At 62.2% G+C, this 457,441-nt stretch carries 424 protein-coding genes, 5 tRNA genes, 1 other RNA gene, 2 pseudogenes and 1 riboswitch (2 of these 433 only partly in view); of the genes and pseudogenes, 259 read left to right on the top strand and 173 right to left on the bottom strand.

The window, feature by feature from the left end; genetic code table 11:
* From S7S_RS18250 to mgtE, 15 genes are all read left to right on the top strand, one after another.
* A protein-coding gene (locus S7S_RS18250; RefSeq protein ID WP_008734550.1) for a DUF2341 domain-containing protein crosses the window boundary here: on the top strand, nt 1-1,063 show its 3' portion. Its footprint begins 764 nt before the window's first position; only the last 1,063 of its 1,827 coding nucleotides appear in the window; its start codon lies beyond the left edge, outside the window; its stop codon occupies nt 1,061-1,063.
* Nucleotides 1,064-1,073: 10 nt separating this feature from the next.
* A complete protein-coding gene (locus S7S_RS18245; RefSeq protein WP_008734552.1) occupies nt 1,074-1,487 on the top strand; it encodes an ExbD/TolR family protein in 414 nt (137 codons plus the stop codon).
* Between the two features lie 12 nt (nt 1,488-1,499).
* Nucleotides 1,500-2,204 carry a TonB family protein gene (locus tag S7S_RS18240; protein ID WP_008734554.1) on the top strand — a complete coding sequence of 235 codons (705 nt, stop codon included), beginning with the start codon at nt 1,500-1,502 and terminating at the stop codon, nt 2,202-2,204.
* Nucleotides 2,205-2,240: 36 nt separating this feature from the next.
* Entirely contained in the window at nt 2,241-3,953 is a 1,713-nt protein-coding gene (locus S7S_RS18235) for a putative porin (protein WP_008734555.1), read from the top strand.
* Nucleotides 3,954-3,988: 35 nt separating this feature from the next.
* Nucleotides 3,989-4,663: a hypothetical protein gene (locus S7S_RS18230; RefSeq protein ID WP_008734557.1), complete on the top strand. Its 675-nt coding sequence runs from the start codon at nt 3,989-3,991 to the stop codon at nt 4,661-4,663.
* 15 nt (nt 4,664-4,678) lie between these two features.
* Nucleotides 4,679-5,146: a YbjN domain-containing protein gene (locus tag S7S_RS18225; protein WP_035203640.1), complete on the top strand. Its 468-nt coding sequence runs from the start codon at nt 4,679-4,681 to the stop codon at nt 5,144-5,146.
* Nucleotides 5,147-5,165: 19 nt separating this feature from the next.
* The gene (locus tag S7S_RS18220; protein WP_008734561.1) at nt 5,166-6,092 is read left to right on the top strand and encodes a peptidylprolyl isomerase; all 927 of its coding nucleotides are present in this window, start codon (nt 5,166-5,168) and stop codon (nt 6,090-6,092) included.
* Nucleotides 6,093-6,239: 147 nt separating this feature from the next.
* Entirely contained in the window at nt 6,240-7,202 is a 963-nt protein-coding gene (locus S7S_RS18215; protein ID WP_008734563.1) for a LysR family transcriptional regulator, read from the top strand.
* Between the two features lie 100 nt (nt 7,203-7,302).
* Nucleotides 7,303-8,157, top strand: coding sequence for a DNA ligase (locus S7S_RS18210; protein WP_144401709.1), 855 nt, complete (start codon nt 7,303-7,305; stop codon nt 8,155-8,157).
* A gap of 78 nt (nt 8,158-8,235) precedes the next feature.
* Nucleotides 8,236-8,721 carry a hypothetical protein gene (locus S7S_RS18205; protein WP_144401708.1) on the top strand — a complete coding sequence of 162 codons (486 nt, stop codon included), beginning with the start codon at nt 8,236-8,238 and terminating at the stop codon, nt 8,719-8,721.
* 233 nt (nt 8,722-8,954) lie between these two features.
* Entirely contained in the window at nt 8,955-10,178 is a 1,224-nt protein-coding gene (locus tag S7S_RS18200; RefSeq protein WP_008734568.1) for an efflux RND transporter periplasmic adaptor subunit, read from the top strand.
* Nucleotides 10,175-13,255: a multidrug efflux RND transporter permease subunit gene (locus tag S7S_RS18195; RefSeq protein WP_041026038.1), complete on the top strand. Its 3,081-nt coding sequence runs from the start codon at nt 10,175-10,177 to the stop codon at nt 13,253-13,255. Before S7S_RS18200 ends, S7S_RS18195 begins: the two co-directional genes overlap by 4 nt.
* Nucleotides 13,252-16,338 (top strand): efflux RND transporter permease subunit, encoded by a 3,087-nt coding sequence (locus S7S_RS18190; protein WP_008734573.1) that lies wholly within the window; start codon nt 13,252-13,254, stop codon nt 16,336-16,338. The genes S7S_RS18195 and S7S_RS18190 overlap by 4 nt, the downstream gene beginning before the upstream one ends.
* Nucleotides 16,335-17,759, top strand: coding sequence for an efflux transporter outer membrane subunit (locus tag S7S_RS18185; RefSeq protein WP_008734575.1), 1,425 nt, complete (start codon nt 16,335-16,337; stop codon nt 17,757-17,759). Before S7S_RS18190 ends, S7S_RS18185 begins: the two co-directional genes overlap by 4 nt.
* A gap of 232 nt (nt 17,760-17,991) precedes the next feature.
* Entirely contained in the window at nt 17,992-19,338 is a 1,347-nt protein-coding gene (gene mgtE / locus S7S_RS18180) for a magnesium transporter (RefSeq protein ID WP_008734577.1), read from the top strand.
* Here mgtE and S7S_RS18175 read toward each other — a convergent pair whose 3' ends face one another.
* Nucleotides 19,339-20,220, bottom strand: coding sequence for a LysR family transcriptional regulator (locus S7S_RS18175; protein WP_035203765.1), 882 nt, complete (start codon nt 20,218-20,220; stop codon nt 19,339-19,341). It lies immediately after the preceding gene.
* A 113-nt stretch (nt 20,221-20,333) separates the two neighbouring features.
* Here S7S_RS18175 and S7S_RS18170 point away from each other — a divergent pair, with 113 nt between their 5' ends.
* Genes S7S_RS18170 through S7S_RS18160 form a run of 3 tightly spaced genes read left to right on the top strand, consistent with a single transcriptional unit; the run spans nt 20,334 to nt 21,635 of the window.
* Entirely contained in the window at nt 20,334-20,984 is a 651-nt protein-coding gene (locus S7S_RS18170; protein ID WP_008734582.1) for a flavodoxin family protein, read from the top strand.
* 43 nt (nt 20,985-21,027) lie between these two features.
* A complete protein-coding gene (locus S7S_RS18165) occupies nt 21,028-21,342 on the top strand; it encodes a type II toxin-antitoxin system RelE/ParE family toxin (protein ID WP_238582915.1) in 315 nt (104 codons plus the stop codon).
* On the top strand, nt 21,342-21,635 hold the full coding sequence (locus tag S7S_RS18160; protein WP_008734586.1) for a HigA family addiction module antitoxin: 294 nt from the start codon (nt 21,342-21,344) through the stop codon (nt 21,633-21,635). The genes S7S_RS18165 and S7S_RS18160 overlap by 1 nt, the downstream gene beginning before the upstream one ends.
* On the opposite strand, the gene S7S_RS18155 is transcribed toward S7S_RS18160, so the two are convergent.
* Nucleotides 21,636-24,497, bottom strand: a complete 2,862-nt coding sequence (locus S7S_RS18155; RefSeq protein ID WP_008734588.1) for an EAL domain-containing protein — start codon at nt 24,495-24,497, stop codon at nt 21,636-21,638.
* Between the two features lie 284 nt (nt 24,498-24,781).
* Here S7S_RS18155 and uvrD point away from each other — a divergent pair, with 284 nt between their 5' ends.
* Nucleotides 24,782-26,959 carry a DNA helicase II gene (gene uvrD / locus S7S_RS18150; protein WP_008734590.1) on the top strand — a complete coding sequence of 726 codons (2,178 nt, stop codon included), beginning with the start codon at nt 24,782-24,784 and terminating at the stop codon, nt 26,957-26,959.
* A 73-nt stretch (nt 26,960-27,032) separates the two neighbouring features.
* Here uvrD and S7S_RS18145 read toward each other — a convergent pair whose 3' ends face one another.
* The 4 genes from S7S_RS18145 to S7S_RS18130 form a co-directional block, all read right to left on the bottom strand.
* The gene (locus tag S7S_RS18145) at nt 27,033-27,320 is read right to left on the bottom strand and encodes a DUF167 family protein (RefSeq protein WP_008734591.1); all 288 of its coding nucleotides are present in this window, start codon (nt 27,318-27,320) and stop codon (nt 27,033-27,035) included.
* A complete protein-coding gene (locus S7S_RS18140) occupies nt 27,320-27,862 on the bottom strand; it encodes a YggT family protein (RefSeq protein WP_008734594.1) in 543 nt (180 codons plus the stop codon). Before S7S_RS18140 ends, S7S_RS18145 begins: the two co-directional genes overlap by 1 nt.
* A gap of 72 nt (nt 27,863-27,934) precedes the next feature.
* Complete coding sequence (gene proC / locus S7S_RS18135; RefSeq protein WP_052269278.1) at nt 27,935-28,798, bottom strand: pyrroline-5-carboxylate reductase; 864 nt, start codon at nt 28,796-28,798, stop codon at nt 27,935-27,937.
* Nucleotides 28,799-28,891: 93 nt separating this feature from the next.
* Nucleotides 28,892-29,596 (bottom strand): YggS family pyridoxal phosphate-dependent enzyme, encoded by a 705-nt coding sequence (locus S7S_RS18130; RefSeq protein ID WP_008734597.1) that lies wholly within the window; start codon nt 29,594-29,596, stop codon nt 28,892-28,894.
* A 170-nt stretch (nt 29,597-29,766) separates the two neighbouring features.
* Between S7S_RS18130 and S7S_RS18125 the strand changes: the two genes are divergently transcribed.
* From S7S_RS18125 to S7S_RS18115, 3 genes are read left to right on the top strand one after another with little or no spacing between them, the layout of a single operon-like run.
* Nucleotides 29,767-30,801, top strand: a complete 1,035-nt coding sequence (locus tag S7S_RS18125; RefSeq protein ID WP_008734599.1) for a type IV pilus twitching motility protein PilT — start codon at nt 29,767-29,769, stop codon at nt 30,799-30,801.
* A gap of 32 nt (nt 30,802-30,833) precedes the next feature.
* Nucleotides 30,834-31,955 carry a PilT/PilU family type 4a pilus ATPase gene (locus S7S_RS18120; RefSeq protein WP_008734601.1) on the top strand — a complete coding sequence of 374 codons (1,122 nt, stop codon included), beginning with the start codon at nt 30,834-30,836 and terminating at the stop codon, nt 31,953-31,955.
* A 56-nt stretch (nt 31,956-32,011) separates the two neighbouring features.
* Entirely contained in the window at nt 32,012-33,037 is a 1,026-nt protein-coding gene (locus tag S7S_RS18115) for an NAD(P)H-dependent flavin oxidoreductase (RefSeq protein ID WP_008734602.1), read from the top strand.
* Between the two features lie 34 nt (nt 33,038-33,071).
* Here S7S_RS18115 and S7S_RS18110 read toward each other — a convergent pair whose 3' ends face one another.
* Entirely contained in the window at nt 33,072-33,926 is an 855-nt protein-coding gene (locus S7S_RS18110) for a pirin family protein (RefSeq protein WP_008734604.1), read from the bottom strand.
* A 25-nt stretch (nt 33,927-33,951) separates the two neighbouring features.
* Nucleotides 33,952-34,932: a glutathione S-transferase family protein gene (locus tag S7S_RS18105; protein WP_008734606.1), complete on the bottom strand. Its 981-nt coding sequence runs from the start codon at nt 34,930-34,932 to the stop codon at nt 33,952-33,954.
* A gap of 104 nt (nt 34,933-35,036) precedes the next feature.
* Here S7S_RS18105 and S7S_RS18100 point away from each other — a divergent pair, with 104 nt between their 5' ends.
* From S7S_RS18100 to S7S_RS18070, 8 genes and pseudogenes are all read left to right on the top strand, one after another.
* Entirely contained in the window at nt 35,037-35,978 is a 942-nt protein-coding gene (locus S7S_RS18100) for a LysR family transcriptional regulator (protein WP_008734608.1), read from the top strand.
* On the top strand, nt 35,971-36,198 hold the full coding sequence (locus S7S_RS18095; RefSeq protein ID WP_008734610.1) for a DUF1653 domain-containing protein: 228 nt from the start codon (nt 35,971-35,973) through the stop codon (nt 36,196-36,198). Before S7S_RS18100 ends, S7S_RS18095 begins: the two co-directional genes overlap by 8 nt.
* 115 nt (nt 36,199-36,313) lie before the next feature.
* Nucleotides 36,314-36,844: a DUF4136 domain-containing protein gene (locus S7S_RS18090; protein WP_169745583.1), complete on the top strand. Its 531-nt coding sequence runs from the start codon at nt 36,314-36,316 to the stop codon at nt 36,842-36,844.
* Nucleotides 36,845-36,919: 75 nt separating this feature from the next.
* Nucleotides 36,920-37,636: a sulfotransferase family 2 domain-containing protein gene (locus S7S_RS18085; RefSeq protein WP_035203651.1), complete on the top strand. Its 717-nt coding sequence runs from the start codon at nt 36,920-36,922 to the stop codon at nt 37,634-37,636.
* A gap of 95 nt (nt 37,637-37,731) precedes the next feature.
* Nucleotides 37,732-38,154 (top strand): hypothetical protein, encoded by a 423-nt coding sequence (locus S7S_RS19745; protein WP_144401706.1) that lies wholly within the window; start codon nt 37,732-37,734, stop codon nt 38,152-38,154.
* 188 nt (nt 38,155-38,342) lie between these two features.
* Nucleotides 38,343-45,569: an RHS repeat-associated core domain-containing protein gene (locus S7S_RS18080; RefSeq protein ID WP_082027773.1), complete on the top strand. Its 7,227-nt coding sequence runs from the start codon at nt 38,343-38,345 to the stop codon at nt 45,567-45,569.
* Nucleotides 45,570-45,581: 12 nt separating this feature from the next.
* Nucleotides 45,582-45,899 carry a hypothetical protein gene (locus S7S_RS18075; RefSeq protein WP_008734619.1) on the top strand — a complete coding sequence of 106 codons (318 nt, stop codon included), beginning with the start codon at nt 45,582-45,584 and terminating at the stop codon, nt 45,897-45,899.
* A 272-nt stretch (nt 45,900-46,171) separates the two neighbouring features.
* A pseudogene (locus tag S7S_RS18070) lies at nt 46,172-46,686 on the top strand (transposase); the annotation flags it as partial.
* Between the two features lie 258 nt (nt 46,687-46,944).
* Here the strand turns inward: S7S_RS18070 and S7S_RS18065 are convergent.
* The 9 genes from S7S_RS18065 to gshB form a co-directional block, all read right to left on the bottom strand.
* Nucleotides 46,945-47,787 (bottom strand): universal stress protein, encoded by an 843-nt coding sequence (locus tag S7S_RS18065; RefSeq protein ID WP_008734623.1) that lies wholly within the window; start codon nt 47,785-47,787, stop codon nt 46,945-46,947.
* 41 nt (nt 47,788-47,828) lie between these two features.
* Nucleotides 47,829-49,316, bottom strand: coding sequence for a SulP family inorganic anion transporter (locus S7S_RS18060; RefSeq protein WP_008734625.1), 1,488 nt, complete (start codon nt 49,314-49,316; stop codon nt 47,829-47,831).
* A 255-nt stretch (nt 49,317-49,571) separates the two neighbouring features.
* On the bottom strand, nt 49,572-50,855 hold the full coding sequence (locus S7S_RS18055; RefSeq protein ID WP_041026037.1) for a dihydroorotase: 1,284 nt from the start codon (nt 50,853-50,855) through the stop codon (nt 49,572-49,574).
* Nucleotides 50,839-51,858, bottom strand: a complete 1,020-nt coding sequence (locus tag S7S_RS18050; RefSeq protein ID WP_008734631.1) for an aspartate carbamoyltransferase catalytic subunit — start codon at nt 51,856-51,858, stop codon at nt 50,839-50,841. The genes S7S_RS18055 and S7S_RS18050 overlap by 17 nt, the downstream gene beginning before the upstream one ends.
* 1 nt (nt 51,859) lies before the next feature.
* Nucleotides 51,860-52,375 carry a bifunctional pyr operon transcriptional regulator/uracil phosphoribosyltransferase PyrR gene (pyrR, locus tag S7S_RS18045; protein ID WP_008734634.1) on the bottom strand — a complete coding sequence of 172 codons (516 nt, stop codon included), beginning with the start codon at nt 52,373-52,375 and terminating at the stop codon, nt 51,860-51,862.
* Nucleotides 52,372-52,794 carry a Holliday junction resolvase RuvX gene (gene ruvX, locus S7S_RS18040; RefSeq protein WP_008734636.1) on the bottom strand — a complete coding sequence of 141 codons (423 nt, stop codon included), beginning with the start codon at nt 52,792-52,794 and terminating at the stop codon, nt 52,372-52,374. The genes pyrR and ruvX overlap by 4 nt, the downstream gene beginning before the upstream one ends.
* A 74-nt stretch (nt 52,795-52,868) precedes the next feature.
* Nucleotides 52,869-53,438, bottom strand: coding sequence for a YqgE/AlgH family protein (locus S7S_RS18035; protein ID WP_008734638.1), 570 nt, complete (start codon nt 53,436-53,438; stop codon nt 52,869-52,871).
* 46 nt (nt 53,439-53,484) lie between these two features.
* On the bottom strand, nt 53,485-54,366 hold the full coding sequence (locus S7S_RS18030; protein WP_008734639.1) for an energy transducer TonB: 882 nt from the start codon (nt 54,364-54,366) through the stop codon (nt 53,485-53,487).
* 130 nt (nt 54,367-54,496) lie between these two features.
* Nucleotides 54,497-55,450 (bottom strand): glutathione synthase, encoded by a 954-nt coding sequence (gene gshB / locus S7S_RS18025; RefSeq protein WP_008734641.1) that lies wholly within the window; start codon nt 55,448-55,450, stop codon nt 54,497-54,499.
* Between the two features lie 229 nt (nt 55,451-55,679).
* Between gshB and pilG the strand changes: the two genes are divergently transcribed.
* From pilG to S7S_RS18995, 16 genes are all read left to right on the top strand, one after another.
* Entirely contained in the window at nt 55,680-56,063 is a 384-nt protein-coding gene (gene pilG, locus S7S_RS18020; protein ID WP_008734643.1) for a twitching motility response regulator PilG, read from the top strand.
* Between the two features lie 40 nt (nt 56,064-56,103).
* Entirely contained in the window at nt 56,104-56,472 is a 369-nt protein-coding gene (pilH, locus tag S7S_RS18015; RefSeq protein ID WP_008734645.1) for a twitching motility response regulator PilH, read from the top strand.
* Between the two features lie 23 nt (nt 56,473-56,495).
* A complete protein-coding gene (locus S7S_RS18010) occupies nt 56,496-57,041 on the top strand; it encodes a chemotaxis protein CheW (protein ID WP_008734646.1) in 546 nt (181 codons plus the stop codon).
* Nucleotides 57,042-57,375: 334 nt separating this feature from the next.
* Nucleotides 57,376-59,400: a methyl-accepting chemotaxis protein gene (locus S7S_RS18005; protein ID WP_008734649.1), complete on the top strand. Its 2,025-nt coding sequence runs from the start codon at nt 57,376-57,378 to the stop codon at nt 59,398-59,400.
* Nucleotides 59,401-59,454: 54 nt separating this feature from the next.
* Entirely contained in the window at nt 59,455-60,336 is an 882-nt protein-coding gene (locus S7S_RS18000; RefSeq protein ID WP_008734653.1) for a CheR family methyltransferase, read from the top strand.
* Between the two features lie 45 nt (nt 60,337-60,381).
* On the top strand, nt 60,382-67,224 hold the full coding sequence (locus S7S_RS17995) for an Hpt domain-containing protein (protein WP_008734654.1): 6,843 nt from the start codon (nt 60,382-60,384) through the stop codon (nt 67,222-67,224).
* Complete coding sequence (locus S7S_RS17990) at nt 67,221-68,249, top strand: chemotaxis protein CheB (protein WP_008734655.1); 1,029 nt, start codon at nt 67,221-67,223, stop codon at nt 68,247-68,249. The genes S7S_RS17995 and S7S_RS17990 overlap by 4 nt, the downstream gene beginning before the upstream one ends.
* A 30-nt stretch (nt 68,250-68,279) precedes the next feature.
* Complete coding sequence (locus S7S_RS17985; RefSeq protein WP_008734656.1) at nt 68,280-68,735, top strand: chemotaxis protein CheW; 456 nt, start codon at nt 68,280-68,282, stop codon at nt 68,733-68,735.
* Nucleotides 68,722-69,726, top strand: a complete 1,005-nt coding sequence (locus S7S_RS17980; protein ID WP_008734658.1) for an MBL fold metallo-hydrolase — start codon at nt 68,722-68,724, stop codon at nt 69,724-69,726. The genes S7S_RS17985 and S7S_RS17980 overlap by 14 nt, the downstream gene beginning before the upstream one ends.
* A 6-nt stretch (nt 69,727-69,732) precedes the next feature.
* Nucleotides 69,733-70,716, top strand: a complete 984-nt coding sequence (locus S7S_RS17975; protein WP_008734660.1) for a lysophospholipid acyltransferase family protein — start codon at nt 69,733-69,735, stop codon at nt 70,714-70,716.
* A gap of 25 nt (nt 70,717-70,741) precedes the next feature.
* Entirely contained in the window at nt 70,742-71,281 is a 540-nt protein-coding gene (locus S7S_RS17970) for a cytochrome b (protein ID WP_008734662.1), read from the top strand.
* A 187-nt stretch (nt 71,282-71,468) separates the two neighbouring features.
* A complete protein-coding gene (locus S7S_RS17965; protein WP_008734663.1) occupies nt 71,469-72,203 on the top strand; it encodes a hypothetical protein in 735 nt (244 codons plus the stop codon).
* 48 nt (nt 72,204-72,251) lie between these two features.
* Nucleotides 72,252-72,665, top strand: a complete 414-nt coding sequence (locus S7S_RS17960) for a hypothetical protein (RefSeq protein WP_008734665.1) — start codon at nt 72,252-72,254, stop codon at nt 72,663-72,665.
* A gap of 100 nt (nt 72,666-72,765) precedes the next feature.
* Nucleotides 72,766-73,071 carry a hypothetical protein gene (locus S7S_RS17955; protein ID WP_008734666.1) on the top strand — a complete coding sequence of 102 codons (306 nt, stop codon included), beginning with the start codon at nt 72,766-72,768 and terminating at the stop codon, nt 73,069-73,071.
* A 229-nt stretch (nt 73,072-73,300) separates the two neighbouring features.
* The gene (gene traF / locus S7S_RS17950; protein WP_082027771.1) at nt 73,301-74,614 is read left to right on the top strand and encodes a conjugal transfer protein TraF; all 1,314 of its coding nucleotides are present in this window, start codon (nt 73,301-73,303) and stop codon (nt 74,612-74,614) included.
* Nucleotides 74,615-74,725: 111 nt separating this feature from the next.
* Nucleotides 74,726-76,537 (top strand): S-layer homology domain-containing protein, encoded by a 1,812-nt coding sequence (locus S7S_RS18995; RefSeq protein ID WP_008734668.1) that lies wholly within the window; start codon nt 74,726-74,728, stop codon nt 76,535-76,537.
* 67 nt (nt 76,538-76,604) lie between these two features.
* On the opposite strand, the gene S7S_RS17940 is transcribed toward S7S_RS18995, so the two are convergent.
* From S7S_RS17940 to S7S_RS17885, 12 genes are all read right to left on the bottom strand, one after another.
* The gene (locus S7S_RS17940; RefSeq protein WP_041026034.1) at nt 76,605-77,318 is read right to left on the bottom strand and encodes a 16S rRNA (uracil(1498)-N(3))-methyltransferase; all 714 of its coding nucleotides are present in this window, start codon (nt 77,316-77,318) and stop codon (nt 76,605-76,607) included.
* Between the two features lie 5 nt (nt 77,319-77,323).
* Complete coding sequence (locus S7S_RS17935) at nt 77,324-78,676, bottom strand: adenosylmethionine--8-amino-7-oxononanoate transaminase (RefSeq protein WP_008734671.1); 1,353 nt, start codon at nt 78,674-78,676, stop codon at nt 77,324-77,326.
* A 492-nt stretch (nt 78,677-79,168) separates the two neighbouring features.
* The gene (locus S7S_RS17930) at nt 79,169-82,309 is read right to left on the bottom strand and encodes an efflux RND transporter permease subunit (RefSeq protein WP_008734673.1); all 3,141 of its coding nucleotides are present in this window, start codon (nt 82,307-82,309) and stop codon (nt 79,169-79,171) included.
* 20 nt (nt 82,310-82,329) lie between these two features.
* Complete coding sequence (locus S7S_RS17925) at nt 82,330-83,457, bottom strand: efflux RND transporter periplasmic adaptor subunit (protein ID WP_008734675.1); 1,128 nt, start codon at nt 83,455-83,457, stop codon at nt 82,330-82,332.
* 11 nt (nt 83,458-83,468) lie between these two features.
* Complete coding sequence (locus S7S_RS17920; RefSeq protein ID WP_008734678.1) at nt 83,469-84,224, bottom strand: TetR/AcrR family transcriptional regulator; 756 nt, start codon at nt 84,222-84,224, stop codon at nt 83,469-83,471.
* A 155-nt stretch (nt 84,225-84,379) separates the two neighbouring features.
* The gene (gene hemW / locus S7S_RS17915; RefSeq protein ID WP_008734680.1) at nt 84,380-85,519 is read right to left on the bottom strand and encodes a radical SAM family heme chaperone HemW; all 1,140 of its coding nucleotides are present in this window, start codon (nt 85,517-85,519) and stop codon (nt 84,380-84,382) included.
* Between the two features lie 126 nt (nt 85,520-85,645).
* Complete coding sequence (locus tag S7S_RS17910) at nt 85,646-85,888, bottom strand: hypothetical protein (RefSeq protein ID WP_008734681.1); 243 nt, start codon at nt 85,886-85,888, stop codon at nt 85,646-85,648.
* A gap of 161 nt (nt 85,889-86,049) precedes the next feature.
* Entirely contained in the window at nt 86,050-86,646 is a 597-nt protein-coding gene (gene rdgB / locus S7S_RS17905) for an RdgB/HAM1 family non-canonical purine NTP pyrophosphatase (RefSeq protein ID WP_008734683.1), read from the bottom strand.
* A gap of 12 nt (nt 86,647-86,658) precedes the next feature.
* Nucleotides 86,659-87,252 (bottom strand): methionine biosynthesis protein MetW, encoded by a 594-nt coding sequence (gene metW, locus S7S_RS17900; RefSeq protein ID WP_008734684.1) that lies wholly within the window; start codon nt 87,250-87,252, stop codon nt 86,659-86,661.
* Nucleotides 87,252-88,403: a homoserine O-succinyltransferase MetX gene (gene metX, locus S7S_RS17895; RefSeq protein WP_008734687.1), complete on the bottom strand. Its 1,152-nt coding sequence runs from the start codon at nt 88,401-88,403 to the stop codon at nt 87,252-87,254. The genes metW and metX overlap by 1 nt, the downstream gene beginning before the upstream one ends.
* Nucleotides 88,404-88,494: 91 nt before the next feature.
* On the bottom strand, nt 88,495-89,397 hold the full coding sequence (locus S7S_RS17890; protein ID WP_008734689.1) for a substrate-binding periplasmic protein: 903 nt from the start codon (nt 89,395-89,397) through the stop codon (nt 88,495-88,497).
* 70 nt (nt 89,398-89,467) lie between these two features.
* Nucleotides 89,468-89,860 carry an acyl-CoA thioesterase gene (locus S7S_RS17885; protein WP_008734690.1) on the bottom strand — a complete coding sequence of 131 codons (393 nt, stop codon included), beginning with the start codon at nt 89,858-89,860 and terminating at the stop codon, nt 89,468-89,470.
* Nucleotides 89,861-90,274: 414 nt separating this feature from the next.
* On the opposite strand from S7S_RS17885, the gene S7S_RS17880 reads away from it, so the two are divergent.
* The 9 genes from S7S_RS17880 to arsH all read left to right on the top strand — a co-directional run bounded on the left by S7S_RS17880 (nt 90,275) and on the right by arsH (nt 98,510).
* Complete coding sequence (locus S7S_RS17880) at nt 90,275-91,303, top strand: substrate-binding domain-containing protein (RefSeq protein WP_008734692.1); 1,029 nt, start codon at nt 90,275-90,277, stop codon at nt 91,301-91,303.
* A gap of 193 nt (nt 91,304-91,496) precedes the next feature.
* Nucleotides 91,497-92,873 (top strand): phosphate ABC transporter permease subunit PstC, encoded by a 1,377-nt coding sequence (pstC, locus tag S7S_RS17875; protein ID WP_008734694.1) that lies wholly within the window; start codon nt 91,497-91,499, stop codon nt 92,871-92,873.
* Nucleotides 92,873-94,225: a phosphate ABC transporter permease PstA gene (gene pstA, locus S7S_RS17870; RefSeq protein WP_008734696.1), complete on the top strand. Its 1,353-nt coding sequence runs from the start codon at nt 92,873-92,875 to the stop codon at nt 94,223-94,225. Before pstC ends, pstA begins: the two co-directional genes overlap by 1 nt.
* 26 nt (nt 94,226-94,251) lie before the next feature.
* Nucleotides 94,252-95,055 carry a phosphate ABC transporter ATP-binding protein PstB gene (pstB, locus tag S7S_RS17865; RefSeq protein WP_476625119.1) on the top strand — a complete coding sequence of 268 codons (804 nt, stop codon included), beginning with the start codon at nt 94,252-94,254 and terminating at the stop codon, nt 95,053-95,055.
* A 54-nt stretch (nt 95,056-95,109) separates the two neighbouring features.
* A complete protein-coding gene (gene phoU, locus S7S_RS17860) occupies nt 95,110-95,829 on the top strand; it encodes a phosphate signaling complex protein PhoU (RefSeq protein ID WP_008734701.1) in 720 nt (239 codons plus the stop codon).
* 88 nt (nt 95,830-95,917) lie between these two features.
* Nucleotides 95,918-96,241: a metalloregulator ArsR/SmtB family transcription factor gene (locus S7S_RS17855; protein ID WP_008734703.1), complete on the top strand. Its 324-nt coding sequence runs from the start codon at nt 95,918-95,920 to the stop codon at nt 96,239-96,241.
* Between the two features lie 22 nt (nt 96,242-96,263).
* Entirely contained in the window at nt 96,264-96,767 is a 504-nt protein-coding gene (locus tag S7S_RS17850; RefSeq protein ID WP_041026033.1) for an arsenate reductase ArsC, read from the top strand.
* Between the two features lie 4 nt (nt 96,768-96,771).
* Nucleotides 96,772-97,803 (top strand): ACR3 family arsenite efflux transporter, encoded by a 1,032-nt coding sequence (gene arsB / locus S7S_RS17845; RefSeq protein ID WP_008734707.1) that lies wholly within the window; start codon nt 96,772-96,774, stop codon nt 97,801-97,803.
* Nucleotides 97,800-98,510, top strand: coding sequence for an arsenical resistance protein ArsH (gene arsH / locus S7S_RS17840; protein WP_008734709.1), 711 nt, complete (start codon nt 97,800-97,802; stop codon nt 98,508-98,510). Before arsB ends, arsH begins: the two co-directional genes overlap by 4 nt.
* 1 nt (nt 98,511) lies before the next feature.
* On the opposite strand, the gene S7S_RS17835 is transcribed toward arsH, so the two are convergent.
* Nucleotides 98,512-99,081, bottom strand: a complete 570-nt coding sequence (locus S7S_RS17835; RefSeq protein WP_008734711.1) for a TMEM165/GDT1 family protein — start codon at nt 99,079-99,081, stop codon at nt 98,512-98,514.
* Nucleotides 99,082-99,355: 274 nt separating this feature from the next.
* On the opposite strand from S7S_RS17835, the gene S7S_RS17830 reads away from it, so the two are divergent.
* Nucleotides 99,356-99,565, top strand: coding sequence for a SlyX family protein (locus S7S_RS17830; protein WP_008734713.1), 210 nt, complete (start codon nt 99,356-99,358; stop codon nt 99,563-99,565).
* Nucleotides 99,566-99,616: 51 nt separating this feature from the next.
* Nucleotides 99,617-100,876: an MFS transporter gene (locus tag S7S_RS17825; protein WP_052269276.1), complete on the top strand. Its 1,260-nt coding sequence runs from the start codon at nt 99,617-99,619 to the stop codon at nt 100,874-100,876.
* Here the strand turns inward: S7S_RS17825 and S7S_RS17820 are convergent.
* The 5 genes from S7S_RS17820 to S7S_RS17800 form a co-directional block, all read right to left on the bottom strand.
* Nucleotides 100,868-101,743, bottom strand: a complete 876-nt coding sequence (locus tag S7S_RS17820; RefSeq protein WP_008734717.1) for a hypothetical protein — start codon at nt 101,741-101,743, stop codon at nt 100,868-100,870. The two genes, S7S_RS17825 and S7S_RS17820, sit on opposite strands and share 9 nt — an antisense overlap.
* 332 nt (nt 101,744-102,075) lie before the next feature.
* Nucleotides 102,076-103,392, bottom strand: a complete 1,317-nt coding sequence (phoR, locus tag S7S_RS17815) for a phosphate regulon sensor histidine kinase PhoR (protein WP_008734720.1) — start codon at nt 103,390-103,392, stop codon at nt 102,076-102,078.
* Between the two features lie 93 nt (nt 103,393-103,485).
* Nucleotides 103,486-104,190 carry a phosphate regulon transcriptional regulator PhoB gene (gene phoB, locus S7S_RS17810; RefSeq protein WP_008734722.1) on the bottom strand — a complete coding sequence of 235 codons (705 nt, stop codon included), beginning with the start codon at nt 104,188-104,190 and terminating at the stop codon, nt 103,486-103,488.
* A gap of 196 nt (nt 104,191-104,386) precedes the next feature.
* Nucleotides 104,387-105,265, bottom strand: a complete 879-nt coding sequence (gene ubiA, locus S7S_RS17805) for a 4-hydroxybenzoate octaprenyltransferase (RefSeq protein WP_035203673.1) — start codon at nt 105,263-105,265, stop codon at nt 104,387-104,389.
* A 55-nt stretch (nt 105,266-105,320) separates the two neighbouring features.
* Nucleotides 105,321-105,899, bottom strand: a complete 579-nt coding sequence (locus tag S7S_RS17800; RefSeq protein ID WP_008734725.1) for a chorismate--pyruvate lyase family protein — start codon at nt 105,897-105,899, stop codon at nt 105,321-105,323.
* A gap of 235 nt (nt 105,900-106,134) precedes the next feature.
* Between S7S_RS17800 and rd the strand changes: the two genes are divergently transcribed.
* From rd to S7S_RS17785, 3 genes are all read left to right on the top strand, one after another.
* Nucleotides 106,135-106,299, top strand: coding sequence for a rubredoxin (rd, locus tag S7S_RS17795; protein ID WP_008734729.1), 165 nt, complete (start codon nt 106,135-106,137; stop codon nt 106,297-106,299).
* 74 nt (nt 106,300-106,373) lie between these two features.
* Entirely contained in the window at nt 106,374-107,516 is a 1,143-nt protein-coding gene (locus S7S_RS17790) for an NAD(P)/FAD-dependent oxidoreductase (protein ID WP_008734731.1), read from the top strand.
* Between the two features lie 32 nt (nt 107,517-107,548).
* Complete coding sequence (locus S7S_RS17785) at nt 107,549-107,932, top strand: hypothetical protein (RefSeq protein ID WP_008734733.1); 384 nt, start codon at nt 107,549-107,551, stop codon at nt 107,930-107,932.
* 245 nt (nt 107,933-108,177) lie between these two features.
* Here S7S_RS17785 and S7S_RS17780 read toward each other — a convergent pair whose 3' ends face one another.
* A complete protein-coding gene (locus S7S_RS17780) occupies nt 108,178-109,089 on the bottom strand; it encodes a fatty acid desaturase family protein (RefSeq protein WP_008734736.1) in 912 nt (303 codons plus the stop codon).
* A 120-nt stretch (nt 109,090-109,209) separates the two neighbouring features.
* On the opposite strand from S7S_RS17780, the gene S7S_RS17775 reads away from it, so the two are divergent.
* Nucleotides 109,210-110,214, top strand: a complete 1,005-nt coding sequence (locus S7S_RS17775; RefSeq protein ID WP_008734738.1) for an AraC family transcriptional regulator — start codon at nt 109,210-109,212, stop codon at nt 110,212-110,214.
* Nucleotides 110,215-110,258: 44 nt separating this feature from the next.
* Here S7S_RS17775 and S7S_RS17770 read toward each other — a convergent pair whose 3' ends face one another.
* Together S7S_RS17770 and S7S_RS17765 are read right to left on the bottom strand one after the other, a co-directional pair.
* Nucleotides 110,259-111,464 (bottom strand): ATP-binding protein, encoded by a 1,206-nt coding sequence (locus tag S7S_RS17770; protein ID WP_008734740.1) that lies wholly within the window; start codon nt 111,462-111,464, stop codon nt 110,259-110,261.
* A gap of 158 nt (nt 111,465-111,622) precedes the next feature.
* Nucleotides 111,623-112,246 carry a TetR/AcrR family transcriptional regulator gene (locus tag S7S_RS17765; protein ID WP_008734743.1) on the bottom strand — a complete coding sequence of 208 codons (624 nt, stop codon included), beginning with the start codon at nt 112,244-112,246 and terminating at the stop codon, nt 111,623-111,625.
* 104 nt (nt 112,247-112,350) lie between these two features.
* On the opposite strand from S7S_RS17765, the gene S7S_RS17760 reads away from it, so the two are divergent.
* Together S7S_RS17760 and S7S_RS17755 are read left to right on the top strand one after the other, a co-directional pair.
* Nucleotides 112,351-113,268, top strand: a complete 918-nt coding sequence (locus S7S_RS17760) for an SDR family oxidoreductase (protein WP_035203676.1) — start codon at nt 112,351-112,353, stop codon at nt 113,266-113,268.
* 33 nt (nt 113,269-113,301) lie between these two features.
* Complete coding sequence (locus S7S_RS17755; RefSeq protein WP_008734748.1) at nt 113,302-113,661, top strand: hypothetical protein; 360 nt, start codon at nt 113,302-113,304, stop codon at nt 113,659-113,661.
* Between the two features lie 132 nt (nt 113,662-113,793).
* Here S7S_RS17755 and S7S_RS17750 read toward each other — a convergent pair whose 3' ends face one another.
* The 3 genes from S7S_RS17750 to znuC all read right to left on the bottom strand — a co-directional run bounded on the left by S7S_RS17750 (nt 113,794) and on the right by znuC (nt 117,560).
* The gene (locus tag S7S_RS17750; protein ID WP_008734750.1) at nt 113,794-115,782 is read right to left on the bottom strand and encodes a hypothetical protein; all 1,989 of its coding nucleotides are present in this window, start codon (nt 115,780-115,782) and stop codon (nt 113,794-113,796) included.
* Nucleotides 115,783-115,990: 208 nt separating this feature from the next.
* Nucleotides 115,991-116,776, bottom strand: coding sequence for a metal ABC transporter permease (locus tag S7S_RS17745; RefSeq protein WP_035203802.1), 786 nt, complete (start codon nt 116,774-116,776; stop codon nt 115,991-115,993).
* The gene (gene znuC / locus S7S_RS17740; protein WP_008734753.1) at nt 116,769-117,560 is read right to left on the bottom strand and encodes a zinc ABC transporter ATP-binding protein ZnuC; all 792 of its coding nucleotides are present in this window, start codon (nt 117,558-117,560) and stop codon (nt 116,769-116,771) included. Before znuC ends, S7S_RS17745 begins: the two co-directional genes overlap by 8 nt.
* 81 nt (nt 117,561-117,641) lie before the next feature.
* On the opposite strand from znuC, the gene S7S_RS17735 reads away from it, so the two are divergent.
* Nucleotides 117,642-118,532 carry a metal ABC transporter substrate-binding protein gene (locus tag S7S_RS17735; protein ID WP_008734756.1) on the top strand — a complete coding sequence of 297 codons (891 nt, stop codon included), beginning with the start codon at nt 117,642-117,644 and terminating at the stop codon, nt 118,530-118,532.
* Here the strand turns inward: S7S_RS17735 and S7S_RS19905 are convergent, their stop codons facing one another.
* The gene (locus S7S_RS19905; protein WP_041026032.1) at nt 118,533-118,970 is read right to left on the bottom strand and encodes a hypothetical protein; all 438 of its coding nucleotides are present in this window, start codon (nt 118,968-118,970) and stop codon (nt 118,533-118,535) included.
* 143 nt (nt 118,971-119,113) lie between these two features.
* On the opposite strand from S7S_RS19905, the gene S7S_RS17725 reads away from it, so the two are divergent.
* On the top strand, nt 119,114-120,250 hold the full coding sequence (locus tag S7S_RS17725) for a cellulase-like family protein (RefSeq protein WP_008734761.1): 1,137 nt from the start codon (nt 119,114-119,116) through the stop codon (nt 120,248-120,250).
* An 11-nt stretch (nt 120,251-120,261) separates the two neighbouring features.
* On the opposite strand, the gene S7S_RS17720 is transcribed toward S7S_RS17725, so the two are convergent.
* A complete protein-coding gene (locus S7S_RS17720; protein ID WP_008734763.1) occupies nt 120,262-121,182 on the bottom strand; it encodes a homoserine kinase in 921 nt (306 codons plus the stop codon).
* A gap of 276 nt (nt 121,183-121,458) precedes the next feature.
* Between S7S_RS17720 and S7S_RS17715 the strand changes: the two genes are divergently transcribed.
* The 4 genes from S7S_RS17715 (at nt 121,459) to S7S_RS17700 (ending at nt 126,427) form a co-directional block, all read left to right on the top strand.
* Nucleotides 121,459-122,088: a TetR/AcrR family transcriptional regulator gene (locus tag S7S_RS17715; RefSeq protein ID WP_008734765.1), complete on the top strand. Its 630-nt coding sequence runs from the start codon at nt 121,459-121,461 to the stop codon at nt 122,086-122,088.
* A 166-nt stretch (nt 122,089-122,254) separates the two neighbouring features.
* A complete protein-coding gene (locus tag S7S_RS17710; protein WP_008734767.1) occupies nt 122,255-122,860 on the top strand; it encodes an outer membrane beta-barrel protein in 606 nt (201 codons plus the stop codon).
* 72 nt (nt 122,861-122,932) lie between these two features.
* The gene (gene polA, locus S7S_RS17705) at nt 122,933-125,659 is read left to right on the top strand and encodes a DNA polymerase I (RefSeq protein WP_008734768.1); all 2,727 of its coding nucleotides are present in this window, start codon (nt 122,933-122,935) and stop codon (nt 125,657-125,659) included.
* 3 nt (nt 125,660-125,662) lie between these two features.
* Nucleotides 125,663-126,427: an ATP-binding protein gene (locus S7S_RS17700; RefSeq protein ID WP_008734771.1), complete on the top strand. Its 765-nt coding sequence runs from the start codon at nt 125,663-125,665 to the stop codon at nt 126,425-126,427.
* A gap of 637 nt (nt 126,428-127,064) precedes the next feature.
* Here S7S_RS17700 and yihA read toward each other — a convergent pair.
* On the bottom strand, nt 127,065-127,679 hold the full coding sequence (gene yihA, locus S7S_RS17695; RefSeq protein WP_008734772.1) for a ribosome biogenesis GTP-binding protein YihA/YsxC: 615 nt from the start codon (nt 127,677-127,679) through the stop codon (nt 127,065-127,067).
* A gap of 244 nt (nt 127,680-127,923) precedes the next feature.
* Between yihA and S7S_RS17690 the strand changes: the two genes are divergently transcribed.
* The 8 genes from S7S_RS17690 to S7S_RS20220 all read left to right on the top strand — a co-directional run bounded on the left by S7S_RS17690 (nt 127,924) and on the right by S7S_RS20220 (nt 139,677).
* Nucleotides 127,924-128,208 (top strand): c-type cytochrome, encoded by a 285-nt coding sequence (locus S7S_RS17690; RefSeq protein ID WP_008734774.1) that lies wholly within the window; start codon nt 127,924-127,926, stop codon nt 128,206-128,208.
* A gap of 24 nt (nt 128,209-128,232) precedes the next feature.
* Nucleotides 128,233-128,883, top strand: a complete 651-nt coding sequence (locus S7S_RS17685) for a c-type cytochrome (protein ID WP_008734775.1) — start codon at nt 128,233-128,235, stop codon at nt 128,881-128,883.
* Between the two features lie 189 nt (nt 128,884-129,072).
* On the top strand, nt 129,073-129,723 hold the full coding sequence (locus S7S_RS17680) for a thiol:disulfide interchange protein DsbA/DsbL (RefSeq protein ID WP_008734777.1): 651 nt from the start codon (nt 129,073-129,075) through the stop codon (nt 129,721-129,723).
* Between the two features lie 54 nt (nt 129,724-129,777).
* On the top strand, nt 129,778-130,671 hold the full coding sequence (locus S7S_RS17675; protein WP_238582914.1) for an endonuclease/exonuclease/phosphatase family protein: 894 nt from the start codon (nt 129,778-129,780) through the stop codon (nt 130,669-130,671).
* Between the two features lie 63 nt (nt 130,672-130,734).
* A complete protein-coding gene (gene recC / locus S7S_RS17670; RefSeq protein WP_052269275.1) occupies nt 130,735-134,016 on the top strand; it encodes an exodeoxyribonuclease V subunit gamma in 3,282 nt (1,093 codons plus the stop codon).
* Complete coding sequence (gene recB / locus S7S_RS17665; protein ID WP_008734786.1) at nt 134,009-137,548, top strand: exodeoxyribonuclease V subunit beta; 3,540 nt, start codon at nt 134,009-134,011, stop codon at nt 137,546-137,548. Before recC ends, recB begins: the two co-directional genes overlap by 8 nt.
* Nucleotides 137,545-139,338, top strand: a complete 1,794-nt coding sequence (gene recD / locus S7S_RS17660) for an exodeoxyribonuclease V subunit alpha (RefSeq protein WP_008734788.1) — start codon at nt 137,545-137,547, stop codon at nt 139,336-139,338. Before recB ends, recD begins: the two co-directional genes overlap by 4 nt.
* Nucleotides 139,339-139,350: 12 nt before the next feature.
* The gene (locus tag S7S_RS20220; RefSeq protein WP_082027766.1) at nt 139,351-139,677 is read left to right on the top strand and encodes a GIY-YIG nuclease family protein; all 327 of its coding nucleotides are present in this window, start codon (nt 139,351-139,353) and stop codon (nt 139,675-139,677) included.
* Here the strand turns inward: S7S_RS20220 and S7S_RS17655 are convergent.
* From S7S_RS17655 to S7S_RS17635, 5 genes are all read right to left on the bottom strand, one after another.
* Entirely contained in the window at nt 139,651-139,881 is a 231-nt protein-coding gene (locus S7S_RS17655; RefSeq protein WP_008734790.1) for a FitA-like ribbon-helix-helix domain-containing protein, read from the bottom strand. The genes S7S_RS20220 and S7S_RS17655 overlap by 27 nt on opposite strands.
* A gap of 84 nt (nt 139,882-139,965) precedes the next feature.
* Nucleotides 139,966-140,220 carry a YebG family protein gene (locus tag S7S_RS17650; protein WP_008734793.1) on the bottom strand — a complete coding sequence of 85 codons (255 nt, stop codon included), beginning with the start codon at nt 140,218-140,220 and terminating at the stop codon, nt 139,966-139,968.
* A 115-nt stretch (nt 140,221-140,335) separates the two neighbouring features.
* The gene (locus S7S_RS17645) at nt 140,336-141,331 is read right to left on the bottom strand and encodes a DUF72 domain-containing protein (protein ID WP_008734795.1); all 996 of its coding nucleotides are present in this window, start codon (nt 141,329-141,331) and stop codon (nt 140,336-140,338) included.
* A 53-nt stretch (nt 141,332-141,384) separates the two neighbouring features.
* On the bottom strand, nt 141,385-142,590 hold the full coding sequence (locus tag S7S_RS17640) for a c-type cytochrome (RefSeq protein WP_008734797.1): 1,206 nt from the start codon (nt 142,588-142,590) through the stop codon (nt 141,385-141,387).
* Between the two features lie 2 nt (nt 142,591-142,592).
* Nucleotides 142,593-144,461 carry an NAD(P)-binding protein gene (locus S7S_RS17635; RefSeq protein ID WP_008734800.1) on the bottom strand — a complete coding sequence of 623 codons (1,869 nt, stop codon included), beginning with the start codon at nt 144,459-144,461 and terminating at the stop codon, nt 142,593-142,595.
* Nucleotides 144,462-144,626: 165 nt separating this feature from the next.
* On the opposite strand from S7S_RS17635, the gene S7S_RS17630 reads away from it, so the two are divergent.
* A complete protein-coding gene (locus S7S_RS17630) occupies nt 144,627-144,950 on the top strand; it encodes a TfoX/Sxy family protein (RefSeq protein WP_008734802.1) in 324 nt (107 codons plus the stop codon).
* Between the two features lie 4 nt (nt 144,951-144,954).
* Here the strand turns inward: S7S_RS17630 and S7S_RS17625 are convergent, their stop codons facing one another.
* A complete protein-coding gene (locus tag S7S_RS17625; RefSeq protein ID WP_008734804.1) occupies nt 144,955-145,920 on the bottom strand; it encodes a 2OG-Fe(II) oxygenase in 966 nt (321 codons plus the stop codon).
* Between the two features lie 138 nt (nt 145,921-146,058).
* Between S7S_RS17625 and S7S_RS17620 the strand changes: the two genes are divergently transcribed.
* Together S7S_RS17620 and S7S_RS18990 are read left to right on the top strand one after the other, a co-directional pair.
* Nucleotides 146,059-146,304, top strand: a complete 246-nt coding sequence (locus tag S7S_RS17620) for a DUF6868 family protein (protein WP_008734806.1) — start codon at nt 146,059-146,061, stop codon at nt 146,302-146,304.
* Between the two features lie 19 nt (nt 146,305-146,323).
* The gene (locus S7S_RS18990; protein WP_008734809.1) at nt 146,324-147,004 is read left to right on the top strand and encodes an NnrU family protein; all 681 of its coding nucleotides are present in this window, start codon (nt 146,324-146,326) and stop codon (nt 147,002-147,004) included.
* A gap of 3 nt (nt 147,005-147,007) precedes the next feature.
* Here the strand turns inward: S7S_RS18990 and S7S_RS17610 are convergent, their stop codons facing one another.
* Nucleotides 147,008-147,895, bottom strand: coding sequence for a LysR substrate-binding domain-containing protein (locus tag S7S_RS17610; protein ID WP_008734811.1), 888 nt, complete (start codon nt 147,893-147,895; stop codon nt 147,008-147,010).
* Nucleotides 147,896-147,980: 85 nt separating this feature from the next.
* Here S7S_RS17610 and S7S_RS17605 point away from each other — a divergent pair, with 85 nt between their 5' ends.
* Nucleotides 147,981-148,361 (top strand): CidA/LrgA family protein, encoded by a 381-nt coding sequence (locus S7S_RS17605; protein ID WP_008734812.1) that lies wholly within the window; start codon nt 147,981-147,983, stop codon nt 148,359-148,361.
* Nucleotides 148,351-149,040 (top strand): LrgB family protein, encoded by a 690-nt coding sequence (locus S7S_RS17600; protein ID WP_008734814.1) that lies wholly within the window; start codon nt 148,351-148,353, stop codon nt 149,038-149,040. The genes S7S_RS17605 and S7S_RS17600 overlap by 11 nt, the downstream gene beginning before the upstream one ends.
* A gap of 33 nt (nt 149,041-149,073) precedes the next feature.
* Here the strand turns inward: S7S_RS17600 and S7S_RS17595 are convergent, their stop codons facing one another.
* The gene (locus tag S7S_RS17595; protein ID WP_008734816.1) at nt 149,074-149,616 is read right to left on the bottom strand and encodes a ferritin-like domain-containing protein; all 543 of its coding nucleotides are present in this window, start codon (nt 149,614-149,616) and stop codon (nt 149,074-149,076) included.
* A 184-nt stretch (nt 149,617-149,800) separates the two neighbouring features.
* On the opposite strand from S7S_RS17595, the gene S7S_RS17590 reads away from it, so the two are divergent.
* Nucleotides 149,801-150,295: a hypothetical protein gene (locus tag S7S_RS17590; protein ID WP_144401704.1), complete on the top strand. Its 495-nt coding sequence runs from the start codon at nt 149,801-149,803 to the stop codon at nt 150,293-150,295.
* On the opposite strand, the gene S7S_RS17585 is transcribed toward S7S_RS17590, so the two are convergent.
* Complete coding sequence (locus tag S7S_RS17585) at nt 150,285-151,394, bottom strand: helix-turn-helix transcriptional regulator (protein WP_008734822.1); 1,110 nt, start codon at nt 151,392-151,394, stop codon at nt 150,285-150,287. The two genes, S7S_RS17590 and S7S_RS17585, sit on opposite strands and share 11 nt — an antisense overlap.
* Nucleotides 151,395-151,690: 296 nt before the next feature.
* Here S7S_RS17585 and S7S_RS17580 point away from each other — a divergent pair, with 296 nt between their 5' ends.
* From S7S_RS17580 to S7S_RS17555, 6 genes are all read left to right on the top strand, one after another.
* Nucleotides 151,691-152,974, top strand: a complete 1,284-nt coding sequence (locus tag S7S_RS17580; RefSeq protein WP_169745582.1) for a hypothetical protein — start codon at nt 151,691-151,693, stop codon at nt 152,972-152,974.
* The gene (locus S7S_RS18985; RefSeq protein ID WP_169745581.1) at nt 152,937-154,364 is read left to right on the top strand and encodes an ELWxxDGT repeat protein; all 1,428 of its coding nucleotides are present in this window, start codon (nt 152,937-152,939) and stop codon (nt 154,362-154,364) included. The genes S7S_RS17580 and S7S_RS18985 overlap by 38 nt, the downstream gene beginning before the upstream one ends.
* A gap of 309 nt (nt 154,365-154,673) precedes the next feature.
* Nucleotides 154,674-156,005, top strand: a complete 1,332-nt coding sequence (locus tag S7S_RS17570) for an ELWxxDGT repeat protein (RefSeq protein ID WP_008734828.1) — start codon at nt 154,674-154,676, stop codon at nt 156,003-156,005.
* 106 nt (nt 156,006-156,111) lie between these two features.
* The gene (locus S7S_RS17565) at nt 156,112-157,482 is read left to right on the top strand and encodes an ELWxxDGT repeat protein (RefSeq protein ID WP_169745580.1); all 1,371 of its coding nucleotides are present in this window, start codon (nt 156,112-156,114) and stop codon (nt 157,480-157,482) included.
* A 22-nt stretch (nt 157,483-157,504) separates the two neighbouring features.
* Entirely contained in the window at nt 157,505-158,737 is a 1,233-nt protein-coding gene (locus S7S_RS17560) for a hypothetical protein (RefSeq protein WP_144401703.1), read from the top strand.
* Between the two features lie 72 nt (nt 158,738-158,809).
* A complete protein-coding gene (locus tag S7S_RS17555; protein WP_008734834.1) occupies nt 158,810-159,190 on the top strand; it encodes a gamma-glutamylcyclotransferase family protein in 381 nt (126 codons plus the stop codon).
* Here the strand turns inward: S7S_RS17555 and S7S_RS17550 are convergent.
* Nucleotides 159,184-160,539: a deoxyguanosinetriphosphate triphosphohydrolase gene (locus tag S7S_RS17550; protein WP_008734836.1), complete on the bottom strand. Its 1,356-nt coding sequence runs from the start codon at nt 160,537-160,539 to the stop codon at nt 159,184-159,186. The two genes, S7S_RS17555 and S7S_RS17550, sit on opposite strands and share 7 nt — an antisense overlap.
* Nucleotides 160,540-160,685: 146 nt before the next feature.
* Between S7S_RS17550 and S7S_RS17545 the strand changes: the two genes are divergently transcribed.
* The gene (locus tag S7S_RS17545; RefSeq protein ID WP_008734838.1) at nt 160,686-161,165 is read left to right on the top strand and encodes a glutathione peroxidase; all 480 of its coding nucleotides are present in this window, start codon (nt 160,686-160,688) and stop codon (nt 161,163-161,165) included.
* Here S7S_RS17545 and S7S_RS17540 read toward each other — a convergent pair whose 3' ends face one another.
* Nucleotides 161,166-161,648, bottom strand: coding sequence for a winged helix-turn-helix transcriptional regulator (locus tag S7S_RS17540; RefSeq protein ID WP_008734839.1), 483 nt, complete (start codon nt 161,646-161,648; stop codon nt 161,166-161,168).
* A gap of 168 nt (nt 161,649-161,816) precedes the next feature.
* Here S7S_RS17540 and S7S_RS17535 point away from each other — a divergent pair, with 168 nt between their 5' ends.
* Nucleotides 161,817-162,488 (top strand): hypothetical protein, encoded by a 672-nt coding sequence (locus tag S7S_RS17535; protein ID WP_144401702.1) that lies wholly within the window; start codon nt 161,817-161,819, stop codon nt 162,486-162,488.
* Nucleotides 162,489-162,522: 34 nt separating this feature from the next.
* Here the strand turns inward: S7S_RS17535 and S7S_RS17530 are convergent, their stop codons facing one another.
* Genes S7S_RS17530 through S7S_RS17515 form a run of 4 tightly spaced genes read right to left on the bottom strand, consistent with a single transcriptional unit; the run spans nt 162,523 to nt 165,435 of the window.
* Nucleotides 162,523-164,223, bottom strand: a complete 1,701-nt coding sequence (locus S7S_RS17530; RefSeq protein ID WP_041026031.1) for a SulP family inorganic anion transporter — start codon at nt 164,221-164,223, stop codon at nt 162,523-162,525.
* 29 nt (nt 164,224-164,252) lie between these two features.
* The gene (locus tag S7S_RS17525) at nt 164,253-164,672 is read right to left on the bottom strand and encodes a DUF6691 family protein (protein WP_008734845.1); all 420 of its coding nucleotides are present in this window, start codon (nt 164,670-164,672) and stop codon (nt 164,253-164,255) included.
* 3 nt (nt 164,673-164,675) lie between these two features.
* Nucleotides 164,676-165,110, bottom strand: coding sequence for a YeeE/YedE family protein (locus tag S7S_RS17520; protein ID WP_008734847.1), 435 nt, complete (start codon nt 165,108-165,110; stop codon nt 164,676-164,678).
* Complete coding sequence (locus S7S_RS17515) at nt 165,100-165,435, bottom strand: ArsR/SmtB family transcription factor (RefSeq protein ID WP_008734849.1); 336 nt, start codon at nt 165,433-165,435, stop codon at nt 165,100-165,102. The genes S7S_RS17520 and S7S_RS17515 overlap by 11 nt, the downstream gene beginning before the upstream one ends.
* 113 nt (nt 165,436-165,548) lie before the next feature.
* On the opposite strand from S7S_RS17515, the gene S7S_RS17510 reads away from it, so the two are divergent.
* Together S7S_RS17510 and msrA are read left to right on the top strand one after the other, a co-directional pair.
* Complete coding sequence (locus S7S_RS17510) at nt 165,549-166,418, top strand: MBL fold metallo-hydrolase (RefSeq protein WP_008734852.1); 870 nt, start codon at nt 165,549-165,551, stop codon at nt 166,416-166,418.
* Between the two features lie 105 nt (nt 166,419-166,523).
* On the top strand, nt 166,524-167,621 hold the full coding sequence (gene msrA, locus S7S_RS17505) for a peptide-methionine (S)-S-oxide reductase MsrA (protein ID WP_008734854.1): 1,098 nt from the start codon (nt 166,524-166,526) through the stop codon (nt 167,619-167,621).
* Here the strand turns inward: msrA and S7S_RS17500 are convergent.
* A complete protein-coding gene (locus tag S7S_RS17500; RefSeq protein WP_008734856.1) occupies nt 167,605-168,237 on the bottom strand; it encodes a carboxymuconolactone decarboxylase family protein in 633 nt (210 codons plus the stop codon). The genes msrA and S7S_RS17500 overlap by 17 nt on opposite strands.
* Nucleotides 168,234-169,286 carry an AraC family transcriptional regulator gene (locus S7S_RS17495; protein ID WP_008734858.1) on the bottom strand — a complete coding sequence of 351 codons (1,053 nt, stop codon included), beginning with the start codon at nt 169,284-169,286 and terminating at the stop codon, nt 168,234-168,236. Before S7S_RS17495 ends, S7S_RS17500 begins: the two co-directional genes overlap by 4 nt.
* Nucleotides 169,287-169,448: 162 nt before the next feature.
* On the opposite strand from S7S_RS17495, the gene S7S_RS17490 reads away from it, so the two are divergent.
* The gene (locus S7S_RS17490; protein ID WP_008734859.1) at nt 169,449-170,324 is read left to right on the top strand and encodes an SDR family oxidoreductase; all 876 of its coding nucleotides are present in this window, start codon (nt 169,449-169,451) and stop codon (nt 170,322-170,324) included.
* A gap of 4 nt (nt 170,325-170,328) precedes the next feature.
* Here the strand turns inward: S7S_RS17490 and S7S_RS17485 are convergent, their stop codons facing one another.
* The 3 genes from S7S_RS17485 to S7S_RS17475 are packed head-to-tail and all read right to left on the bottom strand — an operon-like array spanning nt 170,329 to nt 173,694.
* Complete coding sequence (locus S7S_RS17485; protein WP_008734861.1) at nt 170,329-171,882, bottom strand: flavin-containing monooxygenase; 1,554 nt, start codon at nt 171,880-171,882, stop codon at nt 170,329-170,331.
* Between the two features lie 41 nt (nt 171,883-171,923).
* Nucleotides 171,924-172,850: a ferritin family protein gene (locus S7S_RS17480; RefSeq protein WP_008734864.1), complete on the bottom strand. Its 927-nt coding sequence runs from the start codon at nt 172,848-172,850 to the stop codon at nt 171,924-171,926.
* Between the two features lie 13 nt (nt 172,851-172,863).
* On the bottom strand, nt 172,864-173,694 hold the full coding sequence (locus tag S7S_RS17475) for an SDR family NAD(P)-dependent oxidoreductase (protein WP_008734866.1): 831 nt from the start codon (nt 173,692-173,694) through the stop codon (nt 172,864-172,866).
* A 136-nt stretch (nt 173,695-173,830) separates the two neighbouring features.
* Between S7S_RS17475 and S7S_RS17470 the strand changes: the two genes are divergently transcribed.
* Nucleotides 173,831-174,457: a TetR/AcrR family transcriptional regulator gene (locus S7S_RS17470; protein ID WP_008734867.1), complete on the top strand. Its 627-nt coding sequence runs from the start codon at nt 173,831-173,833 to the stop codon at nt 174,455-174,457.
* Nucleotides 174,458-174,488: 31 nt separating this feature from the next.
* Here S7S_RS17470 and wrbA read toward each other — a convergent pair whose 3' ends face one another.
* The 3 genes from wrbA to S7S_RS17455 form a co-directional block, all read right to left on the bottom strand.
* Nucleotides 174,489-175,091 (bottom strand): NAD(P)H:quinone oxidoreductase, encoded by a 603-nt coding sequence (gene wrbA, locus S7S_RS17465; protein WP_008734869.1) that lies wholly within the window; start codon nt 175,089-175,091, stop codon nt 174,489-174,491.
* 146 nt (nt 175,092-175,237) lie between these two features.
* A complete protein-coding gene (gene trhA / locus S7S_RS17460; RefSeq protein WP_035203689.1) occupies nt 175,238-175,897 on the bottom strand; it encodes a PAQR family membrane homeostasis protein TrhA in 660 nt (219 codons plus the stop codon).
* Between the two features lie 90 nt (nt 175,898-175,987).
* The gene (locus S7S_RS17455) at nt 175,988-176,218 is read right to left on the bottom strand and encodes a hypothetical protein (protein WP_144401701.1); all 231 of its coding nucleotides are present in this window, start codon (nt 176,216-176,218) and stop codon (nt 175,988-175,990) included.
* Nucleotides 176,219-176,533: 315 nt separating this feature from the next.
* Here S7S_RS17455 and S7S_RS17450 point away from each other — a divergent pair, with 315 nt between their 5' ends.
* The 4 genes from S7S_RS17450 (at nt 176,534) to tpx (ending at nt 178,976) form a co-directional block, all read left to right on the top strand.
* A complete protein-coding gene (locus S7S_RS17450) occupies nt 176,534-176,911 on the top strand; it encodes a helix-turn-helix domain-containing protein (RefSeq protein ID WP_035203829.1) in 378 nt (125 codons plus the stop codon).
* A 139-nt stretch (nt 176,912-177,050) separates the two neighbouring features.
* Nucleotides 177,051-177,443, top strand: coding sequence for a hypothetical protein (locus tag S7S_RS19740; RefSeq protein WP_144401700.1), 393 nt, complete (start codon nt 177,051-177,053; stop codon nt 177,441-177,443).
* Nucleotides 177,444-177,558: 115 nt separating this feature from the next.
* Nucleotides 177,559-178,356, top strand: a complete 798-nt coding sequence (locus S7S_RS17440; RefSeq protein ID WP_008734878.1) for a crotonase/enoyl-CoA hydratase family protein — start codon at nt 177,559-177,561, stop codon at nt 178,354-178,356.
* 119 nt (nt 178,357-178,475) lie between these two features.
* Nucleotides 178,476-178,976, top strand: a complete 501-nt coding sequence (gene tpx, locus S7S_RS17435) for a thiol peroxidase (protein WP_008734879.1) — start codon at nt 178,476-178,478, stop codon at nt 178,974-178,976.
* A gap of 54 nt (nt 178,977-179,030) precedes the next feature.
* Here tpx and mscL read toward each other — a convergent pair whose 3' ends face one another.
* Together mscL and S7S_RS17425 are read right to left on the bottom strand one after the other, a co-directional pair.
* Nucleotides 179,031-179,459, bottom strand: a complete 429-nt coding sequence (gene mscL, locus S7S_RS17430) for a large conductance mechanosensitive channel protein MscL (RefSeq protein WP_008734881.1) — start codon at nt 179,457-179,459, stop codon at nt 179,031-179,033.
* Between the two features lie 364 nt (nt 179,460-179,823).
* A tRNA-Ser gene (locus S7S_RS17425) sits at nt 179,824-179,914 on the bottom strand.
* A 416-nt stretch (nt 179,915-180,330) separates the two neighbouring features.
* On the opposite strand from S7S_RS17425, the gene S7S_RS17420 reads away from it, so the two are divergent.
* The 10 genes from S7S_RS17420 (at nt 180,331) to S7S_RS17375 (ending at nt 188,966) form a co-directional block, all read left to right on the top strand.
* Entirely contained in the window at nt 180,331-181,851 is a 1,521-nt protein-coding gene (locus S7S_RS17420; protein WP_082027760.1) for a catalase, read from the top strand.
* Nucleotides 181,852-181,988: 137 nt separating this feature from the next.
* Nucleotides 181,989-182,432 (top strand): Dps family protein, encoded by a 444-nt coding sequence (locus S7S_RS17415; protein ID WP_008734886.1) that lies wholly within the window; start codon nt 181,989-181,991, stop codon nt 182,430-182,432.
* A 186-nt stretch (nt 182,433-182,618) separates the two neighbouring features.
* The gene (locus S7S_RS17410) at nt 182,619-183,359 is read left to right on the top strand and encodes a glutathione peroxidase (protein ID WP_008734889.1); all 741 of its coding nucleotides are present in this window, start codon (nt 182,619-182,621) and stop codon (nt 183,357-183,359) included.
* A 98-nt stretch (nt 183,360-183,457) separates the two neighbouring features.
* Nucleotides 183,458-183,865, top strand: a complete 408-nt coding sequence (locus tag S7S_RS17405) for a CBS domain-containing protein (RefSeq protein WP_008734891.1) — start codon at nt 183,458-183,460, stop codon at nt 183,863-183,865.
* A 113-nt stretch (nt 183,866-183,978) separates the two neighbouring features.
* Nucleotides 183,979-184,845: a crotonase/enoyl-CoA hydratase family protein gene (locus S7S_RS17400; RefSeq protein WP_008734893.1), complete on the top strand. Its 867-nt coding sequence runs from the start codon at nt 183,979-183,981 to the stop codon at nt 184,843-184,845.
* Nucleotides 184,846-184,930: 85 nt separating this feature from the next.
* On the top strand, nt 184,931-185,530 hold the full coding sequence (locus S7S_RS17395) for a glutathione S-transferase family protein (protein ID WP_008734895.1): 600 nt from the start codon (nt 184,931-184,933) through the stop codon (nt 185,528-185,530).
* A complete protein-coding gene (locus tag S7S_RS17390; RefSeq protein WP_008734897.1) occupies nt 185,530-186,216 on the top strand; it encodes a helix-turn-helix transcriptional regulator in 687 nt (228 codons plus the stop codon). The genes S7S_RS17395 and S7S_RS17390 overlap by 1 nt, the downstream gene beginning before the upstream one ends.
* Nucleotides 186,217-186,319: 103 nt before the next feature.
* Entirely contained in the window at nt 186,320-186,820 is a 501-nt protein-coding gene (locus S7S_RS17385) for an Mpo1 family 2-hydroxy fatty acid dioxygenase (RefSeq protein ID WP_008734900.1), read from the top strand.
* Nucleotides 186,821-187,600 carry a helix-turn-helix domain-containing protein gene (locus tag S7S_RS17380; protein ID WP_008734903.1) on the top strand — a complete coding sequence of 260 codons (780 nt, stop codon included), beginning with the start codon at nt 186,821-186,823 and terminating at the stop codon, nt 187,598-187,600.
* 97 nt (nt 187,601-187,697) lie between these two features.
* Complete coding sequence (locus S7S_RS17375) at nt 187,698-188,966, top strand: O-acetylhomoserine aminocarboxypropyltransferase/cysteine synthase family protein (protein WP_008734906.1); 1,269 nt, start codon at nt 187,698-187,700, stop codon at nt 188,964-188,966.
* Here S7S_RS17375 and S7S_RS17370 read toward each other — a convergent pair whose 3' ends face one another.
* Nucleotides 188,967-189,941, bottom strand: coding sequence for an AraC family transcriptional regulator (locus S7S_RS17370; RefSeq protein WP_008734908.1), 975 nt, complete (start codon nt 189,939-189,941; stop codon nt 188,967-188,969).
* Between the two features lie 143 nt (nt 189,942-190,084).
* Between S7S_RS17370 and S7S_RS17365 the strand changes: the two genes are divergently transcribed.
* From S7S_RS17365 to S7S_RS17280, 18 genes are all read left to right on the top strand, one after another.
* Nucleotides 190,085-191,419: a flavin-containing monooxygenase gene (locus S7S_RS17365; RefSeq protein ID WP_008734910.1), complete on the top strand. Its 1,335-nt coding sequence runs from the start codon at nt 190,085-190,087 to the stop codon at nt 191,417-191,419.
* Nucleotides 191,419-192,321, top strand: a complete 903-nt coding sequence (locus S7S_RS17360; protein WP_008734912.1) for a bile acid:sodium symporter family protein — start codon at nt 191,419-191,421, stop codon at nt 192,319-192,321. The genes S7S_RS17365 and S7S_RS17360 overlap by 1 nt, the downstream gene beginning before the upstream one ends.
* 15 nt (nt 192,322-192,336) lie before the next feature.
* On the top strand, nt 192,337-193,275 hold the full coding sequence (locus tag S7S_RS17355; RefSeq protein WP_008734915.1) for an SDR family oxidoreductase: 939 nt from the start codon (nt 192,337-192,339) through the stop codon (nt 193,273-193,275).
* On the top strand, nt 193,272-194,060 hold the full coding sequence (locus S7S_RS17350) for an SDR family NAD(P)-dependent oxidoreductase (protein ID WP_008734916.1): 789 nt from the start codon (nt 193,272-193,274) through the stop codon (nt 194,058-194,060). The genes S7S_RS17355 and S7S_RS17350 overlap by 4 nt, the downstream gene beginning before the upstream one ends.
* Nucleotides 194,057-194,794, top strand: a complete 738-nt coding sequence (locus tag S7S_RS17345; protein ID WP_008734919.1) for a sulfite exporter TauE/SafE family protein — start codon at nt 194,057-194,059, stop codon at nt 194,792-194,794. The genes S7S_RS17350 and S7S_RS17345 overlap by 4 nt, the downstream gene beginning before the upstream one ends.
* A 56-nt stretch (nt 194,795-194,850) precedes the next feature.
* Nucleotides 194,851-195,153 carry a hypothetical protein gene (locus S7S_RS17340; RefSeq protein ID WP_008734921.1) on the top strand — a complete coding sequence of 101 codons (303 nt, stop codon included), beginning with the start codon at nt 194,851-194,853 and terminating at the stop codon, nt 195,151-195,153.
* Nucleotides 195,154-195,193: 40 nt separating this feature from the next.
* Nucleotides 195,194-195,472 carry a type II toxin-antitoxin system RelE/ParE family toxin gene (locus S7S_RS17335; RefSeq protein WP_008734923.1) on the top strand — a complete coding sequence of 93 codons (279 nt, stop codon included), beginning with the start codon at nt 195,194-195,196 and terminating at the stop codon, nt 195,470-195,472.
* A 10-nt stretch (nt 195,473-195,482) separates the two neighbouring features.
* Nucleotides 195,483-195,770 carry a HigA family addiction module antitoxin gene (locus S7S_RS17330; RefSeq protein WP_008734925.1) on the top strand — a complete coding sequence of 96 codons (288 nt, stop codon included), beginning with the start codon at nt 195,483-195,485 and terminating at the stop codon, nt 195,768-195,770.
* A gap of 72 nt (nt 195,771-195,842) precedes the next feature.
* The gene (locus tag S7S_RS17325; protein ID WP_008734927.1) at nt 195,843-196,433 is read left to right on the top strand and encodes a GNAT family N-acetyltransferase; all 591 of its coding nucleotides are present in this window, start codon (nt 195,843-195,845) and stop codon (nt 196,431-196,433) included.
* 64 nt (nt 196,434-196,497) lie between these two features.
* Complete coding sequence (locus tag S7S_RS17320; RefSeq protein WP_008734929.1) at nt 196,498-197,028, top strand: glutathione peroxidase; 531 nt, start codon at nt 196,498-196,500, stop codon at nt 197,026-197,028.
* 45 nt (nt 197,029-197,073) lie between these two features.
* Complete coding sequence (locus S7S_RS17315; RefSeq protein ID WP_008734930.1) at nt 197,074-197,904, top strand: ion transporter; 831 nt, start codon at nt 197,074-197,076, stop codon at nt 197,902-197,904.
* 364 nt (nt 197,905-198,268) lie between these two features.
* On the top strand, nt 198,269-199,192 hold the full coding sequence (locus S7S_RS17310) for an aldo/keto reductase (RefSeq protein ID WP_008734931.1): 924 nt from the start codon (nt 198,269-198,271) through the stop codon (nt 199,190-199,192).
* A 3-nt stretch (nt 199,193-199,195) separates the two neighbouring features.
* Nucleotides 199,196-200,548 carry an NTP/NDP exchange transporter gene (locus S7S_RS17305; protein ID WP_008734932.1) on the top strand — a complete coding sequence of 451 codons (1,353 nt, stop codon included), beginning with the start codon at nt 199,196-199,198 and terminating at the stop codon, nt 200,546-200,548.
* Nucleotides 200,549-200,575: 27 nt separating this feature from the next.
* The gene (locus S7S_RS17300; RefSeq protein ID WP_041026030.1) at nt 200,576-201,370 is read left to right on the top strand and encodes an SDR family NAD(P)-dependent oxidoreductase; all 795 of its coding nucleotides are present in this window, start codon (nt 200,576-200,578) and stop codon (nt 201,368-201,370) included.
* Between the two features lie 93 nt (nt 201,371-201,463).
* On the top strand, nt 201,464-202,126 hold the full coding sequence (locus S7S_RS17295) for a TetR/AcrR family transcriptional regulator (protein ID WP_035203705.1): 663 nt from the start codon (nt 201,464-201,466) through the stop codon (nt 202,124-202,126).
* Nucleotides 202,107-203,069, top strand: a complete 963-nt coding sequence (locus S7S_RS17290) for an HlyD family secretion protein (protein ID WP_008734939.1) — start codon at nt 202,107-202,109, stop codon at nt 203,067-203,069. Before S7S_RS17295 ends, S7S_RS17290 begins: the two co-directional genes overlap by 20 nt.
* Nucleotides 203,066-204,025, top strand: a complete 960-nt coding sequence (locus S7S_RS17285) for an ABC transporter ATP-binding protein (RefSeq protein WP_008734941.1) — start codon at nt 203,066-203,068, stop codon at nt 204,023-204,025. The genes S7S_RS17290 and S7S_RS17285 overlap by 4 nt, the downstream gene beginning before the upstream one ends.
* Nucleotides 204,022-205,104 (top strand): ABC transporter permease, encoded by a 1,083-nt coding sequence (locus tag S7S_RS17280; protein WP_008734943.1) that lies wholly within the window; start codon nt 204,022-204,024, stop codon nt 205,102-205,104. Before S7S_RS17285 ends, S7S_RS17280 begins: the two co-directional genes overlap by 4 nt.
* Before the next feature lie 32 nt (nt 205,105-205,136).
* Here the strand turns inward: S7S_RS17280 and S7S_RS17275 are convergent, their stop codons facing one another.
* Nucleotides 205,137-205,496 (bottom strand): hypothetical protein, encoded by a 360-nt coding sequence (locus S7S_RS17275; protein WP_008734945.1) that lies wholly within the window; start codon nt 205,494-205,496, stop codon nt 205,137-205,139.
* A 141-nt stretch (nt 205,497-205,637) separates the two neighbouring features.
* The gene (gene mltF / locus S7S_RS17270) at nt 205,638-207,020 is read right to left on the bottom strand and encodes a membrane-bound lytic murein transglycosylase MltF (protein WP_008734947.1); all 1,383 of its coding nucleotides are present in this window, start codon (nt 207,018-207,020) and stop codon (nt 205,638-205,640) included.
* Nucleotides 207,021-207,143: 123 nt separating this feature from the next.
* Between mltF and S7S_RS17265 the strand changes: the two genes are divergently transcribed.
* Nucleotides 207,144-207,416, top strand: coding sequence for a hypothetical protein (locus S7S_RS17265; protein ID WP_008734949.1), 273 nt, complete (start codon nt 207,144-207,146; stop codon nt 207,414-207,416).
* An 8-nt stretch (nt 207,417-207,424) separates the two neighbouring features.
* On the opposite strand, the gene S7S_RS17260 is transcribed toward S7S_RS17265, so the two are convergent.
* The 4 genes from S7S_RS17260 to S7S_RS17245 all read right to left on the bottom strand — a co-directional run bounded on the left by S7S_RS17260 (nt 207,425) and on the right by S7S_RS17245 (nt 213,782).
* Nucleotides 207,425-209,503, bottom strand: coding sequence for a tetratricopeptide repeat protein (locus S7S_RS17260; protein ID WP_008734951.1), 2,079 nt, complete (start codon nt 209,501-209,503; stop codon nt 207,425-207,427).
* 108 nt (nt 209,504-209,611) lie between these two features.
* Complete coding sequence (locus S7S_RS17255; RefSeq protein ID WP_008734954.1) at nt 209,612-211,042, bottom strand: head-tail adaptor protein; 1,431 nt, start codon at nt 211,040-211,042, stop codon at nt 209,612-209,614.
* A gap of 47 nt (nt 211,043-211,089) precedes the next feature.
* A complete protein-coding gene (locus S7S_RS17250; RefSeq protein WP_008734956.1) occupies nt 211,090-212,463 on the bottom strand; it encodes an NHL repeat-containing protein in 1,374 nt (457 codons plus the stop codon).
* A gap of 140 nt (nt 212,464-212,603) precedes the next feature.
* Nucleotides 212,604-213,782: a PQQ-dependent sugar dehydrogenase gene (locus tag S7S_RS17245; RefSeq protein WP_008734958.1), complete on the bottom strand. Its 1,179-nt coding sequence runs from the start codon at nt 213,780-213,782 to the stop codon at nt 212,604-212,606.
* Nucleotides 213,783-214,010: 228 nt separating this feature from the next.
* Between S7S_RS17245 and S7S_RS17240 the strand changes: the two genes are divergently transcribed.
* From S7S_RS17240 to S7S_RS17225, 4 genes are all read left to right on the top strand, one after another.
* Nucleotides 214,011-214,310, top strand: coding sequence for a hypothetical protein (locus S7S_RS17240; RefSeq protein ID WP_144401699.1), 300 nt, complete (start codon nt 214,011-214,013; stop codon nt 214,308-214,310).
* A 97-nt stretch (nt 214,311-214,407) separates the two neighbouring features.
* Entirely contained in the window at nt 214,408-217,548 is a 3,141-nt protein-coding gene (locus S7S_RS17235; RefSeq protein ID WP_008734961.1) for a carboxypeptidase-like regulatory domain-containing protein, read from the top strand.
* A 68-nt stretch (nt 217,549-217,616) separates the two neighbouring features.
* The gene (locus S7S_RS17230; RefSeq protein WP_008734968.1) at nt 217,617-220,031 is read left to right on the top strand and encodes a TonB-dependent receptor; all 2,415 of its coding nucleotides are present in this window, start codon (nt 217,617-217,619) and stop codon (nt 220,029-220,031) included.
* Nucleotides 220,021-221,163 carry a cytochrome-c peroxidase gene (locus S7S_RS17225; RefSeq protein WP_008734970.1) on the top strand — a complete coding sequence of 381 codons (1,143 nt, stop codon included), beginning with the start codon at nt 220,021-220,023 and terminating at the stop codon, nt 221,161-221,163. The genes S7S_RS17230 and S7S_RS17225 overlap by 11 nt, the downstream gene beginning before the upstream one ends.
* A gap of 15 nt (nt 221,164-221,178) precedes the next feature.
* On the opposite strand, the gene S7S_RS17220 is transcribed toward S7S_RS17225, so the two are convergent.
* The 4 genes from S7S_RS17220 to S7S_RS17205 all read right to left on the bottom strand — a co-directional run bounded on the left by S7S_RS17220 (nt 221,179) and on the right by S7S_RS17205 (nt 227,674).
* Nucleotides 221,179-224,271, bottom strand: coding sequence for a penicillin acylase family protein (locus tag S7S_RS17220; protein ID WP_041026029.1), 3,093 nt, complete (start codon nt 224,269-224,271; stop codon nt 221,179-221,181).
* A gap of 675 nt (nt 224,272-224,946) precedes the next feature.
* The gene (gene pyk, locus S7S_RS17215; RefSeq protein WP_008734975.1) at nt 224,947-226,398 is read right to left on the bottom strand and encodes a pyruvate kinase; all 1,452 of its coding nucleotides are present in this window, start codon (nt 226,396-226,398) and stop codon (nt 224,947-224,949) included.
* A 102-nt stretch (nt 226,399-226,500) separates the two neighbouring features.
* Nucleotides 226,501-227,280: a 3-methyl-2-oxobutanoate hydroxymethyltransferase gene (gene panB / locus S7S_RS17210; RefSeq protein WP_008734977.1), complete on the bottom strand. Its 780-nt coding sequence runs from the start codon at nt 227,278-227,280 to the stop codon at nt 226,501-226,503.
* 25 nt (nt 227,281-227,305) lie between these two features.
* Nucleotides 227,306-227,674, bottom strand: a complete 369-nt coding sequence (locus tag S7S_RS17205) for a glyoxalase superfamily protein (protein WP_008734980.1) — start codon at nt 227,672-227,674, stop codon at nt 227,306-227,308.
* Between the two features lie 159 nt (nt 227,675-227,833).
* Between S7S_RS17205 and S7S_RS17200 the strand changes: the two genes are divergently transcribed.
* From S7S_RS17200 to S7S_RS17175, 7 genes are all read left to right on the top strand, one after another.
* Nucleotides 227,834-227,910, top strand: a tRNA-Arg gene (locus tag S7S_RS17200).
* Nucleotides 227,911-228,564: 654 nt separating this feature from the next.
* The gene (locus tag S7S_RS17195; RefSeq protein ID WP_008734982.1) at nt 228,565-228,891 is read left to right on the top strand and encodes a DMT family transporter; all 327 of its coding nucleotides are present in this window, start codon (nt 228,565-228,567) and stop codon (nt 228,889-228,891) included.
* A gap of 317 nt (nt 228,892-229,208) precedes the next feature.
* Nucleotides 229,209-229,910 carry a response regulator transcription factor gene (locus S7S_RS17190; protein ID WP_008734984.1) on the top strand — a complete coding sequence of 234 codons (702 nt, stop codon included), beginning with the start codon at nt 229,209-229,211 and terminating at the stop codon, nt 229,908-229,910.
* A 121-nt stretch (nt 229,911-230,031) separates the two neighbouring features.
* On the top strand, nt 230,032-232,629 hold the full coding sequence (locus tag S7S_RS17185; protein WP_008734987.1) for a CHASE2 domain-containing protein: 2,598 nt from the start codon (nt 230,032-230,034) through the stop codon (nt 232,627-232,629).
* Between the two features lie 143 nt (nt 232,630-232,772).
* A complete protein-coding gene (locus S7S_RS17180; protein WP_008734988.1) occupies nt 232,773-233,240 on the top strand; it encodes a c-type cytochrome in 468 nt (155 codons plus the stop codon).
* Nucleotides 233,241-233,246: 6 nt separating this feature from the next.
* A complete protein-coding gene (locus S7S_RS19900) occupies nt 233,247-233,423 on the top strand; it encodes a hypothetical protein (protein WP_008734990.1) in 177 nt (58 codons plus the stop codon).
* Nucleotides 233,424-233,519: 96 nt separating this feature from the next.
* Entirely contained in the window at nt 233,520-234,863 is a 1,344-nt protein-coding gene (locus S7S_RS17175; protein ID WP_041025915.1) for an IS1182 family transposase, read from the top strand.
* 291 nt (nt 234,864-235,154) lie between these two features.
* Here S7S_RS17175 and rep read toward each other — a convergent pair whose 3' ends face one another.
* Nucleotides 235,155-237,167 carry a DNA helicase Rep gene (rep, locus tag S7S_RS17170; RefSeq protein WP_008732956.1) on the bottom strand — a complete coding sequence of 671 codons (2,013 nt, stop codon included), beginning with the start codon at nt 237,165-237,167 and terminating at the stop codon, nt 235,155-235,157.
* Nucleotides 237,168-237,321: 154 nt separating this feature from the next.
* Here rep and S7S_RS17165 point away from each other — a divergent pair, with 154 nt between their 5' ends.
* Nucleotides 237,322-238,077, top strand: coding sequence for an SDR family NAD(P)-dependent oxidoreductase (locus S7S_RS17165; protein ID WP_008732959.1), 756 nt, complete (start codon nt 237,322-237,324; stop codon nt 238,075-238,077).
* 11 nt (nt 238,078-238,088) lie between these two features.
* Nucleotides 238,089-239,285, top strand: coding sequence for an acyl-CoA dehydrogenase family protein (locus S7S_RS17160; protein WP_008732961.1), 1,197 nt, complete (start codon nt 238,089-238,091; stop codon nt 239,283-239,285).
* 19 nt (nt 239,286-239,304) lie between these two features.
* Here S7S_RS17160 and S7S_RS17155 read toward each other — a convergent pair whose 3' ends face one another.
* The 4 genes from S7S_RS17155 to S7S_RS17140 form a co-directional block, all read right to left on the bottom strand.
* A complete protein-coding gene (locus S7S_RS17155) occupies nt 239,305-239,883 on the bottom strand; it encodes a methyltransferase family protein (protein ID WP_008732963.1) in 579 nt (192 codons plus the stop codon).
* A 111-nt stretch (nt 239,884-239,994) separates the two neighbouring features.
* Nucleotides 239,995-241,497 carry a YifB family Mg chelatase-like AAA ATPase gene (locus S7S_RS17150; protein WP_008732965.1) on the bottom strand — a complete coding sequence of 501 codons (1,503 nt, stop codon included), beginning with the start codon at nt 241,495-241,497 and terminating at the stop codon, nt 239,995-239,997.
* A 102-nt stretch (nt 241,498-241,599) separates the two neighbouring features.
* Nucleotides 241,600-243,339 carry an ankyrin repeat domain-containing protein gene (locus S7S_RS17145; RefSeq protein ID WP_041026028.1) on the bottom strand — a complete coding sequence of 580 codons (1,740 nt, stop codon included), beginning with the start codon at nt 243,337-243,339 and terminating at the stop codon, nt 241,600-241,602.
* Nucleotides 243,339-243,587, bottom strand: coding sequence for an accessory factor UbiK family protein (locus tag S7S_RS17140; protein ID WP_008732969.1), 249 nt, complete (start codon nt 243,585-243,587; stop codon nt 243,339-243,341). The genes S7S_RS17145 and S7S_RS17140 overlap by 1 nt, the downstream gene beginning before the upstream one ends.
* 321 nt (nt 243,588-243,908) lie before the next feature.
* Between S7S_RS17140 and glnK the strand changes: the two genes are divergently transcribed.
* Nucleotides 243,909-244,247, top strand: coding sequence for a P-II family nitrogen regulator (gene glnK / locus S7S_RS17135; RefSeq protein WP_008732971.1), 339 nt, complete (start codon nt 243,909-243,911; stop codon nt 244,245-244,247).
* A gap of 62 nt (nt 244,248-244,309) precedes the next feature.
* A complete protein-coding gene (locus S7S_RS17130) occupies nt 244,310-245,569 on the top strand; it encodes an ammonium transporter (RefSeq protein WP_008732972.1) in 1,260 nt (419 codons plus the stop codon).
* 267 nt (nt 245,570-245,836) lie between these two features.
* Here the strand turns inward: S7S_RS17130 and S7S_RS17125 are convergent, their stop codons facing one another.
* A complete protein-coding gene (locus tag S7S_RS17125) occupies nt 245,837-246,544 on the bottom strand; it encodes an START domain-containing protein (protein ID WP_008732973.1) in 708 nt (235 codons plus the stop codon).
* 251 nt (nt 246,545-246,795) lie between these two features.
* Here S7S_RS17125 and S7S_RS17120 point away from each other — a divergent pair, with 251 nt between their 5' ends.
* The 10 genes from S7S_RS17120 to S7S_RS17080 all read left to right on the top strand — a co-directional run bounded on the left by S7S_RS17120 (nt 246,796) and on the right by S7S_RS17080 (nt 257,085).
* Complete coding sequence (locus tag S7S_RS17120) at nt 246,796-247,752, top strand: alpha/beta fold hydrolase (protein WP_035202873.1); 957 nt, start codon at nt 246,796-246,798, stop codon at nt 247,750-247,752.
* Nucleotides 247,749-248,681 carry a metal-dependent hydrolase gene (locus S7S_RS17115; RefSeq protein ID WP_008732975.1) on the top strand — a complete coding sequence of 311 codons (933 nt, stop codon included), beginning with the start codon at nt 247,749-247,751 and terminating at the stop codon, nt 248,679-248,681. The genes S7S_RS17120 and S7S_RS17115 overlap by 4 nt, the downstream gene beginning before the upstream one ends.
* Nucleotides 248,682-248,859: 178 nt before the next feature.
* Entirely contained in the window at nt 248,860-249,621 is a 762-nt protein-coding gene (locus tag S7S_RS19735; protein ID WP_144401697.1) for a hypothetical protein, read from the top strand.
* A 180-nt stretch (nt 249,622-249,801) separates the two neighbouring features.
* Nucleotides 249,802-251,640: a DUF4209 domain-containing protein gene (locus S7S_RS17110; protein WP_238582913.1), complete on the top strand. Its 1,839-nt coding sequence runs from the start codon at nt 249,802-249,804 to the stop codon at nt 251,638-251,640.
* 385 nt (nt 251,641-252,025) lie between these two features.
* On the top strand, nt 252,026-252,268 hold the full coding sequence (locus tag S7S_RS17105; protein WP_008732980.1) for a type II toxin-antitoxin system Phd/YefM family antitoxin: 243 nt from the start codon (nt 252,026-252,028) through the stop codon (nt 252,266-252,268).
* Entirely contained in the window at nt 252,265-252,528 is a 264-nt protein-coding gene (locus S7S_RS17100; protein ID WP_008732982.1) for a Txe/YoeB family addiction module toxin, read from the top strand. The genes S7S_RS17105 and S7S_RS17100 overlap by 4 nt, the downstream gene beginning before the upstream one ends.
* Nucleotides 252,529-252,622: 94 nt before the next feature.
* Entirely contained in the window at nt 252,623-253,948 is a 1,326-nt protein-coding gene (locus S7S_RS19725) for a hypothetical protein (protein ID WP_144401696.1), read from the top strand.
* Between the two features lie 475 nt (nt 253,949-254,423).
* Nucleotides 254,424-255,125, top strand: a complete 702-nt coding sequence (locus S7S_RS17095; protein WP_008732985.1) for a hypothetical protein — start codon at nt 254,424-254,426, stop codon at nt 255,123-255,125.
* A 326-nt stretch (nt 255,126-255,451) separates the two neighbouring features.
* Nucleotides 255,452-256,216: an SDR family oxidoreductase gene (locus S7S_RS17085; protein WP_008732990.1), complete on the top strand. Its 765-nt coding sequence runs from the start codon at nt 255,452-255,454 to the stop codon at nt 256,214-256,216.
* A gap of 11 nt (nt 256,217-256,227) precedes the next feature.
* Nucleotides 256,228-257,085, top strand: a complete 858-nt coding sequence (locus S7S_RS17080) for a bifunctional transcriptional activator/DNA repair enzyme AdaA (RefSeq protein ID WP_008732992.1) — start codon at nt 256,228-256,230, stop codon at nt 257,083-257,085.
* 96 nt (nt 257,086-257,181) lie between these two features.
* Here the strand turns inward: S7S_RS17080 and S7S_RS17075 are convergent, their stop codons facing one another.
* Nucleotides 257,182-258,471 carry a flavin monoamine oxidase family protein gene (locus S7S_RS17075; RefSeq protein WP_008732993.1) on the bottom strand — a complete coding sequence of 430 codons (1,290 nt, stop codon included), beginning with the start codon at nt 258,469-258,471 and terminating at the stop codon, nt 257,182-257,184.
* A gap of 69 nt (nt 258,472-258,540) precedes the next feature.
* Between S7S_RS17075 and S7S_RS18980 the strand changes: the two genes are divergently transcribed.
* Nucleotides 258,541-259,104, top strand: coding sequence for a TetR/AcrR family transcriptional regulator (locus S7S_RS18980; RefSeq protein ID WP_008732994.1), 564 nt, complete (start codon nt 258,541-258,543; stop codon nt 259,102-259,104).
* Between the two features lie 27 nt (nt 259,105-259,131).
* Here S7S_RS18980 and S7S_RS17065 read toward each other — a convergent pair whose 3' ends face one another.
* From S7S_RS17065 to S7S_RS17050, 4 genes are read right to left on the bottom strand one after another with little or no spacing between them, the layout of a single operon-like run.
* A complete protein-coding gene (locus S7S_RS17065; protein WP_008732995.1) occupies nt 259,132-259,962 on the bottom strand; it encodes an alpha/beta fold hydrolase in 831 nt (276 codons plus the stop codon).
* A 33-nt stretch (nt 259,963-259,995) separates the two neighbouring features.
* Nucleotides 259,996-260,742, bottom strand: coding sequence for an SDR family oxidoreductase (locus S7S_RS17060; RefSeq protein WP_008732996.1), 747 nt, complete (start codon nt 260,740-260,742; stop codon nt 259,996-259,998).
* 12 nt (nt 260,743-260,754) lie between these two features.
* The gene (locus tag S7S_RS17055) at nt 260,755-261,591 is read right to left on the bottom strand and encodes an SDR family oxidoreductase (RefSeq protein ID WP_008732997.1); all 837 of its coding nucleotides are present in this window, start codon (nt 261,589-261,591) and stop codon (nt 260,755-260,757) included.
* 31 nt (nt 261,592-261,622) lie between these two features.
* Nucleotides 261,623-262,831 (bottom strand): acyl-CoA dehydrogenase family protein, encoded by a 1,209-nt coding sequence (locus tag S7S_RS17050; protein ID WP_008732998.1) that lies wholly within the window; start codon nt 262,829-262,831, stop codon nt 261,623-261,625.
* Nucleotides 262,832-262,927: 96 nt separating this feature from the next.
* Here S7S_RS17050 and S7S_RS17045 point away from each other — a divergent pair, with 96 nt between their 5' ends.
* The 6 genes from S7S_RS17045 to S7S_RS17020 all read left to right on the top strand — a co-directional run bounded on the left by S7S_RS17045 (nt 262,928) and on the right by S7S_RS17020 (nt 268,243).
* Nucleotides 262,928-263,830 (top strand): LysR family transcriptional regulator, encoded by a 903-nt coding sequence (locus S7S_RS17045; protein ID WP_008732999.1) that lies wholly within the window; start codon nt 262,928-262,930, stop codon nt 263,828-263,830.
* Between the two features lie 70 nt (nt 263,831-263,900).
* On the top strand, nt 263,901-264,152 hold the full coding sequence (locus S7S_RS17040; protein ID WP_008733001.1) for a helix-turn-helix domain-containing protein: 252 nt from the start codon (nt 263,901-263,903) through the stop codon (nt 264,150-264,152).
* Complete coding sequence (locus S7S_RS17035) at nt 264,133-265,371, top strand: type II toxin-antitoxin system HipA family toxin (protein WP_008733002.1); 1,239 nt, start codon at nt 264,133-264,135, stop codon at nt 265,369-265,371. Before S7S_RS17040 ends, S7S_RS17035 begins: the two co-directional genes overlap by 20 nt.
* Nucleotides 265,372-265,627: 256 nt before the next feature.
* On the top strand, nt 265,628-267,403 hold the full coding sequence (locus S7S_RS17030; protein WP_008733003.1) for a DUF4153 domain-containing protein: 1,776 nt from the start codon (nt 265,628-265,630) through the stop codon (nt 267,401-267,403).
* Nucleotides 267,400-267,870, top strand: coding sequence for a GNAT family N-acetyltransferase (locus S7S_RS17025; protein ID WP_238582912.1), 471 nt, complete (start codon nt 267,400-267,402; stop codon nt 267,868-267,870). Before S7S_RS17030 ends, S7S_RS17025 begins: the two co-directional genes overlap by 4 nt.
* Nucleotides 267,854-268,243, top strand: a complete 390-nt coding sequence (locus S7S_RS17020; RefSeq protein ID WP_008733005.1) for a hypothetical protein — start codon at nt 267,854-267,856, stop codon at nt 268,241-268,243. Before S7S_RS17025 ends, S7S_RS17020 begins: the two co-directional genes overlap by 17 nt.
* A gap of 92 nt (nt 268,244-268,335) precedes the next feature.
* Here S7S_RS17020 and S7S_RS17015 read toward each other — a convergent pair whose 3' ends face one another.
* Nucleotides 268,336-269,895 (bottom strand): flavin-containing monooxygenase, encoded by a 1,560-nt coding sequence (locus tag S7S_RS17015; RefSeq protein ID WP_008733006.1) that lies wholly within the window; start codon nt 269,893-269,895, stop codon nt 268,336-268,338.
* Nucleotides 269,896-270,181: 286 nt separating this feature from the next.
* A complete protein-coding gene (locus S7S_RS17010) occupies nt 270,182-270,625 on the bottom strand; it encodes a carboxymuconolactone decarboxylase family protein (protein ID WP_008733008.1) in 444 nt (147 codons plus the stop codon).
* 102 nt (nt 270,626-270,727) lie between these two features.
* On the opposite strand from S7S_RS17010, the gene S7S_RS17005 reads away from it, so the two are divergent.
* Entirely contained in the window at nt 270,728-271,510 is a 783-nt protein-coding gene (locus S7S_RS17005; protein ID WP_008733011.1) for a helix-turn-helix domain-containing protein, read from the top strand.
* A gap of 12 nt (nt 271,511-271,522) precedes the next feature.
* Here S7S_RS17005 and speE read toward each other — a convergent pair whose 3' ends face one another.
* Nucleotides 271,523-272,374: a polyamine aminopropyltransferase gene (gene speE / locus S7S_RS17000; protein ID WP_008733012.1), complete on the bottom strand. Its 852-nt coding sequence runs from the start codon at nt 272,372-272,374 to the stop codon at nt 271,523-271,525.
* 156 nt (nt 272,375-272,530) lie between these two features.
* On the opposite strand from speE, the gene speA reads away from it, so the two are divergent.
* Both speA and S7S_RS16990 read left to right on the top strand, forming a co-directional pair.
* Nucleotides 272,531-274,420, top strand: coding sequence for a biosynthetic arginine decarboxylase (speA, locus tag S7S_RS16995; protein WP_008733014.1), 1,890 nt, complete (start codon nt 272,531-272,533; stop codon nt 274,418-274,420).
* The gene (locus S7S_RS16990) at nt 274,417-275,007 is read left to right on the top strand and encodes an acyl carrier protein phosphodiesterase (RefSeq protein WP_008733016.1); all 591 of its coding nucleotides are present in this window, start codon (nt 274,417-274,419) and stop codon (nt 275,005-275,007) included. Before speA ends, S7S_RS16990 begins: the two co-directional genes overlap by 4 nt.
* Before the next feature lie 9 nt (nt 275,008-275,016).
* On the opposite strand, the gene S7S_RS16985 is transcribed toward S7S_RS16990, so the two are convergent.
* Nucleotides 275,017-275,703, bottom strand: a complete 687-nt coding sequence (locus tag S7S_RS16985; RefSeq protein ID WP_008733018.1) for a 2-thiouracil desulfurase family protein — start codon at nt 275,701-275,703, stop codon at nt 275,017-275,019.
* Here S7S_RS16985 and S7S_RS16980 point away from each other — a divergent pair.
* Both S7S_RS16980 and S7S_RS16975 read left to right on the top strand, forming a co-directional pair.
* On the top strand, nt 275,702-276,652 hold the full coding sequence (locus S7S_RS16980; protein WP_008733020.1) for a D-2-hydroxyacid dehydrogenase: 951 nt from the start codon (nt 275,702-275,704) through the stop codon (nt 276,650-276,652). The two genes, S7S_RS16985 and S7S_RS16980, sit on opposite strands and share 2 nt — an antisense overlap.
* 1 nt (nt 276,653) lies before the next feature.
* Nucleotides 276,654-277,082 (top strand): secondary thiamine-phosphate synthase enzyme YjbQ, encoded by a 429-nt coding sequence (locus S7S_RS16975; RefSeq protein ID WP_008733022.1) that lies wholly within the window; start codon nt 276,654-276,656, stop codon nt 277,080-277,082.
* A gap of 44 nt (nt 277,083-277,126) precedes the next feature.
* Here the strand turns inward: S7S_RS16975 and S7S_RS16970 are convergent, their stop codons facing one another.
* The 5 genes from S7S_RS16970 to S7S_RS16950 form a co-directional block, all read right to left on the bottom strand.
* Nucleotides 277,127-277,819, bottom strand: a complete 693-nt coding sequence (locus S7S_RS16970) for a DUF2057 domain-containing protein (RefSeq protein ID WP_008733024.1) — start codon at nt 277,817-277,819, stop codon at nt 277,127-277,129.
* A gap of 84 nt (nt 277,820-277,903) precedes the next feature.
* Nucleotides 277,904-278,260 (bottom strand): DUF4870 family protein, encoded by a 357-nt coding sequence (locus S7S_RS16965; protein WP_008733026.1) that lies wholly within the window; start codon nt 278,258-278,260, stop codon nt 277,904-277,906.
* A gap of 29 nt (nt 278,261-278,289) precedes the next feature.
* On the bottom strand, nt 278,290-278,598 hold the full coding sequence (locus tag S7S_RS16960) for a BPTI/Kunitz domain-containing protein (protein ID WP_008733027.1): 309 nt from the start codon (nt 278,596-278,598) through the stop codon (nt 278,290-278,292).
* Nucleotides 278,574-279,131, bottom strand: coding sequence for a mechanosensitive ion channel domain-containing protein (locus S7S_RS16955; protein WP_008733028.1), 558 nt, complete (start codon nt 279,129-279,131; stop codon nt 278,574-278,576). The genes S7S_RS16960 and S7S_RS16955 overlap by 25 nt, the downstream gene beginning before the upstream one ends.
* Nucleotides 279,124-279,765, bottom strand: a complete 642-nt coding sequence (locus S7S_RS16950; protein WP_008733029.1) for an MBL fold metallo-hydrolase — start codon at nt 279,763-279,765, stop codon at nt 279,124-279,126. Before S7S_RS16950 ends, S7S_RS16955 begins: the two co-directional genes overlap by 8 nt.
* Before the next feature lie 243 nt (nt 279,766-280,008).
* On the opposite strand from S7S_RS16950, the gene S7S_RS16945 reads away from it, so the two are divergent.
* Both S7S_RS16945 and S7S_RS19440 read left to right on the top strand, forming a co-directional pair.
* A complete protein-coding gene (locus S7S_RS16945; protein WP_008733030.1) occupies nt 280,009-281,208 on the top strand; it encodes a Fic family protein in 1,200 nt (399 codons plus the stop codon).
* Nucleotides 281,205-281,336 (top strand): annotated as a pseudogene (locus S7S_RS19440) (molybdenum cofactor biosynthesis protein); the annotation flags it as partial. The gene S7S_RS16945 and the pseudogene S7S_RS19440, both read left to right, overlap by 4 nt.
* A 93-nt stretch (nt 281,337-281,429) precedes the next feature.
* Here the strand turns inward: S7S_RS19440 and S7S_RS16940 are convergent.
* A complete protein-coding gene (locus S7S_RS16940) occupies nt 281,430-282,812 on the bottom strand; it encodes a cytochrome P450 (RefSeq protein ID WP_008733032.1) in 1,383 nt (460 codons plus the stop codon).
* Nucleotides 282,813-282,984: 172 nt separating this feature from the next.
* Here S7S_RS16940 and moaB point away from each other — a divergent pair, with 172 nt between their 5' ends.
* The 7 genes from moaB (at nt 282,985) to S7S_RS19430 (ending at nt 291,961) form a co-directional block, all read left to right on the top strand.
* Entirely contained in the window at nt 282,985-283,509 is a 525-nt protein-coding gene (gene moaB, locus S7S_RS16935) for a molybdenum cofactor biosynthesis protein B (RefSeq protein WP_008733034.1), read from the top strand.
* Nucleotides 283,506-284,708, top strand: coding sequence for a molybdopterin molybdotransferase MoeA (locus tag S7S_RS16930; RefSeq protein WP_008733035.1), 1,203 nt, complete (start codon nt 283,506-283,508; stop codon nt 284,706-284,708). Before moaB ends, S7S_RS16930 begins: the two co-directional genes overlap by 4 nt.
* 199 nt (nt 284,709-284,907) lie before the next feature.
* Nucleotides 284,908-286,509, top strand: coding sequence for an isocitrate lyase (locus tag S7S_RS16925; RefSeq protein ID WP_008733036.1), 1,602 nt, complete (start codon nt 284,908-284,910; stop codon nt 286,507-286,509).
* 611 nt (nt 286,510-287,120) lie between these two features.
* Complete coding sequence (locus S7S_RS16920; RefSeq protein ID WP_008733037.1) at nt 287,121-288,806, top strand: AAA family ATPase; 1,686 nt, start codon at nt 287,121-287,123, stop codon at nt 288,804-288,806.
* 618 nt (nt 288,807-289,424) lie between these two features.
* Nucleotides 289,425-289,694, top strand: a complete 270-nt coding sequence (locus tag S7S_RS19720; protein ID WP_144401695.1) for a hypothetical protein — start codon at nt 289,425-289,427, stop codon at nt 289,692-289,694.
* Nucleotides 289,695-289,825: 131 nt separating this feature from the next.
* Nucleotides 289,826-291,496, top strand: coding sequence for a GmrSD restriction endonuclease domain-containing protein (locus tag S7S_RS19435; RefSeq protein WP_238582911.1), 1,671 nt, complete (start codon nt 289,826-289,828; stop codon nt 291,494-291,496).
* 198 nt (nt 291,497-291,694) lie between these two features.
* Nucleotides 291,695-291,961: a YdeI/OmpD-associated family protein gene (locus tag S7S_RS19430; protein ID WP_008733039.1), complete on the top strand. Its 267-nt coding sequence runs from the start codon at nt 291,695-291,697 to the stop codon at nt 291,959-291,961.
* 526 nt (nt 291,962-292,487) lie between these two features.
* Here S7S_RS19430 and S7S_RS16915 read toward each other — a convergent pair.
* Nucleotides 292,488-293,057 (bottom strand): gamma-glutamylcyclotransferase, encoded by a 570-nt coding sequence (locus S7S_RS16915; RefSeq protein ID WP_008733040.1) that lies wholly within the window; start codon nt 293,055-293,057, stop codon nt 292,488-292,490.
* Nucleotides 293,058-293,193: 136 nt separating this feature from the next.
* On the opposite strand from S7S_RS16915, the gene cobU reads away from it, so the two are divergent.
* Nucleotides 293,194-293,724 (top strand): bifunctional adenosylcobinamide kinase/adenosylcobinamide-phosphate guanylyltransferase, encoded by a 531-nt coding sequence (cobU, locus tag S7S_RS16910; protein WP_008733042.1) that lies wholly within the window; start codon nt 293,194-293,196, stop codon nt 293,722-293,724.
* A gap of 3 nt (nt 293,725-293,727) precedes the next feature.
* Here the strand turns inward: cobU and S7S_RS16905 are convergent, their stop codons facing one another.
* From S7S_RS16905 to cobT, 4 genes are all read right to left on the bottom strand, one after another.
* Nucleotides 293,728-294,177: a helix-turn-helix domain-containing protein gene (locus tag S7S_RS16905; RefSeq protein ID WP_008733044.1), complete on the bottom strand. Its 450-nt coding sequence runs from the start codon at nt 294,175-294,177 to the stop codon at nt 293,728-293,730.
* A gap of 96 nt (nt 294,178-294,273) precedes the next feature.
* The gene (locus tag S7S_RS16900; protein WP_008733046.1) at nt 294,274-295,008 is read right to left on the bottom strand and encodes an adenosylcobinamide-GDP ribazoletransferase; all 735 of its coding nucleotides are present in this window, start codon (nt 295,006-295,008) and stop codon (nt 294,274-294,276) included.
* Nucleotides 295,005-295,658 (bottom strand): histidine phosphatase family protein, encoded by a 654-nt coding sequence (locus S7S_RS16895; protein ID WP_144401694.1) that lies wholly within the window; start codon nt 295,656-295,658, stop codon nt 295,005-295,007. Before S7S_RS16895 ends, S7S_RS16900 begins: the two co-directional genes overlap by 4 nt.
* Nucleotides 295,648-296,700, bottom strand: coding sequence for a nicotinate-nucleotide--dimethylbenzimidazole phosphoribosyltransferase (gene cobT, locus S7S_RS16890; protein WP_238582910.1), 1,053 nt, complete (start codon nt 296,698-296,700; stop codon nt 295,648-295,650). Before cobT ends, S7S_RS16895 begins: the two co-directional genes overlap by 11 nt.
* Before the next feature lie 183 nt (nt 296,701-296,883).
* On the opposite strand from cobT, the gene cbiB reads away from it, so the two are divergent.
* Nucleotides 296,884-297,798 carry an adenosylcobinamide-phosphate synthase CbiB gene (cbiB, locus tag S7S_RS16885; RefSeq protein WP_035202897.1) on the top strand — a complete coding sequence of 305 codons (915 nt, stop codon included), beginning with the start codon at nt 296,884-296,886 and terminating at the stop codon, nt 297,796-297,798.
* On the top strand, nt 297,795-298,805 hold the full coding sequence (gene cobD / locus S7S_RS16880; protein WP_008733051.1) for a threonine-phosphate decarboxylase CobD: 1,011 nt from the start codon (nt 297,795-297,797) through the stop codon (nt 298,803-298,805). Before cbiB ends, cobD begins: the two co-directional genes overlap by 4 nt.
* A gap of 20 nt (nt 298,806-298,825) precedes the next feature.
* Here the strand turns inward: cobD and S7S_RS18975 are convergent, their stop codons facing one another.
* Together S7S_RS18975 and S7S_RS16870 are read right to left on the bottom strand one after the other, a co-directional pair.
* Nucleotides 298,826-300,001, bottom strand: coding sequence for an NHL repeat-containing protein (locus S7S_RS18975; protein ID WP_008733052.1), 1,176 nt, complete (start codon nt 299,999-300,001; stop codon nt 298,826-298,828).
* Between the two features lie 23 nt (nt 300,002-300,024).
* Nucleotides 300,025-302,016, bottom strand: coding sequence for a TonB-dependent receptor plug domain-containing protein (locus S7S_RS16870; protein ID WP_008733053.1), 1,992 nt, complete (start codon nt 302,014-302,016; stop codon nt 300,025-300,027).
* Nucleotides 302,017-302,190: 174 nt separating this feature from the next.
* A riboswitch (cobalamin riboswitch) is annotated at nt 302,191-302,410 on the bottom strand.
* Between the two features lie 98 nt (nt 302,411-302,508).
* Between S7S_RS16870 and S7S_RS16865 the strand changes: the two genes are divergently transcribed.
* From S7S_RS16865 to cobO, 4 genes are all read left to right on the top strand, one after another.
* A complete protein-coding gene (locus tag S7S_RS16865) occupies nt 302,509-303,399 on the top strand; it encodes a cobalamin-binding protein (protein WP_008733054.1) in 891 nt (296 codons plus the stop codon).
* Nucleotides 303,389-304,366, top strand: coding sequence for a FecCD family ABC transporter permease (locus S7S_RS16860; protein WP_008733055.1), 978 nt, complete (start codon nt 303,389-303,391; stop codon nt 304,364-304,366). Before S7S_RS16865 ends, S7S_RS16860 begins: the two co-directional genes overlap by 11 nt.
* Nucleotides 304,366-305,139 (top strand): ABC transporter ATP-binding protein, encoded by a 774-nt coding sequence (locus tag S7S_RS16855; RefSeq protein WP_008733056.1) that lies wholly within the window; start codon nt 304,366-304,368, stop codon nt 305,137-305,139. The genes S7S_RS16860 and S7S_RS16855 overlap by 1 nt, the downstream gene beginning before the upstream one ends.
* 276 nt (nt 305,140-305,415) lie before the next feature.
* Nucleotides 305,416-306,027: a cob(I)yrinic acid a,c-diamide adenosyltransferase gene (gene cobO / locus S7S_RS16850; protein WP_008733057.1), complete on the top strand. Its 612-nt coding sequence runs from the start codon at nt 305,416-305,418 to the stop codon at nt 306,025-306,027.
* A gap of 4 nt (nt 306,028-306,031) precedes the next feature.
* Here the strand turns inward: cobO and S7S_RS16845 are convergent, their stop codons facing one another.
* Entirely contained in the window at nt 306,032-307,336 is a 1,305-nt protein-coding gene (locus S7S_RS16845; protein ID WP_008733058.1) for a hemolysin family protein, read from the bottom strand.
* A gap of 99 nt (nt 307,337-307,435) precedes the next feature.
* Here S7S_RS16845 and S7S_RS16840 point away from each other — a divergent pair, with 99 nt between their 5' ends.
* On the top strand, nt 307,436-308,887 hold the full coding sequence (locus S7S_RS16840) for a cobyric acid synthase (protein ID WP_008733059.1): 1,452 nt from the start codon (nt 307,436-307,438) through the stop codon (nt 308,885-308,887).
* Nucleotides 308,888-308,899: 12 nt separating this feature from the next.
* Here S7S_RS16840 and S7S_RS16835 read toward each other — a convergent pair whose 3' ends face one another.
* The 5 genes from S7S_RS16835 to S7S_RS16815 form a co-directional block, all read right to left on the bottom strand.
* Nucleotides 308,900-309,655: a hypothetical protein gene (locus S7S_RS16835; protein ID WP_008733060.1), complete on the bottom strand. Its 756-nt coding sequence runs from the start codon at nt 309,653-309,655 to the stop codon at nt 308,900-308,902.
* A gap of 241 nt (nt 309,656-309,896) precedes the next feature.
* A complete protein-coding gene (locus S7S_RS16830; protein ID WP_008733061.1) occupies nt 309,897-310,601 on the bottom strand; it encodes a type 1 glutamine amidotransferase in 705 nt (234 codons plus the stop codon).
* 48 nt (nt 310,602-310,649) lie between these two features.
* A complete protein-coding gene (locus S7S_RS18970) occupies nt 310,650-312,056 on the bottom strand; it encodes an META domain-containing protein (RefSeq protein ID WP_008733062.1) in 1,407 nt (468 codons plus the stop codon).
* 83 nt (nt 312,057-312,139) lie between these two features.
* Nucleotides 312,140-312,850, bottom strand: a complete 711-nt coding sequence (gene mtgA, locus S7S_RS16820; protein WP_008733063.1) for a monofunctional biosynthetic peptidoglycan transglycosylase — start codon at nt 312,848-312,850, stop codon at nt 312,140-312,142.
* Between the two features lie 27 nt (nt 312,851-312,877).
* Nucleotides 312,878-313,822 (bottom strand): alpha/beta fold hydrolase, encoded by a 945-nt coding sequence (locus S7S_RS16815; protein WP_052269272.1) that lies wholly within the window; start codon nt 313,820-313,822, stop codon nt 312,878-312,880.
* A gap of 151 nt (nt 313,823-313,973) precedes the next feature.
* Here S7S_RS16815 and S7S_RS19920 point away from each other — a divergent pair, with 151 nt between their 5' ends.
* The 4 genes from S7S_RS19920 to S7S_RS16795 are packed head-to-tail and all read left to right on the top strand — an operon-like array spanning nt 313,974 to nt 317,117.
* On the top strand, nt 313,974-314,588 hold the full coding sequence (locus S7S_RS19920) for a DUF2796 domain-containing protein (RefSeq protein ID WP_052269271.1): 615 nt from the start codon (nt 313,974-313,976) through the stop codon (nt 314,586-314,588).
* A complete protein-coding gene (locus tag S7S_RS16805) occupies nt 314,588-315,286 on the top strand; it encodes an ABC transporter ATP-binding protein (protein ID WP_008733068.1) in 699 nt (232 codons plus the stop codon). Before S7S_RS19920 ends, S7S_RS16805 begins: the two co-directional genes overlap by 1 nt.
* Nucleotides 315,283-316,542 carry an ABC transporter permease gene (locus S7S_RS16800; protein ID WP_008733071.1) on the top strand — a complete coding sequence of 420 codons (1,260 nt, stop codon included), beginning with the start codon at nt 315,283-315,285 and terminating at the stop codon, nt 316,540-316,542. Before S7S_RS16805 ends, S7S_RS16800 begins: the two co-directional genes overlap by 4 nt.
* A 2-nt stretch (nt 316,543-316,544) precedes the next feature.
* Complete coding sequence (locus tag S7S_RS16795; protein ID WP_008733073.1) at nt 316,545-317,117, top strand: DUF3299 domain-containing protein; 573 nt, start codon at nt 316,545-316,547, stop codon at nt 317,115-317,117.
* Nucleotides 317,118-317,132: 15 nt separating this feature from the next.
* Here S7S_RS16795 and S7S_RS16790 read toward each other — a convergent pair whose 3' ends face one another.
* The gene (locus tag S7S_RS16790; protein WP_008733075.1) at nt 317,133-317,921 is read right to left on the bottom strand and encodes a helix-turn-helix domain-containing protein; all 789 of its coding nucleotides are present in this window, start codon (nt 317,919-317,921) and stop codon (nt 317,133-317,135) included.
* A 311-nt stretch (nt 317,922-318,232) separates the two neighbouring features.
* Between S7S_RS16790 and S7S_RS16785 the strand changes: the two genes are divergently transcribed.
* On the top strand, nt 318,233-319,177 hold the full coding sequence (locus S7S_RS16785; RefSeq protein WP_008733077.1) for a TerC family protein: 945 nt from the start codon (nt 318,233-318,235) through the stop codon (nt 319,175-319,177).
* Here the strand turns inward: S7S_RS16785 and S7S_RS18965 are convergent.
* The 4 genes from S7S_RS18965 to S7S_RS16770 form a co-directional block, all read right to left on the bottom strand.
* Nucleotides 319,171-320,988, bottom strand: a complete 1,818-nt coding sequence (locus S7S_RS18965; RefSeq protein WP_008733079.1) for a DUF2868 domain-containing protein — start codon at nt 320,986-320,988, stop codon at nt 319,171-319,173. The genes S7S_RS16785 and S7S_RS18965 overlap by 7 nt on opposite strands.
* A gap of 93 nt (nt 320,989-321,081) precedes the next feature.
* A complete protein-coding gene (locus tag S7S_RS16775) occupies nt 321,082-321,510 on the bottom strand; it encodes a helix-turn-helix domain-containing protein (protein WP_008733082.1) in 429 nt (142 codons plus the stop codon).
* Nucleotides 321,507-321,605, bottom strand: coding sequence for a type II toxin-antitoxin system HigB family toxin (locus S7S_RS20215; protein ID WP_082027756.1), 99 nt, complete (start codon nt 321,603-321,605; stop codon nt 321,507-321,509). The genes S7S_RS16775 and S7S_RS20215 overlap by 4 nt, the downstream gene beginning before the upstream one ends.
* Before the next feature lie 9 nt (nt 321,606-321,614).
* On the bottom strand, nt 321,615-321,905 hold the full coding sequence (locus S7S_RS16770) for a nucleotidyltransferase family protein (RefSeq protein WP_008733084.1): 291 nt from the start codon (nt 321,903-321,905) through the stop codon (nt 321,615-321,617).
* 378 nt (nt 321,906-322,283) lie between these two features.
* Between S7S_RS16770 and S7S_RS16765 the strand changes: the two genes are divergently transcribed.
* Nucleotides 322,284-322,730, top strand: a complete 447-nt coding sequence (locus tag S7S_RS16765; protein WP_008733086.1) for a Panacea domain-containing protein — start codon at nt 322,284-322,286, stop codon at nt 322,728-322,730.
* A 17-nt stretch (nt 322,731-322,747) separates the two neighbouring features.
* A complete protein-coding gene (locus S7S_RS19420) occupies nt 322,748-323,179 on the top strand; it encodes a hypothetical protein (protein WP_202966510.1) in 432 nt (143 codons plus the stop codon).
* Nucleotides 323,180-323,438: 259 nt separating this feature from the next.
* Here S7S_RS19420 and S7S_RS18960 read toward each other — a convergent pair whose 3' ends face one another.
* The 5 genes from S7S_RS18960 to ssrA all read right to left on the bottom strand — a co-directional run bounded on the left by S7S_RS18960 (nt 323,439) and on the right by ssrA (nt 327,062).
* Nucleotides 323,439-323,969, bottom strand: a complete 531-nt coding sequence (locus S7S_RS18960) for an RNA-dependent RNA polymerase family protein (RefSeq protein ID WP_008733088.1) — start codon at nt 323,967-323,969, stop codon at nt 323,439-323,441.
* Nucleotides 323,970-324,020: 51 nt separating this feature from the next.
* A protein-coding gene (locus S7S_RS16755) for an IS3 family transposase (RefSeq protein WP_238582909.1) occupies nt 324,021-325,132 on the bottom strand; the annotation gives its coding sequence in 2 pieces (ribosomal slippage) (nt 324,021-324,871 and nt 324,871-325,132; 1,113 coding nt in all).
* A gap of 461 nt (nt 325,133-325,593) precedes the next feature.
* The gene (locus S7S_RS19415; protein ID WP_008733099.1) at nt 325,594-325,890 is read right to left on the bottom strand and encodes a helix-turn-helix domain-containing protein; all 297 of its coding nucleotides are present in this window, start codon (nt 325,888-325,890) and stop codon (nt 325,594-325,596) included.
* Nucleotides 325,891-325,957: 67 nt separating this feature from the next.
* The gene (locus S7S_RS16735; protein ID WP_008733101.1) at nt 325,958-326,197 is read right to left on the bottom strand and encodes a hypothetical protein; all 240 of its coding nucleotides are present in this window, start codon (nt 326,195-326,197) and stop codon (nt 325,958-325,960) included.
* 510 nt (nt 326,198-326,707) lie between these two features.
* Nucleotides 326,708-327,062: a transfer-messenger RNA gene (gene ssrA, locus S7S_RS19410) on the bottom strand.
* 344 nt (nt 327,063-327,406) lie between these two features.
* On the opposite strand from ssrA, the gene S7S_RS16730 reads away from it, so the two are divergent.
* Nucleotides 327,407-327,682 carry a hypothetical protein gene (locus S7S_RS16730; protein WP_035202922.1) on the top strand — a complete coding sequence of 92 codons (276 nt, stop codon included), beginning with the start codon at nt 327,407-327,409 and terminating at the stop codon, nt 327,680-327,682.
* A 109-nt stretch (nt 327,683-327,791) separates the two neighbouring features.
* On the opposite strand, the gene smpB is transcribed toward S7S_RS16730, so the two are convergent.
* Complete coding sequence (gene smpB, locus S7S_RS16725) at nt 327,792-328,265, bottom strand: SsrA-binding protein SmpB (protein WP_008733105.1); 474 nt, start codon at nt 328,263-328,265, stop codon at nt 327,792-327,794.
* A gap of 86 nt (nt 328,266-328,351) precedes the next feature.
* On the opposite strand from smpB, the gene S7S_RS16720 reads away from it, so the two are divergent.
* Nucleotides 328,352-329,845: a sodium-dependent transporter gene (locus tag S7S_RS16720; protein WP_008733107.1), complete on the top strand. Its 1,494-nt coding sequence runs from the start codon at nt 328,352-328,354 to the stop codon at nt 329,843-329,845.
* On the top strand, nt 329,842-330,156 hold the full coding sequence (locus tag S7S_RS16715) for an RnfH family protein (RefSeq protein ID WP_008733109.1): 315 nt from the start codon (nt 329,842-329,844) through the stop codon (nt 330,154-330,156). The genes S7S_RS16720 and S7S_RS16715 overlap by 4 nt, the downstream gene beginning before the upstream one ends.
* Here S7S_RS16715 and S7S_RS16710 read toward each other — a convergent pair whose 3' ends face one another.
* Entirely contained in the window at nt 330,157-330,645 is a 489-nt protein-coding gene (locus S7S_RS16710) for an outer membrane protein assembly factor BamE (RefSeq protein WP_008733111.1), read from the bottom strand. It lies immediately after the preceding gene.
* Between the two features lie 89 nt (nt 330,646-330,734).
* Here S7S_RS16710 and fur point away from each other — a divergent pair, with 89 nt between their 5' ends.
* Nucleotides 330,735-331,142: a ferric iron uptake transcriptional regulator gene (gene fur / locus S7S_RS16705; RefSeq protein WP_008733112.1), complete on the top strand. Its 408-nt coding sequence runs from the start codon at nt 330,735-330,737 to the stop codon at nt 331,140-331,142.
* A 62-nt stretch (nt 331,143-331,204) separates the two neighbouring features.
* On the opposite strand, the gene recN is transcribed toward fur, so the two are convergent.
* Nucleotides 331,205-332,869, bottom strand: a complete 1,665-nt coding sequence (gene recN, locus S7S_RS16700) for a DNA repair protein RecN (protein WP_008733113.1) — start codon at nt 332,867-332,869, stop codon at nt 331,205-331,207.
* 177 nt (nt 332,870-333,046) lie between these two features.
* Between recN and hrcA the strand changes: the two genes are divergently transcribed.
* The 14 genes from hrcA (at nt 333,047) to greA (ending at nt 350,596) form a co-directional block, all read left to right on the top strand.
* Complete coding sequence (gene hrcA, locus S7S_RS16695) at nt 333,047-334,105, top strand: heat-inducible transcriptional repressor HrcA (protein ID WP_008733114.1); 1,059 nt, start codon at nt 333,047-333,049, stop codon at nt 334,103-334,105.
* Between the two features lie 99 nt (nt 334,106-334,204).
* Nucleotides 334,205-334,813 (top strand): nucleotide exchange factor GrpE, encoded by a 609-nt coding sequence (gene grpE / locus S7S_RS16690; RefSeq protein WP_008733115.1) that lies wholly within the window; start codon nt 334,205-334,207, stop codon nt 334,811-334,813.
* A 105-nt stretch (nt 334,814-334,918) separates the two neighbouring features.
* On the top strand, nt 334,919-336,838 hold the full coding sequence (gene dnaK / locus S7S_RS16685) for a molecular chaperone DnaK (protein ID WP_008733116.1): 1,920 nt from the start codon (nt 334,919-334,921) through the stop codon (nt 336,836-336,838).
* A 145-nt stretch (nt 336,839-336,983) separates the two neighbouring features.
* Nucleotides 336,984-338,114 (top strand): molecular chaperone DnaJ, encoded by a 1,131-nt coding sequence (dnaJ, locus tag S7S_RS16680; protein WP_008733117.1) that lies wholly within the window; start codon nt 336,984-336,986, stop codon nt 338,112-338,114.
* A 429-nt stretch (nt 338,115-338,543) separates the two neighbouring features.
* On the top strand, nt 338,544-341,453 hold the full coding sequence (locus S7S_RS16675; RefSeq protein ID WP_008733119.1) for a monovalent cation/H+ antiporter subunit A: 2,910 nt from the start codon (nt 338,544-338,546) through the stop codon (nt 341,451-341,453).
* A complete protein-coding gene (locus S7S_RS16670) occupies nt 341,444-341,791 on the top strand; it encodes a Na+/H+ antiporter subunit C (RefSeq protein WP_008733122.1) in 348 nt (115 codons plus the stop codon). Before S7S_RS16675 ends, S7S_RS16670 begins: the two co-directional genes overlap by 10 nt.
* Nucleotides 341,788-343,410, top strand: a complete 1,623-nt coding sequence (locus S7S_RS16665) for a monovalent cation/H+ antiporter subunit D (protein ID WP_008733124.1) — start codon at nt 341,788-341,790, stop codon at nt 343,408-343,410. The genes S7S_RS16670 and S7S_RS16665 overlap by 4 nt, the downstream gene beginning before the upstream one ends.
* Nucleotides 343,410-343,901 (top strand): Na+/H+ antiporter subunit E, encoded by a 492-nt coding sequence (locus S7S_RS16660; RefSeq protein ID WP_008733127.1) that lies wholly within the window; start codon nt 343,410-343,412, stop codon nt 343,899-343,901. The genes S7S_RS16665 and S7S_RS16660 overlap by 1 nt, the downstream gene beginning before the upstream one ends.
* Nucleotides 343,898-344,182 (top strand): K+/H+ antiporter subunit F, encoded by a 285-nt coding sequence (locus S7S_RS16655; protein ID WP_238582908.1) that lies wholly within the window; start codon nt 343,898-343,900, stop codon nt 344,180-344,182. The genes S7S_RS16660 and S7S_RS16655 overlap by 4 nt, the downstream gene beginning before the upstream one ends.
* Nucleotides 344,179-344,565, top strand: a complete 387-nt coding sequence (mnhG, locus tag S7S_RS16650) for a monovalent cation/H(+) antiporter subunit G (RefSeq protein ID WP_035202934.1) — start codon at nt 344,179-344,181, stop codon at nt 344,563-344,565. Before S7S_RS16655 ends, mnhG begins: the two co-directional genes overlap by 4 nt.
* A gap of 87 nt (nt 344,566-344,652) precedes the next feature.
* Complete coding sequence (gene dapB, locus S7S_RS16645) at nt 344,653-345,456, top strand: 4-hydroxy-tetrahydrodipicolinate reductase (RefSeq protein WP_008733135.1); 804 nt, start codon at nt 344,653-344,655, stop codon at nt 345,454-345,456.
* A gap of 237 nt (nt 345,457-345,693) precedes the next feature.
* Nucleotides 345,694-346,824, top strand: coding sequence for a glutamine-hydrolyzing carbamoyl-phosphate synthase small subunit (gene carA, locus S7S_RS16640; RefSeq protein WP_008733137.1), 1,131 nt, complete (start codon nt 345,694-345,696; stop codon nt 346,822-346,824).
* A gap of 53 nt (nt 346,825-346,877) precedes the next feature.
* The gene (carB, locus tag S7S_RS16635; RefSeq protein ID WP_008733139.1) at nt 346,878-350,120 is read left to right on the top strand and encodes a carbamoyl-phosphate synthase large subunit; all 3,243 of its coding nucleotides are present in this window, start codon (nt 346,878-346,880) and stop codon (nt 350,118-350,120) included.
* On the top strand, nt 350,120-350,596 hold the full coding sequence (greA, locus tag S7S_RS16630) for a transcription elongation factor GreA (RefSeq protein WP_008733141.1): 477 nt from the start codon (nt 350,120-350,122) through the stop codon (nt 350,594-350,596). The genes carB and greA overlap by 1 nt, the downstream gene beginning before the upstream one ends.
* Nucleotides 350,597-350,696: 100 nt before the next feature.
* On the opposite strand, the gene yhbY is transcribed toward greA, so the two are convergent.
* Nucleotides 350,697-351,011 carry a ribosome assembly RNA-binding protein YhbY gene (gene yhbY, locus S7S_RS16625; RefSeq protein ID WP_008733143.1) on the bottom strand — a complete coding sequence of 105 codons (315 nt, stop codon included), beginning with the start codon at nt 351,009-351,011 and terminating at the stop codon, nt 350,697-350,699.
* A gap of 85 nt (nt 351,012-351,096) precedes the next feature.
* Between yhbY and rlmE the strand changes: the two genes are divergently transcribed.
* From rlmE to S7S_RS19405, 17 genes are all read left to right on the top strand, one after another.
* Complete coding sequence (gene rlmE / locus S7S_RS16620; RefSeq protein WP_008733146.1) at nt 351,097-351,720, top strand: 23S rRNA (uridine(2552)-2'-O)-methyltransferase RlmE; 624 nt, start codon at nt 351,097-351,099, stop codon at nt 351,718-351,720.
* A gap of 73 nt (nt 351,721-351,793) precedes the next feature.
* Complete coding sequence (ftsH, locus tag S7S_RS16615; protein WP_035202937.1) at nt 351,794-353,719, top strand: ATP-dependent zinc metalloprotease FtsH; 1,926 nt, start codon at nt 351,794-351,796, stop codon at nt 353,717-353,719.
* 3 nt (nt 353,720-353,722) lie between these two features.
* Nucleotides 353,723-354,571 (top strand): dihydropteroate synthase, encoded by an 849-nt coding sequence (folP, locus tag S7S_RS16610; protein WP_082027755.1) that lies wholly within the window; start codon nt 353,723-353,725, stop codon nt 354,569-354,571.
* Between the two features lie 150 nt (nt 354,572-354,721).
* Nucleotides 354,722-356,059 (top strand): phosphoglucosamine mutase, encoded by a 1,338-nt coding sequence (glmM, locus tag S7S_RS16605; RefSeq protein WP_008733152.1) that lies wholly within the window; start codon nt 354,722-354,724, stop codon nt 356,057-356,059.
* A gap of 91 nt (nt 356,060-356,150) precedes the next feature.
* Nucleotides 356,151-356,915, top strand: a complete 765-nt coding sequence (gene tpiA / locus S7S_RS16600) for a triose-phosphate isomerase (RefSeq protein WP_008733154.1) — start codon at nt 356,151-356,153, stop codon at nt 356,913-356,915.
* A gap of 9 nt (nt 356,916-356,924) precedes the next feature.
* Complete coding sequence (secG, locus tag S7S_RS16595) at nt 356,925-357,386, top strand: preprotein translocase subunit SecG (RefSeq protein ID WP_035202940.1); 462 nt, start codon at nt 356,925-356,927, stop codon at nt 357,384-357,386.
* Between the two features lie 6 nt (nt 357,387-357,392).
* Nucleotides 357,393-357,478, top strand: a tRNA-Leu gene (locus S7S_RS16590).
* A 485-nt stretch (nt 357,479-357,963) separates the two neighbouring features.
* Nucleotides 357,964-358,040 (top strand) — tRNA-Met (locus tag S7S_RS16585).
* A 113-nt stretch (nt 358,041-358,153) separates the two neighbouring features.
* Nucleotides 358,154-358,606, top strand: a complete 453-nt coding sequence (rimP, locus tag S7S_RS16580; RefSeq protein WP_008733158.1) for a ribosome maturation factor RimP — start codon at nt 358,154-358,156, stop codon at nt 358,604-358,606.
* A 73-nt stretch (nt 358,607-358,679) separates the two neighbouring features.
* On the top strand, nt 358,680-360,179 hold the full coding sequence (gene nusA, locus S7S_RS16575) for a transcription termination factor NusA (RefSeq protein ID WP_008733160.1): 1,500 nt from the start codon (nt 358,680-358,682) through the stop codon (nt 360,177-360,179).
* Nucleotides 360,180-360,383: 204 nt separating this feature from the next.
* Nucleotides 360,384-363,110 (top strand): translation initiation factor IF-2, encoded by a 2,727-nt coding sequence (gene infB / locus S7S_RS16570; RefSeq protein WP_008733162.1) that lies wholly within the window; start codon nt 360,384-360,386, stop codon nt 363,108-363,110.
* Complete coding sequence (rbfA, locus tag S7S_RS16565) at nt 363,110-363,535, top strand: 30S ribosome-binding factor RbfA (protein ID WP_008733164.1); 426 nt, start codon at nt 363,110-363,112, stop codon at nt 363,533-363,535. Before infB ends, rbfA begins: the two co-directional genes overlap by 1 nt.
* A gap of 19 nt (nt 363,536-363,554) precedes the next feature.
* Nucleotides 363,555-364,475, top strand: coding sequence for a tRNA pseudouridine(55) synthase TruB (gene truB, locus S7S_RS16560; protein ID WP_008733166.1), 921 nt, complete (start codon nt 363,555-363,557; stop codon nt 364,473-364,475).
* 103 nt (nt 364,476-364,578) lie between these two features.
* Nucleotides 364,579-364,848, top strand: coding sequence for a 30S ribosomal protein S15 (rpsO, locus tag S7S_RS16555; RefSeq protein ID WP_008733168.1), 270 nt, complete (start codon nt 364,579-364,581; stop codon nt 364,846-364,848).
* 136 nt (nt 364,849-364,984) lie between these two features.
* A complete protein-coding gene (gene pnp / locus S7S_RS16550) occupies nt 364,985-367,078 on the top strand; it encodes a polyribonucleotide nucleotidyltransferase (protein ID WP_008733170.1) in 2,094 nt (697 codons plus the stop codon).
* Nucleotides 367,079-367,556: 478 nt separating this feature from the next.
* Entirely contained in the window at nt 367,557-367,802 is a 246-nt protein-coding gene (locus S7S_RS16540; protein WP_008733172.1) for a DUF2442 domain-containing protein, read from the top strand.
* 11 nt (nt 367,803-367,813) lie between these two features.
* Nucleotides 367,814-368,041, top strand: coding sequence for a type II toxin-antitoxin system HicB family antitoxin (locus S7S_RS19405; protein ID WP_008733173.1), 228 nt, complete (start codon nt 367,814-367,816; stop codon nt 368,039-368,041).
* Nucleotides 368,042-368,464: 423 nt separating this feature from the next.
* Here the strand turns inward: S7S_RS19405 and S7S_RS16535 are convergent, their stop codons facing one another.
* On the bottom strand, nt 368,465-368,719 hold the full coding sequence (locus tag S7S_RS16535; RefSeq protein WP_008733174.1) for a SymE family type I addiction module toxin: 255 nt from the start codon (nt 368,717-368,719) through the stop codon (nt 368,465-368,467).
* A 559-nt stretch (nt 368,720-369,278) separates the two neighbouring features.
* Between S7S_RS16535 and S7S_RS16530 the strand changes: the two genes are divergently transcribed.
* The 7 genes from S7S_RS16530 to S7S_RS19390 all read left to right on the top strand — a co-directional run bounded on the left by S7S_RS16530 (nt 369,279) and on the right by S7S_RS19390 (nt 376,228).
* Nucleotides 369,279-370,160, top strand: a complete 882-nt coding sequence (locus S7S_RS16530) for a pPIWI-associating nuclease domain-containing protein (protein WP_008733175.1) — start codon at nt 369,279-369,281, stop codon at nt 370,158-370,160.
* 102 nt (nt 370,161-370,262) lie between these two features.
* On the top strand, nt 370,263-370,547 hold the full coding sequence (locus tag S7S_RS16525) for a hypothetical protein (protein WP_008733177.1): 285 nt from the start codon (nt 370,263-370,265) through the stop codon (nt 370,545-370,547).
* A gap of 202 nt (nt 370,548-370,749) precedes the next feature.
* Nucleotides 370,750-371,850 (top strand): ABC-three component system protein, encoded by a 1,101-nt coding sequence (locus S7S_RS19400; protein ID WP_082027753.1) that lies wholly within the window; start codon nt 370,750-370,752, stop codon nt 371,848-371,850.
* Nucleotides 371,843-372,337 (top strand): ABC-three component system middle component 2, encoded by a 495-nt coding sequence (locus S7S_RS19395; protein WP_082027752.1) that lies wholly within the window; start codon nt 371,843-371,845, stop codon nt 372,335-372,337. The genes S7S_RS19400 and S7S_RS19395 overlap by 8 nt, the downstream gene beginning before the upstream one ends.
* 4 nt (nt 372,338-372,341) lie before the next feature.
* Nucleotides 372,342-374,201, top strand: a complete 1,860-nt coding sequence (locus S7S_RS16515) for an AAA family ATPase (RefSeq protein WP_041026026.1) — start codon at nt 372,342-372,344, stop codon at nt 374,199-374,201.
* A 509-nt stretch (nt 374,202-374,710) separates the two neighbouring features.
* Entirely contained in the window at nt 374,711-375,145 is a 435-nt protein-coding gene (locus S7S_RS19710; protein ID WP_144401691.1) for a hypothetical protein, read from the top strand.
* A gap of 363 nt (nt 375,146-375,508) precedes the next feature.
* Nucleotides 375,509-376,228 carry an abortive infection system antitoxin AbiGi family protein gene (locus S7S_RS19390; protein WP_082027751.1) on the top strand — a complete coding sequence of 240 codons (720 nt, stop codon included), beginning with the start codon at nt 375,509-375,511 and terminating at the stop codon, nt 376,226-376,228.
* Between the two features lie 115 nt (nt 376,229-376,343).
* Here S7S_RS19390 and S7S_RS16510 read toward each other — a convergent pair whose 3' ends face one another.
* Nucleotides 376,344-376,655, bottom strand: a complete 312-nt coding sequence (locus S7S_RS16510; RefSeq protein ID WP_008733181.1) for a DUF932 domain-containing protein — start codon at nt 376,653-376,655, stop codon at nt 376,344-376,346.
* Nucleotides 376,656-377,239: 584 nt separating this feature from the next.
* On the opposite strand from S7S_RS16510, the gene S7S_RS19385 reads away from it, so the two are divergent.
* The 3 genes from S7S_RS19385 (at nt 377,240) to S7S_RS16500 (ending at nt 381,894) form a co-directional block, all read left to right on the top strand.
* On the top strand, nt 377,240-378,427 hold the full coding sequence (locus S7S_RS19385) for an HNH endonuclease (protein ID WP_082027750.1): 1,188 nt from the start codon (nt 377,240-377,242) through the stop codon (nt 378,425-378,427).
* A gap of 509 nt (nt 378,428-378,936) precedes the next feature.
* Nucleotides 378,937-380,340: a group II intron reverse transcriptase/maturase gene (gene ltrA, locus S7S_RS16505; protein ID WP_082027749.1), complete on the top strand. Its 1,404-nt coding sequence runs from the start codon at nt 378,937-378,939 to the stop codon at nt 380,338-380,340.
* Nucleotides 380,341-380,895: 555 nt separating this feature from the next.
* Nucleotides 380,896-381,894: a transposase gene (locus tag S7S_RS16500; RefSeq protein WP_008733185.1), complete on the top strand. Its 999-nt coding sequence runs from the start codon at nt 380,896-380,898 to the stop codon at nt 381,892-381,894.
* Between the two features lie 102 nt (nt 381,895-381,996).
* On the opposite strand, the gene S7S_RS19380 is transcribed toward S7S_RS16500, so the two are convergent.
* The gene (locus tag S7S_RS19380) at nt 381,997-382,296 is read right to left on the bottom strand and encodes a helix-turn-helix domain-containing protein (protein WP_274544727.1); all 300 of its coding nucleotides are present in this window, start codon (nt 382,294-382,296) and stop codon (nt 381,997-381,999) included.
* Nucleotides 382,297-382,647: 351 nt separating this feature from the next.
* On the opposite strand from S7S_RS19380, the gene S7S_RS16495 reads away from it, so the two are divergent.
* Nucleotides 382,648-384,498: a 3'-5' exonuclease gene (locus S7S_RS16495; RefSeq protein ID WP_008733186.1), complete on the top strand. Its 1,851-nt coding sequence runs from the start codon at nt 382,648-382,650 to the stop codon at nt 384,496-384,498.
* A gap of 130 nt (nt 384,499-384,628) precedes the next feature.
* Here S7S_RS16495 and S7S_RS16490 read toward each other — a convergent pair whose 3' ends face one another.
* The 3 genes from S7S_RS16490 to S7S_RS16480 are packed head-to-tail and all read right to left on the bottom strand — an operon-like array spanning nt 384,629 to nt 386,249.
* Nucleotides 384,629-385,039: a hypothetical protein gene (locus S7S_RS16490; protein ID WP_008733187.1), complete on the bottom strand. Its 411-nt coding sequence runs from the start codon at nt 385,037-385,039 to the stop codon at nt 384,629-384,631.
* Nucleotides 385,036-385,713: a hypothetical protein gene (locus S7S_RS16485; RefSeq protein WP_008733188.1), complete on the bottom strand. Its 678-nt coding sequence runs from the start codon at nt 385,711-385,713 to the stop codon at nt 385,036-385,038. The genes S7S_RS16490 and S7S_RS16485 overlap by 4 nt, the downstream gene beginning before the upstream one ends.
* Nucleotides 385,707-386,249, bottom strand: coding sequence for a hypothetical protein (locus S7S_RS16480; RefSeq protein WP_008733190.1), 543 nt, complete (start codon nt 386,247-386,249; stop codon nt 385,707-385,709). The genes S7S_RS16485 and S7S_RS16480 overlap by 7 nt, the downstream gene beginning before the upstream one ends.
* 185 nt (nt 386,250-386,434) lie before the next feature.
* Between S7S_RS16480 and S7S_RS16475 the strand changes: the two genes are divergently transcribed.
* Entirely contained in the window at nt 386,435-386,770 is a 336-nt protein-coding gene (locus S7S_RS16475; RefSeq protein ID WP_035202966.1) for a helix-turn-helix domain-containing protein, read from the top strand.
* A gap of 132 nt (nt 386,771-386,902) precedes the next feature.
* On the opposite strand, the gene S7S_RS16470 is transcribed toward S7S_RS16475, so the two are convergent.
* The 10 genes from S7S_RS16470 to S7S_RS16425 all read right to left on the bottom strand — a co-directional run bounded on the left by S7S_RS16470 (nt 386,903) and on the right by S7S_RS16425 (nt 398,582).
* Nucleotides 386,903-388,189: a PQQ-dependent sugar dehydrogenase gene (locus S7S_RS16470; RefSeq protein ID WP_008733194.1), complete on the bottom strand. Its 1,287-nt coding sequence runs from the start codon at nt 388,187-388,189 to the stop codon at nt 386,903-386,905.
* Nucleotides 388,186-388,614: a DUF2231 domain-containing protein gene (locus S7S_RS16465; protein WP_008733196.1), complete on the bottom strand. Its 429-nt coding sequence runs from the start codon at nt 388,612-388,614 to the stop codon at nt 388,186-388,188. Before S7S_RS16465 ends, S7S_RS16470 begins: the two co-directional genes overlap by 4 nt.
* Nucleotides 388,615-388,814: 200 nt before the next feature.
* Entirely contained in the window at nt 388,815-390,068 is a 1,254-nt protein-coding gene (locus tag S7S_RS16460; protein ID WP_238582907.1) for a lyase family protein, read from the bottom strand.
* Nucleotides 390,069-390,196: 128 nt separating this feature from the next.
* Nucleotides 390,197-391,003, bottom strand: coding sequence for an alpha/beta fold hydrolase (locus S7S_RS16455; protein WP_008733200.1), 807 nt, complete (start codon nt 391,001-391,003; stop codon nt 390,197-390,199).
* A 30-nt stretch (nt 391,004-391,033) separates the two neighbouring features.
* Nucleotides 391,034-392,101 (bottom strand): alpha/beta hydrolase family protein, encoded by a 1,068-nt coding sequence (locus S7S_RS16450; RefSeq protein ID WP_008733202.1) that lies wholly within the window; start codon nt 392,099-392,101, stop codon nt 391,034-391,036.
* Nucleotides 392,098-394,137, bottom strand: coding sequence for an ABC transporter ATP-binding protein (locus S7S_RS16445; protein WP_008733204.1), 2,040 nt, complete (start codon nt 394,135-394,137; stop codon nt 392,098-392,100). Before S7S_RS16445 ends, S7S_RS16450 begins: the two co-directional genes overlap by 4 nt.
* 1 nt (nt 394,138) lies before the next feature.
* Complete coding sequence (locus tag S7S_RS16440) at nt 394,139-395,071, bottom strand: ABC transporter permease (RefSeq protein WP_035202976.1); 933 nt, start codon at nt 395,069-395,071, stop codon at nt 394,139-394,141.
* Between the two features lie 3 nt (nt 395,072-395,074).
* Nucleotides 395,075-395,992, bottom strand: a complete 918-nt coding sequence (locus S7S_RS16435) for an ABC transporter permease (protein ID WP_008733208.1) — start codon at nt 395,990-395,992, stop codon at nt 395,075-395,077.
* A complete protein-coding gene (locus S7S_RS16430; RefSeq protein ID WP_008733210.1) occupies nt 395,989-397,527 on the bottom strand; it encodes an ABC transporter substrate-binding protein in 1,539 nt (512 codons plus the stop codon). Before S7S_RS16430 ends, S7S_RS16435 begins: the two co-directional genes overlap by 4 nt.
* Nucleotides 397,528-397,667: 140 nt before the next feature.
* The gene (locus tag S7S_RS16425) at nt 397,668-398,582 is read right to left on the bottom strand and encodes a LysR family transcriptional regulator (RefSeq protein ID WP_008733211.1); all 915 of its coding nucleotides are present in this window, start codon (nt 398,580-398,582) and stop codon (nt 397,668-397,670) included.
* Nucleotides 398,583-398,813: 231 nt separating this feature from the next.
* Here S7S_RS16425 and S7S_RS16420 point away from each other — a divergent pair, with 231 nt between their 5' ends.
* Nucleotides 398,814-400,088: a porin gene (locus S7S_RS16420; protein ID WP_008733213.1), complete on the top strand. Its 1,275-nt coding sequence runs from the start codon at nt 398,814-398,816 to the stop codon at nt 400,086-400,088.
* 91 nt (nt 400,089-400,179) lie between these two features.
* Here the strand turns inward: S7S_RS16420 and S7S_RS16415 are convergent, their stop codons facing one another.
* Nucleotides 400,180-400,638, bottom strand: a complete 459-nt coding sequence (locus S7S_RS16415; protein ID WP_008733215.1) for an SRPBCC family protein — start codon at nt 400,636-400,638, stop codon at nt 400,180-400,182.
* A gap of 357 nt (nt 400,639-400,995) precedes the next feature.
* Here S7S_RS16415 and S7S_RS16410 point away from each other — a divergent pair, with 357 nt between their 5' ends.
* Nucleotides 400,996-403,188, top strand: a complete 2,193-nt coding sequence (locus S7S_RS16410) for an OsmC domain/YcaO domain-containing protein (protein WP_008733218.1) — start codon at nt 400,996-400,998, stop codon at nt 403,186-403,188.
* Nucleotides 403,189-403,282: 94 nt separating this feature from the next.
* Here the strand turns inward: S7S_RS16410 and S7S_RS16405 are convergent, their stop codons facing one another.
* The 6 genes from S7S_RS16405 to S7S_RS16380 form a co-directional block, all read right to left on the bottom strand.
* Nucleotides 403,283-403,672, bottom strand: coding sequence for a DUF2780 domain-containing protein (locus tag S7S_RS16405; RefSeq protein ID WP_008733220.1), 390 nt, complete (start codon nt 403,670-403,672; stop codon nt 403,283-403,285).
* Nucleotides 403,673-403,695: 23 nt separating this feature from the next.
* Nucleotides 403,696-404,133, bottom strand: coding sequence for a peptidoglycan-binding protein LysM (gene lysM, locus S7S_RS16400; protein WP_008733222.1), 438 nt, complete (start codon nt 404,131-404,133; stop codon nt 403,696-403,698).
* Nucleotides 404,134-404,523: 390 nt separating this feature from the next.
* Nucleotides 404,524-405,417 carry a metal-dependent hydrolase gene (locus S7S_RS16395; RefSeq protein WP_008733224.1) on the bottom strand — a complete coding sequence of 298 codons (894 nt, stop codon included), beginning with the start codon at nt 405,415-405,417 and terminating at the stop codon, nt 404,524-404,526.
* A gap of 28 nt (nt 405,418-405,445) precedes the next feature.
* A complete protein-coding gene (locus S7S_RS16390; protein WP_008733227.1) occupies nt 405,446-406,627 on the bottom strand; it encodes a lipid-transfer protein in 1,182 nt (393 codons plus the stop codon).
* Between the two features lie 28 nt (nt 406,628-406,655).
* The gene (locus S7S_RS19375) at nt 406,656-409,682 is read right to left on the bottom strand and encodes an SDR family NAD(P)-dependent oxidoreductase (RefSeq protein WP_008733230.1); all 3,027 of its coding nucleotides are present in this window, start codon (nt 409,680-409,682) and stop codon (nt 406,656-406,658) included.
* A gap of 101 nt (nt 409,683-409,783) precedes the next feature.
* Nucleotides 409,784-410,923, bottom strand: a complete 1,140-nt coding sequence (locus S7S_RS16380) for an acyl-CoA dehydrogenase family protein (RefSeq protein WP_008733233.1) — start codon at nt 410,921-410,923, stop codon at nt 409,784-409,786.
* Between the two features lie 182 nt (nt 410,924-411,105).
* On the opposite strand from S7S_RS16380, the gene S7S_RS16375 reads away from it, so the two are divergent.
* Nucleotides 411,106-411,840 carry a TetR/AcrR family transcriptional regulator gene (locus tag S7S_RS16375; protein WP_008733235.1) on the top strand — a complete coding sequence of 245 codons (735 nt, stop codon included), beginning with the start codon at nt 411,106-411,108 and terminating at the stop codon, nt 411,838-411,840.
* Between the two features lie 215 nt (nt 411,841-412,055).
* Here the strand turns inward: S7S_RS16375 and S7S_RS16370 are convergent, their stop codons facing one another.
* The 3 genes from S7S_RS16370 to purE form a co-directional block, all read right to left on the bottom strand.
* A complete protein-coding gene (locus S7S_RS16370) occupies nt 412,056-412,364 on the bottom strand; it encodes a hypothetical protein (RefSeq protein ID WP_008733237.1) in 309 nt (102 codons plus the stop codon).
* Between the two features lie 296 nt (nt 412,365-412,660).
* Nucleotides 412,661-413,710 carry an ATP-grasp domain-containing protein gene (locus tag S7S_RS16365; protein WP_052269270.1) on the bottom strand — a complete coding sequence of 350 codons (1,050 nt, stop codon included), beginning with the start codon at nt 413,708-413,710 and terminating at the stop codon, nt 412,661-412,663.
* Nucleotides 413,707-414,201 (bottom strand): 5-(carboxyamino)imidazole ribonucleotide mutase, encoded by a 495-nt coding sequence (gene purE, locus S7S_RS16360; protein WP_041026024.1) that lies wholly within the window; start codon nt 414,199-414,201, stop codon nt 413,707-413,709. Before purE ends, S7S_RS16365 begins: the two co-directional genes overlap by 4 nt.
* Nucleotides 414,202-414,772: 571 nt before the next feature.
* Here purE and S7S_RS16355 point away from each other — a divergent pair.
* Nucleotides 414,773-417,046 carry a hypothetical protein gene (locus S7S_RS16355; protein ID WP_008733242.1) on the top strand — a complete coding sequence of 758 codons (2,274 nt, stop codon included), beginning with the start codon at nt 414,773-414,775 and terminating at the stop codon, nt 417,044-417,046.
* Nucleotides 417,047-417,129: 83 nt separating this feature from the next.
* Nucleotides 417,130-418,206 (top strand): hypothetical protein, encoded by a 1,077-nt coding sequence (locus tag S7S_RS16350; RefSeq protein ID WP_008733244.1) that lies wholly within the window; start codon nt 417,130-417,132, stop codon nt 418,204-418,206.
* Nucleotides 418,207-418,209: 3 nt separating this feature from the next.
* Here S7S_RS16350 and S7S_RS16345 read toward each other — a convergent pair whose 3' ends face one another.
* From S7S_RS16345 to S7S_RS16325, 5 genes are all read right to left on the bottom strand, one after another.
* Entirely contained in the window at nt 418,210-419,922 is a 1,713-nt protein-coding gene (locus tag S7S_RS16345; protein WP_008733246.1) for a bifunctional helix-turn-helix transcriptional regulator/alpha/beta hydrolase, read from the bottom strand.
* A 168-nt stretch (nt 419,923-420,090) separates the two neighbouring features.
* Nucleotides 420,091-420,300 carry a hypothetical protein gene (locus S7S_RS16340; RefSeq protein ID WP_008733247.1) on the bottom strand — a complete coding sequence of 70 codons (210 nt, stop codon included), beginning with the start codon at nt 420,298-420,300 and terminating at the stop codon, nt 420,091-420,093.
* Entirely contained in the window at nt 420,297-421,442 is a 1,146-nt protein-coding gene (locus S7S_RS16335) for a PepSY-associated TM helix domain-containing protein (RefSeq protein WP_008733250.1), read from the bottom strand. The genes S7S_RS16340 and S7S_RS16335 overlap by 4 nt, the downstream gene beginning before the upstream one ends.
* Before the next feature lie 51 nt (nt 421,443-421,493).
* Nucleotides 421,494-423,671: a TonB-dependent receptor gene (locus S7S_RS16330; protein WP_035202981.1), complete on the bottom strand. Its 2,178-nt coding sequence runs from the start codon at nt 423,669-423,671 to the stop codon at nt 421,494-421,496.
* A 157-nt stretch (nt 423,672-423,828) separates the two neighbouring features.
* Nucleotides 423,829-424,899, bottom strand: coding sequence for a DUF748 domain-containing protein (locus S7S_RS16325; protein ID WP_008733252.1), 1,071 nt, complete (start codon nt 424,897-424,899; stop codon nt 423,829-423,831).
* Between the two features lie 280 nt (nt 424,900-425,179).
* Between S7S_RS16325 and S7S_RS16320 the strand changes: the two genes are divergently transcribed.
* The 4 genes from S7S_RS16320 (at nt 425,180) to pdxY (ending at nt 428,163) form a co-directional block, all read left to right on the top strand.
* Entirely contained in the window at nt 425,180-425,608 is a 429-nt protein-coding gene (locus tag S7S_RS16320; RefSeq protein ID WP_008733253.1) for a carboxymuconolactone decarboxylase family protein, read from the top strand.
* 1 nt (nt 425,609) lies between these two features.
* Nucleotides 425,610-426,494, top strand: coding sequence for an RNA polymerase sigma factor SigJ (gene sigJ / locus S7S_RS16315; RefSeq protein ID WP_008733254.1), 885 nt, complete (start codon nt 425,610-425,612; stop codon nt 426,492-426,494).
* A gap of 261 nt (nt 426,495-426,755) precedes the next feature.
* Nucleotides 426,756-426,965, top strand: coding sequence for a cold-shock protein (locus S7S_RS16310; protein WP_008733255.1), 210 nt, complete (start codon nt 426,756-426,758; stop codon nt 426,963-426,965).
* Between the two features lie 319 nt (nt 426,966-427,284).
* On the top strand, nt 427,285-428,163 hold the full coding sequence (gene pdxY, locus S7S_RS16305) for a pyridoxal kinase PdxY (RefSeq protein ID WP_008733256.1): 879 nt from the start codon (nt 427,285-427,287) through the stop codon (nt 428,161-428,163).
* A gap of 24 nt (nt 428,164-428,187) precedes the next feature.
* On the opposite strand, the gene def is transcribed toward pdxY, so the two are convergent.
* Genes def through S7S_RS16290 form a run of 3 tightly spaced genes read right to left on the bottom strand, consistent with a single transcriptional unit; the run spans nt 428,188 to nt 430,633 of the window.
* Nucleotides 428,188-428,718, bottom strand: coding sequence for a peptide deformylase (gene def / locus S7S_RS16300; RefSeq protein ID WP_008733257.1), 531 nt, complete (start codon nt 428,716-428,718; stop codon nt 428,188-428,190).
* Entirely contained in the window at nt 428,715-429,488 is a 774-nt protein-coding gene (locus S7S_RS16295) for an amidohydrolase (protein WP_008733259.1), read from the bottom strand. The genes def and S7S_RS16295 overlap by 4 nt, the downstream gene beginning before the upstream one ends.
* The gene (locus S7S_RS16290; RefSeq protein ID WP_008733260.1) at nt 429,485-430,633 is read right to left on the bottom strand and encodes a pyridoxal phosphate-dependent aminotransferase; all 1,149 of its coding nucleotides are present in this window, start codon (nt 430,631-430,633) and stop codon (nt 429,485-429,487) included. The genes S7S_RS16295 and S7S_RS16290 overlap by 4 nt, the downstream gene beginning before the upstream one ends.
* A gap of 553 nt (nt 430,634-431,186) precedes the next feature.
* Here S7S_RS16290 and S7S_RS16285 point away from each other — a divergent pair.
* Both S7S_RS16285 and S7S_RS16280 read left to right on the top strand, forming a co-directional pair.
* Nucleotides 431,187-431,259 (top strand) — tRNA-Met (locus tag S7S_RS16285).
* A 315-nt stretch (nt 431,260-431,574) separates the two neighbouring features.
* Nucleotides 431,575-432,726, top strand: coding sequence for a slipin family protein (locus S7S_RS16280; RefSeq protein WP_008733261.1), 1,152 nt, complete (start codon nt 431,575-431,577; stop codon nt 432,724-432,726).
* Nucleotides 432,727-432,774: 48 nt separating this feature from the next.
* Here the strand turns inward: S7S_RS16280 and S7S_RS16275 are convergent, their stop codons facing one another.
* Complete coding sequence (locus S7S_RS16275) at nt 432,775-434,319, bottom strand: methyl-accepting chemotaxis protein (RefSeq protein ID WP_008733262.1); 1,545 nt, start codon at nt 434,317-434,319, stop codon at nt 432,775-432,777.
* A gap of 226 nt (nt 434,320-434,545) precedes the next feature.
* On the opposite strand from S7S_RS16275, the gene S7S_RS16270 reads away from it, so the two are divergent.
* From S7S_RS16270 to S7S_RS16260, 3 genes are all read left to right on the top strand, one after another.
* Entirely contained in the window at nt 434,546-434,875 is a 330-nt protein-coding gene (locus S7S_RS16270) for a hypothetical protein (RefSeq protein ID WP_008733263.1), read from the top strand.
* A 102-nt stretch (nt 434,876-434,977) separates the two neighbouring features.
* Complete coding sequence (locus S7S_RS16265; RefSeq protein WP_008733265.1) at nt 434,978-436,051, top strand: linear amide C-N hydrolase; 1,074 nt, start codon at nt 434,978-434,980, stop codon at nt 436,049-436,051.
* 151 nt (nt 436,052-436,202) lie between these two features.
* Nucleotides 436,203-438,611 carry a membrane-bound PQQ-dependent dehydrogenase, glucose/quinate/shikimate family gene (locus S7S_RS16260; protein WP_008733267.1) on the top strand — a complete coding sequence of 803 codons (2,409 nt, stop codon included), beginning with the start codon at nt 436,203-436,205 and terminating at the stop codon, nt 438,609-438,611.
* 27 nt (nt 438,612-438,638) lie between these two features.
* Here S7S_RS16260 and S7S_RS16255 read toward each other — a convergent pair whose 3' ends face one another.
* Together S7S_RS16255 and S7S_RS16250 are read right to left on the bottom strand one after the other, a co-directional pair.
* Nucleotides 438,639-440,231 carry an ABC-F family ATPase gene (locus tag S7S_RS16255; protein ID WP_008733269.1) on the bottom strand — a complete coding sequence of 531 codons (1,593 nt, stop codon included), beginning with the start codon at nt 440,229-440,231 and terminating at the stop codon, nt 438,639-438,641.
* A 123-nt stretch (nt 440,232-440,354) separates the two neighbouring features.
* Complete coding sequence (locus S7S_RS16250; protein WP_008733271.1) at nt 440,355-441,419, bottom strand: NAD-dependent epimerase/dehydratase family protein; 1,065 nt, start codon at nt 441,417-441,419, stop codon at nt 440,355-440,357.
* A gap of 88 nt (nt 441,420-441,507) precedes the next feature.
* Here S7S_RS16250 and S7S_RS16245 point away from each other — a divergent pair, with 88 nt between their 5' ends.
* Nucleotides 441,508-441,885 carry a MerR family transcriptional regulator gene (locus S7S_RS16245; protein ID WP_008733274.1) on the top strand — a complete coding sequence of 126 codons (378 nt, stop codon included), beginning with the start codon at nt 441,508-441,510 and terminating at the stop codon, nt 441,883-441,885.
* 73 nt (nt 441,886-441,958) lie between these two features.
* A complete protein-coding gene (locus S7S_RS16240) occupies nt 441,959-442,780 on the top strand; it encodes an SDR family NAD(P)-dependent oxidoreductase (RefSeq protein ID WP_008733276.1) in 822 nt (273 codons plus the stop codon).
* Between the two features lie 74 nt (nt 442,781-442,854).
* On the opposite strand, the gene S7S_RS16235 is transcribed toward S7S_RS16240, so the two are convergent.
* Nucleotides 442,855-443,763 carry an oxidoreductase gene (locus S7S_RS16235; protein WP_008733277.1) on the bottom strand — a complete coding sequence of 303 codons (909 nt, stop codon included), beginning with the start codon at nt 443,761-443,763 and terminating at the stop codon, nt 442,855-442,857.
* A gap of 153 nt (nt 443,764-443,916) precedes the next feature.
* On the opposite strand from S7S_RS16235, the gene S7S_RS18950 reads away from it, so the two are divergent.
* Nucleotides 443,917-444,582, top strand: a complete 666-nt coding sequence (locus S7S_RS18950; protein ID WP_008733278.1) for a TetR/AcrR family transcriptional regulator — start codon at nt 443,917-443,919, stop codon at nt 444,580-444,582.
* An 8-nt stretch (nt 444,583-444,590) separates the two neighbouring features.
* Here the strand turns inward: S7S_RS18950 and S7S_RS16225 are convergent, their stop codons facing one another.
* Both S7S_RS16225 and S7S_RS16220 read right to left on the bottom strand, forming a co-directional pair.
* Nucleotides 444,591-446,009, bottom strand: a complete 1,419-nt coding sequence (locus S7S_RS16225) for an alkaline phosphatase PhoX (RefSeq protein WP_008733279.1) — start codon at nt 446,007-446,009, stop codon at nt 444,591-444,593.
* 122 nt (nt 446,010-446,131) lie between these two features.
* Complete coding sequence (locus S7S_RS16220; RefSeq protein ID WP_008733280.1) at nt 446,132-446,704, bottom strand: hypothetical protein; 573 nt, start codon at nt 446,702-446,704, stop codon at nt 446,132-446,134.
* Nucleotides 446,705-446,851: 147 nt separating this feature from the next.
* On the opposite strand from S7S_RS16220, the gene S7S_RS16215 reads away from it, so the two are divergent.
* Both S7S_RS16215 and S7S_RS16210 read left to right on the top strand, forming a co-directional pair.
* Complete coding sequence (locus tag S7S_RS16215) at nt 446,852-447,400, top strand: hypothetical protein (RefSeq protein ID WP_008733283.1); 549 nt, start codon at nt 446,852-446,854, stop codon at nt 447,398-447,400.
* 189 nt (nt 447,401-447,589) lie between these two features.
* Nucleotides 447,590-448,072 carry a c-type cytochrome gene (locus tag S7S_RS16210; protein WP_008733285.1) on the top strand — a complete coding sequence of 161 codons (483 nt, stop codon included), beginning with the start codon at nt 447,590-447,592 and terminating at the stop codon, nt 448,070-448,072.
* Nucleotides 448,073-448,093: 21 nt separating this feature from the next.
* Here the strand turns inward: S7S_RS16210 and S7S_RS16205 are convergent, their stop codons facing one another.
* Complete coding sequence (locus S7S_RS16205) at nt 448,094-448,837, bottom strand: cytochrome b/b6 domain-containing protein (protein ID WP_202966509.1); 744 nt, start codon at nt 448,835-448,837, stop codon at nt 448,094-448,096.
* A 114-nt stretch (nt 448,838-448,951) separates the two neighbouring features.
* Here S7S_RS16205 and S7S_RS16200 point away from each other — a divergent pair, with 114 nt between their 5' ends.
* Nucleotides 448,952-449,680 carry an extensin-like domain-containing protein gene (locus S7S_RS16200; protein ID WP_008733290.1) on the top strand — a complete coding sequence of 243 codons (729 nt, stop codon included), beginning with the start codon at nt 448,952-448,954 and terminating at the stop codon, nt 449,678-449,680.
* 3 nt (nt 449,681-449,683) lie between these two features.
* Here the strand turns inward: S7S_RS16200 and S7S_RS16195 are convergent, their stop codons facing one another.
* Nucleotides 449,684-450,124: a hypothetical protein gene (locus S7S_RS16195; protein ID WP_008733292.1), complete on the bottom strand. Its 441-nt coding sequence runs from the start codon at nt 450,122-450,124 to the stop codon at nt 449,684-449,686.
* 262 nt (nt 450,125-450,386) lie between these two features.
* On the opposite strand from S7S_RS16195, the gene S7S_RS18945 reads away from it, so the two are divergent.
* Nucleotides 450,387-453,389 carry an autotransporter domain-containing protein gene (locus tag S7S_RS18945; RefSeq protein WP_008733294.1) on the top strand — a complete coding sequence of 1,001 codons (3,003 nt, stop codon included), beginning with the start codon at nt 450,387-450,389 and terminating at the stop codon, nt 453,387-453,389.
* 72 nt (nt 453,390-453,461) lie between these two features.
* Here the strand turns inward: S7S_RS18945 and S7S_RS16185 are convergent, their stop codons facing one another.
* Complete coding sequence (locus S7S_RS16185; RefSeq protein WP_008733296.1) at nt 453,462-454,178, bottom strand: ferritin-like domain-containing protein; 717 nt, start codon at nt 454,176-454,178, stop codon at nt 453,462-453,464.
* A gap of 34 nt (nt 454,179-454,212) precedes the next feature.
* A complete protein-coding gene (locus tag S7S_RS16180) occupies nt 454,213-455,382 on the bottom strand; it encodes a hypothetical protein (protein WP_008733299.1) in 1,170 nt (389 codons plus the stop codon).
* A gap of 338 nt (nt 455,383-455,720) precedes the next feature.
* Here S7S_RS16180 and S7S_RS16175 point away from each other — a divergent pair, with 338 nt between their 5' ends.
* Together S7S_RS16175 and S7S_RS16170 are read left to right on the top strand one after the other, a co-directional pair.
* Entirely contained in the window at nt 455,721-456,338 is a 618-nt protein-coding gene (locus S7S_RS16175) for a LysE family translocator (RefSeq protein ID WP_008733300.1), read from the top strand.
* A 15-nt stretch (nt 456,339-456,353) separates the two neighbouring features.
* Nucleotides 456,354-457,304 (top strand): acyl-CoA dehydrogenase family protein, encoded by a 951-nt coding sequence (locus S7S_RS16170; protein ID WP_008733301.1) that lies wholly within the window; start codon nt 456,354-456,356, stop codon nt 457,302-457,304.
* Here S7S_RS16170 and S7S_RS16165 read toward each other — a convergent pair whose 3' ends face one another.
* Nucleotides 457,305-457,441: the 3' end of a tellurite resistance TerB family protein gene (locus S7S_RS16165; protein ID WP_008733302.1), read on the bottom strand. It continues 571 nt past the right edge of the window; 137 of the gene's 708 nt are visible here — the last part of the coding sequence; the start codon falls outside the window, past its right edge — the gene reads right to left on this strand; the stop codon is at nt 457,305-457,307.

Genomic DNA, 457,441 nt, shown 5'->3' with positions numbered 1-457,441 from the left:
GCCGGGCACCTGGCAGCATCTGGCCGTCACTGCCGATGGCACGGCGCTGAAACTGTTCGTCAATGGTCGCGTCAGCACCACGTTGCAGGCCATGCTGCCGCCGCTGGCGACCGTGGCTGCAATCGGCGGTGATGTCCCCGGCGCGGCCGCGCCGGCGGTGGCAGAGGGCGACGGCGCAGCGCCGGTGCCTGCCGCCTACACCCCGTTCATTGGTGCCATTGATGAATTGCGTATCTCCAAGGTGGCCCGCGCGGATGCACTGATCATGGCCGACGCCCTGTCGCAGGGCGCGGAATCGCGCCTGCTGGTGTTCGGGGTGGACGAAGAACAGTCCGGTTTCGGCTTTGGCGGCCTCGGCTTCCTGTTCAGTGCGGTGCCGCTGGATGCCTGGATCATCATCGCCGTGCTGGTGTTCATGATGATCCAGTCGTGGATCATCATGATCCGCAAGAACAGCGCGGTGGTGCGCATGGAGCGTGCCAACGAGCACTTCCGCGAGAAATTTTCACAGGTCGGCATGCGCCTGGAAATGCTGGCGGACAAGCCCGGCGCGGAAAAAGAATTTGCTGACTCGTCCCTGTGGAAAATCTACCAGGCGGCAGTCAATGAAATCCGTACCCGGCGCAGCCAGGGTATCCAGCATATTTCAGCGGCCTCCATTGAAGCGATCCGGTCCTCCATGGACGTGGTGCGCACCCAGCAACAGAAAATCCTCGGCGCAAAGCTCGGCACGCTGTCCAACGCCATCGCGGGCGGCCCCTATATCGGCCTGCTCGGCACTGTGCTCGGCATCATGGTGGTGTTCCTGGGCACGGCCATGGCCGGCGACGTCAACATCAACGCCATCGCACCCGGCATGGCTGCCGCATTGCTGGCCACCGCAATGGGGCTGTTCGTCGCCATTCCGGCCCTGTTTGGCTACAACCGCCTGGTCAGCCGCAACAAGGATGTGAACGCCGACATGCGCGTGTTCCTGGATGAATTCGTCACGCGCCTGGCGGAAGTGTACGAAGCCGAACACCGCTTCGACGACACACCACACGGCACCGCCATCCACGCGTAAGGAGAACAGCATGGCCTCCGTGAACAGCCCGGAAGACGAAGACAGCGCCGTTGACGGCATCAACATCACGCCGCTGGTGGATGTGCTGATGGTGGTGCTGGTGATGTTCATCCTCACCGCCACCGCGCAGGTCGCCGGTATCCGTGTGGACCTGCCCAAGGCCAGCTCGTCGACGTCGCTGTCGGAATCAAAGACCAAGGCGATTTCCATCAACGACGTGGGCCAGGTATTCCTCGACGCCTACCCGGTCACCCTGCCGGAGCTGGAAGACCGGCTGCGCACGGAAAAGGCGCTGAACCCGGATTTCCCCGTGGTGATACGTGGCGACGCCGTAGTGCAGTACCAGAAAGTCATTGAAGTGCTGGACCTGCTGCGCCGGCTCGAGTTGACCCAGGTGGGCCTGGTAACAGGCCGGCCCAAATAAACAGGACCGAACATGTTTGATCGCGTAACCGTTCTGCGTGCCCGTGGCCAGGCCCTGCCCACCCTGGTGGTGGCCATTGTCGCAGCCGTGGTCGTGGCGGGGCTGGCCTGGCTGATCTGGTTATGGGCCAACGACATGGGCGGCGTACGGCGCGAGGCACCGAAGATGCAGACCATCATCCCGCTGCCGCCGCCACCGCCGCCGCCGGAAGAACCCCCGCCGCCGCCGGAGCCGCAGGACATTGAGGAAGAGGTGCCCGAGCCCGATCCGGAGCCAACGCCAGTGGAAGAGCCGCTGCCGGAAGACGAGGCCCCCACACCTGCAGACGACCTGGCGGAAGCCATGCAGATCGACGGCGAGGCCCAGGCCGGTGCGGACGCGTTCAATATCGCGGCCGGTTCCGGTGGTGGCATGGCGGGTGCCGGCGCGGGTCGCGTCGGCAACGCCACCTATGGGCAGTACCTGGCGTATCAGTTCCAGCGCATTTTGCGTGACGCCGAAGAAACCCGGCATCTGAGTTTCCGCTTGCAGGCCAACGTCTGGCTCAACGACGCCGGCCAGATCACCCGCGTCGAGCTGGTGCGTTCCAGCGGTGACGCCGACGTGGACGCGCGGGTGATCGCGGCGCTGCGTGCGGTGCCGTCGCTGTCGGAACGGCCGCCAGCCTCATTGTCTTTGCCGGTGCGGGTGTCCCTGCAGGGACGCCGGCCTACTTAACCTCACCGAATACAGACTCGTTCAGGAGCAGTGCCCATGAATTTCCGACTTCGCCGACTGGCTGCCATGATCGCCCTGGCCTGTGCCGTGTCTGGCCAGGCCGTGGCCCAGCAGAGCGCGGCCACCGACAGCAGCACCACGCGCAACCTGATCAATCTGCTGGTGCAGAATGGCGTGCTCACCGAAGCGCAGGCGGCGGCACTGCTCGAGCAGGCGACGCGTGACGCGGCGCAGGCCGCCGAGCCGGTGTTGCAGGAAGGGGATGTCCGCGTGCCGTACATCCCGGAAAATGTGCGCGAAGAAATCACCGGGGAAGTCCGCGATCAGGTCATCAGCCAGGCCATTGCGGAAAACTGGGCACAACCGAACACCTTCCCGGACTGGGCTTCGCGTATCCGGCTGGATGCCGACGTGCGTGTGCGCAGCGAATCGCGTTTTTTCGATGACTACAACGACCCCTACCTGATCGACTTCCAGCGTTTCAATGAGGAAGGCCCACAGGACATTTCACAGCAGGCACTGGCCACCGGTGCCTGGCCGCCGTTCTACAACACGCGCGAAGACCGCATCAACCTGCTGCGCCTGCGGGCGCGGTTCGGGTTCACGGCGGATATCTCCGAACACTGGCGCGCCGGGCTGCGCGTCGCCACCGGCAGTGACGATAATCCGGTGTCCACCAACCAGACCCTGGGCGGCGGGCTGGAGAAAAAAGACCTGTGGCTGGACCGCGGCTTCATCAGCTGGCTGCCGACGCAACACCTGGCGTTCACCGCCGGCCGCTTTGCCAACCCGTTCGTCACCACCGACATGCTGTACGCCAGCGACCTGAACTTTGACGGCATCGCTGCCACCTACGCCGCCGCAGAGGACAGTGAGCTGTCGCTGTTCGGCACACTGGGCGCCTTCCCGCTGGAATTTACCAGTGATGATTCCCCGTCGCGCAGCGAATTCAAGACCAAAAACCAGGACAAGTGGCTGTTCGGCGCGCAGCTTGGTTCGCTGTGGAAAATGGACAGTGACAACCAGTTGCGCGCAGCGGCAGGTTACTACCACTTCGACAACATCAGTGGTGAACGCTCCGATCCATGCCAGCCCTGGTTCAGTGACCGGGAGGCAGGCTATGGCTGTAACACCGACTGGTCGCGGCCGGCGTTCTTGCAGAAGGGCAATACGCTGTTCGTGCTGCGCGACATCACACTGGACCCGCTCAATCCGGCGGCCACACCGATGGAGCAGTACGTGGGCCTGGCGTCGGAATTCCAGCTTGTGGATCTCAACCTGAGATGGCAAACCGCGCTGTTCAACGACATGACACTGCAGGTCACCGGCCACTATGTGCACAACCTCGCCTACGATGAAGACGACATGCTCACGCGCTCCGGCAGCACGCAGCAGGGTTCTACCGACGGGCGGGTGATCAACAACCTGGACCAGCAAGGCAACATCCGCAGCGGCGGTGATGCCTGGATGCTGGACCTGGCCCTGGGCACGGCAGTGGAGATCCGCGACGCCGGCCAGTGGAACGTGCAACTGGGCTACAAATACATCGAGCCGGACGCCCTGCCGGATGCCTACAACGATTCCACCTTCCACCGTGGTGGCACCAACGCCAAGGGGTATTACCTGGGTGGCGCCTACGGTTTCCACAAACGTGTGTACGGCCAGATGCGCTGGATGAGCAGCGAGGAAGTGTATGGCGCACCGCTGCGGGTGGACATCCTGCAACTGGAAGTCAATGCACGCTTCTGAGCCGGCGTGATGCAAACCAGAAAGGGAGTACCGTCATGATCACGATTCGTTCTCGCACCTTCGGCCCCAGGGCAATGTTCTGCGGCCTCATTATCGCAGGCCTGTTGCCGGCCCTGTCCGCCAGTGCCAACACCATGGAAGAACGCCTGCGCGCTGAGCTGCGCTCCACCGTGCAGTCACTGCAGACCCTGCAAAGCCAGCAGGCCCGCACCGAGGCTGCGCTGCGCACGGCAGAAGCCGAGCGCGATGCTGCGCAACAGGAAACCGCGCGCCTGCGTGCGCAACTTGAGCGTGCCAGCCAGAACACGGAAAACCTGCGTCGCAACGCCAGCGCACAACTGGAAGCGCGCAACGACCAACTGGCGCAGTTCCGGGGCGCCTATGACGAACTGCTGGAGATTGCCCGTGCAAAGGAAGCGCAGCGCGTGTCGCTGGAAACCGCGCTGGGCCAGCGCGATGGGCAGTTGACGTTGTGCATGGAAAAGAACGACCAGCTTTACGAGACCGGCCAGCGCGTGCTGAAGGCGTACGAGGACATCAGCCTGGGTGATGTGCTGCGTACCCGGCAGCCTTTTGCCGCCGCTGCGCGCGTGCGCTTTGACGACATCGCACAACGCTACGGCGATGAGCTTTACCAGGGCCGCTTCGATCCGCAGATGCCGCTGCCAGCCGCTGGCGCCGATCAGGCCTCTGCTACCCCCATCCATTGAGACAGGAACCGTTCCATGAGTGACACAGCAATGATCGACGCCGTTTCCGTCGAGAGCATGACCACCCTGTTGCAGTCCGCCGGCTACCGCGTGACCCCGTCCGAACAGGGCGACGTGGTGCAGCTGCTCAGTGCCTCCCAGGGCATCGGCTTCGCGCTGCGCTTTGGCAACCGCCGCAACGACACCGAATACCTGGACTACACCCTGAGCTGTGCATTGCGCGTGCAGGGCGAGCTGCCGCCGGCGCTGGTGAACGACTGGAACCGCCAGAAGCGGTTTGCGCGGCTGTCCCATCAGGCCGGCTTTCTGTTGCTGGAGCAGGACGTGATCGTGGCTGGCGGCGTGAGCGAGGGCTGCCTGCGCGCCAACGCGGAAATCTGGGACCGGCTGTTGCAGGAATTCATCCTGTTTCTGAAACAGTACATCGCACAGCCGGTCGAGGCCGCTGCGCCGATGGACGTCGACGAAACCGAAACCGCCTGATCCGCAAAAGGAGGCGAGCATGTCCCGTGGCAAGACGCTGGGTTGGCTGATTGGCGTGGGCGCACTGTCGGCGCTGGTGTCCGGTTCACTGGTGGCCGGACTGGCCCGGCAGGAGAGCGCTGTGCCGGTGTCGAAGGCTGCCGGCGCGGTCGTCGCACAGCTGGGTAACAATGCGCTCCTGCACAGCAGCGAACTGCGCCAGCGATTGCAGTCATTGCCGGCCGACAGCCTGTCTGCGGTGGTGAGTGATCGGGCATTGCTGGAACAGTGGCTGAAAGAACGGCTGGTAGAGCGCGCGCTGGTGAACGAAGCGCTGGCCAGAGACTGGCCGCAACGTGACACCGTGGCGGCAGCCCTGCGCCAGGCGACCGAACAGCTGGTGTTGCAGGATTACCTCGCCACGCTGAGCGAACCCCCGACGGATTATCCCCCCGCAACGATGTTGCAACAGGCCTACGACCGGGCTGCACCGGAGCTGGTGGCACCCGATCTGTACCATCTGCAGCAGATTTTTGTCGCCGTCACCGGCGAGACAGGGCGGCAGGCGGCGCAGCAGCGGGCGAGCGCCCTGGCCGAGCGCGCGCGGCGCACGCCGGCGGCGTTTGCGGATCTGGCGCAGTCGGCGTCGGACAACCCCGACATTGATACCGGCCTGGTGCCGCTGTCGCGATTGCTGCCTGCGGTGCGCGAGCAGGTGGCGGCCCTGTCACCCGGCGAGATCGCCGGGCCGATACGTTCCGAGGCTGGCCTGCATGTGCTCAAGCTGGTGGCACGGGAACCGGCGCGCCAGCTCAGCCTGGAAGACGTATCGCCGCAGTTGCGCGAAGCACTGCGCCAGCAATACCGCCGCGACCAGATCACCGGCTACGTGGACACCCTTCTTGCGCGCACGTCACTGAATATCGATGGCGCGGCGTTGACGCAGGTCGTGGATTCGCTGCGTTGACGGCGTGCCAGTGGCACCACTGGCCGCGCAGGGTCTGATCAGTCGGCAGGGTGGACGAAGGGCCAGGGAGATACGGATTGGCGTTGCAGGCCAGGCAGGCATGACGCTGTCCGATAACAGGCTTTCCACAGTACAGGAGGTGCGCAGATGTTCTCCGCCGATGATGATCCGCGCCATATGACAGAACAGGATGATTCGCGCGCGTCCGCGCGGGCACGCGCGCCCTGGCTGGAATTTTTCGACAGCCGCGCACAACTGGACGCATTCGTGCAGGTGGCCGAGCTGGCCAGCTTCCGGCGTGCCGCCACGCATCTCGGCATCGGTGTGGTCTCGCTGCGGCGCCAGATCGGCAAACTGGAACGGCAGCAGGGCGAGCGCCTGTTTCGCCGTGAGGGTGATGCCGTCCGCCTGACCGGCGCTGGCCGCCGGCTGTATGCCGTGGCGCGATTGATTCCCGGTGCCACGCGCACGGACATGCTGGCGCAATCGTTGTCGCGGCCTGTCACCCTGGCGCTGGATGAACCGCTGGCCCATGACCTGTTGCGGCGCGGGCTGATGACGTATTTGCGCAATCAGCCCCGTGCGCGCATCAATCTGTTGCCGGCGGCCCTTGGCCAGGTGCTTGAGCAGGAGGCCGATGTGCGGGTCGTGCTGCGCGAACCGGAAACGCCCCCGCAGGATGATGCGTTGCTGGTGCGGCGGCTGGGCTGCCTGCGTTTTGCGCCCTTTACCGCGCGCCGGCATCAGACGCGCAACGCGTTGCCACTGGAAGAGTGCCTGCTGGTGCAATACCGGGGGTTTGGTGCGCTGCCGGCGTTTGAGGAATGGAACGCGCTGGTTGGCCAGCGCAAGGTCGGCGTGCTGGAAGTGGACACCAGCGACCTGCTGCGCGACTGCCTGATCTGGAGCGCGGCCGTCGGCCTGCTGCCGCACTACAGCCACCGGCTGGACCGCAATCTGCTGCCGCTGGATACGCTGCTGGCAGGCACCCCCGCGCTGGACGTGCATCTGCTGGTGCGCCGGGACATCAGTAATCGTGTCGAAGTAAATGCCGTGGTCAATATGCTGGTGCAGGCATTCGCCGACAGGCGTGAGTGGCTGATGGATTAACGCCGGCGGCGGCAAACGCTGACAGGCGTCGTCGGCATGTGCTGACAGCCAGGCCTCCCCCGGCGCGGCATGCTCTGTCTCATCGCAAAGGGAGCTTGCCATGAGAACAATGATACTGATCGGTCTTTTACTCTGCGGCGCGGGCGCCGCACACGCTGAGCCGCCGGCGCTGCTGCTGGCCACCGACTACGCGGGCGAAACCGCCCTGGAGGCGTTCTGGGTCAGCGAAAAACTCGACGGCGTACGTGCCCGCTGGGACGGCGCGCAACTGGTTTCCCGGCAGGGCAACGTCTTCAATGCGCCGGCCTGGTTTACACACGATTTTCCCGACGTGCCGCTCGATGGCGAGCTGTGGCTGGGACGCGGCCGTTTTGCCGAGGTGTCCGGTGCCGTGCGCCGGCAGCAACCCGACACAGCGCAATGGCGCGACATCCGTTTCATGGTGTTCGACCTGCCTGATCACCCGGGCACGTTTGACGCCCGGCTCGCGGCACTGCGTGCCCGGTTGCAGCCTTCCCCGTCGCCCTACATTGCATTGATCGAACAGTTTCGCGTGGCGGATCGCGCTGCACTGCTGGCGCGGCTGGACACCGTGGTCGCGCGTGGCGGTGAGGGGCTGATGCTGCATCACGGCAGTGCCCGCTATCAGCCGGGCCGCTCCGACGCGCTGTTGAAGCTCAAGCCTTATCAGGATGCCGAGGCCGTCGTGATCGGTCACCTGCCGGGCAAGGGCCGCCATGCCGGCAGGCTGGGTGCCTTGCAGGTGGAGACAGCGGAGGGGATACGTTTTCGTCTGGGCACAGGGTTTTCCGATCATGAACGCGATGTGCCACCGCCGCTGGGCAGCGTGGTCACGTACCGGTACCACGGCGTCACGCGGGACGGCGTGCCGCGCTTTGCCAGTTTTCTGCGGCTGCGCCACTTGCCGGCCGCAATGGCGGAGGAGTATGAATAGAGGGCCTGTTTCACACTGGACCCGGTAGCACGGATGAACTCAGTGTGAGCAGCTCCAGGGCCGCAAAGGAGATGCGAGGTGTTCAAGGGAATGGTTAACCTGACCGACAAGCTCAGGGAGCTGCGTCAGCAGTTGATGGCCGGAACCGATATGGTCCATAAACTGAACGCAACGGCGCTCAGCAAACGGGAGCAGAAGGTGCTGGCGCATTTCTGGCATCGCCGTTGGAAGGATACGCGTGATGGGCTGACGCGGGCAGAAATCGTGTTTCTCGAGCGTGAAGCAATGAAGCCGCCGGGTGCACGCAGCGCGCTGGCGGCGGATCTGGTCTTGCCTCTGGCGTCACTGGTGAAGAAGGGCTATCTCACCCTGACACCGGGCGGCCCTGATCCGGTGTATTCACTGGGCGCGCTCGGCGAGCGCCATATGGCACGCGAGCACCCGGACCTCGTGGCCAATCTGCAGAAACTGTGGGACTGGATGAAGCGGCATCCGCTGTATGCGCTGGTCGGCTTGATTTCATCGCTGCTGACGATTGCCGGCGCAATCCGGTGGCCAGGATAAGCGGACGGCAATAACCATGCTGAAACAAAGGCTGTTGCCTGAGACTGTGCAGTAAATGTGAATTCCTCCCGGTTGCGGTTGCGCCGTCAACAGGCAGCTTCCTAGAATCCTCTGTCATTATCATCAACCGGTAGTCCGGCCCGGCCTGCGGGCAGGCGCGCGCGAGAGCGTGTTGCTGCCTGCGCAGGCGGTGGCGTATCGCGGGCCACCGACCCAGCGCCGGTAGCGAGCCCATGTCTGAAACACGTTCCGCCCTGTTTTCCCGTGCCCGCCTGATCTGGGTGGTGGTGCTCGTCGTCGTGCTTGGCGGGCTCTGGTATCTGCTGTCGCGTTCCCCGTCGGCCCCGGTCGGCATGATGTCGCGCAGTGCCTGGGACGGCCCGGTGGCCGTGCGCACCGCGAACGCCGAAGCCGGCGAACTGAGTGTACAGATCAAGGCCATCGGCACCGTGACGCCGCTGAACACCGTCACGGTGCGCAGCCGGGTGGAAGGTGAACTGGCGCGGGTGCTGTTCGAAGAAGGCCAGGAAGTGGAAAAAGGCACGCTGCTGGCGGAAATCGACCCGTCCTCCTATCGCGTGCAACTGGCCCAGGCCGAAGGCCAGTACCAGCAGAACCAGGCCGAACTGGCCGGCGCCGAGCAGGACCTGGCGCTGTACAGGGACCTCTACGAACAGGATTCCATCGCCCGCCAGCAGCTCACCCAGCAGGAAGCACTGGTGAACCAGTTGCGCGGCGCCATGAAGGCCAACCAGGCACAGATCGACAGTGCCCGGCTGCAACTGGCCTGGACCCGCATCGAGGCACCGATCACCGGCCGGCTCGGCCTGCGCAATGTGGACCCGGGCAACCTGGTCAGCACCGGCGACACCGAAGGGTTGGTGACGATCACCCAGATGCGTCCGATCTCGGTGGTGTTCACCATTCCCGAAGGGCAGCTCAATGCCGTACGCAGTGCCGTGGCTGCCGGCAAGCCGATGCCGGTGGAGGCGCTGGACCGTAACGGTGAAACGGTGCTTGCCAGCGGCCGGTTGACCACGCTGGACAACCAGATCGACACGGCCACCGGCACCCTGCGCCTGCGGGCCGAATTCGAGAACGACGACAACAGCCTGTTCCCGAACCAGTTCGTCAACGTGCGCCTGCAACTGCGTACGCTGCCGGATGCCGTCACCATTCCCGCCGATGCCGTGCAGTACGGTTCACGGGGCACGTATGTCTATGTGCTGCGCGACAACAAGGCGTACCTGCGTCCGATCATGCTCGGCCCGGTGGATGGCGAGCGCATCGCCGTCAGCGAAGGGCTGGCCGATGGCGAGCCGGTGGTGCTGGAAGGCATGGAACGGTTGCGTGACGGCCGCGATGTTGTGGTCATCGAAGGCGACAGCGCACCGCCGGAGGCTGCCGCACCAACGCCCCGTCCCGGCGGCAGGCCGGGTGGCGGCGCGCGGCCATGAACCTGTCCCGGCCGTTCATTCTTCGCCCGGTCGCCACATCGCTGTTGATGCTGGCACTGCTGGCCGCCGGGCTGCTGGCCTGGCGGTTGCTGCCGGTGGCGGCGCTGCCGCAGGTGGATTACCCGATCATCCAGGTCTTCACCTTCCATCCGGGCGCCGGGCCGGACGTCACGGCACGCACCATCACCGCACCACTGGAACGCAGCCTGGGCCAGATTCCCGGCCTGAAACAGATGTCCTCCACCAGCTCCGGCGGCGCCTCGGTGATCACGCTGCAGTTTTCGCTGGAGGTGGACCTGGGCGTGGCCGAGCAGGAAGTGCAGGCGGCGCTGAACACCGCCGACAACCTGCTGCCGGGTGACCTGCCGACCCCCCCGATCTACCGCAAGGTGAACCCGGCGGACGCACCGATCCTGACCCTGGCGATCACCTCCGACACCTTGCCGCTGCCGGCCGTGCACGATCTGGTGGATACGCGCATGGCGCAGAAACTCGCCCAACTGGGCGGCGTCGGCATGGTCAGCCTCGCCGGCGGCCAGCGCCCGGCATTGCGCGTGCAGGTGAACCCGACGGCGCTGGCTGCCTACGGCCTGGACCTGGAAGACGTGCGCAGCACCATCGCCGCCACTAACGTGAACCAGCCCAAGGGCAGCTTCGACGGCCCCATGCGCTCGACCATGCTGGATGCCAACGACCAGATTCGCTCGGTGGAGGATTACCGCCAGCTGATCCTGGCGTGGACAGGCGGCGCGCCGCTGCGGCTGGGCGATGTCGCGACCATCAACGATGGTGCCGAAAACCGCTTCCTCGCCGCCTGGGCCGACACGCAACCGGCCGTGCTGCTGAACGTGCAGCGCCAGCCCGGCGCCAATGTGATCGAGGTGGCCGACAGTGTGCGCGCACTGCTGCCGCAATTGATCAGCACGCTGCCGGCATCAGTGGATGTGGCGATCCTCACCGACCGCACACAAAGCATCCGCGCTTCAGTGCGTGATGTGCAGAAAGAACTGGTGTTTGCCATCGCGCTGGTGGTGCTGGTGACGTTCGTGTTCCTGCGCAATATCCCCGCTACCATCATTCCCAGCGTGGCCGTGCCGCTGTCGCTGGTGGGTACGTTCGCCTTCATGTACCTGGCCGGTTTCTCGATCAACAACCTGTCACTGATGGCGCTGACCATCGCCACCGGCTTCGTGGTCGATGACGCCATCGTGATGCTGGAGAACATCGCCCGCCATCGCGAGCAGGGCGCCTCGAAAATGGACGCTGCCCTGAAAGGCGCCAGCGAAATCGGCTTTACCCTGATCTCGCTGACGGTGTCACTGGTGGCAGTGCTGATCCCGCTGCTGTTCATGGGCGATGTGGTGGGCCGGCTGTTCCACGAATTTGCGGTGACGCTGGCGGTGGCGATCGGCATCTCGCTGGTGGTGTCACTGACGCTGACACCGATGATGAGCGCGCGCATGCTGGATGAGCCGCCGCGCCATGATGACGACGACCCCGGCCTGATGAACCGCATCATCCGTCGCTATGGTGAAGCACTGGACTGGGTGCTGGCGCGGCAACCGCTGGCGATGGCGGTGATGCTCGGCACCATCGTGCTGACCGCCGTGCTGTATCTGCTGGTGCACAAGGATTTCTTCCCGGTGCAGGACAGCGGCGTCATCCAGGTGGTGACCGAAAGCGCGCAGACGACGTCCTTCACCCGCATGGCCGAGCGGCAGCAGGCGCTGGCGGCGGCGCTGCTGGAAGACCCCGGCGTGACCAGCCTGTCGTCGTTTATCGGCGTCGACGGCACCAACACCACGCTCAACAGCGGCCGCATGCTGATCAACCTGCCGCCACACGCGGAGCGCAGTGAAACCGCGTTCACGGTGATGGACCGCCTGCGTGAACGGGCGGCGACCGTGGACGGCATCAGTGCCTGGTTCCAGCCGGTGCAGGAACTGAGCATCGAAGACCGTGTCAGCCGCACGCAATACCAGTTCACGCTGACCACCCCGGAAAGCGCCACGCTGGAAGAATGGGTGCCGATCCTGATCGAAGCACTGCAACAGCAGCCGGAGTTGGTCGATGTGGCGTCCGACCTGCAATACGGTGGCCGGCAGGCGTACGTGGATATCGACCGCGATGCGGCGGCGCGCCTGGGTGTGAGCGTGTCGGCGATTGCCAGCGCGTTGCAGAATGCCTTTGGCCAACGCCAGATCGCCACGCTGTTCACCCAGGCCAACCAGTACCGCGTGATCCTGGAAGTGGACCCGGCACATGCGCAGGGGCTGGCGGCATTGCAGACCACCTACGTGCCGACCGCCGCCGGCAGGCCGGTACCGCTCGCCAGTGTGGCGCGGGTGACGCAACGGCCCGCGGCGTTGCTGATCAACCATCAGGGGCAATTTCCGGCGGCGACGATCTCGTTCAATCTCGGGCCGGATGCATCGCTCGGCAGTGCGGTAAAAGCCATCGAACGGGTGCAGGCAGAGATCGAGCTGCCGGCGGAAGTCGAAAGCCGTTTCCAGGGTGCGGCGGAGGCTTTCCGCGCCTCACTGTCGAACACGCTGTGGCTGATCCTGGCCGCGATCCTGACCATGTATATCGTGCTCGGCGTGCTGTACGAGAGCACCATCCACCCGATCACGATTCTGTCCACGCTGCCGTCGGCCACTGTCGGCGCGCTGCTGGCGCTGTTGCTGACCGGCCGCTCGCTGGACCTGATTGCGGTGATCGGTGTGGTGCTGTTGATTGGCCTGGTGAAAAAGAACGGCATCATGATGGTGGATTTCGCCCTGGATGCGCAGCGCAACCTGGGCATGGCGCCGCGCGAGGCCATTCACCGCGCCGCCATGCTGCGTTTCCGGCCGATCCTGATGACCACACTTGCCGCGCTGTTCGGCGCCGTGCCGCTGATGCTCGCCAGCGGTTCCGGTGCAGAGCTGCGCCAGCCGCTGGGGCTGGTGATGGTCGGCGGCCTGCTGGTGAGCCAGGTGCTGACGCTGTTCACGACCCCTGTGGTGTATCTGTTTTTTGATCGCCTGACCCGCCGTCGCGGGGCCGGCACCGAAGAGGCCGTGGCCCCCTCATGAATCCGGCGCGGCTGTTTATCCAGCGGCCCATTGCCACCGCCTTGATGGCGGTGGCGGTGGTGTTGTCCGGCCTGCTGGCCTGGCGGTTGTTGCCGGTGGCACCGCTGCCGCAGATCGATTTCCCGATTATCACGGTGACCGCGAGCCTGCCCGGTGCCAGCCCGGAGAGCATGGCCGCGACGGTGGCGACGCCGCTGGAACGTGCGCTGGGCAGTATCGCAGGCATTACGGCGATCACCTCATCCAGCAATCAGGGGTCGACGCAGATCGTGTTGCAGTTCGAACTCGGCCGCAATCTCAACGATGCCGCGCGCGATGTGCAGGCAGCCATCAATGCCGCACGCAGCCAGTTGCCCTCCGGCATGCCGGGCAATCCGCAATACCGGAAAATCAATCCCTCCCAGGCGCCGGTGATGGGGCTGGCGCTGTCGTCACCGAACCTCGCACCGAGTGAACTGTACGACGCTGCGGCGACAATTCTGGCGCAGAAGCTGTCGCAGGTGAGCGGTGTCGGCGAGGTCAGCGTCAGTGGCGCCTCATTGCCCGCCGTGCGCGTGCAACTCGACCCCGCCGCGCTGTTGCACTACGGCATTGCACTGGATGATGTGCGCAACGCGATCAGTGACGCGAACGCGCTGCGCCCATTGGGGGTAGTGGAAAACGACACGCACCGCTGGGAAGTGCGCACCAGCGACAGCCTGCGCAAGGCGAGCGAATTCCAGAAACTGGTGATCCGCCACCAGGACGGCGCCGTGGTACGGCTGCAGGATGTGGCCCTGGTCACCGACTCGGTGGAAAACCGTTACAGCAGCGGCTTCCACAACGACCGGCCGGCGGTGATCGTGATGGTCAGCCGCCAGCCCGGCGCCAACATCGTCGACACCATTGATGCCATCCGCGAACAGTTGCCGGGCCTGCGCGCGCTGATGCCGGCGGACAGCGAACTGACGGTGGTGATGGACCGCTCGCCAGGCATCCGTGCCACGCTGCGCGAAGCGCAGGTGACCCTGTTGATTGCCGTGGCCCTGGTGGTGCTGGTGGTATGGCTGTTTCTCGGCAGCGCGCGCACCGCGCTGATCCCCACGGTGGCGATTCCGGTGTCGCTGATCGGCGCCTTTATCGTCATGTACTTCTATGGCTTCTCACTCAACAACCTGTCGCTGATGGCGCTGATCATCGCCGCCGGGCTGGTGGTGGACGATGCCATCGTGGTGCTGGAAAACATCGAACGGCATATCGAGGACGGCCTGCCGCCGTTCCAGGCCGCCATCAAGGGCGCGGGCGAAGTGGGTTTCACCCTGCTGGCGATGAACCTGGCGCTGGTGGTGGTGTTTGTCTCGATCCTGTTCATGGGCGGTATCGTCGAGCGGCTGTTCCGCGAGTTTTCCATCACGCTGGCGGCAGCGATGCTGATTTCGCTGCTGGTGTCGCTGACCCTCACGCCAAGCCTGTGCGCGCTCTGGTTGCGGGAAAAAACCGCCGCCGCGCCGTCGGCGCTGGCGCGCTACAGCGAGGCGGCGTTTGCATCACTGCAACAGGCCTACGCCGGCAGCCTCGACTGGGCACTGAAACACCGGCTGGCGACCTTGCTGACGCTGGCCGTGGTGGTGGGCATCAATGGCTATCTGTATGTCGCGATTCCCAAGACCACGCTGCCGGCGCAGGACACCGGCCAGATTCGCGGCTTCGTGCGCGGCGATGACGGTTTCTCGTTCCAGTTGATGCAGCCGAAGATCGAAGTGTTCCGGCAACTGATCCTGGCGGACCCGGCGGTGCAGGATGTCACCGGCACCAGCGGTGGCGACGGCGGCCTCACCAACGCGCAGCTCACCATCAACCTGAAACCGCTGGCCGAGCGCGGTGTGTCCGCGCAGGACGTGGTCAACCGGTTGCGTGACAAAACGCCGCTGGTGCCGGGCGGGCGCATGTTTCTGATGGTGGACCAGGACATTCACCTGTCCTCACCCTTCAGCCGCAGCGATTACGAACTGGTGCTGCGCTCCGATTCACTGGAATTGCTGGATATCTGGTCACGCCGCGCCGCCGAAGCGATGCAGAAATTGCCCGAACTGGTGGACGTGGACGAGGCCGGCAATGAGGAGGCCCAGCAGGTGGTGCTGGATATCGACCGCGAAGCGGCGCGCCTGCGCGGCGTGGACATGGCCACCATTGCCTCGGTGCTGAACAATTCATTTTCACAACGCCAGGTGGCCACGCTGTACGACGAACTGAACCAGTATCGCGTGGTGATGGAACTGTTGCCGCGCTATACCGAACAGCCGGCGGTGCTGGAGCAACTGGAAGTACTGACCAGCGACGGTGCGCGCGTGCCGCTGTCCACCTTCGCCACCTGGGATTACGGCCTGACCAACGACCGCATTCGTCACGATGCACAGTTTGCCTCGGTGGGCGTGGGCTACGGGCTGGCGGAGGGCGTCACGCCGCTGGAAGCCGAAGCCGCCATCGAGCGCGCGCTCAACGACATCATGCTGCCGACCAGCGTCTACGCCGGGCCCGGCTCCGGGCGCCCGAATTTCGAAGGCAACCTCAGCCAGCCGCTGTTGATCCTGGCCGTGCTGATGGCGGTGTACATGGTGCTCGGCATGCTCTACGAGAGCACCCTGCACCCGCTGACGATTCTTTCCACACTGCCGTCTGCAGGGGTCGGTGCGTTGCTGGCGCTGCGCATCAGCGATACGCCCTTCAGCCTGATCGCGCTGCTGGGGCTGTTCCTGCTGATCGGCATCGTGATGAAGAACGCCATCCTGATGATCGACTTTGCACTGGAAGCCCAGCGCCGCGACGGCCTGGCGCCGCTGGCGGCGATTCGCCGCGCCGCGCTGCTGCGGCTGCGGCCGATCCTGATGACCAACCTGGCCGGCCTGCTCGGCGCGCTGCCGCTGGTGTTCGGCTTTGGCGAAGGCTCGGAACTGCGCCAGCCGCTGGGCATCACCATTATGGGCGGCCTGGCGTTCAGCCAGTTGTTGACGCTGTACACCACACCGGTGATTTACCTGTATCTGGAAACACTGCGCCAGCGCACCCTGCGCCGTCGCGCGGTGACTGCGGAGCCTGTCGCATGAACACGAAAACCCTCTCGCTCTGCCTGACCGGCCTGCTGCTTGCTGCGGGCTGCACGGTCGGCCCGGATTACCACACGCCGGAGACGGCCCTGCCGGCGCAGTTCCAGTACCAGGACGGCTGGCAGACCATGCCGGCACAACCCTGGATGGCGCAGGGCACCTGGTGGGAAGCCTTCAATGATCCGACGCTCACCTACCTGATCCGCGAAGCGGACCAGGCCAGCCAGACGCTGGCGCAGGCGGAAGCGCGCTTTCGTGCTGCCGAAGCGCAGTGGCGGCTGTCGCGCGGTGACTACAGCCCGGAGCTGGGTGCCTCGGTGAATGCCACCCGCAGCGGCGGCAATAACACGGCCACCACCGAACTGTTCAGCGGCCGCCTCGACCTGAGCTGGGCGCCGGACCTGTGGGGCCGGGTACGCCGGCAGGTGGAAGCCGACCGCGCCGCACTGGCGGCCAGCGCTGCCGATATCGCCGGTGTGCGGCTGACCCTGCAGATCGCCGTGGCACAGGGCTATATCCGCCTGCGCGCGCTGGACCGCCAGCGCGACATTCTCGAACAGAGCATGGTCGCCTTCGACCGCTCCGCCGAACTGACGCGCAACCAGTACAACGCCGGCATCGTGTCCCGGTCCGATGTGATCCAGGCAGAAACCCAGCGCCAGTCCCTGCGCACGCAACTGTACGACCTCGATCAACAGCGCGCGCTGGAAGAAAACGCCCTGGCCGCCCTGCTGGGCGTGGCGCCGTCGGCATTCGGCCTGCCTGCCAGCGATGAGCTGCCGGCCCTGCCTGTGCTGCCGGCCACGCTGCCGTCGGTGCTGATTGCCCGTCGGCCGGACGTGGTGGTGGCCGAGCGCGGTGTGGCCGCCGCCAACGCGCGCATCGGCGTGGCGCAGACCGCCTGGTTGCCGACGCTGTCGCTGAGTGCCTTCGGCGCCGTGCAGGACGATACCTTTTCCGGGCTGTTCGATGCGCCGCAACGGGTCTGGTCAGTCGGTCCGTCACTGGCCCTGACGCTGTTCGACGGTGGCCGCCGCCGCGCCACCCGCGACCTGGCCGAGGCACAATACGACGAGCAGGTGGCGAACTACCGCCAGACCGTGCTCGACAGCCTGCGCGACGTGGAAAATGCGTTGGCCACGATCCAGGTGCTGAATGAAAAAGCCGCACAGCAGGATGCACTGGTGGCACTGGCGGAAGAAAACGAACGCGTCATCAACAACCGCTACCGCGCCGGCATGGTCAGCTTCCTGGAACTGGCCACCGCCCAGAACCTGACCCTGGATGCCCGCCGTACCCGCCTGGGGATGACCAGCGAGCAGTTGCAGGCGACGGTGGAACTGGCCGGCGCCATCGGTGGCGGCTGGGATCTGGATGATCCGGTGATTGAACGCATCGCCCGTCCGGTGGCAGGCGAATAGCCGAAGGCAAAAATTCCTCAATTCCTCCCCGGCGCGGTTGCCCGCCCGCCGGTTCTCGATTAATGTTCGCGCGCCCAAGCTGAATACGCAGACTTATGGACCCGTCCAGTCGACCTTACATCCTGATCAACGCAATCCGCGCTGCCGCGGTGCGTGCGTCTTTCCTGCCTCGCTGACCTGACCTGAGGCTTGCCCGCACGCTCTTTTCCGCAGCGTGACAGGGAGGCAAGCCATGACCTTTGAAGACCTTGCCCGTGCTCTGGAAGCGGCCATCGCCCGTGATGACCGTGACGCCATAGCGCAGCGTGTCGCCGAACTGAACCCGGCCGACATGGCGGACTTTATTGAAAACGTCCGCCAGCCCGAGCTGGAAATCGAACTGCTGATGGCGCTGCCACTGGAGCGCCGCGCGGACACCTTCGGCTATCTGCCGCTGCCGGTGCAGCAACAGCTCGCTTCCCGTCTGCCGCCGGCTGTGCTGGCCGAGCTGGTCACCGCCATGCCCGCCGATGAACGGGCCGACCTGTTCAACGTGCTCGACGAAGGCGTGCGCCGGCTGCTGTTCACGCGCCTGGCGCGCGAAGAACGCGAAGACCTGCGCCGCCTGGCCAGCTATGAAGAAGGCACCGCCGGTGCCGTGATGACGTCCGATTACGCCGCCGTGCCGAATGGCCTGACCGTTGCCGAGGCACTGGAAACCCTGCGCCTGACCGCGCCGGACAAGGAAACCATCTATCAGGCGTTCGTGGTCGACAAAGACCATCGCCTCAAGGGCGTCATCTCGCTGCGCGAACTGATCCTGGCCGTGCCCTCGTCCAGGGTGGACGACCTGATGGAGCGCGAAGTGGTGTCGGCGGATGTCTCCACCTCGCAGGAAGAAGTGGCCCGCCTGATCTCCCGCTACGACCTGCTGGCGCTGCCGATCCTCAACAGCGGCGGCAAGCTGGTCGGTATTGTCACCTACGACGACGCCATGGACGTGGCCGAAGCCGAAGCCACCGAGGACATGCACAAGGGCGCGACGGTGGGCAAGCTCGACGCCAGCTTCCGCGAGGCGTCGCCGCTCTCCCTGTACCGTTCCCGCGTGCACTGGCTGGTGGTGCTGGTGTTCGCGAATATTTTCACCGGCGCCGGCATCGCATTTTTTGAACAGACCATTTCTGCCCATATCGCGCTGCTGTTCTTCATGCCGCTGCTGGTGGCCAGCGCCGGTAACGCCGGCGCCCAGTCCGCCACGCTGATGGTGCGCGGCCTGGCCACCGGCGATGTGTCGGCGCGTGACTGGGCAAAGCTGCTTGGACGGGAAATCCTCGTGGCCGGCGCGCTGGGCCTGACCATGGCGGCGGCCGTGATGGTGGTCGGTGTCTTCCGCGCCGGCCCGGAGATCGCCGCCGTGGTGGCGCTGACCATGATGCTGGTGGTGATGATCGGCAGCCTGATCGGCATGGGGCTGCCGTTCCTGCTGGATAAACTGAAATTCGACCCGGCGACGGCGAGCACGCCGCTGATCACTACCCTCGCTGACGTCAGCGGCGTGCTGATTTACTTCGGGCTGGCGACGGTGCTGCTGGGCATATGATTACCGCAGCGCCACCTGTAACCAGTCCAGAAACACACGCACCGGGGAATGTCGCGACCGCCCCGGTGCACTGAGTACCTGATAGCAGGCGCCGGGCACGCGGATGTCCGGCCGGTACGGCACCAACAAGCCGCTGCCCAGCGCAGCGGACACCATCACCGAACTCGCCATCACCAGACCCTGCCCGCCGATCGCGGCCTGCAGGGCATGGTGCTCCTCATCATAGACGCGCTGCAGTGGTGCTCCGGCAAGCCAGGTTTCACCGGCCTGCGCGCACCATTGCTGCCAGAGCCGCTGGTACAGGGTGGAATCCTGCCATTGCACGGTGATCAGCGCCGGGGTGGTCTGCGTGGCGGCCGCCACCTGCGTCGGCGTGCCGTATACGCCGAAGGTTTCCGCCAGTCGCTGGTGGCAGTCCAGCGTCGGCCATTCGCCTTCCCCATAGCGGATCACCAGATCGACGCTCGCGTCCTGATGCAGATCCACCAGTGCCGCGCGGGTGTCGATGCACACACTGATCGTCGGATGCCGGGCATAGAACTGCCCCAGTCGCGGCACCAGCCACAGTGCCGCGAAGGAGGCGTTGGTGGAGAGCAGCACCTGTCCGGTGTCCGGGCGTGGCCGCAAGGCGTCCGCCGCCTGCTGTATATCCAGCAGTGCGCCGTGCACGCTGTCGAACAGCCGCTCGCCCGCCGTCGTCAGTGCCACGCCCCGGGGCAACCGCTCGAACAGGGCTGCCCCGAGCCAATGCTCCAGCGAGCGAATCTGGTGCGAGACCGCCGTGGGCGTGACGGACAACTCGTCCGCAGCGCGACGAAAGCTGCGCAGGCGGGCGGCACATTCAAAGGTGCGCAAGGCAGTCAGCGGCAGACGGGCGAACACGGTGGCCTCCAAAAGGGATGAAATAAATTCATTGCCATGTAAAAGCAGTCATTTGTCCAGACTGTTACAGCGCCATAGATTGCAGTCTCTCATACAGCTCAGGGAGTTCGGCAATGGATGAACACAATACACCTCAGCGTCTTCTGATTCTGGTGGGCAGCCCGCGCCGTGACGGCAACTCGGCGACACTGGGCGAGGCGGTCCGCGCGGGCGCCGAAGCGGCTGGCAGCGAGGCGACGCTGCTGTACCTGGATGATTACCTCCAGCACTTCCTCGGCGATTGCCGTCGCTGCCGGCGCGAGGATGGTGAATGCAGCCTGCAGGACAACTTCCGCAGCCTGCTGTTCGATCATTTTCTGCCGGCGGACGGCGTGGTGTTCTGTTCGCCGGTGTACTGGTACGGCCCGTCGGCACAGATGAAGGCCTTCTTTGATCGCGGCTTTTGTTATTACGCGGCTTCCTATCCGCAGGGAGCGTCGGTGCTGGCGCGCATGGCCGGCAAGCGCATCGGCCTGGTACTGGCGTCGGAAGAAACCTACCCCGGCGTCGGCCTGGGCATCATCCATCAGGTGCAGGAATACACGCGCTATATCGAGGGAGCGTTCGTCGGTGTGGTACAGGGCGCCGGCAACCGGCGGGGTGAAGTGCGCCACGATCCGCGCCAGCCACTGGTGGAGGCGCGCAAGTTGGGTGAGCACTTCTTTACCCGGCATTACTCGGATTACCGGTTGGCCACGGTGCGGAAGACGCAGGTCTGGAACTAGGCCCGGCGATAATGGCTGCGCTTACGGTGAGGAAATGCCATCATTGTTGCGTGATGCGCAACGCGCTATGATGCCCGCCATGATTAAGTCGATCCGTCACAAGGGACTGCAACGGTTCTACGCCACGGGCAGCAAGGCAGGCATCCAGCCGGCCCATGCCAGGAGGTTGCGCATGCAACTGATCGCGCTGGATACGGCGGCCACCGTGGATGATATGGATATTCCCGGTTTTCGCCTTCACCGTCTGCGCGGACAGGCAAAGCACCGGTGGTCCATGTGGGTCAGCGGCAACTGGAGGCTGACATTTGAGTTCAGGGATGGCAATGCGTATATCGTTGATTACGAGGACTATCACTGATGAGCATGCACAATCCTCCGCATCCTGGTGAATTTATCCGCGAGGTTTATCTGGATCCGTTCAATATCAGTGCCCGACAACTGGCGGAGGGGCTGGATGTAGCGCCATCCACACTGTCGCGTATTCTCAAGGGCAGCAGCGGGGTCAGTCCGGAAATGGCGCTGCGGCTTTCCCGCGTCCTGGGGCGTTCCCCTGAAAGCTGGTTGGCGATGCAGGACCAGTACGATTTGTGGGTTGTGCGCCACACGCTTGATCTCGCCCACATCCGCCCGTTTGATTTCGAGATAGCCTGATCAGGCCCGCGCCTGCTTCTGCGTTTCCAGCAGTTGCAGCAACTCCGCTTCCGGCACCGGCCGGCTGATCAGATACCCCTGAATGCTGTCGCAGCCCATGCCGCGCAGGATTTCCAGGTGTGAATCGGTTTCCACCCCTTCGGCCACCACACGCAGGTTCAGGCTGTGCGCCATGTCGATGATGGCGCGGGTAATGGCTGCGTCGTCGGGGCTCTGGTCGAGTTCGGTGATGAAGGAGCGGTCGATCTTCAGGGTGTCGATGGGGAAGCGCTTGAGGTAGCTGAGCGAGGAATAGCCGGTGCCGAAATCGTCCAGTGACAACTCCACGCCACGGGTGCGCAAAGCCTGCAGCAGGGCGATATTCTTGTCCAGGTCTTCCATGATCAGGCTTTCGGTCAGTTCCAGTTCCAGCAACTCTGCCGGCAGGCCAGTGGTTTCCAGTACCCGGTCGACGATTTCCAGCACGTTGCCCTTGCGGAACTGGTGCGCCGACAGATTCACCGACACGCAGATATCGCCCAGCCCGCTGTTGTACCACTGCATCGCCTGGCGGCAGGAGCGTTCCAGCACCAGTTCACCAATGGCGCTGATCAGCCCTGTCTCTTCTGCCAGCGGAATAAAATCCTTCGGTGGCAGCAGGCCCATGGTCGGATGCTGCCAGCGCACCAGCGCTTCCACTGACGTGATGCAGTTGCGGCCCAGGTCCATCTTCGGCTGGTAGTGCACCACGAACTCGTTCTTGAAGATGGCCTTGCGCAGGCTGGTTTCCAGCGCCAGTTGTTCTACCGAGGCGACACGCATGTCGCTGGAATAGAACTGGAAGTTATTGCCGCCGGCGCGCTTGGCCTGGTGCATGGCCAGGTCGGCCTGGTTGATCAGCGTCTGCACGTCCTGGGCGGTGTCGGGGAACACGCTGATGCCGACACTGGCGCCGAGCAGCAGCTCGTGCTGGTCAAAATGGAACGGCCGGCGCATGGCGTTGATCAGCTTGTTGCAGACATGCTCCAGTGCACGCGGGTCGGAATACTGTTCCACGATCAGGGTGAATTCGTCACCGCCGACGCGGGCCAGATTGTCCTCATCGAAACCGCAGCCGCGCAGGCGCTCGGCCGCCAGTTTCAGCAGCCGGTCGCCGACTTCGTGGCCGAGGGAATCGTTGATCGGGCGGAAACGGTCCAGGTCGATGAAAACGAGAGCGGCTTTTTTGCGGTTCAGGCGGGACAGGGTGAGGCACTTCTGCAGTCGTTCGCGGAACTGGTTGCGGTTGGCGAAGCCGGTCAGGCGGTCGAAGTTGGACAAAAACTGCACCCGTTCCTCGGCTTCCTTGCGCGCGGTGAGGTCGGAGAACATGCCGACGTAATGCGTGAGCCGGCCGGACTCGTCGTACACGGCGCTGATCTGCAACCATTCCGGGTAACGCTCGCCGCTCTTGCGGCGCTCGGTCAGCTCGCCTTCCCAGAACCCTTCCTTGCCCAGTGCGGAGAGGATCTCGCGGTAGAGTTTTTCGTTCTCCGGCACGTTGCCGATGTCCATCACCGAATGGCTGACCACTTCGCGGTCCTGATAACCGGTGATGCGAGTGAAGCAGTCATTGACGGTGAGGAAACGGAAATTGCGATCGAAAATGAAGATGCCCTCGGAGGCATTTTCGAACACCGTGGCTGCCAGCCGCAGTTGTTCGCGGGCTTCCTTGTCCTCGGTGATGTCGCGTCGGGTGCCGATCATGCGCGTGGCGCGGCCCTGCTGGTTCCAGGCCACCACCCGGCCTTCGTCGGCGATCCAGTGCCAGCGGCCATCGGCGTGCTGCATGCGATACACCACTTGGTACTGGGTGGTGAGCCCCTTGAAGTGATCCACCATCGCCTGACGGATCAATGGGAAGTCACTCGGGTGCACCAGCTTGCGCAGGTCCTCGACGAAATTGCCGACGGTGGAATCGTCAAAGCCGAGCAGGCGGTCGAAGTTGGAATGAAACGTCTCGCCGGTGACCAGGTTCCAGTCCCACAGGCAGATGTTGCTGGCATCCAGTGCCAGCTGCAGCCGCTGGCTGGTGGCGGCCAGTTCGGTGTTCATCTGTTCCAGCGCGCGGGTCCGCTCCGTCACGGTGGACTCAAGCCGGTCACGGGATTCCTGCAGACGATGGCGGGCTTCCTTGCGCTCGCAGATTTCACGCGCGAGTTTTTCGTTCAGTGCCTCGGCATCCGCGCGGGCACTGTCCAGGTAGCGGATCAGCGCGTTGTTGCTGTCCTGCAAAGACAGCGTGCTGCGCGCCGCGCCGCTGATGCGACGGATCGCCAGCAGGCTGAACACCAGATACAGCAGCACACCGAGGGAAAACAGCCGGTAATCCGGCGATGCCAGCCACAGATGCAGCGCCAGCGGGATCAGGGCGCTGAGCACATAGGTCAGCGCGGCGGGCAGGTACATGCCGCAGCTGGCCACCGCGACCACGGTCAGCCCGAGCACCATTGTCAGCGCCAGTGCCTGAGCGGTGACGGCACCGGGCTGGAACAGGGCCTCGGCGGGATTGAGCCAGACCAGCGCCAGCCCGAACAGGGCGCCATTGGCGACCAGGGTCATCAGCAGGCTGATGCGCCAGGCACGCAGCGAGGCGGCGTCGGTGTCCAGGTGCCGCAACAACTGGCCGGCCACCAGCCGCAGGAACACCACGCTGATCACCAGCGTGGCCCAGGTGACCAGTTGCCACAGCGGGGTGGAGCCATCGTGATAGAGCCACAGCAACAGCAGGGCTGCCAGCGGTTCCACCAGATTGAGCATCGGCAGTGCCTGCACCAGCAGCCGGGTGTGCGCGTCGGACAGCGCCTGGCCGGATGGCGGCGATAGCTGGGAACCTGTCGACACGCAAACCCCTCCCGCTTTGCAAGTCAGTCAATGAATAGCCGGGTTGTTATTGTTGCCTACCGGTTTTATTTGTCGTTGCCGGGTGTGTTGCTGGCAGTGTAGCCCCGGTGGCCTGTCAGTAAAACATGCTTTGCCGTGCCAGTATGCCTGTGTTCACCGAATTTCGGCAGTCCGGTGTACCGCTTTGTATACCCTGGCGGGATTGGCGGATACGACAAGACGACTTTAGCCGCATGCCATGCGTCGATGACATAAGTGCCGGCAGCGCCTAGAATTCCTGCCCCATGAATGATGCAACCGATCTACTTGATGAACTCCTGGATGGCCTGAACCCCGCGCAACGTGACGCCGTGGCGGCGGACGACCCGTATCTGCTGGTGCTGGCCGGTGCCGGCTCGGGCAAGACCCGTGTGCTGGTGCACCGGATTGCCTTTCTGGTGGCCACTGAGCAGGCCTCGCCATACGGCATTCTGGCCGTCACCTTTACCAACAAGGCCGCCGCCGAAATGCGCGGGCGCATTGAACAATTGTTGCGCATGCCGGCCTCCGGCATGTGGGTGGGCACCTTCCACGGCATCGCCCACCGGCTGCTGCGTGCCCATTGGCAGGAAGCCGGCCTGCCGGACGGCTTCACCATCCTTGATTCCGACGACCAGTTGCGGCTGGTGAAGCGGGTGATCCGTGAACTGGGCCTGGATGAACAGCGCTGGCCGGCACGCCAGGCGCAATGGTTCATCAACAGCCAGAAGGACGAGGGCCTGCGCGCCGCGCACATGGAGCCCGGCGGGGACCTGTTCCTGCTCACCATGCAGAAGATCTACACCACCTATGAAGAAGCCTGCGCCCGGGGCGGGCTGGTGGATTTCAACGAGCTGCTGCTGCGCGCGCTGGAGCTGATCCGCGACAACGACGAACTGCGTGGCCACTACCAGCGCCGTTTCCGGCATATCCTGGTGGACGAATTTCAGGACACCAACGCGATCCAGTACGCCTGGCTGCAACTGCTGTCCGGCGGCGGCGCGGCGGTGACGATCGTCGGGGACGATGACCAGTCCATCTACGGCTGGCGCGGTGCGAAGATCGAGAACATCCAGCGTCTGGCGAAAGATTTTCCCGGCCTGCGCACCATTCGCCTGGAACAGAACTACCGTTCCACAGGCACCATTCTGCAAGCCGCCAACGCGGTGATCGCCAACAATAGCGACCGGCTCGGCAAAGAGCTCTGGACCGAGATCAGCGAAGGCGAACCGATCCGTGTCTATACCGGCTTCAATGAGGTGGACGAGGCACGCTTTATCGCCGGCCGGGTGCAGAAACATCAGGATGAAGGCATCAGCCGCAGTGAGATGGCGGTGCTGTACCGTTCCAACGCCCAGTCGCGAGTGCTGGAAGAAGCCTTTCTGCAGGCCGGCATCCCGTACCGCATCTATGGCGGGCAGCGCTTCTTCGAGCGGGCTGAAATCCGCAATGCGCTGGGTTACCTGCGCCTGCTGGTGAACCGTGATGCCGACGCCGCCTTCGAGCGGGTGGTGAACACACCGACACGCGGCATCGGCGACAAGACCCTGGATGCCCTGCGCGAACGCGCCCGGCAGGCCGGCCAGAGCCTGTGGCGCACGGCGCTGCAGATGATCAGTGATGGCTCACTGCCGGGCCGCGCGGCCAGCGCACTGGGCGGTTTTGTGTCGCTGATCGAGCAGATGACAAAGGACACGCAGGATCTCGCGTTGTGGGAGCGCACCGAGCATATTCTTGCCGCCTCCGGGCTGCTGGAATTCCACGCCAACGAAAAGGGCGAGAAGGGCCAGCAACGGGTCGAGAACCTGCGCGAACTGATCACGGCCACACGTCAGTTCGGCGATGAGGACGTGGAAGATGGCGCCGACGTGCTGACCGCCTTCCTGGACCACGCTGCGCTGGAAGCGGGCGAGCGCCAGGCCGGCGAACACGATGAGGCGGTGCAGATGATGACGCTGCACTCGGCCAAGGGCCTGGAATTCCCGGTGGTGTTCATGGCCGGCCTGGAAGAGGGCCTGTTCCCGCACCAGATGTCCGCCGAGGAGCCTGGCCGGCTGGCGGAGGAGCGCCGGCTTTGCTACGTGGGGATTACCCGCGCCATGCGCCAGCTCTACCTCACCTATGCGGAAAGCCGCCGCCTGCACGGCAGCGAGACGATGAATGCGCCGTCGCGTTTCCTGCGCGAAATCCCGGCGGCGTTGCTGGAGGAAGTGCGTCTGCGCGGCGGCATGTCACGCCCGGTGGCGGCGTCCAGCGGCAGTCCGGTGCGCGGTGAGGAAGTGGGCGGCTATCGCCTGGGCATGCGGGTGATGCACCCGAAATTCGGCGAAGGGACCATTCTGCATTTTGAAGGGCAGGGGCCGAATGCGCGCTTGCAGATCAACTTCGATGGCGCCGGCAGCAAATGGCTGGTGAGCCAGTACGCCCGCCTGGAAGTCATCTGAGGCGTCCGGCAGGGCAGGGAGAAGCTGTAGCCTTGCGGACCTGGGCGTGGTGGATTTTGCCCCCGGCCCCGCCCTACGGCTCACCTTGAAGGGCATGGGGAATGTCGCTGACGCCCCGGATCCTGACCCGCTTGCGCCGCCCGGTGGCGCCGCTTTCGATCACCACCTGCTGTTTCGGTACCCCGCAAAGCTTCGCCAGAAAGGCAATTAACTCGGCGTTGGCGGCGCCATCCACCGGCGGTGCGCTGAGGCGGATTTTCAGCGCACCGTCATGTTCCCCGATGATTTCCGTTCGGCTGGCGCGCGGTTGCAGGTAGCAACTGAGCAACAGGTCGTCACCGTCGCGCGTCAGCAGGGCCATCAGACAGCGAACAGGATCATCATGAACTGGATGATCAGCAACACGATCAGCGGACTCAGGTCCAGCCCGCCCATGGACGGCAGGATGCGGCGCACCGGCGCCATGACCGGCTCGGTGATCTGGATCATGATGGCGGTGAAGGGGTTGTACGGGTCTGGCGCCACCCAGCTGAGGATGACGCGGACCAGTACTGCGAAGAACAGATAGTTCAGCAACAGGCCGGCCAGGGTGCGCAGCGAATACAGCAGCAGCGCCGCGACCGGCGGCATGCCACCGGCGCCACCGAGCACCAGCAGCAGGTAGACCTTGCCGATCACCAGCAGCAGCACCGCCACCAGCGAGGCCAGGTCCAGATTGCCGTTGGCCGGGACCAGCTTGCGCAGCGGCACCAGCACCGGGTTGCTGGCCTTCACGATGAACTGGGAAATGGGATTATAGAAATCAGCCCGCACCAGCTGCAGGATGAAGCGGGTGAGCAGCACAAAGATATACAGATCAATGGCGGTACCGAGCAGGAAGGAAAGCGCTCCCTGTGGATTCATGCAGTGACTCCTGACGTGATGACCGGCGCGGGCGCAGTGAACCGGGCGAGCGGTGTCATACCACCCGGCCGGTCAGTCGTGGCGCCCTGGCACCCGTAATAATGCTGCTCTGTAGTATCGGGGCGGGGCGCTATTTTGCAAGTTCGCGGGCCGGTCCGGCGCCGTCAGTGCCTGATCAACCAGATCGCGCAGGCCGGCCTGCTCGAACACGTTCAGTGCTGCCGCCGTGGTGCCGCCCGGTGAGGTGACCTGCTCGCGCAGGACAGCCGGCGACTGCTCGCTGGTGATCGCCAGTTGTGCGGCGCCCCAGGCGGTCTGCAGCACCAGCTGGCGGGCGGTGCGGCTGTCCAGGCCGAGCTGTTCGCCAGCGTTGATCATGGCTTCCATCAGCAGGAAGAAATAGGCCGGCCCGGAGCCGGACACGGCGGTAACCACATCCAGCTCACTTTCCTGCTCGAACCAGAACGACAGGCCGACGCTGCCCATGATCTGGTTGGCCAGCGCGCGGTGCTCCTCGGTCACGCCGGGGCCGGCGAACAGCCCGGTGGCGCCGGCCTGCACCAGTGCCGGGGTGTTCGGCATGGTGCGGATCACCGGCACATCGCCGAGCCAGGTGCGCAGGTTGTCCACGGTGACGCCGGCGGCAATGGAAATGATCAGCGGTGCGCGCTCGCCGAAATGCGGCTTCAGGCTGGCGCAGACTTCGGCCATCACCTGCGGCTTCACCGCCAGTACCAGCGCGTCGCAGCGCTGCGCCAGTTCGTCGTTGCGGGGGGTGGTGTGCACACGGTGCTGGCGGGCAAGTTCCGTCAGCCGTGCCTCGGACGGATCACTCATCCAGATACGCGCCGGGCGGATGCCCTTGGCGATCATGCCGCCCACCAGGCTGGTGGCCATGTTGCCGGCACCGATAAAACCGATCACTTGCTGAGCCATGCACTACTCCTCAAGGGCCGGCTGCGTGGGCCGGCCCGGTGGTGAACTGTTGCTGTGCGCAAGGGCGGAGGCAGCCGGCGTGGCGTGCGCCGGTCAGTGCTTCGCGGGGCGGGGGCCAAACAGCGCGGTGCCCAGCCGGATCAGCGTGGCACCTTCGGCGATGGCGACCTCGAAGTCGTCACTCATGCCCATGGACAGGGTATCCAGAGAAGCTATGGTATGACGCAATTGTGACAGTGTCATGGCGAGGACACGAAAGGCTGCGCGGTTGCCGTCGGCGGCGTCGGCACGGGGGATCGTCATCAATCCGCGCAGTCGCAGGTTCGGCAGCGCCTGGATCTGCGCGGCCAGGGCGGGCACTGCCTCCAGGGCCATGCCGCTCTTGCTGTCCTCGTCATCAATATTGATCTGAAGGCAGACATTCAGCGGCGGCAGGTGGCCAGGCCGCTGGTCGTTCAGTCGCCGGGCGACCTTGTCCCGGTCCACCGAGTGCACCCAGTCGAAGCGGGTGGCAATGTCGCGGGTCTTGTTCGACTGGATCGGCCCGATGAAATGCCAGGTGAGGGGCAGGTCAGCCAGGGCGTCCTGCTTGGACAGGGCTTCCTGCAGGTAGTTTTCGCCGATATCGGTGACACCCAGTGCCGCCAGGGCGCGGATCTCGGCAGCCTGCCGGGTCTTGCTCACCGCCAGCAGGGTGACAGCGGCCGGATCACGGCCGGCCGCCTCGCAACTGTGACGGATTCGGCGTTGCAGGGCGTCAAGCCGCGCGGGCAGCGTGTCAGAGCGGGTAGCATCCATTATTGAACCGCTTACGGTGTCGGGGTAAGTTAGCCGGCATAAGCGTTTTTTCTGAGTGCGACGGGGTGCGCTCAGTGTCCGCTGCCGATGCCGGGCCATCATAACAAAAGGCGCACAGCCTCAGGGCCTGTATCGTGACCCTGCAACCATCCAAGGTATAAGAACCGCTCATGGATATCACCGAACTGCTTGCCTTCAGCGCCAAGAACGGCGCGTCTGACCTTCACCTGTCGGCGGGCCTGCCGCCAATGATCCGGGTGGACGGCGACGTCCGCCGCATCAACCTGCCGCCGATGGAACACAAGGAAGTGCATGCGCTGATCTACGACATCATGAACGACAAGCAGCGCAAGGATTATGAAGAGTTCCTGGAAACCGACTTCTCGTTCGAGGTGCCCGGCGTGGCCCGCTTCCGGGTCAACGCCTTTAACCAGAACCGTGGCGCCGGCGCCGTATTCCGGACCATTCCGTCGAAGGTACTGTCGATGGAAGACCTAGGCATGGGCAAGGTGTTCCAGAAGATCGCCGAAACCCCGCGCGGCATCGTGCTGGTGACCGGGCCGACCGGCTCCGGCAAATCGACCACGCTGGCGGCCATGATCGACTTCATCAACAACACCCGCTACGAGCACATCCTGACCATCGAAGACCCGATCGAATTCGTGCACGAGTCGAAAAAGTGCCTGATGAACCAGCGGGAAGTGCACCGCGACACGCTGGGCTTCGCCGAAGCACTGCGCTCGGCGCTACGGGAAGACCCGGACATCATCCTGGTGGGTGAGATGCGCGACCTGGAAACCATCCGGCTGGCGCTGACCGCTGCGGAAACCGGGCACCTTGTGTTCGGCACCTTGCACACCACCTCCGCGGCGAAAACCATTGATCGGGTGGTGGACGTGTTCCCGGCGGAAGAAAAATCCATGGTGCGCTCGATGCTGTCGGAATCCCTGCAGGCGGTCATCTCGCAGACCCTGCTGAAGAAAAACGGCGGTGGCCGGGTGGCCGCGCACGAAATCATGATCGGCACCCCGGCGATCCGGAACCTGATCCGCGAGGACAAGGTGGCGCAGATGTATTCCGCCATCCAGACCGGCGCCGGCCTGGGTATGCAGACACTGGACCAGTGTCTGCAGGGGCTGGTGCAGAAAGGCCTGATCTCCCGCGAAGCGGCCCGCGAAAAAGCAAAAACGCCGGATTCCTTCTGATACGGCAGCACTGAACAACACGGAAGCAGGCAATGGAATTTGAAGAACTCCTGAAAATCATGGTGCAGAAGGGCGGCTCGGATCTGTTTATCACCGCCGGCGTGCCACCTTCGATGAAAATCCACGGCAAGGTGGTGCCCGTTACCAAAACGGCACTGACACCGGACATGACGCGCGACATCGTATTCGGCGTGATGACCGAGAAACAGCGCAAGGAGTTCATCGAAAGCAAGGAATGCAACTTCGCCATCTCGGCGCGCGGTATCGGCCGCTTCCGGGTCAGCGCCTTCTACCAGCGCAACCTGGTCGGCATGGTGATCCGCCGCATCGAAGTGAAAATCCCGTCCGTGGACGAGCTGCGCCTGCCGCCGGTGATCAAGGACCTGGCGATGACCAAGCGCGGCCTGGTGATATTCGTGGGTGCCACCGGCACCGGTAAATCGACCTCGCTGGCGTCCATGATTGGCCACCGCAACCGCAATTCCAAAGGCCATATCATCTCCATCGAAGACCCGATCGAATTCATTCACCAGCACCAGGGTTGCATCGTCACCCAGCGTGAAGTGGGTCTGGACACGGATTCCTTCGAGATCGCCCTGAAGAACACTCTGCGCCAGGCGCCGGACGTCATCCTGATCGGCGAGATCCGCTCCCGCGAGGTAATGGACTACGCCATCGCCTTCGCCGAAACCGGCCACCTGTGCCTGGCCACACTGCACGCCAACAACGCCAACCAGGCGCTGGACCGCATCATCCACTTCTTCCCCGCCGACCGGCACGGCCAGCTCTACATGGACCTGTCGCTGAACCTGCGCGGCATCGTGGCACAGCAACTGATTGCCACCCCGGACGGCAAGGGCCGCCGCGCGGTGATCGAAGTACTGTTGAACACGCCGCTGATGGCGGACCACATCCGCAAGGGCGAAGTGCATCTCTTGAAAGAGCTGATGAAAAAGTCCCGCGACCTCGGCATGCAGACCTTCGACCAGGCGCTCTATGATCTCTACACCCAGGGCGAGATCACCTACGAAGACGCCATGATGCACGCCGACGCGCCGAACGACCTGCGCCTGATGATCAAGCTGGGGGCGGAGACCAGTTCCAGTTCGCTGGATTCGGCGACGCGCGGGTTGTCGATCGAAGATACCGAGTAACAAGATCGGGCGGCAGGCATTATCATCAGGACACCGTTACGTTGAGGAGCCGCCCGATGTCCTGTTCCTTTCTGGGCACTGCACTGCCGCTGATACAGGCCCCCATGGCGGGCTCGCAGGATGCTGCACTGGCCGTCGCCGTCAGCACGGCGGGTGGCCTGGGTTCCCTGCCCTGCGCGATGCTGTCTGCCGAGGCATTGCGTATCGCAGTGGCGCAGTTGCAGGCCATGCAGCGCCCCTACAACCTGAACTTTTTCAGCCACACCCCGACAGCGCCGGACGCACACCGCGAACAACAGTGGCGTGCAGCATTGCGCCCCTTTTATCTTGAAATGGGGCTGGACCCCGAGAATATCCCTGACGCACCAGGCCGGCAGCCTTTCAGTGCGGCCATTGCCGATATTGTGGCGCCGTTCAGGCCGCCTGTGGTGAGTTTCCATTTTGGACTGCCCGAGCCATCGCTGCTGCGGGAAGTCAAACGCTGGGGCAGCACTGTGCTCAGCACCGCTACCACAGTGGAAGAGGCGCGTTGGCTGGCGGCCCACGGTGCCGACGCGATCATTGCGCAAGGCAGTGAGGCGGGTGGCCATCGTGGCATGTTCCTGACCACGGACATCACGACGCAGATGAGCACCTTTGCACTGGTGCCGCAGATCGTGGCGGCGGTAGACGTGCCGGTGATCGCGGCGGGAGGCATCGCCGATGCTGCCGGCGTGCGCGCGGCGCTGGCGCTGGGTGCCTCGGCAGTGCAGGTGGGCACGGCCTATCTCTGTTGCGATGAAGCAACGACCAGTGCGGTACATCGTGCGGCGTTGCTGAGTGAGACGGCCATGCACACGGCGCTCACGAATCTATTCAGTGGTCGGCCTGCGCGCGGCATCATGAACCGTCTGATGCGGGAGCTGGGACCCATGAGCGACGTACCGCCTGCCTTTCCGCTTGCCTCGACGGCGATCGCGCCGCTGCGTGCGGCGGCGGAGAGAATGGGCAGCGGTGATTTCTCGCCGCTGTGGGCAGGGCAGAATGTCTCGGGTTGCAAGCAATTGCCTGCCGCAGACATTACGCGGGCATTGTGCCAATAAACAAAAAAAGGCGCCGCATGCGCGGCGCCCGATGTCAGGCCGGTGTGGCCAGTGTGCCGTCACGATAATCCCGTAACGCCTGCTCGATTTCTTCGCGGGTGTTCATCACGAAGGGGCCGTACTGCACTACCGGCTCATTCAACGGCTTGCCGGCGAGCAGCAGGAAGCGTGCGCCCTGTTCACCGGCGACGGCTTCCAGCGTATCGCCATCACCAAGAATGGCCGCGCTGTGCGTGGGCACATCACGCTCACCGCTGCGCAGGCTGCCTTCAAAGACATAGATGAAGGCGTTGTGCGAGGCCGGCACAGGCAATGTGACGCTATTGCCAGCGCGCACGCTCACATCCCAGTACAACGGATCGGTAGCCATGTTGCGGTCGCCGCCGTTAATGGGGCCGGCGGCGTCATCCAGGCGGCCAGCGATCACTTTCACCTCCGCGCCGTCTGCGCGCACCGTGACGGGAATGTCCTCCGCCGGAATATCGCGGTAATCCGCCGGTTTCATCTTGTCCTTGGCCGGCAGGTTCAGCCAGAGCTGGAAGCCGCGCATGCGGCCTTCGGTCTGCTGCGGCATTTCCGAATGGATGATACCGCGTCCGGCTGTCATCCATTGCACGCCGCCCGGGGTCAGGTCGCCACGGTTACCCAGATGGTCCTCGTGCAGCATATGGCCGTCTAGCATATAGGTGACCGTTTCAAAACCGCGATGCGGGTGCGATGGAAACCCGGCGATATAATCTGCCGCGTCATCCGAGGAAAACTCATCCAGCATCAGGAACGGATCAAGCCGCGCCATTTGCGACTGGCCGAGCGTGCGCTTGAGGCGTACGCCAGCACCATCGCTGGTGGTCATGCCGGGAATCACAAAACGCAGTGCACGAACAGTCATGGCAGTGCCTCCTCTGTGAATCGGATCAGAAGCGGCCGCGATCGTGGGGCTGATCAAACGTCACTTCCGGCCCGATGGGTAAAATGCCGTACTTGTTAATGGTCGGGTGGCTGCGGAAATAGTGATTGCGAATGTGCGCAAGGTTCACCGTGCCGGCCACGCCAGGTGTCTGGTACAGATCGCGGACATAGTTCATCAGGTTCGGATAATCACTGATCCGGCGCCGGTCGCATTTGAAGTGCGTGACATACACCGGATCAAACCGCACCAGCGTAGTGAACAGGCGCCAGTCCGCTTCGGTCACCTGCTCGCCGACCAGATAGCGCTGGCGGCTCAATCGTTGCTCAAGCCGGTCGAGCGCGTCGAACAGCGTCGTCACCGCATCGTCGTAAGCCTCCTGGCTGGTGGCAAACCCGGCCTTGTACACGCCGTTGTTCACCTGGTCATAGACCCAGCTGTTCACCTCATCGATCTCGTCGCGCAGCGGTGCGGGATAGTAGTCGCCCGCTTTCGCACCCACCTCATCAAAGGCGCTGTTGAACATGCGGATGATGTCCGCCGATTCATTGCTTGCGATGGTCTGCTGGTGCCGGTCCCACAAGACCGGCACCGTGACCCGGCCGGAGTAGTTGTCATCCGCCTTCAGGTACAGTTCATACAGCCGTGACAGATCATTGAGCCGGTCGCCCGTGGCGCCGGGGAAATCCGTCTCGAAGGTCCAGCCTTCGCCCAGCATCAGCGGATGTGCCACCGATACATCGATCATGTCCTGCAGGCCCTTCAGCTCGCGGAAAATCAGCGTGCGATGCGCCCAGGGGCAGGCCAGCGACACATACAGGTGATAACGGCCGGGTTCCGCCCTGAAGCCGCCCTTGCCCTGCGGGCCGGCGCTGCCATCGGCGGTCACCCAGTTGCGGAACTGCGCCGCGCTGCGCTCAAAGCGCCCGCCGGTCTTGTCGGTGTCATACCACTTGTCCTGCCAGATGCCGTCGACCAGCAATCCCATGTCATTGCTCCTTCGCTTTCGATTGAGACCAGAATACATCTGTCATATGGATAAAAAAGGCGATAGATTTGACTGATTCAATCAGTCTGCCTGATGTATTCCCCATGACAGAACCGAAAATCACCCTGGAACAATGGCGGGCACTGCTGGCGGTGGTAGATGAGGGTGGCTACGCTGCGGCCGCCGAGGCGCTGGACAAGAGCCAGTCGGCCATCAGCTACGCCATCCAGAAGCTGGAGACCACACTGGACTTGCGTGCCTTTGCCCTGCAGGGTCGCAAGGCGGTGCTCACCCCCGCCGGCGAGTTGCTGTACCGTCGCGCCAGGGCACTGGTCAACGAGGCACAGGCGCTGGAAACGGCGGCCACCCACCTGGCGCAGCGGCATGAAGCGGAGATCCGCATTGCCGTGGAGGCCATCTTCCCCACCTGGCTCATGCTTGAGTGCCTGGCCGAATTTGGTCAGAGCTTCCCCGACACGCGGGTGGAGCTCTACGAAACGGTCCTCACCGGCACGGATGAAGCGCTGCTGGAAAAACGCGTCGACCTGGCCATTGCCGGCCGCTTGCCACCGGGCTTTCTGGGCAACCACCTGATGCGTGCCCGGTTCGTGCCGGTGGCACACCCGGAACATCCCTTGCATCAACTGGACCGCGAGCTGGATTTCCGTGACTTGCGCCGCTTCCGCCAATTGGTGATCCGCGATTCCGGCAACCGGCGCATCGACTCCGGCTGGCTCGGTTCCGAACAGCGCTGGACCCTGAGCCACTTCGCCACGTCCATCCAGGCGGCGTGCAGTGGCCAGGGCTTCGCCTGGTACCCGGAATGGAAAATCCGCAATGAGCTGGATACCGGCCGCCTGAAAATGCTGCCGTTGCGGGAAGGCGCCGAGCGCTTTGCGGACCTGTATCTGGTGTTCACCGATCAGGATTACGCCGGCCCCGGCGTCCGGCATCTCGGCGACATCCTGCGCCGCCGCGTGGGTGCCCTGTGTCGGGAAGTGGAAGCCACGGGCGAACAGCTGAGAGGAGAGGAAGGGCATGGCTGACGGTCACCCTGCGCCGGGCCTGTACCGGCACTTCAAAGGCAACCTGTACGAGCTGGTCGAGGTGGCGCGCCACAGCGAAACCCTCGAGGACTATGTGGTCTATCGCGCACTCTACGGTGACCACGGCCTCTGGGTGCGGCCCTTGGCGATGTTCATTGAGCAGATAGAACGCGACGGCGTGCGCCAGCCGCGCTTCGCGCCGGTCAGCGCCGCAGAATAGCCGGCCATCACGATAAATTACGTTCCCCTGCGGTATAACGGGATAAAGTCGGCGTCAACGCCGTCCAAGCAGTCAGAAACGTCTCGCAGGAGGAAGTGCCGTGATGAGCCATAGTGTGAAACGGACAGGTTGGCTGATGATGCCCATGCTGTTGGTGCTGCTCTCCGGGTGCGCCAGCGTGGTGATCGATTACGATCAGCAGGCGCGCTTCGGACAGTACGATACCTACGCGTTCATGCCCCGTGAAGAAGGCAAGGAATACCTCTCTCTTGACGCCGCGCGCATCGAGCGCAGCCTCAACCGCGAACTGGGCGCGCGCGGCATGCGTTCCACCCTGCCGGAAGAGGCCGATATCCTGGTGCGCTACGACATCGAAACCGAGATCCGCAACGAGAGCTCCGGCTTCTCCTATGGCCTGGGCTACGGCCGCGGCGCCTACGGCCTGGGCGTCGTCACCGCACCGGATTCCTACCAGATACGCGAAGGCAAGCTGGTCGTGGAGTTCGTACGTCCCGACGACAAACAGGCCATCTGGCGCGGCGCCGGCCGTCGCAACCTGACCGAAGAGATGAAACCGGAGGCCCGCCAGGCGCTGATCGACAAGCTGATCACCGACATGTTGGTAGAATTCCCGCCTGCCAGCTGAGGCCGGGCGCATTCTGGGATTGGGGGAGTAAACCGGTATAATCCCGGCAACTCCCGCAACCCAGATGTTCTGATTATGAGCCTTTCCGGAAGAATGCTGCTGGCCATGCTCCCACGCCAGGAACGCGACCACCTGCTGAGCTACATCCCCGAGAAAGACCGCCGCTACATCGAGAAAATCCTCAAAGGCCGGGCGCGCTACCCGGAGTGCTTCGATGAGCGGCAGGCGCTGTTTATCCACATCCCCAAAACCGCTGGCCGCAGCCTGGTGAAATCCCTGTTCAACGTCAATTCCGTCGAACACGCCAACGCGGAGTGGTACCAGCGCATCGACCCGGACCGTTTCGACCGTTACTTCAAATTCGCCATCGTGCGTAACCCGTGGGACCGCCTGGTCTCCGCCTGGACTTATCTGCGCGAAGGTGGCGCTAAATCCAGCGAAGACGATACCGCCTGGGGGGAATTCTTCCATCGCTTCGACAGCTTCGAGGATTTCGTCTGTCACTGGCTGACACCGGAGAATATTCGGCGCAAGCATCTGTTTACGCCGCAGTCGGAGTTTGTGACGGACAGGTTTGGGGGAATGGCGATGGATTTTGTGGGGCGGTATGAGCGGCTGAATGAGGATTTTGATGTTATTTGTGAGAAGTTGGGGCTGGATGTGAAGTTGCCGCATTTGAATAGTAGTAAGCGGGTGGGGTATCAGGAGTTTTATACGGATAGATCCAGAGCGATTGTCGAAAAAATATATGCGCGCGATATCGAATTATTTGGATATTGTTTTGATGAATGATGCCAAATTGAAATTAAAACTTTTGGTAGACATATCAAAAATGCTGTCGGAAAATCGCCGGAGGGAAATACATAGAAAAAATAAAGGATGAGTCGATGAATTGGATCAGATCAAGCGTAATCTGGGGCCTGATTGCCGTTGCCTATTCACTTTCCAGCGCTGCCATCGCGGCACCACCTTCCTCTCAGTTAATTAAGAATGTGAAACTAAAAAGTGTGGCTCTGTACGATCAGGGTGGATACCGGATCACAGAAGTCCGCTTTGAGCCCTCGTCCCCCGTCAATACAGGGTGTGCGCCAACTGACCAGCTTAATCTGGTGAGTTACTGGCGGACCACCGAGCATACCGTAAACTTCGCTCTGCGAGTCTCCCATTGGATGGCTGCGCTTTCTTCTGGCGCAACCGTAGATATCATCCTTGAAGGTACGGCTTGCAACACCAGTGCAAGCATCCCTAATGAGGGTGGGCCAAGCGGCATGGGGCGCATGTTTACAGGTATGCGAGTGCATGCTGATTAAAAGCTAACAAAGACTGCTCTGGACAACTGGGGCTGGAGCGAGACAGCTTTGTCTCGTTCGTCTCCCTTTGCGTTAAAAATGCGCCTTCGTCACTAAGTTATCTGAACGAATCTGTGGCGGGTATCTTGCTGTCGTTTCTACAGAAGATGACACGGCTGTCTGAATATTAAAGATAAGGAACAGTAATCATGAAACCATATGCTTGGATGGTTATCTTCGCATCAATGTTTCTTATCGGGCCGCATGTTCATGCAGATACAACGTCGCTTGACCAAAGAAGTTACCATATCTATTACGGTGATATAGATAGCGCAGAGTACGGTCTGGACGGCTATCCTGACATACTTTTAAAAGCAAGAAAGCTGCAGAACAATATTTTTATCGCGCGTGGCGTGACTGCTGCCATCCCCATGAACAAGGGGATTCCAGACATACTTCTTTGCGGAACAGCCTCGGGCGAGTTTGTCGAATGCAGCATGACGGATGGTGCTGCAATCCCGGGTCAGCGTTACGATGGAGCAGCAATATGGATAAAAGATCTTGATGGCGATGGAATCCCGGATGTATTTATCCACTCACATGATCCAGACATTAACAGCGTCTATTTAGGAAGTGACGGGGAGTCGCTCTATCTAAAAGACCAGTTCCTGGATATTGACGGACACCTGGTTTCTGGTGCTCCAGGTATTGACTTCGAGGAAGATGAGTACGGACAAAACACCGCAATTGTCACAGCATCAGGCTACCGTGCAACGTGGAATGGCTCGGGGTTTGGTTCGGCGCCGCATTCAGGCGTTAATTATTCTCTGGTTGGTGCGTCCCCCGGATCGTTTTCGGTAAGTAACGGGAGAGCTGAATACTCAATCCCCATTAACCTCGTTCCGGGTGGAGCAGGGGTAAATCCCAGTTTTTCCCTTTCTTATAGCAGTGGCGCTGACTACGGCCATGCAGGAATGGGATTCAGCCTGTCCCTTGTCTCATCCGTAGAGCGATGTGGTAGATCTTTTCTGCGTGAAGGCTTTGTGCAGGGTGTTCGAGGGACCACCGACGATATGGCATGCCTGGATGGAAACAGGTTGGTGTTGGTCAGAGGCGATTACTGGGCGGATGGATCGGTATATCGAACAGAGGGCGAATCCTTTCAGGAAATCAGGTACCAACGAACCAGCTCCGAAGCAGATCAGGGCACGTTCGTTGTTTACGGAAAAAATGGAGACATCACCAAGTATGGCTCAGATGCCGACACCAGAATTTCTGGCGATATCAATGGTGGAGTGATAGGAAAATGGGCGCTGAGTAGCGTCGAGGATCGACTGGGATACGGTTATCGAATCACCTATTTGCCGAATACAGGTGGTGAATTCCCTGAGCGAATCTATTACACCTTGAAGCCAGAAATTGGCGGCTACGGTTATGCATCGGTTGAGCTGACTTATGAGCCAGATCAATATGGAATGACCAGTGCAGTGCTTGGAAGAACCTATCAGGCAAATTTTAGGCTTTCCCGTATAACCAACAGGATGAATGGGGCTGTCGCCAAGCAGTACTTTCTTAATTATGAGATCAGCACGGTTACCAAAAAGTCGTTGCTTTCAGAAATTGTAGAGTGTGGTGTTGGGGCTGAATGCCTTCAGCCAACGAATTTTAGTTGGGAAAAAACGACCAGCCATAATTTCTCTGACGCGGTATACATGAAGTTCCCCGGTGCGCCGACGACAGTCAGTACTTTCCAGGAAGGAATCTATGTGCCCCGGTTTAATGGCTGGGTGGACATCAATCGTGACAGATTTGACGATTATTGCCGCATATCGCCAACCCAGGATTTTGATCATTCGCCGGTGGAGGTAGTTTGCTACATCAGCGATGGCGCGGGTAATTTTTCCTCGCAGATTAACATCCCGACAAACCTTTCAGGGTGGCGGTTCGTCCACAACAGCAATACGTCGAGCTACTTTAACTGGAATGTCGATCCATCATGGATAGATATCGACAATGATGGGTATGTCGACCTGTGTTATTCCAGACCACTTGCTTCGAATGACAAACTTGAATGCTTGCTCAACCAATCGGAAGAGGGTCAGTTCTCGAAGGTAATTTCTTATGAGATACCTCGGGCGATGACCGACAAGTTCAAGGTTGGGGGAAGAGTATGGGTAGATATTAACGGAGACTCTCTGTCGGATTACTGCTACGACTATATAAACGGCACTAAGAAGTATGTGAGGTGTGCAATACAGAAAGCCGGTTTTGAATTTGAGGAAAATGTTTTCACAAAGGAAATTTCCGAAGCGGGTGGTAGCTGGTCCGATGTAAACGGCGATGGCCTGCCGGATTACTGTATAGCCGCTTCATCAAAAGTCACGTGTCATATAAACGACCGTGGTCAGAACATAAACTATGCTGTATGGGAAAAGACGGGGCAAAACTTCAAAAGTGACGAGCCTTCAGGTTATGTCTATCCGGGCTCGACAACTCGCTGGTTCAATGCAGGGTTCTTTGACTTCACAGGAAATGGCTATCCTGACTACTGTCGTATTTACAAGACTGCCCGAAATGGCATGCACGGTTATGAGGCAGCCTGCCTGGAATCTCTGGGCACGGGATGGGGAGAAGACATAGTTTCGACTTTTATGCCATTGACGCCCGTGGTGGCCGGCGGTGTGAGTGAGGATCTGCTGGCTGAAGCCGTGCAGTTCATGGATATCAACAATGACGGAAAGATAGATTGGTGCATTGAGCGAGGCTACGCAAAGCAATGGCATGGCGCAGATATTAAATGCTTCCTTGGCACTTCCTCGGGGTTCGGGGCCGCCATTACAAACTACACCCTTCCGGATCTGGGGGTGAACCAGACCGGACTGAGAGGGCTCCGCGAGGTTAATCGTGGCTGGGCCGATATATACGGCGACGGAGAGCCACGATATTGTGCGCTCTACTGGAAATCCAATACCCCACATAACAGAGGCATGGCGTGCTATGGGCCGCAAAACAGCCAGCGGCAAGACCTTCTGTTATCCGTGAAGAACGGACAAGGCCTTTACTACGGCGTTGAATACAAAGACGTATCAGACCCAAGCGTTTATGACTATGACGCAGAGGTCGGCCCAGAGGGCCAGATATACCTGAGTTCGGGCATGACGGTGGTCGCTAAGTTCATGGCTTCGAATGGGGTAGGGGGCCTATCAGAGCAAAGCTATTTTTATAAGAACTATGGGTACATGCCGGATGAACGGGGCGGGCTGGGTTTTGATTATGAGCGGGTGGTTTCAGAAGAAGGGAAAAAGCGATATGAAGCGTGGTTCAGCCATGAGGTGAACCGCCATCAGGCCGGCCAACTGCTTCGTGCTGAAACAGCTTACCAAGTCTCCCCGGGCAACTTCAGAGTCGTCTCCGAAGAAGAATATGATTGGAAGACAGTAATATACTGGTTAGACGGGTTCATGATACATCCGTGGACAGATACGATCTGGAATAAGGATTTGCCTCTAAGATACACGGTATGGCTGCTCGGCAGTACTTCCAGGAAGTATGAGCTCGACGGAACACTAATAAGCACCACAGTGACAGAGAACGAGAATGACGCCTATGGCAATCTGGCAAGCCAAACCATCACGACGTCCGGCCAAAATCAGTCTTTCACCAAGACGCTGACAAATACCTATCAGAATTATCCTGAACAGTGGGTGCTCGGACGTTTAACAAGATCGGAAGTGACACAGGCTGCAAGTTATAACGGTGTGACATCTGCGCCGATAACACGTACCTCTGCCTGGGAGTATTACTCGCCAGTCATGCCGGGTATTGGCGGTATGCTGCACAAGGAAATCATCGAGCCAGACAATCCGGCGCTGCGCACGGAGAAACACTACACCTACAATCAATTCGGAGCGAAGTCGTCCGTAACCGCTATTCATCCCGGTTTGCCCGACCAGATGGTGTCGTATACCTATGATCATCAGGGTCGGTTTGTGCTGCAAGAGGAGAATACGCTGGGTCATACCATGAGCTATGGGTACGACCTGGCCACAGGCAACAAGCTCAGTCAGACCGATGCGAATGGACTGACGGCTTATTGGGATTATGATGCCATCGGGCGCCTGAAGACCGAGATATCTGCATCTGGCCAACGAAGTCAAACGAGAATTGGCGGCTGCAATACTGGATGCCCAGCTTTGGCGCGGTACTACACTGAGTCCTGGTTGGAATCGAGTACGGGCGCGAGAATAACAGACTCGTCAATTGAATATGTAGATGTGCTTGGAAGAACAATCGAGGCGCATTCACCTGGCTTCTCTGGCGAGACGATCATTGTCCGTACCCAATACGATGATAAAGGTGAGGTAACACGCAGCTCCGAGCCGTTTGTATATGGCATGCCGACTTACTGGAACACAGTAGTGAGCCGGGACGTCCTGGGACGTACTTTGGAGGAAACTACGGCCTCCGGCGTACAGTTCCTCACGGAGTATCATGCCTATGCCGTTGAGCAGACCGCTAACTGGAGTGATCCTGTCTCCGGTAGCCAGATATCCCAAACCAGCGTGGTGGTCAGCGATGTAAACGGCAATATGCGTTCGGCTACTGACGCGGCTCAGCGCACCATTCTTTATCACTATGATGCTTATGAAAATCTGACCAGGATTGATTTGCCGGATCAAGTACAGGTTGAAAACACCTATGATGTGCTTGGCAGACGGTTGACATCCACCGACCCCAATATCGGAAACTGGCAGTACGCATACGACGGTGCCGGGCGCATAGCGCTGCAGGAAAATGGTAGCGGTCGCCGAGTATGTTTCGCCTACGATCAGATCGGGCGCATGGTTGCCCGCGTAGATGATTATCTGTCTTCATCCAGCTGGTCTGTTGCGAAAGCATCTGCCCTGAACCAATGCGCGGGCCAGGCAGCTACAACTTCCTGGTCGTATGACCAGCCGGCGAAAGGCGTGGGTCGCCTGGCGTTGCTGCAGGATATCAATGGATACTCAGAAGAGCCTTTCTATGATGCCTTTGGGCGGGTTCTGTCAGTTGATATTGAATACGATGGTTTGGAGCTTACCGGTGGTTCCGTCTATGACAGCGCGACCGGCAGGCTCACGCAAGAAACCGTGCTGCACGAAGTGGGTGGGCCTTCGGTAACCATTGAGTATCGATACAACAATGGCGGGTACCTCTACGAAATCGGCAAGCCAGGTCTGGCGGATTACTACTGGCGGGTGACAGACAAGGATGCCCGGGGTCAGGTGACAGAAAGAAGCCTGGCGAATGGCATGATTCAGGGGCGGGCGGAGTATGATGCAGCGTCCGGCTTCCTTCAGGCGATGCGTGCAAAGGTTGCCTATACATCGGAATGGGCCATTCAGAACCAGACTTACGCCTATGACGCGCGTGGCTTGATGCGGCAACGGGCGGAGCAGATTGCCTCACTGAACCAGCATATTCAGGAGACGTTTTCCTACGACAATAGCAACCGGCTTACCAACGCGTCGATTGTTAATATGAATGTGCCAGCGGCATCTTATAACCAGTCGGTCACTTACGATGTATCGGGTAACATCCTGAACAGGAACGATGTTGGCTCCTACGTCTATGGAGAGGCTTGTGAAGTAAACGGGCAGGCCTATACGCCTGGGCCGCACGCGGTTACCAGCGTCTCGGGCGCCCGAAACGCGAGCTATTGCTACGATGGCGGCGGCAATATGGTGTCTGGAGATGGTCGCACTATTTCCTATACCTCCTTCAACAAGCCGGATCAAATTCAAACCTCTAGTGCGTCGGTTCAGCTTATATATGGACCTTCGCGCAGTATTCTGAAGACAGTGACTACTTACGGAACAGAGTCAACCACGAAGTACTCATTTGGTGCCTACGAGAAGATCGTCAAGACGGAACAGGGCCAGACCAGCGTCAAGGAGCGATTCTCGCTGCCTGGCGGTGCGGTTGTTTCGTTTGAAGACGGAGTGGAAGGTTCCAAGAAGGAAGAATATCTGGTATCTGATGCGATAGGTTCCGTTATTGCAACGGTCAATGCGTTGGGCGGTGTCAGTGAGCGATATCAATATGATCCATGGGGACGGCCAAGGGCGTCCATCAACTGGGAAGCGATCACTGATCTAATATGGAACCAGATTGATCGTAGCGACGCAGCCACCAGTAAAGGCTTCTCAGGTCATGAGATGTTGGATCAAGTGGGGCTGATCCATATGGGTGGCCGAGTGTACGACCCAACTATAGGTAGATTCCTTAGTGCTGACCCGGTAATCAAAGGGCTTGAGAACACCGAGAGTTATAACCGATACAGTTATGTTCTAAACAGTCCTTTGAGCTTCACAGATCCGTCTGGATACTCGTGGTTAAGTAAAACATGGAAGAAAATTCGAAGGGTAATGAAAAGATTTAAATTGGGCACCTTTGATCCAAAACACTTACTTATAGAGGGGTCTTTGAAGTCTCTAGGGAAGGAGCTTGCCAGATTTGCAGCTAGAAATAAATATGCAGGGGAAGTTATAGGGCTTGTCGGAGTAGGTGCATGTGCTTTTATCACAGGGGGAGTTGGTGCGGCTGGTTGTGTTTCTGCCTACCAGGCCATCGTTACGACAAGTATTTCATACGGTAGTGGAGGCTCATTATCAGATGCTTTGCAAGCTGGTGTTAGGGCTGGTGCCTTGGCCTATGCAAATGCCGCTTTTGCAAAGAAGATTGGGAGCAGGGGGTGGGAGTGGCACGCTAGTGGGGCTGCACATGCTGTGCGAGGCGGCATCTTTGCAGCCGCGGCTGGTTCAGATGTGCAATCGGGAATGACGGGTGGTTTCGTTGAAGGGGTTCTTGGTGACTATATAGAAATTAAGACCGCCAGCGATCCGGGGATGGGAACTGTAGCTGCCGGTTTTATTAGTGGAACAGTCTCTGAAGTTACTGGGGGGAAATTTTCTGTAGGCGCAGTAACTGGAGCAATGGGATACTTATTCAATCAGATGGGTAGTAGGGACTTTCCTGCTCCTGCCGGGGTATCAAGAAACCCAGAAACATTGAGAGGTATTAAAGATTACTATGCATCGGCCGAGGTAAGGGCGATGATAGGCGCTGGAATGAACGTTCCCTACCCAACTCAGGATATGATATTTACGGAAGGGTTGTCATCGTACATACAGGGAATTCTGGATATTGGGATATTTTTTTATCCAATAGGCCAGGGCGCAAGCTGGTTTGCAATAGGTAAAGAGTTTCGCTTTGGAAATAACTTTAGGGTTGCTCCTTTCGGTAATAGGACAGGTCATCCTATAGGTAGATACCCGCACTACCATCGACGTGTAACAAACCCGGATACAGGGGTGCCACTCGATGGCCAAGGTATTAATAGGCATCGTCCAGTTGAGACGAAATCTACCGATAAAAGTTTCTTCGATAGATTTTAATATAGGATTAAGATGTTTATAGTGATTGAAGGGCACGACATAAATTTCTTCCATACCAAAGCTGATGCCGAAAGGTACGTCGAGCCGGAAGCTGTGGAGGAGGGAGTGTTGGCCTTCTACAATGAAAGTGGCGATCGTCTTCTTGTGGATATTGTTAAGATGAAAGGAGGGGCGAGAAAAGTAGTTATTGGAGGGAGGGTCGGAGATGGAAGCGAGGAATTAGCGCTTGTGCTGAGTGATTCTATACGGATGGCGGGTTTGGTGCCAAGTATGGGAGGCTTGAATGATTTGCTGAGGCAATCGTTGGCCATACATGGCATGACCAGATGATGGGGATTCAAAGGGATGTGCGGAAATCTAGGGCACGCACGGTTGGACGCTTGGTGTCTTCCATTGAGGAGCCTGTAAACAATTCTGTCTCATCCCATTGGTTATTGATAAATTGTTGAAAGCCTGATCAACGAAGTCCGGGACACGCACAAATTGGACAATCTCTTACAGCGATCCGGTCAATAAACTGACATTCGGTTTGACGGATTCCCCCTCTGTCAGGATAGTTGTCGCCTCACATGAATCCAGAGGGAGCGGCAACGAGGACAGATATGCCCCGATATTCCGAGGAGCGCAAGTCAGCCATCCTGAAACGGCTATTACCGCCTGAAAATCTCTCAGTACCAGTGGTTGCTGGCCAGGAAGGCATCAGTGAAGCGACCCTGTACAATTGGCGTAATCAAGCCAGAGAACGGGGGATGCCTGTGTCGGGAAGCGGCAAACAATCAGATGACTGGTCACCGCAAGCGAAGCTGGCAACGGTGATGGAAACGGCCACGCTGAGTGAAGCCGAGCTGAATGAATACTGCCGCCTGAAGGGCTTGTATCCCGAGCAGATCAAAGCCTGGAAGGCCGCGTGTCTGGATGGTGTGGCCTCGGGCGATGCTCGAGTGCTTCGAGATCAGAAGGCGGACAAGCAGGCCCGCAAGCGAATCCGGCAGTTGGAAAAGGAGCTGCACCGCAAGGAGAAAGCACTGGTCGAGACGGCGGCGCTGTTGGCCCTGCGAAAAAAGCTCAATGCCCTCTGGGACGACAGCGAGGAAGACTGATCTCCCACCCGGAGCGGCAACAGCACAGGAATTTGAGGACACGCACAAATTGGACAATCTCTTACAGCGATCGGGTCAATAAACTGACATTTCCCCTGGCGAGTTTCGGTTATGGTGGCAACTCAATCAGCAAGGAGCGCTGCCACGACCCAATCCCGTGCATCCCAGCTAGCCCCGGACGATACCCCTTACTACCATTGCATTTGTCGTTGCGTCCGACGAGTCTTCCTTTTTCGGTAAGGAGCATTACTCCGGGCAGAGGAGTCATCCGCCGCCTATCTCAGCAGCAAAAGCGCCGAAGTCGCGGTCCGCAACATCTGCGTCGTAGTACTCCCCACCAGAAACTGCCGAATCCGGGAATGCCCATACGCCCCCATCACCAGCAGATCAATCCCGTGATCCTGCTGATAGGCATGCAACGTCGGTTCCACCTCGCCGGGACGAATCACCGCCTCGGCAGTCAGCCCCGCGTCGCGCAGGACGTTCAGGCCGGCTTCCAGTTGTGCCCAGGCGTCGTTGGTATCTGCGCCGACCATCACCAGATGGATCGACATGTCGCGGAACAGGGGACTGGCGGCGATCATCCGCACGCCTTTGCGCACTGTTTCTGATCCGTCGTAGGCCAGCATGGCGCTTCTGGGGGCGCTGAACTGAACCGGCGATACCAGAATGGGCCGGTGCAGGGCGCGAATCACGCTTTCCAGATGGCTGCCGATGTCGCGTCCCTGAAAGCCGCTGGTGTCGCCCTGCCGGCCCATGACCAGCAGGCGGATGTCCTGCTCCAGTTCCAGTACGCATTCGAGCAGATCGCCGTGGCGTTGACGGAGGCGAATCTCGTCCGCATCAAGGCGGTCGCGCGCGGCTTCCAGCATCAGCCGGCCCTGTTCGAGCGCCAGTTTGTTGCGGCGCTCGTCCAGTTCGGCCAGTTCGGTGAGCAATGCCTCGCGGCTGCCGAGGCCGATGTTGCCGGTGAGGTTGCCTGCAACCGGATAGGTCTGGTGATCCAGCACGTGCAGCAGTGTCAGCGGTGTGCTCAGGCGCTGGCTGGCCCAGGCGGCGTAATCGCAGACGGCGGGCGAAGAGGGCGAGCCGTCGATGCAGGCGAACAGGTGCGGCATGGTAGTTATCTCCTGTTGCCCGGAGCGCTTTGTCGTCATGCTCAGTGCCCCATCAGTTGGTCAATGGCATCGGGTTTGTCGTGCACGCCGAAGCGGTCGACGATGGTGGCACTGGCTTCATTGAGGCCGAGCACTTCCACTTCGGTGCCTTCGCGCCGGAACTTGATCACCACTTTGTCCAGGGCGGCCACGGAGGTGATGTCCCAGAAGTGTGCCCGGTGCAGGTCAATCACGACCTTATCAATGGCTTCCTTGAAATCAAAGGCGGCAACGAATTTCTCCGATGAGGAGAAGAACACCTGTCCGATGACGTTATAGCGCCGTTCCCGGCCATCTACATCGATGCTGGATTCGACATAGAGGTAATGCCCGATCTTGTTGGCGAAAAACAATGCTGCCAGCAGCACGCCCACCCCTACACCGTAGGCGAGGTTATGCGTGGCGACCACCACCGCCACGGTGGCCACCATGACGATGTTGCTGGAAAGCGGGTAGTTGCGCAGGTTGCGCAGGGAATCCCAGGAAAAAGTCCCGATGGAGACCATTATCATCACCGCCACCAGCGCGGCCATGGGAATCTGCGACACCAGATCGCTGAGAAAGATCACCATCATCAGCAGCACAAAGCCGGCGGTGAAACTGGAGAGCCGGGTGCGGCCACCGGATTTCACGTTGATGATGGACTGGCCGATCATGGCGCAGCCGGCCATGCCGCCGATCAGCCCGGAGGCAATGTTGGCGACACCCTGGCCTTTGCACTCGCGGTTCTTGTCGCTGCCGGTGTCGGTCAGGTCATCGACGATGGTGGCGGTCATCATGGATTCCAGCAGGCCGACCACAGCCAGTGCGGCGGAATAGGGGAAGATGATCAGCAGTGTTTCAAGATTCAGCGGCACATCCGGCCACAGAAATACCGGCAGGGTATCTGGCAGTTCACCCATGTCGCCTACGGTGCGGATATCCAGCCCCGCCAGCCAGGCGACCAGGGTCAGGACGACGATGCAGATGAGGGGAGAGGGAATCAGCCGGCCAAGCAACGGCACATAGGGAAACAGATAAATGATACCCAGCCCGGCCGCGGTCATGGCGTACACATGCCAGGTCACATTGGTCAGCTCCGGTAACTGCGCCATGAAGATCAGGATGGCCAGTGCATTGACGAAGCCGGTGACCACGGAGCGGGAGACAAACCGCATCAGGCTGCCGAGCTTCAGGTACCCGGCGCCGATTTGCAGTACGCCGCAGAGCAGGGTGGCGGCGAGCAGGTATTCCAGGCCGTGGCTTTTCACCAGGGTGATCATCAGCAGCGCCATGGCGCCGGTGGCGGCGGAAATCATGCCGGGCCGGCCACCCACGAAGGCGGTGACCACGGCGATACAGAATGATGCGTACAGGCCGACTTTCGGGTCCACGCCGGCGATGATGGAGAAGGCGATGGCCTCGGGGATCAGCGCCAGGGCGACAACAAGACCGGCGAGCAGGTCGCCACGCAGGTTAGAGAACCAGTTCTGGTGAAGAGCATGCCACATGGATCGTTATTCCGGAAAAAGGGATGGAATGCCCGCAGTCGGGCGGCGTTCAGCGCGATGACACAGCAGCACAGCGCGCAGCCCCGCGCGGACACACGGGTGCGTTACAGGCACGAAGCCGGTAGGAGGGGGCGAGAAACTAGGGTGGCGTAGGCCGCCGGGAGGAGATCACGATCATCAGAGTATCGGGTTGTGAAGCAAGGCGCGCATGGTACGGGACGAGGGCGGGGATGTCGAATGCGCGCCCGGGCGGCGTCAATCGGACAGCCAGGTCACTTTCCCTTCGCAGACCGTCAGCCGCACGGCACCGGGCAGGCTTTCCGACAGCCAGGGCGAGTTCTTGCCCGCCGACAGCCAGTCGTCTTCCGGCACACGCTGTGCCTTGCCATCCACCACGCACAGGCTGGCCAGCCGTCCGTTCTCCAGATTGCCCACCGGCAAGCCGAGGCAGCGGGCCGGTGCCTGGGTCAGGGCATCCAGGGCGCGCATCAGCGGCAGTTTTTGTTCCTCGACCAGCTTGAGTGTCAGCGACAGCAGCGTATCCAGCCCGGAAATGCCGGGTTTTGTGGCCGGGAAGGGGGCCAGTTTGGCGGAGGAACTCAGCGGCGTGTGCTGCGAGCAGATCGCATCGATGGTGCCGTCGGCCACCGCCGCCAGCAGGGCGGCACGGTCTTCCCGGCGACGCAGCGGCGGGTCGATATGGCAGAGGCTGTTGAAGCCTTCGATGGCGTATTCATCCAGCAGCAGGTGATGCACGCTCACGTCTGCGGTTACCGGCAGGCCACGGGCGCGGGCATCGCGCAGCAGCTCCACGCTGGCAGCGCAGCTCAGTTGATGGAAGTGGGCGCGTACACCGGTAGCTTCCACCAGCAGCAGGGCGCGGGCCAGGTCCACGGTTTCCGCCACGGCGGGGATGCCGGGCAGGCCCAGGCGCGAGGCGACCGGGCCTTCGTGGGTGCAGCCGCCGGCACTGAGCGCACCGTCCTGCGGACGGAAAATCACCAGCAGATCAAACGTGGCGGCGTATTCCAGACAGCGCTTGAGTACCAGTGCGTCCTGCACCCGGTGGCCAGCGTTGCCGACGGCGATGCAGCCCATTTCTTTCAGGGTCTGCATTTCGGAAAGCTGGCTGCCGGCGAGGCCCTGGGTCAGGGCGGCAATGGGCATCACGCGGGCGAAGCCGGCCTTGATGGCGCGTTCGCGAATCAGCCGCACCACGGCCGGGTTGTCGGCCACCGGGTCGGTGTCCGGCAGGGCGGCCATGTGGGTGATGCCGCCGCTGGCGGCGGCGCGGGTTTCGCTGGCGATGCTGCCGGCGCGGCCGCTGGCGGGTTCCGGCAGGCGGATGCAAGTGTCGACCAGGCCGGGGATCAGCCACAGGCCGTCGGCGTCGAACAGCTCGGCGCCGGGCGCATCCAGGCTGGCGCCGATGCGGCTCAGGCGGCCGCCTTCCACCAGCAGGTCGGCGATCTCGTCGCGGCCGGTGGCCGGGTCGATCACCCGGGCCTTGCGGATCAGCAGGTCAGCGCGTGGTTGCATGCGGGCGTTCCGGGGTCAGGCTGTCGTCGCGTTCGGTTTCGCGGCCGCTCATGCACATGGACATTACGGCCATGCGCACGGCGATGCCGAAGGTGACTTGGTGCAGGATCACCGAGCGCTCGCCGTCGGCCACTTCGGAGGCAATCTCCACGCCGCGGTTGATCGGGCCGGGGTGCATCACGATGGCGTCCGGGTGGGCGGCGCGCAGGCGGTCGTTGGTCAGGCCGTAGAGACGGAAGAATTCGCTTTCCGACGGCAGCAGCGCGGAGTCCATGCGCTCTTTCTGCAGGCGCAGGGCGATCACCACGTCGGCGTCGCGCAGGCCCTGGTTGAGATCGGTGCAGACGGTGACGCCCAGGCTTTCGATATCCACCGGCAGCAGCGTCTTCGGTGCGACCACGCGCACCTCTTCGGCGCCGAGAATGTTCAGCGCGTGGATCTGCGAGCGGGCCACGCGCGAGTGCAGGATGTCGCCGATGATCGCCACTTTCAGGCCCTCGAAGCGGCCCTTGTAGTGACGGATGGTGTACATGTCGAGCATCGCCTGGGTCGGGTGCGCGTGGCGCCCGTCGCCGGCATTGATGATGGCCACGTCGGGGGTCGCGTGGCGGGCGATGTAGTGGGCGGCGCCGGAGTCGCCGTGGCGGACGATGAACATGTCGGCGGACATGGCTTCCAGGTTGCGCAGCATGTCCATCAGCGACTCGCCCTTGCTGGTGGAGGAGCGGGCGATGTCCATGTTCAGTACGTCGGCGGACAGGCGCTTGGCGGCCAGCTCGAAGGTGGTGCGCGTACGGGTGCTGGCCTCGAAGAACAGGTTGATCACCGTCTTGCCACGCAGCAGCGGTACTTTCTTGATGGCGCGGTCGCCCACGTCGACGAACGAGGCGGCGGTGTCGAGGATTTCTTCGAGGATCGCGCGGGGCAGGCCGTCAATGCCGATAAAGTTGCGGAGCCGGCCAGTGCCGGTGAGCTGCAGGGTATCCGGTGCCGGATCGCTCATGTCAGGCCTTCATGTCCAGAATGTCCGCCGTGAGAGGGGCGGGCCCGCGCAATTCTACCCGCTGTTGCGGGTCCAGTGCCAAGTGTTCGCCACAAATATCGGCGGCAAACGGCAATTCTCTTTGTCCGATGTCGAACAGCACCGCCAGGGTGACGCTGGCAGGGCGGCCGTAGTCGAACAGTTCGTTGAGGGCCGCCCGCACGGTGCGCCCGCTCATCAGCACGTCGTCCACCAGCACCACATGGGCATCGTCGATATCAAACGGCAGGGTGGTGGGCTTCACTTTCGGGTGCAGGCCGCGACGGGAGAAGTCGTCGCGGTAGAAGCTGATGTCCAGAGTGCCCGGTGGTGCGCTGTCGCTCAGCTTGGTGTGCAGCGCTTCGGCCACCCAGGCGCCGCCGGAATGGATGCCGACCAGGACATGCTGGCTGATGCGACGTTTCGCCAGGTGTGCATGCAGCTCGGTGGCCATGCGTTCAAGCAACTGGTCGATATGGGCACTGCTGAAATCACTCACACGGCTTCTCCGGCGCCATCGTTGAAGAAGGATTCTATAAGCAAAACGGCCGCCATGCTGTCCACGCGCGGATCGCTGCCGCCACGGTAGTGATCACCGAGGCGGTCGCGGGCCTCGCGGGTGGAGAGGCGTTCGTCGATCAGTTGCACGGGTTTGCCGAAGCGGCCCTTGAGGCGGCCGGCGAAACGGCGGGCGCGCTGGCTCAGGTCGCTGTCGGTGCCGTCCATGTTCAGCGGCAGGCCGACCAGCAGGAGGTCGGGTTGCCATTCCGCCAGCAGGCGCCGCACCTGTTCCCAGTCGGGGATGCCCTCGCGGCACGGCAGCGCCGGCAGCGGTGAGCCGGTGCCGGTCAGCGACTGGCCGCTGGCCAGGCCGATCTTGCGGGTGCCGAAATCGAAGGCGAGCAGGGTGGTGGTCATGGGGTGTCTGTGCCAACGGTTGGGCCGGCGACGGGTATCGCCGCAGGCGGCGCGCTGGACAGCTTTCCCGTCACTCAGCTGTGTCCCGCCTGGGTGGAAATCAGATGCAGATCAATGCCGATCTGCCTGGCCGCCGCATGCCAGCGCTCGGCGAACGGTACGTCGAACACCATCTCCGGCTGGGCCGGTGTGGTGAGCCAGGCGTTTTCGGCCAGTTCCTGTTCCAGCTGGCCGGCTTCCCAGCCTGCGTAGCCCAGGGCGACAAGGGAATGCGAGGGCCCCTGGCCGCAGGCGATGGCTTCCAGCACATCTTTCGAAGTGGTCAGCCACAGGCCGGATTGCAGGACCACGGTGGAGTGCCACATCTGTTCGCAGGGCGGGTGCAGGATGAAGCCGGTCTGGGTGTTCACCGGGCCCCCGGCGACCACCGGATGGACCTCATCGGGGACCGGCACGCGTGGTGTGATCTTCATGCTGTCGAGCACGCGGCTGAGGTTGATGTGCTCCAGCGGGCGGTTCAGGGTCAGGCCCATGGCCCCCTGCTCGTCGTGCTCGATGATATAGGTGACCGTCTGCCCAAAGCCCGGGTCGTCGAGCTGGGGCATGGCGATCAGCAGATGATGCGCGAGGCTTGTAGGGTCCATGGGGTGCAGTATCCGACCCTGCTGGCGGGGGTGCAAGCTGGCCGGCTCAGTGGCTGGAGACGATCTGGTCAGGGTCGAACTTCCAGGTGCGGATGATTTCCAGCACATCGGCTTTCTCGCGCATCTCCGTCGAAAAGGGCGAGAACGGCGCGGCCAGGCGCACACTTTGCACGGCGGCTTCGTCCAGGAAACCGTGCCCGGAGGACTGCAGGACATTGATCTCGCGCACGCTGCCGTCGGCATTGATGGCCACCATCAGGCGTACGTTGCCGAATTTCTGTTCGGTGAGGGCACGGCGGGGGAAGTGCCGGGTGCCCATGGCCTCCACGTCTCGCCGGAAGGCATCGATATAGAGGGCTTCAAAATGGGCCTTGGCCGACACCGAGGTGAGGCGGTGAATGCGCGGGCGCTTGGCATAGGCTTGGCGCTGATTGTCCAGGCGTGCCTGCAGGCTGGCGATTTCCTGGCTCAGTGCAGCGAGGGAATGGGTGTCGCTGATCGGCAGCGGGCGCGCGGGGTTGTCGTCGTCCGGCGTGCGGACACTGACCTTGCGCGGTGATTCGCCCTGGGTCGTGATCACCAGGCGCTGGGGCTGGTACTGGCGCGGTTCGGTGACGCTGGGGGCCTGCAATTGCACGCGCTCGACCTTGCTGTCGGCGAAATCGGCCAGCTCGGTGGTGGTCAGCTCGGCCTTGTCGGCCTGGTCACCGGAGCCTTCCTGGTCGGCCTGGGCGAGAAAGTCGGCGTCTTCCACCGGGCGTTCGGCCTGATGACGGGCGATAGTGACTTCCAGGGTGCGGGCCGCGGCGGCGGGCTTCTCCTGCGCGAACCCCAGCCCGAAGATCAGCGTGGCGTGCACGGCCACGGCCAGAAACAGCGTGAAGCTGAGGCGGTCGGCCGGCGAAACTGGGCTCTGGGTCTGGCTCATCGGCTGGATCGGTTCCGTGACTGCGCGGCGCGGTACATGGCCGGCCGCTGGTAGCGTGCCGGGGAGTCTGCCGCCGGGCGTGCACCTTGTCCATTCCCGGCGTCGCATTCTTGCTTGCGCGCCGGCGGGATCAGGCGGTGGCTTTCAGTTCCAGCAACTGGTCGAACAGTTGCCCGGCGATATTGATGCCGTAGATCTTGTCCAGCTCGCGAATGCAGGTCGGGCTGGTGACATTGATTTCGGTCAGGTAATCGCCGATCACGTCCAGGCCTACGAAGTAGAGCCCCTTGCGGCGCAGCGTCGGGCCTACCTGCTCGCAGATCCAGCGGTCGCGCTCGCTCAGTTCGCGGCCTTCGCCGGTGCCACCGGCGGCCAGGTTGCCACGCAGCTCGCCTTCGCGGGGAATGCGCGCCAGCGCGTAGGGCACCGGCTCGCCGTTGATCATCAGGATGCGCTTGTCGCCCTGGGTGATCTCGGGAATGTAGCGCTGCACCATGATCGGCGTCTTGCCCTGGTGGGTGAGCACTTCGATCACCACCGAGATGTTCGGGCTCTCGTTCTGTACCCGGAAGATATTGCTGCCGCCCATGCCGTCCAGCGGCTTCATCACGGTGTCACCGAATTCCCGTACAAACTGCCGCAGCAGATCGGCGCGGCTGGTCACCAGGGTCGGGGCACAGCACTGCGGGAACTCGGTGGCGAACAGTTTCTCGTTGCAGTCGCGCACGCTGCCGGGGCGGTTGACCACCAGCACGCCCTCGCGCTCGGCTTTTTCCAGCAGGTAAGTGGTGTAGATGTACTCATTGTTGAACGGCGGGTCCTGGCGCATCAGCACCATTTCCAGATCGGCCAGGTCCAGATTGCGTGGCTCGCCGAGGTCGAACCAGTTTTCCAGCCGGTCGGTCACGGTCAGTGGCCGCGCAATGGCCCAGGTGCGGCCGTCACGCACGTACAGATCGCCGGGCTCCATGTACATCACGGCCCAGTCACGACGCTGTGCTTCCAGCAGCATGGCGAAGGTGCTGTCTTTCCAGGGCTTGATGTGGTCGATGGGGTCCATGACGACCCCGATGGTGATGGACATGCGGTGCTCCCGGCAGGCTGGCCGGCACATGTTAGCAACGCCGGGAGCACCGCGCCATGAGAGCGTTTTCTCAACGCTGCCAGTGCCTTATGGATTGAATGTTGAAACTGTGTTAAAACCATCCGCAAGGCGCGGAGAACTGGGTAACGCTGCCAGTCTGCAGAATAAAAGGCAATTAATACAATAACTTGAAGCCTTCCACTTCGGATCACGGTTAAAGGCAGTTTCCATGACTGATAACTTCCAGGATCTCAAGGTAATGGTGATCGACGATTCGAAAACGATCCGTCGCACCGCAGAAACCTTGTTGCAAAAGGCCGGTTGCACGGTGATCACCGCAACCGACGGCTTCGACGCGCTGGCCAAGATCGCCGATACCAAGCCCAACATCATCTTCGTCGACATCATGATGCCGCGTCTGGACGGTTATCAGACCTGCGCGTTGATCAAGAACAACAGCGCATTCAAGGACACCCCGGTTATCATGCTCTCCAGCAAGGACGGCCTGTTCGACAAGGCCAAGGGGCGCATCGTGGGGTCGGACGAGTACCTGACCAAGCCGTTCTCGAAAGAAGAGCTGCTTGGCGCGATTCGCGAGTATATGGCTAACTAGCCGGTGCGTCGGACGACCGGCGGCTAACCAAGAGGACACTATGGCACGCATTCTGATCGTGGATGATTCTCCCACGGAGACCTACAAATTCCGGGAGATCCTCGAAAAACACGGGCATGAGGTGCTGGAAGCGGCGAACGGGGCAGACGGCGTGGCGGTAGCCCGTGCCGAACACCCGGACCTGGTACTGATGGACGTGGTGATGCCGGGCCTGAACGGCTTCCAGGCAACCCGGCAACTGACCAAGGGTGCGGACACTGCGGATATTCCGATCGTGATCGTGACGACCAAGGACCAGGAAACGGATCGCGTCTGGGGCAAGCGCCAGGGCGCGCGCGATTACCTGACCAAACCGGTGGATGAATCCGTGCTGATCAGCACGGTCGACCGGCTGCTCGTCGCCGGCTGACCGGTGATATTGGGGGAAGAGGGATGAGCGCGGCATCAGCGGCCTACATCAAGCTGGCGGAATACTACGTCCGCTGCCGGGAAAAGGCCGCGGCGCTGCCGTCGCAGCAGGATCTGGTCCAGTACTGGAGCGGTATCGGCTTCACGCTGGACGGCGTGCGCTATGTGGCGCCGCTCGACGAAGTCTCCGAAATTCTCAAAGTCCCCCCCTATACCCGGGTGCCGGGTGTGCTGAACTGGATGAAGGGCGTGGCCAACGTGCGTGGCCGCCTGATGACGGTGATGGACCTCACCGGCTTCCTGGACAAGCCCACTGCCCTGCAGGAGCGCCGCCGGCGCCTGCTGGTGATCGACGAGGGCGAGCTGTACACCGGGCTGACCGTGGATGACGTGCTGGGCATGCAGCACTTTCCCGTGGATGGCTATGTGCCGGAAGCGCCGGCACTGGATGACGCCGTGCGCCCCTATACCCTCGGGGCGTATCAGCGTGACAACGAATACTGGCCGGTACTGAGTCTGTTCCGGCTGGCCGATGACCCCCGCTTTCTGCAGGTGGCCCGTACAGGCTAGCAGGCTGTTGAAAAACAGCCTGCACTGACGGCTTAATCACGCCGTCAGCAAAATCAGGCGCGTTAAGCGATTGATTTTCGTGCCCACTTTTGCGGACCTGTGCCGCAAAGGTGGCTTGGGAAAGCCTCGAAGAGGCTTTTTCAACACCCTGCTAAAGGAAGCGGCATCGGGGGGAAATACGTGGACTGCCGCGCCCGGCTGATGAGCCGGGCGGTCGCGTTTCCGGTGGGGACCGGATGTTTTCCGATCAGGCAGGTACGCGGTTTGCAAGGCGCGCCAGCGCCGTAGCGCAACACAAGACAACGAGCGAAAAGCCAGGCCGGGAGCCAAAGATATGAAGTTCAATTCGGGAGAACTGATTGCCAAGCTGCGCGGTGGCGCCGGTGCCAGCCCGCTGAGCCTGTTTCTGTCATTCGGCGCGGCAGCAGCAGTGGTGGCGGCGATCTTCACCTTCGTACTGCTGGCGGTCCAGGCCGGCCAGTCGAAGGCATATGTGACCACCGCTTCCGAGATGCGTGTGGTGTCACAGCAGATCGCGAAAAGTGCGCTGGAAGCCGCCGCCGGTAACGCCGAGGCATTCGCGCTGCTGTCGGCGGCCCGTGATGACTTCCAGAACGCCTGGGACCAGGTGAAGGATGTCGACAGCGCCGACCCGGCCCTGATCGAGAAACTCGACCGCACCTGGCGTGATGTAAGCCGCAATGCGTCGCAGATTCTCAACGGCGAAGACACCGTGCTCGACCTGCATGACGTGGCCGACACCCTGGCCCAGACCATCCCCGCCCTGCAGGCTGAATACGAAGGCGTGGTGGAGATCCTGATCAGCAACGGCTCCGGCAGCGACCAGGTGGCTTACGCCCAGCGGCAATCCTGGCTGGCGGAGCGGATCGTGCGCTCCATTGCCCGGGTGCTGGAAGGCGGTGACGGTTCGGTGGTGGCCGCGGACGCCTTCGGCCGTGACGCGGCGATGTTCGCCCGGGTGCTCAACGGCATGATCGAGGGCGACACCTCGCTCGGCATCGAGCAGGTGACTGATCCGGATGCGCTGGACTATCTGGCCGAAATTGCCGACCTGTTCGACGAGTTCGTCAACCAGTCCGTGGACGAGATTCTGGAAACGGCACCGGAGCTGTTCCAGGTGCGTGCGGCGGCGGATTCCATCTTCCTGCGCACCCAGGACCTGCTGTCCGAAGCCACCGCGCTCAACGACGAGTTCGAGGATTCCACCGCCGGCGTGTTCCCGTCCGTGCCGATGGGCCTGGGCTTTTCACTCGCCGCCCTGGTGATGGTCGGTATCCTGCTGTTCCTGCGCGCCAGAGAGGGCCGCAGCCAGCGTGAAGAACTGGAAGCGGAGAACCAGCGTAACCAGGCCGCGATTCTGCGTCTGCTCGACGAACTGGGCGACCTCGCTGACGGTGACCTGACGGTACAGGCGACGGTAACCGAAGACTTCACCGGCGCCATCGCGGATTCCATCAACTACTCCATCGACCAGCTCCGCTCGCTGGTACAGACCATTAACCAGACCGCCGTGCAGGTGGCCTCTGCAGCCCAGGAAACACAGTCCACCGCGATGCACCTGGCCGAGGCGTCCGAGCATCAGGCGCAGGAAATCGCCGGCGCTTCAGCGGCGGTGAACGAAATGGCGGTCTCCATTGACCAGGTATCCGCCAACGCCGCCGAGTCTGCCGCGGTGGCGGAACGGGCGGTAGCCATCGCCAACAAGGGCGCCGAAGTGGTACAGGCGACCATCCACGGCATGGACACCATTCGCGAGCAGATTCAGGAAACCTCGAAGCGGATCAAGCGGCTGGGTGAATCCTCCCAGGAGATTGGCGACATCGTATCGCTGATCAACGACATCGCCGACCAGACCAACATCCTGGCGTTGAACGCGGCGATCCAGGCGTCCATGGCCGGTGAGGCTGGCCGGGGCTTCGCGGTGGTAGCGGACGAGGTACAGCGCCTCGCGGAACGTTCCGCCGCCGCCACCAAGCAGATTGAAACGCTGGTAAAAACCATTCAGACCGATACCAACGAGGCGGTGATCTCGATGGAGCACACCACCGCCGAGGTGGTGAAAGGGGCGCGCCTGGCGCAGGATGCGGGTGTGGCACTGGAAGAAATCGAGTCGGTATCGAAAAACCTTGCCGACCTGATCCAGAACATTTCCAACGCGGCGCGCCAGCAGGCAGCGTCCGCCGGCCACATCTCCAACACCATGAACGTTATTCAGGAAATTACCTCGCAGACCTCGGCCGGTACCACCGCGACCGCGCGCTCGATTGGTAACCTGGCGGAAATGGCGCAGGCGATGCGTAACTCAGTGGCAGGTTTCCGCCTGCCCGAACACGGCTGATACCGGTAGCGGCCCGCAACAGCGGGCCGTTTTGCCGGTTCCGGAGACGGGGCCATGATACCGAGCTATGCAGTGACAGACAGTTGGTCGATTCGTACAACGCCCAGCATGAGTTCGGAACATTTCGAGCTCTGGCAAGCGCTGCTTGAAGAACGCACCGGCATGACACTGAGCCCGGAACGCAAGGTGTTTCTGGAGAGCAGCCTGTCCGTGCGCATGCGCGAGCTGGGCCTGGAAGATTACGAGCGCTATTACGAGCAACTGGTGGCCGGTTCCACCCAGGCCAAGGCGATGGAATGGTCGGTGCTGGTGGATCGCCTCACTGTGCAGGAGACCAGTTTCTTTCGCCATCCGGGCTCGTTTGCGCTGGTGGAAGAATTCGTGCAGCGCTTTATCGATGAGCGTCCGCCGAAGTCGTCGCTGGATGTATGGAGCGTCGGCTGTTCCACCGGCGAAGAACCCTACTCGCTGGCGATGCTGATCAGTGAGCAGTTCCAGGCGCGCAAGTCATCCGATTACTACGGCATTACCGCCACCGACATCAGCCTGCCGACACTGGGCAAGGCGCGCAAAGGCGTATACAGCGCACGCAAGGTCGAGCGTATCGATCCGCAACTGCGCGAGCGCTATTTCGAAAAGCTCAACGAACGTGAATACCAGGTGGTCTCCACCCTGCGTGATCGCATCTGCTTTGCCCGGCTGAATGTGCTGGACCTGCAGCAGGCGCCGATCCGCGACATGGACATCATCTTTTGCCAGAACATGTTGATCTATTTCCGTCGCTGGCGGAAACGGCAGATCGTCACGCGGCTGGCGGAACGCCTGGCGCCGGGCGGCATTCTGGTGTTGGGGGCAGGCGAGATCACGGACTGGCACCACCCGGATCTGGAACGGGTACATTTTGCCGACGCGCTGGCTTTCCGGCGCTGCAAATAACGCACAACACACGGCAGAAAACGCAGAATTTTCGCAGGAGCGTTCATGGCGGAGCGGCACGACTATCTGGCACTGGACTGGGTCAAGGGAGAAATCCAGGAGACCCTGAACCAGGCCCAGCAGGCCCTGGAAGCCTTCGTGGAAAACCCGGAGGACTCTTCGCGCATGCGTTTCTGCCAGACCTATCTGCACCAGGTGTACGGCACCCTGCAGATGGTCGAGTTCTACGGCGCGGCACTGCTCGCCGAAGAAATGGAGAAACTGGCGCAGGCGCTGCTGGAGAACCGCGTCGGCGCGACACAGGTGCGCGATGCGCAGGAAACGCTCATGCGCGCGATCCTGCAACTGCCGCCGTATCTGGAGCGCATCCAGTCCAGTCGGCGTGACCTGCCACTGGTATTGCTGCCGCTGCTGAATGACCTGCGCGCCGCGCGTGGCGACACGCTGCTCTCCGAAACCTCCCTGTTCAAGCCCGATCTCGAAGGCGGCAGCGCCGGCACCGGCGCCATCGCACCGGCGGCCAGTGATCCGAATTTTCCGCAGCTTGCACGCAAGATTCGCCAGATGTACCAGGTGGCGCTGCTGGGTGTGCTGCGTGGGCAGGACATGCCGCAAAACCTGGCCTACATGGCAAAAGTGTTCAACCGGCTGGAACAGATCAGCGGCCAGGCCGCGCGCTTGCCATTGTGGCAGGCCGCTGGCGCCCTGGTAGAAGCGCTCACCGCTGGCGCACTGGATATCGGCACCTCGGTGAAACAAGTGCTCGGGCATCTGGATCGCGTACTGCGCGATGTGGCTGCTGACGGCGCCGCGTTACTGGCCGAGCCACCACCGCGCGATCTGTTGAAAAACCTGCTTTATTACGTGGCCAAGAGCAGCGCCGACACGCCGCGCATCCGGCAGGTGCGCGAGCGCTTCCGTCTGGACGAAGCATTGCCCTCTGAAGAACTGGTCAACGAAGAACGGGCGCGCATGAGCGGCCCGGACCAGGCGGCGATGGGCTCCGTAGTGCAGGCGCTGTCGGAAGAACTGACCAAAGTGAAAAGCGCGCTGGAAGTGTTCGCCCAGCAGAACAGTGCTGCCCCGGCGGCGCTGCGCGAACAGGGTGTGACACTGAAGCAGGTGGCCGATACCGTCGCCGTACTGGGCCTGGGCCAGCCACGCCGGCTGCTGGAAGAACAGCTTCAGGTCATCGAGGCGATGGCGGCAGGCGAGGCGCCGGTTGAGGCCGAAACACTGATGGAAGTGGCCGGCGCGCTGCTGTATGTGGAAGCCACGCTGGCCGGTGTGTCCGGCGAACGCCGTGCGCGTACCGGGCAGATCAATCAGGTGCCGGATCACGTCGGCAAGGCGCGCGAAGCCGTGATACGCGAATGCCGCGCCGGGCTGGAAGAAGCCAAGGACGGTATCGTCGAATTCATCGCCTCCCAATGGGACCAGAGCCATCTGGCCAAAGTGCCGGCGCGCCTGGATGCCGTGCGCGGCGGGCTGCAGGTGATCCAGCTCAACCGTCCGGCGCTGGTGTTGCGCCAGTGCGTGGCCTACATCAGCCAGCGCCTGATTGGCGACGATGCCGTGCAGCCGGACTGGCGCAGCATGGACACGCTGGCGGATGCGATCACCAGTGTCGAGTACTACCTTGAGCGCCTCAGCGATGACCCGGACACCAGTGACGACATCCTCGAACTGGCCCGCGACAGTGTGGCGGCGCTCGGGTTTGCGCTGGAGGATGCCGAGTTCGGTGAACCTGATGATGAAGTCGAGGTAGAAGACATCACGGTCGATGCCGTGCCCGCCGACGCCACCGGGACAGCGCCGCGCGTCGCTGATGCGCCGGCACCGGAGCTGGAATTTGCACTCGATGACGACGCCCACAGCGACACCATCGAGGCGCTGGATGCACTGGGCGGTGAAGGTTTTGAAGTCAGCGAAGATGACGAAGAACTGCCACCGCTGACCACGGCACCCGCAGCCGGTGCCCGTGACGATGACAACCTGATCGACGACGAGATCATCGAAATCTTCGTTGAAGAAGCTGGCGAAGTGCTGGATGCACTGAACACCTATTTCCCGCGCTGGGCGATGAACCAGCACGACCAGGAAGCACTGGTGGAATTCCGCCGCGCTTTCCACACCCTGAAAGGTTCCGGCCGCATGGTCGGCGCCGGTACGGTCGGTGAGCTGGCCTGGTCGATCGAGAACATGATGAACCGCGTGATCGACAACAGCATTGTCGCCACGCCGACACTGATCGAGCTGGTGCGCACTGTGCACGGCCTGATCCCGGAACTGGTCAACGCCTTCGCCAATGGCCAGGACGACCCCTACGACGTGACACCACTGCGTGATGCCGCCGATGCCCTGGCGCGCGGCGACAGCCTGAGCGTGGTCCCGTCCGTGGGTGGTGCCCAGCCGGTCGCGGAAAGCAGCGTGGCGGCCAGTGACGATGATGACGCGGTGGAAGAACTGACGCTGACGTTGCCGGAAGAACACGCGGCGCCGGCGCCGTTGGAGAGCGAGCCGGATATCGAGGACATCGCGTTTGACGTGCCCGAGCCGGACGCGGGCGCCGATGAAGACACCTCCTGGCATCTGGACGTCGATGACGTCGAGGAAATCAGCTTCGAGGCCAGCGCGTTCGACAGCGGCGCCGCGACAGACGCCACCGACCCGGTGTTGCTGGATATTTTCCGCAACGAAGGCGAGTCCAACCTGGCACTGATCCGTGACTGGCTGCACCAGCTCGACGACGACATTTCCGAACACCCGCTCGACGACAGCGTGCATCGCGCCCTGCATACCCTCAAGGGCAGCGCCCGCATGGCGGAGATCGAAGCCGTGGCCCGCGTTGCCGAGCCGGCGGAAAAATTCGTCAAGGACATGATCAACAACAACGCGTTGGCCAATCGCGATGTGATTGCCCTGCTGGAAGACGTGGTCGCGGTGATCAGCGGCGGTTTCCAGGCGCCGCACCCGATGATGCCGCCACTGGCGGGCACCGAGCCCTTGCTGGCACGTATCGCCATGGCACACGAGGCGCTCAGCCATGTCGCCGACCGGGGTGACCAGCACATCCTGTCCGTGTTCCTGTCCGAGGGCATGGATCTGATCGTCGATGCCGATCACCTGCTGGAACAATGGGTGGCGGGTGATCAGAACCCGGCCACGCTGATACCGCTGCGCGACGAACTGACGTTGCTCGGCGGCAGCGCCGAGACCGCCGGCCTGCTGGAAATCAGTGCGCTTGCCAACGTACTGGCCGATGGCTACACCGCCATCATCGAACAGCGCCTGCACTGCGATGATCATTTTGTCGAGCTGGCCCAGCAGGCGCACGAAGCGCTGATGACAATGATGGACTTCCTGGCTGCCGGCCAGACCGTGCGCCCGACACCGGAACTGGTACAGGCGCTGCGCGATCTGCTGGAAGACAAACCCGAGCCGCCCGATGACGGCCGTCCGGTGGCTGACACGGTGGCTGACTGGCCGGTGCCCGCCGCACCCGATGTCACAGACGCCGACACCGCGCCGCTTGCAGACGACGGTGGCCGGGACGCGGACCCGGAGCTGGTGGCCCTGTTTCTGGAAGAGGCCGGCGAAATTCTGGAATCGGTGTCCGAAAGCCTGGACGCCTGGGAGCAGGGCGGTGACCTCACCGCCGTGACGGTGCTGCAACGCGAGCTGCACACGCTGAAAGGCGGTGCCGGCATGGCGGGTATCGGCGCCATCGGCGAACTGGCCCACGAGCTGGAAAACCTCTACGAAGGCGCCACACAGGAACGCCTGCAAGCCAGCCCTGCGTTGTTCGCGTTGCTGCACCGGTGCCACGACCGCCTGAGTGACATGGTCGACGCGCTGGGCCGTAGCGACACACTGTGGACGGCACCGGACCTGATCGAGGCCATTCGCCGTTACATGGCCACCGGCGATGCCGCCATGCCGGACGAGGCGATATCGCCGGCACCACCCGCTGCCGCACCGGCCACGCTCGAACATGCCGCCGCATTGTCCGCCGAACCCGCCACTGAGGAAGCTGCGCCGCTGGTACAGCGCGACAGCGAGCTGGTGGAAATTTTCCTGGAAGAAGCCGACGAAATTCTCGAATCCGTCGCCGCGCGCCTGGACGCCTGGATGGCGGCGCCGGACAACCTGATCGAAGTACAGTCCCTGCAGCGTGACCTGCACACCCTCAAGGGTGGCGCGCGCATGGCAGAAATCGCCGAACTGGGTGACCTGGGCCATGAGCTGGAAAATCTCTACGAAGGGCTGGCACAGGGCAGCCTGAAAGCCGAGCCGGTGCTGTTCGAACTGCTGCATCGCTGCCACGACCGGCTGGCCGATATGGTCGAGGCGGTGCGCGCCGGCCGCGCTGGCACGCCAGCACCGGAGTTGATCGCGGCCATTCACGACTATATTGCCGACCCGGCCGGCTTCAGCCTGCCGCAACAGGGCGACGCGGTGCCGCGTGTACCGGCTACGCCGGCAGCACCGGCACCCGTGGAAATCGACGGCCAGCCTGTCGCTACCGAAGACCTGATCGCCGCCGACGCCGATGTGGAAATCCTGCAGATCTTTATCGAGGAATCCGGCGAGCTGTGCGAACTGATTGACGAACATATCGGCGCCTGGCGCGAGACACCGGGCAGCAGCACCCACCCGGACGAGATCAAGCGCGCGCTGCATACCCTGAAAGGCGGTGCACGGCTGGCGGGCCTGAAAGCGCTGGGCGATGCCAGTCACGAGTTTGAGCAGCACTTGCTGGAAAATATTCCGCGTCACCAGTTGCCGGGTGAGGCATGGTTTGCCTCGCTGCACCGCTGGCAGGAACGCATTACCACCTTGATGGAGGCGATTCGCGCCGCCGTGCCGAAACCGCCGATCCGTTCAGCCCTGCCGGAACCGGTGGTGACGGAAGCGCCTGGCACCGCCATGGCCGAACCGGCCCCGGTGATGGACGCGCGCCTGCGCCGCGAAGAACGTCTCAAGCGCCAGCAGCAACCGCAGGAAATGGTGCGGGTGGCGTCCGAGCTGCTGGAAACGCTGGTGAACCTCGCCGGTGAAACCAGTATCAACCGTGGCCGGGTGGAACAGGGTATTTCCGAGTTTTCCGCGCACGTGGAAGAGATGGGCAACACGGTAGAACGTCTCTACGAGCAACTGCGTCGCCTGGATGCGGAAACCGAAGCGCAGATCATGTCCAATTACAAGCAGGGGGTGGAGACCGGCCAGTACGCCGAGGATTTCGACCCGCTGGAAATGGACCAGTATTCCGAACTGCACCAGATCACCAAGCAGTTGTCGGAATCCGCGTCTGACTTGCTCGACCTGAAATCCACCCTGCTGGACCGCACCAAGGACACGGAAACGCTGCTGCTGCAACAGGCGCGCATCAACACCGAGCTGCAGGAAAAACTCATGCGCACGCGCATGGTGCCCTTTGCCCGGCTGGTGCCGCGATTGCGCCGCGTCGTGCGGCAGGTGTCCGGCGAAATCGGCAAGCGCGTTGAGTTCGATGTGATCAACCCGGAAGGCGAACTGGATCGTACCCTGCTGGAGCGGGTCGTGGCGCCGCTGGAGCACATGCTGCGTAACGCCGTGGACCACGGTATCGAAGACCCCGCCGCGCGCAGCGCGTCGGGCAAGGACGACACGGGTCGCGTCACGCTGGAGCTGGGCCGTGAGGGTGGCGAAGTGGTGCTGGTGCTGTCGGATGATGGCAAGGGTATCGATACCGACGCCGTGCGCCGCAAGGCCATCGAGCGCGGCCTGATCGACGACGCCGCGCAACTCAGTGATCAGGAAGTGCAGCAGTTCATCTTCAACGCCGGCTTCTCCACGGCGGCGAAAGTCACGCAGATCTCCGGCCGTGGCGTGGGCATGGATGTGGTCGCCTCCGAGATCAAGCAGATGGGTGGCTCGGTCACCATCGACTCACGCAAGGGCCAGGGCACGCGTTTCGTGATCCGGCTGCCGTTCACCCTGGCCATGAACCGCGCGCTGATGGTGCGTGTCGGTGAAGACAATTACGCCATTCCGCTGAACCAGATCGAAGGGATCGTGCGTATCAGTCCGTACGAACTGGAGGCCTACTTCGATGCGGACACCACACCGTTTACCTACGCCGGCCAGCAATACGATTTCGAGTACCTGGGCAACTTCGTCCACGGCGTGATCAAACCGCACCTGGAAAACCAGATCATGCCGCTGCCGGTGCTGCTGATCCGCTCGTCCGAACATACCGTGGCGGTGCTGGTGGATGGCCTGGTCGGCTCGCGCGAAGTGGTGGTGAAATCCGTTGGCCCGCAGCTGGCCACCGTGGCCGGCATCAGCGGCGCCACCATTCTTGGTGATGGTTCGGTGGTGATCATTCTGGATATTCACTCGCTGATCCGTGCGGCGCACATGCAGCGTCAGCACCAGGCCGTGGAAGAACGCCGTGCCGTGCAGCTGGAGCAGTACGAGCGTCGCCAGCAGGCCGAGCGCGAGCGCGCCGCCCGCGTGCCGGTGGTGATGGTCACCGATGACTCGGTGACGGTGCGCAAAGTGACCACGCGCCTGCTGGAGCGTAACGGCTTCGAAGTCATCACCGCGAAGGACGGCATGGACGCCATCGCCACGCTTGAAGAGCACCGGCCGGACCTGATGCTGCTGGACATCGAGATGCCGCGCATGGACGGTTTCGAGGTGGCCATGCACGTGCGCCACGATGCGCGCCTGCAGGACGTGCCGATCATCATGATCACCTCGCGCACGGGCGAAAAACACCGCGACCGCGCCTTCGATATCGGCGTCAACGCCTACATGGGCAAGCCGTTCCAGGAAAACGAACTGCTGGCCACCATCAATGAACTGCTGGCGCAGACGCGGGATACCGCAGGCACATCATGACGCCGGCCAATCCGCGTATCGGCATCATTGCGGACACCAGTCTGCAGTGCCATCTGCTCTCCTCGGCGGTGCGCGGGCACGGTTACGACGTGGTGCTGGCCACCGACCCCGGCAACCTGGAGCCCGACTGGCTGGCGCGCAAGCCGGACCTGTGGGTGGTGGACCTGACGCACGAGGATCGCTGGCAGGTCTTCCTCGACACCCTGCTGGAACAGGCGGCCGTGCCGATCCTGTTCTGCGACAACCAGGCGCCGGCAAAGATTGCGCCGGAGTACCCGCGCTGGGAGCGGCGCCTGCTGGCCAAGCTGCTGGACTATGTGGGCAAGCCGCGCATTCGCGAGGAACTGGCCACCCTGGCCCCCGATAATGTGCGCGCCCGGGGCGAGGCGGTGCAGGCACCGCAGGAATTCCATGCCCTGCCGCAGGGCGATGCGCCGGACCGGGTCTGGGTGCTGGGCGCCTCGCTGGGTGGCCCGGCGGCGGTGAAACTGTTTCTGGACTGCCTGCCACCGGAGTTGCCGGTCGCGTTTTTTCTGGCCCAGCATATCGACGGCGGCTTTCTCGACACCCTGGCCAAAGTGCTTTGCCGCGACAACGGCTTCACCTGTCAGGTGGGGCATGACGGCAGTGCCCTGCGCCATGGTACGGTACTGATCGCGCCGGTGGAGTACGCGGTCACTTTCACCGGCACCGGCCGCGTCTGCTCGATGGGCAAGCCCTGGGACGGCCCTTACGCGCCGTCCATTGACCAGGCGATCCAGAATGCGAGCCTGAGTTTCGGCCCGCGCGCTGGCGCGGTACTGTTCTCCGGCATGGGCAACGATGGCAGCATCGCTGCACCACAGATGGCCGCCCGCGGCGCGCCGGTGTGGGCACAGAGCGCAGAAAGCTGTGCAGTCAGCAGCCAGCCGGACGCCGTGCGTGACACCGGCTGCGTGACCTTCAATGGCGCACCGGACGTGCTGGCCAGGCAACTGGTGGAGCGTGTGCGCCGCGAACTGCGCAGCGCCGCCAGCGCCGGATAACCCACAAGACACCCGAAGGCAGGAATCGACATGGCCGAATTGCCCACAGAGATCACCAGCTTGCTGATCCCGATGCAGGGGCGCCCCTGGCTGCTGCCGAATATCCTGGTGGCAGAGGTGATTGCGCTGCGCCAGCCGGATCGCCCGGGGCATGGCTCCGAATGGCTGCTTGGCTGGCTGAACTGGCGTGATGTGGACCTGCCACTGCTGTCCTTTGAGCGCCTGAATGAGTCCGGCCAGGTGATCATCGGCGAAGAGGCGCGTATTGCCGTGCTTAACAGCGTCACCGGCAAGCTCGGCTTCTATGCCGTGGTGGTGCAGGGCATTCCGCGCCAGGTCAAAGTCAACGGCAACGATCTGGTGGAAGAGCCGGTGGAAACCGGTCCGGCAGAGGCCATGTACATTCAGCTTGGCGGCGACCTGGCAGTGATCCCGGACCTGGACGCTATCGAACAGGCCGTGGCAGGTCTGCATGCACGGGGTTGACCGACAGCGGCTGGCGCAACTGGCGCTGCGACAGACCCTGCATAAAGGCCGCTTCTACAATCTGGACCGCATTCCGGGTCATGGCCTGCGGGATTTCCTGCGCTGGCAGCGCGAAAGCCGTGGGCGTTTCCCCGGCGGCCAGCGTTTCCCGGTGCAGCCCCCGCCCGACGACCTGCTGCATGGCAAGGCAGAAGAGCCGCGCCTGACCTGGATCGGCCATGCCACCTTCCTGTTTCGTCACGGCGACACGAACCTGCTCACCGACCCGGTGTTTTCAGAGCGCGTCAGCCCGGTGCAATGGGCCGGCCCAAAGCGCTACACACCGCCGGCCCTGACCGTCGACCAGTTGCCACCGATCCACAAGGTGCTGATCTCGCACAACCATTACGATCATCTGGACCTGCACAGTGTGCGCGCCCTGCATGGCCGTTTCGGCGAACAGATTACCTGGTACGTGCCCGAAGGGGTGGGTGACTGGTTCCGCAAGCGCGGTATCCACAACCTGGTCGAACTGGGCTGGTGGCAAAGCGCGCCACACGGCTGCGGCGAAGCCTTCTTCGTGCCCGCACAGCATTTCAGCGGCCGCACCGGCACCGACCGTAACCGTTCGCTGTGGGGTGGCTGGATCATCGATATCGATGGCTTCCGGCTCTACTTTGCCGGCGACACCGGCTATGGCAGTTGCTTCAGCGATATCGGTGACGTGTTCGGCGGTGTCGATCTGGCGCTGCTGCCCATCGGCGCCTACGCACCGCGCTGGTTCATGCAGCCGGTGCACGTGAACCCCGAAGAGGCGGTGCAGATACACCTGGATGTGAAAGCACGGCGCTCCGTGGCCATGCACTGGGGCACCTTTGTGCTCACCGACGAGCCCATGGACGAACCACCGCTCCAGTTGCGTGCGGCGCTGGAGACGCGCGCGCTCGACCCGGCGGACTTCCTTGTGCTGCAACATGGCGAGACAATAGCCGCCCGCGATACCCGTACCTGAGAAACCATGTCCGACGACAACAACAACGCCCGCCAGCAACAATGGATGCTGAATGCCCTGCGACTGTTCGGCCGCCTGCCGCTGGGGTTTGTCACCCGTTTCGGCGCCTTCGGCGCCTGGCTGATTTCCTGGCTGCCGCTGAGCATGGCCGGTGCCTACCGCGTGGCACTGGTGAATATCCTGCTCTGCTACCCGGAGCTCAGCTACCGCGATGCCGCCCGCCGTGCCCGCCGCGCCCTGACCGAAACCGGCCGCACGCTGGCGGAATTCACCCACGTCTGGACGCGCCCGCCGGCGGAAACCCTGCGCCGTGTGCACGCTGTCAAAGGCATGGAGGCACTGCGCGACGCCTATGCCAGTGATCGCCCGGTGCTGCTGCTGACCCTGCACCAGTCAAGCTGGGAAATTCCCAACCTGCTGCTCGGCCCGGAAGGTCCGATGACAGTGTTTTACCAGACCAGCGCCAGCGACGCGTTCAACGACGTGGTCACCCGGGCGCGCGAGGGCACCGGCAGCACACTGGTGCCGGCGGATGCACGCGGCATCAAGGCGGCCATCGCCGCCATGGGCCGCAACGAGGCCGTGGCGATCCTGGTGGATCACACGCCGCACGGCAGCAATAACCCCTGGGTGCCGTTCTTTGGCCACCCGGTGCGCACCTCCAACCTGCCCCACAAGCTGATCAGCCGCTACCACCCGCACGTTTTCTACGTCGGCTGTCATCGCCGCAACGGCCCGAACGATATCGAGGTCTACATCGAGCCGGCACCGGAGGCGATTCACAGCGCTGACGAACACACCTGCCTGGCCGCGATGAACGACGGCCTGGCCACACTGATCAGCCGCTACCCGGACCAGTACCACTGGGTTTACAAACGCCTGCGCCACAGCCATGGCCGCAAGCGCCAGTTTTATCGTGCTGATGTGGTACCGTATTTGCGGGACGCTCGCCGTCGCAATGGCACATTGAAGGTGGACGAGCTGCCCTGACACGGATCGACAGGGGAGAACAACAATGACACTGCGCAGCACCGACACCCGCTGGGGTGCCCTCAACAAACTCTTTCACTGGAGCCTGTTCCTGCTGGTGGTGGCGATCATCGTCGCCGTGAACATGGCCGAAGCCCAACCCAGGGGCAGCGATGCCAAGGCCTGGTGGATGGTGGCCCACCGCAGCCTGGGCCTGACCGCGATGCTGGTCATGCTGGCCTGGGTCCTCCTCAAGCCCTGGCTGGGCCGCCCCCATCCCTACGGCGCCCTGTGGCAGACGCGGCTGGCTGCACTGACGCACTGGGGCATGATCCTGCTGATCATCGGCATGCCTATTGCCGGTTTGCTGATGTCGCAATTCGCACAGAAGCCGGTAAGCGTGTTCGGCTGGTTCGAGATTCCGGTGGTGCTGGCGGAAAACGAAAAGCTGGCCGGGATCATTTATGAAATGCATACGCATGTGGCGGCGCCGATACTGGTGGCGCTGGTCGCACTGCATATTCTGGGTGCCCTCTGGCACCATCTGTTCGACAAGGATGACACCCTGAAAAGAATGATCCGGTAAGCGAGCACGGGCGCTTGCCCGTGATGCCGGGGTCTGCGTCATGAGGTGACGTTTCCAGGCCATAAGGATAAAAAACTTCTGTCCTGGCATAGGTCAGAAAAAAGGCGGCTATCGTCGGTATTTGCCCTCCCTGATCACCATGCAGGGCAGGGGTTGTGCCATCCACAAGGAAGAGGGAGGAAGGGGGATGAAGACTTTCAGCGTAATGGCGAAAGACGAACAGGGACGTACCGGGTTGATCCGGGTGTCCATTAACGAACTGCGCCAGGAGGGCGAGCTTGAATGGCCGCCGGAAACCTCCGCACTGATAAAAATGACCGTGTTGGAGAGCCGGGACCAGATCCAGTGCTGGGTAAAATGGCCTTCCTTCAATGTGCGTTGTGTCATCTCATCCGGTGAAACCGGCGGCAGGACTTTTCTCCATATCGATCTTGCCGGCACGCGCCGCTCATATGAAATGGAGGCGGCTGACCGGCAGGCGTTTCTGGCATTTGTTGCAGGGCTGGCATTGCCGGCGGCGGCTGTGGTGCGCGAAGGGGAGGCTGACTCTCACCAGTCAGAGGATGATTTCCTCCAGGCCGGCGAGCTTGGCTTGACGCATGTCTCACTGTTTCTCGGGAAGCGACCAGCGGCCAGTGTCGAGATGGATTTCATGAATGTGGTCATCAATGGTGTGAGTGTCAGCCTGCCGCCGCCGTCTCCGATACCGTCAGATCAAGGCATTTTTGTCCCTGTTGGCTTCTACCCGTCGGGCGAGACGATAACCATCGGCTGGGAATTTGAGACGCGCTACGTGCATGCGCCTGCGACGGTGCTGGTGGGTATCTTCCGGAACCAGTCCCTCCAGAACAGAACACTTATGGCCACCCTGAACGTGGAGATGTTTGAACGGTACGCCGGGGTGTCGAGCGTGAAAGTCTGATGCGCCGGCCAGCAAGGCGGTGTTGATAAGGATATCAAGGAGAAGGCAATGACCGATGAGCGGATCGACCTGAAGGCTCCCTGGCTGGCGGGAAAAATATTTGCGCTTAATGATGCCGGCACGGAACTGGCGGCACCGCCTGCCGATCACATTGTGCTGTCAGGCCCTGAGAAGGGTGTGGTTGACGAAAACCTGCGGTGTGAACTGTCGGGTTGTGACCGCAAGGTAAAGGTGTCGGAAGAAGGGAATGCCAAGTACGCATGGTACTACCTGACCAATTCGGCCGACACTTACGTCGGGGTGACCATCGAGCGGCGCTGGGTGTACGACGGGCAGCTCAGGAAAGACACGGTTCGCCACCGCCTGTATCCCGGGCAGCACAAGGAAGTGTTCAGTTTTCCGAGAAACCAGAGCCCGGTCTGCTGCATCCTGGCCTGCGCTGCCGAACCGGATCAGTCCTGAAAAACGGAACGGTCCGGAAACATGTCAGAGGGTGATATAAATGCGGTTGTGGTGGTGTGGGCTGTGCATGACAGTGTCCGGCTGCGTGTCGATGTCAGCCATGAAAGAGGCTGTCTATCCTGAGCTGGCCGAGCTTGAACTGTACCGGCAGGGCAGCGAGATATTCTGTGCCGAGCCGGCATTTCTGGCATGCGCTAACCTTTCTCGCCAGGCGTGCAATGAGGAAGGGCGCGGTTACACGCATGACTGTATTGTTGCCGCCAAGGCCGGGCAGGGCGAGATAGCAGGCCAGGCTGGCGCCGAAGCCATGATCGAACGGTTTTCTTCCTGTATGGCCAACAGAATGTTGGCGTCCCGTCATTCATCAGAGATGGAGCACTGCTTCGACGGCATAGCGCAGCACTAGAAATGCAAAGGCCCGATACGGTGCGGTGAAGACATCGGGCGAAAGAACGTATACCGACCCAGTCCCGATCGGGCATGCCCCGAACATCCGCTTTATCCGCAGACCGTCTGTCCCCTGAAAAGGGGGCAGTTTGTCGCCATGACGCCCGGCGGTTTCCGGTTGTTGTGTGATTTTCCTCTCGTTTATACTCGGCCCACTTTATTGGGGTTGTTTCATCTTGGGGGTATTCATGTTCACACGGTCACTCGTGGCGGTGGCTATTGCCACGGCTTCAGTTTCTGCTGCTGCCTTGCCGGGGGCGGCGGGTAAAGGTCCGAACGTGACCTACGGTTACAGCGGCCATGGCGTCAACCTGCACAGTCTGTCCAACAATCCTGCCCAGGGCTTCTATGTGATGCCTGAGGAAGACCGCTTCCGCATGGGAGTGGCCGGCAGCATCAGCGTCGGTTACGAGATGGGTGAGGTCGACAACTTCCTGGATCGCCTGGATGATATTCTCGACGATCTGGAGCGTGACGACATCGGTGTTGCCGAGGGCATTACACTCGCCAACGAAATGAACGATGTGCTGGTGCAGATGGGGCGTGATGGCTACGCACGGATCAACACCGGTCTGCAGGCGCCACTGACGCCGATTGCCTTTCGTACTTCTCTGGGCACGTTCAGTGTCTCCATCGAAGCTGACGCAGAAGTGAAAGCCAGCGTGCTGGACGATGCTGTCGTCTACGACGCCGTCAATCAGGAACTGAGAACCCGCTCCTCCCTGTACCTGAAGTCAGCCACCTTTGCACAAGTGGGTGTGGGCTGGGCGAAAGAGCTGTGGAAGGACGAGGGTCAATCCCTGGTGGGCGGGGCGCGGCTGAACATTATCAACGGTGCTTTCAGCAAGCAGGTGATCAACCTGAAAGCGGCCGCCACCAACCCGGACGATGATGATATTGGCGACATTATCTCCGACCAGTACGACACCAATGAAAAGAAAAGCACCAACATCAGTATTGATCTTGGCGCCATTTACCGGATCAACAACTGGAGTGCCGGCCTGACGCTGAAGAACATTAACGAGCCAGAGTTCGATTACGGCGCCGTGGGCCAGAACTGTGCGTCGCTGCCGGGCGGATCGCAGGAGTACGCCAACTGCATGGCTGCAGATTACTTTGCACAGAATGGCCGTATTTCCGCCAGCGAGAAATGGGTGATGGCCAGCCAGGCCACTGTGGATGGCAGTTACAGCTTCAACAACGGTCGTGGCATGGTCGGCTTCAGCTATGACCTGACCGATGTGAATACGCCCACCGGCGATCTGCAACAGATGCTGTCGCTGATGACCGCGTACCAGTCACCGAAAATCTGGCTGCCGGGCGTCCGTGCGGGCTATCACACCAACCAGAAAGGCAGTCAGCTTTCCAGTGTCAGTGTCGGGCTGACCTGGTTCAACCGCCTGACCTTTGACGTGCTGATGGGGCTGGAAGACACCGAAATCGATGGTGACAAGTTGCCGCGTACCGCAGCGGTCAGCCTGGGTTGGCAATCCCGTTTCTGAGATGGGCGCCGGGCACAACAGATGTCCGGCATACACACAGCGTTGAGTCTGGAAACTGTCAGGGCATCATAAAAGCGTGCTGTCCTGAACAAGGAACGAATTGGGGGACGTATGACTGCATACAAGAAATGGGCACTGGTGCCGATGGTCAGTGCCATGCTGGTGGCCTGCGGTGGTGACAGTAGCCAGGACGGCGGCAATGCGCCGGTGACTGGCACGGAAGGCCGCGTCACGCTGGCGGGCGGGCTGGCGAACGCCACAATTTTCGTGGACCTGAATGACTCGTCCAGCCACGACGAGGACGAGCCGATCGGTTACACCGACAGCCAGGGCTTTTTCGGCTATAACCCGGTCACGCATACCAACTACTGCAAAAGCCAGGACCTGACCCTGCGTCAGCATTGTCTGCGCTTGCCGTCGCTGTCCAACCTGCCGGATGACGTCACGCTTTTCTACTTTGGCGGCGTCAACCTGGTGACGGGCCAGCAGAATGAAAAGGTCTACCGTTACCATGTGCAGGTAGACCAGCTGCGTGGCCAGGATCTGGACCTGAACGCGGCGAAGGCAGCGGTGTCGGCGGCGGCCGACAGCCAGGACGGGCTCGATATCCTGTACAGCATCATTGATGCCTTTTATCAAAAATACATCACCACGCCGGTCGGTTTCGCCGCCCGCAGCGCGGTGCCCTACGCCTCGGACAACCTGTCGGCGCAGGAGAAGTTCGATGCGCTGGTCGAGGCGGGCATTTTTGAGGGGATGGACGACGGCAGTGCTGCACTTGATGAGGGCATGACACGTGCGCAACTGGCCAGCGTCATGCAGCGTCTGCTGGGCCTGGATCAGGAACCCCCTTCACAGAGTCCGTTTGCCGATATTTCATCAAGCGAGTGGCAGTTCGGGTACATTGCCGGCCTGGGGGCCAGCTTTGAAGACATCAACGGGGGCACCTTCACGCCACCCGGCGACGTAACGATGGAACAACTCGCCGCCATCATGACGCGTGCCCTGGGCTTGCAGCCGGTTGACCAGGCGGTGCCCGGCCAAGTGTCCGACTGGGCGCAGCAGTATGTCCAGGCGGCCGTGAATGCGGGCCTGATCAACGGTGGGCTGGATTACAGCTCGCCAGACATCCGCTCTCAATTGGTGCTTGCCAGTTATGAGGCTTACTCGTTCCTGGAACCAGAGGCCGATCCGCAACTTGAAAACCAGGTCTCGTCCGCGTTGCTCGATTTTATCGAAACACTGCTGACCAACAGCAGCCTGAACGACAGCTTCAGCGAAACGGAATTCAACAGCCTGCTGGATGGCATGGAGGCGTTGATCGCAGACGCCACCGAGAACGGCCAGCACCTGAACGTGGACACACTGCGTCAGTTCCTGCTGGATGAAAGCCGCGACTGGACCAACTGGGATGCCGGGGACTTTGACGCCCTGTTGCTGGACGCTGCCTTCTTTGATGCCACGATGGATTTCCTGCAGGGCAAGGTGCTGGATATCCATTACTCCGATCCGGCCAAGGGCGAAGGCCGCCTGCAATTGCTGTTGTCCGCCGGTGAGGCATCGGCCATCACTGCCGGCCGGCTGCAGGCCTGTGTGCGCTACGAAGAAGCGGGCGTGCCGGACAGCGAGCAGCGTTTCAAACAGCCGCTGTATGTTTCTGGTGACTGGCGCCGCATCAACGACAACTCCATTCTGCTGAACATGCAGTTGCTGCCGGGTTATACCGACTCACGCGTGCTGCAACTCGACTGGACCCAGGTCACCGTGGACCCGTCGGACATGAACACGCTGCGGTTCGACATGACTGACGAGCTGGAGGACTGGAGCTTCGATGTGCTGCCGACAGTGCCTTCGGCCTGGGCAGTGATGGACGATAATCGCGATGCAGCGAACGCGTCCTGTGCGCTGTTTCTGGCTGACTGACGCAGCCTGGCATTGAGACAGAAAACCCGCCGCTTGGCGGGTTTTCTGTTATCAGGGGAAAACGGTACTAAAGCTTTGCCCAGAGCGCGGCCAGCAACGCCACTGGAGCGGTTTCTGCGCGCAGTACACGATTTCCCAGGGCAAATGCCACAAAGCCGTGATCGGCGGCGCTGTACAACTCGGCGTCGGAGAAGCCGCCTTCCGGGCCGGTCAGCAGCACCATGCTGTCGGCTTGGCGTAACGTCGTGTCTGCCAGAGGGGCTTCACCGGGATGCGCAATCAGCTTCAGCGTCGTGTCGGCAGTCGGTAGCCAGGCCGTCAGCGGCAGGGGGGCGTGCACGGTCGGCACCCGATTCATGCCGCACTGCTCACAGGCGCTGACCACCACCTGCTGCCAGTGGCGCAATTTCTTGTCCTGCCGGTCGCCGTCGAGCCGCACGTCCGTGCGTTCGGTGGTCAGTAACTGGAAACGGTGCGCGCCCAGCTCGGTGGCTTTTTGCAGGGCGTAGTCCATGCGCTCGCCCTTGATCATCGGCAGCGCGACGGTCACCGGCAATGGTGCAGTGCGATCCTCTGCATCAAAACCCTGCGTCAGGACAGTCACCGCTTTCTTGCTGATAGCGGTGATTTCTGCTTCCCAGGCGCCGCCCTGGCCATTGAACACCTGCAGGCGTTCGCCGACCTGCATGCGCAGCACGCGCGCAATATGGTGGCTGGCATCCTCGCCCAACACAGTCTGCTGGCCCTGGCTGAACGGCTGCGGATCAAAGAAGCGGCGCATGGGCGTTAATCCTTGGTGGCCAGGTTGATGCCTTCCCAGGCCACATCGGCCAGATGGTCAATCTGCTCCGGTGTAATCACATAGGGCGGCATGAAATAGGTGACGTTGCCCAGTGGGCGCAGCAGCGCCTGATGCTTGAGCGCGTGCTGATAGACGCGCAGGCCGCGACGTTCCTGCCAGTCGTAGGGTTCGCGGGTGCGCTTGTCTTTCACCATTTCCACGGCGGCGATCATGCCGGTCTGGCGCACTTCGGCCACGTGCGGATGGTCATTGAAGCGTTCCAGTGCGCGGCTCATGTGCGCGGCCAGTTCGCGGTTGCGCTCGATCAGATTATCGGTCTCGAAGATTTCGAGCGTGGCGAGCGCGGCGGCGCAGGCCAGGGGATTGCCGGTGAAGCTGTGTGAATGCAGGAAAGCGCGCATCGTGTTGTAGTCATCATAAAATGCCTGGTAGATCTCGTTGCGGGTGAGCACGGCGCACAGGGGCAGGTAACCGCCGGTCAGCGCTTTGGAGAGCGCCAGGAAATCGGGGGTGATGCCGGCCTGTTCGCAGGCAAACAGCGTGCCGGTACGGCCGAAGCCGACGGCGATTTCATCGGCGATCAGGTGCACGCCGTACTTGTCGCAGGCTTCACGCAGCAGTTTCAGGTACACCGGGTGATACATGCGCATGTTGCCGGCGCACTGCACCAGTGGCTCGACGATGACCGCGCAGATTTCCTCGTGGTGCTCAGCGAGGATCTTTTTCATTTCGACAAACTGGCGGCGGCAGTAGGCTTCCCAGGACTCGCCTTCTGCGCGGTGATAACAGTCGGGGCTTGGGGCAGTGAACACATCCATCAACAGGGGTTTGTAGGTGGACTTGTACAGCGCCACATCGCCGACCGCCAGGGCGGCCAGGGTTTCGCCGTGGTAACTGTTGCCCAGGGTGACGAACCGCTGTTTGCGGGTGTGGCCCATGTTCTGCCAGTAGTGGAAGCTCATCTTCAGGGCGACTTCGATGCCGGAGGAACCGTTGTCGGCATAGAACACGCGGTCCAGGCCTGGCGGTGTCATGGCCACGAGCTGTTCGGAAAGGGCGACCACCGGCTCGTGGGTAAAGCCGGCCAGGATGACATGTTCGAGCTTGTCGAGCTGTTCGTGCACGGCGCGGTTGATGCGAGGATTGCCGTGGCCGAGGATGTTCACCCACCAGGAACTGACCGCGTCGATATAGCGGTTGCCGTCGAAGTCTTCCAGCCACACACCGTCACCACGACGGATCGGGATCAGCGGCAGATGCTCGTGATCCTTCATCTGGGTGCAGGGGTGCCAGAGCACGCTCAGGTCGCGCGCCACGATTTCCTGGTTACTGCTCATCTGGTTTCTCCGACGGTCGTGGACATGTTGCACAGGGTAGCTTTCCGGATGCCTGGCCGCCAGCGGAGGTGCGTAAAAAAGCGGCGAGCCTCGAACTGCGAGCGGCAACGACGTGCCTGCGATGCACTGCTCGCCGCTGCCAAAAAAAGGTTCATCGCGGATTAGCGGGAAAGTAGTGGTATCAGGGGTATTGGGTTGGACGACGGACGTCTGACGTCTGACGCTAAACCCGAAGCAAACAATTGTGCCAATAACGATGTGGTGCTGCCTGTCGGGCAATTCTCTCTCTTCGGGGGCGATGAGCGGGGAACGCGACAAGCACAAGCATCGCGGATGGCGACAAAGCAGCCGGGCAGTGCTGCCCGCATCGGAATCAAGCGCTTTTGGCGTCAGACGTCAGACGTCCGACGTCCGACCCAGCCAACATGCTAATTCGCCATGAACCAAAAAAAAGCCCCGCAGGTGCGGGGCTCAAAGGGGTATCCCTTGTCGTCAGTGAGCGGTGATGTGTTCCATCGACTCACCAGTGTTGCCGTGATCACGGCCGATATAAAGATAGATCGCCGGCACCACGAACAGGGTGAACAGCGTCCCCAGTGTCATGCCGGTGGCGATCACGAAGCCCATGGCGAAGCGGGCGCCGGCACCAGGGCCGGCGGCGATCAGCAGCGGGATCATCGCCAGTACCAGTGCAGCGGTGGTCATCAGCACCGGACGCAGACGAATCGAGGTCGCTTCCTCGATGGCGGCGCGCTTGGACAGGCCCTGATCCTGCAGCTTGTTGGCAAACTCCACGATCAGGATGCCGTGCTTGGAAATCACGCCGATCAGCGTCACCAAGCCCACCTGGGTGTAGATGTTCATGGTTGCGGTATGCCAGAGCAGCCCGCCGAACTGCGCGAACGAACTGGCGATGTTCAGTATCGCCATGCACAGCAGCGCGCCACAGATCGACATCGGCACCGACACCAGCATGATCAGCGGATCCCGCCAGGATTCGAACTGCGCGGACAGCACCAGATAGATGATCACCATCGCAAAGAAGAAGGTCATCAGCAGTTGCGAGCCTTCCGTCTTGAACTGGCGCGACTGGCCGGAGTAATCGAGGCGGTAGCCCTGCGCCGGCAATACTTCAGCGGCGGCCTGTTCGAGCACGGTCAGCGCTTCACCCAGTGATACACCCGGGCGCGGCACTGCGGAGATGGTCACCGCGTTCATCTGCTGGAAGCGCTTCAGGGCCTGTGGTTGCACCGTGTCTTTCAGCGTGGCGATGGTCGACAGTGGTACCAGGTTGCCGTCGCGGGTACGGGTGTAGTAGTCCAGCAGCTGGTCGGTGTTCAGACGGTCGCTGCGCTGTACCTGCGGGATGACCTTGTAGGAGCGGTTTTCCAGCGAGAAGCGGTTGGAATAGCCACCGGCCAGCATGGCCGACAGATCCTGCCCGACGGAGCGCATGTCGATGCCCAGCGCGGCCGCTTTTTCACGGTCGATGACGATCTCGGTGCGTGGCTTGTTCAGGCGCAGGTCCGTCTTCAGGAAGATGAACTTGCGGCTTTCATAGGCCTTGCCCACGATCTGCTCGATCAGCTCGCCGGTGGTGGAAATCGGCTGCGTGGTGCCGATGACGAATTCCACCGGGAAGCCACCACCCCCGCCGGAGGGCAGTGGTGGTGGCTGGAACGCGGCGATTTCAAGGCCGGGAATTTGCGGGGCGATCAGTTGCACGCTCTGTTCCAGTACGGCGCGTGTGCTGCGGTCGCGGTCTTCCCAGGTCTTGAGCACCATGCCGGTGATGCCGTCGGTCACGGTGCCGGCGCCGGCCGCGCTCATACCATTGATCATGAACACCTTGTCCATTTCCGGCAACGCTTCGACTTTTTCGCGCAGCAGCGCGGTGTTGGCCTCGAAGTATTCCATCGTGGTGTAGGGGTCGGATTCCGAGAACGCCAGAATGAAGCCCTGGTCTTCGCCCGGCGCCAGTTCTTCCGGAGTGTTGATAAACAGGAAGTAACAGGACACCAGCGCGACAGTGCCGAAGATCAACACCACGAATTTGGTGTTCAGGGTACCGTGCAGCGTGTTGCGGTAGGACAGGCGCAGGCTTTCGAACTTGGTGTCCAGCCAGTGCGCCAGGCCGTCATTGCTGTTTTCAGTGTGCGGTTTAAGCAGTTTTGCACACAGCATCGGCGACAGTGTCAGCGCCACGATGCCGGACAACAGCACCGAGCCGGCCAGTGTGAAGGCGAACTCCACGAACAGGGTGCCGGTGAGGCCACCGATAAAGCCGATCGGCAGGTACACCGCCACCAGCGTGGTGGTCATCGCGACCACGGGCCAGGCCAGTTCGCGGGCGCCCTTGATGGCAGCGTCATACGGCGCCATGCCTTCTTCCACGTGCCGGTGGATGTTCTCCAGCACGATGATGGCATCGTCCACCACGATGCCGATGGCCAGCACCATCGCCAGTAGGGTCAGCAGGTTGATGGAGAAGCCCATCAGCAGCATCAGGAACAGGGCGCCGACCATGGAGATCGGCACCGCGATCATCGGCACCAGCACCGAGCGCAGCGAGCCGAGGAACAGGAAGATCACCACGATCACGATGAGCAGCGCTTCGACGATGGTTTTCACCACCTCGTTGATGGAGTCCTGAATGTACTCGGTGGAGTCGTACGGGATATCCGCCGACAGGCCTTCCGGCAGTTCCGGCAGGATGTCGTTGTCCCAGACTTCGCGTACCGCCTTGATCACGTCCAGCGAGTTGGCATCCGGGGCCACTTCGATGCCCATGAAGGTGGCGGCCTGGTCACCGAAGCTGACCGAGGTGCCATAGCTCTCCGCACCCAGTTCCACATTGGCCACGTCGCGCAGGCGCGTGATGGCGCCGTCGCTTTCGCGCACGATGAGCTCTTCGAATTCCGCCACTGATTGCAGGTCGGTTTCGGCGGTCAGGTCGATACTGATCAGTGAGCCTTTGGTGGACCCCACGGCGGACAGCACGTTGTTGGATTGCAGCGCGCCATACACATCGGAGGCGGTAACACCCAATGCCGTCATGCGCGCCGGATCGAGCCAGATGCGCATGGCGAAGGTGCGGGCACCGAGAATCTCGGCGCGCTGTACGCCGGGCACGGTGGACAGCAGCGGTTCCACCACACGCACCAGATAGTCGGTGGTCTGGTTGTTGTCGAGGATTTCACTGTAGAACGCCAGATACATGGCGGCGGTAGTGTCGCCCACGGTCATGTCCACCACCGGGTCTTCCGCTTCCGCCGGCAGTTCGCCACGCATCTTGTTCACTTTGGCGACGATCTGCGTGAGCGCCGCGTTCTGGTTCGCGTCCAGGCGCAGGAAGGCCTGGATCAGCGAGACGCCACCGGTGCTCGATGAGGTGATGTAGTTGATGCCTTCGGCAGTCGCAATTTCCCGTTCCAGTGGCGTGGTGATAAAGCCCTGGATCAGGTCCGCGTCGGCGCCGATGTAAGTGGTGGTCACGGTGACCACGGCGTCCTGCAGCTCGGGGTACTGGCGCACGTTCAGTTCCGTCACGGCGCGCACGCCGAGCAGGAAAATGAACAGGCTCACCACCCAGGCGAGTACAGGTTTCTGGACGAACAAGTCGGTGAATTTCATGGATTCGGTCCCGGCTCCGTTCAGGTATTGTCAGGGGTCGGTTCAAGCTGCGGGTCCAGATTCACGTCTTCGCTGATCGTGACCGTCGCGTTGTTGTTCAGCTTGAGCAGGCCGGATGTGGCGATACGGTCGCCTTCTTCCAGGCCCTCCACGATGGCGACATAGTCGCCCCGGGTGCGGCCGGTACGGACGAAGCGGCGGTTCACGACCAGTTGCGTTTCGCCGGCGTCGTTCTGTTTCTCGACGATCACGAAGACAGCGTTGCCGTAGGGGTTGTAGCTGATCGCCGTTTGCGGCACGGCCAGCACCTCTTCGGCTTCACCGAGGTCGACGTTGACGCGGGCGAACATGCCCGAGCGCAGCTTGCCGTCTTCGTTGGCCAGGGTGGCCTGGGCGGTGAAGTTGCGGGTGCTGCGGTCGATGCCCGGCTCGATCGCGGTGATGCTGCCGGTGAAGGTGTCGTCCGGCCAGGCGTCCACGGTCACGTCCACTTCCAGGTCCAGCGCCAGCTCGGACAGACGCTGCTCCGGCAGGCTGAACTCAATGTAGATCGGCGACAGTTGCTGCACGCTCACCACCGGCGCACCGGCGGCCACGTACTCACCGAGGTCCACCTGGCGAATGCCCAGCTGGCCGTCGAACGGCGCGCGGATGGTTTTCTGTGCGACGCGGGCCTCCTGCGTATTCAGGCTGCCCTGGGCCTGGTCGTACTGGCTCTGTGCCCGGTCCAGTTCGGCTTTCGAGACGCTGCCCTGGTTCTGCAGGCGGCGGGTGCGTTCAAGCTCCAGCCGCGACAGTTCGGCGGCGGCGCGCAGCGCCTGCAGTTCGGCGCGGTCGGTGGCGTCGTCCAGGCGCAGCAGAATGTCACCCTTCTTCACCATGTCACCGGAGTTAAAGCGGATCTCGGTGACGATGCCGGCGGCCTGGGTGGTCAGCTGGGTGCCGTTCACGGCGCGTGCTGTGCCCACGGCGCTGATGCCACGTTCCCAGGTGAAGGATTGTGCTTCGGCGGCGGTAACGGAGGCAGCGGGCATCGGCATGTTGTCGAAAAAGTCGTTCATGCCTTTGCGGAGCATCATCTGCAATGCGAAGACGCCCCCGAAGACGACAACGCAGGCAGCTATGACGATGATGAAGCGCTTGTTCATGGGTCTGGTCCTCAGTGGGGCGAGCAATAACGGTAACCGGTGCCTTCCGGGCACAGGTCATCGAATAACGTGGCGCAGATGTGGCTGATCTGGGCGGTCAGCGCCTCGTCATCGAACGGGTCGGACAACGGCTGCCAGTGCAGGCCGTTGAGGTGAATGTGGCTGTGGCGCAGCAGCAGCCGGTAAGGGTCACGCAGATCGTAGAAATCCAGTACGCCTTCGGCATGCACCAGATTATGCATGCCTTCGGAAAGCGCCCAGGGGCCGATGGCGATTTCCAGCGGACGCAGGTTGAACGATGCGACGTCGCCGGCATCGACGGCGTCCTGTACCACCTGGCTGACCAGTTCGCCAATCGGGCCATGGGCCTCCAGCACGGCGTCGCGCCGCTTCTGGGAAGCCGCGCGCCAGATCACCTCGGTGGTGACGTACTGAGCGAGTCGAAAGTGGTCCGGGTGGCGTTGGGCGAACAGCACATCGGCCACAACCAGCGCGATCATGCGGTCGCGGCTGGGGGCATCCCAGCGCGCGGCGCGGGCCATGGACTCCACCCGCTTTTCGGCCTGGTCGGCACAGATAGACAGCAGCAGGTCTTCTTTCGAGGCGAAATGCTGGTACAGCGTACCGGTGGCGTAATCGCAGGCACGCGCTACCTTGGCCATCTGCAGTGACAGCAGGCCATGCTCGCTGATCTGTTCGCGCGCTGAATCAAGGAAGCGTTGCTCACGCTCGGCAAGCTCTCGCAGGCGTCGTTCCCGCGTCCCCATGCACCTCTCCTGGCTGCGTATCGTTGTTTGTCCGGTTCTCGGGATGAACGGAATGGCGGAGTATGAATCGGGTTCATTCGATGATCAAGCGTCGACCGCACCATGGTGCAAGACCGTCATACGGCGTTGCGGACGTCGTCAACCGCGGTGGCGGGTCAGGGCTGGAAGGCGCCGAGTACCCGGTTCAGAAAGCGCAGGCCGGTTTCGGTACAGGCCAGCCGCCCGGGCGTGATCAGGCCGTCCCGGCGCAGGCGGGTGAGGGCGGGTTCCAGCGTCGTCAACGGCAGGCCGGTGCGTTCGCTGAACAGGGCCTCGGGGACGCCCCCGGGCAGCCGCAGGGCATTGAGCAGAAATTCCAGCGGGCGCTCGGCGGTGGCAATGTCCTGGCTGTCCAGGCGGCGCTGGCCGTCAGCGGCCAGGTAATGGGTGGGCAGGCGGGTCTTGCGGTAGCGCAGTATCGTGCCGCGATCCGGGCGGGTGACCTTGCCGTGTGCGCCGGCGCCCAGCGCCAGGTAGTCGCCAAAGGTCCAGTAGTTGAGATTGTGGCGGCACTGGCGCCCGTCCCGGGCGAAGGCAGAGACTTCGTAGCGGCGGTAACCGGCCCCGGCCAGCAGGGCGAAGCCGGCGGCCTCGGTGTCGGCCATGGCGTCGTTGTCCGGTTGCGGGGGCGGCGCGCGGTAGAAGGAGGTGTTCGGTTCGATGGTGAGTTCGTACCAGCTGATGTGGGCCGGGGAAAGCGCGATGGCCTGCGCCAGGTCGGCCAGTGCCTCGTCCTGCTGCTGATCCGGCAGGGCGTGCATCAGGTCCAGGTTGAGGTTGTCGAAGCCGGCGGCGCGCGCCTGCTCTGCCGCACGTATTGCCTCGCGGCTGCCATGGATGCGGCCCAGCGCACGCAGGTGGCGGTCGTTGAAACTCTGGATGCCGAGCGACAGCCGGTTGATGCCGGCGCGGTGGAACCCCTCGAAGCGCTGTTGTTCCACGGTGCCCGGATTGGCCTCCAGGGTGATTTCGATATCCTCGGCAAAGTGCAGGCGGGTACGCAGCATGCCCAGCAGCTCGGCGTAAAAATCCGGTGACAACAGGCTGGGTGTGCCGCCGCCGAAAAAGAGGCTCCCGATGGGACGGCCCTGTGCATCCGGCACCTCTTCACGCAGGTCCTGGCGCAGCGCCGCCAGGTAGGCGGTTTCCGGCAGTGCGCCGTCGCGTTCGTGGGAATTGAAATCGCAGTACGGGCATTTGCGCACACACCAGGGCAGATGGATATACAGCGCCAGCGGTGGCAGGGTGAGGCTCATGGTCGGACCGGTTGCGTGTCAGCGGGAAGGGCAGTCTAGGCGCTGCCCGGTGGGCTGTCACCGGCTTGCCGCCAGAAAAGGGAAAGGCGCCTTGCGGCGCCTTTCATGACACGCGACGAAAACGGATCAGTTGGTGGCATCCTCGTAGGTGTCTTTCACCGCGTCCTTGGTGTCTTCGTAGGTTTCGTCGACAGCGCGGCCTGCTTTCTCCATCGCGCCTTCGTTACCGGTCGCAGAGTCCCAGGTTTTCTCAATGCGTTCCCCGGCGTCGTCGACGTTTTCGCCTGCTTTCTCAGCCGGTCCCTGATCACAGGCTGCGATGGCAAATACACTGATCAGGGCCAGGCCGGCGAGCGATACTTTCTTCATGAGAATCTCCTTATCTGCTGACGATTCGTCTTTGCGGTTTCCAACCTCACGCAGAGACTACCTGATAGTGAGAGCAAAAGGAGAGGGCAAAGTTTGTGGTTTCGCCCAGGTTTAACACTTGTTTGTATTCCCGCGCGGGCTGCCTTGACGGAAGATTCCGATCAGGCCAGGCGCGGGCGAAGCTGTTGCATCAGTGATGCCAGGGCCTGGCCGCGATGGCTGATGCGGTTTTTTTCTGCCGGCGCCATTTGTGCGGCGGTGCAACCCAGCGACGGAATATAGAAATGCGGGTCGTAGCCAAACCCCTGTTCGCCGGCCGGCTGCAACACAATTTCACCTTCCCAGCTGCCGTGGGCAATCAGCGGCACCGGATCGTCGGCGTGGCGCATGAACACGATCACGCACTGGTAGCGGGCACTGCGCGTGGCGTCCGGCAGTGCGTTGAGGCGTTGTACCAGCAATGCGTTATTGGCAGCATCGGTGGCGCCCGGGCCGGCGAAGCGTGCGGAATAAATGCCGGGCGCGCCGTTGAGGGCATCCACTTCGATACCGGAATCGTCACTGACGGCGGGCAGGCCGGTATGCGCAGCGGCGTTGCGGGCCTTGAGAATGGCATTCTCGACAAAGGTGAGCCCGGTCTCCTCGGCCTCCGGCACATTGAAAGTGCTTTGTGGCAGCACGTCGCAGCCCAGGGGCGCGAGAATGGCGTTGAGCTCGTTCAGCTTTTTCTGGTTGCCCGAGGCGAGCACGATTTTCATCAGCGGTATCCGTCAGCGGGTGACACGGTACATCGCCAGTTCGCCGAAAAAATTTGGCCACAACTGGCTGAACAGGGCGGAGCGGTGATCATGGTTGAGCACGCGCCGTTCCAGTACCCGGAAGCCGTTCTTTTTGCAGTGGGTGTCGAAGTCACGCACGGTGCACAAATGGATGTTCGGTGTGTCGTACCATTCATAGGGCAGGCGGCGGGACACCGGCATGCGGCCCTTGAAGAACAGATAGCCGCGCACGCGCCAGTAGCCGAAATTCGGGAATGTCACGATCGCCTCGCGGCCCACGCGCAGCATTTCCGAGAGCACCTGGTCCGGACGCTGCACCGCCTGCAGGGCCTGGGTCATGAGCACGTAATCGAAACGCTGGTCGGCGATGTTGCCGAGCCCTTCGTCGATATCCTGTTCGATCACGTTGACGCCTTTTTCGATGCAGGCGGCAATATTATCCTGGTCGATTTCCAGCCCATAACCCCGCACACCAAGATTGTCGCGCAGGTGTGCGAGCAGGGTGCCGTCACCGCAACCCAGGTCGAGTACCTGCGCGCCCTGCGGAATCCAGTCGCGGATGATGGCGAGGTCCTGGCGCAACATCACGCGTTCTCCAGTTCGTCGGCGACGCGGCGCATGTAGGCGCCGAACAGTCGCGTGTATTCGGGGATGTCGAGCAGAAACGCATCGTGGCCTTTGTCGGTATCGACTTCGGCGTAGCTGACATCCCGGTCCACCGCCACCAGCGCGTTGACGATTTCTTCCGAGCGCTCCGGCGAAAAGCGCCAGTCGGAGGTGAAGGAAATCACCAGGAACTGGCAGGTGGCATGCGACAGGGCGGTTTCCAGGGAGTTGTCAAAGTTGCGCGCCGGATCGAAATAATCCAGTGCCTTGGTCATCAGCAGATAAGTGTTGGCGTCGAAATTGCGCGAAAACGTCTCGCCCTGGTGACGCAGGTAGCTCTCCACCTGGAATTCCACATCAAAACCGAAATGAAACCGCCCGCTTTGCAGGTCACGGCCGAACTTGGCGCGCATGGCGTCGTCGCTGAGATAGGTGATGTGCCCGACCATGCGCGCGAGGATCAGGCCCTGGCGCGGATAGGTGTCGTGCAGGTAATAGCGGCCGCCATGGAAATTCGGGTCGGTCAGGATCGATTGCCGGGCCACTTCGTTGAAGGCGATGTTCTGCGCGGACAGTTTCGGTGCCGAGGCGATGACGGCGGCATGGCCAATGCGGTCGGGGTAGTCGATGGCCCACTGCAGGGCCTGCATGCCGCCGAGGCTGCCACCGATCACTGCCGCCCAGCGCTGGATGCCGAGCCGGTCCGCCAGGCGTGCCTGGCTGGTGACCCAGTCCTTTACCGTCACCATCGGGAAATCCGGCCCCCAGGGCTGGCCGGTTTCCGGGTTGACGGTGCCGGGCCCGGTGGAGCCGTGGCAGCCGCCAAGGTTGTTCAGCGCCACCACAAAAAACCGGTTGGTGTCGATCGGCTTGCCTGGCCCGATGCAGTTGTCCCACCAGCCGGGACGCTTGTCCTCCGGGCTGTGGTAGCCGGCGGCATGATGGTGCCCCGACAGTGCATGGCAGATCAGCACGGCATTGGAGTGCGCGGCGTTCAGGGTGCCGTAGGTTTCGTACATCAGGTCGTAGCTGGGAAGCACGCGGCGACATTCGAGCTCAAGTGGCTCGTCGAAATGCATCAGGGCGGGCTTGACCAGCCCCACTGAATCGGGCGCGGTGGGATCAAACATCAGGGGCGACTTCAGGACCTTGTTGGCATTGAAAGAAACGAAGTCTAGGGCCTGTGCCTGTGAGTATCCAGCGATGCGTGGCGCTGTGATGTCAGGGCTCGCGTGGCAGCAGGTCGGGCCGGTACCACAATGCCGGCCGGTCCAGTGGTGTTTCCGCCGGCAGTACCGGGTTATCCAGTGTCAGTACGCGGCGCACGCTGGCGCGCGTGCGGGCCAGTGCTTCCTTATGTTGCGGGTGATTGAAGAACAGCCGGTCGAAGCTGCCGTCGGCGATGGCCCTCTCCAGCCCCTGTGTCAGGCGTTCGGCCAGTGGTGCGTTATCCGGGGCGACGAAGAAATAGGCGGCGGTGGGGTAATACAGCAGCAGGCCGGGGGCAACGGTGATGGCCATCTCCGGGCGCTGGTCCAGTTCCGCCCAGGCTTCGGTGAGCCCGCGGGGGAGGTAGTCGAAGCGGCCCTGATCGAGCATCAGGAACAGGCTGTCGTAGCTGCTGGCGCGGACCACCGACAAGCCGTTGGCGTTGAGGATGTCCACGTCCGGCCAGTCGTGGCCCTGGCCGGCGCGCACTTCACGCAACTGGTCCAGGTTCTGGACGCCGGCAAACCAGGGAATGTCTTCCTCGCGGATGATCAGCAGGCGGTAGCCGAGCAGGCCCTTGAGCAGCGGAATGCGGATGGGGCGTGCGAGCTGTTCGCGCTCGATGGAGGTCATGCTCCAGACCACGTCCAGCTCGCGGCCGGTGGAGAGTTCCGCCAGCGCGCGGCTCTGGGTCAGGGCTTCACTGGCGGGTTCCAGCCGGTAGGGGCCATGGCTGTCGACGGTCTTGTCCAGTGCCAGGCGCAACAATTCGATGATGTACAGATCGCGCGAATCGCGCTCGCTCACCGGCGCCGGGTACTGGATGACCTCCACAGCCCTGGCGGGCTTCCCGATCAGGCTGGCCAGCATCAGGCCGGCCAGGATCAGATCACCGCAAAACCACCACTGACGCATCGTTCCGCATCCCTGACAGACAGCGTGGCTGCCAGTATAGCGGGGATGCATGCGGCGAGATATGCGCGTCTCAGTCCTGGTGCACGGCCCGGGTACGGCCGGTCTGGTCGATGGCGACAAAGGTGAACAGGCCCTCGGTGACCTTGGCCACCTCGCCCATGCTGCGGATCCACACTTCCACGCGGATGTTCATCGAGCTGCGGCCCACGTCCAGCAGTTCGGTATAGCAGCTCACCACGGCACCTACCGGCACCGGGCGCAGGAAGGACATGGAATCGATGGCCACGGTGGCGACCCGCCCGCGGGCGGTCTTGCGGGCGCAGACGGCGCCGGCCAGGTCCATCTGGGAGACCAGCCAGCCGCCAAAGATGTCCCCGTTCCAGTTGGCGTCCTGAGGCATGGCGATGGTCTGGATGGCGAGTTCTCCGCCCGGTTGCGGCTCGTCGTCGCGGTCGTCGGTCATGATCTGATCCGTTTTGTCATAGGTGGTAGGTCCTGAAGCGCAAGTGTACTGAAGGCGGGGCCTCATACAATCCGCTGATGGTACATAAATGTCGTCGTGGGCCGGGAAATGGGCGGATTTGCGCGGTGCGCCCATTCCGGCAGCCAGGATGGCTGTCGGAAAGATGTCATTTTGTTGTCACAAAACTGACCTAGACTGCCCATGGCTCGAAGCAGAGTGTGGCCGATGTCTGCGCCAGGACCGATGGATTGTGTGTGAACAGGTCCAAGTGTCACACCACTGCAACAGTTGCTGCCCAGAATCCAGTGACCCTTGGTCCCAGGGGCTGTCGGGGGAACCGGAGTCTGAAGGCCTGGGCCAGGCGGGCATCAACGATGATGCCGCAAATTCGCAGATGCAGACGAGGATATGACAATGCGCTTCAAGCAAACTCTTGGCCTGGCGTTCGCCGCCGCTGCCATGACCACCGTTGCCGCACCGGCAATGGCCCGTGACACCATCCAGATCGCCGGTTCGTCCACGGTGCTGCCGTTCGCCAGCATCGTGGCAGAAGAGTTCGGTAACGCCTTCGGCCAGTTCAACACCCCGGTAGTGGGTTCGGGCGGCTCCAGCGGCGGTCTGCGTCAGTTCTGTCAGGGCGTGGGCGCCAACACCATCGACATCGCCAACGCTTCCCGCGCGATCAAGTCCAGCGAAGTGGAAAGCTGCGCCGGTGCTGGTGTGAAACAGATTCTGGAAATCCAGTTCGGCTACGACGGCATCGTGTTTGCCTCGCGCGCCGACAAGGGCACGTTCGCCCTGGAGCCGAAGCACGTCTTCACGGCTGCCGCCGCCCAGGTGCCGCAAGGCGGCAAAATGGTTGCCAACCCGTACACCCGCTGGTCGCAGATCGACGACAGCCTGCCGAACCAGGAAATCATTCTGGTGATCCCGGCGTCCAACCACGGCACCCGTGAAGTGTTCGAGGAAAAAGTGATTCTCGACGGTTGCGCCGAATTCGCTGAAATCAAGGCGATGGACAAAGATGCTCAGAAGAGCGCCTGTCTGAGCCTGCGTCAGGATGGCCGTATCATCGAGATCGCCGGTGACTACACCGAAACCCTGGCACGCCTGCAAGCCCAGGCTGACGCGGTGGGTGTATTCGGTCTGAGCTTTTACGACCAGAACCGTGACCGCCTGAAAGTGGCCACCATCAACGGTGTGACCCCGAGCCTGGAAACCATCGGCTCTGGCGAATACCCGGTGTCCCGCCCGCTGTTCTTCTACGTGAAAGGCGAGCACCTCGGTGTTGTTCCGGGCATCGACCAGTATGTTGAATACTTCCTGAACGATCAGGTATCCGGTTTCGGCAGCCCGCTGGAAGCAGCTGGCCTGATCCCGCTGAACGACGAAGAGCGCGCCAAAGAAGTGGCCGACTTCAAAGCTCGCAAGGCGGTTCAGTAAGGCAGTACCCGGGGAGGCCGGACGATGATGAACGATCGCGTCCGTCACCTCCTCTGGTAACACCCGGCCCCCGGCGGCCTGGAAAGGGCCGTCGGGGGCTGCTGGTTTCTGGAGTGTTGTTGCCGCAATATGACAATCGCTCCTTGATCTGCAACACATGTCCGCCATCCGGCGACGGGCAACTGGAGTCAAGATGAGTAACCTGACGCTGATCGCCATTCTGCTGATGCTGATGGCGGTGGCTTATCAGATGGGCCTGATGCGCAGCCGCGCTGTCGCGCGCGACAGCAGTGAGCGCATGCATTCGCGGCCCGGTTATTACGGCTGGCTGGTGGCACTGTGGTGTGGCCTGCCGGCATTGCTGGTATTTCTGATCTGGTCGGCGGTGGAGCCGTCCGTGATCCGCGCGGTGGTGCTCTCCGAGTTGCCGCCCGACATGGCCAACCTGACGGCTCAGCAAATCACAGTGTTGATGCGCCGCCTGGATGACATTGCCTCCGGCTTCGGTGTCTCCAACGATATCGCGCCATACGAGGCCGCTGCGGCAGAGACCCTGTCGCGTCTTCGCACTATCGGCCAGTTGGCCAAGATTGCCGTGATGGCGTCGCTGGCCCTGGCCGGGCTGGTGGTCGCGCGCCGCCGCATTCAGGTGAGCCTGCGCGCACGTAATTATGTGGAAAAGGTGATCAGCATTCTGCTGGCACTGTGTTCCGGCGTCGCCATTCTGACCACTGTTGGCATCGTGTTCTCCATGTTTGGTGAAGCGATGCACTTCTTCTCGTTTGTCAGCCCGATTGATTTCTTCTTCGGTACCACCTGGAACCCGCGCTTCAGCACCACTGGCACTGGCGGACAAGGCGAGTTCGGCCTGCTGCCGCTGCTCTGGGGTACGCTGATGGTGAGTTTCATCGCCCTGCTGGTGGCGGTGCCGATCGGACTGATGACGGCCATCTATATGGCCGAGTACGCGCCCTCCTGGCTGCGCTCGGTGGCCAAGCCGGTGATCGAGGTGCTGGCGGGTATTCCGACAATCGTATACGGCGTGTTTGCGCTGATGGTGATCGGGCCGTTCTTCGCCAGTGTGGGTAACCTGCTGGGCATTCAGATTCGCGCCACCAGTGCGCTCACCGCCGGCTTCGTGATGGGCGTGATGATCATCCCGTTCGTGTCGTCGCTGTCCGACGACATTATTACCCAGGTGCCGCAATCGCTGCGCGACGCGTCGCTTGGCCTTGGCGCGACCAAATCGGAAACCATTCGCCAGGTAGTGCTGCCGGCGGCGCTGCCGGGCATTGTCGGCGCTTTCCTGCTGGCGGCCAGCCGTGCCATCGGCGAAACGATGATCGTGGTGCTGGCGGCGGGCAACAGCCCGGTGCTGCACGCCAACCCGCTGGAAGCGGTGTCCACCGTGACAGTCACCATCGTCAACCAGCTCACCGGCGACACCGATTTCGCCAGCCCGCAATCACTGGTCGCGTTTGCACTCGGCCTGACGCTGTTCGTGATTACGCTGGGGCTTAACGTGGTGGCGCTGTACATCGTGCGCAAATATCGGGAGCAATACGACTGATGAGCAACGAGACGCTGAGCGAACGCGCCATCATCCAGGCCCGCGTGGAAAAAAGCCTGCGCCGGCGCCATGCGCGGGAAACACGCTTCCGGCTGTTCGGCCTGAGTGCGGTCATGGCTGGCCTGGCCTTTGTGGCGCTGCTGTTTATCAGCATCCTCGCGCGTGGCCTGCCGGCGTTCTGGCAGTCGGCGATGACCGTGGATGTGTTCTTTGACCCGGCCATCATTCAGGTGGACCCGAAACCGGTGCCCCGGGCAGATGAATCGCCGCAGGCTTTTGGCGAGCGCGAGATTGCCTGGCAAAGCCAGCTCACCATGGTGAACTGGAACCGGATCATGGAGAACAGCATCATCACGCTGAAGCCGGAGCTGGAGAAAGAGCGTCGTTATGTGCGAGCGCTGTTCACCAGCAGCGAGCGGTTCCGCCTGCGCGACATGGTCATTGAGGACCCCTCGCTGATCGGCAAGACCGTGAAACTGGACCTGCTGGCCGATGCCAACGTGGACGTCTGGGTGCGCGGCAACATTGACCGCAGCCTGCCGGACAGCCAGCAGCAATTGCGCGCACCCGTGCGTGAGCTGGCCGACATGCTGAAGGCAGAGGGCGTGCTGAACGTCAAGTTCGCCACGCCGCTGTTTACCAATCCGGATTCGCGCAGTTCGCCGGCAGCGGCCGGTCTGGCCGGTGCTTTCATGGGCTCGCTGTTCATGATGGTGATCGTGATCTTCCTGGCGGTGCCGGTGGGTGTGGCCAGCGCGGTGTATCTGGAAGAGTTCGCGCCGCGCAACCGTTTTACCGATCTGATCGAAGTGAACATCAATAACCTGGCCGCCGTGCCGTCCATTGTCTTCGGTCTGCTGGGCGCGGCAATCTTCATCAACTGGTTCAGGCTGCCGTTGTCGGCGCCGCTGGTGGGTGGTCTGGTACTGAGTCTGATGACGCTGCCGACCGTGATCATTGCCACCCGTGCTGCACTGAAAGCGGTGCCGCCGTCGATTCGCCAGGCGGCGCTTGCGCTGGGCGCATCGAAAGTCCAGATGGTATTTCACCAGGTGTTGCCGCTGGCGATTCCCGGCGTGCTGACGGGCGCCATTATTGGTGTGGCGCAGGCGCTGGGCGAGACAGCGCCGTTGCTGCTGATCGGCATGAATGCGTTCGTGGCCAATATTCCGGCCACGCCGTTTGAGCAATCCACGGCCTTGCCGGTGCAGATTTATCTGTGGCAAGGCAACGAGCTGCGCAACTTCTTTGAGGCCCGCACCTCTGCGGCGATCATCGTGCTGCTGAGCATGATGATCGGCCTGAACGCGCTGGCTATCTTGCTGCGCAAGAAATTCGAGAGAAGGTGGTGACAATGAAAATGGTCAATCCGGAAATGATGAGCCAGCGCACCCAGGCCCGCCAGGCCGAAGGCGCCATGAGCGACAAGGCGAAAATGAGCGCCCGTGGCGTCAAGGTGTTCTATGGCGATACCCAGGCCATCAAGGGTATCGACCTGGACATCATGGAAAACGAGGTGATCGCCTTCATCGGGCCATCCGGCTGCGGCAAGTCCACCTTCCTGCGAACGCTGAACCGCATGAATGACACCATCGAGGGCTGTCGTGTGGAAGGTGCGGTGACGCTGGACGGCCGCGACATTTATGATCCGTCGCTGGACGTGGTGCTGCTGCGTGCCCAGGTGGGCATGGTGTTCCAGAAGCCGAACCCGTTCCCGAAATCGATCTATGACAACGTCGCCTACGGCCCGAAGCTGCACGGCCTGGCACGTGGCCGTGGTGATCTGGACGATATCGTCGAGAGCAGCCTGCGCCGCGCGGGCCTGTGGGAAGAAGTCAAAGACCGCCTGGACAAGCCGGGCACCGGGCTGTCAGGTGGTCAGCAGCAACGGCTGTGCATTGCGCGCGCCATTGCCGTGAGCCCGGAAGTGATCCTGATGGACGAGCCCTGCTCGGCGCTGGACCCGATTGCCACCGCAAAAGTGGAAGAGCTGATCGACGAGCTGTCGAACCAGTACAGCATCGCCATCGTGACGCACTCCATGCAGCAGGCGGCGCGCGTGTCCGACCGCACGGCCTACTTCCATCTGGGGGAGCTGATCGAGGTGAACAACACCGAGAAGGTATTTACCCAGCCGGACCACGACCTGACGGAAGCTTACATTACCGGCCGCTTCGGTTGATGATATTGACGGCCGCCGCACGGCGGTGGCCCCACTGTTTTTGAGGAGAGCGTCATGGATCGCTTCCATTTTGGCAAACACAGCTCCAGCCAGTACAACGAGGAAATGGAATCCATCCGTACCCACCTGATGGAGATGGGCGGGCTGGTGGAAAAACAGGTGGGCGACGCGCTGCAGGCGCTGCTGGCCGGTGATTCCGAGCTGGCCGAGCAGGTGCTGACGGTGGAAGACCGTGTCGACAGCCTGGAAAAGAAAATCGACGAAGAGTGTGCCCGCGTACTGGCGCTGCGTGCGCCGGCCGCCTCCGACCTGCGCATGCTGATCGCGGTGTCCAAATGCGTCTCTGACCTGGAGCGCATCGGTGACGAATCCGCCAAGATCGCTGCCATGGCGATCCAGCTGGCACAGGAAGGTGAATCCCCCAGTGGGTATGTCGAGGCGCGTCATATCGGCAACCATGTGCGCCGCATGCTGCATTCCGCGCTGGACGCCTTCGCGCGCTTCGATGCCGACAAGGCGGTGGAAGTGGCCGGTGAGGATGCCCAGATTGATATGGAGTACCGGTCAGCCATGCGCTCGCTGGTGACCTTCATGATGGAAGACCCGCGCTCCATTTCCCGTGTGCTGAATGTCATCTGGACACTGCGCTCGCTGGAGCGGGTGGGCGATCACTCACGTAACATCTGTGAGCAGATCATCTATCTGGTCAAGGGCAAGGACGTACGCCATATCTCGGTCGATGAGATGGAGAAAGAGGTCAAGGGCAAGCCTTGATGGCCGGGTAACGAAAAGGCGCCCCTTGCCGGCGCCTTTTCCCTGGTCTAACATATTCGCATATCCGAATATTCATATATGGTGAAACATGGCTGACCTGACCCCGGTGATGCTCTGCAAGTGCCTGGCCGATGACACCCGCCTCAGCGCCGTCATGCTGCTCAGCCGCTTTGGCGAGGTCTGCGTCTGTGATCTGGTCAGTGCCCTGTCGTTGCCACAATCCACTGTATCGCGGCACCTGGCGCAGTTGCGCAGTTGCGGCATCGTACAGGACCGGCGCGCCGGGCAGTGGGTGCATTACCGGCTCAGTGAAACGATGCCCGACTGGGCGTTCGCCGTCATCAGCCAGCTCACCGGGGCGGCGGCGGCCAGCCGGGGAGCGCTGCTGAAGCGGGCCGCCAATTGTTGCTGAATTTTCCAACGGAGCACTGTCAATGAAACTGCCTCTGCGTGTCCTGTTCCTCTGTACCGGCAATTCCTGCCGTTCCATTATTGCCGAAGCGCTGGCCAACCATCTCGGCGCCGGCCGCCTGGAAGCACTCAGTGCGGGCAGCCAGCCCACCGGTGAGGTCAATCCGAATGCACTGAAAGTGCTGGCGCGCCACCAGATTCCTGTGGGCGAGGTGGCCTCACAATCCTGGGATGCTTTTGCCGATCAGTCTTTTGACCTGGTAGTGACCGTGTGCGACAACGCCGCTGGCGAGAGCTGCCCGGTATGGCTGGGCAAGACCCTCAAGGCACACAGGGGTGTGGCCGATCCGGCGCCGGTCCAGGGGGATGAGGACACCGTTGCGCGTGCCTTCGAGCGTACGCTGCGCGCTTTGCAAGTGCGCCTTGAAGCGCTGCTGGCGCTGCCGCTGGAAACGATGAAGCCGGCGGAACTGGTCGCGGCGCTGGGTGATATCCAGCAACGCCTGTCACACGCGTACCCGGGCTGATCCCATGGGCCTCTTCGAACGTTATCTCAGTGTCTGGGTGGGCCTGTGCATCATTGCCGGCGTGATCGCCGGGCTGGCACTGCCTGAACTTTTTACCGCCATCGCCGCGCTGGAATACGCGCATGTGAACCTGGTGGTGGCGGTGTTCATCTGGGCCATGATCTACCCGATGATGGTGCAGGTGGATTTCGCCGCCGTGCGCGATATTGGCAAGCGCCCGCAGGGTATCTGGCTGACGCTGGTGGTGAACTGGCTGATCAAGCCGTTCACCATGGCGGCGCTGGGCTGGCTGTTTTTCCGCGTGCTGTTTGCCGGCCTGGTGGATGAGGCCAGTGCCACCGAGTATATCGCCGGCATGATCCTGCTGGGTGTGGCGCCCTGTACCGCGATGGTGTTTGTCTGGAGCCAGCTCACCAAGGGCGACCCCAATTACACTCTGGTGCAGGTGTCGGTGAACGACATCATCATGATTTTCGCGTTTGCCCCCATCGCGGCGCTGCTGCTGGGCATGACCGATGTGACCGTGCCGTGGGAAACGTTGCTGCTGTCCGTGGTGTTGTATGTGGTGCTGCCCCTGCTGGCCGGTGTCATGACGCGCCGGCAACTGGAGCGACAAGGTGGTGCGGCGCGTATCAACGCCTTTGTGTCCCGGATCAAGCCCTGGTCGGTGACCGGGCTGTTGGCCACCGTGGTGCTGTTGTTCGGTTTCCAGGCGCCAACCATCGTCAGTGAACCCTTCGTGATCCTGCTGATCGCCATTCCGCTGCTGATCCAGAGCTACGGCATTTTTGTGATCGCCTACGGTGGCGCCAAATGGCTGCGCCTGCCGCACAATGTAGCGGCGCCGGCGGGGTTGATCGGCACTTCGAATTTCTTTGAACTGGCGGTGGCGGTAGCGATTTCCCTGTTTGGTCTGCACAGTGGGGCGGCGCTGGCCACCGTGGTGGGAGTGCTGGTGGAAGTGCCGGTGATGCTGTCACTGGTCGCGCTGGCGAACCGCACCCGGCACTGGTTTCCTGCAGAGGCGACACGATGAAGGATCTGCCCAATGTAGACGGCGAACTGTTCCGGGTGCCGGATAACGACGCAGTGTTCGCTGCGTCGCCGTCCGCGCACCCGCCGCGCATCCTGCTGTTGTACGGTTCGCTGCGCGAACGTTCTTTCAGCCGCCTGGCCACGGAAGAGGCGGCGCGGTTGTTGCAGGCCATGGGCGCCGAGACACGTATCTTCAACCCGGCTGGCCTGCCGCTGCCGGATGCGGCGCCGGTGGAGCATCCGAAAGTGGCCGAGCTGCGCGAGCTGGCGGCCTGGTCGGAGGGCATGGTCTGGTGTTCGCCGGAGCGTCACGGCGCCATGACGGGCATCATGAAGGCGCAGATCGACTGGATTCCGTTGTCGCTCGGTGGCGTGCGTCCGACCCAGGGCAAGACGCTGGCGGTGATGCAGGTCTGCGGCGGTTCGCAATCCTTCAACGCGGTAAACCAGTTGCGCGTGCTCGGGCGCTGGATGCGCATGGTGACCATTCCGAACCAGTCATCCGTGGCCAAGGCGTATCTGGAATTCGACGACAACGATCGCATGAAGCCGTCACCGTTCTACGACCGCATCGTGGACGTGATGGAAGAGCTGATGAAATTCACCCTGCTGGTGCGGGACCGCAGTGATTATCTGGTGGACCGCTATTCCGAACGCAAGGAATCGGCAGAGGACGTGGCGCGCCGGGTGAACCAGCGCGCCCATTGAATCACCACCACAGGCTGCCCAGCGTTACCACGCCAAACAGCACGAACAGCGCGGCACTGATCCGGTGTGCCCACGCCTCGCCGCGTGGGCTGATCAGCCGCGCGCCGAGCCACACCACCGGCACATTGGCCGCCATCATGCCGAGGGTCGAGCCACTGAGCACCTGCCAGAAATCCGCCGGGAAACGGGCTGCCAGCGCCACCGTGGCGATCTGCGTCTTGTCACCGATCTCGGCCAGGAAAAACAGCACGAATGCGGCAGCGAACGGCCCCCAGCGCCGACCGTTGTCGATGTCTTCTTCCTTGTCGGGAATCAGCATCCACAGCCCGAGCAGGATAAAACTGCCGCCCAGCAGCACCGTAAGCCAGAACGGGCTGACCAGCCCGGCCAGATAACCGCCGAACCAGGCCGACAGTCCATGGTTGAGCAGCGTGGCCAGCAAGACGCCGGCCATGATCAGCCAGGGTGCGCGATAACGCTGGGCCAGCGCGAAGGACAGCAGTTGGGTCTTGTCGCCGATCTCGCCGATGGCAACCAGGGTGGTGGAAACAACAAAGGCTTCTGCAAGCATGGGACATTCCAGAGGCGGGACCGAATCTTCAACACCGAGACACATGCGCCCGTCCCGCCATGGGAGGCACCTGTGTCCCGGGTCTTGTCAGTCCCTGTACCCGTGGTCAGACGGGTGCGGGATCGGGGCGCCATGTCGTGTGCGACAAGTATGTTGACGGCCCGCCGTGCCATTTAATCGAGGGGCGGCACGGAGACTACTCCCCCAGAACGGCGCCAAGCCTAAGGGATTATGATAAGGTCGGCAACTCTCTCGGCCAGGTGGAGGCAACGCCATGAGTGAACAGCGTCTGGTGGACATCGAAACCAAACTGGCCTACCAGGAAGACCTGCTGCTGGCCCTGAACGGCATCGTTGCCAGCCAGCAACAGCAGATCGACCAGCTTGAGCAGGTCTGCCGGTCCCTGATCGGCCACCTTCAGGACATGAACGAGCTGGTCAAAGACCGGCGCGGCCCCGAGGACGAGGTGCCGCCGCACTACTGATGCCCGCCGGGCAGGACGTCGTCCGGCGCGGGCCACGACAGGTAAGGGTCCATGACATCGCAGGCTTCGGCCGAACCATCCCGGCGGCGTGTGCTGCGCGAGCCGGGTTTTGCGGCGTTTCTGATTGCCCGGCTGGCGGCGGTGTTCGCCATGCAGATCCAGGCGGTGGTGGTCGCCTGGCAGGTCTACGACATCACCCGCGACCCGTTGTCGCTGGCCTGGGTGGGGCTGGCGCAATTCATTCCCATGCTGTGCCTGCTGTTGCCCGCCGGCGACCTGGTGGATCGCTACAGCCGCAAGCGCATTCTGTTGCTGAGCTGGAGCGGGCAGGCGCTGTGCAGCGGCATGCTGCTATACCTGTCCCTCGGCGAGCATGAGGTCGGTTACTACTACCTGGTGCTGGCGTTGTTCGGCTGTGCCCGCGCCTTTACCGGCCCGACCCTGCAAAGCCTGCTGCCGCAGATTGTGCCGCGTGAGCAACTGGCGCGGGCCATTGCTGTGAACAGCATGATCATGAAAGTCGCAGTGATCGGCGGGCCGCTGATGGGCGGCGTGCTGTACGCTTTTGGCGGCAGCCTCGCGTATGCGGTGTGCCTCGGCTGCTTTGTCATCGGCATCCTGATGCTGCTCCCTGTGCCGGTTCTGTACGCGGCAAAAATTCTGCCCGTTACCAATACGGCCTGGCAGCGTTTCACCGCCGGCATCCGCTATATCCGTTCACGGCCGATCATTCTCGGCGCCATCTCGCTGGACCTGTTTGCCGTGCTGCTCGGTGGCGTGGTGGCCCTGCTGCCGATCTATGCCAGCGATGTGCTGCACGTCGGGCCGGAAGGGCTGGGTGCGTTGCGCAGTGCGGTGGCGGTGGGTGCGCTGCTGATGGGGATTTATCTCAGCACCCGTGCGCTCACTCGCCATGTCGGGCGGGTGATGTTCGTGGCGGTCGCGGTGTTTGGTGTCGCCAATCTGGTGTTCGCCTTCTCGACGCTGTTCTGGGTGTCGTTCGCGGCCATGTTGGTGGCAGGCGCGGCGGACATGATCAGTGTGTATGTGCGCACCACGTTGATCCAGCTCGCGACGCCGGATGAAATGCGCGGCCGGGTGAATGCGGTGAACATGCTGTTCATCGGTTCGTCCAACGAGCTGGGCGAGTTCCGCGCCGGCACGGCGGCAGCCTGGCTGGGCACAGTGCCGGCGGCCGTGATGGGCGGCGCCGCCACGCTGGCGGTGGTGGTCGGCTGGGCCTGGGGGTTCAAGCCGTTGCGGCAGGTGGACCGGTTCAGTGATGTGGAGAGCGTGTCGCGTTCAGCCTGAGTCGGCTTGCTGTTGCAGCGTCTGCTGATGGGTGCGTTCGCGCATTTTATTGTCCAGGTACTCTTCCAGCGGCAATTCCCTGAGCTGGTCCGGGTAGTTCAGCGTCAGCGCATGCCAGCGCGCCAGACGTGTTTCCAGCGCGCTGTCTGCCGGGGCTTCGAGATAGGCCTGCAAGGCCAGATAAAAGCGCATGGTGTTGCGTTCCATCATGCCGCGCAGGCCGCGAATCGGCTTGCCGTCTTCGCTGGAAAAGCCGATGCGGTGCCGGCCTGCGGTGGCGAAATACAGGCGCTGCGCCGTGCGCGTGAGCAAGCCGTAGCTGACCGAATAACTCAGCCGCAGCAGGCTGCGCTGTGCATCCAGCGGCACGGCTTCAATGCGGATTTCATAATCACGCGTGCCGAACGGCCCGTCGGCACCCAGCATGCTGACGGCAAGCCGCGTGTCCGTGCGGGCTTCTTCGCGAAAAAGGTAGTCATTGCGGAACGACTTCTCCGGCGGCTGGTAATGCATGCGCCCGCTGTAGAGCGTGACCCGCCCGCCGCTGTCATCCTCGCGGTACACGCATGCCTTGATATTGAAATGCAGAAAGGTGATTTCACACCAAGGGTCGATGCCGGTCAGCGCGGTGCTCAATACGGCAAACGGATAATCGACAATCGCATCGACACTGCCCCGTGCGGTGTCGCCCTGTTCTTCCGACCGGATCAGCAGGCGTGACGCCAGCCCTTCACGGCGTATGGTCTCGGCCAGGGTCGCGGCGGAGATCGTCGAAGCATGCAGCGACGTAGCCCACAGGCTGGTCGTCAGCAGGCAGAGGATAAGCAGCAGTCCCGGCCGTGGCCGGGTGGGCGCCAGGGAATGCATGGGTGATAGCCTAGCCTCTTGGCCAGAGGGTGGGTAGGGGCGTTGCCGGCCTCTTGATGGCGTGGGAGGCGGCGGGCGAGGCCGAGTTCCTCGAAGCAACAGGCTTCTATGAACAACGCGTTCAGGGATTGGGCGCTGCGCTGATTGATGAGCTGGAGGTAACGCTACTGCGAGCAGCTGACGCTATGGCCCATTGAGGCATCACCCGATATCCGGCGCGTAGTGATGCAACGCTCCCCTTTCTCCATTCTTTATCGCGCTATCGACCAGCAGATACTCGTGCTGGCGGTGGCACATCATCGCCGCCGGTCTCAATACTGGCTGACACGAACTTAACCCGCTTCCTCCACACTCTGCGCCGGCGCCAGCCGGTGCGGCGGGAAATGACAGGTAAAGGTGCTGCCCTTGCCCGGCTGGCTCTGGATTTCCAGCCGCGCGTTGTGGCGGATCAGTACGTGCTTGACGATCGCCAGGCCCAGGCCGGTGCCGCCGGTCTGGGTGACGCGGCTGGAGTCCGGGCGGTAGAAGCGTTCGGTCAGGCGCGGGATATGGCGCGGGTCGATGCCGACGCCGTTGTCATGCACGCTCAGGTGGCCGCCCCGGTCATCTTCCCACCAGCGGATTTCGATGCGACCGTTTTGCGGGGTGTACTTCACCGCGTTGGTGATCAGGTTGCCGAACGCACTTTGCAGCTCTGCCGGGTCGCCGAACACAGTGGCGCTCGGGTCCACTTCCAGGTGCAACTCGTGGTTTTTTTCCGGGTCGGTGGCCTGGCCATCCTGGCGCAGGCGGCGCAGCATCGGCGCAATCTGCACGCGCTGGTTGTGCTTGTCGGCCTCGGTGCCTTCCAGGCGCGCGAGCAGCAGCAGATCGTTGATCAGGGCCTCCATGCGCTGGCTCTGCTGGTTCATCTGCAGCAGTGCGCGGTGCACGCGTTTCTGCTCTGGCGGCATGGTATCGATCAGGGTTTCCAGGTAGCCCTTGAGCACGGTCAGCGGTGTTTTCAGCTCGTGGCTGACGTTGGCGACGAAGTCCTTGCGCATCTGTTCCAGGTTGTGCAGCCGTGTCACATCGCGCACCAGCACCAGCCATTCGCCGGCACCGAAGCGGGTGATGGTGTATTCCAGCTGCACGTTGTCATCCAGCGGCGATGGCAGATCGATGGGCTGTTCGAAATTGCCGGCCTGCAGATAGGTGACAAAGCGCGGGTCGCGGACCAGGTTGGTGAACGTCTGGCGGCGGTCCTGCGGGGCGCGGAAACCGAGCAGGCGTTCGGCGGCCAGGTTCCAGTATTCCAGCCGGCCGCGTTTGTCGACCACGACCACCGCGTCGCGCAATGCGGTAACGGAGCTTTCCGCGCGGCTGATCAATTGCTGCAGGTCATCGCGTGCTGCGTATTCCTTGCGCAGCATGCGGTAGATGGCGTCGAACAGTTCGCCCCAGGCGCCGGTGCCCTCCGGGGGTTCCCAGTCGTCGGGGTAACGCATGATCCAGCGATGGAAACGCACCAGCTGGCCGAAGGAATAACCGATGTAGGCAATCGGCAACAGCGCCGCCGGCCACAGGGTGCCAAGATACCAGGACAGCGCAAAGCCGATCACCAGCAGCAGGGCGATACGGCGCAGTTCGGTGTTCGCAGTAAAATTCAAGCCGGTTTCTCCACCATCGGCACGCGCTACGTTGTCCGGTGACCCAGGCAGGTCATCCGGTCAGCGCAGTGTACCCTGCCGCCACGGCGTGCGTCAGGCGACGCGCGGGGTCTTGATGGAGAAGCGGTACCCGGTGCCGCGCACGGTCTGGATGAACCGGTCGAAATCATACGGCGACAGGGCCTTGCGCAGGCGGCGGATGTGGACGTCGATGGTGCGGTCTTCCACGTACACGTTGGCACCCCACACCTGGTCCAGCAGCTGCGTGCGGGAGTAGGCGCGTTCCTGGTGGCTCATGAAGAATTCCAGCAGGCGGTATTCGGTCGGGCCCATGTCCACCGGGTCGCCGTTGGCGGTGATGCGGTGGCTGACCGGGTCCAGGCACAGGCCTTCCACTTCGATGGCTTTCTCGGCGCCACCGGCAGACGTGCGGCGCAGCACGGCCTTGATGCGCGAGATCAGTTCGCGGGTGGAAAACGGCTTGGTGATGTAGTCATCCGCGCCGACGTCCAGGCCCTGGATCTTGTTGTCCTCTTCGCTCTTGGCGGTGAGCATGATGATCGGAATTTCCGAGGTGCCCTCGTCGCGCTTGAGGCGGCGGGCCAGTTCGATGCCGCTCACCGAGGGCAGCATCCAGTCGAGCAGCACCAGCTCCGGGCGTGCATCGACAATGATCTCGTGAGCCTGCTGGGCGTTTTCCGCTTCCAGCACTTCAAAGTCGGCCAGCTCCAGCGCCACCGCGACCATCTCGCGGATCGCCGGCTCGTCGTCAACAATCAGGATCTTGTGTTTGCTCATGGCGGTCAGTTTTTTCGCTAATGGTTTAGGGTGCCCATTAGATGGCCGTTTAGTGACAAGAATATGACACCGCCACCGCTGTCAACAGCAGGCCGACGGCCCCGCCAGCGTGAAACCCCGCAAATGGCGTGGTTTGGGAGATATGAGCGGCCGCAGTGTAAAAATTTTTACATTTCTGTCGGCCGGTCACGGTGATTCAGCGCAGCAGGTATTGCAGCCACAGGCCCGCGAAGATAGCCAGGCCCACCCACTGGTTATTGAGGAAGGCGCGGAAGCAGGCCGCCGGTTCGCGGTCACGGATCAGCCACTGCTGGTAGACGAACAGCACAGCGGCGACGGCCAGCCCCAGGTGCCAGGGCCAGCCGAAATCCAGGCCGCGGCCGAGCAGCCACAGTGGCCACAGTGTCAGGGCCTGCAGCACACCGATGATCAGCCGGTCGGCGTCACCGAACAGAATGGCGGTGCTCTTGATGCCGATCTTGAGGTCGTCCTCGCGGTCGCACATGGCGTACTGGGTGTCGTAGGCCACGGTCCACACCACCTTGGCGGTGAAGATCAGCCAGGCCGCCGCCGGCAGGCTGCCCGTCTCGGCCGCAAACGCCATCGGGATGGCCCAGCCAAAGGCGGCGCCGAGAAACAGTTGCGGCAGGAAGGTGAAGCGCTTCATGAAGGGGTACAGGATCGCCAGCCCGGCGCCGCCAAAAGAAAGATAGAAGGTGAAGCGGTTCAGCGGGATCAACAGCAACAGCGCCAGCACCAGCAGGCCGGCGAACAGCAGCAGCGCCTGTTTCGCGCTCAGGGCGCCGGTGGCCAGTGGCCGCTCGCGGGTGCGGGCCACGCTGCCGTCGAAATCACGGTCGGCAAAGTCGTTGATCACACAGCCGGCGGCGCGCATCACCCAGACGCCGGCAATAAACACCAGGATCACGGTCAGGCTCGGCGTGCCGTCGCCGGCCACCCAGACCGCCCAGAGCGTGGGCCAGAGCAGCAGCAAGGCGCCGATCGGGCGATCCAGGCGCATCAGCTGAATCCAGGGCCAGAGAGCGGGGTAGCGGGTCTGTATCGCAGCAAGCATCAGCGGTCTGCCTTGTCCGTGAAAGGCGTCATCATAGCGCCGATGGACACGGGCTTCAGCGCCGGTGATGGGAGGGCATGCCACCGGCGACGTCTGGCCGTGCCCACAGCGCCGGCAGGAAGAATTCCGCCACCAGACAGGGCTGGCCACGTTTCTCGAACAGCGACTCGCGCCCCCAGACCGGACCGTGTAGGCCGGGCACCGGCAGGCGGGCGCCATCGAGGCAGGTGACCCAGACGGCGCGCCGCGTGGCCTGCGGCGGCTTGAACAGCTCCAGGCCCAGTGAGCGGCGGGCCATATGACCGAGCACCCGGTTGGCGCCGCGCAGCGAGCGCAGTGGCAGCATGCTGCGCGCAAAGACCACCGGTTCGCCATCGAGCGTCAGCAACACTTCACGCAGTAGCGCATGCTGGCGCGGGCGCTGGCCGGCCAGGCGCAGTTCGGTGGCGGTGGGCCGGGTAATCAGTTGGCGCAGCGGCTGCACGGCGAAGCGGCCATGCTGGCGCAGGCGGCGGGTCAGGGAGCCGCTGTCGGCGATCCAGTCACCGATCACCGGGGGCAGGGGCTGGCGTCCAAGGGGTTGCCAGTGGCACTGTGCAGGCAGGATGGGACTGGGGTAAAACGGCTGCTTCACGGAAGAGGCTCCGGCCGGCTGGAGGATGCCGCGCGCACTATGCGCCAGGGTCCCGGTCTTGGCAAGAAACCGGCGGCGCATCAGGGTGGGTCATATGTTGCCAGAGGCGAATGGCATTGTGGCCCCGATGTCATTGATTTTTCATATGGGCGCCGCTAGTTTAGGCGCCTTCGCGGGTCACCCGGCTGCCTTCGCCGGCCGGTGACTTAGCCCCGGATAAGCGTGAGGAAAGATCATGAGAAAGTGGGAATGCGTAGTGTGCGGCTTCATTTATGACGAAGCCGAGGGCCTGCCGGACGAAGGCATTGCGCCGGGCACCGCCTGGGACGACGTACCGGATGATTGGGTTTGCCCGGATTGCGGCGTTTCCAAAGATGATTTCGAAATGGTGGAAATCTGATCCATCCCACCTGCGGGGCGCGACGCGCCCCGGACCGCCTGCCCTGATCAATGCCGCCGGACACCGAGAAGCCTATGGACCCCATTATCGTCATCGGAACCGGCCTGGCCGGTTTCAATCTGGTCAAAGAGCTGCGCAAGCTCGACCAGGATACCCCCGTGATCATGCTGACCGCCGATGACGGTCGTAACTATTCCAAGCCGATGCTCTCCACCGGTTTCACCAAAGAAAAGGGCGCGGACGAACTGGCCATGGGGGGTCCGGAACAGACCGCATCGACCTTCAATGCCACGCTGCGTACCGGCGTTACCGTTACGGCGATCGATCGTGACGCAAAACAAGTGGTGCTCGGCGACGAACGGCTGACCTACAGCAAGCTGGTGCTGGCCTGCGGCGCCGACGTGTTCCGCCCGCCGATGGAAGGCGACGGCATGGACGCGGTCTATACCGTCAACGACCTGATGGACTACGCCCGCTTCCGCGAGGCGGCCGCCGGCAAGAAAACCGTGCTGGTGGTGGGCGGCGGCCTGATCGGCTGTGAGTTCGCCAACGACCTCACCAACGGCGGTTATAAGGTGCATGTGGTGGAGCCGGTAGGCCGCTGCCTGCCGACCTTCCTGCCGGAGCCGGCATCGGTGGCGGTGTCGTCCGCGCTGGGCAAACTCGGTGTGGTGTTTCACTTCGGCCCGTTTGCGCAGCGCGTGGACCGGCACGGCGACGGTGTGCGGGTGACGCTGTCCGATCACAGCACCGTGGACGTGGATATCGTGCTGTCTGCCGTGGGCCTGCGCCCGCGCATTGGCCTGGCCAAAGACGCCGGCCTGGACACCGGCCGCGGTGTCAAAGTGGACCGTTTCCTGCGCAGCAGTGACCCGGATATTTATGCCCTGGGCGATTGCGCGGAAGTGAACGGCCATGTGCTGCTGTATGTGCTGCCGCTGATGAGCGCGGCGCGCGCGCTGGCGAAAACCCTCGCTGGCGAGGACACTGCGGTGAGCTACGGCGTCATGCCGGTGACCATCAAGACGCCGGCCTGCCCGGTGGTGTGCGTGCCGCCGCCACAGGATGTGGCCGGCGACTGGGAGTTTGAGGTCGATGGCCACCACGTCAAGGCACTGTTCCGCGACACCGACGGGCAGTTGCGTGGCTACGCCCTGACCGGCGACGCCTGCGGCGAAAAAATGAAACTCAACAAGGAGCTGCCCGCCCTGTTCTGAGGCGGCGGCTTTTTTCAGACGAGGGAACGGCAATGCGATTTCGGCTGGTACTGTTGATTCTGGGCTGGCGCCTGCGCTGGCTGGGGCGCCATAACGCGGATTTCCGCAAGCAACTGGAAAACCGCAACGTGATCATGCAATGGCGCACCAAAGCGGGTGCGCCCGCACGCTGGTTTCACTTCCAGCCCAGCGGCGTGACCGCCCGTGGCGGCCTGAACCCCGCGCCGACCGTGACGCTGGCCTTCGAGGACGCTGCCTACGCCTTCGCCACACTGCAAAAGGCCGGCAAGAACCAGATGGCGTTCATGGAAGGCATGCAGCAGGGCAAGATCAAGATCGAAGGCGATCCGGGTCAGTTGATGTGGTTCATGACCTTGATGAAATTCATCATGCCCAAAAAGCAGAAAGCTGCCTGATATCGTCCGTCATAATTGACGCTGCCGTTCGCCTGCTTCGTGTATTCCTGTGCCGGCGCACTTTGGCGGAGACGAAGGCGGGCAACGGGAAAGCCGGTGGAAGGGTTTGCGGACGCGTGTGATCAGCCTTCCCCCTGAAATTCCAGCATCACATCACCAAACGTTTCGGCACCCGGGCGCGTCTGGTGACAATGTCTGAGTGCTGCCGTCTGGATATCCAGTCGGCTCCTTTCTGTGGAGCCTGATCAGACAACTCTGGGTGTTTCTTTTCCGGGTTGGCCACTCGTCACCGGTTGGCGCGAAAAGATACCGATAATAGGTGTGCCCTGTTCCCGCAGAATAAACTGAATATCCCGATGTAGCGCATGGTATCTGTAAAAGGGGACGCGGGGGAAAAGATGATGAATGGAGTGCAGGTTCTGCCCTAGCCAGAACCACTCCACGGGTTTCATCCAGAAGGGCATGATCAGGCTATTGGTGTTGCGATAGCGTTCGCTTGTCTTGTACGGGTGATGCGGCCGATAGGCGAACCAGTACGCAGTAAAAAGAGCGCCCGTGTAATAACCCCCTAAAACCACGGCTATCGTGCCGGGTTGATGCACCAGGGCTATTAAGGCAACGCGCCAGCCCAGTGACACCGCGAGTTCCATGCAATAAATCAGGCGTTCGGTCGCTGAGGCGCCAGCCCAGCCGTGTTTCAGGAAAAAGGTATTCTGAATCCACAGCAAGCGCAGCCCGTTAGTGACCACGGCCATCAGGCCCTTCTGCATGCCACTGACTATAAAGTCCGGGTCTTTCTCCGGCTGATTGGTATAACGGTGATGGGCGAAGTGCTCGATGCGGTGTGACGCATAGGGGATGGCGATGATGGGAGCAACCAGATAACCGCAAAGATCGTTCATCCATTTTCGACTATCGTGCTGGCCCTGGATGTTGCCATGGGCGGCTTCATGGAGCGGTGTATAGGCCATATAAGTCAGCACGGACACCGCCAGGTAAGCGCCCCAGGCAGGCAATGCTCCGCCGGCGAACAATAATAGCGTGGCCGCAAAAGTCACCACCACTGCCAACGTGAGCGCAACGGTCAGCCAGGCCGTTTTCCCCATATAATGTTTCGCGCAGGCAATGGCCTGCTTGTTCAATGTCGCCGGCTCCATGCAGGTGGCCTCTTGTCGGGACTGTCATATCCCATAGTAAAGTCGCCCCATAGCCACCAGAATAGCCGCTGCGGCCATCTGCCCTGCAATACTGGCCATTGGAAGAAGTGGTAACGAGCCATGCACAACACTGGGGAAACACTGCACCCGGCGGCGATCAGCGAGGTCATGCTCAATTTCGCCCAGCGCAACGGTATCGACCGGCAAACCTGCCTGCTGGGCACCGGGATCTCTGATGTCTCCCTCGCAGGGGGTGAGGGGCTGATCACGCGCACCCAGGAAATGCGCCTTATCGAGAATCTCATGCTGGCCTTGCCGGATGCGGGGCCGTCCGGCTTCGAGCTGGGTTTGCAGTATAGTCTGGCCACGTTCGGGGTGTGGGGATTTGCGCTCCGCACTTGCAAGACGTTGCGCGACGCGATTGTCCTGGGGATACGTTACCTGCCCCTGAGCACCGCTTACTGCCGGGTCGCGATATGTGAAGACGAAAATGCCTTTGGTGTCACGTTTGATGCTGATCCGATCCCTTCTCATCTGCGACAATTTCTGCTGGAGCGGGACATGGCGACAGCCATTAATCTGGTCCGGGAAATCACCCTTCATGGTGTGGATTTCAAAGCGGTGGAATTCATCGGTGTTCCTGAGGTCAACCCGGAGCTCGTAAAAGGTCTGTGCAGTGTTGCGCCAGTTTTTAATGCGCCGGCCCATCGCATCATGGTGAGCTACGAGGGTGCTGATAAGCCTTTTCCCGGTTACGAGCCCACACTGACGCGCATGCTGGAGCAGCAATGTCGTCAGCGCATGGTGGCTGTGGAAAATATCGGTATCACCGGCAAGGTCCGCCAGAAACTGCTTGGCGACATGGGGCTTGGCGCCACGCTTGATGATATGGCCAGCGAGCTGGCGCTGTCTTCCCGCAGCCTGCGCCGCAAGCTGGAGCAGGAAGGTTCCAGCTATCGTGAATTGATAGAAGAGGAGCGCAGGCAGCTTGCCTTGCAGTTGCTGGACAATACCAAGATGAAGGTCGAGGAGGTGGCTGCGCATCTTGGCTACACGGATGCTGGCGGTTTTGTGCGTGCGTTCAAGCGCTGGATGAATTGCGCGCCAAGTGAATACCGGAAATGATCTGCGATGCTGTGCTGAAAAAGCCGGCACGAGCCCGCTGGCGTTCAGCTCCCGTCTTGCGTTAGCCATGTCCCGGCACGGGAAAAGTGTACGGCCTCTATGCCATCGCTCATCTGAAAATCCTCGCCATTATAAGCGACCGCTGCACGGGCAAGGGCATGGTTGTTTCGGGAAAAGCGTTTCAGGCCCTGCTTGAAATGACTGTTCCAGGTTTCTGCGGCCTTGATTTCCATGCCACTCAGTTCACTGCCAGATTTATGCAGAAGATCAATCTCATTGCCGTGGCTGTCACGGAAGAAGTACAGGTTGGCTGCATGCCCCTGATTATAGCGGGCCTTCAGGGCTTCCAGTACGACGAGGTTTTCGAAAATGCTGCCAAGCAGTGGGTCACGGGTGATCTGTTGAGGGGTTTCTATATCGAGCAAATAGGTCAATAAGCCGACGTCAATGAAATAGTACTTGGGTGATTTGATGACCCGTTTGCCGAAATTATCGAAATACGGCGGCAATTTGAAGACTACAAATGATGCTTCGAGAATGGAAAGCCAGTGTTTGACGGTCTTGTTGTCCACGCCGATATCGTTGGCCAGTGATTGGTAATTGATAATTTGCCCGGCGCGCCCGGCCATCAGTTTGATGAACTTCTCGAACAGGGTGGCGTCTTTCAGGTTGATAAGCTGGCGCACATCGCGCTCGACATAGGTCTGGTAATAATTGGCCCATGCCCGGTGGGGCCGTTGTTGCTGGTCGTGAATACGTGGCAGAAAGCCGTGGAAGGCGTACTCGGTGAAATGCTCGAAGCCCATGCCTGCTGCCTTCAGTTCAGGGATGGACAGAGGCAGCAAATGCAGTATGCCGGTACGGCCAGCCAGTGATTGGCTGATGGCGGCACGCAATTCCATTTGGTGGGAGCCAGTGAGAACAAACTGACCGTTCTCGCCGGGCCGTTCGTCCACCAGTGTCTGGATATAGCTTAGCAAGTGGGGCGTGCGCTGGATTTCATCGAAAATCACCCGCTTTGGGTAACGCTTGAGAAAGGCCTTGGGGTCTTCGTTGGCGAACTCGCGCGTTTCCGGGGTTTCCAGGGAAACATAGTCATAGTCCGCGAGGATGGAGCGCACCAGCGTCGTTTTGCCTGCCTGCCGTGGGCCCAGCACGGTGACCACCGGGTATTCGGTGAGTTGTGTGCGTAGCTCTTTGGTAAGGATTCGAGGGATCATGGCTTGTGCAAATTTGGAGTTGATGTCCATATTTGCACAGATTGGCGAAAGAGTCACCATCACCATCGGAGCAGGTTTGGGACACGCACAGCAGCATCGGTCCAGCCGCAAGCCCAGAGCACGCCTGCGCCCACATCACGCAAAATCCGGGCAGGGGGTTTGCCGGCGCGGCGTGCCGGGCAGCCGGGTCAGGACGCTGATTGAATCTCGGCTTTCAAGCCATCGAAGGCTTGCTTGAGCAGCGCTGCTACCGGCTGTCGCTGGCTGCCCTGATCGTTCCACGCCTGAGTCGCCAATCGCACGGCACCGATGGATACCATCGCCACCATGTGCAGGGCGGCACGCCGTTCCGGCTGTCGCCAGACCTCGCAAAGGGTGCTGAAAAGCGCCTGTTCCTGTTTGGCGTAGAACGCCGGCTTGAGGGAAAGCAGGGAGTCGCTTGAACGCATCAGCCTGTCGATGGCCGTCATTTCCTCCGCCGTATAGCGGGCGCTGTGTTCCAGCATCACGTCGCAGACGGCGTCCAGTGGCGCCACGTCCGGCGATACCTTCAATAGCTCGGTATAGATGCTGGCCCAATTGGCGTCCATCCAGAACAGGACAATGTCGTCCTTCGATTTGAAGTAGGAGAAAAACGTGCGGCGCGAGATGCCGGCTTCTGCCGCGATGGTGTCCAGCGTCGTGCCTTCGTAGCCGTTGGCCAGGAACAGGCGCAGCCCGGTTTCGGCGATGCGCTGACGTGTTTCGCGGCGTTTGCGCTCCCGCAAGCCTTCGCCGGGCGCGGTGTTCGCGGTGGGGAGGGTCTCTGGCATTCGGGCGGCCTGTTGCAATGGTGCACCAAGTGCATTAAATTTTGCACTCAGTGCATTTGATTGTGCACTTAGCTTACCGTGCCCATCCCTTGCGAGGCAAAGATATGGCGAACTGGACGATGGCGGATATCCCCGCCCAACGCGGTCGCACCGCGATCATCACCGGCACGGGCGGGCTTGGATATCAGGCCGCTCTGGCACTGGCCAGTGCGGGCGCGGAGGTGATCCTGGCGGGCCGAAACCGCGCCAGGGGCGAGGCGGCCGTCAATCAGATCCGTCAGCATGTGCCGGATGCCCGGGCAGGGTTCGAGATGCTGGACCTCGCCAGCCTGGCGTCCGTTACGGCATTTGGGAAACGTCTGCGGGAAGCACGCCCCCGGCTTGATCTGCTGATCAACAACGCTGCGGTGATGACGCCGCCGACGCGCCAGCTGACCGCCGACGGGTTCGAGTTGCAGTTCGGCACCAATTATCTGGGGCATGTTGCGTTGACCGCCCAGCTGCTGCCTCTGCTGCGCCAGAGTGCGTCAGCGCGTGTCATCAATACCTCCAGTATTGCCGCCCGCAGCGGCACGATCGATTTCGACGACTTGCAGTCGGCGCGCGCTTACCGGCCCATGGTCGCCTACAGCCAGTCGAAGCTGGCCTGCCTGATGTACGCATTTGAGTTGCAGCGTCGCAGCGAGGCGGCCGGCTGGGGTATCCAGAGCATCGCGGTGCATCCGGGGATTGCGCGCACGGAGCTGTTGCCCAACGGTGCCGGTGCCTGGAGTGCTGCGGGCATGGCGCGTCGCTTTCTGTGGTTTCTGTTCCAGCCGGCGGCGCAGGGTGCCTTGCCAACGTTGTTTGCCGCAACCTCGGCACAGGCCCGCGGCGGTGCCTATTACGGCCCGGACAAGCTAGGTGAAACGCGTGGCTATCCCGTCGCTGCCAAGATCCCGCCGCAGGCAGCTGAGGCGGACAGCGCGGCAAGGCTCTGGGCTGAATCAGAACGGCTTGCCGGCGTGGTGCATAACGGCTGAGTCGCGTCTTTCGGCGCACGGGGAGGAATTATCATGCACCAGTATCTTGTCTATGCCGCCTACGGTTGGCTGGCGCTGAGTGGGCTGCTTCATTTCAGTGTTGATGTGGTGTCCCAGTACCTGCGCGGCACGCGCGCGCCGGGACCGGAGGCGACGCTGTATTACGGGTTAAATACCGCGTTTGCGCTGGGTCAGGTTGTGTTCGGGCTGCTTGGGCTGTATCTGGCCTGGCGGGCAATGAGCGTGCTGGCCGAAACGCCGGTGCTGCTCCTGTCTGTGGCCGCCGCGCTGGGATGGCTGGCGATCACCTTTCTGTTCATGGACTACCACGAGCCGAAGTTTGCCGCCGGCCTGTTCTGCCTGCTGTTGTGCGCGGCGTTCGTGACGCGCTGACGGCGATGCGGGGTGGTGATGCAGGAGGGGGAGAGAGCCCGTGGTCACGGCACGAGTGCCTCGTTGTCGTGACCACGGTCTTTGGGGCAGGGGCCTGGGACGGCCCCTTTCTCTGGTGCGAGCAGTGCGGCCTTAACCGAACAGGCCACCAAGGATCGGCCCCAGAATCGGGCCGAGGATCGGCAGGTCGTCCAGCGGCGTACCGCTGCCGCCGCCCGTGCCGCCACCCAGCACGCCGCCGAGCAGGCCGTCGAGGATGTCGCCGACCACCGGAATCTGCGTCAGCAGATCGGTGATCGGTTGCAGTTGCTCGACTGACAGCAGGCATTGCAGCGGGTCAGCGGCGTCGCCGCAGAGCGCTTCCAGGTCCGGAATGCCCGGCAGTGCCGGGGTGCCGCCGGAGAGCAGGGCATCCAGCAGGCCATTGACCACATCACCCAGCACGGGCACTTGTGCCACCGCGTCAGTCAGCGGGGCGAGCAGTTCGGTCAGCGCACCCAGGCAGCTCAACGGGTCGGCCGGGTCGCACAGGCCGCCCAGGTCGGGCAGTTCGCCGCCCGGGGTGCCGCCGCCCAGCAGCGGCGCCAGCAACTGGTTGATGATGTCGCCGAGGACCGGCACTTCACCGACCAGACCGGTCAGCGGGGCCAGCAGTTCAGAGAGTTGTTCCAGGCCCGGCAGGTCACCGCCGCCCGGCAGGCCACCGCCCGGCAGTTCACCGCTGAGAATGCCGTTGATCAGATCACCCAGCACCGGCACCTGGTCCAGCAGGCCGGTGAGGGGTGCCAGCAGGTCAGACAGTGCGGTCAGGCAGCTCAGCGGGTCGGTTGGGTCGCACAGTTCGCCCAGGTCGGGCAGGCCCGGCAGTTCGCCTGGCGTGCCGCCGCCCATCAGGGCGCCGAGCAGGCCGTTGACCACATCACCCAGCACCGGGATTTCCTCAACCAGACCGGTCAGCGGGGCCAGCAGTTCAGAGAGTTGTTCCAGGCCCGGCAGATCGCCGCCACCCGGCAGGCCACCGCCCGGCAGTTCGCCGCTGAGCAGGCCGTTGATCAGGTCACCCAGCACCGGCACCTGGTCCAGCAGGCCGGTGAGCGGGCCCAGCAAGTCAGACAGTGCGGCCAGGCAGCTCAGTGGATCAGCGGGATCACACAGATCGCCCAGGCCCGGCAGCTGCGGCAGTTCGCCGCCCGGGGTGCCGCCGCCCAGCAGGGCGCCAAGCAGCTGGTTGATCACGTCACCCAGCACCGGAATTTCACCCAGCAGCCCGGTCAGCGGGGCCAGCAGGCCGGCCAGCTGATCCAGGCCCGGCAGATCGCCGCCACCCGGCAGGCCACCGCCCGGCAACTCGCCGCTGAGCAGGCCGTTGATCAGGTCGCCCAGCACCGGCACCTGGTCCAGTGCGTCGGTCAGCGGATTCAGCAGCTCCGCCAGCGCGCTGAGGCAGCCGAGCGGATCGGTCGGGTCGCACAGACCGTCCAGGCCCGGGAATTCGCCCGGCAGCCCGCCGCCCATCAGGGCGCCGATGATGTCGCCGAGTACCGGAATCTGGCCGACCAGTTCGGTCAGTTCAGACAGGCCCGGCAGGTCGCCATTGCCCAGGCTCAGGGCCTCGGTCAGGCAGTCGGCCGGGTTGAATTCGTTGCTCATGGACGCCGTCGGGCACAGCGCGGTCAGCAGCGGATTGCCGCCGTCGCCGCCGAGCAGGTCTTCCAGATTGCCGAGCATGCCGGCGAGCTCCTGCAGACAGGCCGGGCCGAAGTCCATCGGCAGCACGGTCAGGCCATTGTCGTCATGGGTGATGACGGCGAAATCCTCGGCGGCTTCCGGGCAGAAACGCGCCAGGACATTGCCATTGAGGCCGGGGATGCCGGAGGAAGCTTCTGCCTGGCAGTCGGTCGCTGAAATCTGGCCCTCTACCTGGCCGGTCACCGCGGACGGGCAGAACGCTTCGGTAAATTCGTTTTCGGTGCTGGTCAGTTCAGTGGCAGGTGACGCCGGCTCCGCGGGTGGGTTGCCGCCGCTTCCCGCGTTGTTGCTGCTGCCGCCCCCGCCGCCACAGGCGGCCAGTGCGAACAGCACCGCGCCCAGCAGGGCGCCCCGAGCAAAGATTCCGTTCATTGTGTAACCCTCATTGCCAGATATTTCCCACGATTGCGGAGGGACCCCCGCCCACTCATGACTATAGGCAGCGCGGCGTGGGCAATATGTAGGCACTGATTTACCTCATGTAACGGTTCAGTGCGCTTGGGTGTGTGAAATGCACAGGGTGTGAGGGGGTGTTACGGAAGGGGCGGAAACGAGCACACGAGAAGACCGAAAACCGCCGTCAGGCCGCTCTCGGTGCCAGCAGGGAGAGCACGAAGATGCTGGCGGCGGCCACCACGATGGAGGGGCCGACGGGCGTATCTGCAAACCAGCTCAGGGCCAGCCCGCCGATCACGGCGAAGGCCCCGAGCAGGCTCGCCAGCATCGCCATCTGGGCGGGGGTGCGCGACAGACGCCGGGCGCTGGCGGCGGGGATGATCAGCAGGGAAGTGATCAGCAATACGCCGACGGTGCGGATGGCGCCGGCGATCAGCAACGCCAGCATCAGCATCAGCAGGGTGCGGGTGGCGGCCACGTTGATGCCTTCCACGCGCGCCAGTTCCTCGTTCACGGTGATACTCAGCAGGCGGCGCCAGTTCAGCACGGTGAGCAGCAGGATCACCAGTGCGCCACTCCACAGCCAGACAATGTCACGGCCGCTGACGGCCAGCAGATCACCGAACAGAAAACCGAACAGGTCCACCTGCACCGATGGCAGCAGGCTGATCGCGATCACGCCCAGTGCCAGCGTGGTGTGTGCCACGATGCCGAGCAGTGTGTCGCTGGCGATGATCTGTTGCTGTTGCAGGGCCACCAGCGTCAGTGCCAGCACCAGGCAGCAGAGCACCACGGCCGGATACAGCGCCAGGCCGAACGCCAGCCCGAAGGCGGCACCGAGCAGGGCGCCGTGCGCCAGCGTGTCACCGAAGAACGCCATGCGCCGCCACACCACGAAGGCGCCCATTGGCCCGGCGACGGCGGCCACGGCCAGGCCGGCCAGCAGTGGCAGCAGCAACAGCTCAATGATCATGGTGATGATGCTCCGCGCAATCCACGTTGCCGTGCAGGTCGTGCTCGTGGTCATGCTCATGCGTGTACAGCGCCAGGTTCGTCGCCGGGTGACCGGGGAACATGTCGCGGAAGGCCGGATCGCGGCTGACGGCTTCCGGCGTGCCGGAGCAGCAGATGTGATGGTGCAGGCACACCACGTCATCGGTGGCGGCCATCACCAGGTGCAGGTCGTGGGAGATCAGCAGAATGCCGCAGCGCAGTTCATCGCGCACTTCGGCCAGCAGGCCGTAGAGTGCATCCTGGCCGGCCACGTCCACGCCCTGGGCGGGCTCGTCCAGCACCAGCAGGTCCGGTTTGCGCAGCAGTGCCCGGGCCAGCAGCACGCGCTGCATTTCGCCGCCGGACAGCGCCTGCACCGCACGCCGGCGCAGATGTGCCACGCCGGCGCGGCCCAGGGCATCACGCCGCGCGCGGGTCGCGCCAGCCATGCCCAGCGCCAGAAAACCGTCCACGGTCAGCGGCAGGCTGTCGTCGATCTTGATCCGCTGCGGCATGTAGCCGATACGCAGGCCGGTGCGCCGGGTCACCCGCCCCCGGCTGGGCGGCACGATGCCGAGGATCACCCGCGCCAGGGTGGACTTGCCCGCGCCATTGGGGCCGATCAGCGTGGTGATGCGGCCGCTGTGCAGGGCGAGATGGATGTCACTGAGCACTTCCTGCTGGCCGAAGCGCACTGCCACGTCATGCAGCGCAATCAGCGGTGCATCGGTGGTGTCGGGGACGGGGCGGGGTGCGGCCATGCATCAAAGCCTGTGTCAGCGGCGTATTCGGTGGAGCGCCGATGATATACTACGCGGCCTGTTTTATTCACCGGAGTTTCCATGCGTGTTTTGCTCGCGGCCCTGCTGTTGTGCCTGAATGGCGTCGTCGCTGCCGCCGAAGTGTCCCGTCCAAAGGTGCTGGCGAGTACCGAACCGGTGGCGATGCTGCTGCGCGAAGTGCTGGGTGATGCGGTACGCGTCGAGACGCTGATGCTGCCGAACCAGACCCCGCACAACGCCTCGTTCACACCGGGCCAGGCAAGGCAGGTGCGCGAAGCGGATCTGCTGGTCTGGCTCGGCGCCGACGCCGAGCCGGGCATGGCCGGGTTGCTGAAGCGCCATGCCGGCCGCCAGCTGGCGCTGACGGATCTTGATGGCGTGTACCGGCGCGACGGCGATGAAGGCCACGACCATCACCACGACGACGATGCCCACCACCACGGGCTGCTTGATCCACACCTGTGGTTGTACCCGGCCAACATGCGGCGTCTCGCGCAGGCGTTGCCGGCCGAGGCAGATGCGCTCGGATTGTCGCGTGATGAGGTGGTGCAACGTGTGGCGCTGTTTGACGCCGCGCTGACCGAAACGGAAGCCGCCGTGCGTGCTGCGCTGGCGCCGGTGGCGGGCACGCCGTACCTCAGCCATCACGACGCCTGGGCCTATTTTTCAGATGCCTTCGGCGTGCGCCGTCCGCTGGTGATCAACCACAACATCGAGGCCTCGGCCAGCAGCCGGCGTTTCGTGGAACTCAGCAGCACCTTGCAGGCGCAGCAAGTGCATTGCGTGATGGCGGAGCCGGAAGCGCGGCGGGCATTGCTGGAGCGGTTGTGCCGTGACCAGTGTCGGCTGGTGCAGGCCGATCCGCTCGGCCGGGATGTGGCTGGCGGCACCTACAGCGGGTTGCTGACCCACCTGCAAGGCCTGTTCAGCCAGTGCCTGACGGCGCCCTGATCAGAGTTCGCGCACGGGAATGCCCACCGGGGGCGGTGGCGGGGTGACCTGCTCCGGTGGCGGCGGCGGGGCCACGGTGCCCTGGCTGCGCAGACGCTCGAGAAAACTCGGATCCTGCTCTGCGTAACGTTGCTGGTCCGGCAGTGTGCGCCCACCGCCACGGCGGGTTTCTTCCGGTTCGATCAACAGCGGCGTTTCCAGAAACAGCCGCTCCATCTCCTCGGCATCCATCACCGGCGCGGGAAACCGTTCGGCCATGTCTCGGCCCACCGGCTCATCACCCGGCGCGGACTCCGGCAGCCGTTCGGCAGCGAAGGTGCTGCCGCCCGCCAGCAGGCCCGCCAACAGCCACGCCGCGCGCAGGCGGCGGGTTTCTTGCATGGTGCAGGGCGGGGTGTTCGAGCCTGTGAAAATGTCAGTGATTGCCGGGCGGGCCACGGGCGCTTCTCCGGTTGCGGGTCGGGTCTACTGTAATGCGATCAGGGCTGATCAGGCAGCCCGGGCCGATATGCGGCAGGCCCATTGTCGCCAGCGCGCAAATGCGTATGCTGGACCGTCTTTTTTTGTATTCAGGGTGTCTGATGGTGGGAGAGGCGGGCAGCACACCGCGCCTGGCGCTGGCTTGCTGGGATTATTCCTGGCTGACCCGCCGTGACGGCCGCGCCAGTGAGTACCGCGATCTGGACAAGGTGTTTGCCGAGCTGGCCGAACGGGGCTACAACGCCCTGCGCCTGGACCCCTTCCCCCATCTGCTGGCCCGTGGTGAAAGCGGGCTGACCCAGGACCGTTTCGACGTGTTGCCCGAAGGGCTCGACCTGCGCCGTGGCGCCCGCGTGCCGGTGCAGGTGCAGCCGCGTAAAACGCTGGTGGAAATGTTGCGCCGCGCCCGTGCCCACGGCATCAGCCTGTGGCTCACCAGCTGGTTCATGCCTGATACCCAGGCACGCCGGTCCTTTGTGCGACGGCCACAGGACTTTGTCCGCGTCTGGGCAGAAACGCTCGCTTTCATTGAAAACGAAGGCTACGCCGACCTGATCCTGGGCGTGGATTTCTGCCACGAATTTCCCCAGGCGCCCTGCGCCCACGGTGCCTACCGGCGCATTTTTGCCAGCCACCCGCGCAACCCGCTACCGCAGATGCTCGGCTGGTCGGGCGGGGTTTGCCGGCGGGTGGAAGAGTATCTGCTGGAGGTGCCGCGTTCGTTGCGGGCACTGTATCCGCACTACCGATACGGCGTGTCCGTGGCGGCTACGCAGGAAGACAACATCCGGCAGCTCGACACCAGCGAACTGGATTTTCTCGACACCCACGCCTGGCTCAGCGACGACCCGCGTTTCCGGTTTGCCAGCGGTGAAATGCTGACCCCCGTGGCCCCGGCCGTGGCGAGCCGGCTGCAAAGCCGCGTGGCGGCGCTGCTGTACCGCGCCCGGCAGAGCCAGTGGAGCCGTCGCGCCGGACGACGCCTGCACCAGCAGGCCGAGTTTGCCCGCATGCGCCGGCTGGCGCCGATCCTGGGCGAAGGTTATGTGCACGATGCCCGCGAAAGCGCGCTGGACTGGGACTGGGTGCGCCTGGTGTCCGAGCACATGGTGATGGCGGCACTGGAAGAAGGCATTCCGGTGATTACCACCGGCCTGCACGCGCGCCCGCACAGCCCCGGTTTCTGGGAGGATGTCGCCTGGCACCAGCGGCTGACGACGATGATCCGCGAAGCCTGACGGCAGCCTGGCTACAGCGCGTCCGCGCGTAACCGGAACAGCACCTCGAACTCCGCCGGGTCCTTGCTGCCCTGGCCAATCACCTCCTCACCGGGCTGCTCCGCCCCCAGCCGCGACAGCCAGAAACGCAGCGCCGCGATGGCCAGTGCCAGCGGCAGCCGCATGCGCGCGGCCATGTCCAGCGGGCGCACATGCTGGTAGCCGTTGAGCAGCGCGGTTTCCAGTGCCGGCACCGGTCGCCGTGCAGCATCCAGGCACCAGTCATTCATGGTCACCGCCAGGTCGTATTCCGCCGGTGCTTCACCGGCGTTGTAGAAATCCAGCAGGCCGGTGAGTTGCTGGCCGTTGAACAGCACGTTGTCGCGAAACAGGTCGCCGTGGCAGAGCACCGGCGTCGGCAGCCGCTGTTGCCAGCGGGTAAGCAGTGTTTCCGCACGGGCCCGGTCGGGGCCGGGCAGGCGGTGCAGGTGGTTGTCCACCAGTGTGGCCAGTTGCTGCATCGGATTTGGCGGTGCGGTGAGGTTTTCAGGGGCCTGTGTCAGATGGATCTGTGCCAGTGCACTGCCGAGCGTGGCGAGTTGGGTGCCGTCGGCCCGGGCAAGATGGTGTCCGGAGAGTTTCGGTACGAGAAAAGCCGGTTTGCCGGCCACTTCCATCAATGCCTGCGTGCCGCCCAACGGGGCCGGCACGAACAGCCCCCGGGCCTGCAGCCGGTGCAGCAGCTCGATGAACCACGGCAGGCTGTCCGCCGGCAGAGTCTCGAACACCGTCAGCACCAGCGCCACGGGGATGCCGTTGGCACGACGTGCTTCCAGCAGATAATTGCTGTTCTCGATGCCCTCGCTGATCGGCCGCTGGTGCAACAGGGTGAGTTGATGCTCTGCGAGCAGGGCACTGATCTGGTCGGGTGTCAGGGGTGTGAAGACAGTCATGGGCGAGAGTATAGCGCCGGGTTGAAACGTATGCGTGCGGGCATGTACGTGAAGAAATTGGTACTGGTGTGCTGGCAAACTGCCGCCACTTGCCATTCGTCGGCGCATGGACTGCAATGCGGGTGTTCGATCACCTTATCATCCGGCACTGGCAATAAAGCCGGTGCACGCCAGGCAGGGAAGGGGCCCGGGCGTGCGCATCATGCCAGTGGATTATCGCCGGATATCAAGTCCGCGCTCTGCTTCGCGGACGGCCCAATGCAGGAGGCATCGGCCATGCATACGCAACGACTGGCTGCCCGTGGCGAACCATGCCAGGGCAAGCGTGAACTGACCAAACTACGCAACCGGGAAACCCTGATCGCCGCCGCCACGGACATCTTTCTGGAAAAGGGTTTCGAGGCCACCACCGTCCGGGACATCGTCAACGCCACCGATCTTGCCCTGGGCACCTTCTACAACTACTTCGCCGATAAAGAAGCGCTGTTTGCCGCAATTGTTGATGAACATATCGGCCGGGTGGCGGAATCCGTGCGCGAGTTCCGTCGCAAGGCGACCAGCCAGGCCGAGTTCGTGCGCTTCGGCTACGAAGCCTACTTTCGCGGGCTGGCCGCCAATCCGGTCAGCTTCGAGCTGGCGCGACGGCACGAAACCTCCATTGGCAGCCTCAATCGTATCCCGATGTTCTGTCTGGCCATGGAGCATCTGGTCGAGGACATCGACGACGCCAAGACGCGTGGCTGGCTGCCAGACGCCGACAGCGAATACATCGCAGCGGCCTTCGTGGGCGTGGGTCACGAAATCAGCCGGGTGATGGTCAGCCGCCGCCCGCTGGACCCGGACTACGCCGCGCGCTTTGCCGCAGCGCTGTTCCACGCCGGCTTGTGTGAACTGCCCCGCAACTGATGCTGCTGTTCGTCGGGCCACCGTGCCGTTTGCCCGGTGGCTGCGTTATAACTCGCGGAACGCATAAAAAACGTGCAGCCGGGCATTGGCGGTGCGCACGTACCGACAGCGCCACGGCGCTGATAACAGGCCCTGGGAAGGGCGTATAACAACAACGGAGTTCCGCATGCGATACCGGGGATGGCCGCGCGCCGGCCGGCTGGCCTGTCTGCTTTTTTTGCTGATGCTTTCCGCCCGGCCTGCGTTGGCCGATGTGTCCGTCTACCGTGACCAGCCGCGTTTCTGGGTGGCGGTCAGTGCCGCGCAGACGACGCTGGATTTCGGGCACCTCGATGCCAGGCCGCTGACGCTGGGGCTGCGGGTCGGCGGCATGATGGACGATATGTTCGGCACCGAGTTGCGCATCGCGCGCGGCATCGTTGCCGACCGGGACGAACGCGCCGTCGGTAGCGGCAGTGCGCGCCGTGACGACAGTCTTGATCATCTGGCCTCGGCACTGGTCCTGGCGCGGTTGCCACTGGCAGAGCATGTTTACGCGCGGGCCTTTGCCGGCCTCTCTGACGCGCAGATCCGCACCCGCCTGCGGCGCTGCAACGCCGGTGCCTGCCGCAGCGATACCGAACGCAACGACGATACCAGTCTGAGCTGGGGACTGGGCGGTTACTGGCAGCCACAACCGGCGCTGGCGCTGAGTGTGGAATTCATGCGTTACGTGGACCGCGACACCCTGGCCCTGGACGCCATCGAACTGGCCGCCGTGTTTCTGTTCTGACGCAGCAAACGGTTGAAATCTGGCGGGCCTGCGGCAAGATGCTCTCTCCAGCCGCGAACAGGCCCGCACGCCATGTCACAACCGAAACCCCTCGTCCTGGTAGACGGCTCGTCCTACCTGTACCGAGCCTTTCATGCCCTGCCGCCCCTGGCCACCTCGTCCGGCCAGCCGACCGGCGCGGTGCGCGGCGTCGCCAGCATGCTGCGCAAACTGCTGGCGGACTATCAGCCCGAACGCATGGCCGTGGTATTCGATGCCAAGGGTAAAACCTTCCGCGACGAACTGTTTGAACAGTACAAAGCCCAGCGCCCGCCGATGCCGGATGAACTGCGCGCACAGGTGGAACCGCTGTACACGCTGATCCGTGCCATGGGGCTGCCGCTGATCGTGGAAGAGGGTGTGGAAGCCGACGACGTGATCGGCACGCTCGCCCGGCAGGCCGCCGCCGCCGGCCAGCCGGTGGTGATCTCCACCGGCGACAAGGACATGGCACAACTGGTGGACGGTCACATCACGCTGGTCAATACCATGACCGGCACGGTGCTCGACCCTGACGGTGTGGTGGAAAAATTCGGTGTTGGCCCGGAGCTGATCATCGATCTGCTGGCGCTGATGGGCGACAAGGTCGACAACATCCCCGGCGTGCCGGGTGTCGGTGAAAAGACGGCGTTGGGATTGCTGCAGGGCATCGGCAGCCTGACGACGCTCTACGACAATCTGGACAAGGTGCCGGCGTTGCCGATTCGCGGTGCCAAGACCCTGCCGAAAAAGCTCGAAGAGCATCGTGACCAGGCGTTCCTGTCCTACCAGCTGGCCACCATCAAGCTGGATTGCGTGCTGAACGAGACCTTCGACGAACTGACCCTGCGCGAGCCGGACAAGGTGGCCCTGGCAGAGCAGTACCGCACGCTGGAATTCAAAAGCTGGTTGCTGGAAATACTCGACGGCGAGGAGGTGCCCGAGGACGTCACCGCCGAGACCAGCATTGATCGCGCCAGTTACGTCACCATCACCGACGACGCAACGCTGGATGACTGGCTGCAACGATTGGTTGCGGCAAAGCTGTTTGCCTTTGATACCGAAACCACCAGCCTGGATTACATGCAGGCGGAACTGGTCGGTGTTTCCTTTGCCATTTCGCCGGGTGAGGCCGCCTATGTCCCGGTGGCGCACGATTACCCCGGTGCGCCCGACCAGCTCGACCGCGACGCGGTGCTGAAGAAACTCAAGCCGTTGCTGGAAGATCCGGGCCTGAAAAAGATCGGCCAGAACCTCAAGTACGACATGAGCGTGCTGGCCCAGTACGACATTACGCTGCGCGGGGTGGAGTACGACACCATGCTGGAATCCTACGTGCTGGATTCCGTCGCCACCCGCCACGACATGGATTCGCTGGCGCTGAAGTTTCTGGGCCATCGCAATATCGCCTTCGAGGACATTGCGGGCAAAGGCGCCAAGCAGCTCACCTTCAATCAGATCGCGATTGATGACGCCGCGCCCTATGCGGCGGAAGACGCGGACATTACCCTGCGCCTGCACGAAACACTCTGGCCACGTCTGGAGGCGATCCCGACATTGGCCCGCGTGTTCCGTGAGATCGAAGTGCCGCTGGTCAGCGTGCTGTCACGCATTGAACGCAACGGCTGCTACGTGGATGCCGGCATGTTGCGCCTGCAAAGCCAGGAACTGGCGAAAAAAATGGCCGCGCTGGAAAAGCAGGCGCACGAGATCGCCGGGCGCCCGTTCAACCTCAATTCCACCAAGCAGCTTGGTGAGATTCTCTATACCGAACAGAATATCCCGGTGATCAAGAAAACACCGAAAGGCGCGCCGTCCACTGCCGAGCCGGTGCTGGCCGAGCTGGCGCTGGAATATGAACTGCCCAGTGTCATCATGGCGCACCGCGCGATGAACAAGCTGAAAAGTACCTACACCGACAAGCTGCCGGAGATGGTGCAGCCGCGCAGTGGCCGCGTGCATACCTCTTACCATCAGGCCGTGGCCGCGACCGGGCGGCTGTCGTCCAGCGACCCGAACCTGCAGAACATTCCCGTGCGCAGCGAAGAAGGGCGTCGCATTCGCCAGGCGTTCCGGGCGCCCGCCGGGCGCAAGATCGTCGCGGCTGACTATTCGCAGATCGAGTTGCGTATCATGGCGCACCTCAGTGGCGACAAAGGGCTGCTGGATGCGTTTGCACACGGCCTGGATATTCACCGCGCAACGGCGGCAGAAGTGTGGGAAAAATCCCTTGATGCGGTGACCGACAACGAGCGCCGCAACGCCAAAGCGATCAACTTTGGCCTGATCTACGGCATGAGTGCATTCGGCCTGGCGAAACAGCTGGGTGTGCCACGCGGCGAGGCGCAGGATTACATCAACCGTTATTTCGAGCGCTATCCCGGTGTGCGCGAATACATGGACAGCACACGCGCCAAGGCCGCCGAACAGGGTTATGTGGAAACGCTGTTCGGCCGCCGCCTGTACCTCCCGGAAATCGGCAGCCGCAACGCGGCCATGCGCCAGGCTGCGGAGCGCACTGCCATCAACGCGCCGATGCAGGGCACGGCGGCAGACATCATCAAGCGCGCCATGCTCCGCGTGGACCAGTGGCTGACAGACAGCGGTATCGACGCGCTGATGATCATGCAGGTGCACGATGAACTGGTATTCGAGGTCGACGAGAAACAGGTGGATACCCTGATCAATGAAGCGACCGCATTGATGAGTGGCGCTGCAGACCTGAAGGTGCCGCTGGTGGTGGATGCCGGCATAGGCGACAACTGGGACGAGGCGCACTGATTCATGAGCAGTATCGACTGGAAACTGACCACTGCTGCGGTCTGGCGCGCCCATAACCGGCAACTGCGAGCTGTGCGGCACCTTGATCCGATTCGTCTCGATGACCTGCTCGGTGTCGACACCCAGAAAGGCAAACTGGTACGCAACACCGAGCGCTTCCTGGCGGGCGAACCCTGCAACCATGTGTTGCTCTGGGGCAGCCGCGGCACCGGCAAGTCATCACTGGTGAAAGCGGTGCTGAATGAATTTGCGCCGCAAGGGCTGAGGCTGATTGAAGTGGACAAGGACGAACTGGCGTCGCTGCCGGAAATCGTCGACGATATTCGCGAACGCGCACAGCGTTTCGTCATTTACTGCGATGACCTGTCCTTTGACGAGGGTGAGCGTGGCTACAAACACCTGAAAACCGTGCTGGAAGGCTCAATCGAATTGCCGCCGGAAAACGTGCGCATCTATGCGACGTCCAACCGCCGGCACCTGCTGCCGGAATACCACCGTGACAACGCCGCCAGCCGCGTGGTGGATGGCGAATTGCACCTGGGTGACGCCGTTGAGGAAAAGATCTCCCTGGCAGACCGTTTTGGCCTGGGGCTGTCGTTCTACCCGATTTCCGAGCAGCAGTATTTCGAGATGATCGACCACCTGTTTCCGGCGGTGAATGATCGTGAGCAGTTACATACCCTGGCGCGGCGGTTTTCGATGGAAAAGGGCGGGCGCTCCGGGCGAACGGCACGGCAGTTCTGGAATCAGCACAGTGGTGATATCTGATCAGAGGGCGACGGAGGGCGCCTGCCTTCACGCGTCGTTGGCGCGCCGGGCAGCAGTGTGCAGGAGGGGTGTCTGGTGAAGGCGCCGAACCGTTTCTGAGGACCGTTTGTCCGGTGACGCACGCGTTCCGTGTGACGCACCGCAAGAAAAAACACGCCAGTGTTGTGCCAAACGGTAAAATCTGTAAAAGAGTAGAGTTCCGGAGCAGAAAAGTTGAAAACCGGGAACTCCGGCCCGATACAATGAGTCACAGGAAATAGCTGCGGAACGGTACCCCCCGATCCCCCAGTAACCCTCGCCGGTCCGCAGCTTTTTAGTCTCCGGTTTCTTCCCCCAGAGAACCGGAGGCGGCAAGCCTCCCTGGCAGCGCAGTCGTTCCCTTCCCCCGATTTGCTGCCAGGGATTTTTTTTGCCTGCCGTTCAGGCCAGGCACCCGTTCCCCAACGGGTTTTCTTACCTGTCTTTAACAAAGCAAACCCCGTGCCAGCTTTGACACCGACATGACAAATGCCCCGGTGGACGCGGCTTCGGGCGAATGTGGGCAAGCGCATGCCGGAGGGCGGCAGGCTTCACCTGCCGTAAAAGGTCGCTGAGTGACGCCGGGTGACAGCCGGCGTCAGGTGGGAGGCGGTGCCGGTCAGTCCAGCGGCAGTTCGAGCCAGCCGCCCAGACGATCCCAGGCATCATCGCAGCCGGCGCCACTGGTGGAGGAGAACAGTTGCGCGGTGAGCGGCGCCGGGTGGCCCTTGAGCGAGCTGGCGACCTTCATCACGGTGGTCTTGGCCTGGCCGAAGCTGAGCTTGTCGGCCTTGGTCAGCAGCAGGTGCAGCGGCATACCGGCCTCGGCGGACCAGTCCACCAGCATCCGGTCGAAATCCTTCAGCGGATGGCGGATGTCCATCAACAGCACCAGCCCGCGCAGGCAGCGGCGCTCGGCCAGGTAGCCATCCAGCTCCTTCTGCCACTGCTGGCGCGTGGCACGGTCTACTTTGGCGTAGCCATAGCCGGGCAGGTCCACCAGCCGGCGGCCTTCGGTCACTTCAAAGAAGTTCAGCAGCTGCGTGCGGCCGGGGGTCTTCGAGGTCCGCGCCAGGCTCTTCTGGCCGGTAAGGCGATTGATGGCGCTGGATTTGCCCGCATTGGAGCGGCCGGCAAAGGCCACTTCCAGGCCTTCGTCGGGGGGGCACTGGTCCAGCCGCTGGGCGCTGGTCAGGAACTGGGTCTGCCGCAGCAGGCGTTCTACAGGGTGCATGGGCTCTCGGTCACGGCGCCCCGGGGGCGGGGCAGGGCAATGGTGGCGGCTGTGTCCGGCAGATGCAACGGCACAGCGGAAAGCGGGCCGACAAACCCACATTGGATGTGACGAAATAGACCCGCTGTGGTATATAATGCGCGCCGCGTGGCACCCCGGCCTCCCCGACCGGCGCCGCGCATGAAACTCCCGAGCTGGTTCAGAACAGGCCCCGGCGGGTTCCCGGAGGCGAGGAGCGCATCGAATGAAGTGGATGGTTGCCCTGGCAGCTTTGCTGCTCACCAGCGCCGTCAGTGCTGACGCGATCGAAGACCGTTACAACAAGAGCTGTGTGTTCTGCCACGGCAGTGGTGCCGCCGGTGCTCCGAAGGCCGGTGATCAGGCCGCCTGGGCGCCACGCCTTGAGAAAGGCATGGAGACCCTGCTCGAACACACCCGTTCCGGTATTGGCGCGATGCCGCCGCGCGGCATGTGTGCCGACTGCAGCGACGACGAATTCCGCGCGCTGATCGAATACATGTCCAAGTAAGACGACGTAACGTAAGGAAAGGCGATGAAGTCCTTGAAGCTGTTTGCCCTGATGCTCGCTGGCCTGTCCACGGCCGGTTACGTTCACGCCGCCGGTGATGCCGAAGCGGGCGAAGCCAAGGCTGCGGTCTGCGCAGCCTGTCACGGTCCCAATGGCAACAGCCAGGTGGGCATGTATCCGAAGCTGGCCGGGCAGGGCGAGAAATACCTGCTCAAGCAGCTGCAGGACTACAAGAGCGGTGCCCGTGAGAACGCCATCATGCAGGCGCAGGTCGCCAGCATGTCCGAGCAGGACATGGCTGATCTGGCCGCCTACTTCGCCAGCCAGACCGTCGAAGTCGGCAAGGCTGATCCGGAGCTGGTGGAAGCCGGCGCCCGCCTGTACCGTGGCGGCAATCTGGAATCCGGCGTGTCCGCCTGTTCCGGCTGCCACGGCCCGGCCGGTGCCGGTATCGCAGCGGCCGGCTTCCCGGCGCTGCACGGCCAGCAGGCCCAGTACATCGAAGACCAGCTGCGCGCGTTCCGTGCGGCCGGCCGGGATGACCTGGGGGCGCAGGCCTACCGTCGCAACGACACCGATTCCGATGCGCCGGGCATGATGCAGTCCATCGCTGCCAAGCTGACCGACCGCGAAATCAAGGCCGTGGCCAGCTTCATCAGCGGCCTGTCCGAGTAAGCGGGCACTGACACACCAGAGAAGGCGGCCACCGGCCGCCTTTTTTGTGCCTGCCAAAAGGCGCATGCTGGCCCGCTGCCACGACACCCATCGACCGGTAAAATCGTTTATCCTCGCTGCTTCGGGAGCAACTGCCGCGTTTTTCGGTCAAAGGCTCCATACAGTGATAACCAGAAAGGAGATATCCGGATGTTTCGAGTACTTGCTGGGGCGGCTGCCCTGCTGGGCGCCCTGATCATTGCCCCGGCGCAGGCCCAGGTGCTGGCCAGCGACGGCCAGTTCGTCGAAGGCCAGCACTATGAGGTGCTGGACGAGCCGGTGGCCACCCTGGACCCGGACAGGATCGAAGTGCGCGAGTTCTTCTTCTACGGCTGCCCGGCCTGCTACGGTGTCGAGCCCTACGTGAATGCCTGGAAAGCCAACAAGCCGGAAGACGTGGCGTTTGTCCGCTCGCCGATTCTGTTCATTCGTGGTGCCGAGCCGCTGGCCCGCGCCTTCTACGTGGCCGAGGCCAAGGGCCTGACCGACGAAATCCACACCCCGTTGTTCGATGCCATCCACAAGCATCGTGAGCCGCTGTTCTCGGCAGAATCCATCGCCGCCTTCTTCGAGAAGTACGATGTCAGTGAAGAGGAGTTCAACGAGCTGTATTCCTCCTTCGGTGTCTCCACCAAGGTACGCCAGGCGGATACTGCCTCCCGCGACTATCGCCTCCGGGGCGTGCCGGCCTTTACCGTCAACGGCAAATACGTGGTGCTGCGGGCCAACCTCAAAAACGACACCGAGACTTTCCAGGTGGTCGATTATCTGGTCAACCGGGAACGCAGTGCCCGCAAGTAACCTTGCTGATCGAGCACGCCGGCTTCACTGCCGGCGTGCCTGACAGGTGAACCATTGAAGACAGACCCGATCTCCCCCGATACGCCGCGTAGCCGTGGCAAGGGCTTCTCCCTCGTGCGCGAGGGCCTGCGCGGGCGTACCCGCCAGCCGAGCATGATCGAACTGCCCGATGACCGCCTGAAGCTGCTCAGCTTCAATATTCAGGCCGGTATCGGCACCAGCAAGTTCAGCGACTACATCACCGGCAGCTGGAAGCATCTGGTCGCACATCCGCGCAGCCTCAGCAATATCCAGAACATCGCCGAAGTGTTGCGCGACTACGACATGGTGGCGTTGCAGGAAGTCGACGGCGGCAGCCTGCGCTCGAAGTTCCTCAACCAGTTGGTGCACCTGGCCTCGCTGGCCGATTTCCCGTTCTGGCACCAACAGCTCAACCGCAACCTGGGCCGGCTTGGCCAGTTCAGCAACGGCCTGCTCAGCCGCGTGGTGCCCTACCAGGTGGAAGACCATCGCCTGCCGGGCCTGCCCGGCCGGGGCGCCTTTATCGTCAAGTACGGTCACCCGGAGATGCCGCTGGTGGTGGTGGGCGTGCATCTGGCACTGGGTGGCAAGCACCGTAACGCCCAGCTCGCCTACCTGAGCAAGCTGCTGCGGGAATACCGCTACGTGGTGATCATGGGCGATTTCAACTGCCTGCCGGACCAGTTGCTGAATTCTCCGCTGGCAGAACTGGACATGAAGCTGATGGACGGCGAGCATCGTACCTATCCAAGCTGGGCGCCGGAAAAACACCTGGATCATATTCTCGTCAGCAGCGGCCTGCAGGCCGTGCAGACCGAAGTGCTCGACAGCTGCCTGCTGTCAGACCACCTGCCGGTATCGACGGAAATCCTGATACCCGATGATGTGCGCGCCGCCAGCCTGATGCCGTTACCCCGGGGAAAATGATCTCATCCTCCGTGGTGGCGGCGTTCCCGGTGTAGCCCTGCCACCGCCTGCCACGGACTGCTGATGCACTACCTGTACCAGTCAAACCGCCTCGAACACCTCGCGGAAATGCTCGCAGCCGTATTGCGCGCCGATCCCCCCGCGCCGCTGGTGCCTGAAGAAATCCTCGTGCACAGCCCCGGCATGGCCACCTGGTTGCGGCTGCACCTGGCGGAGCGGCTCGGCATTGCCGCCAACTTTCATTTCCCGCTGCCGTCCTCCTTCTTCTGGCAACTGCACCGGCAATTGCACCCGGCGCTGCCAGAGCAGTCTGCCTGGAGCAAAGAGGCGATGCTCTGGCACCTGATGGCGCTGCTGCCGGACATGCTCACCCAGCCTGACGGCGCGCCGCTGGCGGAATACCTGCGGGATGACCGCCCGCTGCGTCGCTTCCAGCTGTGCCAGCAGATTGCTGACCTGTTCGACCAGTACCTCGTCTACCGTCCCCGCTGGATGACCGACTGGGAGCGTGGCGAAACAGGGGACGTCCCGGCACACCGCCGCTGGCAGCCACGGTTATGGCAGCAACTGGCCGCGCGCATCCGGGCGCTGGCGCCAGAGGATCTGCACCGGGGCGAACTGATGAATGCCACCCTGCTCGGGCAGCGCCTGCACCAGGCGCGCCTGCCGAAGCGTGTGTGCCTGTTCGGGCCCACCAGTCAGCCGGCGGCGCAACTGGAAGCACTCGGCGCCTTGGGCGAGCAGCTTGACGTGCACCTGTTCCTGCTCAACCCCAGCGCCGAGTACTGGGGCCATGTGCAAAGCGACCGGCAACTGGCGCGCCGCCGCGTCGAGGCCCTGCGCAATGGCCAGGCGCCGGAAGAACTGTTCGAGGAAACCGGCAACCCGCTGCTGGCATCCCTCGGTGGCCAGGGCCGCGAACTGCTGGAACTGCTGCTCGGCGGCCTGTGGCCGGAGACCGTAGAGCTGGACAGCTTCGAGGCGCCGGAAGACACCACATTGCTGGGCCAGATACAGGCGGACATTTTTCATCTGCGCGACGGCCGCACCGCACCGCGCCCGCCGCAAACACCGAACATTCAACTGCACGACTGCCACAACCCCATGCGCGAGGTGGAAGTGCTGCACGATCGACTGCTGGCACTGTTCGAACAGTATCCCGATCTCGAACCTCGCGATGTGGTGGTGATGATGCCGCAGGTGAGCGACTACGCGCCGCTGATCGAAGCCGTGTTCGGCGCCGACAGCAGCCACCCGATTCCCTGGGCAATCGCCGACCGCAGCCTGGCGGAAGAAGCGCCGGTGCTGCGCGCCTTCCTGCAACTGCTGCAACCGCGCCTGAGCCGTTTCACCGCCAACGAAGTGATGGACCTGCTGGACGTGGCGCCACTGCGCGAACGGTTCGGCTTCAGCGTCGACGACTTGCCATTGCTGCGCGGCTGGATCGAGCAGGCGCATATCCGCTGGGGCCTGGATGCCGAGCACCGCACCCGACTGGGACTGCCGACGTTCTCCGAAAACAGCTGGGCCGCCGGCCTTGAACGCCTGCTGCTGGGCGTCGCCATGGGCGAGGACGAAACGCTCTGGCAAGGCATTCCCAGCCTGCCGGGGCTGACCCAGGGGCAGGCAGAGCTGGCCGGCAAGCTGGCCTGGTGCCTGCGCCAGTTGCAGCGTTTTGATCGGGATTTCAACCAGCCGTGCAGTGCCGCACGCTGGCAACAGCGTCTGAACCTGCTGCTCGACGATTGCTTCCAGGAAGACGCCGCCTGGCAAAGCGAGATCGACCAGTTGCGCGCGGCGCTGGATACCTTCGCCAGCGCCGCAGGACAGGCACTGGATGACACACCGCTGGACGTGGACATGGTGCAGGGCTGGCTGCGGCAACAACTGGCCGGCAGTGCCGGCGGCCAGCGCTTCCTGGCCGGCCGCGTGAACTTCTGCACGCTGATGCCGATGCGCAGCGTGCCGTTCCGTGTCGTCTGCCTGCTTGGCATGCAGGACGATGCCTACCCGCGCCCCGAGCAGCCCGCCGGGCACGACCTGATGCGCGACCGGCCCCTGCCGGGCGATCGCTCCCGCCGCAGCGAAGACCGTTACCTGTTTCTCGAAGCCCTGCTGTCCGCGCGCGACGAGCTGTACATTTCCTGGTGCGGCCGCGACAGCCGCGACAACAGCGAGCGGCCACCGTCCGTGGTGCTGGCGGAGCTGACCGATTACCTGGACCAGGCTTTCGTCACCGAAGACGGCACACGCCTGTCGCAGTCCCTGATCGTGCGGCACCCGCTGCAGCCGTTCAGCCCGCGCTACTTCGGCGGTGATGAAACACTGTTTTCCTATTCCAGCCTGTGGGGCGACGTGGCCGCCGGCAGCAATATTGCCTCGCTGCCCATGAGCAATCTGCCCGACGACGACACCCTGGCCGAACGCCTGCTCACGCCGGGCATCGCCGATCTCGCGCGGTTTCTGAAAAATCCGCCGCGTGCGTTGCTGGAACAGCGCCTGGGCATTTATCTCGGCACCCGTGACGACGTGCTCGAAGACGATGAGCCGTTCGCGCCGGATGGTCTGGATATCTGGCAACTGGAAAAAGACGTGCTCGAACAGGCACTGGCCGGCGAAGACCTGGATGATCTGATGGCTCGCTGGCAGGGCCGGGGGCAGTTGCCGCCGGGTGACACCGGCCGGCTGTTCCTGCAGGAGCATGTCGCCGCGGCCGAAGAACACGCGCAACAGATTCGTCGCCTGTGGCAGGCCGGGGAGTTGCTGCCGGGCGCGGACTTCAGCGTTACCGCAGAGGGCGTCACGGTGGCCGGGCATTTTCGCGAACTGACCAGTGCCGGCTGGCAGGCGCGCAACCCGTCGCGGCTGTTCCGCGAGGCGCCCAAAAAAGCCGCGCCGCTGGCCGATTCCCGTGCCATGCCGAAAGTGCGTCACCTGCTCGAATACTGGCTCATGCACCTGGCGCTGAATACCCTGCCACTGCCGGAACAGGCGCGCACCTCCATGCTGTATTTCCGTGATGTGCGGCTGCAACTGGCGCCGCTGCCGCCCGTGCAGGCAACAGAACACTTGCAGACAATATTGCAGCGTTATCGCCGTGGCCTGAGCACACCGTTGACCTTCCTGCCGCAGACCGGCTGGGCCGCGCTGGTGTACCCGGACGAACCGGCCCGGCTGGAAACCGAACTGCTGGGCAACGAGCGCAGCGCCGGCGAAGCCGCTGACCCGGCGGTAGCGCGCCTGTTCCCGGTCTTCACCGACCAGCACCTGCGCGACTTCGCCCGCGAAGGCGAGTGCCTGCTCAAGCCGCTGCGACAGGCTGCCGAGGTGCTGCCGTATGAATGACATGCAGCCCATGGACCTGCGCCGCCTGCCACTGGACGGCCTGAACCTGATCGAAGCCAGCGCCGGCACCGGCAAGACCTTCTCCATCGCCGGCCTGTACCTGCGCCTGGTGCTGGGCGTTGGCCGCGAACCGCTGCCGGTGGAAAGCATTCTGGTGGTGACCTTTACCCGCGCCGCCGTGGCCGAACTGCGCGGCCGTATCCGCCTGCGCCTGGCTGACGCGCGGCAACTGTTCCAGCGTGCCGACAGCGACGATCCGTTCGAACGCTTCCTGCTGGAACAGGTGCCCCAGGCCACCGCTTTGCTGTTGCTCGATCGCGCGCTGACCAGCCTGGACAACGCGGCCATTTTTACCATCCACGGCTTCTGCCAGCGATTGCTGCGCGAATACGCACTGGACCTGGGTGCGCCACTGGAATGCACCTTTGTCGAAGACGAAAGCGCACTGATCCAGCAGGCCGTGACCGACGTCTGGCGACAGCAGGTCTACACCGACACCGACAAACTCAGCGCCGCCCTGTTGCGCAGTTTCGACACCCCCGACGGCCTCTTTGCGCAACTCAGGCCCTTGCTGCGCAGCCCGCGTCCGCAACTGGAGCCGGCGATCAGCCTGGGCGACTACCGCAAGCGCGAACGGCAACGCCTCGCCCTGCTGGAAGAACTGCGCCTGGCCTGGCAAACCCACGGCGGCGTGGTGCGCCGCCATCTGGAACAGGCCTGCCAGGACAAGGTGTTCAACGGCCGCAAACTGCAATGGCGCTGGCTGCAACCGGCGCTCAACCAACTGGACGCCTGGGCCGACGGCGAGGCCGACACGCCCGTCGCCCGGACCGGCAACGGCCAGATACAAAGCGTGCGGCTGTACCCGGAAGAATTACGCGCGGCAGCCAACCCGGACCGGCTGGCGGATGTGCCGGGCCACGAACTGCTGGCCTTGTTGCCGGATATCGTCGCCGCCGAAGAACAGGCGCCGGCACTCGAACGCTGTGTGCTGCTGGGCTTTACCCGCGAGCACGTGCTCGAGCGCCTGCAACAGCTGAAAGCCGGCGCCGGCCAGCGCGGCATGGACGACCTGCTCAGTGACGTCGCCCGCGCCCTGAATGCCGACGCGGGCGAGCAACTTGCGCAACAGGTGAGCGGCCGTTTCCCGGTCGCCCTGGTGGACGAATTCCAGGACACCGACCCATTGCAGTATCGTATTTTTCGTCGCCTCTACTACCAGCGCGCCGGCACCGCGCTGTTCATGATCGGCGACCCGAAACAGGCCATCTACCGCTTCCGTGGCGCGGACATTCATGCCTACCTGGGCGCCGCGCGCGATTGCGAAGCCGACAAGCGTTTTACCCTGGACACCAACTGGCGTTCCACCACGCCGATGGTCGAGGCCGTCAACCGCGTATTTGCACAGCACGACGACCCGTTTCTGATCGACGGCATCGGCTTTTATGCCGCCAGGGCCGCAGGCCGCGCCGATGAAAAACCACTGCGTATTGTCGCGCCGGAACAGCGCGCCGCCCTGACCCTGGTACTGGCTGACCCGGAACAGACCGGTCTGGAAGACAACAAGGCCGACGCACAGCTTTGGCAGGCGGGCTGGATCGCCGCCGAGATTCGGCGGCTGTTGAGCCTCGCCGCGCAAGGCAAGGCGATGCAGGGTGACCGGCCACTGGCGGCGGGCGACATTGCCGTGCTGGTGCGTGGTCACAATGAAGCACGCCTGGTGCGCGATGCGCTGGCGGCCGAAGCGATCGGCTGTGTGTACCGTGGCCGGCAAAGTGTGTTCACCACCGTGCTCGCGGCCGACCTCGAACAGGTGCTGGCCGCGCTGGTCGAGCCGGAAAACGAAACCCTGGTGCGCAGTGCGCTGGGCACCGCGCTGTTTGCCATCGCCCCGCTGGCGCTGCACAAACTGTTCAACGATGCCCGTGGCTGGCAGCGCACACTCGAACAATTCCGCGAACTCGCTGCGCTGTGGCGGCGGCAGGGTGTGCTGCCCGCACTGTATCGATTATTCGAAGAGAAAAAAGTGCTCGTGCGTTTGCGCACCGGCGAAGACGGCGAACGCCGGCTCACCGATCTTCTGCATCTGTGCGAATTACTGCAACAGGCCGCCGGCACCCAGGGTGGCCCGCGCGAACTGCTGCACTGGTATGCCCGCCAGCGCCAGGAACCGATGGAAGATGACGCCCGGCAGTTGCGGCTGGAAAGCGAAGACAATCTGGTCCAGGTGGTCACCATCCACACCAGCAAAGGGCTGCAGTATCCGGTCACCTTCGTGGCAGGCATGTGGAATGCGCCGTCGCGCGCGAGTCACGATATCGGTTACTACGACGACAGCACACAACAGCAATACTGCGCACTGGATGCCGCACGCCTGTTGCCGGAAGCGCGCGTCGAGGCACTGCGCGCGGCCGCCCGGCGCGAACAGCTCGGCGAAGACATGCGGCTGCTTTATGTGGCACTGACCCGCAGCATCCAGCGCTGCTACGTCATGCTGGCGCCGGTGGGCAAAGGCCGTGCCGATTCCGCACTGCATCACCTGCTTGCCCTCGGCGCCGACGAAACCGACACCGACCATTACCGCGTACGGCTCGACGCCCTGGCCCACGGCGATCAGGTCACCTGGACCGATGAACCGCCGGCCGCCGCCGGCGACGTGCCCGTGCCGCCCGCACAGCGTACCGATCAGGTGCGCCGCTTCACCGGCCACATCAGCGATCACTGGCGCCTGACCAGCTACACCGGCCTGACGCGCGACCTGGAGCATCCACACGCCGAGCATTTCGAGCCGGCGGAACTGCCGGTGTTCAGTCTGCCGGCCGCCCAGTTCACCTCCATCCATGCGTTTCCACGCGGCGCTGCGGCGGGCATTTGCCTGCACAGCATTTTCGAACGCGTCGAGTATCAGCTGCCGTTCCGCCTCTCCGACGACATGGTCCGCGCCCAGCTCAGCCGTCATGGTTTCGATCCCGCCTGGACCAACGTGTTGCGTCAGATGGTCGAACAGACCTTGCAGGCGCCACTGGCCAGCGGCCAACCGCGCCTGGGCGATGCGGATCTCTGGTGTCCGGAAATGGAATTCATGCTGCCGCTCACCAACCTGAACGCCGCCGCCCTGGATGCCGCCGTGAATATCCTGCCCGCCACACAACCGCGCCCGACCCTGCACTTTGACGATGTGGCCGGCATGCTGCGCGGCTTTATCGATCTGGTGTTCAGCGTCGGGGGCCGTTACTTCCTGGTGGATTTCAAAAGCAACTGGCTCGGCGTCAGCGTCGCGGATTACCACGCCGAGGCCCTCGATGCCGCCATGGCCGAACACCGCTACGACGTGCAGGCGATGCTCTACGCTGTGGCGCTGCACCGTCATCTGCAACGCACCGTGCCGGACTACGACCCGGCGCACCATTTTGGCGGCGTTGGTTACCTGTTTGTGCGCGGCATCAGCCGCGAAGGCCACGGCATCTGGTTCCACACGCCCGCGCCGACCTTGCTGCAGCACCTGGATGCCCTGCTCGGAGGTGACGCATGAGCGCGGCGCTGCAATGGCTGGAAGCACGCGTGGGCCGTGGCGGCCTGCGGCCACTGGATGTGAGCCTGGCGCGCTTTGTCGCCGAACACGGTGGCGACGATCACGCCGTCTGGCTGACGGCGCTGGTCAGCTTCATGTCGACCCAGGGACACGTCTGCCTTGATCTGGCCCACGCCCCGGCGGAGCCGTTTGATCTGCCGGATTGCCCCTGGCGACCCGACACGCCGCCGCCCATCGACGGCACACTGATCGGCGCGCCCGGCGACAACGCGCCCCTGATTCTGGATGACACCCGCCTATACCTGTCGCGGCATTACCAGGCCGAAGGCCGCGTGGCCGCCGCCGTGCGCCATCGCCTCATGCTCCGCGAACTGCCCACGGGCCTGACCGGCCAGCTGGCCGGCACCCTGTTTCCCGACAACGCAGAGGAAACAGACTGGCAACGCATCGCCGCCATCAACTGCACCCTGCATCGCTTCGGCATCATCACCGGCGGCCCCGGCACCGGCAAAACCTGGACCGTCACGCGCATGCTTGCCCTGCAACTGCTGGTCGCCCACACACTTGCGCCGGATGACCCGCTGCCGCGCATCCGCCTCGCCGCCCCCACCGGCAAGGCGGCGGCACGCCTGACAGAATCCCTGCGCGCCGCCTTGCCGTCACTGCAGATAGATGACGCATTACGCGACGCCCTGCCGAGCGAAGCCGTCACCCTGCACCGCCTGCTCGGCGCCGGCCGCGACGGCCGCCCGCGCTACACCGCCTCACGTCCACTGCCGGTGGATATCGTGGTCGTCGACGAAGCTTCCATGATCGACCTCGGCCTGATGACCCAACTGGTTGCCGCCCTGCCCGAACAGGCCAGCCTGTATCTGGTCGGCGACCGTGACCAACTCGCTTCCGTGGAAGCGGGCAGCGTTTTTGCCGATCTGTGTGGCCAGGGCGGCACACAATTTTCCGCGCCACTTGCCGAGCGGCTGGCGCTGGAAGGCATTCATGTGCCGGACAGCGCCCAGCAGACCAGCTTGGTCGATGACACCGTTGTCCGGCTCACCCGCACGCATCGCTTCGGACACACTTCAGGTATCGCCCAACTCGCCGAGGCTGTCCGCACGGGCGACGTACGCGCCGTGCAGGCATTGCGTGACACGCCCCCGCCGGACCTCGCCTGGGCCGCCCCGGACCGCGCCGCGTTAATCCAGTACGCCGTCAACGCACTGAAGCCCATGCTCACACTGGCCGCCACCGGCGCCCCCGCCGAAGACGTCCTGACCGCCTTCGGCCGCTTCCGCATCCTCTGCGCCCTGCGTCGCGGCCCATGGGGCGTCGAACAGATCAACACACAGATCACCCGCGCACTGCGCCGCGCCGGCCTCACTGACAGCGAGGAATGGTATCCCGGCCGCGCCGTGCTGCTGACACGTAACGACTGGGCGCTGGGACTGTTCAACGGCGATGCCGGCGTCGCCGTCCTCGACCCGGAAGATGGCCAGCTCAAAGTCGCGTTCCTCGCGCCGGATGAGCAAGTGCGTTATGTGCCGCCCGTGCGCTTGCCGGCGTTTGAGGAATGCTGGGCGATGACGATTCACAAGAGTCAGGGGAGTGAGTTTGATGAGGTGGTGTTGGTGTTGCCGGAGAGTGACAGCCTGATTCTGGGGAGAGAGTTGGTTTATACCGGGATTACCCGCGCCAAAGAGCGGGTGATGATGACCATGGATGAGCGATCATTGAATGCTGCGATGAGTAGGAGTGTGTCTCGTCACACTGGTTTGGGTGATCAAATTATTTAAGGTGAGCTGAAGATGTATGAAGCGGAAAGCAAAGCAGGGTATGTCTATGTTCTTTATGATTCAAGTAATCCCCGCCTTTTAAAGATAGGGAGAACAAAAAGACATCCTCATACCAGGAAAAGAGAACTTGAAATTCACCACAAGATAAAATGGATTATTTACGCTATCCACTGGTTCCATGATTGCGAGAAGGCGGAAAGGGTGATTCACAAACTAATTAGGTCGTCAGGTTGTGTGTATAGGTCGGAGTTATATAACTATGATGCCGCCTTGGCTAACCAAGTCATTTTAAGTATCAATCAGGCAATGGAATCAACGAATCTTGTCCCGCGACGGTAAGTCAAAATCTACGCCGATGCCCGCTGCCTTGACCCTTGCCTGGATGGCGTCCACCAGTGATTCGCTCGTGTCAGATTCCTGATAAAGCGTAATCCGCAGAATATCCCGCGCTTCTTCCTCTATGGAACGACCCTGTTTCGCTGCCCGGTCGGCTAGCCTGGCCATCAAATCCTTATCCAGCCCCATGATCGTCAGGTCATTCATAAAAAGCGCCTTGCCTACCGTTAGCAATCAATGTCGGGAAGCCCTGAACGGTAGCGGCTCCCCGGTGGACGGGCAAGCAGGCGCTCAGCCCGGCATCTCCAACTCATTCAACGCCTCAGCCTGATTCTTGAACGCCTTCGCAAACACCGCCCGGTTCTTCGCCATAAAGATCCCCAGCTCTTCCCCTTGCTGTTCGCTCAGCGACGGCACGGCCTTCTGCAGCACATCGCGCAGGGTTTCGGCCAGTTCCAGCATCTTGTCGTGACGATCCGCTTCGGCCTTATCCATGAAAAGCTGCTCCGGATCCCGTGTGCTGCGATATACCACTTCGACGGCCATTCATTACCTCTGTGCCTTCCCGTTGAAAGAATGTGATAACTGTCCATATGAACAGTATGACGCAGGATAGACCAGAACGCGGTGTTTGCACAGGGGCGAGAGCCAAAGAGTGCGGTCAGCGCGCGAGGATCGCCTCGGCCAGTTTGATCACCGACAGCGGGGAACTGCCCTCGGCCTTGTTGCTGAGGGTGACGTAGGCGCGCTGTCCGGCGTTAACGGTACCGGCGATCACGTTTGCCAGGGCCTGGCGCGTGACCAGGTCTTCATCGACGAGTTTGTCGAAGGGGGAATACTGGTCGCGGGCGTCTTCGTAGCCGAAGGCACCGTGGACCGGGTTGAGGTTCCAGCGGCATACGAGTGGACCGGGCCAGAGGGCACGCAGGACTGGCAGTTGTTCGGTGATGGGCGGCATCTTGGCGTGCAGACCCAGGCAATAGGTGGCGCCGGTGTCGCGCAGGGCAGCGACAAAATCGGGCGTGAGCCACTGCGGGTCGCGGACTTCTACCGCCACGACGGCATCGGGCGCGCGCTCGTGCAGGGCGGGCAAGGCGCGCAGCAGGCGATGCAATTGGGTTATCTGGCGCGGCATCTGTTTCAGTGCGGGCATCAGCAGCGGGCTGATCTGGAACACCAGCGCGCCGAGCTTGTGGCCGAGGCCGGCGAGGGCCGGTTCGGCGAACTGGGTGATGGCGGCGTCTTCGCTGAGGAAGGCGGGGTTGTCTTCGCGCCCCTGCCCGCCGGGGCCACGAATCTGCGCGTCGGTGACGAGGCTCGGTGCCTTGATGACGAAACGGAAGTCGTCGGGCACTTGTGCTGCGTAGGCCGCGTATTGCTCGGTCGTCAGGGGGCGATAGAAGCCACGGTCCACGCCGACGGTACGAAACAGCGGATGCTGTGCGTAGGCGGGCAGGCCATCGCGGGAGAGTTGTGCTTCGGTGTAGAGCTTGTCCCACACCAGGCCGGCCCAGCCGGGGTAGTGCCAGGACGAGGTGCCCAGCCGCAGGTTGGCGGGCAGTTGCCCGGCCAGTGCGCGCAGGGTGGGGGCCTGCGGTGCGGGGCGGACGCTGGCGAGGGGCTGGTCATCCTGATCGGGAAACAGTGAATTCTGCATGCTGATCCGGGCTGCGGTAGTGCACCGCATTATCCCGGATCAGCAGAACATGTCTAACGCAGGCCGGCGACGTCCTTGTCGCTGACGGCGTCGCCGCGATTCCCCCAGCGCGTATTCAGATAATTCACCAGTGCCGCGATCTGCGCATCACTGAGCTGCCAGCCGTAGCCCGGCATGCCGTATTGCGTGTTGCCTGCGCCGGTGTCGGGGCTGCGCGCGCCGTGCAGGATCACGCGAATGGCGGAGCTGCTGTGGTCGGCCAGCACGGTCGGGTTGCCGGACAGCGCCGGGGTTACGCCGGGGTAGCCGGCGCCGTTGTCGCGGTGGCAGGTGGCGCAGTATTCGCTATAGAGTTCGCCGCCGTTGAGCACCGGCTCGTTGACGCGCGTGGTCTGCGTGGCGGGCTGGTCGGAGAGGGATTTCAGGTACACGGCCATGGCGGTCAGGTCTTCGTCGCTGAGATGCGTGGTGCTGTGCGTGATCACATCGTCCATCGGGCCGGAGACGGAAAGCTGGTTGCTGAAGCCGGTTTTCAATAATGCCACCAGCGCCGGCACCGACAGGCCGCCGATGCCGGTACGCCAGTCGCCACGCAGGCTGGTGGCCCACCAGCCATCCAGTGTGGCGCCGCTGAGGTAGGCGTCGTCGGCGTCGGTCAGCGCTTTTTCCTGGAATGCGATGCCGCGCGGGGTGTGGCAGGCACCGCAGTGGCCCAGACCCTGCACGAGATAGGCGCCGCGATTCCATTCGGCATCCTGTTCGCTGTCGGCTTCGTACACCCCTTCCTTGAGGAACATCATTTTCCACATCGCCAGCGGCCAGCGCATGGACAGCGGCCAGGGGATGTCGGCGTCTTTGTTGGGTTGCGAAACGGGTTCCACGCCGTGCATGAAATAGGCGTACAGGTCGGCGATGTCATCGTCGCTGACTTTGGCAAACGAGGGGTAGGGCATGGCCGGGTAAAGATGGTGGCCGTCGCGTGCCACGCCTTCGCGCATGGCGCGGGTGAAATCCTCCAGCGTGTAGTCGCCGATGCCGGTGTCCTTGTCCGGGGTGATGTTGGTGGTGTAGATGGCGCCGACAGGTGTTTCCATCGGCAGGCCGCCGGCGAGTGATGCGCCGCCGGGTGCGGTGTGGCAGGCGACGCAATCGCCGATGCGGGCGAGGTATTCGCCGCGTTGGATCTGTTCAGCATCCGCTGCGTGCAGCAACGGTGTCAGCGCGAGCAGGGGCGCGATAAGCAGTGCCGTATGGCGCATGATCAGCCCTCCCCGTTGAGTTCGTTGACCGCGCGCCAGGCTTCGTCGATGGCCGCATGCATGTACGGGCTCCAGCCCGAATCGGAGTTGGCGATGGCCACCTGGCCGTGGGCCTGCCGCGCCAGGTTGATGGTCTGCTCCGCCTGGTCTGAATCATCGAACAGGCTGGTTTCCTCGTAGCTGTAGCCGTGTGACCAGCGGTTGATGGTGATGGCCTTGATCAGCGGGTCCAGGGGTTCGTTGACGGTGGCAAGAATGGCGCCGAGTTGTTGCCGGATTTCCGCTTCCATCTCGTCGAACGACATGCCGAGCAGTTTCGAGCGGCCCATGCGCAACTGCTGGCGCACATCCAGGCCGGTGTTCGGCACGGTGGGCACCTGCACCATGTGCACGATGATCGGATCGTCCGGGCTGCGGGCGTGGGTGTAGCCGCCCATGTTCACCGGGTAATCCAATTTCACCAGACTGTAGGGCGCGGTGGGGGCGTACAGGGAATGCACGCCCAGTTTCTTGAAGGCATGCCAGTTTTTCAGCAGCACTTTGGTGTAGACCAGCGGTGCTTTCACGTTGCGGTGCAGCGCCTGTTTCTGTTCGTCTGGCAGCGACGGCATGATCGACGGGATCATCATGTTGTAGCAGGCGAGGATGCACTGTTTGCCTTGCACGCGATGCAGTACGCCGTCGCGCAGGTAGCCGATATCCACCGGGCCTTGCGGGTTGTCGATCTGCACGGCGGTGCTGTTCAGGCGCAGGCGCACGGCGTTGCCGGGCTGGTCGAGCTGGCTGTAGTCGAACATCGCCATGACGATGTCGTCCATGTCGGCACCGGGTGCCACGTTCGGGATCAGAGCACGCACCAGCAACCGCGCCACGGACGCGTTGCCGTCGGGGAAGTGGTAGATGTACGGCTCGTCCAGCTCGGCCTGCACTTCCTCGCTGATCGGCGGCAGGTGCATGGCATCGAAGCCGGGGTAGCGGGTTTCGTAGGCGTCGATGGCGGCAATGGCATCGACACCATAGCCGTAGAATTCGTTGCTCATCGAGCGGAAATACAGCATGGCGTCATCGCTCAGGCCGACGTGCTGCTTCAGGAAGGTGCTGTAGCTGATGGTGGCGAGGTATTCCTCTTTTTCTTCCAGGGACATATCGGGCAGATAGTCCGGCGGATCGGTGTGCAGGGTGATCAGGGCGCGACGGTCGGCTTCCGGTAAGGGGAAGTCGTTGATGTAGGCTTCCAGCGAACGACTGTTGAGCAGGTCTGGCCGCAGGTCGTCGGCAATGCCCATTTCCGGGCTGCCGCCGATCACCTTGTCGACACCGAAGTGCGCCTTGTCGAAGAAGGCGCCCCGGCTCAGGCCCTGACGAAAATAAAAGTCGCGGTCGAAGTAACGCATGAATTTGTCGGCGTCCACGCCCAACTCACGCAGCAGGCCGTTGACGCGTTCGCTGAACAGTGCCTTCGGCGACTGGAAGGATTCGCTGCCACCGTAGGTCAGCAGCGTGTGCCCGCCTTCGTGAAATTCATTGCGCTTGGCGTGGCCGCCGAAGTCATCATGATTGTCGAGGATCAGCACTGTCGCTTTCGGGTGCTGCTGGCGATAAAAATACGCGGCGGCCAGGCCACTGATGCCGCCGCCGACCACCACCAGATCATACTGTTCGCTGACCGACAGTCCGCCGAGCGGGAAGCGGTGCCCCTGCCGGCCGACCTTGTGTGCGGCTTCGAACGAACCGGGATGGTTGCCGCGCATGCCGGTGAGAATGGGTGGGTAATACAATTGGGGGGCGGCGCGCAGTGCCTGGAGGGGAGTGAAGCCGGCGGCGATGGTCAGCGCCGCCCCGTTGAGAAAATCCCTGCGGGTGATGGTCATGAGAACGTTCCTGTTCCTGACGGGCGTTCTCTATTTAAGGCCTGGGGGGTGACGCGGTCAATCGGCGCGTGAGCCCGGTTGCAATGGGTAACAGATTGCACGGGCGTGCGTGGCGGCGTGTAATGAACTGTGAACGACGCGGGCGGACCTGGCGGGAAAGAGGCGATGAGTGAATACACGGAATACCTGCGGGAAGTGCTGTCGGACTTTGGTCCGGTCACGGCGCGCCGCATGTTTGGCGGCCACGGTATCTTCCATGCGGGGCTGATGTTTGCGCTGGTCGCGGACGACGTGCTGTACCTGAAAGCGGATGACGAAAACCGGCCGGATTTCGAGGCCGCGGGGTTGCCGGCATTCGGTTACGAGAAGCGCGGCAAACGTGTGCAGCTTTCCTATTTCCAGGCCCCGGATGACATGCTCGATGATCCGGAGGTGGCCGTTCACTGGGCGCGCCGCGCGTTTGCGGCTGCCCGCCGGGCGCGCCGGTAACGGGTTACCAGAGAAACGTCAGCAACACATCCCGCCGCCCCCGGGTTACCGGCTGCACGCCATGCAGCAGGCTGCCGGAGAACACCACCGCACTGCCGGCAGCCGGCCGGTAGCGGGCTGCACCGACGCCGGCCGCACTGAACTCCGGAAACACCAGCTCGCCGCCGTCGTAGTCATCACTGAGCAACAGCGAGAGTGCCAGCCGGCGATGCCGTGTGTCCGGCAACGTGTTGTCGCGGTGCAGGGCAAAGTGTCCCTGCTCACCACCGTGGTAGGCGACCACCTTGTACCCCTCCAGTTGTGTCACCGGAAAGGTGAAGGCCTGTTGCACCAGGGGCAATACGCGCTGGCGCAATGCGTCGGTCACTCGCTCGGTCAGAGCCGGTATGGCAAGCGCATGATCTCGCCGGCGCTTGATCCGATAGTCCGGTACCAGCGTGGTGGTGGTGTTGCGCCGGCGCAGCAGGCCGCTGTCGTGGTGGTCGGTGTCGTGCGCCTGGATCAGTGCCTGGCAGAGCGAGGCCGGCACAACGTCCGGAATGCACAGCACTGGCGCGGCGTGCTGGAGGGGCGCGGCGGGCAGAGACGGCGGCATGTCCAGGTGCGCGAGATCATCGGCGGTGGCGGCGGCGAACACCTGACGGATGCGCAGGTTGGGCTCCACATTCAGCAGGACGGGCAGCGCGAGCGTGGTGGCGTTCAGGTGCTGCAGCCAGCGTTGGCACAGCGTGCCGTCGTCATCCCGGCGCTGCGTAAACGGCCAGTCGCCCGGCGCGCCGCCCAGCGCGATCACCAGGGTCTGCGGCGCCAGCCGGGCGAGTGCATGCAGCAATGCTGCGTCACCGCCGAGTACCAGCAGGCTGCGCCGACCGGCGCAGCGTTCGTGCAGGGTACGGCTGTCGCCATCGGCCGGGGCCAGCAACATTTCCGGGATCGGCAGGCCAGGCAGCGGGGCGGTATCGGGCAGCATGCCGGGCAGTGTCGCTGTGCTGTGCGTCAGTAATGTGACAGCGCGGCCGCTTTTGCTTTCTGTGTTGACGGTGCCATGATGCCGAAGAGGGAGATCGGGCTGTCCGGTGCGGACGGTTACTGACCAGGGAGGTTCGTCATGTCGATTGCCGAGTTCAGAGACGTGCTGCTGTGGAGCACGTTGATCAATTACCTGTTGCTGATGATCTGGTTCGCCGCTGTCGTGCTGGCCCGTGATGCAATGTACCGGCTGCATACGCGCTGGTTCGATCTCTCCGGTGCCACGTTTGATGCGCTGCATTACGGTGGCATGACGTTGTACAAGCTCGGTATTCTGCTGCTCAATCTGGCGCCGCTGATCGCGCTGTGTATTGTGGGCTCATGACAACGGGTGAGGTGTGCTGATGAACGCTGCCTGGATTGTGCTACTGCTGTGGGTGCTGTTTGCCGCAACGCATACGGTGTTGTGCCATCCGCCGGTGCGTGCTCCGCTGGTGAGTCGTCTTGGCTTGCGTGGTTATCTGCTGCTGTATTCGCTGGTCGCGCTCGCCACCTTTGTGCCGCTGGTGTGGGTGTTCTTCGCCTCCCGCACTGCGCATACGGTGCCGTTGCCCGTGCTGGTGCAGACCCCCGGGATCTGGTGGCTGACAATGGCGCTGATGGGTGTCGCGATTCTGTTGCTGGTGCTCGGTTTTTCGCGGCCGAATCCGGTATCTGTCCTGATGAATCGCTCTGGTGCAGCCGCTGCCGGCGCGCTGCGCATTACACGGCATCCCGCGTTTATGGGGGTGGCGCTGATGGGCGCGGCACACCTGCTGGTCAATCACAGCCTGCTTGATCGCGTCTTCTTTGGCGGGTTGCTGCTGTATGCGCTGCTGGGTTGCGCGCATCAGGATTGGCGGCGTCGCCAGGCGGGTGAGCCGGGGACCCGCGAGTATTTTGCGGAGACGTCTTTCCTGCCCTTTGTCGCCATTCTGCAGGGGCGCAACCGGCTGGTCCTGCGGGAGCTGAACCCGCTGGCGCTGGTGCTGGCGGTGCTGCTGTTCGGGCTGATTTTCCTGTTCCACCATCGCGTGATGGGCTGACGCTCAGGCGCCCGGTGCCGGGTATTCTTCCAGCAACGCCAGCCAGGCGCGCGCGGCGCGGGACAGATAACCGCCGCGCCGCCAGATAAAGGCGATGTCCCAGCGCAGGTCGGAGCCCTGCAACGGCCGGCACACCACACCGGGCCGCCCCAGTGAGTGCGCCACGATGCGCGGCAACAGCAACACGCCCTGGCCGGCCGCCACCAGCGCCACGAGAAAATCCGCCTGGCCGCTGCGGCCGCCTTCCTTTGGTGTGAAGCCCAGGCTGCGGCAGGCGCGCATCAGCCGGTCGTTGAGCGTGAAACTCTGCTGGTACAGCACAAACGGGGTATCGGCCAGTTGCGCCAGGTTGAGGTGCGGCTCGCTGGCCAGCGGATGGTCTGCGGGCAGCAGTACATCCAGCGGCTCGTTGCAGAATGGCTGGCAGTCAAACGCAGTGCTGTCCGGCGTCAGGCTGGCGCCGACATCCAGTTCGCCGTTGAGGATCAGTTGCTCGACGGTTTTCGAGCCGCCTTCCATCAGGTGCACGTTCACGCCCGGATAGCGCCGGCGATATTCGGCGAAGGGGGCGGCGAACAGGGCGTCGCCGCCGAGCATGGTCAGGCCCAGGCGCAGTTCGCCCCGGGTCACCTGGGCCAGGTCATCCAGCTCGGTACGCAGCTCCTGCTGCTGGCGCAGCATCACCTCCGCATGGCGCAGCACCACCTGCCCGGCATCGGTCAGGCGGATATGCGGGCCGTTGCGCTCCAGCAAGGGCTGGCCCAGCCGCTGCTCCAGTTGTGCCACCTGCTTGCTCACCGCCGACTGGCTGGCGTGCAGTACGCGCGCTGCCTGGGTAAAGCCGCCCTGGCGGATCACCTCGGCGAAGGCGCGCAGTTGCCTGAATTCCATTCTGGAATAGCCCCAAGTCTGATAATTCGCTTTTGTGATGATAGACGCAGCCCTAAGCTGAATACCAGTGAACCTGGAGGCTGTAATGAAAACCGTGACCCGTGGGCTGCGTCGTGTGCTGGAACTGGCCGTGCTGGTGGGGCTGTACCTGTTCGGTACGGCCCTGGCCCGCTGGCTGGGCTGGCCGGTGCCCGGCGGGGTGATCGGGCTGGCATTGCTGCTGGCGGCGTTTGCAACCGGGTGGGTGCAGCCGGCGTCCGTACAGTGGGCCGCCGGCCTGTTGCTGGCGGAGATGCTGCTGTTCTTTGTGCCGGCATTGATGAGCCTGCTGGATTACGGCGCGCTGATCCGCGATGCCGGCCTGCGCATTCTGCTGGTGATCGGCGGCAGCACACTGCTGGTGATGCTGGCCACGGCGCTGACGGTGGAAGGGCTGTGTCGCTGGAGTGTGCGCCATGACGCTTGATGCCGTGCCGTTGTTCTGGCTGCTGTTCACGGTCGCGGCCTATGCGGTGAGCCGGGCGCTGTACCGGCGCTGGCCGCGCTATCTGCTGTCGCCGCTGCTGATGACACCGGCCGTACTGCTGGCGGTGGCCGTGCCGCTGCATGTGCGCTATGCGGACTATGCCGCCGATGCGCACTACCTGGCGCTGATGCTTGGCCCGGCCACGGTGGCGTTTGCAGTGCCGATCTGGCAGCAGCGGCGCCTGCTGGCACGGCACTGGCTGGCGCTGCTCGGCGGCATGCTGGCGGGCAGTGCGGTGGCGGTGGGCAGTTCCTGGTGGCTGGCCAGCCTGCTGTCGCTGGATGGCGAGATCAGCCGCTCGCTGGTGCCCCGTTCCGTGACCACGCCGTTTGCCATGCCGCTGGCGGAAAGCCTGGGCGGCGTGGCAGAGCTGGCGGCCATCTTCGTGATGCTGACCGGCGTGCTCGGCGCCTTGTGCGGTGGCGTGTTGCTGCGCTGGCTGCCGTTGAAAACCGCGTTGGCGCGGGGGGCGTTGTTTGGCGTTGGTGCGCACGGTGCCGGGGTGGCGCGGGCGCGGGAAGTGGGTGGTGAGGAAGGGACTGTGGCCGGGCTGGTGATGGTGCTGATGGGGCTGCTCAATCTGGCGGCCGGGCCGGTGCTGGTGTGGCTGTTTGTGTGACGGCGCCGGGCAGGCCCGGCGCCGTCATGCTGCTCAGGCCGGCAGGGCTTCCAGGATCGCCGCCATGTCGTCGGCGTGTTCTTCTTCCTGCGCCAGAATATCTTCCATGATGCGCCGTGTAGTCGGGTCCTTGTCACCGAGGTAGGTGGCGATTTCCCGATAGCTGTCGATGGCAATGCGCTCGGCGATCAGGTCTTCCTTCACCATCTCGCGCAATGTATCGCCTTCCACATACTCGGCGTGCGAGCGTGCCTGCAAACCTTCCGGTGAAAAATTCGGTGCGCCGCCCAGTTGCACGATGCGTTCGGCCAGCCAGTCGGCGTGTTGCTGTTCCTGCTGGGCGTGTTCGAGAAATTCCGCTGCTGCGATGCTCGCGCTCAGACCGTCGGCCATGTAGTAGTGGCGCTTGTAGCGCAGCGTGCAGACGATCTCGGTGGCGAGGGCTTCATTGAGCAGTTTCAGCACCGTTTCACGATCCGCCTGGTAACCGGCGGTCACCGCGCCTTGCTCGATATGCTGGCGTGCCCGGTCGCGGAGGGTCTGGATGTCGGTGAGAAAAGGCTGTTTCGTGCTCATGCGATCTCCCTTCTACATATGGATGTGTGGGGTCGGGATCTCTGAGAGTACACAGCGGGGCTGCCCGGCTCACTTAAAGCAGTGTTTAAAATGCAAAATTCGGTAAAGCGCCGCCCACCCTGGCGGGGTGGGGTATCGGCCTGGCGGCGTCCCTACACTGGCCGTATCGGATGGAGATCTCGATATGGCAATGAAAACCGCTTCAATGGGCAGCCTGATCATTACGGTCATATTGCTGGTGACCGGTCTGTCGGCGGCGCATGCGCAGCCGGATGAGGCGCGGCTGGCCAGTTACCGGCTGAGCATGCCGGTGCTGAAGAAAATGGACGCTGCAATAGCCAACCTCGCTGACGTGATGCAGAGCGATGCGGGGCTGCTGACGGAAGAGGACCGCGAGGACGCAGAGAGCATCAGCGATATTGCCGACCTGTACCGCTCGCGGCCGGCGCTGCGCCGGGCCATCGAAGAGGCGGGCCTGAGTGTCGATGAATTTGCGCTCTGCCTGATGTCTTGGCTGCAGGCCGGCATGGCATCCGCCATGTTGCAGAATGCTTCGCCGGCGGAGCGTGACAGGATGATTGAGCGCAGTGGCGCGCCGCTGGAGAACGTGCGCTTTTTTGAAGCGAATGCAGACTACATGCGGGCGCTGGGAAGCCGTGTGCAGCAGCTCAGCGAATGATGGCCTGTGGCGAGGTGGTCTGTATCGCGATGTCCAGTTGCGAGAGCAGCTCACGGCGGTTGGCGGCACCGAAACGGGCATACAGCTGGCGGCGGTGATAGACCACGGTGTTGATGCTGATCTGCATGCGCTGGGCAATGTCCTGTTCGGAGAAGCCCTGGCTGAGCCAGTAGAAGGTTTCCGACTGTTGTGGCGGCAGGCGCATGTCGCGCAGGGCTTCCAGCACGCGTAAATGGCGCGGGCGATGATGTTCGACGCGAATGCCGGCCACATTGTCCTGGCCGGTGGTGGAGACCATCAGGCGTGCCTTGAACACAAACCGGCCGTGTGGCGTGGTGATGGCGGCGTGGGGCAAACCTTGTGCTTCACGGCCGTTGCTCAGTTGCGACAGTTTTTTCAACAGAAAACGCAGCATGCCGGGCAGGTTGCTGCTGTGCTGGTGCCAGCGGCTGCTGAAGGCCAGCGAAAGAATCTGCCGGGCCTGATCGGATATCCATTGCAACTCGCCATCCAGTGTGGTGACCAGGATGGCGTCGTTGACCAGATCCTGTTCATGGCCTGCGGCGGTGTGATCCAGCACGTCGGCCAGGTAGCGTTCCTGCGCGCCGAAAAGGCGCATTTCGTCATCGGTAAAGTGATGACGCGGGTCACGCCGGTACAGTTTCAGCGCGCCGGTGGGGCGCCCGCCCGCGAGGCGGGGGACCAGGCTGGCGCACTGGTTCAGGCCCATCGGCCGCAGGATCAGATTGTAATAGTCGTGGCGAAGAAACTGACGCAGCGGCAGCTTGATCATCTGTTCGGTGCGGATAGGGCCGAAGTCCTCGCGCAGGCCCTCTTCGAAGGAGCGCCCGGCCTCGCGTTCCGCCTTCTGTATGTAGTCGTCCATATACAGGGGCAGCAGATCAATGACGGCCTGGTCGTCCATGAACAGGTCGGTGGCACCGTGTTCGTTGCGCCAGAAGTATCCCGCCGAATCGAAATAGAGCACATCCCGCAATTCCCGTAACAGAAGCGGGGCCAATTGAGGCCCGCTGATATCCAGGCAGGCAAGGCGGCGAATGCGTTGTAACGCTTTCCGCCGGCGGGTGGCGTCGGTCATGGCTCGGAATTCCGTGTCGGGCGGGGCCATCTGCCGAGAATCTAGCCCACCCCGGGAATATAAATCCACTGTTACCGCAGCACCCTACCCCGTCGGGGTAGGGTGCTGCGCAGGATGTCATACCGGGGCAACCTACCCTGACGGGGTCGGGTGTGCCACATCCCCGGGCGATAGAGTCGGCACCTGCTGAGGTGATCGATATCGGGGGATGGATGGCGGGGAAAGCGGTGATTGTGCTGTGGGGGATGTTATTGGCCGCCTGCGGCGGCGGAGGTGGTTCGGGCGGGGAAGGCGGCATGGCGCCACCACCACCGGAACAGCGGGACGTTGTATTTTTCTCCGCGCATGAAGCCGGTGGCGAGCCGGCGCGTCTGTGGCGCACTGATGGCACCGGGCCTGGCACGGTGCGTGTCCATGACAGTCTGATGCCTGATTTTGGCACCACAACACTGATCGCAAAGACCACGCTGCTGGCGGACAGGCACTATCTCGCGGGTGCTCAAGCAGGCCAGCGGGCGGGGCTGTGGGTGACGGATGGCTCTGCGCAGGGTACGTCTGCGATACACAGCGCCCTGTATGCCGGCCCGTACGACGTGCGCGACATGGTGGAGCTGGATGCGAGGATTTTCTTTTCTGCGGCCGCCGACCAGGGGCGTGACCTGTGGGCCAGTGATGGTACGCCGGAGGGCACCGCGCGCATCGACGGCCTGACAGCGTCGGGTTGCCCGGTAAATCCGCAAGCCCTGCGTGTGGTCGCAGGCTATCTGATGTTCTTCGGTGACGTTGACTGCAATGGCACACAGACGCTGGTACGTCTGGATACCACCCGCAATGACGCCACGGCGCTGTGGGCGTTGAGTGGTTCTTCGCGTGGCGAACCGGTTGTGCTGCGCGGTCTTTGGGTCGTGTCTGTGCGAGAGGGCAGCAGCCATCGGCTGCTTGCCATTGATCCGGTGGACGGCGCCCGCACGCTTCTGCTGGAACTGCCCGCGCTGGGTGACCTGGCTATTTTTGAATACCTGACACGCGTCGGGGATCACCTTTACTTCGTTGCCACGGAGACGACGCATGGCAGAGAACTGTGGGTGACGGATGGCACCTTCGCCGGCACGCGCATGGTGGAAAACAAAACGCCGGGGCCAGGCAGTACTCAATTCCAGAGTGTGCGGGCGGCAGCCGGGAAGCTGGTGTATGTCGCGCCGGTACTCAGCAGTGCGCACCGTATCTGGGCGGTGGACAGCCCGCAAGCGGTGGCGCGTGAAGTCTACCAGCCGCCGGCGACCGGATTTTCGTCACCGGCCCTGCACTTTGATCATGAAGGCGTGCTGTATTTCTTCATGGTGGCAGAAGACATGGTGCGGCGGCTGTGCCGTGTCGATCTGGAACAAGGTGCTCACGGCTGTCTTCAACAGAGGCTTTCGCCGGCATTAGGGTTCGGCATGCTCGCCCTCAACGATGAGCTGCTGTTTATCGGCTACACCAATGAGCTGGGCCAGGAGCTGTGGCGCTCGGATACGTTACTCGGCACTGCAGAAATCATCAGTGATATCTGCCCCGGCCGTTGTAACGGTCATCTGTGAAAAAACGTTGCTACCCAGCAGAGGCATGACAATAAACCGGGACGGGATAATGATGCGTAAAGTACGGCCAGCCTTTCTGGCGGGCATGACCCTAGTGTTGTATGGCTGCGGTGGAAGCGATGGCAGGAATGCATCGCCACCGGTTGAGGAACGTGATTATCTGCCTTTCACGGCTACGGATACTGATAACTATCTCAATGCAGAACTCTGGCGTACGGATGGAACGGAAAGCGGGACGCGGGTCGTTCACGAGATCGCAGAGAGCGGCGGCAGTCGTCCCGTCAGCATTACACAATCCGGTCGGCGCACTTTCTTCGTTGCAAGTGACGGCGTGCATGGTCCAGAGGTCTGGGTGACCGACGGCGCCGGGAAGAACACGATCCTGCTGGGGGATATTCATCCGGGCCCTGATGTGGTGTCGCCACTGTCCTTGACGCTGATGGGCGAGCAACTGTTCTTCACACACGACGACGGCGTGCATGGCCGTGAGCTGTGGGTCAGTGATGGAACGCCGGCGGGGACCCGGCTGGTGAAGGATATCGCACCGGGGGTTTGCGAGGGGGCGCCCGGAGCGCTGACGGTCGTGGGCGACACCCTGTTGTTCTGGGTCAGGGATAGCTGTGAAACCTGGCCATCGCTGTGGCGCAGTGACGGGACGGAACAGGGCACCTACCGGCTGGAGGGGCTGGATTTTGACCGGCAGAACGTGTTCATGACGCAGGTCTGGCAGGGGCACGTCTACTGGGTGACGTCGACCAGTCGCGAGTACAGCCTGTGGCAATCCGACGGCACCGCAGAGGGCACGCGGCTGTTATTGGGCGGTGAAATGGCGGGCATACGCTATATCAACAATTTGTCCGGCGGCTACAACCACCTGTTCTTTACTGCCAGAACGGACGCGCAGGGTGAAGAGCTCTGGTGGTATGACCCGGTGACAGACGCGTTGCAGACCCTGGATATTCTTGAAGGCCAGCAAGACAGCTTGCCGGAGCAGTTCGTCACATTGGGCGAGATCACCTATTTCCTTGCGCACAGTGTCGCCGGTTCACAACCGGAAGTGTGGCGGACGGACGGTACGCAGGCTGGTACATGGCGCGTGCTGCCCCGGAAAATATGGCGGACCCTGGCGGTGTACGGCGACCATCTGGTGGCCATCGCGGCGGGCAATGGTGAGCTGTGGCTGAGTGATGGGACCGAGCAAGGCAGCCGGCGCGTGGCCGCCGAGGCCGGCTTCGGGGTGCCGACCCTGCTGGGCGTGGTCTACGGTCAGCTGATATTCGATGCGCCACACCAGGAATACGGCCGGGAAATATGGCGCACCGACGGTACTGACGAAGGCACCGTGCTGATCAAGGATATCTGCCCGGGACCTTGCGACGGACCCATGTGATCGGCCCTCCGTGAACGTGCCATCGAGCGCTCAACAGGGTCGATGGAAAATGATTGAAAAAGCGCCCCGCTCGCGTGGTGGGGCGTATTCTCTAACGCCTCCTTCTGTGCAGATTCGCTGCTGGCGGCCTGTCCGGTTTACACCGTTTTCCTGAAGGCATAGTGGAGCGCTTGTCATTCAGCAGGTTAATCGCTGCTGAACCTATCCTTGTCAGGTGGGGTGATGCGAACCGGCACAGCATAGGCTGCGCGGCATGGATGCATATCGCGTCCCTTATGACATGTCGAGTGGATAAGCATGAAAAGATGCATGATCGGGATGATGGTGTCCGCGGCTTTTTTGAGCGCTTGCGGGGGCGGCGGTGGCGGCTCCGGTGCCAGAACAGAATACATCCTGTTTGCCGGGAACACTGCGCCGGAACCGGTGCGGAACTGGGAGCTGTGGCAGACCGACGGCACGATGGCCGGCACACGGCTGCTGCGGGATCTGAACGACGCCTCTGGTGGTGTTAGCAAGAGTGTAACCGAGCAACGCTGGATGGCCGGCACCGGCTTCTTCGTGGCCGATGATGGTGTTCATGGTCGTGAACTCTGGACGTCGGATGGCACAGCTTCGGGCACCCGGATGGTCAGGGACATCCGCCCCGGCTCATCACACGCAGGGATCGATTCGCTTTACCTGATTGAGGGTGTGGTCTATTTCGACGCAAACGACGGTGAGAGCGGCAACGAACTGTGGCGCAGTGACGGCACCGCTGCGGGGACACGGCAGCTTGTGGATCTGGTGCCTGCGGGTTGCAGCAGTGCGCCAGGCGATGTGCATGGCGCAGGCAACATCATTTATTTCCTGGCACGGGCGGAATGCGAGGGGCCGCGCGTGCCATGGCGGCTGGACCTGAGCACCGGCACAGCGGTGCAACTCTATGAGACGCAAGGTTACATCAGCCGTTTGGAAAATGTGGCTGAGCGCGTCTTTTTCGTCGAACAACGGGACGGGCGGAGCCAGCTGTGGGTCTCGTTCGGTACGGCGGAGCAGACCTACCCTGTCGTGGTGGATGAACAGGGCACCCAGGCCGAGGTGCATTACAGCCTGTGGCGCCTGGGGGCGTCATTGTTCTTCGCGGCGTTAAACCGGGACGAAGGTGTCGAGCTGTACCGTGTCGATGAGACGGGCCGGCGTGCTTCCCTTGTGCGCGATATCGCGGAGGGTGCGGCATCGTCGAACCCTTTCAGTTTTTCGGCCATTGATGGCGTGGGATATTTCGCCGCCGACGACGGGGAGGGGCAGGCCGTCTGGCGTACTGACGGCACGGCGCAAGGCACGCACAGAGTGACAGACCCTGCCATTGTCGGCCCCGGGGATATTTACAATATCCGGGCGTATGGCGATCGTTTTCTGTTCACGGTCGAACACGCCGGTCAGAGGTCCTTGTGGAGCACGGACGGCACGCCGGCAGGCACGCTCCAGTTGCTGAACGATCCGCTGGTCTCCTCGATCAGCCAGTACCGGCAGGTCAACGGATGGCTGCTGTTTAGCGCCTTGCATGATCAGTATGGCAGCGAAATGTGGCGCACGGACGGCACGCCGGAGGGCACGGTCATGATTCAGGATCTCTGTCCGGGCCCGTGCAACGGTTACTGACGGCACGTCCCACCTTGTCGGGGTGGGGCGGCCGGTGTTTCCCGCCGATAGTCTGCCCCGCGTGATCGTAACTCGTATCAACACACTTTATTTCAGGATGAGATTCATGCAACGAACGCTATTGATGGCGCTGGCATGCGGCGCCTTGTGCACGCTGGCTGCCTGTGGAGGCAGCGGTGGCGGAGCGCGTCATTCAGGTGATGAACCAGAGGTGACGCAGTACCGTTATTTTTCGGGTTCGCACCTTGGTGGTGACCAGGAAGACTGGGAACTCTGGCGTACGGACGGCACCGCCGAGGGGACTGCACGGGTACATGATGTCTCGGCGGAAGCGGCCTCCTATCCGGAAAATATCACTCAGATCGGGGGCCGTACCTTCTTTACCGCCTGGGATGCTGACAGCGAAAACCTCTGGGTGACGGATGGCAGCGATGATGGGCTGACCCTGCTCGTTCAGGCGGGCTCAGAGGGCTATCTGAATCAGCTCACCGCAGTGGAAAACCTTCTCTACTTCGTCATGACCACACAGGAGCATGGCTCGGAGCTGTGGCGCAGCGACGGAACGCCGGCGGGCACCCAGATGGTCATTGACCTGACACCGGGAAGCTGCAACAGCCACCCCGCTTCACTGACGGCGTTTGACGGGGCGCTTTATTTTTCTGCCATCAACAGCTGCATTGGACGGCCGGGCCTGTGGAAAACGGATGGTACTGCAGAAGGTACCGTGGCGGTGCTGGCACCACAGAATGGCAGTTATCCGGCCAACCTGACTCCCTGGGGAGACAGCCTTTATTTTTCGGCGATTGTGGAGACGGAGTATGGGCTGTGGAAGAGCGACGGTACCGCGGACGGCACCACACGCGTTCGCGGCATACGCCTGGCGCAACAGGCAAACCTGGGATGGTTTACCGTGGCCGGCGATCTGCTGTTTTTCCGGGCCAATGATGGCGAGCACGGTACAGAGATATGGAAAAGCGATGGCACGGAAGCAGGCACGCAGAACGTGCTGGACCTGCTGCCTGGTGCCGACTCGTCCAATCCGCAATGGCTGATTGCGCACGCAGGACAGCTTTACTTCGCAGCCTACTCTGGCGGCACCTCTTCCGGCCTGTGGCGAACAGACGGCACGGCGGCGGGAACGGTGGAAATCCGTGACACGGATGGCAATAGCGTGCGCGCCATGAATGTGCCGGTGATCTACCGCGACAGCCTCTACTTCGGTGCGCTCTGGGATGGGCGCCATGTGATGTGGCGTCTGCAGGACGGTGGCGATGTGGCAGAAATCCTGAATGCCAGCGTGTATCTGGATAACGGTAACCCGCCTTTCGTGCTGAATGACCGCCTGATGTTCCTGGCCGAGGACAGCGCGCATGGCGTCGAGTTGTGGCGCTCGGAAGGCACTTTTGAAAGCACTGTGCTGGTTCAGGATATCTGTCCCGGTGCCTGTAGCGGCTGGGAACCTTATTACGTCCCGTAAAGCGAAAAGCAAGGAGTGCATCATGTACAGATCAGCACTATGGATGACGTTTGCGCTGCTGCTGGTGGCGTGTGGCGGTGGCGGTGGTGGTGGGCCTTCGGGGCCGCCGCTGGTGGCCTTTACTGGCGAAATTTCAGGACAGCTTGTCGCACCCAATGGTGTGACGCCCATTCCGGGCGCGACCGTATATATCGAATCTCCGGGTGCATCGGCCCGCGTACTGCCACGCGGTGCTGACAATGGTGCCTGCCCGGCGCCGCAGACACAGAGCGAATGGACTTGCTCCGGGACCACGGGCGAATTCAGTTTCGACGTGACCGGTCTGCCGCCGGGCAGCACCCTGCACGCTGAGAAAGGAGCGTGGACGCTGAGCCAGCCGTTGCGCTTTACCGCGCAGAGCACGGGGGCCCTCGGTGCTGTCGCATTCAAGACCGATACCGCTGCGGGGGCGGCGCGCATCGCGGTGGTCACGGGCGATTATGACAACATCGAATACCTGCTCGCCAAAATGGGGCTGGGTGAAGTGGAGGACAACGACGGGCTTGCCGCCAGGGCGGGCCATGCCCATGTTCACGCACCGCGCACAACGCAAGTGGCGCCGCGCTCGCTGCCGCTGAAACTGGGAACTGAAAAATTCGACCTGTACGACGGCAACGGTGCCTTGCCATCCCAGTATCCCGATGTTGACGCCCTGTTCAGCACGGTCAACGGCCAGGTGCGGTTGTACGAGTACGACATCATTTATATCAACTGCGGCGCAGATGAACCCACCACCGGCAGCTGGCGGGATCTGCTGAGCAGTTATGTGTCCCAGGGCGGCGCCCTGTATGTCACCGACCAGTCCAGTGTCTGGCTGGAGGGCTTCACGGACTATCTGCAGCCCGCGCAGGATTGGGGCGAGGGTGTCGGAGAGCTGACCGCCCGCGTGGTGAATACGGCCATGGCCACCTGGCTGGGCGGTGTCACCTGTGCCGGCGGTGACTGCATCACGGGTGAACAGATCCAGATAGAAGGCATGCTCTCCGGCTGGCACCTGGCGCAACCTGTGCCCGGCGCGGTGACGCCACTGGTACGGGCGGATGTGAGCGCTGCCGGTTTCCCCGGCAACACGGATGCGATCCTGACGCTGACGTTCCGTCACGGGCAGGGGCAGGTGGTGTACAGCTCCTATCATGTGAGCCATGACGCGCCGGAGGAAGGTTACCTGCCGCAGGAACGGGTGCTGGAATACCTGTTCTTCAGCGAAACTCCCTGACCTGGCCACGATCACCCGCCCGGCTCGCACATGGCTTGCGAGCGGGCGCGGTGTCGCGCGACACTCCCGCGCATGGCTTTTCATCGTGTTTTCGTTTACGGCACGCTGCTTGCCGGCGAGGCGAACCATCACTGGTTGCGCGGCGCGCCCTGCCTGGGCGCGTGGCGCACGCCTGCGTGCTACCGGCTGTTTTCACTGGGCGCGTATCCGGTGCTGGTGCCCGGTGGCCGGTATGCCGTGGAAGGCGAAATGTATCGCGTCGATGAGGCCGGCCTGGCGTTGCTCGACCGGCTGGAAGATTACCCGGTGGATTATCTGCGCCGGCAGTTGCGTACCCCCTTCGGCCCGGCCTGGGTCTACTACCAAAAGCAGCCGCCACAAGGCGGGCGGCTATTGCCGCACGGAAACTGGCGCAGGGTGCGCGCCCGCCCGACGGTGGGCGAGCCTCAGTAGCGCGTCACCGCCATGCCGGAAAACTGCTTGGCCAGATAGGTGGCATAGTCGTCGGTCATGCCGGAGAGAAAATCCAGTGCGCGCATCATGCATTGGTAGATGCGTTCATGTTCCGGCAACTGCCGCAGGTCCGGCGGAAAACTGTGCCGGCCCATCAGGTCGATGATGCGCTGGTGACGGTAGTTGGAGGTGTCGTCGCGGGCATGGCTCACCGCCGCCTCGATCAGGCCGTCCAGCAGGGTGCCGATCACTTCGAAGGCGCCGATTTCCAGCTCGATCTTGCGCGGGTGTTCAAATACTTTGGTCTTGGCCAGTTGCTTGGCATTTTCCACCACATTGCGCACCGCCGGCTCGCAGTGCGAGATCAGGTCGCCGGCCAGCTTGCCGGCCAGCAGGCGGTCGTGGTTGGCCATGAACGCCTCCACACCGGCTTCGATGCAGCGCTCGATGATCTTGCCGCGCAGCAGCGCCGCCTTGCGGCCGACGCGCACATCCGAATGCAGCAGTGCACGTACTTCGTCGCTGTCGGGAATGGCCGGCGACAACAGCGCGTGGACTTCGTCCCAGTGCAGCAGGTCCATTTCCAGGCCGTCTTCGAGATCAATGATGGCGTAGCAGAAATCGTCCGCCGCCTCGACCAGATAGGCGAGCGGGTGGCGTGCATGAATATCGGCGGCCAGCGATGTCAGGCCGGTGGCGGCGCAGACTTCCCGAAACGCCTCGGCTTCGGCCAGGAAGGCGCTGTACTTGTGCGGTCGCGGGCACCCTTCGGCCTCACTGGTGGAAGACAGCCAGGGATACTTCAGAAAGGCGCCCAGCGTGGCGTACGTCAGCCGCATGCCGTCGGCGTACTGGTGATATTCGCTTTTGGTGAGAATGCGGAAACCCTGGGCGTTGCCTTCGAACACGCGCAGGTCGCTGGCCTGGGCGGGCGTCAGGCACTCTAGATAGTGCGCCCCGCGATCCCCGAACCAGGCACGGATGGCGCGCTCGCCGGTATGACCGAACGGCGGGTTGCCGATGTCGTGGGCCAGGCACGCGGACTGCACGATATCGCCGAGATCGGTGGCGCCGGTCTGGGCCGGCAGCAGGTTGCGTTTCTCCAGCCGTTCGCCGACACGGATGCCGAGCGTGCGGCCCACGCAGGACACTTCCAGCGAATGCGTCAGGCGGTTGTGCACATGGTCATTGGTGGCCAGCGGATGCACCTGCGTCTTGCGCGCCAGCCGGCGGAAGGCGCCGGAGAAAATGATCTTGTCGTGGTCGCGGATAAAGGCGGTGCGGCCGCTTTCGTCTTTCGCCGCGCGGCCACCCAGGCGGCCCTTGTTGAGCAGTGTCTGCCAGTCCATGCGCTGTCCGGATAGAAGCTGAAGGCTGCAATCTACCGGGCACGGCGTGCGCGCGCCACCCTCGCCGGGCGGCGTAGGCGCGCCGGGGGCGCTCCGGTACACTCAACGCGGTTTTCCTTTTTGCCGATGTCGGGAGAGTGCCAGCCATGGCCGATGTATACGGGTTTTCCGCCACCACCATTGATGGCAAAGAACGCACCCTGGGCGACTATCGCGGCCAGGTGCTGCTGATCGTCAACACCGCCAGCAAGTGCGGTTTCACACCACAGTACAAAGGGCTGCAGGCGCTGTATGAACAGTACCGGGACAAGGGCCTGGTGATTCTCGGTTTTCCCTGCGACCAGTTCGGTCACCAGGAGCCGGGTGACGAAACGCAGATCAGCGAATTCTGCGAGTTGAACTACGGCGTGAGTTTCCCCCTGTTCGCCAAGATCGAAGTGAACGGCAGCGGCGCGCACCCCTTGTACCGTCACCTCAAGGAAGAGGCGCCGGGGGTGCTGGGCAGCAAGGGCATCAAGTGGAATTTCACCAAGTTCCTGGTCGGCCGCGACGGCAAGGTGGTGAAGCGTTACGCCCCCACCGACAAGCCGGAGTCACTCGGCAAGGACATCGAAAAACTGCTCTGATCAGCCGGCGTCGGGCAAGGTGCGCGGCAGGGCGCCGGGCTGCAGGCCCGGCCCCGCCAGCGGCGTGACCTGGCGCGGGTCCAGCGGCTCGCCACATTCGGAACATACCAGTGTCGGTGTGGTGAGCTGCCCGCAGGGGCGATGCCGGTACACCAGCGGTGCGCCCTTGCCCTCATCCAGCCAGGTGTCGCCCCAGTGCGCCATGGCCATCATCACCGGATACAGCGCCAGCCCCATGTCGGTGAGCCGGTATTCATGCCGGTTGGGCTGGTAGGCCTCCTTGCGGAACACGCCTGCTTCCACCAGCCGCTTGAGCCGGCTGGCCAGCACATGCCGGGTCACGCCCAGATGCTGCTGGAAATCCTCGAACCGGCGTGTGCCGAGAAAGGCGTTGCGCAGCACCAGCAGCGTCCAGCGGTCGCCGACGATGGCCAGCGTGCGCGCCACCGAGCAGGTCTGGTGGCCGATATCGTTCCACTTCACGTCAGGGTCCTTTCAGGCTGCATGACCCGGCAAGCATAGGACGGCGGGTTCCGGAATGGAACGCGCGGCCACTGCCCGCATTCAACAAAAAATTGCCGGCTGTTGGTTGTGGTGCCCTGGCGGCTTTGCTTGGATGAAGGCTCTTTACATCAGGCGGGAGCGTGACGAGTGCGGCACAGGATGTGGTGGATGGTGGGGGTCGGGTTGCTGTGCGGCGCGCCAGCGCTGGCCCAGCAGGGCGATGCCGGTGCGGACGACGAATGGCGCATGATGCGCAGTGTGCTGGCCCAGGGAGCAAGCGAGGCCCGACGCTGGCAGTACGCCTGGGCCGGTGGCTATGGGGCGGCGACGGTGTTCTATGGCGTGCGCGCCGATCAGGCCAGTGACGAGGACGACCGCTACGATGCCCGCGTCAGCGCCGTGAAGACCGCGCTCGGCCTGGCGGATGTGCTGCTGTTTCCGCAACCGCACGTGCGCGCCGAACGCCGCCTGCAGACGCTGGAAGCCGATGGGCAGCTGGACGAAGCGCGCGCGCTGATGGCCGGGGTGGCCGCCGAGGAACAGCGCCGCCGCAGCCTGCGTGCGCGGCTCGGGCCACTGCTGGTGAACCTGGCGGCCGGGCTGACCATCGCCATCGATGATGACCGCCCCGGCGACGGTGCGCTGAATTTTGCCACCGGCATGCTGGTGTCCGAGCTGCGTCTGCGCACCCAGAGCCAGGCGGTGTCGCAGGCGCACCCGGTGCAGCAGTTCACGCTGCGGGCCGGGGGCGGTACGCTGCCGGTGCGGTATGACTGGGTGCTGACGCCGTCGATGGCGGCGGTATCGCTGCGGTTCTGATGCCCGTCATCGGGCTGCCAGCGCAGGCGGTGATCTATTTGCCGCCGAGATGCACTTCCGCTTCAAAGGCGGTGAGGTAGACCTCGCCGCTGAGTTGCTCCAGCAGGTCCGCCTGCTGGAGCTGGTCCAGCACAAACCCCTTCACTTCGGCGAGATGCAGTTGAATGTCCCGCTGCCTCAGATCGCTGTTGAGCTGGTGCAGCATGTCCAGCGCGGTGCTGTCGATGCGGCTCACCGAGGACATGATCAGCACCAGGTGCCGCACGTTCGGATGCCGCTTCAGCTCTTTCATGATGCGCGCCTCGACCGCGCGCACATTGCCGAAGAACAGGCTCTCGTCGATGCGCAGGCAGAGCACGTTGTCGTGGGTTTTGACTTCATGGCGCTGCACATTGCGGAAATGCTCCGTGCCCGGCACCCGACCCACCACGGCGATGTGCGGCCGGCTGGCGTGCCAGATCAGCGTCGCCAGCGACAGCCCGATGCCAATGGCGATGCCGGCCTCGATGCCGAACACCAGCACGCCGCCGAGCGTGCCCAGCAGGGCGTAGGCATCGGCCCGGTCGTAACGCCAGGCGCGGCGCAGTGTGCGCAGATCGATCAGCGCGCTGGCGGCGCTGATGATGATGGCCGCCAGCACCGCCAGCGGCAGCGCGCGCAGCAGAGTGGTGAACCACAGCAGCACACAGGCCAGCCCGAGCGCCCCGAGCAGCCCGGACAGCGGCGTGCGGGCGCCACCTTCGGCATTGACGATGCTGCGCGCAAAGCTGCCTGCCACGGGCATGCCGTAGGAGACGGCGCTGGCGATGTTGGCTGCGCCCAGTGCGCGAAGCTCGGCGTCCGGGTTCACCCGCGACGGGGCATAGCTGGCCAGCCGCTGGGCAATGGAAATGCTTTCCACAAAGCCGATCAGGCCGATCATCAGCGCGGGCAGCAGCAGGGCGCGCACCAGTGGCCAGTCCGCCGCCGGTAGGCCCAGTGGCGGCAGCCCGCCGGGCAGGGCGCCGATCACGGCCACCGGCAGGGAAAACGATTGCACCAGCAGAATCGACGCCACCACCAGCAGCATCGGCATCAGCCGCGCCAGCAAGGCGGCCCGGTTGGCCGGCAGCCCGAGACGGTGCAGCAGCCGGGGCAACAGGCTCCGCGAGAGTATCAGGACCAGCAGCGCACCCAGCCCCAGGCTGGCGGTCAGCGGTGCAAGCTGGTGCAGGTGGCCGGCGATATCCAGCAGCATCAGCGCGCCGGCACCGGCATCGGAGCGGATGCCCAGTAGCGCCTGCAACTGGCCAATGATGATCAGGATTGCCGCGCCGGAGACAAAACCGCTGATCACCGGATGGCTGAGCAGTTGCGACAGCGCGCCCAGGCGCAGCAACCCGAACAGCAGCAGCATCAGGCCCGACAGCAGCGCCAGCAGGGCGGCGGCGGCGAGGTATTCGGGGCTGCCGGGCGCCGCCAGCGGGGCCAGTGCGGAGGCGGTCATCAATCCGAGCAGCGCCACCGGCCCCACCGACAGCACCGGGCTGGAGCCAAGCAGGGCGTAGGCCACCAGTGGCAGCAGGCTGGCATACAGGCCGACATGCGGCGGCAACCCGGCCAGGGCGGCGTAGGCCAGCCCCTGGGGCACCGCCAGCATCACCGTCATCAGGGCGGCGAGCAGGTCACCGGCGAACAGGTCGCGGCGGTAATGGCGCAGCCAGTCAGGCAGGCGCCGGGAGAATGCGGACAACATGACGCGCGACGTTTCCTTCCTGGCCGGATTCAGGTCCGTTGATCAAGCACTTCAAACAATGCCATGCCGGCGAGCATGGCGGCCACAAAAACCACGGCTTTCATCTCACCCGCGCCGAGGGCCACCAGCGCCGGGCCGGGGCAGAAGCCGGCCAGCCCCCAGCCCACGCCAAAGCCGATGCCGCCGAGCACCAGCCGGCGGTCGATAGCCCGCGAGGTGGGCAGCCGCATCGGCTCCGCCAGCAGCGAGCGTTGCCGCTGGCCGGCCAGCCGGAAGGCCACCAGGCCGACCAGAATGGCGCCAGCCATCACCAGCGCCAGCGACGGGTCCCAGTGCCCGGCCAGATCCAGAAAGCCGAGTACCTTGGCCGGGTTGGCCATGCCGGACACCAGCAGGCCCAGCCCGAACAGCAGGCCGGCGAGAAACGCTGAAACACTGATGCGTGACATGCCTCAGCCTCCGATCAGGTGACGGACCACAAACACGGTGACAAACCCGCTGCCCATGAAGGCCAGCGTGGCCACCAGCGAACGCGGTGACAGCCGCGACAACCCGCACACCCCGTGGCCACTGGTGCAGCCCGCGCCGTAGCGGGTGCTGACGCCGACGATCAGCCCGGCCGCGATCAGCAGCGGGTAGCCGGCGTCGATCTGTATTGCCGGCAGTGCACCGAACAGCAGCCAGAGCACGGGCGCCAGCACCAGCCCGGCGATAAACGCTGCGCGCCAGCCCACTTCGCCGGCGGCCGGCCGCAACAGCCCGCCGAGGATGCCGGAAATGCCGGCAATGCGGCCGTTGAGCAGTACCAGCAGGGCGGCGGCGAGGCCGATCATCAGGCCGCCGCCGAAGCTGCTGACGGGGGTAAAGGCGTTCAGGTCAATCTGCATGGCGGGCCTCCCCGGTATCGCAGAACAGGGTGTAGAGGGTTTGCAACAGGCCCAGCACGCGGGCGTCGGCGACGCGGTAGTAGACATGCTTGCCTTCGCGCCGGGTGAGCACCAGCCCTTCGCGGCGCAGCACGCCGAGCTGCTGGGACAGGCTGGGTTGCTGGATGCCCAGGCGTTGCTCCAGATCGCTCACGCACATCTCTTCCTGGCTGAGCTGGCACAGCAGCAGCAGGCGATCCTGGTGCGCCAGCGAACGCAGCATCAGGGTGGCGTCGCCAGCGGCGGCGCGCATCTGGTCCAGACTGATGGCGGTGGTATCGGGCATGGGGCGGTCCGGTGGTCGATGATGGGCTAAACAATATATTGAAATACATTATATGTAAATATATATTGATGCCATTCGCCGGCCTTCTCTGATTCCGGCCCAGGAGAAACGCTATGAGTACAGTCCGCCCGCAAGTGGCCCCTTTTCTCGACCCGGATACCGAAACCTGGAGCTATGTGGTCTACGACCACCCCGGCGGCCATGCCGCCGTGATTGATCCGGTGCTGGATTTCGACAACAAGTCCGGTCGCACCTCGACAGACGGCGCCCAGCGGCTGGTGGATTTTGTCCGCGAGCAGGCACTGACCGTGGACTGGATTCTGGAAACCCACGCCCACGCCGATCATCTCTCTGCCGCGCCGTTCGTGCGGGATGCGGTCGGTGGCCGTATCGGGATCGGCGAGCATATCCGCGAGGTGCAGGGCATCTTTCGCCAGGTGTTCAACCTGGAGAAACAGTTTCTGTGCGACGGCAGCCAGTTCGATCATCTGTTCAGCGAAGAGGACACCTTCCACATCGGTGCGCTGACCGGCCGTGTATTCCACACCCCGGGCCATACGCCGGCGGACATGGCCTGGCTGATCGGCGATGCGCTGTTTGTCGGTGACACCCTGTTCCTGCCGGATGTGGGCACCGCGCGCTGTGATTTTCCGGGAGGTGATGCACGCACTCTGTATCGATCGATCCAGCGCCTGCTGGCGTTGCCGGACGCAACGCGCATGTTCATGTGCCACGATTATCCACCTGCAGGCCGCGAGCATCAGTGTGAGACCACCGTTGCGGCACAGAAGCGGGGCAATATCCATGTGCGCGAGGGTATCGGTGAGGATGCCTTTGTGGCGATGCGTGAAAAGCGGGATGCCACGCTGGACATGCCACGGCTGATCCTGCCGGCGATCCAGGTGAATATCCGCGCCGGGCAGATGCCGCCGGCGGAGGACAACGGCGTGGTGTATCTCAAGGTGCCCGTCAACCGGCTGTGACGTGCCGGCGCCCGCAAAGTAACAATTTTTCACGGCAGTTTGGCTTCGGCTGTGCAACATTCGGGGCAGTGATGCATCGAATGGGCATCAACAGGAGGATCTGTCATGAAAGCCGTTGTCGTTCTGTGCCTGACCCTGCTGGCCGGCCCTGCGCTGGCAGCAGAGGCCACTGCCGTGTTTGCCGGTGGCTGTTTCTGGTGTACCGAATCCGACTTTGAAAAGCTGGAAGGCGTCTCCGCCGTGATCAGCGGCTTTGCCGGGGGTGAGGAAAGGAATCCGACCTACAAGCAGGTGGCCAGCGGCGAAACGGGCCATGTTGAGGCCGTGCAGGTGCATTATGATCCGGCCGTCGTCACCTACCCGCAATTGCTGTCCTGGTTCTGGCAGCACATTGATCCGACCGATGCCGGCGGCCAGTTTGTCGACCGTGGTGCGCAGTATCGCAGTGTGATTTTCTACGGCTCCGACGGGGAGCGCCGGCAGGCCGAGGCCTCGCGGGATGCGCTGGCGCAAAGTGGCCGTTTCGAGGCGCAACTGGTCACGGAAATCCTGCCGCTGAATGCGTTTTATCCGGCGGAGGAATATCACCAGGATTACTATCGCAAGAACCCGCTGCGCTACAAATACTACCGTTACCGCTCCGGTCGTGATCAGTTCCTTGAGGCGCACTGGGATGACCCGGATCAGCCAAGCTGGATGCCGGCACCCGCTGCCGCCCCGCAAGGCGATGCGAAAAGCCGGATCGGTCCGCCGTGGGAAGGCGCTGCGTTTGTACGGCCCGACGATGAAACGCTCAAGCGCCTGCTGCCGGAGACAGCGTTTGAGGTGGCGCGCGAGGATGAAACCGAGCCTGCTTTCAATAATGCCTACTGGGACAACAAAGAGGCCGGCATCTATGTCGATGTGGTCAGTGGCGAGCCGCTGTTCGCTTCCGTGCACAAATACGATTCCGGCACCGGCTGGCCGAGCTTCACGCAGCCGATCAAGCGTGACATGGTGACGCTGCACGAAGACCGTTCCTGGTTCATGACGCGCACCGAAGTGCGCAGCCGTTACGCGGATTCGCACCTGGGCCATGTGTTTAATGATGGCCCGGCGCCCACGGGTGAGCGCTGGTGCATGAACTCCGCCGCCATGACCTTCGTGCCGAAAGAGGACATGCAGCGCCTCGGCTACGGCGACTATCTCAGTCTGTTTGAATAAGTGCGCGGATGCGTGCGTAGAAGGCCTTCAGGTTGTCTTCCATGCGCGCTTCCAGCGGCAGGCCGCAACTGATCAGCACACCGGCGAGCATCCGGTAGTGTCCCACCAGCATCATGATTTCCAGCAACTGGCTGTCGTTGTGACGGACCTGCAACTGGCGCCAGGTGTCGTCGCTGAGGCAATCGGCCTGATGCAATTCATCGCAGGCCTGGATCAGCGTGCGCAGCGTGGTATTGCTGAACGCCTCCGGCCCGCGGGTCACGGCAAGGATGTCGCGGTCCGCCACGCCGACCCGTTCGGCAATTTCCACATGCTGCCCCCACTCGTAGCGCGAACGGCACAGCCAGGCGGTGCGCAGAATCAGCAACTCGCGCGCCGGCGCCGCCAGCCGGCCCCAGGGCATCAGCCGCGAGGCAAAGAACAGCCAGCCCCAGAACAGGCGCGGATTGCGGTGCAGCAGGGGGAAGACGGCCGGCAACTCGGGCCGGTCGAACAGGTGCGAGACGCGCGACGCGGTGCGGAACAGCAGGCCGCGCTGCGACGGCGGCGGCACCTCCAGCCGCGCCTGGGCCGGGCCCGCCCAGCCTCCTTCGGGTTGCAGCAGGTCAGTGTTCATGTGCGGCTCCCGGTCTGATGCTGACGATATCCGGACGGTGTGTGGCCGGTGAGGCGGCGAAACCAGCGCATGAAGGACTGCGGCGAAGCGAAGCCCAGTTCGGCGGCGATGTCGCTGTGGTGTGCGCCGGAATGGCCAAGCAATTGGCAGGCCCGTTCAAGGCGGACGGCGTCCAGCAGGGACTGGTAGCGGGTGCCTTCGCTGGCCAGGTGCCGGTGCAGGCTGCGGCTGCTCAGGCCCAGTTGCGCGGCGAGCTGGTCGCGGCTGGGGGTGTGCGTCAGTGTTGTGCCGAGCAGTTGCCGCACGTCCCCGGTCAGCGTGCGCCGCGCCGGTGGCGGGGCACGGCGGGCGAGTTCGGCGCTGGCGTGTTGGTCGAGCATGTCGTGCAGCGAGGTATCCCCGTGCGGCAGCCGCCGCCGCAACAGGCGGGCCGGCAGCACCACGCAGGCACTGCGCTGGTGAAAATGGACCTGGCAGCGGAACAGTGCCCGGTAGTCGGCCTGGATCTGATGGTCGTCGGGCCGCTCATGGGGCAGGTGCACCGCCAGCGGCAGGTCCGGCTCGTCGGGCAGCATCCGGCGCGCCAGTGTGACGAAGGCGCCGAGGACATATTCCCGTGCGTGCCGGCGAAACAGCGGGCCGCCGACATGGCATTGCCAGTGCACCCGCACCTGACCGGGCGCGCGGCTGATCGACGTGGTGCCGATATTGCTGAGCAGGCCGTTGTAGCGGGTGAGGGCGTCGAGCACATCCTGGAAGCGATGGCAGGTCTGCACCAGGTGGCCGATGACGCCAAAGGTGGCCGGCTGGATGGCGCAGGCCAGGCGCAGTCCGATCAGCGGATCGCGGAAGTGCTCGCTGGCGTGTTGCAGCAGCAGTTCGAGGGCGCTGACGGGCACGCTGCCGGCGCAATCGGCCAGCAGGCCGCGGTGCAGCCCGGCCTGCCGCAGCAGCGGCCCCATGCCCAGGCCGGCGCTGTCGCCGCGGGCAACGATATGCTGTAAATGACGGGCCGATACCCAGCCATCGGCCCTGTGCGAATCTTCCATGAAACACCTGTGGCGCTGAGGTGAGCGGCCAGTATCGCACGGATATCAGTGCCCGTGCGGCGCTGGCCGTTTCGGATACGCCGCGCTGGCCGTTCGGGATACTGTCAGCGGCGCGGGCCTGGGGCAAGCTGGGTGCCGGAAAACCAAGGGAGTCATTGGGCTATGGCGAAAACAGACTTTCGGAACAAGCGGTGCCTGGTGACCGGCGCGGCCAGCGGTATCGGGCGCGCGGTGGCAGAGGCTCTGGCCCGTGACGGGGCGTTGCTGTGCCTGACCGACGTCAATGCGGCGGGGCTGGCGGACACCGCCGCCGCGCTGCGCGAGGCGGGTGCCACCGTGCTGGCGGCGGAGGCGATGGATATCCGCGATGCCGAGGCGGTGGCCGCGTTCGCCGAACAGCTGCACCGCGCGCACGGTAGCCTGGATGTGCTGATGAATATCGCCGGGATTTCGGTCTGGGGCACCATCGAGCAACTGACGCTGGATCACTGGCGGCGTGTGCTGGACATCAACCTGATGGGGCCGGTGCACGTCATGCAGGCGTTTCTGCCGGCGATGATCCAGGCTGGGCGCGGCGGCCATCTGGTCAATGTATCGTCCGCCGCCGGCCTGTTCGGCCTGCCCTGGCATGCGGCCTACAGCGCCAGCAAGTTTGGCTTGCGGGGCATCTCCGAGGTGCTGCGGTTTGATCTGCGCCAGCACGGTATCCAGGTCAGCCTGGTGTGCCCCGGGGGGGTGGATACCGGGCTGGTGCGCACGGTGGAGATTGTCGGGGTGGACCGCGAGGCGCCGGAACTCCAGCAACTCACCGGGCGTTTCCAGCGCCATGCGGTGACGCCGGAAACGGCGGCGCGGCGGATTCTCCAGGGGGTGCGGCGCGGGCGCTATATGGTCTATACGTCGCCGGATATCCGCATCGGCTACTGGTTCCAGCGCAAGTTTGCCTGGCCGTACGAGGTGGCGATGCGGATGCTGAACAGGCTGGTGTCCCGCGCGGCCGCAAAGGCCGCCGCACGGGACAGGGCGGGCAACGGATGAAGGGTCAGGCCGGGGTGGCCTCGTAGTCCGACGGCTCCAGCGTTTTCATCTGCAAGGCATACTGGGTGGCAAAACCGGGGTACATGGTCACGTTGTGGCCATCCTCGGTCAGGTACCAGCTCTTGCAGCCGGAATTCCAGTTGGTCTTTGCCAGCCGTTTCTGGATGGCGACATTGTAGCTGGCCTGGGCATCGGCTTTGACGTCCAGTGCTTTCAGGTTCTCGTCGAGAATTTTCTGAATGCCACGCACCGCGTAATCCAGCTGCGATTCCATGTAGACCAGTGCCGAGTTATGCCCGGGGCCGGAATTCGGGCCGAAGGTCAGGAACAGGTTCGGGTAGCCGGCCACATTGATGCTCTTGTAGGCCTGCGCGCCACGCGCCCATTCTTCATCCAGCTTGCGTCCACCGAGGCCGGTCACCGGGAACGGCGTGCCGGTCTTGCTCACGTCGAAGCCGGTGGCAAACACGATGCAGTCAAACTGGTGTTCAATGCCTTCCACCGTGCGGATGCCCTTCGGCGACAGCGTGGCAATCGGCCAGGTGATCAGCTTGCAGTTGTCTTTTTGCAGCGCCGGGTAGTAATCGCTGGAGAGCAGCACGCGCTTGCAGCCAATGCGGAAGTTCGGCGTCAGTTGCCGGCGCAGCCAGCGGTCCTTCACCTGCCGGCGCAGGTGCAGCCGGCTGATGCGCTCGGCCACGCTGGTCAGCGGTGAATTCCAGATCACCGCCAGGGCCATGGATTCGTGGGTGACATACAGCGCCTTGCGCAGCGCGTCCTGGGCGCCGGGAAACTTGCGGAACAGCGACCGGTTCCAGGCGGGCGTTTCGAAGTCCGGGCGTGGCAGCACCCAGCCGGCGGTGCGCTGGAAGACCTTGACGAAACCGGCCTGCTTCACCAGTTCGGGAATGATCTGCACGGCGCTGGCGCCGGTGCCGATCACTGCCACGCGTTTGCCGGTAAAGTCGTAGTCGTGGTCCCAGCGCGCGCTGTGAATCCTGTGGCCTTCAAACGTCTCCAGGCCCGGCATGTCCGGGAAGCTGGCGTTGGACAGCGGGCCTTGCGCCATCACCACGGCGCGTGCGCTGACGCGTTCGCCATCGTCGGTGCTGGCATGCCAGAGCCCGGCGGCTTCATCAAACTGCAGGCCGGTGACGTTCTTGTTGAAGCGGATATACGGCTTCAGATTGAAGTGCGAGACCAGATAATGGATGTACTCCAGGATCTCGCCACTGCCGGAGAAACTGCGCGACCAGTCCGGATTCTGCGCAAACGAATAGGAATACAGGTTCGAGGGGATATCACAGGCGGCCCCCGGATAGGTATTGTCGCGCCAGGTGCCGCCGACCGCGTCGGCACGTTCCAGAATGACGATATCGCGGATGCCGGCCTGTTGCAGGCGGATCGCCATGCCCAGGCCGGCAAAGCCGGCGCCGATGATCAATACCGAGGCGGGCTTCTGCACGGCGCTGATGGCCGGCGTGTCGGCGCGGCGGGTCTTTTTGCGCGGGGCGGATTTCTTCACGGCCTTGGCCGGGTTGGCGGGTGTCGTGCTCATGCGTCAGGTGTTCCTGGTCAATGCGTGAAACGCTGCGGCCGTCAGGCCGCAGGTTGATAGGTCAGCTCTTTTACCCAGCTCGGCACGGCCGGCAGGGCGCGTCGCGGGATGTACTGGGTGGCGCGCACCAGCGCATCCACAGGCGCGTGATAGAAACGGTTGTCGCGGTCGATCACGAACCGGCCATGGCGGCTGATGATCTGGAACCAGGGGTTGCGGCGGCCATCGGCCGTGCGCCCGCCGATCTTCTCGAACTTGCGCATGGCGTTGTACAGCTTCTCTTCCGGCAGGCCCATGTCCATGATGTTGTCGCGCATCTTGTTCAGCAGCGGGAAGTACGACGCGATGCCGAGCAGCAGGCGCGGGTCCAGCAGCGGCGCCACCATCTGGGTGAGCTTGATGAACGTTTTGCCGCGACCCTGCATTTCCATCACGGTAAAACCCACGCCCAGGTGGCGTGATTCGTCATCGTTGATTTTCTCGAACGCCTGGTGGCAGACCGGGTCGTCCACGGTTTCCAGCAGGAAGGTGCAGAGTGCGCCGTCCAGCGCGACTTCAAGCATCGGCACGACGGTGCCGAGCACATACACCGGCATCTCGTCGGCGTAGCGGTCCAGCCACTCGATGACCAGGCGCAGGTTGATGTTCGGTTCCGGAATCTCGTCGCCTTCCAGCATGCCCCAGCGTTTCATCAGCGCCATTTCGGCGTTGGCGTGACGTTGCTCTTCGGCGTGGAAATAGGTGTAGATTTCGCGCAGTGTCTCGGTGGGCGCTTTTTTCGCCATGGCGGCGAAGGCGCGCGCGCCGACGTGCTCGATCCACATCAGGTCGGCCATGAAGGCTTTCAGTTTTGGCCACTGTTCATCGGTGATCCGTTCCGCACCCGGGGCGTCCCAGTCGATGTCGGCCAGCGCCCATTGAGTGCTCTTGATCTTGGCGAGCATTTTGTCCAGGTCGATGGAAGCCATGCAGTTGCTCCTGTCAGAGTCGCGAGAAGGCCAGGCGATTGAGCAGCCCGGCGCCACGGGTATAGGTGCCCGGTACAAGGCGCTTCATGCGCCAGATGGTGCGTGCATCCAGTTGCGGCAGAACATAAAGCTGGTTGCGGTCCAGCGCGTCGAGCGTGGTGCGGGCCACGCGTGCGGCGGAGATGCCGGTCCACTTCATGAGGTTGTTGGCGATCTGCGAGGTGCTGTCAGGAATGCGGCCATCGCGGGTGATGTTGGTTTTCACGAAGGTGGGGCACAGCGCTGTGACATGAATGCCGGTGCCGCTCATTTCCGCGGCCAGTGTTTCCGACAGGGCGAGCACGGCGGCCTTGCTGGTGTTGTACGGACCCATCAGCGGCGCGGCAGCGAAGCTCGCCGTGGAACAGACATTGATGATGCCGCCGTGGCCGAGCGCGCGCAGTTTGGGCGCAAACACGTGGCTGCCATGAATGACACCCCACAGGTTCACCCCCAGCACCCACTGCCAATCATCCATCGGCGTTTCGCCGATCGGCTGTCCACCGGCGCCGACGCCAGCGTTATTGATGACCAGATCGGGTGCCTGGCCGAGCCATTCCTCTGCGGCGGCGGCCAGCTGCTCTACCTGATCCAGGCGGGAGACATCGCAGGCCAGCCCCAGCGCGCTGCCACCAGTGTCGCGGATGGCCTGGGCGGTCTGCTCGGCGGTGTGCTGGTTGATATCGCTGCACACCACGCGGCTGCCACGCCGGGCCAGCTCCAGGGCAAAGGCCTCGCCGATGCCGCTGCCGGCACCCGTGACCACGGCCGCTGCATTGCGGGAGACTTTCTTCTTGTTGAACATGCTGCCTCGCTTGATGGGTGTCCGGTAGGCGGCACGGTGATGTCAGATTGACCGTGCCATTGAACGATGTCACGATATTCCGACCAATTGTTCGGATTCAATTCGGATAGCGCCCCATCACAAGACGGTTACGCCTATGCCCAGAAAACCGCAGCAACGCCGCTCCAGGGAAACCGTGAACGCCATTGTCGAGGCCGGCTTCATTTCGCTCTCCCGGCACGGGATGGAAGGAACCACCACGCGGCATATCGCCGAGATTGCCGGCATCAGCGTGGGTTCGCTGTACGAGTATTTCGCCAACAAGGAAGCGGTGTTTGACGCCATGTACCAGCATGCGGTGCGGGACATCGTCGCCATCATCCGCCCGCTGACGCCGAAACTGGTGAACATGGAGATCCGTGATGCGGTGATTGCCCTGCTGCGCGAGTTCCGCGCCTGGCTGCTGCGGGATGACAGCCGGTATCTGAGCTACGTCAGCTATACGGTACACATGGCGCACCGGGACAATCTCGAGCCGATCAACAAAATGCTGATGGAGCTGGTGGTGCAGTACGTGATGCACCACCCGCACCTGCTGAAGCTGCCGGACCTGCCGACCAAGTCCTACATCATCATTAACGGCGGTATCTTTACCATCATTCGCCATCTGGCGGAGCCAAACCCGGTGATCAGCTTCGACCAGCTGGTGGATGGCCTGGGTGACATGGTGGCGTACATGGTGGAAGGCAGCCTGCGGGAGCTGGAGGCGGGCGGGAAACGCTGACCGGCGCGGGCGCGCCGGTCAGCAAGGCCGATCAGTTGACCAGTTTGGCGGTAATCTCGGCCACATGCTTGCCCTGATAGCGGGCAATGGCCAGTTCATTCTCGCTCGGCTGGCGGCTGCCATCGCCATCGGCCAGCGTCGTCGCACCATAGGGCGAACCGCCGGTGATTTCCTTCATGTTGGTCAGTTCCGGAATGGCGTAGGGCACCCCCACGACCACCATGCCGTGGTGAAACAGCGTGGTATGGAACGAGGTGATGGTGGTTTCCTGGCCGCCGTGCTGGGTGCCGGTGGAGGCAAATACACTGCCGACCTTGCCGATCAGCTTGCCCTGCGCCCACAACCCGCCGGTCTGGTCGAGGAAGTTGCGCATCTGGCCGGCCATGTTGCCGAAGCGGGTCGGGGTGCCAAAGATGATGGCGTCGTAGTCGCCCAGTTCGTTCGGGTCCGCGATGGGGGCCTGCTGGTCCGTCTTGGCGCCGATCTGCTGTGTCACGCTCTCGGGCATGGTTTCCGGCACCCGCTTGAGGGTGACCTCGGTGCCGGCAACGCCGCGTGCGCCTTCTGCGATGGCGGCTGCCATCGTTTCCACATGACCCCAGGTGCTGTAGTAGAGAACAAGAATCTTCGCCATATCCGCGGCTCCTTCTGAAAACCTGCCAGGTAGTTTGAAATCCGGTGTGAGCCGTGGCTCACGGGTTTTCAATGCTAGGCGTGCACGGGCGGGGCAAACACCGCACCGCCTTGAGCGGAGTTATCAGTTTTTCTGATGCGTTGGGGTCAGGCCTGGTAGGGCAGCACGCCGTAGAGCACGGCGAGGAAGTGGCACACGCTGCCGCCCACCACGAACAGGTGCCAGATGGCGTGGTTGAACGGTATCAGGTGTACCAGATAGAAAATCACACCGAAGGTGTAGGTGATGCCGCCGGCCAGCAGCAACCAGAAGCCGACGTTGTTGAGCCGCGCCAGCAATTCGCCGGACGCGAACATCACCAGCCAGCCCATCAGCAGATAAATCACCACGCGCAGGATCTTGTACTTGTGTCCGAACACCAGTTTCAGGATGACGCCGAGCAGCGCCAGCCCCCAGATGATGCCGAACAGTGTCCAGCCCACCGGGCCGCGCATGTTGACCAGCAGAAACGGCGTGTAGGTGCCGGCGATCAGGATGAAGATGGCGCAATGGTCGAGCATCTTGAAGATGCGGCGCAGCTGCGGATTGCGAAAACCGTGGTAGAGCGTGGAGGACAGATACAGCAGCGCCAGGCTGAAACCGAAGATGCTGAAGCTGACGATCTTCCAGGGATCACCGAGCTGTACCGCCAGCACCACCAGCAACACCGTGCCACCGACACTGAGGGCAGCACCGATGCCGTGGGTGAGGCTGTTGAGTACTTCTTCGGTCGGGGAGTAGACGTCTTCCACGGATGGGCGGCTCATGCAGATCAAAGAGTGAGCCTAGCACTGGCCCCGAGGTGGCGAAACCGTGAATGGACGTCATTTCCTGCCGGAAGGGCTGCCGGTGATATATCAGGGCCGTGGCATGTCCGGGTCGACACACAACCGGCGCCGGCCGAACGGGTCGATGGCCGCGATGTGCGCCAGCAGGGGCCGCAGCGTCCGGTTATCCAGAGCTGGCACAACAACATGCAGGCGGGTAGCGGGCAGGGGGCGGCCACCGCCGGAGGCAAACAGCGACAGCTCCTTGCAGTCCCATACCTTGAGGCTTTCGTCGGTGGCTGGACAAACGGCGTAAATCATCCAGTATTCTTCCAGATGAGCGCTGTTTAACTGATCCGGGGTGATGGCTGATTCCACAATGATGCCCTGTCATCCCGGTCAGGCGAGCGCGACGCCGGTGCGGCGCACGAGCGTCCGTCGGTGGGCTGTCACAAGCGATGGGCCGGGGATTGAAAGATGATGTCATATTGATATCATCTTACGGCACGTAATTGAAGCCCGGGTCTTTCCGGGTGCTGAAGCCAGCAGGGAGGCATTCATGGAATTCGCCAAAATTTATAACAAGAATGGCGTATGCGCATGGCGCGCCGCTATTGTACTTCGCACAATTCAGCCATGAAAATTGGCGCGGTTCTCAAACTCAGACGGGACGATCGCGGCGAGACGCTGGAAGAGGTGGCCTACCGGGCCGGTACCGACGCCAGTAATCTCTCACGTATCGAACGTGGTACCCAGCAACCTTCGGTGGGTTTGCTGGAAGCTTTGGCGCGGGCGCTGGAAACGCGCGTGTCGGACCTTTACCTGGAGGTCGAACGCACCCAGCACATGCCAGACCCGCCGGTCAGCCGCTGGGGGGGCGAACTGGCCCGGTTGCAGCGCCACGTCAAGGAGCTGACACCGGAGAATCGTCTGCTGGTGGTCGAGTTTTGCAAACTGCTCAAGCGTGTGCAGCGTGGCAGCGGTGAGGCGGACAAAACGGCAGCAGACGACTGACGCGCGTTGTGCTCTGTCGGCGTTTTTCGCCATGAAGCGTATGGCGTTGACGCCAAAAAAATCATGGCGAATATGCATGGTATGCAATATCCCCTTTACCCCATAATCGGGCTTTCCATTGCTGATTGGGTGATCAGGCATGCCGTGTTCCTCCTACGATGTTTCTTATGATGTGCGTTATGACGCGAACCCCTCTCGACTGGTGGCCTTGCCATTATCGCGCCGTCGGCTGGCGACACTGGCGGTGAGGGCACGCCGGCAGGCGGCCGGCCTGGACCCGGCGCCGAGTTCGTGGCGGCCCTCGCAACGTTTGCTGGATGTGCTGGACGGGGCCTTGCCGGGCTGCCGGCCAATGCCCGCCGGGCTGCTTTGCCTGGGTGAGCCGGACCACCCCGAATGGGGTAATGAGCTCCAGCGCCTGCAGGACGATTTTGTCGAACTCTCCGCTGCCCAGCGCGAGCTGGTGATCGAGTTCATGAAAATGCTGCGTGAGCAGTATCGTAGGCGTGGTCCGGAGCAGGGCGAGGACTGAGACGGCATTACGTGGTTTTTCGGAATCAGGCTTCCTGTGTAATGATGTGCGCACCCGGCCCGATCAGTATTTGATCAGGTGTCGAGTCACCGCCATCGCTACAGGAGCCATGCCGATGTCCGCTACTTCCTCGCCGGTGCTGTATGAGCGCCGCCCGCCGCTGTGTGTCATTACCCTGAACCGTCCGCAGGCGCGCAACGCGGTGGATGGCCCCACCGCTGCCGCACTGGCGGACGCGTTTCGTACCTTCGAGGCGGATGCTGCACTGCACGTCGCCATCCTCGCTGGCGCCGGCGGCCAGTTTTGCGCAGGGGCCGATCTCAAGGCCGTTGCCAGTGGTGATGCTGCGCGCATGAACCGCCTGGACACCGGGGGCGATGGCCCGATGGGGCCGAGCAGGATGCGTCTGAGCAAACCGGTGATCGCTGCGGTGGCGGGCCATTGTGTGGCGGGTGGCCTGGAGCTGGCGCTGTGGTGTGATCTGCGCGTGGCGGCCGAGGATGCCGTGTTTGGTGTGTTTTGCCGTCGCTTCGGTGTGCCGCTGATTGACGGCGGCACGGTGCGCCTGCCGCGTCTGATCGGGCAGAGCCGCGCGCTGGACCTGATTCTCACCGGTCGCCCGGTGGCCGCGCAGGAAGCACTGGCCATCGGCCTTGCCAATCGCGTGGTGCCGGGTGCTGACCTGATGCGCACCGCCGAGGCGCTGGCCCACGACATCGCGGCTTTTCCACAAACCTGCCTGCGCGGCGACCGCGCCAGTGTGCTGGAGCAGTGGGGCCTGGACGAAACCGCTGCGCTGGAGAACGAATTCCGGCATGGCCTGGAGACGTTGCGTTCCGGTGAGGCTGCCAGCGGCGCCGGCCGTTTCCAGTCCGGTGTGGGCCGTCATGGACATTTCCCTGGCGAAGACTGACACAGTTGCAGCCGCCCTTTAACGTAACGGCGGGTAAAACTCTGCGGCCGACACTTGCCAGGTGGGCACGCCTGCCTCAATGTCGGAGACCTTTCTCGTCACCAACGCAGGAGACCCGCATGGCTCAGGTCAAACTCAAAGGCGCGCCGCAGGATGTGGCGGGCGATTTCCCGAAAACCGGTGCCCAGGCGCCGGCCTTTACCCTTACCGCGCAGGACCTCAGCGACAAGACGCTCGCGGACTACAGTGGCAAGCGCAAAGTGCTGAATATTGTGCCCAGCGTGGACACGGGTGTGTGTGCGGCGTCGGCGCGAAAGTTCAACGAAAAGGCCAGCAGTCTGGATAACACCGTGGTGCTGGTGGTTTCCGCCGACCTGCCGTTTGCCGCCGCCCGTTTCTGCGGCGCGGAAGGGCTGGAAAACGTGATCACCCTGTCTACCTTCCGCCACCCTGGCTTCGCCCGTGACTATGGCGTGGCCCTCACCAGTGGCCCGCTGGCCGGCCTGTGTGCCCGCGCAGTGGTGGTGCTGGATGAACAGGACAAGGTGATCTACACCCAGCTGGTGGAGGAAATTACCGAAGAGCCGGACTACGACGGCGCGTTGAAAGCATGCCAGTGATCACTGGATGATGAAGGCGCGCCCGCCGACCCGCGGGCGCGCCAGGTCGTGGCCTCAGTGGCCGCTCTTCAGACTGTCCCGGATTTCCCGCAGCAGCACGATATCTTCCGGCGGCGCTGCCGGCGCAGCGGGTTTTTCCTCTTCCTTGCGCTTGAGGCGGTTGATGCTTTTCACCAGCATGAACACGGCGAAGGCGACGATGATGAAGCTCACCACGTTATTGATGAAAATGCCGTAATTGATGGTCACCGCGCCCGCGGCCTGTGCCTCGGCCAGCGTGCTGAACTCGCCTTCGCCCTGGAGCACCACGAACAGATCGGTGAAATCCACACCGCCCAGCATCAGGCCGATTGGCGGCATGATCACGTCAGAGACCAGACTCTTCACGATGGTACCAAAGGCGCCGCCGATGATGATCCCGACAGCCATGTCCACTACGTTGCCCTTGACGGCAAATTCCCTGAATTCCTGCATCATGCCCATGCGCTTTCCCTCTGTCGTCCTGATTGGCGATTGGTTTGCAGGGTGCCGTTTGCCCGGCACCTTGACCGGATCATAGTGGCGTGAATGGAGAGCGGCGAGTGTATTTTTCTTGTAGAGGAAGTTTTACCCGCTGTGGGCCGGGGGCCGGACGCTTGCGACCGGACGCCGAAAAGACAAAAGGCCCCGAGTAGGGGCCTTTTGCGTCTTGAATATGGCGGAGAGGGGTGAGCGATGAGTCTTGAGCAACGCCTTGCGTTGCGCATCGCGAACGCCCGTGCGCCTGCCGGCGCAAGGGCCGGACGCTTGCGACCGGACGCCGCAAAGACAAAGGGCCCCGAGTAGGGGCCCTTTGCGCCTTAGAATATGGCGGAGAGGGAGGGATTCGAACCCTCGTTACGCTACAAACGTAAACACGATTTCGAGTCGTGCGCTTTCAACCACTCAGCCACCTCTCCAGACTTGCTCGCCCCCGAACGCCTGCTCTGGCCTCCGGCAGCGTTGCGCACCGCAGTCCGGGCACCGAGGGGTTGTGCTCAACCACTCAGCGACCTGTTCCTGACGGGGCTCCCGGCCAGCGTCATCAAACGCCCGTTTGAGATTTCCGAAGACAGGGTCTTCATCTATCCCGGGGCCGAAAGAGGGCGCATTCTAACGGCACCGGCCCGGTTTGACGAGTGCTGCCGAGGGCATGCCGGTCGATAAGGCTGAACCCGGGGGTCGTTTTGTCTTAATAGTTTCACGCTATCACAACACAAGTCTGGTTGTTTTTGACCTGTTACCGGAGGCAGCGTTAGCTTGATGAACGCAACGACAGGTTGCGGCCCCCCGGGGTTCTGTTGGTACATCAGTAAGGCAAAGGGAGAGACAGCGCATGAGCAAGTCGAAGGAAAAGGACAGCAAAAAAGGCGGCAAGAAAGCCAAGGCCGTGAATTCCGTCAAAAGCGTGAGCAAGAAAGGTAAATCGGTCACGCTGACCACCTCTGCGGGCATCCCCGTGGCAGATAACCAGAACAGCCTCACCGCCGGCCCGCGTGGTCCGCTGCTGGTGCAGGACTGGCAACTGTTTGAGAAACATGCGCACTTCAATCGGGAGCGTATCCCTGAGCGGGTGGTGCACGCAAAAGGCTCGGCAGCCTTCGGTACCCTGACCATTACCGGCGACATTTCCCAATACTCCATGGCGGACATCTTCAGCAAGAAAGGCAAGGTCACCGATTGCCTGCTGCGATTTTCCACGGTGGCGGGGGAGCGTGGTGCGGCGGATGCCGAGCGTGATGTGCGTGGCTTCGCATTGAAGTTCTACACCGACGAAGGCAACTGGGATCTGGTGGGCAACAATACACCGGTATTCTTTGTGCGTGATCCCTACAAGTTCCCCGATTTCATCCGCACACAGAAACGCGACCCGAGAACCAACCTGCGCAACCCGACGGCAATGTGGGACTTTTGGTCATTGAGCCCGGAATCCCTGCATCAGGTCACGATCCTGATGTCTGATCGTGGCTTGCCGCGCACCTTTCGTCACATGCACGGCTTCGGTTCGCACACCTACAGCTTCTTCAACAAGAAGGGGGAGCGGTTCTGGGTCAAGTTCCACTTCAAGAGCATGCAGGGTATCGAGAACCTGACCGACGGCGAAGCGGCCAAGCTGGTGGGCGGCGACCGTGAAACCCATCAGCGCGACCTGTACAACAGCATCGAAAATGGCGATTACCCGAAGTGGCGCATGATGGTGCAGATCATGCCTGAGGCCGATGTCGACAAGACCTGGTACAACCCGTTCGATCTGACCAAAGTCTGGCCGCACGGCGATTACCCGCTGATCGAAGTGGGCATCCTGGAGCTGAATCGCAACCCGGAGAACTATTTCGCCGAAGTGGAGCAGTCCAGTTTCTCGCCGGCGAACGTGGTGCGCGGTATCAGCCACAGCCCGGACAAGATGCTGCAGTTTCGTATTTTCTCCTACGCGGACGCGCACCGTTATCGTTTGGGTGTGAACTATGAATCACTGCCGGTCAATCTGCCGAAATGCCCGGTGCACAACTATCATCGTGACGGTGCCATGCGTTTCGATGGCAACGGTGGCGGCAGCGTGAACTACGAGCCGAACAGCTTCGGCGGGCCGGTGGAAGATCCTGCCTTCCGCGAGCCACCACTGCCATTGAGCGGTGACGCAGACCGCTACAATCACCGGGACGGTAACGACGACTATAAACAGGCAGGAGATCTGTTCCGCCTGATGTCCAAGGAGCAGAAGAAACAACTGTTCAGCAACATTGCGGCGGCCATGGGCGGCGTGCCGGAAAACATCTGCCGCCGGCAGATTGAGCACTTCACCCAGGCCGATCCTGCCTACGGCGCGGGTGTGAAGAAGGCGCTTGGTCTGAAGTGACCCCGGGCGGGCGCGGCGCGTTTCAGGCGCCGCGCTGACCTGGATCAGAACGCGGTGAAGGAACCTGTGCCAGAGTGGCGGATCGGACCAGGCATGACCCTGATCTGTTGTGTGTCATTCGAGAAAGGAGGCATTACATGAACCACAATCCTGAGGTTGCCGCAGCGCTGGCGCGCCTGCTGGCAGAAACCTACACGCTGTATCTCAAGACGCATAATTTCCACTGGAACGTGACCGGGCCGAATTTTCATGCCCTGCACCTGATGTTCGAGCAGCAGTACACGGAGCTGGCCACTGCAGTGGATACCCTGGCCGAACGCATCCGCGCCCTGGGGCAGCGTGCGCCGGGCAGTTATGCGGAATTTGCCAAACTCTCGGCTGTGAAGGATGCATCGGGTACACCGGATGCCGAGGCGATGCTGGCGGAACTGGCAGCGGACCATAAACTGGTGGCTGAACAGGCTGACCGTGTACTGCGTGTGGCGCAGGAGCATGGCGACGAAGGCACTTCATCGATTGCCGGTGACCGTATCGAGTTGCACGAAAAAACCGTCTGGATGCTGACCGCACACCTGCGCTGATGCCGGGCCATGCATGTCATCAAACCCGCCCCCAGTGGCGGGTTTTTTATGCCGTTGCCGCCGGGTGGCATTGATCATCAATGGCTATGGTTTTGATAACGGTAAACAGTTTAATCAATGGCGTTGTGCGGGCTAACCTGAGCGCTCTTTGCACATACCTGACCGCAAAAAAGGAAGCCGAATATCATGCTGAACAGCCGCGAAGGAAAACGGGTCCCGGAGGTTACCTTCCGCACCCGTCAGGGTAACGACTGGATCAATGTCACCACCGAAGACCTGTTCAAGGGTCGCAGTGTCGTGGTGTTTGCGCTGCCCGGCGCGTTCACGCCGACCTGCTCATCGACGCACCTGCCGCGTTACAACGAGTTGGCGCCGGTATTCCGCGCCAACGGCATCGACGACATCATTTGCCTGTCGGTGAACGATGCGTTTGTGATGAACGCCTGGGCCGAGAACCAGCAGGCGGAGAACATCCGTTTTATTCCCGATGGCAACGGGGAATTCGCCGCCGGCATGGGCATGCTGGTGAACAAGGACGAGCTGGGCTTCGGGGCGCGCAGCTGGCGCTACGCCATGCTGGTGCGTGATGGCGTGATCGAAAAAATGTTCATCGAACCGGAAGAGCCGGGCGACCCGTTCAAAGTCTCCGACGCCGACACCATGCTTAAATACATCAACAATGCCGCGCAGTTGCCCAAGCGCGTCACGCTGTTCACCAAACCTGGCTGCCCGCATTGTTCACGGGCGAAAAAACTGTTGGGGGAGGCTGGCTACCGCTTCGAGGAAATCAGCCTGGGTGGCAACGGGCTGAGCTACAGCACGCTGGCGGCGGTGACTGGCGCAGGCACCACGCCACAGGTGTATATTGAAGGGCAGCGCATCGGTGGTGCCGACGATCTGGCTGAATGGCTGACACGCGGCGCCTGAACGCCGCCATCGGTGAGCACATAACGGAAGGATGGAGGCACGTCATGCAGGGCACGAGTGTTTTGGCGGCTCAACGGAGCAGCCGGCAAGGAGGGGCTATGTCTGGTCTGGTAGTGCGGGAGGTGATGGCGCGACATTCACCGTCGATCCCGCTGGGGACGGAACTCACGATCGTGGTGGATACACTGCTGCGACACAGGATGACCGGCCTGCCGGTGGTGGATGCAGAGCGGCGCGTGGTCGGATTCGTGTCCGAGCAGGACTGCCTGCGCAGTCTGCTGGTGTCCAGCTATCACTGTGAAGGTGCGCCCAAGGTCGAAGACGTGATGCACCCGGAGCCGCTGATGGTCTCTGAGGATCATTCGGTGGTGGATATCGCGGAGCAGATGCTCAAGCAGAAACCGAAGGTCTACCCGGTGGTGGATGAACACCGCCGCCTGGTGGGGTTGCTGCTGCGCAGCCAGGTGCTCACCGCCCTGAAGAACAACCGTCACCACTGCGATTGATCTGCACGGGCCGGGTTTGCCTGATGGCAGCCCGGCCCCGGTAATTCCGGTCATGGGGTGTCTGATGCGGCCCTGTTATGGTCAGTGCTTTGCCACACACGCTGAGGACGACCATGGATTACCAGGACATCCGCTATGAGGTCAGTGACCGCATTCTGACCCTCACCCTGAACCGCCCCGATCGCCTGAATGCCTGGACGCTGCGCATGCGCGACGAAATGCTGCATGCCCTGGCGCGCGCCAACGAAGACGACGATATCGGCGTGATCGTGGTGACCGGCGCAGGTCGTGTGTTCTGTGCCGGCATGGAGCTGGAGCGCGAAGAAGGCAACATTTTCGGCTATGACATCCCCCAGGGCGAGAACCTCAATATCGAGGAGATCCGCGATTCCGGTGGTGAACTGTCGCTGGCGTTGTACCGCTCGAAAAAGCCCCTGATCGCGGCCATCAACGGCGCAGCCGTTGGGGTGGGTATCACCATGACGCTGCCGATGGATTTCCGCATCGCCGCCGAGGGCGCCAAGATCGGCTTCGTATTCAGCCAGCGCGGCATCGTGCCCGAGGCGTGCTCAAGCTGGTTTCTGCCGCGTCTGGTGGGCATGCAGGCGGCCATGGAGTGGGTGCTTTCCGGTGAAATATTCAGCGCTGAAGAGGGGCTGGAAAAAGGCCTGTTCCGCAGCCTGGCACCGAAGGACGACGTGCTGGAAGCTGCCTACGTTCTGGCCCGCAAGCTGATGCACAAGACCTCGCCGGTGTCGCTGGCGCTGGCGCGGCAGATGCTCTGGCGCAATCCCTCCTTCGAGCACCCGATGCAGGCCCACTGCGTGGACTCCAGGCTGATGTACCTCACCAGTGAGCGACTGGATGGCCGGGATGGTTTCCAGGCGTTTCTGGAAAAACGCGATCCGGTGTTCACGGCAAAAGTGTCCGAGAGTGTGCCGGACCAGTTCACATTCTGGCCCGAGCCGCCCCTGAGCTGAGCGCCAGCGTGAAGGTTGCTGCCATATTCTGTCAGTAGTCGCCGCTATAACATGGGCTCCTGCCCCGATATCCAAGGAGTCCATCATGCTGATGCTGCATCATGCGCCAAGGTCCCGGTCCACCGGGATTCTGTGGCTGCTCGAAGAACTGGCCGTGCCATTCGACGTCCATCATGTGGATATCCGGGGCAATGTGGCGGAGGAATACCGGCGCATCCACCCTCACAAGAAGGTGCCTGCCTTGCAGGATGGCGACACGATCGTGACCGAACGTGCCGCTATTTGCCTTTATCTGTGCGAAAAATTCCCCAAAGCCGGCCTTGCGCCGCCGATCGGTGATGCACAGCGCGCCGCCTTCCTCAGTGGGCTGGTGTACTGCGATGCGGTGGTGGACCCTTGCATCGCTGTCCGGGCCCAGGGCTGGGACGCGGACCCTTCCGGGCTGTCCTTCGGCCGTTTCGAGGACATGGCGCTGCATCTGGAGCGCCGGCTGGAGCGCGGCCCCTATGCGCTGGGTGACACCTTCACGGCGCTGGACACCCAGCTTGGCTGTGCGGTGTTGTGGGGGTTGCAACTGTTCAACCTGCTGCCGGACAAGCCCGCATTTCGTGATTATCTGGCGCGTGTAACGGCCCGGCCCACGTTCCAGCGTGCGATGGCCCGCGACCAGCAACTGGCCAACTGATGGACCGCACAGAACGTCTGTTCCGCCTGATGGACTGCCTGCGCCAGCATCGCCGCCCGGTGACGGCGGCGAGGCTGGCTGAGCAATTGTCCGTGTCGGTGCGCACCATCTACCGCGACATCCAGAGCCTGATCGCCCTGGGTGCCAGCATCGACGGCGAAGCCGGCATGGGCTATCAACTGCGGGCCGGCTTCTTCCTGCCGCCGCTGATGTTCGACGATATCGAGCTGGAGGCGCTGGTGCTGGGCGCCCGCTGGGTGGCGGAGCAGGGCGACGAAGAGCTCGTGCGGGCTGCCAACAATGTGCTGGCCAAGGTGGCGACGTCCTCGCCGCGCGACCTGCGGGAGCGCATTGCCGGTATCGGGCTGGTGGCCTGGTCGGCATGTAACGAGGATACCGGCACCGCCTTCCTGCGTCAGGTACGCGAGGCGATCCGGCGTGAGTTGGTGGTCACTATTGACTACACGCGCGCTGACGGTGAAATCAGCCAGCGCACGGTCTGGCCTGTCATGCTGGCGTTCTTCGAGCGCACCCGCATGCTGGTGGCCTGGTGTGAATTGCGCGGTGCCTTCCGGCACTTCCGGCTCGACCGTCTCAACCGGCTGGATATGGGCGAGGGGCATTACCCGCGCCGGCGCAGTGCCTTATTGCGGGAATGGCGCAAGGAGATGAAGATTCCGGAATAGGATGACGGTGGGCGGCAGCGGATTCATACAAGCCGCTGCCCGGTGCGGTTGCCTAACATCGCCTCAGACCTCGAATAACAACCCGTGAGACAGGGAGTGACCCATGCGCAACTTACATCAGTTTCTGGCCGACTACGGCGAGAGCCATCAAAACCCGGTTAACCAGTGGGTGCACATCATTTGCGTGCCCGCGATCTTCTTCTCCACCCTGGGCCTGCTCTGGCTGGTCCCGATCGGCCGCTGGCTGGGCCTGTCGCCGGACGTGGCCTACTGGGTCAACGGCGGTACGCTGCTGGGCGTGATTTCGGCGGTGGTTTACCTGCGCCTGTCCTTCGGTGTGTTCCTGCTGATGGTGGCCTGGTTTGCTGCCTCGGTGGCCGGCATCATGGCCATCCAGAGCGCCGGCTGGTCGCTGTTCTGGATCTCGCTGGTGGTCTGGCTGGTGGCCTGGGCCGTGCAGGTCTGGGGGCACAAGGTGGAAGGCAAGAAGCCGTCGTTTATTGAAGACCTGGTGTTCTTGCTGATTGGCCCGATTTTCGTCAGTGTTGAAGTCGGCGCCCGCCTTGGTCTGCCGGTCCCGCACGCGACTCACCCGCACCGCTGAGTGAGGGCCGCTGCCCAGCGGGGCATTCTGTGTCTGTGGCAGCATGACTGGCTGTTTATCGGCCATCAGGGCGCCAACCGGACCCACCGGCATGTGGCGGCCTCGCTACTGTGTGGCCTGGAGGCGCCCTTGCAACTGGAAGTGCAGGGTGCCTGGCGCAGTACCCGGCTGGCGCTGGTGGCACCCGATGTGCCGCAAGCGCTCGATCCCGGCGACGGCCTGGTCCTGATTGCCCATTTTGATCCGGTGACACCCGCCTGGCGTGAGCTGGCCGGGCATCTGTCCGGCGCACAGGGCATCCCGCAGGACAGTGTCGATCTGCCGTTTGATCCCGGATGGCTCGCCGATGCCCAGGCGTTGCTGGGGGCGCCGTCCGTGTCGATGGCCGGCACCTTGCGTGCCCGCCTGCTGGCACGGCTGGCCTGTCCGGCGCCGCCACTGGATGCGCGTCTGTTGCATATCGCCACGCTGCTGCGCGAACAACTGCCTGACAAACTCGACGTGGCCGCGCTGGCCGCCGAGATCGACCTCTCCGCCTCCCGCCTGACGCACCTGTTCCGCGAGCAGACCGGCGTGACCCTGCGTCGCTTCCTGTTACACCTGAAAACCCAGCAACTGTTCCGACACTGGCGCGAAGGCATGACGGTGTCGGCGCTGGCCGCCGCCAGCGGTTTCTACGATCAGCCGCATCTGGTGCGCACCACCCGCGAGATGTTCGACGCCCTGCCGTCGCATTACATGTCCGGCGGTTTTTCCATACTGGATTGTGCTTCGGCATGAGCTGAGCACGATTGGGTCTTGGCCAGAGGTGGCCTACCTTCGCTATAGTCCCGGTTTTGTAACTGTTGAAATGTCACAGACCGGGAGAAGAAAAAACATGAAACCAGAAACCGTCGCCATCCATGGCGGCTTTGCCGGCGACCCGGAAACCCATGCCGTCGCGGTGCCGATCTACCAGACCACCAGCTACTACTTCGACAACACACAGCACGGCGCTGACCTGTTCGATCTGAAAGTGCCGGGCAACATCTACAGCCGCATCATGAACCCCACCAATGCCGTGCTTGAGCAGCGCGTGGCAGAACTGGAAGGGGGCGTTGGCGCTCTGGCAATGGCGTCGGGCATGGCGGCCATCACGGCGGCCATCCAGACGCTGGCGCGCGTCGGTGACAATATCATCTCTGTCAGCCAGCTCTACGGCGGCACCTATAACCTGTTTGCGCACACGCTGCCGACGCTGGGTATCGAGGTGCGCATGGCCAGCGGTGATGACCCGGCGGCCCTGGCGGCGCTGATCGACGATCGCACCCGTGCCGTGTTCTGCGAATCCATCGGCAATCCGGCCGGCAATATTGTCGACCTGGCCGCGCTGGCAAACGTGGCCCACGAGGCGGGGGTGCCACTGATCGTGGACAATACCGTGGCCACGCCGGTGCTGTGCCGGCCGTTCGATTTCGGTGCCGATATCGTCGTCCACTCGCTGACCAAATACATGGGCGGCCATGGCACCACCGTGGCGGGCATCATCGTCGATTCCGGCAAGTTTCCCTGGAAAGACAACCCGCGTTTCCCGCAATTCAACGAGCCGGACCCGTCCTACCACGGTGTGGTCTATACCGAAGCACTGGGCGAGGCGGCCTTTATCGGTCGGGCGCGTGTGGTGCCGCTGCGCAACATGGGTGCGGCGCTGTCGCCGTTCAACGCCTTCCTGATCCTGCAGGGCATTGAAACACTGCCGCTGCGGATGGAGCGGCACTGCGAGAACGCCCAGGCCGTGGCGGAGTATCTGAAAGGCCACGACAAAGTCGCGTGGGTGAAATACGCCGGCCTCAAAGACGACCCCTACCATGCACTGGCGCAGCGGTATACGCAGGGCTCTCCCGCGTCGATCCTGAGCTTCGGCATCAAGGGTGGGCGCGATGCGGGCGGCCGCTTCATCGACGCGCTGCAGATGGTGAAACGGCTGGTGAATATCGGTGACGCAAAAACCCTGGCGTGCCACCCGGCTACCACCACGCACCGTCAGTTGAGCGAGGCTGAGCTGAAAACCGCCGGCGTCAGTGCCGACATGGTGCGGCTGTCGATCGGTATCGAGCACGTGGACGACATTCTGGCGGACATTACCCAGGCGCTGGAACAGGCCTGATCAGGCGCGCTCGCGAAACCGGGCCGGCGTCACGCCGGCCCATCGCTTGAACGCCTTGGCAAACGCACTCTCATCGGAAAACCCCAGGGCCTCGGCGATATCCGCCAGGCGCTGATCGCCGCGCAATTTATCCTCCGCCATGCGCAGCAGCGTGGCATCGCGCAGCAGCTTGAAGGAACTGCCTTCCTCGGCCAGCCGGCGGTTGAGATGCCGGCCACTGATGCCGAGCTGCTCGGCCACCCGTTCCTTGCCCCAGTGTGGATGCGCGCGCACCAGTTGTTCCACTTCCGCCGCCAGCCCCTGTTCGTGCAGGGCCGCCAGCATGGCGTCGGCGACTGCGCGCAGATGTTCGCGCATGGCGGCGTTGGCCTGGATCAATGGCATCGCCAGATCGCTGTCGCGATAAAAAATACTGTAGCTCGGAGCGCGGAACTGCACGGGCCCGCCGAGCAATTGCCGGTAGCGGCTTTCGCTGTCGCGGGGGGCGTGGGCGAAGGCGAGCAGGGAAGGGGTAAAGCGCTGGCCCGTGGTCCAGCGTGACAGATGCACCAGGCAACCGAATACCGCTTCGGCGCGGATATCCAGCAGCGTATCGAAGCCGGGGCGGTAATGCAGGCGCAAGCCGCCGGGCACCCGTTCCGGTTCAAATGCGCTGCCCTCGCTGATGATCGGGAAGTATTCCAGCAGCGCTTCCACGGCGTCGCCGAGTGTGTCGCAGCTCATCAAGAGCAGGCCGACACTGTCCAGATGCCCCACCTGAATATCCAGCCCCACACGCAGGCCGATCAGCGGGTCATCGCTGGCCTGGCACAGCGTCACCCAGAGCTGGTCCTGCACCGCCAGCGGAATACGGTCGGACAGGTCATCGCGCGGCAACGCGTCATACAGCCCCGGCGGCAAGACCACGCCCAGACGTTCGGCGGCTTGCACGATGGCCTGGCTGAAGCGGGGCGTGATGGTAGGGGTGTGAGACATGCGCTTGGTGTCATCCTGATTTCAGGCCGGTCCCGAATTGACCGGCAGGCGTCCCGAATGAGCCGGTACACCTCTGGGCGGCTGACCTATGCTGACCCATCTGGCTGGTCTTTTGACCCCAAGCATAACAAGAAGGAGAGCTCATGTACGCGCTAATCGGCGCCGGCCCGATGGGGCTGGCCACGGCCCGCAACCTGGACAAGCAGGGCATCGCCTTTACCGGCTTCGAGCTGAACGATGACGTGGGTGGCCTGTGGGATATCGATAACCCGCACAGCACCATGTACGAGACAGCGCACCTGATATCCTCGAAGACCATGACCGAGTTCGCGGAGTTTCCCATGCGCGACGACGTGGCGCCCTATCCGCGTCATGACGCAATGCGCGCCTACTTCCGTGACTACGCCCGCCACTTCGATCTGTACCGTCGCTTTGAATTCAACACCCGCGTGCTGAGCGTGGAACCGGACGGCGCTGGCTGGCTGGTCACCTCCGAACGCGACGGCGTTACCCGGACACGCCGCTTCCATGGCGTACTGATTGCCAACGGCACCCTGCACCATCCGAACATTCCCACGTTGCCGGGCGACTTTGCCGGGCGCGTGATGCACTCCAGCGAATACCGTTCGCCGGAAGTATTCCGTGACCAGCGTGTGCTGGTGGTGGGCTGCGGCAATTCCGGCGCCGACATCGCCGTGGACGCCGTACACCATGCGCGCAGCGTGGATTTGTCCGTGCGCCGCGGTTATTACTTCCTGCCGAAATTCCTGCTTGGCCGGCCCACCGACACGCTCGGCAAACTGAAACTGCCGCGCCGGCTCAAGCAGTGGGCCGACAGCCTGCTGATCAAGCTCGTGATGGGCAAGCCCTCCAGCTATGGCCTGCCGGATCCGGATTACCGCATGTACGAATCGCACCCGGTGATGAACTCGCTGATCCTGCATCACCTTGGCCACGGTGACATTCAGGCGCGGCGCGATATCGCCCGGATCGACGGGCACAGGGTGTGTTTCACCGATGGCAGCGAGGGTGAGTACGACATCATCCTGCTCGCCACCGGCTACAAGCTGCATTATCCCTTCATTGATCGTAAGCACCTGAACTGGCCACAGGGCGCCGGGGCGCCACAGCTTTACCTGAATGTGTTCCATCCGGATTACGACAACCTGTTCATGATGGGCATGATCGAGGCCGCCGGCCTGGGGTGGGAAGGGCGTAATGAGCAGGCGGAAATGGCGGCGCTGTATATCCGGCAACTGGCCAACGGTTCGCCGGCGGCCCTGCGGCTGAAAGAGACCAAACGGCGCGAGGCCGGCAACGTGATGGACGGCGGCTACGATTACCTGAAACTGGAGCGGATGGCCTATTACGTGCACAAGGACAGTTACCGCAAGGCGGTGCTGGCGCAGATCAGGGCCATGCGGGAAGAACAGCACAGCCTGGCCCGGGCGCGTCAGCGCGTGGCGGGTGCGCGCTGATGTCAGGGCCACTGCCGATTCATTTTGACCCTGCCAGCCTGATCATGCTCAACGTCATCATGGCGTGCATGATGTTCGGCGTGTCACTGACGCTGAAGACAGAAGATTTCCGCCGCATTCTGATTGCCCCGGTGGCGCCACTGGCCGGCCTGTTTGCCCAGTTCATATTGCTGCCGGCGACTACCTGCCTGGCCACCTGGGCGCTGGATATTGACCCGGAACTGGCGCTGGGCATGATCCTGGTGGCGTCCTGCCCCGGCGGCAGTTTTTCCAACGTGATGACCTGGCTGGCGCGAGCCAATGTGGCGGTGTCGGTGAGCATGACGGCCGTCTCCAGCCTGGTGGCCACGGTGCTGACGCCGATGAATTTTGCGCTCTACGGTTACCTGAACCCGAACACGCGCGAACTGCTGACCAGCATTTCCCTTGATCCGTTGAGCATTCTGGTACTGGTCCTGCTGGTGCTGGGGGTGCCGCTGATGCTGGGCATGTGGGTCGGTAAGCGCTTTCCCGGCTTTGCCGCCCGCAGCGAAAAACCGCTGCGCATTTTTGCCCTGGTGGTCTTTCTTGGCTTTGTCGGCATTGCGTTCAGCAACAATGTGGACCTGTTCCTGGAGCGTTTTCATACCTTCTTCTGGCTGGTGGTGCTGCACAACCTGCTCGCGCTGTCGCTCGGCAACGGTATGGCGCGTCTGTTACGGCTGCCGCTGGAAGACCGGCGTGCGGTGACGCTGGAAGTCGGTATCCAGAACTCGGGCCTGGGGCTGGTGATACTGTTCACCTTCTTCCCCGAGGCTGGCGGCATGATGCTGATCACTGCTTTCTGGGGTGTCTGGCACCTGGTCTCCGGCCTGACCCTGGCGTCAATCTGGTCGCGCACACGCGACGTCCGCACAGCCTGAACCCGGAGCTTACCGATGCAGAAGAATATCCTGATCACTGGCGCGGCAGGTTATGTGGGCAGCCTGCTGGGCACCCGGCTGGCGGCAGATTTCAACGTCGTCGGCACCGATATCCGCCGCCGCGATGACCTGCCGTTTGCAGTGCAAGAAATGGACGTGCGCGACAGCGCCATCCAGGCACTGATGGAGCGCGAGGAAATTACCCACGTGGTGCATCTGGCATCGGTGCTGGATGCCAGCGGCGACCGTGCCCGCGACTATGACATTGACGTCAACGGCACCCGCAACGTGCTGATCAGTGCCGTGCGGGCGGGCGTCTCCCATATCACCGTGACCAGCTCCGGCGCTGCCTATGGTTACTATCCCGACAATCCGGACTGGATCGATGAGCAGGATGCCCTGCGCGGCAACCCGGAGTTTCCCTATTCCGATCACAAGCGCCAGATCGAAACCATGCTGGCGGAGTTTCGCCAGGAATACCCGCAACTGAAACAACTGATCTTCCGTCCCGGCACCATTCTCGGTGCGCACACACGCAACCTGATTACCCACCTGTTCGCCAAAAAACGTTTGCTGGCCATCAAGGGCAGTGATTCACCGTTCGTGTTTATCTGGGACGGGGATGTGATCCGTGCCATGGAGTTGGGCATCCGTGAAGACGCTGCCGGCATTTACAACATGGCAGGTGATGGCGCGCTCACCATCCACCAGATTGCAGACATCCTCGGCAAACCGGTGCTGACGCTGTCGCCGGGCCTGATACGCAGTGTGCTGTGGCTGGGCAAACACCTCGGTATCGGCCGTTATGGCCCCGAGCAGGTCAACTTCCTGCGCTACCGGCCCGTGCTGAGCAACCGTCGCCTGAAGGAAGAATTTGGTTACCTGCCGGAGAAAAGCTCCGAGCAGACGTTCCGTTATTACGTCGAGCATGCGCGCGCACGGGGTGATGTATGAGCTGTATCCTGATCACCGGCGCCGCCGGCGGCCTTGGCTGGGCCCTGGCGCAGGCGTTTCACCGACGTGGTGAAAATGTGCTGCTGGCCGACATGAATGCGGCGTTGCTGGCGCAACGCGAAACAGAGCTGGCTACCCCGGCACGGGTTGCAACGCTGGCCGGTGACATTACGCACCTGGCGCATCGCGATGCCTTGATGGACCTGGCACAGTCCCGGTTTGGCGGCGTGCGCGTCCTGGTCAATAACGCCGGCATCACGCACCGTTCACTGGCAGAAAAAACCGACATGGCGGTGCTGCGCAAAGTCATGCAGGTGGACTGGGATGCGCCGCTGGCACTGGCGTTATCCAGCCTGCAGCAACTGCAGGCACACCAGGGCGGCATCATCAATATCGGCTCCATGGCCGGCTGGATGCCGGTGCTCGGCCGCACTGCCTATTGCGCCGCCAAGAGCGCGCTGGCGCAATCGTTTGAAGTGCTGCGCTGCGAACAGGCACAGCACGGCGTGCATGTGCTGATGGCCTACCCGAGTTTTCTTGACACGCCGATCGAACAGCATGCGCTTGGGTTCGACGGCAAACCGGCGTCCCACGCACGGTCCATGGTCGGCAAGATGAAAGACGCCGGCTGGATGGCCGAGCGTATCGTCGATGCCTGGACGCGCCGCAAAAAGCGCGTCTACTCCGACAACCTGGCGGTGTTCGGCAGCCTGCTCTGGCGGCTGGCGCCGGACCTGTATCTGCGCATCATGATGAAGAAATTCGCGGTGGAGCTGCAGCAGTGATCGATCCCTGGTTGTGGCTCGGCCTGTTCATCCTGATCGCCTACACCATCGAAGCCGTCACCGGATTCGGCAGTATCGTCATTGCCCTCTCGCTGGGGGCGATGCTGCTCCCCATACCGGCGCTGCTGCCGGTGCTGGTGCCGCTGAACATCCTGATGAGTGGTTACCTGACGCTGCGTCACTACCGGCACATTCATCTGCCCACCCTGTTGCGGATGATCCTGCCGCTGATGGCGTTGGGCACCGTTGCCGGCTACCTGTTGCGCCCGGCGCTCGGGGCGGGCCTTGCCAAGACCCTTTTTGGCGCCCTGATTGTCTGGTTTGCCGCACGCGAACTCTGGCGTATGGCGCGTGCCACCCAGGGCAGCGCCCACCCGCCCTGGCTGACCCGCACCCTGATGCTCGGCGCCGGCCTGACCCACGGCCTGTTCGCCTCCGGCGGGCCATTGCTGGTCTACGCCCTGACCGGCGTGCAACTGGACAAGACCCGCTTCCGCGCCACCCTGATCTGTGTCTGGTTTGCGCTCAACAGCCTGCTGACCCTGATCTTCCTTATCGACGGCACCCTGCTGCCGGCGCTGCCCCGGCTGCTGGGCTATGTCCCCCTGCTGGTGGTGGGCGTGGTGCTCGGCGAATGGCTGCACCGGCGTATCGACGAGCAGCGCTTCCGGCAGGCGGTGTTCGTGCTGCTGCTGTTCACCGGCGCCACGCTGGTGCTGGCGGCAGCACGATAACTGTTCATAAGGACAGTGTTTTGCTATTGTCGGGCAGATCATCCCGGAGGTGCACCATGCCCGACAAGCCCGAGCGCGTTGATGCCGACCAGATTCCCGACTGGACTGACCGCAGCCACACCGGCCTGACCCGCTGGTGGCAGACCATGGCCGCGCGCCAGCTCGCCTTCCACCCGGATGACCCGCCGGAAGTCGTCTTCAACTTTATCGATGGCGAACCGCTGTTCACCCCAGCGGCCTGCGCCCGGCTGCGCGCCCTGTTGGCGGACATGGCGGCAGAGCATGGCACGGCGGTGTACCAGGTGGCGGAGCAGGAGGTCCTGGCGGCGCTGGGGCGGCAGTTGCTGGAGAGCCGTTGACCATTAATTGATACCTGTGACGTATCGGGTTACGATTCGCATGATTCGAAGCTTCAGGCACAAGGGACTGGCCCGCTTCTTTCAGACGGGCACCACTGCGGGTATCCAGCCCGCCCATGCAGCAAGGTTGCGGTTGATACTTGGCCGCCTGCATGCGGCGCGTGAGCCGTGCGATATGGCGTTACCCGGGTTGCGATTGCACCCGTTGTCCGGGCGTCGAGCGGATATCTGGTCGGTGACGGTCAGCGCTAACTGGCGTGTCACATTCCGCTTCGACGGTGAGGATGCCGAGGTGGTGGATTACGAGGATTATCATTGAGGGCCGTGTCATGCGGATGCACAACCCGCCCCATCCGGGCGAAATCATCAGAGCGCTCTGCCTTGAACCCCTGGGGTTGTCTGTGACAGAGGCGGCGGAGGCATTGGGCGTCAGTCGCAAGGCGCTGAGTGCGTTGCTCAACGGGCGTGCCGGTATCAGCCCGGAGATGGCGGTGCGGCTTTCCATTGCCTTTGAGACCAGCGCCGAAAGCTGGCTCAACCAGCAACTTCAGTATGAGCTCTGGTTTGCCGAGCAGAATCGTCATCGCCTGAATGTGAAAAAGCTGGTCGCTGCCTGACGCGGTGGGCTCGCGCCGGGTGGCTTTGCTGCCCATAATGTCTTTCGTTGCTACCCACCCTGTCGCACTGCCATGCCTGAACTCGCCATCCTGCCGGTCTCCGGCACCGCCATTCTGCCCTGGCTCGATCACCTGGCCCGCCTGCGCATCCAGGTGTTTCGCGAGTGGCCCTATCTGTACGAGGGCACGGAGACCTATGAGCGCGATTACCTGCATGGCTACGCGAACTCGCCGCACAGCCTGATGGTGCTGGCACTGGACGGCGACCGGGTGATCGGTGCGTCCAGTGGCCTGCCGATGGCGGATGCTGATGCCGCGTTCCGGAAACCGTTCACGGACCAGGGCGTGCCAGTGTCGTCGGTGTTCTACTTTGGCGAATCCGTTCTCGATGCCCGCTATCGTGGCCGGGGCCTGGGCCACCGGTTTTTCGATGAGCGCGAAGCCTTTGCCGGGCGGCTCGGGTTTCCGGTGACCACCTTCTGCGCCGTGCAGCGGGCGGCTGACCATCCGGCGCGGCCGGCGGATTACCGGCCGCTGGACACCTTCTGGATGGCGCGCGGTTACCAGCGCCAGCCGCACATGCTGACCCATTACGCCTGGCGCGATACGGGTGACGCGACCGAGAGTGAGAAACCCATGATGTTCTGGACGCGAGGCCTGTAACGCGTTCACGTCACCGTGCTGCCGTTGGCACGACACTGTGCCCCCCATTGGAGACCGACCGATCATGCGTGCTGCCGTCACCCTGTTGTTGCTTGTTCCCTTGTGCGTCCGGGCCGGGGAGTGTCCCGCGCCCTTCAATGCGACGCTGCCAAAACTGCATTCCAGCGACACCGTGGACCTGTGCCAGTTCGCCGGCAAGCCACTGCTGGTGGTCAATACCGCGAGCTTCTGTGGTTTCACCAAACAGTTCACCGGGCTGCAACACCTGTATGAGACCTATCATGACCAGGGCCTGAACATACTTGGTGTGCCCTCCGATGATTTTCGCCAGGAAGCAGACGACCAGGCCGAGACCGCCAGCGTCTGCTATATCAATTACGGCGTCACTTTCACCATGACGGCGCCACAGCCGGTGAAGGGGGAGGATGCCTTGCCGCTGTTCCGCTATCTGGCGGAAGAGGGCGGCGGTGCGCCGCGCTGGAATTTCTACAAGTACCTGCTGGACGCGGATGGCAATGTGGTGGGGCGCTTCTCCAGCCGTATCGCCCCGGACGATGACGCGCTGATCCGTGCCGTGGAGTCTGTGCTCCCCTGACTTGGGTATACTCCCCGGCTTTGGTGGTGAGCGGAGTACAGTGGCATGGATTACGGCAGCACGCAGACCCCGGCCCCGGGCTGGCAGCAGCGTCTCGGCGACTGGATTGAATCACCGGCCCTGCGCCGGCTGATCACTGTGCTGATTCTGATCAATGCGGTGGTGCTGGGTGTGGAAACGTCCGACGTGGCGCGGGCGCGTTTTGGCGCCGTGCTGCTGTGGCTCAACCAGGGCGTGCTGGCGGTGTTCGTGGCGGAGCTGGTGATCAAGCTGGTGGCCTTCGGCCCGCGCTTTTTCCGATCCGGCTGGAATGTGTTCGATTTCCTGATTGTCGGCATCGCACTGGTACCGGCCTCCGGCCCGCTGCAGATTCTGCGCAGCCTGCGCATTCTCCGGGTGCTGCGCCTGCTCTCCACCGTGCAGCGCCTGCGCATGCTGGTGGATTCGTTGCTGCAGGCACTGCCCGGCATCGGCTGGACCGCCGCGCTGCTGTTGATGATGTTCTACGTATTTGGCGTGATGGGCACCGAGCTGTTCGGTGATCAGTTCCCGGACTGGTTCGGCTCACTCGGCAAGAGTGCCTACACCCTGTTCCAGATCATGACACTGGAAAGCTGGTCCATGGGCATCGCCCGCCCGGTCATGGAAGCCTATCCCTGGGCCTGGCTGTTCTTCGTGCCGTTTATCCTGATCTCCAGCTTCATGGTGCTGAACCTGTTCATCGCCATCATCGTCAGCGCCACCCAGGAAGTGCACGAAAGCGAGCAGCGTGCCGAGCGCCAGGCGGCGGACGACAAGGCGCGCCACGAACGTGAAGAGATCGTGCGATTGCTGCGTGATATCAGCGAGCGCATGGCGAAACTGGAGCAGCGCTGAACCCTGGGCGCTCCCTCTGGTCTGGTTAAGGAACCTCTGAATAACTCCCCGGTGGTTCTGCGGGCGCTACAGCATGCAGTAGCAAGGCGCGGCGCGCCGGCAATGGCCGTAGCCCTTGCCAAGCGTCGCAACGCGGCTAATGCGTGCTGTAGCGCCCGCCCTGCGGGGCTTTCTGGGCGGCGCCTGCTCCGCGTTACGACTTCTCGACGTAGCCCGCTATGCCTTCGAAGTCGCGCCTTGATCAGGCGCCGCCCAGAAAGCCAGAACCACTGGGGAGTTATTCAGAGGTTCCTTAAGAATTGGCCTGCTTTATCGCCGTTGGGATAGGGTAGTCCACTGAGCAGACTGCAAAGGAGCGCCCGCCATGTATTCACGTCGCCGTTTTCTTCATGCCGCCATGGCCACCACCGCTGGCCTGGCGCTGGTGTCCCGCGCCGGCTTTGCCCTGGCCGGCGAATCTGCCCAGGCGCTGCGCCAGCGCGCCATTCCCGCTACCGGTGAAACCCTGCCCGTCATTGGCGCCGGCACCTCCGGTAGCTTCGAGGCCACGCCTGGCTCGGACAAATTCAACGGGTTGAAGGATGTCCTCAAGGTGTTCTTCGAGGGCGGTGCAACGCTGATCGATACTTCTCCCAACTACAGCGGTGCCGATGCGGTGCTGGGGCAGTTGCTGGAGGAGGGCGGCTGGCGCGAGCAGTGCTTCCTGGCCACCAAAATTGCCGCTGACACGCGCGAGGCCGCCGAGGCGCAATGGGCAGCATCACAGCGCCGGCTGCGCACCGATCATGTCGAGCTGTTGCAGGTCCATAATCTGCGCCAGTGGAAAATCCAGTTGCCCTATGCGCGCGAACTGAAAGAGCAGGGCAAGACGAAATACGTCGGCGTGACCCACTATCTCGACAGCGGCCTGGACGAACTGGAACAGATCCTGCGCACCGAGAAACTGGATTTCATCCAGATTCACTATTCCGTCAATTCACCCAATGCCGCGCGCACAGTGCTGCCACTGGCGCAGGAAAAGGGCGTGGCTGTGCTGATCAACCGCGCCTTTGATGATGGCCGTCTGTTTGCCAGTGTGCGCAATACTCCGCTGCCCGACTGGGCCGAAGAGGCTGGCGTAAGTTCCTGGGCGCAGATGTTCCTGAAATTCGCCATCAGTCATCCGGCGGTGACCACGGTGATCCCGGCCACCAGCCGTGCCGACCGACAGGCGGACAATCTCCAGGGCGGCATCGGGCCGCTGCTGACGGACGCGCAGCAACGTTCGCTGATTGGCATGTTTGCCTGAGCCGTGGCGCCGCACCGCGTTGCCGCGCAGGCACTCACCCGGCTGGTGAGCCGGCTGTTCAATCTTAAGCCGCAGGAGGCACCGCCGGTGACGGCGGGCCTGCTGATGTTTTTCCTGCTGTTCACCGGCTATTTCATGCTGCGCCCGGTGCGCGAGACCATGGGCATCGCCGGTGGCGTCGAGAACCTGCAATGGTTGTTCACCGGCACCTTCATTGCGACGCTGGCGGCATTGCCGCTGTTCGGCTTTCTGGCCTCCATGGTGGCGCGCCGGCATCTGCTGCCGTGGACCTACGGCTTCTTCGTGCTGAACCTGCTGCTCTTTGCCGCCGCGTTCAGCAGTGTGCCGGAGAATGCCTGGGTGGCGCGTACCTTCTACATCTGGCTGTCGGTGTTCAACCTGCTCGCCATCTCGCTGGCCTGGAGTGCGCTGGCCGATGTGCTCGAGCCGGCCCAGGCCAGACGGCTGTTCGGCCTGGTGGCCGGCGGCGCGAGCCTGGGCGGCCTGACCGGCCCGCTGCTCGGCACCCTGCTGGTGGCGCCGCTGGGCCACAGTGGCCTGGTGCTGTTGTCGGCGCTGCTGCTGGCAGCCAGTGCGGCGGCCGGGCTGTGGCTGTACCGCTGGCGCGACCATCATCCGGCGCCGGCTGCGCCCACAGCGGAGGAATGGCGGGCGCCACTCGGAGGCAATCCGTTCGCCGGGGCCACTGAGGTGGCCCGCTCGCCATATCTGCTTGGCATTGCGTTGTTCGTGGTATTGCTCGCCAGCGTCAGCACCTTCCTCTACTTCGAGCAGGCGCGCATGGTGGCGCTGCACTTCACTGACCGCACCGAACAGACACAGGTGTTCGGCCTGATCGACACCGTGGTGCAGGTGCTGGCGATCCTGACGCAGGTGTTTCTCACGGGCCGTGTGGCGCAGAGGCTGGGGGTCGGCGTGCTGCTGGTGGCCGTGCCGCTGGTGGTCGCGGCCGGTTTCCTGTGGCTGGCCTTCGCGCCGGTGTTGGCCGTGTTCGTGGTGGTGATGGTGGTACGTCGCGCCGGCGAATACGCGTTTGTGCGGCCGGGCCGGGAAATGCTTTACACGGTGGTGCCGGCGGAGCAGAAATACAAAGCCAAGAACTTTATCGACACCGTGGTCTATCGCGGCGGCGATGCCCTCAGCGGCTGGCTCAAACGCGGGCTGGATCTGCTGGAGAGCCTGCCGGCCCTGGCCATGCTGATCGGCGCCGGCATCGCGCTGGGCTGGGCGGTGACCGGCGGTGTGCTGGGCCGTGCCCAGCACCGGCGGGAAACCGGGCGAGGGCAGCAAGAGGTGCCCGACAAGGGCGAAGTCGAGTCACCGGCGCCGCGCTGACGCCGGTCTGTCTGTGGAGTGTGTGTCATGCGTATTGATCTGTCCGGCAAGACCGCCCTGGTCACGGCTTCCACGGCCGGTATCGGCCTGGCCATTGCGCAGGGCCTGGCGGAAAGTGGTGCCCTGGTGGTGCTCAATGGCCGTAGCCAGGCCAGTGTCGACGCGGCGCGCCAGACCCTGCTGCAGGCTGTGCCGGGCGCGTCACTGCAAGGCGTGGTGGCGGATCTCGGTGACGCCGCCGGCGCCGCGCAGCTGATCAAGGCCGCCCCGACCGTGGATATCCTGGTCAACAACGTCGGCATCTATGGCCCGAAGCCCTTCTTCGATGTGACCGATGAAGACTGGGAGGCCTACTTCCAGACCAACGTCATGTCCGGCGTGCGCCTGAGCCGGCATTACCTCCGGGGCATGCTGGCCGCCGACTGGGGCCGGGTAGTGTTCATTTCCTCCGAGTCGGCGCTGAACATTCCCGCCGACATGATCCACTACGGGTTTTCCAAGACGGCACAACTCGCCATTGCCCGCGGGCTGGCCAAGTTTGCGGCCGGCACCGGCGTGACGGTGAACAGCGTGCTGCCCGGCCCGACGCTTTCCGATGGTTTCCGCAGCATGCTGGCGGAAACCGCCGAGGAAAACGGCCAGAGCATCGAGGAAGCCGGCGCCGAATTCGTGCAGGCGGAGCGGCCCAGCTCCATCCTGCGCCGCCCGGCCACTGTCGACGAGGTGGCCAATATGGTGGTGTATGTGTGCTCGCTGCAGGCTTCCGCCACCACGGGAGCGGCGCTGCGGGTCGATGGCGGGGTGGTGGACAGTATTGTTTAGTGGCGGGCTGCGGGTTTCGGGCTGCCAGCTTTTTTTCGCAGGCCGCCACTTTCCTCTTGCACTTAATTAAACGATCAATTAAATAATTGCATCATGACAACCCGACCCCCACGCCGCTCCCCCGGCCGTCCGGCCGCTCGTCGCACAGTGCCGCGCGATGTGCTGCTGGATGCCGCCCTGGCCTGCTATGTCCGCCGCGGCATCCAGGCCACCACCCTGCGTGACATTGCCCGCGAGGCAGATGTCACGCCGGCCATGCTGCATTACTACTTCGGCGATGCCGGCCAACTGCGCGAAACCGTGATTGAAGACCGCCTGATGCCGGTCTTTGAGCGTATCCGCGCGCCGCTGATGACGGCCGCCGGCGACGTGCCGTCCCTGTTGCGGCTGTTCGTCGACAGCGTCTTCGAGGTGGTGGGGGAGCATCCCTGGCTGCCGCCGATGTGGGTGCGGGAAGTGGTCACGGAAGGCGGCGCACTGCGTGACCTGCTGATCACACGGCTGGCGCCGTCGCTGGGCCAGTTACTGGCGGCGCGCTTTCAGCAGGCCCAGGCAGAAGGGGCGCTGAACCCGGCGCTGGACCCGCGCCTGCTGATGGTGTCGCTGATCGGGCTGACGATGTTCCCGGTGGCCGGGGCGCCGATCTGGCGGCAAGTGTTCAGCGCAGACGCGCTGACTATGGATGATGTGCGCCGGCACGCGCTGGTGCTGCTGGAACGCGGACTGGAGCTTGGTGATGGAAAAACGCTGCTGTGACGGGCTGTTGCTGACGGCCCTGCTGGTGGCGCTCAGCGCCTGTGGAGAGGCCCCGCCACAGGCACTGGGTACACTGGAATACGACCGCATCACGCTGCCCTCGCCGGCTGCAGAACGGATCGTCGATATCAGGGTGCGCGAAGGTGAGCAGGTCAGCGCCGGTGCCGTGCTGATGACGCTGGAGCGTACCCGCACCGAAGCCCAGTGGCGCGCCGCCGAAGCGGACGTGGCCCGTGGCCGCGAAGCCTTGCTGGAAATGCAGCATGGTGCGCGGCGCGAACAGATCGACCAGGCCCGGGCCAGCCTGGCCGCCGCACGTGCCGGTGAAGCGGATGCCCGCGCCTACCTGGCACGCATCGAACCGTTGCTGCCACGCAAGCTGGTGTCCGCCACGGAACTGGATCGCGCACGCGCGGCGGCGGACAGGGCGCGGGCTCAAACCCGCGCCGCCGAAGCTGCCCTGGCAGAACTGGAAAACGGGGTGCGCCGCGAACAGCTTGCCCAGGGCGAAGCCGTCCTGCGCGCCGCCGAGGCACAGGCCGCCGCGCAGAAAAACCTGCTGGAAAAACTCACGCTGACCGCCCCCCGCGACGGCCGCATCGACAGCCTGCCATACAGGCTTGGTGACCAGGCCCCGGTGGGCGCGCCGCTGGTGGTGATGCTGGTGGGTGACGCACCCTACGCGCGGCTGTATGTGCCCGAGCCGCTGCGCGCTGATGTACAGGTTGGCGACAGAGTGCGTATCCATGTCGAGGGGCGCGACAGCGAGTACCCCGGCACCGTGCGCATGATCCGCAGCGAGCCGGTGTTCACGCCGTACTATGCGCTGACGGGCGAAGACGCCGCACGCCTGAGCTACCTGGCCGAAATCCAGCTGGACAAGACAGCGCAGGCCTTGCCGGCCGGCCTGCCGGTGCGCGGCGAGTTCGGGCCGGCGCCATGAGTGGCGAGCAGGGGCCGGCCATCAGGGCGCGTGGGCTGAGCAAGCAGTTTGGCGCACTGCGCGCGGTGGACAACGTTGACCTGACGGTGCCGCGCGGGCACGTATACGGGTTCCTTGGCCCGAACGGTTCCGGCAAGTCCACCACCATCCGCATGCTGTGCGGGCTGCTGACACCGACCGCCGGCGAGATCCAGGTGCTGGGTCTGACCGTGCCGGATGAAGCCGAGGCATTGCGGTTGCGCATCGGCTACATGACGCAGAAATTTTCCCTGTTCGAAGACCTCACAGTACGAGAGAACCTGGAATTCCTTGCTGCCGTGCAGGGGCTGCCGCGCCAGCGGGCACGCGCGCGCATCGACCAGCTGATCGAGCAGTACCACTTTGCCGACCGCCAGAAACAGCTGGCCGGCACCATGAGCGGCGGCCAGAAGCAGCGGCTGGCGTTGGCGGGTGCCGTGATCAACGAACCCGAGTTGCTGTTCCTGGACGAACCCACCAGCGCCGTGGACCCGGAGTCCCGCCGTGATTTCTGGGAAAAGCTGTTCGACCTGGCGGATGTGGGCACCACCATTCTTGTTTCCACCCACTACATGGACGAAGCCGAGCGCTGCCACCGCATCGCCATTCTGGACCGTGGCGTGCTGGTGGCAGACGGCGCGCCGGGCGCGCTCACCCGCGACCTCACAGGCCGCTGCGTCGAAGTGGTGGCGGCACAGCCACGCCGCGCGCAGCAGGTGCTGGTCAATTTCCCCGGCGTGCTCAGCGTGGCGCAGATCGGTAACAGCCTGCGCGTACTGGCGCAGACGAAAGAGGATCTCAGTGCAAGGCTCGCGGGGGCGCTGCATGAGGCCGGGCTGGAGGCGAGCGTGCACCAGGCCGGGCCGAACCTGGAGGACGTGTTCGTCGCCGCCACCCGTGGCCAGACGCGCGACAGCGCCGGGAGCGATGCCGCATGAACTGGCAACGGCTGTATGCCATTTTCCTGAAAGAGCTGCGCCAGATGCGGCGCGACCGCATTACGCTGGCGATGATCGTTGTTATTCCGGTGATGCAGCTGGTGCTGTTCGGCTACGCCATCAACCTGAACCTGCGCCACCTGCCGGCCGGTATTGCCGACCAGGCCGGCAACGCCGCGTCGCGCACCGTGGTGATGGACATGCTCGCCACCGGCGTGATCCGCCCCGTGGCCCGGGCGAACACGCCCGAACAGTTGATGGACCTGTTGCGCCGTGGCGATATCAGTGTCGGTGTGGTGATTCCGCCGGACTTCGAACGGCGTCTGAGCGAAGGCCGCGAAGCCGTGCAGGTGCTGGTGGATGGCAGCGACACCGTGGTGCAGAGCGCGGCCGTCCAGCTGGCGCGCATGCCTCTGACGCAGGCTGCGGCATCGCGCACGGAGCCGATCAGTGTGGTCAGCTTCTACAATCCCGAGCGACGCTCTGCGGTCAACATCGTGCCTGGGCTGATTGGCGTGATCCTGACCATGACCATGGTGCTGTTCACCGCCGTGGCCATCGTCCGTGAGCGTGAACGCGGCAACATGGAGTTGCTGATTGCCACGCCGGTCAGCCGGGCCGAGCTGATGGTCGGCAAGGTGTTGCCCTATGCCGGTATCGGGCTGGTGCAGACCAGCGTGATCCTGCTGCTGGGGTTGTGGCTGTTCCAGGTGCCGATCCGTGGCAGCGTATGGGAAGTGTATGTCGCCGCCGTGCTGCTGATCCTCGCCAACCTGACCCTCGGGCTGCTGATTTCCACCCGCGCGCAGTCGCAGTTCCAGGCCATGCAGATGACATTCTTCGTGTTCCTGCCGTCGATCCTGCTGTCCGGCTTCATGTTTCCGTTCGCGGGCATGCCGCAGGTGGTGCAGTGGCTGGCGGAGGCATTGCCGCTGACGCATTTCCTGCGCCTGATTCGCGGCATCATGCTGCGCGGGGCGGACCTGACAGAGATGTGGCGTGAAGTGCTGGCGCTGCTGGTCTTCACCGCGCTGATGATGACGCTGGCGATCCTGCGTTTCCGCAAGCGGCTGGATTGAAGCGAAACAGAACGTGGCGAGAGAGCCGGCGATCAGGCGCCGGGCTGCTGGCGCAGTTCACCGCGCAGGATATCCAGCGCCCGCTGCAGCAGGGCAATGCCGTCGTCCCCCAGGTGGTGGCGGCGGGCGAGCTGGCGGGCCATATCCTGCAGCAGCATGTCGCTGGTGCGAGCACTGACCAGCAGGCTGTCGATACGGTAGGCGACGACGTCATCGGCAAGGAACAGCGAGGTGACGGGCTGGCCGTCGGCATCCAGTGCCGTGGCATGCTCGTCCAGCCAGTGGTCGATGCGGCGGGCGCTGTCATTGCTGAACAGCGGTGCAGCACCGGCCTGCGCGGGGCGCGGCGGTGTGGCGGTCAGCGATTGGCGGGAAACCCGGTGGTCCGTCATCTTGGGTGTACAACCGTTAGCACAATTGTGCCAACCATGAAGCAAGGCCGGGGTGCTGTCGCCACCTCACGCGTGATGAAATGTAAAATATTGTACAACTGTGCCAGTCGGCACTGGCAATTTCACGCGCATCCGGAGATGTCACTCTGCCATGGCAAGCTGCTGGTTGAGGATGTCCTCGTAGTTGCGGATACGCCGCACATACTGCACCGGCTCGCTGCCGCGGGCGTAGCCGTAGCGCAGTGAGCGGTAGTGTTCCGGCTGCGAAAGCTTTGGCAGCACAGTGCGCAGATCGATCCAGGAATCCGGATTGCGTCCCAGCCGCTCGGCCAGCACACGGGCATCGTGCACATGGCCCAGGCCCACGTTGTAGGCGGCCAGGGCAATCCAGGTCCGGTGTGGCTCCTCGATACTCTCCGGCAGCCGCTCGCGCAGATTGGCCAGGTAGCGGGCGCCGCCCATGATGCTTTGCGCCGGGTCGAGACGGTTTGTCACGCCCACTTCGCCGGCCGTGCGCAGTGTCAGCATCATGATGCCGCGCACGCCGGTGGGGCTGCGCGCCGCCGGGTCCCAGTGTGATTCCTGGTAGGCCTGTGCGGCGAGCAGGCGCCAATCGAAGCCATATTCATCAGCGGCCTGGCGGAACAGGGTTTCATACTCCGGCAGCCGTTCCTGAATGCGTCGCACAAAGCGGGCGATATCGACGTAATCAAAAATTTCCACGTGGGCGTAATAACGCGCGGCGACCAGCGTGATGAAGGAGGCTTCGTTGGCCTGGTGGTACCAGTCAGTGATGGCGTCGCTCAGTGCATCGGCCCCCTGTGGCAGCAGCCAGGCCAGTTCTTCCGGTTCGTTGAGGGGGAACATCATCACCAGTTCAGGAAAATAGCGCCGGTTGATGGCGAAGATATTGGAATCTGCCACGGTGCAGTCGACCTCCTGTTCCCAGACTTTCTGCAGCACCATTTCCGTGGAGAGGCTGCTGTCAGTCTGCCAGGTCAGTTCAGGCACCTGGCTGTCGCGCAGTGCCTTCAGCCGCGCCTCATAACTGGAATCGCCGATCACCAGAAGTGATACCTCGCGGAGTTCCTCCACCGTGCGCGGGCGCGGGCCGTTGCGGTGGCAGATGACCTGCTGCTGCACTTCGTAATAGCCGGGGCCAAAACTGAACCGATCACCACGGCTTTCCAGGCGCGTCAGGCCGGCGGCGGCCAGGTGTGCCCTGCCTGCGGCCAGCGCTTCCTGGATTTCCGTGATGCTGTGCAGCACTTCAAAACGCACCGGCACGCCGAGCGTGGCCGCAAAATCCAGCACCAGATCATGTTCAAAGCCGGTGGCCTGATCATCACGGTCGATGAAATAGGTGGTCGGGGCGTTGCGGGTCAGCACCACCAGCTCGCCGCGCTCGCGAATGGCATCCGGTGTGGCGGTCATATCCGGGGAGGGGGTGCAGCTGGCCAGCGCAAGCAGCAACGACAGCATGGCAAGGTGCGAGAAACGGGCAGGGTGCGACGCAGACAGCATAAGACAGGACTCCCCCGGTAAAACATTTGTTAACTTATTAGTGTTGGCATTCAGTGTACCCTGTGTCGATACCGCTGGCCCATGGTGGCCGTGGACCGACCTCTGCAACTCAAGGAGCGCACCATGAAGGACATGCTGATTCGTCGCCTGATGGCCCCCAGCCTGGTAGCCGGTGTCCTTGCCATCACTGGCTGCCAGAGCAGCCCGACGATGCCGGACGGCGCCACCCGCTGCGAAAAAACCGGCATTCCGCCTGAGCGTGCTGTGTGCACGATGATTCATGACCCGGTGTGCGGTTTCGGTGAAGACGGGCAGGCGCTGGGGCAGTTTGGCAATAGCTGCCAGGCGTGTATCCAGCCGCCGGTAATGTCCTGGCGGCGTGGAGAGTGCGAGTAAAACGCGCGTCAGCGCTGAGCGAGCATGGTCAGCAAGGCCGTTTCCAGTTCGCTGACAGCACGCTCGTCACGGAACAGGCGCTCACCACCGGACAGCAGTGTATCGCGCCAGTGCTGCCGCAAGGCCAGGTCGCCGCCAAGCAACAGGGCGCTCTCGATATAGTGCGCGGCATCGTGGGCAACAAGTGCCGTGTTGCCCAGCTGCTGATACAGCCCGCAAGTGAAATTCCCCCGCAGCAATGTGGACTGCAATGTCACGACCGGCACGCCCAGGCCCAGCGCATCGAAGCTGGTGTTGGCGCCGGTGTAGTGCGGCGGGTCCAGGGCCACATCCACCAGACTGACCAGTGAAAGATATTGCTCGCGCGGCATGCGCGGCAGGATGTGCACGCGTTCGGCGAGCGGGCCGAGATGGTGTTGCAATCGCGCCCGCAGTGGCGCGGTTTCGCTGCCGGTGGGGCTGCCGATCAATAACAGTCGGGCGTGTGGATCGCGTTGCAGAATGGCGGCGGCGAGGCCGTCGAAATCCGGGTGGATCTTGCGCGGATTCTGATGACACAGGTACAGGTGATCCCGTTCGCTGAAACCGAAATCTGAGCGCGTTGCCGCACGGGCTGGCAGCGCGGGTGGCTCGGCCCAGGTGAACAGATTGCTCGGCATGCACAGCAATTTTTCCCGATACAATCGCTGGGCATCCTGCGGTTCTACCAATGCGGACGACAGAAAATAGTCCATCGCCGGAATACCTGTGGTCAGTGGCCAGCCCCAGCTTGTGCATTGCATTGGCGCCGTCCTGAACCAGGGCATGAAGTAATTGCCGGAATCCGAGCCTGTTTCCCAGTGATACAGCAGGTCCAGTTGCGCGGCGCGTAATTGCGCAGCGGCCTGGTTGACCACAGTGCTCAGGGGCAGCCAGCACAGATCCTCAATGGGTAGCAGTGTCCGGGTATGTTGCAGCGCCGGTTGCGTCACGGCGACAACGATCTCGAAACGTTGCCGGTCGAGACGCTGAAAAATGCCGAGCATGCTGCGCGCAAAAATGGCCTCGTGGCCGTGATTGACGAAAAAGCCGATGCGGTAACGGTCGACACCGGTGCGGGCGGCGGGCGGTTCAAACGCGGGCAGCCTTGGTGCGAGCATGTCGGCGTAAGCACTTTTCAGCGCCCGGTCTTCGCGGCCCTGGTACATCAGGGTGGGCGGCGGTTCGACACCGCTGTGCTGCAATTGCGCCGGGTCAAGCTGGCCGGGCTGCTCGCGCCAGCGGGCAATGGTGTCTGCAAAACCCTGCCGCCAGTGGTCGATGGCTGCCGACGTGGGAAACACTTCCGGGCACAGAATGTCGGCGCGCAGGGCATGCCACCAGTGCGCGGGCTGCAAGGTGGCCACGCGACGGAAATGGGTGGCGGCCTCGGCGATCTGCCCGAGCCGTTCCCGCGTCACGCCCAGGTTCAGATGCGCCTCCGCGTAGCCCGGCGCGATGTCGATGGCGCGCCGGAGGGGGGCTTCGGCGTCGCCATAGCGCCGCTGGTAAATCAACGTGCTGCCCAGGTTGTTGAGCACCCGTGGCTGCTGCGCAACGGGCGTCAGGGACAGCGCTTCTTCATAGCTGCGCAGGGCATCGTCGTTGTGGCCCGCTTCGAGCTGGGTGTTGCCGAGGTTATACCAGGCATCCGCATAGTCCGGCTTTTGCTGCAGTACCGCCTGGTATTCACGGATGGCATCGTCCAGATGGCCCGCGCCGCGCAACGCCAGCGCGAGGTTGAAGCGTATCAGTGGCTGGTCCGGCATCTGGTGAATCAATGTGCGCAGGCAGGCGATGGCTTCTTCAAAGCGCCCCAGCCGGCGCAGTATCTCTGCACGATTGATGTGTACGGCAGGCACCTCCGGAAAACGCTCTGCAAGAGGATCAAGTAATGCCAGGGCAGCGGCGGGCTGGCCCGACTGCGCATGCAGCAGGGCATAGTGCAGGGTGCCTTCGGGATGGCCGGGCTGTTCCCGCAACAGGCGCTGGTACAGGGTGGCGGCCTGTTGTGGTTGTCCCTGCTGCTGTGCACGCAGGGCGGCCTGAAGGAGTGGGTGCTGGGCCATCACGGTATCCGTTCGGCAAAAAAAGACGCCAGAAAAAAACGGGGCCTGCCAGCAGGATGTGAATGCCTGCCGGCGGGCCCGTGGGCAGTGTAGCGTTTTTCGCCGGTGTCAGCGTCGTGACAGGCGGCGCCAGGTGCTGGCGAGCAGCACGGCCAGCAGGGCCAGGGGGCCGACCGGGCCACCGCCACCACCGCCACCACTGCTGCCGGGCGTCGGCTCCGCCAGCGGCGGGAAGATGCGCACCTTGAGTTCTGTATCGTTGTTACTGGCCTCGCGCTCGCTCCAGGCGACGGCAATCAGCTGGTTGTTCATCGCCACACGCGGATGGCTCACGCGGGTGTCGGTGGCAGGGTCTTCAACGAACGGCTGGGCGGCCTCGCCAATCACTTCGCTGTTGGCATCGAGCAGTGTGGCGGCGGGGTCCCACTGCCCGCCGGGTGTTCTGTAGAACCAGGCAGTGGCCAGGTTGCCCTGCGTATCAGCACCCACGCCGGGGGCGGAAAAGGAATTGGAGCCGTTATATTGCCGTCCGCCGGCGAGCAGGCTGTCGCCCGGCGTACCGTCCGCACGCCAGCGCTGGCCGCGCACGGAGAGGCCATTGTCCGGGTCGCCTTCGTCGGCGGCCAGTGGCGTGAGCTGCGCCCAGACCGCCACAAAGCCGCCTTCCTGGTCCGCCGTCAGGGACGGATCGCGCTGGAACACACTGAAGCCTTCCTGGGAGTCGTTGTCCAGGCGAAACGGCACGGTGTCCTGCGCTTCGCCGGCAAGGCTGTAGCGGGTACCCAGTATAAATTCCTGGCCCACGCTCTGTTCGGCTTGCCAGCCCACCAGCAGGGTGCCGTCACGCTGCATGGCGATGGCGCCGCCGGCGAGATTGATCGACGGCTCGGCGACTTCGACGTAGCCTGAAATGGGGGTGCCGTTGGCCAGGAAAGTGCGCAGCATGTACCGGTCGAGATCATCGGTTTCGTGGCGCCATAACACGGCGAAGTCGCCGTCTTCATCCATCGCTACCGAGGGGTAGCAATGGCCGCCGTCGGTCAGTACTTGATCATCCTGCACCAGCGACAGGCCGGTGATGGTGTCATTGGCGCGGATGCGCACCAGCGCCGCGTCGCCGTCGCAGACGGTGTTCAGCGGGCCGGTCTGTATGCCCCAGGTGGCGACCATGTTGCCGCTGGCATCGGCGGCAAGACGGGCGTGGGTCAGCGACACGGTGTAGGAGGGAATGAGCTCCAGTAAGCCCTCTTCAAACAGGGTCAGTTGTTCGCCCACGGGCTGGCCCTGGTGATCAAATCGCTGCAGCAACACCCGGTCGGGGAAACTGGAGCCGCTCTGGTGTTCTGTCCAGAGCACGGCGACACGCCGGTTCGGCAATGCGGCGATGTCATAGCTGGAAATGGAATAGCCCTGAGTGGTGCTGTGAACCACGAAGGCCGGCGTGGCCTCTTCGTCAACCAGCGCCGACTGTGCCGGCAAGGACAGCGCGCTCAGGATGGCGACCGCCAGTGGCGCGCGGCGAAACATGGGCTGTGACATGCAGTGTTCCCTCAATTTTTTGAAAGTCGTTTTTATCAGCGCAGTGATCAGCGATGTGTTCGCCGGCGCAGCAGGCCAAGCGCGGCCAGAGGCCAGAACAGCCAGCTTGCACCCCCTCCGCCACCACCGCCCCCCGTGGCCGGCGGTGGAATGGTGGCCGGGTCGGTCAGCGGCGGGGCAAGACGCAGATGCAATTGTTCCGGCTCTCCGTATTCGGTGCGGTGTGTCCAGGCAAGGGCAATCACCTCGTCACTCATGGCCAGACGCGGTGTGGACAGGTCCGAGTCGCCGGTGATGCCGTCTGTCCACGCCGTCTGCGGCTCCCCGATCACCTCGCTGTCTGCATCCAGCGCCGTGGCCTGCGGGGTGTCCGGGGAATGGGGCGTCATCAACACCCACGCCGTTGCCAGGTTGCCTTCGCTGTCCGCACCCAGGCCCGGCGCGCTGAAATAATCCGAACCGTTGTTGGCCATGTTGGCGAGCAGGAAAGCATCGCCTGCCGTGCCGTCCGCCTGCCAGCGCTGGCCGCGCACGGTGACTTCCATGTCCTCCGTGTCGGCGTTGGGATTGAACTCGGACCAGAGGGCGGCAAACCCGCCGTCCCGGTCTGCGGCCAGGGCCGGGTTCTGCTGAATCAGGCTGGCGGTCAGTTCACTGCCGTCAAGGCGGGCAGCGGCGCCCAGCGAGGTGCCGTTCAGGCTGATACGGCGCCCCTGCAGAATGCTGTTGGTCCGCCAGGCCGTCATCAGGGTGCCGTCACGTTGCATGGCCAGGGCGGCGGGCGTGTTGCCGTTGGGGGTGGCGACCAGTATCGGGCCGGCCAGCGTGTTGCCATTGGCCTGGAAGGTGCGCAGGTATTGGGTGGGCACGCTGTTGTCGTCGAGCCACAGCACGGCGAAATCCCCGTCCGCATCCATTGCCACGGCCGGGTGGCACAAGCCGCCGCTGGCGCCTGCATCCGGGGAGCTTGTCGTGGAGATATCACCGTTCGCGCTGATGCGCACAAACTGCACGATGCCACTGCAGCCTGTTGAAAGGCTGCCGCTTTCCTGGTGATTCCAGGCCACGACCATATTGCCCTGTTCATCTGCGGCGATACGCGCCTGGCTCAGCGACGAGGTGTTGGCCTGTTCTTCAAACAGCGTCAGGGCCTCGCCCACCGGGGCACCGTCGTTGTCGAACCGTTGCAGTACCAGCAGATCGGGGTCGGTCAGGCCGCTGTGGTGTTCGGTCCAGACCACAGCCACCTGTGCGTCGGGCAGTGCCGCCACATCGAAGCTGCTGAAGCGATAACCTTCGGGCAGTGTGCGGAGGGTGAGAACGGGCGTGGCATCGTCGAGCAGCGAGGCCTGGACGGGCACGGACAGCGCGGCAAGAACAGCCGCCGCCAGCGGCGTACGGCGAAATGCGGAACGTGGCATGAGCTTCCCCGAGAACATGTTATTGGTTCGGAGGGCGCGCCTGCGTCCCTGCCCTCCGTTGCGAAGCTGGGACTATCGCACCGGAGGGCAGTGTGATTCAGTTAACAAGTTCCGTTTTTCCCGGGCTGCCCGACCAAAGTCTAGGGCGGTGACAGCCGCAGCAGTTTGCCGTCTGGTGCATCGGTCAATAAATAGAGCCGACCATCCGGTCCCGTGCGTACGTCGCGGATCCGGTAGCCGGTGTCTGCCAGCAGTTTTTCTTCGCTGACTTCCTCCGTGCCGTCAAAACGCACCCGTGCCAGGTGTGTGCCCGCCAGGGCGCCGACAAAAATATCACCGCGCCACTCGGGAAAGGCATCGCCCTGGTAAAACGCCATGCCCGACGGCGCGATGGAAGGCGTCCAGTGTTTCAGCGGTTGTTCCAGCCCGTCCTGTTCGGCCGGCCCGATGTAGTCGCCGTTGTACTCGCGCCCGTAGGTAATGAGGGGCCAGCCGTAGTTGATGCCGGGGCGGATCAGGTTGATCTCGTCGCCGCCCTTCGGGCCATGCTCCTGTTCCCAGACGGCGCCCGTGTCCGGGTGCAGTGCCAGGCCCTGCGGATTGCGGTGGCCGTAACTCCAGATTTCATGGCGGGCGGAGTCGTCGCCCGCGAACGGGTTATCCGCCGGGACGCTGCCGTCGGCATGGAAACGCAACAGCGTGCCGGCGTGATCGCTGGTGTCCTGCGCACGCGGGTCCTGGCCGCGGTCACCGACACTCAGATACAGAAAGCCGTCCCGGTCGAACAGCAGGCGCCCTGCGTGGTGGCGGCCGCCGCGCGCGCAGGCATCGGCGGCGAATAGCTCGGTGAAATCCACCAGGCCATTGTCTGTCAGCCGGCCACGCCCGAACGCCGTGGTGGCGCCCCCTTCGGCACAGGCGGTGGCATAGCTGAGGTACACGAACGGCTGCTCGGCGAAGTCCGGGTGCAGCGCGATATCCAGCAGCCCACCCTGATTCTCCGCCACCACCTCCGGCACGCCGGCCAGCGGTGCGGAGAGCCCGGCTGGCGACAATCGCCGCAGGGTGCCGGCGCGTTCGCTGATCAACAGTGCTCCATCCGGCAGAAAAGCCACCGACCAGGGATGGTCCAGGCCTTCGGCCAGTGTCTCGATAACAAAACCATGTGCCTGGGACGTCTGCGGCGCACTGGTTTCCAGCACGGTCAGGCTGGCCCCGATGCTGCCCGCAGGCGGGCGGGCATCTTCTGCCGAGCAGGCATTCAGGGCGACGAGGGCCAGCAGGGCACTGGTCCAGCGGGCGGCTTGGGCAATGATCATGGCGGACTCCGGGTGTCGCGGGTGGGCTTCGACATGCCTTCCAATTCAAGGGGTTGGTGTGCCAATGAGGCTATAGCGCGAAGGCGGGGGCGGCAACGTGAACGGGATAATGTCCATGTAATATCATTTATTGGTTGATAATCATTATTATTTAGATTTACGATCTCCGCCTCAAGACTGCCGGCCACGGCAGCCGTCTTTGCTTCAGATCGGACCGGGGGATTTGCCATGTCTCGAACACGCTTGCCTGCCCTGCTGCTGTGCGGCGGCCTTGCCTCGCTGGCCGGTGCCGATCAGGCGCCGGCGCTGGCCCTGAACTGCGACGAGTGGATCAACCTGGGTGAAGGCTTTGCCCAGGAAGTGGGTGACCCGGTGCTGGCCGATTGGCTGGCGGCGCGGGACCTCACCTGCGACGGCATCGAGCGTTTCACCTTCCCGGACTCCGCCAGTGCACGTCGTGATGGTTGCCTGCTGCTGGAACTGGACCCGACACACGCCATGCAGCTGCACAACGTGATCTGCGACTGACGACACGCACACCGCACGCCTCGACAGGATGTCGCCCGGCGGCCAGGGAATCCCGGCCCGGCATGAATGATTCAACTTTTCTCGGGGGGCTTGCGCCATGAACACAGTTTCCTTTTCCGTCCGCACGGTGCTGATCGTGCTGGGTCTGGGCCTGCTTTCCGCCTGTGGCGGCGGGGGCGGTGGCGGCGGCAACGGCGGCACGCCGTCGACACACAGCATGAGTGGCGTGGTGGTGGACCCGGCCATTGCCGGCGCCACGGTGACGCTGCGCAGCGCCAGCGGCAATGCCCTGGCAGCGGTGGTGACCACGGACAACGAAGGCCGCTTTACGATCAACTACCCTGCCGGCAGCAGCCTCAGCGGCGCGGTGCTCACCAGCCGTGGCGGCGAAGATGTCATCACCGGCTACAGCTTCCGCAACGCAGTGCTCAGTGCGCCGGTCACTGGTGCTGAACCGGTGGTGTCACTGCTGACGTCACTGGTGCAGTACCTGATTGAGGAAGAAAGCCTGAGTGCCGAGGCGGCCACGCAGCAAGTCGCGCTCTGGTATGGCCTCAGCGAAGCGGCCGTGCTGAGCGATCCGCGTGACAGCGCCGCCGTGCAATACAGCGCGCTGCGCCTGGCCGGCTGGCTGAATGCGCTGCGCGATGAGGAAGCGCCGGTGACACTGATCGCCGGCGCGCTGCTGGCCGCCAATGGCGACCAGACGCTGGCGCGGCAGCAGCTGATCGACAACGCCCGTGCCGCCAGCACCGCCGACAATTTTGCCTTGCTGGCGGAAGTGGAAGCGCAGTTCGACGCCTCGGGCGCGGCGGACGCCGAGCAGGTGGCCGAACGCTTTACGCTGGCCAATCTGCGCGTGGGCATGGCGCACCATATCAACGAATACATCGGCGCATTGAATCTGGATGACCCGGTCACCGCTGCCAATTTCGATGCACTGGTGCAGGCCGTTTGGCATGCCAATGGCCGCCGTGGTGTGCCGCTGGATAGCGCGCGCGTGGTCAACCTGATTCGTTACGCGCTGAACGAAGGCGAGATTGAGCTGGCGGACCTGGCGGATGAAAACTTCACCGTCCCGACCCTTTCCGGCGACCGCATCGCTGGCATCACTGCCGCACGCGATGCGATTGATCACACCCTGCCGCTGGCGCCGGGTGAGTTCCTGGGCAGTGATAATGCGCGCCGGCTGGCGTATTTCTACGCCTCGGATTTGTCGCCGTTTTATCGGGCCGAGCGGATTTTTGACGGGATCATGGATGATAACGTGCTGGATCCGTTATATCAGAGTATTGCGGCGGGGCAGGCTGCGGCCGGCCTGCTGGATCAGGCGTTGGTGACATTGGAAACTCGAATTTTTCAGGCTGGACAGCGCATTGAAGCACAGAAGAAAGTTGCCCAGCTTCTGGGAGGCCAGGGGCGCACGGAAGATGCTAGGGAAGTGATGATGGCAGCGCTGGATGGCGCGGATAGGATCATTGCATCCCTGGGTGGACCGGGATTTGTCGGCGAGGATGAAGCCGAAATGCTGATCAGTCTGGTGAATTTCTCTCGCTATTCAGGCAATGCCGATTTGGGCGAGCGTGCTCTTGAGCCTCTGTATCAGTTTGCTTTAGTGAATGCTGGGAATGCAGATGTTCGCACGTTATATGGAAGAGTGATTGGAGCACTTGGTAGTGCTACTGGTTTGGGTCCGGTTCCGGACGCCATCGCAGAGTATGAATCTGGTAATTTGTCGCTGACCGAAGCTGAGCAGTTGCTGGCTGTCTACAAGACGATTGTGTTGGGCATGCCGCCGCTGCCAAATGGTACGGAAACGGTGAAAGCCCTTTATCTGGCGGTAATCGCTGTGTACGAGGATCGTCTGGGGCAAGACCCATGGCCGACCGTTGAGACATTCCTGACTCTCCGTGAGCAAGGTACCAATGTGGATTCGTCGATTCGCTATATGGCAGACGTATACGGACGAAATGATCGCATTGACGAATTCTTGGCGCTGGCGGATACCATTAGCTCTGCTTCCCAGAAAAGCCGTGCACTGGCCGCTATCGCTGCATGGCAGACGTTGGCGGCGCTAGAAGAGCAGGAAGTAGATGTGGTGCTCGACGAGCTTCTGGCGGATGAAGAGAGCCTGGGTAGCAGCCTTGATACCATTCTCTGGACGGGCACAAACTATGATGGAGTCGGTCTTCTCAATCTGCTGATCGGCCTGTCGCAATTGGAAGCAGCCGCTGCCGTGATTGAATATGCAGGCGATATTGTCGGTAGTGACGCCTGGCTGGAGGAAAATGCGGACAGTGCGAACATGCTGGGTTCCTGGGGCTGTGCCAAGGTGGCGTTCGCATGGTATCGCATCGGCGATCGTGAGCGTGCAGATGCGGAGATGGATAGTTGTCTGGCGTTTATGCAAGGTTATAGTTGGTCGACACCGGATGTTCAGTTTTTCTCTTACTCGAGTGTGATCAACAATGAACTGGTGCGCATGTCTGATCTACAGCGCATAGGTGTTGTGGCAGAGCGCATGCTTCCGTTGGCTCAGGCCAGTGAAGATAGCCGCAATAACCTGATGACCGTTGCCAGATTTTCAGCATTGGCTGGCCTCAATGCAGTGACACAAAGCGCATTGTCTTCAGCCCTGGAAAGTGTGCCGGCGCTGCCTCTGCCAGTTGGCGATGATCAGTCCGAGCGTAACGCAAAGATTGCTCTGGTCCGCTCTTATGTGGCTACGTTGCTGTCAGTGCGTGAAACTCTGCGTTCGCGTATTGTTGTGGATGGCGTGCCGGATTCGGATCGACAGGCGCTTTTAGGATGGCTGGAGACACAGGTGGCCTCGCTGCTGTCGGATAACAATGCGCCACTCATCAATGAGGCGCTGGCACTGAATTCTTCTGAGCAAAGAGCGAATGCCATTAGTGCCATAGCATTGTTGTTGGTGGATGCCGGTTACGCTGCTGACGCTGTGGGAGCCGCTAATCAGATCGAGTATCGTCCAGACCGTGAGGCGGCCCTCGGCGCGGTGGCGGCGGCCATCGTAGAACATGATGATTTCCCCGGAAGTCTCCATGCCTCACGCGACTTGGACGGCGATGGTCGCCCGGACTTCTTTGACCCGGTGGACAGCAGCGCCGGCGAAAACCCCTTCGAACTTGACGATAACATCGACGGCGATGGATGCCCCGACAGTCAGGATCGTCGCCCCTTCTTTGCTACGGACGGCCTGGCGGACTGCGCGGCCTGATCCTCATGACACTCCGGTTACTCAGGCAGCCCCTTGCGGGGCTGCTTCTTTCCATTCTGGCTGCGCCTGTGTGCGCAGATTCCGACACGGACAATGAGCTGGCGGACGGCGTTGCCTCGCCCGAAGGCACGGCACTGTTGCGTAAAGTGGAAGTACGCGCCCAACGCGAATCCACCGCGCCGACGGAAAAGGAAGGCAGCTGGCTGATCAACCGCAGGCAACTGGATGCGTATGGCCAGGGCAGTGGCCAGATTACGCCAGTGTTGAGCAGTGTGCCAAATGTGCAGTTTGACGAGGAGCGTTTCGACGATGACTCGCTGGTGGACCTGCGCCCGCCATCGGTCTCGATTGCCGGCGGACGCATCTACGAAAACAACTTCACGCTGGACGGCTTTTCCGTCAACAGTCGCTTTGATCCGGGCAAGGGGAGTGGGCTTGGCTCCGAGCCGCCGCGTCAGGATCAGGGGCTGTTTCTGGACCTGGACCTGATCGACAGCGTAGAAGTCTGGCAGAGCAACGTGCCGGCAGAGTACGGGCGCTTTCTGGGCGGGGTGGTGAATATGGAAACCCGTCGGCACAGCGCCAGGCCGGAAACATATCTCTCGGCTCGCCGCACACAGGGCGACTGGGTAAAGACCCGGGTATTCCAGCTGCCACCGGAGCCCGGCGTGGAAAGCACACCGGTCAGCGAGCCGGACTTCAGGCGCAGCCGTTATACCGTGCGTCACTCACGTCCGATAAGTGATACGGCAGGTATCGTTGCAGCGTTCGCACTGGCCGAATCCAGTACACCACTGCTGGTGGTGAACCAGACCGAGCAACAGACGCAGCGCAATCTGAACCTGTTTCTCAAGCACAGCCAGGCATTCTTTAACGGCCTCGAATCCGATACCAGCCTGATCTGGGCGCCGTTTGAACAAACCGGCTACCTGCCCACTTATCTGGACAGCGAGTATCAGTTCACCGGAGGTGGCCTGTCTCTGGGTAATAAAGTCCGGTTTGTCACCGACGGCGCGCGCCGGGTGCAGTTCGACACCAATCTTTCAACACGGGAGAGCAATCGCGAGGGGCCGCGTGATGGCTTTAGCTGGGCGGTGACCGCCAGCAAACCCTGGGGCGCCAACGTGGAAACCGGTTTGAGTCACATTGGCGGGACCGGCTCGCTGGAGCGTTTTGAGCAAAGCGCCAGTAACAAATTCAAGATCAGCGAACCCGCGCGCGCAGTGGCCGGATCGGTCATGCAGGTGAACTACGGAACAGAAGCCATCTACAGCCAGATTGGCTACGAACGGCCTTCGACGAGCCGGCAGTACAGTTCAGCGCTGAAGAACCCGGACATAGATTGTCGTGGGTCCGTGACGGATTGCATTGATAACGAACAGTACTTTACCCGCCGGATGGTGTATGACGCCGACAGCGTGGACGTCAGCCTGCTGGAGGCGGGCCTGTTCAGCGAGGCCAGTTTTTCCTGGTCCCGGTTCGAGGCGACGTTCGGCCTGCGTGGTGATTACAATGATTACACCCGCAACATCGATATCGCACCGCGCAGCCGTTTCAGTGTGGATCTGGCCGGTGATCGCCGCAGCCTGCTGGTGTTCGGCGCGAACCGCTACTACGGCGGCGCGCTGATTACCTATCGCTTGCGCGAGGCGCGCCGTCCTGCCTACGCGGAGTCTAGGGGAGCTACGCAGAATATCGTCAATGAGTGGGAGCGTGCGGCTTATCAGACCGAGGAGATATATCGCTCCGGTGACCTGAAGACGCCTTACAGTGATGAATTGACCCTCGGCCTGCGGCAGCATTTTCTCGGCGGGGTGGCCAGCATTGATCTGCTGCAGCGCCGTAACCGCGATCAGTTTTCCAGTGAAAGCACGGATATTCTGCAGGACGGCTTTCGCGTGATCATGCTGAATAACAACGGGCATAGCGAGTACGAAAGCCTTTCTCTAAGTTGGGACAGAAGCTGGTCCACCGGCACGCACGCCGGCATCACACTGACCTGGTCGGAATCTTCTTCCACCAACGAGAGTTATGATGATGCGCTGGGCGATGTCGCCACCTCACCTTATGTATGGTATCGCGACCAACGTCTGCGTAGCAGCGCAGTGGAGACGCTGCGCCAGAACTTTGCACGGCCGCTGGTAGGTAACGTCCGTATTTCGCAGGATGTCGCGAACACATTGCAGGTCGGTATGGTGCTGTCGTACGCCGGCAGTTACGACAATATCATCGAGACGGGCAACATCACCGTTGTTGGACCGGACGGCCAGCCAGAGGTGCTGCCGGTGCTGACGGACTCCAACACCCCGCGTCGTGTGCTCGCCAACGCCAACCTCAAATGGACACCCTGGCCCCGCCATCGTTTCTCCCTGCTGCTGGACGTCGAGAACATCGCCAACGCGCGCACCTACAGCGTGCCTGTGGGCGCACGCGGCGTCGAAATCGGCCGGCGCTTCTGGCTGGGGATGGACTATGCGTTCTAGGCTGGCCGGGCTGGTGCTGCTCGGGCTGATGAGTGGCAGCGCTGCAGCGTCACAGTGCGTGACGTTGCCGGCGGAGCCGGACATGGCGGCCTTGCGTGCCGCGTATGAACAGCCGGTGAACTGCTGGCCGGCGCCGACGATTGCGGATGGCATCGCCTGGCATGAAATCGCACCGCTGCCGCCGGTGCCTTATCCGGAAGACAATCCTTATTCCGCCGACAAGGCCGTGTTGGGGAGGCTGCTTTTTTTCGATCCACGGCTGTCATCGTCCGGCCAGATTGCCTGTGCTTCCTGTCACGACCCGGACCTGGGCTGGGCGGACGGGCGGGCGGTGCCCTTCGGGCATGACCGGCGCGCTGGCGGACGCAACGCCCCGACCATCATCAACGCGGGCTATCTGCAAAGCGTGTTCTGGGATGGCCGCGCCGAAACGCTGGAGCAGCAGGCGTTGATGGCCATGGTGAATCCGCGGGAAATGAACGCTGACCTGAAACAGGTCATGCGCACGCTCGGGCGCATCCCGGCCTATCGCGATGCGTTCGAGCGCGCCTTTGGTGAGGACGACATCAACCAGGACACCGTTGCCCGGGCCATCGCCACGTTCGTGCGCACGGTCACCAGCCGCACCAGCCGGTTTGACCGGTTCATGCGCGGCGAGTACCGCTTTCTCAGTGATGCGCAGGTGCGTGGGCTGCATCTGTTCCGCACGCAGGCCGGTTGCATGAACTGCCACCATGGCCCGTTGCTGACGGACGGCGAGTTTCACAATATCGGGCTGCACTTCTTCGGGCGCCTGAAGGAAGACCGTGGGCGCTATGACGCGACAGGCCGGGCCGAGGATATCGGCAAGTTCCGCACCCCCGGATTGCGCGACGTGACCTTTACCGGCCCCTGGGCGCATAACGGCCTGTTGCTGACACTGGAGGGATTGCTGAATATCTATAACGCCGGCGGCGCCGAGGTGAGCGCGCGCAATCCGCTGCGGGAAGACCCCCGGTATCCGGAAAACTCCCCCCTGCTGAAACCGCTCGGCCTGTCGGAGCAGGACATCGCAGCGCTGGTCGCCTTCCTGGAGAGCATCTCCAGACAGCCGCATCGGATGTCGCCGCCGCCACTGCCGGGTTTGCAGTGACGGCGACGGGCTGTCTCAGCGCGACGAGGTAAATTCCACCACTTGCTGGAACGTCGGCCGGTTCTGCCAGTGAATCGGCCGCAGGCCGGCCAGGCCAATGGCGCGGTGTTCAATGCTGTCCTGCGTCATGTCCACCAGCCAGTTGTCGCGATTGCCGATGCCACCGAGGTCTGTGAGCGCCTGGTCCAGGCTGCCCAGCAATTGCGCCCGGCAGAAGGTCGCGTTGTCGGACCCGGCGCAGCGCAGCGCCCGGTAGGGCGCACCGGAATCCCCGTTGGCCATGTCGAGCACACGGCGGAGATAGCCGTAGTAACCATGCTGATACGCGGAGCCCATATCGCCGGGCTTGTTGTCCCGGCCCACCGGCATCAGGTTGCCGAAATCCGTCGCTTCCAGCGGCAGGATCTGCGGCAGCAGTTGCTCGATCATGCGCGGATACCAGGCATCCATCAGCGCCACGGCGTCTTCCTGGTCGTAACGTCCATCATTGTCGCGATCACGACGCGGCGCACCGACATCGACCCAGTCGTGCAGCATGAACACGGCCTCCTGCTGCGCACTGGTCAGCGTACCGCGTTGCAGCAGCGCCAGTGCGGCGGGCAGGATCTCCTGGCCGCGCAGGTCGGTCACCGCCGCATCGCCCATGGCTTCAGTGAGGCTGCCGCGGGTCACGTTGCCGTCGGCGACGAGTTTTTCCAGCCGCATCTCAAGCATATCGTTGCGGTGCACCAACTGATAACTGGCGTTGTCATCCGCCGACCACCAGTCCGGTGCCGGGCGGTTGTTCCAGCTGGCCAGGAAGCCGCGTGCCGGATTGGTATCCTGCGGGTGCTCTTCCAGTGACAAAAAGCCCTGCCAGTCATAACGGCCATCGCCCCAGGACGGCAGCTCGGGGTGCACGCCTTCTGCGCGGCGCGGATACAAGCCGGCGTGGATAAAGCTGATGTCCTGGTCGTCGATGTAGAACCAGTTGAAGCTGCCGGTAGTGAGGTTGAAGACCTCGCGGAAACTTTGCGCATCAAACACATCGTTGCGTGTCGCCAGCAGGAACGGCAGCGCGGTATCCAGCTCGGCGAAATAGGTGCTGCGCTGACGCACCAGCGCCACGGCCTGGCCGTTCACGGTGGCGTAGCCGAGCACCGGGCCGATGTGCGGGCTGCGGATGATGTGCCGGGTGACTTTCACGTTCTGCCCGGTGGCCAGCGGATCACCGGCGGGCACGGCCACGTTCCAGCGCGCGCTCCAGCTGTCGTCGATCACATCGAAGGCGACGCACCGGCCGCGATAGATATAGCCGTCGCGGGCGCCACCGCCGCCCGGTGCACACAACGGCAGCACTTTGACGTCAGTGAGGTCGGAGTTGCCTGACGTGGCGCTCCAGGCGAAGTCCGGGCCGCGCCCGATCACCACATAGGGCAGGCCGGTAAAGGTCATGCCGCGCGTATGCAGGTCACCACCGTGCACGGCCATTTCCAGCAACAGCTGCGGCACAAAGTAACTGGTTTGCGGGCCGAACACCGCAATCGGGTGGCCGCTGGCGGTATGTTCGCCATTGACCAGTAACGCGTTCGACATGGTGGCAGGAAAACCGTCGCGCAATTGCGCGATGCCGGCCAGGGCTGCCTGCGCGCTGCGTTGTGCCTGCCACAGGGCGCTGTCATCCAGTGCAGCGATGCGCGTGTCCAGCGGCATACGCAGTGGTGTGCGTGCCGCCAGCATCTGGTCCGTACTGGACAGTTGTCCATCCGGCCGCAGCGGAATAACGACGTCGCTGGCGTCAGACAGTGACAACAGGCCGCGCAGCAATTCCATCGTGCCGTTGATGATTACTTCCACCACGCCGGTCAGGGGCAGCGCCGGCAGGCCACCGGCGACACCGGGGCACTGTACCTGTCCGGGGCGGCCACAGGGTTCGGTGACCAGCGGATTGTGTGCCACGAAGCTGCCGGCATCGAACATCACGGCGCCAGGATATTCGCTGGCGAATTCCGGCAGCAGTGGACAGGCGTCCTCATTGATGCGGGCCGGCGACTGGGTGGCGAAGCGGGTCGCTGTCGTGACGGAAGATTCCGGGTCGTTGGCATGGCGCAGATCGCGCCACAGCGCGCAGGCTTCTTCCGGGTCGCCGTAGCGTGCGGCCAGTTCATGCAGCAGCAAGACATTCTGGTGCTCGGCGCCACCGCCGCCGGCGAAGATGCCCTGGATCAGCGTGGCGATGGCGACCACATCCTCGATCACGAACGGCTCCAGCGTGACGCCCAGGCCGACGTACTCGATCGGCACCTGCAACAGCCCGCTGCGTGCATCCAGGACATATTTGTTCAGGCCATCCACGAACGCGGTGGCGTCCTTGAATATCTGCGCGCCGTCTTCGCCGAGGGCGCTGGCCACCTGCGCAATCTGCGCGGTACGGTCGGCCTCGCGGTAGGGCGCCTGCCCGGCAATATCCAGGTCGAAGGAAAAATCCGCCGGGCCGAGGAATTTCGACAGCTCGCCCCGTCCGGCGCGGCGCAGCACGTCCAGCAGGAACAGCCGGTCCTGCGCGGTGACATAGCCCATGCCGAACAGGGCATCAAGGCGGCTGGCCCCGAAGATGTGCGGCACGCCGAAGGTGTCGCGACGGATGTCGACACGGTAGTCACCGCTGGTGATCTGGCTTTCGGCTGTCCAGCCACCGGCGTCCGGCGGCAGCAGTGGCGCGGCCTTGAAGTAATCGGTGAGCTGGTCGTCGGTCAGGCCCGGCGGGCTGAACGCCAGGTCTTCATACAGGCCGAGCTGGTCATCGAAATGCGGCTCGCGAATCAGTGCCGGCACCAGTCCGGTCTGGCTGACACCGTCATCCAGCAGGCTGCCGAGCAGGTCGCCCAGGCCGGGGATCTCCTGCAACAGATTGCTGACACCGCCGTTGTCGTCCTGGCCCGGTGGCAGAATGTTCAGCACGGTGCCGTGGTCGGCGAAGGGCTGAGTCACCGGGATCGGTGTCCGTTCTTCGTTACGAGGTGGTTCCGGTTCATTGCCAGGGGCGGTGTTGCGTGTACTGCTGCCGGAGCCGCCGCAGGCGGTGAGCAGCAGGCTGGCCAGCGCGGCCAGCAAGGTCAGTCGGTTCATGCCGGTACTCCCGAATTGCCTGTTGTTGTTGTGAATGCGCAAGGGAGCCTCTGAGTAACTCCCCGGCGCTTCTGCGGGCGCTACAGCGTGCCCTGGCAAGGCGCGACGCGCAGGCAATGGCCGTAGCCCTTGTCAAGCGGTGCAACGCAGCCAGGGTGCGCTGTAGCGCCCGCCCTGCGGGGCTTTCCGGGCGGCCCGCGCACTGCGTTGCAACGTCTCGACGTAGCTCGCTACGCCTTCGACGCTGCGCCTTGCCCGCGAACCGCCCGGAAAGCCAGAAGCGCCGGGGAGTTACTCAGAGGCTCCCATCAAGGACGTCCGTGCAACTCTGGCACAGCGGCGGGGTGGCGTGACCGGGGCGATACAAAATGCCGGGAAAATACTGAACAGCGTCACCGGAGGTGGCGAGACGGTAATAAAAGACAGTCTGTTGTTACGATCCGGTAAAGAAACCGGGAGGTGATACACCAGCGCCACAGGGGTGTGGCGCAATGTGACAAATCACTACGCAGAGGTGACTTGTGACAAAGGGATGGCTGTTTCATTGTGAAGCCATCACGTTGTACGGCGTGATACCCAAAGTCTCCTTTCTGGTTTGTTTGTTGACTGCCTGTCCTTTCTGATGTGTGTTGCTGTACCGCGGGATGAGGAAAATGCCTCATCCCGCTTTTTCGTTCAGCGGATCACATCCCCTACGGTCACGATCTTCAGGGCGTTGGTGCCGCCATGGGCACTGACATAATCGCCTTTGGTGATGATGATGGTGTCGCCGTCCTGCACCAGCCCCTGCCGTTGCAGCGTGGCCACGGCTTCCTGGTTGACACGATCATGCGGCAGGCTGGCACTGTCGAAGGCAATCGTTTCCACCCCCCGGTAAATGGCCACACGGCGCTGGGTGCGCGGGTGGGGCGTGAAGGCGAAGATCGGCATGCCGGAGCGCATGCGCGACATCAGTTGCGGTGTATTGCCGGTTTCGGTCATGGCGATGATGGCGCGCACACCGGGCAGGCGATTGGCCACATACATCGCGGCCATCGCGATGGATTCGTCCACGCGCGAGAAATGTTCGTGCAGCCGCTGCGCGCCGCCGGGGTAGGTCTGATAGGTGCGCTCGGCGCCGAGGATGATGCGCGCCATGGCATTGACCGTCGCCTCCGGGTATTCCCCCACGGCGGTTTCCGCGGACAGCATCACCGCATCGGTGCCGTCGAGCACGGCGTTGGCCACGTCGGATACTTCGGCACGCGTCGGCTGCGGGCTGTTGATCATGGATTCCATCATCTGCGTCGCAGTGATCACGAAACGGTCCAGCGCGCGGGCACGCTGGATGATGTGCTTCTGCACACCGACCAGCTCGGCATCGCCGATTTCCACCGCCAGATCGCCGCGCGCCACCATCACGCCGTCCGAGGCGAGGATGATGCCGTCCAGGGTGTCGTTGTCGGCCACGGCTTCGGCGCGCTCGATCTTCGCGACCACCCCGCCTTCGCCGCCAGCATCACGGAACAGGCTGCGGGCTTCGTCCACATCGGTGGCGTCGCGCGGGAAGGACAGCGCCAGGTAGTCCACATCCATTTCTGCGGCGGTGATGATGTCGTCGCGGTCCTTTTCTGTCAGCGCCCGGGCACTCAGGCCGCCACCCTGGCGGTTGATGCCCTTGTTGTCCGAAAGCCGGCCGCCGGCCGTGACGACGCACTGGATGCGGCCGGCGTCCACCGACTCCACACGCATTTCGATCAGCCCGTCGTTGAGCAGCAGGATATCGCCGGGCTGGCTGTCGTTGGCCAGCTCGGGGTAGTCCAGCCCGACACGGGCATCGTCGCCGGCCTGGTCGGCAAGGGTGGTGTCCAGCGTGAAGTGCTGGCCGGTCTTCAGCATGACCGCGCCATCGGCGAAGCGGGCGATGCGGATTTTCGGCCCTTGCAGGTCGGCGAGGATCGCCACGGCTTTCTGCCGTGCCGCCGCCTGCCGGCGGATGCGTGCCGCCGTGTCGCGATGGGTGTCGGCGCTGCCGTGGGAAAAGTTCAGGCGGAACACATTGACGCCGGCGTCGATCAGCCGGCCAAGCATGTCTTCAGAAGAGGAAGCCGGGCCAACGGTGGCCACGATCTTGGTGCGTCGGAACATGGAATATCCCTGGTTATTTTTGCGGGGCTTCCGAACCTTAGCACATATTGGCGCTGCTTCTGTGTCGCGAAAAAACAGGGCCGTGCAGCACGGCCCCGATGGTCAGGCTTTTCCGGCAAGCCGGATGATGTTGTCGGGAAACTCCTTCGCGGCCACTTCCCCGGCAAAGGCCCGGGCCACCTGTTCCAGCGTCTGGCTGGCATAGGCGTATTGCCTGGAAAACGGTGGCCAGTAATCGCCCAGCCCGAGGGCATCGTTGATCACCAGCACCTGCCCGTCGCAATCCGGGCCGGCGCCGATACCGATGGTCGGAATGCGCAGCGTGCCGGTAATCCGGGCGCCCAGGGCATGGGGAATGTGTTCCAGCACCAGCATGAAGGCGCCGGCCTCTTCAATGGCCAGTGCGTCGGCAAGTACCTGCTGCGCTTCCTGTTCGGTGCGGCCTACTTTGGTAAAGCTTTTCGCAGTCTGTGGCGTCAGCCCGGTATGGCCGACGACGGCGATGCCGTGCGCGACCAGATGGCGGATCACGTCCTGTTTTGCACCTTCCAGCTTGACGCTGTCCGCCCCGGCGGCGATCAGCCGGCGCGCGTGCCAGAGGGCAGTGTCCGGATCCCGATCGGTATTGAACGGCAGGTCGCCAATGATGTGGGTGTCCGGCGCGCCACGGCGTACCGCGCCAACGTGGTAGATCATGTGTTCGATGGTCACCTCGCGGGTGCTCTCGAAACCCATTTCCACCATGCCCACAGTGTCGCCGACCAGCATCACCGGAATACCGGCGCGCTCCAGTGCACGCGCCACCGGGCAGATGTAGGCGGTGAGCATGGCGATGGGGATGTGGCCCTTCATGGCCTGGAATGTGCGGGGAGAATGTTTCATCACGCTATCTCCTGTCTGAGGTGTTTCAGGGCTCCAGCTCACGGTAGAACACCAGCCGGTTGCCGAAGGGGTCCGTGACGGCCATTTCCAGCTGCCCCCAGGGCGTGGTCACAAGCCCCGGCCGGCAGAAGCCGTAGTCCTGATCGGTCATTTCCCGGTGCAGGTTTTCCAGTGTGGGTGCCAGCAGGCGTATCACAGAGCCGGGCGTACCGTCGCCGTGGTGCTCGGACAGGTGCAGCACCCAGCCGTCGCGGGAGAGTTGCATATACAGGGGCAGGGCCGGCTCAAAACGGTGGGTCCAGTCCACCTGGAAACCGAGAAAATCAACGTAGAAGTCCAGAGCCCGGGTTTCATCGAACATGCGCAGGACGGGGATGATGGGACAGGCGGTCATGGCAGGTGCTCGCAGTCGAAAACCGGAGCTGAGATAAGCATGATCCCGGCGCGGGGACAAGACGCGCGGCAAATGCTGGCAGGCTGCCCATGGACGCACGGCGGGAGAGTCTTTATCATTGCCGGCCCTGTGCCACGTGGCACAATATTCCAGCATTCTGCACCCGTAGCTCAGCTGGATAGAGTACTGCCCTCCGAAGGCAGGGGTCACTGGTTCGAATCCAGTCGGGTGCACCAATATATAAGGAAGGGCCGCTGACGCGGCCTTTTCTTTTGTCCCCTGGATTGCCGGCCCCTCGCCGGTAGGCTCGGGGCGCTCAGGCGGGCCGAAGCGGTGCTTCGGCAAACCCCCGCCTTCGCCCAGTCGGGTGCACCAATACATAAGGAAGGGCCGCTGACGCGGCCTCAGGCTGCTGACAAACCTCGGCAGCCATTCTTCTACTAAAAAATTATCCACCCAGGGCAAAGAGTCGCTGTTTTTCTGGTGATAGCCTCCACTTGCATAGCCATAGGGCTGCAACCTGGAATGCGACCACCCACTTTTATATCGCCTCGAAGAGGTGATTCATAAAAACAGGGGTTTGTCCTCAGTCTGGGGCCGCTGACGCGGCCTTTTCTTTTTGCCCCCCTGGATTGCCGGCCCCTCGCCGGTAGGCTCGGGGCGCTCAGGCGGGCCGAAGCGGTGCTTCGGCAAACCCCGCCTTCGCCCAGTCGGGTGCACCAATATATATGGAAGGACCGCTGACGCGGCCTTCTCCTGACCGCACGCCAAGCCATCCCCTCTCTTGAAAATGCTCCCCGGCCGTCTATATTCCTCGCCGGCGACGTCTCTTTCGGGTTTCCGGCGTAGCCACTGGATGACGAGCCCGGGTGTTGATCAGGAGAAATTCCATGTCGATCTACTGGGTGGTACTACTGGCGGCGGTGCTGGTGGAAATTGGTTGGGCGCTGAGCCTGAAGTGGATGCAGGTGGCTCCAGGGCCGTTGTCGATTGGCACTGTGGTGGTGCTGACGCTGCTGAATATGGTGATGCTGTCGTTTGCCATGCGGGGCATTCCGGTGGGCACGGCCTACGCCGTCTGGACCGGCCTGGGGGCGGTCGGCATCACGATCGCCAGCATCTGGCTCTATCATGATCCGGTGACGCCGCTGCGTTTTGTGTTCATTGCCCTGATTATCGGGGGCGTGGTGGGGCTCAAGGCCACTGCGGTAGCCTGAGAAAGGCTCGCTGGTGGGGGCGGCGCACCGTTGGTCGGTAAACTGGCGCTCTGGTGGGGAATTTCGTCGGCCTTTTACAAGCTTTGATGCACTTCTGTGCCGGGCTTGGCTACTTTAATCGGGCTGATGGAAGGCAATGACTGCCATATCCTCCCGCGCACGGGCACAGATCCGTTGTCGCGGTGTCCTTCAGGTACCTGCTGCCGGATGGGCGGCCTGCATGCCAGGCCGGGTGGGGTGGTCTGCGCGACGCGCCGGGAGGCGCACCGCCACGCCTGATATGTGTCCCTTGGGGGAAGAGACGAGAGGAGTGGATTTTGCGTATCGCATACCTGGAAGACGATACCGCGCAGGCGGACCTGGTGCAGCACTGGCTGGCCGAGGCAGGCCATACCTGCATGCACTGCACCAATGGCCGTGAGTTCATGGTGCTGATGCGCCGCGAAACCTTCGACCTGCTGTTGCTGGACTGGGAAGTGCCGGACATGAGCGGCCGCCAGGTGCTGGATGAACTGCGTGCCGCCGGCAATGCCGTGCCAGTGTTGTTCGCCACCCAGCGTGACGACGAATCCTCCATCGTGGGTGCGCTCAGCAGTGGTGCCGACGATTACATGGTCAAGCCGGTGCGCCAGGCCGAGCTGCTGGCGCGCATCACGGCGCTGGGCCGCCGGGCCGGGGTCGGCGAAGTCGTGCCGCAGACCGTACAGGAGCTGGGGCCCTGGACCATCGACCGTGCCCGCCGCACGATCACCCTCGACGGCGCGCCGGTGAAATTAACCGATAAAGACTTTGAGCTCGCCAGTTACCTGTTCCAGAATGTCGGCAAGTTGATGTCCCGGTCACACTTACTGGAAAAAGTGTGGGGGATCATGTCAGCGATCGAGTCGCGCACCGTGGACGTGCACATCAGCCGGATCCGGCGCAGCCTGGAGATCCGCCCGGAGCGTGGCTACCGAATCAAGACCATCTACCAGCACGGCTATCGTCTGGAGCCGGTAGAGGAGCAGGGAGCCGCCTGATGGCCCAAGCCGCCCGTATTCGCCGCCGGACCGCCTCGCGGAGGTCCGCTTCTTTCCCATGCCCGGAGATCCTGCTCCCGCCTGTTGGCGGCAGTGCTGCTGACTGCGCCTGAAGGCCGCAATGCGCGAAACCTCCCGCCGTTACTACATCGAGCACCTGGCAGTCCTGCTGGCGGTGGCCGGCCTGTGCATCGTGCTGCTGCACACTGGCGCCTGGATGTCGCTCAGCCGCCACATCTATGACCGCATGCTGCCGATGCTGCCGCCACCGGACGTCTCCGACATCACCCTGGTCGCCATTGACGAGGCCAGCCTGCGCCAGATCGGCCGCTGGCCCTGGGACCGCAGCGTGCACGCGCAACTGGTGGAACAGCTCGACAGCTATGGCGCGAAAGCCATCGTGCTGGACCTGATCTTCGCCGAACCGGACCGGGTGCGGCCGGAATCCGATGCCGCGCTGGTCAACGCCATGGCCCACCACGGCCACGTGTTCCTGCCGGTGCACGTCAGCGACGGCGGCCCGGACGGCGTGCTGCTGGAAGTAATGCCGCACACCTCCTTTGCCCGGGCCGCCGCCGGCATGGGCCATGTCGACGTGGAACTGGACGACGATGGCGTGGTGCGCGGGCTGTACATGCGTAACGGCATTGGCCAGCCCTGGTGGCCGCATCTGGCGCTGACCCTGCTCGACCACCTGTCACCGCGCGGTATTCCGCGCTACCCGGCGCAGCAGGACAACCGCGAACAATCCTTCGGTGCCGTGCGGCAGTATTACCGCCTGGTGCCCTTCAATGACCTGACCGACCGCGTCCCCCGGCTGTCCGCCGTGGACGTGCTCAACCGCCGTGTCGATCCGGCCCTGCTACAGGACCGGATCGTGTTCCTCGGTGCCACCGCCCAGGGGCTGGGGGACCTGCTGCCGACGCCGCTGGCCGGCCGCAACGGCCTGCTGCCCGGTGTCGAGATGAATGCCACGGTCTTCAGCGCGCTGCGCGATGACCTGATGCTGCGGCCCATGCCGATGGTCTGGGTCTGGGGGCTGACGCTGGCACTGGCGCTGATTACCCCGGCCCTGCTGCCGTTTGTGGCGCCACGCTGGTCGATCCCGGTGGTGGTGATGGCGCTGGTGGGCATCCTGCTGTTCAGCTACGGGCTGCTGTACGGCTATCAGATCTGGTTCCCGGTGGGGCCGTCGATGCTGGGGGCCATGCTGGCCTACCCGCTGTGGACCTGGCGGCGCCTGGAATACTCGCTGGGCTACATGCGTGCTGCGCTGCAACGCCTGTCCGCCCACGATGACCTTAACCGGCGCCTGCTGAAGCCGGCGCCGCTGTCGCGCCTGATCGAACTGATCGAAGCCTCGCTGCCGATTGCGGCCTGGCGGCTGGAAAAACGCAGTGTCGGCCCGAAGGGCAATGCGCAGCGCGAGACCGGTGGCGTCGAGGTGCCCGAGCGCAGCTGGCAGGGCAACCGCGCGCGCTACTACAACATTGTCAGCGGTGGCCAGCGCTATGAGCTGGGGCTGATCTGGGAAGAGGATGGCCCGGCACCGTCGCATGAACAGTGGGTGCGTGCCATGGTGGCCCGCTGCGAACAGTCGTCCGCCGAAGACGAAGTGCATTACGACGTGGTCGAGGATCACATCGAGCGGGTGCGCGCGCAGGAACTGCGCCAGCAGGCGCTGACCCGCTTCTTCGAGGCGATCCTGGCCCAGTTGCGCGATGGGGTGGTCATCGCCGACGCCTGTGGCTGCCTGCTGTTCGTGAACGCCCAGGCATCCGAATGGCTGGGCCTGCCGAGCCGGGAAATGGACGATACCGGCCTGCTGCAACTGGACCGCGAACTGATCCTGCCGGAAGACACCGGCGGCTGGGCGGCGATCATCAGCGAGGCCCTGTCCACCGGCCGCAGCCAGCTCGAATGCCGCAGCCGGCGCGGGCTGGACCTGTACCTGGACATGCTGCGCATTCGCGCCGGCCGGCAGCCCGGCGAGGTGCTGATCCTGACACTCAAGGACATCTCGGAAGTGAAGCAGGCCATGCGCGCCCGCAGCGAGATGCTGGATTTCCTGTCGCACGACCTGCGCAGCCCGATGATCTCGCTGCTGGCACTGGCCGAGCGCAATCGCCAGCAGCCGGTCAGCCTGCCGGACCTGCTGACCCAGACCGAGCACTATGCCCGGCGTAGCCTGAACATTGCCGAGCAGTTCCTGCAACTGGCCCGCGCCGAGGCCGCGCAGGAAATGGACATGACGCCGGTGGACATGCTGCCGGTGGTGGAAAGCGCCGTGGAACAGGTAATGGAGCAGGCGCAGCACCGACAGATTCGCCTGCGCTTTGAATATCTGCCGGAGGATGACGTCTGGGTCAACGGCAACCACGAATTGCTGGAGCGCGCGGTACTCAACCTGCTCACCAATGCCATCAAGTACAGCCACCCGGGCTCAGCCGTGGAGGTGCGTCTCTACTGCGAAACCGGCATGGTGCGCTGCGAAGTGCTCGACAGCGGGGTCGGCATTGAGCCGGAATTCCTCGAGCATCTGTTCAAGCGTTTCCGCCGCGCCCGCAGCGCGGGTGGCACCCGCACCCACGGCGCCGGCCTGGGCCTGCGCTTCGTCAAGGTGGTCGCCGAGCGTCACGAGGGCGATATTCTGGTACACAGCCGCCTCAACCAGGGCAGCCGCTTCACGCTCTGCCTGCCCCGTGTCGAGATGGAATAGACCCTGGGCAGGTGGCCCCGGGCAGGTGCATTTAACCTGAGCGATTGAATGGGTATAATCGCGCCCGCCGGGTCAGTGGCGGCCAGTCCGCGCAGGCCTGATTGGCCACCCCGCCACTCCTATACCGAGACGAGGTATTCACCGTGAACAAGTTTGTAGTAGCTGCACTTGCCGTCTTCGCCACCCTGCTTGCAGGCGTGACCTACGGTGCCCGTACCACCCAGGAAATCTCTCCCTACGGTCTGGGCGACCGCTCTGTGTTCAGCGAGCGCGCCATTGCTGACCGTATCAAGCCGGTGGGTTCGGTGTGTGTCGAAGGTGAAGAGTGTGGTGCTGACGTGGCCGACGCCGGTGGCGCTGCCAGCGGCCCGCGCAGTGGCGAGCAGGTCTACAACAGCGCCTGCACCGCCTGCCACGGCACCGGTGCTGCCGGCGCGCCGAAGACCGGCGACAAGGCCGCCTGGGCACCGCGTCTGGCAAAAGGCATGGATACCCTGTTCGAGCACACCTGGGGTGGCTTCGGTGCCATGCCGCCGAAGGGCATGTGCATGGACTGCTCTGAAGACGAGATCCACGCCGCTGTGAAATACCTGACCGACCAGGCCAAGTAAGCCTCCATGCGTGGCATCGCGGCCCTTGCCCTGCTGACGTTGCTGGCGGCCTGCTCGGAGAACAATGAGCCGCCGGCACCGCCGGAACCGGTACTGGAAGGCGGTGTACGGCAGGAGGCGCCACCAATGGTGGAGCCGGAAGACCTGCCGCTGCCGATGGAAGAGCCGGTGGAGGAGCAGTAGGCTCCGGGGATGAAATAAAAAAGGCGCCTTGCAAGGCGCCTCAGACTGCTGACAAAGCCCTCGCCCTCGTGGTGAGGGCTTTTCTATAATCGGGGCATGCTAAAAGACCGCGCTCCGACCCAATCCACACTCGAGTTCGTCTGTATTGATGAACTTGTCCCGCCGGACCACCTGCTTCGCAAGGTGGATAAACACATCGACTTCAGCTTTATCCATGATCGGGTGAAGGCGTTGTACTGTGCTGACAACGGTCGGCCAGCACTGGATCCGACCCTGATGTTCAAGCTGCTGTTGCTGGGTTACCTGTTCGGTGTTCGCAGTGAACGTCAGTTGATCCGGGAAGTGCAGGTGAACGTCGCCTACCGGTGGTTTCTGGGGCTGACGCTAACGGACAAGGTGCCGGATGCCAGCACCCTGAGCCAGAACCGTCGGCGTCGGTTCAACGACTCGGATATCTATCAGCAGATATTTGACGAGATTGTGTTGCAGGCGATGCGCCGCAAACTGGTGTCCGGGGAGGTGTTGTACACGGATTCTACTCACCTCAAGGCCAATGCCAACAAGGGCAAGTGGACCAAGGCTCGGGTTGAACCCCTGCGGCAGGCGTATCTGGATGACCTGGATCGGGCAGTGGAGGAGGACCGGTTAGCTCACGGAAAAAAGCCCTTGCGGCCGGCGTCCAGGCCGGCAGCGGCTCGGGAGATCAAGCAGAGCACGACGGACCCTGAGAGTGGTTACATGACCCGGGACAACAAGCCCCAAGGGTTCTTCTATCTGGATCACCGTACTGTGGACAGCAAGGCCAACATCATCACCGATGTGCACGTCAGTGCGGGCAATGTACACGATGCCGTGCCCTACATGGCCCGCCTGAGACGGCAGAAAGAGCGCTTCGGGTTCGACGTCACTCATGTCGGGCTGGATGCCGGTTACCACACCACCGCGATCAGCAAGGGACTGGAGGACGAGCAGATCAAAGCCGTCTTTGGCTACCGTCGCCCCACGCACCGGAAGGGATACCTCTACAAGCGGGAATTCCACTACCAACCCGACACCGACAGCTACCGGTGCCCGCAAGGGCAGGACTTGCCCTATAAAACCACCAGCCGTACAGGCTACCGGCACTACCAGTCAGACCCGGCGATCTGCCAGGCATGTCCGCTGCTCTCCCGCTGCACCCAACACGCCAAACACATCAAGATCATCACCCGCCATGTCTGGGAAGACAGCCGGGAACGCCAGGATGCTCACCGCCTGACGGAATGGGGCAAGGCGATCTACCAACGCCGAAAAGAAACGGTGGAGCGCAGCTTCGCCGACGCCAAGGAGCTGCATCAATACCGCTATGCCCGCTACCGTGGCCGGGACAAGGTGCAGGCGCAGTGTCTGCTGACGGCGGCGGCTCAGAACATCAAGAAAATCGCCTTGCTGGCAGGGTAAGAAGCCCTCTGGCCCTCTCTCCGGCGCTATGCCAGCCTCCCTCGCTTCCGCAACGCCCTTTGGCCCTCTGAATCAAGCCATGTCGCCGACTATCCCACCCAGCGAAAATGACCTGCCGAACGTCACACATCCCAACTGCAGAAATGAAAAACCCCGGATAACCGGGGTTTGTCAGCGATCTGAGGCGCCTTGCAAGGCGCCTTTTTTGTGTCCGATCCGGGGCGGGTATTCTGTCAGGGTTGTGCGGGTGGCCCGGCACTTGATGGCGCTTCCCGCCAGATCGCTCACACCTCAATTCAGCAAGGCACGCAGCCCGGCAATGCTCGCCTGCGCCATCTCGTCGGCCCGGTCCGGATCAATCTTTGCGCCCTCGCCGACAAATTCCAGATCTTCCTGCGGCAGTTCCTCGATAAACCGGCTCGGCACCGTGTCCACTTTTTCGCCAAACTGCTTGCGCGTCATGGCGTGGCTCAGGGTCAGGTTGCGCTTGGCGCGGGTAATGCCCACGTACATCAGGCGCCGCTCCTCGACAATGGTGTCTTCCTCGATGCTGGTGCGGTGCGGCAGCAGTTCTTCCTCCACGCCCATCAGGTAGACGTGCGGATACTCCAGCCCTTTTGACGCGTGCAGCGTCATCAGTTGCACCTTGTCGGTGTCGTCCTCGTTATCCTGCTGTTCGAGCATGTCGATCAGCACCAGTTTGGCGATCACGGTTTCCAGATCGGTGTCGCCGTCCTCGTCCTTGTCGAGCATGCGCTGCACGCTGGCGACCAGGGTCCAGATGTTTTCCACCCGCTTTTCACCGATGCGCGGGCTGGAGGAGTTCTGGTGCAGCCAGCCTTCATAATCCATCTCGGTGATCAGTTCACGGATGGCGCGGGTGCTGTTGTCGCGGAAGCACAGCTCGCGCTTGGCATCCAGCCACTGCTTGAACTCGCGCAATTTTTCGGCGGATTTCGGCGGCATGATTTCCGACAGCGCGAAATCGTCGCAGACGTGGTACATGCTCTGGTTGCGCTTCGCCGCCCAGCCGGCCAGCTTTTCCAGCGTCGCCGGGCCAATCTCCCGGCGCGGGGTGTTGATGATGCGCAGGAAGGCATTGTCATCGTCCGGATTCACCAGCAGCCGGAAGTAACACATCAGGTCTTTCACTTCCGAGCGGGCAAAAAAGCTCTTGCCGCCGGAGACTTTGTAGGGAATCTGCAACGATTGCAGCTTGGTTTCCATCATGCGGGACTGGAAATTGCCCCGGTACAGGATGGCGAAATCCTTCCAGTGCAGGCCGCGCTGCATGCGCTGATGAAACAGGTCGCTGGCGATCCAGTCGGTTTCGGCGTCCTCGTCGCGCAGCGAGACGACACGGATCGGGTCGCCGTAGCCGTAGTCCGACCACAGGGTTTTCTCGAACACGTGCGGATTGTTGCTGATCACCGCGTTGGCGGCCTTGAGGATGCGGCCGGTAGAGCGGTAGTTCTGCTCCAGCTTGACCACTTTCAGGTTGGGCCAGTCGGTTTGCAGCTGCGCCAGGTTTTCCGGCCGGGCGCCACGCCAGGCATAGATCGACTGGTCGTCGTCGCCGACCACGGTGAAACGGCCCAGCGGCTCCACCAGCTGGCGTACCAGTTCGTACTGTGCGCTGTTGGTATCCTGGTATTCGTCCACGAGCAGATAACGCACGCGGTTGCGCCATTTTTCCAGGATGCGCGGCTGCTCGCGGAACAGCACCACCGGCAGCATGATCAGGTCGTCGAAATCCACCGCGTTGCAGGCGCGCAGCATGCGGTTGTATTCACCGTAGGCGATGGCGGCGCGCATGTCCTCGTCGGTCTCGGCCGTGGACAGCGCCTGCTCGGGCGTGACCAGCTCGTTTTTCCATTTCGAGATGCGTGCGTGGATAAACTCCGCCGCCTGCACATCGCGTTCGCTGTCGCCCCGGTGCAGCAGCTCTTTCAGCAGCTCGCGGCTGTCGGTCTGGTCAAGGATCGAGAAGCCCCGGCGCAAGCCGGATGCCGCCTGTTCCTGCTTGATGATACGCAGGCCCAGGTTATGAAACGTGGAGACGATCAGGCCACGGGTTTCGCTGCGCGGCACCAGTGCCGACACACGCTCCTTCATCTCGCGCGCGGCCTTGTTGGTAAAGGTCACCGCGGCAATGTGTCGGGCGCTGATCTGATGATGCTGGATCAGCCAGGCGATCTTGCGCGTGATCACACTGGTCTTGCCCGAGCCGGCCCCGGCCAGCACCAGCAGGGGCCCCTGGGTATAGCTGACCGCTTCTTGCTGGCGTGAATTGAGTTGGCTCACAAAGCCTCCGGGCGCAGGGAGCGCACATCATAGCAACCCCGGCACCCCGGCGTCAGACGTGTGACGTGAGGAAGCGCCCTGCTGTACGTTTTGGTCCTTGAGCCGCCCTGAACGAGACCCTAGGCTGCGTGGACGCTTTCATGAGGACCTGAACATGAGCAACCTGTTTTCCCTGGCCGGCAAGCGCGTGCTGGTGACCGGCGCCTCCAGCGGGTTCGGCGCCCATTTCGCCCGCGTGCTGGCCGAGGCCGGTGCTGACCTGATACTGGCCGCCCGCCGTCGCGACAAACTGGAACAGACCGCCGACGCCGTGCGCGCCCTGGGCCGCGAGGCTCTGGTGGTGGAGATGGACGTGGCCGACTACGCCAGCGTGCAGTCAGCGTTTGCCGACATGCCGATGCCGGACGTGGTCATCAACAACGCCGGCATCAGCCGCGTGGGCACCACCGACGGCTACAGCGAAGCAGACTGGGATGCGGTGCTCGACACCAACCTCAAGGGCGTCTGGGCCGTGTCGCAGCAGGCCATCCGTGGCTGGCAGGCGGCCGGCCGTGGCGGCAACATCGTCAACGTCGCCTCCATCCTCGGCCTGCGCGTGGGCCAGCAGCTTTCCGCCTACGCCGCATCCAAGGCCGCCGTGGTACAACTGACGCGTTCCATCGCGCTGGATTACGCCCGTGCCGGCATCCGCTGCAACGCCCTGTGCCCCGGCTATTTTGAAACCGACATCAATCGCGACTGGCTGCGCAGCGAACATGGCGAGAGGCAGATCAAGCGCATCCCGTTCCGCCGCGTCGGTGAGATGCCGGATATCTCCGGCCCGCTGCTGTTGCTGGCGTCCGACGCGTCCGCCTACATGAGTGGCGTGGCGCTGCCGGTGGACGGCGGTCACCTGTGTTCCACGTTGTAAGGGGATAGGGAATGGATTTCGCTCTGCCGCCGCATATCGATGCCCTGCGCCGCGAGGTGCGTGACTTTATCGACTGTGAAGTGATCCCGCTGGAAGCGGACCGTGCCAACTACGACGAGCACGAGAACCTGGACGAAACCGTGCTCGCCGGCGTGCGCGAGAAAGCCCGGGCACGGGGCCTGTGGTGCTTCCAGATGCCGGAACAACGCGGTGGCCGCGACACCGGCATTGTCGGCATGGCCGCGCTCTACGAAGAAGCGGGCCGCTCACCGTTCGGCCCGCTGGCGTTCAATGCCTCGGCGCCGGACGACGGCACCATGATCCTGCTCAACAAGATTCTCACCGAAGCGCAGAAAGACCGCTGGCTGCAACCGATCATCGATGGTCGCGTGCGCTCCTCGTTCGCCATGACCGAACCGGATGGCTGCGGCTCGGACCCGTCGCTGACCTACACCAAGGCGGAAAAGAACGGCGACAAATGGATCATCACCGGCCGCAAATGGTTTATTACCGGCGCGGAAGGTGCGCAGCATTTCGTGCTGCTGGCGCGCACCGGCGATGACGACCGCAAGGGCCTGACGGCCTTCCTGTTCGACGCCGACCAGCCCGGCTGGGAGATCGTGCGGCGCATCCCGATCATGGGGCCGGAAGAACACGGCGGCCACTGCGAGCTGCGTTTCGATGGCCTGGAAATCCCCGATGAAAACCGCCTGCTGAACGTGGGCGATGGCCTCAAGGTGACACAGATTCGCCTCGGCACCGCACGTCTGACCCACTGCATGCGCTGGCTCGGCCTGGCGCGGCGCAGCATGGAAATCGCAGCGGAATACGTCGAGCGCCGCAGGAGTTTCGGCAGCACGCTGGCGGAACACGAGGGCGTGCAATGGATGCTGGGCGAGGTGGCCAAGGATATTCAGGTCGGGCGCCTGCTGACCATGCAGGCCGCCTGGAAACTCGACCAGGGCGACTTCGCCCGCAACGAGATTTCCATGGCCAAGATTCACGTGGCCGACACGCTGCACAAGGCCGCCGACACCGCGATCCAGCTATGCGGCGCGCGCGGCTACTCCAAGGACACGCTGCTGGAGTGGATCTACCGTTATGCCCGCCAGGCGCGGCTGGTGGACGGCGCCAGTGAAGTGCACAAGATGGTGTTGTCGCGCAGTTACCTGAGCGAGAAAGGGGAATTTTTCCGGTGGGGTGTCTGAGGGGCGGTTGCCGGGCTGGTCAGAATGAATCATGCCGGCGGCTGATGCGCGGCAGCAGCGCGCCGGTACGGCTCATGTACTCCAGGTAACGGTGGCCGAACCGCTCCAGCATGCGCTGCTCGTCGCGCGGCATGCGCAGCAGATACACCGCCAGGAACGTCAGCGCCGCCGCCGGCCCGGCGAGCCAGTTCTGCAGCAGCAGGATCTGCGCCAGTGCCCACAGCAGCATGGCGGTATACATCGGATGGCGCAGGTGGCGGTACACACCGTGCGCGACCATTTCCCGGCCGCCGCTGTGATGCAGAAAATCCCCCTGCGCACGCCAGAACAGCCACAAAGCCGTGGTGCCCAGCGCCAGCCCGAGCCAGGCCACCGGATTGCTGAAGGACAGGTCGGCGAACTCCAGCCAGGGCACCAGCACGTCCACGACCGGCATCGCCAGCATGGTGATGCAGGTCAGGCCCAGCAGCAGCCAGCCTTCGGTGTCGAGCGCACGCCCGCTGGTGGCATGGCGATGCGGCCAGCGCAGCAGGGCGCAGGCGAAGATCATCAGCACCAGGATCAGCTCAGCAGTGTTCTCGGTCATCAGTGTCGGCATGGGGATAGTGGTGATTACAGTCAGATTGCCAGTATTCCTTGACGTCTTTATGAACGCCGTGACCCCGTTCAGGTTCCAGGCGCGGCAGTATGCCACGCCGTGCGTGTGGCTTCAGTGTTCCCGCCGCCCGGCGGTCTCGCCGGCCCGATAGCCCAGCGCCTCGGCCAGTGCTTCCTCCGCAACGTGTTCGCTGCCGGCCAGGTCGGCGATGGTGCGGGCCACCCGCAACATGCGGTGCAATGCCCGGGCCGAGAGGCCGAGCCGGGCCACGGCCTGTTCCAGCCAGCGCTGGTGCTGCGCCAGCACGGGCGCCAGCGCCTTGCCGGCAAGCCGGTGGTTCAGGTGGCCCTGCCGGCTGAGCTGCCGCTCCCGCGCGGCCTGTACACGCTGGCGGACGGCCGCGCTGGTTTCCCCCGGCGGCTGACGTGTCAATTCCATCGGGGACAGCGCGCTGACCGGCACATGCAGATCGATCCGGTCCAGCAACGGGCCGGACAGCTTCTGCTGGTAGCGGCGCGCCTTCTCGCACACATAGCCGCAGCCGCGCTGCGGGTCGCCCAGCCAGCCGCAGGGGCAGGGGTTCATCGCCGCGATCAGCTGAAACCGGGCCGGGAAACTCGCCTGGCTGTTGGCGCGGGCAATGTGCACCTCGCCGCTTTCCAGCGGTTCGCGCAGCACTTCCAGTACGCGCCGTTCGAACTCCGGCATCTCATCCAGAAACAGTACCCCGTGGTGTGCCAGCGATACCTCACCCGGCCGGGGTTGGCTGCCGCCGCCGGCCAGGGCCACGGCCGAGGCGGTGTGATGCGGCGCCCGGTAGGGTGGCAGCCGGAAGCTGTTCACCGGCCGGGGACGCTGCAGCGAGTGAATCGCGGCCACCGTCAGCGCCTGCTGTTCGTCCAGCGGCGGCAACAGCCCCGGCAAACGTTGAGCGAGCATGCTCTTGCCACTGCCTGGCGGGCCGCGCAACAGCAGCGAATGGGCACCGGCGGCGGCAATTTCCAGCGCACGCCGGGCCTGCGCCTGGCCGCGCACGTCGGACAGACACAGGCCATCTTCCGACAGCCCGGCGCAGGGGGGCGGCGCGGTGTCCGGTAGCAGCTCAAGGGCGCGCAGGTGGGCGCAGACCGTCAGCAGGGACGTGGCGCCCCGCACGCAGCCTTTGCCCAGTGCCGCCTCGGCGGCGTTGCCGGCGGGCAGGATCAGCTCACGCCCGGCGTCCCGTGCGGCCAGGGCCGCCGGCAGCACGCCGCTGCCGGGACGCAGGGTGCCGCTGAGGGCCAGTTCACCGAGGAATTCGAGCCGCTCCGGCGCGTCGATCTTGAGCTGGCCGCTGGCGTTGAGAATGCCGAGCGCGATCGGCAGGTCAAAGCGGCCGCCGTTTTTCGGCAGGTCGGCCGGTGCAAGGTTCACCGTGATGCGTCGCTGCGGAAACTCGAAGCCGCTGTTGAGCAGTGCCGAGCGCACCCGCTCGCGGCTTTCGCGGACCGCCGCCTCCGGCAGGCCGACAATGGAAAATGCCGGCAGGCCGCCGGACAGATGGGTTTCCACCTGGACGGCGGGGGCATCGATGCCCAGTTGGGCGCGGGTATGCAGTAAGGATGTGGTGCTCACGGCGACTCCTGGTGCAAAAGGAGTGTTCAGTCTAGTGAGCGGGCCGGGCGATGCTGTGCGCCGATGACATGGATGCAGGTAAGCCGATGCCGACGCGTGTTGTCAGCGCTGGCGCAAGGCCAGCCACATGGCCAGTGCCGACAGCAGCGTGGCGCAGGCGCCGGTCAGCCACAGCGGCTGGTCGCCAGTGGCAACACAGGGTGCGCACTCATAAAACAGCGAGGCGGAAACTCCCAGCGTCACGGCCAGCCCGGCGGCCAGCCCCAGCGTCAGGCGCGCCAGCGGCCGGTGGTGGTGCAGCTGCCGGGCGGCGAGCGCGAAGTACAGCAGCAGCGCCGGGCCGAAGGCGAGCAGGTAGAAGGCAGCCGGCGCCTCGTTCAGGGCAGGCAGTGCAGCGCCGGCGTCGTCGCGCCGGTAGTAGCAGGCCAGGTCACAGCCGCTGTGATTGACTGCACGGGTATCCGCGCCATGGGCCAGCAACAGCTGCACCAGGTTCGTGTGGCCGTCGCGGGCGGCCAGCATGGCGGCGGTGTTGCCATGGGCATCGCGGGCATTGATGTCCACGCCGTCGAGCAGCAGCCATTCCACCAGTGTCGGCTGGTGGCCGCCGCTGGCGAGGTAGTGAACCAGCCAGGGCGCGAGCTGGTGGCGTCCGGGCAGGTGCTCGGCCAGAAGCTGGATCAGCGGCAGGCGCTCGGTGGCCAGTGCCAGGCGCATCAGCGTGGCCGGGTCGGCCGGTGGCGTGCCGGCGTCCAGCAGCCGGCGGGTCAGGGCCAGGTCGCCGCTGTCCACTGCGAAGGTCAACAGCGCCTCGCTGGCCGGTTGTCCGGCGGCGGGCAGGGCGTGGGCGATCAGCCAGTCCGCCTGTGGGCCGAGGCCGGCGCGGGTCAGTGTCGGCAGGTGCGTCGGGGCGGCGTCGGCAAGACGGCGGGCGAGGCTATCCGGTTCGGCACTGCTTTGGTGCAGGCGGTCCAGGCTTGTTGCGGGCAGGCCGGTGTGCAGGCCCTGCTCGATCTGCCGGAACGCCGCGTCCGCAGGCAGGCGCCAGTCGGGCAGGTAGCCTGACAGCAGAGCGGTCTTGGCGGGCGCCCGGGCGGCCAGGACGCGTTCGCGCAGGCCGGATTGTGTGGCGCTCGCGCCGGCCTCCAGCAACAGCTGAAACGGCACCAGATTGCCGGCGCCCTCGGCGGCGTACCACAGCGGCGTGCGGCCGGCGGCGTCGCGCAGGTCCGGGTCGGTGCCGGTGTCCAGGATCAGCGCGGTGATGCGTCCATCGTGCTCGCTCACGGCCAGGTGCAGGGGTGTCAGGCCTGCGTTGTCCGGCTGTGCGGCGTCCGCGCCCCGGGCCAGCAACAGCAGAGCACCGTCGCGATAGAGATTGATCTCGCCCCGGCCTTCACCGAGCAGCATCAGTGCGGCGTGCAGCGGGGTACGTTCGAGCTGGTCGGTATCGTTCGGATCCAGGCCATGGGCCAGCAGCAGGTCCACCAGTGCTGCGGCACGGGTGTCGTCCGGGGCGTGGCCACAGCGGAACAGCCGCTGCAGGGCCTGCGCGCCGCGTGCATCGCGCCGGGACGGGTCAGCGCCGGCGTCCAGCAGTGTCGGCACCAGTGCCGGCGCACTGCACAGCGCGTGATCAAGCAGCGTACGGCCGCTGGCATCGGGGGCATTGATGTCGGGCAGGGCGGTGAGCTGGTGCTGCAGCTCGTCAGCGGTAATGCTCGGCAGCCAGGGCACCAGCTCGTCGGGGATCAGTGCGCGTGCCGGCGTCCCCAGCAGACACAGCATCGCCATCGCGGTGCACAGCGCCCGCCGGAACATGCCTGTGAATGGTGCAGTCATCAGGAATGGCTGGCGCGCTCCAGTGCGCTGACCTCGCGTTCCAGGGCTTCCAGCTTCTGGCGGGTGCGGGCCAGCACCTGTTGTTGCAGGTCGAATTCTTCGCGGCTGACCAGATCCAGGCGGCTGACTGCCTCGCGCAGCACCGCCTGGACGTTGCGCTCGACTTCCTCGCGCAGATCGCCCAGTCCGGCCGGCAGACGGCGGCTCACTTCCGCAACGATCCGGTCAATCAGGGGCAGGTCATTCATGGGTCAAAGCCTGATATTGTGGGAGCGCCATGGTAGCCCTGATAAGGTGTCGGAGCCACCACGGCCGGGTTTGCAGGATGCATGCACCATTTTGGGGAGAGCGCGAAACCAGTGCGCTATAATGGCCCGACGGTCCCGGGCATCTGCTCGGGATTTTTGTTTAACCCTCTGTTTTTGCGAACGATTTCAAAATAGGCATGGATCGTGCAATCGCAAGTGCAGTAGCTGAGCCTCGTGCTCATCGCTGACTAGGATGAGGCATCGCCTCAATCGGGGAACGGAAGGTGCCGCCAGACGCGGCGCAAGCCACAGGAGACTGACATGAAACTCGTCACAGCCATTATCAAGCCCTTCAAGCTTGACGACGTGCGCGAGGCGCTGTCCGAGATCGGGGTGCAAGGCATTACGGTGACCGAAGTAAAAGGCTTCGGGCGCCAGAAAGGCCACACCGAGCTGTATCGCGGCGCTGAGTACGTAGTCGACTTTCTGCCGAAGGTGAAGATCGAAGTTGCCATCGCTGATGGTGCTCTGGATCAGGTCATCGAGGCGATCTCGAAAGCGGCCAACACCGGCAAGATCGGTGACGGCAAAATCTTCGTCACCGAATTGCTGCAAGCGATCCGGATTCGTACTGGGGAGACTGGCGAAGACGCGGTCTGATTTATCGTCAACAACGATCCATGCCTAAAGTTGACTGACGCATCCATTCGGAGGGTTGCATCGTGGAAAACCAAATTTATGAACTTCAGTTCGCCATGGACACCTTTTATTTTCTGGTGTGTGGCGCGCTGGTAATGTGGATGGCCGCCGGCTTTTCCATGCTGGAAGCCGGCCTCGTCCGCGCAAAGAACACCACTGAAATTCTGACCAAGAACGTGGCGCTGTTTGCCATTGCCTGCATCATGTATCTGGTTTGCGGTTACGCGATCATGTATGACGGCTCGTTCTTCCTCAGCGGCATCGCCGACTTTGATCTGACCAGCATGCTGGCGGATTCTGCCGAAGCAGGTTTCGACGGTGATTCCGTCTACGCGTCTGCTTCTGACTTTTTCTTCCAGGTGGTGTTTGTTGCCACGGCGATGTCCATCGTCTCCGGTTCGGTTGCCGAGCGCATGAAACTGTGGGCGTTCCTGATCTTCGCCGTGGTCATGACGGGCTTTATCTACCCGATGGAAGGTTCCTGGACCTGGAACGGTGCGGACGTATTCGGCATGTTCAACCTGGGTGACCTGGGCTTCAGCGACTTCGCCGGTTCCGGCATCGTTCACCTTGCTGGTGCCTCTGCTGCGCTGGCCGGTGTGCTGCTGCTGGGTGCACGTAAAGGCAAATACGGCGCCAACGGCGAAGTGAATGCCATCCCGGGTGCCAACCTGCCGCTGGCGACCCTGGGTACCTTCATCCTGTGGATGGGCTGGTTCGGCTTCAACGGCGGTTCCGTACTGAAACTGTCCGATGGCGCCAGCGCCAATGCCGTGGCCATGGTGTTCCTGAATACCAACGCCGCTGCTGCCGGTGGTGCTGTGGCCGCGCTGGTCCTGTCGCGCATCCTGTTCGGCAAGGCTGACCTGACCATGCTGCTCAACGGCGCACTGGCTGGCCTGGTGGCGATCACCGCCGAGCCGTCCACCCCGACCGCGCTGCAGGCTACCCTGTTCGGCATGGCCGGTGGTCTGCTGGTAGTGTTCAGCATCCTGGCGCTGGACAAACTGAAGATCGACGATCCGGTCGGTGCCATTTCCGTACACGGCACCTGCGGTATCCTCGGCCTGCTGCTGGTACCGCTGACCAACGGCGACGCCAGCTTCGTTGGCCAGATCGTCGGCGGCCTGACCATCTTCGTCTGGGTGTTCGTCTGCTCCCTGATCGTCTGGGCGATCCTGAAAGCTGTGATGGGTATCCGGGTCTCCGAGGAAGACGAATACACCGGTATGGATATCGCAGATTGCGGTATGGAAGCCTACCCGGAGTTTGTCAACAAATAAGCCATGCAGTTACTGGCTTGACTAAAATGGGCGCCGAAAGGCGCCCATCAGGCTGCTGACAAACCTCGGCAGCCATTCTTCTACTAAAAAATTATCCACCCAGGGCAAAGAGTCGCTGTTTTTCTGGTGATAGCCTCCACTTGCATAGCCATAGGGCTGCAACCTGGAATGCGACCACCCACTTTTATATCGCCTCGAAGAGGTGATTCATAAAAACAGGGGTTTGTCCTCAGTCTGATGGGCGCCGAAAGGCGCCCATTTTTTTATTCAGCGTTGTGACGTCACTGGTGGTTGTTCAGGCAGACGCATCTCTCCCGCATCCGGCAACATAAACGGCAACTCTTCCACCGAACTGATGTGATATTTCTCGTTCTCCATCTGTTCCTTCATGCCGCGCAATGTAGTCAGCGGCGCGCGAGTGGAAACAAAATTCGCCAGCCAGGCCGGGATGGATCCACCGGGATCGACAAACGTCTGGAAGGTGATCCGCGTCCAGCCATCCGGCAACGGCTCAAGACGGAAGATATTGTCCAGCGCAGGCAGGCGCACATACCCGTCCTGCGGCGGCAGCACCTGGTCGGTGGCCCTGGAGTAGACGGTGATGGCGAGTGTTGCCGGGTCCTGCTCCAGCCGGCTGTGCACGATTACATCGCGGTCCGACACCGGCCAGATGCCCTTGATCATGATGCGCGCATGTTCCTTGCCCCAGGCCTCGCGCATTTCCGCCGCATGGCACTGAAACACCCAGGCCGGGAAATTCGGAATATCACTGAGCACCGCCAGCGCCGTCAGCATCGGGTAAGGCACTTCTACCTGACCCCGGAACGCCTTGATCGGATTGCCTTCCACCGGGCGGACCCAGGTGCTCACCTCGCCCCGCGCATCCGCCTGCCGAATGGACTCCCAGCCGTCATTGGCGGCGGCGGTGAGGCTCAACATCAACAGCAGAGCGGGTAGTAACAGGTGCCTGGACATACGGGTTCCCTCCTTTGGAAAGCCCGCAGCATAGCGAGCCGGCCCGCCGTATGGCGAAAATGGGACGCTTGTGCACTCAATTGGCCTGCAATGACTGGGACGGCAGCAATTGGCCGTGGCGACAATATCATGCTGCCAATATTTACATTGATCAATGGCGCGGTTTTGACTGTAATTCAATGGCGGCCCGCCTTCACGTGCCGGGCAGCCTTTCACAACGCGACGCTGATCGCCGCAAACAGGACACACCGATGACCCCTCAACGCTACCGCGTGCAATCCGGAGACATCAGCCTGCAGGTATACACCTGGGGCGACCGCCGCCACCCGGCGCTGGTGCTGGTGCACGGCTACCCGGACAACCATCGCGTGTGGGCCGCCGTGGCCGAACGCCTCGCTGCACGTTATTTCGTCATCGCCTACGACGTGCGCGGCGCCGGCGAATCCGACGCGCCGGTGGGCCGCGACAACTATCGTATGCCGCTGCTGTCGGCGGACCTGCAGGCCGTGGTGGACGCCCTGATCCCCGGCAAAGCCTTCCATCTGGCCGCGCACGACTGGGGCTCGATCCAGAGCTGGGAATCCGTCACCACCGAGCCGCTGAAATCCCGCATCCTCTCCTACACGACCATTTCCGGCCCGTGCCTGGATCACATGGGCTACTGGATGCGCAAACGTATCCTGAGCCGCTCCTTCGCGCACCAGCGCCAGGTGCTCAAGCAAACCGTCAGCTCCTGGTACATCTGGTTCTTCCAGGCGCCGTTCGCGCCGGAACTGCTGTGGCGTGCCGTGGCCGGCCGCTTCTGGCCCCTGTACCTGGCAAAACGCGAAGGCGTGCACGAAGCCGAGCCGAACCCGACACAAACCCGTGACGGCGAAAAAGGCGTGTGGCTGTACCGCGCCAACTTCATCAACAAACTGACGCGCCCGGAAGCGCGCCCTGCGGCCTGCCCGGTGCAACTGATCGTGCCCACCCGCGATAACTACGTGGGCACCATGCTGTTCGACGACCTGCATGAGTGGGTGCCGGAACTGTTCCGCCGCGACATGGATGCCACCCACTGGGTGCCGCTGAGCCACACCGACAAAGTGGCCGGCGCCATCGACGAATTTGTGGCCGCCGTAGAGCGCAGTGATCACGCCAGCACGCTGGCGGCACTGCGCGTTCACGGCAATAACAACACCGACAGACAGGCCTTCGCGTCATGAAATATCAGGAAAAGTACGCACAACAAAAAAATCCACTCAAAGCACGGCGCGTGGAATTCGATCTTTCCAACTCGCCCCTGCACTGGATACCGGGTGACCCGGTCGCCAGTCATCTGATCAACGGCATTAATCTTGTATTGCCCGCCGGGGAATTATGGTTCTGTCGCGTCTACAACAAGGCTCTGCCGTTTGTCACCGACGACACGCTGCGCGAAGAAGTGGAAGGCTTCATCCGCCAGGAAGCCAGCCACGCCATGGCGCATCGCAAGGGTGAGAAATGGCTTCAGGAACATGGCCTGGATACGGATGCCGTGCGTGAACGTGCCGACTGGCTGTTCGTTCAATTCCTCGGTGAAGCGCCATTCGGCCAGCCGTGGTTGCAACGTCGCAGCCTGGAAAAAACCTGGCTGGTGGCCCGCGTTGGCCTGATCGCCGCCATCGAACACTTCACCGGCCTGCTGGGCGACTGGTGTATGAACAGCAAGGGCTGGGACAGCGCAGACCCGGTGGTGGCCGACCTGTTCCGCTGGCATCTGGCGGAAGAAGTGGAGCACCGCACCGTGGCGTATGACCTGTTCGAACACCTGTGCCGCACCCAACTTGGCTTCTACATCAGCCGCCAGGCCCTGATGGCCATCGTGTTCCCGTTGTTCCTGTATATCGTCACCGAAAGCGGCCGTAGTCTGGCCCGCCAGGACCCGGACCCGCAGAGCCAGAAAATGGCGCGCAAGACCGTGTTGCGGATGTTGTGGGAGCTGCAGCGCATTGGTAAGCGTTCGGATACGGTGCCGACGTTCACCTTCCTGCTGGACCGGACGGTGCGGTGGGCGTCGCCGAAGTTTCATCCGATTACGGAAGGGGATACGCAGCAGGCGTTGGCGTATATTGCGCGGTCGCCGGCGGCAAGGGCTGGGGGTGTGATTCACTGATAATCGTTGAGGGGGCATAGGTGGCCCCCTCCTCTTTTCCGCAGAAGCAGACGTCTTGGCTGCCTTATGCCGGGTGCAGACATCCTCCGTAAGAGGCCCGGATAGCTTCCAGGCTTACCGTTGCCCTGACAGTGTCATTCTCCGATAGTACGCTTAATATCATCATCGCGCCGATGCCATGCCGACAGTATTTGTCGGGCTTGCAGGTTATCGTGATGTGTTGCGCACTGTTGGGGGAATCATGGTTGATAAGAAAGAAGCGCTTTACCGTCTCGCTCAAAAGAGAAAATCTGGTTGTTGGGATAACTATCTGCCAATTTCCAGCTTTCATGACGGAATCTATGAATGTGATCATGTTTCCCCGTATACGAAAAGTGCAGGAAACCTGGATGCAGATGTCTTCTTGATGCTGCAGGACTGGAGCTCTGAGGATGCCTTGAATGGGCCGATATGCCGGGATTCCGTAGAATATGGCCATACCCTGTCAAAATTCACCAATGTGAATCTGAAGTGTCTTCTACAGCGGCATTTCGAACTGCCGATGCACCAGGCCTATGGAACCAATCTCTTTCCGTTTATCAAGAGAGGGCCAATGAATGGGAAAATACCCAGAAAGGATATGATGCGTGCCGCCATCGAGTATGCTCTGCCGCAGATTGAGATAGTTGGTCCCAGAATCGTCATTTGCTTCGGGTTGGCTACTTTTAATGCCCTGCGTTCTGCTGTTGGAGCGCTATATCCAGATAAAGAAATAACTAGAGTGTCTTCAGTGGCTAAAGGTATCGAGTCTCCGTTTGCGATTGGCGATACATCGGTATGGCTTCAAGCTCACACTGGCAGGTTGGGTCAAAACAACCGAAATAAGGGGGGTATTAATCGGGTTGAAGATGATTGGAGCAGGATGGCAAATGATTATTCAAGAATAGCGAAAATAGATTGATGCGCCAGGGATGAAAAGTATGGCGCCTTAATGAATTCATGATAAAGAAAAAAATACCAATGTGATGATGCTGTTGGTAGGTGACAGAAAAATGAGTATTGCAAAATTCGTGTCTGTGCGAGTAGAAATTCAGGGAAAGAAAAAGTATCTTGTGCTAGGGATGAATAGCTGACTTCAAGCGTGAAGAAGAATATGGAAAATTCGTCAGAGTTAAATCGAGATATACTTACAGAATGCAATTGGAGCTACGACGTCCCTTTAGATGACCGTTACGGTTACTCTTCGATTATGAGTTGTCTACAAAAGCATTCGAAAGAAATGTTAGAGCGGGGGAGGGCGGTGCACTCCAGAGCTCTTGATCTCTTGGCCCAATCTGCCTCAATGATGCTAGAGGCAAGCAGTATCAATGAACCATTCAAAGCCTACTTTCAAGACTTTCGGGCGGGGCGGCGCTCTGCGCTGCCTGATGACTTTGCCGAAGAAGAGTTAATATTCTTTGAGGATATTGTCAATGAGATCAGCGAGCCTTTACTGAAAGCAAGGCTCGCTGATTTGCTGTGGTTGTTAAGAAAACCTAAGAATCCAGAACATGCAAAAATAGCAATAGATTCTTACATTTCCCAGCCGATTGATGATGAAGCATGGCTTCGTGGTTTAAACGATTGCTGGGAGCGTGCAGCGCGGCTGTGTCTGCAGACCAGAGATTTTGATCGTTTGGAGAAAATCAAGGCCAGACTGTTCTCAGCCTTCTGTTCTGAGTGTCCTAGAACCAAGTTCATGTCGCTGTGGTTAGCGGACCTATTGGATAAGCTTAAAATTGATAATGATTTTAAAGAAGATATAGCGTCATCGCTCGGTGAGAAGGCCAGTGACCTAAAGAAAAATGGTGATTTTCATGCTGCCAGATCGTACTTTGAGTTGGCTGCTAAGAAGTATAGGCAGTGCTCTGATGACAATGGATGGCTGGAGTCGCTTGTAGCGATAGCGCAGTGTTTCGAGCTGGAGGCCGACTCTCGATCTAGCGGGAGTAATATGGTTGCGAACTCCTTCTATGAAAACGCAATACAATCCTATCGAAAAATTCCCACTAAACACCGAGAGGTGTATGGCGTCGAAGAGAGAATTAGAGTAATTCGAGACAAAATAGCGGTTTCAGGGAAAGCGTCCTTAGAAGAAATGGGGTTTGTAAGCACACCGGGAATTGACATCTCAGACATGGTAGAGCAATCCATTGAGCACGTCTCTGGAAAACAGAGTGCCGAAGAGGCGCTAATGTATTTCACGGGTCTATTTGGTGGGCCAGAATACGAAAAGCATAGCGAAAGCGCGAAAGAAATTTTGAAGAAAAGCTTTCTTAGCAGCTTGTTTGGCTCTAGTCACATGAGTAGCGACGGGCGTGTTATCGCAAAAACTCCGGCAATGAATTTGAGGGCGGGTGAAGATGATCCTGCCAACCAAGCCGCGCTCCATAGGCAAGTTCAGCAACAATTTTCTATTGAAATTCAGATTGTTGTTGAAGGTCAGATAATGCCGGCGTTGAGGCAATTACTTATGGAGCATAGATTCACAAAAGAGATTATGGTTGCTGCTTGCCATTACTCACCCATAGTTCCTCAAGGTCGAGAGAGTATGTTGGGGCACGCGCTATGGCTTGGTTTTGAGTACGAATTCGGTCTTGCTATTCACTTGCTTTGTCCGCAGGTCGAGCATATTGTTCGATCACAATTAAAGGGAATTGGGGCTCATACAAGCAATATTGATAAGGAAGGAATAGAAAATGAGAATGGTTTGAGCTCCCTGATGGAGTTGCCAGAAGCGCTTAATTTATACGGTAAAGATTTAGTCTTTGAGATGAAAAGTGTTTTTACAGATTCTCTCGGATTTAATTTGCGAAATGAGGTGGCTCATGGGCTGCTGGATGATGATAGTTCACTATCAATACAGTCTGTCTACGCATGGTGGATGGTTCTTAGGCTAGTGATGCGCTCAATTATGATTGGAAGCCCTAATAGGCAATAAGTATCTCAATACGAATAACCAGAGAATGCATGATAAAACACAGGACATGCAGAGCGCCGGGCAAAGCTGGCGGTAAATCAAGCGGTGCAAGTCCGCTATTCAGTAGGAGGGTAGCGCCTCGCTGAAGCTCCGAGTCATGGGCCGCTGCCCGTAAGGTTAGACAACGGAATTCCGGGACACGCATGAATAGTCGGCTTAGCTAGATATCGCGGTGATGTGATTTTGATGGCGCCTGAAATTATAAATATATGCGTGTCCCGGATTGGTTCACTGGCTCATACCCCGCAGAGCTGGCGTCTAACGTGTGGCCATACAAACGTTCGCCTTGACGTACGTACCTGGAGGCGTACACTTGGTGAAAATTTGAACACACAAGAGGTGTGTCATGACCGGCATCACAGCAACTGAGGCGCGCAGCAACCTTTATCGGTTGATTGACGAGGCCGCCGAGTCTCACCAACCAATCGTCATCATGGGTAAGCGAAACAAAGCCGTTCTGGTTTCCGAGGAAGACTGGTCTGCAATTCAGGAGACACTTTACCTGCTCTCCGTTCCAGGTATGCGGGAGTCTATTCGTGAGGGGATGGATACCCCCGTGGATGAATGTGATGAGGAGCTGGGCTGGTGACATGGAAGTTGGTTTACACCACGCAAACCCAGAAAGATGCAAAGAAGTTGGCTTCCAGCGGCCTTAAACCAAAAGCTCAGGCACTTTTGGCGTTGATAGCGGAAGATCCATATCGCAAGCCGCCTCCGTTTGAGAAGCTCATTGGTGATCTTGCGGGGGCCTATTCTCGCCGTATCAATATTCAGCATCGTCTGGTCTACCAAGTGCTAGAGGGCGAGCAAGTGGTGAAAGTCCTCAGGCTCTGGAGCCACTACGAGTAAAGCATAGCCTGCCGCTGTTGCCGGACAATTCTTCAACCGCTTCGCGGCTCCAAAATTGCCGTAAAGCTTCGCGCTACTTTTTTCTGGAGATAATGTGAGTAGGCTGGCGATAAACCTTTTGATAGATTCGGGGTTGGTTACAGCTTCCGGAAAACCGGTAAGTCTATCCGACCTACCGAATGATGAGGTCTCTGCTCGAATTTCTCAGTATATAAATGGTAGAGCTCAAACCATTAATGGTGAGTTGGATTCATTTGATCCTTCCAGTGGTCTTAACGCGCTTTTTGGATCTGAGTCCACGGAAGCAACAGAGACAAAAATTCTACCATCAGCTTTGGTTTATCAATCGATTATTATTGATGACCCTTTGGTCTCCGCAAGCTCAACCATTAGTTTGGCAACCATTGAAGAAGGCGTTAGGCTATTTTGTGCGTATTTTCATCTTATTAAATTGGATTTCGTCAAGGTAATACCGCTTTCGTTGTTTAATAGGCCGAGCGATGAAGTTCCGTTACTACATTCAGACGATGCGTTTAGGTCCAGTATTCCGGATGATTTGCATGACTTCATTCATAGTCGTGCTCGTCTAAAATCTGTAGTTCGAGATCTAAGTGGCAGGATGCTGGTCTTGAATGAAGGCGCATCGGAAAAACGTAGGCCAGCTTTGAATGTTGGGTTCAGCGGAGATTTCTGGAAAAAAGGCGTTCAGCTCTATCTTTTCCAAACAATCGAGAAGGTTGGTGAGATTGATGGAGGGATTCGGTGTAAACGGGTGTGGGAGCCAGAGGAATGCTTGGATGAAGAAAAATTCGATCAGTGGGCCTATCAAACGATCAATCAGGCTATGCGGGTTAGACTGAAAAATATATATAATGAAACGAGGCTTGCTGGAAAATTGGGTCACACTTACGTCACAGAATCTGAATTCGAATCTGAGCTTTTAAGCCGATCCGGAACTGAGAACGTTTCCTCATCAAACAGGCCTTGTAAATTTTTTGACGCTAATAAAGCGCTGATCAGTGTAGATGGCCCTGAGACGATCATTGAATTGCGCGAAAGATACCCTGCTGCCTTAGAAAGATTTAATTCATCTGTTCTGTATGCAGTGGAGCATCTGAAAGATGTTGAGCCAGAGAACTTTGAAACAAAAGCTCAGCTATACTTCACCAATGAAATCCTGCCGCAGATAGATGAACTGAGAAATAACGCTCGAACTATTGCCCGATCAGCTGCGAAAGGAGCGCTGGTCTCATTAGGCGGAATAACGACTGCGATGCTCTCGGGTTCGGCTCTGCCACTTATTCCATCACTTATGGTTGCTGCAGCGGGAGGCGCTTCTGAAACTCTGGATTCAGTGGGCCGACATCAGGACTTCAAGAAAACTCCAGTCTATATATGGCATCGAATAACCAAAACATAACCAGTGCAGGCACGGCGACGCCCTTTCCATCGTACCTTCGGCTTCATTCCAAGGGCGCGTACTGCAGGTGTTGTCAATGAATAGCTCTGTTTATACTCGGAACAAGGCAGGACACGCACGAGTATTTGATAGTGGGATAGCACATGCTGATGTGGTGGCGGTCTTGATGGCGATAGGTTGATGGATGTCCAGATTGCTGCTTCCAAGGCAGGCTTTACTTTATAAGTGAATACAGATTATTAGTAGCCAGGTTCTCATAGAGGTCAGGCTTGAACGGGCGTCCATTCCCTGCTTCAATGATTATCCATTTTGCCCGGATATAGTCCGGCATCTCTCCCCCAGAGTTTTCACATCAACAGATACCTTGCTGTCCGCGTGGACCGCACGGCCTCGGTATTCCATTCTCAACATCCGCTATTGGCTGTCTGGTCGAGGAAGGGCTAGTATCACGCTGAATTCCGGTGGGAATGCAGGCATGGATCAGAAAAACTTCGAAACGTTAGCCGTCATCGGTGAGGCGTACTCCGCAAAAGAAGGCTATGCGCTTTTCGGCAGGTATTGCTTGCATAAAGAAGCTGGGCTGAATAAGGCAGCGATCTCGGCGATCAGGGAATTTGTGGTGCATGCTCGTGGCAAGCCGGTCAGCGCACAAAGAGAGGTCGCTCTGGAGCTGGTGCAGCTTGGCTATTCAAACCAGCGCGCTCACCAGCTTCTGCCTCATCCTCTGCGTGAGTACCTGAAAGAGGTATTCCAGCAATGGTCCGAGGAAGCTCCGGAAAGCGCCACACCATTGAAATGGCTGGGGTATGCATCCAGGGATGTGCGGTTTCACCACAAGGCGCTAGCAATTGATCCGGATGATCCTGTTTGTATCATCGAAGTTGCAACGTCGTGCTTGAACTATGTTTATTACCAGGCCCATCATCTTTCCGAGTCTTTCTTTATTGGCGATCCTGATGAGTCGAGAAAGACACTGGCCAAAGTTGATGAGTGGCTGGCAAGGCTGCCACCTTCCCCCAAGAAGGAAGCACTGCAATCGGAGGTCGCCTACTTCAATCATCTGGTGGGGTGCTGGGAGGAATATACTGGCCAGGATGCAAAGGAAACCTTCCCGCAATGGTGTGCTGATCGAGAGAAAGACATCAGGTTTTCTTCTGTCTATTACTATGAAAAATAGGTTCTTCTGGTACTGCATGCCCAGCCGCAGACTGTACTCTTTATGTCGCTTGCCATGAACAATGGCTTCGTGGCGGATAAATGTATGCTCATTAGATTCAACCTCGTCCTGATCATGGATGCGCTGGTGGCAACCAGTTTCGTATCAACGTCCCCTGGAATGGGCAATGGCGGAGCGTTTCTGGCTGCTATGGTAGGGATGGCTCTTGCCCCACCGCCAGACCAATACAGCAAGATTCGGGTCGAGTAACGGGCCAGCGGCCTCTTAAGCTGACATCTCCAGCGGGGATATGCCCCGCCAGAAGCAAGGCTGAAGGGGTGGTAAATATGAGTTCGCTTGAGAACAAGGTGGCTATCGTGACCGGCGCCAGTTCAGGGATTGGTCATGCGACGGCCCGGCTTTTTGCCCAGGAAGGGGCGGCGGTAGTCGTGGCCGCAAGAAGAGAGCCTGAGCTTGCAGCACTGGTGGATGCCATTCATGCGGCAGGCGGGCAAGCCCTGGCCGTGGCGGGGGACGTGGGGGATGAAGGGTTTGCCCGGACACTGGTGGAACAGACACTGGCGCGCTTTGGCCGGCTGGATGTCGCCTTTAACAACGCCGGTATACTGGGTGCGATGGGTCCGGTGCCGGAGATGACGCTGGCCGACTGGAACCAGGTGATCGCAACGAACCTGAGCAGCGCGTTTCTGGCGGCCAAGTATCAGTTGCCGGCCATGCTGGCAGGCGGTGGTGGTTCGCTGATTTTTACTTCCACCTTTGTGGGCTATACGGCGGGCATGCCAGGCACGGCGGCATACGCCGCCAGCAAGGCCGGCCTCATTGGTCTGATGAAGGTGCTTGCGGTGGAATATGGGCGCGAGAACATTCGGGTGAACGCGCTGTTGCCCGGTGGCACGGATACCGATGCGGCCAGGGAGTTTGCGAGTACGCCGGAGGCGCTGGCATTTGTCGCCGGTCTGCACGCCATGAAACGTATCGCGACGCCGGAAGAGATCGCCCGGTCAGCGCTGTATCTCGCTTCTGACGCCTCCAGTTTCACTACTGGCACTGCGCTGTTGGTGGACGGTGGTGTTTCCATCAACCGCGTCTGAGGGTGTGCACCATGTCTGACTATGCCCGCATTGAAAAGGCGATGACGTATATGTCAGAGCGCGTCTCTGGACAGCCGACGCTGGAAGAGGTGGCGGCCCATGTTCATCTCAGTCCGTTTCATTTCCAGCGGCTTTTTTGCCGGTGGGCAGGCACCACACCGAAGCGATTTCTGCAGGCGATGACGCTGGAGCGCGGAAAGCGATTGCTGGACGAGGCGCAGGCGTTGCTGGATGTCTCGCACAGTATTGGGCTGAGTGGCAGCTCACGCCTGTACGATCACTTCGTTCAGCTGGAAGCGGTGACACCTGGCGAATACAAGAGCAAAGGTCTGGGTGTCAGTATCCAGTACGGATTCCATCAGACGCCGCTGGGCCGGATGTTTGTCGCGGTGACGCCGCGTGGTATCTGCCGACTGGGGTTTGTGGATTATGCCGAGACAGAGGAGCCACTTGCTGAATTGCGCGAAGAGTGGCCGTTGGGCACTTTGACAAGAAGCGACGCCTCAACCCGTTACGTCATTGATGCGCTGTTCAGCAAGCCGTCAGGCCCGCAGCGCGGACCGTTGTCACTGCATGTGGTGGGCACCAACTTTCAGGTGGCGGTATGGCGCGCATTGTTGCGTATTCCGCCGGGCAGGTTGGCCAGCTATTCTCAGATTGCCAGCACACTGGGTTATCCCAGGGCGTCAAGAGCCGTGGGTAATGCGGTGGGCGCCAATCCGGTTGCGCTACTGATTCCGTGTCACCGTGTGATCCAGAAGAGTGGCGCGCTGGGCGGCTATCGCTGGGGTGGCGCAAAGAAGCAGATGGTCCAGACCTGGGAGCAGGTGCATTGTGAGTCGGAGCAACATTTTGGAGCGGGCAAGTAAAGATTCTGGAAGGGTTCTCTGATTCCAGGTTTTTTGAAGCCAGTGCCTGTCTGGTCCAGGCACTCATATGGTATGTAGAAAATTTTGTGTTGCGGCTCATCCCGCCGCTAATACCTCGGCAGCCGCCCGCTCACCCGCCCGTACCGCGCCTTCGAAGTATCCCCGGAATTGTGTCGCTGATTCAGTGCCGGCCCAGTGCACCCGGCCGGTTGCTTCTGTGCCAACGTCAGCGAGGGCGGCGCTGGTTCCCGGTTTTGACCAGGCGGTATAGCCGCCCAATACAAATCTGTCCTCGTGCCACGATTTCTCGTGAAAGCTGACGGGCGCGCGGGCGCGTTCGCCAAAATGTGTGGCGAGTGTGTGGAGGACAGTCTCGCGCCGGGTGGTGGTATCAAGGTTGCTCAAGGTGCGAGCTGCCTGACCGGGCACCAGTGTGCACAGATGACCGGGGCCGCCAGGCGGCGAGATATCGGCGGCGGTGGCCACCAGGCTGTCGAGGGCGAGCAGTTCGCCGCTCAGGCCGTCAGTGCGCCAGAAGGGGGTGTCGTAGACGATGACAGCCTTGTAGATGGTGCCCATGAAAGTATCGCGTTGTAGCTGTGCCCGGCCTGCCGGCAACGGCGGTTCGTGGCGGATGCGCTCTGCCACGGGTGGTGCGGTGGCGACTATGACGTGCCGTGCCCGGATCGCGCCGTGTGGTGTGTGTACCGTTACACCCTGTGCATCACGCAGGAGGGCTGTCACGGATTGATTGAGCGAAACAGCAGGGCCCAGCGTTTCAGCAATGGCTGCCGCGAGCCCGCCGGCGCCACCGGAGAGCAGTGACTCCTGAGCGCCACCCTTGAAGCTCAGCATTTCCAGCAGACCCCCGGAGGCATTGAGCGCATCGGCCACCGCCTGTACTGAAATCCGTTCTGGATCTGTCGCGGTGAGGGTGGCAGTAACGATGTCGATCAACCGTCTGGCGCGGGATGGGGAGATGCCGGCCAGCCAGTCGGCCAGCGTCCGGTCATCGCGTACACCCAGGCCAGTGCGCGCCATGATCGCCAGCCAGATCAGGGACATCAGTGCGGAGAGTGTGGCGGGGGACAGGCGCGACAGGTTCTGCTGTCCATCACGTATCAGCATTTTGCCGCGGGTATGGGAAGGAAACAGGGTCATCCCGAATTCCTGCGCCAGGGCCTGCATGCGGACATGATGGTGCCCGATCCACTGGCCACCCAGGTCGACGGGCGTGCCGGCCGCCGAAGATTCTGTCATGGCTCGCCCACCGACCCGGTCGGCAGCCTCCAGTACCCGCACCGACAGGCCGCTGCGCTGCAGTGTGCGGGCCGCCACCAGCCCGGAAAAGCCTGCACCGATAACGGCCACATCGACGTCGTCCATTCCTGCTTTCCTCTGAAATGCTGACAACAATTGTTTTAAAACACATGTTGCATAACATATACTGTTCCCATGCCTCGTCAAGTAGATCATCACAATCGCCGCGAACTTATTGAGCGCGCGGTCCTGGATATTGCGACCGAATGCGGGTTTGCAGCGGTGACCATCCGTGCCGTGGCGGACCACATTGGCGCGTCCACATCGGCTGTCACGCACTATGTTGGCGGGCGCGAAGAACTGCTGCGCAACGCCGTCCGGCGGGAAATCGACAAGCGCCGTCAGGAGGGTGTGCAGGCCATGCAGGGTCTGGATGATCGGGCGGCGTTGCGTGCCCTGATCGAATGGGCCGTCCTCGGCCCCGATGCACGCACCCACCAGCTCTGGCTTGCACTGGTGCTGGGTGCGGCGACGGACCCAGCGCTGCGGGCCGAGCTTGACCGTTTCAATGAGTGGTGGAGCGCGCAGTTGCGTGACCGCGTCGCACGCGTTTGTCCTGACGATCCTGTTGGCGCTGCCGACGTACTCGATGTGTTCGTCGATGGCCTGATCCTGACCGGGTTTGATGCAGGCCAACCCTGGCCGATGGAGCGCCGTGCCCGCCTGTTACAAACAGTCTGGCGTGCGCTCGGGCTGTGATGGCGTGTCTTGTGATCTGCCGGCTCGTCAGGATTGGGCGGGTACCCAATCACTCACGATGAAAGCGTCGATCATGTCGCTGGTATCGGCCGGACACTCCAGCCCGGCGAGATGGGCTGCATTGTCCATGACGCTGAACGATGCACCGGGAATGGCCTCTGCCGCTGCACGGGTTTCGCTGACGGGAAAGGTGGCATCTTCAAGACCGGCCACGACCAGCACCGGCGTGCGGATGGTTTGGTAAAGCGCGTGTTGATCAGGCCGGCGCAAGACCACGCTCTCCACGGCCCAGCGTCCTGAATTGAAATCCACGCGGCCAAGGGCGGCGCGTACGGCGGCCACAACCTGCGGACGTTCCCGCTGGCTGGTGGGCCCCAGGAAAGCCTTCACGGCCTTCGGCAGCAGTGGGCCACGTATTCCGCCAAGCAGGCGCCCGAGCAAAATCATCATCTGGAACCTGATGCGTTGTGCCGGGCCGCAGGGTGAGGCGGTGCCATTCATGAGGATGGCGCAGCCGATGCGCCGGGGATATTGCGCTGCGAACGTGCCGCCCACCATGGCGCCCCAGGAGTTGCCGACATAGTGCGCACGTTCAATGCCCAGCGTGTCCAGAATATTCAGGATGCATTCGGCGCAGGTCGTGAAGTCGAAGTGCCGTGTCAATGTGTCGCTCTTGCCGTGACCTGGCGGGTCAATCAGCACGACGGTGTAGCGCGACGACAATCGGCGCGCCACGTCGAGCCACATGGTGCCGTCCATCAACAGGCTCGGCCAGAACAGAATGGCCGGCCCCTCGCCCGCCATGCGAACATGCAATGCGCCGAGGGCGGTCTGAATGGCACGTTCCTGCAGCATCATCAGGGTGAGGCCTCGCTGGCAGAGTTGATCTGTTCAGCTCATTTTCCTGACCACCGACAACGGCAAATTCCGCATCAGCATCCCAATCATTGTCCACGGCCAGGCCGGCACGCAGGCGGTGGCCTTTTCCTTCTCGATGGCGTTCACCAGTGCCCGGCAACCTGTCTCGGTATCCACCATGAAGGGCGTATTCTTCACCTTCTCGTTGATCTCTGAGCGGATATAACCGGGGAACAGCGTGGTGACCTTGATCGGCTTGCCGAGCATCTCGGAGCGCAGCCCTTCGGCCAACAGCGCAACCCCTGCTTTCGTGGCCGCATAGGTGGTCAGGTTCTTCGGCATGCCGCGCATGGCGCTCATGGACGAGATCATCACCAGGTGGCCGCTGTTCTGCTCGCGGAATATTTCCATGGCGGCTTCGCACTGTGCGAGGGCAGCCACGAAGTTGGTTTCTGCCGTTTGCCGGTTGGCCCAGAAATAGCCCGTGCCCAGCGGCTGGCCCTTGCCCATGCCGGCATTGACGATCACCCGGTCGAGCCGACCGAAGTCGGTGCGGAACGCACGGAACACCTCGAACACCTGCTCGTAGTCGAGCACGTCGAGCGCGCGAACCTCCACACGCACCTGCGGGTGTTTCTGTTTGAGTTCATTGCGCAAGGCTTCAAGCCGTTCTACACGGCGGGCACACAGCGCCAGGTCGTAGCCACGTGCGGCAAATTCCCGTGCCATGCCTTCGCCCAGCCCGGAGCTGGCGCCGGTAATCAGAATGGTCTTCGCCATGGTGAGGCTCCTTCAGGCGGTCTGGTCGGCTTTTTCCAGCTTGCGGCGCAGCATGCGGCCGGCCTTGCCGAGTTCGCGGTTGTAGATATACGGCACGAATTTTTTCAGGCGCCACAACCAGCGGCCTTCGCGGTGCGGCAGGATCAGGAACTGGCCTTTGTCTGCATGACGCACGATATAGTCAGCCACCTGTTCGGCGCTCAGTTTGCCGCCGGCCAGCAGTTTGCGCACGGTCTGTTCCATGCCCGGTTCCGGGGTGCGCATGGATTCGGCCAGATTGGTCTGGAAAAAACTCGGGCATACCACGGAGGTGTGAATGCCATAGGCGCCCAGTTCGTGACGCAGCGTTTCAGATAAAGCCACCACGGCAGATTTGGTGACGTTGTAGGAACTCATCGCCGGTGCGTTGGCGACGGCGGCGAGGGAAGCGATATTGATGAACTGGCCGCTGCCCTGTTGCTTGAACTGGGGCACGAACAGGCGCATGCCGCGGATCATGCCTTTCAGGTTGATGTCGATGATCCAGTCCCAGTCAGCAATGCTGAGTTTTTCCACGCGGCCGCCGCTGGCCACGCCGGCGTTGTTTACCAGCACGTCCAGGCCTTGCCAGTGGGCGACGCACCAGTCGAGCAGCCGTTGCCAGTCGTTGTCGTCGCAAATGTTGCCGGGCTGGAAGTCGATGCTGCCGCCATGCTCTTTGGCCATCTGGCGCAGGGCGAACTGGGTTTCTTCGCCGCGCTGGGTGTTCATGTCAGAAATCAGGACGCGGGCGCCCTGGCGCAGGTAGCGCTCGGCCAGGGCACGGCCCAGGCCGGAGGCACCGCCGGTGATCAGAATTCGTTGCGACATCTTGATGGGCTCTCTTCAGTCAATGCGGCAATCAGCCACGGTATTTCATCAGTTCGAATTTCGCCACCAGCCCGCGATGCACTTCGTCGGGGCCGTCGGCCAGGCGCAGGGCGCGGGCGGCAGTCCAGGCCATGGCCAGCGGGGTGTCTTCACTCAGGCCGGCGCCGCCGTGGATCTGCATGGCCATGTCGACCACGGTCTGCGCCACGTTCGGGCAGATGACCTTGATCTGCGAGATTTCGCTCATGGCGGCCATGACGCCGCGCTGGTCGATCAGCCAGGCGGCCTTCAGCACCAGCAGGCGTGCCTGCTCGATCATCATGCGCGCATCGGCAATGCGCTCGCGGTTGCCGCCGAGGTTCACCAGCGGTTTGCCAAACGCCTGACGTGCCGTGCCGCGCTCGCACATCAGTTGCAGGGCCAGTTCGGCCAGGCCGATCAGGCGCATGCAGTGATGAATACGGCCGGGGCCGAGCCGGCCCTGGGCGATTTCAAAGCCCCGGCCAGGGCCGGCGATGATGTTGCTCACCGGCAGGCGCACGTTATTGAACTCGACTTCGCCATGGCCGTAGGGTTCGTCATACATGCCCATGGTCTGCAGCATGCGTGTCACGCGCACGCCGGGCGCATCTTTGGGCACCAGCACCATGGAATGTTGTGCGTGGCGGTGCGCGCCCGGATCGGTCAGGCCCATGAAGATCAACACGCGGCAGTCCGGGTGGCCGATGCCGGTGCTCCACCATTTGCGGCCGTTGAGCACCACCTCGTCGCCTTCGATGAGGGCGGTGGCGGCCATGTTGGTGGCGTCGGACGAAGCCACGTCCGGCTCGGTCATGCAGAACGCGGAGCGGATCTCGCCGGCTAGCAGCGGCGTGAGCCACTCGGCTTTCTGGGTGTCGCTGCCGTAGTGGTACAGCACTTCCATATTGCCGGTGTCCGGCGCGTTGCAGTTGAAGATTTCCGGGGCGATGGCGCTCTGGCCGGTCAGCTCGGCCACGGGCGCGTAATCGGTGACCGACAGCCCGGCACCCAGCTCGGCATCCGGCAGGAACATATTCCACAGGCCCGCGGCGCGCGCTTTGGCTTTCAGTTCACGAATGATCGGCAGCACCACCCACTTGTCATCCCGTTGCTGGAGTTCGCGGTGGTAGGCGTGTTCGACGGGGCGGATCTCCTCGTCCATGAAACGGCGCACGCGGTCGCAGTAGTCCTGTGCGATCGGGGACAGGCTGAAGTCCATGGGTGGCTCCTGTTGATAACGGCGGGTGGATTGCCAATCACCCGAGTGTATGGAAGGCTTGCCAATGAATCGAATGAATAGTGTGAATCCTCCCGCATGCAAACACTGAATATCGGCAGCATCGACCTGAACCTGTTCGTGGTGTTCGAGGCGATCTACCGCGAAGGCTCCATCACCCGCGCCGCCAGCCTGCTGAGCCTGAGCCAGCCGGCGGTGAGCCATGCGCTGGCACGGCTGCGGGACCGGCTCGAGGACCCGCTGTTCGTGCGCCGTGGCCGGGACATGGTGCCCACGCCCCGCGCCCGTGAACTGATCATGCCGGTGCGCGAGGCGCTGCACGGCCTGCAGGGGTGCCTGACCGGCATGGGCGGCTTCGAGCCGGGGCAGGCGCGCCGCACCTTTGTGCTGGCGCTGCGCAGCGGTCTGGAAGCCTGCGTGCTGCCGGGGCTGATGCGCATGCTGGCGGACGAAGCGCCGGGGGTGGATGTCCAGTCGCTGACCGTGGGCCGGCGCGAACTGGCCTCGACCCTGGCGGCCGGCCGGCTTGATCTCGCCATTGATGTGCAACTGCCGGTGGATGCCGAGATCAGCCAGCAGCATCTGATGGACGTGCCCTTGGTGGTGATGCTGCGTGCCGACCACCCGCTCGCCACCGGCCCGCTGACGCTGGAAAGCTACCTGGTCGCCCGTCACGTGCTGGTGTCCTCGCGCCGACGCGGCCCGGGGCTGGAGGATTTCGGGCTGGCGCAGGCCGGCTACCACCGGCAGATCGCGCTGCGCTGCCAGCACCACCAGTCGGCCATGGCGACGGTGGGTGCTACTGATTTGCTGCTGACACTGCCGCGCGTGCTGGCGGAGCAGTTGCCGTTGCCGAATGTGGTGATCCGCGAACTGCCGGTGCGCCTGCCGCCGTTGTCCCTGTACCTGTACTGGCACCGCGACCAGGAAGACGACCCGGCGTTGCGCTGGTTGCGGAGCCGGGTGCTGGTGGGGCAGTGATGTACCGTAATAATGGTAAATTGGCGGTATAAATGGCATTATTTACCGTAATTACGGTAATGGAGGCCTCATGAATCATCTGGCAGCACTGGGCCGCCGCCTGCGCGAAGCCCGTCGCCGGCGGTTCCCCGACGATGATATGCAGGCGTTTGCCCTGCGTATTGGTGTGGCCCGGTCCACCCTGCAAAAGATGGAGCAGGGCGATCCGGGCGTGGCGCTCGGCCGCTACTATGCTGCCGCCGAGGTGCTGGGCCTGGCGTCAGGCTTCGAGGCGTTGTTTGTGATGGAGGCCAGTCTGTTCGATGACGACGGCACGCTATGACATCCACCTGAATACATCTCCCACTGGCCGCATCTGGGCGGCGGAGATGGTGCTGGAAGAAGATCGCGGCCTGTTGCAGCGCGTCGGGTTCCGCTATCGGGCCGACTATCTGGCGGCGCCGGGTGCCTTCCCGTTGGACCCGCGTCAGTTGCCGCTGCAATCCGGGGAAGTGGTGTTGCGTTGTGCTGGCGGTATGCCGGGATTCCTCGACGACTACCTGCCGGATGATTGGGGCCGCAAGGTGCTGGCGCGCCTGGCACTTTATCGCGACCAGCAGCGCCTCAATGCGCACAGCGCTATCGACATGCTGGCCATGGTGGGGGCGTCACGCATTGGTGCATTAAGTGTGGTGCCGCGCGGTGAGACGCCGGGCTGGGAGCTCGGCACGCCCCTTGCCCAATTGGCGCGTGCAGAAGACGCCGCGCAGCACATCGACAACCCGGCATATCTGCGTCTGTACCCGGATGACATGAGCCTGCTGTACCTCGCCAATGCGGGCAGCGGTGTCGGTGGCGCACGTCCCAAAGCGCTGTTGTACGACAACGGCCGGCACTGGCTGGCAAAGTTCAACCGATTGGGGCAGGACCGCTACAACAATGCCCGCGTGGAGCTTGCTTGCCTGCGCATGGCGCACGCTGCGGGCATTGGCGTGCCGGACGGGGAGGTGCGGGAAGGCATCAATGGGCGTGAAGTATTGCTGGTCGATCGTTTCGATATCGATGCCCACGGCCTGCGACGGCACTTGCTGACGATCAACAGCCTGCTCAAGGAATCGGCCAGCCAGCGGGATCATGGCGGGGTGTTTCGCTATGACGATATTGCGGCGTTGCTGCGCCGTTATTCCGTGGCCATCGAAGCGGACCTGGCCCAATTGTTGCGGCTGATGCTGTTCAACCGCGCGATCAACAACCTGGATGACCACGAGCGCAATTTTTCGCTGTTCTGTGATGCGTCAGGCTGCCGGCTGGCGCCGGCCTACGATCTGGTGCCGTCGCTGAGTGTGGGGGAGTATCCCGTGGCGGGGTTCGGCCTCAAGCCCTGGGCGCCGCGTCCGTCCGAAGTGACAGCACTGGGCAAGGTGTTTGGTCTGCCCCGGCCCGAAGTGGAGGCCGGCGCCGAAGCCGTGATGCACGCCGTTTCCCGGTGGCGTGATATTGCCGAAAGCACCGGGGTCAGTGACGAAGATGCCGCGCAGATAGCGCGTTGCCTGATGCCCTGATAGCGCACTGATCAACGGCGGAATCTTCCCGCACGTATCGGTCTATAACAGGGTGTTGAAAACGCCTCGTCGATGCTTCTTCAAGCCACCTTTGCGGCGCAGAGCCGCAAAAGCTGGGCACGGAAAAGCAATCGCTGTCGCGTTTGATTTTGCTGACGGTTCAATCGAGCCGTCAGCGCAGGCTGCTTTTCAGCGGCCTGCTAAACGACGTCCGTCATGCCGCCGGGCCTCACTCCTTCTCAATGCAGGGAACGCCATGTCACAGGAAATCGAACACACGCCCGCCGCCTCGCGTCTGCTGATGCTGATCGGCACAGTGCAGGGCGCTCTGCTGTGCTGGCTCTGGCAGGCGGCGGAATACACAGTCTGGCCGGCCACCTCGCCAATGTGGCTGGGGGCCTTGTTATGGCTCGCCTTCGCGGTGCCCGGTGCCTGGTATCTGTCCGCGCAATCAGGCATGGGACGCCGCCAGTGGGGCGGGCTCATGCTGGGTGTGGTGATCGTCTACGGGCTGCTCGGTGTGTACGCCGGCTGGGTGAGTGATCCGCTGGAGACGGTGGCCTCTTCCCATGGCTGGGGTCTGGTAGCGAACGGGCCGGGGCAGGTGCTGGGTGCGCTGGTGGCGCTGTTCGTGGTGGTGCCGCTGGTTGCGGGCTGGCGGCAGGGGCGCTGGGATTATCACCACCTGTTCGAGCTGGCCTGGCGCAACGGCATGTTGCTGGCGAGCGTGCTGGCCGTGACGCTGCTGTTCTGGGCGGTGCTGACGGCCGGCGCGATGTTGATGGACAGCATCGGGCTGGATTTTCTCAAGCGGCTGATCCGTGAGCCGGTGTTTATTTTCCCGGTGACGGGCATTGTCGTCGGCAGTGTGTTCGCGCAGGGGCTGGCGCGGGTGGGGTTGCTGGGTGGTTTGCGGCGCTACTGGCTCGGCCTGAACAGTTGGCTGCTGCCCTTGCTGTTGTTGTTCGGTGTGTTCTGGGTGCTGGCGTTACCGCTGACGGGCCTGGACACCTTGTTTGCCACCGGCTCGGCGGCCTTTTTCCTGTTGTGGTTTGCTGTGCTGGCGGTGAATTTCATCAACTGCGCCTGGCAGGATGGCGCGCAGTCGCCGCCTTATCCGCGCTGGCTGGCGCTGGCGATCAGCGTGGCCTGGCTGTCGTTGCCGGTGGTGGTGATTGTGGCGGGCGTTGCGCTGTCGATGCGGATTCATCAGTACGGCTGGACGGAGGATCGCATCTGGGCGTTGTTTGTCTGGTTGCTGATCACTGTCTACGCACTGGGCTACAGCCTGTCCTGGTTCCGGCGGGGCGGCTGGATGCGCAGCATCGGGCCGACCAATATCACGGTGGCGGTGGTGGGGCTGATCACGCTGGCGCTGTTGCTCTCGCCGGTGATGGACCCTCGCCGTCTGGCCGTGGCGGATCAGGTGGCGCGCTTGCTGGACGGGCGCGTCAGCACCGAGTCGTTTGATTTTTATTATCTGCGGCACCGCTCGGACCGCTGGGGCCTGATGGCGCTGACGGCATTGTCGGCACAGCAGGGCGATGCGCGCCTGACGGATATTGCGACCCGCGCACGCCAGACGCTGGCGGCTTCCCCGGGCGCGTCGTCCGATGTGCTGAGTGCAGAGGAAGTGCGCAGGCAGATCACCGTGCTGCATGGGCCGGGTGGCACTGCCGTGTTGCCCGATGATCTGGTGGCCCACCTGCAAGAGAAAGGCGATAGCTGGGAGGCGGTATATTGCCTGTCGCCGCAACGCCAGTGCGCCATCTGGCTGACGGACCTGAACAATGATGGCGCGGACGAAGCGGTCGTGCTGGTGCGCTATGCCGCCAATGCGATCCCCGAGAGCTGGTTGCTGGCGCGCGGTGACACAGGCTGGCGGCGCGTCGGCTCGTTTGGCCGGCACATGGGGTACGACCTTTGGCGCCAGCACATCGAGGCGGGTGACCTGGCGCCAGCGGCACCGGTATGGCCGGACCTGCTGATGGGCGAGCAGCGCCTGCCACTGGTTAACCAGGACACACCGTGAGTGCACTACGGATACAACCGATCGCACCGGCGGCATTGCCCATGGCGCTGCTGCACGAAGCAGACCCTGACGAAAATAAAGTGCGCGGCTATCTGCCCAACGCGCAATGTTATGCGGTGCTGCGCGGTGAAGAGATTGTCGGCGCCTGTGTGCTGGCTCCACACGGTGATGACGGCCTGGAAGTGATGAACATCTCGGTGCTGCCCGCCGTGCAGGGGCAGGGTGTCGGCACGCGTCTGCTGGCGGCGGTGATTGACGCCGTGCGTGCGCAGGGCACCCGGCGGCTGTGCCTGGGCACCGGCACCTTCGGTTACCAACTCGCGTTTTATCAGCGCGCAGGCTTTCGCGTGGCGGCGGTAGAACGGGATTACTTCACCCGCCATTATGACGCGCCGATTTTTGAGCAGGGTATTCAGCATTGCGACCGACTCTGGCTGGAGAAGACACTGGATGACACGCACGACTGATGCTGTGCTGCTTTGCCTGGCTGTGTTCTGGCTGTCGGGTTGCGCAAGCAAGGCGCTGGCGCCGCACCCTGAGTACGGTACACCACAGAGTTTATTGGCCATGCTCCGTCAGAATCCGGATGTCCAGGTGCAGCAGCAGGAGGGCTGGACACTGGCCATTGACGAAACACATCAGCGTATCTGGCTGTTTACGCCGCCGACGCATGCGGCGCACCCGGCGGCGCTGAAACGGGAACTGGTAGAACAGGAAGGCGTGCTGGTGGTGCGTACGGGCGTTCTGTGTGGTGCGCCGCAACCGGTGTGCGATGAGCTGCTGCAGGAAACCGAGCGGGTGGATGAAATATTGCGTGGCATGCTGCCGGGCGCGGAATGAAAAGAGTCATTGCATGCCAGGCGCGGCAGGGTGTCGCGATGCGCGGCGAATAAACCAGAACGCCCCTCCGCGAGGGAGGGGCGTGGATTACATCAGGCGGAGGCTTTTACCGCGCTTTTCGGTGCCTTGGCCTTGGCGGTGGCTTTCTTGCGTGGTGCTGCCTTGGCGGGTTTCTTTGCCGTCGTCTTTTTTGCCGCCGGCTTCGGGTTGGCAAATTCCACCGACCCATCATCCACCTTGCTGTAGCGCAGCATCGCCAGGTCAAAAGCATAGTTCTGCTTCAGCTTCCAGGGTGCTTTGTCGCCCTGCTTGGGGAACTTGTTCACGGCCCGCTGGATGTAGCCCGACTGCATGTCCATAAACGGCTGTTCTGCCATGTCGGCCGGTACGCGTGGGACGCAAATGCGTGTGCCGGTGTTGTCCATGTGCTTGAGCAGGCGGCAGATATATTCACAGCTGATGTCGGCTTTCAGCGTCCAGGAGGCGTTGGTGTAGCCGAAGATCATCGCCGCGTTCGGCAGGTCACTCAGCATCAGCGCCTTGTAGGCGGTGGACTGGTTGATCTCGAACGGCTTGCCGTCGACATTGATCTCGGCGCCGCCGAGCAGTTGCAGGTCCAGGCCGGTGGCGGTGATGATGATGTCCGCATCCAGTTGCTGGCCGGATTTCAGCCTGATGCCGGTTTCGTTGAAGGTCTCGATATGGTCGGTGACCACCGATGCCTTGCCTTTCTTCAGCACTTTGAACAGGTCGCCGTTGGGCACTGCGCACAGGCGCTCGTCCCACGGGTTGTAGCTCGGCGAGAAGTGCGACATGTCGAAATCTTTGCCCAGTTGCCAGCGCGCCTGCTTCAGCAGCAGGCGGCGCATCATGCGCGGCCGCGACTTGGACAGTTTGTAGACCAGCATTTGCAGGCCGACGTTACGGGTACGCGCGAGGCGATAGACCATTTTCTCCGGCAGGAAACGGCGCAGTTGCACCGAGATCGGGTCTTCCTGCGGCACGGTGGCCACATAGCTCGGCGAGCGTTGCAGCATGGTCACATGCGCGGCATCGTCGGCCATCGACGGCACCAGCGTCACGGCGGTGGCGCCACTGCCGATGATCACCACGCGCTTGCCACGGTAATCGAGATCTTCCGGCCATTTCTGCGGGTGGATAACCTGGCCCTTGAAGCTGTCGCGGCCGGGGAACTCCGGCGTATAGCCGGCTTCATATTTGTAATAGCCGGTGCAGGCAATGACAAAACCGGCGGTGATTTCCACCAGTTCATCGTCTGCCGTGCGGCGTGCCTGCACGGTCCACAGCCCTTCTTCACTGGACCAGTTCGCGCTCTGCACGCGGTGACCGAAACGGATATGCGGGCGCACGTTGTATTCGTCGGCGGTTTCGTTGATGTAGTCGCGGATCGACGGGCCGTCGGCAATCACTTTCGGGTTGGTCCAGGGCTTGAACGAATAGCCAAGGGTGTACATGTCGGAGTCGGAACGAATGCCCGGATAGCGGAACAGGTCCCAGGTGCCGCCCACGGCGTCGCGGCCTTCGAGGATGGCGTAGGTCTTGCCGGGGCACTCGCGGGTCAGATGGCAGGCGGCGCCGATGCCGGACAGGCCGGCGCCGATGATCAGCACATCAACATGTTCTTTGGACATAAGCTGCACTCTCGGTAATGAGCAATAAAACCTGGCCCGTGGGGCCGAAGCGTGGTGGTGACGGGCACACACCGACGTTTTTGTTCGAAGCCTGTCGTCACATAGCTCGGGATATAACCCAGGACAGGCATGCTAGCACCGGGGGTACAGATGGCCCCGGCGGATGGGGCCAATTTAACTGTTACATTGGTCAATGGCATGGCCCGACCGCCCCGTCACCGGTGCGATCAGGCCAAGCTTGTGGCAGGCAGACATGCCGGATTGTCGTACAGTTTCCGGGGCTGCCTCAGGCACCATCCGGCGCGCGGCGCAGGCTCACCGCCACGCGATTCAGCGCATTGATGTTGGCGATGCACAGCGTCAGATCGACGATTTCCGCGTCGGTGAACACCGCTTTGACGGCGTCGAAATCCGCATCGGGCGCATGCGTGGTGGCAATATCGGTCAGGCTCTCTGCCCAGGTCAGCGCGGCCCGCTGCTGTGCGTCGAACAGCGTGCCGGCTTCGCGCCAGGCGGCCAGGCAGTCCAGTTGCCGTTGGCTGAGGCCGGCGTGGCGCGCTTCCGGTGCGTGCAGCGACAGGCAGTAAGCGCAGCCGTTGATCTGCGAGACGCGCAACTCCACCAGCAACGACAACGCGGGCGTCAATTGTTTCAGGTGCCGGCGCGTGCCGGCCAGGTGCAGGATCGCGTCTTTATTGTGCGCGTAATAATCCAGACGGGCGTCAGACATGATGCATCTCCATTTCAGTGCGGGTACGCTCAGTCTGAACAATCGCCTGCCGCCGGCATTGTAGTTTTGCGGCGTTGTACGTCTGCCCTGGAGCGTGTCCGTATGTCCCCTCCCGAACAGGTCGCGCTGGTGCGCGTGGCCCCCTCGCCGCCGTTACGGCCGCTGGTGCAGAGCCTCTGGTGTCTGGACACTCGTGCCGGAGACGGGTCAGATCAGGCGGCATTGATGCACCCGGATGGCGGCACCTCGCTGATACTGAGTTACGGCGCGCCGCTGGGGCTGGCGTCGACGCCGGGGCAGGGGCTGATCTGGGCGCCGGCATTGCCGCAGTCCGGGCAACTGCTGCCGGCGGCCGGGCGCTATGCGTTTGGTGTGCGTTTCCATCCCGCCGGGGTGCGGGCGCTGTGGGATTGCCCGGTGCCGGACATCGATGACCTGTTGCTGTCTGCGCGCGCTGCCGCGCCGCTGCATGCACTGCACGAGCAAATGGCCCTGTTGCCGGACACGCACAGCCGGCTTGCCTACCTTGACCAGTGGCTGCTGACGCACCTGCGGCCACAGCGACCCTCGCCCGCCGTCAACGGCACCATGCAGGCCCTGCGGGCAATGAAGCCGTTGCCGGAGGTGCTGGCGGATGTGCCGTTGTCACGGCGTGCGCTGGAGCGGCGTTTCCTGATGGAAGTGGGCATGAGCCCGAAGCAGTTTGCGCGCGTGGCGCGGGTGGCTAGTGCGCGGCGCCTGCTCAAGCAGCCGCTACCGCAGCGCCCCAGCCAGGCGTGGCTGGCGCAGCAACTGGGCTACTTTGATGAAGCGCATTTTATCCGGGACTTTCAGCGGGTGGTGGGCCTGACGCCGGGTCGTTATGCCCGGCGTCAGTCGTCCTGATCTGTTGGCGGATCAGGACAGGGCTTTCTTCATGAACGGCGGCAGCGTCAGCGCGCCGCGATGGATGTCGGCGGTGTAGTACTGCGTCTCGAACGGTTTCGCGGCGGCGTCCTTTTCACGGAAGCGCGTCACATCGGTGCCCTTGCCGGCCATCGTGCAGCTCCACCAGCCGCTCGGGTAGCAGGGTTGCGGGAACGGCAGCGTCTGCGTGCTGGTGAAACCGGCTTCACGCATGTTCACGTGCAGGTCGCGGATAATGCTGACGCTGTGCAGCAGCGGTGATTCGCTTTGCTGCACGATGATGCCGCCGTCGCGGAGTACGCGGTGGCAATCACGGAAGAAATCCGCCTTGAACAGGCCTTCCGCCGGGCCGACCGGGTCGGTGGAGTCAACGATGATCACGTCGATGCTGCCGGCGTCGCATTCGCGCATCCACTTCACGCCGTCAATGAACAGCAGCTCCGCGCGCGGGTCGTTGTTCGACTCGCACAGCTCCGGGAAATATTTTTCCGACAGGCGCGTGACCATTTCGTCGATGTCGATCTGCGTGGCTTGCTCAACGCCGGGGTGGCGCAGCACCTCGCGCAGCGTGCCGCAGTCGCCGCCGCCGATGATCACCACGCGCTTCGGGTCCGGGTGGCTGAACAGCACCGGGTGCGACATCATTTCGTGGTACAGGAAGTTGTCGCGGCTGGTGACCATGGTTGCGCCGTCGATGGTCATCAGGTAGCCGAAGGTGTCGGTGTCCCACATCTCGATGTGCTGGTACTCGGTCTGCACCGCCTCCAGCCTGGCTTTCAGCCGCAGGCCAAAGGCCGTACCGGCGCTGTCAAAGTGCTCGACAAACCATTTTTCGTCTGACATGGAACAACCTCATCGGTGGCGCACCGCCCGGCAGGAGCGGCATGGGGGGCGAAAGCGGCCATTCTAGCGGCTGAAACAAGGCAGTCCCATGAAAAATTTCACTTGGACCCCGCGCCAGCTCTGGGATAATGCCGGCATCACCCACCGGGAGCAGCAATGAACCACTGGAGCACCACCGACGCACTGAATATCTACAACGTGGAACGCTGGGGCGACGGCTATTTTGGCGTCGACGACGACGGCCATGTCACGGTCTGCCCGAACGGCCACCCCGGCGCCGGCATGGCGCGGCTGGACGCCGTGTTTGCCGCTTGCCGTGCCGCCGGGCTGCGCTCGCCGGTGCTGGTGCGTTTCGACGGTATTTTGCGTCACCGGGTGCAGATGCTGGCTGGCGCGTTCCGCGAGGCCATCGCCGGGCAGAGCTACCAGGGCGGCTACACGCCGGTGTACCCGATCAAGGTCAACCAGCAGCGCCGTGTGGTGCAGGAGATCATCCAGGCCCGTGAACTGGGTGAGCCGGTCGGTCTGGAAGCCGGTTCCAAGCCGGAACTGCTGGCGGTGCTGGCGCACTCCGGTGAGGCCGGCAACACGATCGTCTGCAACGGCTACAAGGACCGCGAGTACGTGCGCCTGGCGCTGATGGGCGAGAAGCTCGGCTTTCGCGTGCACATCGTGGTGGAAAAGCTGTCTGAACTGCCGGTGATCCTGGCCGAGGCCAAGGCGCTCGGCGTGGTGCCGCGCCTGGGCCTGCGTGTGCGGCTGATGTCGATCGGCAAAGGCAACTGGCAGAACACCGGCGGTGAAAAATCCAAGTTCGGCCTGTCGGCCTCGCAACTGGTACAGGCGGTGGAAACCTGCCGCGACGCGGGCTATCTCGACAGCATTCGCATGCTGCATTTCCACCTTGGTTCGCAGGTGGCGAATATCCAGGATATCAAGGTCGGCATGCGCGAGGCCGCGCGCTACTACCAGGAGCTGCGGGCGCTCGGCGCACCGGTGGACACGCTCGATGTGGGCGGCGGTCTGGGCGTGGACTACGAAGGCACACGCTCGCGTTCCGCCTGCTCCATGAACTACGGCCTGGCCGATTATGCCTGGCACATTGTGCAGACCGTGCGCGAAGCTGCCGAGCGGGCCGGCCTGCCGCAACCGAACCTGATCAGCGAATCCGGCCGTGCGCTCACCGCGCACCACGCTGTGCTGCTGGTGAACATCATCGACCGCGAACAACTGCGCGTGCAGGACGTGCCGCCGCCGGCGGCCAGCGCTGCAGAAGACGTGGTGACGCTGTGGGCGCTGCTGGAAACCCTGCGCGGCCCACGCCCGCACCTGCTGGAAACCCATCAGGAAGTGCTGGCGGTGTGGCAGGACGCGCACCAGCGTTTCCTGCTTGGCGAGTTGAGCCTTACCGAACGCGCCATGGCGGAAAAGCTGTATGTGAACTGCCTGCTGTCGATCCGCGCGCAGCTTGATCCGCAGCGCAAGCATCAGCGCGCACTGCTGGACGATCTCAACGAGATTCTGGCGGACAAACTGTTCGTGAACTTCTCCGTGTTCCAGTCTGTACCGGATGTCTGGGGGATCGACCAGATTTTCCCGATCCTGCCGCTCGCCGGCCTGGACCAGCCGCCCACCGTGCGCGCCGTGTTGCAGGACATCACCTGCGATTCCGATGGCCGCATTGACCAGTATGTCGATGGCGAAGGGCTGGAGACGACGCTGCCGCTGCCGGAAAACGCGGGGGACGAACTGGGTATTTTCATGGTCGGCGCCTATCAGGAAATTCTCGGCGACATGCACAACCTGTTCGGCGACACCGATTCCGTGGACGTGGATATCGACGCTGCCGGCAACATTCACCTCGACCAGGCCATTCAGGGCGACACCGTCAGTTCCGTGCTGCGCTACGTGAATTACGAGCCGGATCAATTGCTGGAGACGCTGGCGGCCCACTGTCGCCGCGCGGCACTGAGCGAGCAGGAACGGCAGGATTTCATGGCAGAAATCCGCGACGGCCTGGCCGGCTATACTTATCTGGAAGAATGAACTACTTCGCGCACCTCACACTGGCGCAACCCACGACGGCATCCAAAGTCGGCAACCTGATGGGGGATTTCATGCGTGGGGTGCGCGAGCAGGATCTGCCGCCAGCGGTGCGCAGCGGTCTGCACAATCACCGCCTGGTGGATCATTTCACCGACACCCACCCGCTGGTGGTGGACAGCCGCCGCCTGTTTTCTCCTGCACGCCGTCGCTTCGCCGGCGTCGCGATGGATGTGCTGTTCGACCACTTTCTGATTCAGCATTGGGGCCGGTTTTATGATCAGCCTGTGCCGCAGGCGATTCGTGATGAGTACGGCTGGTTACGCACCGGCCAGCCGTTGATGCCGGCACGCATGCAGGTGGTGACCGGGCGTATGGTGAATGATGACTGGTTCAGTCATTACGCCAGCCTGAACAATGTCGGCGAGGCGCTGGACCGCATTGCCGGTCGGGTACGCTTTGCAAACCAGTTTCACGGCATGATTGAAGAAATCGATCGCCATTACGCGGAACTCGAAGCGGTGTTCCTGACGCTGTACCCGGCGTTGCGTGCCGAGGTGGCGAAGCAGGGGCTGGAGTCAGCAGGCTGAAACGGCAGGCTAGTCCAGCACTCGTTCAAGATAAGCCAGCAACGGCGCCCGCACCGCTTCCACTTTCCATTCCGCCACCGCATCACGCACGGTGACGAGCCATTCCCCGGCTCCCCAGCGCTGATACTGCCGGTAGCAATACACCTGCAACACAAACAGCTCTACCTGCTCCGCCCGTGCCAGCGCTGGCTCACTGATCATCGGCAATAACGGCGCACGTTCCGACAGCCGCGCCGCGAAAGCACCGGAGGCGGTGCCGAGAGGTTCTCCCTGCTCCGCCCACACGGGCGTGTTGTCCACGCCGCAGCTTGGCGAACGCGCTTTCAGTACCGCGCCGCTGAGCGACGCCGGCAGCGTATCGGCGAAGCCGCGCAGCGCGTGGGTCACGTCCTGCTGGCTGTCCGCCACGCCGCGCACGCGCAGGCCGTCGGCCGTGCGGACCAGCTGGATCGGCGGGCGCGGCACACCCAGGCCGATGGCCATTTCCGGGCAATATTCCTGCAGCAACAGCCAGCGCCGCAGCACGCGTGCCACGGTGCCGTCGTAGCGGTTGCCGCCGTCGTAGCGCACCGGTTGCCCGGTCAGGCAGGCGCTGACCGCGATCCGTGGTTTATCATCGGCATGACCCAGGCGCAGACTGTTGAGCCAGGCATCCAGCCGCGACGGTGGTGCAAAACTGAATTCGGAGTAGTCCATGAAAGGCGTGTTCCTGGATACCGGTACCCTGCGACCGGCGGAAATGGATTTTACCGGTCTGGAGCAAAGCTTGCCCGAGTGGCAGCTGTACGACCAGACCTGGCCTGATGAGGTGGCGCAACGTATCGCCGGCGCCGCCGTCGTCGTCAGCAATAAAGTGGTGCTCGATGCCGCGCTGATCCGCGCGGCGGGCGATCTGAAACTGATCTGCGTGTGCGCCACCGGCACCAATAATGTCGACCTGGCCGCTGCCCGCGAGCGCGGCATCCCGGTCTGCAATGTGGGTGATTACGCTGGCCCGAGTGTGGCACAGCATACGCTGGCGCTGATCCTTGGTCTTGCCACACGCTGGCACGATTATCATCAGGACGTGCTGGCCGGTGAATGGAGCCGCTCGCCGATGTTCTGCCTGATGCACCGCCCGGTGATGGAACTGGCCGGCAAAAAACTCGGCATCATCGGCTACGGCACGCTCGGCCGTGATGTGGCAAAACTCGGCGAGGCGTTCGGCATGCAGGTGCTGATCGCCGAAGGCCGTGGCGGCCCGCAACCGGGCCGGGTGCCGCTGGCGCAGTTGCTGGCCGAGGCGGATGTGGTATCGCTGCATTGCCCACTGACGGATGACACGCGCGGTGTGATCGGTGCAGAGGCGTTGCACGCGATGAAACGCAGCGCGTTATTGGTCAACACAGCACGCGGCGGCCTGGTGGACGAAATCGCACTGCGCGAGGCCCTGCTCAGTGGCGAGATCGCGGGTGCCGCGCTGGACGTGCTGTCTGTCGAGCCGCCGCCGGCGGATCACGTTCTGCTGCGCGGCGACGTGCCCAACCTGATCATCACCCCCCACAATGCCTGGGTGAGCGTGGAAGCGCGCCAGCGATTGCTGGACGGCGTGGTGAACAATATCCGTGCCTGGCAGGCGGGCACCCCGACTAACCTGGTGAACTGACATGAGCTGGCAACAACAGACGTTTCGCCTGGCGCCGCGGACAAGGGGTTTCCACCTGATTACGCGCGAGGTGCTGGACGCGCTGCCGGATATGGCCCGCTATCGCATCGGGCTGCTGCATCTGTTTATCCGCCATACCTCGGCCTCGCTGGCCATCAATGAAAACGCGGACCCGGATGTACGCGGTGACCTGGAACGCCACTTCAACGTGATGGTGCCGGAAAACGCCCCGCATTATGAACACACGCTGGAAGGGCCGGACGATATGCCGGCACATATCAAGAGCGTGCTGATCGGCCCGTCACTGAGCATTCCGGTTAGCCATGGCCGGCTGGCGCTGGGCACCTGGCAGGGTATTTACCTGTGCGAACACCGTGACCACGGCGGCGGGCGGGAAATAGTTGCTACGCTGAACGGCGAGCTGACATAAACAAGGCGCCGTCCGGCGCCTTGTTGTGTGGTGCGTTGCCGGCGTTACTCGGCAATCCAGCGCAGAAACTCCCGCCGCTCTTCGGCGCTGGCCTGTGACCAGTAGGCTTTCAGCATGTCCACATAGCCCATGTCGGCGCCATTGCCGGCGGCAGCCGCTGGTGCTGCTGCCGGTGCGCTGTTGGCCGGCGCCACACTGGTCACGGCAGGCTGTTCGGCCACGGCGGCGGTGCTGCCGGCCACCAGGCCAGTGAACAGGCCCGGCCGTACCAGGCCGCTGGCGGTGGTGTCGCGGCGTTCTCCGGTGGCGATGTTTTCCACCCAGCCGGAGAAGTTGTCTGCCAGGTGTTCTGCCTGCTGCGCGTTCTCCGGTTTCTCGTAGGCCAGGCGATAGAACTCGCCGCCTTTGCCGTTCACGGTGAAGGTCACCGGGTCAGAGCGGTAGACGGCGTGGTTGTCCAGTTCCAGATCCCACAATTCCTTGTAGTAGGCGACGACGCGATATTCGCCCGGTGCCAGTTGCAGGTCCTGGTAGCCGGTGGCGAACAGCGTGTTGCCGCGCTCCACGCGCTGCTCATTGATGGTCAGGATTTCGAGCTGCTCAGGGACGCGAACGGTCAGCACCTCTGCGCGGCCGCGCTCGGGCCCTTCGTACAGGCGCAGGGTCGGGCTGCGTTCACAGGCGGCCAGCAGCCAGGCCAGTGAACCGATCAGAAGCAGGCGGATGAGCGTATTCATGACGAAACTCCCGGAGTGTGGGCGCCATGATGGCGCCCGTTCGTGACCGTTTTGTGGCAAGGGCGGGGTGCGCCCCTGCGTGGATTACCAGAGCCAGGTCGTGGGGACGGGCATGGCCTGGCCGTTGTTGATGGCCATCAGGCCCTTCGCGCAGCGCACAATGAACCAGACGAGCAGGCCCAGCATGAGAATGAAACCGACACCGATAAAGGACGTCAGCAGGCAGACGATGCCGTACAGCAGGCCGATCCAGAAGGTGCGGTACTGATACTGGAAGTGGCTGCGTTGCGGCTCGTTGGCACCGCCGTGGTAGACGTGTGCGAGTACCACGGCCACCAGCGAGGTGATCCCCACCACCAGCGAGACGAGATAGAGGATATAGACGATCCGCACCATGTTGGTCTGGTCTTTGTCGGCGGCGCTGGGCTGGTGTTCAGTCATTGAGGTGCTCCTTGTCTCGGCAGGTGTGCTCAGAACGACAGACTCTGTTTCACAGGCGCCACCGGCGGCTCGCCGGAGGCTGGCGCCTGGCAGCCGCTCTGGCAGGCTTCCATGGTTTCGAACGGCACCGTGCCGCCGCAACCGCCCCAGATAAAGCTGCGGCAGGCGCCGCTGGCCTGGTCAAAATAGTAGCGCGTAAAGGCGGCACGGCACATGCCGGAATCCGGCTTCTGGGCGCAGGCCGGGTCCATCGGCGCGGCCTGCCCGGTGTCGGCAGTCTGGCAGCCGGCCAGGGTGAGCAGGGCGAAAACAATCAGCGGCAGTGTTTTTTGTCGCATGGGAGCTCCTTGTTCGGGGCAAGCCGGATAACGGTACGTTGCAACAGCATGTTGTTGGGCAGTGTGTAGCGGTGCCCGTCTTCATCGTCCAGGGTCAGGTAGATCAGGCCCATGTGGCGCACGCGACCGGTCAGGGTGTTGTCGCCATCCAGCACGCGGATGCGGTCGCCGACCTGAAACGGCGCGCTGAAAAACAGAATAAAGGCAGCGGTGATATTGCTCAGTATCGACCAGGCCGCAAACAGCGCGATACCGACCACGGCAAACAGCGACGAGGCGATCACCATGAACCCCTGGCCGGTAAAGCCCCAGATGACGCCGAGCACCACCAGTGTGGTGATGATGGCCACCACATTGACCATCACCGTGACCTGGAAAATTCGCCCCGGACCATAGCCCTGGCGGGCACCGAAACGGCGTGCCAGGCGGCGCGTCACGCTGCTCAGCAGCAGGATTACCGTGAGGGCGACCAGGGTCAGCAGGATGCGCAGCAGGTTGTGCTGCGGAATATAGTCGTTAAAGAACTCAGCCACGGTGGTCACTCACAAACGGATTGGTGCGGCGCTCATGGCCCAGCTCCGACATCGGGCCGTGGCCGGGAATAAAGGCCACGTCGTCACCGAGCGGGAACAGACGCTCGCGGATGGAACTGACCAGTGTGGCGTGATCGCCGCGCGGGAAATCCGTGCGGCCGATGGACCCGGCGAACAGCACGTCACCGACCACGGCCAGTTTCGCCTGTGGCTGCCAGAACACCACATGGCCGGGGGTGTGGCCGGGGCAGTGCAGCACTTCCAGCGTGAGATTGCCCACCGTGACGGTATTGCCGTGGTGGAGCCAGCGGTCCGGGGTAAAGGCTTCGGCAGGCGGGAAACCGAACATCTGCGATTGCTGCGGCAGCATGTCGATCCAGAAACGGTCGTCCTCGTGCGGGCCTTCCACCGGGATGCCCAGCTTGCGCGCCAACTCGGCAACGGCGCCGGCGTGGTCGATATGGCCGTGGGTGACCAGAATCTTCTCCGGCTCCGCGCCCAGCTCGCGGATGGCGGCTTCAATACTGGCGATATCGCCGCCAGGGTCACAGATGGCCAGTTTGCCGGTGTCTTCGCAGACCAGGAACGAACAGTTCTGCTGGAACTGCGTTACCGGCAGGATTGCATACTTCATCGGGAATCTTGCCCCTGTTGGTGCGGGTGCCTGAATGTGGCGGGAGTATAGCAGCGGGCGCGCGGGCTGCCCCTCTCCGTGGTGGGTAAAAAAGGTAAAACGGCTCTGTCGGGCAGGTGGTGGCAGGCAGAGAGCGGTGCATTTAATAAGCGTGTGATCATGGCATTTAATTAAAGGTAGTCTTTAATAAGAAAGGGGGCTAGGGTATGGATCAAAGGCTACCTTTAATCGAGGACAGGGACGATGACCGAATCTGGCCGCTTCCGGGCCGGGCGCTATATCCGGCAGCCACAGGGATACAGAGCCTTTATCCCGGCCCCGCTGCCGCCAGTGGACCCGCCGCTGCAGCTTGACGATGCGACGCAGACGCTGCTCTCAACGGCGGACCGCGCACTGGGTCGTCTGGATGGTTCGATTCAGACACTTCCCGCCGCAGACCTGTTTGTCTTCATGTATGTGCGCAAGGAGGCTGTGCTGTCCAGCCAGATCGAGGGGACGCAAAGTTCCCTCAGTGATGTGCTGGCGGCTGAGGCCCAGTTGCTGGACCCCGGCCGGCCACAGGATGCCGCTGAAGTCCTGAACTATGTCCGGGCGATGCGCAAGGGCCTGGGCCGCCTTGACGCATTGCCCGTGTCTGTCCGCCTGATCAGGGAAATTCATGCGGAACTGATGCAGGGGGTAAGAGGCGAAGAGCGTCAGCCGGGTGAATTGCGCCGTTCCCAGAACTGGATCGGCCCGGGTGGCTGCACCCTGGCAGAGGCGGTGTATGTGCCACCGCCGCCGCATGAGATGGGTGAGGCACTGTCGGAATGGGAAAAATTTTTGCACCGCGATACCCGTCTGCCCCTGCTGGTGAAGGTTGGGCTGGCCCACGCCCAGTTTGAAACCATCCACCCGTTTCTTGACGGCAACGGCCGTGTGGGACGCCTGCTGATCACGTTGCTGCTGTGCGAAAAGCAGGTGCTGATGAAGCCGGTACTCTACCTGTCCCATTATTTTCGCCGCCATCGGCAGCGTTACTATGATTTGCTGCAGGCAACGCGGGACGACGGGGCCTGGGAAGCCTGGATCCGGTTCTTTCTGGAGGGGGTTGCCAGTGTCGCGGACGAGGCGACCGCCACGGCGCGGGGCATTGTTGCGCTGCGGGAGCAGCACCGTCAGGTGATCATTGCGCAGTTCGGCCGCCGGGCGGCGAACGGGTTGCAGGTGCTGGAATCGCTGTACACCATGCCGATCATCAGTATTCAGCACATCATCAACCTGACCGGCGTGTCGTTTCCCGCCGCCAGCCAGTTGATGGATGCGCTGGTGCGGCACGGCATACTGCATGAGATTACCGGCCAGCAACGCCACCGGCGGTTCCAGTATTCCGCCTATATCGCGTTATTTTCCGATGGCCCCGCGCAGGTCGGGGTATCTGAACCCAACGAGGGCAGACCATGAGCCAGGCCAGTCCCGATTTCGTCCCGCTGAATATCGCCGTGCTGACCGTGAGCGATACACGCACGGCGGAGAACGACACCTCCGGCGACCTGCTGGCGCAGCGCCTGGGCGAGGCCGGTCATGCGCTGGTCTTGCCCCCTGTTGGCACGGGTTCTTGAATGTGCCGGGCAGCCCCCTGTCCGTGTTGGGTGCCCCGCTGTGGCGGAAAAAGGTAAAACGGCTCAGGCGGTCATGCGGCGCCGGATCTGCACGGGCAGGCCGTCTTTCGGTACGGCCAGGGGCACGAGCTGGTACGGCATCCGGTAACCCTGTTCCACGCTGACCCGGTAGCGGCGCAGGAAGTGGAACAGGAATAGCTTGGTCTGCAATTCGGCGAAGTTCAGGCCGATGCACTTGTGGTGCCCGCCGCCGAAAGGCACCCACTGGAAGAAGTGCTGCTTGTCCTCGGCACGGGCCGGGCTGAAGCGCTCCGGGTCGAAGCGTTCGGGGTGCTGCCAGTACTCCGGCATGTAATGCGTGTGCAGCGGCACCACGCTGACCAGCGTATTGGCCGGCAGCCGATAGCCCTGCCAGGTGACCTCGGTGACGGTGCGGCGCGGGATGGTCGGCAGTGGCGGGAACATGCGCAGGGCTTCGCGGAACACCCAGGTGGTCTGTGGCAGGCGCTCCAGGTCGTGATGGGCCAGCGTGTCGGTGCCGAGGCTGAAATATTCCTGCGCCAGCCGCTCCTGCCACTCGGGGTGTTGCGCCAGCGCATGGATCACCGAGGACAGCGTGCTGGTGGTGGTGTCGTGCGCTGCGAACAGCAGGAAGATCATGTGGTTCATGATGTCCTGGTCGCTCAGCGTCGCCTCTCCTTCGTCATCGGCCGCACGGCACAGCTCGGAAAAGAAGTCGTCGCCGTCGCCAGCGCGCTTGGCCGGGATCAGGCCGGTCATGAACTGCTCCAGAAAGCGCCGACCGCGCAGCCCCCGCTGCCAGGTGGTGCCGGGGATCGGCAGGCGCAGCACCGCCAGCGAAGCCTCCACGGCGTCCACGAATGCCTGGTTGACCTGCTGCGCTTGCGGGCCCATATCCAGACCGAGGAAGGTTTCCGCGCCCACGTCCAGCAGCAGTGACTTGATGTGATCGAAAAAGCGGAAAGTGTGACCTTCCGGCCAGCCGCGAATACCGGCGGCAATGCGCGGGTTCATGCGTGTCATGTAGCCGGCCAGGGCGTTTTTCTTGAACGCCTGCTGCAGCATGCGGCGGTGGAACTTGTGGTCGGCGAAGTCGCGCAGCATCAGCCCATCGGTGAACAGCCTTTCCAGCATCGGGTTCCAGGCGGCGCGGCTGGAAAAGACGTGGTCGGTGTCGCGCAGCACGAACTCATTGGCGTCCGGGCCGAGCAAGGTGACGCTGCGCTGGAAAAAGGCGTTGCTGCGGAATACCGGCCCGTACTTCGCCGCCTTGCGGTGCACCAGGCCCTGGAAATCACGCAGGAATTCCAGCGTATTGCCGAGTACCGGCAGGCCATAATCGCCGGGAATATGGGCCAGTTGCCGTTGCGGCATGCGGGGCAGGCGGGCGGCGTGTAGCTGGGCATCGTGCATCGAGGCGGACATGGGCGTGCTCTGGCTGGTCTGTGGGGTCAGAAGGACAGGCGCAATGTATCCATGCCGGCGTGCGCCGCACCAGTGGTTGCGCGCAGGTGTCAACGCGTGCTGTCCGGGGGCGTCGGCCTGTCACGGGATGCGCTACCATGGGCGCCGGATTATCCCTCGCACAGGAGTTGCCATGAGCCAGGCCAGTACCGACTTCGTCCCGCTGAATATCGCCGTGCTGACCGTGAGCGATACACGCACGGCGGAGAACGACACCTCCGGCGACCTGCTGGTGCAGCGTCTGGGTGAGGCCGGCCATGCGCTGGTGGCGCGCACGCTGGTGCGCGATGACGTTTATCAACTGCGTGCGGTGGCCTCCGCCTGGATCGCCGATCCGGCCATTCAGGTAGTGCTGGTGACCGGCGGCACCGGTTTTGCCGGCCGCGACGTGACACCGGAGGCGCTGGCGCCGCTGTTCGACAAACCGATCGAGGGCTTCGGCGAACTGTTCCGGCAGGTGTCCCTGGCTGAGATCGGCACGTCCACCATTCAGTCCCGCGCGCTCGGCGGCGTGGCCAACCACACCGTGATCTTCTGCATGCCCGGCTCCACCAATGCCTGCGCTACGGCCTGGGACAGGATCATCGGGCAGCAACTCGACAGCCGTCACCGGCCCTGCAATTTTGTCGGCCTGGTGCGCCGGGGTGGTGCCGCATGATGCCGCTGGCCGAGGCGCAGGCACGGCTGCTGGCTAATGTGCCGCCGCCACCAGCTACTGAGCGCTGCCCGCTGAATGCAGCACTGAATATGGTGTTGGCGGAGACCGTGACCAGCACCGTGACGGTGCCGCCGTCGGATAACAGCGCGGTGGATGGCTACGCCGTTCGTTACGCTGACCTGGGCCGGGTGCTGCCGGTCAGCCAGCGTATCCCGGCCGGGGCGGTCCCAGCCCCGCTGGTGCCGGGCAGCGCCGCCCGCATCTTCACGGGCGCGGCCGTGCCGGCGGAGGCCGACACCGTACTGATGCAGGAGGAGTGCGAGGCCCTGGACGGGCAAGTGCGCCTGCCTGCGGCCTCGTCAGTAAAAACATCGCCAGTAAAAAAAGGGGCCAACATTCGCCGGGCGGGGCAGGACATCCGCGCCGGGGACGAGGTCGTCAGCGCGGGCACACGCCTCTCGCCGCGCCATCTGGGCCTGCTGGCCTCGGTGGGTGTGGCGGAGGTGAGTGTTTACCGACCATTACGGGTGGCCCTCCTCAGCACCGGCGACGAACTGGCCGAGCCCGGCACCGCTGCCGCACCGGGACAGATCTACAACAGCAACCGTTACCTGCTGCATGCCCTGCTGGCGGAGGCCGGCATGATCCCCGTGGACCTGGGCCGCGTGGCCGACGACTACGCCGCCACCCACGGCGCCCTGGCCAGCGCCGGGCAGCGCTGTGATCTGGTGCTGACCACCGGCGGCGTGTCCGTGGGCGAGGAAGACCATATGCGTGCCGCCGTGGCGGCGCTGGGTTCACTGGACCTCTGGCGGGTGGCGATCAAGCCGGGCAAGCCGTTCGCCTTCGGCCATCTCGGCGATACGCCCTTCATGGGCCTGCCTGGCAACCCCAGCGCCGTGCTGGTGACCTTTATGATCCTGGTGTTGCCCTGGCTGCGTCGTGCGCAGGGGCTGGCGGGCGACCCGATGCCGCCGTGCGTCGGGTTGCCGGCCGGCTTCAGCACGGACAAGCCGGGCAAGCGTGAGGAATACCTGCGGGTGCAGGTCGTCGGCGAGGCGGGCCAACAGCGCCTGCAACCCCACCCGAACCAGAGCTCCGGCATGCTCAGCTCGGCCTGCTGGGCCGAGGGGCTGGCGGTGGTGCCGGCCGGCAGGGTGGTCCGCGAAGGCGATGTGCTGGGCTTTATCCGCTTCTGAGGCGCCTCGGGGCAGCACTATTCATCCGGTGAATAACGAACATACAGTATATTGATTTTTTTTATGTCCGGCCCGGCCCTAGAATGCCCAGCATCTGCAGCCGGCCCCGGACGCTCCCTCCGAGCCCGGTCGAGTCGCTGCAGCCGGTGCCACCCCGATGGCTGCCCTCATCCACCCCGTAAACGTAAAGGATCCGACCATGTCTCAATATTCCAAGGAGATCGATGCGGTTGCCTCCGCGGTGAAAGGTTTCCCGACCTGGAACGCGATCAACCCGGAATCCGCTGCCCGCATGCGTCTCCAGAACCGTTTCACGACGCACCTGGACATCGCCAAGTACAACGCGAAGATCATGCGCGAAGACATGGCGGCGTATGACAAAGATTCTGCCCAGTACACCCAGTCCCTGGGCTGCTGGCACGGCTTCATCGGTCAGCAGAAGCTGATCTCCATCAAGAAGCACTTCGGCACCACCAAGCGCCGTTACCTGTACCTGTCCGGCTGGATGGTGGCTGCACTGCGTTCCGAGTTCGGCCCGCTGCCGGACCAGTCCATGCACGAAAAAACCGTCGTGGCCGACCTGATCCGCGAGCTGTACACCTTCCTGAAACAGGCTGACGCGTGGGAACTGAACCACCTGTTCCGCAGCCTGGACGAAGCCCGTGCCAAAGGCGACAGCAAGGCCGAAGCTGAGATCATCAGCAAGATCGACAACTTCGAAACCCACGTTGTGCCGATCATTGCCGACATCGACGCCGGTTTCGGTAACGCCGAAGCCACCTACCTGCTGGCCAAGAAACTGATCGAAGCCGGTGCCTGCTGTATCCAGATCGAAAACCAGGTATCCGACGAGAAGCAGTGTGGACACCAGGACGGTAAAGTGACTGTGCCGCACGAAGACTTCCTGGCCAAGATCAACGCCGTACGTTACGCGTTCCTCGAGCTGGGCGTTGACGACGGTGTCATCGTTGCCCGTACCGACTCCCTGGGCGCTGGCCTGACCAAGCAGATCGCGGTCACCAACGAACCGGGCGACATCGGCGACAAATACAACAGCTTCCTGGACGGCGAGTACATCGACAGCGCCGACCAGATCGCCAACGGCGACGTGGTGATCAAGTCCGAAGGCAAGCTGAAGAAAGTGAAGCGCCTGGCTTCCGGCCTGTTCTGCTTCAAAGAAGGCACCGGTATCGACCGCGTGGTGCTCGACTGTATCACCAGCCTGCAAAACGGCGCTGACCTGCTGTGGATCGAAACCGAGAAGCCGCACGTTGGCCAGATCGCCGAAATGGTTAACCGCATCCGCGAAGTGGTGCCCGACGCCAAGCTGGTCTACAACAACAGCCCGTCCTTCAACTGGACCCTGAACTTCCGCCAGCAGGTATTCGATGCATGGCAGAAGGAAGGCAAGGACGTGTCTGCCTACGACCGCGCCAAGCTGATGAGCGCCGACTACGACAACAGCGAGCTGGCGGCCGAAGCGGACAAGTGGACCCAGAACTTCCAGCGCGACGCGTCGCGTGAAGCGGGTATCTTCCACCACCTGATCACGCTGCCGACCTACCACACCGCTGCGCTGTCCACCGACAACCTGGCGAAAGGCTACTTCGGCGACGAAGGCATGCTGGCATACGTGGCCGGTGTTCAACGGAAAGAAATCCGTCAGGGCATCGCGACCGTGAAGCACCAGGACATGGCCGGCTCCAACATCGGCGACGACCACAAAGAATACTTTGCTGGTGAAGCTGCGCTGAAAGCTGGTGGTAAAGACAACACCATGGGTCAGTTCGAGAACGTGTGATCAACTGATTTATTGGTGTGCAAAAAGAGGCGGGGTGATCCCGCCTCGGATTGACCACAAACCCCGGTTATCCGGGGTTTGTTGTTTCTGGAGTAGGGGGGCTGAGGCGAGGGAGGTTGGTATGACGCCGGAGAGGGGGCAGGCGGGAATGTGTGCGTGTCCCGGATCGCTCGCTTGCTAAACCTGAAAAAATTTCATGTTGGTTTCGATGAACCCCGCCTTGTGCGGGGTTTGTTTTTTTTGGGATTGATATCACGTTTTGGGTGGGGCAGGATTGGTGTTGGGTTACGGGTATATGGGCAAGCTCTCGGAAGAAGAGTGGCTATTTCTCTATTTTAAAAATCGATATTTAATGAATGCCCGCTGACGTGCCGGGTTGTGTGTGGTGTTTTCTTTATGTTGCGCTTCCATACAGGGAGTGCTGTTGGGACGGGAAATGTGGACGTCACGCGAACAGAAGCCTGTTATGGATGATTGGGCGTAACCTTTTGAATAATAAATTCTTTATTTTTCGCATGCGTTGGTTGTCGGGGTGATATGAGGAATGCGTCGTTATTGGATATGCGTGCCTTCGTTCTAATTACTTTTGGTGATACAGAGAAATCAACTCCATGAAAATAAGAAGTATTAGCTTTTTAAACGATCCCATTCTCGGAAGTTTAGATTTGGACTTTCAAATCGACGGGCAAGCAAGCTCTACGATCTATGTTGCTGGAGAGAATGGAACAGGGAAAACTGCAATTCTCAATGCAGTTTTCCGACTTGCGAATATCCAGCCAAACAGCATAAGCGAAGGTTCTACGATATCGTATCGCATTCAGCTCTCTCAACAAGAAGTAGTTTTACTCTCCCAGAATCGCAGCCTGCAGGTGCCCAAAGGAAGCGTTCTAGATGAGAATATAGAGGTAAAATTGGTTGGTGAAGGGCGGCACGACTGGAATGGCATTAAGTTGTTCGCAACTGTTAACGGTAATAGGAAAGAGTTTCCTGGCCACATCCTTGCTGACCAAGGAACGAAGAGTATTTTCAAAATTCTTTTCTCTGACGTAGCTATAAATTTCACACCTAAGGAAATCGGCTCAGTTACAGCGAAAAATCTTGACGAAGTAGCAATAAGCCAGAAAACCACTCATAACCTAGCTACAGAGATAACCCAGTTGATGATAGATATCCAGGCGCTCGATGACGCTGACTTATCTAAATGGGTAAGAGAAAATAAAGGTCAGAAAGTTGATGAAAGAGTGCTGGACCGGAGAATATCGCGATTTCAAAAGGCGTTCTCTAGCATGTTTCCTTCAAAGCACTATGAAGAGATAAGGAACGTTGGTGGAAAAAAGAAAGTTGTGTTCAATGATAGTGGGAGAGAGTGTTTCATAGGAGATTTGAGCTCTGGGGAGAAACAGATCGTATTCAGAGGGGGGTTCTTTCTAAAAGATCTAGGAGCGGTAGTTGGCGCAGTCGGGCTGATTGATGAGCCGGAGATCAGTTTGCATCCAGATTGGCAGTTGAAGATTATGAGCTTTTACAAATCCATACTGGACGTCAGCCAGGATAAGACAAAGTCCCAGATAATCGTCGCGACTCACTCACCATTCGTTCTTCAAAATTATAATAAAAGTAGCGAAAAAATTATTGTTCTGAAAAGGGCGTCGGATGGGGCGATTGTGGTTGAAAAAGAGCCGACCTTTTACGGGTGGACTCATGAGAAAGCTATCCGAGAAGCCTTTGACATCAAGATAGACGCAGATGTTTCCGCTCCTCTTATATTGGTCGAGGGCGAGACTGATGAGAGATATCTAAATGAAGCTGTCAAAAAGCTTGGTGTTGACCTGAAGGGCGCAGAGATCAGGTGGGTAGGAAGGATTGGAGAACGAGGGGATGCCGAGTTTACGGGGGATAAAGCGTTGAATCATACATTGGCGTTTGCCAAATCAAATCCCGAAGCGGTCGGTCGCCCTCTTGTTTTACTATACGATAGCGACACCAATAAGCCTGAGTCTAATCATGGTTTTGTGGCAGTGAGAACGATGCCATTCAAAATGGACCGAAATATAAAAAAAGGAATCGAAAACTTAATTAGAGTTCCAAATGACGTTGATCTTATCGACTTCGCGTCGGTTACGGAAAGAACCGATGATTATGGAATGCCGAATATAATCCGAAAACTCGATAAAGCTAAGTTTTGTGATTATATAATTGAGAGGAGCAGAACGGGAGATTGCGATGACTTGTTCGAAGACTTTCGTGGCTTGTTTCAAGAACTAGGAGATGCTGTTGATTGTTTGTCCGAGCGCTAACAAATTGAAAGGCGGGATTTCGGGACACGCATGAATTTTCGGCCTAGCTAGATATTGCGGTTATGTGATTTCGATGACACCGTACATCGTAAATGTATGCGTGTCCAAGATTGGTTTGTTTCGTGACACATAACAAATCGCTGCGGGTGGAAAACTTAGGGACACGAAGATCGCTGGGCAAGAAAACTAAAGGGTAAGCACCAATTGGTGGTTTATGTTCGTGTTATAGTGATGCTGTTACGGCATTGGTTGATGTCATGAATTCATGCGTGTCCCGGAGTAGATTCCTACTTTGGATAAATGGGTGGCGGACATACTTCAAATAGAAATAGAGGATGTTCATGCGCGTCTCCAAAAGGCATACGATAATGTTCTGAAAGATAAGCCTGATCTAAGCAGGCGGCAAAGAGGCAACCTGATTCGACATATGGCATTGAACACAGCCCAAAATCACCAAAATACTATGAAGAAGGTGTTGGGTTGGAATACGGACGATATTCTCAATATTTTGTGACCACTAAAAAGAAAATTATGTCGCCAATTTTGAGTTGGGGCGGGCTCGCAAGCTTGCGTCCCATGTTTTGGCGCCATTTTCGATTACGGTAGAGGGAAGTGAAAATGGATTTTTCTAGAATCATTTTTGGTTTTTTTTCAGATATGACAAATTCTGGAATGATATTGGAGACTGTGGGAATCTTCCTGGTTGCCAAATATGGCATTCCTAGAAATAACGATGTAAGTCCTCAAGATGCAGTTGTGATAAGTAAAACTGGCGATGAACTGAACGCAGCGATGAAGATGCTAGGAATATTTACTCGTCGCGAACGCTTAGGATTTACTTTGATGGCACTTGGTATCTTCTTGATTCTGATTGATCGAAATCTGTAGTGAATCAACATAACAAGAAAGTGAATCGCGTACCTTCGGCGGCGGACTACTTACAGTCCGCTCCGCTTCAGCGATCAGTTGTTACGGCGTTGTTGGAAGTCGAGATTATCAAGGATTTTTAATAGGGGCTAATGATGTCAAAAAAGATAACTGCAAAAGATCCAAAGCCAACGGCAGAAAGGATCGAGCAGCTGGCCAATAGAGTTTTGGTAGGAGATATCATTCTTCCGGAGTTTCAGCGGCCATTTGTCTGGAAGAGAAAGCAAATACTGGAGTTGTTGGATTCTATATATAGAAACTATCCCATCGGTAGCGCCCTTCTGTGGGAATCTAGGCAGGAGCTTGCAAGTAAGAGATCAATCGCGGATCTTGAGGTTGGTGAACGAAGTAAGAATTACCCTGTTAATTATTTGCTTGATGGGCAGCAAAGGTTATCAACTATCTGCGGATGTTTGCATTGGGAACCAGGTGATCCAAAAAGCATATGGAATGTAATTTTCGATCTGCGGAACGAAAAATTCAGCCACATTGATCACACTGATGAACTTCCTGCCCATCATATACCAATACGCCGATTATCTGACCCGGCTGAATATTTTCGAAAATTATCAGTGATTGATGATTCGGACCTAAGGGGTGTTGCTGATTTGCTATTCAATAGATTTAAAGATTATCAGCTGCCGCTAGTCACTCTGGGGGACATGTCTATTAATGATGTTGCTCCAGTTTTTGAGAGGATTAACTCTACGGGTACTAGGCTCACGATTTATGATTTGATGCGAGCTGCTACTTGGAGCCCTGAATTCGACTTGGGAAAAACCATTGACTCTATAAAAATGTCCCTTGAGGAGAAAAGATTTCACTCCTTTGAAAACAAGACTTTTTTACGTTGTCTGGGTGCGGCTAGTGGAAGTGACTTTTCCTCTGGGAGTATAGACTTATTAAGGCAATTAGACCCTGACACGCTCCATATGTGTGCGGAGCAGATAAAAATTGCTGCACAATTGGCTGTGGATTTTCTAAGCACAGAGGTAGGGGCTCCTCGCGCTGAGGCATTACCCTATGCTAATCAGTTCGCAGTCTTAATCGAATTTTTTAGATGCTTGCCCAACCCAGATGCAAGTCAACGGAATGAACTGAAACGGTGGTTCTGGCTGACTACCCTATCTGGTTATTTTAGTGGGTGGGATAGCGGTCAAATGGCTACTGATGCAAGAGCGATCAGGGACTTTGCTTCTGGTGCTGCTGCTTCAATCGATGTAACTGCGTCAGTTCCTACGGCTTCACTATGGGCGGCGAAGCCATTTCGTGCAAATAGTGCAATATCAAAAATGCTTGCTTTAATGTTTGCAACGAAAAATCCATTAGATATCGTAACCGGACAGAGGATAGATATAGATAAATCTTTGGCTTGGTCAAATGATAAGGAGTTTCATCACTTTTTCCCGCAGGCTTATTTGAGTAAAGGTGGTATTAAGGCATCGAGAAGCAATGTTCCGGGCAATATTATACTGTTGACATCAAAATCGAATTTGTCGATATCAGCCAGCGCGCCGAGCGTCTACTTGAAAAAAATAATTGAATCGGATGGTAAAGAAGCGCTAGTAGAACGATTGGAAAGCAACTTAGTCCCGGAAGCAGCTTTGGATGCTGCGCTTGATGATGATTACGATTTATTTTTGTCTATTAGAGCAACCCATTTGCACGCAATTGCTGAAACTCTATCAGGTGTTAATTCGGAAGGCTTAATTGAGGTGTCTCCAGAAGAAATTGATGACTCAGATGTAGACCCGACCGAATAAGCAATAGAAATTTCTGTGGAATTTCGGGGAACGCATGAACTTCCGGCCTAGATAGATATTGCGGCGATGTGATTTTGATGACATCTCACATCGTAAATGTATGCGTGTCCCAGATCCTTTTTTTGAAGAGATACCCTGTTGGCGTCGTTATGTTTTCTGTACCTTTGTTAACAGATCCATTGGAAAGAGGGGCTTTATATGAGTTCAAAAATCTCCGGTGGATTGGTGCATGAATTGCCTGTTGATCTATCGAAAGTATTGATTGAGAAAGATGCAGTCGGCCTTTGGGAGGCGTTGTCGCCCATTGGCCGCAATGAATTCATATTTTGGATGGAAGATGCTAAACAAGAGAAGACTAGAGAAAGGCGTATCTTCCGAGCTATAGAGTCGCTAGTCGAAGGTAAGAAGCGGCCATGTTGCTGGTCCGGGTGTATTCATCGTATCGATAAGAAGCCCAGCAAATGACAGCAAGACGCCATGAGTCCGGGACACGCATGAATTGCCAGCCTAGCCAGATGTCAGGGTGATGCGGTTTTGATGACATCTGGCCTTATAAATGTATGCATGTCCCCGATGGGCTCGCCGATTGGTTTATGACTAGGATGCTTTATGACTTATGGCGGGGCAGGATCAGCGCTTCCAATACTAATTCTTCTTATCTTGAATTTTGTTATATTTTTTGCATGGTTCCTGAAAGGAGCAGGGCATTGGCAAGCAAAGCTACTTGTGACTTCTATTGCACTGGTATTATTCAGTGCGCTAGTTGCCTTGTCAGCTTCAGTAACGGAGCCGCCTGTGCTTCGGGACGCCATCCAGGCGGTAACACTTGTTTTTCCTATTATTTCTGTCGTTGTTCCAGCAATCGCAAATAGAGTTTGGAGTAATGAACACACATAACAAGCACAAGCATTGCGCGCCTGTCGTCGCCGGACGGGCTAACGTGCGCCGCTGTTGTGGGCGTTATATAGCAAGCCATTTATGACCTTTGAGGCTATATATATGTAGCCTTTATAAGATGCCGCTCAATCTCAAACACATGCTCATCCTGCGCCCCCATTTCCCGCAGCGCTTCGGCCAGCCGCAACAGGTATTCACTGTTCGGGCCGGACGGCCCGGCGGCGCTGGCGATATGCCGGGCGATGTCCGGTTCCGGCGCCGGTCCCAGGAAAGCGGCATTGTCCTCGGTGGCGATATACACCAGCCCCTCGGCACAGCTCCCGTCGTCAAATCGCATCTCGGTGCAGAAACGCAGGTAGCCGTTCTTCTCGCGGAAGTCGAGGTGGGCAAACACTTCCGGCGTGATTAGAAACGCCATGCCAGTGCATTCGGCGCCGGGCTGGCGAATCAGCGTGGCGACACGGCCGGGGTGTGTGTCGGTGCCACGATGATCGTGCGACCCCTGCCAGAAGCGCCGCGTCCAGCCGTGGATGCGGGCCGGGCGGCGGGCCAGGAACGGGAAATCCGGGCGGAAGATCAGTGAGCCGTACCCGAACAACCAGACTTCACTGTGCTGGTCGAAGCGGGTCATCTGTTTGTTCAGGTCAACGGTATTGAGGCTCATGGCGGTCACTGGAAACGGCGAACGCGACAGAGTCTAGCAGAGCGGTGCGGCGGCGCCGGTGTGTTTTCCGCCGTCTGTCTGGCAATCCTGCGCGTCATGCGTGAGCATGCCGGGCAGTCCTATTCGGGAGCGCAACATGGCACACAGTCTGGTTCTTGGCGGCATCCGCTCCGGCAAAAGCGCACTGGCGGAACAACTGGCCTCGGCCGGTGGATCGCCTGTGCTCTATGTGGCCACCGGCAGTGCCGGGGATGGCGAAATGGCCGAGCGCATTCGCCGGCACCAGGCACGGCGGCCGGCGGCGTGGGGGCTGGTGGAAGAGCCGGTCTCGCTGGCCGGCGTGCTGGTAGAGCAGGCGCCGGCCGCGCCGTGTCTGCTGGTGGATTGCATGAGCCTGTGGGTGGCCAACCTGCTGCACGCGGGTGAGGCGGTATTCGCACGTGAACGTGAAGCGTGGCTGGCGGGCCTGCCGGATTACCCGGGGGAGGTCGTGATCGTCAGCAATGAAGTGGGGCTGGGCACCATCGGCATGGACCCGCTGACACGACGTTTCTGCGATGAGCTGGGCTGGCTGAATCAGGCGCTGGCGCAGCAGTGCGGGCGGGTGGTGTTGTCGGTGGCGGGGCTGCCCTGCTGGTTAAAGGGCGGGGCGACCTCCGGCAACTGATGTTCAGGCCGCGCTGGCGTGCCATCCCCCGTCGGCTTCTTCCAGTTCAAGCGTCCGGGCTGCGTAGGCATGGCGATTGATCCGGCTGATGCTTTCCAGCAACTGCCGTACCTGGCCATCTCCCTGTACCTGCTCCACATACAATGCCCGCAGCACGCGATCTGCCGGCCCGGGGATACGGTTGCGGCCGCTTTCCCAGTTGCGCACGGATGATTCGGCGACATCAAGCAGTGTCGCCAGTTGTGCCTGGGGAAGGTCCAGTTCCTTCCGCAGAAAACGGATCTCTTCGGCACTCAGGAGGTTGGGATTGTGATGGACAATATGTACTCCGATGGCGCGATGCAGCCCTTCCAGATCATGGATACTTACCGCCTTGCCATAGGGGGTATCCCGCTCTTCATAGCCATTGCGCAGCCGGATGTTCTGTAATCCGCAGCTCGTGTATTCAAGCATGATGTCTGTTCTCGCGCTGGTCAGAGACAGGTTGTGATGACGATGGCGTAGTGGCCTGTGTCGGCGAGGATGGGGGGATCGCCAACACCGGCAGCCCTACAGCGCCAGATAGGCAGTGAGCAGGATGCCTGCTTCAATGATTTCGACTAGCGCCCCTGCGGTATCGCCAGTAAAGCCGCCCAGCCGTTGCCGCATCAGCCACTCCCCGAGCAGGAACAGTACGGCCGCCGTGACCAGCATCCATACCGCCAGCCAGGCGCTCAGCAGCGCAATGATGATCAACACTGCCCGCGCGGTATCGCGTGGCAGGTGTTCGGCGGCATCGTGGCCAAGGCCGTTTTCCCGTACATACGGCAAACGCAGAAACAGCGCCGTGCAGGCAGCGCGGCCGAGCGCCGGGGCAAGCAGCAAGGGCAACAGAACAGACTGTTCCAGCAGGGTGGCCACGGCGGCTGTTTTTCCGAGCAGCACCAGCACCAGTGCGACCACGCCGGCGGGGCCGCAGGCGGGGTCTTTCATGATCTCCAACGTGCGCTCGCGGTTGCCCTGGCCACCGAGCCAGGCGTCGGCACTGTCCGCCAGGCCGTCCAGGTGCAGCGCGCCCGTGATGCCGGCCCACAGCATCACCAGCAGCACGGCGGTGGGCCAGGCGGCCCAGCCGAGGCTGGCGGCGAGGCTTGCGAGCACCCAGAACAGGACACCCAGCAACAGGCCGACTATCGGCCAGGCGGGCACGGCTTCGCCCTGATCGCGCGCGCTCACGGTGCCGTGCAACGGCACCGGAAGGCGGGTCAGGAAAGCCGTGGCCAGCAGCAGTCCACGAGGGCTCACGCCGCGTCCAGTTGCAACTGGCCGGGGCGGAAGCCGTGGGCGATCAGGCAGGAAAATACACCGTGGTCGGTGTGATCCAGGCGAATGCGACTGCGCGAGGCGTAGGGCACCTGCACGTTGGCGACGCTGCGTGCGGCGGAGATGCCGAGCACTTCCGCCATCACCATGCGGATCACGCCGCTGTGGCACACCAGCAGAATGCGCTGGCCCTGCAGGCGGTCGGTCCAGTAGGCCCAGGCGCCGGCGACCCGGCGCTGGAAATCGGCCAGTGTCTCGCCACCTGGCGGTGGGTAGTCCTCGTCGCCGGCCCAGAACTCGGTCAGGCGCTTGCCGTCACGGGCCATGACCTGCTCCACCGTGCAGCCTTCCCACTGGCCGAAATGCACTTCGCGGAAATCCGCGTCCTGGTACAGCGGCAGGTCGCGTTCGGCGGCCAGCACTTCGGCAAAGGCGCGGCAGCGTTCCAGCGGCGACGTCAGGATGGCGTCCCATTCTTCTTCTGCACCGATGGCCTCGGACATCTGCTGCCAGCCGCGTTCGGTGAGGGGGTCGTCGCGGTGGCCACGGTAGATACTGCCGCCGACCGGTTCGCCGTGGCGAAGCATGTCGATCCAGGTGGGTGGAATAGGGGGAGTCGGATCAAGAATCATGACTGACACCTGCTGAGTCAAAACTGGCCATCTGGTTGTGCAGCCTGCAGGCGGCCTGCAGCAGCGGTACCGCGATGGCGGCACCGCTGCCTTCGCCGAGGCGCATGTCGAGCTCCAGAAGTGGATCAGCGTCCAGTGCCCCGAGCACCGCCGAATGGCCGGGCTCGCCGGAGCGATGGGCAAAGTGCAGCCAGTCGCGCAGCGCAGGCTGCAAGCGACAGGCTGCCAGTGCGGCGACGGAGACAATAAAGCCGTCCACCAGCACCGGGATACGGTGTTGCGCACAGCCGAGCAGGGCGCCGGCCAGGGCATTGATTTCGAAACCGCCGAGCGACGCGAGCACATGCAACGGATCCTTGTCCTGACCGTGCCGTTGCAGGGCGCGGCGGATCACCTCGGTCTTGTGCATCACGCCGGTCGGGCTCAGCCCTGTGCCGGGGCCGGTCAAGGCGGCGGGGTCGCTGTCCAGCAGAGCGCTGGCCACGGCGGTGGCGCTGGTGGTGTTGCCGATCCCCATCTCGCCGCCGACAAACAGCCCGATACCGGCCTGCGCGGCGCGCGCAGCAGCCCGCACGCCAATCTCCAGCGCGGCCTCGCATTGTGTCCGGGTCATGGCCGGGGCCTGCGCGATGTTGGCGGTCCCGGCGCCAATGCGTTCATCAAGCACACCGGGCAGCAGAGGTTGTGCCGTGACCGTGCCGGTGTTGATCACTTCCAGATCGGCACCAAGATGCCGTGCAAGCACGCTGATCGCCGCGCCACCTGCGGCGAAATTCGCTACCATCTGCGCCGTGACAGCCTGGGGGAAAGCGGAAATGTTTTCCGCACAGACTCCGTGATCGCCAGCAAAAATGACGATGCGCACGGCGTCGACGTCCGGCTGCTCGCGCTGCTGTTGTGCACTCAGCGTAATGGCCAGCCGTTCCAGCCGGCCCAGTGAGCCGGGGGGCTTGGTCAATACCGCCTGGCGCGCGCGGGCGCGCTCGGCCATCGCCGTGTTGATTCTTGGTGGCGTGAGACGCCAAATCGGGGCTTCGTTCAACGTTACATCCGATGTAATGAAACAGACTCGCAGCGCAGGATGGTCTGCCCCTGCCGTTGCGGTGTCAAGTGTGCACCGGAGGGTAAACGGTCCGGCCGGTCATGAATCCTTTTCCGTGAATAATGTGACATGTTGCGATGATTCGATGCGAAAACGGGGCCGGGAACCGGGGCAAGTGATGGCATGTTAAGCGCATTATGCTGCTGTGTAGTGGCTCTGTTACTGGACGCCTGGCTGGGTGAACCGCGACGTGCGCACCCGCTCGTTCTTTTTGGCGCTTACGCCAGCAGAATAGAAGAAATGCTCAACCCGTCCGGGCGCGGTACGGTGCCGGCCGGGCTGCTTGCTGCCGGTCTGGCGGTGGCGCCGTGGGTCCTGCTGGCGATGTGGTTGCTGGCTGTGCTGCCGGTGTGGGCTGGCTGGGTGCTGTCGGTGAGCGGGCTGTACCTCGCCATCGCGCTGCGCAGCCTGCGTGAGCATGCCCGGGCCGTGAGCCTGCCGTTGCAGGCCGGTGATCTGCTGCGGGCGCGTGAGCAGGTGGCGCGCATTGTCAGCCGCGACACGCGGGCGCTGGATGCCGAAGGGGTGGCACGTGCCGCGACGGAATCCGTGCTCGAGAATGGCGCCGATGCCCTGTTTGCCAGCCTGTTCTGGTTCCTGGTCGCCGGCCTGCCGGGCGTGGTGGCGCACCGTCTGATCAATACGCTGGATGCCATGTGGGGGTATCGCACACCGCGTTATCTTGCGTTCGGGCGTGTCGCCGCCAGGCTGGATGACCTGCTCAACTGGGTGCCGGCGCGCCTGACCGCGCTGGGCTATGCGCTGGCCGGCGACACGGCCCGTGCCCTGCGTTGCTGGCGTCGTCAGGCACCGCACTGGAAAAGCCCGAACGCCGGGCCGGTGATGGCCGCCGGCGCCGGTGCGCTGGGCCTGCAACTCGGGGGCGTGGCGATATATCACGGCGAACAACAAAAGCGGCCGCTATTGGGAGAAGGAGCGACGCCGGATGCCCATGCGCCACTGGCGGCCATCCGGTTGGTGCAGCGCTCACTGTGGTGTTGGCTGCTGGCGACGCTGATGCTGGCGGTGTGGCTATGAAGCCGCCCCTGCACGGTGGCCGGCTGCGTGAGATGGCGCAGCGTACCGGCGTCCCCGCCTCCGAGTGGCTGGACCTGTCCACCGGCATCAATCCGCATCCCTGGCCGGTGCCGCCGATTCCCGACGCGCTCTGGCACCGCTTGCCGGAAGACGACGATGAATTGCCCGATATCGCGCGACGCTGGGCCGGTGCGCCGCCTGCGGCGGGTTGCGTGCCCGTGCCGGGCAGCCAGGCGGCCATTCAGGCGTTGCCTCACTTGCGTGGCCGCAGCCGTGTCGGGGTGCCGATGCCGGGCTATCGGGAGCACGCTTATCGATGGCAGCTGGCGGGGCATGAGGTGGTGCCGCTGGCACCGGATGACATAGAACACGCCTTGCCGACGCTGGATGTGCTGGTGGTGATCCAGCCGAATAATCCGACCGGGATGCTGTGGCCGGTGGAGACGTTGCTGCGCTGGCATCAGGTGTTGGCGGCGCGGGGCGGTTGGCTGGTGGTGGATGAGGCGTTTATGGATCCCCTGGCGCACGACACATCGCTGGCGCCGATGACGGGGCATGACGGGCTGATCGTGTTGCGTTCGCTCGGCAAGTTCTTCGGGTTGGCAGGTTTGCGTGCGGGCCTGTTGTATGGCCCGCCGTCGCTGTGTGAGGCATTCAGCCGCTGGCTCGGGCCATGGGCCATGAACGGCCCTGCGTTGGCCATCCTGAAGGCGGCGCTGTGCGATACGCCCTGGCAGGAGACCATGCAATATCAATTGCAGCGGCAGGTGATGCGGTTGCGCACGGTGTTGCAGACACATGAGCTGCCTGTCGCGGGACATACACTGTTGAGTTGTTATTGCCCGCATGAGGACGCTGGCAAAGTAGCCGGCCAACTGGCGCGACACGCCGTACTGGTGCGTGTGTTCGGGCCGGACGAGGGCGGTGCGGCACTGCGTTTCGGTTTGCCGGCAGCGCCGCACTGGGAACGGCTCATCGAGGCGTTGCGCACGCTGCCCGCCGGATAAACCCGCAGGCAGCGTTCACCTTATTCGCTGGTAATGAATGACAGGCTCAGCGGCGGCAATGCTGTCGGGACAAATGCTTGTTCAGCATCCGTGGCCGGATCAACGACACGAATGCCATGGTCGTTATCCGTCGCATCGGCGATCCACAACTGGCCGCCGGGGCTGAACGCCAGCGCGGCAATATTGCGATGCAGGGCGCCCGCCACCGGCGCGTCGGTGGCGACCTCGCCGGTCAGCGGATTGAACCGGAACACATGATTGTCTCCCCAGCCCGCGTAACTGATGAAGTAGGCCGTATCGGCATCCCGCAATGCCATGCCACTGATGGCGCCCGTGTCTGCGGTGTCGTCGATCAGTTGTGTCATGGCGTACGTATCCGGGTTGATGTGGTCGATGCCGCCGTTGAGCGGGAAGCCATAGTCACCGACGCCCTGGACCAGCACGCCCACTTCCGGGTGATAGGCAATACCGGAAGGGTTCAGGCTCTGGAGCTGAATGCCGGGCAGTCCTGTGCCGGTACCTGTGTCGATCTCGGTATCGGTGTGCACATCAAAGACGGCCACATAGGGCGGGTTGCCGCGCGAGAAATCGGCGTTGAGGCGTTGCAGGACGACAAACAGCCGATCGCCGACGATGACACCGGAGGTCATGTTGGGGACAGTGTTGTCGCCGCCGTTGTAATGCGACAGGTCCAGTTCGCCAATCTTGAAATCCGATTCCCGCGTGGCGGAGGGATTGACGATCCAGGCATGCGTGCTGCCGTAGCGAAGAAGATAGGCTTTGGTGTCGGAAACAAAAACAAGATTGTGCGGGTTGCTGGACGCCTGGTCGCCCGCTTCCAGGGTGGAAAATTCCCACTCCGCCGCACCGGGGTTGCCGATATCGACCTTCTGTACCGTGTCGAACTGGAAACGGCCGATGCGATAGTAATGTGGCCCGTGGGTATTCACCGAGATATCGGAGGACGGCACCGGAAAATAGCCGCCGCTGGAATGCAGCGGGGTGCGGTTCAGGTCAATCAGTTCCACCGCGCCGCTGGCGCTGCCGGCACTGTTGAAGGCGCCGGTGGCAATCACGGCGGCATCCGAGAAACTCGTCGCATTGCCCGATGAACCGCCGGAGCCGCCGCAGGCGGTGAGCACGGTGCTGACCAGCAGCAGCGTGGTGATACGGGGCAAGCCTTGATAAAAGGGCATGGCACTATCCTCTTGCAGATGAATTATTCGAAATGATGGGTAAAAGCCAGCAGCCAGCTGCGGCCTGGTCCGGGAAAGCGGGTGAAATCCTGATACTGCGTGTCGGTCAGGTTGCGCAGGTCCAGCGTCAGGCGTGAGCGCTGCGTGCCGACCAGCACGCCCTCCCAGCCCAGCCGCGCATTGAGCTGGCGGCGTGTGTCGGCTTCCAGCAGATTGGCAGCGTCGTAATACAGCTCGCCTTCCTGATGCCAGGACACGCTGGCGTGAAACGACGCGATCTGCCAGCGGCTGCGTACCAGCAGGGCATGGTGGTAGATGCCGGGCAGTTTCTTGTCCTGGCTGTACTGGACCGCGTCAGAGCGGTTTTCAGAATCCTGTGCGGTGGCGCTCAGCGTAAGCTGCCAGTGATCGGTCGGTGTCAGGTGCAGGGTGGTTTCGGCACCGGCGACACGCGCCTCGAGATTGGTGTAACGGCCCACGCCGCGCGAGTCGTACAGCGCCACCATGGACGGCGACAGGTCACGGTAATAACCGGTGATCTCGAAGTGGCCCCAGCGCTGGTCGGTGCGCAGCGTCAGATCAAGATTGAGCGCTTCTTCGGCGTTGAGATCCGGATTGCCGACCAGCAGGCCCTCCTGGCCGTACTGCTCGCGCAGTGAAGGGATGCGCACCTGCCGGGCCACGCTGCCCTGCCATTGCCAGTGGTGGCCGACATGCCGCGTCAGGGCGAGCTGCCAGCCGGTATAGTCGGCGTGCTGTTGCGTGCGCGTCAGTGTGCCGGTGTTGCCGACCTCGTCGGAATCATCCCCGGTCATGAAATGCCGCAGTACCGTTTGCGTGGCCCAGCGCCCTGTGTCGCTGTGCCATTCATGGCTCAGTGCGCTGCTGGTCTGCAGCCGTTGCCGCGTATCGCGTTGCCGGGTGCCGAGCACATCGCGCTGTTGATAATCGTAGTGAGACAGGTCCAGCGCGGCGGACAGGGTATGCGGGCCAAGCAGCCAGCTCAGGGTATGCGCCATCCCGATCTGTTGCGTGTGCGTGCGGGTATCCTGGCTGCCGGTGCCGACGTGGCCACCGCGATTGCCATACTGCTCGTTCGTCATTGCCCACAGCAGGCGATGCTGGCTGTGCACCGTGCCCGCTGCCCAGCTGCTGTCGCGATAACTGAGTTGCAAACGACGCGCATCCGTCGACAAAGCGGTGTCATTGGCCGCCCAGTTCTGAATCGTGGGTACGCCCTGCTCGCTGTCCTGCCACTGCAACAAACTGTGCAATTGTCGGTGAGCGTCGATGAACAGGCCGGATTTCAGGCTCGCTTCGTACTGATCAACGTACGCATTGCGACGGCGCGTATAACGACCATCGTTCGGATTGAACCAGGGCGCCTGGTTGCGATAGCGAAAATCGTTATCGCTGGCCTGATGGTTGAGTGCGAAGGCGTGCTGCCAGCGTCCATGGCGCAGCTGCGTGCTCAGTGCTGCGCGGCGAGTATCGAAACTGCCGCCGCCGAGAGTGATGTCGGTGCCGGTATCGTCGCCGGCATCACGCGTTTCCAGTACCAGCACGCCGCCGATGCCGGCGTGGGCATAGCGGGCCGGCGCGCCACCGGGATAAATCTGGATGCGACCGATATCGTGCAGCGACACACGGCTGATATCTGCGTAACCGGACACCGGATCATTCAGCAGCATGCCATCGAGCAGCACCTGCACCTGCTGGCTGGTGGCGCCGCGGATGGACAGCGTCGAGGCGCTGCCGAGGCCGCCGGTGCGGCGTATCTGAACATGACCGCTTTCACTCAACGTGTCTGCCAGGCTGGTGATGCGGCCGGCGAACTCCTCGCGCTCGATCACCCTGACCTGGGTGACACTGCTTTCCGGTGTCACCTCGGCGGCATTCAGTGCGGACGCGGTAATGTCCACCGGCGACAAGGATTCCGATGCCCACGCCGATGCCCACGCCATGCCGGTCAATACAAGACCGGCACCGACTGACCGACGGAAAAAAACATTCATTCCCGACCACTCTTGTGCAAATTCGCGCCTGCACCGGTACGGCGCAGGCACGGCTCCGCCGCGCGCTTTCCCACAGAGAAAACACGTAGCATTTGCAGCTATCAAAGGGTCTGAAAACGCCGGTATCATGCACCGGCCGTGGCAAAACCCCGCGCGAAAGCCCACCGCGTTCGCGACGATAGCCGGTGGCAGGCCGGTCTCCGGGCTGACGGTCGGATGCGTGAGCATCCCGGTACGCACGCCTTCCCGCGCATTGCGCAGTGGCTGGCTGAGCAAACAGCCTGTGCGACCTGAACCGATCACCGTTGCGGGGGCAGCGCTGGTGTTGCACCAGCTTCCCAGTTTCATCCCTCGGCCTGAAGGCCGTCGGGACACCTGCCACGGACAGATTCTGTCGAGCGCGTCCTGACGGGCGCGCCGATGCGGGGCATCTTAGGGCGTGGCGTGCTGCTTGTCATCAGGCGGCACCGGCCCGGACACAGGACAACGCCGATGAACATGACCTTGCATACACTGCTGCTGGCCAGCCTGATCCCGGCCCTGGCGGCTGCGGCGCCTGCCACACAGCGCTGTGTGATGGACGATCTCCAGCGCGAAGTCTGCGTGGGTGCGCCGGCGCAACGCATTGTGTCGTTGTCGCCGGGCGCCACCGAACTGCTGTTCGATGCCGGCGCGGGAGAGCGGGTGGTGGGCGCGGTCAGCTTCAGTGATTACCCGGCGGCGGCGAACGATATTCCGCGCGTCGGCAGTTATAACCGCCTTGATCTGGAAACCCTGCTGACACTCAGGCCCGATCTCGTCATCGCCTGGCGCAGCGGCAATCCCCGCGAGCAGGTGGATCAACTGGTGCGCCTGGGCATTCCGGTCTATCACACCGAGCCGCGCAGTTTCGCCGACATTACGTCTACCCTGTATCGTCTGGCGCGGCTGGCCGGCACGGAGCAGATTGGCGATGCGGCGGCCAGCACCTTCGCGGACGCGGTGCAGACGCTCAGGCAGCGGTATCAGGACGCCGCACCGGTGACGCTGTTCTATCAGATCTGGAACGACCCGCTGATGACGGTCAACGACACGCATTTTATCAGCGAGGCGATGCACCTGTGCGGTGGCGTCAACGTCTTCGGTGAATTGCCACGCCTGACGCCCACGCTGGATATCGAAGCCGTGTTGGCGGCCAATCCGCAGGCCATTGTGGCTGGTGGCATGGGCGAGGACGACCGTGGCTGGGTTGAGGGCTGGCGCCGCTATCCGGATTTGCGCGCCGTCAAAAACGCGCATCTGTTTTTTATTCCTCCTTCGACATTGCAGCGCCCCACGGTACGGCTGCTGACCGGCACGCGCACCTTGTGCACGCAATTGCAGGCGGTGCGCGATGCTGATTGAGCGGCGTCTGCTGTGGCCACTGCTGGCGCTATTGGGCCTGTCACTGGTGGCGCTGGTCACGGCGGTGGCGGTGGGCAGTGTGACGATTCGGCCGCTGGAAATCTGGGCCGTGCTCAGTGGTCACGGCGAGCCGTTGCATCGCACGCTGTTGCTGGAGCTGCGTGCGCCGCGCGCGCTGGCGGCATTTGCCACGGGTGGCCTGCTGGCGCTGGCGGGCGCGCTGATGCAGGTGCTGTTGCGCAACCCGCTGGCGGACCCCTATGTGCTGGGTCTTTCGGGGGGCGCGGCGGTCGGGGCGCTGGGCGCGATGTTGCTGGGCTTCGGTGCCGCGCTGGTGTCGGGCAGCGCGTTTGCCGGCGCGTTGCTGTCGGCGCTGTTGGTGTTTGGCCTGGCGCAGGGCACCGGCAGCTGGACGCCGGCCCGCCTGTTGCTGACCGGCGTGGTGGTCGCGGCGGGCTGGGGCGCACTGATCAGTTTCATGCTCGCCATCGGGCCGGCTGAACGATTGCCGGGCATGCTGTACTGGTTGATGGGCGATCTGAATTACGCGCGCAGTCCCTGGCCGGCGGCAGTGGTGTTGCTGGTGACCGTGGTGCTCGCGGTGCCGGCCGGGCGCAGCCTGAATGTGCTGGCGCGAGGTCCGCTGCAGGCGGCTGCACTGGGTGTGCCGGTCAGGGTGCTGGAGCGCGGCGTGTATGTGGCGGCCAGCCTGCTTACCGCCATGGCGGTGACGACTGCCGGCTCGGTGGGGTTTGTCGGCCTGATCGTGCCGCATATGTTAAGGCTGGTGCTGGGCAATGATCAGCGGGTGATCCTGCCGGCCTCGGCGCTTGCCGGCGGTATGTTGCTGACGTTTGCCGATACGGTGTCGCGCACCTTGATCGCGCCGGAGCAGTTGCCGGTGGGCGTGATCACGGCGCTGATCGGTGTGCCGACGTTTCTCTGGCTGTTGTATCGGAGCCGCTGATGGAGACGCCGCTGCTGCACACCCGCCAACTGGTGATTGATGTGCCTGGCCGGGCCGATGGCCGGGCGCTGGATCTCACCGTGCGTGCTGGTGAAGTGTGGGGGGTACTCGGCCCCAATGGCGCCGGCAAGACGACGTTGCTGCATACGCTGGCCGGGCTGCGTCAGGCACGTTCAGGCGACGTGCTGGTGCGTGGCACCCCGTTGTCGTCCTGGCGTCGTCGTGCGCTGGCGCGTGAACTGGCGGTGGTGTTTCAGGAACGCCAGGAGGGCTTTCCGGCCACGGTGATGGAAACGGCGCTGATCGGTCGCCACCCGTGGTTGTCACCGTGGCAGCTGGAAGGTGCGGAGGATATTGCACTGGCCCGTGCCGCGCTGTCGAAACTGTCCGTGGCGCATTTGCAGGCGCGCTCGCTGGCGACCCTGTCCGGCGGCGAGCGCCAGCGTGTGGCGATTGCGACGGCGCTCGCGCAGGCGCCCTCGGTGTGGCTCGCGGACGAGCCGACCAATCACCTTGATCTGCATCATCAGGTGGCCGTCATGGCCCTGCTGGCGGAACAGGCAGCGGCGGGCTGCGGTGTGCTGATGTGCCTGCACGATCTGAACCTTGCCGCACGCTGGTGTGATCACATTTTATTGTTGTATCCCGACGGCGAAGCCTGCTTTGGGCCTGCCGACACCATGCTGGTGCCGGAGGCGCTGTCGCGATTGTATGGCCAGCCGCTGCTGGTCACGGAAATTGATGGCACGCGTGTGTTCGTGCCGGGCCGTTAAGGAGCATCTGAATAACCTCCCGGTGGTTCTGGCTTTCTGGGCGGCGCCTGATCAAGGCGCGACTTCGAAGGCATAGCGGGCTACGTCGAGAAGTCGTAACGCGGAGCAGGCGTCGCCCAGAAAGCCCCGCAGGGCGGGCGCTACAGCACGCATTAGCCGCGTTGCGTCGCTTGGCAAGGGCTACGGCCATTGCCGGCGCGCCGCGCCTTGCTACTGCATGCTGTAGCGCCCGCAGAACCACCGGGGAGTTATTCAGATGCTCCTTAAGGAACCACAATGCGCGAAGATGCAAAAACGCCGGCACGTCATGCAGAACGCATGGCGCGCAAACAGGAGATCATGCGCGAGCGGATTGCCCGCGCCCAGAAAGAGCAGGGCGTGCTGCTGGTGCTCACCGGGCCGGGCAAAGGTAAGAGCAGCTCCGGTTTCGGTATGCTCGCGCGCTCGCTTGGTCATGGCATGAAAGTGGGTGTGGTGCAATTCATCAAGGGCAGTTTTTCCACCGGCGAGGAAGCGTTCTTTCGTCATCTGCCGGGTGTGGACTATCACGTCATGGGCGAGGGCTATACCTGGGATACGCAGGATCGCGAACGTGATGTGGCGATGGCACAGGCCGCCTGGCATGTGGCGCGGCGCATGCTCAATGATCCGGCATATCACTTCGTGTTGCTGGATGAACTGAACATCGCGCTGCGCTATGACTACCTTGATCTGGAGGCCGTGCTGGATGACCTGATGCAGCGTCCTGTGATGCAGCATGTGGTGGTCACGGGGCGTTACGCCCCGCAAGCGCTGATCGATATTGCTGACACCGTCACCGAAATGAAAGTGGTCAAGCACGCCTTTGCCGATCAGGGCATCAAGGCGCAGAAAGGCATTGAGCTGTAAGCCGTCAGGTGTCGTTGGCCGGTGTCGCCGGGCGGCGGGTCACCAGCAGTTTGTCGACGCGGCTGCGGTCCATGTCCATCACTTCGAATTCCAGTTCGGCACAGACGAAGGTGTCGGCCACGGCCGGTACGCGCCCGAGCCGGTGCATGGCAAAACCGCCCATGGTGTAGTACTCGTCTTCGGCTTCATCGTCGAGGCGGCCGAGGTCGAATGCCTGCTTGAAGCGCTGAATGGTCATGGTGCCGTCCACCAGCCAGCTGCCGTCGCCGCGCTGCACCATTTCCGGGGTGTCGTCCTGGTCTTCTTCCGGCATGTCGCCGACGATGGCTTCCAGCACGTCGGTGACGGTGACGATGCCGGTGAGGTCGCCATATTCATCGACGATGCAGGCCAGTTGCGCGCGGGTCTGGCGGAACTGTTCGAACAGGCTGGTGGTGGTGATGGATTCCGGAATGTACACCGGCGGACGCATCACCGCGCGCACATCGGTGGCCTCGCCAGCGAGCACACGCTTGACCAGATCATTGGTGCGCAGCACGCCGACGATCTGCTCCAGCCCGCCGTCACAGACCAGAATGCGCGAGTGCGGGCTGCTGATGATGCGCTGGTGGATGACCTCTTCGCTGCTGGTCAGGTCGATGTAATAGACATCTTTGCGCGGCGTCATGATCTCGTTGATGCTCTGTTCGTCCAGGCGCAGCACGTTCGAAACCAGTGTCTGTTCGCTGATGTGAAACACGCCGGCTTCGGCGCCCTGTTCCATCAGCACCTTGATCTCTTCATCCGAGACCGGCGGTTCTTCGTTCGGGCGGGCGCCGAGCAGGCGCATCAGCAGATCGCTGGAGCGCGACAGCAGCCACACCAGTGGCCGCGCAATGCTGGACAGCCAGCTCATCGGGCGGGCGATCAGCCCGGCAATGGTTTCCGGTGCCAGCAGGGCCAGGCGTTTGGGCACCAGTTCGCCGACCACCACGGACAGGTAGGTGATCAGTGCCACCACCAGTGCCAGCGACAGGCCGCGGCTGTAGGGCGCCAGCGCCGGCACCGTGGACAGCATGTCATTGATCGGCCCGGCCAGCGCGTTTTCACCCACCGCGCCGCTGAGAATCCCGATCGAGGTGATGCCCACCTGGATGGTGGAAAAGAAGCCTGCCGGTTTTTCTTGCAGGGCCAGCACGGCGTTGGCACTGGTATGGCCTTCGTCGGCACGAATTTGCAACCGCGCCTTGCGGGCGGAGACAACGGCAATTTCAGACATGGCGAACACGCCGTTGAGCACGATCAGGAACAGGATCAGCAGGAATTCCATGAAGTGGCCGCACCGTGTTTTGCACGCGCGGCGGAGGTGTTGAGGGACTTTGATGGTGCATTACAATCCTGGCCTTGCCAAGACTGACCGGGAGGGGCCATGCCGACGCTGATGATTCAGGGCACGACCTCGGATGCCGGGAAAAGTACGGTGGTGGCGGCGCTGTGTCGTTATCTGGCCCGGCAGGGGGTGTCGGTGGCGCCGTTCAAACCGCAGAACATGGCGCTCAACAGTGCGGTCACGGAAGACGGTGGGGAGATAGGCCGTTCCACCGCATTACAGGCACTGGCGTGTGGCATCTCGCCGCACTCCGACATGAACCCGGTGTTGCTGAAACCGCAGACCGATTGTGGTGCTCAGGTGATTCTGCGCGGGCAGGTGGTCGGCAACATGCAGGCGCTGGATTATCACGCCTATAAACGCGAGGCGATGCACGCCGTGCGTGAGGCCTGGCAGGCGTTGTCCTCACGTTATGACGTGATCATTGCCGAAGGGGCCGGCAGCCCGGCAGAAATCAATCTGCGCGACAACGACATCGCCAATATGGGCTTTGCGGAAATGGCCGATTGCCCGGTGTTGCTGGTGGGTGACATTGATCGCGGCGGCGTCTTCGCACAACTTGTTGGCACGCTGGCACTGCTGTCCGCGTCAGAACAGGCACGCACGCTCGGTTTTATCATCAACCGTTTTCGTGGCGACCTGTCGTTGCTGACCAGCGGGCTGGACTGGCTCACCGCGCGCACCGGCAAGCCGGTGCTGGGGGTGCTGCCGTATCTGCACGGGCTGTTGCTGGATGCAGAAGACAGCATCGGCCTGCCGATGACAGAGGCCGGTGCCGGGGCATTGAGAGTGGTGGTGCCGGTCTTGCCCCGCATCAGCAACCACACCGATTTTGATGCGTTGCGTCTGCACCCGCAGGTGGCGCTCACCTTCGTCGGCCCGGACCAGCCGGTGCCGCCGGCGGACGTGATTATCCTGCCGGGCAGCAAGCACACGCGCGCGGACCTGGACTGGCTGCGTGCGCAGGGCTGGGAGGAGATCATCCGGCGTCATCTGCGCTACGGCGGGCGTGTGCTGGGAATTTGCGGTGGTTTCCAGATGCTGGGCGAGAGTGTGGATGACCCGGACGGGCTGGAAGGGGCTGCCGGCAGCACGCCGGGGCTCGGGCTGTTGCCGGTGCGCACGCGGATGGTCGCGGGCAAACAGCTGCGCCAGGTCACCGGCCTGATCCTGCCGGAAGGCGTGCCGTTTGCCGGCTACGAAATTCACAACGGCGTCAGTGCGGGCGTTGCGCTGGCGCGTCCGCTGATGCGTACCGACGCGGGCCATGACGACGGTGCGGTGAGTGAGGACGGGCAGGTGTTCGGCACCTACATGCACGGGCTGTTCGATACGCCGGATGCCTGTGCGGCGTTACTGTCGCGGCTTGGCCTGCGCGGGGTGGCGGCGCCGGATTACCGCGCCCACCGCGAACAACAGCTCGACCGGCTGGCCGACATGGTGGTGGCGCATCTGGACACAGCCTGGCTGCATCGCTGCCTGGGCGTGTAGCGGGGCACTGCCTCAGGGCAGGCCCACGTCGGCCCGCGCCAGCGCCAGCAACTGGTTCACCGCCGTCCGGTGACGGTAGGCGATCCAGCCCTTGAACGGCCAGAGCGCCTGCCAGGTCATCAGGCAGGCGCCTTTGATCGTGCACGGCCGCCGCCCCTGTACCGGTGCAGCAAAATAGCCGAGTGTGGTCATGCGCTCGGCTTCGTGTTGCAGATAACCGGCGACAAATTCCGACACCTGGTCTTTGGGCACGTCCCGCGCGGTGAGGCCGCGCGCGCGGGTCAGATAGCGCTCGGTCATGTCGAACAGGTCGTACAGCTGGTCCGGCGATGTGCCCGGCAGGCGACATTGCAGCCGCGCCGGGTCTTCAGGGAACGGATTCGGCACCGTGCTGTTGTTCATTACCAGCATGGCGCCGTTGTCCCAGCTGCGCACCAGCTCCACGTAGTCGAGCACACTCTGCGCGTTGGACAGCGTGGCTACACTGCACAGGCTGTGGCGGACCGGGTGGCGCAGCAGCGTGACCGCCGCATCCACCATCAGCGTGGGTGACAGGAACGTCACCACTTCAAAGCCGCGTTCGCGCAGCAGGCTCACATGCTGCTGGTGTGTGGCTGTCTGCAGGCCGATGTAGTCATCAAATGGCAACGGCTGGAACCGATACTGCGCCGGCAGCCACTGGCTGCCGCGCACGAGGAATGGTACGCCCAGATAAAAAAAAGCCGCAGCCCCGCCGGCCAGCGTGGCCCCCCAGGAAAGCCATGACATGGCACAAAATCCCTCGTTTTTTATGGGTCGGCCTTTATCGGCCGACTTTTATGGATCAAGCATACAGGGCATGCCTGCCCTGTGCTGATGCCGCGACGGAACAGGACGCGGCCGGGCACTTGCCTGTGCTGCCAGATGCCGGTGGCCGGAGCCACCGGGCTGGTGTCGACAGGTTATGCCACGCGTGATGGCGAGGGGCCAGATGTCATTGTGTGACGCATGTCTCGTTTTGCTTGCGTGGTCAGGCGGCGCGTTCGCGTGGCAGGAGCGCCAGCAGGGCAAACAGGCGTTCATGCAGTGAGGCGAGGGCGATGTCGGATACCGACTGCAACGTCTCGGCGTCCTGCACCCAGGTGTCGGGTGTCAGTTCGTCGGCACAGTGGTAGCACAGGCCGGCCAGTGTGTCGGCATCGCACTCCAGATGGCATTGCAGGCCGAGCACGCGGTCTGCGTACAGGTAACCCTGGTTGTCGCAGGCTTCGCTGGCGAACAGGTGGCGCGCACCGTCCGGCAGCGCGAAGGTGTCGCCATGCCAGTGCAGCACTTTCGGCATGTCGCGGAACAGCAGGCTGATCTCCTGCGGGCAGTCCACGGTCGGCTGGATCGGGAACCAGCCGATTTCCGGCGCCGGGTTACGGGTCACCGGCGCGCCCAGCACGCTGGCGATCAACTGTGCGCCCAGGCAGATGCCGATCACGGTGCGGCCGTTGTCGATGGCGTCGCGGATCAGGCGTTTTTCGGCGGCCATCCAGGGGCAGGTGGCTTCATCGTTGGCGCCCATCGGGCCGCCCATCACGATCAGCCAGTCGATCTCGTCCAGCGCCGGCAGGGTGTGTGGCTCGGACAACAGCAGGGTGCGGGTCTCAAAGCCCTCGCTGGCCAGCCAGTCGCCGATGGCGGCGGGGCCTTCGAAGGGCACATGCTTGAGAATCAGCGCGCGGGGCATTGCATATCTCCGTTCAGGTCAGCAATCAGGGCGGGTCCGCCGGTACGGTCAGTACAGATAGACGGCCTGCAATTCCGCCAGCCGTTTGCCGCGCTCATCAAGCAGGATCAGTGTCTCGCCATCGAGTTGCACGCGGCGGGTCCGGTCCAGTGCGGCGCTGAAATCGCCTTCAATATTCATGCCACCGGCGCAGGCCATCTTGGTGGCGGCGAGGGGGCCGAACGTGAGCGTGTCGCCGTCCAGTTCATAACTGCCGGTGAACTGGTTGCAGCCCAGGTTACCCCGCGCATGTTTCTCCTGGCCGTGCAGCACCAGGTGTGCTTCGCGCTGATGTTCCGCAGTCTGCACGCGCTGGCTGCCGAGCAGGGTGAGTTTCCAGTAGGTGTTTTCCAGTGTCGCCGTGCCACGGTTGGCACAGTTGCCTTCGGGCATGGTGCGCTCCAGGGTTTGTACGAACAGTTGCTCCACCACGGTGCCCTCTTCCATGCCAGGGCCATCCTGCAGGGTGCCGGTGACGGTCATCAGCAGGGGTTGTGGCAGGCCATCGCCGGCGCTGGGACGCTCGGCCGCCAGGAAGGCGCGCTCGAGTTCTGCCCCGCCTTCACTGTAGGCGACGGGGTAACGCTTGCCGCTGGCGCATTCGGTAAACACGGCGGCATCGGCCACGTAGCGATATTCGCCGTGCAAGGTGCGCAGCGGTGCGTTGGCGGCGCGCTGGCCGGAGGTGGCGCCGTTGAGTGCTTCCAGCGCGATATCCAGGTTGTCCTGGGGGGCGCCGGTCAGGTCGGCGGCATGGCCAAGGTACTGCAGCGCGCCGTCCACCATCACGCGCACGGTCAGGCGGGCGCCGGGGTGCTCCGTGAACATTGCGGGGGTCAGGTAAAAGCGATAGTCGACGGCCTCGCTGCCGGCTTTCGGGCGGCTGAGCTGGCGGCGGATGATGTCCGCCGGCAGACCGTCGGCGTCCTGTTCTTCCAGCGTAATGGCCAGCACGGCGTCCGCAGGCATGCTGAAATCGTCCGGCAGGGTGATGCGGCCCTGCAGCCGCACGGCGGCGCCGGGCGCGCGCTGCCAGGTGCCGGTGATGGCGGCTTCGTCGTCGTTGGCCAGGGTGAGGGTGCCGTTGTCATTGTCCAGGTCAAAGCGCGGGTGCTGTTCGACCGGCGTGCCGGTGCTGCGCACCAGCATCTTCAATTGCAGCGTGTCGGCCTGATCTGCCTGCCAGTGGCGCCCCTGCAGATCCTCGAAGCCCAGCAGGTGCAGTTGCTGGCCATCGCCAAGCACCATCACGCGGGCGCTGCCGCCGGTTTCCTGCCAGACGCCGTTCAGGGTCTTTTCCTGCGGCGTCGGGGGCGGCGGCGCGTTGTCGGGGGCGGGCGGTGCGTCATCGCTGCAGGCGCTGAGCAGGGCGCCCAGCACCAGGAACAGGGCGGGCAGGCGGCTGGATCGGGGCATTGCGACATCCTCTTGCTGTGCGGTGCGCGGCCCGTGGCCACGGCAAGGGTTTGAGCGGTGCGGGCGGTGGTGGTTCCGCGCCATCACGGAATCGGCACCTGATACATGCGCGCCTGGATGATACCGCTGTATTGCCGCAGCCAGTCTGTGCGGCCGTTGCGGTCGTAATAGCGCGGCCGGGGCAGGCGCGCGGCCAGATCAGCCGCCTCCCAGGGCTGCAACCGGGCGGCGGGCTTGCCAAAGTAGTGGCGTGCTGCGGCTTCTGCCCCGAACACGCCCTCGCCCCATTCGGCCACGTTCAGATACAGCTCCAGAATGCGGCGCTTGTCGAGCACCTGCTCCAGCATCAGCGTGATCACCACCTCCTGGCCTTTGCGCACGTACGAGCGGCGGCTGGACAGAAACAGGTTCTTGGCCAGTTGCTGGCTGATGGTGGAGCCACCGGCCACGGTGTCGCCAGCCTCGCGGTTGCGTTCGATGGCGTGCTTCACGCCGTCCCAGTCGATGCCGCCATGCTGGGTGAAGCGGGTGTCTTCGGCGGCCAGCACCGCGCGCTTGAGATGGTTGGAGATCTGGTCATAGGGCACCCAGTCGTAGCGCAGCCGGGCCTGCGGATTGTCGTCGCGCAGGCGGCTGAGTTCGCGTGCCATGAACGCTGTTTCCAGCGGCGGGTGGCTGCGGTACCAGAACAGCCAGGCAGCGAACCACAATTGCAGCAACACCAGTGCGACCAGTGCCAGCGCAAGCAATTGCCACAGGCGTCGCGTCCAGCGGCGTGGGCGGGAGGTGGGCATGGTGTCCCCTGTGTGATGCATTGCGCGCTATTGTTGCGCGCGCGTGGCGGCGACACCAGTAACGCTTTGTTGAATCCAGTGCAGGATGTCGCGGCTGTAGTGCTGCCAGTCGCTGGCCTGCAGCAGCAGGTGCGGAGCGTCGGGGTAGAAGTGATACGCCAGCCGCTGCGGCTGCGCCTTGCGCAGTTGTGCGATGGACACTGGCGGGATCATGCCGTCGCGGCCGCCGTACAGCAGCAGGATCGGCGCACGCACCTCGGCGGCGAGATCGGAGGCGCGGTCGGTGAAGCGGATCAGGTCGCGGTAGGTGTCCAGGCGTACGTCGTGGATCACTTGCGGGTCGCTTGCCAGGCGCGCGGCACTGGGCGGGTAGTAGCGCGGGTCGTCCGGGTCGCGGGTCAGGGTGTAGCTGGCGCCGGGCATCAGTGCGCCGCCCACGGTGAACAGCGCGTTCCACAGGTAACGGGTGCGCAGCCCGGCACGCACCGAGGGCGCGGCCAGGGCCAGGCCGGCGATGGGCAGTGTCGGGTGCTCGGCGGCGGTGATCAGGGCCACGCCGCCGCCCATGCTTTCGCCGAGCAGATAAATAGGCGCGTGCCAGCGGGCATCCAGCAGGCGGATGGCGTCCACGGTGTCGGTGATCAGCCGCGCGTCGCCCGGCCAGTGGCCGGCATCGGGGTGCGCACCGAAACCTCGCTGGTCCCAGGTGTAGAACGCGATACCCTGGGCGGCGAACCAGGGCCCGAGGTGATCAAAGGCGGCATGATAGTCACCGAAGCTGTGCAGCCCGATGATGACGGCCTCCGGTTCGCCCTCGGGCAACCAGATTGCCAGCGGCTGGTGGCTGCCATCGCGGGTGACCATGCTGTCCGGTGTCAGATACGGGGTCATCCGGGTCGGCACCGTCTCGGCAGGCTGGGCGCCGCAGCCGCCGAGCAGTAGTGCGAATAGGGTCATCAGGGGACGGAGCATTCGGTGTCCGTTGGCCGTTCTGTGGGAAGCGTGCAGACAGAAACCAGCCTGCGGTACGCACGGTGCAGATCAGGTGAAGGGAACCCGGAGGGGTGTCGCCGGGTCTTGTTACTGTATAACATTTGCCGCCACCGTCATTGAGGAGCTCGTCATGTCCGCTCGTTTCCCGTTGCTGCCCCTGATCGGAGGTCTGTGCGTCAGTGGCCTCGCGCTGGCCGAAGGCCCGCATGTGCATGGCCAGGGCACGCTGCAACTGGCGCGCGACGGCAACGTGCTGGCGGTGGACCTGATGGTGCCGGCGATGGACGTGGTGGGTTTTGAACATCAGCCGTCCGACAAGGCTGCCCGCGATGCGGTGGATGAGGCAGTGGCACTGCTCGGTAACCCGGCGCACATACTGGTGCCGCCGCCGGCCGCCGGCTGTGAATCGCGCGCGGCGGTGGTGGAGACGCCGTTGCTCGGGTTTGCTGCCGGTGACCATGACCATGACCATGACCATGACCATGACCATGACCATGACCATGACCATGACCATGACCACGACCACGACCACGACCACGACCACGACCACGTGCATCGCCATGCCGATTTCCATGTCAGCGTCGAGTTCGACTGCGCCCAGCCAGCGCAACTGCGGGCTGTGGACGTGACCCTGTTCGATACATTGCCAGGCCTGCAACAGCTCACCGTACAGAGCGTCAGCGACACCGGCGCCCGCGAAGCGCGCCTGCACCGTGGCGGTGACACCGGAGTGGCGCTGCCCTGATGAGCATGGCCCTGCAACTGGATGACGTGCGCTTCCGCTGGCACCGGCGCGCACCCTGTGTGATCGACGTGCAGCACTTCGCCGTCGCCGAAGGCGAGCAGCTTTTTCTGGCCGGCCCCAGCGGCAGCGGCAAGAGTACGCTGCTGGCGCTGATTGCCGGTATCGCGACACCGGAGCAGGGGCAGGTCCGTGTGCTGGGCGAATCCTTTGCGCAACTGCGCGGTGCCCGCCGCGACCGCTTTCGGGCCGAACACCTCGGCATCATCTTCCAGCAATTCAACCTGCTGCCGTATCTGTCGGTGCTCGACAACGTGCTGTTGCCGTGCCGTTTTTCCGAGCGGCGCCGGGCCGAGGCCTGCGCCCGCGATGGCAGCCCGGAAGCCCAGGCGCGGCGCCTGCTGGAACGGCTGGGCCTGGCTGCCGATGACGTGTTGCGGCGGCCGGTCACGGCGCTGTCCGTGGGCCAGCAACAGCGAGTCGCCGCAGCGCGCGCGCTGATGGGGGCGCCGGGGCTGGTGATCGCCGACGAACCCACCTCCGCGCTGGACACGGATCGCCGCAGCGAATTCGTCGCCCTGCTGATACAGGAATGCACCGCTGCCGGCGCTGCGCTGCTGTTCGTCAGCCACGACCTGTCGCTGGCGCCGCGCTTCCATCGCAGCCTGTCGCTGCGCGACATCAACGGCGGTGCATCGTGACAGTGCTGAAACTGGCCCGCGCCAGCCTCTGGAACCGGCGCAGCACCGCGGCACTGGTGATCTGCTCGGTGGCGCTGAGTGTGGCGTTGCTGCTGGGCGTGGAGCGGCTGCGCGTGGAAGCGCGGCACAGTTTTGCCAACACGCTCTCTGGCGTGGACCTGATCGTCGGCGCCCGCAGCGGGCCGATCAATTTACTGCTCTACAGCGTGTTCCGCATGGGCGACCCGACCAGCAACGTGAGCTGGGCCAGCGTGGAAAAACTGCGCACGCATCCGCAGGTGGACTGGATCGTGCCGCTGTCGCTGGGTGATTCGCACAAAGGATTTCCGGTGCTCGGCACCTCAGCGGCGTATTTCGAGCATTACCGTTATCGCCAAGGTGAATCATTGCGGCTGGCCAGTGGCGGCATTTTCGATGACGTCTTCGACGCCGTGCTGGGCGCCGAAGTGGCCCGCAAGCTGGGCTACCAGCAAGGCGCGCGCCTCGTGCTGGCACACGGCACCGGTGCGGTCAGCCTGACACAGCATGCCGACAAACCGTTTCGCGTGGTCGGCATCCTCGAGCGCACCGGCACGCCGGTGGACAACACCGTGCATATCAGCCTGGCCGGCATGGAAGCGATTCACGCCGACTGGCGCGGTGGCGCGCCCCTGCCCGGCTACCGGCTCAGCGCCGAACGCGTACGCGAGATGGACCTGACACCGTCCTCGGTCACGGCCGTGATGGTCGGGTTGACTTCCCGCCGTGCCGTGTTCCAGGTGCAGCGGCAGATCAACACCGACCGCGACGAAGCACTGATGGCGATCCTGCCGGGGCTGACACTGCAACAACTCTGGGACATGATGCGCGTCGGCGAACAGGCGCTGCTGGCGGTGTCCGCGCTGGTGGCCGTGGTGGCGCTCACGGTGATGCTCACCGCGCTGCTGACGGGCCTCAACGAGCGTCGCCGGGAAATGGCACTGCTGCGTGCGCTGGGTGCCAGGCCGTGGCAGATTTTTGCACTGGTGATCGGTGAATCGCTGGTATTGTCCCTGGGCGGTGCCGTGCTTGGCGTGCTGCTGCTGCAAGGTATGGCCTGGGCCGCCAGCGACTGGATCAGTGGCCAGCTTGGCCTCACCATCAGCCTGTGGCCGCCGACCGCACACGAGGCCGCCCTGCTGGCGGCATTGCTGGCCGGTGGTGTGCTGGCGGGCCTGTGGCCGGCGTGGCGCGCGTACCGCAATGCGCTGGTGGATGGCATGACGATCAGGATGTAGCAATGCGCAAATGGATACTGGTGCTGGGCCTGCTGACGAGTGTCAGCGTACTGGCGCAACCCGCGACAGAACTGGAGTGGGACGACATGATTCCGGACGGCTGGCCGCCGGAAGAAATGTTCGAGGACGTGGATATCAACACGCTCGAGGACGACGACCCGAAGGCCATCGAGTTCTACGCGCAGCTGGAAAAACTCTGGGACGAAGCGCCCATGGTGCAGTCGCTGGACGGTCAGCGCGTCAAGTTACCCGGCTATGCGATCCCGCTGGAAGGTGATGGTGACAGCGTCACCACATTCCTGTTGGTGCCGTACTTCGGTGCCTGCATCCATGTGCCGCCGCCGCCGCGCAACCAGACCGTGCTGGTGACCATGCGCGAAGGCAGCAAGGCCACCATCGAGGAAGCCTTTTTCACCGTCTGGGTCACCGGCACCATGAAAGTCGAACAGAGCGAGACGGACCTGGCGAAAACCGGCTACACGCTGATCGCCGAGCAGGTGGAACCCTACACCGAGCCCGAGCCGCAGCCAGGGGATTATGACGACCCTTATGCGGACGGCTATCAACAGCCCTGAGCGTGGTGACCGGGCTTACTGCCCCTTGAACCACGCCCGCGTGGTGTCGTCCGCCGGGAAAAAACTCTCGATCATCGTGTCCTGCAGGCGCACATCGGTGGGGGTGCCGAGCGTGGTGATGGTCGAGATCAGCCGCAGTTCCTCATCGCCCTTGCGCAACACGATGGGCACCGCCGGCCACTGGATGTCCTGCTCGTCACCGGTGGCACGGGGCAGCTTCAGGCTGGCTTCCAGCGCATCGAGTTTTTCCAGCCCTTCCAGTGACAGATCCAGTTGCCGGCGCGACACCGCCAGCAGGCGCCGGACAATGGCGACGCCGGTGGGAATCTGCGACCGGATCGGTTCGGCCATCATCAACTGCAACAGATTCTGCCCGACCAGCAGGGTGGCCGCCTGATCCTCGGGCATGCCCGTCAGCCAGGACATCATGCGTACACAGCCGGTATTCACCTTGCGCAGCTGCCACAGCCGGTCCACCACCAGCGCCGGGTACGGTGCCTGCTGGGTCAGGATCAGGTCGATGGCTTGATCGGCGAATTCCAGCCCGGCGGTCTCCGGCGGCGTGTCCGGGTAGATGGCGGCAAAGCCTGCCGAGAGCAGCAGATGGTTACGTGCATCCAGCGGCAATTGCAGGGTTTCCGCCAGGTCCAGCACCATGCGCCGGCTGGGTTTCGAGCGCCCACGCTCCAGAAAGGCGACATGCCGTTGAGAAACGCCGCAACGCTCGGCCAGTTCCAGTTGGCTGTAGGCGCGCAGGTTGCGCAGGTTCTTCAGGCGTTCTCCGAAGGTCATCGGTGCCAGCATGGGCGTCTCCCGGTGTGGTGTTGGCTCTAATGTGCGTCGGCCCCGGTCGGCTGGCAATGACGTGTCAGGTAATTACTGCAAAGTGGCCGGTGACAAGCTGGCGGCGGACTGATTACACTGGCCACCGCCAAGGGGAGTAGCTTTTCGCCGACGCGTCGTCATCACGGTGGTACCGGTTTTCCGGCAACCCCCGGTGCGTCGGGCAGCGATGTAGTGTTGCAAGCAAGACCTTGCCTTAACGGGCAGGTCGTGCGTGCAGAAAAAACGGCCTGTCCATTCGGAACAGGCCGTTTTTTTTTGGAGAAGCAACAATGCAGTCAATCGGTACCTGGTGGATGTGGGCCGGCTTCGCCGTGATCGTGCTGGCGATGCTGGCCGTAGACCTGATGCTCGGCGGCGGCAAGCGCCACCGGGTCAGTTTCCGTGAAGCGGCACTCTGGTCGCTGGTGTGGGTGAGCGTGTCGCTGGCGTTTGCCGGGGGGCTCTGGCTGTATCTGGATGCGGAAAGCGGCCGCGCCGTGGCCAACGACACCACGCTGTTGTTTCTCACCGGCTACCTGCTGGAAAAATCCCTCGCCGTCGACAATGTGTTCGTCTGGATGCTGATCTTCGGCTACTTCGCGGTGCCCGCCGAGCTGCAACGGCGCGTATTGCTCTACGGCATCCTCGGCGCGATCGTCCTGCGCACCGGCATGGTGTTTGGCGGCAGCTGGCTGGTCAGCCAGTTCCACTGGGTGCTGTATCTGTTTGGTGCGTTCCTGGTGTTTACCGGCCTGCGCATGCTGGCGCCGGAAAAAGAAGTCGATCTGGCCACGCACCCGCTGATCCGCTGGATACGCCGGCATTATCCGATCACCGACACACTGGAAGGCGAGCGCTTTTTCGTGATGCGTGACGGTGTGCGCTACGCCACGCCGCTGCTGCTGGCGCTGATCCTGGTGGAGATTTCCGATGTCGTGTTTGCGGTGGACAGCATCCCGGCCATCTTCGCCATCACCACCGATCCCTTTATCGTGCTGACCTCGAACCTGTTCGCCATTCTCGGCCTGCGCGCCATGTATTTCATGCTGTCGGGCATGGCCGAGCGCTTCTCGCTGCTGAAATACGGCCTGGCCGCGATTCTGGTGTTTATCGGCGCCAAAATGCTGCTGATGCCCTGGTTCCACATGCCGGTGCTGGCGTCGCTCGGTGTGATCGCGCTGATCCTCACGGTCACCTTGCTGCTGAGCCTGCGCCGCCCTTCATTGCCTTACTGAGGCCCGGCCAGCAGCGTGTCCATGATGCGCAGCAGGGCGGTTTCCAGCTCGGGGCGCACGCGCTCCGGCTGGCCTTTACGGCATTGCACGAACAGCTTTTCCAGCTCGGTTTCCTGGCGGCGGCCCAACAGCCCCCGCCAGTCCGGTGGCGTGTCCGTGCGTGGAGTGCTGCCGGGCACCTTGCGGCTCAACGTGATCCAGGCGCTGATCAGCCGGCCCAGCACCACCCACGGGTATTGCCGGTTCTGCACCGGGCCGAAACGCACCACCGCATGATCGGCACTGACTTTTGCCAGCCGGTCTGAAAAATACACCGACGCCGCCGACCCCGCAGCGCCCACCGCCGCCAGCGTGGCCGTGAGCGAGCCCAGACTCATGCCGGCGGTGGCCGCATCCAGCGACGCCCCCACACCGGCACCCAGCGTGCCACCGCCGGCCCCGGCCAGCAGCGCCAGCCGTTTGCGGCTCAGGCCCCAGCGTTCCCAGTCATCAATCACGAACAGCCGCTCCGGGTCGGGCACCTGTTGCTGGCTGGTGTAGCGCGACAGGTCGGCGTCACTCTGCAGATAAAGAGTCGCCAGCGCGGACAGTGCATCGGCTTCCTGCTGCTGTTGATGGGCCTGCCAGCGCGCCTGCAATTCACGCGCAATCGCGGCATCCGGTTTGCGGCCATCCAGCTCGGTTTTTTCCTGGTGCGTGAGCATGTCCAGCAGCGTCAGCGTCATCACCTGTGCGGCCTCGCGTGCCGCGCCGTGCTGGTCAAACACGAACTGCGACAGCGTTTGCCGATACAGTGGATGGTTCAGCAAGGTTTGCCGTAGCGTGCTGCGCCAGCGATACCGGCACCAGCGCAGCATCAGATAGCGTGGCAGCAGCGCATATACCGTCCACAGGCACGCGAGGAACGGCCACCAGCGGCCCAGCAGCGCCGGGTTGCCGGCGTCGACTTCACCGCCGAGACGGAAGAAATGCGAGGCTTCGATCAATTCATAGGTGGGCACCGCCGTGGGCCACCACGCCCAGGGCAATGCCAGCGTGCGCACCAGCGCCACCAGCCCTGCGGGGGTAATGTCCAGCGTAGTGCTCCAGCCGAAAGCGATGTCCTGCAACGCCACGTAAATAAACAGCGCCAATAGCGCGGTGGTATTGAAGGCCAGTGCAAAGCGTTGCGTCAGCAGCAGCAAGAATGGCGTGTGCAGTGGCGCGAGCAGGCTGTCGCCCTGGTGGGGCGCATCCAGCAGACGCCGCAGCGGTCCACGATACAACCGGGCGGGCAGATGCCCGACCAGATCACTCAGCAGCGGCAGCCGCCGCGCCTTGCCGAATGAAAACGCCAGGGCCAGCAGCGACAGCACCAGCTGCAGCACCGCCAGCGCGATGATCCACAGCACATTGACCTGCTGGCTGCCGTCGTAGGCGATCAGCCCGGCCATGAAGCCGAACCCCAGCACCAGACCCAGCAGCACGGCAATGGCCTGGCACCACTGCAAGGCACTTTCCAGCCGGGCACCCGGCGACGGCGAACGCGGGAAACGTCCGGCCAGCCAATAGTCCAGCCGGTCGCCCTCGGCCATGGTGGGCGGCGTGCTCTTGAGCACGTCCGAGAAGCTGGCCGCTGGCGGCTGCACCAGCCGGCCATCCCGGTGCCAGGCGGCGTCCAGGTCTACCAGCCGTTGCAGATCACCGGGCGCGGCGCGGCGGGCTGTGCCGGGGGCGGGGATATCGCCGTCCGTGGCCGGGAACGCCGGTATCTGCGGCGTGCGGCGGCGCAGCAGCAGGCGGGCGAGGGTCCATTTGTGATGGTGTTTCATAAAGGCTCGTCGCGGTAACAGGGCAAGGAGACGTGGCCCTAGTGTAGCGGAACGAGATGGTGCGGGGCGGCATGAAAAAGTAAAACGGGCGCTTCAGAAGAAGAGCCCGGGATTGATGCCAAAACGATTGGCCAGCGCCTTGATATGCTGCTTGCTGAGACTGCGCTGGCCGGACAGCACGCGCGACACCATCGACTTGGAGCCGATCTCCGGCAGGTCTGCGACGCCAAGCTGATGCTGACTCATCAGCACCCGCAGCAGGGCCAGATCGGCAGGCTCGTCTGCTGGTTGCGTAGCAAAGGAGGCCAGTGTTGCATCCTGTTGTTCGTAAGCCGCGATGGCGCGGCTGAGCATATCAATGACAATATTCAGCGGGTCGTCTGCCGAATCCTCAGCCTCTTCCAGCAGCCCCTCGATCAGTGCCAGTGCTTCCTCATAGTGCGTAGGGTCCCGAATGGGCATATAGGGCGCCGCGACTTCGGCGAAGTGCAGGCAGGCTTCTTTGAACACCATGGCATTCATGACCGCTCCCCTTTCGCGTAACGCTTGCAGAGCTTGTCATACTCCGCATGCGTCAGGATGTGCTTGATGTAGAGGCGTCCCTGCACGAACTGAATGCCACGCGCTCAGACATTGACGCGATCCCGTTCAACGAAGGGACGCAGTTCTGGACGCAATGCTTTCTCGGTAACGAGATCCACGGGCTGCTGTAGCAGATCTTCCAGATAGAATTGCACGCCGAAATAGCGCTTTGATGTGGCCGGCCCATCAAAGGCAACCAGGATGTCGATGTCACTGTCGGGTGATGCAGTGCCGCGGGCCGACGAGCCAAACAAGGCCAGCCGCGTCACACCAAAGCGTGCCTCCAGGGCGGGCTTGTTCTGGCTGAGTAATGCAAGGATGTGATCCCTGTTCATCGGATGCCTCCGTATGCGGCACTGATCCGAACGACAATCAGAAAAGGAAAGGCGCCTCCGCTGCTCTGCGATTGGTGGAACCGGCGGGAGGCATCATCGTAGCCTTTAGTGTGTTGATTTTAAAGGGCTTGTCGATTAGGCAGGGATAGTAGCATAGCAATTTTTGTACCACTTGTTGAAACCGGTTTCGCGCTTAACATTGGCAATCATCACCTTTTGGGATTGTCACAAGGCTGCTGAGGTTGATTTTTGCTGCTCCTTTGGTCAGTATTGCGGCCTGCTAGGGCTGGCGTCCGTTCAGGTGATAGCATTGGAGAGCCAGAGCGAGGTGATAACTATAAATGGCAGAACCTCAAGTCGTGATTGCAGGAGGCAACCATGTCTAATATTTCAGCGGTTGATGTGGCTAAGTATTTTTTGGTCCGGGATGACCGTGAAGATGCGGAGACGGGCATATCCAATTTAAAGCTACAAAAGCTCCTGTATTACGCTCAAGGTTTCCACCTCGCCATTTTCGATAAGCCGTTGTTTTCTCAGAATATTGAAGCTTGGGCTCATGGGCCGGTTGTGCCTAGTGTTTACCATGATTACAAGCAACATGGCAAAAGCGCCATACCTGCTCCTGAGGATTTTTCTCCTGAAGAGAGTTTTACTGACGAGCAGCTTGAATTTTTAAATGAGGTCTATGAGGTTTTCGGGCAGTTTTCTGCATGGAAACTTAGGAATATGACGCACGAAGAGGCGCCGTGGCAGGATTACGAAGAAGTCGCGGGTACAATTCCACAGGCTGATCTTAAGACTTATTTTAAAACCAGAATCAAATAGCGAGGCGTTTCCTAAGGATGGGAATTGGTAGAAAAAGAAAAAATATTGTTGTGCCAGATAAAAAGAAGGGGGGGCGGTTTGATGCCAAAGAAACTGCATCAACGGATGATGATCCTATCCTCTTTTCATTTGAGCGTATCCAAAGTGGGAAGTATTGCTTCTCAGGATTGGATGACGACAATAAAGTGGCTGCAGCAGATGCCATTTTTAAGCGCCGTCAATTGCGATGGTCAGATTTGAAGCAAGCTGGACGGCATGCTTTGGGGTTTGAAAAAATGCCAGTTACCCAGATTAAGCGTGCCTCTGTGCCTCAATTCATTACTGAGGATAAGCAAACCCTGTTGGTGTGTAGGTATAACGGGCTGGCGCCTATGGTCGGTTACAGGATTAGGCAAATATTTTATATATTGTGGTTTGATCACAGTATGGATTTATATGATCACGAATAAAAATGGTTTTATTCTTTTTTTGGGATGCTTAATAGGAGCAATAAACAGGGAAGCGCAGTTCTGAAATACAAAAAGGCGCCACGATGGCGCCTTTTTGTATTGGAGTATCTGGTGGGCCCGGCGGGAATTGAATTTGCGTGACCCACAATGAATAGGAGGTTCTGGCCGGGTGCTGTCATTTAAATGACAGCATTTCCTAGGTTTCGCGGTTGGGCCATCTCAAGAGCCGGTTCCAAACCTGCTTAGAGTCTGCCGTTCTCTAAGCCCCTTTTAAAGGAGCCATTTCAATTAGCTTATCAATCTCTCTCTGGGCTTCTTGCGGATGAAGCCGCCTCATCATGGATAGCTTGCCTAAGATGCTATTATAACGCGACCTATATTCGTCAGTATCACGGCCAGTCTCCTCGGCGCTCTTGAGTAGATTGTAAGCCTCCAGCTTGATTTGTTTTCGCCGACTCTTTTCGTAATGTACTCGTCCTCGCCGAGTGATAATGGCGTGGACGTTCCCTCTTCCAGCACCTATGTAAACTTTTTGCTTCTTTCTATTTGGCTGAAGACCTTTGTTAAGAAGCATTCCATAGATTTGTCGAATTATTGATCCCAGTTTCTGATCTTCCATTTTTCTCGGGCTCGATATTGTTATATCGTCTACGAATCGTGTGTACGTGATTTCCTGTCGAATGTACTCTTCGACGAGATCGGCTTCATGTTGTCCAAAAATCATGTTGGCTATAAGTGGGCTTGTTGGGGCGCCTTCGTAGAGCCAGTATTCTCTAGTGGTCAGCTTCATTAGTGCTTTTGCAACCTCAGGAGAAAAATTAAATCTGTAAACATCCCTGTTTTAGTTGCACCGTTGGTTAGAGTTTTCCGTCTGTTGGTGTTTCGCCAAGTATTCCCATGGTGTGAGGTCTTGCAATGAATCGTGGGGACGCTCGTCGTTGTATTCGGCCATCCACGATTCGGTCAGTTGCCGGACCTCAGTGAGATTCCGGAAGACATACATATTGAGGATCTCGTCCCGGTAAGTCCGATTGAAGCGTTCCACGTAGGAGTTCTGAGTCGGCTTACCCGGCTTGATAAACTCCAGCGAGATACCGTGCTGTTCGGCCCAGTCTGCCAGGGCCATGGAGATGAACTCCGGGCCGTTATCCATTCGCAACCTGGCCGGGTAGCCTCGCCAGGCGATGATACGTTCCAGCACCCGGATAATCCTTGGGGCCGGTAAATTCAGGTCGATCTCGATGGCCAGCACCTCCCGGTTAAAATCATCGACCACATTGAATGTCCGGAACCGCCGGCCACAGAACAGGCTGTCGCTCATGAAGTCCATGGACCAGCAGTGGTTGGCAGTGGCGGGAACCGCCAATGGCTCAGGACGTCTCGTCGGAAGCCGCTTCTTGCCCCGTCGCCGCTTGCTCAAGTTCAGGGCACAGTACAACCGGTGTACCCGCTTGTGATTCCATCCATGACCCCAGCGTCGAAGCACCTTGAACAGTTTGCTGAAGCCGTAGGCGGGATAGCGTTCAGCCGCGATCTGAAGCGCGGCAATCACTGGTTCATCCCGGGAAGTATCCGGCCGATACCGGTACACAGAGTCACTGATGCCAGCGATTCGACAGGCTCTACGGATGCTGACGCCGTGAGCATGCTTGAGGTAATCCACCAGTTCTCGCCGAACGGCTGGCTTTACAGCTTTTTTTCGATCACATCCTTCAGCAGTTTGTGGTCCAGGCTCAGTTCAGCGTACATCTGCTTTAGCCGGCGGTTTTCCTCTTCAAGCTCCTTGAGGCGCTTCACGTCAGAAGCCTCCATGCCGCCGTATTTAGCTTTCCAGTTGTAGTAGGTCGCATCAGAGATGCCGTACTCCCGACAGACTTCCTTGACCAGACGACCGCCCTCGACCTCCTTCAGGATCTTGACGATCTGTGACTCGCTGTACCGTGATTTCTTCATGTCGTTCTCCGTTAGCGTCATTGTAGGCCGGAGAACTCTAATTACGCATGCACCGATTTTAGGGGATGGTTACAAATCCACTTAGCCACATTAGGTAGACTTGCTCGGAAGATATAGAGGGGAAAAATCTTGATACATCAAGGTTGATAGTGTGAGCGCCGTGGGAATGAGCCTTTGCATCTGTAATGTGATCTCTAGCTGCTTTTTCATCTCTGATAGCCCCATGAAGATAGAAGGGCCATTCGACATATCTGAAGAGGCGGAATTTTATTTTGTCCTGCAGCTTCCTGAGCCTATTGCCGATTCGGTAGGTTTGGCGAAATCCGCCCGACGCCTTTTTCTCTGGGGTGTTGGGATAAATATATTTCTCAACGTTATCGATGAGGTGATTAAGCTCCTCTTCACTGACGCCTAGGCGCTTCGCTAATCCGTCTAGGGTAACTATGGGTTTATGGAAATATCTAGGAGGATTTATCCGCTGCATTTTGAATTAGCTTCAATGTTATCAGGGAAAGTTTTTCTGCCAACTCTTTATCAAATGACTCGAAATTTTCTTTGTCTGTAGCTAAGAAAATTAAAATTGACGGAGGGATGTCAAGGGCTTTAGAAATTTTATTGACTACGGAGAGATTGGGGTCTCTTTTATTCTGTTCGAGTAGCGTGATGTAGGAAGGGGAGAGAAGACAATCCTCTGCTAGCTTGGCCCTTGATAGACCTTTAGCTTCTCTACAGGTTTTTATTGCCGTGCCGAAATTCATAGTGATCCATAAAAATAGGTGGCTTGCTGTTTGCCCGTGTACTATATGCCAGCGCTAGCGCTGCTGGTCATTCAAGAAACTTGGTTAATACTTCAAAAGCTTTTTGAACTTCGGGCAGAACAGCAACCACCTTCGAGATAAGTCCCAGTACGAGACATATGTTCTCAAGTGGCATCTTGCATTCGCTCTCACGTTCAAGCGCTTCGATCGCCAACCCAATTTCTTTAGCCAAACTGTCGTCTACACCGCCTTGCTCTTTGATCTGCCGAAGCAGATCGATGAGTCCTGAAATTTCTTCAGTGTTCATCTCAAACCTCCATAGGGTCACTTTCAGCACGGATTGTGCCTGCCGCTTCCACGCACCAGCCGAAAGGAGCGATGTAGACAACGCAAGCCACCATGCTTCGAGCGTTGTTCCCCCTGCCGCATGTGTCCCGGGCGATCCGCGTCGAGGACATGTGGGGGGATTCAGACTGCCTGGGTTGCCCCGACAGCCGGCCAGCAGCGGTAAAGCCGCAAGCCATCTACTAGCTAGTACGATTCCTGGAGGAAATTTTTAAAGAGCAAACGAACCGTTGGTTCGTCCATGGCCGCTAAGATATGTGATCATTGACTGTGAGTCAACATTTAATTCGTTTAGTCAAGCCAGGTGCCGGTGGTGGCAGTGAAATGCGGGAGCTTGATTCTTGCCTGCTAGAGAAATGGCTGAGCGGGGGAGGGAGGGCTAAATGCTGTCATTTCGGAGATAAATGCAGGCATTTCAGGGCCAACATGTGGCCCTTCCGTGCTTTAAAATTTTGAAAAATAAGAAAAAATATGGTGGAGCCGGCGGGAATCGAACCCGCGTCCGTCAGCAATCCACCTGCAGATCTACATGTTTAGCCCGTTCTATTGATTTAAGCGCTTACGGCCCGAAGGGCAGGATGTCAGCGCCGATTCCCTAAGGATTTAGCAAATCAGCCCGGGACGAGCCTCAATGCGAGCCTGTGTAGCTTAGCCGGTCGCGCTTCCCCACAGGCTGGGTCGCTTGACCGTAGGCAGGGTATTAGGCTGCCAGTGCGTAAGAATCGTCGTTTGCGATTACTTAGTTGTCACGATGGATTTACGAGAACCGTAACCTTCTCGACATGCACCACAGGATTCAAAACCAACGTCGAAACCTTGTCGGCCCCTGATCTTGCGTAGTGTACAGGAAATAGGGGCGCTGCACCGGCTTTTCAAGGGGGTCGCTGGCAGGCCCTGATCTGACGATGCCATCATAGAATGTAAACTTCCCGAAGTTCCTGTCGGACAATCTGGCAACAATGGCTTTTCCGTATTGACAGATGATGGATGATACTTTTCGTAACACGCGACCTGAACCCAAAGGGAACAGTTGTCGGCAGGCGCTGCGCCAAAAGTGCGGGGCCTGGTCAGCAAGGAGTCTGTTTCCGATGTGCACAACACAAGGCCTGCGGCATGTTCGCCCTGGCGGCAGCCGGTCAGAGCGTTGTCCTCATCGAGGAGGAAAGTAGAGATGAAAGCAAACGTAGCTGAAATGACAGATCGTATGGACCGCACCCTGGGCCGCTGGCCGCTGGTGTATCGCAGCCTGGTCCTGCTGGTGGCCCTGGGCGCCTATTTTGGTGGCCTGCTGGGTGTGAATGCCCTTGCCGGCGATGCCCGCCTGCCGGTGGTGCTGTTCGCGGTGTTCTTCCTGCCTGCGGTGCTGCGCGCCTGGCTGATGGTGTACTGGCTGGTGCGCAAGGACCCGCGCGCCGAGACCGGCGCGGCGAACGAAAAGGTCATCTGACTTGATGGCCGTCAAACGGCCGGCCGGGCAAGTTGCCTGGTTTGGCAGCATCTGCTGATGCGGAGCAGGGTAGCCTGACTCCGCATTTTTCTTTTCAGGGCAGCGGGTATCAGTTGCGGCGCATCAGGCGCTGTTTCTGGCGATTCCAGTCGCGCTCTTTCTCGGTCGCCCGCTTGTCGAACTTCTGCTTGCCTTTCGCCAGGGCGATTTCCAGCTTGGCACGGCCCTTGCTCCAGTACAGGCTCAGAGGCACGCAGGTGGCGCCTTCTTTCTGCACCCCCCCGAAAATGCGGCCCAGCTCGCGCCGGTTGAGCAGCAGTTTGCGCAGCCGCAGCGGATCGGGGCTGATATGGGTGCTGGCGGTGCCCAGCGGTTCGATACGGCAGCCGAACAGCCAGGCCTCACCACCCTTGAGGGTGATGTAGGCTTCGGACAGGTTGCAGCGTCCCGCGCGCAACGCCTTGACCTCCCAGCCTTCGAGAACGAGGCCGGCCTCGAAGCGTTCCTCGAGGTGGTAGTCGTGGCGTGCCTTGCGGTTGACGGCGATGTCGGCAATGCCGGTTTTCGGTTTGGCTTTAGTCATAGGGCGGCGATTATAGGCCAAGGCCGTAACTTGAGCACGCTGGTTAAAGTGGTGAGAATGGCCGATTCCTGAACGGGGACAGCGTTATGGCAAACGAGAACAAGCCGATCCACGGCATCTGGGGCAGCCGCTGGGTGTTTATCCTGGCGGCGGCAGGTTCCGCGGTAGGCCTGGGGAATATCTGGAAGTTCCCCTACATGACCGGCGCCAATGGGGGCGCCGCGTTTGTAATGATGTACCTGCTCTGCATCGTCGCGGTGGGTGTGCCGATCATGGTGGCCGAGGTGATGTTGGGGCGTCGGGGTGGCATGAGCCCGGTGAACAGCATGTTCAAGCTGGCGCGGGACAACGGCGTCAACAGCCGCTGGGCCGGTGTCGGCGCGCTGGGCGCGCTGTCCGGGTTCCTGTTGCTGTCTTTCTACACGGTGATCGGTGGCTGGACGCTGTTTTATGTCTGGGAGATGGTCTCCGGTGCGCTGGTGCACGCCTCCGCCGTCGAAGTGCAGGGCGCCTTTGAAGGCATGATGGCCAACCCCTGGCTGGTGCTGGGTGGCCACACGGCTTTCATGGCCATGACCATGTTCGTGGTCGGTTTTGGTGTGATCCGTGGTATCGAGCGGGCGGTGCGCATCCTGATGCCGCTGCTGTTCGCGTTATTGGCGGTGCTGTTTGGCTACGCGCTGACCAGCGATGGTTTCGCTGATGCCTTCCGGTACATGTTTGCCTTCGATATAGCCAAGATCAGCGGCGCCTCCGTGCTGGCGGCGGTGGGCCATTCCTTCTTTACCCTGAGCATCGGCCTGGGCGCCATCATGGCCTACGGTGCCTATATGCCGCGCGAGGTTGTGACCCGCAGTGGCCAGCGCAAACCGGTGTCCATCGGCAGCACTGTGCTGGCCGTGGCGGCGCTGGATACCCTCGTCGCGCTGGTGGCCGGCATGATCATTTTCCCGATTGTGTTCGCCAATGGCCTGGCGCCGGGTGAAGGGCCGGGGCTGTTGTTCGTGACGCTGCCGCTGGCCTTTGCCGAGATGCCGCTGGGCATGCTGTTCGGCACGCTGTTCTTTGTGCTGGTGGTGTGCGCGGCCTGGACATCGTCCATTTCCATTGCCGAGCCACCGGTGGCCTGGCTGGTGGAGAAGGGCTTCAGCCGGCCGAAGGCGGCCATCCTGGTCGGCCTGCTGGCCTGGACGCTCGGCATCGGCTCGGCGCTGTCGTTCAACGTGCTGGCGGACTACACGCTGTTCGGCAAGACCTTCTTCGGGCTGATGGATTTCCTCACCATCAACATCATGCTGCCGGTGGGCGGCCTGCTGATTGCCATTTTTGCCGGCTGGATCATGAAAGAGACCCAGGCGCGCAAGGAGCTGGCCATGAAGAGCTTTGGCCTGTACATGGTCTGGCGTGCGATGGTGCGGGTGTTTGCGCCGCTGGCGCTGATTCTGGTGTTCGCGTTCTCGCTCTGGCAGGCGCTGGCACCGGCCGATGAAGCGGTGCCGGCAGAGCCGGTGGTGGAAGAGGCGCCCGCCACGCCGCAGGCGCAAAATGAGGTGCCTCTCACCACAGAGGCGCCGCAATGAGCGAGGGCATGATCCGTGTGGAAGTGGCCTACGCGTTGCCGCATAAACAAAAACTGATCAGCCTGCAGGTGCCGGTCGGGACCACCATGTACGAGGCGGCGCGGGAGTCGGGTATCGGTGAGCATTTCGAGGGGCTGGATCTGGCGCGTTCGCCGATGGGCATCTTCGGTCAGGCCGAAGCCAGTCCGAAACAGCGCGTACTGCATGACGGTGAGCGGGTGGAAATCTATCGGCCGCTGATCATCGACCCGAAGGAAACCCGCAAGGCCCGCGCGCGCAAGACGCCGCGGCAGGCCGGTGCGGACGGATGATTACATCGAGGGCACGCCCGGTTCGTTGACACCGGGCTCTGCGCTGGCCGGCGCCCCCGGGGCGCTATCGCGCTCACGCTCCTGCTGGCGCAGGCGCTCCTGCAACTCAAGATCCTGCTGGCCGGTGACCTTGCGGCGGAAATCCTCGATCACTTCGCCTTCGTGCCAGGCGTAGACGCCATTGTCGAAGTGCACCACGATGCGTTGTTCCACTTTTTTGCCACGGCCGGGCTGGTACACCATCGGATAGAACCAGGCGTCCGGTGTGAAGGGATCGATCAGGGTCGGCTGGCCCAGCACATAACGGACCTGATCCGGTGTCATGCCGGGCTCAAGCTGGCCGAGCATGTCCTCTGTCACGAAATTGCCCTGCGGGATGTCGATCCTGTAGACCCCGGGAAAACGCAGCGCGCTGCAGCCGCTGATGACGAGGGCCAGGACCAGCACGCCAGCGGGTGCGATTCGGGCGATAGGCAGAATGGATGGCATCACTTTTGGATTTCGCATAAGTTCGGGCGATAATACAGACTTGCTCTCGGGACACAAGGTTCCCGCCCACCGCGCAAGGAGATAGGACGTTGGATAACCAGGACCTACGCAAGGCTGGCCTGAAGGTCACCCTGCCCCGAGTGAAGATTCTGCAGCAGCTCGAAGCCGCCGCTGAGCGGCACATGAGCGCTGAAGACATCTACAAAGCCCTGATGGAGTCCGGTGAAGACGTGGGGCTGGCCACCGTGTACCGCGTACTGACCCAGTTCGAGCAGGCCGGCATCGTCATGCGCCACAACTTCGAGGGCGGCTCGGCCGTGTTCGAGCTGGCGGACGAAGGCCACCACGACCACATGGTGTGCCTGGATACCGGCAAGGTGGTTGAGTTCCTCGATCCGGAGATCGAAAAGCGCCAGAAGATGATTGCCGAAGAGCACGGCTACGAGCTGGTGGAGCACTCGCTGGTGCTGTACGTGCGGCCGAAGAAGAAAAAGTAGGCTGCCTGCAACACTGATCAAGGCCCCTGAACGGGGCCTTTTTCGTTCCGGGTGCAGGTCCGTCAGGCCTGTGCCTTTTCGAGCATCTCCCTGGCATGCGCCAGCGTCGAGTCGGTCATCTCCAGCCCACCCAGCATGCGCGCCAGCTCGCTGGTGCGGTGCTCCATGGTCAGCGACTGGATGCGGGTGTGGGTGCTGGTTTTGCTCTGCTTCTTGTGCACATGCCAGTGCTGGTGCCCCTGGGCGGCCACCTGGGGCTGGTGGGTGATGCAGAGCACCTGAGCGTGCTCGCCGAGTTCGCGCAGCAGGCGGCCGACGATCTCGGCCACGCCGCCGCCCACGCCCACGTCCACCTCGTCGAAGACCAGGCTGGGTACGGTCAGCACCTTGGCGCAGATCACCTGGATCGCCAGGCTGACGCGGGAGAGCTCGCCGCCGGAGGCGACTTTCGCCAGCGGGCGCAGCGGCTGGCCGGGGTTGGCGGTAAACAGGAATTCCACGATCTCCAGCCCGTCCGGGCCGGGCTCGGTGGCGGTGAGTGATACGTCCAGGCGTGCGCCGCGCATGCCCAGCGCCTTGAGATGGCTGATCACGCCGCTGGCCAGTTCGCCGGCCTTGCTGCGGCGCCGCTCGCTGAGCGCGCGGGCGCTGTGGTCGTAGGTGTCGCGGGCCTGTTTTTCAGCAGCTTCCAGGCCGGCCAGGTGCTCGTCATAGTGCGCCAGCGTGTGCGCTTCCTCGCGCAGTTGCTGGTGGCGCTGGTACAGCTCTTCCGGGCGCACGCGGTGTTTGCGCGCCAGCGTATAGACCTGGCTCAGGCGCTCGTCCACCTGCGCCAGTCGCTCCGGGTCCACGTCCAGGCGGTCCAGGTAATGGCGCAGGTCATCGGCGGCGGCTTCCACCTGCAGGCGGGCCGATTCCACCGTGGAGAAGATATTGCCCAGGGCCGGGTCTTCGCTGCTGGCGTCGCCGAGCCAGTTCAGTGCCTGCCCGAGCTGGTCGTTGACGGTGCCTTCTTCGTGTTCGAACAGCAGCGCCAGGCTCTGCTGGCACAGGCGGATCAGCTCTTCGGCGTGGCCCAGGCGCTTCTGGTCGCCTTCCAGTTCATCCAGTTCGTTTTCGCCCAGGGCCAGCGCATCGAGCTCTTCCAGTTGGAAGCGCAGCAACTCCTCGCGCTCGTGCTGCTCGCGCGACGCGGCCATGGCCTCGTCCAGCGCCCGGCGGGCCTTGTGCCAGGCGCGCCAGTGCTCGCGCAGGGTCTCGGCCAGGTCACCGGCGCCGGCGAAACTGTCCAGCAGGCTGCGATGAACTTCCCGGCGCAGCAGCGCCTGATGCTCGTGCTGGCTGTGTACGCTGATCAGCATGTCGCCCAGCTCGCGCACCTCCTGTAACGGCATCGGGCTGCCGTTGATCCAGGCGCGGGAACGGCCGTCCGGGCGCACGGTGCGGCGCAACATGCATTCCTCGCCGTTATCCAGTTCGCGCTCGGCCAGCCAGGTGCGTGCCGCCGGATGCCCGCGCAGATCAAAAGTGGCCTGCACTTCGGCCCGTTCGCAGTCGGGCCGCACCACGGCACTGTCGGCGCGCTCGCCCAGGGCCAGGCCCAGGGCGTCGATGATCACGGATTTACCGGCCCCGGTTTCGCCGGTGATCACGGTCAGGCCACGGGCTGGCTCCAGCTCCAGGCTGTCGACGGTGGCGAAGTTGAGCACGCTGAGATGTGTGAGCATGGGGCGCCTCGGCTGGGGCCTGTCCTTGAGGTGAATGGTTACTGTCCGTAAGGCCAGTTATGCGGATGATAGGCAATTCATCGTGACTTGATAAGCCCTTCCGGCGTTGTCGCCGGCCGCCGGCTTGGCTATAACACGGCTCTTTGAAGATATTGTGGTCGCCCCCATACTCACGCCATGGCCGAACTCGAACTGAACGAACGCAAACAACGCCTGCTGATGGCGCTCGTGGAGCGCCATATCCGCGATGGTCAGCCGGTGGGCTCGAAGACGCTGGCGTCGTCCGGTTCACTGTCGGTCAGCCCGGCCACCATCCGCAACGTGATGGCGGAGCTGGAGGACATCGGCGTGCTGTACAGCCCGCATACCTCCGCCGGCCGCGTCCCGACGGAGCTGGGATACCGCATGTATGTGGATGCCCTGCTGCGCTCCGCGCCGATGAACCAGCCGCGCGCCGGGGCTCTGAAAAAGGAACTGGAGCATCTGCTGGACGTGGACCAGTCGCCGCAGGAGCTGGTCACGCGGGCCTCAAGGGCGCTGGCGGAGCTGACCCGCATGGCCGGCGTGGTGGTGGTGCCGCGCCGTGAAGTCACCACGCTGCGCCAGGTGGAATTCCTGCCGCTGTCGGAGCGCCGCGTGCTGGTGGTGCTGGTGGTGAACCGCGCCGAAGTACAGAACCGCGTGATCCACACCGACCGCGATTACAGCGACACCGAGCTGAAACAGGCCGCCAACTACATCAACCGCACCTACGCCGGCTGCAACCTGGACGCGATCTGTGACGGGCTGCTCTCGACCATGCGTAGCGACAAGGACCAGATGGACGCGCTGATGCAGACTGCCATGGACGTGGCGGCCAAGGCGCTGCATCAGGAAGGCGACGAGGCCAGCAGCGGTGATTATGTGGTGTCCGGCGAGGCCAACCTGCTCGGCATGGCCCAGGCCGACAACCTCGATCGCATGCGTGACCTGTTCGATGCCTTCAACCGCAAGCGCGACATCCTGCACCTGCTGGAGCGCAGCGTGCATGCCGACGGCGTGCAGATTTTCATCGGTCGCGAGGCTGGCTATCAGGTGTTCGACGAATGTTCGCTGGTGTCCGCGCCCTATCAGGCCAATGCCGGCACGGTGGGTGTGCTGGCAGTGGTCGGCCCCACGCGCATGGACTACGAGAAGGTGATCCCCACCGTGGATATCACCGCGCGCATCCTCTCGGCCACGCTCGGCAAGCTCTGAGCGGCCTTTCGGCCTTGAATCCTCCGGGCCCGTTCCCATATTGTTGCCACCTTTCCAATGGCGGGCCGCCTGGTGCCCGCTTGAACTGCGGAGTGACCCATGAGTGAGCAGGACAAATCACACGACAATCCGGGCAGTGAACAGACCCCGCCGGAAGACGCCGTGAGCCAGGCGCAGCGCGACGCCGAGGCCGTGGTCGAGGCGGCGGTGGAGCAGGCGGCGGAACAGCCCTCGCCGGAGGCAGAGGTGCAGGCGTTGCGCGCGGAGCTGGAACAGACCCGCAAGGCCCTGGCAGAAGCCGATCTGCGCGCCCAGGCCGAGATACAGAACGTACGCCGCCGTGTGGAGCGTGAAGTTGCCAACGCGCACAAGTTCGCGGTGGAGAAGTTCGCCGGTGAGGTGATCACCGTGGCCGATTCACTGGAGCGCGGGCTGGCGGCGCTGGATGCCGACAACGAGGCCCTGACGCCGGCCCGCGAAGGCACCCAGCTCACATTGAAAGTGCTGCTGGACGTCTTCGGGCGTTTCAACATCGAGCAGATCGATCCGCGCGGCGACGCCTTCAACCCGGAGCAGCACGAGGCGATGGCCATGGTGCCGCACCCGGACGCGGCGCCGAACAGCGTCATCGACGTGCTGGAAAAGGGCTATGCCCTGAATGGCCGCCTGCTGCGCCCGGCGCGGGTGGTGGTGGCAAAAGGCGAATAACCCCTCTTGAAACGGGGTTGATGACCACAATATAGCCAATCAAACCGTTCAGTCGCGGCCGGTCGCCTGAGGGGGCCTGCCACGGTGTGTGAGGAGAAAGAGACAATGGCCAAGATTATCGGTATTGACCTGGGTACCACGAACTCCTGCGTCGCCATCATGGAAGGCGACAAGGTCAAAGTGATTGAGAACAGCGAAGGCGCCCGTACCACGCCTTCCGTGATTGCCTACACGGACGACGAAACGCTGGTCGGCCAGTCCGCCAAGCGTCAGGCCGTGACCAACCCGACCAACACCCTGTTCGCGGTGAAGCGTCTGATCGGTCGCCGGTTCAAAGACGACGTCGTGCAGAAAGACATCAAGATGGTCCCCTACAAGATCGTCGAGGCGGACAACGGTGACGCCTGGGTCGAAGTCAAGGGCGACAAGCTGGCACCGCCGCAGATTTCCGCGCAGGTGCTGAAAAAGATGAAAAAGACCGCCGAAGACTATCTCGGCGAAAAAGTCACCGAAGCCGTGATCACGGTGCCGGCCTACTTCAACGATGCCCAGCGTCAGGCGACCAAGGATGCCGGCCGCATCGCCGGTCTGGAAGTGAAGCGGATCATCAACGAGCCGACCGCTGCCGCACTGGCCTACGGCATGGACAAGAAAGGTGGTGACCGCACCATCGCCGTGTACGACCTCGGCGGCGGCACCTTCGACGTGTCCATCATCGAGATCGCGGAAGTGGACGGGGAGCACCAGTTCGAAGTGCTGGCTACCAACGGCGACACCTTCCTCGGTGGTGAAGACTTCGACCTCGCGCTGATCAACTTCCTGGCGGCCGAGTTCAAGAAAGATTCCGGCATCGACCTGGGCGGTGACCCGCTGGCCATGCAGCGCCTGAAAGAAGCCGCCGAGAAGGCCAAGATCGAACTGTCCTCCGGCGAACACACCGAAGTGAACCTGCCGTACATCACGGCAGACGCCACCGGCCCGAAACACCTGGTGGTGAAAGTGACCCGCGCGAAACTCGAGTCGCTGGTGGAAGACCTGGTCAACCGTTCGCTGGAGCCGTGCCGCACCGCGCTGAAAGACGCCGGCCTGCAGCCAGGCAAAATCACCGACGTGATCCTGGTCGGTGGCCAGACACGTATGCCGCTGGTGCAGAAGAAAGTGGCCGAATTCTTCGGCAAAGAGCCGCGCAAGGACGTCAACCCGGATGAAGCCGTGGCCATCGGTGCTGCGATCCAGGGCGCCGTGCTGGCCGGTGACGTGACCGACGTCCTGCTGCTGGACGTGACCCCGCTGACCCTGGGTATCGAAACCATGGGTGGCGTGATGACGCCGATCATCGAGAAGAACACCACCATCCCGACCAAGGCGTCGCAGGTGTTCTCCACCGCAGACGACAACCAGTCAGCGGTGACGGTGCATGTGCTGCAGGGTGAGCGCAAACAGGCGGCGCAGAACAAGTCGCTGGGCCAGTTCAACCTGGAAGGCATTCCGCCGGCGGCCCGTGGCGTGCCGCAGATCGAGGTGACCTTCGATATCGACGCCAACGGCATCCTGCACGTGGGCGCGAAGGACAAGGCCACCGGCAAGGAACAGTCGATCCAGATCAAGGCCTCCTCCGGCCTGTCGGACGACGAGATCGATCAAATGGTGCGCGATGCCGAAGCGCACGCGGACGAGGACAAGAAGTTCGAGGAACTGGTGCAGGCCCGTAACCAGGCCGACCACCTGATCCACGCCACGCGCAAGACGCTGGAAGAAGCCGGCGACAAGGCCACTGACGAAGAGAAAGCCGCCATCACTGCGGCCATCTCCGATCTGGAAGGCGTGCTCAAGGGCAACGACAAAGAGGCCATCGAGAGCAAGACCAAAGCGCTCACCGATGCCTCCGGCGCACTGGCCCAGCGTCTGTATGCCGAAGCCCAGCAACAGGGCGGGGCGGACGCAGGTGCCCAGGCAGGCGGCCAGGAAGGCGATGCCGTGGACGCCGAGTTCGAGGAAGTGGACGACGACGCCAACAAGAAATAACGGCGTCCGAGTCGGCAGTCGCACGCGAGACGCCGGGCAATGCCCGGCGTCAGCGTGTCGGGCCCGGCAACGTCGGGCACATGGACACCGTGCCGGGACATGCTTGCCGGAAGGTGCGGTTTCACTGGAATACGAAGGCTAGACCATGTCAAAGCGGGATTACTACGAAGTGCTGGGTATCGAGCGGGGAGCCGATGCCCAGGACATCAAGAAAGCCTATCGCCGCCTGGCCATGAAATATCACCCGGACCGTAACCCGGGCGATACCGTGGCCGAGGACAAATTCAAAGAGGCAAAAGAAGCCTACGAGGTGCTGTCCGACGACGAGAAGCGCGCTGCCTACGACCAGTTCGGCCACGCCGGCGTCAATAACCAGGGCGGTTTCGGCGGCGGTGCCGGCGCGGCCGGGGCCGGTTTCTCGGATATTTTCGGCGACATCTTCGGCGATATTTTTGGCGGCAGCGGTGGCGGCCGTCGTCGCGGCCCGGCGCGCGGTGCAGACCTGCGCTACACGCTGGAGCTGACCTTGGAACAGGCGGTGCGCGGCACCGAGGAAAAAATCCGCGTGCCGACCTGGGCCACCTGTGAAGTGTGTGACGGCAGTGGCGCCAAAAACGGCGAAGCGCCGGTGACCTGCTCCACCTGTGGTGGCATGGGCCAGGTGCGCATGCAGCAGGGTTTCTTCACCGTGCAGCAGACCTGCCCCACCTGTGGTGGCAACGGCAAGGTGATCAAGAACCCGTGCAACAATTGCCATGGCCAGGGCCGTGTGCAGTCCACCAAGACGCTGTCGGTGAAAATTCCGGCGGGTGTCGATACCGGTGACCGCATCCGTCTGGCCGGCGAAGGCGAGGCGGGCGCCAACGGTGCGCCGCCGGGCGACCTGTACGTGCAGGTGAGCGTGCGCGAGCACGATATCTTCAAGCGTGACGGCAGCGATCTCTACTGCGAAGTGCCGGTGTCGTTTGTCGATGCAGCGCTGGGTGGCGAACTGGAAGTCCCGACCCTGGGCGGCAAGGTGAAACTGAAAGTCCCTGCCGAGACCCAGACCGGCAAGCTGTTCCGCCTGCGTGGCAAGGGTGTCACCTCCGTGCGTGGCGGCCCGCCGGGCGACCTGCTGTGCCGCGTGGTGCTGGAAACCCCGGTCAGTCTGACCAGCGAACAGAAGGACCTGCTGCGCCAGTTCCAGGGCTCGCTGGACAAAGGCGGCAAGCGCCACAATCCGCGTAACACGTCCTGGTTCGAAGGCGTGAAGCGCTTCTTCGACGGGTTGTAACCCCCCGTGCATCCACCGACGGCGCCGCAAGGCGCCGTTTTTGGTGTGTGGGCGCCGTCATACATATTTAATTTTTATTAAGAAATTCCCCTTTGTTCGATTAGGTTATATGCGTTACAGTGCTGGGGAATCGTATTTCGCGCCTGGCCGCCCTTGACGCTATCCACGCAAGCGCCGTCCAGCCGAAAACGGGCTCGCCCTTATTTGCCCCAGTGTTGCGCCACTGCGCGCCAGCATGTCTGAATCCGGACATGATCTTCAGGGCTGCCCGCTGAACAACGGTCGCACAGGCCGCCATCATCCGGTATTGATCAGTGCATCAACCAGGCCCGCCGTCCGGCGCGGTTTGCCGGTGCCGGGTGGTTGCGGAAACGCCCAGACCCGGTACGCGCGCGCCACTGCTGCGCAACCAGAGCAGAGAGAGCCTGAATGTCGTCGCTGGTCCTGATCGTGTTACTGCCGTTCCTGGGAAGCTGCCTTGCGGCGCTGCTGCCCGCGAACGCGCGTAACTGGGAAGCCTGGCTGGCCGGCAGCGTGACACTCGGGTGCGCGCTGCTGGCGCTGCTGCAATATGGCGCGGTGGCCGGCGGCGACGTGCTGCGGACCACGATCCCCTGGTTGCCGCAATACGGCCTGAACCTGATTTTCCGCATGGACGGCTTTGCCTGGCTGTTCACACTGCTGGTGTCGGTGATCGGTTTTCTGGTCGTGCTCTATGCGCGCTACTACATGTCACCGGAAGACCCGGTGCCGCGCTTCTTTTCCTTCCTGCTTGCGTTCATGGGCGCCATGCTCGGCGTGGTGCTCTCCGGCAACCTGATCCAGCTGGTGCTGTTCTGGGAGCTGACCAGCCTCACCTCCTTCATGCTGATCGGCTACTGGCACCACCGCGCCGATGCCCGCCGTGGCGCGCGCATGGCCTTTACCGTCACGGCCACCGGCGGGCTGGCGCTGTTCGCCGGCATGGTGATTCTCGGGCAGATCGTCGGCAGCTATGACCTCGATGACGTGCTGGCAGCCGGTGATCTGGTGCGTGCCCATGACGGTTACCTCTGGGTGCTGGGCCTGGTGGCGCTCGGTGCGCTGACCAAGAGCGCGCAGTTCCCGTTCCACTTCTGGTTGCCGCGCGCCATGGCGGCGCCGACGCCGGTGTCCGCGTTCCTGCATTCGGCCACCATGGTGAAAGCAGGCGTGTTCTTGTTGATCCGCTTCTGGCCGGTGCTGGCCGGCACCGAAGCCTGGTCACTGATCATCGGAGGCGCCGGGCTTGCGACCCTGGTGATCGGCGCCTTCCTCGCCATCTTCCAGCATGACCTGAAAGGCCTGCTGGCGTACTCCACCATCAGTCACCTCGGGCTGATAACCCTGCTGCTGGGTATTGGCACACCGCTGGCCGCAGTGGCCGCGATTTTCCACACCCTCAACCACGCCACCTTCAAAGCCTCCCTGTTCATGGCGGCCGGGATCATCGATCACGAAACCGGCACCCGCGACCTGCGCCGGCTGGGTGGCCTGCGCCACCTGATGCCGATCACCACCACGCTGGCGATGGTGGCCGCTGCCGCCATGGCCGGTGTGCCGCTGCTGAATGGTTTCCTGTCGAAAGAAATGTTCTTCGCCGAAACCATCGACATCAGTGGCAGCATGAACTGGGGCCTGCCGTTGGCGGCGACTCTGGCTGGCCTGTTCAGCGTGACCTACTCACTGCGTTTCATCCACGAAGTGTTCTTCGGCCCGCCGGCAAAAGACCTGCCGCGCGTACCGCACGAGCCGCCGTACTGGATGCGCTTCCCGATCGAAGCCCTGGTGCTGGCCTGCCTGGTCGTGGGTGTGGTGCCGGGGCTGACCATCGGCCCGTTTCTGCACCTGGCGGTTGTCTCGGTGCTGGGCGTCGCCACGCCGGAATACAGTCTTTCTGTCTGGCACGGCTTCAACCTGCCGCTGCTGATGAGCGTTGCCGCGCTGGGCGGTGGCGTGCTGCTGTACCTGATCCTGGAAAAATTCCTGCCGGTGCGTTCGCTGGACAAAGTGCCGCTGTTGCACCGCTTCGATGGCCAGCGCGAATTCGAGCGCGTGTTGATGGCGGCCACCGGCTTTGCCGGCCGCCTGCAGTACCGCCTCACCAGTCAGCGCCTGCAACCGCAATTGATGTGGTTGGTAGTGGTGACGCTGATCGCCGGGCTGCTGCCGTCGTTGCGGGGCGTGACGGACCTGCGCGAACTGCCGATGGCGCTCGACCCGGCGTTTGCCATGATGTGGCTGATCGGCGGCATCTGTGCTGTTGCGGCGGCGTATCAGGCGAAATATCACCGGCTCGCCGCGCTGGCGCTGGTCGGCGGCACCGGGCTGGTGGTGTGTCTGACCTTCGCGTGGTTTTCCGCGCCGGACCTGGCGCTGACCCAGCTGGCGGTGGAGGTGGTCACCACCGTGCTGATCCTGCTCGGCCTGCGCTGGCTGCCGCGTCGTCTGGAACCGAAAGAACTGGGCATTCAGGCGTCACTGCGTGACCGCGTGCGGCGCAGCCGCGATTTCCTGATCGCCACGCTCGGCGGTGGCGGCATGGCGCTGCTGGCGTACCTGGTGCTGACCCGCGACCAGAGCGAAAGCATTGCCGATTTCTTTCTCGAAAAAGCCTTGCCCGAAGGCGGCGGCACCAATGTGGTGAACGTCATCCTGGTGGACTTTCGCGGTTTCGATACCTTCGGTGAAATCGCCGTGCTGGGTATCGTCGCGCTGACGGTTTACGCATTGCTGCGTCGCTTCCGCCCCGCGCAGGAAAGCATTCACCTGTCACAACAGCAGGACGACCCGGAAGGCTATACGCCGTCGAAAGACGCCGAAGACGGCAGTTTGCTGGTGCCGGGTATTTTCATGCGCGCGCTGATGCCGGTCTTGATGGTGGTCGCCATCTATCTGTTCATGCGCGGCCACAACATGCCGGGTGGCGGCTTCGTCGCCGGGTTGGTGATGTCGGTGGCGATCATCATGCAATACATGGTGGGCGGCACCGAATGGGTGGAAGAAAAGCTGCCCATTCGGCCGCACGTCTGGATCGGCAGCGGCCTGTTGCTGGCACTGTTCACGGGCCTGGGCAGCTGGGTATTCGGTTATCCGTTCCTGACTACCCATTCACCGCATCCGGTGCTGCCGCTGGTTGGCGAAGTGCCGCTGCCAAGTGCCTTCCTGTTTGATCTCGGCGTGTTCTCGCTGGTGGTGGGCGCCACCGTGCTGGTGCTGATTGCGCTGGGTCACCAGTCGGTGCGCAGTCACCGCAGTTCCGCCAAGGCCGGCGACACACCCACCGAAAACCGCCGACGGGGAGCGATACGATGGAACTGATTCTTGCCCTGGCCATCGGCGTGTTGTCCGGCGCCGGCATCTGGCTGCTGCTGCGCCCACGGACCTTCCAGGTGATCATGGGGCTGTCGCTGATTTCCTACGCGGTGAACCTGTTTATTTTTTCGATGGGCCGGCTGACGCAAAACAAGGCGCCGGTGATCATCGACGGCGAACTGCTGCCACTGACCGAATACGCTGACCCGCTGCCGCAGGCGCTGGTGCTGACCGCCATCGTTATCGGCTTTGCCATGACGGCCCTGTTCCTGGTGTTGCTGCTCGCCTCGCGCGGCCTCACCGGCACTGACCATGTGGACGGCAAGGAGGACGGCAGCGCATGAACCTGCTCGATCATCTGATCATCGCGCCGATCCTGCTGCCGCTGCTGGTCGGTGCGGCGCTGGTGCCCGTGGACGAGCACCGCCGGCGGTTGAAAGTGACCGTGGGCCTGTGCAGCACCTTCAGTCTGCTGGCCATCGCGCTGGTGTTGCTGTGGCAGGCCGATCAGGTGGCTGGTGCCGCGCCGAGCGCCACCTATCTGCTTGGCAACTGGTCGCTGCCGTTCGGCATTGCACTGGCGGCGGACCGGCTCGCCGCGCTGATGCTGCTGCTCACGGCGGTGCTGGCCTGCGCCACGCTGATGTTCGCCGCGGCCCGCTGGGATCGTGTTGGCGTGCATTTCCATGCGCTGTTCCAGTTCATGCTGGTGGGCGTCAACGGCGCCTTCCTGACCAACGATCTGTTCAACCTGTTCGTGTTTTTCGAAGTGATGCTGGCGGCGTCCTACGGCCTGTTGCTGCACGGTTCCGGCAAGCAGCGCGTGCGGACCGGGCTGCACTATGTGGCGGTCAACCTGGCGGCGTCCTCCGTGTTCCTGATCGGCGTGGCGCTGATCTACGCCGCCGCCGGGTCGCTGAACATGGCCGATATCGCGCTGCGCATTCCGCCCATGTCACCCGCCGACACGCACCTGCTGGAAACCGGCGCCGCCATCCTGGCCGTGGCCTTTCTGATCAAGAGCGCCATCTGGCCGCTGAATTTCTGGCTGCCCGGCAGTTATGCAGCCGCCACGCCACCGGTGGCGGCGATGTTCGCCATCATGACCAAAGTCGGGATTTATGTGCTGCTGCGCCTGTGGCTGCTGCTGTTCTCCGATGACGCCGGTGACTCCGCCGGCTTCGGCGGCGAGTGGCTGCTGTACGGCGGGCTGGCCACGCTGGCGGTGGCCAGCCTGGGCATGCTGGCGGCGCAGGATTTCAAGCGGCTGGCCGGGTTCAGCGTGATTGCGTCATCGGGCACATTGCTGGCCGGTATTGCCATCGAAGGCGTGGGCGCCACTGCTGCAGCCCTCTATTACATGCTCGGTTCCACCCTGGCGCTGGCGGCGTTTTTCCTGCTCACCGACCTGCTGGAACGCATTCGTGATTTCGGTGCCAACCTGCTCGCGGTCACTGTGGAAGCGTTCGAGGCCGAAGGCATGGTGCTGCCCGAGCAGGACGAAGTCGGCGTTGCCATCCCCGCCGCGCTGGCCTTCCTCGGCATGAGTTTTGTGTTGTGTACGCTGATGCTCACCGGCATGCCGCCGTTGTCCGGGTTTATCGGCAAGTTCGCACTGATGGCCACCGCGCTGGCGCATCACGACATGGCGCAACTGGCCCAGGTGCCGGTCGTGACTTGGCTGTTGCTGGTGCTGCTGGTGGTGTCCGGCCTGGCCGGCATCATCACGCTGATGCGGCTTGGTATCCGCCTGTTCTGGGTGCCGGCCAGCCACAAGGTGCCCCGGCTGCGTCTGATCGAAGCGGCGCCGATCGCCGGCCTGTTGCTGTGCTGTGTGCTGATTACCGTCCAGGCCGGGCCGGTGATGGGCTTTTTGCAGCGCACCGCCGAAGCGCTGCACGATGGCACGACCTTCGCCGAAGGCGTCATGGACAGCACGCCAGTGGCCGGGGAGGTGCATTGATGAAACGTTGGCTGCCTTTCCCGCTGATCTCGGCCTTCCTGCTGGCCATGTGGCTGCTGCTGAACGAGACCGTGGCACCAGGCCACTGGCTGCTGGGTGTCGCGTTCGCCTGGGCGGTGCCGTATTTCACCCGGCAGATGCAACCGGTGCGTGCGCTGAAAGTGCGCCGGCCGTTGATCATCGCGCAACTGTTTTGCGTGGTGCTGTTCGATATCTGCCGTTCCTGCATCGCGGTCAGCCTGGTCATTCTGGGGCCGGCGAAACGTCGCCAGAACTCCGGGTTCATGACGGTGCCACTGGATATTCAGGCGCCGCACGGCCTGGCAGCGCTGGCCTGCATTCTCTGTTGCACGCCGGGCACGGTCTGGGTGGAACTCAGCGCCGACCGGCGCCAGCTGATGCTGCACATTCTTGATCTGCACGATGAAGAATGGTGGACACACACCATCAAACAGCGCTACGAAACACCGCTGAGGATGATATTCGAATGATGATGACCGTCTCGATTGCGCCGGTGCTCACCTTCGCGCTGATCTGCATCAGCCTCGGCATGCTGCTGGCGCTGATCCGCCTGCTGCGCGGCCCCACCGCGCAGGACCGCGTGATCGCGCTGGACATGATCTACATTTCCGCCATGTTGCTGCTGCTGGTGCAGGGCATGCGCTTTGGCAACACGCTGTATTTCGACATCGCGCTGCTGATAGCGCTGCTCGGCTGCGTGGGTTCCATCGCTATGGCGAAATTCCTGCTGCGCGGCGAGGTGATTGAATGAGCCCGATGGAGCAGGTGCCGCTGTGGGCGGCGATTCCCGTCTCGCTGCTGCTGATTATCGGCGGCTTGCTGTGCGTGACCGGCGCGCTGGGGCTGCTGCGGTTATCCAATTTCTATCAGCGCATCCACGGCCCGGCGCTGATCAACACGCTTGGCGCCGGCTGCTTCCTGATCGCCTCAATGCTGTTTTTCAGCGCGCTGAAGACACGCCCGGTGATCCATGAGCTGCTGATCACCGTGGCGGTGCTGCTGACCGCTCCGGCCACCACCATGATGCTGGCCCGTGCGGCAGTCTCCCGTGACCGTCGCAGCAACCGCCCGGGCGTGCCGCCGCACCCCGGCCAGGCCGAAGGCGAAGTGCATACCGGCGCCCGCAAGGAATGAAGGGAAGCGGCGAGCGATGAGCGCTTTGCCCGTGCTGTCGTTTCGCTGTAGCCTTCCCGTCTCTCTTCACCGTAACGGAATCACCCCATGAAAGTAGGCATTATCGGCGCCGCCGGGCGCATGGGACGCACCCTGATCGAAGCCGTGCAGGCGTTTGACGGCCTGACCCTGGGTGCCGCCGTGGACGTGCCCGGCAGCTCCCTGATCGGGGCCGATGCCGGCGAGCTGGTGGGGCAGGGCAAGCTGGGTGTGGCGCTGGTGGACAACATCAATGCGGTGCTCAACGACGCCGATGTGTTTATCGACTTCACGATCCCGGAAGCGACCATGGCGAATATCCGCGCCTGCCGGGCGGCCGGCCGCCGGCTGGTGATCGGCACCACCGGCCTGAGCGACGATCAGAAGGCCGAGTTGCACGCCGCCGGCGGCGACATCGCGATCTGCTTCGCCGCCAACTATTCCGTCGGCGTGACCCTGTGCCTGAAGCTGCTGGACACCGCCGCGAAAGTGCTCGGTGACGAAGTGGATATCGAAGTGATCGAGGCCCACCACCGGCACAAGATCGATGCCCCCTCCGGCACCGCCCTGGCGATGGGCGAAGTGGTGGCCAGCGCCCTGGGGCGTGACCTGAAAACCTGCGCCGTCTACGGCCGCGAAGGGCGTACCGGTGCCCGCGAACGGCAGACCATCGGCTTCGAGACCATCCGGGCCGGCGATATCGTTGGCGAGCACACGGTGATGTTCGCCGCTGACGGCGAGCGGGTGGAGATCACCCACAAGGCCACCAGCCGCATGAACTTTGCCCGGGGCGCCGTGCGCGCCGCCGCCTGGCTGGCCGGGCAGGACCGGGGCGTGTTCGACATGCAGGACGTGCTCGGTTTGCGCGACTGATCACATCAAGTTCGCCGGGGCGGGCTGCCTTTTCGCCGAGGTGGTCCCCTTGCGCTGGCGCCCGGCGACGATAACCCCTAAAATAGCGCGATCCCGAAGGGCCGGCTTGGCGGCTGGCGGCAAAAAAGAGCTGAATTCGAGCGAGGTGGATCAGTCCATCTCGCTTTTTTGCGCACGCGAAGCACTGTGGTTCAGGCCCTTCCCCCCAAGATTTGGCTTTAATTTCTGGAGGTTGCGTTGACGGTACCGGCCATACTGGCGCTGGAAGACGGCAGCATCTTCCGGGGCGTCTCAATCGGCGCGTCCGGCAAGACCGTTGGCGAGGTGGTGTTTAATACGGCGCTCACCGGCTATCAGGAGATCCTGACCGATCCTTCCTACGCCCAGCAGATTGTCACCCTGACCTATCCGCATATCGGCAACACCGGCACCAATGCGGAAGACGAGGAATCCTGGAAAGTCTGGGCCGCGGGCCTGGTGATCCGCGACCTGGCGCAGACTGTCAGCAGCTGGCGCGCCGAGCAGAGTCTGCCGGAGTACCTGCGTGCCAACAACATCGTCGCCATCGCCGACATCGATACCCGCCGCCTGACCCGCATTCTGCGCGAAAAAGGCGCCCAGAACGGCTGCATCCTGGCCGGCGACAACATTTCCGAGGACGACGCGCTGGCCGCTGCCCGCGCTTTTCCGGGCCTCAAGGGCATGGACCTGGCGAAAGAAGTCAGCGTCAAGGAAACCTACACCTGGACCGAAGGCGTCTGGCAACTGGGCGCGGGCCACAACGAGCAGGCCGAGGCCCGCTTCCACGTCGTCGCCTACGATTTTGGTGCCAAGCGCAACATCCTGCGCATGCTGGCCGAGCGCGGCTGCAAGCTCACCGTGGTGCCGGCGCAGACCCCGGCCAGCGAGGTGCTGGCGATGAAACCGGACGGCGTGTTCCTGTCCAACGGCCCGGGTGACCCGGAGCCCTGCGACTACGCCATCGAGGCGATCCGCGAGATCGTCGACACCGGCCTGCCGGTGTTCGGCATCTGCCTGGGCCATCAGTTGCTGGCCCTGGCCAGCGGCGCCAAGACCCGCAAGATGAAATTCGGCCACCACGGTGCCAACCACCCGGTCAAGGATCTGGACAACAACACGGTGATGATCACCAGCCAGAACCACGGCTTCGAAGTGGACGCCGACACCTTGCCGGCGACCCTGCGTTCCACCCACGTGTCGCTGTTCGACGGCACGCAGCAGGGCATCCACCGCACCGACAAGCCGGCCTTCAGCTTCCAGGGGCACCCGGAGGCAAGCCCCGGCCCGCACGACGCCGCGTCACTGTTTGATCATTTCATCGAACTGATGGCGGCGCAGCGCGCCTGATGAGCGTCCGGCTTCGGCCGGCCAATCAACCCGACTTCGACGGTTAGCAAGACATGCCAAAGAGAACCGACATACAGAGCATCCTCATCATCGGCGCCGGTCCTATCGTGATCGGCCAGGCCTGTGAGTTCGACTACTCCGGCGCCCAGGCCTGCAAGGCGCTGCGTGAAGAGGGTTACCGCGTCATCCTGGTGAACTCCAACCCGGCGACCATCATGACCGACCCGGCGATGGCCGATGCCACCTACATCGAGCCGATCACCTGGGAAACCGTCGAGAAGATCATCGAGAAAGAGCGCCCGGATGCCCTGCTGCCGACCATGGGCGGCCAGACCGCGCTGAACTGCGCGCTGGATCTCGCCAAGCACGGCGTGCTGGACAAGTACAACGTGGAAATGATCGGTGCCAACGCCGACGCCATCGATAAAGCCGAAGACCGCAGCCGCTTCGACAAGGCCATGCGCAGCATCGGCCTGGAGTGCCCGCGCGCGGCGCTGGCGCATTCCATGGAAGAAGCCTTCTCGGTGCTCGACGATATCGGCTTCCCGTGCATCATCCGGCCCAGCTTCACCATGGGCGGCTCCGGTGGCGGCATCGCCTACAACCGCGAAGAGTTCCAGGAAATCTGCGAACGCGGCCTGGACCTGTCGCCGACCAAAGAGCTGCTGATCGACGAATCACTGCTCGGCTGGAAAGAATACGAGATGGAAGTGGTCCGTGATCGCAAGGACAACTGCATCATCGTCTGCACCATCGAAAACCTGGACCCAATGGGCGTGCACACCGGCGACTCTATCACCGTCGCCCCGGCGCAGACGCTCACCGACAAGGAATTCCAGATCATGCGTAACGCCTCCCTGGCGGTGCTGCGCGAGATCGGTGTGGAAACCGGCGGCTCCAACGTGCAGTTCGGCATGTGCCCGGACACCGGCCGCATGGTCGTGATCGAGATGAACCCGCGTGTGTCCCGTTCCTCCGCCCTGGCGTCGAAAGCGACCGGTTTCCCGATCGCAAAAATCGCGGCCAAACTGGCTGTGGGCTACACCCTGGACGAACTGCAGAACGACATCACCGGCGGCAAGACCCCGGCCTCGTTCGAGCCGTCCATCGACTACGTCGTGACCAAGATTCCGCGCTTCAACTTCGAGAAATTCGCGGCGGCCGACCCGGTACTGACCACGCAGATGAAATCCGTCGGCGAAGTCATGGCCATCGGCCGCAACTTTCAGGAGTCGCTGCACAAGGCCCTGCGTGGCCTGGAAACCGATTCCTGCGGTTTCGACCCGAAACTGGACCCGGAAAACGGCGACCTGCGCCAGCAGGTGATCGAGTCCCTGGCCTCACCGGGCCCGGACCGCATCTGGGTGCTGGGCGATGCTTTCCGCGCCGGCCTAACCGTCGACGAACTGTTCCGCCTGACCAAGATCGACCGCTGGTTCCTGGTGCAGATCGAAGACCTGGTCCGCGACGAGCAGCGTCTGGCGGCCAGCACCTTTACCGAGCTGGATCGTGACGGCCTGTACCGCCTCAAGCGCAAGGGCTTCTCCGACATGCGCCTGGCGCACCTGCTGGGTGTGAAAGAAGCCGACGTGCGCGGCAAGCGCCACGAGCTGAACATCCGTCCGGTGTACAAGCGCGTGGACACCTGCGCGGCGGAATTCGCCACCAGCACGGCCTACATGTACTCCTCCTATGACGAAGAGTGCGAAGCGCAACCGTCCGACCGTGAAAAAATCATGGTCATCGGCGGTGGCCCGAACCGCATTGGCCAGGGTATCGAATTCGACTACTGCTGTGTGCACGCGGCCCTGGCGATGCGCGAAGATGGTTACGAGACCATCATGGTCAACTGTAACCCGGAAACCGTGTCCACCGACTACGACACCTCCGACCGCCTGTACTTCGAGCCGGTGACCCTGGAAGACGTACTGGAAATCGTCGCCAAGGAAAAACCGAAAGGCGTGATCGTGCAGTACGGCGGCCAGACGCCGCTGAAACTGGCCCGTGCCCTGCAGGCCGCCGGCGTGCCCATCATCGGCACCAGCCCGGACGCGATTGACGAAGCAGAAGACCGTGAACGCTTCCAGCAGATGGTCAACAAACTCGGCCTGAAACAGCCGCCGAACCGTACCGCGCGCAGCATCGAGGACGGTGTGCGGCTGGCGGCGGAAATCGGCTATCCGCTGGTGGTGCGCCCGTCTTATGTACTGGGTGGCCGCGCCATGGAAATCGTCTTCAACGAAGACGAGCTGCGCAGCTACATGAAAAACGCCGTGTCGGTCTCCAACGAATCGCCGGTACTGCTGGACCGCTTCCTCGATGACGCCATCGAAACCGACGTCGACGCCGTGTGCGACGGTGAAGATGTGGTGATCGGCGGCATCATGCAGCACATCGAACAGGCCGGCGTGCACTCCGGCGACTCCGCCTGCTCACTGCCGCCGTACAACCTGGCGGAAGACGTGCAGAACGTGATGCGCGAACAGTCCGCCGCCATGGCCAGAGAGCTCGGCGTGATCGGCCTGATGAACGTGCAGTTCGCGGTCAAAGACGGCGAAGTGTATGTGCTGGAAGTGAACCCGCGCGCCTCGCGGACCGTGCCGTATGTTTCCAAGTGCATCGGCGTGTCACTGGCCAAGGTGGCCGCACGCTGCATGGCCGGCACCTCGCTGAAGGCGCAGAACTTCACCCGCGAAATCGTGCCCCAGTATTACAACGTGAAAGAGGCGGTGTTCCCGTTCGCCAAATTCCCGAAAGTGGACCCGATCCTCGGCCCGGAAATGAAATCCACCGGTGAAGTCATGGGCGTCGGCGCCACCTTCGCCGAAGCCTACGGCAAGGCCGCCCTGGCCGCCGGCGATCGCCTGCCGCGCAAGGGCACGGTGTTCATTTCCGTGCGCGAAGTGGACAAGAAAGCCGCGCTGGAAGTGGCGCAGGAACTGCACGAGCTGGGCTTCACCCTGGTGGCGACCACCGGCACCGCCGCGCGCCTGAGCGAAGCGGGCATTCCGGTGACCCGCGTCAACAAGGTGCTCGAAGGCCGTCCGCACGTGGTGGACATGATCAAGAACGACGAGATCGCCATGATCATCAACACCACCGAAGGCAAGCAGGCGGTGCGCGATTCCTTCGCCATCCGCCGCTCCGCGCTGCAGCACAAGGTGTACTACACCACCACCATCAGTGCAGCCTGGGCGGTGTGCCAGACACTGAAACTCGACGACACCCTGCAGGTTCGCCGCCTGCAGGACATGCATGCGGCCATTGCCAGGGCCGAACGCAACGGAGGCAACTGATGCAACGATTCCCCATGACCGTTGAGGGCGCCGAAGCGCTGCGCGCGGAGTTGCAGCGTCTGAAGATGGTGGAGCGTCCGCGCATCGTCCAGTCCATCGCCGAAGCCCGCGAGCACGGCGACCTTAAAGAAAACGCCGAGTACCACGCTGCGCGCGAGGAACAGGGTTTCTGCGAAGGCCGCATCAACGAGATCGAGAGCAAGCTGGGCGCGGCGCAGATCATCGACGTGCGCGAAATCGCCCACACCGGCAAAGTGCTGTTCGGCACCACCGTCACCATTCTCAATGTGGATACCGACGAACAGAAGGTCTACAAGATCGTTGGCGACGACGAAGCCAACATCAAGCAGAACAAGATCTCGGTGAACTCACCGATTGCCCGCGGCCTGATCGGCAAAGTGGAAGGCGATGTGGTGCAGATCGAAACGCCGGGCGGCGTGGTGGAATTCGAGATCGACAAAGTGGAGCATTTGTAAGGACGCGAGACGCCGGAAGCTGGACGCTTCTGGCGTCCGACGTCCGACGTCCGACGTCCGACGTCCGACGTCCGACGTCCGACGTCCGACGTCCGACGCCTCAGCCCTGCTGGGCGCGCAGAATGTTGGAGAGTTTCGGATTTGGCTTTTTGGCGCCCCGATAGATCAGCGCGATATTGCCGATGCGCTGTACCAGCTCGGCGCGGGACGCCTTCAACAGCGCCTCGACCACGGTGGCGCGGTCGTCACGGGTCTCGGCGTTGACCCGCACCTTGATCAGCTCATGGTCTTCCAGCCGGGCATCAAGCTCGCCCAGGAACGACTCGCTCAGGCCGTTGCCCCCGAAGATCAGGATCGGCTTGAGATGGTGGCCGATGGCGCGAAAGCGGCGAATGTCCTGCGCTGAAAGTGGCATGGCGGGTCTCCGGAAAAGGGCGCACATTCTACAATGATGTCCGCACAGCACGCGAGCGGACGCGGAAACACAGGGCCGGCACAGCATGGCACGATCAAAAAGCAGCAGCCGCTGGTTGCAGGAGCACTTCAACGACCAGTGGGTGGCCCGCGCCCAGGCCGAGGGCTACCGCTCCCGCGCCAGCTTCAAGTTACTGGAAATCCACGAAAAAGACCGCCTGTTCCGCCCCGGCATGCGGGTGCTGGACCTCGGTGCCGCCCCCGGCGGCTGGTCCCAGGTCGCTGCACGGCTCATCGGCGGCCAGGGCCAGATCATTGCCAGCGACATCCTGGCCATGGACCCGATCCCCGATGTGACCTTCATTCAGGGCGATTTTCGCGAAGAAAGCGTGTTCGAGCAGCTGCTGGCCGCCCTGGGTGGCAAGAAAGTCGACCTTGTAATGTCCGACATGGCCCCCAATATGAGTGGAACACGGGCCGTGGATCAGCCACGGGCCATGTACCTGGCCGAACTGGCGCTGGACATGGCCCGCCGGGTGCTGGCACCCGATGGCCGCTTTCTGGTCAAGGTCTTCCAGGGCGAGGGGCTGGACAGCTACCGCCGCGATCTTCACGACTGCTTTGACAGGCTGGTGACACGCAAGCCCGCCGCCAGCCGCCCCCGCTCGCCAGAGGTGTATGTGCTGGGGTCGGGTTTGAAAATAGTGTAAGTTCCTATCGTGTATGGCGGAGTGCCATGCACGCAGATTCCGCGTGAACGGGGAGAGGTGTCCCTTGAACGACATGACCAAGAATATCGTCCTGTGGCTGGTAATCGCCGGCGTCCTGTACGTCGTGGCGCAGGGCATCAGCCATGAGCCCACCGTGCAGACAGTGGATTACTCCGAATTCATCAAGCGCGTCGAAAACGGCGGCGTGGCGCGTGTCGAAATCCAGGACTACCGGATCCGCGGCGAAGACCGCCAGGGCAAACTGTTCGAGACAGTGAAACCGCCCGTGGCGGATCTCGACCTGATGCCGACCCTGATCCAGAACAACGTGCGCGTCGAAGGCAAGGAGCCGGAGCGGCAGGGCTTCATGACCCAGCTGTTCCTGTCCGTGCTGCCGATCCTGCTGATCCTCGCCATCTTCATCTTCTTCATGCGGCAGATGCAGGGCGGCGGCAAGGGCGGCGGTGGCCCGATGACCTTCGGCAAGAGCAAGGCGCGGCTGCTGTCCGAAGACCAGATCAAGACCACTTTCGCCGACGTGGCGGGCGTGGAAGAAGCCAAAGAGGAAGTGCAGGAGCTGGTGGAATTCCTGCGTGACCCGGCCAAGTTCCAGCGCCTGGGCGGCCGCATTCCGCGCGGCGTGCTGATGGTCGGCTCGCCGGGGACCGGTAAGACGCTGCTGGCAAAAGCCATTGCCGGCGAAGCGCGCGTGCCGTTCTTCTCCATCTCCGGCTCTGACTTTGTGGAAATGTTCGTCGGTGTCGGCGCCTCCCGTGTGCGCGACATGTTCGAGCAGGCCAAAAAACACGCGCCCTGCATCATCTTCATCGACGAGATCGACGCCGTTGGCCGTAGCCGTGGCGCCGGCCTGGGTGGCGGGCACGACGAGCGCGAACAGACCCTGAACCAGTTGCTGGTGGAAATGGACGGCTTCGGTGCCAACGACGGCATCATCGTCATCGCCGCCACCAACCGTCCGGACGTCCTCGACGCCGCACTGCTGCGTCCGGGCCGTTTCGACCGCCAGGTCGTGGTGCCGCTGCCCGACGTGCGTGGCCGTGAACAGATCATCAAGGTGCACATGCGCAACGTGCCGGTGGCGGATGACGTCAACCCGAGCCTGATTGCGCGCGGTACGCCGGGTTTCTCCGGTGCCGACCTCGCCAACCTGGTGAACGAGGCCGCACTGTTCGCCGCACGCGGCAACAAGCGCCTGGTCAGCATGGAAGAATTCGAGCGCGCCAAGGACAAGATCCTGATGGGCGCCGAACGCCGCTCCATGGTCATGAACGAGAAAGAGAAGCTGAACACCGCCTACCACGAAGCCGGCCACGCCATCATCGGCCGCGTCGTGCCCGAGCATGATCCGGTGTACAAAGTCTCGATCATTCCCCGTGGCCGTGCGCTGGGTGTGACCATGTACCTGCCCACCGAGGACAAGTACAGCCAGTCCAAGCGCGCGCTGGAAAGCATGATCTGCTCCCTGTTCGGTGGCCGTATCGCAGAAGAGATGATCAACGGCTTCGACGGCGTGACCACGGGGGCGTCCAACGATATCGAACGCGCCACCAAACTGGCGCGGGCGATGGTCACCAAATGGGGCCTGTCGGAAAAACTCGGTCCGCTGGCCTACGAGGAAGAAGAAGGCGAAGTGTTCCTCGGCAAGACCATGTCCCAGACCAAGCATGTGTCCGAAGAAATTGCCCAGGAAATCGACCGTGAAGTGCGGGCCATCATTGATGACTGCTACGGCCGCGCCAAGCAGATCCTGGAAGACAACCGCGACAAGCTGGAGACCATGGCCCAGGCGCTGATGCAGTACGAGACCATCGACGCCGACCAGATCGAAGACATCATGAACGGCCGCCAGGTGCGCCCGCCGAAAGACTGGCAGGACCCGGGCCCCGGTACCGGCAGCCCCTCCACGGGCGCGGCCCCGGACGGCGAGCCGACACCCAAGGGCGAAGGCCCGATCGGCGGGCCGGCCAATACGCACTGACGCATGACACCTTCTGCTTATCAGCTGGCATGCGGGGCGCGGACACTGACACTGTCCGCGCCTGTCGTTATGGGGGTGCTCAACGTCACCCCCGATTCCTTCTCTGACGGTGGCCGGTTCGTCACGCGCGATGCAGCGCTGGCGCAGGCGCGCCGTATGGTCGAAGAAGGCGCGGGCATCATCGACGTGGGCGGCGAATCCACCCGTCCTGGTGCGGCGCCGGTCAGCGAAGCGCAAGAACTGGAACGCGTGGTGCCGGTGGTGGATGCCATCGCCCGCGAACTCGACGTGATCATCTCCCTGGATACCAGCACGCCCGCCGTCATGCGTGAAGGCGCTGCCGCCGGCGCCGGCCTGATCAATGACGTCCGCTCCCTGCGCCGCCCGGGCGCGCTGGAAGCCGCTGCCGCCTCCGGGCTGGCCGTGTGCCTGATGCACATGAACGGCGAGCCGGGCGTGATGCAGGAGAGTCCGAGCTATCCCGGCGACGATGTCGTGGCGGACGTGCAGCGCTTCCTGCGCGAGCGCGTCGACGCCTGCCTGGCCGCCGGCATCACCCGCGAGCGGTTGGTGATTGATCCGGGTTTCGGTTTCGGCAAGACCCTTGCGCATAACCTGCACCTGCTGCGCGAGCTGGACGTGCTGGCGGAATTTGAACTGCCGCTGCTGGTGGGCATGTCACGCAAATCCATGATCGGGCACGCCCTGGGCCGGCCCGTGGACCAGCGCTTGCCGGCCGGGCTTGCGCTGCACGTCATGGCACTGGAGCGCGGCGCGCATATCATTCGCGCCCACGATGTGCGCGAAACCGTGGATGCGCTGAACATGGCGTGGGCGGTATTGAACGGATGACATGAACGCCCCCTTCCCTGTGAAGGGGAGGGCCGGGGAAGAGCGCCTTCGCAACGCGAAGGCGCTCTTCCCCCACAACACACAACCCGGCGCCCGGCCATTTCTCCCCGGCGCCGACACCAGGCCGTTCCACTGGAGGCAACGAAAAGGATGACACGCAAATACTTCGGCACCGATGGCGTGCGCGGCACCGTCGGGCAATTTCCGATCACCCCGGACTTCGTGCTCAAGCTGGGCTGGGCCGCCGGCAGCGTGCTGGCCGAGCGTGGCCAGAGCAAAATCCTGATCGGCAAAGACACCCGCATCTCCGGCTACATGTTCGAATCCGCCCTGGAAGCCGGCATCTCCGCCGCCGGGGTCGATGTGCTGCTGCTCGGCCCCATGCCGACACCGGCCATTGCCTACCTCACCACCACCTTTCATGCCCAGGCCGGTATCGTCATCTCCGCCTCGCACAACCCCTACACCGACAACGGCATCAAATTCTTCGGTGCCGACGGCCGCAAACTGCCTGACAGCGTTGAACGCGATATCGAGGCCCGGCTGGACGAAAAAATGGAAATGGCCAGCGCCGACTCCCTCGGCAAAGTGCGCCGCATCGTCGACGCGCGCGGCCGTTATATCGAATTCTGCAAGAGCACGGTGCTGGGCCGCCTGAGCCTGAAAGGCATGAAGATCGTGGTCGACTGCGCCAACGGCGCCGCCTACCACATCGCCCCGGACGTGCTCGAAGAGCTGGGCGCAGAAGTGATCGAACTGGCCACCCAGCCGGACGGCCTCAATATCAACCTCGACTGCGGCAGCACCCACCCCGAGCGCCTGCAGAAAACCGTGGTGGAGACCGGCGCCGACCTGGGCATTGCCCTCGATGGCGACGCCGACCGCGTCCTGATGGTGGACGACCAGGGCAACCTGGTCGATGGTGACCAACTGCTCTACATCCTGGCCCTGGACCGCAAACTGCGCGGCGGACTGGAAGGCGGTGCCGTCGGCACACTGATGTCCAACTTCGGCCTGGAGCTGGCCCTGCAGCGCGAAGGCATTCCCTTCGGCCGCGCCAACGTGGGCGACCGCTACGTGATCGAAATGCTCGACAAAAACGGCTGGCAGCTGGGCGGCGAAGCCTCCGGGCACATCGTCTGCCTGGACTGCACCTCCACCGGTGACGGCGTGGTTTCCGCGCTCCAGGTACTGGCGGCCCTGCAACTGCGCAACTGCTCCCTGCGCGACGCCTGCGCCGGCATGCAAAAGCTGCCGCAGACCATGATCAACGTGCGCGGCGCACGCCGCGACGGCGTCACCGAGCGCGATGACGTCAAACAGGCCATCAGCGCCGCCGAAGCCCGCCTGGCCGGCAAGGGCCGCGTGCTGCTGCGCCCGTCCGGCACCGAGCCGCTGATCCGCGTGATGGTGGAAGGCGAAGACGAATCCCTGGTCGCCCAGGTCTGCGGCGAGCTGGCCGACACCGTCCAGAGCGCGATAGCTTAAAAAGCGTCAGACGTCCGACGTCAGACGCCCGACGCTTTTCAAAAACCGTTAACATCTGGCTCCACAAGAATCCGAACAAGGCAGAGCGCTTATGGCCACTTCCCCCCGCACCCCGCTGATCGCCGGCAACTGGAAAATGCACGGCCGCCTGACCATGGCCCGTGAACTGGCCAGCGCCGTGGCGCATGGCGCACCGGCCGGCATCGACGTGTTGCTGTGCCCGCCATTCCCGTACCTGGCGCCGGTGGCCGTCACCCTGCAGGGCAGCCACGTCCATCTGGGGGCCCAGAACCTGGCCACCGAAGCCGAAGGCGCCTACACCGGCGAAGTCTCCGGCGACATGCTGGCCGACCTGCAATGCGGCTACGTGCTGGTCGGGCACTCCGAACGCCGCACCCTGTACGGTGAAACCGACGACGTGGTGGCTGCCAAATTCCAGCGCGCCCAGGCCGCCGGCCTGACGCCCGTGCTGTGCATCGGCGAAACCCTGGCCGAGCGCGAGGCCGGCGATACCGAGACAGTGATCGCCCGCCAACTGGATGCCGTGCTGGCCCAGGTGGGCGTCGAGGCCCTGCAACAGGCCGTGCTGGCCTACGAGCCGGTCTGGGCGATTGGCACCGGCCTGACCGCCACCCCGGCCCAGGCACAGGCCGTTCACCGCTTTATCCGCGCCCGGATCGAGGCGCGGGACGGGCAGATTGCCGCCAGTTTGCGCATCCTTTACGGCGGCAGTGTAAAGGCGGATAATGCCGCCTCCCTGCTGGCCGAGACCGACATCGACGGTGGTCTGATCGGCGGGGCGTCACTGGACGCAGACAGTTTTCTCGCCATTTGTCAGGCGGCAACAGCGCAATAAGCGGACGTTATGGATATTGTTCTACATGTTGTTCACGTGTTGACGGCTCTGGCCCTGATTGGCCTGGTGTTGATTCAGCACGGCAAGGGCGCCGATGCCGGCGCGTCGTTCGGTGGTGGTGCCTCTGCGTCGCAGAGCGTGTTCGGCAGCAGCGGTTCGGGCAGCTTCCTGACCCGCGCCACCGCGATCCTGGCCACTGTCTTCATGCTCACCAGCCTGGGCCTGGCATGGTATGCCCGCCAGGCGGTGGACAACATCGGCAGCCTGCCGGTGCTGGAGCGTCTGCAGCAGGAAGAATCCGAAGTGCCTGACTGGTCCAGCGAAATCCAGACCGTGCCGCCGGCAGAAGACGCCCCGGCCGCCGAGTCGGAGTTCCCGGTGCCGCAGGAAGAAAACACTTCTGAGGTACCGCAGGCTGGGGTAGAATCCCCGGCCCCCGCGACCGGTGACGACGTCCCGGCCGGGCAGTAAGTTTCAGCCGAAGTGGTGGAATTGGTAGACACGCTATCTTGAGGGGGTAGTGAGCCTAGCTCGTGCGGGTTCAAGTCCCGCCTTCGGCACCAACACATGAAGGGCTGACGCCCGCTCTTGTCTCTCGGGCGGGCCTGCCGGCCACCGCCGGGACGCACCGGGACAATAGCCCGGTGCTGCGGTGGCGCGAAAAGCGGCGCTTTTCGCCCCGCCTTCGGCACCATCAATAGGGGCAAGCGCGCTTTGCGCGCTGTTCAAAGTTTTTTTGAAGTCTGGCAGTAGGTTTATGCTGGCTTTGTCAAAAACTAGATTGACATAAGTGGCAGGAATCAGTAGGATTTGCGGCCTGTTTTGGGGCGATGCTGAGCACTTTCCAGGGTGTTCAGGCAACAAATCAGGCCGGAGGCAAGCTCCTCTGCGCATGGCCCGGTGCAGGCTTTAAAGGCACGAAGTTTTGATGCGGGGTGGAGCAGTCTGGTAGGTTGTCGGGCTCCCAAACCGCATAAGCCGAAGGGAGTTTTACGACCTTCGGGTTGTGAGCCCGGTGCCGGGCTGCACAACGGGCACAAAAGTTTGATGCGGGGTGGAGCAGTCTGGTAGCTCGTCGGGCTCATAACCCGAAGGTCGTAGGTTCGAATCCTGCCCCCGCTACCACAGAGAAGAGTCTGCGACTGCGTGCAGATTCTTGTAACAGAAAGCCCCTCTAGCAGGGGCTTTTTGTTTGGTGCGCCGCGCACAGTGCAGCGGCGCCAGTGAAGAGGAAAGCGATGCGCAAGGCAGATCAACTGCACGCCCTGCTGGCCCCGTCGGTGGAAAGCATGGGTTACGTACTCTGGGGTCTGGAATATATCCAGGGCCGGGGCGCAGTATTGCGTATCTATATCGATCATGAAGACGGCATTACCGTGGATGATTGCGCTGAGGTCAGCCATCAGGTCAGCGGTGTGCTGGACGTGGAAGACCCGATCTCCGGCGAGTACACGCTGGAAGTGTCCTCGCCGGGCATGGATCGGCCGCTGTTCACGCTGGAACAATGGCAGCTCTACATTGGCGAAAAAGTGCAGGTCCGCCTGCTCGCGCCAGTGTCGAACCGCCGCAGATTTACGGCAGACATTACCGCCGTCATGGGTGACGACCTGCATCTGGCCGTGGACGGTCAGACACTGGTGGTCCCATTCGCGCAGGTTGACCGCGCCAACGTGGTGCCGCAGTTCGACTGAGCCTTGTGTGTTGTCCAGTCGGCTGTGTTCAGCCTGAAAAGTTTGACTTAGTTGTCTTTGTAAAGGCCTGGCCATGAACAAAGAGATCCTGCTGGTTGCGGAAACCGTATCCAATGAAAAGGGCGTCAGCCGTGACGTCATTTTTGAAGCGATTGAGCTGGCGCTGGCCGCCGCGACCAAAAAGCGCTTCAAGGAAGACGACGTGGAAGTGCGCGTGCACATCGACCGCGTGTCCGGTGACTACCGCACCTACCGCGTATGGCACGTGGTGCCGGACGAAGACCTGTACGAGTTCGGCCGCCAGCTGACCCTGGACGAAGCCCGCGAGCAGGACCCGTCGCTGAACATCGGCGACACCTGGGCCGAGGAAGTCGAGTCGGTGGCGTTTGGCCGTATCGCCGCGCAGACCGCCAAGCAGGTGATCGTGCAGAAAGTGCGCGAAGCCGAGCGCGCCCAGATCATCGAAGAATACCGTGATCGTATCGGCGAGCTGATCAGCGGCACCGTCAAGAAAGCGACACGCGACAGCATCATCCTGGACCTGGGCGGCAACGCCGAGGCGCTGATCACCCGCGACCAGATGATCCCGCGTGAAGCCGTGCGCCAGAACGACCGCATCCGCGCCTATCTTGCTGGCGTCAACCCGGAAAACCGTGGCCCGCAACTGTTTGCCAGCCGCGCCGCGCCGGAAATGCTGATCGAACTGTTCAAGATCGAAGTGCCGGAAATCGGCGAAGAGCTGATCGAAATCAAGGGCGCTGCCCGTGATCCCGGCTCCCGCGCCAAGATCGCCGTGAAAACCAACGACCAGCGCATCGACCCGGTCGGTGCCTGCGTCGGCATGCGCGGTGCGCGCGTGCAGGCCGTGTCCAACGAACTGGCCGGCGAGCGCATCGACATCGTGCTGTGGGACGACAACCCGGCGCAGCTGGTGATCAACGCCATGCAGCCGGCCGAAGTCGCCTCCATCGTGGTCGATGAAGAACGCCACGCCATGGACATCGCCGTCGAAGACGAATCCGCCCTGGCTCAGGCCATCGGCCGTGGCGGTCAGAACATCCGCCTGGCCTCGGAACTGACCGGCTGGGAGCTGAACGTGATGACGCTGGATGCTGCGCAGGAAAAGCAGCAGGCCGAGACCCAGGAAATCCTGGAGCGCTTCATCGCCGACCTGGATGTGGACGAAGACATTGCCGCCGTGCTGGTGGAAGAAGGCTTCAGCACGCTGGAAGAAGTGGCCTATGTGCCGATGGAAGAAATGCTTGCCATCGACGGTTTCGACGAAGACATCGTCGAGGCATTGCGTCAGCGCGCCAAGGACGCCCTGCTGACCCGCGCACTGACCTCCGAAGAGCAGCTTGAGCATGCCGCCCCGGCGGAAGACCTGCTCAACATGGAAGGCATGGACCGCGCCCTGGCCGTCAAACTGGCCAGCATGGGTGTGATCACCATGGAAGATCTGGCCGAGCAGGCGGTGGATGACCTGCTCGACATCGAAGGCCTCGACGAAGAGCGGGCCGCGCAACTGATCATGACCGCGCGCGCCCCCTGGTTCGCGGACGAGGCAGAGTAACCGCAACACCAGTAAGCACATACGCTGAACGGCCCTTCGGGGCTGTTTCAGTACCCGGCGCCGGCACACTTGCACATCCAGTGCCGTGCCGACCCAGCGCAGGTGGGTGCCCGGCACCGGCCTGCACGCAGGCGAGACGGCCTGCTGACAAGCCAGCGTCGATCACGCGGCTTGCGAACGGCGGACAGGAGAAGGTTGGCTGACATGGCAGATACGACCGTAAAGAAACTCGCGGATATCGTCGGGACCCCCGTCGATACCCTGCTCAAGCAGATGAAAGAAGCGGGCCTGGATCACGGCAGCGCTGACGACGCAGTGTCCGACGATCAGAAACAGCAGCTGCTGTCGTTCCTGCGCCGTTCGCACGGCACCGCCGACGCCGAGCCGCAGAAAATCACGCTCAAGCGCAAGAGCACCAGCACCATCAAGACCACCGGCGCGTCGGGCAAGGCCAAGACCGTGGCCGTGGAAGTGCGCAAGAAACGCACCTACGTCAAACGCTCCGTGATCGAAGACCAGGAGCGCGAGCGTCTGGAAGCCGAGCGCCTGGAAGCCGAACGCAAAGCGGCAGAAGAAGCCGCGAAGGCCGCCGAGGAAGAAGCCCGCAAGAAAGCCGAGGAAGAGGCCATCCGCAAGCGTGAGGCAGAGATTGCCGCCCGCGCCGAAGCCGAGCGCGCCGCTGCCGGCGAAGACGACCAGGATGACACGAAAAAATCCGCCGACGACAAGGCCAAGCGCCTGTCCGTGCCCAAGGGCACCGGCAAGAAAGCCGAGGTGGCTCACAAGGAAGAAACCCCTGAAGAGCGGGCCCAGCGCGAAGAGGAAGAGCGCCGCAAGCGTGAAGCCGATGAAGCGCGCCGCAAACAGGAAGCCGAAGCCCGCAAAAAGGCCGAGGAAGAGGCCGCCCGGCGTACTGCAGAAGAAGCACGGCGCATTGCCGAAGAACTGGAGCGCCGTGGTGGCGAGCAGCCGGCAGCCGCCGGCAGCGAAGAGATCGAGACCGGTTCCGGTATTGTGTCAGAAGCGATGGAGGCCAGCTGGCGAGACGAAGAGCGCACTACCAAGCGCCGTCGTCGCCGTCCGCAGGCGCAGGTGCGCAACGTCGTGGCGCACGGCCAGATGAAGAGCTCCTTCCACAAAGAACACGGCTTCAAGAGCCCGACTGAAAAGATGATCTATGAAGTGGAAGTGCCTGAGACCATCACCGTCGGTGATCTGGCTCAGCGCATGAACATCAAGTCGCGCGAAGTCATGCGCACCTTGATGAAAATGGGTGAGATGGCCACCGTCAACCAGCATATCGACCAGGAAACGGCGATGCTGCTGGTCGAGGAAATGGGCCACAAGCCGAAAGCCGTCAAAGGCCAGGAAGAGACCATTGCCGACGATCTGGCCAACCTGGTGCAGTACACCGCCGAGCCGCAACCGCGTGCACCGGTGGTCACCATCATGGGCCACGTTGACCACGGCAAAACGTCGCTGCTGGATTACATCCGCCGCGCCAAGGTGGCCGAAGGCGAAGCCGGCGGCATTACCCAGCACATCGGTGCCTACCACGTCGAAACCGACAAGGGCATGATCACCTTCCTGGATACCCCGGGCCACGCGGCGTTTACCGCCATGCGTGCACGCGGTGCCCAGGCCACCGATATCGTGGTGATCGTGGTGGCGGCCGACGACGGCGTGATGCCGCAAACGGAAGAGGCCATCAACCACGCGAAAGCCGCTGGCGTGCCGCTCATCATTGCCGTCAACAAGATGGACAAAGAGAGCGCGGACCCGGACCGCGTCAAGAACGACCTGTCCCAGCGCGGCATCATCTCGGAAGAGTGGGGCGGTGATCACCAGTTCTGTTACGTGTCCGCCCACAGCGGCCTGGGCATCGACGACCTGCTCGATACCATCCTGCTGCAAGCCGAGCTGCTGGAACTGAAAGCCGCGCCGGAAGGCCCGGCGCGTGGTGTCGTGATCGAATCCCGTGTCGAAAAAGGCCGCGGCCCGGTTACCTCCGTGCTGATCCAGGAAGGCCGCCTGAAAGTCGGCGACATGATGCTGGCCAGCGCCAACTTTGGCCGCACCCGTGCCATGGTCGACGAAAACGGCAAGCCGATCACCGAAGCCGGCCCGTCCATCCCGGTGGAAATCCTGGGCCTCGACGGCGCACCGGAATCCGGCGAGCAGTTCCTGATCGTCGCTGACGAGAAGAAAGCCCGCGAAGTGGCCGAGTTCCGCCAGCAGCGCGACCGCGACGTCAAACTCAAGCGCGCGCAGGCCTCGAAACTGGAAAACCTGTTCGAGACCATGGGCGAGAAAGAAGCCAGCCAGGTCAACATCGTGCTCAAGACCGACGTGCGCGGTTCCCTGGAAGCGCTGATCGGGGCCCTGCACGACCTGAGCACCAGCGAAGTGAAAGTGAACATCGTCACTTCCGGTGTGGGCGCCATCAACGAATCCGACGTGAACCTGGCCATGACCTCCTCGGCGGTCATCCTGGGCTTCAACGTCCGCGCCGATTCCGCCGCCAAGAAACTGTGCGAGCGTGAAGGCATCGACCTGCGCTACTACAGCATCATCTACGAGCTGATCGACGACGTGAAAGCGGCCATGAGCGGCAAGCTCGAGCCCGAGCGCCGCGAAGAGATCGTCGGCGTGGCCGAGGTGCGCGACGTGTTCCGCAGCTCCAAGTTCGGTGCCGTGGCCGGTTGTATGGTGGTCGAAGGCACCCTGCGCCGGAACCTGCCGATCCGCGTCCTGCGCGACGACGTGGTGGTGTTCGAAGGCCAGCTCGAATCCCTGCGCCGCTTCAAGGAAGACGTTGCCGAAGTGCGCAACGGCATGGAGTGCGGCCTGGCCGTGAAGAGCTACAACGACGTCAAGGCCGGCGACAAGATCGAAGTGTTTGAAGTGCGCGTGGTGGCGCGGACGTTGTAATGACAAAACATCGTCGCCCACAGGGCTTCCAGCGTACCGACCGGATCGGGGACCACATCCAGCGCGAGCTGGCGTCCCTGATCCGCTTCGGCATGAAAGACCCGCGCCTGGGGCTGGTTACCATCCAGCAGGTGAAAGTGGCGCGTGATCTGTCCTGGGCCGATGTCTACTTCACCCTGCTGGGTGAAGGCGCAGAGGCTGGCCTGGAAGCCGAGGGCGTGCTCAGCAACGCCGCCGGCTTCCTGCGCAGCCAGTTGGCCAAGGATCTGAACACCCGCACCACGCCCCGGCTGCGCTTTCATTACGACAAGCTGCCGGAAGAGGCCAGCCGCCTCTCCGCGCTGATCGACCAGGCCCGCGCCGAAGACCGCGACCTGATCGACGACGAAGACGACCCGCACAGCGACGGCGACCCTCGCCCGTAACCGATTCAGGAGCACCACCGTGGCCAAGCGCCGTCAACGCGGCCGGGATATCAACGGTATCCTGCTGCTGAACAAACCCGCCGGCATCACTAGCAACGGCGCCCTGCAGACCGTCAAGCGCCTGTTCGCCGCCGCCAAGGCCGGGCATACAGGCAGCCTCGATCCGCTGGCCACCGGCATGCTGCCGATCTGCTTTGGCGAAGCGACCAAATTCAGCCAGTTCCTGCTCGATGCCGACAAGAGCTACCGCGTCACCGCCCGCCTGGGCGTGACCACTGAGACCGGCGATGCCGATGGCGACGTGGTGGAAACCCGCCCCGTGACCGCCACCCCGGACGAGATCGAAGCCGCCCTGATGCGCTTCCTCGGCCCCATCGAGCAGATCCCGTCCATGTACTCGGCCATCAAGCACGAAGGCCAGCCCCTGTACAAACTGGCCCGCCAGGGCATTACCGTCGAGCGCAAGCCGCGCCAGGTGACCATCCGCCGCCTTGCGCTGCTGAGCGTGGACGGCGACGACGTCAGCTTCGAAGTCGACTGCACCAAAGGCACCTATGTCCGCTCCCTGGTCGAAGACCTGGGCGCCGCCCTGGGCTGCGGCGGCCACGTCACCGTGCTGCACCGCCTCTCCGCCGGCCCCTACCCGGCCAGCGAGATGCTGACCCTGGACGAGCTGGGCGCCCTGAAAGACGAGGGCGGCTTCGAGGCGATAGACAAAAAGCTCTTGCCTTTATACACCGCCGTGGCAGACTGGCCGCGCGTGGAGCTGGGGCAAGATGCCAGCTATTACCTGCTGAAAGGCCAGTCCGTCATGGCCACCCACCGGCCCAAAGACGGCTGGGTCACCCTCTACCGCGCCGGCACCGACGATTTTCTGGGTGTCGGAGAGGTCCAGGAAGACGGTATGATAGCCCCCCGTCGCCTGGTCGCGACCCACTGAGGTCGCACCGAGCCACCGCGCTCAGGGGCACACGGAAACCGGCGGCAGCTATAAATATGCATGGCTGCCCGCATCACACACTGCGCATATTGGAGAAAAGACCATGGCACTGAGCCCGCAAGAAAAAGCACAGATCCTGAAGGACTATGGCCAGAAAGAAGGCGATACCGGTTCCCCGGAAGTCCAGGTAGCCCTGCTGACCGCCAACATCAATGGCCTGCAGGACCACTTCAAGGCCCACAAAAAAGACCACCACGGTCGTCGTGGCCTGATCCGCATGGTAAACCAGCGCCGCAAACTGCTGGACTACCTGGCGAAGAAGGATCAAAGCCGTTATGCACAGCTGATCGAGCGACTGGGCCTGCGCCGCTAAACGCGCCGGATCGCCGCAACATGCTGTACGCAACAGAAGCTCGGTAGCACCGGGCTTCTGTTGTTTTGGCGTTTCGGCGCCAGACAGCCGGCGATCACGCGATACTGTTGTTGAGAAGAGAGAAGAGACGAGAGATATGTTCAATACTGTACGCAAAGAATTCCAGTATGGCCGCGACACCGTGGTCCTTGAAACCGGCCGCATCGCCCGCCAGGCCACCGGCGCCGTCATGGTCACCATCGGCGAAACCGCCGTGCTGGTCACCGCCGTAGGCAAGAAAGAAGCCGACCCGAACAAAGGCTTCTTCCCGCTGACCGTCAACTACCAGGAAAAAACCTACGCTGCCGGCCGCATCCCCGGTGGCTTCTTCAAGCGCGAAGGCCGTCCGTCCGAGAAAGAGACGCTGACCTGCCGCCTGATCGATCGCCCGATCCGCCCGCTGTTCCCGAAAGGCTTCATGAACGAAGTCCAGATCATCGCCACCGTCATGTCCGCTGACAAAGACGCCGATCCGGATATCGCAGCCCTGCTCGGCACCTCCGCCGCACTGGCCATCTCCGGCATCCCGTTCGCCGGTCCGCTGGGCGCCGCCCGTGTCGGCTTCATCAACGACATGTACGTGCTGAACCCGCGCTACTCCGAGCTGAAAGACTCCGCCCTGGATCTGGTCGTGGCCGGCACCGAAGCCGCCGTCCTGATGGTGGAATCCGAAGCCAAAGAGCTGACCGAAGACCAGATGCTCGGCGCCGTGCTGTTCGGCCACATGGAAATGCAGGCCGCCATCAAGGCCATCGGTGAATTCGCCGCCGAAGCCGGCAAACCGCAATGGGACTGGCAACCGGCCGCCACCAACACCGCACTGTATGAGCAGGTGAAAGCCCGCTTCGCCGGTGCCGTGGCCGAAGCCTACACCATCACCGACAAGCAACAGCGTTACACCCGCCTGGGCGACCTGAAAAACGAAGCCGTTGAAGCCTTCGCCACCGGCGAAGAAGGTGCCCCGGACAAAGGTGAAGTGTCTGCCCTGTTCGGCAAACTGGAAAAAGCCACCGTGCGCGAAGCCGTTGTGTCCGGCAAGCCGCGTATCGACGGCCGCGCCCTGAACACCGTGCGCCCGATCAACATCGAAGCTGGCGGCCTGCCGAAAGCCCACGGTTCCGCCCTGTTCACCCGTGGCGAAACCCAGGCCATCGTCGTCGCCACCCTCGGCGGCATGCGCGATGCCCAGCTGATCGACGCCCTGGAAGGCTCACGCCAGGACCGCTTCATGCTGCACTACAACTTCCCCCCGTATTGCGTGGGCGAAACCGGCATGGTCGGCTCCCCGAAACGCCGTGAAATCGGCCACGGCCGCCTGGCCCGCCGCGGCGTGCAAGCTGTGCTGCCGAACGAGCAGGAATTCCCGTACGCCATCCGCGTGGTGTCCGAGATCACCGAATCCAACGGCTCCTCCTCCATGGCCTCCGTGTGCGGCACCTCGCTGGCACTGATGGACGCCGGCGTACCGATCAAGGCGCCTGTCGCCGGTATCGCCATGGGCCTGGTGAAAGAAGAAGACGGCCGCTTCGCCGTCCTCTCCGACATCCTCGGTGACGAAGACCACCTCGGCGACATGGACTTCAAAGTTGCCGGCACCGAGAAAGGCGTGACCGCCCTGCAGATGGATATCAAAATCCAGGGCATCACCGAAGAAATCATGGAAACCGCCCTGAACCAGGCCCGCGAAGGCCGCCTGCATATTCTCGGCGAAATGAACAAGGTCATCAGCAAGCCGCGCGCAGAACTGTCTGCCAACGCGCCGACCCTGATCACCCTGAAAATCAACCCGGACAAAATCCGCGACGTCATCGGTAAAGGCGGTGCTACCATTCGTGCCCTGTGCGAAGAGTTCAGCGCCAACATCGACATCGAAGACGACGGCTCCGTCAAAGTGTATGCCGAAACCCGCGATCTGGCCGCTGCTGCCGCTGCCAAGATCGAAGGCATCACCGCCGAGCCGGAAGTGGGCGAGATCTACCAGGGCAAAGTGACTCGCACCGTCGACTTCGGCGCCTTCGTCGAAATCTTCCCGGGCACCGAAGGCCTGCTGCACATTTCGCAGATCGCGCAAGAGCGTGTTGAGAAGGTTACCGACTATGTGAAAGAAGGTGACGTGATCAAGGTGAAAGTGCTGGATGTTGATCAGCGTGGGCGGATCAAGCTGTCCATGAAAGAAGCTGTTGAGGCGTAAGTAAACGCTTCTCCAGCTACTGCATTAACGCCACCTTCGGGTGGCGTTTTTGTTTTGGCTGTTTTTCTTTCTTCAAGGTGGCGGTGAGGAACGTAACGCCAGCCTCCGGGTCAGTACCAAACGCCACCGCCGCTCGCGTAGGGTGGGTAGAGCGAAGCGAAACCCACGCCGCCCAAACTCACCTCATTCAGCAGAGCTCAATACCTGCTCCCGCCTCGCCCTAAAGAGCGCCGCAACCACATCATTGCTCCATACCCGCCCGGCCTCCGTGGAAGCACGCGCCCGCCCAACCTTCCGAAGCACATACTTATCGTATCTCGTAGCTTCCAACTCGTGGCGGGTCTGAGCCTCGCTGTCCTTGCACTGCATAACAGCCTCCCTGGTTGCCGGTATTCCACCGACCGTTATAGTCTTCTATCCAGTCCACGCATACAACGCAGCCATGGCCGGCTGTACCGAAGCTGAAGGAACGGCTGATATGTCATCCCATCAAAATGCCTACGCGCAAAACATCCAATGCACGGAATATGATTTGCTGGTCGATTTACAGGATGGCCGCCGGCTTTCTATTCCTTTGAGCTGGTTCCCGCGATTGCAGACGGCAACACCATCGCAGCGTGAGAATTATGTGCTGATGGGCGGTGGGCTAGGGGTTCACTGGCCCGAGTTGGATGAAGATATTTCGGTTGAGGGGCTGCTGCGTGGCCAGAAAGTTAGTCAATGAAGAGGGGGATTATGCCGATATACAATGTAACGCTGCTGAACGATGACGGTGTTGTACTAGCGCTCTGCCCGGCCTTCCCCGAAGTGGTCAGTGTCGGCAATACGGAAGCAGAAGCACTCGAAAACGTCATCGAAGCTATTGAACTGGCGATTGAATGCCGCCTTAAAGATGGCGAACCCATGCCAGAGCCCGCCAGTCCAGGCGCTCACGAGCACCAAGTGACTGTGTCCGTTCAATAATCCCTTCGTTCATATCCCGTTCACCCCGCCCATGCCCCAAACGCTTGCGCAGAAAATGTGAACTGTGCACACTCAATGCCATCACTAATAAGGGAACACATCAGGCCAAGGATCATGGCTGCGTTAGCGTTGCAGCATATCCCCTGAATTTGTTTCCAATAATGGCATAACGATATTAATCGGCTGTTTGCTTCGGCGCGCGTGCGCTTTGGCTTTGCGCTCGTGTTGAATCCGGGGTTTTGAAAAACAATAGGTTACTGGGGATTCCGTTTTTATTCTGGTCTTCCCGTTACTAAATCGAGATTTTTTGACGTTGAGCGAACTGTTTTCGTTTGAGAACCGTTTGCGTTGACGGGGCGGTAGCGTGCCTGGTGAATCGTGGCACAGGCCCCGGCGAGGTGCCGGGGCTGTGTGAAGGGGTTGTCAGTGGCGGCGTTTGCGTTTGGCCGGGGGCTCGGGGGCGGGTGGTTCGGCGGTGATGAGCAGAGCGCCGTTGGCGACGGTGACTTTGCAGTGTTGGCCTGGGTGGAAGCCGGCGGCGGTTAGCCAGAGGCCGGAGAGGCGGAGGAAGGGCACGGTTTTGGGTGGGGTGCGTTTGAAGGGGTCTGGGTTGGGGTAGCAGAGATAGCTGAGCTTGATGGTGCGTTGCCTGAAAGATGTCTTCTTTTGAGCAGCCATGATGGCCTCCTGATAGTTTGTTCAACGTTTGCCCTTGTTCAGAGGGCGGCCGGGCAGTTGAACACCGCTATCAGACGGCCGGCAGCTTTCCCCTTGCGGGTATTTTATGGCTGCCGCTACCCGGCCATAGCTTGGAAAGCTATAGGCACAAAAATACCGCAAGCTGACGGGTGCGGTGGGCCGCTGATAGGTTAGGTGTGTTCAAGCACCTGTGCCAATTATTACTCGAGATTCCGCAGTGTCAATATTTAGGATGCGAAATTTAACAGGAAGTTAATGTGCTGATTTGGCTTGTCACGTCGAGCTTTCTAATATTACCCGCTGCGTGCGATGCCGAAGACTATCTTGGCCTCTGGCTTGGGCTATGTGATTGGATTGGGAAAAAGAAGTCTCGCGAACAGGATCTGGTAAATTAGAATTCATCCCAAAACCTTGATAGTTTTCAATTATTCTTCATTATTTTAATATAAATGTAGTGATGGGCTGCGTGCGTCGTTATTGGATAGGAGCGCGTGCGTTCTAATATCTGTTATGCATCAATACCAAACAGGAGGGAGCGATGCCTCGAAAAATGACTCTGTCGCAGTTTCGCAGCGCAATTCGCCAAGCTCAGAATAAGCAGAAACAGGCTATAGACAAGTATAATCGTGAAGTTCGCCAGCATAATCAGAAAGTAAAGCAGGCGGCCAACAACTATAACTATGAAGTTAGAAGGTACAACGCGAGAGTGCGGGCGAACAGCCAGAAAATATCCGCAGAGCTCAGACGGCTCCAGTCTTCCACCTCGGTTCAATATCAGGTTTTCCAAACATCCGCGATAACCTTGAATAACTACTATGAACGTTTAGACGCAGGTGGGAGCGTTCTAGAAATCGAAAATTATGGCAGTGAGTTCTTAGACCTATCTGAGCGAGAAAATGCGAATAGCTTAGCTCTTTCGAATGCTCTTGATTCCAAAGCAGATGAATCAGAAATTGACCCATCCGATCTTTTACGCAGTGAAATTGAGGGGATGCTTCAACAAGTATCGCCGGACCTTAGCAACCGATGGAGGGGGGCGCTATTCTCACTGAATCCAAAGAATCCTGATGCTGCACGTCACTTTTGTACAAGCGCCAGGGAGGTTTTCGTTCAGATACTTGATATGAATGCGCCCGATGACAAGGTCTTAGCGCTAAACCCCAGCTGTGATATGACGCCAGGCGGGCAGCCCACCAGGAAAGAAAAAATTCGGTACCTGTTAAATCGATGTGGATTGTTGACCCAAGAAGCAGTTGATTTCGTTGATGAGGACGTGAAAAACGTCCTTGCCCTTTTTAGAGTGTTCAATGACGGTACTCATGGGGCGTCAGGAAAGTTTGGCTTGAACCAACTGATTTCAATTAAAACAAGGGTTGAGGACGGCATTGCATACCTATTCTCCATTAGTCAACATGCATAGCGAAGCCATGAAATTCGCTCCCTACGGTCGCCACGCTCGCAAGCTCGCGTCGTGTATGGCGGCACTGACTAGAAAATATAGCTCAATTTATTGGGAAGAGAAATGGAAGAAATTGTAGCCGATTTCAGTGCAATAAATGATCTGGCGTCTCTTGTTAGCTTCGTAAGAAAATATGGCCTGGAGACCAAGGAGCACCCTGACACCTTTGTTGTTAACACCCATGAAGGCCAAATTCATGGTATGACGGTTGAGGTTGTCCATAGGTGGAGAGACCGCTGCAGAGCCTTTCAGGTGCGCCCAGATGGGAACAATATAGAGCTCAAGATTGCCGATGAGGAAGGCAAAATTATTTTTTCGTCTACGGTAAGCTATTTGGACGACATATAAGTAGCTTGCAAGCCGCGGCTGGCGGATCAAATTTCCGCTCGTTCCTCGCTCCAATTTTCCTGCTCCGTCGGGCGTTATATGATGCGGCACATGATCAGCTTTGATCCAAAGTGAAAATGATCAACTAAACTGCCACCGGAATTCGAAGTATAATTCAAGGGTGGCTAAGTGAAATTCACGCCAATCATTACGAAATAAGAAAATGAACGAAGATGATTTCAAAGAGATTCTACCCAATCCTCAAAAAGGATTGTATAGCTCAGAGCATATAGGTTCTGGGATTCCTATCCCGAAAACGCAGCGCGTGCAACTATTTAGCGCGGACGAATGGGAGGAGTTTGCCGAGGAATGGGCTTCATCTCTTAGAAGTTCCTATTATTGCGTCAAACGCTTTGCCGGATCAGGTGACAAAGGATTAGATGTCGTAGGTTTTATCGCTTCTAACCAGTTCAGTGATGGTTGGGACAACTACCAGTGTAAGTTTTATGATAAGCCCCTAACGCCTTCCAGTGTCTGGGTCGAGTTAGGTAAAATTATTTACTTTACGAAACGCGGTGAATACACGCCTCCGCGAAAATACTACTTTGTTGCTCCGAAGCAGATCGGAACAAAACTAGGTAAACTACTCGCCAACGCTCAAAAATTAAAAGAAGAACTAAAAGATAACTGGGAGAAATATTGTGAAGATGGCATTACATCTACAGCCAAGATAAAGCTTGAGGGCGATCTCCTTGCCCATTTTGAGAGCTTTGATTATACGATATTCGATTCCGTGTCACATGTTCGAATGATTGAACAACATGCGACCACACCTTTTCATGCCGTAAGGTTTGGTGGCGGTCTTGGCCCACGTCCCGAACCTGTAATACCGCCAGAAGATACTGTATCTATGGATCATCGATACGTAAGACAGCTGCTGAGCGTATATGCACAGTTCATTGGTGATGACCAGCAACCGCCCGATCTTTCCCTACTAATAAAGGATGATAGCATACGGAATAACTTTCGTAGACAGCGCGAGCGCTTTTACCATGCGGAGTCCTTGCGAAATTTTTCTCGGGATACAGTTCCTTCAGGTGTCTTCGAAGCTCTTCAAGATGATATTTATGATGGGGTGGTGGAAGTGTGTGAGTCTCAGCATACGTGTGGCATGGATCGTTTGAATGCAACAATGAACCAAGCAGCCAATGTTGCAGTTGATGCAAGCCCGCTCACTAGTGTCACCCGCGTACGGGACAAACAAGGGATGTGTCACCAACTTGTGAATGATCGTCGGTTGAACTGGAGTGAGCAAGATGAGTGAAGAGCGCCAAAAAAATGTCACTGTATTTAACAGCACTCTTGAGACCGGTGTTCGCTCACTAGTTATCCTTGCTGCCAATTTCCCTGCTGCTTTGGATTTGCAGCGTCTTGTGGATTTTGACTATCTGGTAGTTCATTCAGGTGATGTTAATGGACCGAAAAGTCTTCATCCACCTCTTCCTATGAGAGAGGGTGAACTTCTGGTTAGGCGTAAAATTATTGAGTCGGGAATTTCATTGATGATGAGCCGCGGGCTTGTTACCCGAATAGCCGGCGAAGAAGGGATTTTTTATCAAGCAACTGATTATGCCAAGCCATTCGTCGACTTAATGGCTACCCCGTATATGCGCTCATTGATAGTTAGGGCAAATTGGGTTGGCGAGACTTTCGGGAATATGGATACCAAAGAGCTTCATAGTTTAATCAGTAGCTTCTTTGATAAATGGACTACCCAGTTTCATTCATTGCAAGGATTAGGTGGCGGTTAACAAGATGAGTGAGATGATTCAAATAAGAAATATAAGTTTTTTGGGTGCTAGAGTTCCTCCTGCTCTGATTGACTTTGACGAAAGCTTAAGTGTTGTATGTGGTGCATCCGATACCGGAAAGTCCTTCCTTGTTGAGGCCATTGACTTCCTCCTTGGAGGAAAGGAGCTGCGAGGAATTCCAGAGCTGGACGGGTACGACAAAGCCCGCATTGCTATTGAATCCTCGAAAAAAGGACTCTGGACATTTGAACGCAGTATAGATGGTGGCAACTACCGAATATATGAAGGAAATATTAAGGCTGCGACTGATGTCAAGGAAAGCGGCACGATCAAGGTAAAACACGCAGCGGGCCGAGAGGATAATATTTCCGGTTGGCTACTTGGCGCTATAGATTTGCTAAGCAAATATGTGCGAAAGAATGCGAATGGAGATTGCAGGTCTCTAAGTTTCCGCGATATCGCTCGACTCATCATTGTTAATGAGCAGGAAATAATCCGTCAGGATTCTCCGTTCTTAACTGGTCAATATATTTCTAGAACGGCTGAAAAATCCTCCTTGAAGCTTGTGCTTACTGGTGCGGATGATAGCGCGATAGAGCCAGCAGATGCTCGCAAACAATCTGATGCAAATGATAGAGCAAAAGCTGAACTTATCGAGCAATGGATCGCTGATGTAGAGGACGAGATTACCGAACACGGTTTTGGGCGTGAGGAGTTGGAAGAACAGCTCGAAAAAATTGATGAATCCATTTCATTCAGAAGAGAGCAGCTTCAATTGGTTCAGTCTCAGCTCAATGAGATGACCGTCCAAAGACGGGAAATTGTGAGAAGCCGCGAGGCAATCAAGGACAGGATAGATGACATAGCCGATATGTTGGAACGCTTCGATCTGCTAAAATCTCAATATGTAATCGATTTACATCGATTGATGGCCATTGAAGAATCCGGCTCACTTTTTGTGCACCATGAGCGAGCGCCTTGCCCGCTCTGTGGCGCTTCGCCTGAAGCTCAACATAGCACCGAAGAATGTGATGGCGATATTGAGTCCATTGTCATTGCGGCAGCAGCAGAGATGGAAAAGATTAAGAGACTGGCAAGTGATCTTGATTCTACAGTTACTGCGTTGCGTGAAGAGTACGCACTTCTATCCGAAGATCTGATTGGGGTCGAAAACAAATTTAACGGTGTTGACAGTGAAATTAGAAGCGCTGTTGCTCCGGAGTTGTCTGATATGCAGTCCCGCTATTCCGATATTGTTGATATGCGCAGCAAAGTTGTTTCGCACATTACGGTATTTACCAGATTGGACAAGCTCCTAGCGCAAAGAGAAAAGTTGTTTGGGGATTCAGGGGGAGTGGAAGCTGGTGATAAAAATATTTCTACGAAACTATCGCATCAAGTTCTACACGATTTTTCTAAAACGGTAGAACGGATACTTGAGGCTTGGGACTTTCCCGATACAGGTGGTGTTCATTTTGATGAAGCAACCATGGACTTTGTCATTAACGGTAAGCTTCGCGGTAACAGGGGTAAGGGCCTCAGAGCGATAACGCATGCTGCCGCTACTTTGGGATTGCTCGAGTTTTGTAAAGAGCGATCGCTTCCTCACCCAGGGTTTGTTGTGCTTGATTCACCATTGCTCGCCTATTACAAACCAGAGGGCGAAGGCGATAGCCTGCAAGGCACAAATCTTAAACAAAAATTCTATAAATATCTGATCGAAGAGCATTCCGACAGCCAAGTAATAATTGTCGAAAATGAGCATCCACCAGAATCCTTCGAAGGTCAACTCGCACTGACGGTTTTCACGAAGAACCCCCAGCATGGCCGTTTCGGACTCTTCCCTCCGAAAGAGATTAAGTAAAAGTCTGGGGCAGGTAGGGCACCGGTAAATCAAGCGGGTAGAAGCCGCTATTCATTAGAAGGATAGGGGTAATCGGGGACACCCACCGAAAAATAAGGATAGGCACTAACTGCATATAGGCGCACAGGTCTGATGGCCGATCTCCTGCAACGCGTTAGTAAATCGGCGATCTTTGATAAATGCCTGTCTTGTATTTCAGTTCATTTCTTGCAGCGCGGTAGAGGGCCGAAGCTCTTGTTGATGGTCTGTCCCAGATTTCTCTCTTCGGGCGAAAGCGGTTAATTGATCGTAGGAAGCAGAAGAAATGAAGTAGAAGATCGAATACCAAGTCAAAAGAAGAGCGATGAGAATCTAAGAAAAAAATGGTTGGAAGTGCAAATATAGCGCAGAATTTAGTGTAAGCAATGGTTTAATCTGTAGTAAGCATTTTTCCATGCAGCTCTATCCAAGCCGGTAAGTGTTTGTCTTGAGTTGTAACTATTTAAGTAAATTATGAGGTGATGCCGAGAATGAAGATTCAGGAGCAGGATTTCTATCATGGTGCTGCGCTAACACAAATAGCAGAGCATCCATCCTTTAAAGCACTCAATAAAGGAAGCTCGCGATATGGTCACTATTTGGTAAATGCCGATTGTCATATATTTATAAAATATAGTCGTTCATCAGGGCCTTGGTCATTCACTTTTACCTCAGATCAACTAGAGCCGCTTTGCAATGTCCAGAACTCTCAGGCGGATTTATTTGTGTGCCTCGTTTGCGGCGAGGAAACAATCTGTGTCCTAAATAAAGAACAACTAGAGGTGGTCATTGATATGGCCTTAACGGATTCTCAATGGATACGAGTTGAGGTTCCTCCAGGTGGACGGTGCCGTGTCTCAGGAAGTAAAGGGAAGCTTGGAAAGACTGTGCCTCATAATACATTTCCCTCATGTCTTTTTGATTGAGACAGAAATAAATCGAGGACAGGCACTAATTGCACAGTAGATATCGCTGGCAAATACTCCGTACTACCACTGCATTGGACGATGCGTAAAACTAGCCTTTCTGTGCGACAAGGGCACTGCCTCCGGCATTAGTTACGAGCACCGTCGGGCTAATCGGCGACGCCCACCAATTCAGACACAGATGTGAGACATTACTTACGCTTGGGTGGATTGACCGCTTGCGAAAATGGCGGGCGTCCCCGATTTTCCCCCGCTTCCTCTTGGAGGCTATGGCCTTGATCATAACTGGCCGGAGTTGAACGGAGCAGCTACCCAGCGTGCTTGGGAAGAAACAGAAAGGGGTTGATTAGGATATAGGAAAGTATGAAACCGAAATCAGATAATCTATTTCATTTTACTAAGTCACTTGATGTCCTGAAGATGATTCTAAAGAATGGAATTCTCCCAAGATTCTGCTTAGAAGATGTGGAATGGCTTGGGCATTCTAAACACAAGTATATATCCTTCCCCATGAGTTGTTTTTGTGATATCCCTTTGGCAAGAATTTCCGAGCATACAGATTTTTATGGGAACTATGGGATTGGGTTGGCAAAGAGCTGGGGAATGAAAAACGGATTGAATCCTGTAATCTACAGCCCCCAAGGCGGGCATGCCCAATCTATAATGAAGTATCTTGTAGCTATAAAGTTTGAAGACGAAGATAAAAAATCAGAACTAAATAAAAAAGCGTATGAGTTATTGTCTTTAATAAAGCCTATTTATGGAAGAGTTAGGGTGTCTGGGGAGTTTATAGAAAAGCAGTTCTATCTTGAAAATGAATGGAGGTACGTTCCTCCTGTTATTTCGGCTATTCTATATGATGATTCATATGATGAAGATGCAAATAGGGCAAATAAAGATGTTGAAAAATATAAGCTAGAGATCTCGCCAACGGACATTCGCTACATATTTGTGAATAGCGACGATGATATACCTGGATTGGTTGATTTCATTCAGGCTGAGTTGGCTCAGTTTCCTTTGAGTGATCTAAAAATACTACAATCAAGAATTGTTTCTCTGGAAACGTTGAGAAAAGATTTATGAATGAGAAGTCTAGCTGCAATCTAGGACAGGCACTAATTGCATACAGGCTTACACGTCTGATAGCCGATCTCCTACAACGATGTATTAGATCGGCTATCTTTGATAAGTGCCTGTCCTATATTTCGTTGTCGTTGGCTTCGCCTCGGGCGTTGATCTGGCTGGCATGGTGCAGCCGGATCATGTGCTTGGTGTAGTCGCGCCGGTCTTCGTGGCGGGTGCGGGTCTGCGTCACCATGAAGGGCTGAAACCCTTCCTTGCGCAGTTCGGTCAGCACCGTGGCGGTGGGAATATAGGCGTAACGCTGGGAACGGCTCTCATGCGGGGCATCGACGAAGATGGACGGGGCCACACGGTGAATCTGGTCATCGGACAGCGGGGAATCGCTGCGCAGTACCGGGGAACGGGAAGCGAAACGGGATGCAAGCATGGTCTTTCTCCTGACGAAAAGGGTTTGCTGTTCAAACCGCACACCGGATTCCTAGATTCGGAGCCCAGCCTGTCGGTTGTTTGGTGCGGTTGGCACGAGGAACCCGGTTGTCCCTGTTGCAATGTCCAGCCGTCTTTCCTGGGTTCATCGCCCGCGACGGTCAGGAGCCCACGGACATGGGCCGTCAAGGAGAAAAGCGTCAGGGTGGTGCGGGCCCGCAGGCGCAGCCGAGGACACGACCTGACGCGCCTTGACGGCACGCGGACACGGGCTACAGTCGCGAGCAAGGTGATGGAGTCAGGAAAGACGGCTGGACATGGCAACGGCCGCAGTGATGTGCAAACCGCACGCAAGCGAAGCGCGCAGGTCCGAAGCTGAAAGCCGGGCCGTAGGCGTCAGCCGAGCGGAGCGAGGGAGCGATGGAAGCCCGAACGGGGGCGAGACTCGTACAACGAGGCTCGATGCGCAGCACGACAGCGCGACCGGCCTCTGGCCGGAGATGTCAAGCTGCCGTAACTACTCAAAAACAGTAGAAGTGAACTTCGATAAAATCCAAGAAGGCGCACCATTTTCTGGGGAACGAGATGATGGACAGTACATTTACGTGTCTTTATTGCGGCAAAGCTAAACCACAAAACGAATCCAGCTTGGAGCACGCCATCCCCCAGTTCATGGGTGGCGAATACGCTCCACAAATCTTTCAACTCACCAACGTCTGCAAGACATGCAACAACAACTTAGGCTTGTGGGTTGATGCCTCCTACGCCAAATCCTGGTTCATCACCAACTATCTGGCGGAAGCCGCGCGCTTGCTTTGCACGAAGCCGGATGATCCCGGCTTACCACTTCGTTGCATGGGTAAGGCGCAAATACCAAACCTCGATGTTCCTGATGAGCACGTAGCAGAACATTGGATCGGTCCCTCCGGAGAAACAATCACATGGATTCGCCCGAATGACGAAAGGATGGATTCGTACACAGGGGGCAATCCTATAGACACGAAGAAAAAGCCATCCGTTGCATATTTCTTTCCCGTATCGGAAAGCCCCGAGAAGCACACACTCGGTCTGCGCAGCTTCCATCGTTCTTTGGAAAAGCGAAAAGCACGAAAGATCCTCTGTGCTGAACTTCGAGATCCCAATGGGGCGAAAGTTGATCCGAAGGTTTGGGGCTTCGACTCACCGACTGCTGACGACGTACTAAATAGAGAAGCCATTCGAACAGCAATTCATGCAGGCAACATCCCTATGCAAGTCGTAGTGAACACGAAGTTCGATCAGCGGTTCATGTGCAAACTTTCACTAGGAATCGGGTATTCGCTTTTCGGCGAAGATTTTTTGACCCATGCCACGGCAAGCGAAGCACGCAAAGGCGTTTGGCGCCCCAGTGATGGAACGAAGTCTGCAATGCGCGGAACGTCAACCCTTTTCGCATGTGATACGCCTTTTGCGAAAGTGGTGGGCTATCCCGGTGCAGTGGCTATCATTGTCATGAAATCTGGCCCGTCATGGAGCATGTGCGTATCCATAGACGAGAAAATCCCTTTCATCATTGAACTTGGGCCTGGCTCCATGACAAGCCAGCACGTAAACAGCGAGGAAGGGTATGCACTTCTCTTATTTCCCTATCGAGAAAATTGCGTAGAGCTCACGATGGCTGCATTGATTGCTCACCGACTGGAAGTTATGAAGCATTCGGCATTAGAACAAATAGATTTAATACGAGGAGCAGCCTCTCAATTCGATGCGCAGCTAGCGGCCTCATCTCCCTAGGGCCTGTTCACACTAATTCCTGTACAATCGCTGCATGGAAATTGCATCGCAACAGTTCAAAGTAGCAAATCCAGGACAGGCAGAGCGCCGGGCAAAGCTGGCGGTAAATCAAGCGGTGCAAGTCCGCTATTCAGTAGGAGGGTAGCGCCTCGCTGAAGCCCCGAGTCATGGTCCGCTGCCCGTAAGGTCAGAGGTTAAGCGTTGACAGGGGAAGGTGCAGGCTCGGTATTGAGCTCCGAAATCACTCGTTGGGAGTGCCGACCTTGTTGCTTGAAAGGGAAGGCCACACTGCTTTAAGCGCTATGCGAGCGACCAAGCAGGCTCCCCGGAGTCAGAGACCCGGTGCATGTACTGATGTTTACCGAACGGAACCCGGGAGGCCCTGTGCATCACCAGCATCATTCCGTGCTGGTCACACCGAAGAAATGAAGAAATAAGGTCGGTGGTGGCGCAGGGAGTCGGACAAAACCATAGTAGCGAGGAAGCAGGCGAACAACATTGGAGAGATAATGACTTTGATGGCGGAGCCTGTGGAGCGAAGGGTTTTGGCAGAGAGGAAGACTGAGTACCCCGCAGCGCCCTCGACACAGAGCGAGGACCGGGCTGAATCGGGTCTGCTCAGGCTACGTACCGCAACGAGACGGGATGAACGTCTTCAACTCAACAACCTGCTACACCACGTTAGTGTCGATCGGCTGAGGAATGCCTACCTGGCGCTGAACCGCAAAGCGGCCACCGGCGTGGACGACATGAGTTGGGAAGGCTACGGGGTCGACCTGGAAAGTCGCCTTCACGACTTGCACTGCCGTCTGCACACGGGCCGCTACCGGGCACAGCCCTCGAAACGTATCTGGATACCCAAAGCGAACGGCCAACAGCGGCCGATTGGCGTCGCAGCACTGGAAGACAAGATAGTCCAGCAGGCGCTGGTCTGGGTGCTGGAGACGATCTTCGAGGAGGACTTCCTGGGGTTTAGCTATGGGTTCCGCCCCGGTCGCAGTCAGCACAGAGCGCTGGACGCTCTGTACATGACACTGACGCAGAAGAAGGTGAGCTGGGTACTGGATGCAGACATACAGGGCTTCTTTGACGAGCTGGACCACGAATGGCTGATGCAATTCATCAGCCACCGGGTCAGCGACAAACGAGTACTGAATATCCTGGTCAGAACCCTGCGAGCGGGTGTTGAAGAAGACGGGCAACGCTCAGGCACACGGATTGGAACCCCGCAAGGTGCGGTGATATCGCCGCTGTTGGCGAACATCTACCTGCACTATGTGCTCGATCTATGGGTACACCAGTGGCGGCAACGGCATGCGCGGGGAGAGGTCTATATTGTCCGCTATGCCGACGACTTTGCGCTGGGGTTCCAGTACCAAAGCGACGGACATGCCCTATACACCGCCCTGGTGCGGCGACTCACACAGTTTGGACTGAGATTGCACCCGGACAAGACGCGGCTGATTGAGTTTGGCCGCTTTGCGCAAGCAAATCGTAAGGCACAGGGGAAGGGCAAGCCGGAGACATTCGACTTCCTGGGTTTTACCCATATCTGTGCCGTACGCCGGGACGGTTGCTTTACAGTCCGGCGGCACACTATTGCCAAACGTCAGCGGGCCACACTACTGAGAATCAAAGAGTGGCTAAGGCGGAACCTGATGGTTAATGTACACGATCAGGGGCGTTGGTTGAGAAAAGTCCTGACAGGGCTGGTCAACTACTACGGTGTGCCGGGGAACGGTGTATCGCTGCAAACCTTCCGCACGGAAATCTGTCGGCACTGGTGCAAAGCGCTGCGAAGGCGTGGAAACAAAAGGCCGATAAGTTGGGTAAACATGACAAAGCATATCAAGCGCTGGATACCCACCGTGCGGATCGTTCATCCATACCCGAATCAACGCTGGTGCGGTTGACTCGAAGCAGGAGCCGGATGCGTTAGTAGCGCACGTCCGGATCTGTGCGGGGGGTGCCGGGTAACCGGCATTCCTACCGCGACCTAATTGCACATAGGCTTACAGGGCTGCTGGCCAATTTCTTACAGGTGCTGTAAGAGATCGCTGATCAGGATTGCTAATTGGCGATAGATGTCGCCCTGTGGCTGACAGTGAAAGTCTAGGACAGGCACTAATTGCACATAGGCTTACAGGGCTGCTAGCAAATTTCTTACAGGTGCTGTAAGAGATCGCTGATCCTGTTGCTAATTGACGATAGATCTCACCCTGTGACTGACAGTGCCTATCTCGAAATAGTCTTCGTGATATGCCGCGTGCGTCGTTATTGGATAAAAGCGCGTGCGTCCTAATCTCTGTTAGGGCTTAATAGTTTTTACGATTAAGGAGAAGAATATATGTTCGGCAAATCTAGGACAGGCACTAATTGGAGAATGTCTTACACGAAGAGAGGCCGATCTCCTATAAATCTGTCGGATTCGGGTTGCTACGGTACGTCATGGTTCAAGGAGGAACGCCATGACAACCCCAAGATCCCAGCAGATATCGCTATCGGATACCCCGTACTACCACTGCATTGGACGATGCGTAAGACGGGCTTTTCTGTGCGGCCAGGACGATGTTTCCGGAGTAAGTTACGAGCACCGCCGAGCCTGGGTGCAGGAAAGGCTTGCGCTGCTGACCGAGGTCTTCGCCATTGATCTCTGTGCGTATGCCATCATGTCGAATCATTATCACTTGGTGCTACGTATCAACCCTGCAAAATCAGAAGATTGGTCAGATGAAGAGGTCGCTGCGAGATGGCTGCGTCTCTTTGCTGGGCCTCCCATCGTTCATAACTGGCTGGCAGGCCACTCCCCGGATGACGCTACCGCGACCCGTGCGAGGGAAGAGGTGCAGAAATGGCGAGCCAGGTTGTCCGATCTCAGTTGGTTCATGAAATGCCTGAATGAATACATCGCCCGGCGCTCCAACGAGGAAGATTGCTGCACAGGCCACTTCTGGGAAGGGCGCTTCAAGGCCCAGCCTTTGCTGGATGAGGCCGCCGTGCTGCGTTGCATGGCGTATGTAGACCTGAACCCTGTGCGAGCAGGCATGGCCGTGACGCCGGAAGCGTCGGAATACACCTCAATCAAGCAGCGTATCGAGGATCTGAAGGATAATGTCCAGGTCGAGGAAGGCCCGCAATTGATGCCCTTGTCCGGGAGTGTTGAGCAAGAGCAGGAAGACACGCTGTTATGCGGTTACCGGCTGCTGGATTACTTGGAGCTTGTGGACTGGACCGCGCGTGCTGTGCTGCCAGGTAAGCGCGGCGCGCTGGCGGAATCTGTGCCATCTATTCTGAGGCGTCTGGGTATCCCGCACGCCGCCTGGTTAAAGTATATGGCGCCACGACCGAATAGTAGGATGGCGGCCGTTGGTAGTGCTCGGGCGTTGCGTCAGTATGCAGATTGTACTGGCAGGAAGTGGGTGCACGGGGAATGTATGATCGCGGGGCCTCGTATATTGGCTAGGTAGCTCTTTGCATGGTGGAACCAATACCTCTGGCCATCTGGGTAGGCCACGCTACCCATCACGGGCGCGGGTTGCCCCAGCAGGCAGATTCAGACATAGGCGTTCTCAGAAATCATTGCTGATCTCCGGCTTGTTCCGCCCTGGGCTTGCCTGGCCCTTGACGATCTGTTCTGACACGGCCAATAGAAGATCCCTGGCGTTGAGGCGCGCAGAGGCCTGCCCTTCGTTGGGCAGGGTGAGGAGAATGGGGAGGTCAAGCAGCGACAGGGCACTTACCACCAGCTCGAAATCAATGTGAGGCGGGCCTTTCTCCAGCGCGCTGATGTGCCGGCGATCAATGCCGCCCAGACGTTCACCAAGCCCCGCCTGGGTCCATCGACGCGCCTTGCGGGCGTGCGCGACCAGGTGGCCAGCGGTCAGGAGAGCTTCCTGTACTTGGCATATGGAGAGGCTGCCGGGCTAAATAGTGCGGGGTACGGGTGTTAAAATGCTCTTGCTTGGCAGATTTTTGCATTTGGACGAGCATTACTGTCATTTTCAAGTGCCTGGTGGGCGCCAAACCGCTCAAGATCTGAATAATTGATCGCTAAAACGCGCATTTAAGGTGGGACAGAGATAAAAGCCAATGGCCAGAATAGCGTTATAAGCCTGAGAGAGTGCGACCAGGTGGAAGAGAAATAACCAAGGTATTACTTAATAATAAGTAAATCGGTATCGGGGCCGCTGTGCCAAAGAATCAAAAGAGGCAGAAGCACTATGGCGACAGTTATTCCCAGTCTGAGCACCATCCGGAACATGACCAGTGGGGAGCGTCGCCTAGGGCGGCGGCTGGAAAGTCTTCTGGAGGATGATTACGCCGTTTGGTACGACATCCCGCTGGGCAAGCAGCGCAGATATCCCGATTTTATCGTTCTTCACCCAGGGCGCGGTCTGCTGTTTCTCGAGGTGAAGGACTGGAAACTGGATACCATCAAAAGCATTACACCCCAAACGGTGCTGATTGAAACAAGCACGGGCCGCCAGACGGTCAGTAATCCGCTGGAGCAGGTGCGCCAGTATGCGCATGTGGCGGTGGATCAACTGCGCCGTGATCCTCAGCTGGTGAATGCCGGCGGGCGGTATGAGGGGCGGTTAGTGTTCCCGTATGGATATGGTGTGGTCTTTCCCAACATCACCCGCAAGCAATGGAATGAGGCGATTCCAGAACAGGATCAGGAGCTGGTATTGCCGCCGCACCGGCTTATCTGCAAGGACGAGATGTCCACAGTGACCGATCCGGAAACATTCCAGACTTACCTCTGGGATATGTTCGAGTACCACTTCGGAAATAAACTGACGGTGCCACAGATGGACCGCATTCGCTGGCAGCTATTTCCTGAGGTAAGAATCAATGCGCCACAACAGGATCTTTTCGGCGAGGATAAAGCGGCTGAGGCAGACAAACCCTCCTACGATTATGTGCCGGACATTGTGCGGGTGATGGATCTGCAACAGGAGCAGATGGCCAAGAGCATGGGCGACGGGCATCGGGTGGTACATGGTGTCGCAGGATCCGGGAAGACGTTGATTCTTGGCTATCGGTGCCTGCATCTCGCGCGGGCGGTCAGCAAGCCGATTCTGGTGCTTTGCTTCAATATCGCGCTTGCGGCGAAGCTGCGCGCTTTCATTCAGGAAAAAAACATCGGCGACAATGTGATGGTGCATCATTTCCATGAATGGTGTGGCCTGCAACTCAAGACCTATAATCTGGACGTTCAGCCAGGTGAGGAACCGTACTGGGAGCGGGCGGTAACCAGCGTTATCCAGGGCGTAGACAAGGGCCATATTCCCAGGGCGCAGTATGGTGCCCTGATGGTCGATGAGGGGCATGACTTCGATCAGAGCTGGCTAAAGCTGGTAGTGCAGATGATCGATCCGGATACCAACTCCTTGTTGCTGCTGTATGATGACGCGCAGTCAATCTATCGTAAGAAATCATTGAAGTTCCCGCTTTCCAGTGCCGGTATCCAGGCGCGTGGTCGGACCACTATCCTGAAACTGAATTATCGCAATACGCGAGAAATCCTTACGTTTGCCTATGAGTTCGCCAAGGATTTCCTGCAGGCGCAAGAGGCGGACGAGGATAATGTTCCTTTGATTGCCCCGGAGGTGGCGGGCGCCAGTGGTCCCGCACCGGTCTTCAAGCAGTGCGATTCTGCCCAAAGTGAAGCAAATTATATAGCGCGCTGTATAAAACAGTGGCAAGCCCAGGGCCATGCGCTGAACAGTATCGCGGTGGTCTACCCACAACACTGGCAAGCCGAGCTTATCCAGAAGCAGCTAACAGCCCTGGGCGTACCCTGCACATGGCTAAAAGACAATATTCAGAAGAAGAGCTATGACCCGGCTGCGGAGCAGGTGGTGCTGCTCACCCGGCAGAGCAGCAAAGGGCTGGAATTTGATACGGTGATCCTGTCGGGCGTTGGCAATTTGAATGACGACGAGGAAGAAATCGAGCGTGAGGTCCGGTTGTTGTATGTCGGGATGACACGCGCAAGGCGTCATTTACTGGTAACGGGGGCAGGGGGGAACTGGTATATGGCGCAATTCAAAGCGATGACGGGCTGATCGCGATATAGACAAGAGTAAAAGTGGTAGGGGCCAGGCTACTGAATAGCGCCTGGCCTTTTTTATGATAAATAACAGATATTCTTTAGGGCCAAATAATTCGCAGAGAAGTAGACGGAAATTCTGCTGACTATCCATGAGGTTGCTGGCTATCTAATCCTATCTTGGTCTCTTTAACGCACTCCCACACAAGAAGCTTGTAAAGCAAATCCGTCTCCATATCTCCTGAAGAAAGTGCTGCTGCCAGTTCCAGAATGGCATCCGCTCCTTGCTCCGGCTCCTGATCTTCAAGCTTGAAACCTAGTGCGTCAAAGTAGTGTGCGTACCGGTTATCCAGATCCGCCAGGCGCTCAGTAACGGCTTTATGAGAGGGGGCCTCGAGCGCAGCCTGTCTGGCCAGGCTTGTCAAATTCTTCCCGGTAACCTGACATAGGCCAAAAGCGGTATTGGTGTAGAAGGCACCTGACAAATCCTTCTCTTGCTCATAGGCAGATACGGGTAGGGCCACGGCCAGAACAAGCGCGCTTAATATCCCTCTCATTCTTTATACTCCCCAATCGCTTCGGCCATACAGTAGGTGCCAATCAAGGCGGCATATTCTGCTGGTAGTGTCTGTGCGGCCTGAAATTCCTCGTAAAGCATTGATGCCTGTTGCTCGTGTGACAGATCAAAAGAATAACCATGACCCTGCCATAAGAATTGCATGGAGCGCATAAAGCTATGCCTGTCTTCCTGAATGTTCTGCGACACGGTATTTTCATAATCCCGGCATACGGAAGCGAGTTCATTGAGCTTGCTGGCGCGCTGTATGCGGTTACGAATCCTGTTGCAATCCTGTTCTGGAAGCAGTAGCAGGCCCAGGCCGGGCAGGTTGCCGGTAAAAAACTGGAGAGCAGCTGCGGCTTCGCTTTGAGACGTGGTGTTGGCGATGGCTTCTACCATTTCCTCATATTGGGACAGGTCGGACAGGTACTCGGTGACGAGAATCTCATAGCCTGGTCCAATTCTGGCCAGAATTGCATTAGCGATAGCTTCCCTGATGTAAATCGCCTTGCCTCGCTGGGTAAGCCTGGACGTGGCTTCCTTGCGGGCCTCCTGGGCAACAAATGCCATGTAGTCGCATTCCAGGGGCCTTTGTTCGGCGTGCGCCAGGCCAAACACGGCTAATAACGACAGGCCGAGCAGGAAGCGGTGTGTTTTTCTGATGCCTACCATCCCTCGAGCTCCATTTCGTTAATCAAATCTCTGAACTGCTGTTGTGGCGTATTGCTGCGTTCTTCCAGCAGAGCGATCGTCGTCGCCATGCTGATGACGAAGAAAAGTGTGACGCACAAGCCGCTCCATAAGCGTTTTCGGTAGCCGTATTCTTGGCGCTTCCACGCATAGAAGGGGTAAGCGATGCCCCATATCAGGCAGGTGGCGATAAACCAGATGAAGGGCCCCGTGCTGGCCGGAGCGGGTTGCAGTGAACGGGCCTTACGTACTTCCAGCGCGATGAAAATGGCTGTTAGTCCGATACAGAGAAAGATCATCGTATTGGTAAGCAGCAGTCCCGCCTGGCTGTCCGGCAGCCCACTGACGATGACCAGTGCAAGCAGACCGATGATGATGGGTGTGCCAAGAATGCTCCCGCCGAACCCTTTTGAGAGTTTCACGGGTGAATCCAGCGATGAGCCGCAATGTTTGCATTTCTGGGCCACGGCAAGGATCTCTTCGCCGCAGAAATGGCAGGATTTGGTCTCTTTATCCATTCTTCCCTCTCGTTCCATCGAATATTGGCCGGGCGCGGCGTCGTCGCACCGCATTACTCAGGCTGTGTGGTAAATCTGAATTTCGGGAGTATCGTATTTCTGTACTTATAAAGTCAACATAGGCCGTACGACAGGAGTCTGGCATTTCCTTAGTTTGGTGGGGTGAGTTCCGTGCTGAGGCCCCGATGTCAGGATTTCCAGAGCGTTTGAAAGCGGCTCGGCTGCGGCTGGGGATGACCCAGGAGCAGTTGGGGTTTGAACTGAATGTCACCAAGGCATCGGTGTCGGCGTGGGAAAACGGCCGTGAGGCGCCCGGGTTCCGCCTGCTGCCACGGTTGCGGGAAATACTGGGTATATCTTTGGATGACCTGCTTTGCGGTGCAGAGCCGGGTGGGGGTACGGCTGAACCGCGTTACTTGTATGGCGCGGAAGTACGTAATGAGGCGGAAGCTGTTTTGCTGAAGTCCTTTCGGCGTCTGTCGGCCAAGCGGCGCCAGGCTTTGCTCGACATGATCGAGTAGCGCTTACTCGCATGCTCCCGCGCTGCCAGACCTGATCTCCGCGCCTGGGGCAGAACCGGAACTGCATCGCTATTGCTGGACTTCAGGACCAGCGCTTCTTCGGGGCGCAGGGGCGCCCCGAAGCCTGCGACATCATTCCTGCTCCGGCACCACCCGCCAAACCACATTGGCCAAGTCATCCGCCACAATCAGCGCCCCACGCGGGTCCACCGCCACCCCGACAGGCCGCCCGCGGGTCTTGCCATCCTCCCCCAGAAACCCGGTCACAAATTCCACCGGCTGTCCGGCCGGGCGGCCATCGCTGAAGGGCACAAAAATCACTTTGTAACCCACCGGCTCCTTGCGGTTCCAGCTACCGTGCTCTCCCACAAATGCACCGTTGGCAAACTCGGCGCCCATGGCTGGCGTGGAGAAGTCGACACCCAGCGCGGCAACATGCGACCCGAGGCTGTAGTCCGGTGCAATTGATGCGGCGACTTTGGCTGGGTCCTGGGGCCGGACGCGCTCGTCTACATGTTGGCCCCAGTACGCATAGGGCCAGCCGTAGAAGCCGCCTTCACGAACCGAGGTGAGGTAGTCGGGCACCAGGTTCGGGCCGATTTCGTCGCGTTCGTTGACCACGGCCCAGAGTTGTTCTGTCTCGGGGTGGATGGTCAGTGCAGTGGGGTTGCGCAGGCCAGTGGCGTAGGGACGGTGTGCGCCGGTGCGGGCGTCGATCTCCCAGATCATGGCGCGGTTGGCTTCGGCGGTCATGCCGCGCTCGGTGATGTTGCTGTTGGAGCCGATGCCCACGTAGAGGAAGCGCCCGTCCGGGCTGGCGGTCAGGGCTTTGGTCCAGTGGTGGTTGATCTCGGAGGGCAGGTCGGTGATTTTTTCTGGCGGCCCGCTGGCCTGGGTCTGGCCTTCACGGTAATCGAATCGCACCAGGGCGTCCTGGTTTGCCACATAGAGATTGTTGTCGACCAGTGCGAGGCCGTAGGGGGCGTTGAGCTGCTCGGCGAAAACGGTTTGTGTTTCGTAGGTGCCGTCGCCATCGCTGTCGCGCAGCAGGGTCAGGCGGTTGCCGCTTTCCACTGAGGTGGTGCCCTGTGATTTGATGTAGCCGGCGATGACGTCTTTCGGTTTCAGGGCGGGTGCGTTGCCGCCGCGGCCTTCGGCCACGAGGATGTCGCCGTTGGGCAGCACCAGGGTCTGGCGCGGAATTTTCAGGCCGGTGGCGATGGCGGTGATGGTATAGCCTTTCGGCACGGTGGGCAGCCGGTCGCCCCATTCGGCGGGTTCGGCGATGGTCATGCTGGGTAACAGGCCGCGCTGGGGTGCCGGCAGCTCCGGGTTGGCGCCGTACTGTGCCGGGTCGGGGTCGCTGCCGCAGGCGCTCAATAACAGGGTGATGCTGGCCAGGGTGAGAAGGTGTTTCATTGTGCACCTCCTGTGTGATGGCCGCAGAAGCCGGCGGCCGTGGCGGCGCAGGCGAGGGCGGTGACAAGCACGGACAAGATCAGGCCGGTGGGCATCATTGCCCATGCATCGCGGGCGTGCACGAGGGCGTTGATGAATCCAAGCACCCAGGTGGCCAGCAACAGCAGCATATACATCCATGCGCGTGCGTCGCGGCGGTCGGTGCGGAACAGGCCGATGATGGCGCACAGCAGTGCGAGGCCGGCGAAGACGAGCGCGCCGGCGATCAGCCAGGAGGCGAAATTGCTCCATTGGATGTGGTAGCTGGTGGTGTAGGCGATGTCGCTGAGGGTGGCGCCCAGGAACAGCGGCAGGGTGCCGGCGAGCAGGATGGCGTGCACCGGGTGCAGGGTGGTCGGGTACGTTCGGTCAGCAGTGGCAGTCACGATTATTCTCCTCGTTGTTGATTGAGTGAGACGCTCATCACAGGAGGTTGTGAGCCACGTTACAGTGGCATGGCCGATGCTAGCATTTCTCCGGCACGTCACACTTTAGGCTTTATGTTTTCTTTGCTCTGGTAGGCATGAGAGGGTGGCAGCGGGCAGGCAGGTGATGTGTAACGATGGAATGGGAGCGGGACGAGATGCTAGTTCTGAACTACTTCAGGATGATGCGCCCGGATTTCGTGTGCCTTGGTATGAGCTCTTTGTGCCTGCTGTCTTGCGAGGGCAACACAGTCGCCAAGATAGCTTTCCGGATTCAGTGCCGAATGAACCTGCTCTGGCGTTAACAGGTTTTGCACGCGCGGGTCGTTGTTCAACACATCACCCAGGGTGCATCCGGTGCGCTGTGCGGCAAGTGCCGACTCGTGCACCAGGTCATGCGCAGCCTGCCGCCCCAACCCCTGCCGCGCCAATGTCATCATCATATTCTCGGCAGTGATCAACCCGTTGCTTAATCCCAGGTTGGCCCGCATGGCAGCCGGCACGATGCGCAGTTTCTTCAGTAGTTCTTCAAACGCTCCCATCATCTCAAGCGCCAACGGACAAGCCGTATCCACCGCCGCATAAAGCATCTGGCTGGACGCCGCATCACCTTCGTGGCTGACCTGGCCTGCATCCAGCGCGAGTGTCAGTTGCGCCCGCAACTGCGCCGCCAGCGCAATCACCTGCACCGACAGCTTGGGGTTCACCTTCTGCGGCATGGTGCTGCTCCCCACCACGGCATCGCCCAATTCCTCATAGATTTCGCCGTATTCCTCCGACATCAGAACGAATAATTCCTGCGCGATCTTGGAGCAAGTGCTGGCCAGTAAACCGAGCAGCAGGATGTATTCCACGACATGGTCGTAGACCGACCGGCTGGGCACGGCAAAGCACCCCAGCCCCAGCCTCGCTGCCAACGTTCGTTGCAGCGTCTCCCCCTGGCCGTTGAAGGAATGCCAGGCGCCCACCGCTCCGCCAAAAATCAATGTGAACACTCGCGGCGTCGCTTCGCGAAAGCGGGTTTCGTGGCGCAGCAGTTCGTCAATCCAGGCAGCCACTTTAAAGCCGAAAGTGATGGGCAGGGCGTGCCGGCGTTGGGTGCGCCCGGCCATCACCACGGTGGCGCCTTGCTCGGCGTGGCTGGCGAGGGCGTCCAGGCAGCCGGCAAAATAATCGAGCAATATGTGGTGGGCGTTGCGCAGTAGCAGCACTTCGGCGGTCTGCATCACGTTCTGGGTGGTGGCACCCCAGTGGACGTAGCCGCCGGCATCGCCCTGGCAGGCGGCTGAGAGAAATCGCACCAGTGACACGATAGGCGCGCGGGTGACGGCCATGTCGTCAAGCAGCGCCGGCAGATCAAGCTGATCGAGTTGGCCGCGCCGCGCGATTTCTTCGGCGGCGCTGGCCGGGATCATGCCCAGTTCGGCCTGGCTGTGCGCCAGTGCCACTTCGATATCCAGCCACGTCTGGATTTTGCGGGGCAGTGCGAACAGGGCTGCGGGTGGTTCTCGGTCGGTCGTCATGGCGCCTGCTCGCGGCCGGGTCAGTGGGAAACCAGGAAATCGGTGAGGACGGCGTTGTAACGGCAGCCGTCTTCGATATTCGGCGCGTGGCCCAGCCCTTCGAAGACGCGGTGGCGTACATCGGCGATGCCTTCAAGAAGCGGCGCGGCTTTGCTCAGGGGCGCCACGGTGTCCTGGTCGGCGGTGAGCACCAGTGTGGGGGCGCGGATCAGTGCCAGGTCCGGTTTCAGATTGGCGCGCTGGATGGCCAGTGCGGCGCGCCCCATGCCTTCGGCGCGGGCGGTGGCGGCGATGCGTGCCACTTCCCTGAACACAGCGTCGGGGGTGTCGGCGGGGAGCATGCCTTTGGCGCGGCGCTCGCCATATTGTTGCGCGGGCATGTCGCTCAGTTCGCGCAGGCGTCGTTGATAGCGTTCGTCGGCTTCGTTGCCGCCGGTCAGGCCGTGGCCGGGATGGGTGCAGGAGAGCACGAGCCGGTCAACAAGCTCGGGGCGCAGCATGGCCACGCGCATGGCCACCAGCCCGCCCATGGAATGGCCGACCAGATTGATCGGTCGCTCGGTGATGTGCTCGATGAATGCGATGGCGGTGTGGGCCAGATCATCGAGGGCGTCGCCGCCGGGATCGGAGGCGCCGTACCCCGGCGCGTCCCAGGCCCACATCTCCAGTTCGCAGTCGAGGGCGTTGAGCTGGTTCAGCCAGCTTTCGGCACTGCCGTTGAGACCATGGAAGAACACCACGGGAATGCCCCGCCCGGCGTGCAGGTAGCTGAGGTTGCCGTGTGACAGGCGGAGGCTGAGACGGTCTGTGCCGCTAATGGAGTTCATAGGCTGTCCTGCTGTGTGTCGATGCATGCTTCAGAACGGTGACGCTTCGCCGTCGCCGGAGCCTTTCAGGAGTTCACGGGTGCGTGCGTCACGTGTGTCGGGAGTGCGCTCGCCGTCCCGCTTGAGCGGGAACAACGGTTCTTCGGCCTTGCCTTCCAACAGATAGCGTGCGCCGGATTCAGCCATTTGCCGGCCGCTGTGGCCGATGCCGTAGACGGTGCGAAGTTCCCAGTTGTAGGGCGTGTCCAGTTTCTCGGCCCACTGCTGATTGATGGCGTAGAAATTTCGGCCCTTGGCCAGCCGGTGAGGACCTTGTGCGCGGGCGATCTCCAGCCGGCTGAGCAAGCGGTGTGAGGGATCGTTGTCGGCGGTGCCGAGCATGATCACCAGATGATGCGCGTAGGCGGCTTTCAGGTCTTCGGGTTCGATGCCGGTGTTTTGCAGGCCGTAGCGCAATGGCAATGTCCAGTCCGGGAAGGTGTAGTTGCCGGCGTTGGCGGCCACGGCGGTGCGCACTCTCGCCTGCGGGTAGAGCATGATCATGCGCGTGACAAACTGCGCGCCGCTGCCGTGGCCCCAGATGTCGTATTGGGTGGCATTCAGGCCGAAGCGTTCAACCAGTTGGTCAAAGGCGCGGTCGACAGCGGCGAAAGACGATTCTTCCGGCGGGTTGCGGCGGCCTTTGCTGGCGTCGGTGGAGGAGGAATCGGGCGACACCCAGTTGCCGGTCTGGTAACCCCAGCCGGTGGGGAAGTCGGCTTGCGAGACTTCCGGTGCGACCACCAGCACGTTGTAGCGTTCTGCGTAGCTGCCCCAGGAGTCGCGATAATTATCGGCGTCACGCGCGCCGCCGTGCATGACCAGCACCACCGGGGTGTCCGGGGTAATGCGTTGCGGGCGCGCATACCAGAGACGCATGTTGAGCGGTTTTTCTGCAGTGCCTGCCTGGACCACGATGGCGCCGTAGCGATCAAAGGTGTCTGGGTGGGCGTTGTCCTGTCCGCTTTCTGCCAGATCGGCGGTCGGGTCGGGTGGTGTTGCCTGGCAGGCGGTGAGCAGGGTGAGCAGCGCCAGTGTCAGTATCGGCAGGGTTTTCATAGCGCGGATTCCTCCGTTTTATTGTTGGGGGAGGGTGCAGGCGATGTTGCGTCCGCCTTCCAGCATTTCACCAGCGTGTTGTCGAACATTTCGAGCGCAGGGGCGACACGTTGGCAGTGGGCATCGGCGAGCGGGCAGCGCGGGTGGAACGGGCAGCCGCTGGGCCGGTTGATGGGGTTGGGGAAATCACCGGTGAGGCGCGGTTCGGGGACGTCCAGTTCCGGCGCAATGCTGAGGACGGAATCCAGCAGTGCGCGCGTGTAGGGGTGTTTGGGACGGGCGAGCACCTGCTCGCGGTCGCCGCATTCGACGATTTCACCGAGATACATGACTGCGACCCGGTCGGCCAGGTGTTCGACCACGGAAAGATCGTGGGTGACGAACAGATACGTCAGATCCAGTTCGTCGCGCAGGTCCAGCAGCAGGTTGAGAATTTGCGCCTGGACGGAGACATCCAGTGCGGAGGTCGGTTCGTCACAGATGACGATTTCCGGGTCAAGAATCAGTGCGCGGGCGATGGCCACGCGCTGACGCTGGCCGCCGGAAAGTTGATCCGGAAAGCTGTTGAACACGCGCGGCGGCAGGCCGACGTATTCCATCATGCGGTGTACTTTCGAGCGGCGCTCCGTTTTGCTGCCAATCTGATTCACGGTCAGGGGGCGGCCGATGATTTCGCCGATGGTCTGGCGCGGGTTCAGGGACGAATAGGGGTCCTGAAAAATCGGCTGTATCATGCGCGCCCGCTGGCGTGCCGGCAGCGACGCGACAGGCTGGCCTGAGAGCGTCACGCTGCCGCTGTCCGGCGTTTGCAGGCCCATGATGGTGCGGCTCAGTGTGCTTTTGCCGCAGCCGGATTCACCGACCAGCGCCAGCACTTCACCGCGCCGGATATCCAGGCTGACGTTGGCCAGGGCGCGCAGTGTTTTGCGTTTGCCGAACAGGCCCTGGCGGACGGAAAAAGTACAGCTGACATTATCCACTTTCAGCACGCTTTCCTGCGCCGGGCGAGGGGGGGGCGTGTCGCTGGCGTGTTCGCTGTCGCCGAATGAAATGCCCCGGGTTTCTTCCGGGTCGTGGCAGACAAAGCGGTGCGCCTCGCCCAATGCGCGCGTCGGTGGCGTGTCGGTCAGGCAGCGGGCGACCGCACGCGGGCAGCGCGCCGCGAAGGCGCAACCCTGAATATCGCCGGTCATGGACGGCACCACGCCGGGGATGGAACCGAGGCGGCGCGCAGCGGCGCCGCGATAGCCGGGCACGCATTCCAGCAGCCCCCGGGTATAGGGATGGCGCGGTGCGTTGAGCACTTGCTCGGTGGTGCCGGTTTCCACCAGATCGCCGGCGTACATCACGGCAATGCGATCGGCGGCGCGGGACACGACACCCAGGTCGTGGGTAATCAGGATCATCGACATGCCCAGCTCGGTTTGCAGCTGGCGCAGCAGGTACAGAATCTGTGCCTGGATGGTGACGTCCAGTGCTGTGGTCGGTTCGTCCGCGATCAGCAGTTCCGGCTCGTTCATCAGCGCCATGGCAATCATCACCCGCTGACGCTGCCCGCCGGACAGTTCGTGGGGATATTGCCGGAGACGGCTGGCCGGGTCCGGCAGGCCCACTTTTTCCAGCAGCTCGATGGCGCGCCGCTGTGCCTGGGCGGCGGAGACGTTGCCGTGCAGGGTCATGGTTTCGGTGAGCTGGCGGCCGATGGTGTAGACCGGGTTGAGGCTGGTCATCGGCTCCTGGAAGATCATGCCGATCTTGCGTCCGCGCACCTGGTGGGCCAGTTGCTTTTCGCTGACGGCGCTGAGGTCTGCGCCGGCAAAGTTGATGCAGGCTGCCGTGCGCTGTGCGGCCGGGGGCAGCAGGTTCATCAGCGCGAGCGCGGTCATGGATTTGCCGGAACCGGATTCACCGACGATGCCCAGCGTTTCGCCACGGCGGAGTTCAAGGTCGATGCCGCGCACGGCCTTGAGTGCGCTGCTTTCGGTGGGAAGGGTCACCGACAGGTCGCGGATATCGAGCAGGGTTTCGGTGCTCATCTCAGCCTCTCCGGTGGGTGACGGTGATATCGCGCACGCCGTCACCGAGCAGGTTGATGGCGATGACCAGAATGAACAGCGCGATGCCGGGCAGGATCACCAGCCACGGCTGGAAGAACATGGCGGTCTTGCCTTCGGCGATCATCAGGCCCCAGGACGGTGTGGGCGAGGGCACACCCAGCCCGAGGAACGACAGCGTCGCTTCGTTGAGAATCGCCACGGCCACTTCCAGGGTGAAGATCACGGTAATCTGGTTGGCGAGGTTGGGCAGGATTTCCTTCACGGCAATCTGGAATTTACTGCACCCCATGGTGCGTGCCGCAGCGACAAAATCCAGTTCACGCAATCGCAATGTGGCGGAGCGCGTGACCATCAGGTAAAGCACCCAGTGCGTGGCGCCGATGACGAAGATCACCACCGTGATGGACTGGCCGATCACGAACACCAGCGCCATGATCAGCAGCAGGCTGGGCACGGCCAGTTGGCAGGTCACCAGAAAATTCACCGCCTGATCCACCCAGCCGCCGAAGTAACCGGCGAGCACGCCCAGCGTGACGCCGATCAGCGCACCGATGGTGGCAGCGCCCAGCCCGATCATCATGGAAATGCGCGCGCCATAGATAATGCGGCTGAGGTAATCCCGGCCAAGGTGATCGGTGCCCAGCAGATACTCCCATTGCCCGCCATCCGCCCAGGCCGGTGGCAAAAGCCGCAGCGGCAGATTCTGCAAATAGGGATCGTGCGGTGCCAGCCAGGGCGCCAGCACCGCGAACACGGCCATCAGCGCCAGGATGCCAAGGCCCAGTTGCAGCCCCAGATGCCGGCGCGCGGCCTTGAGTGCCATCTGCGTGGGTGTCAGGCCGAGTGCTGCCTGTTCCTGTGATACCTGAGGCAGCAGTTCGCTGGCGCTCACGGAGTCGCTTCTTGTTGTCATGGTTTATCCCATCCTGATCCGGGGATCGAGCCAGGCATTGATCAGATCCGCCGCCAGTGTGAGCAGCACGAAGGTCAGTACGAACAGCAGGATCAGCGACTGCACTGTGGGGATGTCGGAATTGAAAATCGACTCCACCGCCAGCCGGCCGAGGCCGTTCATGCTGAAAACAGATTCGGTGACGATGGACCCACCCAGCTTGTGGCCGAGCTGCACGGCCAGCACGCTGACGATGGGCAGCAGGGCGTTACGCAGCGCCTGACGCAGGATCAGTTGATAGCCGGTGAAACCTTTGGCGCGGGCAGTGCGGATATAGTCCGAGCCCATCACGTCGAGCAGGCCGGTGCGGGTCAGCCGCATGACCGCCGGCACTGAACTGGTGCCGAGCACAAAAGCGGGCAGCACATAGTGTTGCCAGGTCGCGTCGCCGGAGACGGGGAAGATCGGGAAGGTCACGGCGAACAGCACGATCAGCATCAGCCCGAGCCAGAAATTGGGAATCGCCTGGGCGGATACCGCCGTGGACAGGGCAAAGCGGTCGACCCAGCTGTTCGGCCTGAGTGCTGCACTGATGCCGAGGGGCAGTGCGATAAGGATCGTCACGGCCAGCGCGGCCAGTGCCAGCACGATGGTGACCTTGGCGTGTTCCTGGATCAGCGCGATGACAGGCTGCTTCCAGAAGTAGCTCTGGCCAAGATCGCCCTGCAACACGCCGCCCAGCCACTCCACGTACTGCACGGTGATGGGCCGGTCGAAGCCGTACTGTTCGCGGATGGCGTCGACCATTTCCTGGGGGGCGTCCTCGCCGGCGATGGTCTGTGCCGGATCGGTGGCGAAATAAAACAGCGCGAAGGTGCCGAACGAGACGGTCAGGGCCACCAGCAACGTCACCATGGCGCGGCGCAGGAAATAATTCATCATGGTTGCGGCCTCCAGGCGGCTTGCCAGAGCCGCGGTACACCGTCCTCGGGCACAGGCAACAACAGGGCCGGCGAGAGCAGATAATTCTGGCTGTAGGAAAACAGCGGCACCCAGTACGCCTGTTCGGCAATGCGGTTCAGCGCGGTGCGATACAGCCGACGCCGTTCGTCCGGGTCAATCGTGCGCTCCGCTGCCAGGACGGTGTCTGCCAGCGATGCGTCGCCGGTGAAATTGCGTGATGTGTTGGCGATAAAGTGCACGCCCGTGGAGGCGGAGGCGTCCGCCGTGCCGCCGCCGCCGTAGGAGGCGAAGAAGGCTTCCATCTGCTGGTCGTTGCGCATCTTGGAGAACACGTTCAGCTTCACATAGCGCAGGTCCGCGTTCAGGCCCACCGCTTTCAGGTCGCTGGCGATAGACTCGGCAATGACCTTGTCGCGGTAGGCCCACAATTTGAACGAAAAGCCGTTCGGGTAACCTGCTTCCGCGAGCAGCTGGCGGGCTTTTTCCGGATCGTAGGGGTAGCGTGGCCCGTCGGCCTCGCAGCCAAACTGGCGCGGGTGGCAGGCGTAGGGAATCGCCTCGGCGCTGCCACGCACCAGATAGCGTGTGATCGCTTCGCGGTTGATGGCATGGTTGATGGCGCGGCGTACTTTAACGTCGGTCATCGGCGAGTCGGGGTCTGAATGGCCGGCGGCATCCAGGGTCAGGTAGCCGATGCGGATATCGTTGCCCTGCAGGCGTGCCACGCCGGGCAGGGCGCTGACGTTGTCCGCCACATCCGGCGGCACATCCATCATCAGGTCAATGCCACCGCTGAGCAGCTCGGCCTGTTGTGTGCCTTCGTCGGGAATGATCCGGAACACGATATTGCGGATTGCAGCGCCGGCCTTGGGGCTTTCCGGATAGTAGTCGGCGAAGCGTTCCAGCACGATGTCGCGGCCCACATTGAAGCGTTTGACACGGTAGGGGCCGATGCCGTTGTGCGGCTGGTCGCCGGCGGCGGCCTCGTAGGTGCCGCGCTTGCGCAGCGGAATGCTGACGGCCATGTCGCGCAGGGCCATGGGGTAGGGCATTTTCAGGTTGAAGCGTACGGATAACGGGCCGGTTTTCTCGACGCTGTCGAGCCAGCCGCGAATCACGGGGCCGCGGCTGGTTTCGGAGGCTGCATTCAGCACCCACTCATAGGTGTAGACCACATCGTCGGCGGTCAGCGTGCTGCCGTCGTGAAAGCGCACGTTGTCGCGCAGCGTCACGTCCAGGCGGGTATCGCCTGTCCAGTGAAAGGATTCGGCGGCCAGCGGTTCGAATTCGAGCGTGTCGGTGTTGACGCCAAACAGGCCGTCGTCGGTCAGCTCGGCGACAATCAGTCCTTCACGCTGGATGGAATACAGGCGGTCCACGGTGGTCAGCGCCTTGGGCAGGGCGACCACTAAGGTGTCGTCGCGCGGACCGGCCTGGGCGGCCAGCGGCAGCCACCCGGTCACCATCGCGCCAACCAGGAAGGTGCGCACCCATGTCGGGTAGCGAATCTTCATTTCTCCTCCCGTTATCGTTATTCGAATGCCGGATCGGAAGACCAGGAACTGAGCTCAGTCTAGACGGGGGTTATTCATCTTAAAATTGAATATAAGCTATGTTTGTATGCGTATTGTGCATGTATCTGGCGCGCCGCCGTTCAGCCCGTCATGGTGGCATGCGTGCCCAGCGAAGCCTGCACCTGATCGCGCAGGCATTGCACCAGGGCGGCGGTAGTCGGTGTTTCCTCGAAACCCGGCGGGAACAGCAGCACGAACTCCAGCCGGTAGGCGGGCCGCAATGGACGCAGAGAAAACCGCCGTGCGTCCACCGCCATGGCAGCGAGGCGGTCGATGATGGTGATGCCCAGGCCATCGCCGACCATCTGGCAGGCCAGTGCGGTGGAGGTGGTTTCGATCTTGCAGCGCAGCGCCACGCCGGCCTTCTGGAAAATGTCCTCCATCTGGGTGCGGGGGCGCCGGCCGGGGGCCAGGGCGATGATGTCGTGCCTGGCCATTTGGGCGGGCGTGACGGCGCGCAGTGCTTCCAGCGGATGCCCCTTGGGCACCATCACCATGGCGTCGGTATCGAAAAACGGCCGCTGGATAACCGCAGGATGGTTGCACGGTTTGGTCAGCGCCACGGCGATATCGTAGTGGCGCCCGGCGACCCACTGCTCGATATCCCGATGGCCCCGCACATCGACACTGAACTGCTGCTCAGGATGCACCTTCGCGAAGCGCGCCAGGGCCGGCGACACCAGGCTGCCAGCCAGGCGTGCCAGCGCCACGATGCGCAGGGTGCGTTGCCCGCCTTCGCGGATTTCCTGCACGATGCGCGGCAGATCTTCCAGGTTGGCGAGAATCTTTTCCGCCTCCCGATAGAACTGCTTGCCCTCTTCTGTCAACACAAGCCGGCGCTTTTCACGCTTGAACAGCTTCAGCTTGAGCTCGTCCTCCAGCGTGGAAATCAATCGGCTGGTGGCCGGCTGGCTCAGGTTCATCACCGACGCGGCGGCCACCAGGGAGCCGTGCGTGACCACTGCGCGGAAACACCTCAGCTTCTTGATATTCATGGCTTTTTCCTCTTGTTATTCGCGCCGTGCTGTCGCTGCGCCACGCTGTCGCAGGGTATAAAGATGCATAAAGTGCATATATCTATAGGATGTTTTCAATTTACATAAGTATCAATGGTGGCCGATAAAGTAAACCGGCATTGACCGCCCTCTGCGGGGCAACTCGTTTCCCAATGCTGAAGTTCTGGATGAGCCACAACACACAATAGAACAACAAAACCCGGAGGAACTATGGGATCCCCGAAATCAATCCTGGCAGTCGCCGTCTCCAGTTTGATCGCCGTGCCCGCCGTCGCTGCCGAGTTTGACGTCGGCGGTCAGGTCAACCGCGCAGTGATGTTCGTTGAAGACGGTTACGCTGCGGGTTATCTGGGTGTGGGTTCAAGCACCGAGTTCTATCATGTGGACAACCGCAACAGCCCGACACGCTTTCATGTGGGTGGCACCCAGCGGCTGATGGAAGGGTGGACGGCGGGTGCTCTGGTGGAAGTGGGCGTTTTTTCCAACCCGTCCAACGACGTGGACCCTGCCAACAAGTCGATTGACGGCGAGTTCGATCAACGTATCACCGACGCTTTCATTGATACGCCTTACGGCAAAATTACCGTTGGGCGCGGCGAGGGGGCGGCCTACAACGCGGGGCGTGTGGACTACTCTGGCACAGGCGTGGTCAGCTTTCGTAACCCGTCCTATCTTGGTGGTAACCTGAACTACGAGCTCAAGGATTCCTCCTATAAACGCAAATTCGATGCCAATGGCAACTTCACTGGCACCGAAGCGTTCGATCTGCAGGAAGGCGATAACAACCGCACCACCATCAGCGGCAGCATCCGCGATTTCAATTTTGAAAACCGGCATGATCGCATTCGTTACGACAGCCCGCGCATTGCCTCTATGGTGCTTTCTATCAGTACTGGTCACGGTACCGGTTCCGAGGGGCATGAATCGATTTCCCAGGTGGGCCTCAAGTCAGGCCTGCGTGTGCCCGGCGGCCGAATGCTGGTGGGCCTCGGCTACTCCATTGCCACCCGCAACAGAGGCGAGCTGGATCAGCGTTTCGATCCGGATTCCGGCGTGAACCCGGATATCAAGACGTATGGCGGTTCCATGTCGTATTTTCACAGCGCGACGGGCTTCAACGTGTCGCTGGCCGCCGTCAACTACAAAGCGGATCTCACTACCGACGAGAAAACGGGGACATTTTCGTCTACCCGTTCGGAACTGAGCCAGTTCCGTTACATCAAACTGGGCTATCGCCCGAGCCGTCATCACGCCTTTGACATCCACTACGGCGAAACCCGTGACCGTAACAAGGACGATGAAAAAGGCTCGGTGATCGGTGCCGGCTATGTGTGGAGCCCCACGGAGATGTTCGATCTTTACGCTGGCGCGAAAATCCACAGCTTCGAGCGCGGTGAATGGTGCACCAGCTCCGGCCGTACCTGCTACAACCCCAAGTACGAGGACATCACGGTGGTGACCACAGGCGGCCGGGTCAAGTTCTGACCGGCGCTGAAGGCCGCAACAATGATACTTTGCGCGACCCCGTCTACGGGGTCGCTTGCGTCTGGCATCGGGTCTCTTCCACGACAGCCTGTCACCCGTTGTCAGGAATCTCTGGCTCGACCAGCCTGGCAAGTTGCTGCAATGACTCCTGCCAACCGAGGTAACACATTTCCTCGGGGATAATGGCAGGAATGCCCTCCTGAACAATGCGAAGCTCGGTGCCGCAAGACACTGCTTTGAGGTCAATGGTCACCTGCATTTCCCCCGGCAGATTCTCATCATCGAAGCGGTCGGTGTGCATGATGCGTTCGTTTGGCAAGAGCTCTGTAAACTTGACCGAGAAGGTGTGGCTGCTACCCGTGCCGAAATTGGTGAATGACATCCGGTACCCACCACCGACGCGGGCGTCAATCTCATGAACGGTGCCGGTAAAGCCGTAGGGCGGGAGCCAGTACTCCAGCGCATCTTTGCTGGTGAACGCTTTGTAAATCCGCTCTGCGGGTGCTTTCAGAACGCGGTGTAGTCGAACAGTGCCTGTTTGATGTGACATATAAAGCCTCCGAAATCGGGTCGATTGGCTGCCCACATCAGAAAGGGGTGGGCTCTGGGGGCGCCGAATACAGCAGGGCTGCGCTGCAATCCGTCCGCTCCTGTTCAGACAGTCGAGTGGGGACGCGACAAATCGACAGCCCTGCCGATCCAGACGGTAACACTGGGCCCGGCACCTATCATCGTACGTCCACTGAATCCCCTGGGTTGGACAATGAGGGGCTTCAGGCTATCCATCGCGGCATAAGCCCCCCCAAGCCCGGCCATGGGCGCCAGGCCCGTTTTATGAGACTATCGCGCCGGCCGGCGCCCATTGCGCTGCCCTTCTGTCCCCGTGTCTGCCTCCGGTACGCTGCCCATGGAAATCAAGGTCAATTATCTCGACAACCTGCGTCTTGAAGCGAAGTTCGATGACTTCACCGTCATCTCGGACCAGCCCATCCGCTACAAGGGCGACGGCTCGGCCCCCGGTCCGTTTGACTACTTCCTGGCGTCGTCGGCGATGTGCGCGGCGTATTTTGTGAAGGTGTACTGCAATACCCGCAACATTCCCACGGACAACATTCGCTTGTCGCAGAACAACATCGTGGACCCGGAAGACCGCTACAAGCAGATCTTCCGCATTCAGGTGGAGCTGCCCGAAGACATCAGCGACAGGGACCGCCAGGGCATCGTGCGCTCCATTGAGCGCTGCACCGTCAAGAAGGTGGTGCAGGCCGGGCCGGATTTCCAGATCGAGCTGGTGGATAACCTGGATGACGACACCCAGGCCCTGTTGACGGTCAGGCCGGATGGCGAAGCCGCCACCTTCATTGAGGGCAAGGACCTGCCCCTGGAGCAGACCATTGCCAATATGAGCGCCATTCTGGCGGATCTTGGCATGAAGATTGAGATCGCGTCCTGGCGCAATATCGTGCCGCATGTATGGTCGCTGCACATCCGGGACGCGGCGTCGCCCATGTGTTTCACCAATGGCAAGGGCGCCACCAAGGAAGCGGCACTCTGCTCGGCGCTGGGCGAGTTTATCGAGCGGCTGAGCTGTAACTTCTTCTACAACGATCAATATTTCGGGCAGGACATCGCCAACAGCGAGTTCGTCCACTATCCGAATGAAAAGTGGTTCCAGCCCGGCCCGAAGGGTGAAATGCCGGCGGGCCTTCTGGATGACCATTGCCTGGCCATCTATGATCCGGACGGCGAGCTGCTGGGCACGCATCTGTTTGATACCAACTCGGGCACGCCGGAGCGGGGCATCTGTGCCATTCCCTATGTGCGGCAGTCCGATGGGGAAGTGGTTTATTTCCCGTCGAACCTGATTGAAAACCTGTATCTCAGCAACGGCATGAGCGCCGGCAACACCTTGCCGGAAGCCCAGGTACAGTGCCTGTCGGAAATCTTCGAACGCGCGGTCAAGAAAGAGATCATCGAAAACGAAATCGCGCTGCCGGATGTGCCGGAGGCGGTGCTGGCGCGCTATCCGCACATTCAGGAAGGCATCAGGGCGCTGGAAGCACAGGGTTTCCCGGTGCTGGTGAAGGATGCCTCCCTGGGCGGTCAGTTTCCGGTCATGTGCGTCACCCTGATGAACCCGCGCACCGGCGGTGTCTTTGCATCGTTCGGGGCACATCCCAGCTTCCAGGTGGCGCTGGAGCGCAGCTTGACGGAACTGTTGCAGGGCCGCAGTTTCGAGGGCCTGAATGATCTGCCCGCGCCCACCTTCAACAGCATGGCGGTGACGGAGCCGAATAACTACGTCGAACATTTTATCGACTCCAGCGGCGTCATCTCCTGGCGCTTCTTCAGTGCGCGCCCGACACATGCCTTCTGCGACTGGGATTTCTCGGGCAGCAATGAAGACGAAGCAGCCACCCTGTTCGGCATCCTCGAAGACCTGGGCCACGAGTGCTATATGGCCGTGTTCGAAGACCTGGGTGCGCCGGTATGCCGCATCCTGGTGCCGGGCTACTCCGAGGTGTATCCGGTGGAGGATCTGGTGTGGGACAACACCAACATGGCGCTGCGGTTTCGCGAGGACATCCTCGGCCTGCACCGTTTGAGTGACAAGGCGCTGGTCGCTCTGGTGGAGCGGCTGGAAGAAAGCGAGCTCGATACCTACATGAAGATCATCACTCTGATCGGCATCGAGTTCGACGAGAATACGGTCTGGGGCCAGCTCACCATCCTGGAGCTGAAGCTGCTGATTTATCTGGCACTGGGCGAGCTGGAGGAAGCGCGGGAACTGGTCGAGACTTTCCTTCAGTTCAACGACAACACGGTGGAGCGGGGCCGCTTCTATCAGGCCATGCAGGCAGTGCTTGAGGTGACCCTGGACGACGAGCTGGCACTGGAAGACTATCTGGTGAATTTCCGTCGCATGTTCGGGGATGCCATTCTGGATGCAGCCATCGGTTCAGTGGATGGCACCGTCCGCTTCCATGGCCTGACCCCGACCAGCATGGCTCTGGAAGGGCTGGACAGGCATCTTCGGCTGATTGACAGCTACAAGAAGCTGCATGCGGCAAGACGGAAAAAATCTGCTGCGGCTCGTTGAGACACGATAAAGAGCGCTCGTCAGAGCCCACTTGCTGCATGACTGCAGCATTCGGCTGCGCCAGCGCGGCGCAGCCGAATGTTGGCCGGTTTCCTCAGAACGGCAAGGCTTTCTGGATCAGCCCGGCAATGTCGCCCTGTCCCTGTTTCTGGAAGTACTGCAGAATCACAGGAATAAACTGCACCAGGGTGTCTTTGTTCAGGTTCAGGCTTTGCAGCCCGCCCGCTATCTGCGTCAGGCCGGCCAGCTTGTCGCTGCCCATGCTGGAGAGCAAGCCGCCGGCCATGCCGAGCAGGGAGCCGCCGGCGCCGCCTTCGGGGGCCTGTTGCATCAGCCCTTCGAGCTGCGGTGCGGCGTTGGTGATGCGGCTGAAGTCGGCGCCGGACAGATTGTCTTTCACCAGTTTCATCAGCAACCCTGTGCCACCTTCCGCCTGCTTGCTGTCAATGCCGAGGGTCGAGACAAGTTGATTGATCAGTTCCATGGCGGGCTATCCTCCTGGCAGCATTACTTGGGAATGCGGATTTTCTGCCCCGGATAGATCAGGTCAGGGTTCTTGATGACTTCCCGGTTGGCTTCAAAAATGGCGGTGTACTTGCTGCCGTTGCCATAGAACTCGGTGGCCACTTTCCATAGCGTGTCGCCTTTCTGGATTTCGTAGTAGGTGACTTCTTCCACCTGCACGCCTGCGGGGACTTTCAGCGCATCACCGTCCACCCGCTCGACGCCTTCGACATTGCCGGCCAGCAAGATGGCTTTTTCCCTGGCGGCCTGGTCTGCACAGTCGCCGCTCAGGGTGGCAACCCCGTCGTCGAAGGTGACCTCAAGATTATTCACACCGGGATTGTCTTCCAGCACATGTGCCTTGATCTTGTCGGCGGCGCCGCTATCGCCGTTACCAAACAGTTTCTTTCCGATGTTCTTGGCAAAGTTGAACAGATCCATGTTGAACTCCTTGTCTGCACGGTCACGAAGCCCAGCGGGCGCCTGGCCCGATTGTTTCCCGGGATGGCCGGGAGGGCCTTGCCTGCGCGCGGTGTTGAGCTGGCGATACAACACAGTTCGGTGACGGCGAAATGCCCTGCGGCGGGGAGGCGATGCAGGTCTTCGCGCCAACAGATAGCCTGGCGCCTGGCCGGAGCCATAACGCCAGGGCTGGACGGTCGTGCTGGAACAGGAAGCTCAACACATACGCCATCCCACCCTATCACCGGCCCGCTTTGGGTGGCTGTATCATTTCTGTAGCGTGTGGCCGTGGAGGCCGGGTGGTCGGTGCCGAACAGAGTCCGTCGGGCACTCGACCACCGTGGCGGGTTTGCGTCAGCGCAAGACGGGTCAGGCTATGGATTGCTGGTAGGACGCCAGGAAGGTGTCGATCTGCGCCAGAAATTCGCGGTTGTCATGATCCCAGGGGTGGAAGCCGGGGCGGAAGTAATCAGCGTAGTTGCGGAGCTGGATGCGCAGCAGGCCAATATCGCCCAGGGTATAACGAAAGAATTTTCGCCAGCCTTGCCGGTCTGTGAGCTTGCCTTCGTTGTGCAGCACGGCCAGAAAGACCGGAATGACCAGCCCCCAGAAAATCAGGGTGGCCAGCACCAGCCCCAGGCTGCGCAATGTGTACGCCTTGACGCCACGTCCCATCACGGCCTCCCAGACATCAAATGCCACGGCCTTGTGCTCGGTTTCTTCCAGCGCATGCCAGCGCCAGAGGGCGGCATAGTGGGGTTCGGCACCTTCGGCAACGCGCGGTTCGCGCAGTACGCTGTCGGCCAGCAACGCGGTGAAGTGCTCCAGAGCGATGGTGCCGCTGAGAGCAAACGCCTTGGGGCCATGTTTGCTCAGGCGTGACAGGATACCGGCGACCAGCCGTTCAAACTTCGGCGCCACCGGAGCACGGGCGAACAGGGCTGCGTTGTAGTCCTCATGCTCGCGCCCGTGCATGGCTTCCTGGCCGATAAAAGCGGTCACGGCTTTTTGCAGCGCCGGGTCGGTGATCTGGTCGCGGTAGGCGCGCACACTGTCGATAAAGAAACGTTCACCCACCGGCAGCACGATGGAAAAGGTGTTGAGAAAGGCGGTGAAGACCGGGCCGGCCGCGTCATGCCAGTCGCCGATGCGGTCGGCGGGCAGATTGAATCTGAGGTCGCGCCGTGTCGGCAGAATGGCGTTAAAGGGTTTGCGAAAAGTGTTCATGGACAGGCCCTTGTTGTTGTCGGAATCAGGGAGCATGTCCGGGCCGGCCTGAGGCGGCCCGGGATCAATCGCGGCGGTACAGTGTCACGACGCAGGCGCCGCCCAGGCCCAGATTGTGCTGCAGGGCGACGCGTGCGTTATCAACCTGGCGTGCATCCGCGGTGCCGCGCAACTGCCAGACCAGTTCCGTGCACTGGGCCAGCCCGGTGGCACCCAGCGGGTGGCCCTTGGAGAGCAGTCCGCCGGAGGGATTGGTCACGACCTTGCCGCCGTAGGTGTTGTCTTCGTCCCAGATAAACTGCTCGGCGCCGCCTTCGGGGCAGAGGCCCAGCGCCTCGTAGGTCAGCAGTTCGTTGGCGGTAAAGCAGTCGTGCAGCTCGACCACATCCAGATCCTCCGGGCCTATGCCGGCTGCTTCATAAACACTGTGGGCGGCGGCTTGGGTCATGTCATAGCCGACCATCTTGATCATGCTCTGCTCGTTGAAGCTGCTGGCAAAATCCGTGGTCATGGCCTGGGCTGCGATATACACCGGGTTGCTGATGCCATGCCGGGCAGCGAATTCATCCGAGCAGAGAATGGCGGCGCCGGCGCCGCAGGTCGGCGGGCAGCACTGGAAGCGTGTCAGCGGATCGAAGACTTCCTCGGAGGCCATGATTTCTTCCAGCGACAGCACCTGGCCGAACAGGGCATACGGATTCTTGCTGGCGTGGCGCCGCGCCTTCTCCGCGATCTTGCCGAACGTTTCGCGGCGGGTGCCGTAGCGCCAGCGGTATTCGCGTCCGGCGCCGCCGAACATTTGCGCCGCCGGTGGTGCGCTGTTGAAGCCCTGGGCATCCAGCATTACCTGGGCATGCTGGCCCATCGGATTTTCCCGGTCATTGAATTTGGAACCCAATGCGCCGCGTTCCATTTTCTCGAAACCCAGCGCCAGCACGCACTCGGCCAGCCCGCCTTCGATGGCCTGCCGTGCAAGGAACAGCGCAGTGGAGCCGGTTGAGCAGTTGTTGTTGACGTTGACCACGGGAATGCCGCTCAGGCCGAGTTCGTATACCGCGCGCTGGCCGCAGGTGGAATCGCCGTAGACATAGCCGGCGAACGCCTGTTCGACATCGGCATAGGGAATGCCGGCGTCGTTGAGGGCCAGTTGGCCGGCTTCGCGGGCCATTTCGTGGTAGTCCGGGCTGCTGCCGGGTTTGGCGAACCGGGTCATGCCCACGCCGATCACGTTTACACGCCGCTTCATGTTGTTGTCCTCTCTCGGAAATGGGTCGTCAGAGCAGGCCGCTCAGGAAAGTCAGTCCGGGTGCCAGGCGGGCGTCGCCATCCACGCGCAGTGCGCCACGCTGATAGAGCTGGCGCACATCGCTGCCGCCCTGGGCCAGCGTCTTGAGGTCCTGGTCATTGAGCGTGAAGACGGCCGCCGCCTGCTCACTCACCTCTTCGCGCACCTGTGCCGGGCTGACCGAGAAATCCACCAGCCAGCTTGCCTGTGGTTCACGCAGATGGAATTGCAGCAGTTGTGTCAGTGCGGGTTTGACGGTGCCTTCTGCCAGGCGCTGGGCCAGGGCCGCAAAGATCGCTGGCGCGGCCGCCTTGCGGGGAGGTGTGGCCGCAGCGGCGGGTGCTTCGGTGTCGGCACCGCTCGCCAGACGTTTGGCGCCGGCGTCTTCCACCAGTTGCCTGTCCATGCCGGAGAGTACGGACAGCTTGTTGGACGCCATGACATTGCCGTGCACTTTCAGTTTGCCGCTGAAAAACAGCTTCTGTACTTCGCCGATATTGCCGCCGAACAGGATCGGCGCCAGTGCGGTGTCCAGCTCCAGTGTCACATCGGCTTTTTCGGCTGTGCCGGCACCCGCCGCGCCATCGCCGTGCTTGAGATCAATAAACCAGTGGGTGTCCGGATTGTGGAAGCTGAACTGGAAGACCGTGTTGGTCTGCTTCACCAGTTCAGGCTGGCCGGCAATGAAACGGGCGACACCGGCAAATACATCAGCCAGGGTGACGCTTTCATCGGCGGCGGCTTTGGCTGTCGCGTCCGGGGCGGCCTGTGCAGAGTGGCCGGCTGCCGCAACGCGGCCGGCGCGGGCCTCTTCCACCAGTTTCTTATCCATGCCGGCGAGGATGGCCAGCTTGTTCGAGGCCATCACGTTGCCGCTTATCTTGAGCTTGCCGCCGAAGAACAGTTTCTGGACCTCTGCCAGCTCGCCGCCAAACAGTACCGGGGCCAGTTCGGTATCCAGCTCCAGCGTGACATCCGGCTTGTCGGCGATGCCGCTGCCGACGTTGCCGTCACCGTTTTTCAGGTCGATAAACCAGTTTGATTCGGGCTTGTGGAAATGGAACTGGAAGACGGTTCTGGTCTGCGAGACGAGATCCGGTTTCATGGCCACATAGGATTTGATGGCCGTGAACACATCTTCCAGTGTAATGCCCTGATCCACGGTGCTGGTTTCGGCGGCAGCGGGTGTACGGGCTGCTGTGTCAGTCCCGGCGGCGGGCAGCTCCTTGTAGAGCTCAACGGCGGCGTTCTTGATCACTACTTCGTTGCGTTCCTTGACCGTGGTTTCAAACAGGATGCGTGTGTCCGATTCCTTCCACATGCGTGTCACCAGGGTGTCGCCGGGGAACACGCTCTTGGCGAAACGGACCTTGATGCTTTTGAAGTAGCGCCCGTCGTTGCCGCAGAACGCCTTGATCACATGACGGCCGCAATAGCCGAAGGTGCACATGCCGTGCAGGATGGGTTTGTCGAAGCCGAACGCACGGGCAAAATCCGGATCGGCATGCAACGGGTTCCAGTCGCCGGAGAGCCGGTAGAGCAGGGTCTGGTTGGCGTCCGTCTGTTCTTCGATGACGGCATCGGGTGCACGGTCGGGCGGCAGGTTGCTTTCACCTGACGGGCCACGGTCGCCGCCCCAGCCGCCGGCGCCTTTCACAAACGAGGTCATCTCGTTGTAGGCAATTTCCTCGCCGCTTTCATCTTGCGTGGAAATCGCAAAGGTGATGACGGCATTCGGGTCTTTGTCGAAGGCTTCCTTGAACTTGAAGACGTGCTTGAGCCGTGCGTTCGGCGGCAACGGTTTTTTCAGTTCCATGTACTGCTCGCCATGCAACAGCCGGTCCAGACCAAAGCTCATGCCCGGCAGGACCAGGCTGCCGCTTTTGGCGGCGGCCAGCATGGCATTGAGTTGCGGCATGGCGCCCCAGGTGGGCAGGGCAAGGAAATCGCCGCCCAGTTCGTAGACGTATTTCAGTTCGTCCTTGTCCAGGGGATCACGTGCGGCGCCAATGCCCAGTGCGTAGAGGGCAAGATCGCGCTCGTCATAGGAGGATTCGAGCAGCAGCTCGGTTTTGGTGGCAGTATCCAGGTCGATGAATTCATTGCCGCCGAGGCTGGGGTTGCTGACGGCGCTGAGGATAGGTGCCAGCGCCTCATTGGTATTGGTCGGGTGCGTGCTCTCGCTGAAATCCGTGACGGCGCCCCACTTGCGGGCGACATCGTCCATGTTAAAGGCTCGGCCCAACGGGAAGGCGTGGCCCGCCGTGCGTTCCCAGCGCAGCTTGGCGATAAAGCCGGCGCCGACTTCGAACAGCCCTTTGGTCTCTTCGCATTCCTCGTGACACAGCCAGGCGACCAGCGGGCTGACGGCCTCAGGCTTGAGATTTTCCAGCAGTGCCGGCGGCATGATGGTCTCGGTCAGGCGTGAGGCAGCAATGGGTGCGATGGTGTTGACGAAGATATTCTTGCCCCGGCCTTCTTCGGCCAGGCAGTGGGCCAGGCCCAGGATGCCGAGTTTGGCGGCGCAGTAATTGGCCTGGCCGAAGTTACCGTAGATACCGGCGGCAGAGGTCGTCATGACGATGCGGCCATACCCTTTCTCGCGCATGATCGGCCATGCTGCGTGGCTGACACTCATGCTGCCGTTGAGGTGCACGCGCTGCACGATATCCCAGTCGGCCTGGGTCATTTTCTGAAAGCTGACGTCACGCAGGATGCCGGCATTGTTGATCACGATATCCACGGTGCCGAACGCATCCAGTGCGGACTGCACAATCGCCTGGCCGTTTTCCACCGAGTCATAGTTGGCCACCGCTTCGCCGCCGAGGGCGCGGATTTCCTCAACCACCTTGTCAGCGGCGGACGCGGACTGACCATCACCGTGGGCACTGCCACCCAGGTCATTCACCACCACTTTCGCGCCGCGTGCTGCCAGTGTGAGCGCGTGTGAACGTCCCAGGCCGCCACCGGCGCCGGTGACTATGGCCACGCGGCCATCAAAACGCAGTTCTGCCATGTTGTTATTCCTGTTGCTGTCCCTGTTGCGGTGTCGGAGACGGCTGTCTGGTCACCGACCGGCGATAAAAAAGGGCGGCATTGCTGCCGCCCTGATGTGCTTCAGATGGAACGCGAAATCAGTTCTTTCATGATCTCGTTGGTGCCGCCGTAGATGCGGTTGGCGCGCGTGTCGATATAGGCGCGGGCAATCGGGTACTCCAGCATGTAGCCGTAGCCGCCGTGCAACTGCACGCATTCGTCCACCACTTTGCTGAGCAGATCGGACACCCAGTATTTGGCCGCGCAGGCGGCTTCCACGCTGAGTTCGTTTTTCAATACCTGTTCCAGGCAGCGGTCCACGAAGACGCGAGCGATCTGGATTTCCGAACGCATTTCGGCCAGCTTGAAGCGGGTGTTCTGGAACGCAGCGACCGGCTTGCCGAACGCCTTGCGCTGCTTGACGTAATCCACCGTAGTGGCGAGCGCGTATTCGGCGCCGGAGGCACACATGATGGCGATCATCATGCGCTCCCACGCCAGCTCTTTCATCAACATGATGAAGCCCATGCCCTCCATGCCAAGCAGATTGTTTTTCGGCACGCGGACGTTGTCGAAAAACAGCTCGCAGGTATCCTGGCCGCGCATGCCGACTTTTTTCAGCGGCTTGCCCTTGGTAAAGCCGGCGCGGTCAGCCTCGACGATCAGCAGTGAAATGCTTTGTGCGCCCTGGCTCGGGTCGCCGGTGCGGGCCACCACCACGGCCATGTCGCAGAGATAACCGTTGGTGATGAAAATCTTGGAGCCGTTGAGCACGTACTCGTCGCCTTCAAGGCGGGCGGTGGTCTTGATGCTTTGCAGGTCGGAGCCGGTGCCGGGCTCGGTCATGGCGATGGCGCCGACCACGTCGCCGGTGGCCATGCGCGGCAACCAGGATTGCTTCTGTTCTTCGGAGCCGAAGTTGTTGATGTAGTTGGCGACGATGTCAGAATGCAGCGAAAACCCGGAGGCGGAGTCGCCAGCCCGTGCCTGTTCTTCCATCAACACCACGCTGTACAGGCGGTCCACCCCGGCGCCGCCGTATTGCTCGGGCATGGTGGCGCACAGCAGGCCCAGTTCGCCGGCCTTGTTCCAGAGTGCGCGGTCGATATGCTGCTGTTCCTCCCATTTTTCATGAAAGGGCGCGATCTCGGTCTCGAAGAAGCGGCGCACGGTCTGGCGAAAGGCCTCGTGATCCTCATTGAACAGGGTGCGCGGGATCATGGGGGCAACAGGGCTGGGGCTGGTGAAGCTCATCGGGGGGTCTCCGGTGGGGCCGCTGGGTCAGTGATATTTACAATATGGTCGTACAGTATGTTTAATGAATATCAGACAGTGGTCGGGACCGTCAAGGCAGTTGTGGGCGGAGCCAGGCCCGCCATGGGTCGCGGTAAACGAGGATAGTGATGAGCAGCAGACGCAAAGAGGTAGCGCCGGATGACGCCGGGGCAGGCAAGGCAGCAGCGGCCAGGCCCGCCCGCCGCACCCAGGCAGAACGCAGCGAGGCCATGCGCCAGCGGTTGCTGGATGCCACCCTGCAGTGCCTGGCCGAGGACGGTTACGCCGGCACCACCGTGAGCCGGGTGATCGAAACGGCCCGGGTGTCACGCGGTGCGCCGGTGCACCATTTCCCGTCGAAGAACGCCATGATCGCGGCGGCAGCGGAGCAACTGATCCGCAAGGTGTATGTCCAGCTCGGCCAGGCCATTGCCCGGCTGGAAGCCTCGGACGAGCGCCTGCATGACCTGATCTACGCCTGCTGGAAAGAGCTGTTCCTGCGTTCCGAGCACAAGGCGCTGAACGAACTGCTGCTGGCCAGCCAGCGTGACCCGGAACTGGCCAGCATCCTGCGGCGGCTGTGGACCGCCTGCTACCACTCCCTCGGTGACGGCGCGAACCATTACCTGCAGGCGCGCGGCCCGGACGACGATGTGCGCCAGTTGATGGTGCTGACACAGTGGTTGCTGCGGGGCATGGCGCTTGACCTGCCGCTGGTCGAGAACGAGGGCTTGCTGGATCACTACCTGCGGCTCTGGAGCCGGCTACTGGCCATGCACCTGCAGGCCCGGCCGGGGGTGGAGGGGCCGCCGCCGCGCCCGGCGTTCTGGGACAGCCAGATTGTTGAAGGGCCTGAGAGGTAGCGCCCGGTGGGTGCGACAGACACGCACCTATCCAGGTGCGGCAGGTTTACTCCGGGTCCCGCGCGATCACACTGCCGGATCTGTAGGAAGGGGGCCGCCTGTCGGGCGGGCCAGAGACAGAACAGCGTTTGTGCAATGGGCCCATTAATGTCGGGGAAGGTTGAGTGCTGGCGCCTGTGCCCCTCTTCAGACGCACAGGTGCCGCGCCTCTGTTTTCACATCTCCGGACATTCCAGATTCTTGTAGCGTCCCACTTCCAGTGCCTTGCGGCAGGCCATGCCTCGCAGGCCGCCGCCGCAGGCTTCCAGTGCCGCGTTTCGTTCCGTGCAGCGCATCAGCAGATTGGCTGTTTCGTCGAGCGCTTCGTTGCCGGTGCTGACGGTGACGGCCAGTTCGTTGTCCACCGACACCAGGGCGGCCGGTTCCGTGGGTGCCTCAGTGACGGCGGGTTCCGCGCTGTGGGCCAAAGATGTCATGCTCAATAAGCCTGCCAGCAGCAGGTGGTGCCAGAGGGTGCGTTGCATTGCTGTGCTCCTTGCGTGATGGACGCGAATCAGGTTCAGAGTGATGTCGTCCGTGAGCATAGAGCGCTGTGGAGAAATGCATTACCCGGAAACAGGGGGGGGGGCATTCTGTGAGCCGGTGAGGCGGCACGGGCGGACAGGAGGGCCTGAGAGGCTCGACTCGCCCTACGGGAGAGAGTGATGTGCAGATATATTCATGAATGGCGACCAGGGGCACCTGTTTTGGCGGGCCGGCACGATGGTGGCCAGCACGGGCTGATGCACTTCGGTGAGTGCATCAGCCGGCCGATGGTCAGTCAGCTCCTGGCCACATCCCGCCACGCCAGCATCTGCTCTTCCAGCGTGTCCGCATCCTGCGCAATGAAATTCACATGCCCCATCTTGCGGCCCGGGCGCACATCCTTCGCATACCAGTGCACATATCCCGGACGATGCAACCACTCGGTGTCATAGGCCACGCCGAGCAGGTTGAGCATGGCGGCGAAGCCTTTCACTTCGGGAGGCGTCAACGGCAGACCGGTCAATGCACGCAGGTGCATCTCGAACTGGCTGATGCTGGCGCCTTCCTGTGACCAGTGCCCGGAGTTGTGTACGCGCGGGGAAATCTCGTTCACCAGCAGTTCGTCGCCGCAATCGAACAGTTCGATGGCCATGATGCCGTGGTAATCAAGTTTTTCGAGCAGGGCGCGCGCCATGGCTTCGGCCTGGGCCTGATGTTGCGGGTGCAGTTGCTGTGCCGGGGCGCGGGTAACATTCAGGATGCCGTCGCGGTGAATATTCTCCACCAGTGGGTAGAACGCCATTTCGCCACGGCTGCTGCGCGCTGCGAGCAAGGACAGTTCCCGCCGGAAGCCGATGGTGGCCTCAACGATGGTGTCTTCGTCCGCGTCGGGCTGGGCATCGTCTGCGGACAGGAAATGTGTGCCACGGCCATCGTAGCCGCCACGGCGTGCCTTGATGACGACGTTGCCCCATTGCGCGCGTGCCTGGGCCAGTTCGGTGCCCGGCAGCCAGGGCGAGGTGGCAATACCCAGTTCATCCAGCAACTGCTTTTGCGTCAGCCGGTCGGGCAGCACGGCCATGGTGCGGCGAATGGCGGCCTTCGGGGATGCCATCAGCGTGTTGACCAGGGCGTTGTCCGGCATGGTGTCACGCTCGACGGTAATGGCGTCGTAGCGTGCCAGCAGGGCGTCGGTGTCCAGCTGCATGGCCAGGTCCGAGGTGCCGGGAAACAGTTCGCCGGTTTCCGGCGACAGGCGGTCCACGATCACGCCCAGGCGCACGCCGGCTTCCGCCAGCATCATCGATAATTGTCCGGTGCCGAGTACGAGAACGCGTGGTGTCACTGGCTCGCCCCCAACTGGGCATCGGCGAGCACGGCGTCGGCACGTTCCTGTTTGACGCGCTTGATGCGTTCCATCACGTCCGGTTGCTGCGTGGCCAGAATCTGTGCAGCCAGCAGGCCGGCGTTCCAGGCACCGGGGGCGCCGATGGCCAGGGTGCCCACGGCCACGCCGCGCGGCATCTGCACAATGGAATAGAGGCTGTCGACGCCGTTCAGGGCCTGGCTGGTGACGGGCACGCCCAGCACGGGCAGTGGCGTCAGCGATGCGACCATGCCCGGCAGGTGGGCGGCGCCGCCGGCGCCGGCGATGATCACTTTATAGCCCTGGTCGGCGGCGGCTTCGGAGAACTCGACCAGACGCTTCGGGGTCCGGTGCGCGGACACCACTTCGGCGTGCCAGCTGACGCCGAACAGGTCCAGTGCCTCACAGGCCTCCTGCATGATCGTCCAGTCCGAGCGGGACCCCATGATCACGGCAACGTCTTTGGTCATGTCTGTACTCCGTTAAAGCCATATCGCATGGCATTGCAATCAACCTTTCCGATCAGCGGCCTGACTGGAAACGTGAAGCCGGGCGATGCGGGCATCACCGGCCTGGTACCTGATCCTGGGCTTCATCCGTGGCACTGGGGCGGTGCCACGCGCAGGAAGCGTGGAGCCTGAGTGCCTCGTGGCCCGCCACCCGCTTGTCGCATCCGGGAAGGCGGAGCCCGTTCCCCTGCGCGTGCGGGGGGCTAAATGTACCCGATTTCGGGCTGCCTGGCAGCCGCGAGCCGTGGCTGGCGGGCCTGATGGGCCGGCACTCCGGGGCAGGGCGTCAGCCGACCACCGGACGGCTCCGCCGCCGGCTCTCCCGCGCCCGGACTGCGGCGAACCCCGGAGGGTGGCGAGGGTACCATAAGTGTCGCCGGAAATAAGGTGCCCCGCCGCGCTGGCGCGGGGCCTGGCGGGCGCCTACCCAACTGATGGCACCGCATACCCCATATGGGGGATGCGCGCGCACAGCCTCCCTGCAACGATCACTTCCTGATTTGGTTGGGGATACCATTACAAGGAGTTCGCTGTGAAAGCACAGTCTTTGCTTGTCAGTTCATTGGTTGCGCTGTCTGTCGCCCTGTCCGGCTGCGGCGGCGGTGGTGGCGGCAGCAGATCGGGTGGGACGCCGCCGTCGTCCGATATCGAGGGCGCTGCCGTCAAAGGCATTCTGAAGCAGGCCGATGTGGCCCTGTACCAGATCGTCGACGGCATGGTGGCAGACGAGGCCCTGCAGACGACAACCACAGATAATGCCGGCCGCTATAGCCTGGATATTGATTACACCGGCCCGGCGCTCATCACGATTACAGGGAACGCGGACGCCACTATGGTGTGCGATGTACCGGCCGGCTGTGACGATGGCGAGGGTGGCACAGCGGCGTTCGGCGCAGAAGTTCCGTTTGGCATGGATATGACGCTGGAAGCGATGGCGGTGCTGGATGGCGGCGCCGTGTCCATCAACGTCACGCCGCTGACGCACCTGGCGGCAGCGAAAGCGCGCTCGGCCCTGCTGAATGACGTCGCGATCCATCTGGCCAACAGCCATGTCGCCAACCTGTTTGGCGTGACCGGTGAGCTGACGGCGCTGCCGGTGGTGGACATTACCGACGCTGCCGCCCTGGAAGCGGCGAATGCCAATGCGCAAAAAGGCGCCCTGCTGGCGGCGGCCCTGTATGGCGCTGCGCTGGAGGAAGGGCAGACACTGGATGAGCTCGCGACGGCGTTTATCAACACGAGTGGCGGCCAGTTCTATGGTGAGGAAAGCATCAACACCGGCGTTGATCTGGCAGAAATCTATGCCACCGCGCAGGCAGCACTGACCGAGTCCGGCGCGAATCTGGCGGGGGTCTCCACGACGCTGAGTACGGCATTGGCGGCGGCGCAGCAGTTGGGTGAAGAACTCACCCAGGCTGCGCCGTCCGACACCGCAGCACTGGCCAATCTGGCCAAGGCGAAGGCGTTCGTGGGCCAGGTCCGTACGCTGGGCACCTCGTTCATTACGGAAGCGAGCGCCGAGGCATTCGCCGATGAGCTGGGCGCTGCGGGAACCCTGTTGTCTGCCGATGCAGAAATACTGGCGCAGGCGCTGGGATATGCGGTCAACGCCATAGCGGAAGTCCACGCGCAGCGTGCAGACAATGGGGCCCTGACCAGCCCGCAGACGATTGCCTTTGAGATGGCCGAAGTGGAAGTCACTTTCGTTAACGACACCTATACCGTCACCGACGTGAGTGGTGTCGCCGAGGGGCTGGAGGCCGATCTCAGTGCCACGTTTGTGCTGGATTATGACTGCACGGGCAACGCCTGCGTTGACCCGGAGATGCTGTCGGGTGTGGTCTATTCGGAAACCGAAACCACCAACGCGGACTTGCAGATCTCCGGTGTGGTCAGCCTGCCGGCGCTGAAGCTGGAAATTGTTGAAGGGGTGGCCTCCGGCAGCACAGTCTCATCACTGACTGACCAGGAGACGGACACCGGCAACTATGAGTTCGAAGGCACCTCGGAAGAAGACTTTACCGGCGATGCAGAATTCGATCTGACGGTGCGTCTGGTACAGCTGGATGAACAGACCGGTGAAGAACCGGCCGATGGTGTGGTGTTGCAGGGGCAGCTGGGTCTTGAGGTCAGTGGGCTGCACACTACCAGCTATGAAGAGTACGAGAACGCCTGTGATGAAACATCCTGCACCTGGCAGGCCGTGGAAGACGAGACGTTCACCTTCGGCATTGCCGCGCTGACTTTCTCCGGCATGGTGGAAACGGCAAACAATGCACTGAGCCTGAACTTCGCCTTCGAGGCCGACGCGAACGGTTACGTGCTGGAAGAAACCAGCAGCGTGTCTGAAACCTGGTGCAGCGAAGCCCATATGTGCGGCGGCAGTGATTCCGGCTGGGAGCAGATCAGTGAAGAAACCGCCGGCCAGTTCATCGAAGGCAATTTCTCGCTGATCGTCACCGTGGCATTGGCGGGCATCGCCGAGGAAAGCCGCATTGAACTGACTGGCGCCCGGTCGGCACTGACCGCTGGCAACGTGGCGGTGAACATCAGCTACCCGGGCAAGTCGCTCGTTATCAGCGCGCCGCTGACCCTCAACCCGTCGGCAGAAGAGGGTGAAGAAGAAGTGACAACGTCGGGTGTGACCATCACTAACCAGGATGGTGTGGTGGCGGTGTTGCAAGTAGACGCAAGCGGCGACCTGTTTGGCAACATCAAGGTCGGTAGCGCAGTGTACGCCACCATTACCGAGCCGAACCTGATCAAGGTCACCTATGTGGACGGCACGTTCGAAAGCATCCAGTAACAGGCTTTCTGAGACGTGATAGAAATGGCGGCCCCGGCCGCCATTTTTTCATTGTGATGACATGATGAGGGGCGGCCCGCGCGATGTATCCGTGGAGTGTGGTTTTACGCAGTGCGCTGTTCCTGTTGTTGCTCTGCCAGTCCCGGATTGCCGGCTCGGAGATACAGCCTTATGCCTTGCTGTGGGCGGAATCCCATAGCGATGCGTTTCCGGTCCATGATCTGGTCTGGGGCATGGGACGGGATTTCAGGCCCGGTGAACAGCATCTCGGTTTCGGTCGGGCCGAAGCCGGCGTGCGCTACGGCGATGTGAGTGTCGGGGCGCTGTACCGCTATGAGGTGTATGCCCGGAGCTCGCGCAGCGCCAGCGAGCTGATCTGGCGGAGCGAAACAGATCGGGACATTCCTGCCGGCCGCCGCTGGCCGTTGCGGCTGGACATTAACCAGGTGTCGATGCGTGGTGTGGCGTTCGGCTATACCTTTTCCCCCACACCGAGCCTGACGTTGACCTCTCATTTTCAATTATTGAATGCCACGGAGATGATCGACGGGCAGGTCAGCGGCGGTATTGATACCTACGAGGAGGACTATCAGGGGCAGGCGCACCTGAGCTATTTCTATACACGTGATGCACTCTGGGACCGGCCTACGAAACGTCGCCGTGGTCGGGGGGCCGCGCTTGATCTGCATGCGCTATGGCAAATCAACCCGCAGCATCGTTTGCGCTTGCGTCTGCTGGATGGTCTCAACGGGATTTACTGGCGCGACATGTATTACACGACGGCCGATCTGACCAGCGACCGGGTGGCCTACGATGACGACGGGCAACTCAATGTGCGTGCGGCCATGACCGGCTACGAAGGCAACCGGCACTACTGGCAGCGGCTGCCGGTGAAAGCCTTCCTGCACTGGCAGGGTACGCTGGCGGAGCGCTACACGCTGGGCGCCGAGCTGGTCTGGATAGACCGTTATCGGGACGTGCGGCTGTACTACTACCCGGCGCGTTGGCCGGGGCTGCATTTTTCCGCCACCCGGCACGGCAGTGTGGGGCTCGGGTATCGTGCCGGCAGGTTGAGCACGGCGTTGCAGATGGACGATACGCCTCACCAGGCCAGGGCGATTTCGCTCAGTGTTTCCTGGCAGACAACGCTGGGGTTATGAAGCTCATGCCGAGGCGGGAAGGGAGTGCGTATTGCGTATCCCCGGCGTTGCCTGCGGCAGCGCCAGCAGTTCTGTCAGGAAATCCTGCCATACCTGATAAATCAGGAAGCGGCCCTGCCCCGGCAAGGCGCGGAACTGCGCGCCGGGAATGTCCCTGGCCAGTGCACGTGCGCCGCCGAGGGAGATCACCCGGTCATCTTCACCGTGCCACATGAGCACGGGCACACTGATCCGTCCCAGGTCCACCCCCCAGGATTGTTGCAGGCGCAGATATTCGTCAATGATGATGCGGGCTCCCTGAAAATGACTCTGGCGCATGCGGTGGATCAGACGCGCCAGCAGGTCGGGGTCGTTGAGTACCTGCTGATCACTCGGGCACAACGATTGCGCCAGCCGGCCGAAGTATTTTTCCGGAGCGCGTTGCACGCCGCGCAGGGCCAGCCGGCCCACCAGTACGAACAGGCGCGGGTCCTTGCGGAACAAGCGCAGGAACATGGCATGGATACGGTCCAGCTTGTCGAGTTCGAAGTGCTCAATGGGCACGGTGGTGGCGAGCAGGCCGAGCCTGTCGAACAGACCCGGCTCCAGTGCGGCGGCGCACAAAGCGTAGGGGCCGCCACCGCAATAGGCGGCCATGGGTGGCCGGCACAGGTTGAGGTGTTCGCACAGTGCGCGCAGGTCCGGCCCCAGGTCGCGAAATTCCATGCCGCGCCGCGCGGTGGACAACCCGTAGCCGGGCCGTATCACCAGAATGACCCGCAGCCCCTGCTGCCGGTACCAGTCTTCGAACAGGGTGTGGTCGGGCACGGCGCCGCCCAGGTTATCCAGCGTCAGCAGCGGACGGCCTTTCGGGTCGCCGTATTCATACCAGCTCAGTACCCGGCCATCCGGGAGTGTCATGGTGTATTCGTTGCCCGGCTGCGCCTGGTCCGGCTGGGCGGCCTGCACCAGCGCGTGCCCCATCGCCTGGCTGACCAGTTGCACCTGGCTGGACGCGTTCAGTTTCGACATGGTGGATTTGAGCTGGCTGCGCGCGGTGTGCACGCTGATGGATAGCAGGTCAGCACTTTGTTGCAGGTTGCCGAGCTTGCACAGCAGGTGCAGCAGCCGTGATTCGGCCTGGGTGATATGGAACACCGACTGGAGCATTTCCGGTGACGGCATCACCACACGGTGGCCGGAGAGCATCCAGACAATGGTGCGGATGCGGGCCACCGGGCCCGGCGCATCGGATTTTTCCACCGGCAGGCAGAGCAGGGTGAGGGTGTCGCGGGCAGAATTCAGCAACTGTATCTGCCGGCCACCTTCCATGGTGTTGACGCGCCTGAGCGCGCGGCGCAGTTCACTGTCGCTGAAGCGCAACTGGCCATCTGCGAGCAGCTGCACCGGGCCGTCGGCCAGTGCCCGCTGGGCGGCGGGGTTGTATTCCAGCACCTGCATCTGGTCATCCAGCATCAGCATGGGCCAGGGCATCTGGTGATACATGCTGTTGAGCATGCGGCTGCGGTCTTCCAGCGCATGAATATAGGCGCTGTTGCGCACAGCGCGTTCCAGGTGGCTGATCAACTGGTCCACGTTGCCGTCGGGCGCAGTGGTGTCCGGCTGGTCGCCGGCCCAGCCGGCGATGGTATCGAGCAGATCCACCCAGTCGCCGGGCATCAGCGAGGTGTCATAGATCTTTCCGATCAGCGCATCGTGGTGACTCTTGCCGGACACAATCTGCTCCAGAGGGTCGGGGCCGCAGTATGCCGCCGGACACCGGGTGCCAGGTAGCGTCGCGGCACCCGGACACCCGGCGACAGGCGCATTATCCCGCCAATGGCTGTGTGAGTGACAGCCGCCTGTCGATATGTGGGGTGAGCGCCCGGGATGCGTCGCAGGGCCTTAACGTTCCGGGCGGCCCGGTTTGCACGCCATTGCCCAGCATACCAGCCCCACCGGCACCGCCAGTCCGATCCAGGCAATGACGTTCAGCGGCCCGTCGCCGAGCAGGGCGGCCACCAGGCCGACCAGGCTGGCGAGGGCGGTGACCAGGGGCAAGGCAAAGATCTGCCAGAACGTATTGGAGCGCCGTGCGCGCGGAGACGGGGTCATGGTTGCTCCGGAGCAGGGTGCAGTGCGGCGGGTTGCCGGGTGTCCCGTGGCGCCGCGCGGCGGCGGACGACCCACAGATACAGGCCGGTCACCAGCACCACGATGGTCAATACATCAAGGATCGCCCAGAGGATTTTCAGCGGCAGCCCGCCGTAATCGCCGAAGTGCAGCGGGCCGGACAGCGCCAGTGCCTTGTTGTACCAGGGCATCTCGCGCATGTCGGCGAACGCGCCGGTGCGGGCATCCACCAGTGCCGGGGTAATGATGTGCGAGGTCAGCGGCGTATTGCCGTGCAGGAAAATCGCGTAGTGGTAGTCGGTGGACCAGCTGCCGCCCGGGAAGGCCACGAACTGCAGTGTCATGTCCGGTGCGGCGTCGACGGCCTGCGCGACGGCGTGATCCAGTGACGCCATCTCGGCTGGCGTGGGGATGGCGCTGCCTTCGTAGCCGGCGGTCAGGTCCGCCAGGGATTGATTGCGCCAGGCATCGACGATGGGATTGGCCAGGGTATTCACCACGCCGGTGAGGCCCACCACCAGCAGCCAGGCCACAGTCACGATGCCGAGCAGGTTGTGGTAGTCGAGCCATTTCAGGCGCCGTGAGCGATGGGTGCGCAAGGTGCCGAAATCCAGTTTGCGCATAAAGGGCGCATAAAGCACCACGCCGGACACGATGGCGGCCACCAGCAACAGCCCCATGGCGCCGAGGAACAGCATGCCCGGCAGGCCGAGGAACATGTCGGTATGCAGTTGCAGCAGAAAATGCATTACGCCGCCGTCGTCGTGGGCCGGTACCAGCGCGCCGCTGGTGCGGTCGAAGGAGGCGAAGTGCATGTCGTCTGATGCTGCGTCCGGTGTCGGACCGCTGGTGACATTCACTACCGGGCGGTCAGTGTCGAAACTCATGAACAGCGGCACGTCGCCGGGCCGGTTGGCGTAGGCGGCGGCCAGTATCGCGTCGAGCGACAGCATCGGCCCGTCCGGGTTGGCCGGTTGCCAGGCGTGGTCATCCAGCAGCGCTTCGATCTCGTCGTGAAATATCAGCGGCAGGCCGGTGAGGCACAGCATCAGCATAAAGGCGGTGCAGATGAGACTGGTCCAGGTGTGGACGGCGGACCAGAGGCGCAGTGTGTTCTGTTTCATAGTCGAGACTGCCTGGGCGCCCCGGTGGCCGGGGCGCTTGGGTTTGTCGGGTCAGAAATCGAAAGTGGCGGAGAGCAGCAGCGTACGTGGTGCGCCGACGGTCAGGTAGCCCGCACCGGGGAAGCCGCCGACAGACGCCCAGTAGTCTTCGCCGGTGACATTTTCCACGCGACCGCGCAGTGTCAGCAAGGTGCCGTTGGCCAGCGGGACCAGATAGCGTGCGCCGAGGTCCAGGCGTGTCCAGGCGTCCACTTTTTGTTGATTGCCGGCATCGGCGTATTGCGAGCTGGTGTAGATGACACGGCCGTCGAAGGTGACGTCCTGCCACTGGGGCACGCGATATTCCAGATTGACGTTGGCCTGGGTTTCCGGGGAGCCGATGGCCTTGTCGCCATCCACATCGGCGTCGAGGAAGCTGATGCCGCCGAGGACGGTCATGGTCGGAGTGATCTGGCCGTAGGCCATCAGTTCCAGGCCGGTGTTTTCCTGGTGATCAAGGATTTCGTAGACACTGTTGCCATTGAGGCCCGCAACCGGTTTGCGGCTGTGATATACGGAGACGCTGCCGCCGAGCGTGCCGCCGTCGTATTTCAGGCCCACTTCGCTTTGTTTGGTTTTATACGGTTCCAGTTTTTCGCCGGCATTGCTGACCGGCTGCGTGCCGACCAGCGCCGGTGCTGATTCGCCTCTCTGCAGCCCTTCAATGTAGTTCGCGTAGACAGAAATACCCGGCGTGAATTTGTAGAGCACACCCAGGCTCGGTGTGACGGCATGATCTTCATAATTGGCAGAGCGTGCGCCGACGCCGTAGGTATAGCTTCTGTCGAGCAGTTCCTGGTAGCGGGCGCCAAGGGTTACGAGCAGGCGATCGTCGAGCATGGAAAGCTGGTCAGAGAGTGCGGCACTTTGCATGCGGGTCCGAAGCGTTCGCTTTGGATCGTCAAGGTCGCCACCGGTGAAAGCAGTCGGTGCTGGCGGCGCGATGTAGGTGGGGCGATAGATATTGCCTGTCACGCCGCCTGAGGACATCGCATAGGCATTGTTTGCTTCAACTTCGAAGGTGGCGCCAGAGAGGCTGAGTGTATGGCCGATAGTGCCTGTCTTGAAGTGAACTCGCACGCCTGTTTCACCGGTCAGGACGGTATCCTCACGAGTATTGTCGAAACGGCTGGCGGAATAGTCACCGTTGATATTGCTGACAGTCGGGTTGGCAAAAATGGCGGCTTCATCACTGGTCCGCGCACCGAACGCCGCCCAGCCGGTCACGTTACTGGCAAAGTCATACTCCGCACGCAACGTGCCGAAAAGATCTTCAGAGTCGGAATAGGTCCATGACTGCCCGATGGACTTGGTTGCATCCGGTGCATCCGGAATCGGCACGCCGCCGGCGATGGTAATGTTCGGCTGCCCGCCGTCCACACGATGATCCTGATAGCCGAGGTCAGCCGACACGCGCAGCGCGTCGCCCCGGTAATCCACCCCGATATGCGCCATCGACAGTTCCGAGGATTCGCCATCAATGGCCATGTCGCCACTGCGCCGCGCGGCGTTCACGCGAATGCCGAAGCGGCCATCGTCCGTGCGCCGGGCGATATCGGCCGCAGCATGCCCGTGGCCGCCGGTCTGGCCGCCGACGGTCAGTTGCGTCAGGGGATCGTTGGGTGCCCGTTTGGGGACAATGTTCACCGCGCCGCCCAGGCCGCTGCCGCCGGGTGCGGCGCCTTTCAGGAAGGTGTTGGCGCCCCGGAAGACCTGCACCCGCTCAATGAATGACGAGGACAGGTACTGGCGTGGCAGCAGGCCGTACAGGCCGTTGTAGGTCATGTCGTCGGAAAACACCGGCAGGCCGCGCACGATATACACCTGCTGGTAGTTACCAAAGCCACGGGCTACGCGCACCGCCGGATCATTCAGCAGGATCTCGCCGACGCTGGCGGCCTGCTGGTCCTCGATCAGCAGTTCGGTATAGCTGGTGAAGCTGTACGGGGTGTCCATCACCGCCTGGGTGCCGAGAATGCCGACCTGCCCGCCCTCGGCCACCTGCCCGCCGGCATAGGGCTGGCTCAGGCCGCCCCGGGAGGCGTCCGCGCTGGACTGCACCTCGACGGTCTCCAGCAGGTAGGCGCCGTCGCTGGACTGCTGTGGCGTCTGTGCCAGGGCAGGAGAGAAGACGGTGGCCGAGCAAATAGCGAAGGAAAGAGCAGAAAGCCGGAAGTGGGTCGTTACCATGAGAGGCCCCGTGACGGTTGGGATGGGCTGATCGCTGGGGCGGTACTATAACAATAATGATAATGGTTTTCATTGCCTGTCTTGCTGAAAAGGCCGCCGGCGGGTGTGGCGTGCCGGGGCCTGGTCATGCGCAGGCCGACTGCCCGGCAGGGCCGTGCTATCGGTCTTGTCCGGTCTGCTCTTCAAACCAGGGTTTATAAGCCTCAACAAACGCATTACGCAGAATGGCACTGATCGCCCGCAGCCGACTCACTTCGGTATCGTCCAGTGAGCCTTCAATGGGCACGCGGGTGGCGAACTGTTGCTCGGGCTGGTTCCGGAAAAGCGTGGTGAGGCCGCCTACCAGTGCTTCCCAGCCGGCACTCAGCAGCGACTGATCGTCATCTTCAACATCCTGTTCCCACGAAAAGATATCCATGTCATGGAAAAGTGGCTTGGCATAGCCGCTCAGTGCCCGCTCCTGGGCGGTCAGCTCCATCACGAAATCGCCCTGGCCGCTGACGAAATCGAAGCGGCCGTAGGCGGCCGCGATGTCGTTCAGTGAGGTCAGGTCCAGATCGGTAATGCGCAGTTGCAAGTCGAAATTGTCCAGTGCACCAAACGGGTCCAGCTGCACCCGGGCTTCCACGGGAGTGTTGCCCTCCAGCAGGCCCTCGGCGGTCAGGGTCGCCACACGTGTGCCCTCGGCATCGCGGGTATTGCGCAGGTTGAGAATTTCCCCGTCCAGGCTGTGGATGGCGACGTCCACCGGCGGGTCGCTGAAAAAGTTTTGAAAATGAACGCGACCGTTTTCGATACCGAGCTCGTCAATGCGCATGGGCACCAGTTGTTCCAGCCGTGTTCGCCAGTCTACTCCTTCCCCGGACTGGCCGGCGGCCTGGTCTCCGCCGTCAACGAAATTCAGCCGTGGCGAGACAAAGTGCACGCGTGCCACCACAGCGCCGCGCCACAGGGCGGGCCAACTGATCTGAAGCGCTGTCTCTGGCGCTTCGAAGAACGGCACCGGAATGTCGGCGTCGGTGCGGGTAATGATCAGGCCGTTGATCCGGTAGGCGCCGCGCCACAGCGCAAGATCGATGTCTTCGATATGGCCGTGGTAGTTGCCCATGTCCTGCAGGCGGCTGTTGAGGTAGTCCCGGATGAAAAGCGGCAGCAACAGATGCGCCACCAGCAACAATGGCGCCAGCGTGCTGACCACGATGAGGACGGTCCGGTGACGACGTGGCATGGCGGGGATCTCCCTGGTATCAAGTCCTGTGCGGGCGGCCGTGGCGCAACTCGCCGTGTTGCTATGATCGACCATCGGGGTAGCGGGCATTTCCGGCGCCGGCGGTCGGGGCGTGTTTTTTTCGAGCCGGCTCACACTGAAAATCACCCGGCGGTGACACCGGGGCGCGGGCAGGGGGGCAGAACGGCGGGTGCCGCCCTCGCTTTTATTCAGGTGGCCATGTCACAGACCGGGGGGCTGGATCGTCACAGGGGTAGACAGCCACTTACGGAGAGCCCCAATGACCAGCCAGCCCGTCAACCACTTCCAGACCCTCCCCGATGTCATCGATGCCCTGACCCGGGTCCATGGCGCCATCGATACACACGGCCTGGCGCGCCCGCTCCACCATCTGGTGCAATTGCGCGCCTCCCAGCTGAATGCCTGTGCCTTCTGCGTGAAGATGCATGTCCGGGAGGCGCGGGAGGATGGCGAGACCAGCGAACGGCTGGACCGCCTGGTGGTGTGGGAGCATGTCAGCGACTTTTCGCCGCCTGAGCGGGCGGCGCTGGCCTGGACCGAGGCACTGACTGTGCTGGACCGGAAGACAGATTACGGAGCCTTGCGCGCAGCGCTGCGCGAGCATTTCAGTGACGCGGAAATCAGCGCGTTGACGGCGACGGTGGCCATGATCAATCTGTGGAACCGTATCCAGGTGTCGGGACACTGACATGATTGAGCCGGACGACATGGCGCTGTTCGAGCAGCAGCGCGGTTTCCTGACCGGGCTGGCCTACCGGGTGCTCGGCTCGGTCGCTGAAGCCGAGGACGCGGTGCAGGACACCTTTCTCAAATGGAGCCAGGCCGACCGGCGGGCCATTGCCAACCCCGCTGCCTGGCTGACCACGGCCTGTACGCGCCGCAGCATCGACATGCTGCGCGCTGCGCATCAGGCGCGGGTCGATTACGTCGGTGCCTGGTTGCCCGAACCGATCCAGACGGTGACGGAGGAGGCCCCTGAGGCGGCGCTGGAGCTGGCGTCCTCGCTGTCGACGGCATTTCTGCTGCTGCTTGAGCGGCTCACCCCCCGGGAGCGGGCGGCGTACCTGTTGTACGAGGTCTTCGGGCAGCCCTACGACGAGGTGGCGCTGGCGCTGGGTGTCCAAGAGGCGGCCTGCCGCAAGCTGGTGTCGCGCGCACGGCAGCATATCGGCGGTGGCGATATTCGCAGCAGGGTACCGCCGGCACGTCAGCAGGCACTGCTGTCGGCGTTCCAGGACGCGGTGGCCACAGGGGATACGGGCCCGCTTGCGCTGCTGATGGCGGACGACATTGAATTGAGAACCGACGGGGGCGGCAAGGTGCAGGCGTTGCTTGAACCGTTGTCTGGCAAGGCCCGGGTGCTGGCGTTTATCGCCGACAGGCTCAACCCCTACTGGCAGGCTTACCGGTGGCACCGCACCCGGATCAATGGGGGCGACGGTGCGCTGCTGCTCGATGCCGGGCGTATCGTGGCCTCGGTGAGCTTCGCTTGTGACGGGGCGGGCCGTGCGACGGGGATTTTCATCATGCGCAACCCGGACAAGCTGGCGCGGCTGGCGGTGCCCGGCGTGTGATCCTGCGTCAGGCGCAGGCTGCAGCTGAGCGAAAAAGGCGATGCCACAACCTGTGCCCGCGCGATGCCGATGAAATACGTTGACTCCTGGCTCACAACAGCGGACACTGGCTGCCAGCTTGAACGTATGCCATCTTATGAAGCCCGCTTCGATGCCCTCTCGGTAGTTCTTAGTCTCGTAATTCATAAGTAATAGCCCCGCTCCAGCGTTGAACGTCCCGATTTCGGGGCACGTTACTCCATGTATTACAGGAACGATATTATGTCTGGCACAGTCACCGGCACCGTCAAATGGTTCAATGAATCCAAAGGCTTCGGCTTCATCGAGCAACAAGGTGGCCCGGATGTGTTCGCGCATTTCAGTGCGATCACCGGCACCGGCTTCAAAACCCTGACCGAAGGTCAGAGCGTGAGCTTCACCATCACGCAGGGTCAGAAAGGCCCGCAAGCCGAGAACATTGTCCCGCTCTGAAAAGACGGGCAACAGCCATCCTGAACTGACGGGTGGCTGCTAAAAAAGGGAGGCACGTGTAAACGTGGCCTCCCTTTTTTTGTGCGTGAAACGCGTGTCAGGTGCTGCTACCAGCCGGCGGCCTGGATGGCCAGGGCGGCGCCGGCTGGTGGATGCGTGGCCGCTGATCAGTAGCCGATAAACGCCAGAAGGACACCGCGCGGGCGATGAAGGGCTTCCGATAAAAGCGTGGCAGGCGCCTGCGGCCCAGAGGATGCGCCGCCATGTGCATAACAGCTATGCTGAAAGCCGATTTCCTGTTGCGGAGTTGCCGTGCCTGATGTGTGATGCCGTGCCGTCCCTGGTGTTGTCTGTTCAGTCCCATGTTGCACTGGGCCATGTCGGTAATGCGGCGGCGGTGTTTCCGCTGCAGCGCCTGGGGTTCGAGGTGTTGCCGGTCAACACGGTGCAGTTTTCCAACCACACCGGCTATGGCCAGTTTCGCGGCATGGTGTTTGGGGCCGCGCATATCCGCGATGTGCTGCTGGGGCTGCGCGAACGCGGAGTGCTGTCGCGCGTGGCGGCGGTGCTGTCGGGCTATCTGGGTGACGCCGGCACGGGCGAGGTGATTCTTGAAGCGGTGGACGATATCCGGCGGGGCAATCCGGCGGTGCGTTACCTGTGTGACCCGGTCATGGGCGACGTGGGGCGCGGTGTGTTCGTCAATGCGGCGATTCCGGATTTTCTGCGCAATCAGGCGATACCGTTCGCCGATATCATCACGCCGAACCAGTTTGAATTCGAGTTGCTGACGGACAGCCCGCTGAACAGCATCGGGCAGGCGGTGCGTGCTGCGCGGCAGATGCGCGGGCGCGGGCCGGATGTGGTGGTGATCACCAGCCTGGCGACACCGGATATGCCGGCAGACATGCTGGGCACGCTGGCCGTGGATGGTCACGGCGCCTGGCTGGTGACGACGCCTCGCCTGGCGCGTCATCCGCTGCCCAATGGCATGGGCGATGTGTTTTCCGCGACGTTGCTGGGGCGTTTGCTGGCGGGGCTGGCATTGCCCGAGGCGCTGGAGATGACCACCGCCACGCTCTATGCGCTGGTGCAGGCCACGCCCGAAGGGTCGCGGGATCTGCCGCTGGTCAGTGCGCAGCAGCAGATCGTTGCGCCGGGGCAGCGTTATCAGGCGGTGGCGCTGGCGGACGGGTGAGCCATTGCCGGCCGCAGGGTGGGCTCAGTCGTCGGGCAGATCCTGGCCGGGAAACAGCACATCCCTGAAGCCGAACTGGCTCAGGTCCCGAATCCGTTGCGGATAGAGAATGCCATCCAGGTGATCGCATTCGTGCTGCACGACGCGCGCATGGAAACCGTCCACAGAGCGTTCAATACGTTGTCCGAACTGATCGTACCCGTGGTACCGCAACCGCGTGATGCGTGGCACCAGCCCGCGCATGCCGGGCACGGACAGGCAGCCTTCCCAGTCTGAGTGCTGCTCGGCAGTCAGCGGTTCCAGCACCGGGTTCACCAGCACCGTGCGTGGCACGGGCGGTGCCTCCGGGTAGCGCGGGTTGTGCGCCATACCGAAAATCACCACGCGCAGGTTCACGCCGATCTGCGGCGCCGCCAGGCCGGCGCCGTTGGCAGCGGCCATGGTGTCAAACATATCGGCCACCAGGCGGTGCAATGCCGGGGTGTCGAACGCCGTGACCGGCTCGGCCACGCGGCGCAGGCGCGCATCCCCCATGCGCAGGATCGGATGAATCATGGCGTGATGGTGAAGCGGTCGGCGTCGCGCCAGGCGGGGAAGCGCTCGCGATATTGTTGCAGGGCGCTGGCAGACAGCGTGGTGTGGAACACACCGTCTTCGCTTTCTGCGTCCAGCAGTGTCTCGCCCTGGAAATCACACACCACCGAATCGCCGCTGTGCGGCACGCCCTTGCCGTCGTCGCCGATGCGGTTGACGCCGACGCTGTAGCACAGGTTCTCGATGCCGCGCGCGGCCAGCAGGCGCAGCCAGTGCAGGCGGCGTGGGGCGGGCCAGTTGGCAACATACAGCAGCAGGTCGGTGTCCGTGGCACGGCTCCAGACGGGAAAGCGCAGGTCGTAGCAGATCAGCGGACGAATACGCCAGCCGCGCCACATCAGTGACAGGGGCTCGCTGCCGGCGGCGTAGTGTTCGTGCTCACCGGCCATGCGGAACAAATGGCGCTTGTCGTAATGCAGCACAATGCCGTCCGGCTGGGCCCAGTACAGGCGGTTCACATACTGGCCATCGCTGTTGCGCACGATCACGCTGCCGGTAACGGCGGCATCCAGGGCGCGTGCCTGGGCCAGCAGCCAGTCACGGGTCGGGCCGTCGGCGGCTTCCCACAGCCGCTCCGGCGCCATGGAAAAGCCGGTGGTAAACATCTCCGGCAGGATCACCACATCGGCACCCTGCGCGGCGGGCAGCAGCGCATCGAAATCGCTCAGGTTGGCCGTGCGGTCTTCCCAGTGCAGGGTGGTCTGCACCAGTGCCAGCGTCAGATCATTCATAGCGCACATAACCTCTCGGCAGCCTGTTGCAGGGTCAGGTCCTGTTTGGCGAAGCAGAAGCGTACCAGGCGCAGGTCCTTCGGCGGTTCGCGGTAGAACACGGAAATCGGGATGGCCGCTACGCCGGCTTCGCGGGTCAACCATTCGGCCATCGCCACATCGTCCAGATCGTCGCGGATGGCGCTGTAGTCCGCAAGCTGGAAGTAGGTGCCGGGTGCCGGCACGCAGCGCAGCTTCGACGGTTGCAGCAACTGGCAGAACAGGTCGCGCTTGGCCTGGTAGAAGTGTGGCAGCTCATCCAGGTGCTCAGGATGCGCGGCCATGAAATCGGCCAGCGCGTGTTGCAGCGGTGTCACACCGCAGAAGTTGACGTACTGGTGCACCTTGCGCAGTTCGTCGGTCAGTGCTGGCGGCGCGGCCACGTAACCGGTTTTCCAGCCGGTGACGTGGTAGGTCTTGCCGAATGAACTGACCACAAAGGCGCGCTGGTACAGCGCATCATGGGCAAGCACGCTGGCATGCAGCTGGCCGTCGTAGACCAGGTGTTCGTAGACCTCATCGGAGAGCAGCCAGGCGTCGTGGCCGCGCAGCAGGGCGGCGAGCTGGTCCAGGTCGGCACGGGAGATCAGCGCGCCGCTGGGATTGTGCGGCGAGTTGATGATCAGCAGTCGGGTACGCGGCGAGAACGCCGCCTGCAGACGCTGCCAGTCGATCGAGAAATCCGGTTGCTGCAACGGCACATGCACGCACCGGCCGCCGGCCAGGTGCACCGAGGGTGCGTAGCTGTCGTAGCTGGGGTCGAGCAGGATCACCTCGTCGCCGGGCTGCACCACCGCCTGGATGGCACAGAAGATGGCTTCCGTGGCGCCGGGCACGATGGTGACTTCGCGCTGGCTGTCGAGCTGCCGGCCATAGCGCCGGGCAATCTTGTGTGCCACCTGTTCGCGCAGGGAGGCGATGCCGGTCATCGGCGCGTACTGGTTCTGCCCGTCGCGCAGGTGCCGCATCGCTGCGTCCAGCAGCGCGGCCGGTGGCGCGAAGTCGGGAAAGCCCTGTGACAGGTTGATGGCGCCGGTTTCCTGTGCCAGTTGCGTCATGCGGGTAAAGATGGTGATGCCCAGGTCGGGCAGTTTGCTGCGGAGCATGGGACCGGGTCCTGGCTGGTGGAAGACCTGGCGAGGTTGCCTGTTTTGCCCGAGCGCATCAAGAGTGGTGGTGGATGATCGGCATGGGCGACGGTGCGGACGGAAAAATATCAAACTGCTGTTTGAAAATAATCGGCGTTTTATGGTTGACAATGTGAGTGCCGGGCGTATTCTTGCCGCCCTGATTTTTACCGGCACAGTGATCAATACATTATGCAAAGACACACGGTGATCAAGAACAGCCAGCCACGCTGCATCGACAGCGTTGTGCGGCGTTGCGCCATGAACGAGGTGGCGGTACAGCGTTAAGCGTGCGTCTTTCAGTCGGGAAGGCGCTGCCTTCCCGGTTGCATTGGAAAAAGCCCGGAAGGCAAAACCTTCCGGGCTTTTTTTGTTTGCGCGGCATGCGCACACAGATGCCGGAATAGAGCGTGAGCGCTATTCCGCAAACAGGTTCGACGTTGTCGATGACGAACAGCGGCGCTGGTTCTGCACCAGCCTGGCGCGGCGGCCCGTGGCTGGCCGTGTACCGGTCGTCATTGCAGCGCGAACAGGCTATCTAGCTCAGCCGGGTAGAGCAGCAGGCCATGCCTGCGGGTCACGGGTTCGAGTCCCGTGATAGCACCTGCTACAGCACGTAGCGAGCGGGAAGGCCGGAGGGCCGGGGTTCGACTCCCCACATGGCGGTTACCCATGCAGAAAATCTCAAACCCGGAGCCTGTCCGCCGCGCTGGCCGCGGCCGGTGGCTGGTGACTGGCGTGACACAGGTACGCCGGTGGAGAACGGCGCGGCCCGGCCGTGGTTGGCACCACCCGTTCAACACCGGCCGCTGCATGTGAGCCGGCAAGCTGGCGTTCACCCCGGTGACCCAGACCGTCCGCCGCCGTGCGGCGGGCAGGTTCCACCTGACGAAAGCCATAATGAAACAGGGAGTAGTGTGATGATGAAACTCTGGATGACGGTGGATGTCGCCGATCAGCAACGTGTGTTGCTGTGGCGTCGCGGCCGTTATGAAAAATTGTTGCTGCCGGGCCGCCATCGCGTCAGCCTGCTGCGCGGCAACGTCACGCTGGAGAGCTACCACACCAGTGATCTGGTGATGGCGCGCGCGGACATCAAGTACCTGATGCGCGAGCACGCCGCACTGCAGGAACATCTGGTACGTTATGCGACCGGCGATACGCAGGTGGCCCTGGTCTACCGCGACGGCAAGCTGATGGACCTGCTGCCGCCGGCCAGCGAGCTGGTACTGTGGCGGCATGTCGATGAGTTGCGTGTCGAACTGATCGACATTGCGCAGGACATGGCGCTGCCGGCCGCGCTGCTTGGTCCGCTGTGCAAGAGCCTGAATGTGCCGTTGCTGCAAAAGGCCCGTGCGCTGGTGTACAGCGTCGATGTGCCGGTACGGCATGTGGGCCTGTTGCGGGTCAATGGTGGCCTTCAGGCAGTGCTGGAAGCCGGCAGCTACGGTTACTGGCAGGTGGGCCGCTCAGTGGATGTGACGCTGGTGGACCTGCGTGTGACCGAAACCGAAGTGAGCGGTCAGGAAATCCTGACACGTGACCGGGTATCCCTGCGTTTGAACCTGTCGGCCAGCTACCAGGTGACCGATGTACGCAAGCTGGCCTCAATGCTGAAAGACGCGGCCGCCTACACGTATCGCGTGCTGCAACTGGCCTTGCGCGAAGCGGTGGGCACACGCTCGCTGGACGAGTTGCTTGAGCAGAAAGATGCGCTCAACGGCGCATTGCTGGCGTCGGCCAGAGACGCGCTGGCAGACGTCGGTATCGGCCTGCTGAGTGTCGGCGTGAAGGACATCATCCTGCCGGGTGAAATGAAGGAGATCCTCAATCAGGTGGTGCAGGCGCAGAAAGAGGCGGAGGCCAACCTGATTCGTCGCCGCGAAGAAACCCAGGCGATGCGATCGCTGCACAACACGGCAAAAATGATGGAGAACAGCCCGGTACTGATGCGGCTGAAAGAGCTGGAGGCGCTGGAACGTGTCACCGGCCGGATCGACCGGATTTCCGTGTACGGTGGTCTGGATGGTCTGATGAACGAACTGGTCAAGCTGCGCAGCGTAGCCGGCTGACAACGCGCCATCGGCATGCCGGTGGCGCGTTTTTTTTGCCGGCCCTGTTCAGTCCGCCACGGTAAAGCGGCTGGCGCGTTCGCGCATGACCTTGCTCAGGGTGGCCAGCTTTTCCGATGCCCGGCTGCTTTCCTGCACCAGTGATGCATTCTGCTGCGTCATCTGATCCATCTGTGTCACCGCCTGGTTCACCTGCCCGATGCCGTGGCTCTGCTCCGTCGAGGCAGTGGAAATTTCGCTGATCAATGTGTTCAGTTGCGTCATGTCGTGGCTCATGCTGGCGATAATGTCGCCGGTGTCCTGTACCTGCCGGCTGCCCTGCGCCACCTGTGCGTGGGCACCTTCGATCAGTGCCTTGATTTCGCGGGCCGCGTCTGCGGAACGGCTGGCCAGGTTGCGCACTTCGCTGGCGACCACGGCGAAGCCCCGCCCCTGTTCGCCGGCGCGGGCGGCTTCCACCGAGGCATTCAGCGCCAGGATATTGGTCTGGAAGGCGATGCCGTCGATGGTGTCGACGATGCTGCTCATCTGGCGGGCGCTCTGGGTGATGGCCTGCATCAATTCGATCACCTGTTCCATGGCGCCGCGTCCGGCACGTGCCCGGTCCTCGGTGTCGCCGGCCAGGCGGCGGGCGTGGTCGGCATGGTCGGCGTTCTGTTTCACGGTGGCGGTGATCTGCTCCATGCTGCTGGCGGTTTCCGCCAGCGACGCGGCCTGCTGTTCGGTGCGCGTGGCGAGTTCGTCGTTGCCGCCGCGAATTTCCAGCACGGCGCTGTTCACGTCATCGGCGCTGTGCAGGATGGCGCGAATGGTATCGAGCAGGCTTTCGCGCATGCGGTTGATATGAAACAGCAGGCTGTCGCGGTCGTCTGCAGCAAGCTGCGTGGTGCGGGTGAGGTCGCCGTCGGCGATGTAGCGCACTACCCTCGCGGCGTAGGCGGGGTCGCCGCCGAGGCGACGGGTGGTATCGCGGATGATCCAGCCCATCAGCAGAGTCATCGGTACGCCAATGACCAGCAGGATCACCAGCGAGCGCAACAGCGAGGCGTGAAATGCGGTGTCGATGTCGTCCAGGTAGACGCCGGTGCCGATGTACCAGTCCCAGGGCGCATAGACATCCATGTAGGTCAGCTTTGGCAATTCTTCTTCGCCGCCGGCACGGGTGGTGTGGTAGGTGACGAAGCCGTTGCCCTGCCGGCGTACCACGTCCATGAGCATATGAAAAATCATGTTGCCGCCGGAATCCTGGTAATCGCTCATGTCCGTGCCGCGCTCGAACACCGGGTGCACCAGGATGCGCATGGCCGGGTCGAAGGCGAACAGGTAGTCGCCATCACCGAAACGGATGCTGGCGATGGCCTCCCGGCCCCGGGCCTGGGCCTGGTCGATCGACAGGTCACCGCGCTTTACCTGTTCTGACAGCGCAGCAAGCTGGTGCTGCGCCGCGCTGACCATATGTCGCAGCGTGTCCTGTCGTTCCTGCTGGATGGTCTGGCGGTTCTGCCAGTTCATCCAGCCCATCAGCAGCAGTATTGCCAGCCAGGTAATACCCAGCGCGCCCCAGAGTTTTCTGGCCATGGTCAGTGCGTGCATGCCCTGTTCCTTGCGGTCGTCGTTGAGCGGGTTATCGGCTGACAGCCGGCAGGATTGAGGCGGCCCGACCGACGGGCCGGCCGGTTTACACTGCGACACTGGTATGGGCGCGCTGTTCGGGCGAAGCTAATGCTCTCGCCGGGGACTTTGGGTATCCTTGGCGTGGCTTGATCGGGGTTCTTGATCTATCAGGAAACATTCAGAAGGAAAAAATGGAGGGTTACGTATGCGCCTGAAATGGCTCTTCGGGCTGTGTCTGTCACTGTTGCTGGCGACGCATGCCCAGGCAGACAACTATTTTCTGACCATCACCAACAGCACCGGTTTCGATATCCTGTACGCCTATGTCAGCCCGGAGCATTCCGATGAATGGGAAGAGGATGTACTGGGTACCGATATTCTCGAGGACGGCGCCAGTGTGCGGATCACCCTGCAGGGTTACGATTCGCCGCTGTTTGATGTGCGTCTGGTTGATGAGGATGACGACACCTACACCTTCTGGGGTGTGAACGTCGCCAAGCAGGACCTGGAAGTGACCCTCGACCATCTGGACTGACTGTCCTCCGCCGCCGCGCGCCAGCGCGGCGGTGTGACTCCCGCCCCTCCCGGAATCGGGGTACGCTACGGCATACCGCCCCCCGGAGAAGGAGCCTCCCACATGCTGCATTCCCCTGTTCGTGACCGACTGCTGATCCTGTTTATTGCCCTGCTGGGCGCGCTGGCCTGGCCAGTGGCGCAGGCCTGCACCCGGCTGGTGTATCACGGTGCCGATGGGCACATCATCACCGCCCGTTCCATGGACTGGAAAAACGACGTTGCCACGCACCTGTGGGTGTTCCCGCGCGGCATGGCCCGCACTGGCGAAGCCGGTGCCAACTCGCTTCGCTGGACCTCCCGCTACGGCAGCGTGATTGCCACCGGCTACGATATCTCCACCACCGACGGCCTGAACGAAGCCGGGCTGATGGCCAACGTGCTGTGGCTGGTGGAATCCGAATACCCCGAGTTCACCCGGCGCAGCAAGCCGGGCCTGACGCTGGCGGCCTGGGCGCAGTATGTGCTGGACAATTTCGCCACCGTCGACGAGGCGGTGAAGGCGCTGCGGCGCGAGCCATTCACTATCGTTTCCGACAATGTACCCGGCGAGAGCCGCCTGGCGACACTGCACCTGTCGATGTCCGACGCCAGCGGTGACAGCGCCATTATCGAATACATCGGCGGCAAGCAGGTGATTCATCACAGCCGCGATTACCAGGTGATGACCAACTCGCCGATTTTCGAGGAACAGCTGGCGCTCAATGCCTACTGGCAACAGATCGGCGGCACCGTGATGCTGCCGGGCACCAACCGCGCGGCAGACCGCTTTGCCCGCGCGGCATTCTATGTGAACGCGATTCCGAAAGATGACGACCCGAACCGCGCGCTGGCCAGTGTATTCAGCGTGATCCGCAATGTGTCGGTGCCGTACGGTATTGCCACCCCGGACCAGCCGAACATTTCCTCCACACGCTGGCGCACGGTGGCAGACCATCAGCGGCTGCTCTACTTTTTTGAGTCGGCGCTGACACCGAATACCTTCTGGGTAGATCTCAAGGCGCTCGATTTTTCTGCCGAGACAGGCAAGGTAATGAAGCTGGATCTGGGGCCGGAGCAGGACCATACCTATTCCGGCAATGCCACCGGTGCGTTCCGCCAGGCGGAGCCGTTCCGCTTCCTTGGCGTGGAAGGCTGAGCCGCACCGGAGAGGATGCGGTGAATAAAAGGGGCGGCCGGCGTTTCCTTTAGCACATGCTAAAAGTTGTAAAACGCCCTGACGTGCCTCACCGGCCGCGTGCTACCAAGGGGCAGGGCGCAACGCCCTGCTCAATGCGGAGGGATTCGGTATGCACGCTTCAGGGAACAACCGTGGGCGCGGTGGCCCACTGCTCTGGCTGGTGGGTGGTCTGGTTGCCCTGCTGGGATTGCCGCTGCTGTTCGGCGGCATTCGCCTGGCCCTGCTCGGTGGCAGCCTTTACTACCTGCTGGCCGGCCTGGGCATGCTGCTGGCTGGCGGCCTGCTGATCGCGGGACGCCGTACCGGGGTCTGGCTGTATGCGCTGATTTTCATCGGCACCCTGTTATGGACGCTGTGGGAAACCGGCAACCGTTACTGGGGCTGGATCCCGCGCCTGGATGTCATCCTCGGGCTGGGCGTGCTGGTGGCGCTGGTCGCACCGCAACTCGGTTTTCGCCGCGCGCCGGCCTGGGGTGCGGCCGGCGGCCTGGTGCTGCTGGCCGTCGTGGGCGGGGTGCTGCTGTTCGTGCCGCATGGTGTGACGCGTAATGCTGAAGCGCCGGCCTTCGGTGCCTCGCTGCATACGGATGTCGGCAGCGCGCAGCCGGCGGACAACCCGGCGCCGCAGGACTGGCCAGCCTATGGCGGCGGTAGTGCCGCACAACGTTATTCGCCGTTATCGCAGATCACGCCGGACAACGTCGCGCAACTGGAAGTCGCCTGGCAGTACCGCACCGGCGATCTGCTGGAGCACCGCTGGGGGGCGGAAACCACGCCGCTGAAAATCGGCGACGCCGTGTATCTCTGCACGTCGCGCAACGTTCTGATTTCCCTGGACGCAGCCAGCGGCGAAGAACGCTGGCGCTATGATCCGCAGGTGTCCAGCGACGCAATTCCCTACACCGCCGCCTGCCGTGGCGTGACCTATTACGAAGTGCCGCCGGCACGCCTGGCCGGCAGCGATGGCCTGTGCGCGCAGCGGATTTTCTCCGGCACGCTCGACGGCCGCCTGATCGCCGTCGATGCGGGCACCGGCGAACCCTGTACCGGCTTCGGCAACGGCGGCGAAGTGGATATCAAAGAAGGCATGGGCGAGACACCGCCGGGTTATGTGTCGATCAATTCTGCACCGGTGGTGGTGCGCGATGTGCTGATCACCGGCCACCAGGTGCTCGATGGCCAGCGTCGTTATCCACCCTCGGGAGTGATCAAGGGGTTCGACGCCGTGGACGGCCGCCTGGCCTGGGCCTGGGATGCGGCGCGCCCCGATTACAGCGGGCCGCTTGAGGAGGGCGAGACCTATGTGCGTGGCTCGCCGAATATGTGGACGGCGGCGGCCGGTGACAATGCGCTGGGGCTGGTCTACCTGCCGATGGCCAACAGCGCGGCGGATTACTGGAGCCGCTCGCGCACCGAAGCGGAAAACGAATGGGCCACCTCGCTGGTGGCACTGGACGTGACCACCGGGCTGCCGGTGTGGCATTTCCAGACCACGCATGTGGATGTGTGGGACTACGATCTCGGCTCACAGCCGACGCTGCTGGATTTTCCTACCGACAATGGCCCGGTGCCGGCGGTGCTGCTGCCCACCAAACAGGGCGACATCTACGTGTTCGACCGGCGCACGGGCGACCCTTTGGTGGACATCGAGGAGCGTCCGGTGCCGCAGGGTGGCGCCGAGCCGGAAATGCGCTCGCCGACGCAACCTTATTCGTTGTACCACACCGTGCAGCAGCCGGACCTGACGCCACAGCAGATGTGGGGCATGACGCCTTACGACCAGTTGTTCTGCCGCATCCAGTTCCACGAGGCTGCCTATGAAGGGATGTACACGCCGCCCCAGGCAGACCGTCCCTGGATCGAGTTCACCGGTTATAACGGTGGCGTCGACTGGGGCGGTGCTGCGCTGGACCCGGTGCGCGGCGTGATGCTGCTGAATTACAACATCACCCCGAACTACAACCGCCTGGTGCCGCGCGAGCAGGCGGACCGTTACGGCTGGCGCCCGCGTGACGAATTGCCGGAGGACAAGGGCGGCGCTGAAGGGCAGGGTGACCCGCAGGAAGGCACTCCCTACGCGATTGATGTCAACGCCGGCTGGCGGGTGAAGTACACCGGGCTGCTGTGCAAGGAACCGCCCTACGGCGGTATCCGCGCGGTGGAGGTCAGGAGCGGCCGCACGCTGTGGGACCGGCCGTTCGGCACTGCCCGCGCCAACGGCCCCTGGGGCATCCGCTCAGGGCTGCCGTTCGTGATCGGCACGCCGAACAATGGTGGTGCGGTGCTGACCGCCAGCGGACTGGTGTTTATCGCGGCAGCGACCGACGATCTGATCCGTGCCATTGATCTGCGCACCGGCGAGACGCTGTGGCAGGCAGCGCTACCGGCGGGTGGCCAGGCCAACCCGCTGATGTATGAAGCCGGTGGGCGCCAGTACCTGATGATCGTCGCAGCCGGGCACCACTTTATGGAGACACCCAGCGGCGATTACGTGCTCACCTACGCGCTGCCGGAATAGCACCGGCAGCGCTGCGGGTGGGCGGGCTCAGGCCACGCCCTGGCTGTGCAGGTAATCTTCGTAGGTACCGTGGAAATCGACGATGCCGGTGGGTGTCAGCTCGATGATGCGGGTGGCCAGCGAAGACACAAACTCGCGGTCGTGGCTGACGAACAGCAAGGTGCCGGGATAGTTTTCCAGCGCCAGGTTGAGCGACTCGATGGATTCCATGTCCAGGTGGTTGGTCGGCTCGTCCAGCAGCATGATGTTCGGCCGTTGCAGCATGATCTTGCCGAACAGCATGCGGCCCTGTTCACCCCCGGAGAGCACGTTCACGGTCTTGGCGATGTCGTCCTGGGTGAACAGCAGCCGGCCGAGGGTGCCCCGGATGATCTGTTCGTCATCGCTGGGTTTCCCCCACTGGCTCATCCACTCGATCAGGTGCAGCCGCTCGACGAAATCGGCGGCATGGTCCTGTGCGTAATAACCCAGGGCGCTGTTCTCTGACCACTTGATCTGGCCGGCGTCGGGCGCCAGATCGCCGACCAGGCAGCGCATCAGTGTTGATTTGCCGGCGCCGTTGGCACCGATGATGGCGATGCGCTCGCCCACTTCCACGGTCAGGTCCAGGCCGCTGAACAGGGGTACGCCGTCGAACTGCTTGGCCAGCCCTTTCACTTCCAGCGCATTGCGGAACAGTTTCTTGTCCTGCTCGAAAATGATGTAGGGGTTCTGGCGGCTGGACGGCTTGATTTCTTCCAGCTTGATCTTGTCGATCTGCTTGGCGCGCGAGGTCGCCTGGCGTGATTTCGACGCGTTGGCGGAGAAGCGGCTGACGAACGTGCGCAGCTCCGCGATCTGTGCTTTTTTCTTTGCGTTGTCCGACTGCACGCGTTCGCGGGCCTGGGTGGCGGCGGTCATGTACTCGTCATAGTTGCCGGGGTAGACGCGCAGTTCACCATAGTCCAGGTCTGCCATGTGGGTGCAGACACTGTTCAGGAAGTGGCGGTCGTGGGAAATGATGATCATGGTGCACTGGCGCTGGTTGAGAATGTCCTCCAGCCAGCGGATGGTGTTGATGTCCAGGTTGTTGGTCGGTTCGTCCAGCAACATGATATCCGGATCGGAAAACAGCACCTGCGCCAGCAGCACGCGCAATTTCCAGCCCGGCGCGACTTCGCTCATTGGGCCAAAGTGCTGTTCCACCGGAATGCCGACGCCGAGCAGCAGGTCGCCGGCGCGGGATTCCGCGGTGTAACCGTCCAGCTCGGCAAATTCCCCTTCCAGCTCCCCGGCGCGGATGCCGTCTTCTTCGGTCATGTCCGGCTTGGCGTAGATGGCATCGCGTTCCGCTTTCACCTTCCACAGCGCATCGTGCCCCATGATCACAGTGTCGATCACGCTGTACTGCTCATAGGCGAACTGATCCTGGCGCAGCTTGCCGATGCGCTCGTCCGGCGCTTTCGAGACATTGCCGGCGCTTGGCTCCAGATCACCGCCGAGAATTTTCATGAAGGTCGACTTGCCGGAGCCGTTGGCACCGATCAGGCCGTAGCGGTTACCGTCACCGAACTTGACGGACACATTTTCGAACAGCGGCTTGGGGCCGAACTGCATGGTGATGTTGGCTGTGGTCAGCAATGTCTTCTACCGGATCAGCAGGGCGGGCGCGGCAGCGGCAGTATGAAAACCGGCGTGCCGCGATGGGGCGCGCATTATGCCACAGGCCCCAGGGCAGGACTAACCCGCTGCCCGCCACCGCAGTCAGACCGGCTGCGTATCCGCCGTGCTGCCCGCCTGTGTGCGCAGATAATGCTGCGCGCTGGCGCGAAGCACGTGCTCGATGGGGGCCATGGTAATCGATGAGGTGGCCAGGAAGTGTTGTGTCACACGGGTGTCGAACCGGGTCGGCTGAATGAAATGCAGCGCTTCCGGTGCCGTATTCATCAAGGTGGGCAGGCCCGGCAGCCGCAGGAGGGCGGCCAGCACGGGTATCGGCAGGTACCGGCGCGGCGCCCGCCGGCCCAGGGTGTCCGCCAGCACCGCCAGCATGCCCTGCAGAGTGGGCGTGTCCGGGTCCAGTGCCAGCAGGCGCGGGGGCGGTGCGGGGGCCAGGGCGGCGGCCGCGAGCAACTGCGCCAGGGTATCCACCGGCACCAGCGGCAGCCAGTGGGCCGGGCTGCCGGGGACCCTCATCAGCCGGCCCCGGGCCAGATTGTCGATCAGGGTGTGCAATGGTTGCGCGCTGTCGAGGTCGCCGCTGCGGCTGTGTCCGGCGACGGTGGCCGGCAGGACTTCGACCCAGTCCAGGGCGTGGGCGGCAGCAAAATCGCGGACACGGAACGCGGCTTCCAGCTTGCTGGCCTCGTACGCGCCGGCACGGCGGTACAGGCGCGGCCAGTCGGTGCGGGCCGGGGTGGCCGTGTTGATCGCCAACCGCTGCAGGTGGGCGGCATTGGCCAGCATAAAGCCGCTGACATACACCAGCCGGCAGCCGGCCTGGCGCGCCAGTGCGGTGATGGCCAGGCTGCCGTCCACATTGGTGCGCCGGGCGACGGCCGCGTCCATGCGCCAGGCAAACCGGGCGCCCAGGTGAATGACGGCGCGGAGCGACGGCAACGCTGCCGCGGTGACGCCGGGGTGGTCGAGGTCGCCTGGTACGGCGTCGATCAACGTGCCCTGGCCACCCAGGGCAGTGACCTGATCACGGAATGACGCCAGGCGGGTCGGGTCCCGCATCAGCGCCAGCACGGGCTGGCCGCTGGCGGTCAGCCGGGCGCACAGATGGCGGCCGATAAACCCGGTCGCGCCGGTAACGAAAAAGGTCATGACAGGCTCCTTGTGAGTCGGATGAGCCTGAGCCTAAAGTGTAGAGCACACTCTAAGGTCAAGACGGCGAAGCGGCAGGAGAGGCGGCATGCGGATTGCGGAGCTGGCACAGCGCACCGGCGTCAGCCGGCATACCTTGCGTTACTACGAGAAGGAAGGCTTGCTGAGCGAGGTGGTGCGCGCGGGCAACAACTATCGCGATTACCCCGAACAGATGGTGCAGCGCGTCATCATGATGCGGCAGCTCAAGGCGCTGGGTTTTTCACTGAAAGAAATCCGTGAAGTGATGAACGCCCTGCAGGCCGGCAGCATTGACTGTGCCCAGGGCGCCGCGCTGATGGCGCAGAAGCGTGCCGCCGTGGAGCAGCGCATCCGTGACCTGCGCGATGTCAGCCGCCTGTTGCAACAGGAACAGTTGCGGCTGGAACGCAGCGCCGCAGCACATCACTCGGGCGCCCGGCCCTGACGGCGCCGGGGCTTTCTCTGATGAAGGCGGCGCTGGTTAGAATCCGCCATCCCCTCAGAACAGGACGTCTCCCGTGAAAACATTTCGTGATAAGGAAGTGCTGGTCACTGGCGCCGGCAGTGGTATTGGCCGGGAAACCGCGCTCGCCTTTGCACGCGCCGGCGCCCGGCTGTGGGTAGCGGACATCAACCTGGCCCAGGCGGAAGACACTGCCACGCAGATTCGTGCACTGGGCGCCACCGCCCGGCCGCTGCACTGTGACGTGGCGGACAACAACAGCGTGCAGGCCATGGCCGACGCCGTGCATGCCGAGATCCCGGCGCTGGATATCCTGATGAACAATGCCGGTATCGGCAGTGCCGGTCGTTTTCTGGACACCTCGCTGGACACCTGGCGCCGGGTCATGGACATCAACCTGATGGGCGTGGTGCACGGCTGCCACGCGTTCCTGCCGAACATGGTGGCGCGCGGGCAGGGCGGCCATGTGATCAACACGGCCTCGGCGGCGGCCTTTATCGCTGCGCCGGACATGCCGATCTATGCGGCGAGCAAGTTTGCGGTGCAGGGCTTCACGGAATCGCTGCGCGGTGACATGGCCACCCATGGCATCGGCGTTACCGCCATCTGCCCCGGCATTATCAATACCGCGATCGTCGCGAATTCGATCATGGAAGGGAAAATGGGCGAGGGAGCGCGGCACGACAAAGTGGTGCAGTTCTATCAAAAGCGCAATTACACCCCGGCGCAGGTGGCGAAAGTGATCCTGCGCGCCGTGCAGCGCAATGTCGCGGTACAACCGGTGTCGCCGGAAGCCTGGGGCATGTACTTCGCCAAGCGCATTGCGCCGGGCCTGGTCAGCCGGCTGTCGGAAAAAGAGCTGCCCTTCCTGAAGTGACCCCACGCGTCATTCGAGGCGTGGGGCCAGGAAACTCTCCGGGCAGCATCCAGGCAGAAAATCGAAACCGGTGATCAGGCCGCTGCCGGCGTGGACAGATAACGCACGCCGGTCAGTTGCTCGGACACCTGCCACAGCCTTTGCGCCACATCGTGGTTGTCGGCCAGTTTGCGCGGCCGTGCCGGGGCGGGCAGGCCGCGCAATTCCATCCAGCCGCCCGGGCCGTAGTAGCCGCCGGGGCTGGCCTGCGCTGCCGTGGCAGCGAAGACGCTCGGCAGCGCGCCCTGTGACTGGTGCTGGGCAAACAGCGCGTTGAACACCTTGCCGCCGGGCATGGTGTCCTGCAGATGGGTGGCGGAGTAGCCGGGGTGTACCGCCACCGAGATCACGCCGGCGCCGTCGCGTTGCAGGCGCCGCTGCAGGTCTCGGGCGAACATCAGGTTGGCCAGTTTGCTCTGCCCGTAGGCCAGCCAGCGCGAGTATTTTTTCTGCCATTGCAGGTCGTCGAAACGGATGTTGCCCATGCGGTGTGCCAGGCTGCTGACGGTCACCACCCGGCCGGCGGGTGCGGCGCTGAGCAGGTCCAGCAGCAAGCCGGTCAGGGCGAAATGACCCAGGTGATTGGTGCCGATCTGCAATTCGAAGCCCTCGCTGGTGCGGGTCAGCGGCGGCGCCATCACGCCGGCGTTGTTGAGCAGCACATCCAGCGAATCGAACTCGTCATGCAGAGTGTGGGCAAAGTCCCGCACGGATTTCAGGTCGGACAGGTCGAGGGGTTTCAGCGTCAGTTTCGCGCCGGGCAGGGCCTGCATGATCTGCGCACGGGCCGCCTCGCCTCGCGCCGTGCTGCGGCAGGCCATGATCACGTGGGCGCCCTTGTCGGCCAGCAGTTTCGTGGCCTCGAAACCGATGCCACTGTTGGCGCCGGTGATGACGATGGTTTTTCCGGATTGGTCGGGTATGTCGCGCGGCGTCCAGCTCATTGACGTATCCTCATCGGGGTGTTCAGGATTAAAGACCAGTGGTCGCCAAATTAAAAGACCGATGGTCTCCTGTCAATGCGGCGCGGCATGCGCAGTTGGCGTGCCGGCTAACTGTTTGATTTAATTGTCCACCTTCCAACCAAGAGCGTGCTGATGAAAGGTGAAGGCTGTTTTATCCGGGCCCGCAAGCCTGAGGAAATCGCCCAGCGACGGGACAGCATCCTGGCGGCCACCGCGCGCCTGCTGGCGCAGCAGGCACCGGATCAGCTCAGCCTGAATGCGATTGCCCGGGAAGCGCGGCTGGCCAAGTCCAATGTCTATCGCTACTTCGAGAGCCGCGAGGCGATCTACCTGGCGCTGCTGATGCAGGATCTCGATGGCTGGGTGGAGGACGTGAAGGCGGCCCTGGCGCCGCTGGCCGGCAGCAATCAGCCGGCGACCGTGGCGGCGGTGCTGGCCACGGCGACCGTGGCGCGCCCGCGCCTGTGCCAGCTGGTGAGCCTGCTCGGCAACGTGCTGGAACGTAACCTGTCCGAGCAGGCGGTGCTGGCGTTCAAACAGGAGAGCCTGCAACGCGGGCTGGCGGTGCTGTCGGCGTTGCAGGCGGCGCTGCCGGCGGTGGGCACGGTCCGGCTGCAGGATTTCATGGCCTATTTCCTGGCCCAGGTGGGCGGGCTCTGGCCGGTCTGCCATCCGGCGCCGCTGGTGGAAAAAGTGTTGCAGCGGCCCGAGCTGAGCCTGATGCGCCGGGATTTTGCCGACAGCCTGACGGACAGCCTGCAACTGATGCTGGCGGGTTTGCTGGCGGAGGCAGGCTGACGTCCGGCTCAACGAAACGCTGCGGGCACCGTCAGTTCGTAGGTCACCCCGGTGGCCACCAGATCACCGGACGGGCCGCGCTGCGAACTGAAATACAGCCGTGATCCGTCCGGCGTAAACGCCGGCCCGGTCAGTTCACTGCCACCGCCGGGCACCTGCACCAGTACCTTCGCCGGCTGGTTCGGCACCATCACCATCAGGCGCATCTGTTCGCCGTCTTCCGCCACCACCACATCGCCCGCCGGGCTGACCACGACGTTATCGACATCGTCGAACGGCGCGTCCGGGGCGATCAGTTGTTCGTTGTCGAACACCACTTCGATCTGGTCGTTGTCGATATCCAGCGCGTAGACACGGTTGTCGCCCTTGCAGGCGAAAAACGCCACGGCGCGCAACGGGTTCGGCGAGCCGGCCACCACCGGCTGGGCGTCCTCCGGCAGGTATTGCAGCCACAGCCCTTCGCCGCCGCGAAATACCGTGCCCGGTGCGCTGCCGGTACTGGCTTCCAGCGTGGTGCGCACCGTTTCCTGCGGCTGGTCCGGGTTGATGACCGGCACCCAGCGCACTTTCTTCAGCAGGCGCGCCTGCGCCAGGTCGTCCTGATAGCCGCCGTTTTCAAATCCTTCGACTTCCAGCACTTCCAGTACGCCGTTGGCGAGATCCAGCGCGGGCTGGCCGGTCATGGACGTGACCTCGCCAAACGAGCGGAACCGGTAAAAGCGTCCGTCGCCACGGTCCTCGGTCATGAACACCGTGCGCGTGCGCCAGTCCACTGCGGCGGCTTCGTGGCGGAAAATGCCCAGCGCCGGATGCGCCACTGCCTGGGAGGGTGTGCCAAGCGGATGGCATTCGTACACGCGGCCATCGGTGACTTCCTCGCAACTGAGCCAGGTGCCCCACGGTGTGGCGCCACCGGCGCAATTGGTGCGTGTGTTATTGAGGATGCGGTAGGCATCGACAATGTTGCCGTCGGCATCGAAACGCAGTGCGCCGACGCCACCGCCCAGCGGCGTTTCGCTGTTGGAGACATACACCCAGCCGCCGTCGTCCTCAACCGGAAACACCGCGCCACCGTCCGGAAAGATATGCCAGTGGTAGCCGAGCAGGCCGAGCGGGTCGGGCAGGCCGGTACGCGGGTTGTGCAGATGACGCGCCACGCGACGAATGCCGAACCCTTCAGGGATGAAGATGCCGTCGACCTCGCTTTGCACCAGCGGGCCGATGGCGGCCAGGGGCCCGGCACTCAGCGGTAATTGCGTGGCGGGGACAACGGGCGGCTCGGGCACTTCCGGGTCCACCGGCGGTGCCGGTGTAACGGTGCCGCCCCGGCTGCTGCCGCCACCGCAGGCGATCAATGCCGAGGCCCCGGCGCCGTAGAACATGGCCTGGATCAGTGTGCGTCGTGTCAGGGAAGGTCGTGTGGTCATGGCAACAGTCCGGTGATGAGCATGGCGGCAGGCTCGCGCCGGGCTGTTGCATAAATATGATGAAACCCTGCGTGGTTACCAAAACAGAACAGGAACGCGCGGTCAGGAAACAGAATCAGGCGTCAGCGCATGTTGCCCATGCCGGCCAGGGCGATGACGTACCAGAACAGGAACGCCGCCGTCCCCAATAGCAACAGCAATGCCAGCACGCCGAGTATCAGGCCTGCCCGTGTCAGAGCGTGGTCCTGGCGGTCCAGGGTGTGCTTGCCGGTCAGCGACCAGGCGGCAAATACGCTGACCACGATGCCGAGGGGCGGCAGCAGAAGCAGCGAAAGCAGTCCCTGTATCAGCATCATGGGCCCGCGCCCGCACGGTGTGACGTCCTGTTGCCTGGCCGTGCGGTCGATGAAGGCCGCAGTCAGCAGGCAGCCGATCAGCAGCAGTTCGCCGAACTGGCCGAGGGCATTCATCAGCATCAGCGAGCGCTGGAGGTTGTCATCGCCGTAACGGTTGATCAGCAGTGGCAGGCCGAACCAGGTGCCATAGCACTGCAAGATCAGCAGCACCGTGAACACCACCACCCAGAGACTGGCCCTTGGCGCGGTGGGATAAAAGCGCAGGCACAGTATCGATGAGGCGAAGGTAATCAGCGTGGCGCTGATCAGGGCGGGAAGAAGGGTCAGCAAATCCACCATGGGGATGACTCCTGTCGGCAAGCCCGCCACTATATCGCGCTGCGGGTGCAGACGCCGGACACAGTTCGCAGGGGATTTTTCTCACCTGGTTGTCGACGCGGCGACGGCATCCGCCAACACAATAAACAGCAGGGGGAATCTGGAAGCATGAACAGACTGATCGGGATGGCAGTGGTCGCGGTGTTGCTGTCGGGCTGTGTGTCCGGCGCGAAACTGGACGGCATGGTACACCGGGCGCCGGCGGCGGAATATCCAGTGGCGTTGGTGGACGCGGTGGAAGTCGGTGAGGTGGCCGGTGGCAAGGCCACCAACCCGTTGTGGATGACAGAGATCAGTAACGATGCATTCAATGGCGCCTTGATCGCCTCGCTCGCGGAGCAGGGGCTGTTGGGGGAGAGCGGTCGCTATCGCCTGCATGCGCAACTGGTGGCGGTGGACCGCCCCATCGCCGGACTGAATATGACCAGCACCACGCATGTTTTCTATCAACTGGAGGACACCCGGACCGGCGAAAAACTGCTGGCGGAGACCGTCACGGCCAGCCATACCGCGCGTACCAGCGAGGCCTTCATGGGCGCCACCCGCCTGCGTCTGGCTATCGAGGGCGCCGCGCGTGAGAACATCCGTCTGCTGCTGGCCCGGCTGCAGCAACTGGACATCCGCGATGCCGGCCTGTCGGTGATGCCAATACAGTGACAGGTCCAGTGCCGCTGCCGTGCTTACAAGTGTAAGCACGGCAATTCCTTCACAAAACGTAAGTGTATTCGTAAGATCATCGGGCGTGTGGACGGGTGTCGCACGCGCACCCCTTCCGAATTTTCTGGCGCGCTGGTGATCCCGGTGCGCCGACGCTGGCCGCATGGTCGATGATCAGGAGTACGACGCATGAACCTCACTTTCACTCGCACACTGTGTGCCCTGACGCTGGGTGCCGGCATGGCCGTTGCGCTGGTGGCGCAGGCGCAATCACCGTCCGCCGAAGACCAGATCAAATTCCGCAAGGCCGGCTACAGTTTCATGTCCTGGAACATGGGCAAGATCAAGGCACAGGTCGTGGACGGCAGCGTGGCCTATGATCCGGCGCAGGTGGAAGCGGCAGCGCGGGCCATCGCCGGTATCGCCAACTCCGGCATGGGCGCGTTGTTCGGGCCAGGAACCGACGAGGATGTCGGGGATCAGCGTACGCGTGCGCGGCCGGAACTGTTCCAGAATTTTCCTGATGTGGCGACGCTGGGCAATAACATGAACCGCGCTGCCGACAACCTGCTGGAGCAGGCGCAGACCGGCGACCAGGCGAAGATCCGTGCCGCGTTTGGCGAACTGGGGCAAACCTGCAAGGCTTGCCACGATAAATATCGCGCGCGCTGAGTGCGTGTTGGCGGCGCTGCCTTACCAGGCAGGCGCCGCCGGGGCCGGTGGTGGTGTGTCGATCCAGACGCCACTGGCCAGCCATACGGCGGCGGCCGCGATGACGAGCGCAATCACCAGCGCGGGCCAGCGCACGGTTGCCCGGTGTGTTGAATGAAGCGCCGCCGGTATCGTGTCGACAGGAGTGCGGCCGTGAATCATCGCGCCGGTCAGGTGCCTGCCGCGCAGCGCATAGACCAGGATCGCCAGCACATGCAGGGCGATCAGGCCGTACAGCCACCACTCACCGTCCCGATGTAGCCCACTGAGCCGTTCCACTGTGGCGCCCGATACCAGCGAGCGCAGCGGCCCGCCAAAACCGATGTCGTCATAACTGAACAGGCCACTGATGGCCTGCCAGCCGAACACACCCAGCAATGCAAACACCGACAGCGCACCCAGTGGATTATGGCCGGTGCCCTGCCATTCGCCGCGCAGGTACGCGCGCAGTCGCACGGGGGTAGGAAAAAACGTGATAAAGCGTGCGTGATACGGGCCGATCACCCCCCACACCAGACGGAACGTCAGCAGGCCGATCACGGCCAGGCCGAAGCGTTCATGCCAGATCATCAGGTTGCCGCCGAGTTGCAGGGTGATGAGTGCACCGGCGACTGCGATCACCAGGCCCCAGTGAAACAGCCGTAACGGCAGGTCCCAGAGTGTGACGTGCTGCATGGGTACTTTCTCCGCGGTAAAGCCAATGGTGGCCGCGACGATGTCTGTCATGGGGCGCTTTCGCAGTAGTGTATCAGCGTCGGTGTGGCATCCGGGTGCAAAAAGCAGGAACACCGGAGTGCTGGGGCAGTCTCCATAGATGAGCGTGCGATTGCCGGAGACCCTGTGTCTGAACATCCCTTTCATCAACGAGTGCTGATACCGCTGCTGTTGCTTGCGGTGCTGGCGCTGACGCTGGTGTGGCGGCCGTGGCGGCTACTGCCGCCGGCCTGGCAGCCCTGGGCGCCGTTGTCGATCTCGCACGAGATGACGCCGGTGACACGCTGGAAACTGATGCGTCTGCGCGACGCCCCCATGCAGGCGTGTCTGGATGTGCTGGCCACTGCGCCGACGGGCAGCGCCGATTACCTGCCCCTGGCGGATTACACTCCGGCGCCGTCCTGCCCGCTAACCAATGTGGTGCGGGTGCGCAGTACCAGCGTGGCGTTCAATGCACCCTTTACGGCGCATTGTCCCATGGCGGTGGCGTGGCTGATGTATGAACAGCAGGCGTTGCAGCCGTTGGCGCGCGAAACCTTTGGTGAGCCGGTAGCGGCGGTGAATCACTTCGGCAGTTTTTCCTGCCGCAATATCTATCACCGCGCCAATGCGCGTCGCAGCGAACACGCCATCGCCACGGCGCTGGATGTCGCAGGGTTTCGGCTGGCGGACGGTACGCGCCTTGTCGTGCTGGATGACTGGGACAATCACGAGCGGCCGCAGCACGGTGAATTCCTGCGCGCGGCGCACGCTGCCGCCTGTGATTATTTCGGTACGGTATTGGGCCCGGACTACAACGCACCGCACGCCAACCATTTCCACTTCGGCACGCGTGGCGTGCGCTACTGTCGCTGACGGTTACAGCGCCAGGATCACGCCGGCAAACAACACCAGAAAACCGCCGATTTCGCCGATGATCAGCAGCGTCATGAAGCCGCCCATCATCACACCCGGTACCCGCCAGCGGCTCAGTACAAACGGCCGCCGCAACTGATTGTCGGTATCGCCCAGCCAGCCATGCAGCACATAGGACAATACCGCCAGCGCGAAGAACAGCACCTGGGCCGCGACTGCCAGCAATTCCAGCGTGCCGTCCAGTTGGCTGAGCTGCGTGAAATGCACCAGCAGCAGGCAGGCAAAGCTGTACAGCAACGCCGTGCGGTGGGCGATGTTCACATAGGGATGGGCTTCGCCACGTTCGCTCTGATGGATCTGCAGGTACTTCCACACACCGGTCAGCAGGCCGGTGAGAAAGAAGCCGCCGGCGGCAAGGGTGGCGAGGATTTCAGCTGCGGGCATGGGCATCGGTCCGTGAAATGAAGGGCATTATCCTGCCGGGGAGGGCGCCGTCTGTACAGGTGGTGTCTGCTGTGGACGCCGGGATAACAAATATGGAGCCATGGTCCATGGTGGGCCTTTCTGAGCACTGCATCACACCTTAGCATGGGCCGGGCGCGTCCTGATGCGCGTTCACTGATCCCGCCCCGGTGTGTCGCGGCGGGTGTGGCACGCCGGTCAGATCGTACGGAAACGATAGTTCTTCTTGGGGGAAAAAATGAAAATGAAACCTGTACCTGCCGCGCTGCGATGGCAACGCGTGGCGGCCGCTTTGCTACTGTCTGGCGCGCCGGTTGCGTCTGTTGTCCAGGCGTCACCGCATGAAAATGTCATTGATGCCGGTGAGGTCGTTACGGTGCCGGATGATTTCGGCGGCGACTGGAATCCCGGGGCTTTTCTCAATGTCGGGCTTTATACGCGCGGTGACCTGAACATTCTCGACGGTGCTACGGTGACAACGCAGAACGCCAGCGTCGGGGCGACGACGGGCTCGGAAGGCTATCTGCTGGTGTCGGGCGCGGGCAGCTCGCTGATCGCCACCGGCGGCATGGTGCTGGCGGAAAACGGTACCGCCACGGTGACCTTTGAAGCCGGTGCCCAGATCAACACCAATGCCACCTCGATAGGCTTCTCCAACGACGGCGTGGCCACTGTGCTGGTGACCGGCGACGACACGCACTGGGAACTGGCCAATACGCTCGCGATCGGTGGTCGTGGCCAGGGGACGGTGACGGTCACCGACGGGGCCTCCATCAATGGTGGCCTGCATCTGTCGCTGGGCCAGTATGACGACACCGCGATCGGCACGGGCCAGTTACTGGCGAGTAACGGCGCCCAGTTGTCGTTCGCCGGCATGGCCCAGATTGGCCAGCGCGGTGTGGGCGAAGTATCGCTGGCCTCCGGTGCCGGGCTGTCGGCGCTGGAAGGCATCCTGGGCTGGTATGACGGGAGCCAGGGCACGGTGACGCTCACCGGGGCCGGCACGCAATGGTCGGGGCAACGCTATGTGATGGTCGGCCATGAAGGCCAGGGCGAGATGACGCTGGCCGACGGCGCCGCGCTGGTGCTGGTGCGCCGTGACCTGTATCCGGACGATCCCACTGCGGTGGTGGTCGGCAACCAGGCCACGGGCCAGGGTGTGGTCAATATCGGCGCTGCCGAAGGCGATGCGGCGGTCGCAGCGGGCACGCTGGGGGTGGAGCGTTTCCATTTCGGCCTGGGCGACGGCACGCTGGTGTTCAACCACACCGACACCGACTATGAATTTGCTGCGTTCCTGAGCGACAGCGTGGTGGGCGGTGGCACCTCCGGCAAGGTGAAACATCTGGCGGGTGGCACCGTGCTGACCGGCGCCAACGCCCAGTTTGCCGGCAATGTGAATCTGGCCGGCGGCACGCTGACGCTGGCGGCGAACCAGGTGCTGGGTACCGGCACGCTGGAACTGGACGGTGGCACCCTCGCCACCCGTGGCGATATCGCCCTGGCACACGACACGGTGCAGCTGACCGACTCGCTCCTGCAGCTGGAGCAGGGCAGCGCCAGTTTCAGCGGCGATGTGGATCTCGGCGATTATCTGCTGACCATCGGCGGCGCCGGCAACGCGCTGTTCTCCGGCACCTTCTCGGCGGGCACCGGCACGCTCAGCAAGACCGGTAGCGGTACCCTGACGCTGACCGGCAATGCGGCGGCCTTCAATGGCACGCACACGGTGTCGGGCGGTGTGTTTGCGGTGAATACGGTGCTTGGCGGTGACGTGGACGTGCAGGCGGGCGGTCGCCTGCAAGGCACGGGCACGGTGGGCGACACCACCATCGGCAATGGCGGGACGCTGGCGGCGGGCAACTCCATCGGCGAACTGACCATCGACGGTGACCTGACGTTCGTGCCGGGCGGTGTGTTTGATGTGGAAGTGAACCCGGCGGGCACCAATAGCGATCATGTGTACGTGACGGGCACGGCGACACTGGCCGGTTCGGTGCTGCATGTGGGCGAAGTGGGTGAATACAGCCCGATCAGCACGTACCGCATCCTGACCGCCGATGGCGGCCTGATCGACAGCTTTGATGATGTCGCATCCACGTTCCTGTTCCTCGATGCGGACCTGATCTACGGCGCCACCACGGTGGACCTGGAACTGCGCCGCAACGACATCGCCTTTGCCAGCTTCGCCAACAGCCATAACCAGACGGCGGTGGCGCACGCCATTGAAGCGCTGGGCGCGGGCAATGCGGTGTACGACGAAATCGTCACCCAGGCGGGCACGCCGGCGACGGTGCAGCAGAGCTACGACCAGCTGTCCGGCGAACTGCACGCCAGCGCCCTGACCGCGCTGCTGGAAGAAAGCCGCCTGCTGCGCGATGCCGCCACGGATCGTCTGCGCGGCGGTGCCGGTGACACGACGCTGGCGCAAGGCAATGGTTACACCGGCTGGGTGCGTCCGTTCGGCAACTGGGGCCGCAGCGATGGCGAACGCGGCACGGCGGACATGGACCGTGATACACAGGGTTTCCTGCTTGGCATCGACACGGCGCTGGATAACGGCGGCCGCGCCGGCCTGCTGGCCGGCTACAGCCGCACTGATCTGGGCCTGGCGTCGCGCCGTGGTGATGCGGACATCGACAGCCTGCACCTGGGCCTGTACGGCGAGTCCCGCCGTGGTGCGCTGGCCGTGCGCGGTGGTTTGTTCTACAGCCATCAGCAACTGGATACCGAGCGCCGCGTTGCGGTCGGCGGGTTGAACGAAACCCTCACCGGCGAGCGCAGCGCCAACACGTTGCAGGGTTTCGGTGAGCTGGGGTATCGCCTGGGCGATGACACCACGTCGGTGGAGGGTTTTGCACAGCTGGCGCAACTGCACCTGCAGTTGAACAGCGGCAGTGAGCGTGGCGGTGCCACCGCGTTGCGCGGTGAGCAGGGCAATACCGATGTCACCTTCACGACGCTGGGTGTGCGCCCGTCCACCACGCTGGGCGGTATGCGCGTGCACGGCAGTCTGGGCTGGCGCCATGCGCTGGGCGACGTCACGCCGGATACTGCGTTGCGCTTTGCCGGCGGCGAAACCTTCGACATCGACGCCGCACCGCTGGCGCGCGATACGCTGGTGATGGAAGCCGGCGTCACGCTGTCGCTGGCGGACCGCGCCTCACTGCGTATTGGCTACGCGGGCCAGGCCGGTGGCGGTGTGTCAGACCATGGTGGCCAGGCTGCATTGCACTGGGCATTCTGACCGGCCTTCGCTGACACCGTCTGGCGGGTGGCTTGATAGCGCCACCCGCCAGACGGATCACCTGCTGCCTGCTCAGGCACCCTGCAAATCAAGCTCTTCGCGCAACCAGATGCGCACCGTGCCCAGGTGATCCTGCTCCTGCTCCAGCGCCTGGGTGAACGAGGACACCATCTCCTGTTGCCCGGCGTCACGGGCCATGTCGATCAGCAGTTCCCAGGCGGCGTTGTCTGTCAGCTCTGCGGTGAGCAGGGCGTCCAGTGATTGCGAAAAGCTGGTGCGGGGATCGGTGATCACCTGCAGCACGCCGATCGCGGCGACACCCGCGACATCGGCTGCCGGGGTCTGCGCGGTGGGGTCGGCGCCGATCTGCTCCATGGCGCGCTTGACCCGCTCCATGTGCTCGGCTTCTTCGCCCCGGAAATGGTGCAGCCGTGCGATCCGCTCTGCACTGACGGCCAGCGCGGTGGCCTTGGCAATCAGCGCGTCATAGAGCCGCACACCGTTGCGTTCGAACGCCAGCCGCTCGCCGAGTTTGTCGATCAGCATCGCGGGATGATGGCCCGTCACTTTTTGCACGGTGGTTTTCACGGCGCCTTTCAATGAACCGGGCAGTGGCACCGAACCGATGCTGTCGTCGGGGCTGATGTGGCGTTGCCTGGCGCTCGCCAGGTCCGAGGCATCGCCGGGCAAGGTCGGCGCTGTGTCTTCGGCGATATCGGTCTGCTGCTGACTTTGCAGCGGTGACATCTGGATGCCGGTGCGATTCATGCCAATGGAAGAATGGCTCATGGCTCTGCTCCTTGTGGGTGGGGCGGTCACCGGCTCAGGATGCGTCCCGGCTGAGTTCGGTGCCGGGTGCCCAGCGGTAGCCGGCGGACACGATGTTTGACGGAATACCCTGGGAATGAAGGTGCTGGCGGTAATCAAGCGTGGCGCGGCTTTCTTCGTCGGCAGGCACATAGTTGATGCCGTGTGCCCGCAGATCCACTTCTTCTGACACCACTTTGCGAACAAAATCGCGCTGGCTTTTCAGCTGCATCAGGCGGGGCATGGCGCCGGACAGAATCTCCGCCGGGTCGCGGCGTTCATGCTGCTTGAACAGCTCCATGACCAGGTTCATATGGCCAAGCTCGTAGTCCAGAAAACGCTCCCAGATGGCGCGGATGCGCGGGTTGTCTTCCTGTTCCATGCAGGAAAGATAGTTGTAGGCTTCCATGACTTCGTGGATCAGCCATTTTTCGAGAAAGCTTTCCGAGGGGTCCATCAATGAGCTGTACTGGGTGACGTGCTGTTCTTCCACCGAGGCGATTTCCGCATACAGCGAGCGCGCTACCGGATCAGCGAACAACGGGCCGATATTCATGTAGTAATCGTGAGTCTGGTATTCCGCCGCGGTGATCATGGCGGCATGGATTTTGGTAATCAGCGCCGCGTCATCGCGCTGGTAGTGCTCACGCAGATCGTCACCCGGTGCGCGGTGATGCTCTGACGTTGGCCGCCCGGGAATGATGTCGGTGTAGCTTTGCAGGATATTGTTGGCATCCTTGCCCTCCAGGCGATCCAGCATCGCCGCGTAGCGATACAGATGATCGAAATCCTCCAGCAACCCGAAGCGATAGGTCTGCGCCTGATACGGGTCCGGCTCGTTCTGCGCCACGGCCGCCGTGACCTCGATGGCCACCTGCTCATAGGCGATGGTGGTTTCCAGCGGCGAATGGTCGGCCGAAAGCAGCCAGTTGATGGTGGTTTGCTGGTGGTGCTCGACGCGCCGTACCTGGGCCAGCGGCGCACGCAGCTCGCCATACAGCCGGGCGCCGATGTGCTTCAGGCGCAGGGCGTCGGTTTCAATGCCGTTCATGAGAATGATGCGCACGCGGGTGAAGGCATCGTCGTCGAGTTTGCTGATCGGCGGGCTGCTCATGTCACGCCAGGTGAACCGCTGCTTGTCGAGCGGTGTGCCCTTGGCGTCCAGCAGGTTGGTGATGGTGTCCATGGGGCCTCCTGTGGGGGCGGCTGTCGGGGCGGGCCTGCAGTGGGCCCGTCGGGCCAGGGGAAAGAGCCCCGCCATCGAAAGCGGGGCCGGTAGGGGATGGACTGAAGGTGCCGTGAGCGGTTCCGGGGCCGTTGTGGTTGTGTGAGCTTGCTCGACACAAAAGACGCCGGGCGCCTGGCTTGCTGTGTGCGCTGGCACAAAAAGCACGGCAGGCGGAAGCCTCATTATTGACGCGGCGTTGTAATGGCGCGGCGGCGGGCGGTCCGTGCCGCAGGTCAGGCGGTGGCCGGGCTTTTCCGTTACATTGCAGGACAAAGGAGATGAGGGGAGCACACATCATGACAACGTTGGGCCTGCTGTCGCTGACGGGCATTCTGTGGATGCTGGCACTGGTGCCAGGCATGAGCGTGGTGGCCGTTACCGCGCGCACGGCAACGCTGGGGCCGGCGCATGGTGTCGCGGTCACTGCCGGTATTGTGCTCGCTGATGTGCTGTTCATTGCGCTGGCGTTATTTGGCCTGACGGCGCTGGCGCAACTGCTGGGCGGTGTGTTTGTGGTGATCCGGGTGCTGGCGGGCCTGTGCCTGATCGGCTTCGGCATTCACCTGCTGCGGCACGCCGGGGCCTCGCCGGCCGCCACGCCATTGGTGGCGCGGGGCTCGCTGGGCACCAGTTTTCTCGCCGGTCTGCTGATCACGCTCGGGGACATGAAGGCGATTCTGTTTTATCTGAGCCTGCTGCCGGTATTTGTCGATCTGGGCCGGGTGACCTCGCTGGACGCCCTGATGATTCTCGCTGTCAGTGTGTTTGCGGTGGGCAGCGCTAAACTGCTGTACGTCGTGCTGGCCTGGCGGCTGCGCACCTGGCGCGTGAACCCGCGCCTGCGCACGCCGCTGCAACGTGCCGCCGGCGGAGTGATGGTGGGAGCGGGCGCCTGGCTGGTGGCCCGGCCCTGATACGAGGCAGCTTTCATGCACCGTGATGTTTCCTGGGCCAGTGGCCTGCACGAGGCGCTTGCACACCTGTTGCAGGCGTCGACATCCGCCCGGCCGATGCCGGGCCTGGATGCCTGGCGGCCGGCCTGGCATGAGTTGACCGCCCTGACCGGCTCCCCGCTCTTGCTGGCACTGCGCGGCGGTTACGACGCGGACCGGCTCGGCTGGGCTTTTTCTGCCGGGTATCAGGCCGCGCTGCGTGCCTTACTGCCGTCGATCGGCCCGGACGAGATCGTTGCCTTCGGCGCCACCGAAAGCGGCGGCAACCGGCCACGGCATATCGCCACGGCCTGCACGGCATTGCCGGACGGACGGGTGCAACTCAATGGCGAGAAAAGCTGGATCACGCTCGGCAGCGGCTGCACCCGCCTGCTGATCGTGGCGCGGCAGGCGGACAGTGATCCCGAACGCCCGCAACTGGCGGTGTGGCAGGTGCCGGTGGCCACCGCCGGAGTGAGCCTGCCGGCGTCCACGCCGCTGCCGTTCATTCCGGAAGTGCCACATACCCGATGCCTGCTGGACAACGTGGTGCTGCCGGCGGCGGCGCGGCTGCCCGGCGATGGTTACGACGCCTACCTGAAACCTTTCCGTACCATTGAAGACCTGTATGTGAACCTGGCGCTGCTGGCCTGCACGCTGCGCGAAGCGCGTGCGCGCCAATGGCCTCAGGCGCTGCGCGCGCGCTTGCTGGCCACCGTGAGCGGGCTGGCGGCGCTGACCTCGCAGCCGGCGTCGTCCCCGGTCACCCATGCGACGCTGGATGGGCTGCTGGCAGACGCGGCGGGAGTGTACCAACAGGCCGGCGCGCAACTGGCGGGAGAGGCGGATGCGTTCGCGGAACATTGGCGGCGCGATGCGCCATTGTTCGGTGTTGCCGGCAAGGCCCGCACGTTGCGCGCGCAACGCGCCTGGGCCTTGCTCGGTTGATCAGCCTGCCGCCGCCCTGGCCTGCGTGTCGAGTTCGCTGACCAGGGCCGGGTCGAGCCTGAGCTGTTTGACCAGTTCCTGCAGGTAGGCGCGTTCCATGAAGCTCTCTTCGTCCACCACCAGGGCGCTGGCCAGGT

The organism is Isoalcanivorax pacificus W11-5 (assembly GCF_000299335.2).
GTDB lineage: Bacteria > Pseudomonadota > Gammaproteobacteria > Pseudomonadales > Alcanivoracaceae > Isoalcanivorax > Isoalcanivorax pacificus.
This window is presented reverse-complemented; position numbering and strand designations above follow the sequence as displayed.

Excerpts from the sequence above, each read along its gene's own strand:
- S7S_RS16470 (WP_008733194.1), bottom strand. The coding sequence starts at position 388,189 with ATGAAACACCTTCTCACCCTGGCCAGCATCACCCTGTTATTGAGCGCC.
- S7S_RS18120 (WP_008734601.1), top strand. The coding sequence starts at position 30,834 with ATGGAATTTGAAGAACTCCTGAAAATCATGGTGCAGAAGGGCGGCTCG.
- S7S_RS17125 (WP_008732973.1), bottom strand. The coding sequence starts at position 246,544 with ATGTCCAGGCACCTGTTACTACCCGCTCTGCTGTTGATGTTGAGCCTC.
- S7S_RS18185 (WP_008734575.1), top strand. The coding sequence starts at position 16,335 with ATGAACACGAAAACCCTCTCGCTCTGCCTGACCGGCCTGCTGCTTGCT.
- S7S_RS17310 (WP_008734931.1), top strand. The coding sequence starts at position 198,269 with ATGTATTCACGTCGCCGTTTTCTTCATGCCGCCATGGCCACCACCGCT.
- S7S_RS18100 (WP_008734608.1), top strand. The coding sequence starts at position 35,037 with ATGACAGAACCGAAAATCACCCTGGAACAATGGCGGGCACTGCTGGCG.
- S7S_RS17690 (WP_008734774.1), top strand. The coding sequence starts at position 127,924 with ATGAAGTGGATGGTTGCCCTGGCAGCTTTGCTGCTCACCAGCGCCGTC.
- S7S_RS17755 (WP_008734748.1), top strand. The coding sequence starts at position 113,302 with ATGCACCAGTATCTTGTCTATGCCGCCTACGGTTGGCTGGCGCTGAGT.
- S7S_RS16485 (WP_008733188.1), bottom strand. The coding sequence starts at position 385,713 with ATGGTAGGCATCAGAAAAACACACCGCTTCCTGCTCGGCCTGTCGTTA.
- cbiB (WP_035202897.1), top strand. The coding sequence starts at position 296,884 with ATGTTAAGCGCATTATGCTGCTGTGTAGTGGCTCTGTTACTGGACGCC.
- S7S_RS17770 (WP_008734740.1), bottom strand. The coding sequence starts at position 111,464 with ATGGACATCAACTCCAAATTTGCACAAGCCATGATCCCTCGAATCCTT.
- panB (WP_008734977.1), bottom strand. The coding sequence starts at position 227,280 with ATGAAACATTCTCCCCGCACATTCCAGGCCATGAAGGGCCACATCCCC.
- pdxY (WP_008733256.1), top strand. The coding sequence starts at position 427,285 with ATGTGTGATGCCGTGCCGTCCCTGGTGTTGTCTGTTCAGTCCCATGTT.
- S7S_RS16220 (WP_008733280.1), bottom strand. The coding sequence starts at position 446,704 with ATGGTGGATTTGCTGACCCTTCTTCCCGCCCTGATCAGCGCCACGCTG.
- S7S_RS16525 (WP_008733177.1), top strand. The coding sequence starts at position 370,263 with ATGGAAGAAATTGTAGCCGATTTCAGTGCAATAAATGATCTGGCGTCT.
- S7S_RS16980 (WP_008733020.1), top strand. The coding sequence starts at position 275,702 with ATGAAAGGCGTGTTCCTGGATACCGGTACCCTGCGACCGGCGGAAATG.
- S7S_RS17625 (WP_008734804.1), bottom strand. The coding sequence starts at position 145,920 with ATGCTGCCCGATACCGCCCCGCTGCCTGGCCTGCCGATCCCGGAAATG.
- S7S_RS16855 (WP_008733056.1), top strand. The coding sequence starts at position 304,366 with ATGGAGACGCCGCTGCTGCACACCCGCCAACTGGTGATTGATGTGCCT.
- S7S_RS18960 (WP_008733088.1), bottom strand. The coding sequence starts at position 323,969 with ATGAAGCTGACCACTAGAGAATACTGGCTCTACGAAGGCGCCCCAACA.
- S7S_RS17580 (WP_169745582.1), top strand. The coding sequence starts at position 151,691 with ATGGCGCCACCACCACCGGAACAGCGGGACGTTGTATTTTTCTCCGCG.
- S7S_RS17645 (WP_008734795.1), bottom strand. The coding sequence starts at position 141,331 with ATGCAGAATTCACTGTTTCCCGATCAGGATGACCAGCCCCTCGCCAGC.
- S7S_RS16330 (WP_035202981.1), bottom strand. The coding sequence starts at position 423,671 with ATGGTAACGACCCACTTCCGGCTTTCTGCTCTTTCCTTCGCTATTTGC.
- pilG (WP_008734643.1), top strand. The coding sequence starts at position 55,680 with ATGACTGATAACTTCCAGGATCTCAAGGTAATGGTGATCGACGATTCG.
- S7S_RS16340 (WP_008733247.1), bottom strand. The coding sequence starts at position 420,300 with ATGACCCCGTCTCCGCGCGCACGGCGCTCCAATACGTTCTGGCAGATC.
- S7S_RS16245 (WP_008733274.1), top strand. The coding sequence starts at position 441,508 with ATGCGGATTGCGGAGCTGGCACAGCGCACCGGCGTCAGCCGGCATACC.
- S7S_RS17565 (WP_169745580.1), top strand. The coding sequence starts at position 156,112 with ATGCAACGAACGCTATTGATGGCGCTGGCATGCGGCGCCTTGTGCACG.
- S7S_RS16670 (WP_008733122.1), top strand. The coding sequence starts at position 341,444 with ATGGAACTGATTCTTGCCCTGGCCATCGGCGTGTTGTCCGGCGCCGGC.
- S7S_RS17500 (WP_008734856.1), bottom strand. The coding sequence starts at position 168,237 with ATGAACACTGACCTGCTGCAACCCGAAGGAGGCTGGGCGGGCCCGGCC.
- S7S_RS17640 (WP_008734797.1), bottom strand. The coding sequence starts at position 142,590 with ATGCGCCATACGGCACTGCTTATCGCGCCCCTGCTCGCGCTGACACCG.
- S7S_RS16765 (WP_008733086.1), top strand. The coding sequence starts at position 322,284 with ATGTCTAATATTTCAGCGGTTGATGTGGCTAAGTATTTTTTGGTCCGG.
- S7S_RS17195 (WP_008734982.1), top strand. The coding sequence starts at position 228,565 with ATGTCGATCTACTGGGTGGTACTACTGGCGGCGGTGCTGGTGGAAATT.
- S7S_RS16915 (WP_008733040.1), bottom strand. The coding sequence starts at position 293,057 with ATGAGCCTCAATACCGTTGACCTGAACAAACAGATGACCCGCTTCGAC.
- S7S_RS16730 (WP_035202922.1), top strand. The coding sequence starts at position 327,407 with ATGAAAGCAAACGTAGCTGAAATGACAGATCGTATGGACCGCACCCTG.
- S7S_RS17140 (WP_008732969.1), bottom strand. The coding sequence starts at position 243,587 with ATGAATGACCTGCCCCTGATTGACCGGATCGTTGCGGAAGTGAGCCGC.
- S7S_RS16775 (WP_008733082.1), bottom strand. The coding sequence starts at position 321,510 with ATGAATGCCATGGTGTTCAAAGAAGCCTGCCTGCACTTCGCCGAAGTC.
- S7S_RS19420 (WP_202966510.1), top strand. The coding sequence starts at position 322,748 with ATGGGAATTGGTAGAAAAAGAAAAAATATTGTTGTGCCAGATAAAAAG.
- mscL (WP_008734881.1), bottom strand. The coding sequence starts at position 179,459 with ATGGGCATGATGCAGGAATTCAGGGAATTTGCCGTCAAGGGCAACGTA.
- pstA (WP_008734696.1), top strand. The coding sequence starts at position 92,873 with ATGAGCAACGAGACGCTGAGCGAACGCGCCATCATCCAGGCCCGCGTG.
- recB (WP_008734786.1), top strand. The coding sequence starts at position 134,009 with ATGAATGACATGCAGCCCATGGACCTGCGCCGCCTGCCACTGGACGGC.
- S7S_RS19415 (WP_008733099.1), bottom strand. The coding sequence starts at position 325,890 with ATGAATTTCGGCACGGCAATAAAAACCTGTAGAGAAGCTAAAGGTCTA.
- S7S_RS19400 (WP_082027753.1), top strand. The coding sequence starts at position 370,750 with ATGAACGAAGATGATTTCAAAGAGATTCTACCCAATCCTCAAAAAGGA.
- S7S_RS17715 (WP_008734765.1), top strand. The coding sequence starts at position 121,459 with ATGCATACGCAACGACTGGCTGCCCGTGGCGAACCATGCCAGGGCAAG.
- S7S_RS17650 (WP_008734793.1), bottom strand. The coding sequence starts at position 140,220 with ATGGCCGTCGAAGTGGTATATCGCAGCACACGGGATCCGGAGCAGCTT.
- S7S_RS18965 (WP_008733079.1), bottom strand. The coding sequence starts at position 320,988 with ATGAAACACCATCACAAATGGACCCTCGCCCGCCTGCTGCTGCGCCGC.
- S7S_RS17225 (WP_008734970.1), top strand. The coding sequence starts at position 220,021 with ATGCGTTCTAGGCTGGCCGGGCTGGTGCTGCTCGGGCTGATGAGTGGC.
- S7S_RS19395 (WP_082027752.1), top strand. The coding sequence starts at position 371,843 with ATGAGTGAAGAGCGCCAAAAAAATGTCACTGTATTTAACAGCACTCTT.
- speA (WP_008733014.1), top strand. The coding sequence starts at position 272,531 with ATGAACCACTGGAGCACCACCGACGCACTGAATATCTACAACGTGGAA.
- arsH (WP_008734709.1), top strand. The coding sequence starts at position 97,800 with ATGAAGGATCTGCCCAATGTAGACGGCGAACTGTTCCGGGTGCCGGAT.
- S7S_RS16495 (WP_008733186.1), top strand. The coding sequence starts at position 382,648 with ATGGCGACAGTTATTCCCAGTCTGAGCACCATCCGGAACATGACCAGT.
- S7S_RS17490 (WP_008734859.1), top strand. The coding sequence starts at position 169,449 with ATGGCGAAAACAGACTTTCGGAACAAGCGGTGCCTGGTGACCGGCGCG.
- S7S_RS18010 (WP_008734646.1), top strand. The coding sequence starts at position 56,496 with ATGAGCGCGGCATCAGCGGCCTACATCAAGCTGGCGGAATACTACGTC.
- S7S_RS16715 (WP_008733109.1), top strand. The coding sequence starts at position 329,842 with ATGAGCGAGGGCATGATCCGTGTGGAAGTGGCCTACGCGTTGCCGCAT.
- S7S_RS18035 (WP_008734638.1), bottom strand. The coding sequence starts at position 53,438 with ATGGACCCTACAAGCCTCGCGCATCATCTGCTGATCGCCATGCCCCAG.
- S7S_RS18950 (WP_008733278.1), top strand. The coding sequence starts at position 443,917 with ATGAAAGGTGAAGGCTGTTTTATCCGGGCCCGCAAGCCTGAGGAAATC.
- S7S_RS17325 (WP_008734927.1), top strand. The coding sequence starts at position 195,843 with ATGCCTGAACTCGCCATCCTGCCGGTCTCCGGCACCGCCATTCTGCCC.
- S7S_RS16450 (WP_008733202.1), bottom strand. The coding sequence starts at position 392,101 with ATGAAAACCCTGCCGATACTGACACTGGCGCTGCTCACCCTGCTCACC.
- S7S_RS17750 (WP_008734750.1), bottom strand. The coding sequence starts at position 115,782 with ATGAACGGAATCTTTGCTCGGGGCGCCCTGCTGGGCGCGGTGCTGTTC.
- S7S_RS18060 (WP_008734625.1), bottom strand. The coding sequence starts at position 49,316 with ATGTGGCATGCTCTTCACCAGAACTGGTTCTCTAACCTGCGTGGCGAC.
- S7S_RS16460 (WP_238582907.1), bottom strand. The coding sequence starts at position 390,068 with ATGATCCCGGCCAGCGCCGCCGAAGAAATCGCGCGGCGCGGCCAACTC.
- S7S_RS17155 (WP_008732963.1), bottom strand. The coding sequence starts at position 239,883 with ATGCCGACACTGATGACCGAGAACACTGCTGAGCTGATCCTGGTGCTG.
- S7S_RS16490 (WP_008733187.1), bottom strand. The coding sequence starts at position 385,039 with ATGAGAGGGATATTAAGCGCGCTTGTTCTGGCCGTGGCCCTACCCGTA.
- S7S_RS17680 (WP_008734777.1), top strand. The coding sequence starts at position 129,073 with ATGTTTCGAGTACTTGCTGGGGCGGCTGCCCTGCTGGGCGCCCTGATC.
- yihA (WP_008734772.1), bottom strand. The coding sequence starts at position 127,679 with ATGCACCCTGTAGAACGCCTGCTGCGGCAGACCCAGTTCCTGACCAGC.
- S7S_RS17245 (WP_008734958.1), bottom strand. The coding sequence starts at position 213,782 with ATGATCATTGCCCAAGCCGCCCGCTGGACCAGTGCCCTGCTGGCCCTC.
- S7S_RS17735 (WP_008734756.1), top strand. The coding sequence starts at position 117,642 with ATGCGTGTTTTGCTCGCGGCCCTGCTGTTGTGCCTGAATGGCGTCGTC.
- S7S_RS17835 (WP_008734711.1), bottom strand. The coding sequence starts at position 99,081 with ATGCTTGCAGAAGCCTTTGTTGTTTCCACCACCCTGGTTGCCATCGGC.
- S7S_RS17040 (WP_008733001.1), top strand. The coding sequence starts at position 263,901 with ATGAATCATCTGGCAGCACTGGGCCGCCGCCTGCGCGAAGCCCGTCGC.
- S7S_RS17355 (WP_008734915.1), top strand. The coding sequence starts at position 192,337 with ATGCAGAAGAATATCCTGATCACTGGCGCGGCAGGTTATGTGGGCAGC.
- S7S_RS18220 (WP_008734561.1), top strand. The coding sequence starts at position 5,166 with ATGTCCCGTGGCAAGACGCTGGGTTGGCTGATTGGCGTGGGCGCACTG.
- S7S_RS19740 (WP_144401700.1), top strand. The coding sequence starts at position 177,051 with ATGCCGTGTTCCTCCTACGATGTTTCTTATGATGTGCGTTATGACGCG.
- traF (WP_082027771.1), top strand. The coding sequence starts at position 73,301 with ATGTTCACACGGTCACTCGTGGCGGTGGCTATTGCCACGGCTTCAGTT.
- moaB (WP_008733034.1), top strand. The coding sequence starts at position 282,985 with ATGAGCCAGGCCAGTACCGACTTCGTCCCGCTGAATATCGCCGTGCTG.
- S7S_RS19735 (WP_144401697.1), top strand. The coding sequence starts at position 248,860 with ATGCCGACAGTATTTGTCGGGCTTGCAGGTTATCGTGATGTGTTGCGC.
- S7S_RS16370 (WP_008733237.1), bottom strand. The coding sequence starts at position 412,364 with ATGCAACGCACCCTCTGGCACCACCTGCTGCTGGCAGGCTTATTGAGC.
- S7S_RS17595 (WP_008734816.1), bottom strand. The coding sequence starts at position 149,616 with ATGAGCACGAAACAGCCTTTTCTCACCGACATCCAGACCCTCCGCGAC.
- S7S_RS16930 (WP_008733035.1), top strand. The coding sequence starts at position 283,506 with ATGATGCCGCTGGCCGAGGCGCAGGCACGGCTGCTGGCTAATGTGCCG.
- S7S_RS17980 (WP_008734658.1), top strand. The coding sequence starts at position 68,722 with ATGCACGGGGTTGACCGACAGCGGCTGGCGCAACTGGCGCTGCGACAG.
- S7S_RS17880 (WP_008734692.1), top strand. The coding sequence starts at position 90,275 with ATGCGCTTCAAGCAAACTCTTGGCCTGGCGTTCGCCGCCGCTGCCATG.
- S7S_RS17570 (WP_008734828.1), top strand. The coding sequence starts at position 154,674 with ATGATCGGGATGATGGTGTCCGCGGCTTTTTTGAGCGCTTGCGGGGGC.
- dapB (WP_008733135.1), top strand. The coding sequence starts at position 344,653 with ATGAAAGTAGGCATTATCGGCGCCGCCGGGCGCATGGGACGCACCCTG.
- rbfA (WP_008733164.1), top strand. The coding sequence starts at position 363,110 with ATGACAAAACATCGTCGCCCACAGGGCTTCCAGCGTACCGACCGGATC.
- S7S_RS17320 (WP_008734929.1), top strand. The coding sequence starts at position 196,498 with ATGCGTGCTGCCGTCACCCTGTTGTTGCTTGTTCCCTTGTGCGTCCGG.
- S7S_RS17220 (WP_041026029.1), bottom strand. The coding sequence starts at position 224,271 with ATGAACCGACTGACCTTGCTGGCCGCGCTGGCCAGCCTGCTGCTCACC.
- S7S_RS17450 (WP_035203829.1), top strand. The coding sequence starts at position 176,534 with ATGAAAATTGGCGCGGTTCTCAAACTCAGACGGGACGATCGCGGCGAG.
- S7S_RS17630 (WP_008734802.1), top strand. The coding sequence starts at position 144,627 with ATGAGTGAATACACGGAATACCTGCGGGAAGTGCTGTCGGACTTTGGT.
- S7S_RS16710 (WP_008733111.1), bottom strand. The coding sequence starts at position 330,645 with ATGCCATCCATTCTGCCTATCGCCCGAATCGCACCCGCTGGCGTGCTG.
- S7S_RS16510 (WP_008733181.1), bottom strand. The coding sequence starts at position 376,655 with ATGCTTGCATCCCGTTTCGCTTCCCGTTCCCCGGTACTGCGCAGCGAT.
- S7S_RS16250 (WP_008733271.1), bottom strand. The coding sequence starts at position 441,419 with ATGACCTTTTTCGTTACCGGCGCGACCGGGTTTATCGGCCGCCATCTG.
- S7S_RS17410 (WP_008734889.1), top strand. The coding sequence starts at position 182,619 with ATGCTGAACAGCCGCGAAGGAAAACGGGTCCCGGAGGTTACCTTCCGC.
- yhbY (WP_008733143.1), bottom strand. The coding sequence starts at position 351,011 with ATGCCACTTTCAGCGCAGGACATTCGCCGCTTTCGCGCCATCGGCCAC.
- S7S_RS17620 (WP_008734806.1), top strand. The coding sequence starts at position 146,059 with ATGTCGATTGCCGAGTTCAGAGACGTGCTGCTGTGGAGCACGTTGATC.
- S7S_RS19720 (WP_144401695.1), top strand. The coding sequence starts at position 289,425 with ATGGATTTTTCTAGAATCATTTTTGGTTTTTTTTCAGATATGACAAAT.
- S7S_RS17370 (WP_008734908.1), bottom strand. The coding sequence starts at position 189,941 with ATGTCTCACACCCCTACCATCACGCCCCGCTTCAGCCAGGCCATCGTG.
- pnp (WP_008733170.1), top strand. The coding sequence starts at position 364,985 with ATGTTCAATACTGTACGCAAAGAATTCCAGTATGGCCGCGACACCGTG.
- S7S_RS16770 (WP_008733084.1), bottom strand. The coding sequence starts at position 321,905 with ATGAACAGGGATCACATCCTTGCATTACTCAGCCAGAACAAGCCCGCC.
- S7S_RS16280 (WP_008733261.1), top strand. The coding sequence starts at position 431,575 with ATGATGAAACTCTGGATGACGGTGGATGTCGCCGATCAGCAACGTGTG.
- rlmE (WP_008733146.1), top strand. The coding sequence starts at position 351,097 with ATGGCACGATCAAAAAGCAGCAGCCGCTGGTTGCAGGAGCACTTCAAC.
- S7S_RS17185 (WP_008734987.1), top strand. The coding sequence starts at position 230,032 with ATGCGCGAAACCTCCCGCCGTTACTACATCGAGCACCTGGCAGTCCTG.
- S7S_RS17970 (WP_008734662.1), top strand. The coding sequence starts at position 70,742 with ATGACACTGCGCAGCACCGACACCCGCTGGGGTGCCCTCAACAAACTC.
- S7S_RS17885 (WP_008734690.1), bottom strand. The coding sequence starts at position 89,860 with ATGACCGACGACCGCGACGACGAGCCGCAACCGGGCGGAGAACTCGCC.
- S7S_RS19900 (WP_008734990.1), top strand. The coding sequence starts at position 233,247 with ATGCGTGGCATCGCGGCCCTTGCCCTGCTGACGTTGCTGGCGGCCTGC.
- pyk (WP_008734975.1), bottom strand. The coding sequence starts at position 226,398 with ATGTTCCGACGCACCAAGATCGTGGCCACCGTTGGCCCGGCTTCCTCT.
- S7S_RS17995 (WP_008734654.1), top strand. The coding sequence starts at position 60,382 with ATGGCGGAGCGGCACGACTATCTGGCACTGGACTGGGTCAAGGGAGAA.
- S7S_RS17890 (WP_008734689.1), bottom strand. The coding sequence starts at position 89,397 with ATGCGTCAGTGGTGGTTTTGCGGTGATCTGATCCTGGCCGGCCTGATG.
- S7S_RS16175 (WP_008733300.1), top strand. The coding sequence starts at position 455,721 with ATGACAACGTTGGGCCTGCTGTCGCTGACGGGCATTCTGTGGATGCTG.
- S7S_RS17910 (WP_008734681.1), bottom strand. The coding sequence starts at position 85,888 with ATGAAGAAAGTATCGCTCGCCGGCCTGGCCCTGATCAGTGTATTTGCC.
- S7S_RS17340 (WP_008734921.1), top strand. The coding sequence starts at position 194,851 with ATGCCCGACAAGCCCGAGCGCGTTGATGCCGACCAGATTCCCGACTGG.
- S7S_RS18990 (WP_008734809.1), top strand. The coding sequence starts at position 146,324 with ATGAACGCTGCCTGGATTGTGCTACTGCTGTGGGTGCTGTTTGCCGCA.
- mtgA (WP_008733063.1), bottom strand. The coding sequence starts at position 312,850 with ATGCCCACCTCCCGCCCACGCCGCTGGACGCGACGCCTGTGGCAATTG.
- S7S_RS19435 (WP_238582911.1), top strand. The coding sequence starts at position 289,826 with ATGATGTCAAAAAAGATAACTGCAAAAGATCCAAAGCCAACGGCAGAA.
- S7S_RS16920 (WP_008733037.1), top strand. The coding sequence starts at position 287,121 with ATGAAAATAAGAAGTATTAGCTTTTTAAACGATCCCATTCTCGGAAGT.
- S7S_RS16665 (WP_008733124.1), top strand. The coding sequence starts at position 341,788 with ATGAACCTGCTCGATCATCTGATCATCGCGCCGATCCTGCTGCCGCTG.
- S7S_RS18105 (WP_008734606.1), bottom strand. The coding sequence starts at position 34,932 with ATGGGATTGCTGGTCGACGGCATCTGGCAGGACAAGTGGTATGACACC.
- lysM (WP_008733222.1), bottom strand. The coding sequence starts at position 404,133 with ATGGATCTGTTCAACTTTGCCAAGAACATCGGAAAGAAACTGTTTGGT.
- S7S_RS16830 (WP_008733061.1), bottom strand. The coding sequence starts at position 310,601 with ATGCCCCGCGCGCTGATTCTCAAGCATGTGCCCTTCGAAGGCCCCGCC.
- S7S_RS18030 (WP_008734639.1), bottom strand. The coding sequence starts at position 54,366 with ATGAGCCAGACCCAGAGCCCAGTTTCGCCGGCCGACCGCCTCAGCTTC.
- dnaJ (WP_008733117.1), top strand. The coding sequence starts at position 336,984 with ATGTCAAAGCGGGATTACTACGAAGTGCTGGGTATCGAGCGGGGAGCC.
- S7S_RS17315 (WP_008734930.1), top strand. The coding sequence starts at position 197,074 with ATGGATTACGGCAGCACGCAGACCCCGGCCCCGGGCTGGCAGCAGCGT.
- S7S_RS17590 (WP_144401704.1), top strand. The coding sequence starts at position 149,801 with ATGGCAATGAAAACCGCTTCAATGGGCAGCCTGATCATTACGGTCATA.
- S7S_RS16990 (WP_008733016.1), top strand. The coding sequence starts at position 274,417 with ATGAACTACTTCGCGCACCTCACACTGGCGCAACCCACGACGGCATCC.
- S7S_RS16975 (WP_008733022.1), top strand. The coding sequence starts at position 276,654 with ATGAGCTGGCAACAACAGACGTTTCGCCTGGCGCCGCGGACAAGGGGT.
- S7S_RS16210 (WP_008733285.1), top strand. The coding sequence starts at position 447,590 with ATGAACCTCACTTTCACTCGCACACTGTGTGCCCTGACGCTGGGTGCC.
- S7S_RS19710 (WP_144401691.1), top strand. The coding sequence starts at position 374,711 with ATGAAGATTCAGGAGCAGGATTTCTATCATGGTGCTGCGCTAACACAA.
- S7S_RS17035 (WP_008733002.1), top strand. The coding sequence starts at position 264,133 with ATGACGACGGCACGCTATGACATCCACCTGAATACATCTCCCACTGGC.
- S7S_RS16205 (WP_202966509.1), bottom strand. The coding sequence starts at position 448,837 with ATGACAGACATCGTCGCGGCCACCATTGGCTTTACCGCGGAGAAAGTA.
- S7S_RS16350 (WP_008733244.1), top strand. The coding sequence starts at position 417,130 with ATGTATCCGTGGAGTGTGGTTTTACGCAGTGCGCTGTTCCTGTTGTTG.
- S7S_RS17960 (WP_008734665.1), top strand. The coding sequence starts at position 72,252 with ATGACCGATGAGCGGATCGACCTGAAGGCTCCCTGGCTGGCGGGAAAA.
- S7S_RS17935 (WP_008734671.1), bottom strand. The coding sequence starts at position 78,676 with ATGAGCAGTAACCAGGAAATCGTGGCGCGCGACCTGAGCGTGCTCTGG.
- S7S_RS17045 (WP_008732999.1), top strand. The coding sequence starts at position 262,928 with ATGCAAACACTGAATATCGGCAGCATCGACCTGAACCTGTTCGTGGTG.
- S7S_RS17395 (WP_008734895.1), top strand. The coding sequence starts at position 184,931 with ATGCTGATGCTGCATCATGCGCCAAGGTCCCGGTCCACCGGGATTCTG.
- mgtE (WP_008734577.1), top strand. The coding sequence starts at position 17,992 with ATGACCTTTGAAGACCTTGCCCGTGCTCTGGAAGCGGCCATCGCCCGT.
- S7S_RS17050 (WP_008732998.1), bottom strand. The coding sequence starts at position 262,831 with ATGGACTTCAGCCTGTCCCCGATCGCACAGGACTACTGCGACCGCGTG.
- S7S_RS18245 (WP_008734552.1), top strand. The coding sequence starts at position 1,074 with ATGGCCTCCGTGAACAGCCCGGAAGACGAAGACAGCGCCGTTGACGGC.
- S7S_RS16540 (WP_008733172.1), top strand. The coding sequence starts at position 367,557 with ATGTCATCCCATCAAAATGCCTACGCGCAAAACATCCAATGCACGGAA.
- S7S_RS17085 (WP_008732990.1), top strand. The coding sequence starts at position 255,452 with ATGAGTTCGCTTGAGAACAAGGTGGCTATCGTGACCGGCGCCAGTTCA.
- S7S_RS16905 (WP_008733044.1), bottom strand. The coding sequence starts at position 294,177 with ATGCTTGAATACACGAGCTGCGGATTACAGAACATCCGGCTGCGCAAT.
- S7S_RS19385 (WP_082027750.1), top strand. The coding sequence starts at position 377,240 with ATGATGGACAGTACATTTACGTGTCTTTATTGCGGCAAAGCTAAACCA.
- carB (WP_008733139.1), top strand. The coding sequence starts at position 346,878 with ATGCCAAAGAGAACCGACATACAGAGCATCCTCATCATCGGCGCCGGT.
- mltF (WP_008734947.1), bottom strand. The coding sequence starts at position 207,020 with ATGCTGTCTGCGTCGCACCCTGCCCGTTTCTCGCACCTTGCCATGCTG.
- S7S_RS17075 (WP_008732993.1), bottom strand. The coding sequence starts at position 258,471 with ATGGACGACGTCGATGTGGCCGTTATCGGTGCAGGCTTTTCCGGGCTG.
- S7S_RS17375 (WP_008734906.1), top strand. The coding sequence starts at position 187,698 with ATGAAACCAGAAACCGTCGCCATCCATGGCGGCTTTGCCGGCGACCCG.
- S7S_RS17240 (WP_144401699.1), top strand. The coding sequence starts at position 214,011 with ATGTCTCGAACACGCTTGCCTGCCCTGCTGCTGTGCGGCGGCCTTGCC.
- S7S_RS17850 (WP_041026033.1), top strand. The coding sequence starts at position 96,264 with ATGAAACTGCCTCTGCGTGTCCTGTTCCTCTGTACCGGCAATTCCTGC.
- S7S_RS17550 (WP_008734836.1), bottom strand. The coding sequence starts at position 160,539 with ATGGACTGGCAGACACTGCTCAACAAGGGCCGCCTGGGTGGCCGCGCG.
- trhA (WP_035203689.1), bottom strand. The coding sequence starts at position 175,897 with ATGAGCCGCCCATCCGTGGAAGACGTCTACTCCCCGACCGAAGAAGTA.
- mnhG (WP_035202934.1), top strand. The coding sequence starts at position 344,179 with ATGAGCCCGATGGAGCAGGTGCCGCTGTGGGCGGCGATTCCCGTCTCG.
- recN (WP_008733113.1), bottom strand. The coding sequence starts at position 332,869 with ATGCTCACACATCTCAGCGTGCTCAACTTCGCCACCGTCGACAGCCTG.
- cobO (WP_008733057.1), top strand. The coding sequence starts at position 305,416 with ATGCGCGAAGATGCAAAAACGCCGGCACGTCATGCAGAACGCATGGCG.
- S7S_RS17250 (WP_008734956.1), bottom strand. The coding sequence starts at position 212,463 with ATGCCACGTTCCGCATTTCGCCGTACGCCGCTGGCGGCGGCTGTTCTT.
- S7S_RS17470 (WP_008734867.1), top strand. The coding sequence starts at position 173,831 with ATGCCCAGAAAACCGCAGCAACGCCGCTCCAGGGAAACCGTGAACGCC.
- S7S_RS16290 (WP_008733260.1), bottom strand. The coding sequence starts at position 430,633 with ATGCTCCGCAGCAAACTGCCCGACCTGGGCATCACCATCTTTACCCGC.
- S7S_RS16375 (WP_008733235.1), top strand. The coding sequence starts at position 411,106 with ATGAGCAGCAGACGCAAAGAGGTAGCGCCGGATGACGCCGGGGCAGGC.
- S7S_RS18995 (WP_008734668.1), top strand. The coding sequence starts at position 74,726 with ATGACTGCATACAAGAAATGGGCACTGGTGCCGATGGTCAGTGCCATG.
- S7S_RS18065 (WP_008734623.1), bottom strand. The coding sequence starts at position 47,787 with ATGCCGCACCTGTTCGCCTGCATCGACGGCTCGCCCTCTTCGCCCGCC.
- S7S_RS16970 (WP_008733024.1), bottom strand. The coding sequence starts at position 277,819 with ATGAATACGCTCATCCGCCTGCTTCTGATCGGTTCACTGGCCTGGCTG.
- S7S_RS17015 (WP_008733006.1), bottom strand. The coding sequence starts at position 269,895 with ATGTCCAAAGAACATGTTGATGTGCTGATCATCGGCGCCGGCCTGTCC.
- wrbA (WP_008734869.1), bottom strand. The coding sequence starts at position 175,091 with ATGGCGAAGATTCTTGTTCTCTACTACAGCACCTGGGGTCATGTGGAA.
- S7S_RS16835 (WP_008733060.1), bottom strand. The coding sequence starts at position 309,655 with ATGTCATGGCTTTCCTGGGGGGCCACGCTGGCCGGCGGGGCTGCGGCT.
- S7S_RS17060 (WP_008732996.1), bottom strand. The coding sequence starts at position 260,742 with ATGGCGAAGACCATTCTGATTACCGGCGCCAGCTCCGGGCTGGGCGAA.
- glnK (WP_008732971.1), top strand. The coding sequence starts at position 243,909 with ATGAAACTCGTCACAGCCATTATCAAGCCCTTCAAGCTTGACGACGTG.
- purE (WP_041026024.1), bottom strand. The coding sequence starts at position 414,201 with ATGACCAAAGACGTTGCCGTGATCATGGGGTCCCGCTCGGACTGGACG.
- S7S_RS17545 (WP_008734838.1), top strand. The coding sequence starts at position 160,686 with ATGGCCGATGTATACGGGTTTTCCGCCACCACCATTGATGGCAAAGAA.
- S7S_RS16865 (WP_008733054.1), top strand. The coding sequence starts at position 302,509 with ATGAACATGACCTTGCATACACTGCTGCTGGCCAGCCTGATCCCGGCC.
- rpsO (WP_008733168.1), top strand. The coding sequence starts at position 364,579 with ATGGCACTGAGCCCGCAAGAAAAAGCACAGATCCTGAAGGACTATGGC.
- S7S_RS16655 (WP_238582908.1), top strand. The coding sequence starts at position 343,898 with ATGATGATGACCGTCTCGATTGCGCCGGTGCTCACCTTCGCGCTGATC.
- S7S_RS18235 (WP_008734555.1), top strand. The coding sequence starts at position 2,241 with ATGAATTTCCGACTTCGCCGACTGGCTGCCATGATCGCCCTGGCCTGT.
- S7S_RS17235 (WP_008734961.1), top strand. The coding sequence starts at position 214,408 with ATGAACACAGTTTCCTTTTCCGTCCGCACGGTGCTGATCGTGCTGGGT.
- S7S_RS18125 (WP_008734599.1), top strand. The coding sequence starts at position 29,767 with ATGGATATCACCGAACTGCTTGCCTTCAGCGCCAAGAACGGCGCGTCT.
- S7S_RS18215 (WP_008734563.1), top strand. The coding sequence starts at position 6,240 with ATGTTCTCCGCCGATGATGATCCGCGCCATATGACAGAACAGGATGAT.
- S7S_RS16840 (WP_008733059.1), top strand. The coding sequence starts at position 307,436 with ATGCCGACGCTGATGATTCAGGGCACGACCTCGGATGCCGGGAAAAGT.
- def (WP_008733257.1), bottom strand. The coding sequence starts at position 428,718 with ATGATTCATCCGATCCTGCGCATGGGGGATGCGCGCCTGCGCCGCGTG.
- S7S_RS17165 (WP_008732959.1), top strand. The coding sequence starts at position 237,322 with ATGAGCAACCTGTTTTCCCTGGCCGGCAAGCGCGTGCTGGTGACCGGC.
- S7S_RS17560 (WP_144401703.1), top strand. The coding sequence starts at position 157,505 with ATGTACAGATCAGCACTATGGATGACGTTTGCGCTGCTGCTGGTGGCG.
- S7S_RS16895 (WP_144401694.1), bottom strand. The coding sequence starts at position 295,658 with ATGATTCTTGATCCGACTCCCCCTATTCCACCCACCTGGATCGACATG.
- S7S_RS17095 (WP_008732985.1), top strand. The coding sequence starts at position 254,424 with ATGGATCAGAAAAACTTCGAAACGTTAGCCGTCATCGGTGAGGCGTAC.
- S7S_RS18160 (WP_008734586.1), top strand. The coding sequence starts at position 21,342 with ATGAGCATGCACAATCCTCCGCATCCTGGTGAATTTATCCGCGAGGTT.
- S7S_RS16660 (WP_008733127.1), top strand. The coding sequence starts at position 343,410 with ATGAAACGTTGGCTGCCTTTCCCGCTGATCTCGGCCTTCCTGCTGGCC.
- S7S_RS17420 (WP_082027760.1), top strand. The coding sequence starts at position 180,331 with ATGAGCAAGTCGAAGGAAAAGGACAGCAAAAAAGGCGGCAAGAAAGCC.
- S7S_RS17160 (WP_008732961.1), top strand. The coding sequence starts at position 238,089 with ATGGATTTCGCTCTGCCGCCGCATATCGATGCCCTGCGCCGCGAGGTG.
- S7S_RS19390 (WP_082027751.1), top strand. The coding sequence starts at position 375,509 with ATGAAACCGAAATCAGATAATCTATTTCATTTTACTAAGTCACTTGAT.
- gshB (WP_008734641.1), bottom strand. The coding sequence starts at position 55,450 with ATGTCCATCACCATCGGGGTCGTCATGGACCCCATCGACCACATCAAG.
- S7S_RS17585 (WP_008734822.1), bottom strand. The coding sequence starts at position 151,394 with ATGACCGACGCCACCCGCCGGCGGAAAGCGTTACAACGCATTCGCCGC.
- S7S_RS16295 (WP_008733259.1), bottom strand. The coding sequence starts at position 429,488 with ATGAATGATCTGACGCTGGCACTGGTGCAGACCACCCTGCACTGGGAA.
- S7S_RS20220 (WP_082027766.1), top strand. The coding sequence starts at position 139,351 with ATGTATGAAGCGGAAAGCAAAGCAGGGTATGTCTATGTTCTTTATGAT.
- S7S_RS17790 (WP_008734731.1), top strand. The coding sequence starts at position 106,374 with ATGGACCCCATTATCGTCATCGGAACCGGCCTGGCCGGTTTCAATCTG.
- S7S_RS18050 (WP_008734631.1), bottom strand. The coding sequence starts at position 51,858 with ATGAGCGATCCGGCACCGGATACCCTGCAGCTCACCGGCACTGGCCGG.
- S7S_RS17115 (WP_008732975.1), top strand. The coding sequence starts at position 247,749 with ATGAAATATCAGGAAAAGTACGCACAACAAAAAAATCCACTCAAAGCA.
- S7S_RS18975 (WP_008733052.1), bottom strand. The coding sequence starts at position 300,001 with ATGCCCTTTTATCAAGGCTTGCCCCGTATCACCACGCTGCTGCTGGTC.
- S7S_RS17005 (WP_008733011.1), top strand. The coding sequence starts at position 270,728 with ATGTCCCCTCCCGAACAGGTCGCGCTGGTGCGCGTGGCCCCCTCGCCG.
- speE (WP_008733012.1), bottom strand. The coding sequence starts at position 272,374 with ATGTCAGACGAAAAATGGTTTGTCGAGCACTTTGACAGCGCCGGTACG.
- S7S_RS17510 (WP_008734852.1), top strand. The coding sequence starts at position 165,549 with ATGAGTACAGTCCGCCCGCAAGTGGCCCCTTTTCTCGACCCGGATACC.
- S7S_RS16965 (WP_008733026.1), bottom strand. The coding sequence starts at position 278,260 with ATGACTGAACACCAGCCCAGCGCCGCCGACAAAGACCAGACCAACATG.
- S7S_RS16950 (WP_008733029.1), bottom strand. The coding sequence starts at position 279,765 with ATGAAGTATGCAATCCTGCCGGTAACGCAGTTCCAGCAGAACTGTTCG.
- S7S_RS16530 (WP_008733175.1), top strand. The coding sequence starts at position 369,279 with ATGCCTCGAAAAATGACTCTGTCGCAGTTTCGCAGCGCAATTCGCCAA.
- S7S_RS17020 (WP_008733005.1), top strand. The coding sequence starts at position 267,854 with ATGACACGCACGACTGATGCTGTGCTGCTTTGCCTGGCTGTGTTCTGG.
- S7S_RS17280 (WP_008734943.1), top strand. The coding sequence starts at position 204,022 with ATGAACTGGCAACGGCTGTATGCCATTTTCCTGAAAGAGCTGCGCCAG.
- S7S_RS18980 (WP_008732994.1), top strand. The coding sequence starts at position 258,541 with ATGCCTCGTCAAGTAGATCATCACAATCGCCGCGAACTTATTGAGCGC.
- S7S_RS16415 (WP_008733215.1), bottom strand. The coding sequence starts at position 400,638 with ATGTCACATCAAACAGGCACTGTTCGACTACACCGCGTTCTGAAAGCA.
- grpE (WP_008733115.1), top strand. The coding sequence starts at position 334,205 with ATGAGTGAGCAGGACAAATCACACGACAATCCGGGCAGTGAACAGACC.
- ubiA (WP_035203673.1), bottom strand. The coding sequence starts at position 105,265 with ATGCTTGCTGCGATACAGACCCGCTACCCCGCTCTCTGGCCCTGGATT.
- cobU (WP_008733042.1), top strand. The coding sequence starts at position 293,194 with ATGGCACACAGTCTGGTTCTTGGCGGCATCCGCTCCGGCAAAAGCGCA.
- S7S_RS16815 (WP_052269272.1), bottom strand. The coding sequence starts at position 313,822 with ATGCTCCGTCCCCTGATGACCCTATTCGCACTACTGCTCGGCGGCTGC.
- S7S_RS17820 (WP_008734717.1), bottom strand. The coding sequence starts at position 101,743 with ATGCATTCCCTGGCGCCCACCCGGCCACGGCCGGGACTGCTGCTTATC.
- S7S_RS17720 (WP_008734763.1), bottom strand. The coding sequence starts at position 121,182 with ATGACTGTCTTCACACCCCTGACACCCGACCAGATCAGTGCCCTGCTC.
- secG (WP_035202940.1), top strand. The coding sequence starts at position 356,925 with ATGGATATTGTTCTACATGTTGTTCACGTGTTGACGGCTCTGGCCCTG.
- S7S_RS18130 (WP_008734597.1), bottom strand. The coding sequence starts at position 29,596 with ATGGATGCTACCCGCTCTGACACGCTGCCCGCGCGGCTTGACGCCCTG.
- S7S_RS18145 (WP_008734591.1), bottom strand. The coding sequence starts at position 27,320 with ATGGCCCTGCTGACGCGCGACGGTGACGACCTGTTGCTCAGTTGCTAC.
- S7S_RS18945 (WP_008733294.1), top strand. The coding sequence starts at position 450,387 with ATGAAACCTGTACCTGCCGCGCTGCGATGGCAACGCGTGGCGGCCGCT.
- S7S_RS17920 (WP_008734678.1), bottom strand. The coding sequence starts at position 84,224 with ATGGGGACGCGGGAACGACGCCTGCGAGAGCTTGCCGAGCGTGAGCAA.
- rd (WP_008734729.1), top strand. The coding sequence starts at position 106,135 with ATGAGAAAGTGGGAATGCGTAGTGTGCGGCTTCATTTATGACGAAGCC.
- S7S_RS18080 (WP_082027773.1), top strand. The coding sequence starts at position 38,343 with ATGAAACCATATGCTTGGATGGTTATCTTCGCATCAATGTTTCTTATC.
- S7S_RS16390 (WP_008733227.1), bottom strand. The coding sequence starts at position 406,627 with ATGAAGCGGCGTGTAAACGTGATCGGCGTGGGCATGACCCGGTTCGCC.
- S7S_RS17760 (WP_035203676.1), top strand. The coding sequence starts at position 112,351 with ATGGCGAACTGGACGATGGCGGATATCCCCGCCCAACGCGGTCGCACC.
- S7S_RS16420 (WP_008733213.1), top strand. The coding sequence starts at position 398,814 with ATGGGATCCCCGAAATCAATCCTGGCAGTCGCCGTCTCCAGTTTGATC.
- S7S_RS16870 (WP_008733053.1), bottom strand. The coding sequence starts at position 302,016 with ATGAATGTTTTTTTCCGTCGGTCAGTCGGTGCCGGTCTTGTATTGACC.
- ftsH (WP_035202937.1), top strand. The coding sequence starts at position 351,794 with ATGACCAAGAATATCGTCCTGTGGCTGGTAATCGCCGGCGTCCTGTAC.
- S7S_RS16270 (WP_008733263.1), top strand. The coding sequence starts at position 434,546 with ATGCGCCTGAAATGGCTCTTCGGGCTGTGTCTGTCACTGTTGCTGGCG.
- S7S_RS17635 (WP_008734800.1), bottom strand. The coding sequence starts at position 144,461 with ATGACCATCACCCGCAGGGATTTTCTCAACGGGGCGGCGCTGACCATC.
- S7S_RS17295 (WP_035203705.1), top strand. The coding sequence starts at position 201,464 with ATGACAACCCGACCCCCACGCCGCTCCCCCGGCCGTCCGGCCGCTCGT.
- S7S_RS18230 (WP_008734557.1), top strand. The coding sequence starts at position 3,989 with ATGATCACGATTCGTTCTCGCACCTTCGGCCCCAGGGCAATGTTCTGC.
- rimP (WP_008733158.1), top strand. The coding sequence starts at position 358,154 with ATGCGCAAGGCAGATCAACTGCACGCCCTGCTGGCCCCGTCGGTGGAA.
- S7S_RS17265 (WP_008734949.1), top strand. The coding sequence starts at position 207,144 with ATGAAGGACATGCTGATTCGTCGCCTGATGGCCCCCAGCCTGGTAGCC.
- recD (WP_008734788.1), top strand. The coding sequence starts at position 137,545 with ATGAGCGCGGCGCTGCAATGGCTGGAAGCACGCGTGGGCCGTGGCGGC.
- S7S_RS16500 (WP_008733185.1), top strand. The coding sequence starts at position 380,896 with ATGACAACCCCAAGATCCCAGCAGATATCGCTATCGGATACCCCGTAC.
- S7S_RS17985 (WP_008734656.1), top strand. The coding sequence starts at position 68,280 with ATGGCCGAATTGCCCACAGAGATCACCAGCTTGCTGATCCCGATGCAG.
- S7S_RS17655 (WP_008734790.1), bottom strand. The coding sequence starts at position 139,881 with ATGAATGACCTGACGATCATGGGGCTGGATAAGGATTTGATGGCCAGG.
- S7S_RS17830 (WP_008734713.1), top strand. The coding sequence starts at position 99,356 with ATGAGTGAACAGCGTCTGGTGGACATCGAAACCAAACTGGCCTACCAG.
- S7S_RS17260 (WP_008734951.1), bottom strand. The coding sequence starts at position 209,503 with ATGGCCCAGCACCCACTCCTTCAGGCCGCCCTGCGTGCACAGCAGCAG.
- S7S_RS17610 (WP_008734811.1), bottom strand. The coding sequence starts at position 147,895 with ATGGAATTCAGGCAACTGCGCGCCTTCGCCGAGGTGATCCGCCAGGGC.
- S7S_RS18115 (WP_008734602.1), top strand. The coding sequence starts at position 32,012 with ATGTCCTGTTCCTTTCTGGGCACTGCACTGCCGCTGATACAGGCCCCC.
- S7S_RS17415 (WP_008734886.1), top strand. The coding sequence starts at position 181,989 with ATGAACCACAATCCTGAGGTTGCCGCAGCGCTGGCGCGCCTGCTGGCA.
- S7S_RS16380 (WP_008733233.1), bottom strand. The coding sequence starts at position 410,923 with ATGATCCCGCGCACCCTGTTCAATGAGGATCACGAGGCCTTTCGCCAG.
- S7S_RS17530 (WP_041026031.1), bottom strand. The coding sequence starts at position 164,223 with ATGTTGTCCGCATTCTCCCGGCGCCTGCCTGACTGGCTGCGCCATTAC.
- S7S_RS16440 (WP_035202976.1), bottom strand. The coding sequence starts at position 395,071 with ATGACAACAAGAAGCGACTCCGTGAGCGCCAGCGAACTGCTGCCTCAG.
- S7S_RS17485 (WP_008734861.1), bottom strand. The coding sequence starts at position 171,882 with ATGAGCACGACACCCGCCAACCCGGCCAAGGCCGTGAAGAAATCCGCC.
- S7S_RS16170 (WP_008733301.1), top strand. The coding sequence starts at position 456,354 with ATGCACCGTGATGTTTCCTGGGCCAGTGGCCTGCACGAGGCGCTTGCA.
- S7S_RS17350 (WP_008734916.1), top strand. The coding sequence starts at position 193,272 with ATGAGCTGTATCCTGATCACCGGCGCCGCCGGCGGCCTTGGCTGGGCC.
- S7S_RS16475 (WP_035202966.1), top strand. The coding sequence starts at position 386,435 with ATGTCAGGATTTCCAGAGCGTTTGAAAGCGGCTCGGCTGCGGCTGGGG.
- S7S_RS16985 (WP_008733018.1), bottom strand. The coding sequence starts at position 275,703 with ATGGACTACTCCGAATTCAGTTTTGCACCACCGTCGCGGCTGGATGCC.
- S7S_RS17825 (WP_052269276.1), top strand. The coding sequence starts at position 99,617 with ATGACATCGCAGGCTTCGGCCGAACCATCCCGGCGGCGTGTGCTGCGC.
- S7S_RS16275 (WP_008733262.1), bottom strand. The coding sequence starts at position 434,319 with ATGCACGCACTGACCATGGCCAGAAAACTCTGGGGCGCGCTGGGTATT.
- S7S_RS16455 (WP_008733200.1), bottom strand. The coding sequence starts at position 391,003 with ATGAACTCCATTAGCGGCACAGACCGTCTCAGCCTCCGCCTGTCACAC.
- S7S_RS16480 (WP_008733190.1), bottom strand. The coding sequence starts at position 386,249 with ATGGATAAAGAGACCAAATCCTGCCATTTCTGCGGCGAAGAGATCCTT.
- S7S_RS16795 (WP_008733073.1), top strand. The coding sequence starts at position 316,545 with ATGCGCAAATGGATACTGGTGCTGGGCCTGCTGACGAGTGTCAGCGTA.
- S7S_RS16335 (WP_008733250.1), bottom strand. The coding sequence starts at position 421,442 with ATGAAACAGAACACACTGCGCCTCTGGTCCGCCGTCCACACCTGGACC.
- S7S_RS17145 (WP_041026028.1), bottom strand. The coding sequence starts at position 243,339 with ATGACTGCACCATTCACAGGCATGTTCCGGCGGGCGCTGTGCACCGCG.
- S7S_RS17080 (WP_008732992.1), top strand. The coding sequence starts at position 256,228 with ATGTCTGACTATGCCCGCATTGAAAAGGCGATGACGTATATGTCAGAG.
- nusA (WP_008733160.1), top strand. The coding sequence starts at position 358,680 with ATGAACAAAGAGATCCTGCTGGTTGCGGAAACCGTATCCAATGAAAAG.
- S7S_RS17390 (WP_008734897.1), top strand. The coding sequence starts at position 185,530 with ATGGACCGCACAGAACGTCTGTTCCGCCTGATGGACTGCCTGCGCCAG.
- S7S_RS18200 (WP_008734568.1), top strand. The coding sequence starts at position 8,955 with ATGTCTGAAACACGTTCCGCCCTGTTTTCCCGTGCCCGCCTGATCTGG.
- S7S_RS16265 (WP_008733265.1), top strand. The coding sequence starts at position 434,978 with ATGCTGCATTCCCCTGTTCGTGACCGACTGCTGATCCTGTTTATTGCC.
- metX (WP_008734687.1), bottom strand. The coding sequence starts at position 88,403 with ATGTTTGATCCCACCGCGCCCGATTCAGTGGGGCTGGTCAAGCCCGCC.
- S7S_RS18240 (WP_008734554.1), top strand. The coding sequence starts at position 1,500 with ATGTTTGATCGCGTAACCGTTCTGCGTGCCCGTGGCCAGGCCCTGCCC.
- recC (WP_052269275.1), top strand. The coding sequence starts at position 130,735 with ATGCACTACCTGTACCAGTCAAACCGCCTCGAACACCTCGCGGAAATG.
- S7S_RS16925 (WP_008733036.1), top strand. The coding sequence starts at position 284,908 with ATGTCTCAATATTCCAAGGAGATCGATGCGGTTGCCTCCGCGGTGAAA.
- phoU (WP_008734701.1), top strand. The coding sequence starts at position 95,110 with ATGGATCGCTTCCATTTTGGCAAACACAGCTCCAGCCAGTACAACGAG.
- S7S_RS17785 (WP_008734733.1), top strand. The coding sequence starts at position 107,549 with ATGCGATTTCGGCTGGTACTGTTGATTCTGGGCTGGCGCCTGCGCTGG.
- S7S_RS17455 (WP_144401701.1), bottom strand. The coding sequence starts at position 176,218 with ATGATTTACGCCGTTTGTCCAGCCACCGACGAAAGCCTCAAGGTATGG.
- S7S_RS18000 (WP_008734653.1), top strand. The coding sequence starts at position 59,455 with ATGATACCGAGCTATGCAGTGACAGACAGTTGGTCGATTCGTACAACG.
- S7S_RS16185 (WP_008733296.1), bottom strand. The coding sequence starts at position 454,178 with ATGAGCCATTCTTCCATTGGCATGAATCGCACCGGCATCCAGATGTCA.
- pstC (WP_008734694.1), top strand. The coding sequence starts at position 91,497 with ATGAGTAACCTGACGCTGATCGCCATTCTGCTGATGCTGATGGCGGTG.
- S7S_RS16425 (WP_008733211.1), bottom strand. The coding sequence starts at position 398,582 with ATGAATATCAAGAAGCTGAGGTGTTTCCGCGCAGTGGTCACGCACGGC.
- S7S_RS17010 (WP_008733008.1), bottom strand. The coding sequence starts at position 270,625 with ATGTCTGACGCCCGTCTGGATTATTACGCGCACAATAAAGACGCGATC.
- S7S_RS17955 (WP_008734666.1), top strand. The coding sequence starts at position 72,766 with ATGAAAGAGGCTGTCTATCCTGAGCTGGCCGAGCTTGAACTGTACCGG.
- S7S_RS17930 (WP_008734673.1), bottom strand. The coding sequence starts at position 82,309 with ATGAAATTCACCGACTTGTTCGTCCAGAAACCTGTACTCGCCTGGGTG.
- tpx (WP_008734879.1), top strand. The coding sequence starts at position 178,476 with ATGGCTCAGGTCAAACTCAAAGGCGCGCCGCAGGATGTGGCGGGCGAT.
- S7S_RS17055 (WP_008732997.1), bottom strand. The coding sequence starts at position 261,591 with ATGTCGCAACGAATTCTGATCACCGGCGGTGCCTCCGGCCTGGGCCGT.
- S7S_RS17685 (WP_008734775.1), top strand. The coding sequence starts at position 128,233 with ATGAAGTCCTTGAAGCTGTTTGCCCTGATGCTCGCTGGCCTGTCCACG.
- S7S_RS16260 (WP_008733267.1), top strand. The coding sequence starts at position 436,203 with ATGCACGCTTCAGGGAACAACCGTGGGCGCGGTGGCCCACTGCTCTGG.
- S7S_RS16960 (WP_008733027.1), bottom strand. The coding sequence starts at position 278,598 with ATGCGACAAAAAACACTGCCGCTGATTGTTTTCGCCCTGCTCACCCTG.
- S7S_RS16445 (WP_008733204.1), bottom strand. The coding sequence starts at position 394,137 with ATGAGCACCGAAACCCTGCTCGATATCCGCGACCTGTCGGTGACCCTT.
- S7S_RS16515 (WP_041026026.1), top strand. The coding sequence starts at position 372,342 with ATGAGTGAGATGATTCAAATAAGAAATATAAGTTTTTTGGGTGCTAGA.
- S7S_RS18195 (WP_041026038.1), top strand. The coding sequence starts at position 10,175 with ATGAACCTGTCCCGGCCGTTCATTCTTCGCCCGGTCGCCACATCGCTG.
- S7S_RS16805 (WP_008733068.1), top strand. The coding sequence starts at position 314,588 with ATGAGCATGGCCCTGCAACTGGATGACGTGCGCTTCCGCTGGCACCGG.
- S7S_RS17330 (WP_008734925.1), top strand. The coding sequence starts at position 195,483 with ATGCGGATGCACAACCCGCCCCATCCGGGCGAAATCATCAGAGCGCTC.
- S7S_RS16195 (WP_008733292.1), bottom strand. The coding sequence starts at position 450,124 with ATGCCCGCAGCTGAAATCCTCGCCACCCTTGCCGCCGGCGGCTTCTTT.
- S7S_RS18190 (WP_008734573.1), top strand. The coding sequence starts at position 13,252 with ATGAATCCGGCGCGGCTGTTTATCCAGCGGCCCATTGCCACCGCCTTG.
- S7S_RS18210 (WP_144401709.1), top strand. The coding sequence starts at position 7,303 with ATGAGAACAATGATACTGATCGGTCTTTTACTCTGCGGCGCGGGCGCC.
- sigJ (WP_008733254.1), top strand. The coding sequence starts at position 425,610 with ATGATTGAGCCGGACGACATGGCGCTGTTCGAGCAGCAGCGCGGTTTC.
- S7S_RS18110 (WP_008734604.1), bottom strand. The coding sequence starts at position 33,926 with ATGACTGTTCGTGCACTGCGTTTTGTGATTCCCGGCATGACCACCAGC.
- S7S_RS16325 (WP_008733252.1), bottom strand. The coding sequence starts at position 424,899 with ATGCCACGTCGTCACCGGACCGTCCTCATCGTGGTCAGCACGCTGGCG.
- S7S_RS18140 (WP_008734594.1), bottom strand. The coding sequence starts at position 27,862 with ATGAATCCACAGGGAGCGCTTTCCTTCCTGCTCGGTACCGCCATTGAT.
- S7S_RS18225 (WP_035203640.1), top strand. The coding sequence starts at position 4,679 with ATGAGTGACACAGCAATGATCGACGCCGTTTCCGTCGAGAGCATGACC.
- proC (WP_052269278.1), bottom strand. The coding sequence starts at position 28,798 with ATGGCTCAGCAAGTGATCGGTTTTATCGGTGCCGGCAACATGGCCACC.
- S7S_RS17275 (WP_008734945.1), bottom strand. The coding sequence starts at position 205,496 with ATGACGGACCACCGGGTTTCCCGCCAATCGCTGACCGCCACACCGCCG.
- S7S_RS17300 (WP_041026030.1), top strand. The coding sequence starts at position 200,576 with ATGCGTATTGATCTGTCCGGCAAGACCGCCCTGGTCACGGCTTCCACG.
- S7S_RS16430 (WP_008733210.1), bottom strand. The coding sequence starts at position 397,527 with ATGAAGATTCGCTACCCGACATGGGTGCGCACCTTCCTGGTTGGCGCG.
- S7S_RS18970 (WP_008733062.1), bottom strand. The coding sequence starts at position 312,056 with ATGCCCCGATCCAGCCGCCTGCCCGCCCTGTTCCTGGTGCTGGGCGCC.
- S7S_RS17285 (WP_008734941.1), top strand. The coding sequence starts at position 203,066 with ATGAGTGGCGAGCAGGGGCCGGCCATCAGGGCGCGTGGGCTGAGCAAG.
- S7S_RS17520 (WP_008734847.1), bottom strand. The coding sequence starts at position 165,110 with ATGCAGATTGACCTGAACGCCTTTACCCCCGTCAGCAGCTTCGGCGGC.
- S7S_RS16720 (WP_008733107.1), top strand. The coding sequence starts at position 328,352 with ATGGCAAACGAGAACAAGCCGATCCACGGCATCTGGGGCAGCCGCTGG.
- S7S_RS16940 (WP_008733032.1), bottom strand. The coding sequence starts at position 282,812 with ATGTCCGCCTCGATGCACGATGCCCAGCTACACGCCGCCCGCCTGCCC.
- S7S_RS17255 (WP_008734954.1), bottom strand. The coding sequence starts at position 211,042 with ATGTCACAGCCCATGTTTCGCCGCGCGCCACTGGCGGTCGCCATCCTG.
- S7S_RS16235 (WP_008733277.1), bottom strand. The coding sequence starts at position 443,763 with ATGAGCTGGACGCCGCGCGACATACCCGACCAATCCGGAAAAACCATC.
- S7S_RS16320 (WP_008733253.1), top strand. The coding sequence starts at position 425,180 with ATGACCAGCCAGCCCGTCAACCACTTCCAGACCCTCCCCGATGTCATC.
- S7S_RS16735 (WP_008733101.1), bottom strand. The coding sequence starts at position 326,197 with ATGAACACTGAAGAAATTTCAGGACTCATCGATCTGCTTCGGCAGATC.
- rdgB (WP_008734683.1), bottom strand. The coding sequence starts at position 86,646 with ATGAAAATCGTGCTCGCCTCGGGCAACCAGAAAAAGCTGAACGAGCTC.
- S7S_RS17525 (WP_008734845.1), bottom strand. The coding sequence starts at position 164,672 with ATGTCACGCATCAGTGTTTCAGCGTTTCTCGCCGGCCTGCTGTTCGGG.
- S7S_RS17780 (WP_008734736.1), bottom strand. The coding sequence starts at position 109,089 with ATGGAGCCGGCGACATTGAACAAGCAGGCCATTGCCTGCGCGAAACAT.
- folP (WP_082027755.1), top strand. The coding sequence starts at position 353,723 with ATGACACCTTCTGCTTATCAGCTGGCATGCGGGGCGCGGACACTGACA.
- S7S_RS18005 (WP_008734649.1), top strand. The coding sequence starts at position 57,376 with ATGAAGTTCAATTCGGGAGAACTGATTGCCAAGCTGCGCGGTGGCGCC.
- S7S_RS17065 (WP_008732995.1), bottom strand. The coding sequence starts at position 259,962 with ATGATGCTGCAGGAACGTGCCATTCAGACCGCCCTCGGCGCATTGCAT.
- cobD (WP_008733051.1), top strand. The coding sequence starts at position 297,795 with ATGAAGCCGCCCCTGCACGGTGGCCGGCTGCGTGAGATGGCGCAGCGT.
- S7S_RS18055 (WP_041026037.1), bottom strand. The coding sequence starts at position 50,855 with ATGCAACCACGCGCTGACCTGCTGATCCGCAAGGCCCGGGTGATCGAC.
- S7S_RS17495 (WP_008734858.1), bottom strand. The coding sequence starts at position 169,286 with ATGGAAGATTCGCACAGGGCCGATGGCTGGGTATCGGCCCGTCATTTA.
- ltrA (WP_082027749.1), top strand. The coding sequence starts at position 378,937 with ATGACTTTGATGGCGGAGCCTGTGGAGCGAAGGGTTTTGGCAGAGAGG.
- S7S_RS16675 (WP_008733119.1), top strand. The coding sequence starts at position 338,544 with ATGTCGTCGCTGGTCCTGATCGTGTTACTGCCGTTCCTGGGAAGCTGC.
- S7S_RS17405 (WP_008734891.1), top strand. The coding sequence starts at position 183,458 with ATGTCTGGTCTGGTAGTGCGGGAGGTGATGGCGCGACATTCACCGTCG.
- polA (WP_008734768.1), top strand. The coding sequence starts at position 122,933 with ATGTCACAACCGAAACCCCTCGTCCTGGTAGACGGCTCGTCCTACCTG.
- S7S_RS17855 (WP_008734703.1), top strand. The coding sequence starts at position 95,918 with ATGGCTGACCTGACCCCGGTGATGCTCTGCAAGTGCCTGGCCGATGAC.
- S7S_RS17480 (WP_008734864.1), bottom strand. The coding sequence starts at position 172,850 with ATGGCTTCCATCGACCTGGACAAAATGCTCGCCAAGATCAAGAGCACT.
- S7S_RS18075 (WP_008734619.1), top strand. The coding sequence starts at position 45,582 with ATGTTTATAGTGATTGAAGGGCACGACATAAATTTCTTCCATACCAAA.
- S7S_RS17360 (WP_008734912.1), top strand. The coding sequence starts at position 191,419 with ATGTCAGGGCCACTGCCGATTCATTTTGACCCTGCCAGCCTGATCATG.
- uvrD (WP_008734590.1), top strand. The coding sequence starts at position 24,782 with ATGAATGATGCAACCGATCTACTTGATGAACTCCTGGATGGCCTGAAC.
- dnaK (WP_008733116.1), top strand. The coding sequence starts at position 334,919 with ATGGCCAAGATTATCGGTATTGACCTGGGTACCACGAACTCCTGCGTC.
- S7S_RS17990 (WP_008734655.1), top strand. The coding sequence starts at position 67,221 with ATGACGCCGGCCAATCCGCGTATCGGCATCATTGCGGACACCAGTCTG.
- S7S_RS17515 (WP_008734849.1), bottom strand. The coding sequence starts at position 165,435 with ATGCCCGATACCACCGCCATCAGTCTGGACCAGATGCGCGCCGCCGCT.
- S7S_RS17290 (WP_008734939.1), top strand. The coding sequence starts at position 202,107 with ATGGAAAAACGCTGCTGTGACGGGCTGTTGCTGACGGCCCTGCTGGTG.
- hrcA (WP_008733114.1), top strand. The coding sequence starts at position 333,047 with ATGGCCGAACTCGAACTGAACGAACGCAAACAACGCCTGCTGATGGCG.
- infB (WP_008733162.1), top strand. The coding sequence starts at position 360,384 with ATGGCAGATACGACCGTAAAGAAACTCGCGGATATCGTCGGGACCCCC.
- S7S_RS16785 (WP_008733077.1), top strand. The coding sequence starts at position 318,233 with ATGCAGTCAATCGGTACCTGGTGGATGTGGGCCGGCTTCGCCGTGATC.
- greA (WP_008733141.1), top strand. The coding sequence starts at position 350,120 with ATGCAACGATTCCCCATGACCGTTGAGGGCGCCGAAGCGCTGCGCGCG.
- S7S_RS17175 (WP_041025915.1), top strand. The coding sequence starts at position 233,520 with ATGCTAAAAGACCGCGCTCCGACCCAATCCACACTCGAGTTCGTCTGT.
- S7S_RS17725 (WP_008734761.1), top strand. The coding sequence starts at position 119,114 with ATGGTGGGAGAGGCGGGCAGCACACCGCGCCTGGCGCTGGCTTGCTGG.
- ruvX (WP_008734636.1), bottom strand. The coding sequence starts at position 52,794 with ATGACCACCACCCTGCTCGCCTTCGATTTCGGCACCCGCAAGATCGGC.
- S7S_RS19405 (WP_008733173.1), top strand. The coding sequence starts at position 367,814 with ATGCCGATATACAATGTAACGCTGCTGAACGATGACGGTGTTGTACTA.
- S7S_RS16405 (WP_008733220.1), bottom strand. The coding sequence starts at position 403,672 with ATGGAACTGATCAATCAACTTGTCTCGACCCTCGGCATTGACAGCAAG.
- S7S_RS17400 (WP_008734893.1), top strand. The coding sequence starts at position 183,979 with ATGGATTACCAGGACATCCGCTATGAGGTCAGTGACCGCATTCTGACC.
- S7S_RS17440 (WP_008734878.1), top strand. The coding sequence starts at position 177,559 with ATGTCCGCTACTTCCTCGCCGGTGCTGTATGAGCGCCGCCCGCCGCTG.
- S7S_RS17105 (WP_008732980.1), top strand. The coding sequence starts at position 252,026 with ATGACCGGCATCACAGCAACTGAGGCGCGCAGCAACCTTTATCGGTTG.
- S7S_RS18085 (WP_035203651.1), top strand. The coding sequence starts at position 36,920 with ATGAGCCTTTCCGGAAGAATGCTGCTGGCCATGCTCCCACGCCAGGAA.
- tpiA (WP_008733154.1), top strand. The coding sequence starts at position 356,151 with ATGGCCACTTCCCCCCGCACCCCGCTGATCGCCGGCAACTGGAAAATG.
- pilH (WP_008734645.1), top strand. The coding sequence starts at position 56,104 with ATGGCACGCATTCTGATCGTGGATGATTCTCCCACGGAGACCTACAAA.
- S7S_RS16845 (WP_008733058.1), bottom strand. The coding sequence starts at position 307,336 with ATGGAATTCCTGCTGATCCTGTTCCTGATCGTGCTCAACGGCGTGTTC.
- S7S_RS18095 (WP_008734610.1), top strand. The coding sequence starts at position 35,971 with ATGGCTGACGGTCACCCTGCGCCGGGCCTGTACCGGCACTTCAAAGGC.
- S7S_RS16410 (WP_008733218.1), top strand. The coding sequence starts at position 400,996 with ATGGAAATCAAGGTCAATTATCTCGACAACCTGCGTCTTGAAGCGAAG.
- metW (WP_008734684.1), bottom strand. The coding sequence starts at position 87,252 with ATGTTGCGCCAGGACCTCGCCATCATCCGCGACTGGATTCCGCAGGGC.
- S7S_RS17965 (WP_008734663.1), top strand. The coding sequence starts at position 71,469 with ATGAAGACTTTCAGCGTAATGGCGAAAGACGAACAGGGACGTACCGGG.
- S7S_RS17975 (WP_008734660.1), top strand. The coding sequence starts at position 69,733 with ATGTCCGACGACAACAACAACGCCCGCCAGCAACAATGGATGCTGAAT.
- S7S_RS18170 (WP_008734582.1), top strand. The coding sequence starts at position 20,334 with ATGGATGAACACAATACACCTCAGCGTCTTCTGATTCTGGTGGGCAGC.
- pstB (WP_476625119.1), top strand. The coding sequence starts at position 94,252 with ATGAGCCAGCGCACCCAGGCCCGCCAGGCCGAAGGCGCCATGAGCGAC.
- S7S_RS17940 (WP_041026034.1), bottom strand. The coding sequence starts at position 77,318 with ATGCGCCGCTTCTTTGATCCGCAGCCGTTCAGCCAGGGCCAGCAGACT.
- S7S_RS16860 (WP_008733055.1), top strand. The coding sequence starts at position 303,389 with ATGCTGATTGAGCGGCGTCTGCTGTGGCCACTGCTGGCGCTATTGGGC.
- smpB (WP_008733105.1), bottom strand. The coding sequence starts at position 328,265 with ATGACTAAAGCCAAACCGAAAACCGGCATTGCCGACATCGCCGTCAAC.
- S7S_RS17385 (WP_008734900.1), top strand. The coding sequence starts at position 186,320 with ATGCGCAACTTACATCAGTTTCTGGCCGACTACGGCGAGAGCCATCAA.
- phoB (WP_008734722.1), bottom strand. The coding sequence starts at position 104,190 with ATGAGCAAACACAAGATCCTGATTGTTGACGACGAGCCGGCGATCCGC.
- S7S_RS17555 (WP_008734834.1), top strand. The coding sequence starts at position 158,810 with ATGGCTTTTCATCGTGTTTTCGTTTACGGCACGCTGCTTGCCGGCGAG.
- S7S_RS17605 (WP_008734812.1), top strand. The coding sequence starts at position 147,981 with ATGAAAACCGTGACCCGTGGGCTGCGTCGTGTGCTGGAACTGGCCGTG.
- S7S_RS16395 (WP_008733224.1), bottom strand. The coding sequence starts at position 405,417 with ATGCTCCCTGATTCCGACAACAACAAGGGCCTGTCCATGAACACTTTT.
- glmM (WP_008733152.1), top strand. The coding sequence starts at position 354,722 with ATGACACGCAAATACTTCGGCACCGATGGCGTGCGCGGCACCGTCGGG.
- S7S_RS16535 (WP_008733174.1), bottom strand. The coding sequence starts at position 368,719 with ATGGCTGCTCAAAAGAAGACATCTTTCAGGCAACGCACCATCAAGCTC.
- S7S_RS17120 (WP_035202873.1), top strand. The coding sequence starts at position 246,796 with ATGACCCCTCAACGCTACCGCGTGCAATCCGGAGACATCAGCCTGCAG.
- S7S_RS17765 (WP_008734743.1), bottom strand. The coding sequence starts at position 112,246 with ATGCCAGAGACCCTCCCCACCGCGAACACCGCGCCCGGCGAAGGCTTG.
- S7S_RS19745 (WP_144401706.1), top strand. The coding sequence starts at position 37,732 with ATGAATTGGATCAGATCAAGCGTAATCTGGGGCCTGATTGCCGTTGCC.
- S7S_RS16435 (WP_008733208.1), bottom strand. The coding sequence starts at position 395,992 with ATGATGAATTATTTCCTGCGCCGCGCCATGGTGACGTTGCTGGTGGCC.
- msrA (WP_008734854.1), top strand. The coding sequence starts at position 166,524 with ATGAAAGCCGTTGTCGTTCTGTGCCTGACCCTGCTGGCCGGCCCTGCG.
- S7S_RS16310 (WP_008733255.1), top strand. The coding sequence starts at position 426,756 with ATGTCTGGCACAGTCACCGGCACCGTCAAATGGTTCAATGAATCCAAA.
- S7S_RS16225 (WP_008733279.1), bottom strand. The coding sequence starts at position 446,009 with ATGACCACACGACCTTCCCTGACACGACGCACACTGATCCAGGCCATG.
- S7S_RS17335 (WP_008734923.1), top strand. The coding sequence starts at position 195,194 with ATGATTCGAAGCTTCAGGCACAAGGGACTGGCCCGCTTCTTTCAGACG.
- arsB (WP_008734707.1), top strand. The coding sequence starts at position 96,772 with ATGGGCCTCTTCGAACGTTATCTCAGTGTCTGGGTGGGCCTGTGCATC.
- S7S_RS17475 (WP_008734866.1), bottom strand. The coding sequence starts at position 173,694 with ATGTTCAACAAGAAGAAAGTCTCCCGCAATGCAGCGGCCGTGGTCACG.
- S7S_RS17710 (WP_008734767.1), top strand. The coding sequence starts at position 122,255 with ATGCGATACCGGGGATGGCCGCGCGCCGGCCGGCTGGCCTGTCTGCTT.
- S7S_RS16215 (WP_008733283.1), top strand. The coding sequence starts at position 446,852 with ATGAACAGACTGATCGGGATGGCAGTGGTCGCGGTGTTGCTGTCGGGC.
- S7S_RS17925 (WP_008734675.1), bottom strand. The coding sequence starts at position 83,457 with ATGAACAAGCGCTTCATCATCGTCATAGCTGCCTGCGTTGTCGTCTTC.
- S7S_RS17775 (WP_008734738.1), top strand. The coding sequence starts at position 109,210 with ATGCACAACACTGGGGAAACACTGCACCCGGCGGCGATCAGCGAGGTC.
- S7S_RS16180 (WP_008733299.1), bottom strand. The coding sequence starts at position 455,382 with ATGGACACCATCACCAACCTGCTGGACGCCAAGGGCACACCGCTCGAC.
- S7S_RS17365 (WP_008734910.1), top strand. The coding sequence starts at position 190,085 with ATGTACGCGCTAATCGGCGCCGGCCCGATGGGGCTGGCCACGGCCCGC.
- S7S_RS16945 (WP_008733030.1), top strand. The coding sequence starts at position 280,009 with ATGACCGAATCTGGCCGCTTCCGGGCCGGGCGCTATATCCGGCAGCCA.
- S7S_RS17600 (WP_008734814.1), top strand. The coding sequence starts at position 148,351 with ATGACGCTTGATGCCGTGCCGTTGTTCTGGCTGCTGTTCACGGTCGCG.
- S7S_RS17030 (WP_008733003.1), top strand. The coding sequence starts at position 265,628 with ATGTCACAGGAAATCGAACACACGCCCGCCGCCTCGCGTCTGCTGATG.
- S7S_RS17205 (WP_008734980.1), bottom strand. The coding sequence starts at position 227,674 with ATGACCGCCTGTCCCATCATCCCCGTCCTGCGCATGTTCGATGAAACC.
- hemW (WP_008734680.1), bottom strand. The coding sequence starts at position 85,519 with ATGAGCCTCACCCTGCCACCGCTGGCGCTGTATATCCATCTGCCCTGG.
- S7S_RS16790 (WP_008733075.1), bottom strand. The coding sequence starts at position 317,921 with ATGCTGGCACCGATGACCTTCGGAGAACGCCTGAAGAACCTGCGCAAC.
- znuC (WP_008734753.1), bottom strand. The coding sequence starts at position 117,560 with ATGGCCGCACCCCGCCCCGTCCCCGACACCACCGATGCACCGCTGATT.
- S7S_RS19375 (WP_008733230.1), bottom strand. The coding sequence starts at position 409,682 with ATGGCAGAACTGCGTTTTGATGGCCGCGTGGCCATAGTCACCGGCGCC.
- S7S_RS19430 (WP_008733039.1), top strand. The coding sequence starts at position 291,695 with ATGAGTTCAAAAATCTCCGGTGGATTGGTGCATGAATTGCCTGTTGAT.
- S7S_RS17700 (WP_008734771.1), top strand. The coding sequence starts at position 125,663 with ATGAGCAGTATCGACTGGAAACTGACCACTGCTGCGGTCTGGCGCGCC.
- S7S_RS19920 (WP_052269271.1), top strand. The coding sequence starts at position 313,974 with ATGTCCGCTCGTTTCCCGTTGCTGCCCCTGATCGGAGGTCTGTGCGTC.